The sequence below is a fragment of the Rothia sp. LK2588 genome, from assembly GCF_040946465.1.
In the GTDB taxonomy this organism is placed as follows: Bacteria; Actinomycetota; Actinomycetes; order Actinomycetales; family Micrococcaceae; genus Rothia.
This window is the reverse complement of the sequence record NZ_JAYWLS010000001.1, coordinates 115,343-576,715: the sequence shown is the minus strand read 5'-3', so window position 1 is coordinate 576,715 and position 461,373 is coordinate 115,343. Positions and strand designations below refer to the sequence as shown.

Below are 461,373 nucleotides of genomic sequence, written 5' to 3'. Positions count from 1 at the left end.
CAACCGACTGTGAATATGCCACCCAGGCCTCGAGAGTGTGCGACGCGGAGCCGGAATCAAGAGTTTTCTCCGCCGTATTGAGCGCATGCTGATAGCGGCTCATAAAGGGTTGATCAACATCGTGCTCGTTGAAAGCCACGATACCAGCTGCAGCATTGAGTACAACAGCGTCGCGAATCGGTCCCCTGAGGCCGTGCATGATGTCCCTAAAGACCTTGGCGTTATGTTCTGCATCTCCACCACGAAGATCGTCCAAAGTGGCCCTGGCGTAGCCGAATTCACGAGGATCGATGACGTGGGGGTACACTCCCCCGCCGATCGTTTCCCACACCTGGGTATTAGCTGTGATGGTGACTTCGTCAAGACCATCCCCGCCTCGGAAGATCAAGGCGTGATCTTGCCGGGACGCAAAGACATCCGCGATTTTTCGTGCCATAGATTCATCGGCAACACCAATGGCTGAAGAGCGCACCTTGGCGGGATTTGTCATGGGACCGAGGTAATTGAAAGCTGTTGGCACCCCGAGTTTCTTTCTCGTAGGAGCAACATACTTCATTGATGGATGAAATACCTGTGCGAACAGGAAGGCAATCCCGGTTTGAGATAGGCAGTCGGGAATGCTGGCGATAGGCATCTCCAAGCGAACGCCTAGGGCTTCTAGCACATCAGCTGAACCCGTAGATGACGACGAAGATCTATTTCCGTGTTTAATGACCGGGGCCCCGCTGGCTGCTATAACTATGGCTGCCATTGTGGAGATGTTGACGGTATTTTGTTGATCCCCACCCGTCCCAACGATGTCAACCGCTGCATTGTTGATGTTGATAGGTTCAGCCTTTTCCAACATGCCTTGAGCGAGAGCATCCAGCTCTTCCGGGGTTTCGCCTTTTACATGCAGGGCGATCAAGAACGCACCAATGATTGCCTCGGAGGCATTCCCGTTCATGATGTCATCCATGGCCCACGTAATTTCTTCGTGAGAAAGATCCTGACGCAAGGTGAGTCTGTTGAGAATGCTCTTCCAAGAGATTGATGTGTTCATGGGAACGATTGTAGGCCCACGCAGCAAGACTTGGACAGTTCACTTCCGCTATGTGGCGACTTGAACCGAAGCCTTATAACGATGAAGTTAAACTCGAGGTAGAAGATTAGTGCTGTGGTCCTCTGCCACAGAGGTATCCCTTATTTACAACACGGTGCATCAATATCACCTGATGTAGTTGGCTGAACTCAGGTTTTACAGACATAATGTCTATGTGACAACTGCAACCCATACTCCCAGTAAGCCGGCACGACCGACTCTGAATCGCCCCAACCAGGTGGCCGTAGGCACCATCGTTTGGCTCGCTTCAGAGTTGATGTTCTTTGCCGGGCTATTCGCTATGTACTTCACTCTCAGAGCTTCACGCCCCGATTTTTGGGCTGAAAACACTGAGCATCTCGCTGTACCACTCGCCACCGTGAACACCATTGTTCTGGTGGCTAGTTCTGTGACCTGCCAGTTCGGCGTTTTCAAGGCTGAGCAACTTAAGCCTCGCCGCACCGGCTCCCTGTTCAACATCAAGGAATGGGGCATGGTCGAGTGGTTCATCCTGACCTTCATCATGGGCGCGTTCTTTGTGTCCGTTCAGGCCTATGAGTATGCCAATCTGATTGCTGAAGGAATGACCATCCCCTCCAGTGCCTATGGATCGGCGTTCTACATCACCACTGGTTTCCACGCCTTGCACGTGACCGCCGGCCTCGTTGCCTTCCTTTTCATCATTGGTCGCGCATACGTCGCTAAGCGGTTCGGGCACTACGAAGCCACCTCGGCGATCGTTGTTTCCTACTACTGGCACTTCGTTGACGTTATTTGGATTGTTCTGTTCTTTATCGTTTACTTTCTGAAGTAAACCCTAAAGTAAAAGTTTAATCCGGCGATCAGCCTCCGAAATTTATAAGCTCACACATCAAAAGGATCATTCAACGTGAAGGCACTATCTCAGAAGCGGCGTCATCCGCTGGCAGCTGTCGTGTTGCTTGCTCTGGCTTTGCTTCTAACCGGTGGACTCTACGCAGTTGCCACTACTACCAACCAGGCAAAGGCCGAAACCAGTATCACCGCAGCATCGGATAACGACATTGCTGAGGGTCAGAAACTCTTCGTATCCAACTGCGCAACCTGCCACGGCACCAACGCAGAGGGCACTCAGGATGGTCCCGCATTGATCGGTGTGGGCGCCGCAGCGGTTGACTTCCAGGTCGGTACCGGACGTATGCCTATGCAGATGCAGGGTACTCAGGCTCAGGTAAAGCCCGGTCAGTTCACCGATGAGCAGACCCACCAGCTTGCAGCTTATGTAGCATCCCTGGGTACAGGTCCGACTATCCCCGAGCAGCAGCACCTCGATGTCGCCAACGGCGATGCAGCTAATGGCGCCAAGGTCTTTCTTGCTAACTGCGCAATGTGCCACAACGCAGCAGGTGCTGGTGGTGCTTTGACCCGCGGTAAATTTGCTCCGTCCTTGATGGGTGTCTCCGAGAAGCACATCTACGAGGCAATGGAGACTGGCCCCCAGAATATGCCCGTCTTCAACGACGCCAACCTGACTCCTCAGGAAAAGAACGACGTTATTACCTACCTGAAGGCTCAGGAGGTCAACAACTCCCCCGGCGGTTTTGCTCTGGGCTCGCTGGGACCTGTTGCTGAAGGTCTGCTCATTTGGACCTTGGGCTTGGGTGTCGTTCTGGTCTTTACCGTTTGGCTCACCTCTCGCTCCGCATAAAGTCACCCACATTCGAAGATTTCACAAGATAAGAAGATATGAGGCAACACATGGGAAACCATAGTGATGGCGCACAGGAAGTCTCCTCGGTCGCAGTCTCCTCGACTGAAGGAACCCGGGATTCTTTTCCCGATCCTGGTCTGCCGCCCCACTCCCCGCGTCTGACCGATATCAGCTCCAAAAAGGCAAAGTCGGCAGAGCGCGGCGTAATACTGCTCTTCCTCGTGTCGATCCTTGGCGCCCTGCTCTTTTGGGTAGCTTATTTCGGCATTAAAATTGGTGGAGATTACTACGACGTACTGAATCCTGAACCCACCAACCAGCTGCGACTGCAGAATTTGCTGTTGGGCTTGGGCATCGCGTTCTCGATGTTCGGTATTGGTATCGGCATTGTTCAGTGGGCTCGCGCTCTTATGCCCGACCATGAAATGTCCGAAAGCCGCCATGCAGTACGTACCGAAGAGGATCGTGCAGACGCTGTTGAAATCATGGACACCATCATTGATGAGTCCGGTATCAAGCGTCGTCCCCTGCTGCGCAACACTTTGATCGGTTCGGTCATCCTCGCACCGCTCACCTTCGTCACTTTGTTGCGTGACCTTGGCCCGGCTGATCCGTCGGTTCTCAAGTACACACTGTGGGATAAGGGCGTGCGCCTGGTGCGCGACCCCTCAGGCACTCCTATCAAGGCAGCAGATGTCACTCTAGGCTCTGCATACCACGTACTCCCCGAGTCTCTTTCTAGCCTTTCTCACGAGAATGGTTACATCGAAGAGAAGGCAAAGGCAGTTGTTCTGCTCATGCGTCTGGATCCTGCAGAGATGAAGATCTCCGAGGAGCGCAAGGACTGGCATGTCGACGGTATTGTTGCCTACTCCAAGGTTTGTACTCACGTTGGTTGCCCCATCGCACTGTACGAGCAGCGCACTCACCATCTGCTGTGCCCCTGCCATCAGTCGACCTTCGACGCAGCAGATGAGTGCAAGGTTGTGTTTGGCCCCGCCGGTCACGCACTTCCCCAGCTACCTATCACTGTTGACTCGCAGGGTTACCTCGTGGCTCAGAGCGATTTCCACGAACCCGTTGGTCCCGGTTACTGGGAACGCGGTCAGCACACTAAAGAAATGAAGGGTGAGGCTTAATCATGTCCCATACTTCAACCGCACCCGAATACGAAGCCAAGACAACCACTGGTCGTATCGCGAACTTCGTTGATACCCGCGTGGGCATGTCTGGCATCGTCAAGGAATTTGGTCGCAAGATCTTTCCTGACCACTGGTCGTTCATGTTCGGCGAAGTGGCGCTGTACAGCCTGGTCATCCTGATCCTCTCAGGTACCTTTCTGACGCTGTGGTTCAATCCTTCTATGGCTCCGACCGCTTACGACGGTTCTTACGTGCCGATGAAGGGTACTGAGATGTCGGTGGCTTACGCATCGACTCTCCATATTTCCTTTGATATCCGTGGCGGCCTGTTGTTGCGACAGATCCACCACTGGGCAGCACTGTTGTTCATGCTGGCTCTCACCATCCACATGCTGCGTGTGTTCTTCACCGGTGCATTCCGCCGTCCGCGTGAGCTGAACTGGCTGGTGGGTTGTGCACTGCTCATTTTGGGTATCTTTGCAGGCTTCACCGGTTACTCGCTTCCCGATGACGTGCTCTCCGGTAACGGTTTGCGCATTATTGACGGAATTATGAAGGCTATCCCGCTGGTGGGAACCTATCTTTCGTTGTTCTTCTTTGGCGGAGAATTCCCTGGTACCCAGCTGATTAGCCGCCTGTACTCCATGCACATCATGATCATCCCGGCAATGCTTCTGTTGCTGGTAGCGATTCACTTGTTCATGGTCGTTACTCACAAGCACACCCAGTACCCTGGCCCGGGTCGCCGTGAAGACAACGTTGTTGGTTTTCCTGTAGGCCCCGTGTATGCAGCTAAGGCCGGCGGTTTCTTCTTCATCGTCTTTGGAATCATCGCCTTCTTGGCAGCTACCTTCACCATCAACGCTATTTGGAACTATGGTCCCTACGACCCCTCACCGGTTCAGGCAGGCACTCAGCCTGACTGGTACGTGGGCTTCGGCGATGGCGCCTTGCGTCTGTGGCCTGGCGTCTGGCCCTTCCCCTGGGAATTCAATTTCCTCGGTGGAACCTGGGTTCTCAACGTTCTTCTCCCCTTTGCTTTGATGGCCGGTTCGGTCATAATGGCAATGATGTTCTGGCCGTGGATTGAACGTTGGGTCACCCGTGACAACCGTGAACACCACGTACTGGATCGTCCGCGTAACGCACCCTTCCGTACTGGCGTGGGTGTTGCCGGAATCATTGGATACGGTTCGTTGATGATCGCCGCTAGCTCGGACCTCATCGCTACCCACTTCCATGTTTCACTGAATGACGTTGCCTACTGGTTGCGTGCACTCTTTGTCCTCGGTCCCCTCGTTGGCTTCCTAATTACGTACCGAATCTGCCTCTCCTTGCAGCGCAAGGATCGTGAGCTGGTTCTGCACGGTGTGGAATCTGGCCAGGTTGTTCAGTTGCCGCACGGTGAATTCATCGAGGTACATAAGCCTCTGGATGAGTACCGCCGTTACAAGCTGGTTTCATTCGAGAACCATGAAGTGCTTCCCGCTCAGCCCAATAAGAAGGGGAAGATTTCTCTTCTGGAGAAGTCCCGCGGTGGCCTTTCGAAGATGTGGTTCCAGGATCGGGTTGCTCCAGTAACCCCTGCTGAACTTGAAGCTGCAGCGCATCATCACGATGCTGAACAGCTGGAAGGTACGCACCATTCCCAGCTGGAACGCTAACCAATAAACAATCAGCAAAAGGAGGGCCTCCCGCTACTTAACGTAGCGGGAGGCCCTCCTTCATTTGTCCCTCATATCTCATAGTCGGGACGTTCATCGCTGAACGTTTGGATGTTCTGGTTATCAAGTGTAAATTCACTCATTCTCCTGGACCACGTTTTGAACCAGTAAGCTACGCGCTCGGATCTATGAGAGATACGCACTCTCTCCTCACCCGACTCACGGCAAAAGAGCTGTTTACAAGGATGGCTATTTGGTGCTGAGGGTTGTCTCGCATTTCTGCACTGGTGAACCAACCTCCTAGGCCCTTCGAACTTGCATGGGGTTAAAGCGAATCAATACGGATGTGGTCGTCAAGAGTAACTGGGTATGAGAAGCTCTCATTCCTTTTCTCAAAGACTTATATGCCCTCCGTAGTAAAGGGATACTTTGAGGCAATGAAAGGAGCTGAGAAGGCCTTTCAGCGCAGTTTTAACGGGGATCCACAATCTCTCAGAGATATTGCAAGTAAATAACGTGGAAATAGAGTAGCCAGTAGATGGCTAGGCGCTAAATATAGACCGATGGGTTGTGGTGTGTTGCTTGCACAAGTTACGCGCCATCCAGAGAGATTTAAATGGCGTTCTCTACGGGAGGGTGTATAGCTCTGTGTTCCAATTCAATTGCGGATTGCACCCGCCATAAGGGCGATGCCAAAACAGGGCTGACATCTGCTCCCAGTCTGTAAAACAACTTCGGAGATTACCCGAGACTCAAAAAGTTCATGACTGGGGTCTCGATGATAAGGCTCCAGCAACTGTAGTGATGCTCTGTGAAATCATTGAGTCGATAGATTGTCCAAATACTCCAAACCACTCATGCCATCCCCCCCCGTCACGTCTGTGCGTGGGATCTTATACTTCTCGCCCACCTATATATCTCATAGATAAGGGTTAAACATGCAAAGAAGGGGCCTACCGTTGAAAACAACGGTAGGCCCCTTCTTTGATCGTCTCTTAGCTGGAGAACAGCTAGATAGACGTACTAGTGAGCGTGATCTCCACGGCTGTACTCATATACCCAACCTACGCATCCAAGGATGGCGACGATTCCGGCGATGAGAGCCAACCAGTACTGTCCGATAGCCATAGCGGTTACGAGTACTGCACAGATAGCGCCGATAACCAAAGGCCACCATGACCACGGGGAGTAAAAACCGTACTCGCCTGCTGCATCTGCAATTTCCCCGTCAAGGTTGTCGTTGGGCTGATCAGGATGTTTCTTATCGGTAAACATCAAGAAGGTGCCCAAGAAGAAACACATGGCAGCGGTTGCAAGAAGCGCGGGGAATCCAGCCCAATCGTCTAGCTTGGTCATGATGCCGTAGACAATGCCAACCGGGATCAGGAATACGCCGATCAGGTTGAAAAGAATACCTATTGTACGCATTTACTGATCTCCTATCGGACGGTCGCCTGGCGGGCTGCAGAAGCGATGTCTACGTTAGTAGACAATTCGGGGTGATGCAGATCCAGCGCCGGACGCTCGGAACGGATGCGGGGCAGAGCCGTGAAGTTGTGGCGCGGCGGCGGGCAAGAGGTAGCCCACTCGAGCGAACCACCGAAACCCCACGGGTCATCTACTTCAACCTTGGTTCCGTAACGATGAGTGGTGTATACGTTCCAGAAGAAGGGAATCAGTGAGATGGCAAGGATCATCGAGCCTACGGTAGAAAGCTGGTTCATCCAGGTGAAACCATCCTCAACCATGTAGTCGGCGTAACGACGAGGCATACCATCTACACCCAGCCAGTGCTGGATCAAGAAGGTGGTGTGGAAGCCGATGAACAGCAACCAGAAGTGAATCTTGCCCAGACGCTCGTTGAGCATGTAACCGGTCCACTTCGGCCACCAGAAGTAGAATCCACCGAACATCGCAAACACGATGGTTCCGAAGATCACGTAGTGGAAGTGTGCCACCACGAAATAGGTATCGGAAAGGTGGAAGTCCAACGGAGGGGTTGCCAGGATGACGCCGGTGATACCACCAAACAGGAAGGTAACCAGGAAGCCCATGATCCAGATGAGCGGGGTTTCGAAGGTGATGGAACCCTGCCACATGGTGCCGATCCAGTTGAAGAACTTCATACCGGTCGGCACACCGATCATCATGGTCATAAAGGAGAAGAAGGGAAGCATCACAGCTCCGGTGACGTACATGTGGTGAGCCCACACGGTCACGGAGAGAGCCGCAATCGCGATGGTAGCGAAGACCAGACCCTTGTAACCGAAGATCGGCTTACGGGAGAAGACCGGAATAATCTCAGAAACAATGCCGAAGAAGGGCAACGCAAGCACGTAAACCTCGGGGTGTCCGAAGAACCAGAAGAGGTGCTGCCACAGAATAGCGCCACCGTTCTCGGGATCAAAGATGTGGCCACCGAAGCGACGGTCCATACCCAATGCGAAGAGAGCGGATGCCAGCGGCGGGAAGATCATGATGATCAAGATCGCCGTGATCAGAGTGGTCCAAGAAAAGACCGACATACGCCACATCGTCATACCCGGTGCTCGCATGCAGAGGATGGTGGCGATGAAGTTGACACCACCCATGATGGTTCCGAAGCCCTGAAGCGCCAGACCGAAGACCCAAAGGTCTCCACCGACGCTCGGCGAGTAGGTGGTGCTATTCAACGGTGCGTATGCAAACCAACCGAATGAAGCTGCACCCTGCGGGGTAATAAAGCCTGCGATAGCGACCAACGAACCGAACAGGAAGAACCAGAAAGCCAATGCGTTCAAGCGCGGGAAGGCAACGTCCGGTGCACCGATCTGAAGCGGCACTAGCACGTTGGCAAAGCCAGTAAAGGCCGGGGTGCCGAACATGAGCAGCATCAGAGTACCGTGCATGGTGAACAGCTGGTTGAACTGTTCCTTGGTCTGCAGGATCTGCATGCCGGGCTCAAAGAGCTCCATACGCATGAGGAGCGCCATGATGCCGGCCACGCAGAAGAAGATAAAGGAAGCGATCAGGTACATGTACCCGATGGTCTTATGGTCGGTGGACGTCAGCCAATTGACGATGATTCGTCCTTTGGACTTTGGGACCACCCGCGGGGCAACCTGAGTTGCCGAATCCGCTGAATACTCGAGAGTAGTCAAGGGTCACCTCTTATTTCGTGGTGTTCATGTTGGGGTTACGGTTGTACTCGTCACCGAGGCGGCCCGGCTGGAGTTCACCCATATGCTTCTTAAATTCTTCAGGCGAAACAACCTTTACGTTGAAGAGCATCTCAGAGTGGTACTCACCGCAGAGTTCGGCGCACTTGCCGGCGTAGGTTGCTTCTTCTGAACCAGTCGTGAAGTACATGTGGTTGGTACGACCGGGGATGGTGTCTCGCTTTTCAAGGAATGCGGGGACCCAGAAGGAGTGGATAACGTCTCGCGACTTCAACTGAAGATCGACAGTTGAATTAGTCGGCAGGTAAAGGGTGGGAAGAGTTTCCTCAACACCCTCCTCACCAGTCAGATGGGCCTGGTTGCCCGAGAAGTGCACGTCCTGAGGTACTTCCCCACCCTTCAAGTAGTTGAAGTCCCAAGCCCACTGCTTGCCGTATACCTCAACGGTTACGGCGGCTTCGTCGGCCTTCGGAGCGGTAATGTCGCGTTCTGCGCGATCAGAGAAGCTGAAGAGGCTGACGATAAGCACCACGGGAATGATGGTGTAAAGAATTTCGAGCGGAGCGTGATAGCTCAACTGGCGGGGGTAACCGGTCTCGTTCTTGCGGCGACGGTAAGCAATGATGCACCAGAGCATCAGACCCCACGTAATGAGGCCAATGACCAATGCCGCTACCCACGAACCGATCCATAGGCTCATGATCGTGTCAGCGTTATCGGTCACTCCACGCTTGGTCGGCAAGAAGCCAACCTCTGCCTGATCTGAACAACCAGTCATAAGCAGTGCGGAAGCCAGCGTTAGGCCTGATACGGCCACGCCCTTCAGCTTTCGGCTGCCGGTTCGATGCTGCGAACTCACAGACGGCCCTTCCTTTTGCGATGTGCGTGCTTTAGGCTCTTTCCACTAATGAGACAGACTGAGCCTAAAATCCTTTCAATACGAGCTTACCCTCTTGCTCAAGCATCTGGTGACAGTCTGTCACTGAGAACGGCAAGATTTTCTTAATTTTCGATCGGGTACATAGAAAATGGCCCGCATCCGTCACGGATGCAGGCCATTCATCAACGCAGAGAGGTGCTTAGTGGAACGAATCTCCACAGGCACATGAGCCCTGAGCATTGGGATTGTCGATGGAGAAACCTTGCTTTTCGATAGTGTCTTCAAAATCGATGGTGGAACCGTCGAGGTAAGGGACGCTCATTCGGTCAACAATGACCTCTACCCCGTTGAAGTCCCGTACTGCATCACCGTCGAGGAATCGCTCGTCGAAGTACAGCTGATAGATCAAACCGGAGCATCCACCCGGCTGAACAGCTACGCGCAACCGCAGGTCAGTTCGGCCTTCCTGTTCCAGGAGTGCGCGCACCTTTTCTGCTGCTACATCTGTGAGATTCACACCGTGAGTAGCGGTTTCTTCCGAAAGTGTTTCAGACATGAAATCACCCTTTCTAAGACTGAAAGCTTGTTGCTGTTCATTATTCCCTGATTGCATTGCTAGAGCAACGTCTGAGCTGTTCAACAAGGGATTGTGAGCGCCTATTCCCCCTGCGGCCAGCTCCCCTGGCTCAGCTGAGCTATCATGAGCGATTCGGCAAGGATAGCCTTTTCAAAATCTGGCAGATACAACGACTCATTAGCGCTGTGCGCGCGGGTATCCGGATCTTCGATTCCGGTAATCAAAATCTGTGCATCAGGGAACACGTTCTTGAGGTCTGAGATGAAGGGAATAGAGCCTCCCAATCCAGTGCAGACGGGGTCAACTCCCCAAGCTGTCTTCATGGCCTGTAATGCCAACTGTGAACCAGCTTCGGCTGTATCAGTTTGGAAGGGCAGACCCGCCTCATCTGCCGAGTATTCCACCTGGACGCCCCAGGGGGCGTGGTTGTGGAGGTGTTCCTCTAATTTCTGATGGGCACGTTGAGGATCGTCGCCGGGTGCCAGTCGGAGGCTTATACGCACTCGGGTTTCAGCCGCCATAGTGTTGGATGAATGCGCGACTGAAGGAATATCCATGCCGATGATGGATAGGGCGGGTTTTGCCCACAATCGACCACCGATGGAGCCTGAACCCAACAACTCAGTAGATGGAAGAATCCCTGAATCTTCACGGAATTGAGACTCTGAGTATTCAACTTCAGGTTCAGGTGCAATGTGCAAACCTTGAACTGCTACTTCACCTTGATCGGTGTGTAAAGTTGCAGCAAGACGCATTCCTGCCGTATAGGCATCGACCATGGGGCCACCAAACATACCGGAGTGAACCGCGTGATCAGCTGTTCGCACAGTGAAAGTTGCACTCACAACTCCGCGCAACGAAGTGGTGAGAGCAGGTACACCTGTTCGCCAGTTAGCCGAATCGGCCACGATGATGACGTCCCCCGCTAGTTGCTGTCGGTATTTTTCAATGAATGCGGTGAAACTGGGCGAACCCGCTTCCTCTTCACCTTCAATAAACAGGGTAACTCCCGCTTTGAAGTCATCACCGAGTACTTCCTTGGCGGAGCTAAAGGCTGCGAGATGGGCCATCACCCCAGCTTTATCGTCTGCGGCTCCACGCCCATACAGTCGGTCACCTTGTTGAGTGGCCTGGAACGGTTGGGTATTCCATAGTTCTTCATCGCCTGCAGGCTGCACATCATGATGGGCATAGAGAACGATCGTGGGGTAACCCTCCGCGGCGCGCTTTTGGGCGATGACCGCAGGCATGCCTTCTTTTTGATCTGCACCATAAGTCGCTGAGCAAATTTCAGCGGTCTCGAACCCTGCGTCCAGAGCTAACTGCTGTACTTTCTCGGCGCTCCTACGAACCTGTGACAAATCAAAGGATTCCCAGGCTACCGAGGGGATTGCAACAAGGTCGGATAGAAGCGAGAGCGTGCGATCGAAGTTTTGCTGCACCGAGTTTTCGAGTGCTGAATGGTACTTCTCTAAATCAAAGTGTTGAGGTGTCATGTCTCTACCCTACGCCGCCCATGCGACCTGTGCGATTGTCCGGTATTCTAAGGGGGTGATTGGACGTAAAAAGAAATCAACTGGTTCTGGCAGCGTGCGTGCAGAAGATCTGGATCTGGCGCAGGTTGAACAAGAAAATAAGTCATCTGAGGCTGCTTCATCAAGCGGTTCGAAGGCAATTGACCCCAAGGTGACACCGCCCAAGGGACGTCCCACCCCCTCCCGCAAACAGCAAGAGGCGGCGCGACGTCAGCCTCTGGTGCCGGCAGATCGTAAAGCAGCCAAAGCAGAGGAACGTGAAGCTGCCCGGGAGCGTCGTTTGCGTGAGCAACAGGCTATGCGCACCGGAGATGAGCGTTACCTTCCGTTACGCGATAAAGGCCCTCAGCGTCGGTATATTCGCGATTTCATTGACGCGCGGTTCAACGTGGGCGACGTTCTGATCTTCATCATGCTCGCTGTATTTATTGCTGGTATGTTCATTGAACCTTTACGTGTCTGGTTCACCCTCATGATGTGGGTCTTATTGGGCGCTTTCTTCATCGATTCGTGGTTGATGTGGCGCAAACTCAAGGCACAATTAATCGCCAAATTTGGTGAGATTCAAACCGGATCGGGCATGTACGCATTCAATCGCGTCATGATGGTGCGCCCCTTACGTATGCCCAAGCCCCAGGTGAAGCGAGGAGAATTTCCTCGCTTATAACGGTCCATAGCTGATCTGCAGAAATCCAATGGAGGCGGGCCGAGACATTCAATCTCGGCCCGCCTCCACATTTTTAACCTTGCTGACGTTTACGCCGTATTTTCACAAGCTCTTTGTTGATTCGCCAAGCCCATAGCGGCCCCTCATAGAGAAATGCGGTGTATCCCTGCACCAGGTTCGCACCTGCGTCAAGACGTTCCTGAACGTCCTCGGCCGTTGACACGCCTCCGACGGAAATGAGAGTCATGTCCGAAGGCATGTGTTGACGTAGCAACTGAGTGACCTCCAAAGACCTGCGTTTCAGAGGTTGCCCCGAGAGTCCACCCGCCCCGATCTCTGCGATCTCTTGGGGATCCGCCGTCAAACCCAGACCCTCACGGGCGATGGTGGTGTTGGTTGCAATGATTCCGTCCAGGCGAAGTTCTCGAGCCAGCTCCGCCACCGCGATGACATCTTCATCGGCAAGATCCGGTGCGATTTTTACCAGGAGCGGAACGTGCCGATGAGACACCACAGCATCGGCTTCCTCACGCACCGCCATTAAGAGTGGTCGCAGTGTCTCGATGGATTGCAGGGTCCGCAGTCCTGGGGTGTTGGGTGAGCTCACGTTGACCACAAGGTAGTCTGCGTGAGTCGCAACCTCACGCGTGGAAAGTCGGTAATCGGCTTCTGCATTTTCCAGCTCCACTACCTTGGTCTTACCGATATTGATACCAAGAACAGGACGGGCCCCACGAGAATCGCCATATTCACGCTCCAAGACCTGCATTGCCCGCCGCAATCGCGGGGCAACCTTGGCCGCACCGTCGTTATTGAAGCCCATGCGATTGATGACGGCCTTGTCCCCCACCAAACGGAACAGGCGCTTCTTCGGGTTTCCTGGTTGCGCCTGCCCCGTCACGGTGCCAACCTCTACGTGTCCGAAGCCAAAGTCGGTGAGAGCGTTGATGGCCAACCCCGCCTTATCGAAGCCGGCGGCGACTCCAAAGGGGGTGGGGAAAGTAAGCCCCATTGCTTCGCACTCCAGCGCCTTCTGAGGTTTGAGCCAGCGGGAACATAATGACGTGACCCGGGTCGCTCGCAACAACCTGAGGCCTGTATAACCCACATGGTGCGCGAGCTCAGGATCCATCTTTTTAAAGACAATGTTGAATATCGTGGGATAGATTCTCATGAAACTACTTTCCTGATGAATGGGTAGAGGAATCAGAGGGCGAGGCGATGGCATCTTGGGCACCCCCATAACGACGATCCCGACGGGCATACTCTTCAACAGCATCCCACAGGGTCAATCTATCGACGTCAGGCCACAGAATGTCGAAAAAGATCATCTCCGCATAGGCGCTCTGCCACAACAAGAAATTAGAGGTGCGTTGCTCCCCCGATGATCTCAAGAAAAGATCGACGTCTGGAACCTCGGGGTTATAGAGGTACTGCGCGAATTTCCTTTCTGAAATATCCCCGGGTTTTACCTTACCTTCAGAGACATCGTGAGCGATCTGAGCAGCCGCGTCAGCAATTTCTGCGCGCCCACCGTAGTTGACGCACATGACCAGTGTGCAGGCAGTGTTATCTTTGGTCTGCTCTTCGCAAAATTCCAGTTGCTTGATGACCGATTTCCATAGCTTCGGCTTGCGGCCGGCCCATAGAATGCGTACACCCCACGATTGAAGGGTGGGCAGTTGCCGCGTTAGGACGTCCACCGTGAAACGCATGATGAAGCTAACCTCGTCCAGGCTTCTCTTCCAATTTTCGGTGGAGAACGCATAAGCCGAGACGTAGGGAATTCCCATCTCAATAGCTCCTGCAACCACATCCACCAAGGAGGCTTCCCCCGCTTTGTGGCCCTCGTTGCGCGGCAAACCTCGCTCATTTGCCCACCGTCCGTTGCCGTCCATCACCACTGCGACATGCTGCGGAACGAATTGAGCGGGGATAGCTGGAGGACGTGCCCCGCTAGGATGCGGGTCCGGCGGGGAAAATGATGGCATGGTTATCCCTTTCTCATGAGGTCTAATGATTTTAGAGGTTTTTCGGTGGTGTGTTGGACGAAGGCGGTCAAAACGGTGAATGCCCTCTCCCGAGTGCCCGAAAGTATCAGATCATCTATTTTTTCCCAATCCCCGAAGATGGTCGCTGAAAGATAATCGAAAACATCTGATCCCAGCGTATAAGAGACTGGTTCCCCGGTAGCTTTCATGCATTCATCGCACAGCATCCCAGCATCCAGTTGCAATCCTCCGTGATTGAGGGGCCGACTACAACGGTGACATTGATGGGTTGAAAAGCCCCATCCGGCGATGATCAACGACCGCCCGAGGAAGGCCACGACAATATCGATGATAGGGTGCGTATTCCGCGCTAAAGCAGAGAGAGCGCCAGCTAACAATACAAAATATCGACCAGCTTCATCGGTGTCGACATTAGCAGTGAAAGTCTCTGCGGATTCGCACAATAATAACGCCGCACTATAACGATCGAAATCAGCAACGATCGACGAGGCATAGGCGCGATGTGTGGTGACCTGCGCAACCGTGTGGAGATTCTTACCAGGAGCAAGAGAAACATTGACCAACATAAACGGTTCAAGTCTGCCACCGAATTTGGATGTTGTTTTGCGCACCCCTTTAGCCACAGCATGAACTACCCCATGCTCGGCGGTCAAGAGAATGACGATGCGATCGGTCTCCGCCAAAGGCTGCGTTCTGAGTACCAGCGCACGATCGGTATACGATCCCTGACCGGTCCCTGCTACCAATGCTTCGTACTTTCCTCGGATAAACAATATGCTGTGGTTGGTACGCTCGTACCAACCACAGCATATACCTATTTCAGAACCTAATTCTCATCTCGAAAGGCTCGGTTGACCGCAGAAGTCATTGCTTTCAGCGCAGCCCAGGTCGTCGAGTTGTCGATACCGATACCCCAGAGAACACGATCACCGACTGCCGCCTCAATATAGCTGGCAGCCTGTGCATCCGAGGTGGATGCTAGCGTATGTTCAGAGTAATCCAGCAATCGCAGATCTACACCCTCTTGTCGGAAGATATCCTGCATCGCGTCGATGGGGCCGTTGCCTTTGCCAGTTCGGTCGAACCGGCGTCCGTTGACGTTGAGCTGAACCCGCAACGTGGTGTTGGAATCAGCCATGGAGTCAACGTTCAAGGACTCAATGCGGAACCGTCCCCAACGACAGTGAGTATGTTCTGCAGGCAGATACTCGTCGACGAAATATTTCCACAATTTCTCGGTGGTTACTTCCCCACCTTCAGCGTCGGTCTGCGCCTGTACCACAGAGGCAAACTCAATCTGTGCCCGGCGTGGCAGATCTAAGCCGAACTCGTTCTTGAGCATGTAGGACACACCGCCCTTGCCCGACTGAGAATTGACGCGGATAATAGCTTCGTACGTCCGGCCCAAGTCGCGGGGATCAATGGGGAGATAGGGAACATCCCACACGAGATCGTCGATGCTCTTTCCCGCGGCTGCCGCAGAGGCTTCCATGGCCTCGAATCCCTTTTTGATGGCGTCTTGGTGAGAGCCAGAGAATGCGGTAAAGACGAGATCGCCGCCATAGGGCGAACGGTCGTGAACAGGCATCTGATTACAGTGCTCTACGGTTCGTCGTATCTCGTCGATATTCGAGAAATCAATCTGCGGATCGATTCCCTGGGTAAACATGTTCAAACCCAAAGTCACCAAATCGACGTTGCCGGTGCGCTCGCCGTTTCCGAACAGGCATCCTTCGATACGATCAGCGCCAGCCATATAACCCAGTTCGGCCGCTGCTACTCCGGTTCCACGATCGTTGTGGGGGTGCAGGGACAGGATGACATGCTCGCGGTTTGTCAGATGTCTGCTCATCCACTCCACCGAGTCTGCATACACGTTGGGGGTGGCCATCTCGACTGTAGCTGGCAGGTTGATGATCACCTCGCGGCCTTCGCCGATGCGCAACTCATCGGTCACGGTATTGCACACCCTTACGGCAAATTCTAACTCCGTGCCAGTGAAGGATTCAGGCGAGTATTCGTAGGTAATGAGGGTGTCCGGAGCCAATTGCTCCTCATATTTCATGCACAAGCGTGCACCGGTGAGGGCGATATCCAAGATGCCATCTTGATCCTGTTTAAAGACAACTTCTCTTTGGAGCACTGACGTGGAGTTGTAGAAATGTACAATCGCACGTCGAGCGCCGACGATTGATTCGAAAGTGCGTTCTATGAGGTGCTCCCGGCATTGGACCAATACCTGAATGGTGACGTCGTCGGGGATATGGTCTTCCTCGATGAGAGTGCGTACAAAATTAAAATCGGTCTGCGACGCCGAGGGGAATCCGACCTCGATTTCCTTGTACCCCATGTCGACGAGCAGTTTGAACATCGCTAATTTGCGCTCTGAATCCATGGGATCGATGAGAGCTTGGTTTCCATCGCGCAGATCGACGGCGCACCAACGCGGAGCTTGGGTGATCTCTTTGTTGGGCCAGGTTCGATCGGGAAGGCTAACTCCGATTTTTTCTGAAAACGGCCGGTACTTGTGCACCTGCATTTTCGTGGGTTGTTGCAAATTCTTCATGATGTACCTCTGTTTAACTGCCTGATGTGGTCGCTACATGCAAGACTCCGCAACGAACCTGCGACCTAGGATGAGGCGGCCTCGTTGCGGCAGGTAAGAAGTTCGCGCTTTATTATCTCGATCACACCATGAAGTTATCATTGGTCTGCGGCATCTGAGGAATTACTCGGCTTTATTCCATCATGTAAGACGGATACGAAGAGGCCTCTCGCCTGCTACTGCAGTGTCGAGAGGCCTCTAGCTTAATATTCGAATGATTGTTGGCAGGTTACCTGGCTCGCTGTTTGGCCGTTGGCATCACCGACGATCTTTCCTTGTTCCTGTTTGAGGGAATCGCCCTGTGTGAAGTCGGTACCAATCACCGCTGTCACAGTGGAATATGCAGCGGTGGCTTCAACCCGTGAGATTCCCAATTTCTGCGCCACCTTTTCCGCTTCTGCACGGTACCCGGCGGGATAGTAGACGGCGGAAGCGTTGTATTGCACGTCGCTCTTCTGAACCGAGACGTGAGAAAAATCAGCGCTTTCAATCAGTTGCTGTATCTCCTGACCCCGGTCCGATTTTCCAGAGGCATTAAGAACCGTGATGGCGGCGTCCATCCGGGGTTCAGCGGCCGTGGCCTCAGCCGACGGTGTTGCGGATGCCTGGGTAGCGGACGGAGCATCGGAACTGGGGGAAACTTCTGTTGATGCAGTTTTCTGTTCGTCTAAAAGCCCTCGATCTTCGCGCAAACGCTCAAAAATTGGCTGCGCTGAATCAGCGATTTGTAGCTTATTCTCATTACCTGAAAAGGGCTCATTGGGGACGGTCGCAAACACAACTTTGCTCAGTTCCACACCGGAAAAAATGGAACCAATATCAACGAGGGTTCTAGGGTTGGTCAAGCCCTGATCCACGGTTACGTTCTGGGTAATGGCTTCCGCAATGTTCATCATCTTGGAAGGGTTATTGAGAGTACCTTCCGCTTGAGTTTTGCGCAAAAGAGACGAAAGGAAGCTCTGCTGAGCTGAAATGCGGCTGGTATCGCTCCCGTCGCCATATCCATGACGAGAACGTAGGAACGCCAATGCCTGCTCCCCTTCCACCGAGGAAACTCCGGCGGGTAGCTTCAACCCACTGTAAGAGTCGTCAATCGGTTTGGTGACGCACACGTCTACACCGCCAACTACCGACGACAACGACTTGACAGCGTTGAAGTCAGCGAGCATGAAGTGATTGATATTAACACCCGTGATGGAGCTAATCGTGGCCACCGTGCAACCGGGCCCACCGTGGGACAGGGATTCATTGATTTGAACGTTCTCCCCCGCTGGGTAAACCTCTCCCGTTACGGGATCCGTGCACTGTGGAATGTCTACCATCAGGTCACGAGGGAAAGACAAAACGGAGACGTTCTGACGATCTTCGCTGACCTGAACCAACATCATCACGTCTGAACGAGCGCTCGACTGTGCGTCCTGAGAATCTCCATAGGATGAGTTGTTACCCTGTCGCGTGTCGGATCCGATCACCAAGATGTCTAGGGGGCCGCCGTCTGCCTGAGCGTTTGCAGATCCAAGGTTGAGGCTTGCCGTGTGGACGTTGGAACGCAGGCGGATGAGGCTAACTCCGGCCACGGCCGCAACAAAGAGTAGAACACCCACGCACGATAATGCCAGCCATGTGTACTTACGTGATTTGACTGGCTGTTGACGCATATGTCGACCAGAACCGACAAGGGTAGGTTCTGTCTTGTTGGTGCGATCAGTGGTGGCCACGTGATTCCCCTCAGGACGGATCGATGAAGTCAATAATGTATCAAAACGTTCAAGACGGCATATTGCCCCTGAAGCCTTGAACGTGGAGAGGGATCAGAATCCCAGGCGTCCGAGCGCTCGAGGGTCTCGTTGCCAGTCTTTGGCCACTTTGACATGGATATCGAGATATACCTTCGTACCGAGTAAGCGCTCAATATTTTCTCGAGCTTGCGCCCCAATGGATCGAAGTCGGGACCCGCCTTTACCGATAATGATTGCTTTTTGAGAAGATCGCTCTACAAAGAGATTGACGTGTACGTCCATCAACGGATTCGATTCCGGTCGGCCCTCTCGTAGGTCCATTTCCTCTACCGTGACCGCCACGGAGTGTGGCAATTCATCACGCACACCCTCAAGCGCTGCCTCGCGAACCAGCTCAGCCACCAGAGTGGCCTCCGGTTCGTCGGTCAGCTCTCCATCGGGGTAGAGCGGCGGGGAGTCCGGAAGGTACTCGCCCAATAGCTGCGCGACGTCCTCTACTTGAAAATCTTTAATCGCAGAGACAGGGATAATGTCCGCCCAGCCCCCCAAACCGTCGACGTAATGCCCCGCATTGCTGTGCGAGCCGCGTGATGAAGGACCAGAATCCTTGCGGAATGGTAATTCTTGCTCCCGCCCCTTGGCGGAACGTCGTTGCTGACGTTGTGCTCGTTGGGCGCGTTCGGCGCTCATGACTTCTTCACCGAGTGCATGCACCTCGATTAACTTTTCAGCCAGTTGTTCCGAACTAACGGTATCTGCTTTTGTCACAATAGCGATGATGGGTTTGGAGCCTGATGCTGCGATTTGCTCGGCAATGTACCGGTCGCCAGGGCCAACTTTTTCATTGGCCGGGAGGCAGAACCCGATAACGTCAACCTCGGAAAGAGTTTCTGCCACCATGTCGTTGAGGCGTTCGCCTAACAGCGTGCGAGGCCGGTGCAAGCCCGGTGTATCGATCAAGATCAGTTGAAATTCGTCTCGGTGAACGATTCCGCGAATGGTGTGACGGGTGGTTTGAGGTCGGTTAGACGTGATCGCCACCTTTTGCCCCACCAATGCATTGGTTAGTGTCGATTTACCAGCGTTGGGACGACCCACCAGTGAGGCGAAACCGGCAGAAAAGTCATCGGGTACCGATGCGAAATCCAAACTTACTCCCTTGAGCGTCAGCGGCTGACTTAGTGCACCTAATGTTACCCCGCCTGCGCGCCTCGCACAGGCGCGTAGGCAGGGTTCTAATGTTCTTCGAACCGTTCAGCGATCACGGAACCTTGGTGATCGTGGGCTTTATCTTCCTCGGGGGCAACCCACACCAACAACGTACCGATTTGGTTGCGGCGTCCACGGGTGCCGATAGCTCGAATGCGAATACCCTCGACCTCGATCTCGCTTCCCACAATGGGAACCCGGCCGAGGTGTTTAGACAGAAGGCCACCGACGGTATCTACTTCATCTTCTTCCAGTTCGCGGCCGAAGAGTTCCCCTAGCTCTTCAATACTCAATCTTGAGCTGATCTTGAAGGTTCCATCTTCTTCCATTTTGATTTCTGGTTTCTCATTATCGAATTCATCGGAGATATCTCCCACGAGTTCTTCAATGAGATCTTCCAGTGTCACGAGTCCGGCGGTACCGCCATATTCATCAACAACGATCGCCACGTGGGTGGACTCCCGCTGCATCTCTTTCAGCAGATCCATAACACGCTTCGACTCAGGTTCAAAACGTGCCTCACGCATCACGCTGTGCAGACTGGGCATGCCATGGGAAGTTCCTTCTGCAGCGATGAAGACTTCCATGACGTCCTTGAGGTAGAGAAAACCGCGTACGTCATCGAAATCATCGCCCAAAACGGGCACGCGAGAGTATCCCGAACGCATAAAGAGAGATAGTGCGGAACGAAGATCCTCGTCGATGTCGAGCGTCACCATATCCGTTCGCGGAACCATGACGGATCGGATGCGGGTCTCGTCGAGTTCGAAGATGGAATGAACCATCTGAGCTTCATCGTCTTCAATGGTCTCCGAAGAACTTGCCCGGACCACGAATTCACGCAACTCTTCCTCGGTGAACGAGGTCGAGCTGCTGTTGGATTCGTCGGGACGTTGCTCCTCGTGACGACGAAAACGAGCCGGAATAGGGCCCAGAATTTTTGTGAAGAGATAAAGCAAGGGGTGAAAGTTGCGGATGAAGCGGGCCGGTTGTGCACGCCCCTTACGGCGCGGGGTCGTGCCAAAGACAATGAACCCGATCAGGGTCATTGCAATGGCCGTGACGATCGCGCTAATCCAGAGGAAACCCGTGAGGTGCTGAACGATGGAGAACGCCAGCACTATAGAGAGGGTTTCAAAAAGCACACGCCAAAAACGAACAGAAAAATGGGTTTCGCCTTCATGTTCCAACATTCGGGCTAGGCGAGGGCGCTTATTCCCCTCGATGAGGTCGTCTGCCTCCCCGTGGGGAAGATAGACCAACGCGGCCTCTGTCGCGGTGAATACATAGCAGAGGAGCGAAGAAACTAACAGGCTGAGAATGAGTAAAAGGAGCGTCATCATACTGAGGAATCGTGGCGGGTCTCCACGGGCGCGTCTCGCCCCAGGAATTCGGTCAAAATAGAGCGTTGGATGCCAAACATCTCGGCTTCTTCCTCGGCTGTACCGTGGTCGTAACCAAGGCAATGCAGTACACCGTGAACGGTCAACAAGCAGAGTTCATCCATCGTGCTGTGCCCAGCATTGGCTCCCTGCCGGGCAGCCACCGTGGGACACAACACAATATCGCCGAGGACGCCGGAGGCGGGTTCTTCAACGGTACCGGGCTCCAGCTCGTCCATGGGAAAGGACATAACATCGGTGGGGCCGGGCAGGTCCATCCACTCGACATGGATTTCCGCCATGCGCTCTTCATCCACAATAGCTACCGAGACCTCGGTGTCTGGGCTGACATGCATGCGGTTAAAGGCGTGCAGGATCAGGCGATCTAACTCGGCGGTGTCTACCTCGGCGAAGGCTCTGCGCGTAAATTCATCGGCGTTTTCCGGGGCATCCATGATGTCGAATTCAGCTGTCATTGTTCTACTCCCCCGCCGCCGTAATGCCGTTCTTTTCCAACAATCGTTCGGCTGCGGCCTCGATGGTCCGGCGCTTGACCTTCCGATTGCGTTTACGTTCCATCGCCTGCTTATCCTCATCCCACTGTTCATAGGCAGAGACGATATTTGAGACCAAGGAATGGCGAACGACATCGGAAGCTTCGAGCATCGAGAAGCTAATATCCTCAACCTCGCCTAAGATCTGCTTCACTTGGCGGAGGCCCGAAGCCTGTCCGTTGGGCAAATCGACCTGAGTGACGTCACCGGTAATGACCATCTTCGACCCAAACCCGAGACGTGTCAGGAACATCTTCATCTGCTCGACGGTCGTGTTTTGGGCCTCGTCCAAGATGATAAAAGCGTCATTGAGGGTTCGGCCACGCATATACGCCAGCGGCGCGACCTCAATGGTGCCAGCTTCCATCAGACGTGGAATTGACTCCGGATCCATCATGTCGTGCAAAGCATCGTAGAGGGGTCGCAAATACGGGTCGATCTTGTCATTGAGTGACCCCGGCAAGAAGCCCAGTCGTTCTCCCGCCTCGACCGCAGGGCGGGTAAGAATGATTCGGTTGACCTCTTTGGACTGCAACGCTTGAACGGCTTTTGCCATGGCTAGATACGTTTTACCCGTACCGGCTGGGCCTATCCCGAAGATCACCGTGTTGTCGTCAATGGCATCAACGTAGTTCTTCTGGTTGACGGTCTTAGGCCGGATCTTGCGCCCACGTGAGCTCAGAATATTTTGGCTCATCGCGTGAGCTGGCTGATCAAGTTCGGCGCTTACCATGTCGATAACCCGGGTGACGGTATCTGCAGAGATGGTTATCCCCTGATGAGCGAGACGCGCTAACTCGCTGAGCAGACGAATAATCGTCGCGACAGCCTCGGAGGGGCCAGTCACCACAACATCCAAATCTTTGGGACGTAGGGAGACTGTCGGGAATCGTGACTCCACGATTGCAATGCTGGAATCCGAAGGTCCCATGACGGCGACCATTTCGCTCCGTGATCCGAAGGTGAAGGTTCTTGCTACAGAAAGCGGGCGGCTGGCGCCTGTGAGAGTTGTGGTCATAACCGGCTTACGCCTGATCAGAGCTCCTTAGACTCTAAGTATTAGTTCTCATATACAGGGTATCCTGCCAGAGTGGGTCTGGAGGCAGGGGGGCAATCATGCCCAGAGTGAACTCAACCTAAAACTCAGATGAAACTCCTCGCTGAGCCGCCTATTTTCACTGGAGCAGTTGGGTGTCACCATCGTCCCAGGAGGGTATTCACCTGTGATATGGCCGCAGCTCCAGCGGTGGAAGCTCTGAGGATCTCCGGGCCTAACACCCCGGTCTTTGCCCCGGCTGCGATCAACTGGGAAACCTCGTCCTCGCTGATGCCTCCTTCCGGACCCACCACGATGTACAACTCCCCCAGCCGTTCTGTGTCTAACTGTCGAATATGCTCAGATAATCGGAACCCCTCGCGTTCATCTAGAACAAATACCTCTGCACCCTGGTGGGTAACCTCTTCGATGAACCCCGTCAGTTGCTTGGTGGAATGGAGGTCGTAGACCGTGGGGATGAGAGCTCTACGAGCCTGTTTAGCTGCCGCTACTACCGTCTTTTCCCATTTGGCATGCGCCTTATCGGCGCGCGAACCTTTCCACTGCACGATAGAACGATGTGCCGACCAAGGAACGACTCCTACGGCACCGAGCTCAGTAGCTAACTCGATACCTAGTAAATCCCGATCATTCTTTGCCAGCGCCTGGACCAAATAGATCTCCGGGGTGCACTGCTCAGAATGAGTGGATTCCACGAGAACGCTCAGACCGTCACCGCTGAGTTGATAAACCTTACCGCAGACTCTCTGGCCTCGACCATCGGCGAGATGAATGTCTTCGCCCGGTTGCAGGCGCTTCACATTCTTTGCGTGATGCCCCTCATCTCCCGTGACCTCCAAGATATCTCCCACGGCACACTGGGCAATGATCGCGGGATCAAGGTAGAAAATTGGAGCCGTCATTCAGAGGGTAACCTTTACTTTTCGAAACGTTCTTTAAAGCGTGAGAAGAATCCGCCCTTTTCCGTGACGGTTTCGCTCACGTTCAGGTCTTCCTTGCGCATCCGTGCAAACTCACGCAGAAGCTCGTTCTCTTCTTTGGAAAGATCGGTGGGCGTACGGACTTCCACGGTGACTTTCAAGTCACCTCGGCCCTGGCCGCGCAGTCGAGTCACGCCCAGTCCCTGCAGTGTAATGATTTCACCCGATTGCAGACCCGGTCGCACATCAATCGACTGTTCACCGTCGAACGTATCTAGGGTGATAGAAGTGCCGAGTGCGGCAGCCACCATGGAGATACCGACGGTGGCATGAAGGTCGTCGCCCTCGCGGGAGAAAACGGGATGCCCCTGCACGCGAAGCTCGACGTAGAGGTCGCCGTTGGGGCCTCCAGCGACACCGGCCTCACCCTGGCCAGAGAGTCGGATGCGCGAACCGGAGTTGACACCGGCGGGGATCTTGATCGTGAGCGGCTTGCGTTCGCGAACACGGCCCTCGCCGTAGCACTCAGGGCAGGGAGTCTTAATAACAGTGCCGTAACCGTGACATGCCGAACACTCGACCTGCTGCATTACGGTGCCCAAGATGGATTGGACCTGTCGAGTCATGTAACCCTGGCCTCGGCACACCTGGCAGGTTTCCGGTTGAGTCCCCGGTGCGCACCCATCCCCATGGCACTTGTCGCAGGTAACCGCGGTATCCACGGTGATCGGCTTTTCGGCGCCAAATACCGCATCCTTGAGGTCAATGCGGACGTTGATGAGCGCGTCCTGCCCCTGCCGAGTACGCGAAGCAGGACCAGAGGGCTGCTGGTTGAAGAAGGCGTCGAAAATATCTCCGAATCCCCCGCCGAAACCACCAGGGAACCCGCCGCCGAAACCACCCTGAGTTTGGCCGTTTTCGTTACCCGTTTGATCGTAGATGCGACGTTTTTCTGGATCGGAGAGTACGTCATGGGCATGTGAAACCCGCTTGAACTCGTCCGCCGCCTCCGGGGAGGGATTGATATCCGGGTGAAGTTTGCGGGCTTTTTTACGATAAGCCTTCTTGATTTCTTCGGGGCTTGCGTCTCGAGACACACCGAGGGTTTCATAATGATCGCTCATGCTACTTCTTTCTCTGTCTGGTGAAAATCTTTCAGTGCACGTGAAATTTTAGGGCTCAGGGAGAAGTACCCAAAATCTTGGCTAGATACCGCGCTACCCCACGCACGGTAGATGTGGTCTGGAGATAGTCCATACGCGTAGGACCAAGGACGCCCAATTGCGAGCCATCCTCTAGGCCATAGACGCTGGTGATCACCGAGGTCTCTTGTAACGGCTTGACAGCGGTTTCTGTCCCGATCTTCACCGCAAAACCGCGGGCATCCTGAGACATCTCGTTCAAAAGCTGCAACATGGTGACCTGCTCCTCGAGAGCCTCCAGAATGGGTGCGACCGACTGTGAAAAGTCTGGCGTGGATTCTACGAGGTAAGAAGTGCCAGAGATTAACAGTTTCGAACTGGATTCCTGCCGCGCAAAGGACTGCAAAACAGAGATAACCGCGGGCGCACAATCGATTAATTGCCAATCGGCCGACTCTGTACTCAGTGAATTCACTGCATCGAGTTGATGGCCCGCAAGAGATGCAAGCAACAGTTTTTTGAGCAGTTGCACATCGTCTTCGGTGTATTGTTCGACGGTCGCGGTTTTTTGGATGACGCGGCCGGTGTCGCTAATCACCATCACCAATACCTGGTGATCCCCCACCGGCACCAGTTCAATATGGCGGATTGTCGTGACCGGATTCAAGGAATACTGCAGGACAGCAACCTGGTGGGTCAACTGCGAGAGCGCCCGGACCGTCTTCTGAAAAACTTCTTCGACGCTATCCGAACTGTCGAGCAGGGTGTGAATCGCGCGCTTCTGCGCTGGGGTGAGAGCTCTCGGCACAGTGATTTCATCGACAAAGTAGCGGTATCCCTTCTCAGTGGGAATACGTCCCGCACTCGCGTGCGGCGCTCGTATGAGCCCCTCTTCTTCGAGAAGCGCCATATCGTTGCGAACGGTAGCACTAGATACCTTCAAGTTATGACGCTCAATCAGCGCCTTGGAACCCACCGGCTCTCGGGAACGTACGAAATCTTCGACAATGGCCCGGAGCACCTGATGTTTGCGCGGCTGCGTCACGGCTCTCCTTTCGGGCGGGGCTACGAATTGATAGCTTCATCCTGGCACTTGTCTTCGTCAAGTGCTAATTCAACTCTAATACTTTAACGCCAACATCCTCAGGGCCGTACGCTTTGGGCTAAGGTGAAGTTGCCCCTGCCTGCGTCCTAAGAAGAAAGTATGCACGTGAACGACTACTATTCGTGGGGAGCTCAGGATCTCTCCAATTCCACGCGCGATAACCGGCCTGCCACCCCTCGTGAGGTGCCTGTTCAACGCGGAATGTTGCTCGAGGACGTCCAGAGTGGTTGGGTGGGTGTGGTGGTCTCCCTCGAAACCATCGGCGGGATGCGCGTCCTAGGACTCGAGGACGCGCGAGGAAAAGTTAAATCGTTCCCGCTCGGCCCGGGCTTCCTCCTCGAAGGAGAGCCCATCATCGTCACCGCACCGCGCGCCAAACCCCGCCTTCAGGCCCCCAGGATTTCACGATCTGGTTCTCGGGTCGTCGAACAATCTCCGGCCAGAATTGCTCAGGCCTCGCGGTTATGGGTCGAAGGTACCCACGACGCTGAACTCGTGGAAAAGGTTTGGGGTCACGATCTCAGGGTGGAGGGTATCGTCGTGGAACCTCTACACGGGGTCGACGATCTCGCTGCCGCCATTCGTGACTTCGGTCCCGCGCCTCACCGTAAGCTGGGCATTCTGGTAGATCACCTCATTGCGGGGACCAAGGAATCGAAGATCGTGCAGGAAGCCCGTGCGGTACCGGGTGCCGCCGAGAACGTACTCATCGTCGGGCATCCCTATGTGGACGTCTGGCAGGCGGTCAAGCCCGCAACGTTGGGTATGGCCTCCTGGCCTGTTATCCCTCGACACGAGGAGTGGAAGAAAGGAGTTCTCCGTACCTTTGGTTGGCCCCATGAAACCCAAGCAGACGTCGCAGCAGGATGGAAACGCATTCTCGAAAAAGTCGATAGCTACTCCGACCTTGAACCGGACATTCTCGGACCGGTGGAGCACCTCATCGACTTCATCACCGCCCCGTAGAGCCACTACCTGGTCGTGCCAGTGAACTCTGAGAAAACTATGCTGACGGGTGTGAGTGTCCTTGCACTAACGTAAGGGGGCGAGCACCTAGAATTAATGCTGACTTGTAAGGTGAGGCCGACTGGCCGACGCTCAATCTCTGTAGAATGGTGAAACTTTGAAATCTGCGATCGCACCGGATTCAACTTTTGAGGGAACCTCGGCAACCGCCAAAAAGCTGACAGTCCATGGAGACCGCAACATCGCTACACTCGCTCACTTCGGTGGCGTTATTGGGTGCATCCCCTCGGGCATTATTTACTACCTGTACCGTGGGCGCGGCCCATTCACCGAGCAGGAGTCACGTGAGGCATTGAATTTCACTCTCTTGCCCACAATCGTGATTGTACTGTTCATGCTGTTGACCAACGTTCCTGTGGTCGGTGGATTCTTTGGGCTCATTGCCGCTCTGATGTGGGCATTCCTGGCATTCATGTCTTTGGTTGCCGGCATCAAAGTTAACCGTGGTAACCCTTATCAGTACAAGTTTAATACCGCTCTCTTCGACCGGATGTCGAACCGCAAGTAAGAAGTACTTTAAATCTTGACCCCGCCGGGCAACCGGTGGGGTCAATATTTTTCTCAGATTTTTGGTTCACGGGGTGTTCAGATCGGGCACAAGCTCGCGAGTCACAGCGTCTCCGAGGAGGCGACCCTGTAGTGTCAGCTGTACCCGTTGCCGGTCCAAAGCTTGCTGGTCAATGAGACCCTGGCGCGAGAGCCACTTCAACTTCTCCTCTAGCACCTGCGGCGTATGCCAGGGCCGAAGATCCTCGAGCGTTATACCCTCTCTAATGCGAAGCAATAACATGATCCGTTCAAAAGCCTGGGTGGATTCCGATAAAACTTCTCGAGCTGCAGCAGGCGATTCTCCAGCGCGTACCCGATTCGCGTAAGCCAAAGGATGTTTGACGTTCCACCATCGGGTCCCCGCGATGTGCGAATGGGCTCCCGGGCCGATCCCCCACCAATCGTCATTATTCCAATAGGCCAAGTTATGGGTACTCCGTGTACCCGAGTGCGTTGAAAAGTTAGACACCTCGTACCAGTGATACCCAGCTTCACCGAGGATCCGATCAGCAGCCAGATACATGTCAGCCATGAGATCGTCGTCGGGCATTTCATACTTGCCGCGGCGAATCTCAGCCCACAATTTCGTGCCTTCCTCCACGATCAGGGAGTAGGCGGAGATGTGGTCGGGGCGGTACGAAACTGCGGCCTGCAACGATTGCTCCCACTGTTGCAAGGTCTCCCCGGGAGTGCCATAGATGAGGTCCACAGAGACCTGCAGCCCAGCGTCTTTGGCCCAGTTAACAGCCTTAGGAACGTTGGCAGGTGTATGGGTACGGTCGAGAACCTCCAGTGTCTGCGGTACGACGGATTGCATACCAAACGAAACCCGGTTAAACCCGCCCTCGGCCAACACTCTGAGGTCTTCTGCGGTCACCGAATCGGGATTGGCCTCAGTCGTTACCTCAGCGCCCTCCTGAATGTTATAGAGTTCGCGGGCCCGATTGAGGATCGATACCAGGTGATCGGCAGGCAACTTGGTCGGTGTACCCCCACCGAAGAAGACGGTGCGAAACGGGCGCGGGGCGATACCCGAGGCGCGCTGGACCTGCACCGAGAATTCCAGCTCGGCGATGGCGTCCTGTGCGTAAGACGCTAGCCCCACCCCGTTTCCGAAATCTTCGGTGGCGTAGGTGTTGAAGTCGCAGTACCCGCACCGTACCGAACAAAAGGGAACGTGCACGTAGAGGCTGAGCGAACGGTTAACCGCCTTGACGGCAGATTCCTGTGGAATGCTGCCGTCAAGCGGGGCCGGGGATCCCAGCGGCTGGGCGGGGGTCACTTCTTTGCCTTGTCCTTAGCTTCTTCCCCCGAAGATAGCGCGGCGATGAAGGCCTCCTGCGGCACCTCAACACGGCCGACCATCTTCATGCGCTTCTTGCCTTCCTTCTGCTTTTCAAGCAACTTGCGCTTACGCGAAATATCGCCGCCGTAGCACTTGGAAAGAACGTCTTTTCGAATCGCGCGGATGTTCTCACGGGCAATGACGCGCGAACCGATAGCAGCCTGAATAGGCACCTCGAACTGCTGACGGGGAATCAGCTCCCGCAACTTACCGGTCATCATCACACCGTAAGAATAGGCTTTATCGCGATGGGTAATGGCGGAGAAAGCGTCGACCTTTTCACCCTGGAGCAAAATATCGACCTTGACCAGATCCGCCTCTTCCTCCCCGTCAAACTTCCAGTCCAGCGAAGCGTAACCACGGGTACGCGATTTGAGCTGATCGAAGAAGTCGAAGACGATTTCAGCCAGCGGGAGACGATAACGCAACTCAACACGATCCTGTGAGAGGTAATCCATGCCGCCCATTTGACCGCGGCGTTGCTGGCAGAGCTCCATGATCGCACCGATGAACTCGCTGGGGGCGATGATGGTGCAGGCGACCATAGGTTCACGGATCGTTGCGACCTTACCGTCGGGGAATTCGCTGGGGTTCGTGACTCGTCGCGACTCACCGGTCTCATCGACAACATCGTAAATAACGTTCGGCGCAGTCGAAATGAGGTCAAGATTAAATTCTCGCTCCAGGCGCTCGCGCACGATTTCGAGATGCAGCAGGCCGAGAAACCCGCAACGGAAACCGAATCCCAACGCGGCCGAGGTTTCCGGCTCGTAGATGAGGGCGGCGTCGTTGAGTTTCAGCTTGTCGAGGGCGTCTCGTAGCACCGGATAATCGGAGCCATCGATGGGGAACAACCCGGAGAAGACCATGGGTTTCGGATCCTCATATCCACCCAAGGACTGTTCGGCGGGCTTCGTTGCGCTGGTGACGGTATCACCCACGCGCGATTGACGGACGTCCTTCACACCGGTGATGAGGTAACCCACCTCTCCGACGCCCAGGCCCTTGGTAGGGATGGGTTCGGGCGAGATAACACCGATCTCGAGCAATTCGTGCTCGGCACCGGTAGACATCATCTTGATCTTTTGCCGCGGTTCCAGCTTTCCGTCGACTACGCGCACATAGGTCACCACACCACGGTAGGAGTCGTACACGGAGTCAAAAATCATGGCTCGAGCAGGAGCGGCCTGCTCCCCCGTCGGTGCGGGGATGAGCTCAACGATTCGGTCGAGCAGCTCTTCAACGCCCTCACCCGTTTTGCCGGAGACGCGAAGTACATCTTCAGGTTCCACCCCAATGAGATGCGCCAGTTCTTCCGCATATTTGTCCGGCATGGCCGCAGGGAGGTCAATCTTGTTCAAGACCGGGATGATCGTTAAATCGTTTTCCATAGCGAGGTAGAGGTTCGCCAGCGTTTGCGCTTCAATGCCCTGGGCCGCGTCCACCAACAACAATGCACCCTCGCAGGCGGCCAACGACCGGGAAACCTCGTAGGTGAAATCGACGTGACCAGGGGTGTCGATCATATTTAGGGCGTAGGATTTGCCGTTGACTTCCCAGGGCATCCGGACGGCCTGCGATTTGATGGTAATGCCACGCTCGCGTTCGATATCCATGCGATCCAGGTACTGGGCCTTCATCTCGCGCGGAGTCACCACCCCAGTCGCCTGAAGCATGCGATCGGCCAGGGTGGATTTACCGTGATCAATATGTGCAATGATGCAGAAATTACGCAGAATCTCTGGGTCGGTTGCCGCAGGTGTCGGTGCCTGAGAAGCAATGGGTGCCACTGATGCTGGTCCTTTCGGTCGCGCTCGGCGCGAAAACGGTATAGATCGATTAACTAGTTTCCCATGTTTTTACTCGTTGGCGTTATTCGTTCGCTCCAATTCACAGGATTGTTCCGCGTATCCGCCTTAAATGTGAGGTGAGACCCGACAACACCGGTACCTTGAGAACCATGAAGTTTAATCTGGGTACTCTCCGTCGTGTGCTGAATTTTGCACAACAAGCCTATTCGCAGTATCAAAAGCTCCAACCTCGTCGTACTGAACCTACCGCAACGCAGCGTTCTGACCGTCGCACAACAACCCCCGTAGGTTCGTCGTCGAGCTTTTATCCGGGCGATTACACCGGCCAATTCGCGTTTGAGTACTCCCCTATTCGCAACGGGCAGGCGGAACCCGGGGAAGTCGTATGGACGTGGGTGCCATTCGAAGAAGACTATTCCCAAGGTAAGGACCGCCCGGTTCTCATCGTGGGTGAAGACGGCCCGTATCTTTTAGGGCTTATGCTCACCAGCAAAGACCGGAATAATCGCTTCGAGCATGATCCCCATTATGTAGACATCGGTAGCGGATCGTGGGATCGCCAGGGTCGCCCCTCGGAGGTAAAACTCAATCGGGTGATCCGTGTAGACCCAACCCAGATGCGCCGTGAAGGCTCGCCTCTTGATCGGCGAACTTTCGAATCCGTCAAGGCTGCTTTCCTGCGTCAAAGCCGTTGATTGTAAGACATCTCTCTACTGACTATTGGGTTAACTTCTGATAGAATTCCTAGCTGTGTGTCCGATGGTCATCGGGCACTGCTGACTGGTTGCCATAGGCATCCCCACGCCGCTCAGTCGATGACCGGTCAGCGTAGCCCTCACCGACCAATTAGACAAAAAGAAAGTTTTATACCGTGGCTAATATCAAGTCCCAGAAGAAGCGCATTCTCACCAACGAGAAGGCTCGCCTGCGTAACAACACCTACAAGTCTGAGCTGAAGACTGCTATCCGCAAGGTTCATCAGGCTGTTACCTCGCAGGACAAGGACGCCGCAACCGAGGCTCTGCGCTTCGCAAGCCGCAAGCTGGACAAGGCAGTTTCGAAGGGTGTTCTGCACAAAAAGAACGCTGCAAACAAGAAGTCTGGTCTGGCTGCGCTGGTCAACAAGCTTTCCTAATTTTCCTGCCGACTCTCACGGCAGTTGTCTTTTAGCGAAGTGACACGGAGGCTCCGAGATTATCTCGGAGCCTCCGTTGATTTAATAGATAGATATTGGCGAGCGCTCAGTTGCTCTACCGGCGCCCTGCGGGGGCAGCGATAGCCAAGATGGCTTTTTCTACTGCGTAACCGGGGCTTGTGGCCTCCCCTTTGAGCTGAGCATCTGCTTCAGCCAGCGCCCTGAGGATCGATGCCAGGTCGTCTTCTGAGTACCGCCTGGAATCGCGTTGGGCTTGTTCTACCTGCCACGGTGCCAGTTTGAGGTTTGAAGCTAGAGATGCGGCGGACCCGCCGGTCTTGTGGACTCGGGCGATATTGCGCATTCGGGCGGCCAATGCTCCGACCAGTGGTATGGGTTCCACTCCTGTTTCTAGTGCGTGTCGAAATAGTCTGAGGGCCTCGCGGCTGTTTCCGCTGACTGCGGCGTCTGAGACTTTGAAAGCGGTTGCTTCGGTTCGGCCGCCGTAGTACTTATCGACGATCTCGATGGTAATGACTTCGGGACCGTCTTCGACGAGTTGTTGGGCGGCTGAGGCGAGTTCGGCGGTGTCGTTGCCGGCGGCGTTGATGAGCACTTGTGCGGCTCGGGGGTCGATTTTCTTTCCGTGTTCACGGATTTCCCATTGGACGAATTCGAGCTTTTCGTGGTCTCGCTTCAGTTCCTTGCATTCGATGAAGTTGAAGGTTCGGCTTGAACGGAAGATATCTAGTAGTTTCTTTCCGCGGTTGCCACCGTTATGGTGCAGAATCAAGAGAATGTCGCTCTGCGGTTCTTTGAGGTAGGCCATGACGTCGTGCAGAAATGGCTCACTCATTGAGGCTAATCCGGTCGCTTGTATGACTTTGGCTGTGTTGAAGAGTGAGGGGCTGGTGTGCATGGTCAATTCACCGGCGCGATAGTCTTTTGCGTTGATGGAGATGACTTCTGATTCCTCGTGCAGATTGTCGAAGAGTTTTTTGAGGTTGAGGTTCGCACGTTGTACGAAGTACTCGTTGGGACCGTAGAGTAGTGTGGCTGGTGCTAATTTGATCTGCCGCCATGAGGTTTGGTCTACTGAGCCTTTTGCGGTGCGCGCCACGATATCTCCCAAGAAATGAAATTGAACCTTCTCTCTATTTTGTCATGAGTTTGATCATGGGTGTTTTTGGGTGTGGGTGAGTAGGCCAGTGGGGGTTCGTTGAAAGGCTATGTGTCCGCTGTCAGCGGTATTGAGTAGCGGTATATTTAGCTTCCGGAGTTCTTGTACGGCTACTTGATGTGGATGTCCATAGCTGTTGTTTTTGCCTGTCGAGGCGACTGTAATATCGGGTGATACTTTTTCCAGGTATGTGGTTCCGGAGGTCTTCGATCCGTGGTGGGCCAAGGCGAGAATATCCACTGGGGTGTCATCGTTCCAGGGGGTTTGATCGAGCGCGGGGCTTTCCGCATCCCCCGGCAGGAGGGCAGTTAGTGGAGTGGTAGCGGTTCCGGGGGCGTGCCACGGTTTTACTTCGACGTGCAAGATGAGTGAAGAGTTGTTTGTGCTCAGTCTGTGGACATTCGTAGTATGTGGCCAAAGCACCTGTAGTTCTGCATTTCCTACTGTAATCTGTTGGCCCGTAGATACCGGTTGGCAGCTGCTAGCCATCGCGGGTGAGCACAGCACTTGTCCAGATTTTGTGTCTAGGAATTGACGGGCGTGTTCGAGATTTCCGATATGATCGGCGTGCTCGTGTGAGAGCAGTATGGCGCTCAGCCGGCGGACTCTTGCCCAGCGTAGGCATTCATCGAGGTCCCCCTGTTCCGGGCCGGTATCTACCAAGACTGCCGAATCATTGGTACTACGCACTAGCGTCGCGCTCCCCTGCCCCACATCGCAGGTGATGATTTGCCATCCGTCTGGTGCGCTCTCATGGTGGGATCGCGACCACCATAAATAGCACCAGAGGATTAGCAATGCGGTCGTCAACCAGGTGATGGGTCTGCGCGATTTTCCACGTTGGATGGTGGCTTTCATCAGTGTTGCTCCCTCTTGAGTGAAGATTTTTGGTGAGCCGTGGTGCGCGGGGTTCGTTGCTGGGGGTGACGTCCGTATCGAAGGTGGTCGGCAAGTAATACTGTGAAGCTGGATATGACCACGAAAGCCACCAATATAATCAGGGTGTGGGGTGGACTGACGTCTACCCGCGCACCTGGGGCATGGGCGCATATATCTGCAATCGCGAGGAGCGCTCCGGTAAGGATTTCAAGAGCGGTGAGCAGGGGCTCTGTGAGTGATTCGGTGACGATATTGTGTAGGAGCAATAACGTCATTGACAGCAGGGTGATGGGTGCGACGAGAGGTGTCGCCAGCACGTTAGCAACTACGGTGTAGAGACCTAGCTCGGCATTGAGGAGACCGATGACGGGGGCGCACCACAGTGACGCGGATAGGGATAGAGAGACTGGTTGAGCTAGGGGCATCGGCAGGTTGGATCCGATGATCCTGCACATCGGTGGTGCGAGAATCACGATGCTTGCGGTAGCTAGTGCGGATAGAACAAAGCCGAAGTCAAGGCTGAGGTGCGGGTGGGTCAGCAACAGGGCTGTGACGGCTGTTCCCCACAGCGGTATGGATTGCCGACTGTGACCGAGCACTACAGCCAAACTTCCGATTATTCCCATGGTCCAAGCTCGGATCACGGATCCTTCCCAGCCCACAAACGTGGCGTATAGAAGGGTCACCAGCGTCCCTATCGCAATATTGAGGGTCCGTGGTCGACCTGCAAAGTACGAAGCCCAGTACCCCACGAGGAAAACTAGGGTGATGTTTGCCCCGCTCACCGCCGTGAGATGGGTTAGTCCTGCGGTCTTGAATTCTTCCCGCGTTGTCTGTTCCATTAGATGGTCATCGCCATATACCATCCCCAACATCAGGGCAGCGTTGTCTGGTTGGGTTCGATCAGCTAATGCATGCGCATTTGCATTCTTGAGGTGATGGTCAAGCCCTGGTTGATCGCGTGGGGGTGAAACCATCCGTGCATTATTGAGGGTAATGCGGTGTCCGTCGATTTTTATAGTGCCGCGCAGATCGAGCGAGCCGCCTGTCTTGGGGGTGTGATCTATGAACGCAGTCACCTGGGTACGACCCGGGATTTCCTGTTGGCGGTAGGTGATCGTTTCGGTGTGAACCTGAATCAAAGTGCGTTCTGAATCTAGCGGTTTAACGCGCGTGGTGGTTCCCGAGACTGTGACAACCCGTCCATCTAGGTTGGCGAATAACCGAGCGCCCTCTGTGATTCCGGAAGCTTGAAGATGCGTTAAGCCCAAAGCCAGGGTGAGGGCGGCAATGGCCACGAGCGGTACAACCCCGGAAGAATGGGACGTGAGGAAGTAACCAAGGATACACAGCCCCAAAGCTATGAAGACTGCCCACCACAGTTTAGAAAGGACGGAGGGGTGGCAGAGGCTACCCAAAGCCAGGGCTGTCCCGACCCAAAGAACTGCAGCCACTATGCACATCCTGAAATCGAGGTGTAGAGGTGACTGCAGGTGGTGGTCACGGCGCTGGCGATCTGAAGCCCACAAGTTTTCATAAAGCGTCGCGACCCGCGGCACCCATTGTTGACTCAACCTCACGAGAACGCCACCAGGGGCTCCAATGAGCTCATCATCGCCTCCCCGATCCCAGGAACATCGTCGAGATCCTCGAGGGATGTGAATGGACCGTTCTTCGTACGGTGGTCAATGATTTTCTGCGCCAACTTTGGTCCTACCCGCGGTAACTGTTGCAATTGTTCAGAGCTTGCGGTGTTGATGTTGACTGTTGCCGATTCCGTGGGACTGGAGGATTGGGCCACTCCAGCGGGTTCTGTAGCGGATGAGGCAGAGTCGGAAAGCGCTTGCTCTCCTTGTGCCGGGATATAGATCTGACTGCCATCGACAATGCCCGAGGCAAGGTTGATCTTATTCAGGTCGGCACTGCGCGCGGCTCCCCCGGCTTTCTCGATCGCCTGGGAAACTCGGGCATCGGAGGGCAACTGGTAAACCCCTGGTTTTACGACCGAGCCGGCAACATGTACCCACACCTCTTTCTTGTCTATGGCAGAGGTGGCTGATGCTTGTCGAGATGGAGCCTGTTCAGCACTGCGATTCTGGGGCGAAGTAGATTCTTCAGCGTGACGATCAGGTTCAGTTACCACCGGTGTGGCTGGGTTGCCGGTTGCGTCTACTTCAGTGATGGGTGCGGAACGAGGGTTGAGGAGCATCCAGCCGATGGAAAGCAGCAATAGTGCAGAGAGGACCCCCATGAGTTTGGTGGGCATTTTCCATCGATAGGTGCGGTGTTCGCTGATCTTCTCCGCGGGGTCATCGAGGGGTTGGCCGGCAGCTCTGAGTTGATGCGTGGACCTTTCGAACTCAGAATCACCCGACGGATGAGATGACACTTGGGTGTCGATGGGCTCGGTGATTGCTTCATCATCGAGCTGAGGAACAAGTACGGTTGCCGAGATGTCGCGGCGCCTACGCCGTAGCGCTTGCAAGGCAGGATCAATGCTTTCTTTCTCAAAAGATACGTGCATGTCCTTAAGCTAGATTGAAAAATCACCCAGCTTCTCTGAGGTTCTCTTATCTGTGGATAACCTCGCACATTTTAGACGGCGATCGAATCAGTCGGTGCACACCTTTCTCACGTATGCGTCCACGCCGTCCAAATTGCTCATCAATAAATCACACACGCTAAAGAACCCACCCCCGTATGAGCGGAGAGAACCGCAGGCAGAGGAGAGATGACGGTACCGACAGTGGAGCTCTGCGGCAGTTGCTCTTTCAGACGTGAGGCGTCTGAGGCATCCCCACAATACTGAATCGACACGATGTCACCTCGCGGGCGCGGGGTCAAAGCGTGGTCCATATCAACAGATCCTGCACGTCTGCGTTGAGACTCTTGAGTGGTCAGCGATGTCAGCATTTCCAGCGCTCGTTGAGTAGTGCGAGGTCTTTCCACGTAGGTCAACCTACCCTCGATGACGGTGGCCACGGGCCGGATCTGCATCAGTTGTCCCACGCGAGCTATTCCCGGGTGGATGCGCCCCGAACGACGAAGCGGTTCGAGGGAGGCTACTGTAAAAAGAATTTCCGTGTTGACGCAGATTTCAAGGACGCTGGCCGCGATTTTTTCTGCGCTTTCCCCTTGGCTGGCCATAGCACAAGCCTTAACGACGCTGTGCCCATAGGCCATTGCTACAGTTCGCGAGTCTACGACGAACACCGGGATATCGAGATCACGTGCAGCCGTGCGTGCGGCATTGATTGTACCCGAGAGTTCTGCTGCAAGGTGTATGGAGACAATCGCCTGAAACCCCTGATCTTGCAATCGGCGGTACGTCAATTCAAACGCTCCCGGACTTGGACTCGACGTACGAATCGTCTCTCCCATGGCGTGCGCAAGGATCAGGGCTTGCTCAGGTGGCTGCTCCAGATGGTGCTGGGATAGATCACGATCATCTACCATGACGGGCATCTCTACGACCGCAAAACCCCCGAGGTTTTCCAAACGTGCTTGCTCTGCCGCTGAAATACCAGCCCCGGTATCGGTAACAATCGCAACGCGTGTCATCCGTATGTACCTCGCCTCTCATGAGCGAACGGCCGGCATTGCAAGAAATTCTCACAGATACCGGCCGTTCAGCTGTGACGCCTACTAGATCACAATGTTGACCAGTTTCGGAGCCCGGACGATCACCTTGCGGATTTCCGAGCCCCCCAGGGACTTCTGCACAGCGTCCGAAGCCAGAGCCAGCTTCTGCAACTCCTCTTCAGAGATGTCCTTGGGAACTTCCAGACGATCCTTCAGTTTGCCCTTGACCTGAACAATGGCGGTAACGGTGTCATCGACCAACTGCTTGGGGTCTACCTCGGGCCAACCTGCAGTCAGCACCGGAGTGTCGTGGCCCAGCATATGCCACATGTCCTCGGCGGTGTATGGCGCAAAGAGCGAAAGCAGAATGGCGATGGCCTCTGCGGCTTCACGTACAGCGGGGTCTTGGGAACCGGCACCCGAGTCAATGGTTTTACGCGTAGCATTGACCAGCTCCATGGTCTTAGCCACCATTACATTGAACTTCCCGGCCTCGACTAGTTCAGCCGTCTCGTGCATTGTACGGTGCACCAGCTGATGTAGCTTTGCATCACCTGAGGTGAACTCCACCCCTGGTTGCGAGGTAACGTCCTGAGCTACACGCCAAGCGCGAGCCAAGAACTTCTGGGCGCCACCAGGTGAAACGTCTGCCCAGTCCACGTCGTCCTCCGGCGGAGAGGCGAACACCATCGTCGTGCGAACGGCATCCACGCCGAAAGCGTTGAGCTGTTCGCCGAGGTCTACGCCGTTACCCAGCGACTTCGACATCGCCTTTCCCTGGTTCAACACTTGGCCCTGATTAGTCAATGCCTTGAAGGGTTCGTCGTGTTCGATCAGGCCCAAGTCCCGGACGACCTTGGTGAAGAACCGCGCGTATAGCAAGTGCAGGATTGCGTGCTCTACACCGCCGACGTACATATCGACCGCGCCCCACTGCTTCATCGCTTCCGGGTCAAAAGGAGCCTGGTCAGCATGGGGAGAAACATAGCGCAAGAAATACCACGAGGAATCCACGAAGGTATCCATGGTGTCGGAATCGCGGTGGGCAGTCTTACCACACTGTGGGCACTCGACGGTGTTCCAAGAGGACGCCGCAGCCAGCGGAGATTGCCCCTTAGGAGCGAGATCTTCGCCCTTCAGGTCATCTGGAAGTTGCACCGGCAACTGGTCCTCAGGCACCAAAACCTCGCCGCAATCGTCACAGTGGATCACCGGGATGGGAGTACCCCAGAAGCGCTGACGCGAGAGCAACCAGTCGCGCAAACGATAGATCGTCTTGCCCTGGCCGGTGCCGGCTTTTTCAATGATCTCGATCGCTTTGGCGATACCCGAGGTTTTATCCAAACCGGTGAGCTCACCGGAATTGATCAGCTTGCCGTCACCGGATGTTGCCACTCCGGTCTCGGCGGGGTCGTCCTCACCGGTATCGACAACGGTCACTACGGGGATGTCGAAAGTCCGAGCAAAGTCGAGGTCGCGTTGATCGTGAGCCGGCACCGCCATAATGGCGCCCGTGCCGTAGTCAGCGAGAACGTATTCCGAGGCCCAGATAGGAAGCTTTTCACCGGTCAGCGGATTGACGGCGTAACGACCGGTAAAGATACCCGTCTTCTCCCGTTCTGAGGATTGCCGCTCGATATCTGACAGAGCCTTGATCTGCTCACGGTATGCGTCGAGAGCCTCTGCATGGTCTTCGGCTACGATGTCCACCGCAAGTTGCGAATCCGCCGCTACAACGAAGAAAGTAGCACCGTAGAGGGTATCCGGCCGGGTGGTGAAGACCGTGATGTCTGTGGCCTCTTTTCCTCCACCGGCGGTCACCTCGAAACGCACCTCGGCGCCCTCGGAGCGACCGATCCAGTTCTTCTGCATGGCCAACACGCGCTCGGGCCACGTGCCCTCGAGCTGCTTCATGTCGTCCAAGAGTTCTTGAGCGTAATCCGTGATCTTGAAGTACCACTGGTTGAGCGACTTCTTGGTCACCTGCGAATGGCAGCGCTCGCATTCACCGTTAATGACCTGTTCGTTGGCCAACACTGTCTGGTCTTTAGGGCACCAGTTCACCTGGGAGTACTTACGGTAGGCCAGTCCCTTCTTATAGAACTGCTGGAACAGCCACTGGGTCCAGCGATAGTACTCGGGGTCTGAGGTGTGCAAGCGACGTGACCAGTCGACCATAATCCCATAGCGCTTGAACGAGTTGGCCTGGGTCTCGATGTTCTTGTAGGTCCAGTCCTTGGGATGCGTATTATTCTTGATCGCTGCGTTTTCGGCGGGTAGGCCGAAGGAGTCCCAGCCGATCGGGTGCAGAACGTCGAAACCGCGTTGTTTCCAGAAACGGGCTACGACGTCACCAATAGCGAATGCTTCGGCGTGACCCATGTGCAGGTCACCTGAGGGATAGGGAAACATATCGAGCACATAGCGGCGCTCTTTACCGGCTTCACCGGTGGGCTCGAAAACTTTAGTTTCTTCCCAATAGGGCTGCCACTTCGCCTCGATTTTTGCGAAATCGTAGGATTTCTCATTCGACGCGGTGGATTCGACCTCAGCTGACACGATGATGCTTCCTTCGGATGATGTCTGTCGATGTACTTCGCTCGCCTTCCCGGAGTACGGGATATAGGTAGCCACAATGACCTTTAGTGTATCGCGAATTGAGTGGGCCCGTGCTCACCGGAAAAGTTGCACGTACCATAGAGAGTTATGGAGTGGATGTAGTCGCTCCCCTAGCCGACTTTTCGCACGAATGAATCGGGTTTCATGACAGTATCGCAGACCAGCTTCGACCCTCCCTTCGAGTTACCCCCGGCGTTCATCGCCCCGGGGACGCTACGCGAAATGTGGCTACACGGTGCACTCTGCCGCTACTGGGAATATGGCCAGCCTCAGGGCCCCACATTCGTAGCGGTGCACGGTTTCCGAGGGGATCACCACGGGCTCGAGATCATCGCTCACCGAATGCTTCAGATTCTGCCCGAGGCGCGAATTCTGATCCCTGACCTGCCGGGCTTTGGACGCAGTCAGCCGCTTCCTGAGGTCACCCACAATGTTGCCACTTACGCCCAGTGGCTCAGCGATTTTCTGGCATCCCTCGGTGCGGGTCAACGTGTCTACCTGATCGGGCATAGCTTCGGGTCCATTGTCTCTGCCGCAACAGCTGCCGACGATGCACGGTGCATACAGCGACTGTGCCTGATCAATCCCATCAGTGAACCGGCGTTGGAAGGAGACCAACGCCTCATGAGCCGAGCCGCAGCGCTGTATTACCGGCTGGGAGCGCTACTTCCCGCAAAACTGGGGTTTGCATTGCTTCGGTCCCGTCTCGTGACTCGGTTATCCAGTGAGTTCATGATGAAAAATAATCTCCCCGCCTTGCGTCGGTATATCAACGGGCAACATGACGCATATTTCGGGGCGTTCGTAGATCGTCAGGTGGTGTTGGAAGCCTACCGGGCTTCGACCAGTTCAACGGTTGGTGATTACGCCGCCTCCATCGACATCCCCGTGCAGATGATCGTGGCCAGTCAGGACGATCTCGGGTCATCGGATGCACAGCGTCATCTCTACTCACTCTTTGCCCATGCGCGATTAGATGTCATTGATCGCGTGGGACACCTGATTCACTATGAGACCCCGCAGGCAGCTGCCCAACTCATCCTCGATTTTCAGGGAGAAGACCATGAAGCTGTTCGTTGATGCTAGATACACCCGCATCGGATTTCATGACGGCATCAGCCGCTACACGGCCTCCTTGGTGACCGCCTTGAAAGAAATTCGGGAATCTGATCAGGTCGACGAGCTCGAACTGACCATGATTATCAGTGATCGGCGGCAATTAGAGATGCTGCCGGATTTGCCCTGGGTCAAGATCTGCTCACCCACTGGGCCGCTCGAACCATGTGCAGCTTTGATGCTCAATAAATATCGGCCCGACGTGGTCTTCTCCCCCATGCAAACCATAGGATCGCTGGGTCGTCGCTTTAAGCTCGTGCTCACCCTTCACGATCTAATCTATTACGCACACCCCACCCCGCCGTCCTTCCTTCCGGCCCCCGTCCGCTGGGGATGGCGCGTCTTTCACCGTAGCTACACCCCTCAGCGAATACTGCTCAATCGCGCCGACGCGGTGGTGACGGTGTCTCAGACGACGGCCCAACTGATGAGCCAGCATCGTCTCACGCGCCGCCCGGTGCACGTGATCGCCAATGCCGCACCCGAGGGATCAATCGTCGACGAAGCAGAAGCACTCAACCTCTTAGAGCTCCGAGATCGGACCCTGCTGTATATGGGGTCGTTCATGCCCTATAAAAATGTGGAAACTCTCCTCGAGGCAATGCGTCAGCTGCCTGAGTACACTTTGATGCTGTTGTCGAAAGCACCACACCAACGGTTGACCCAGTTAAGACAGATGGCCGGTGCAAACGTCGTATTCCGCCAGGGGGTTTCAGACGAAGAATACAGAAAGTTGCTCCAGAATAGCCAAGCGCTCATGACGGCCAGTCGAGACGAGGGGTACGGTTTACCGGTGGTTGAAGCGCAGGCGGCCGGGTGCCCAGCTATCATCAGTGACATCCCCATTTTCAACGAGATCGCGCCCCACGCACTGCACTGCCCTCCCGATCACCCCGCTGATTTCGCGGCAGCCGTTCGATCTCTCGAGCAACGTGACTACGCTCAGCAAATCGTACGCGGTGGTCTGAAGGACGCCAGTCACTTCACCTGGAGGGAATCTGCACGTCGCTTGATGCAACTGGCTCAGACGCTCTAGAGGATGTCCAAGCCGTCCACACGAATGTTCACCGGGTCAAGTTTCAAGGCAGCTCGAGAGGCTCGTACCGCCCGTACCTGCCGCGTCACTTCGGGTGCGATGGAGTAGTTGAAGAACAGAATCGTTCGCCACTGCGGTGCGTCCTGGCCCATCGGTTCAAGATCGACCGGACCACGAACCGTTACCTCGGGAGGGAGATTCAGCTGGTTGACGAAGTCTTCTACTGCGCTTTCCTGCCCGGTGATGGCCGCCGTGCGTACCGCCGGAGGTAACCCCAACTCGGCACGCTCGTCCAGTTCCCATACGGCAAAACGAACGGGGTCCCAGCGGATCAGCGCTTGCGTTGCGGTCCCGGCCGGTGCTGTCGTCACCACCGTGCCGCCCTGCGATCGGGAACGTACCAATGCGGCGGCATTGAACCAGTTACGTAGGGCCATCTCGGGGGCTCGAAGAGAATCTCGCCGAAGCATGGAGTCCGCGTCGAGTAGTACCGCCGCCGCATAACCCCCGGGCACCGAAGGTTCGGCTCCGGGCGTTGCCACGACGATCGCTGACTGCGGTTCTATTTCGGTCATGATATGGTCCCCGCTGGAGGAAAAAACGGGGACGTTGGGGAAGGCACGCCCCAGCTCTTCGGCGGTTCGCAGGGCGCCGACAGTAGCGTGTCTCCACTGGGTGCCTCCACACTCGATACAGTTCCAGTTTCTCGCCACGGCGCCACACCAGCGACAAGTGGGCAACTTTTCTGATCCGCTCAGACCCAGGGGGCCCTGGCACTCTGTGCATCGAGCGGGCATTCTGCAGCGTTGACATGAGAAATTGGGGATATACCCGCTACGCGATACCTGAATGAGCACCGGTCCGTGGGATAGAGCTTTCCGGGCTTCAATGAATGCTAGGTGGGGAAAACGAGCAACAGCCGCCAGCGGGTCTCGTGCCAATTGATAATCGTCACCGGTCGAGATCACGTGAGGTGTGTGGGTGCGCAAAAATTCACGCGGTACGGATAAGTACGTTGCCCACCGTGAGCGTATCAACCGCGCCCCTTCCGCCGAAATCGAATATCCAGCGAAGAGGGCTGCGCACTGGGTTTGTTCCGCACGGAGCAAGAGCACATCTCGAGCGTGACAATAGGGAGCTCGCGGCTCCATCAGGTTAGGGTCCCCATCGTCCCAGCACACCACCAGGCCGAGACGGCGTACGGGGGCGTACGCGGCAGATCTGGTACCGATCACGATGGAAACGTCTCCGTGGAGAGCTTGAAGATAAGCCCGGTAACGTTCGGCAGGTTTATGGTGTGCCGATAACACCGCAAATCCTCTATCCCCCACCAGCTGGCTCAGTCTGTCCTGTAATCGCTGAAGGTCTTTATAGTCGGGAACCACGGCTAACGCGCCCCGACCAGCACGGGCGGTGTGTATGAGTGCGTTGGCGACTAGGTTTTCCCAGCCCCGCTCCATACCCGGCGTAACTGCCATGACGGCACGGGCAGCGTCCCCCTCTGCGATATCCGAGAGAAAATCTTCCGCCCCGCCATACGGCGCGAAATCTTCCAGCGTCGGCTCGGGTAGCTGATCCTCTACATCCTGGGGTTCACGATCGATAAATTTTTTCTCGACACCGGCGATCCTCGGAGCAACAGCCAAGCGGAGAACATTAGCGACTGTCGAAGCGCAACGAGCGGCGACCAGTTCGGCAAGCTCAAACAATTCTTCAGTCACTACCGGCACGGGCGAAACGACCTGATCCAAGAACTTCAAGGAACCGGTAAATCCGGTGGAGGGGGTTCTTTCGCGAATGAAACCGCTCATCTTCTGTTCGCCGAAACGTACCCGCACACGGGTACCCTGAAGGGCAGTTTCGTCCATCTCTGCGGGCACGAGATAGTCAAAGGTTCGGTCTAAGTGCGGGACGTCAGAATCAAGGATGATTCGTGCGATCGGGTCAATCGTCGCCACTTCGCGACCGTTGTCCGCACGATGTTCCTGATCCGTCAAGTGGTCTTGTATGAAGCCCGTTAACTCTGAATTCCCCGCAAACAGATCAGTTTGCGGGGAATCAGAATCAAAATCAGTCATAGACCTATGTTATTGAACTGCGGCTCGGAGCGCATCTACACGGTCGGTTCGCTCCCAGGTGAAGGTTTCTTCCTCCCGGCCGAAGTGACCGTTTGCCGCGGTCTTTGCGTAGATAGGACGCCGCAGATCAAGATCACGAATAATTGCCAAGGGGCGCAGATCAAACACCTCGCGGATGGCCTGCTCGATCTTGACGACGTCTACCTTCTCTGTTCCAAAGGTTTCAACGTAGAGCCCCACCGGCGCAGCCTGGCCAATGGCGTAGGCCACCTGAACTTCGACGCGGTCTGCCAATCCTGCAGCCACCACATTCTTGGCAACCCAACGCATGGCATAAGCTGCCGAGCGGTCAACCTTCGAGGGATCTTTACCGGAGAAGGCACCACCACCGTGGCGCGAGTATCCGCCATAGGTATCAACGATGATCTTACGACCGGTAAGACCGGCGTCCCCTACGGGGCCGCCCTGCACAAATTGGCCCGCGGGATTGATGATGAACTTGGTATTGCTGGTATCGAAGTCTACGGTCGCTAGTACCGGGTCGATCACATGCTGTCGGATATCGCTTTCGAGTTGCTTCAGGTCGTAATCCCGAGTGTGCTGGGTGGAGACAACGATGGTATCGACCATGACCGGAGTCTCACCGTCGTATCCCAACGTAACCTGAGTCTTGCCATCCGGGCGGAGGTCCGGAAGCGTACCATCTTTACGTACCTGAGTTAGCCGCTCCGACAACCGATGAGCCAACCAAATCGGCGCGGGCATCAACACGTCGGTCTCATTGCTGGCATATCCGAACATGATGCCCTGATCACCGGCACCCTGACGGTCAAGCTCATCGTCGGATCCTGTACGAGACTCCAGAGAGTTATAAACGCCATCGTGGATATCGGGAGACTGCTCACCGATGGAAACGGAAACACCACAGAATTCACCATCGAAACCGTGGGTGGATGAGTTGTAACCGATATTCAGGATCGTCTCGCGGACGATGGACGGGATGTCCACATAAGCTTCAGTGGTTACCTCACCGGCCACGTGTACCTGTCCAGTGGTCACCATGGTTTCAACAGCCACGTTTGACTGCGGATCCTTTTCCAGCAACGCGTCGAGGATGGAATCAGAAATCTGATCACAGATTTTGTCAGGATGACCCTCGGTCACCGATTCGCTGGTGAAAAGTCGCAGATGAGAAGTATTTGATGAAGTCACGGGATAACTCTACTCTGTGTATATTTTGGGGTCATTTTGTGACCATATGAACAACTAAGACACGACTTGGCTAGGGTCGCATGACATGCAGTAATAACGCCTTCGCAACGTCATACTTGGATCCTTGATAAACCTGAGCCGGTTCAGCTGTAGCTGCCAACACGGTCAAATGATTATCATCGGCACCGAAGCCACGTTGCTCGCCCACCTCGTTGATGGCCAGATAATCGCACTTTTTGCGCCGTAGTTTTGCTTCGCCCAGTTCCAAGACGCTCTGCGTGGCCGAACCGGTCTCAGCGGCAAATCCCACAATAGTTTCGGGCGCAAGCTCAGGTTGCTGTTCGCGTAAAGATACTACCTCGCGGAGGATATCGGGATTACGTACCAGTGAGATCGTTGGTGCAGCGTCATCGGTCTCGCTCTTTTTGATCTTGTATTCTTCATAGCTTGCGGGTCTAAAATCTGCAACCGCAGCGGCCATGATCAAGACATCTTTGTCGGCAACGTTCTCGAGGACGGCATTGCGTAATTCCTCGGCAGAAGAGGCAAAGACGCACCGCACGCCATCCGGGGCGGGAACTTCCATGTGAGCATGGATCAACGTGACGTCCGCCCCCAGGGCACGCGCCGCCTCCGCTAGGGCCACACCTTGCTTACCGGAGGAACGATTACCCAAATACCGGACGGGGTCTAACGGCTCCCTGGTGCCTCCGGCGGTAATAACCACCGATCGACCCTGAAGAGTCTTCTTCTCATCCTTTTGCGATGAGTCCTTAACCGACATAGCAAAACCAAAGATTTCTTCTGGTTCTGGCATGCGGCCCGAACCTGAATCCGGGCCGGTCAACCTACCCACCGCGGGGTCAAGAACGTGATAACCAAACTCCCGGAGGGTAGCCACATTGGCTTGTGTAGCAGGATGCTCCCACATCTGGGTATGCATTGCCGGGGCAAGAACTACCGGGGCATGGGTAGTCAGAATGGTAGCGGACAGCAAATCGTTCGCTCGGCCCATGGCCAACCTAGCCATGAGGTCTGCGGTGGCGGGCGCGACCACCACGAGGTCCGCTAGTTCTGCCTGACGCACATGGTTGACCTCTTCAACCCGTTCGAAAACGGAAGATGAAACCGGGTTACCAGACAATGCCTCGAGGGTGGGTTGCCCGACAAATTCGAGAGCCGACGGCGTGGGCATTGCTACAACATCATGACCGTCTTTAGAAAAGAGCCGAAGGAGGGATGTGGCTTTGTACGCCGCGATCCCTCCCCCGAAGCCTACGATGACTCGCATATCAGTCAAGCTTTTTATTCGGACTGTTCGTGATCGGTTTCGGACTGGGAAAACTCTGCTACCGAGGAGTCTACGTACTCTTCTGAGTAGAAGTCACCGGTAAAGAACGCAGATGCCTCTTCTTCGTGAATGAGGTCGCCGTTCTCGTTAAACTTGCCGTCCTTGACATGATGAGACTCAATGAGCCCCTCATTGATTTCGCGCATTGCAACAGATAGGGACTTCTCGTTGGGCTCTGAATCTACGAGCGGACCAACGTGGTCCAGCATGTTGTCGTGCAACTGCGAGTAGTAGGCGTTGATCTGGCGTGCACGGCGAGCACCGAAAATCACCAAACCGTACTTGGACTCTGCCTTGTCAATCAGCGAGTCTGCGCTGGGGTTGATGATTCCTTCTTCATTGTGTGCGTTAGCCACGAATAACTCCAAAATTTATTGATCAGGCGCAACCCAACAGGTTTCAACGTGTGGGTTAGGTTGCCAAAGACAAAGCATTATTGTATCGAACTTCAGCCCATCATAACACTGCACACTGGCCCGGTGCAGTGACGATGTAGACAGTCATGAACATGGTTAAAACAAGCGAGCCCTCCCCGGTCAAGGGAGGGCTCGCTAGAAGTTGAGGGTCCTACTGAAGCCCGATGTACTCAACGATTTCCTGCGCAGCTTGCGAGGGCGTCTCGTTGATGATGGTGACATCGAACTCAGGTTCACAAGCCAATTCAATTTTTGCTGTATCGAGACGTTCTGCCTGCTCGGCAGCCGACTCGGTACCCCGGCCTTTCAGGCGTCGGACAAGCTCATCCCAGCTGGGCGGAGCGAGGAATATAAAATTGGCTTCTGGCATTTGGTTGCGGATTTGTCGTGCACCCTGCAGATCAATCTCCAGGAACACATGCCGTCCTGCCTCTAGCGCCTGTTCCACCTTGGAGCGGATGGTGCCGTAACGGTAGGAATTATGAACCTGGGCCCACTCCAGCATCTGATGATTGTTGATCATTGCATCAAATTCTTCATCCGATACGAAGTAGTAGTGCGTACCTTCTTCTTCACCCGGACGAGGATCCCTGGTAGTGGCAGAGACTGAGAACCAAATCTGTGGATAGTTATCACGAAGATACTGGGCCACAGTACCCTTCCCCACTGCGGTAGGACCTGCAAGGATGGTGAGGGTCGGTTGCTTGGTCTCTGTCATGTCTCATTCCTTCAAGCTTTAGCGTTCAAGGTATTCGATCAGAGCCCGACGCTGGTGAACGCCTAATCCACGAAGTCGACGAGATGATGCGATGTTCAATTCTTTCAGAATTGCTTCGGCTCTCACCTCACCAATGCTGGGAAGCGCCATCAGCAGATCTGTGACTTTAAGTCTACTCACTGCCTCATCGGTTTCGGCACGTTTCAGCACCTCAGCGATGGATGTTTCCTTTTTCTTCAAAGATTCTTTGACCTCGGCGCGCACCGTACGTGCTCGCTTAGCCTTTTCGCGCGCGGCAGCGCGTTCTTCTTCGGTGAGTGGGCGAAGTGCCATGGTTATCCCCTATAGATAAGTTGAGTGACAAATTTTGGTTGCGAACCTTAACCGCGTTGGTGCGGAACCACCTGGCGATGGCTCCGCACCAACTTCGGCTGAAGATAACCTATCAGTTTTGGGGACAACATATGCAAAATTCCGCGATCATTTGAGGATATTCACCCTAATGAACTGCAGAATTCTACACATTTGAATTGATATGTCGCGAAAATTAGTTTCCCCTAGCGGCAATTAGGTCTTGTGAAGCTTGCCCAATCGCGTCCACTAGACCGCCCACAGAAGGCCCGTGTTTAAGAATCCCTCGGCTTGAATTTGCCAAAACATTCTCACGGCACCCCTCGAAGACCCGATACAGATCTTCTGCGGTAGCACCCTGCGCGCCATATCCGGGCGCCAGGATGGGTCCATTGAACGTACTCAGTTTGATGTCAAGCTCGTGCAATGCCGGGCCAACGGTAGCCCCGACCACGAGCCCGCAGGGACCCATGACCGAGTAACCGACCCTATCGTTTTCAGAGCGGGCGGCATCGACAATTCGGCTAGCGACCGAATCATCTCCCCCGACATGCTGAACAGACTTGCCCTCCGGATTGGAGGTCAAGGCCAACACAAACGTTCCGCGTCCTTGTTGCGCGGCCGCGTCCAATGCAGGGCGCAGGGACTCAAACCCGAGGTAGGGGCTGAGCGTCACAGCATCTGATGCGAGCGGAGACGATGCTCCCAACCATGCATCGGCGTACGCCGCCATGGTGGAACCGATGTCTCCTCGCTTGGCATCGGAAATCATGAGGATGCCGGCATCCCGAGCTTGGGCAAGCAGATCTTCTAAAGCCTGCAGACCCGAAGAACCGAATCGCTCAAAGAGGGCAACCTGAGGCTTCACATAAGCAACACGGTCTGCGGCAGCTTCAAGCACCGCAGATCCAAATCGTTCAGCCCCTGAAGCCGAATCCTCAAGACCCCATGCTTTCAGCAAGGCCGGATGTGGATCAATACCCACGCACAGCGGCCCGTTCGTACGCATTGCACGCGCAATTCGATCTCCGAAACCCTGGGGGGAGTTCACTATTTATCACCCTCAGCGACGGCATCGACCAGTGTAGCGCTGTGCTCCTGCAGAGACATCACATTCCAGTTGTATTCCTTGAGGGCGTTAATAGCCTGCACCACAGCACCGAATTCAGAGACGGTCGTCATGATGGGGCAACCCACCGACGTAGCTGCCGCACGGATCTGATATCCGTCTCCTCGAGCCTGGCCACCGGAGGGGGTGTTCAAAATAAGGTTGATCTCCCCCGCGTTGACCATATCCACGATCGAGCGCTCGCCGTCCTGAGTCTCAGCAATCTTGGGAACAACCTGAGAGTCAATTCCATTGCGCTTAAGCACCTGCGCGGTACCACCCGTGGAAACGATGTCGAAGCCAAGTTGCTGCAACATCTTGACGTACACGATCGAGCTACGCTTGTCACGATTCGCGACCGAAACGAAGACTCGTCCTTCCGTGGGCAGTTTGACTCCCACAGATGTTTCAGCCTTGGCAAATGCCGTATCGAAGAAGGGATCCAGACCCATCACCTCACCGGTAGAGCGCATTTCCGGTCCCAGCAAGGAATCGACAACCACGCCTTCGGGAGTGCGGAAACGACTAAAGGGCAGAACTGCTTCCTTCACTGCGATCGCGGTGCTCTCCGGTAGTGAGGCTCCATCCATATGACGCGGGAGGTATCCTTCACGCTTCAAATCGGCAATCGACTTACCGACGCCGATCAAAGCAGCGGCCTTAGCCAGCTGGACTCCCGTCGCTTTAGAGACGAAAGGAACGGTTCGCGACGCACGCGGGTTTGCTTCGATGACGTAGAGGATCTCCGAAGCCATCGCGAATTGAATATTGATCAACCCCGTGACGCCAACCCCCTCAGCAATCTTCAGGGTGGCCTCTTTGACGCGCTCGATGACGTCCGGCCCCAGCGTAATGGGAGGCAGGGTGCATGCAGAGTCGCCCGAGTGGATTCCTGCTTCCTCGATATGCTCCATGACACCACCGAGGTACAGCTCTGTTCCGTCGTAGAGTGCGTCGACGTCAATCTCAACTGCATCTTCCAGGAATTTATCAATGAGCGCAGGTTGAGAGGGAGAAACCTCCGTCGCGTTCTCGAGGTAGCGGGCTAGGGATTGTTCGTCATAGACGATTTCCATGCCGCGACCGCCGAGCACGTAGGAAGGACGCACGAGGACGGGATAACCAATTTCGTCAGCGACCTTCTTGGCATTCTCAAACGTATAGGCGGTACCGTTCTTGGGCGAGATGAGGCCCGCTTCTTCCAAAACTCGGGCGAACTCCCCGCGATCCTCGGCCAAGTCAATGGCCTCCGGAGTGGTACCCAGAATTGGAATCCCCGCTGCTTTCAGCTGCTGAGCCAACTTGAGCGGTGTCTGACCGCCCAGTTGCACAAAGACTCCGAGCAAGCCACCGGTGCGACGTTCAGATTCAACGATCTCTAAGACGTCTTCCAAGGTGAGGGGTTCGAAGTAAAGCCGGGTTGAAACATCGTAGTCTGTAGAAACGGTTTCGGGGTTGCAGTTAACCATGACGGTCTCGTAACCGGCCTCCCGCAACACCATGGAGGCATGAACACAGGAATAGTCGAATTCGATGCCCTGACCGATACGGTTGGGGCCCGAGCCGAGGATCATAATAGAGGGCTTATCGTGGTGCTCGACTTCGTCCTCGAGGTCATACGAGGAGTAATGGTACGGAGTAAACGCCTCGAATTCAGCCGCACACGTGTCGACAGTCTTGAAGACAGGTCGGATGTCGAGCGAATGGCGAATGCCGCGCACTACGTCTTCGGTGTATCCGACGAGCTCACCAATTTGTGCATCAGAGAAACCGTGGCGCTTGGCCAGTTCCAAAGTCTCGCGGTCGAGGTTCTGATGCTCGGCGATCTCTCCAGCAACCTCGTTGAGTAGCTGGATCTGATCCAAGAACCACGGATCGATCTTTGTCGCTTCGTACATCTGCTCCACGCTCGCCCCAGCGAGCATGGCCTGCTGCACCTGGTAAATGCGTTCAGTGGTCGGGACCTTGGTCTTTTCCACGAGTTCGGTGAGCTCAGCAGGCGAAAGTTCAGGCTTCACGAACGAGAAGGCGGAGCCCTTCTGCTCGAGAGATCGCATGGCCTTCTGCAGTGCTTCGGTGAAGTTTCTTCCGAGTGCCATAGCTTCACCCACCGACTTCATCGTGGTAGTAAGGGTGGGGTCGGCTGCCGGGAATTTTTCAAAGGCGAAACGCGGGATCTTGACAACTACGTAGTCCAGGGTCGGTTCAAAGGACGCCGGAGTCTTCTGCGTAATATCGTTGGGGATCTCATCGAGAGTGTAACCCAAAGAAAGCTTGGTCGCGATCTTCGCGATGGGGAAGCCAGTGGCTTTGGATGCCAACGCGGAAGAACGCGAAACGCGGGGGTTCATCTCGATGACAACCACGCGTCCGGTGTGCGGATCCACAGCGAACTGAATGTTACAACCACCGGTATCCACACCAACTTCGCGAATAACATTGATCGCGATGTCGCGTAGCTTTTGGAACTCACGGTCGGTTAAAGTCAACGCCGGCGCCACGGTGATGGAGTCACCGGTATGAACACCGACCGGGTCAAAGTTTTCGATAGAGCACACGACTACGACGTTGTCGTTCTTGTCGCGCATCATCTCTAACTCGTATTCTTTCCATCCCAGGATGGATTCTTCGAGCAGAACCTCACTCGTCGGGCTGTATTGAATACCGGCACCGGCGATGCGGTAAAGATCGGTCTCGTTGTAGGCCATGCCGGAGCCGAGCCCACCCATGGTAAATGACGGGCGGACCACCATCGGGTAGCCCAGGGTTTCTGCAGCTTTGAGGGCCTCGTCCATCGAGTGAACGATTACTGAACGAGCTGATTCTCCCCCGGCACGTTCCACTACGCCTTTGAAAGCCTCGCGGTCTTCACCCAGGTTGATAGCTGCAATGTTGGCGCCGATCAATTCAACGTTGTATCGAGAGAGGATTCCGGCGTCATCCAACGCAATTGCCGCGTTCAATGCCGTTTGTCCGCCCAGAGTGGGCAGAATCGCATCGGGGCGTTCCTTTTCAATAACCTTCTCGAGAACCTCGGGCGTGATCGGTTCAATGTAGGTCGCGTCGGCGAACTCAGGATCCGTCATGATGGTGGCCGGGTTTGAGTTCACGAGAATGACGCGAACGCCTTCTTCTTTCAACACACGCAGTGCCTGGGTGCCGGAGTAATCGAATTCGGCTGCCTGCCCAATAACGATCGGACCGGAGCCAATCACCAGCACTGAATTGAGATCTTTTCTACGGGGCATTTGTATAAATCCTTAAGTTTTAGGCGTCAGCCGTTTCGGTCATCACATCGATGAAGCGATCAAAGAGGTAAGCCGCGTCGTGGGGACCAGCGGCAGCTTCGGGGTGATACTGCACGGAAAAGGCAGGAATATCCAGGCAGCGAATGCCTTCCACCACATTGTCGTTAAGACCGATGTGCGAGACCTCTACACGACCAAATTCTTCATTGGGGGCAGTCACGGTGGAGTCAATGGGCGCGTCCACGGCGAATCCGTGGTTCTGGGCGGTGATCTCGACCTTTCCTGTGCTCCTGTCCATCACCGGTTGGTTGATTCCACGATGACCGAACTTCAGCTTGTAGGTACCGAAACCGAGTGCACGGCCGAGAATCTGGTTTCCGAAGCAAATACCGAAGAACGGCGTTCCCTGACGCAGGATCTTTTGCAACAGCTTGACCTGATCATCTGCAGTTGCCGGGTCTCCAGGTCCGTTCGAGAAGAAAACACCGGTCGGGGAAACGCGGTTGATGTCTTCGATGCTCGCCGCAGCGGGGAATACATGCACGCGAATACCGCGTTCAGCGAAGCGTTGCGGAGTCATGGACTTAATGCCAAGATCAACTGCAGCCAGAGTTCCGCGAATTTCTCCAGACCAGCCATAATCGGCTGGTTCCACTACATAGGGCTCGTCGATGCTGACAGATTCGGCCAGCTTTCGGCCCTCCATGGGCGCAGAAGACTTCACCTCGGCGATCAGTTCGGCGACCGGACGTTCAGCATCTGTCCCGGAAAAAATACCTGCGCGCATCGAACCGGATTGCCGAAGAAGACGCGTCAGTGCTCGGGTATCAATACCCTGAATTCCAACAATCCCCTGTTCTTCGAGACTTGCGTCCAGGGTCTGTTCGCTTCGCCAGTTCGAGGCTCGCCGAGCGGCATCGCGGACTACGTATCCCGCTACCCATATCTGGCGTGATTCGTTATCTTCGGTGTTAACACCGGTGTTTCCGATGTGAGGTGCAGTTTGCACTACGATCTGCCCAGCGTAGGAGGGATCAGTCAATGTTTCCTGGTACCCGGTCATACCGGTGGAAAAAACTGCTTCACCTAACGTTTTCCCCGTAGCACCGTATTCTTGACCATGGAAAACAGTACCGTCTTCCAGTACTAAGATTGCATGAGGCCTTGCTTTGTAATGGGGGGTCATCTCCAGTAGTACTTTCTCTGTGTGACGCAGGAGTTTGTTACGCTTCCACCCGCGATGATGAATTGTTTTCAATCAGCTGGTTCAATCGGTTCAATGCTTCCTCAACATCCTCTGAATATTGAGTTCTTAAACCTGTGTCGACCCGTCGGTGGTTCAATTCCCAAGTGATGATCAACAGGCCTTCTTTTTCAACGAATTTCCCGTTCATGCCGGCGCCTAAACGTGCCTCTTTGAGCAGATGTGCGGGGATCCAGATGTCCCGCGCTCCGGTTCGCTCAAGGATGAGAGCGTCGTCGTAAAAGAGCATGCGCGCCTGGGATTTGACCCCCAAGGTGTGCACCGCGATACGATCCAACCAATCACCGGATACCGTGGTGCACACATAGGTGCCCTCCACTACATCCATCACCTGACGATCGTCATAGTTCTGGGGCACTTCGGCCAAAACGCCGACATGATGCTGACGCTCTTTACGCCCATGCCAGCCCTTGCGCATCAAAAAGACAGACAACGCAACAATAGCCAGAGAGACCAGAACTGTAACGACGAAGGGATGCATAATGGAGGGCCTTCCTTTAGGGTCTGCTATGAACGAGCTACAGGGGTGGCCAATTGAGCATCCAGAACCGTCGGGTGCCCGTGGAAGAACGTCGCCCGCACTTCTCCAGGGACGGTCATGCCTCGATAGGGATTGTTTTTGCCCTTGGTAGCCTGTTCCATCGGTTCGATCGTTCTCTGAGCTGCCGGGTCGACCAAGACAATGTTGGCAGGTTCACCCTGCTCCAGCGGACGTCCCTGGTCGGTGATCCTACCGATTTCAGCCGGTTTGGTGCTCATGATGCGCGCGACGTCCTTCCAACCGATCAACCCAGTATCGACCAGCGTCTGCTGAACAATGGACAGAGCTTGTTCGAGCCCGGTCATACCGTTTGCAGCACACGCCCATTCACAATCCTCGGATTCCAGCGGGTGCGGTGCATGGTCAGTACCGATAATATCGATCGTTCCATCGGCCACGGCCTCGCGAAGGGCTTCGACATCTTCCTGGGTACGAAGCGGCGGGTTGACCTTATACACCGGATCGTAGGTTCGAACCATCTCATCGGTGAGCAAAAGATGGTGCGGTGTTACTTCAGCGGTGACGTCGATGCCCCGTTCCTTAGCCCACCGCACAATCTCGACAGAACCCTTAGTCGAGAGATGGCAGATATGCAGTCGAGAACCGACGTGTTCGGCCAGCAATACATCGCGGGCAATAATGGATTCCTCCGCAACTGCAGGCCAGCCTGCCAAACCTAGTTCCGCAGAGACTTTACCCTCATTCATCTGTGCGTTGGCGGTGAGGCGGGGTTCCTGCGCATGCTGGGCTACCACGCCGTCGAAGGTTTTCACATACTCAAGGGCACGACGCATGATGGCCGGATCGAAGACACACATTCCGTCGTCAGAAAAAACACGCACAGCGGCTCGCGAGTGCGCCATAGCACCAATTTCTGATAACCGTTCGCCTTTGAGATCAGCGGTGACCGCGCCGATGGGTTGAACCTTGACCCACCCAGAGTCTTTGCCCAGTTCCATAACCTGTTCAACCACACCGGCGGTGTCGGCGACGGGATTAGAGTTAGCCATCGCAAATACTGCTGTATAACCACCCAGTGCAGCCGCCCGCGTGCCAGTCTCCACAGTCTCAGCATCTTCGTGCCCAGGTTCCCGCAGATGGGTATGCAAATCAACGAGACCCGGAAGTGCGACCAGGCCCGAGGCATCGATGGTTTCTGCATTGTTCGATTCGATGTTCTCACCGATCTGTGAAATCGAACCGTTTTCAATCAAAATGTCTGCAGTGTCAGCCCCGAGGATCGAGGCATTCTTAATGAGGTAAGTCTTGCTCATCGTATTCTCTTTCAAATCCTTAGGAGTGCGAGTAGAAATCGCGCGAGGTGCCACCGGTCATCAGCATGTACAACACGGCCATACGTACAGAAACTCCGTTGTTTACCTGACGCAATACCCATGAACGCTCGGAGTCAGCTGCCTGAGAGCTGATTTCCAGCCCACGGTTCATGGGGCCCGGATGGAGGACGGCGGTTTCTTGTTCAGAAGAATCCAGCAGAGCAAATCGCTCGGGGGTGAGTCCCCAGAGGCGCGTGTATTCTTCGGCTGAGGGGAAGAATGCTGCGTGCATACGTTCCTTTTGGATTCGCAGCAACATCACTGCATCGATGTTGGTCTCCAGCGCTTCATCGAGGTTATAGAAAACTTCGCATGGCCAATCTTCGATACCAACCGGCAGAAGGGTCGGAGGAGCAACGAAAACTACCTCTGCTCCCAGAGTGTGGAGTAGCCAAAGGTTGGAACGAGCAACGCGGGAATGCAGGATGTCACCCACGATAGCCACGCGCATTCCGTCTAATGCCGCTCCCCTGGTTTCAATACCTTTGCTTTGTTCTTGGAATTGGCGAAGAGTCATCGCATCCAAGAGGGCCTGGGTCGGATGCGCATGGGTGCCATCACCTGCGTTCAGAATAGGTGCATCGATCCAACCAGCTTCAGCTAGACGCTGAGGAGCACCCGAGGCGCCATGACGAATAACAATCGCGTCTGCGTTGATTGCTGCCAGAGTCTGGGCAGTATCCTTGAGGGATTCGCCTTTGGAAACTGATGATCCTTTGGCCGAGAAGTTGATGATGTCAGCTGAGAGGCGCTTCTCGGCTGCCTCGAAGGACAACCGGGTGCGGGTCGAATCTTCGAAGAAGAGGTTGACTACGGTTCGTCCCTGCAAAGCGGGCAGTTTTTTGATTTCTCGTAGGCCTACCTGCCGCATGTAGTCGGCGGTATCCAAAATATCGATGGCTTCTTCGCGAGAAAGTTCGCGGGTATCGAGTAGATGCTTCATTATTTATTTCCCCTGTGCCTGAATGATGTCAACGCGGTCTTCGCTACCGTCAATTTCGTCGAGGTAAACCTTGACTTTTTCATCCGATGCAGTGGGAAGGTTCTTGCCTACGAAATCAGCCCGGATGGGTAATTCACGGTGTCCACGGTCAACGAGTACGGCTAGACGGACCAGTGCCGGACGGCCGTTATCTTTCAAGGCGTCCAGCGCAGCTCGGATGGTGCGGCCGGAGAAAAGGACGTCATCCACCAAGACTACATTTTTGCCGTCAATACCAGCCGGGGGAAGTTTGGTGGGATCTGGAAAACGACCGGGTGTTTGACGAAGGTCATCCCGGTACATGGTGATATCCAGTTGCCCCAGAGAATCAAACGCAGAGAATGATAGGTCTGTGGACGCAATTTTTTCTGCGAGGCGCTCAGCTAGGGGCGACCCCTTACGCTGAATGCCCAAAATTACAAGGTTTTCTGCACCCTTGTTGGACTCGAGAATCTCATGTGCGATACGAGTCAGAGCACGATCGATGTCGGCTTTAGATAGAATTGTGCGCGCAATCTGCGGCAGGTTCTCTACCATGGTGCCGGCCTCCTTCCCCGCCTCACAGGACGGACTTAAAGGTTGCTTTGCCGATATCTAACATATCACGCTTGAATCAGTGAGTTCCTACCGGGCAACCTTATTGTTATTTACAAAAGAGGGACAAGACCCAGTGGGTCTTGTCCCTCAAATTTTTAAGTCAGCAACATCGGTTTCACCTGGCGCAAACGATCTAATAAACCGTTAACGAACCTAGGTGAATCGTCCGTTGATAGTACGCGTACCAACCCCGTCGCTTCGGAGATGGCCACGGCATCGGGAATATCGTCGTTGAACAACAATTCCCAGGCACCCAGACGCAAAGCTACGCGGTCAACGCTGGGCATGCGGTCCATCGTCCACCCTTGTGAGTAGGTCTCGATGTATTCAACGATTTCTGCGTCATGATCGCGCACCCCGCGCACGATTTCTTCCGAATAAGTAGAAATCTGAGCGCTCGTATGCATACGACGTCTGGTGAGAACATCGATGATGTCGTCGTTTCGTTGATCCGCCTCGAAAAGAACTTCAAGTGCTCTCAGGCGGGCTTTAGTGCGTGAGTTCACTATGTCCTAGATGTTAGTCGTTGACGCGGCCGAGGTATTCACCGGTGCGGGTATCAACCTTGACCTTGGTTCCCTGCTCCAAGAAGAGAGGAACCTGAATTTCATAACCGGTCTCAAGAGTAGCTGGCTTGTTACCACCAGTGGAACGGTCACCCTGCAGTCCGGGTTCAGTGTAAGTAATTTCCAGAACAACCGAGGCAGGCAACTCAATGTACAGCGGGGAGCCTTCATGCATGGCGACAGTGGCTACCTGGGATTCCAACATGAAGTTGGCAGCATTTCCTACTACCACTTCAGGAACATTGATCTGATCGTAGGTCTTGGTGTCCATGAAAACGTAGGAGTCGCCATCCTGGTACAGGTACTGATAATCGGAACGATCAACAGTTGCGGTCTCTACCTTGGCCCCAGCATTGAAAGTCTTGTCAACGACCTTGCCAGAGGTCACGTTGCGCAACTTAGTACGCACAAATGCGCCGCCTTTACCGGGCTTGACGTGCTGGAACTCGATGACGGACCACAGGTTGCCGTCAATTTTCAGAACCGTACCGTTCTTGATGTCGTTGGTAGTAGCCAACAGGCTCTCCTTAGATGTTGAGTTGTCAAATATGCAGTCGTCGTTAGTATTGTACCGCGATTCTTCAGGTCGCCTGAATGCCATCGCAACGACCTGCTGATGGCTTCTCTCCCCCAGTCCGATCAGTCCAAAAAGCGAGAGCGATGAGATTATGCCAGCTCCAGGTAGGTTGACATGAGGATCGCATCATCGGGAACTTCATAGATACGGGGTTTACCTGGGCGTTCCAAAATAACAAATCGCATCTGACGACCTCGCGTTTTCTTATCTCGTCGCATAGTCTCCAGGAGCGTGTTCCAGCGATCAGCGGGGTAACTCACCGGCAGACCAACCGACTGACATATCGTTCTAGTTCGGTTTACGGTTTCTTCGTCCAGATAACCGGCTGCTAGCGACAGTTCCGCAGCGTAAACCATGCCAACGGCCACCGCTGCACCGTGCCGCCACTGGTAACGTTCCGCTCGCTCAATAGCGTGCCCCAGGGTATGACCATAATTCAAGAATTCGCGTTGACCGTTCTCCCTCAGATCCGAAGAGACAATGCGCGCTTTAACCCTGATTGAACGTTCAATAAGTTCTCGAATGACAGTTGATTGGGAATCTCGCAATTTGTCTGGGTTGTTTTCGATCAAGTCAAGGATTTCAGGGTCGGCAATAAATCCGCACTTGATAACCTCTGCCAGCCCGGTCAGTAACTCATTTTCAGGTAAGGTTCGCAACGTCCCCAGTTCGCAGAGCACAGCAGCTGGAGGATAGAAGGTTCCGACCAAGTTCTTTCCCTCGGCGGTATTGATAGCGGTCTTTCCGCCGACTGCTGCGTCCACCATTCCCAACAGCGTCGTGGGAATGTGTACTACCTTAGTGCCCCGTAACCAAGTCGATGCCACGAATCCAGCCAGGTCCGTCACGGCTCCGCCACCTACCGAAATGATGGCATCCGAACGGGTGAAATTATTCTGGCCCAATACCTGCCAACAGAATCCAGCAACCTGGAGGTGCTTGCCTTCCTCTGCATCAGGGATCTCTGCGCTGAAAGATTCATAACCGGCTTTACGAAGGTCCTCCATCACCAGCTCACCGGTAGAGCGCAGGGCGCGAGGGTGAATCACCAGAACCCGTTGGGTTTGATTTCCCAGAATCCCAGGAATTTCTCCGAGAAGGTTGTGGCCGACCAGAACATCGTAATTTTCACTCAGTTGAGAACCCGTAACTGAGATAACGGTGTTTTCAAGCTGCTCTGACAATTCAAGCTCCTTTGCGGGTCGAGAGAATAAACTCTTGGAGTTCAGAGGTCATTTTGACCACGCCAGGATTTCCCCTCGCGTCGAGTGTGTAGGTGGCCAATTCTTCGTATCGGGACTGTCGCTCGTGCATGATTTGAACCCATTTTTCTACCGGGTTCGGCTGCAACAAGGGGCGGGTAGTGTTGTTTTCAATGCGAGGCCGCACTGTTTCCAGATCCACCAAAATGTAGATCACTGTTTCGTGACGGAGGATCTCGGCCACAGCGTCCGTCATAGGCGCGCCGCCCCCCAACGAAAAAATGCAGTTTCGGTAGCGAGGTGAATTTAGTACCTCTGCAATGAGAAGCGCCTCTTTTGCCCGAAATTCCGGTTCACCGTACAGCTCTATAAATTCCGAGATGGGACCAAATTTTTCCACGAATAGATGGTCCGCATCGAGAAATCGGTATCCATAGAAACGCGCAATGTGTGCACCAATATAAGATTTCCCGGCCGCCATCGGGCCGATCAAAACTATCGGCCGACGTCGTTCGAGAAATCCCTCTTGCACTTCGCGCACTCGTTGCGGGTCGGGAAAAGAGACCTCCTCCTGTGCAGGTTTCATAACGACAGGTATCTCTAGCTATCCCAACCGGCGATATTCGACTCCCACTTCAATGAGTCTGGGATATTGCTGAGGTATGCATCTTTATTGCGCACAGTCTCTGCAATCGAGTCGCCACCAAATTTTTCCAATGCAGCCTCCGCCAAGACTAAAGCAACCATTGCTTCAGCGACGACCCCTGCCGCGGGCACTGCGCACACATCGGAGCGCTGGTGATGAGCACGAGCCTCTTCACCAGTCGCAGTATCAACGGTTTTCAAGGCCTTGGGGACGGTGGCGATGGGTTTCATTGCGGCACGAACGCGGAGCAGATCTCCGATGCTCATACCGCCTTCGATACCACCAGCTCGGTTGCTCACCCGTTGGGCCCCCTGGGGACCGTTGACGATTTCATCGTGAGCTTCTGTGCCGGGTCGTGCCGCTGTCAAGAATCCATCGCCTACCTCGACACCTTTGATAGCTTGAATGCCCATCAAAGCGGCCGCCAAGCGTGCGTCCAAGCGCCGATCCCAGTGTACGAAGGAACCGAGTCCGGGAGGCATACCATAAGCGAGAACCTCGACGACTCCCCCGAGCGTTTCACCGTTTTTATGCGCATTGTCGATTGTCTGGACCATAACCTCAGAGGTTTTCTGATCGAAACAGCGCAAGGGATCAGCGTCGAGGTATGCCACGTCGTCGGGCGTAGGACGAGCGGCGTCTGCAGGTGCGGCTACCTCGGCAATGGCGGTGGTATGGCTGACGAGGCGAATACCCAAGGCCTCAAGGACCTGTTGGGCCACGACGCCCAGGGCGACCCGAGTAGCGGTTTCACGTGCGGAAGCGCGTTCCAGCACGGGACGGGATTCATCGAAATTGTACTTTTGCATCCCGGTGAAATCGGCATGTCCAGGACGCGGACGGGTCAAGGGGGCATTGCGTGCTCGCCCTTCCAGAATCGCTGGGTCCACGGGATCGGCGCTCATCACGTCTTTCCACTTGGGCCATTCGGTATTAGCAATCTCAATGGCGATAGGCCCACCCAGAGTCTTGCCGTGTCGCACACCACCGAGTAAGCGCACTTGATCTTGCTCGAACTTCATGCGCGCGCCGCGTCCATAACCCAAACGACGACGGGCAAGAGCTTTCGAAACCATTTCTGAGGTCAGCTCAACCCCAGCGGGCACGCCTTCAATAATTCCAACCAGCGCTTCACCGTGTGATTCGCCTGAGGTTAGCCAACGCAACATGTATCCGCCTTCGTCTCTATTGGTTCACCACCGAACGGGGCTTTACTAACAGCTTTACTCGACATCCCGGCGGAGAACAAATTTTGTCTATTCTATCGGAACCGTTCCCTGGGGTTGTAATTTTCCGGCATCGTAGACCCGTAACGATTCGTTGTGTCGAGGGGGTAAACCGATTGCTGTACACATCGCATGAACAACCTGTTCCTCTTGCGGAAGACGCTGGTCTAATTCATATCCCAGAAAAAGTCTGATTTGATCTACTGCCTGGTACATGAGCATCTCTTTTCCGGAGGTGATGGTCCCTCCTCGAGATTCCCAACGCCGAGCTAGTTCTGAGGGCCACGGATCGTAACTGACATCTAAGAGGGTCCCGGAAACATGCTCTCCCCCGTATTGAATCAATTCATCCGCCGCACCAGCGGGGAGGGTGCACATGATCGCTGAATAACTAGAAGCACGTTGAGCAAAGCTATCCAGGGCATAAAAGTTCAGGGTGAGGCCCACTCGTTGAGCTACTTGGCGTACAAGTTCTGCTCGAGCCACTGAACGCACAAACACATCGGCTTCTCCTGCGCCCATGAAGCGTGCTGCCGCTACGGCAGCCGTAGCAGTACCACCGCCGCCAATAATGGCGATTCGATGAGTACGAGCACCGGCATGGTGTAGAGCATTTACTATCCCCGAAACATCGGTGTTATGCCCCCACGCCTGCTTGTCTCCGGAATGATCTTTCCTCCACGTCACGGTATTGACGACGCCCACTGCCTCGGCAAAAGGGGTCAACCGGTCAAGATGTGGTTTCACTGCATCTTTCAGGGGCATAGTGCAGGAATATCCAATGACGCGATGGCTCTGCGCATATGCCATGCGATCGCCAAGCTCTTCTACGGTAGTATCCCAACGGCCATAGTGAATGTTCACCCCCAACTGATGGTAGGCGGCATTGTGCAAAGCCGGTGAGAGTGAATGGCCAACGGGGTGGCCAAGCACAAATGCCTGACCACCCCGGTCGAGTTCCTTGCTCATATTAGGAGCATTTTCCTTCGTTCTTGGAACACCATTGTTCGTATTCAGCGACATTTTGTTGATGTTCGGCATACGTCTCGGCGAATTTCGTTTCACCCGTGTCCAGATTGACGGTCACCCAGAAGTAATAATCGTTTTTCTGTGGGTGAGCCGCTGACTCGATGGCATCCAATGTGGGAGAACCAATAGGTCCAACCGGCAATCCAGGATGCGCGAAGGTGTTGTACTTGTTGTTCTTATCCTGTTTTTCTTCGGTGGTTAGCTGATATGTCTTTTCCCCGAGACCATAGGCTACGGTTGCATCCGACTGCAAGAAACCGCCGGTCTCACCTTCGGGGTTATTCATACGATTCTCGATCGCACCGGCGATGGGATCATAGTCCTTGGGGATACCCTCAAATTCGAGAATCGAGGCCACAGTAACCACGTGGAAAATCTCATCGTCGCCTTGAACTCCGGCCTCATTCAGATCAGCTTTAGTGCGATCTACCATCGTCTGAATGATCTCTTCGGAAGAGGCATTCTTATCGAAGTGATACTCGCCCGGGTGCAACCAGCCCTCTAGAGACGGGAACTTAGCGGGAATACCGAACTTCGTGACGTCTGAGTTGAGTGCCTGCAACTCACCTACGTTTTTTCCGGTGGCCTTGGCGATAGCGTCAAATGTTTCATCCATACGCCAGTTCTGGTTAATGGCCAAATAGTTCTGGTTTTCTTTATCCTTCTGCAACAGGATATGAATCGCAGATTCGCTACTCATTTGCTCCTGCAATGAGTATTGACCGGGCTGAATGAACTGCTCTCCAGCCTGTTCTTGGAAATTCTCCACAAAACGGTTTGCATCAGCAATCACGCCTTTGGATTCCAGGTCATTGGCGATTTTATAGGCGGTGTCACCTTGATCCACGGTGTAGGTGACAGCGGTGCCGTTCCCATCGCCGCGAAAATCTTTACGTTTAAACCAACCCATCTGAGGACTCAAAATTGCGACAATCATGACGAGTGCGACGCTGAATACCAAGGTTGCAGTGAGCATCGTATTGCGACGGCGAGCCTTGACCTTGCGACGCTGCTCCTCGGTGTACTCGTCATGCTCGACGTTCAGCCCAAGGAATCCCTCACGGCCACCATCTTCCCCATGGTTGAGAAGGGTATTGAGGTTGTCGGGGGATTCTTGGTCGCCTCGCGCGTTTCTCGAGTTTGAACGATTACTCACTCGGTGGTCTCCGTATCATGGTCATTTTGAGCTTCAGCGTCAAAAATCTGTTCGCCAGGTGCGATGGTCAATTCTACAAGTTCGCCGGGCTCGCGGTGCCCTGCCTTCAACGTATCCAGTGCTGTCTCTAAAATATTCACGGCGGCCACCTGATCTACCACCGATTTGAAGTCACGTGAAGAAACTCCTGCTTCGTGCAAGGATCTGTGCGCACTTACGGTAGTCAACCGCTCGTCGATTAAGCGTACCGGAATACTATGCCCACGCTCCCCAAGTTGCTGGGCGATGGCACGAGCATATTCGTGAGCCATTTGAGTGGACGTGGAATGGCCACCTCGCATTGTTTTTGGAAGCCCCACAAAGACTTCTACGATGTCATTGACCTCGATCAGTTTCATCAGAACCCGTTGATCCGAGTTCTTTTTCACATCTCGTCTCAGGGTCTTCAGCGGGGTGGCCATGATCCCATCGGGATCGCACACGGCCACGCCGACGCGGGCATTGCCCACGTCGACGCCCATGCGCTTTCCACGTGTGAACGCCACCGGTTACTGAGCCTCTGTAACGGCAGATCGAATAGCGGCGAACGCGTCGTCGATCTTGGCGGGGTCCTGGCCACCACCCTGAGCGACGTCGTCCTTTCCACCACCGCCACCGCCGAGAACGGAGGTAGCCACGCGCACCAGCGCACCGGCCTTGACACCCGCGGAACGGGCAGCCTCGTTGGTAGCAATGATGATGACGGGGCGTCCGTTATTGATACCGGTAACGGCGACAACGGCCGCATCCGAACCCAGTCGCTGACGAAGGTCGAGGGCAAGGTCACGGACTTCGTTGGCAGTCATTTCACCTGCGTTATGGAGCAATACCCGCACAGTACCGACGGTCTCGGCCTTTTCAACGAGCTTGCCCGCTTCAGCCTGTAGCTTTTCCTTACGGAGCTTTTCAAGTTCCTTCTCGGCGGCTTTCAGCTTATTCAGAGTCTCGTTGAGCTTCTCGGGCAGGTCGGAGGACTTCTGAACCTTCATCATGGAGGTCAGCTGATTCACTAACGTGCGCTCGGCAGCGAGGTGGTTGAACGAATCAAGGCCCACCAAAGCCTCGACACGGCGGTTACCCGATCCCACCGACTGTTCGGTCAGCAGGGTCAGTGAACCGATCTCTGCGGAAGAATCGACGTGCGTTCCACCGCAGAGTTCGCGGGAGAAATCTCCACCGATTTCAACGACCCGCACGGTATCTCCATACTTTTCGCCGAACAGACTCATTGCACCAAGCTTCTTAGCCTCCGCCAGGGGCATCTCGCGGGTGACCGTCTGAAGGTTATCGCGAATTGCGGTGTTGGCAAGCTCTTCCACTTCACGCTGCACACTTTCGGAGAGTCCCTCGTTCCATGCGAAGTCGAAACGCAGGTAGCCCTCCTTATTGAAGGAGCCTCGCTGAGTGGCTTCGTTGCCCAGGATCTGGTGGAGTGCCGCGTGCACGATGTGAGTACCCGAGTGCGCCTTTTCACCATCGCGACGTCGCTGTTCATTGACCTGAGCGACAACGGGGGTACCAGCCACAGCCTCACCCTGGCGGACTACCGCACGATGAACACTCAATCCCTTGACCGGCTGCTGAACATCGGAGACATCCAGCGCGAATCCATTACCGGAAATGGTGCCGGTATCTGCGGCCTGTCCGCCGGCTTCAGCGTAGAAAGGAGTTTCGTCGAGCACAACTTCTACTTGTTGGCCCGCAGAAGCGGCCGGCACAGTTGCACCGTCTACGATAATCGCCCGCAAAGTAGTTTCAGTCTTGAGCTCGGTGTACCCGGTGAAAACAGAACCGCGCTGGTCTGCCAGCTCCCGGAACGTAGAAAGGTCGGCGTGGGCACCCTTCTTGGCCTGAGCGTCGGCCTGAGCACGGTGACGCTGCTCCTCCATGAGTTCGCGGAATGCCTTTTCGTCCACCTTAACGCCGGCTTCCTCTGCCATCTCCAGGGTCAGGTCGATGGGGAAACCGTAGGTATCATGCAGAGTAAAAGCGTCTTGACCGGAAACGGTCGACTGACCGGTAGCTTTTGCCTGCTTTACCGCATTCTCCAAACGCTCGGTCCCCGACTCGATAGTCCGCAGGAAAGCCTTTTCTTCGGCGTAGGCAATGCGGGAAATCCGATCGAATTCGTCGCCGACAACGGGGAATGCACCCTTCATTGCGTCGCGAGAAGCGGGGAAGAGCACCGGTAGGCAGGGCTCGGTGACTCCCAACAGACGCATGGCACGGATCGCACGACGCATCAGGCGGCGAAGAATGTATCCGCGGCCTTCATTCGAGGGGATCACACCATCGGCAATCAACATCAGCGAAGAACGAATGTGGTCTGCAACCACGCGCATTCGAACGTCGTCTTCATAGCCTTCATCGGAGGCGGACTCTGAACCGTGATACTTCTTGCCTGATAGCTCGGCCGCGGCGTCCAGTACGGGCCGGACCTGGTCAGTTTCGTAGAAGTTCTCGACGCCCTGCAACAACATGGCGAGACGCTCAACACCCAAACCGGTATCAATGCTCTTCTTGGGCAACTCACCCAGAATCTCGAAGTCGTCCTTGCCAATGCCTTCACCGCGCTGGTACTGCATGAACACGAGATTCCAGATCTCAATGTATCGATCGTCATCTACCGCGGGGCCACCATCTTTACCATAGGCCGGTCCACGATCGTAGAAGATTTCCGAGTCGGGGCCTGCGGGTCCGGGCTGACCTGTCGACCAGTAGTTTTCCTTCATGCTCATGCGCTGAACGCGTTCTTCAGGAACACCTACAACCCGAGTCCACAAATCATAGGCCTCGTCGTCGCCTTCATAAACGGTGATCCACAGACGTTCAGGATCCAGGCCGAAACCACCATCATCGACGGAGGTGGTCAGCAACTCCCAAGCCCACGGAATGACCTCTTTTTTGAAGTAGTCACCGAAGGAAAAGTTACCTGCCATCTGAAAGAAGGTGCCGTGTCGGGCGGTCTTACCTACTTCTTCGATATCGAGGGTACGGATGCACTTCTGAACGGAGGTCGCGCGAGAATAGGGCGGAACCTCTCGACCCAAGAAGTACGGAATGAAGGGAACCATACCTGCGATGGTGAACATGGCACCCGGTTCATTTGATACTAGTGAAGCACTGGGGACCACGGTGTGGCCACGTGCCTCAAAGAAGTCGATCCAACGTTTGGAGATTTCTTGAGAAAGCATTCGGGGAAGTTCCTTATCGTAGCGGTAAATTCTAATTCTGAGATATTAAGTTTAAATTTTAGGTGAGACGCCGGATGAGAAAAAATCATCACCCAGGGCACGATCCCGTTCAATACGTTGGCGCAGTGTCTCAGCCCCTTCGGGTTCGGCATTCACCTGAGTGCTCGAAGATTCAACAATCTTGTGAGTTTGGAGGTTATGGTTCCTCTGAGCTGATGACGCAGGGGCGGCGCCGTTCAAGTATCGGCTCTGCAACTCCGCTTCTTTCTCTTGCATCCCTTGTTTGACGCGGGTGACAAAATCGGAAGTTTTGTTTACCAGTGACCCCAATGGTTTGGCGCCTCCCGTTGAAAATATTCTGGGCATCTCGCTAGCGGCCCTCATCCGATACAGAGCCCTCGTGGGAACGGGCGGCGGTCGAGGAATCATTATTTTGCTGGCGAAGTGCGCTCCTTAGACCGTGAGAGAAAGAGGCAACCTTGATGATCGGCTGGCCAACGGTAGAGGAGACCAATGATGAGAGTGCCGAGACGTTGGCGGAGGCATCTGAGACGTTCGACGTAATGTCATCCACCTTAGCGAGCTGTGTGTTCGCGGTGTTCACAGTTTTAGTCATCTCATCGAGCAGGGGCAACGCGCCATCGTTGAGTGAACGGATCGTCATAGTGAGTTGGTCGAAGACTCTACCCAGTTTGAGAATGGGTAGAGCCAATAAGGCCACCAAAATCGCGAAAACAGCAGCTGAGACAAGGCCAGCGATATCTGCTCCACTCATACGTTCTCCCCTGTCAGTTGGCTGTACGGTTTGAGCGTGACCAAAGATCACGATGTGATAACAATTCTACTGTACGGATGATCTGCGTATAAACGATGTTGTGTCGCCTGGATCAGCAAGATTTCGGGTTTCCTGGCAGGTGTCTATCAGCCGATATGCGGCCTAAGATTTCTGCTCACATTCTGCGCCAACGACAAAGGCCCACACAGTTGCCTGTGTGGGCCTTTGTTAGACGAGCTTTATGCCAGTCGCGAGTAGTATTCAACCACGAGCTGCTCTTCGCAGGTCACGGGTACTTCTTCGCGCTTGGGAGCGCGCTCGAGAACAGCCTGGAGCTTTTCGATGGAAACCTTGAGGTATGCAGGGGTATCGGGGAGCACTGCCTGGTGCTCACCGGTTGCTGCGATCTGGAAGGGTGCCATCTTCTCCGAGCGCGGGTGCACGTGAATCATCTGTCCGGGCTTCACCTTGAAGGACGGGCGGTCAACACGAACGCCGTCCACCATGATGTGACGGTGCACAACAGCCTGGCGAGCCTGAGCAATGGTGCGGGCGAAGCCTGCACGCAGAACAAGAGCGTCGAGACGGGTCTCGAGGATCTCGATCATGTTCTTACCGGTCTGGCCCTCGACGCGCTTTGCTTCGAGGTAGATGCGGCGCATCTGTGCTTCGCGGACGTTGTACTGAGCGCGCAGACGCTGCTTCTCACGCAGCTGAACTGCGTAGTTGGAGTCCTGCTTCTTACGGGCGCGACCGTGCTGGCCGGGGCCGTAAGGACGACGCTCGAAGTACTTTTCTGCCTTCGGGGTCAGTGCAATGCCCAGGGCACGGGACTGACGCACGGTACGGCGGGTGCGGTTATGGTTAGCCACAATTTACCTTTCATAGCGGTTGGGATAGTTCGTCAGAACACTCCCATTTGTTCTGTTTGGCGTGGCCTCCCTGTGCTGCACACGGTTCGTGCAGTGGAGAGCTCGGAGCAGCCGCACTCCTCGCTACAACCTCTTGGTGATCAGATTAAACTGCGTTTTAAGAGGCTTGCCAGCCAAAGCAATAGCTTACACGACGGGTAGACAACTGTATAGATCGCTAAAATCTCACGGCACCGTGTTTAGAAGCACAACGCGGATTCATTCCCCTCTCAAGAACCGTTTGATGGTTTCCAATCTGTGTTTCATACCCGACTCGTGACCGAAAACTGTCGGTTCATAGTATTCCCGCCCCTGTAAAACATCCGGGAGGTACTGCTGATTCGAAATACCGAATCGTTCATCGTGGGGATATTTATAACCGGCACCGTGGCCCAATTGTTGCGCCCCACCATAATGAGAGTCCCGAAGATGAGGTGGAACGTTGCCGGACGATCCTTGTTTGACGTCGTCCATCGCAGCATCTATCGCCTTAATGACTGCATTGGATTTCGGAGCGGTCGCCAGGTGGATGGTCGCCTGGGCGAGGTTGATGCGCGCCTCGGGCATACCGATGAGCTGTACCGCTTGAGCTGCGTTCACCGCTGCCGTCAATGCGCTGGGATCCGCCATACCGACGTCCTCGCTGGCATGCACCACCAGCCGACGAGCAATGAAACGGGGGTCCTCGCCGGCAACGATCATACGTGCCAGGTAGTGCAGGGCTGCGTCAACATCTGAGCCACGAATAGATTTGATGAAGGCGGATACCACGTCATAGTGCTGGTCTCCCCCACGGTCATAACGTACCGACGCCTGGTTGAGTGCCTCGACCGCATGGTCCTCATCGATCAGAATGGGTTGGTCTGGTTCATCTGATCGTCCGTACGCGACGGCCGCGGCTGCCTCAAGAGAAGTCAGCGATTTACGCGCATCCCCATTGGCAAGACGAACAATATAGTCCAGGGCAGGTTCGGAGATGTCGAATTGTCCCCGCAGCCCACGAGGGCTCGTCAGCGCTCGGCGCACAAGCTGTTCAATGTCATCATTCTGCAGTGATTGCAGGGTGAGCATGACAGACCGAGAAAGTAGAGGCGAAATGACTGAAAATGACGGATTCTCCGTGGTCGCAGCGACGAGAATGATCCAACGATTCTCGACTCCAGGAAGGAGGGCATCCTGCTGTGCTTTGGTGAAACGGTGAATTTCATCTAGAAACAAGACAGTGGAAATGCCCCGAAAATCGCGGTCTTCCAAGGCCTGTTCCATGACGGCCCGAACGTCCTTGACTCCGGCCGTGACCGCCGAAAGCTCTACGAATTTGCGATTACCGGATCGGGCGATGACGTGGGCCAGGGTAGTTTTACCGGTACCTGGCGGCCCCCACAAAATGATGGAGGACGGACCAACGATAGTTTCGTCTGTTCCGGCGAGAACGCGTAGCGGGGAGCCCGGACGAAGCAGATGTTTTTGGCCCACCACCTCATCAAGCGTACGCGGGCGCATACGCACAGCCAATGGATCACGGGCGCGTTTTATCTCTTCATCCGGTTCATCGGACGAATCGGCGGCATCGAAGAGTGTGGTCACGCAAACTCCTACAACAGCTCTTGCGAATCGAGAATAAGCGTCACCGGACCATCATTGACCAGGCTGACTTGCATATCGGCACCGAATTGACCTGTTTCAACGTGAGCTCCTAATTCACGGAGTTTCTCTACGTATTGGTTGTATACGGGCTCGGAAACATGACCGGGGGCAGCCTTGGACCAGGAAGGACGACGCCCTTTCTTCATGTCCGCATAGAGAGTAAATTGACTCACAGCCAATACCGGGGCATCAATGTCGCTCGCCGATTTTTCTCCCTCGAAGATTCTCTGATTAAGTGTTTTTTCGGCGAGTTTGGCTACCTCAACTTCGGAATCATCATGCGTAATTCCGACGAGGGCTAACAATCCTGGGCCCTCGATGACACCGACCGTTTCCCCGTCTACTTCAACACGGGCTTTGCTAACTCTCTGCAGGATAACTCGCATAGTGAACTCCTTATGATGAAAGTTGTGGTGCGATTTCACTTAGCCAACGACGTGCTTGCCGCGGGTGTGAAAAGCTCAGAAAAGTTTTCTCGGGGTACCGCTCCTGAAGTTTCTGCCAACGCTGTGCATACTTCGTATAGCTTTTCCACGACCACCTCACAATGTGCTCTGGATTATAGAAAATGGTGGATAATGGCGGTTCCATGTTTCCGTTACACACAGGGGTATGAAATATACGTCTCTGTACTGTCCGACGGATGACCCGACACATCACGAGCCAGCGCGGGTAGTTCAAGTAGATGAAGAGATCTGAATATTCAGCAATGATGGTACGCGCATCGGCGTACTGCCATTCCGTAATCCAATTACCCCTTTGCGATAGTTGCTGGACTTCATGGACGAAGGCCGGGTTGGGCGTCCATCCCGGTTGCCAATACAAACTATCCATCTCCATGTAGGGGGCGCGGACGATCGTCGAGAGTTGTTTGCAGAACGTAGATTTGCCAGCACCACTGGCGCCTATCACCGCGACCCGCATTTTCGTACCTTCCGTTACCGCACCCACAACTTACCGGTGAAACTCTACTCGGCTCAACGACTTCGTTATACCCCAGTCAACAAAGATCCGGAGGCATTCCCCGTCTGCTCAGAAGCACCCGCCTCAACGATTGCATCCTGAGCGACGGGGTATTGCCCCCGGATCTTTGACCACCTCAATGGCAGTTTCTCCGCCTGAGGAAGTTAACGCCGCAGTTTAGGCGTCTTTCTTCTCTTCCTTCTTCGGCTTGAAGTCGACGCCGGCCTCCTTACGCTGCTGCGCGGTGATGGGCGCAGGAGCGGCGGTCAGCGGGTCGAAACCATTGCCGGTCTTCGGGAAAGCGATGACGTCGCGGATCGAATCGGTGTTGCCCAAGAGCTGCAAGACGCGATCCCATCCGAACGCGATACCACCCATGGGAGGCGCACCGTAGGAGAAGGCGTCCAGCAGGAAGCCAAACTTCTCCTGGGCTTCTTCTTCACCGATGCCCATGACCTTGAAAACACGTTCCTGGACGTCCTTGCGGTGAATACGAATCGAGCCGCCGCCGATCTCATTTCCGTTGCACACGATGTCGTAAGCGTATGCCAGCGCCTCACCGGGGTTCTCGTCAAAGTTGTCGAGGAACTCGGGCTTGGGCGAGGTGAAGGCGTGGTGCACAGCGGTCCAAGCCGAATTACCCAATGCCACGTCTCCGGAGGCTGTTGCGTCTGCGGCGGGTTCGAACATCGGGGCGTCGACAACCCACACGAACGACCAATCGCCGTCCTTGATCAGACCGGTGCGGTGACCGATCTCGACGCGAGCAGCACCGAGCAGCGCGCGTGATTCCTTAGCAGTTCCAGCCGCGAAGAAGATGCAGTCACCGGGCTTCGCACCCGTGGCCCCGGCCAGCCCTGCGCGCTCCTCGTCGGTGATGTTCTTGGCGACAGGTCCCGTCAGCTCGCCGTCTTCCTGAATCAGGACGTAAGCAAGGCCCTTAGCACCACGCTGCTTGGCCCATTCCTGCCAAGCATCCAGGGTGCGGCGCGGCTGAGACGCGCCACCGGGCATGACCACGGCACCAACGTAAGGTGCCTTGAAGACGCGGAAGGTAGTGTCTTTGAAATAATCCGTCAGCTCGGTCAACTCGAGGCCGAAGCGGAGATCGGGCTTATCCGAACCGTACTTCTCCATCGCATCCTTGTAAGTGATGCGGTCGATGGGGCGCGGAATCTCAACGTCAATGAGAGACCACACCGCCTGAACGATACGCTCGCCCAGATCGATGATGTCTTCCTGATCGACGAAGGACGCTTCGATGTCCAGCTGGGTAAACTCAGGCTGGCGATCGGCGCGGAAGTCCTCATCTCGGTAGCAACGAGCGATCTGGTAATACTTTTCGATACCGCCTACCTGCAAAAGCTGCTTGAACAGCTGCGGAGACTGCGGCAGAGCGTACCACGAGCCCGGAGCCAAGCGTGCGGGCACGAGGAAGTCACGAGCACCCTCGGGGGTTGAACGGGTAAGGGTGGGGGTCTCCACCTCGGTGTAACCGTCTTCGGCCAACACGTTGCGAGCCACGCGGTTAGCCTCGGAACGGAGCCGCATCAGACGCGCGGGCTCAGGACGACGCAGATCCAGGTAACGGTAACGCAGACGTGCCTCTTCACCGACCTCAACGTGCTCGTCGATTTGGAACGGCAAGGGGGAGGCAGTGTTTAAAACCTCGGTGGAGGTAACTTCAACCTCGATCTCCCCGGTTGTGAGGTTCGGGTTTTCGTTGCCCTCCGGTCGACGGGTGACCTGCCCGGTCACCTTGAGAACGTACTCATTGCGAAGAGCTTCGAAGTCTTTTTCGTCGTGGAACACGCACTGGGTAACACCCTCGCGGTCGCGCAGGTCAACGAATGCCACTCCGCCGTGGTCGCGGCGGCGGGCAACCCAGCCGGTGAGGGTGACGGTTTCGCCAATATTGGCGGCGGTGAGTTCACCAAGGGTATGGGTGCGTAGCACTGATTTCCTTTCAGGTTCAACGCCGCAAAGGCGCTGCACATATCACTAATAAATTTGGGCTAATTCTAACTGAGGCTAGTTGCTGGAGGCGGTCACGCGAACTCGTAGATCCTCTGCCGGAGGCGTCCAGACAGCGGGATCCGCCTGAACCTGCTCTCCGCTGCGGATATCTTTGACCTCGTGGCTGAGAGAGCCATCTTCGCCGACGTGGCTAAACCACACAAAGGGTATCCCACGCTTCTCAGCGTACTTAATCTGTTTGCCGAACTTGGCGGCAGTTGCTGAGACCTCGCAAGCAACACCTCGCTCACGGAGCTGCTGCGCGACGTCCTGAGCGTCGGCCCACATATCATCGTTGGTCAATGCAATGAAGACTGCAGTGGGCACCTTACGGGAGGCCGTGGCCATCTGTTCGGAAATAATGCGAGAGACGAGGCGGGTCACACCGATCGACAGGCCCACACCGGGGAAGGTGCGCTTGCCGTTCGACGCCAACGATTCATAGCGTCCACCGGAACAGATAGAACCGAGCTTTTCGTGACCCACGAGAACGGTTTCGTACACGGTGCCGGTGTAGTAGTCGAGTCCGCGTGCGATGGAAAGATCGGCGATCACCCGGCCCGGGGCTCGGCGGGACGCCTGGCCCACAACCTCTTCAAGCTCGGCAAGACCTTCGTCTAGCAATTCGTGCTCAACCCCCAGGGCACGCACTTGTTGAACGAACGAGATATCTTCAGTGCGAATAGCAGCCAATTTCAGAGCCGCTTCTGCTTGCTCGGCTGTGGCTCCTACTTCGTCTTGCAAGAGGCGCGAGACTTCATTCGCGCCAATTTTTTCGAGCTTGTCGATATTACGCAGAACCCCGGCGGTATCGTTGAGGCCCAGTCCGAGGTAGAAGCCTTCTGAAAGCTTGCGGTTATTCAGTCGTAGCTTGAAATCACCGATCTTCAGGCGCGACAGCGCGTCGACCACGACAAGCGCGAGCTCAGCGTCATAGCGGAAGGGCAATGCACCATCACCCACGACATCGACGTCTGCCTGGGTGAACTCGCGGAAGCGACCGTCCTGCGGCCGCTCCCCTCGCCAGACCTTCTGCATCTGATAGCGCATGAAGGGGAAGTTCAGATAACCGGCGTTTTCAACCACGTAGCGAGCAAATGGCACGGTCAGATCGAAGTGGAGCGCTAGCTTCTCTTTATCTTTCTTAGAGCGACCCTGCGGTTCGTCCTCATCAAGCAGGCGGGAGATTCCATAGACCTCTTTGTCGATTTCACCCTTGCGAAGCAACTGTTCGACAGTTTCTACTGAGCGGGTTTCAATCGGTGAAAATCCGTGGAGTTCAAAGGTCTCGCGCAACGTGTCGAGTACATGATTCTCGATGAGGCGTTCTTCAGGAAGTAGCTCCGGGAAACCTGAAAGTGAAGCCTTGCGAGCCATCTTTCTCCTCTGATCGTGGGGTATAAATATAGTCCTTACAAGACTACTCTGTTGTGTACTCTTAGCCCAAGACGGCCCCTCTTGTCTAAATTTCTTCTCTCATAAGAGTGATGCGCTTTACACGATAAGCGATTTAGGGGACAATAGAACGTGTGTTGTTGATCCCGCCCTCGTGAGAGGCCGGGAAATTAGAGGACTTTTGTCCCCCAGATGCAGGACAATCCCCCAAGAGGTTCTGTATCAGCTGAAGATCCGTCGGCGCGCTGACCCTAAGAGCGCTCCGACGGATCTGTTCTTTAACGGGTCAGTGGCGGTGTGCCCCCTCAATAAACCAATATTGCCTCTCCCCTAACCCACCAGATATTCTAGAGACGCGTTACAACGATCTCGCGACCCATGAGACGCATGGGTACAGCTCGTATGTAGCGATTTTTCTTCATTTAACGCGGGAATATCCCCCCTTGAGCGAAAGAGTTATAGCGGTGAACACACAATCCGACGACACATCGGTCAACCTCGACGAGGCACGTAAGTTCGGCCGAGTCTCCGAAGACGGTCACGTTTTTGTCATCGTAGAAGGCGAAGAATACGCCGTAGGACAGTTGCCCAATGCCAGCGAGGACGAAGCACTGGCCTATTTTGCACGCAAATTCGACAATGTAGACGCGCAGGTCTCCCTCTTAGAGGCGCGAGTTGCCAACGGCGCACCCGCCGCTGATCTGCAGAAGTCGGTAGAGCAACTGGGCGCACAGGTTGCTAACCGCAATATGGTCGGTGATTACGCGAGCCTTCAGTCCCGTCTCGTAGCTATCACCGAGCAGATTGCCACTTTGGCCGAGAACGAAAAGCAACAACAGTCTCAAGCCCGCGAACAGGCCATAGCCGCTCGCGAAAAGATCGTTGCCGAAGCAGAGACCATCGCAGCTCAGGATCCTGAAAAGACCCACTGGAAGAATTCACACGCGCGGATGAACCAGCTCTTTGATGAGTGGAAAGCAACGCAGCGTGAGCACCACCTGCCCAAGACTATTGAAGATGAGTTGTGGAAACGCTACCGTGCTGCACGCACCACCTTCGATAAGCATCGCAAGGCCCACTTCTCCTCCCTGGACGAGGCCAATGCCAAGGCCAAGCGCGTCAAAGAAGCCTTGATCGCTGAAGCCGAAGCACTCTCCTCTTCGACCGACTGGGGCGTCACCGCTGGTAAATACCGTGACCTCATGGATAAGTGGAAGGCTGCCCCGCGCGGTTCTCGCCGTGAGGACGACGCTCTGTGGGCGCGCTTCCGCGCAGCGCAAGACGTTTTCTTTGATGCTCGTAGCGCCGCCAACGCAGAGATTGACAAAGAATTTGAAGCGAACCTGGCTGTCAAAGAACAGCTTCTTGAAGAAGCCCGCGCAATTTTACCGGTGACCAACGTCAAGGAGGCTAAGGCTAAGCTTGAGCCCATCCTGGATCGCTGGGACGCTGCCGGCAAGGTTCCCCGTAACCAAGTTCGTCGCGTTGAGGGCGAGCTGAAGAAGATTCAGGATGCAATCTCTAACGCGGAGAACGCGAAGTGGTCGAAGTCTAACCCTGAAAAGAAGGCCCGCGCGAATTCCATGCTCACTCAGCTGGAAGATTCCATCGCAGGTCTCGAGGCAGATCTCGCCAAGGCGCAATCCTCCGGCAATGAGCGCGCCATCGCCAAAGCCCAGGAAGCCCTCGACGCCCGTCGCCAGTGGTTGGAGACCCTGAAGGCCTCCTCGGCTGATCTGAACGCTTAATATTTCAGTAAAAAACGACTGAAGTACTGAAGATCCCGCAGAGTTATCCACAGATACCTCTGCGGGATCTCTTTTGCACTTAAAGCGCTGATCAGCCAAGAGACAATGATGAGCATGAAGAACTCACATCTCTCGCTTCTGGATTTACTCCCCTATCCGCTCAACCCACCTACCGGGCCGGGTGAACCGCAGTTGATGGGGCAAACGTCCGTCTCTCCACCAGCAACCGTGAGAAAACGGGCAACCATCGTGGAACAGATCGAGCAGGAACACCGCGCCGCACGGCTCTACGGTGAGCAGCTCATCAACCTGCGACCCTTGAATCTAACGCCCACAGAGACTCAGGCGATCGTGGCCGATCATCGGCTTCAACACGTCTGTTTAGAGCAATACGTCATGCCGCAAGTGACCGTCACCCCGATGTTACGTGCGGTCGCCTTGAGCCGGCACGTTCGAGCTCAGTACCGGCGACGCGGACGGATCTCCCGGCACAGCGCCGCATGGATCTGGGGTTACGCCTCCGAGCTGACGCTACCCATCCATCTCGATTTTGACCGGCAGCTTCGCCTCAATATGTCTCGTGCCCGTTTTGAAGATATCCAAGTGCATCAGGTGCGAACTATCCCCTACGATTCCTTACCGTTGGCAGAACTGAACATCACCACACCGTCACGGACCGCGCTGGATCTCTTACTCTTCGAACCGTCCTCGGACGAGCTCTTGAGCGCCATCATCTCCGACCCGGCCAGTGACTGTACGCTACGTTCCTTGCGGCGGGCTCTAGATAACACCAAATACGTGAAACATCGTGATGCGATTGAAGAGAGGTTATTCGGGCTGGCCGCAAGGCCTAAGAACAAGAGTTAATCCTCGAGAGGCTTAGCGCCCGTCAACCGGTAGACCTTATAGACGCCTTCGACATTTTTCATCACGCGTAAGAGGTGATCCAACATATACCTGTCCCGCAGCTCCAGCGTGAAGCGGTTGATCGCAAAACGATCGGCGTTGGTCAGCACGCGAGCGTCGACAATGTTGGTCTGATTCTCGGCGATCACCTTGACCAGATCCATGAGCAGTGACTTTCTGTCCAGACCCTCGGCTTGAATGATGACTCGGTACAGGGCGTTGGAAGATTGCGCCCAGCGTACCTCAGTCTTGCGAGGCTCCGTGTCGATAGAGCGCATATTGGGGCAGTCTGTACGGTGCACCGAAATTCCGCGGGATCGAGTAACAATGCCGACGATCTCATCGGGTGGAACGGGGGTGCAACACTTAGCGATGTGGGTCAGTACGCCTTCGGCTCCGGGGACGATGACACCGGTGTCGCTGACGGTTCGGTGGGAGGAGAACATGTCCTCGTCGAACTCGGTGGTGTCGCTACTGGGGAGGTCGTCCTCATCGCCATAGTAAACCTTGACGAAGGCGTCGATGACCTCTTGTGCTTTGATCTCGTTTTCGCCAATGGCGTGGTAAAGCGATGCTCCGTCGTTCTTATGGAACTCGTGAGCCACCTGCATCAGTAGGTTAGGTGTGAGCATCTTGGTCAGCGGCAACTCATGGTTGCGCATGGCGCGGGTAAGGACGTCCCGGCCTTTGTCGATGGCCTCGAGACGGCGTCCCTTAGCGAAATACTGGCGAATCTTGGTACGCGCCTTCGACGACCGAACGAACTTGAGCCAGTCTTCGCTGGGCCCCTGGTTTTCATCGCGAGTCGTGAGGATCTCAACGACGTCCCCGGAATCCAGGATCGAATGTAACGGCACCAACCGGCCGTTCACCTTGGCTCCAATCGTTTTATCGCCCACTTCGGAGTGAATGCTGTAAGCGAAATCAACTGGAGTCGCTTCAGACGGAAGGGTGATGGGTTGCCCCTGAGGCGTTAGCACCACGATCTCGTCACCGGCCAATGATTCTGCCAGCAATTCGTAGAATTTATCCGACTCGGGATTGGAGCTAGAAATCTCTGCAATATGTTCCAGCACGCCCATATTCGACGCTGATTGTGACTGCTGAGAGGACTTCTCGGCGGTTGCGCCAGATACCACTTCACCGCGAGATGCAGCCTTATAGCGCCAGTGAGCTGCCACGCCATACTCCGCCTCTTCGTGCATTTTGAAGGTGCGAATCTGAATTTCCAGCGGCAGATTTCCTGGACCGTGAACGGTCAGGTGCAAGGATTGATAGTGGTTGTTCTTAGGGGACTTGATGTAATCCTTGAAGCGGTTTGGCATCGTCGTCCAGAGGCTCATGACGTGACCCAAAACTGCGTAACAGGTGTCTTCTTCCTCCACCATGATGCGCACCGCGAGAATATCGTTGATGTCGTCGAAACTCTTCGACTTCGTCATCATCTTCTGATGAATGGAGTAGTAGTGCTTGGGGCGGCCCGTTACCGACGCTTCGATGCCCACTTTCTGAAGGCGTTCTTCAATAGCCGTTTTCGCTTCACCCAGATACTTCTCGAGCTGAGGTGTTCTCTCCCCTACCATCCGCACGATCTCACGGTAGATATCGGGAGACATCGCGGCGAACGACAGATCTTCAAGCTCCCACTTGATGGTGTTCAAACCGAGTCGATGAGCCAGCGGAGCGTAGATCTTCAGGGTTTCTTCTGCCTTTTTGGCTGCAGATTCAGCCTGGACGAAACGCCAGGTGCGAGCGTTATGCAGACGGTCGGCGAGTTTGATGAGTAGCACGCGAATGTCTTTGCTCATCGACAACACCAGTTTGCGGATGGTCTCGATGGGGGCGTTCTCGCCGTACTCCACTTTGTCTAGTTTGGTAACGCCATCAACCAGATAGGCAACTTCTTCGCCAAATTCTGCAGCCAGTTGCTCTCGCGTGTACTCGGTATCTTCGACAGTGTCGTGGAGCAAACCGGCGACGAGCACGGGGCCGGTGGCGCCGATCTCAGCGAGGATGGTGGTCACCGCTACAGGGTGGGTGATATAAGGATCCCCGCTCTTGCGTTTCTGCCCTTGGTGATACTTATTAGCCACCTGAAAGGCCCGCTGGATAACCTCGAGGTCTTCATCGGGATGGAATTTACGCACAGTTCGAATGACCGGCGCCAGCACCGGGGAGAAACGAAGCTGTTTCATCTCTCGGCTGGGATATTCCCTGCCAAAGACCAGGCGAGTTGGCACTCGTTCGGAGGCAGCCATGACGCGGTGAGAACCGCGGACCGACCGGCTGGGTAAATTCCTCAGGATCTTATCCGTGACGATCTTTTCTTCGGGATGTTCCGACTTGTCCATGACTATCGTTCCCTTCGCCTGTGTGAATGGGTTCATTGTATATCCGCTGAGAGCCGCGCAAAAACCAAACGGCTGGAACACCGTCAAGGTGTTCCAGCCGTTGTGTCTATCTCTGGGATAGCAGTGGATGATCAGCTAGTTGTCAAAGGAAATATTATTCACGGAGACTGAAACGCTGCCGTGCGAACCACCTGCTCGCCCAACCCCGCGCTCGAGTTGCTGTTCTTCCTCCGCATCAGGGGCGCGTCCTGCACGGACGTCCTCCACCAGAGAACTGTGGTCACGGATCTTCTTCTCCCCCAGACGCAACACGGCGTACAGCGGGGCAGAGACGAACAGGGTGCCCAAAGTGCCGACGATGATACCGACGAAGAGAGACAGCGACAGGTCCCGGAGAGTACCAGCGCCCAAGATGAAGGCACCGATGAAGAGAATCGCACCGACCGGGAGCACGCCGACCACCGAGGTATTGATTGAACGAACGAGGGTCTGATTCACGGCCAGATTGATCTGTTCGCCATAGGTAGAATCGCGCCGCGAAAAGATATTTTGGGTATTCTCACGGATCTTATCGAAGACCACCACAGAGTCATATAGCGAATAACTCAAAATGGTCAGGAATCCGATAATCGCACTTGGTGTGATCTCAAAACCCACCAGCGCATAGATACCAACGGTGACCACCACAGTGAACACCAGACCGGCGATCGCTGCCAAAGACATCTTCCAGGTTCTGAAGTACAGCGCCATGCCGATCAACGCCAACACGACGAAAGCCACCAAACCGTATAGGGCTTGACGAGTGACGTCCGCTCCCCAGGTGGGGCCGACATACGACGAGGTGACGTCGTTTTCGGTCACGCCATATGCCTTCTGCAACGCGCCCTTGACGGCAAGAGTCTGATCGTCGCTGAGCTGATTCATTTGGGCGCGCACGGTATTGGGTGCAATGTTGGTCACCCGCACATCGGTGGCCTCGGGCGCGTTTTGCGTCACCGCGTCCTTACCCAAGTTAATATCCGTATTTGAGGTATCCGAGACGGTGAATTCTGATCCGCCGCGGAACTCGATGCCGAGATTGAATCCGCCCTTGATCACGGGCACAGCAAGCGAGAGCGCGATGAGAAGTGACGCGATAGCAAGCCATAGCTTACGACGACCTACGAATCGATAGGAACGCTTACCCGTGTGCAGGTCGTTACCAAATTTTGCCAGTGCATTTGCCATGGGTTATGCCTCCCGTGCCGGGTTGTCCTGCGGGACCGCGGCGGACTCAGTGGGGTGTTGTTCCAAACGTTGCTTGCGTCGCCGCTCCGCCAAGGAAAGACCGTCTGAATCTTCCGGAGTGCGGATACGGCCTGCTCCGCGATACAGCGGCACGGCATCCAGAGCTTCCGGATCGAGACCGGAATGGCGGCGTCCTTCACCAAAGTAACGGGTACGCGCCAACAAGGTGAGGATCGGATGGGTGAAGAGGAACACCACGATCAGGTCGGCGATGGCGGTCAGGCCCAAGGTGAAGGCAAAGCCTCGCACGGATCCCACCGACACGATGTACAGCACCACCGCTGCCAACAGGTTCACGGCCTTGGATGCCAGGATCGTCTTCTTCGCCGACGCCCAACCGTGATCCACCGCGGCCGGGATCGTACGCCCGGTGCGGATCTCATCGCGAATACGTTCGAAGTAGACGATAAAAGAGTCAGCGGTTTGACCCACCGCCACGATCAAGCCGGCGATACCGGCCAGCGAGAGACGATAGTTCATCGACCACCCCAGCAACACGATGGCCAGGTACGAGATGATGCCGGCGATAATCAGCGAGGCGATCGTCACGAAACCGAGCAGGCGGTATTGGAAAAGCGAGTAGATAAAGACCAACGCCAGGCCGATCAAGCCAGCGATCAACCCCATCTTCAGCTGGTTAGCGCCCAAGGTAGCCGAGATCTGTTGTTCAGATTGAATCTTGAAGGTGATCGGCAAGGCGCCGTATTTGAGCTGATCAGCGAGAGCCTTGGCAGATTGTTCGTCGAACTGGCCGGTAATCTGCGGTTTGCCGTCGGAGATGACGGCCTGCGCCACGGGCGAAGACAGGACGTCGCCGTCAAGCATGATGGCGAAACGGGCGCGGGCGTCCTGCGGGTTCTTGCCGTTAATAGCAAAAAGTCGCTCAGTGACCTTCTTGAACTTTTCGGTGGCAGAGGGGTTGAACTCAATGTTTACACCCCACTGGCCGGTAGAAACACCGGTGGAGTTGGTGACCTGGGTGTGGCTCGCAGTGGTGATGTCGGTGCCGTTGATTTCGACCGGTCCCAAAATGTACTTCTCGGAGCCGTCCTTAGCGCAGGCCACCACCGGTTTGTTGGGGTCCTGGGTGTCCCCCTGAGGTGACTTGCCAGAGCTACAATCGGTCTTCTCAAACTCACGCCATAGTTTGGCATCGATCCAGTTCATGTCAGAACCGTCTGCGGGCTTTGCATCGGGTTTGGGAAGCTCTTTTTCAGGGAGAGCTTGTTCCTTGGTGACGGTCTGGGGTTGTGCGGCCACCAAGACGGATCGGAAATCCATTTGAGCCGATGCCTGAATGAGTTCGCGCGTCTTCTGGTCAATGTTTCCGGGAACCGAGACCACCACGTTCTTTCCCGACTGGGTAGTCACTTCGGCCTCGGCTACGCCCGAACCATCAACTCGCTGCCGGATGATCTCCACGGCTTGGTTCAATTGTTCTTCGTTGACGGAGTCGGTCTTCGCTCCGTTGACCGAAGGCGCCAGGATCATTTGCGTTCCACCTGACAGGTCTAGAGCCAGCTTGGCGCCCCACCCTCCCCCGGCGTACGTGCTACCAAAGACTCCTGCGCCCAGAGCCAAGATGAGTACCACCATGGCAATGAGGGCGCTTTTTGATTTAGCTAGTCGGCTACGCTGTGCCATACTGCCCCTTTTTTCGATTAACGCGTACAGGGTGTACCGCAAGCTGCGATACACCCTGGAACGTGGTGGTTAGTTAGAACCGTGTGAGCGGTGATCGTCTTCGTGGACTGAGCCCTCAGTAGAGTCAATGAGCTGCTCGTCTTCTACTGTGTGGGGCCGGGAATGATCCTGGTCCGAGCCGGAGGCGATTTCAGCTTCATCGACGACGGTCGTGACGGTCTGCAGGTGAACCTTCATGTTGACGCTGGGGGCGGTTTCAATGATGGCGTAGTTATCAGCTGTATTGACTTCGACGATGGTGCCGAACAGCCCAAAGTTGGTCATTACCTTGGTGCCGGGGCCCATGGATTCTTGGCGTGCCTTCAGTTCTGCCTGCATTTTCTTCTGGCGCCGTGCAGGAACAATAAAGAGAAAGATGATGGCCGCCAGCATCACCAAGATCATGAGCAGATTTCCACCGCCGGCAGCGCCAGCTTCGGCTGCTTGAAGATTCTCGGCGAGCAAGGAGGAATGAGTATTCAGCATGGGTACCTTTGATAGGGTTCACAATGTTCTGCACACTATGGTAATTCACCATACTGAGTTAACCTCGGGAAGATACCGCAGTTAAGGTGCCATTTCCGGCGGTTCCAAGCCGAGGTGCTCCCAAGCTGCAGGTAGAGCAACACGACCGCGTGGCGTCCTGCCTACCAGGCCTTCGCGCACGAGGTAAGGTTCAGCTACTGTCTCGACAGTTTCTACTTCTTCTCCGACGGCGATGGCAAGCGTTGAGAGACCCACCGGGCCTCCTCCAAATTTATGGATCAGAGACTCCAGAACAGCGCGGTCCAAACGGTCTAGTCCCCGGGAGTCTACCTCATACATGTCGAGGGCAGCGGCTGCTTCATGGGCATCAATATAGTCGACGCTATGGACCAGCGCCCAGTCGCGGACTCGGCGCAACAACCGGTTTGCGATACGCGGGGTGCCCCGGGACCGTGATGCGATCTCAGCGTAACCAGCCGGGCTGATATTCATTTCCATCAACCCCGCAGAACGGCGCAAGACGAGTTCTAATTCCTCGGTGCTGTAGAACTCGAGGTGACCGGTGAATCCGAAGCGGTCTCGCAACGGTCCTGGCAAAAGGCCAGCTCGAGTAGTGGCACCGACCAAGGTAAAGGGCGGTAATTCCAATGGAATAGACGTGGCTCCGGCACCCTTGCCGACCACGATGTCGACTCGGAAGTCTTCCATGGCCATGTACAGCATCTCTTCGGCAGGACGAGACATGCGGTGAATCTCGTCGAGGAAAAGCACCTCGCCCGGGGTGAGCGACGAAAGAATCGCCGCAAGATCTCCGGAATGTTGGATAGCGGGGCCTGAGGTAATGCGCAGTGGGGCGTCCATCTCCGCGGCAATAATCATCGAGAGCGTCGTTTTGCCCAGACCGGGAGGACCAGAAAGTAAAACATGGTCTGCACTGCGGCCGCGAAGTTTAGATGCCTCAAGAAGAAGAGAAAGTTGCTGACGCACTCTTTTCTGGCCCACAAAATCGTCCAGGGCCTTAGGCCGCAGGGCGGCCTCAATCATTTTTTCTTCGGGTTCTTCTTCCATGGCGACCAGGCGTTGACCGGGAATGAATCCAGGCCCGCCCTGAGCTTGGGGGTCAAACTCGGGAGGCTGAGCTGTCATCTGGTGGAGTTCCTCGATTTCAGGGGTCTAGGGTGTTGCGCTAGTGGCGGGTATTGCTGTTCTGAGAACCAAGTGTGGCGAGAACAGACTTCAACGCCTGAGCCACGCCCAGCGTCTCGGATTGCGGCTGTGACTCGATGTATGAATTGACGGCTGCCGCAGCATCTTTCTCGTTCCAACCCAAGCCCATCAATGCGTCCAGGACCTGGGGTTTCCAGGGTACCTCGTTGGACAGCGGGAGCTCATCGGAGGTTGAGGAATCGGCCAAGATGAGCTTGCCGGCCAGCTCGAGAACGATGCGTCGAGCCCCCTTGGGGCCAATTCCCGGGACCTTGGAAAATGCTTTGTCATCTCCGGTAGCCACGGCTTTCTCGATGTCCCGAGCCGTATGTACTCCCAGCACCGCCAGCGCTATGCGGGGGCCGATACCCGAGACCGACAACAGCAGGTCAAAGACCTCACGCTCCGCCGGCTCAGAGAAGCCGTAGAGGGTCATGGAGTCTTCGCGAACGATCATGGTCGTAAGAATTGTGGTGCTCTCACCGGTGCGCAACGTTGCCAAGGTGCAGGCAGGGGCATTCACCTGCAAGCCGATCCCGTGAACGTCGATGATCAGGTGGTTGAGTCCGATGTGGCTAACAATGCCGGTGAGGGAGCTAATCATGATCCTAGCCTATTCGAAAATATGTTCTAACGCCACTTTTTGGGGGTGCGTGCCGCTTGCGCCTGAGCGTTGTGCCACGCCCGTTGCGCCGGAGTGAGATTGTTTGCGACCTTGCGCGGTCGAGAGCCCTGGTGTGTTTGCACACCGGCACCCATATCAATGCGTGCCCCGGCGGTTCCTCCGCGCCAACCGTGACAGATGGCAATGGCCAGGGCGTCGGCTGCGTCCGCGGGTTTGGGCATGGTGTCCAACCCGAGGATACGGGTAATCATCCGACCCACGGACGCCTTGTCCGCGCGTCCCGATCCGGTGACGGCGGCCTTGACTTCGGAGGGGGTATGAAAGTACACGGGGACGTGCCGGGCGGCCGCAGCGGCGATGACCACCCCGGATGCGTGGGCAGTGCCGATGACGGTATTGACCTGTTCCTGAGCAAAGATGCGTTCGATGGCCAGCGCATCCGGTTGAAAGGTGTCCAGCCAGGCCTCGGCGGTACGCATGATCTTAAGGATGCGTTGGTCAAGTGGTTCGGCGGCAGCCGTTCCTGCAATGCCCACGTATTGGAAATGGGCTTTGCGGTCGGGTGTCATGTCGATCAGGCCGAATCCACACCGGGTGAGTCCGGGGTCAACTCCTAGAATGCGGGCAGCGCCCGAAACTCGCGGAATAGGGTGCAGTTTCGGGCGCTGATCGGCAGACGGTGTAGTGTTCAGGGGTTTAGTCCTGTTCAAGTTCCGCCATGACGCTGTCGTTGATGTCGGCGTTGGAGTAGACGTTCTGAACGTCGTCGAGTTCTTCAATGGCATCGGCAAGTTTGAGGAACTTGCGCGCGCCCTCGGCGTCGAGGTCTACCTGCATGGTGGGACGGAATACGGGATCGTCGTTGTTGTATTCCAGTTCGGCTTCGTCGAGTGCCTTGCGGATGGCGGGCAACTCTTTGGCGTCGGTCACCACGGTGAAGACGTCACCGTCGTCGATGACTTCCTCGGCGCCAGCGTCGAGGACAGCCATGAGAACGTCATCTTCGGTGAGGCCGTCGGTCTTGGTAACTTCGGCGACGCCCTTGCGCTCGAACATGAAGGCCACAGAACCGGCGTCTGCCATGGTGCCGCCGTTGCGGGTAACAGCGGTGCGGACGTCGGCGGCCGCGCGGTTGCGGTTATCGGTAAGGCACTCGATGTACAGAGCGGTGCCCTGCGGGCCGCGTGCTTCGTACATAATCTCGGTGTAATCGACGGTCTCACCGGTGAGGCCGGCTCCGCGCTTAATAGCGCGATCGATGTTGTCGTTAGGCACCGAGTTTTTCTTTGCCTTGGATACGGCCAGGTCGAGGGCCGGGTTACCTGCGGTGTCGGGGCCTCCCATGCGGGCAGCTACTTCAATGCCCTTGATGTACTTGGCGAAAGCCTTGGCGCGCTTAGCGTCGATTGCGGCTTTTTTGTGTTTGGTGGTGGCCCATTTGGAGTGACCCGACATGAAGTCTCCTTAGGTGGTTGGTAGGCGCCCTGCGGGCGCGTGACGTATCTCAGCTGGCTTCTATTGTAACGGTTTCACCGGTGGCGTTCTTAGCGCGGGCGTGACATCGCGACTGCCCGGGCTTTCTCCACGAGTGAGTCGTCGATGCTTGCCGGGGTGAAGCTACCGTATTTTTTCTCGGCCGCAGTGCGGATGAGGTAGTCCGAAATGGCGGGGTTTTTGGGCAATAAAGACCCGTGAAGATAGGTACCGATCACGTTGTGAACGCGAGCGCCTTCGTGGTTCTCTTCGAGGTTGTTGCCTTCGCCGCTGGTGACGGTGGCGAGGGGTTGGGTGCCTTCGCCGAGGGTGGTGAGTCCTGAGTGGTTTTCGTATCCGACGATGGTTCCGAATTCTGGGGATTCTTCGACGATGTTTCCGATGAGGCGTTCTGCTCCTCCGACGGTGCGAGCGTTGAAGATGCCGATGCCGGGGAGGGTTTCGCCGCCGATGGTGACGAATTCGTTGCCGAAGAGTTGGTAGAGGCCGCAGATGACGAGCATGGGGGTGCCGTCTTGGGCCATGGTGTTGAGGGTGGGGCCGATGTGGTGGAGGTCTTCTTGGATGATGGTTTGTCCGGAGTCTTGTCCTCCGCCGCCGAGGATGATGTCGGTTTCGGTGGGGAATGGGTCACCGGGGTTGTAGTCGACGATTTCGGTGGTGAAGCCGTGGGCTTGGGCGCGGCGTGAGAGGGAGAGGGTGTTACCCCAGTCTCCGTAGATGTTCATGTCGCGGGGGTAAAGCTGGGTGATGTGTAGGTGTTTGGTGTTGGTCATTAGGAGATTTCTTCCACGTCGGTGATTTTTGCCAGTTCTTTGCGGATGGCGAGCATGGCGGTGTAGGTGCAGAAGATGCGCATGGGTTTGCCTTCTGAGTTGTTGATGAAGGTGGTGAGCGCTTGGTGGAGGTCTTCGTTGATGTTGTGGACGGGTACGTCGTCGTGGGTGAGGCGGAGGGCCATGTCGTAGGCGCGTACTCCGGAGACCATGTTGACGCCGCCGGGTGCGAGGGTGTGGAAGTCGACGTCCCAGAGCCAGGAGACGTCGCGTCCGTCGGCGTATTGGTCGTTGATGGTGATCATGGTGGCGTAGTCGCGGGCGTCTGCACTGGCGAGGGAGAGTCGGAATCCGGAGGGGTTTTTGACGAGGAGGAGTTGGAGGGTTTGGTTGTTGATGTGGAGGGTTTCTCCGCGTCCGAAGGCGGGGGTGACGTGGGCGAGTTCGTTGATGAGGGCGGGGAGGTTGGCTTTGTCTCCCATGATGTTGAGGGTGAGGGCCATGGCGGCTGCGGCGTTGTAGATGTTGTAGATGCCGTAGAGGTTGATGGTGCCGGTGTGGTCTTGACCGTTGATGGTGAAGGTGGCCTGGGTGCCGTTGAAGTCTTTGAGGGTGACGGTGGCGGGGGGTGTGGGTGGTGTGGTGGGGGTGGGTTGGGGTGTTCCGCCTGCTTCTTGGGTGTCTTTGGTGCGGAGGTCGTCGTCGGAGGGGAACATGCGGCGTAGGTGGTCGGAGAGGCCGAAGTATTCTACGCGGGTAGTGCTTTGTGCGTTGTTGGCGAGGCTGCGGATGCGGGGGTCTTCGCGGTTGAGTGTGATGGTGTCGGTGGTGGCTGCTGCGACGGTGGCGAGCATGCGGCGGGTGGTGTCGATTTCGCCGAATCGGTCGAGTTGGTCGCGGAGGACGTTGAGGAGGAGTGCGTGGTTGGGGTGGACGTTTTTGACGAAGTGTACGGCGTGGGCTTCGTCGAGTTCGAGGACGGCGATGTCTGCGTCGAGTTTGCCGTTGAGTTTCATTTCGCCCAGTAGTGCTGCTGCGACGCCGCGAACGAAGTTGGATCCGGTGCGGTTGGTGAAGACTTTGAGGCCTTGGGATTGGAGGAGTTGCACGACCATTTTGGTGGTGGTGGTTTTTCCGTTGGTGCCTGAGACGACGACGACGCCTTGGGGTAGTTTGGCGAGTTCTTCGGCGACGAATTGTGGGTGGAGTTTTTCCATGACGAGGCCGGGGAATGCGGATCCTCCGCCGCGGAGTTTGGTGGCGTAGCGTACGCCTTGGCCGATGAGTCGTGTGAGGGGTCTAGACATGGTTTTGATTGTAGCGGTTTTTGGGTGTGGGTGGTGGTTTAGGGGGTGTATCCGCCGGTGAGGGTGGCTGCGGGTTGGTGGGGTTGGGTTTTGGCGAGTTGTTGGACGACTTTGGCGGAGCGTATTCCGGATGCGCAGTAGAAGAGGGGTGTGGTGTCGGCGGGGAGATTGGGGAAGATCTCGGTGAGGGTATGGCCGGTGGTGATGAGGTGGATGAGGTCGTTGTGGGGGTGGTGTGCTTGGTCTGGGTAGTGGCCGGTGGCGCGTTCTTCGGGTTGGCGGACGTCGATGAGGTAGTAGTCGTTGGGGTGGTTGAGGGCGGTTTCGCGGCTGATTTCGTGGAGGGGTTCTTCGGTTTGTGTGTGGTGGGCGGCGGTGATTTCGACTGCGGTGGTGGTCAGTGGTGTGGGGGTTCGAGTGGGGTCGGGGGTGATGGTGAGGGTTGTGGTGTGGTGGGTGCGGGCGTCGTACATCCAGAGGGTGCCGAGGAGGGTGTGGGGTGTGCCGGTGATGAGTTTGATGGCTTCGGTGGCTATGAGGGAGCCAATGGTGCCGCAGAGAGAGCCGAGGACGCCGGCGGCGGCGCAGGTGGGGATGGAGTCTGCGGGTGGGATGTCGGGGTAGAGGTCGCGGAGGGTGGGGCCGGTGGTGGTGGTTCCGTCGGTGAGGGTGGGGTGTGCCCAGAAGAGGCTGACTTGGGCGGTGTATTGGCTGATGGTTCCCCAAATGAGTGGGGTGTTGGTGGCTTCGCAGGCGTCGTTGACGATGTAGCGGGTGGCGAAGTTGTCGGAGCCGTCGATGACGAGGTCGTATGCGGTGATGATGTCGGTGGCGTTGTCGGTGGTGAGTTTTTCGGTGTGGGTGTGGATGGTGATGTGGGGGTTGTGTGCGGTGAGGGTGGTGGCGGCGGAGGTAGTTTTGGGCTCCCCTACTGCGGCGTTGGTGTGGATGATTTGGCGTTGGAGGTTGGAGGTGTCAACGGTGTCGTCGTCGATGATGCCGAGGGTGCCGACGCCTGCTGCGGCGAGGTAGAGGAGGGCTGGTGAGCCGAGTCCGCCGGCGCCGATGGAAAGGACGCGGGCGTTGGCGAGGCGGGCTTGGCCGTCGGGGCCGATGCCGGGCAGGGTGAAGTGGCGTGCGTAGCGGGTTTTGTCTTCGCGGGTGAGGTTGGTGGCGGGTTGGGTCAGCGGTGCCAGTTCCATGGTGTTCTCCTGCCCGGTGGTGGGGTTGGTTAGTCGGTGAGGTCGTGTTGTTGGGTGGCGCCGGTGAGGATGCGGCCTTCCATGGGTGAGGAGGCGTGGGCGTGTTCGCGGCGTGGGATGCGTCCGGCGGTGCGTGCGTGGTAGCCGGCTTCGACGGCGAGTTTCATGGCGTGGGCCATGGCGGTGGGGTTGTGGGCGCGGGTGACTGCGGAGGCAAGCAGTACGCCGTCGCAGCCGAGTTCCATGGCTTGGGTGGCTTCGCTGGCGGTGCCGATGCCGGCGTCGAGGATGACGGGCACGGTCAGGGTGTTGGCGATGAGTTCGATGTTGTGGGGGTTGAGGATGCCGAGCCCGGTGCCGATGGGTGCGCCCAGTGGCATGACGGCGGTGGCGCCGGCGTCGGCGAGGTGGCGGGCGGTGATGGGGTCGTCGTTGGTGTACGCGAAGACTTTGAAGCCTTTGGCGGTGAGGGTTTCGCAGGCGTTGAGGAGTTCGTGGGGGTCGGGTAGGAGGGTGATTTCGTCGGCGATGACTTCGAGTTTGACCCAGTCGGTTTCGAGTGCTTCGCGTGCGAGTTCTGCGGTGAGGATGGCGTCGCGGGCGGTGTAGCAGCCGGCAGTGTTGGGCAGGATCTTGATGTTGTTGCGGTTGAGGATGCTGTAGAGGGTGTCGCCGGTGGTGGGTGTGTAGCGGCGCATGGCGACGGTGGTGAGTTCGGTGCCGGAGGCGATGAGGGCTTCTTCGAGGTTGGTCAGTGAGGTGATCCCACCGGTGCCCATGATGAGGCGGGAGGTGAGGGTGACGCCGTCGATGGTGAGCGGTTCGGTGGTGGGGGTGGTCATGGTTAGCCTCCTTGGACGGCGGTGATGATGTCGATGGTTTGCCCGTCGGTGATGGGGGTGGTGGCCCATTGGGAGCGGGGTACGACGGTGCGGTCGAGGGCGGCGGCGATGCCGAGTTTGGTGCCGTCGGTGGCGGTGCCTTCGTGGGTGAGTTCGGTGCCGATGGTGTCTTGGATGAGGTCTTTGAGGGTGGTGTGTTCGGTGGTGTGGGGTGTTCCGTTGAGGGTGATATTCATGGTGTTCCTTTACGGGGTGTGGGTGGTGTTGAAGCGTTGGGGTGCGCAGGCGGTGAGGTCGCGGTGGTCATCGTCGGTGAGGGTGTCTGTGATGAGGTGGGTGACGATTTCTGAGCCGCGGGCTGCCAGGAGGATGCCGTGGCGGAAGTACCCGTTGGAGACGGTGAGGTGTTCGATGGGTTTCTCTCCCCGATGTACGGGGCCGATGAGGGGTAGGTCGTCGGGGGTGCCGGGGCGTGCCCGGGAGATGACTTCGTAGAGTTCGAGTTCGGTGATGGCTGGGATGAGGTCGTGGGCGTCGCGAAGCAGCTGGTAGACCCCGCCGGCGTTGATGCCGGGAAGGCGGTCTTCGCGGGAGGTGGCACCGATGACGAGGGTGTTGTCTTCGCGGGGCACGATGTAAACGGGGTTGCCGCGGACGACCCCGCGGACGGTGGAGGTGAGGAAGGGGCGTTGGTTCTCGGGTATGCGTAGGCGTAGTACGTCCCCGTAGACGGGTCTCAGCGGCAACGTGGAGACCTCGGGGATGCCGTGGAGGTCTGTGGCGCCGAGCCCGTTGGCGATGATGATGTGTTCGGCGGTGGTGGTGCCGGGGTTCCCCGTTTGGTCTCGCCAGGTGACGGCGCGCGCGGTGGGGTGCGGGGCGTCCGCGATCAGGACGCCGGTTGCGGTGACGGGGTGGATCTCGCCGGTGAGGTGGTTGGCGAGGGCGCTGGCGAACCAGCGGGGGTTGATTTGGTGGTCGCCGGTGATTTGGATGGCGCCGGTGAGCCGTGGGGAGAGTACCGGTTCGGTGGTGCGTGCGGCGCGGATGCTGATGGGTGTGGTTTCGAGGCCGAGTTCGCGTTGGTAGTCGGCGAGTTCGGTGAGTGCTTGTTTGTCTGCGGTGTCGTAAGAGCAGACGAGGGTGGGTGTGTCGCGGAGTCCGACGTTCTCCCCTGTGGTGTGTTGGACGTCGGCGGCCAGTTCTGCGTAGAGTTCGGCGGCGCGTTTCATGAGGGGTACGAGGGGTTCTTGGCGGAACTGCACTTCGGAGGCGGGCGCGAGCATGCCGGCGGCGGCGCGGGTGGCTTCGCTGGCGGGTGCGGGGTCGAGTAGTGTGACGGTGCGTCCGGCCCGTTGAAGGCGGAAGGCTGTGGTGAGGCCGATGATGCCGGCGCCGATGATGAGGATGTCGGTGTGCTCTGGTGGGGTGTTGGGCGCGGGTGTAGATTGGTGGATAGCGGCGTCGCTATCGGCTGGGTTGTAGAGGGTAGCGCCCATGGGCAACACTTCCTTTCGGCGGCATGATCCGCATCAAGTTCGACGGTCGGCTTTTCGCCCTCTCAGCCCGCTATGGGGCTCCCGTAGGTTCTCTTCACTATAAACCCGCCCGATCACTGATGGAAAGATTGTAGGGTCTTCGATGACTGAACATGACACGTTGAATGATGGGACTCCCCTAGGTACTGACCGTGCTGGGCAGGAGCCCGCGGTGAGCGGTGGCGTTATGCCCGGTGGTGGTGTGGGCCGGGGGCGTGGGCAGCGGGTGGAGTTGTTGAATGCCGCGCGCCTGTACCTCTGCACGGATTCCCGCGCCGATCGTGGGGACCTTGAGGAGTTTTTGGATGCCGCGTACGCCGGCGGTGTCGACATTATCCAGTTGCGGGATAAGAAGATTTCGGCTGCGGAGGAGATCGCCGCGTTGCTGATCTTGAAGCGGGTGGCTGCCCGTCACGGCAAGCTGTTTGCCGTCAATGACCGCGCCGATATCGCTGCGCTGGTCGGCGCCGACGTCTTCCATGTGGGCCAGGACGATCTCTCCCCCGCCCAGGCGCGCGAACTTTTGGGCCCGGACGTGATCATTGGCCGCTCGACGCATGCCCCCGGGCAGGCCGATGAGGCGATCGATAACCCCGAGGTAGACTACTTCGCCTGCGGGCCCGTGTGGGAGACCCCCACCAAGCCCGGGCGCGCTGCGGCGGGTTTGGGTTACCTGCGCTATGTGGCGGACAAGAAACCCGCCAAACCGTGGTTCGCGATCGGAGGGGTCAACCCCGAGACCTGCCCGCAGGTGCTGGACGCCGGGGCGCACCGGATCGTGGTGGTCCGCGCGATCACCGAGGCGACGGAGTCCCGCCAGGCGGCACAGCGGTTGGTCGCGGCGTTGGCTGGCTAAGCGTTGGGCCCGTCTTCCCCGGGGCGAGGCCGATTTGACCTGTTTGCCTAAAATTGCCCTGTGCAGAATCTTCTCTTCCCCTCCGATCCGACCTCGGCCGCCGATTCCTCCTGTGAGGCGGTCCTCTTTCGCGACCTGAAATGGGTCGACCGCTCCCCCACGGTCGTCATCGAACCGCTACTGAACGGTCAGCCCACCGGGCACCTGCACCGCGTACCGTTGCACCCCGAGGGGTTCATCGGTTTCGACACCCGCACGGATGCCCTGGAACAGGCCGGTCTCACGACCAATCGCTGGTGCTCCGGGTACGCTCAAGCGCTCAGAGAGGAAACCGGGTTCCGTCAGGTTCCCTGCCCCGAGCACGCAACGATTGACAAGGGAAAACAGTGCGCCCGTTGTGCTGCCCGCGACGAGTTTTCCGCCATGCACGGAATCCATCGCGGACTCCCCCTGACCCCCGCCGCGGAGTCATACGCCGCCTTAGAGCATTGGCTGTACATCGCGACCTTCCCCGACGGCACCTCGAAAGTCGGCACCGCCTCGGCCCTCTCGCGTCCTCGACGGCTCGACGAACAGGCCGTAGCGTGCGCGACCTACGTCGCCCATGCGCACAACGGGCGGCAGGTGAGGGTGCTGGAGGATATGGTCTCCGCGGAGGCCCAGCTCGTGCAGGTCAAACAGAACGCGGCGAAATACCGAGCGTGGACGAACCCACTACCCGCTCCGGATTTGAAACGCGCCCACGAACAGGCCGTCTCGCTGGCCACCTGGACGTTACAGGAGGCGGCCCTGTTCGAAGATGCCCTCGACGAGGAACAGATCATTTCCGAGCCCTGGGCCCCGTCGAGACCGATGGCGCGCGCCTACGCCAGCCTGCGCGCCGAGGACCGCGAACCGATCTCGGCCTACCCCACCGTGCTGGACGCCGCCCACGGCTTCCATGTACTCGGTGCGGCGGGCAAGTTTCTGGTTGCGCATTTCGGCGACCCGGACCAGGCGTTTTTGATTAACACCCATGAGTTGCAGAACCGGGCGCTGCTACCCTACGGCCGGTTGACTGAGCCGCCGCAGACGCAGGATTCGCTGTTCTAGCTGGTCACGCCGAAGGCGCGACCATCATCCGCTCCAGCTCAGACAATGCTCGCTAGCGCTCGCATAACTCGCGAGTCGCGAATATTGGCCGCGCCTTCGAATGGTCGGCGAGTCTACGACTGTCCCCGGGTTGATGCGAGCTGGAGCGGATGATCAGTTCGTCAGCTACTCGGCGTTGGTCCAGCCTTCAGAAATTAGGGTGCGGATCTCGTCGAGGGTCTGGGTGACCGTCTTCGTGCCGGCGATGATGGGCAGGAAGTTGGTGTCGCCCGACCAGCGGGGCACCACGTGCTGGTGCAGGTGCGCGGCGATGCCCGCTCCTCCGATCTTTCCCTGGTTCATGCCGATGTTGAACCCGTCGACTCGGCTCACCTGACGGAGCACCTGCATGGATTTCTGGGTGAATTCTGCGATCTCGGCGGTTTCCTCGATCGTGGCGTCGTCGTAGTTGGGGATGTGACGGTACGGGCAGACCAACAGATGCCCAGGGTTGTACGGGTAGAGGTTCAGCACCACGAAGGCGTGCTCGCCCCGGTGCACGATGAGCGATTCCTCGTCGCTACGGCCGGGCCCGGCGCAGAAGGGGCATGTGTTCTCGGAGTAGTCCTTCTGCCCGCCCTTCACGTACGCGCGGCGGTGCGGCGTCCACAACCGCTGGAAGGCGTCCGGCACGCCAGGCAGTTCGAAGTCGTCGGTGGTGTAATCGTCATCGTGAGTGTGTTCGCTCATAACTCCAGTCTAGTCGCCGTGGCGAGACACAGATAACATGAAGCGGACGCCACCCCGAGGTGGGGCGGCGTCCGCTCACGTGGATGGTATTTCAACCGATTTATTCAGCTGACTGCGCAGACTGGCTCTGCGGATCCGCGTTGTTGCGGGAGTTCACGTGCTCGACGATGCGGGCGACCGCCTCGTCCACGGGCACGCCGTTCTCCTGCGAACCGTCGCGGAAGCGGAACGAGACCGCGCCGTTCTCGGCGTCCTCGCCACCGGCGATCAGGATGAACGGTGCCTTCTGCTTCGAGGCGGTGCGGATCTTCTTTGGGAAGCGATCCGTGCCGTAGTCGACCTCAACGCGGATGCCTGCGGCCTCCAGCTTGGCGGCCACCTCGCCCATGTAATCGTTGAACGCCTCAGCAACGGGCACGCCAATCACCTGCACCGGCGACAACCAGGCAGGGAACGCGCCGGCGTAGTGCTCGGTGAGCACGCCGAAGAAGCGCTCCAGGGAGCCGAACTTCGCCGAGTGAATCATCACCGGTTCCTGACGGGATCCGTCGGAGGCCTGGTACTCCAGGCCGAAGCGCTGCGGCTGGTTGAAGTCGTACTGCACGGTCGACATCTGCCAGGTACGGCCGATGGCGTCCTTCGCCTGCACCGAGATCTTCGGGCCGTAGAACGCCGCCCCACCCGGGTCGGGGACCAGGTCCAGACCGGTCTCGCGGGCAACCTGCTCCAGCACCGCGGTGGCCTCTTCCCACTGTTCGTCGGTACCGATGAACTTGTCCTTCTTGTCGCCCTCGGTGTCTCGGGTGGAGAGCTCGAGGTAGAAGTCGGTCATGCCGAAGTCTTCCAACAGCGACAGCATGAACTTCAACAGGTGACGCACCTCGTCGGGTGCCTGTTCCTTGGTCACGTAGCTGTGCGAGTCGTCCTGGGTAATCATGCGCACGCGGGTCAAGCCCTGCAGCACACCCGACTTCTCGTCGCGGTACACGGTGCCGAACTCGAACAAACGCAGGGGCAACTCGCGGTAGGAGCGGCCGCGGGAGCAGAAGATCTCGTTGTGCATCGGGCAGTTCATCGCCTTCAGGCGGTAGGCCTGGCCCTCGTCTTCCATAGGCGGGAACATGCCGTCGGAATAGTACGGGAGGTGACCTGAGGTGTAGAAGAGGTCTTCCTTCGAGATGTGCGGGGTCTTCACGTACTGGAATCCCTCGGCGATGTGGCGCTCGCGCACGTAGTTTTCCATCTCGCGCAGAATGATGCCGCCCTTGGGGTGGAAGACTGGCAGGCCGGGTCCGATGGTCTTCGGGAAGCTGAAGAGATCCAGTTCCTCGCCCAGACGGCGGTGGTCACGACGCTCAGCCTCGGCGATGCGCTCCTTGTAGGCGTTGAGCTCTTCCTTGGTGGGCCATGCGGTGCCGTAGATGCGCTGCAGCATCGGGTTCTTCTCGGAACCGCGCCAGTAAGCGCCGCCGGCGCGCATCAGCGCGTAACCGTTGCCGATCAGCTTGGTGTTAGGCAGGTGGGGGCCGCGGCACAGATCCTGCCAGATGATCTCACCGGTCTTGGGGTGCACGTTGTCGTAGATGGTGATCTCACCGGCGCCGACCTCAACCGAGGCGCCCTCGGCGGCGTCCGCGCCGGAACCGGGGCCCTGCGACAGCGAAAGAAGTTCGAGCTTGTAGGGCTCGTCTGCCATTTCCTGCACGGCTTCGTCGTGGCTGACCACGCGACGCTGGAACTTCTGACCCGACTTGATGATCTTGATCATGGACTTCTCAATTTTCTTGAGGTCCTCGGGGGTGAAGGGCTCGGCAACGTCGAAGTCGAAGTAGAAGCCGTCGGTGATGTAAGGGCCGATGCCGAGCTTGGCGTCTTTGCGGTACTCCTGCACTGCCTGCGCCATGACATGCGCGGTGGAGTGGCGAAGCACCTCGATGCCCTCCGGGTCGTGAATCGATACCGGTACGACGGTGTCGCCGTCCTTGAGTTCGTGGGTCAGGTCGACGAGCACGTCGTTGACCTTGGCGACGACGATCTCACGATCCTCGGCGAAGAGATCGGCGGGAGTGGTTTCGGCGGCAACGGACTGGGGCTCGCCAGAAACGCTGATGGAAATGGTGGCAGACATGAGTCTCCTTTAGATGGGTTGGGCGCTCCCGTACGAAGGGAACGCTCGGATGGGTCTGTGCGGTACAAGGGCACAGGTACTGAATAGTCTATCGCCGACGGCGGGTTTCTCGCGCGCTCTTACCAGGACGTTTGTGGGCGGGTTCGCGTTGTTGTGGTCACTTACGCGGCGCTCGCTTCATAAACCCGTTATAAAGCCTAGTCGCGTTGAGAGGCTGTGGATTATCGGATTGCCGGAAGTATGGGGTTGGTCTATTTTCGCTGTGAACCACATGGAAGTATTCATCGCCGGACGCCCACCGGCCCGATATTGGACACACACCCATGACAACCATCAATCAACGCACTGCCTTGACCTCTGCCGCCCTTGCGCTCGCGCTGCTACTTTCTGGATGTAGCGCGGAGAATCCTGATGAGAAAGCTGCCGAGCCTTCGGTGACTTCTTCCTCCGCTAGTTCGGGTTCCTCTCATGAGCCTGAAAAGGCTGAGTCATCGAAGACTCAGGACTCCCCTAGCGCCGAGGCTTCGAGTCAGTCTGCGGGTGAAAAGAAATACTCTGGTGGCTCTAAGGCCCCCGAGGGTGAGTACCGCCCTGCTGACGAACACGGACCCGCACAGAATGTACCGGTTCCGAAAATCCCCGAGGGGATGGACGTGGAGTCTGCAGAGGGCCTGGAGAAGTTCGTGGGTTACTGGAACGACACCCGGAATTATGCGGTGGAAACTGGGGATACAACTCTAGTACGTGAGCGAACTGCTATAACACATGAGCAAGCTATTAAGAATTTTGATTCTTGGGACAGACTATATCTCAATGGCGGTTGGGTTATTGAAGGAAAAGAAAAAAATACGATTAACCTGGAGAACCTCATATCCAAAGGTGATGGTTTCTACGTCGTCCCCCTCAAAGAACACTCCGCAGATGCAATAGTTGCCAAGAACGGCAAATTTCAAGGACATAAACTTTCAGCCAACAACTCGAAATCTTATGAAGCAACATTCCAATTCTCAGACAGTGGCAAATGGTTTCTTATCGAAGTAAATCCGATTGCTGACTAGCTATGAAAAATAACAATAGAAGTTTAATTATTCTTACCCTTTTGATCTCAAGCTTCTTTTCCACAGCCGCTAAAGGACCTGAAGTTTCTACTTCAATTAATAATGATTCATTTGAGATTCAAGGGGATAAGTCTACTAATAATAGTCACAATTTTACAGAGTTTTTTCGACATGATGAGATTGAAACCAAGTTTCTGACCTCATTGAATAGTTTTCAAGAAATCGTCACTAAACTAGAAGCAGACACTCCCCTAGTGACTAACGATGATACCGCCCCTCGGAGTGCCAAAAATGGATACAAAGGTTCTTCAAGAGACTTAGCGCCGGGAGGCAATTTAACAGACGCTAGTTGCATCACTGATAACGGAAAAGGTAAAGCCGGCCGTTTCACACCTATACCTCTTCCCATAGGCGAGATTGAGGGAACAGGTTCTTATAACACTAAAGATGCTGGCAATTTAGCATGTATCCCAGAAAATACTCCAGCAGACAAGCCGGTAGTCATTACCGATCGCAAGACGGGAAAGAAAACCGAGGTCAAACAGATCAAGGTGAAGGTCACACAGCGTGACTTTGAGAATCAGCCGATCCAACCGGCGCAGCTCAAACTCGACCGGGCTCCCCATTCCCTCAAGAATTACAACACCAACATTTATGCCGATTCTGCGACTCAAACCTTTACCGACACCATCATGGGCCGACAGGTAGAGATCAAGGCAATCCCTATCTCGTACACTTTTCACTATGGCGATGGATCCAGCCTGACTACTTCAAATCCCGGTGCATCAGTTGGTGATCGCTGGGACATCGAAACTCCAACCAGTCATGTCTATGCGAAAACTGGCGACTACCATTACTCGGTGACTACCCAATACCGAGGCGAGTGGCGCGTCCCCGGTGGCCCATGGCAGGTTATTGCCGGCACAGCGCAGAGATCATCCCCCGCGCAAACGGTCCAGGTGTGGAAAGTTAAGGCGCACAACGTAGATCAAAACTGCATCCAGAACCCTAGTGGTCCGGGTTGCCCCACAGAAAAATAGTAAACACCATTGACACATAAAGAAATCAACATATAAAGTTTCTTTTATGAATGAATCGCACGCCTGGGAGGCAGAATACTCCCCCTCGGTACAGATTTTTTCTGCACTGGCGCATCCCCTACGGTTCGCCCTGGCTCATCACCTCTGCCAGGATCCGCACACCGTCAGCGAGCTACACCAGTGCCTCGGTGTATCTCAGCCGCTGGCCTCTCATCACCTCAAAATTCTCAAGGATGCGAACGTGATCGTCGGTCAACGACAGGGAAGAACCACTGTCTATACGATCAGCGATGAACATATCCGCCACATCATTAACGACGTATACGTCCATACCAAGGAGTAAAAATGTCCCTGACCATTGAACACCGCGAATCTGAAGCCCACGCGCACACCCACGGCCCCGGTTGCGGCCACAAAGCAGTCATTCACCTCGACCACGTGGATTACCTTCACGACGGTCACGTCCACCGCGAACACGAGGGCCACTACGACGAATGCGCAACCTGCCAGTGCGAAAACTGCTCCGACTCCTGCGCCCTGTGCGATTGCACCGACTGCACCTGCGCTAACTGCAACCACGCTCAGTGCGAATGTGAAAACTGCGCAGACTCCTGCACCAACTGCGTGTGCGAGAACTGCTCTTGCTCCACCTGCGACCACGCAGCCTAAGCAACCTCAAACCAAACGGAAGAGGCGATGACACCACACGGTGCCATCGCCTCTTCCGTTAATTCAGCCCAAAAACCCTAAGCGGGTTCAGAGCACACGTTCACCAGACGCCCGATACCTTCGATCTCGGTCTCGACGGTCTGCCCCGGAGCCAACCAGGCTCGGGGTTTAACCGACAACCCCACCCCCGCCGGTGTCCCCAGAGAAATCACGTCGCCCGGTTCCAGCGTCATGAAAGTCGACAGGTACGCCACCACCTCGGCCGCGCTGAAAATCATGTTCGCAGTCGAACTATCCTGTCGCACTACCCCATCGACCGTGCACGAAATACGCAACCCACCCTGCGGGTCAATGTCATCCGTCGACACGATACACGGTCCGAACGGAGTCATCTCATCCCAGTTCTTGCCCTGGAACCATTCGGAGGTGCGCCCCTGCCAATCACGAACCGAGACGTCGTTGAGCACCGTGTACCCCAGAACGTAATCCAGTGCGTCCTCCGTACTCACGCGGCGAGCGCTGGCACCGATCACCACGGCCAACTCGGCTTCCCAGTCGATCTTGGTTGATTCTTCGGGTATGCGTATTTCTTCGCCCTGTCCAATGAGCGCGTTAGAATATTTGGTGAAGATGGTGGGGTATTCGGGAGTATCTTGCCCTGTTTCTTGGGCGTGATCTGCGTAGTTGAGGCCTACGCAGAGGATCTTTGCCGGTGCGAGTACGGGCATGGTGACTTCGAGGTCGTCGAAGTTGAGGCCGTCGATAGGGGCGCCGCCGAGGTTTTTGATGTCGGTGGTGGTTGTGGGGATTTTGTGGAGGTCGTTGTAGAAGAGGGTGGAGTCGAGGGTCTCGTTGAAGGCGTAGACCTTTCCTTGGTGTTCGACGACTCCGATGATGTTGTCACCGAAGATTGCGTTGGCCCAGCGCATGGTGTTTCTCCTTGTGTTGGCGTGTTTTGTTTTAGCTTACTTCTCATAGGGGTCAGGCGCGACCGAGGCTGTATGTTTATTCCGTTCAGGCTTGACCCATGTGTGAGAACGGTTACTCTTAGAAGTAACTTATTGGTTGTTCGAGGAGGCAACAATGACGAGGATGATTACTTTGATCGGTAGCACCGATCGCCCGAGCAGGGAGTTGGGTCTCACCACGCGCCCAGCTGGTCTCGAGGATGCAGAAGCATTAGCGCGCTTGATGTTCTCGTCATATGAGGACGGGCGGGTCAACACCCAAGAGGACGCGCTGAAGCTTGTCACTGCCGTGCTCGACGGCACTAATGGTGAGTTCTATGCAGAAGCTTCACCGGTCGTTGAAGACGATCACGGGCGAATTGTGGCTGCCGCTTTGTGCTTGAAGAACAGGGTCGACGGCGTTCCTCCCGAAGATAAAGCAACGATTTTCGAATTGTTTACCGCCGCGTCTCGTCGTCGTGAGGGTTTGGCGGAGAAGTTGATTCGTCAAGCCGTTGCACAGATGAAGGAGGACGGTTTCACCGAGGTGACCGTTCGCATTCCCGAGGCAAACGCGGCGGCGTTGGCACTGTATTTGACGCTGGAGTTTCGGCGTTGGCAGAACCCCAACGATGAGCAGGAGCTTGTATAACCTGTTAGAGGAGAAACGGCGGCCACCGCACCAGGGTGGCCGCCGTTGTTGTGCATCAGTGAGCCGGTAGCTCGCTGAAAAGGTCTTCTACAGGTTCGATGAGGTGGTGGGCGTTGTTGCGTACATTGCCGACGTCGGTGCTGACCGGGTGCATGCGCCAGTGAGGGGTTTGTGCGTAGGCGTGTTCGGTGATGGTGGCCAGTGCGTTGCGGGCGTTGACGGTGTCGTGCCCGGTGGGTTTCTCACCGGGGGTTCCGGCGGGTTTTCCGCTACGTAACCAGAGGGTGATGTCGTCGTCGGGTGAACCGGTGAAGCTCAGGGGTAGCGGTAGTCGGTCGTGCAGTTGGGATAGTTGCGCGGTGGTTGTTTCGTCGTGGCCAGCGGCGGCGAGGTCGGCGACATCGAGTTCGTCGGGGGCGTCCATGGTGATGATGGAGCAGGAGAGCAGCCATTGCCCGGCTTGGTCGGGGTAGGCGGATTTTTCGCGTTGTGCCTCAGCTTCGGTAATTTTCCACCAGGAATAGAGGCCGGCGAAGTAGATAGGTTGCCCGTCGGCGCGATAGATGAAGTGCGGGGTTTTGGTGGTTTTGCCGCCGGCGGTGGTGTGGGTTTTCCATTCGTAGTATCCGGTGACCGGGATGGCGCAGTGGCCCGAGGTTGCCGCGGCACGAAAGGTGGGTTTTTCGAAGATTGTTTCGCTACGTGCGTTGAAGGCTTTGGCGGAGAAAGTGGCGTCTTTGGCCCATGTCGGTAATAACCCCCAGCGGGCGGCGTGCATCTCGCGGGTAAAGTTCCCAGCGTCGCCTTCTAACCTGTCGACCAGGATGGGGACGGTGGCGGTGGGTGCGACGTTGTAGTTGTAGATGTCGGTGCCCACTTTGCGGTCACCAACGTAGAGGTCGTGGTCGAATTCGAGAACGTAACGGCCGCACATCAGTGGAACCCCATTTTCTTCAGTTCGGCGAGGGTGGCGTCTTGGACCATGGCCACGGTGGCCCGGGGGTTGGCGTCGGTCAGCGCTCCGACGGTAGCGGGGTCGAGCGGGAGGTTGAGTGCCCGGTAGACGTCTTCGGTGACGGCAGTGAGGCGGGGGTCGTGTTCGACGACGATGCCGGCGGAGAACCACCAGGCGCCGGCCACTACGCGTTGGGCCGTTCCCACGATCTTGATTTTCCGGTCGCCCACCTCCGCGTGGACGGAGTATTCTCCGGGGCAATACTCCCCCGGTATTTCGCCCACCGCCGCCGAGGCACCGAGCGCGCGCAGCACCCGGGCGTACATGTCGCCGAAGACCTGGAATCTGAGGTTGTTGCCGGAGACCGCGTCGGCGGCCGGTTGGAAGTGATCCACTACTAGGCACCCTGCATGGTAACCGGCGGCGTGCCCACCGACGGGCCGCACCAGGGGCTGGAATCCATGACTACGGCTGGCGTGGGTAGCCGTTTCGAAGCCGGGATTGTGTTCGTCTCGGCGGCCGAAGGCCACGTTGGGGGCTGGTTGATATAAGCGTAACGTTGCCGGTTCTTCGCCCCGTCCCACGGCGCGGACGTATTCGATGGATTCCGCGAAGGGGTAGATGCGGGTCCCCGGTTCGTACTCGTTGCTGATGATTTTCACGGTCTACCTGCTCTAGCGGGGGTCGTCGAGGGCGGTGTCGAGGAGTGAGGAAGAAACGTATTCCCACCAGGCCGGTGTGTACCCGGCGGCCAGGGCCAGCCGCTGCGAGACAATGTGCGAGGGTGACGTGCCGTAAAAAGGTAGAAACCCTTCGTCGAGGGCGGCGGTGGTCAGCGTCCTGACCAGCACCGTCGCGAGCCCGGTGTTGCGGTGTTTGGGGAGCACGTCGATGCCGATCTGGTACATCTGGGCTGAGTCGGCGCTGGCTCCGGCCATGCCAATCGGTTCGCCGTCAAGATGGGCGGCGAGTACGAGAACGTCCGGTCGAATATCGCTGAATCCCAGGGCGTTCGTGAAGGGGTTCTCCGCTCGAAAGTTGTCGATCTCGGCGGGGGTCAGCCATCGCAGTTCAAGCCGGCCCGCTAGGGAGGCTGTTACCTGGTTCAGACGCGCCTCGGTGCGTTCCCGGTAACTTTCATCGAAAACCCCGGAACCGGGGGTGAAGAAGAGTGCGGTGCCCGAGTTCTGCAGCGCGTAGGGGGTGAGGTAATCGTTGAGCTTCCGCAGGGTCGAGTAGTCCCCCACCCAATTGCCCGCGTCCCCTCCGAGGAGAGCGGTGATCTCGTCACCGACGCGCTCGTGGTGGGTGCACAGCAGGGTGATACCGCGGAAGTTCCCCAGTCGCATTTCAAAATGGTCGCGGAATAACCGGCGGTGCGATGCCATGCGGTCAAGGGGCAACCGGGCCGAGCGTAACAGGGTGCTCCCCTGGGCTCGGGCATGGCGAAGGACGCCCGGCTCGAGGCAGAAGTCTGCCTCAAGCTGGGCGTCCAGCACCTGTGCGGCTTGCTCGTAACCGGTTAGAAGTCCCAGTCTTCGTCCTCGGTGTTGACGGCCTTACCGATCACATACGACGAACCCGAGCCCGAGAAGAAGTCATGGTTTTCGTCCGCGTTTGGGGACAGTGCTGAGAGGATCGCCGGGGACACGTTGGTCACCGACGCCGGGAACATCGCCTCATAACCCAGGTTCATCAGGGCCTTGTTGGCGTTGTAATGCAAGAACTTCTTGACGTCCTCGGTCAGCCCCACCGAATCATAGAGCGATGCGGTGTACTGCACCTCGTTCTCGTAGAGCTCATAGAGCAGATCGAAGGTGTAGTCCTTCAGCTCCTGCTGACGCTCCGGGGTTTCCTTCTCCAGTCCGCGCTGGAACTTGTACCCGATGTAGTAACCGTGCACAGCCTCATCACGGATGATCAAGCGGATCAGGTCGGCGGTGTTGGTCAGCTTCGCGTGCGACGACCAGTACATCGGCAGGTAGAAGCCCGAGTAGAACAGAAAGGACTCGAGCAGGGTCGAGGCAACCTTCTTCTTCAGCGGGTCGTCACCCTGGTAGTAGTCCATGACGATCTTCGCCTTCTTCTGCAGGTGCTCATTCTCGTGAGCCCAGCGGAAGACCTCGTCGATCTGGCGGGTGGACGCCAGGGTCGAGAAGATCGAAGAATACGACTTCGCATGGACCGACTCCATGAACGCGATGTTGGTGTACACCGCCTCCTCATGCTGGGTCACGGCGTCCGGCAACAGCGAGACGGCGCCGACGGTACCCTGCACAGTATCCAGCAGAGTCAGGCCGGTGAAGACGCGCATGGTCAGCAGCTGCTCGTGTTCGGTGAGGGTCTTCCACGACTGAACGTCGTTAGACAACGGAACCTTCTCGGGCAACCAGAAGTTGGCGGTCAAGCGGTCCCACACCTCGAGGTCTTTTTCATCCTCGATGCGGTTCCAGTTGATGGCCTCGACGTGGTGCACCAATTCGACCTTCTCGCTCATGATGTTTGATTCTCCTTTGAGGGCAGAAGCTATCTCTCTGCCATCGTAATTGACTTGTGATCGATCGGAACAGGCATGCCGTTAGAGCATGCAGGAGACGCAACCCTCAACCTCGGTGCCCTCCAGAGCCATCTGGCGGATACGCGAGTAATAGATGGTCTTGATGCCCTTACGCCAAGCGTAGATCTGGGCCTTGTTGACGTCGCGGGTGGTGGCGGTGTCTCGGAAGAACAGCGTCAGTGACAGGCCCTGGTCCACGTGCTGGGTAGCCACGGCGTAGGTGTCGATGATCTTCTCATAACCGATCTCGTAGGCGTCCTGGTAGTAATCCAGGTTGTCGTTGGAGAGGAACGGCGCCGGGTAGTACACACGGCCGAGCTTACCTTCCTTGCGGATCTCAATCTTCGAGGCAATCGGGTGGATCGAGGAGGTCGAACCGTTGATGTACGAGATCGAACCGGTCGGCGGCACCGCCTGCAGGTTCTGGTTGTACATACCGTGCTCGGCAACGTCCGTAGCCAGCTTCTTCCAGTCCTCAGCGGTCGGAATGTGATGGGCGGCGAACAGCTCAGCAACGCGGGCGGTCTTCGGGGTCCAGTCCCCCTCGATGTACTTCTGGAAATACTTACCCGAGGCATAATCCGAGTTCTCGAAGTTCACGAAGGTCTGCTTACGCTCCTTGGCGATCTTCATGGACGCGCGGATCGCGTGGTAAGTGACGGTGTAGAAGTACATGTTGGTGAAATCCAACGCCTCTTCGGAACCGTAGTGCACGCGCTCGCGAGCCAGGTAACCGTGCAGGTTCATCTGCCCCAAGCCCACGGCGTGGGACATGTTGTTGCCGCGCTCGATGGAAGGCACTGAGGCGATATCCGACTGATCCGAGACGGAAGTTAGGCTGCGGATAGCGGTCTCCACGGTCTGGCCGAAATCGTCGCCATCCATGGTGAAGGCGATGTTGAGCGAACCGAGGTTGCACGAGATATCTTTACCGACGGTCTCGTATCCGAGATCCGCGTGGTACGCCGAAGGTTCGGAGACCTGCAGGATCTCAGAGCAGAGGTTCGACATGATGACCTTGCCCTCAATGGGGTTGGCCCGGTTCACGGTGTCTTCGAACATCACATAGGGGTAACCGGATTCGAACTGAATCTCCGCCAGAGTCTGGAAGAACTCACGAGCGTTGATCTTCTGCTTGCGGATGCGGGCATCGTCGACCATCTCGTAGTACTTCTCGGTGACGTTGATATCCGAGAACGGCACGCCATAGATGCGTTCGACGTCGTACGGCGAGAAGAGATACATGTCGTCGTTGCGCTTGGCCAGCTCGAAGGTGATATCGGGGATCACCACGCCCAGCGAGAGAGTCTTGATGCGGATCTTCTCGTCGGCGTTCTCGCGCTTGGTGTCCAAGAACGAGTAGATATCGGGGTGGTGCGCGTGCAGGTAAACAGCACCTGCACCCTGACGGGCACCCAACTGATTTGCGTAAGAGAAAGAGTCCTCCAGCAACTTCATGACCGGGATAACGCCCGAAGACTGGTTCTCGATCTTCTTGATCGGCGCGCCGGCTTCACGGAGGTTGGTCAACGCAAACGCTACGCCACCACCGCGCTTGGAGAGCTGCAGTGCGGAGTTGATCGACCGGCCAATCGACTCCATGTTGTCCTCGATACGCAGCAGGAAGCACGAGACGAGCTCGCCGCGCTGCTTCTTGCCCGCGTTGAGGAAGGTCGGGGTCGCCGGTTGGAAGCGGCCGGTGATGATCTCTTCGACGATCTTGCTGGCCAGTTCTTCGTTGCCGTCGGCCAGCAACAGAGCCACCATTACCACGCGGTCTTCGAAGCGCTCAAGGTAACGCTGACCGTCGAAGGTTTTCAGTGCGTAAGAGGTGTAGAACTTGAACGCGCCCAGGAAGGTCGGGAAGCGGAACTTCCTCGCGTAGGCCTGCTTAGAGAGCTGCTTAATGAAGTCGAAGCTGTACTTTTCGAAGAGCTCTTCTTCGTAGTACTGATGCTTGATCAGGTAGTCGATCTTTTCTTCGAGGTCATGGAAGAAGACGGTGTTGTTGTTGACGTGTTGCAGGAAGTACTGACGGGCGGCCTGGCGGTCGGCGTCGAACTGAATCTTTCCGTCTTCGTCGTACAGGTTCAGGAGCGCATTGAGCTCGTGGTAACCCAGGCCCTGAAACTTTTCGGGGACGGTGGGGTCTTCGTGACCGGGTTCCTGGCTTAGGCCGGGGACAGGCAGTTTCGAGTCCAAAATTCCTCTAATCCTTGGTTTACTTTTTTGACGTCTTCGGGGGTGCCCATCAGCTCGAATTTGTAGAGCACGGGCACGTGGCACTTGGCGGCTACTTTGTCTGCGGCTACACAGTACAGTTCGCCGAAGTTGGTGTTTCCGGCGCCGATGACTCCGCGTAGATTTCGGCGGTTGACCTCGTTGTTGAGGAATTTCACCGCCTGGGGCGGGATGGATCCTGATCCACCCGGACGCCCGTAGCTGGGTACGCACAGCACGAACGGCTCGTCCACGCTGGGGGTCTCATCGCCGGTACGCAACGGCAATCGAATCGAGCGGGCGTCCAGTTTACTCACGAACTTATGGGTGTTTTCGGAGATCGATGAGAAGTAGACGACCAGCGGTGTAGCGGGGCGCTCCACGATCGATTAGGCGGCTAGTGCGTTGATGCGGTCCGGCTGGAATCCCGACCAGTGCTCGTCTCCTGCGACCACAACGGGTGCCTGAAGGTATCCGAGTTCTTTGATGTGAGCCAGAGCTTCGGCGTCCTGAGTAACATCAACGGTCTCGTACTCGATCCCGTTCTTGTCCAACGCGCGGTAGGTCATGTTGCACTGAACGCATGCAGGCTTGGTGTAGACCGTTACTGCCATGATTGCTCCTTCTAAAGCTCAAACTATTGGGGTAGCGCCGTGCGGGCACGCTAAAGGCGGCCTAATGCGCTAAGTTGAGAGTTTTTGCGAGGCGGCTGGGGGAAATTGAGCCCTTTGGTGTTCTCGCTTCAACAAGAATCAATACTACATCTTGTGCCTGCATTTAATCCATGCCCCTATATAGTGTGGTCAATCATGAGAAATTGTTAATCCACAGCGTCAGCGGCGTGATTTCGCGGCAAGAATGGGTTATCCACATCCGCCCCCGTTGAACGCTTTGTCGGAGAGGCACAAACGTTCAGGGCGGCGTGCACATCCACCGTTGAAGGCCCCCGCCGCGCAATCACGCGGAACTGAGTTCAACCCTCACACGAGCCTTGAATGTTAAACCCATTGCCAAGAGATTTAATCGCAACTTTTTCACCCGGCAGTGTCGGTGGAGAAGGGTTTGATTTTAAGAGGGTTTCGGTATAAAAGCACCGAGGCGGCACCCACGCTAAGCGTAGACGCCGCCTCGATACGGTTGGAAGAAAACTGAGGGCGAGCAGACCACGTTTCCCACCGTGGAATATCTTCCTCAGTGCCCGCAGGATGAACTAGAGCAGACCGGCCTCTTTGAGCATCTCGATGAAGGTCGCACCGTCGTTGGCTTCCTTCCACAGTTCACCGGTGGTGATTTGTTGCGCGCGCTTGTCACCCCACACGCGTCCGGAAGCCAGCACCGACTCCCCCAGCGTCAGGTTGCGAATCAGAATAGCCGCCACATTCTCGGGGTAACGGACCGCAAAACCGTTGTAGATGTCGGGGTCACGCTGGCCGTCGTCCCCGATGAGGATCCACTTCATATCGGGGAATTCCTTCGCCAGACGCTGCAGCTGGGTGACCTTGTGCGCCGAACCCGAGCGGAACCACCGGTCGGGAGTCGGGCCCCAGTCGGTGAGCAGGAAGGTGCCACTGGGGTAAGCGTTACGGCTCAGGAAGCGACGCAGGGCCGGGGTGATGTTCCAGGCTCCGGTGGAGAGATACATGAACGGCGCCTGCGGATGAGCGCGGTGAATACGGTCCATCAGCACCGACATGCCCGGGGTGGGCGTGCGAGCGTGTTCGTTGAGCACAAAAGAGTTCCAGGCCGCCAGCATCGGACGCGGCAGCGCGGTCACCATAACAGTGTCGTCGATATCGGAGATCACACCGATCTTCTGCTCCGGCGGCACAATAAAGACAGTGGTATGCGCAACCTCAGAGCCCTCCACACGCATCGTGACATCGTGGACGCCGGGCGCCAAATCTGTCTGCAGACGGACGTCCAGCACGCCACCGCGGTCGGTCTGCACGGTGTACTGTTGTCCCTCGATCTCCACAAAGACATCGGCGTTGGAAATGGCGATGGAGGTGAAGGAGCGCCAACCGCGGATGGGCTCTTTCTTCGAACCGGGAGTGTCAAACTCCAGCAAATCGTCGAACAACGCGGTCTTGTAGAGTGCGCGGGCAATGATGCGAACCCACCCCGGGGCTCCATAGCCCACCGAGGGAACGACTACCGGCTCGGCACCACTATTGCGGGCGCGGCTCGCCCGCCATTCGTGAACCTGTTCGCCGATGCGAAAACCTAGGTTAGCGGCTTCATCTTTGGCCTCGGTGACTTTGGCGCGGATATCGTGTGATCCCGGCGAGTTCATGTGGGCTTCCTTCTCACTAGTAGGTCGGTGTTATACAGCAATGGGTCGAACCCGTGCACGCCGGAATTCGACCCATTGAAAGTGTCATGATGAGGTGCGTTAGTGCATCTGAATGTCGCAGGTAGCGGAGCCCTTGCCCTCTGCGTGGCCACCGTGGTTCGGCTCGAAAATGCCGGTGTCCTTAATGGCGCAGAAGACCTCGTCTTCGGGGTTATCGGTCGATACGACCACACGCAACTTGCGGTTCGACAAATCGCTCTTGTCGTCTGCAACCACCTTGTAGTAGGTCTCTTCCGCGGGAACCTGTACCGGGTCGCCCTCGAACTTGATCTGATCTTGGTAGAAGGTTGCAGTTGCCGGCTTGAGCTTGCCGGTGGCGTGATCCTTGGCGTAGGCCTCTACAACGACGGAGTCTCGGTTGTTCTCGAAGTTGTCGGTCTTCTCGACGCCGATGCCGGAAACCAAAGTGGTTGCGCAGCCGCTCAGGACTACGGTGGCCAGAAGCGCGCCGGATGCCAGAACCTTGTTCTTTGCCATATGCAAACCTATCGTCTGTGAAATGTGCGGACGGTCTATCTCGATAAGGAACCGCACGCAAGTTAGCTGAGGCATCCTTTCGACACAGTATTTTGTTTAAGATTAGCCGAAACTCAGCCCCACGTCACACGCGACGACCACCGTTTGGAAAAGTCTCAAGAAACAGACGCTGGCCGAGTTGACCAGCCACCGAAGGCAAAAAACCGCCACCCCGAAGAGTGGCGGTATAAATGTGGACCTAGCGGGAGGCTTGTCGAAACTTGCCCCAGCGCTGGCGCGGTTGGTCGCGAGCCACAGGGCAATTCGGAGGCGTACGTGTCCACCAGGCCCACCGAGGCGGAGCCTCCTTCAGCTGTCTCGACCGGATGAGGCTGCCCTTCAGGAGGCGGAAACTGCGTACCTGTTGGGGCGGTCGTTGAAGGCGGTCGCGAAGGAAGTTGGGATCGGGCATGAGCGGTTGTCACGCCTCCTCCGCGAGCGCGGACTCAGGCTACGGAACCAGTCCCCTACTCGGGAAGAGACTGCTCAGATGAAGACACGCTACAACGAAGGCATGTCACTTGAACGCATCGGCGCAGTGCTGGGCTACTCGCCTGGCACTGTCAGGGCCCATCTGCGCGCGGCCCGGGTCGTCATGCGCGACTCGCACGGGCGATAGGCCTGCGCAATCAGGCCGATCCGCCATCGTCGGACCTGCCTTCCATTTCGTCGAACAGTACATCGTGAACGAGAAGGCGGGCCTCGGCGCTGAGCGTCCGATCCGAGTGTCGGTCTTCCGCTTACTCGCCGGCGTTGATAGCCACGCCGGAGAGATCGTTCCATCCGTGGTGGACGTCACCGCAGCTGGCTGGAGCGTCGTCACGGTGCGACCAGCCTCAACAGCAGGATCCTTGAACGACTGCCCGAGCGGCGCCCGCTCCACAACACTCAGCATCTCGGGCTGCTGCGAAACTACTGCCAACAAGCGTGGAAGACGGCGGAGCTGGCCGAGCTCTTGTCCGCAGCCCGCGCCTCGTCCCGGGAGCCTGACGAGCGACCGCTCCCCCCCCCCAGCACAACGCGCTGCATCGGTCGGTCGTCAAGCTCCTGATCGAGGACTACGAGGCCGGCGCCTCGACGTACGAGCTTGCCGAGCGCTACAACGTGCGCCGCAACACCGTCCTAGACACGCTCCGCCGCGCTGGATTCGACCTCACCATCAAGGCGAAGCGTGCAGCCCTCAGCGACGAACAGAAGACCGAGGCACGACGCCTGTTTGCCAGCGGGACGACTCGACGCGAGCTGATGGAGCTGTACGGAGTGAGTGAGTCGTCGATCAAGCGGATACTGCGGACGCACGCACCGTAACGACAAATGTCTGGACGGCGCTGCCTTGAATCGGGATAGCAGCTAGAACCCGTAAAGATGCTGTCGAGCGTTGAATGCTGCAGGCCCTCCCTCAAGCACGTTCTCAACGTGTGAGCGAATGGCTACATCGTCCAGGGATCCTATCCCGTCCGCTGCAGCTCGGCCGTTCTGGCCATCTCCTTCGAAAGCCACGATCAACTCGGCGTCACCGAGCACTGGAACGTTCGCGTTGTGAGTACTCGCGATGATCTGACGCTTACCCTTCAGGCTCCGAAGGTTGGTGACGATGCCGTCATAAACAAATCGGTTGTCGAGATCATCCTCAGGTTGGTCGATCACGAGCGGAGCGTTCGATGCGCCGAGCAAGAGAAGGAGCAGTGCGGTCGCACGCTGGCCTTTCGACAGATCGTCCATCTTCTTGAACTCGCGTGTGCCGGTTCCTGCCTGCACGTCCAGCTGCACCTCCACAGCTTGGCCAACCGACTGCTCTTCGAGCTGGCGGAAAAGGGGCTCACCGGCTTCGACCAGTGATCGCGCCTGCGCGCCGGTGATCGAGAACTGCGCGCTCAGCTCCGACTCTCCGGCCCGCGCCGCTTCCACGAAAGCTCGCGTTGAGAAGTTGTCCTGGTCGATAGCCGCCATGATGCGATTCCGCTGGCCGGAGATGGACTGCTCAATCAGCAACTTGATGTGCTTCCGATCCGCCGCGGGGACGGGTTTCACGATCACGACTCCGCCGGTCGCGGCGTTCGCGGCACGGATCGCCTCGGTCAGTTCACGTGCCCGGTCGTTCTCGTGGCCTTCGAGCGCCTGCAGCAGGGTGTCCCGCTCGGTTTGCAGGGCCCGAAGGCTTGTTGCGATACCGGCGCGGCGAGACTCCTTAGCCTTCAGCGTCTCCAGCGCTCTGGTCGTGTCGAGGTACTTGTTGGGCTCCAGCCCTTCCTCCACGAGCTTGCGCAGCACATCATCGTGCTCGTCACGTTGCTCGCGAACTGCGTCTGACCACTCGGTCTTCGCTGTCTCGATCTCCAAGGATGCCGCGTCGAGCGCTGCGCGGGCCTCAGTCGCAAGCGCCGTCAGGTTGGCGGCCAGTGCCGTCGATGCAGCCTGCGCGCGCTTGAGATAGTCAGATCTCGGTGAGCCATCGATGTTCTCAAATGCCGCCTCCAGCTTGGTGATCAGCTGCGGGTCAGTGAGCGCTGTTAGCGACTCCTGAGCATTGGTCACGCGCGCCGTTGCTTCGGTGAAAACTGCTTCATCTTGGGTGAGTCGCGTGACCTCCTTGAGTCGAGTCGGCACATCCGTGTCGGTGTAGTGCCGCACCTGTTCCTCAAGCCGCGGGATATCCGCGAGCTCATCTTCGAGCTGAGATCGCCCTTCCTCCGCACGAGCCAGCTTCTCTCGATTCAGCTTGAGCTTCTCCAAGGTGTCGATGTGCTCGACTGTCAGTTCGCCGCCCCCTTGGAACCGCTGCAGCATGCTCGCGACCTTCGAGCTGTCGTTCGTCAGCTCGGCGAGCTCGTGCTGCCCGAAGATCTCCACGTTCGCGATGACATCGACTGGCCGCAGGTTGGTGGCAGTACCGCTCTCGTCTTTCACGACCGGAAGATTGTTGACGGAGCGTTCGATGGTAAATGTTCGCGCGGACGGCGAGGTGGTCTCGACAAGCAGCTTCACAACGGTGCCCGACTTGAGCACGCCGCTCACGATTCCGTCATGGTCTCGCCTCGCCTCCGCACCAATCGGAGTGAGTCCCAGCACGAATCGCAGGCTCTCGATGGCGGTCGACTTACCGGTTCCTCGTCCGCCAATGAGTGTCGTGAGATCTGTCGAAAGCGGGATCGTTACGCCATCCAGGAAGCCGCCGACCCACGAGATCTCCTTCAGGACGGGGCGCGCCTCGATCGCGGGATCTTTCAGCGAGACTCGGGTCTCAGGAGTTCGGACGGCGAGCTTAAGACTGTCCACGGAGAGGCGACTGACTTTGAACCAGCAGCTCGCCCCTTCGTTCTGGAGGGCGGAGGGCTTAGTCACATCGTCGGCATGGATCGCGGCAAGCGGGTGAGCCCTGTCGTAGGGCTTGGTGCCGTTGAGGATCGCAGCCTGGTCTGTGCCATCGGGTTGGCTGGGCGTGATGCCGAGTGCATGAAGATCCGGGTGCTTGATCTTCGTGACGAGCGGCTGTCCGGCGCGGCCGGTCAGAAGGCCGCTGTTTGGGACATTGACGTGGGCAGGAATCACGAGCGCGCCCTGCGCGGTCATTTTCTCGAGGATGTCGGTGAACGACGCACCAGTTGTCCCGTTGGGGCAGCCAGGTGCAACACCGCACATCCCGATCGCGGCGTTGATCGTCGCCGCGCTGGTACCCGCTTCGAAGATCACGAGGATATGGATGCCCTCGTCGGAGTTCGCCTCAAAGCCGGGAAGGGCAACGATGCCCCGATCGGCTGCGTCGCGGATGAGCTGGAGTGCAGAGTCGACCTTCCAGTGATCAGTGACCGCAAACAACTCGATGCCCCGCGTTTCGCACTCGTCAAGCAGGGCCTTGTTGTAGTCAGCCTCCGTACTGTACGTGGCCGACGGCGCGTTCTTCCCTTGGTACCCGTAGGGGTTCACTTGAAGCGCAGCCCGCACCCATCGCGCCCCATGTGTCGTCTTCTCGCTCATCTCTGTCCTCGCTACCTACAAATGCACATCACTTGTGTTTCCTGTTCACCTTAATGGACGAGACATCCGCGTCATACGAACTAACGGTTCCGTGTCGCTTCAACCGCTCAAGGAGGGCTCGGTCTGAAGGGGTATTCGTGATATGCAGGGCGGTGCGTCCCACTGTGGTCAGCTTCGAATAGTCGCCTCCCAGCGCTTGCAAGATCGCGAAGAGGTCTGCGCGCGCGAGGGTGTCAAGGTGAGGTTCGAGGAGGGGCACTACGTACTGCGCAGAAGTACCGCCCTGCGCCATCATCTGTACGACTGCGAAGGGGATGGTGTGCCCATACTGCACAGCGAGGCGGGCTAGCTCATTCAACCCTCGTTGCCCGGCGACCTCAGCGTACGCTGCAGACTGGTCAACGATCGCCCGCTTGATTGCGTCATTGATTTCAATGTTTGTCAGGAGTTCCGCCAGATCCGGCTGCACCAGTTCCGGCGTCATGTAGCTTGCGAACTTCTTCGACTCGCGTATGAACTCCCTGCGCGTTGGCCAATCGGTTGTCGCAAGGTGCTCGTATGACTCGGCTGCATCGGAGATGATGTCGTGCTTGAGTAGCAACGCGAACATGTCGCCCGTCTCGGCAGCAATCTCCTCAACATCGATATAGCTATCCAGCTCCAAGCTCGCAACAAGGTCCGCGCGCAGCGTTGCGGCTGGCAGCTGCTCCCGTGCCGCAAGAATCGTGATCGCCAACGTGGTCTTCTCATCATCTTCGATCGACGCTACCTGGGTGATCGTGCCTGCTTCAGTCAACAGCGGAGCAAGCTGCGCATCGATTCCAAGAGCGGCAACGTATCGGCTCACATTGTTCAACGTTGCGGGGAACCGCTGATGCAAGGCCAACGCCGGCCACGCTCGCTCGGAGATGGCCCCAAGATCAACGACCTGACATCCTGGCGCGGCACGCTCAACCACGTCGGCCAGACGAGGCGCTCCTTGCTCGAGTAGATCCTCAAGCACAGCGATGAACTGCTCACGCGTGTCGACCGTCGACGAGAAGCTCTCGACCGCATCCAGATATGCGCCCACGTGTTCGAGCACGTAGTGATAGACCGTCTTGTCTTCCTCACGAATGACGTCGAGCGCCACGCTCTCTGTGTTCCCGATTGCGATCGCCAGATTCTCGTGCGTGATCTCGTAGAGATTGCGGGCCACGAACGCCCGTCGAACCTGTCGACCCAGCGGCTCCAGACGCGGAACGATGAGCTTCATCTCCGCGAAGAGCGCCGCAAGACGCTGTGCGACGTCGCGATCGATTGAATCGGATGTCAGCGACGTGAGCTCGGCGTAGTGCCCCAGGAGATACGTTGGCACCGCCCGATCCGCACGCTGTTTCGATGAGAGGTGAGCAACCGCCGTATCCACCAGTTCCAACCGCGCTGCGTCGTCCAGATCCACCTGACTCGCGAGATAGGCGAGCACTTCAGACGAGAGCGCTGCGAACCGCCCTATGAACTTCAGCCGCTGCCCCCCCCCCCCCCCGGATGCGAGGTATGCCTGCAGAAACCTGGTTTGACTCTCGCCGAACGGAAGCAACGAGCGGATCATGATGTCGCTTGCGTCGATGTCAGCCGCAAGCAGTCTGTCCAGGATGGCGATGTTGTAGAGCGCCGGTTCCTTGAGTGCTTCCTTGCCTCGCTCGCGGAGAACCGCGTCGACGTCCTCCGGAGCAAGCGCGAAGTGCTCGTCCATCAGGTCTCGCTCGACGTGATGGATGATGAAGTTCGTCGCGGCAGGGCTCACCCGATCCCCGTGGAAGGTCGACGTGTAAAGCGTGAAGTTGCGGTTGATGTATCCGGCCCGAATAAGCTGGTAAGCCAAGCCGGACTTCAGGAGCGCCTTGGCGACATACTCAAACGACTGCGCTGCCTCTTTGTAGGTCCCAGGCGCACCTTCACTCGCAGGCGTGTCGATTTCCTTGAACATGACCAGAAACTCCGGCCGCTTGACCAGATCGCCCATGTCCGCGCCGCGCAGGAAGTTGATCGCGTCCGTCTTCTCCTGGATCTGTTCCGTCAAAGCTTCGCGATCTGCCTCATCCCAACTGTCAGCGTCGAGCGGATCACCGAGGACGGTCGAGAGGCTGGAGCGAGAGAACCTCAGCGCATGTCCCGACGACATAGGCTGACACAACTCCGGATCGCCCTCGGCGGCGACGAAAGCCGACCAGAAGTCCACGGTGCGCAGGTCTGCGTCAGAGTTTGCGACGTGATTGACCGACGTTGTCACCCCGTTCTGTCGTCGAGTTCCGAGCGCCGCTGCCGCAGTTGCGGTTCGTTCAAGGTGCGCTACTAACAAGTCCCCAAGACGAGCGCTACGCGATGCCGCGCTGTTCTTGCGCGCAAGCTTCTGCCGAAGCACACGATGTTCACGCTCGAGCCGCTTGATGTTGTCGGTCACTAGGTCGCGGCTCGTCTTGTAGAGCGTGTCCAACGCACTGGTGCCGAGTCGAACCTTCTCGAAGTCGGTCAGGTGGGTGCTCTTGTAGAGCATCATTGCGAACAGGTCAGTTTCGCTCAGGTCAAGCTGCTGGCCATCGCCGGAGAAGATCCGGTCACGGAAGACGATGAACTCGTTGCGAACGTTCTTGAGCAACCTCATGTCTGGGACATACTGCGCCGCCAGGTCAAGTAGCTGTGGATCCACGTCGTGCTCAATAGCGCCGAGCAGCTTCACGGCAAGATTGCGAGCGCTGCGGTGGGTGATGAAGGGAACTACTGGGATGACGAGATCGAAGAACTTAGTGCGGTTCGCGCGTACCGTTTCAGCCCGTGCGGGGTCGTCGGCTGTGTCGGGTTCGACGTTACGGCCTTCAGCTTCGAGACCAATGCGGTCGAAGATGCTGTCCTTGATCGCGTAGATGAAGCGAATTGGCTTCTCGATCTGTGGTGAGGCATTGAGCAGTGTGTTCAGCGCACGCAGCGTCTCGAAGATGTGGGAGTCGTTGAACCGGTCAATGTCCTCGAAGATGACGATGTCTCGATCTGACACCTCGAAGAAGTAAACGATCTCGTCCAGGTACTGATCGAAGTACGACACTGAGTTGTCGTCGAGCGTGACAGTCGCGGAACCGGCCGAGAACTGCTTGATGTGGAGCTTCCCGTAGAACAGCCGGCGCACCAACAGCACGGCAATCGCCGCGGCACCCCAGACGATCAGGTGTGCCCCGGCCCCGAGATCGTTCAGCGCCGTGAAGGTCGCCGCGATCTGTGCGGTCCACCCGGTCAGCAGGAACACGACGGCAACGGCAAGGCCCAACAGGGCGGCGGTGCCGAGCTCTCGCCGCCACCGGAACCGTTCGATACGCCTGAACCGCGAGCCCGGAGTCTTACTTGGATCCTCGCGGTAGAGGAGCTGCTTGACGATCTCCTGCTGGATGCGGTTCGTGGGCGTCGTTGCCTGGATCGGAACCGACTCATCGAGCTTAGAAGCTTCGATCGGCGCAAGCGTCGAGAGCGACAGCTCGACTACGCGGCCGTCTTGCCGCTTGGCGACTTCGCGCAGGATGCTGCTCTTGCCGACGCCGTAGTTGCCGGAGAGTGCAATGTTGCGCACCTGGTCGTTAGCTAGTGCCGCTTCTATAGCCGTGACGTATCCGTGGTGCTCGTCGGGCAGGTACTCAGGCGTCAGCGGAGCGAGGCTCCAGGCGGTCCCGGTTGAAGGTCGCTCGCTCTGGCTCATGTCGAGTTATCCCGCGCTGCCTCACCGAAGCAGCGCAGCCTCCTGTGCGATGTGTGCAGCGAACGCGACGACGAACCTCCTGAAGCTTGTTGCCTTACTCAGCTCGCCGTACTCGCCTTGCAGTCCACCCTCCCGTGTCGAGACGATGAGCGACGCCTCCGTGTAGTGCTTCTCAAGCACGAGACGACGGCACAGGTGCTCATAGCGCTGCAGATACGACGTGTTGCGCAGCTCCGGGAACACAGCGAAGTGGGGCTCGGACACACGTACCGGCCGCGTCGATCCTGCGGCCTCCTCCACGTGAATCAGCCATCCGACGAACGGTGCGGGCTGACTACCGAGCGCGCCCTCGCGGAAGGCGGTCCAGAGGTCGACGGCTGAGCCGACAGCTTCCTCAGTGCGGTTGTTGAAGTTGTTCCCGAAAGAGGGGCCAACCTGGCTCTTTAGTTCGAGTGCCGCAACCAGAACGCCACGGTGCATCACCAGCAGGTCCCAGTCTTTGGTCGGCCTGAAGTAGCCGGGCAGAGTGTTTACGCCACGTGTCATGTACAACTCTGCGTCGGGCAAGCCGTTCGCGGCCACAAGGTCAGCCAGCAGCGTGACGAAGCCGTCCATGTTCTTGCCGCTCGTGACGCCCGCCCGCTCGCCCTGGTCGATAACGCCATTCAGGCGCTGCCGCTCGACGGCGGCCGCACGTGTGTCCCAGAACGCGCGGACCGCCTGTGACGTTTGCTCCTCGAAGTCGGCAAGATCGATTCCCATATTTAGTTCTCCTCCAGGAACGCCAGCGTCCCTACATTAAGTTGATAAATTCGCTCCAATAGCGCGACCGACAGCTTCTCTCCGGCCTCACCAGCGCGACGCATCTCCTCCTGGTCCGCTGTAGCGATCTCCTGCCAATGAGGCACCCGGATCCGTTTCAGATTCTGCGCCTGGAACCGCAGGTAGCCCCCACCGATCTTGACCGAGTACGCGGCGACGAAGAGGTGGGCGATGCCGCTGCGGAGCAGAGCCTGTAGCGCCCGAAGATCCCACGTGGTGGACGTGACGAAGTAAAGGTTGTGGTGCGGGTAGAGCGTGCCGGGGTCGTAGGCAATCGCGTCGCCGTTGCCCTTGATGTCGGGGATCAGGAGTTTGGGTTCATACGTAAGGCTCGGCGTGATGCGGTCGATCGTCTTGAACCACTTACGCTCGACATCACCCTTGGCTGTGTGCCGGCGACCGAGCTGCTCACGAAACGGCTCCAGGTAGGCGGCGAGACGCGGATAGTCAGCCAGGTCTACAAGGCCCCCCTCGTCACGCCAGGGATTGACTATGCCTTTGCCACCCCACGTGAGCACGCCTCCTGGCACGTCCTTGTTCGTTGCAAGGGGGAGCTTGCGGTCTTCTTCAACATCGAGATCCTCGAAGGCACCGATGTACGCCTTGTCAGCGCCCGTTGCCACTCCAATCCCGACTCGGCAGCCTGCCTCGACCAGCGTCGGGAAGTGCGATTCGAGCTGCGTGATCACGGCGACAGTCGGGCTGACCGACAGGAGCCACGGAGCAGCGCCACGAACTGCGTCCAACACGAGCACATCCGAAGAGCCCGACTGCTCAGCGAGCAGGTCTGAGGAGAGGGCACGGAGGTACTGCGAGTCAACTTTTCGTGCATGTGCGACGCGTGTGCGAAGGGACCTGCCGCGCGCGATCACGGTGATAGATGGGTAGGCCCCGACCTGCACCTCAAAGGCATCGAGACCGTACATGTCGACGTAGTGCGTAAGGGCGTAGTCCTGCGCGATCTTCCCGCGGATCCCTCGTCCATAGTCGTTTCGGGTCCATGCATCGGCGCAAATGAAGCTGAGCTTGCCGGTCTCGCAGAGGAGGTCCAGAGAGCGTTCCATGAAGGCGATGTAGAGGTCTGCACGGCCGACCATTGTCGGGTACTTTGCGCGGTAGATCTGGAGCAGATCGTTCGGCACCAGTTCCTGACGTACGTACGGCGGGTTTCCGATCACGAAGTCGAACTCACCGAGAGGTTCGCCGAGAAGAAAGTCCTCGTGGCGGAGCCATGAATCGGCCAGCGTCTTCGAATCCGCAACCGAGAAGCCGCTCTGCGTCAGATGCTGTTGGAGGGTCTGACTGAAGCTCTCGAACGTCTCCGCGTCGAGCTCGACTGCGCGCAATGCATCGCGGAGTTCCAGCGGCTCCGCTCCGCCATCTCGCTTCCAGGTCTCGATCAGACGGTCGACAGCATGGAGTACGAATCGGCCACCACCGAACGAGGGCTCCAGGAGGCGCATGCGGTGCAGTGGCTTGTCGACCGTATATCCGACCAAGTCCAGCATGAAGTCCACTACAGCAGACTTCGTGAAAATGGCGCCTCGCGCCTTCTCTTCGTGCCCATAGGCACGTTCCGCCACCTCAAGCAAGTCGGCTGCGTCGTGTGCATGAGCGACCTCTTCAACGGGCGTGCTCACGCGGCGTACTCCTGACGGTGGCAAGTGCGGGCGCGTGCGGGGGCGCTGGTGCGGTGCGACCACCTGGTGCTGAACGTTGTCATGCTGTGCTGCTTCTCCTCCGCGCTGAGGCGCGTTTTAAGTTGTGCTCTCGGGGTGTGTCCTACGCTACCCACGACCACTGACACTGCTAGGGTGCTGCGCCGGAGGCGGTGCCGAGAGAGGGAGTCGCGACGGGGAGCCTGGCTGACTCGACCGAGCGTCACGATCTGTCCTAATTATCTCATGGCCGGCCTCTTTCGTGAAGAGCCGATCGTCGAACCCGCCTAGGCCACGGCGCCAGCGTGGCCATCCGATAGAGCAGCCACAGGTTGACGAGCACTGCCTGGTCGGTCACGATCTGCACGGCCTGCCACGTCGTCTGATCCCACGTGTGACGTGGTCGGAGTCCGGCGCCGTCGAGGTACGCGGCGATCGTCGCTCCGGCGTAGGGCCGGAGAGCGAGCGCTTCGGGCAGCTCACCGCGCACGTCGATCAGGTGTTCCCGGAGTGTGTGCTGCATCCAGTGTGGCCACCGATGCGCCGTGGATTCGTCCTCAAGCTGGGCGATGATGACGTACGGATCACGGCGGCAGTCTTCACACGTACGGTCGTCCGCGAACATCGGACGGCGAGCCTGATGGGCTGCGCTGTCACGCCACGACTGCAGCGCCCGGTTCAGCTTCTCGTCCCAGGACGGGTATGGTTCGCCACTCATCGGCAGGCAGGCGTCGCGGTGTACGTCGACTCCAGCACCACCGTCTTTGGCAACGTCCCCGGGTCGTATCGTCGACTCAGTTCGATCCGCTCCTCCAGTTCCGGCGTCAGCCAAGCGTGCAGCTCCAGCGGGTAGCCCATCCAGAAAAGTCGCTTCACGACGGGCTTGTACCAGCAGACCACCCGCGTCTGTCCCTCGAAGATAGTGAACTCGGCGTGCAGTGACCGGGCATGCGATGTCGACCCGATGACCCGGATCGGGTGCGCCAGGTCGATGCAGAAGTCTGATATAAAGGTGCACGACGAGGTGTGCCCACCAACAGAAACGACCCGAGTCGAGATGCTCGGGTCGTTATCCAAGATGGCGGTACTCGCCGTAATGGAGTTCTTGCCATAGTCGGCAAGGCTGAGATAGTGGAGGCGTTTCGGCATAACGGAGGGCTCCTTTCCGGGAGGGCAGCGACGAGGAACATACCGTCCTCCCCCGGGCCAAGCCCAGTCCGGCAGTAGCGTCCCCAAAGCGCCCGTAGGAGCCCCATCCGGCGGCCTCAGTCGGAGTACCCCCGATGCGTGTTTTCCTTGATGAACGCCATCAGAGACTCGCGTGAGATGTACTTCCGGCTGCCGATCTTCGTGTGCTCGATGTCCCCACGGTTCGTCAGCTCGAAGGATCCAGCGAGGACGAACGCAAGCTCCTGACCGCCCAGCGCGACAAGCCCGAAGCCGAACGCCTCAAACTCGTCCAAGCTCACTACGCCGACGCGATCCCCCTCGACCTCCTCAACAGCGAACAAGACCGCATCCGCGCCAGCCTCGACCAGATCACCACCCGGCTCGACAACCTCACCGACACCTACGCCGAGGCCCGAACAGGCTTGGACCAGCTCACCGAACTCCTGGTCGACCTCGACGACCTCTACAACAAGTGCGAACCAGCCGAACGACGCATCCTCAACCGCGCCCTGTTCACCCGCATCACCATCGACGACGAAGAGAACCCAACCTACACCCCCGACGGGACCACCGCCAGCGTCCTCGCCCACACCAACATCGACGCCCCGACCGAAGTCACCGCAGAAACAAACTTGCCCCGTCATCAGGCGGGGCAAGTTTCGATTTTCTCATCTTACGTGGAGATAAGGGGACTCGAACCCCTGACCCTTTGCATGCCATGCAAATGCGCTACCAGCTGCGCCATATCCCCATATTTTGTTGTTGTGCCGAAGCACGTAGATAACTATATACATGCCCGTAACCGGAATGCAAACCGAAACGGAAAAAATTTTTACAAGGAGATGTCCTGGTCTTCCGTTACCGTCTGAGCGTCGGCATCCTGGTCGACGTTTTCCACGATCGGAGCCTCATTCTCGACACCCAGTTCGATCCTGGGCGCCTCCGACCAGAGACGATCCAGTGCGTAGAAAGCGCGGTCTTCCTCGTGCTGAACGTGCACGACGATATCTTCGAAGTCCAGCAGAACCCAGCGTCCACCCGCGCGGCCCTCGCGGCGCACCGGCTTGAGGTTGACTTGCTCGCGCAACTCGTCTTCGACCGCGTCAACAATAGCGTTGACCAGACGTTCGTTGTGGGCAGAGACAACTAAGAATCCGTCGATCAGCCCCATGGCCTCGGAAGTATCGACCGCAAACAGGTTAGTCCCCTGCTTGTCTTCGGCGGCCGCCGCTGCAATCTTCAGGGCTTTGATGGATTCAGGTGATGCGCTCATGCGATCCTTTCACTGCGGCGCGGTGTTTGCGCCGGTTTTATTGGTCTCTCTAGAGAGGTCAATCTTACTGGAAGAACATGACCCACACGAGTACAAGCGCCAAGATCACAACGGCCATGAGAACCCACAACCAAACCTTGGCGTTGGAACCTCCGGTGTTCTCCACGGTTGCGTCTGTGGCCTCGGTCTTCTGCTCGTGCTCTGCAGATGCGTGGTCGTCGACGACCGGCGTAGCTCCCGTCTGGGTGACGTAGAAGCCCGAACGGTTCTCGGTCGAGGTCTCGGCGCTCTGCTCATTCTGGTACGTATCGTCGCCCTGTTCACCGGTATCGGCTTCCTCGACAGGAGTTTCTTTTTCGGCAAACACGTTCTTGCTCAAGGAGTCCTTCGACCACGGTTTCTTATCATCGTCGTCTTCGATGGTCGCATCTACACCTTCGAGATCGAGACCCTGAGCGTCGATGGCGCGCACCGGCTCGGGCAAGGCATGACCATAGTGCGGCTCCGCTTCGTCGGTGTATTCGGCCGGTTCTTCCTCGAGAGTTTCCTCGTCGACCGATTCCTCGACACTGGGCTGCTCGACTATCTGCTCGGTGGCACCGGATTCTTCTGAGGTCGGTTCTACTTCGAGCGACTCTTCATCGATATGCTCCTCAACGAGGAGCTCTGCTTCGGCGGATTCGGGTTCAGCTACGGTATCCGACGAGTCATCGTCTGCTGAGCCGATAGCCTCGGGCTCAGCTTCCACTGGGTCGGATTCCTCTACCTCGATCTCATCGACGAAGACGTCTCCACCGAACGAAATATCCGAGGCAGAACCCGGTTCTACCGCCTGGCTCGTAGCGGCAACACGGGTGACCCCGTCGCTGACGGCGACGTCGTCGCGAGTGTCTTTACCACCCTGAACGAAGGCATCGTCGTCCTCAGTCGAGATATCGCCCTGGGCGGCCAACGCATTGAATCGCTGCTCAACCTCTTGCATCTGCGAACGCGTGCCGTCCATGTCGTCGGTAAGCGGCATGTAGGCCACCGGCTCCTCCGGGAACGGTGTACCGTCGCGCTTGGCACGCAGGTACGCCGCGGCGTCCTCGCGATAGCGGGCAAGACGACGCGGGCCCATGGGACGCGTGGGCGGAGGAACCTCGATGCCGTCTTCGGTCACGAAGTTTTCGTGCAGGTACGCAGAACCTTCGTCGGAGGCACCGCGGTCGGTAGGAGTTGTTTCAGTCATAAGTCGTAGTGTCCTTGAAACATAAGATGCGTGTTGCCCCTATCGTAGCAATCCGCCGGTGTAGCCAGCGTCATACCGGGTCAAACACTCTGAAGAAGAGTCTATGAAGCGTTCTCTTGATGTTGCAGGGGCAAACCGTCGGTGTAATGGTGCCCGGCCGCGGCGGTGTTGGCCTCGTTGCAGGAATACAGCTCGTATTTATTGATGTACTGCACCACCCCATCAGGAACCAGATACCAGACCGGCATCTGCTGGGCGGCACGCTGACGGATATCCGTCGATGAAATAGCCAAGGCGGGAACTTCGAGCAACGAGTAATGTTCAGCGTCTTCGGGCACCGACAGCTCGTGACCGGGCCGGGTAACACCGACGAAGTACGCGAGGTCCCACAGCCGTTCCGAATCCTTCCACGTGATGATCTGGTTCATCGCGTCGGCACCGGTGATGAAGAAAAAGTCGGTATCGGGCCGCAGCTTGCGAAGATCATTCAACGTGTCGATGGTATAGGTTGGACCGTCGCGATCGATATCCACGCGTGAGACAGTGAACTGCGGGTTCGAAGCGGTAGCGATCACCGTCATCAGATACCGATGCTCCGGATCAGTAACGCGACGCGATGAAGCTTTTTGCCACGGTTGACCGGTCGGTACGAACACCACCTCATCGAGGTCAAGCAACGCTGCGACCTCACTTGCGGCAACCAAGTGCCCGTGGTGAATCGGATCGAAGGTGCCACCCATCACGCCTAAACGCCGGCGTCCTTCAACGCGGGGCGGTATATTCTCGGGGGCGGCCTCGGGGAGAGTAATTTTCTTCATGGTGGTCCTCGGCAGGGCAGGTAACAACCTGGGCCCTACAGATAAATGGTGCGGTCACCTCTGTTCAGAGGTGACCGCACCGGGGTCTTGAAGCGACGATCTTAGTGGTGACCGCGCTTGGAGTTGTAGGTCTTCAAAGCCTCACGCTCGTCTGCATCGAGGCGGTTCGTCGCCAGGTGCTCACGAGCAATGCCGCGGCCGCTGAACGAAACGGTGATCAGCAGAGACACCAGAAAGATGATGCCGAAAATAATCGCAAACCAAACGGTCGGCAAGCCCAACAATGTCAGCTGGTGCTCACCCTCAGCGGATGCAAGCAAGGTCAGATCCATGAAAGATCCTTTCTCCATGAAAGTGGTGTGAAGCTTTTACCTACCATGCTACCGTGGCCCACCGCCGTTGTGCGAAAATTCCCCGCCGCCCAGCGGGAAAAGTTAGGATCGAATATGCCCGTCGCCACGAATCACCCATTTGCTAGTGGTGAGTTGTTCCAACCCCATCGGGCCGCGGGCGTGCAACTTCTGGGTCGAGATACCCACCTCGGCGCCCAGGCCAAACTGCCCACCGTCCGTGAATCGAGTGGAGGCGTTAACATAAACTGCCGCGGAATCCACCTCACGGATAAAAACCTCGGCGTGTGTGAGATCGTTGGTGATGATCGCCTCGGAGTGCCCCGAAGAGTATGTGCGTATATGCCGGATCGCCTCATCGAGGGTGCCTACCGTAGCCACCGCAAGATCCAGCGATCCGTACTCGGTCTTCCAATCCTCCTCGGTGGCGGGTACGGTCTCAACCTGCCCGGCGGCCAGCTCTGCCGTCTTCTCATCAACGTGTAGAGTCACACCCGCCTGGGAGAGCGTCTTCAACACCGGCAGAGCCGCCTGAGTTCCCTCAACGAGTAACAAGGTCTCCACCGTGTTGCAGGTTCCCGGCCGCTGAGCCTTGGCGTTGAGCACGATATCCCGGGCCATCTTCTCGTCGGCCGACGTATCAACCACGATGTGACAGTTGCCCTCCCCCGTTTCGATCACGGGAACTCGGGCATTGCGGATCACCGACTGAATCAGGTCATGACCGCCACGCGGGATCAGCACATCGATATAACCCCGTGAGACCATCAACGCGGCTGCACCGTCGCGTCCAAATTCATCGACCGACTGCACGCAGTCCATCGGCAGGCCGGTGCGGTCCAGGGCTGCACGAATAATACGGGTGATAGTTTGATTGGAGCTTTCAGCAGCCGATCCACCACGCAACATCACCGCATTGCCAGACTTAATCGCCAATCCGGCGATATCTACCGTTACATTCGGGCGGGCCTCATAAATCGCGCCCACCACGCCCAGCGGAACGCGGTACTGAACCATGCGCATACCATTGGCGAGCGTGCCTCCACGCATCACCTCACCCACCGGGTCGGGCAAACTCTTCAGTTCGCGCAACGAGTCTGCGAGTTCCTCAACGCGCTTGGGGTTCAACGCCAATCGATCGAGGAGCGCTTCGCTCATACCGTTTTTGCGCTCGCGCTGAACGTCTTCTGCGTTCTGGGTCAGGATCACGTCTGCTTGCTTCTCGATGTCGTGAGCCATCGCTTCCAACGCTCGGTTTTTCCACTCGGCATCGGCACGCGCCAGAGTGCGCGCGGCGACTCGCGCGTCGTAGGCCATGTCTTGGACGTCGCGGAGCACCTTCTCGGGTACGTTCAGGGAGTTCTCAGATGCAGTCATGGCCACATCCTACCGAATATGAGCCGCTTCACATAGGAGTTTCCGCCTGCTGATACTCCCCTGCCAGATCACTAGGGAATCACAGGGTCTTGAGCAACGCGATGTTATCGGCATGAATCAGAGTCCCGTCGTAGGTATCACCCAGCTCTCGAACAATCTGATCACTGTGCTTGCCCAGCATCTGTTCCACCTCGGTGCTGTGATATGCGATGAGCCCGTGGGCGATGTCGGCCCCCGTAGGATCTACGATGCGAACGGCGTCACCACTCTCGAAGGTGCCCGAAATCCTGACAACCCCTGCGGCCAAGAGCGAATTGCGGCGGGCCACGGCGGCGGCCGCACCGGCGTCCACCTTGAGAGTGGCCACAATGTCGGCAAGGTGCTCCAGCCATAGCGTCTGCACGGGACGTCGCGAACCGGTGGCGTGGAACCAGGTGCCGACGTCCCCGCCCGACAGCGCCTCACGGGCGCGGGCGGCGCTGGTGATGAGCGTGGGTATCCCGGAGGACGCGGCGATCTGCGCCGCGCGGACCTTGGTGACCATGCCACCGGAACCGACCCCGGCGCGTCCTATAGACCCGATCTTCAGCTCCGTGAGGTCGTGAGCGCCGGTCACCTCGACGACGCGTTCTCCACCGTCGTCGGGGTGACGGGTGTAGAGGGCGTCCACATCGGAGAGCAACACCAGGGCGTCGGCCCGCACCGCGTGAGCGACAAGAGCCGCGATTCGATCGTTGTCACCGAACTTGATTTCTGCGGTGGCCACCGCGTCATTTTCGTTGATGATCGGCATAACGCCCAGTTCCAGCAGACGGTTCAGCTGACGGTGCACGTTGCGGTAGCGATCTTTGGCCATCAGATCTTCGGCGGTGAGCAACACCTGCGAGACCGTTACCCCGTACCGGGAGAAGGTCTCGGTGTAGCGTGCCATCAGCAAGGACTGCCCCACCGAGGCCGCCGCTTGCTGCGTTGCCAGGTCGTGCGGCCGGCGGGTCAACCCCAACGGGGCCAGCCCAGCGGCGATGGCCCCGGACGAGACAAACAGCAACTCAATGCGCGGATTGCTGCGCTTCAGTTTGGCCAGCACGTCAATGATCGTTGCCAGCGCCAACTCATCGACTGAATTCTCAATCGAGGTCAGCGACGAAGAACCCACCTTGACCACCACACGGGTAGCCTGTGGTAATTGCTCGCGGCTGTGCACCGAGCTGCGCTGTTGCGTCTGCCGCTCGTTCTGGGGTGAGTGCGCGACCACCATGACCGGCCCTATTGCTCCTTCGACTTGCGCTTTTTCTCGCGTTCAGCGCGTTTGGTATCCACCGATTCGGTCCACACACCGGCCAGGCGCTCTGCCTCGAGTTCGGCGCGTGCCGCGGCCTTGGCGTCCATGCGCTCGTGGTATTCGGCACGGCGCTCCGAACGGGTCGGGCGGATGATTTCTTCCAGTCGTGAATCGGTGCCGCGCGGGGAAGACAACAGCTCGGCTCCGCCGACCATGGTCGGCTCCCAATCGAAGATGACGGCGTCTGTTGCCTCACCGATGACCACCGCATCACCGGCACGGGCACCGGCCTTGAAAAGTTCGTCCTCGATGCCCAGCTTGGCGAAGCGGTCGGCCAGGTACCCCACGGCCTCATCATTGTTGAAGTCGGTCTGCATGATCCACTTCTCGGGCTTCTCACCGATCACGCGGAAGAGAGGTTCGAGGTTGCGCTCCTCGCGGCGGATCACGAATTCGCTCTGCTTCTTGGCGCGGAACCCACGCGGACGGATGACCGCAGGCTCTGCCGCCTCTTCGGTTTCGGCCTCTTCCCGGCGAGCTCGGTCGGCCTCGACGATCTCAGCCATGGCAAAGGTCAACTGGCGTAGGCCTTCATGCGATGCGGTCGAGATTTCGAAGACCTTGAAGCCCATTTTCTCGAAATCTTCACGCACGAAGTCCGCCAGTTCGCGGGCTTCGTGCACGTCGATCTTATTCAGCACCACCAGTTGCGGGCGTTCGTTGAGCGGAACGGTCACGCCGGCGGTCGGGTCGACCTCATAGTTGGCCAGTTCTCCGCGGATTACCTCAAAGTCAGAAACAGGATCGCGACCCGGTTCGAGGGTGGCGCAGTCGATCACGTGCACGATCGCGCTGGATCTCTCTACGTGGCGCAAGAACTGATGGCCCAGGCCCTTACCCGCCGAGGCACCTTCGATGAGACCGGGTACGTCTGCCACCGTGAAGCGGGTATCACCGGCCTGGACCACGCCCAGGTTCGGTACCAAGGTGGTGAACGGATACTCGGCGATCTTAGGACGCGCCGCGGAGATCGCCGCGATCAGCGAGGACTTGCCGGCCGAGGGGTAACCCACCAGGGCAACGTCCGCAATGGATTTCAGCTCGACGACGATATCCCGGGACTCACCGGGAATACCTAGTAGCGCGAAGCCCGGTGCTTTGCGCTTGGTCGATGCCAAGGCCGCGTTGCCCAAGCCACCCTGGCCTCCGCGGGCGGCCACATATTCATCACCGGGGTTCACCAGGTCAGCCAGCACTTCACCGGACTTGTCTTTGACGACCGTACCCTGCGGTACCGAGAGTACGAGCGATTCGCCGTGGGAACCGTGGCTCATGTCGCCGCGGCCAATATCGCCGTTGGGGGCGTGCTGGTGCGGACTGTGGTGGTACTCCAACAAGGTGGTGGACTGACCGTCGACGCGCAAGATGACGTCGCCGCCGTTACCCCCGTTGCCCCCGTTCGGGCCGCCCAGGGGCTTGAACTTCTCTCGGCGCACGGATACACAGCCGTTGCCGCCGTGGCCGCCAGATACGTGCAGGACGACGCGGTCAACAAATTCCGCCACGAAAGACTCCTTCGAACAGGGGTAGAAAACTTTTTTAATTGTGTCACAACCACCGCCTGGGGCGGTGAGCGAACGATGAATATGGAAAGAGGGCAAGCACGCGTGGTGCTTGCCCTCTTCGCTGAAACTGATCAGCCGAGATTACTCAGCTGCAGCCAGGATGTTGACGACCTTGCGGCCCTTGCGGGTGCCGAACTCAACCTTGCCTGCTGCCAGAGCGAACAGGGTGTCGTCTCCACCGCGGCCAACGTTGTTGCCGGGGTGGAAGTGGGTGCCGCGCTGGCGGACGAGGATCTCGCCTGCGTTGACGGTCTGACCGCCGTAGCGCTTAACACCGAGGTACTGGGGGTTTGAGTCACGGCCGTTACGGGTGGAGCTTGCGCCCTTCTTATGTGCCATCTGTGCCTACCTTAGAGATAAAAGATTGATTGAACCGGATTTTACCGAACTTACGCGTCGATCGCAGTGATCTTGACGGTAGACAGCTCGGCGCGGAAGCCCTGGCGCTTCTTGTAACCAGTCTTGTTCTTGTACTTCTGGATAACGATCTTGGGACCGCGCAGGTCTTCAATCTTCTCTGCAGTAACCTTGACCGAAGCCAGGGACTGCGCATCAGCGGTGACCTTGTCCCCATCAACCAGCAACAGAACGGGAAGCTCAATGGTGCTTCCCTGATCTCCGGCGACGCGGTCAAGGGTAACGAGGTCTCCGACGGAAACCTTTTCCTGGCGGCCGCCAGCGCGAACAATTGCGTATGCCACTTGGGAACTCACTTCTCTTGACGTCTTTTTTAACAGTGTATGAGGTGCAGGTATTCGTACCAATAACGTGTACCGCCCAATAAGGACTCGGGCTGAGCTGAATCAAGCACTCTCATCTTGGCTGAATCACAAGGTCGAAAAGGACCTCTGATTCCACTGACCTCACGCTAACGTTTGCTTGTGAAGACAGCACCAGCATTCAATACTACGACAGCCTCAATTGACTGGCAAGTAAAAACAGCCCGCTCGACCGCGGAATACGGCCGAACGGGCTGTGATTTTGCAGACCTTATTGGCCGGCTCGCTTGATCTCGCTGGCAGAGACGCCGACACCGAGCATCACGGCCGAACCGGAATCCTCAGCGGGCTTAGCGGCCTGAGCGGTGGAAGCCACCACGGTGGCGGCAGCCTCACTCGAGGAGATCGTCTCGGACTTCACGCTACCTTCAACACCGGTGCTCACCGCGCGGCGGGACTTCCGCTTGCGCGCCGGCGCCTTGGTCGTGGCAGGCTGCTCGGCGGAGTTGGCGAGGATGGTTTCGGTGACCTTCTCCTCCTGCTCCCCCATGACGCTACCCGGTTGCGCCACGCCGGAGACCTGAGGCTTTTCAGCGCCGTTGCTGTGGCCGGCTACCTGCTGTGCGGAGCTTGCCCGGCGAGGACGCCGCTGGGAGGTGTTTCCTTCGGATCGGCGGCGGTCGCGCGAGCCGCGTTCCTCACGGGTGCCGGAACGTGCGTCCCGCTTCGACTCACCGGAGGCATTGCCCTCATCCTCGCGGGAGGAGAGGTCACGGCCGGCCTTCTGCGAGGCACGAGCGCGCGCCTCACCGGCACGAATTGCCTCCAGGCGAGCAGAGTTCTGGGTGAATCGGGAGTCCAGCACGGTATCTTCACCGGCCGAGGCGTCCGAATTCTCGGTCAGGTCTTCGCCCCGCACCTGCTCGCGCTTCTTCGAACGGGTTCGGGACTTCTTCTCCGACTTCTTGTCGAAGACCTCCTCCAGGGACTCCAGGGTGAACGATCCCTGTTCGCCCATCGAAGACTCCGAGGTTTCCTCCGCATCGCGGGTAGGCTCGGGCACCTCGATAGGTTCGCCGCCGATGGTCACTACCCGCTCGGAACGTTCCTGAGCGGAATCGTTCTGTTGCTGCGCATTTTCCTGTACGAAGTTGTCTCCACCGTTGTTTTCGCGGCGGTTCTTCTTACGGCGCTTCCGCTTACGGGCGTTCTTCGACTCCTGATTCGAATCTTCTTCGTCATGAGTCGACGCCGCCGCGATGTTGGCGAACGCGGTGCGGCGCGATTCGTTGCGGTGCTGCTCTTCTTCGTCACCCTGCTCGTCGTGACGGATGACGTCGCGGTTGCGCTGTTGCTTGCGCGCCTTACGGCGATCTTCACGGTCGTGGCGAGAGAAGAAGTCACTGGAACCACCGGCTCGGCCCTTGAGCGGCTGGTCATGAACCACCACGCCGCGTCCGGCGCAGCTTTCACAGAGCTCGGAGAAGACCTCGAGCAGGCCGGTGCCCATACGCTTACGAGTCATCTGCACGAGACCGAGCGAGGTCACCTCTGCCACCTGGTGCTTGGTGCGGTCGCGACCCAGGCACTCGATCAGGCGGCGGAGCACGAGGTCGCGGTTCGACTCGAGCACCATATCGATAAAGTCGATCACGATGATGCCGCCAATGTCGCGCAGACGCAGCTGGCGTACGATCTCTTCGGCAGCCTCGAGGTTGTTCTTGGTGACGGTTTCTTCGAGGTTGCCGCCGGAGCCGGTGAACTTTCCGGTGTTGACGTCTACCACGGTCATCGCCTCGGTGCGGTCGATGACGAGCGAACCACCGGAGGGCAGGTACACCTTGCGGTCGAGAGCCTTCTGAAGCTGCTCTTCGATGCGGTAGTGCTCGAAGAGGTCTTCTTCCGACTCCCATTTCTGCAGGCGATCGACGAGGTCGGGGGCCATGTATGTCACGTAGGCCTCGATCGAGTCCCACGCGGCGTCGTCCTGAACGATCATCGACGAGAAGTCTTCGTTGAAGACGTCGCGCACGGTCTTGATGGTGAGGTCAGGCTCCTGGTAGAGCATCTCGGGAGCGAGGGTCTTGGGAGCCTCGGCCAACGACTGGATCTCTTCCCACTGAGCGCGCAGACGGTTGATGTCGTGGGTCAGCTCGTCTTCGGAGGCACCTTCGGCTGCGGTACGCACGATCACGCCGGCACCCTCGGGCAGCTTGTCTTTGAGGATCTTCTTCAAGCGGGCGCGCTCGGTATCGGGCAACTTACGCGAGATACCGGTCATCGAACCGCCGGGAACATAGACCAAGAAGCGGCCGGGCAACGAGACCTGGCTGGTGAGACGCGCACCCTTGTGGCCCACCGGATCCTTGGTGACCTGCACCAGTACCGAGTCGCCAGATTTCAGCGCGTTCTCGATCTTGCGCGGGGCGCCGTCCAGACCAGAGACATCCCAGTTGACCTCACCGGCGTAGAGCACGGCGTTGCGGCCGCGGCCGATATCGACGAAGGCGGCCTCCATCGACGGCAACACGTTCTGCACCTTACCCAGGTAGACGTTGCCAATCAGGGAATCCTGCTGGGTCTTTGACACGAAGTGCTCGGCGAGAACACCGTCTTCGAGCACGCCGATCTGCACGCGGTCGTCTTTCTGGCGGACGATCATTTGACGGTCGACCGACTCGCGACGAGCCAGGAACTCCGCCTCGGAGATACCGCGCGAACGGCGACCGCCCTGGCGGGATTCGCGGCGACGCATGCGCTTGGCTTCCAGGCGGGTCGAACCACGCACGCCGGTCACCCGATCGGAGGTGTGCGAGTCGGAAATGCGCGGGGTGCGCACCTTGATCACGGTGTTCTCGGGGTCGTCCTCGGCGCCACCGTCGATCTCGATATCGGTTTCACCGCGGCGACGACGACGGCGGCGGCGGCTGGTGACTTCGTCTTCATCGTGGGTCAGCTCAGCCAGGCGGCGAGCGCGGCGTTCTGCCTCCTCGGCTTCCCGCTGTGCCTCACGTTCGGCGCGTACCTTCTCGGAAATTTCGTCGAGGTTCGGCGAGAAGAACAGCAGGCTGTTGACGGCCGCCTTGGCGGTGATGTTCTGCAGCTCTTCGGCGAGGATCTCACGCTGTGATCGTTCGGCGGGTGCCTTCTCGGCGTCGTCGTCCGAGTCTTTGCCGTTCGAGTCTTCGTCGGCCGGTACCGCCTGGTCGGTCTGTTCAGGCCGCTGCTCCGTGGCAGGTTCTGCGGCCTGTTCCTGGTTCTCCGACTGCTCCGGCTGTCCTGTCGTGCCGGTTTGCTCGGTGGTTTCGGCCTGTACAGCCTGGTCGGTGGATTGCGGCTGGGCCTCTTGGGCCTGTTCGTTTTCGTTGGTGTTTTCGGTGGGCAGAGCTAGTTCTGCCTGTGCGGGCTGTTCTGATTCGTTCATCAGTTTCTCCAGCGCGGTCCGGCACCGTACTGCGTTCTCACGCTTGTGTTGGAGGGTGGCGCGCGGCCGTCCCTAAAGCCTACGGTTACCTGTCGAGGTGGGCGTATCGCGAAGTTCTCGTGCGATAGCGCGGGCTGAGGGCGATCGTCTTTACTGATCGCTCGCGGGCTCTCGTCAGGCCGGTACGTGGTCCGAGTCGGCCTCTGTTGCCGATTCTTATTCAGTGCGGTCTTCGCTGGTGTGCAGCGGTGCACTCGCACGTCGGAGTCTTGTGCCGGGCGATAGTTTTGCGTACGGACAAAATATAACCGCCCTTATTGTCTCATACCCGTTCAGGAAATATTGAACCGGGGCAAGTAATATGGGGGCTGAATTGTCGAGTTGGAGAAGAGGACTACCTGTGAGTGAAGCAGTGCTGGACGATCGGGGCCGTCGTCGTGACGATGTCGTTGTCGCCCGTCAGGATAGGAAGTACGCGACGCTGTCGTTGATCACGGGGGCTTTGGCGTTTGCCTCGGCGGCGATGTTGGTGTGGGAGCATCTGCAGTTGTTTAAGGACGCTTCGCACGTCTCGGTGTGCGACGTCAACGCGCTGTTGAATTGCGGCACCGTAATGCGCACCCCGTATGCAGAAGCTTTTGGGTTCCCGAACCCTTATCTGGGTCTGGTCGGTTATTCGATCGTTTTGACGACTGCCTTCGTTTTGTTCGCCGGTGCGCGATTGAACCGTTGGTATTGGATCGCGTTAAACATTGGTCATTTTCTAGCTTTCTGTTTTATCGTTTGGCTCTGGTTTAACACCACATTTGTGATTAATGCACTGTGCATCTTCTGCATGATCGTGTGGATTATGCAGTCGATCCTTTTGGTTCGGACGACCGCTCATAACGTGGCCACGGGTGTTATTCCTGCCCCGCAGCATGTTCGCGAGACCGTCTCGGGCTGGTCGTGGTTTACCGTGGTGCTCATTGAGGTGCTGATGTTCGGCATCATCTTTATTCGCTTCTTCGACATGATTGTAGGAATGTTCAGCTAAGGCTCACGTCGAATATGAACGGCGCCCCGTGCAGTGTATGCACGGGGCGCCGTTTATATTTCTAACCAGTCAAGGTTAGTTGTCGAACCAGAGCGCGATTTCGCGCTGTGCCGATTCCGGGGAGTCCGAACCGTGTACCAGGTTCTGCTGTACCGCCGCTCCCCAGTCTCGACCGAGGTCACCGCGGATGGTTCCGGCGGCGGCGGTGGTCGGGTTGGAAGCGCCCATGATGGTGCGCAGTCCGATGATCACGTCGTTGCCCTCTACCACTGCAGCGACCACGGGGCCGGACTTCATGAAGTCCACGAGCGCGTCGAAGAAGCCCTTGCCCTTGTGCTCGGCGTAGTGTTCTTCGAGCAGTTCTTGGCTAGGGGTGAGCATCTTCAGGTCGGCGATGCTGTATCCCTTGCGTTCGATGCGTGCGATGATCTCACCGATGAGATTGCGCTCTACACCGTCGGGTTTGATGAGCACGAGGCTGCGTTCAGTCATTGTGTCTCTCCTCATAGTGGGGTGCAGGTTTATGGTATCCCCGGTTAGCTCTCGGTTGCCGCATTGCGGCGTTCCCATTCTTCCTGTTCACGTTCGCGTTGGAGGTTTTCGCGATCCAGACGTGCGCCGGTGCTCACCGCGTACCAGTAGGCCAACGCGAAACAGGTGCCGATGAAGAACATCGGGGTGAGCGCGAAGCCGGAAAAGATCAGCAGTGCCTGGAGCACCCAGCCCAGGGTGTATGCCCAGGGTTTCTTGAGCATCCCTGAGGTCAGCAGGAGCAGGATTGCCAGGCCGAGGCCGAGCACCCAGATCCAGACCTTCACCGAGGTCGGGTCGGTGTAGTGCATCCCGAAGGTGGCCAGGGTCGCGAAGAACGCCACGAGTGCCTCCAGGGAAAGCACGGTGGCGGCGAACATTCGTTTAATCGATCCGCGTTTCTTCTTCATACCCGGTCGCCATTCGCGTTGGGCGCGTGTCATGCGTGCCATGGGTGGTGCCTCCTAGAGTCCGAGCATGGTGCGTGCGGCACCGACGACGGTGATGGATCCAGTGATAAGTACAGCGCCCGCCGAGTCTTCCTCGGCGCCCAGATCGGTGACCGCGGCAGCGATCGCGTCGTGCAGGTGTTCGTGGGTCTGCACTTCGTCTTCGTCGAATCCGGCGTTGAGCGCAAAGTTCTCGAGGTCCTCCGGTGCGATGGCGCGCGGCGAGTCGGAGGCCGTGATGAACAGGCGCACCTCGAAATCCGTGGAGTCACGGTATTCGGTGCGGATGGCTTCGAAGATGCCCTGGGCGTCTTTTTCGGCGAGCACCCCGATCACGATGTTCAACCGGTCGACGGCGAAGGATTCCTTGAACGCCGCGGCGCTGGCCTTGATGCCGTGCGGGTTGTGGGCGGCGTCCACCAGTACGGTGGGGTTCGACTTGACAATTTCCAAGCGGCCGGGGGACGTCAGTTCCTCCCACCCGGATCGCAGCAGGTCCTCGTTCAGCGCGGTGGTGCCGCCACCGATGAAAGCTTCGACCGCGGCGATGGCCACCGCGGCGTTTTGCGCCTGGTGTTCACCGAAGAGCGGCAACGGGATGTCTTCGTAGGTGCCGGCTAGTCCGCGCACCGAGATGACCTGCCCGCCCACGCCGGGGGCGCGGTTGATGACGCCGAATTCCACCCCTTCGAAACGGAATTGCGCGTTGTGGGCCTTCGCCGAATCGAGCAACACCTGGGCCGCGGAGGGGTCTTGTACGGCCGAGATCAAGAAGCCGTCGTCCTTGATGATGCCCTGTTTTTCACCGGCTATGTCGGCCAGGGTTTCGCCGAGCATATCGGTGTGGTCCAGACCGATGGGGGTCACCACCGACACTTGGCCGTCGGCGACGTTGGTGGCGTCCCAGACTCCCCCGATGCCGACCTCGAGGATCATGACGTCCACCGGCTCGTCGGCGAAGATCGCGAAGGCAAGGATGGTCAACGCTTCGAAGTAGGTGATTCGGGGTTCGCCCGCGGCGGTCAGCTCGTCGTCGACGATCTGCAGGTACGGCTGGATCTCTTCCCAGATGCGCACGAACGTTTCGTCGGCCACGGGCTCCCCGTCGATGCAGATGCGCTCGGTGACGCTGGCCAGGTGCGGGCTGGTGTAACGTCCGGTCCGCAGATCATGAGCCAGTAACAGGCGTTCGATCATGCGGGCGGTGGAGGTTTTACCGTTGGTGCCGGTGATATGGATGACCGGAGCCGCCTTATGGGGTTCGCCGAGGATTTCCACGGCGCGTTGCATGGCGCCCAAACGGGGTGCCATCTTGTTCTCGGGGGCACGGTCTAACAGGTCTCGGTACACCGACTCGACACCGAAAGCGGCGGCAATGCCACCGCTTTCGGGTTCTGAGCCGGAAAACGAGGACGCGTGATCCTGGTTTTCGCTCATTTTGTGATTATGCCTTCTCTACCGAAATGGTCAGTTCATCAGCTTCGCCGTAGGCTACGGAGGAGGCCAGCGTCTCCCCCGCCACGAGCTCTTCGTTTGCCTTGACGGCCTCGACGGTTGCCCGGTCGGCGGCGATGGTCAGGTTGATGCGGTCGGAGACGTTCAAGCCCGCTTCCTTACGTGCGTTCTGCACGGCGCGGACGGTGTCGCGGGCGATTCCCTCGGCCTCCAGCTCGGGGGTCAGCGCGGTATTGAGCACCAGGAACCCTCCGCCGGGAAGTACCGAGACGGCGCGTTCGGCGTCGTCGGCGGACTCGGCGACCACGGTCTGCAGCTCGTACTCGGAGGGCTCCAGCTGCAGCCCACCGTCCACGGCCTTCAGGCCCACGGTCACCACGCCGTCCTCATCGACCGTCCAGTCGCCGGACTTCGATGCCTTGATCGCAACCTGCACCTGTTTACCCAGGCGGGGGCCGGCGGCGCGGGCATTGACCTTCAACTGCTGCGAGATGCCGAAGTCGGCCGGGGACACTTCGGCGGCGTCCAGCAGCTCGATGTGTTTGATGTTCAACTCTTCGGCGATGATGTGTTCGAACACGCCCGCCAGGTCTTTGCCGTTGGCGGCGGCCACGGTCATCGACTGCAACGGCTGACGCACGCGTAGCTTCTCAGCCTTACGGAGCGCCGAACATGCCGAGCAGATCGAACGGGTGGATTCCATCAACTCGATGAGTGCCGACTCGTCGGTGAATTGTTCGGCCTCGGGCCAGTCGGTCAGGTGCACCGAGCGCTCGCCGGTCAGGCCGCGGAAGATTTCTTCGCTCATCAGCGGCAGCAACGGGGCGGCCACCTGAACGGCGGTGCGCAGGGCGGTGTAGAGCACGTCGAAGGCCTCGGTGTCTTCGTCGAAGAAGCGTTCGCGGGAGCGGCGCACGTACCAGTTGGTCAGCGCGTCGGTGAACTTGCGGAGGTCTTCGGTGGCGGCCCAGACGTCGTACTCGTCCATGTGCGCGGTGGTGTTCTCGACCAGCTCGCGGGTCTTGCCGAGGATGAAGCGATCCATCACATTCTCGGAGGTGTACCGCAACTGGGCGTCGTACCCGGCACCGTTATTGGCGGCGTTGGTGTACAGCGCGAAGAAGTGGTAGACGTTCCACAGCGGCAACATCACCTGGCGCACGCCCTCGCGGATGCCCTGTTCGGTGACCGAGAGGTTACCGCCGCGCAGAATCGGCGAAGACATCAGGAACCAACGCATCGCATCGGAACCGTCGCGGTCGAGCACCTCGTTGACGTCCGGGTAGTTGCGCAGCGACTTCGACATCTTCTGACCGTCTTCGCCGAGCACGATGCCGTGGGCGATAACGTTGGTGAAGGCGGGGCGGTCGAAGAGCGCGGTGGCCAGGATGTGCTGGGTGTAGAACCAGCCACGGGTCTGACCGATGTATTCGACGATGAAGTCCGCCGGGTTGTGGGTGTCGAACCACTCCTTGTTTTCGAAGGGGTAGTGCACCTGCGCATAGGGCATCGAACCGGAGTCGAACCAGACGTCGAAGACGTCTTCCACGCGGCGCATGGTGGACTTACCGGTCGGGTCGTCGGGGTTCGGGCGGGTCAGCTCGTCGATGTAGGGGCGGTGCAGGTCGACTTCGCCGTCCTTGTTCAGCGGCAGACGGCCGAAGGCTTCTTCGAGCTCAGCCAGCGAACCGTAGACCTCGGTGCGCGGGTAGTTCGGGTCGTCGGAGACCCACACCGGGATCGGCGAACCCCAGAAGCGGTTACGCGAAATCGACCAGTCGCGGGCGTTGGCCACCCACTTGCCGAACTGGCCGTCTTTGACGTTGTCGGGGATCCAGTTGATCTGCTGGTTCAGCTCGCTCATGCGGTCTTTGAAGTCGGTGACCTTCACGTACCACGAGGTGATCGCGCGGTAGACCAGCGGGTTGCGGCAGCGCCAGCAGTGCGGGTAGGAGTGCACATACGACTTCTCCTGCACCAGCGTCTGGTCGGCCTTGAGCACGTTGATGATGGTGCGGTTCGCGTCGAAGATCTGGACGCCGGCGATCTCGGCCAGCGGGGCGCCGTCGGCCAGACTCGAATCGGCGAACAGGTCGAGGAACTTAGCGCCCTCGTCGATGGAAAGCACCACGGGGATGCCGTTGGATTCGCAGACCTTCTGGTCGTCTTCACCGTAGGCGGGTGCCTGGTGCACCAGGCCGGTACCGTCGGTGGTGGTCACGTAGTCGGCCACCAGAATCTGCCAGGCCTTCTCGGTGCCGAACTTCTCGGTGTCGGTGAAGTAGTCCCACAGCGGCGCGTAGCGCACACCTTCGAGTTGCTTGCCGGTGAAGGTGGCGGTCACGGCGTCCTGTGCCGCGGCGGCGTCCTCGAATCCGAGGGCCTTGGCGTAGGAGCCGAGCAGGTCGGCGGCAATCAAGAAGCGGCGACCGGCGAAGTCACCGGCGGCGTCCACGACAACGTAGGAGACCTCGGGGCCGACGGCGAGCGCCTCGTTGGTGGGTAGCGTCCAGGGGGTGGTGGTCCACGCGAGGGCCTCTACCCCGGCGAGCTGCTTGACGACCTCGGGGCTCTTAGCCAGCGAGGTGTCTGAGGTGATCTTGAAAGCGACGGTGACCGAGGGATCCTGGCGGTCTTTGTAGACATCGTCGTCCATGCGCAGCTCGTGGTTAGACAGCGGGGTTTCGTCTTTCCAGCAGTACGGCAGCACGCGGAATCCCTGGTAGGTCAGTCCCTTCTCGTGGAGCTGCTTGAAGGCCCAGATGACCGATTCCATGTATTCGACGTTGAGGGTCTTGTAATCGTTTTCGAAATCGACCCAGCGCGCCTGGCGGGTGACGTATTCTTCCCACTCTTTGGTGTATTTGAGCACCGAGGTGCGGGCGGCATCATTGAAGTTGTCGATGCCCATCTCGATGATTTCTTGCTTGTCGGTCATGCCGAGCTGCTTCATCGCTTCGAGTTCGGCGGGCAGGCCGTGGGTGTCCCAGCCGAAGCGACGCTCGACTTTGTGGCCGCGCTGGGTCTGGTAGCGGGCTACGAGGTCTTTGACGTAGCCGGTGAGCAGGTGGCCGTAGTGCGGCAGGCCGTTAGCGAAGGGAGGGCCGTCGTAGAAGACGAATTCGTTGGAGCCGTTGTCTCCTGCGGAGCGATTATCGATGGAGGCCTGGAAGGTGTTGTCGTCTTTCCAGTACTTCAGTACGGCTTCTTCCAGTGCGGGGAAGCGGGGGCTGGCGGCGACTTCGCGCGCTTCAGCTGCGCTGGCCTTGGGGTAAACGGGATGATTCATAGCGGCGCCCTAATGTCGATCCGTGTTTTGCTAAGGACTCGCAAGGACGCTTGTTGAAGGCGCGGTACCACCTTGCTTACTGATCTCGCTAACCCGTGCCTACTCCCCGAAATCCCGAATGGGGGTTTCGAGGAGAGGCACAGTCGAGCGGTATCAGTCGCTTCATGACTGCTGTGACGGGCTTACCCGTCCGGTTCTACTGAGACTGTATCTAGTCCGCGCCACCTCTCGTCGCAACGATTATGTGAGGTTTTGCAGGTACGGTCCGTTCTTCCGGATTGCTCGCCGGTGATGGCCGGGTCGTTGCAACTAGGTTCTAGTTTAGGGGGTCGAGGTGGTCATGTCTATCAGGGGTAATCCGTTGACCGGGGTTGCTCGGCGCGCGGTTCGGCGGGGCGGGCGATTGACCCCTATATGTTGTGTGGCCGGTGTGGGGATTGCCCTAGATAGTCTGTTTAGAGATCTTGCTGACGGGCGTGTTTGATGAGGGTTTCTGCGGCCTGTTTGGCTCGCCGGGGGTTGCCGTGTGCGCTCACAGCTACGGTGAGATCGCCGTGGTGGGCGGTGGCCATGTTCCAGAAGGTGGAGTCTGCCGGGTTGCCGCCCAGGAGGCACCAGATGCGGTGTTGGAGGCAGGTTGCTTCGACCATCTTTTGAACGGCGGCGGAGCCGGTGTGTTCCATGACGAGCCAGGCGGGAACCAGGTCTTCTTTGCGGACGCCGCGGCGATGGGCAGTGATCTCACCGGCGGCTTCCCACGCTTCGAGTTGGGCGCTGAGCTCGGGGGCGATGACGGTAACCTGGGCTCCGGCGTCCAGGAGTTTGTGGACGCGGCGGGTGGCCACTTCTCCCCCGCCGACGATGACGACGGGCTTGTCGGTGACGTCGAGCATGAAGGGGATCATCGTGTTCCTCGGGGTGTGGGCAGGTTGACGAAATATTATTTTTTATTAAGTCACAAAAAAATTCTCTTATTATCAGTAAAATATGAATAACCCGCACTGTTTTCCTGCATGAGGTTTAGTGCGGGTTATTTTGACCTTTACAGACCGAGATAGATTTTTCCGTCTTCAACCTTTACCGGATAGGTGGGTAGCTTGTAGTCGGAACCGTTGAGCTGTTCGCCGGTTTCGAGGTTGTAGACCTCTTTGTAGAGCGGGGAGGCGATGGTGGGCGTACCCGCCTTCGAGCCCACGATTCCGCGGGCAATCACGAGGGATCCACTGTTAGGATCGCGGTGATCGGTAGCGAAAACGCGGTCACCGGGGGTCTTGAAGATCGCGTACTGCTCGCCGTCGACGAGTGCCACTTCACCCCAGTCCACCTCGAGGTCGCTGAGCTCGCAAATTTCGTGCCAGTTAGGGTTAGCCATACCTAAAACCTATTCGCAGTTGATAACCGGTTGCGGGATATTGATTATGTGTCATTCCCCGCTTTAAATGATATATTAGCATCACTGATTCCAATAAATTCTAGAGCCTGTAATAAGGTTCTAACTACCTCAAAGACATGGTGAATCATGGCCAACAAGAACTCGCACAGCGCCCGCAACATTCTGGTGATCGGCGGCGGCCCTGCCGCCTGGCGCTTCGTTCGCTCCTTCCTGGCGGAGAACACGACCGACACCGTCACGGTCATCTCTGAAGAGACCCACACTCCCTATGACCGAGTGGGCCTCGAGAAGCTTTTCAAGGAACCCACCAAGGATCTCACCCTGGGTGACCCCGAGTTGTGGAACGCCCCGACCGTGAACCTCATCAGCGGTGTGCGCGCCACCAAGCTCAACCCTGACGACCGCACGGTGGTAGCCGACAACGGCGAGACCTACTCTTACGACGAGCTGGTCTTGGCCACCGGTTCTCGCGCGGTGAAGATCCCGATCTCCGGTTCGGAGGCAGCCCACGTCTTCCGCACGATCGACGACGTGCAGACGATGGTCAGCGAGGTGGCTCGACTGAAGGAGAAGCTGGGCCGCGCGCCTAAGGCGATCGTGGTTGGCGGTGGCCTGTTGGGCCTCGAGGCAGCCGAGGGTCTGCGCGACCTGGGCGCCTCCCCCACCATTTTGGACGTCGCTCCCTGGTTGCTCTCCATCGAGGTGGACGAAGGCGGTGGACACCTAGTCAACTCGCTGATCCGCGAGGCCGGTATCGAGATCGAGACCGGCGCGTTCATCTCGTCCATTAACTCTGACGCCTCGCGCGAGGTCGTGTCGGTCTCGGTGGCCGACGGCATGGGTGACGAAGCCCAGCTGCACGACCTCGAGGCAGATATGGTCTGCATGGCCGCGGGCATTCGCCCCAACGATGAGCTCGTGCGCGAGGCCGGTATGAAGCTCGGCGAGCGTGGCGGCCTGTTGGTCGACGACCACTGCCGCTCCTCCGACGAACACATCTGGGCCATCGGCGAGGTCGCCTGCATTCTGGGCCGCACCTGGGGCCTGGTGGCACCGGCCAACCAGATGGCAGATGCGGTGGCGAAGAACCTCAACGGTGGCGACGAGCACCTCGAAGACTTCGATATCGCCACCAAGCTGAAGTTCTCGGGCCTGGAGGTCGGCGGCTTCGGTGACCGCCGCGGCACCACCAAGGACGCCCTCGAGGTGGTCTACATTGACCCCTCGAAGAAGGTCTACCAGAAGATCGTGACAAGCCCCGACGCCAAGACCCTGCTGGGCGGCGTGTTCGTGGGTGACGCGTCCCCGTTCGACGCGCTCAAGCCGCTACTCGGCCGCGAGCTGCCCGCCGAGCCGGCCGCGTATCTCTCGGCCGCCGGTGGCGAGGGCGCTCCAGATACCGAGATGCCCGACGACGCGATCATGTGTTCGTGCAACAACATCAGCTTCGGCGAGATCCGCCAGTCGATTCAGGACGGCAACCAAGATATTGGTTCGCTGAAGACCGCCACCACCGCGGGCACCCAGTGCGGTTCGTGCGTGCCGATGATGCAGAAGACCCTCGAGCAGCAGATGAAGAAGCTGGGTCTGTCTGTCGATAAGTCGCTGTGTGAGCACTTCAAGCTCTCCCGCGCCGAACTGTTCGCGGCGGTCAAGGCCACCGACTACAACGACTTCCCCTCGGTGCTGGCTCGCTTCGGCCAGGGTGAAGACGGTTGCGCGATCTGTAAGCCGACCGTGGCGTCCATCCTCTCGTCGCAGCGCAACTCGTACCCGCTGGACGGCGGCCGCGGCTCCCTGCAGGAGACCAACGACCGCAACCTGGCGAACATGCAGAAGGACGGCACCTACGGCATTATCCCGCGCGTTCCCGGTGGCGAGATCACCCCGGAGAAGCTCGCGGTGATCGCCGAGGTCGGCAAGAAGTACGGCCTGTACACCAAGATCAACGGTGCCCAGCGCATCGGTCTCTACGGTGCGCGCCTGGAACAGCTCCCGGAGATCTGGAAGATCTTCGTGGACGCCGGTTTCGAGTCGGGCAACGCCTACGGCAAGTCGTTGCGTAACGTGAAGTCGTGCCTGGGCACCAACTGGTGCCGCTTCGGCGTGGGTGACTCCACGACCCTGGCGATTGACCTGGAGAACCGCTATAAGGGCCTGCGTTCGCCGCACAAGTTCAAGATGGGCGTCTCGGGTTGTAACCGTTCCTGCGCCGAATCGGTGGGTAAGGACGTCGGCGTGATCGCCACGACCAACGGCTGGAACCTGTACTTCGCCGGCAACGGTGGCGCGAACCCGGCCCACGGCCGCCTCTTCGCGAAGGATCTCGATCAGGAGACCCTGATGAAGTACGTGGATCGCTTCTTGATGTACTACATCCGCACCGCCGACAAGCTGCAGCGCACCGCGCGTTGGGCCGAGGATCTCGACGAGCAGTACGGCGACGCAATCGAGCACCTGCAGCAGGTGATCATCGACGACAAGCTCGGTATCTGCGCCGATCTGGACGCCGACATGCAGCATCACGTGGACACCTACGAGGACGAGTGGGCGGCTACCCTCGAGTCCCCGGAGCGTATGAAGCGTTTCCGTTCGTTCGTGAACGAGCCGGAAACCCCGGACAACAAGGCTCGTATGTACGTGTTGGAACGCGACATGATTCGCCCCGCGACCGCCGAAGAGATCGCCGCCGCCGAGCGCGAGGAGGAGGGCGCACCGATGCTGATTTCGGGCGCTAAGATTCCCGTGGGCGCACCTGCAGGAGCCTAATGTTTGAGCATCTTGATGTGACCGACGCCGTCGTTCTGTTGTGCGGCTCCCCCGAGCGCACCTCGCGGGTGTTGCATAAGTACGGCGCGGCGGCGTCGGTCATTCAGTGCGCGAACCCTGCCGATCTGCAACGAGCCGCTTCGCTGCGTCCGTCGCTGGTGGTGATCTGCGCCGGTGAGTCGGTGCGTGCCGCGCACGAGTCTGCTCTTGAGGCGGATGGCGTCGTTGCCTGGCGTGCAGCGGTGCGGCAGGCTGTGCCCGGCGTGGTGGTGTCGGTGGATACCGAGCAGCCCAAGGGCGAGACCGGCACGGTGTTCTTGATCGGCGCGGGCCCGGGCGACCCGGGTCTGATGACGGCGCGCGCATTTGAGGCCTTGTCGGCCTCCGATGTGGTGCTGATTGACCATCTGGCGCCGACGGCCGATATTGCGGCGTGGGCGCCGGGTGCCGAGATCATCGACGTCGGCAAGGTGCCGGGTCAGCATAAGGTTCCGCAGCGTGAGATTGATCGGTTGATGATCGATCACGCGTTGGCGGGTAGGAACGTCGCCCGGGTGAAGGGCGGCGACCCGTACGTGTTTGGTCGCGGCACCGAGGAGCTATACGTGTGCGAGCGTGCGGGGCTGAAGGTTGAGGTGGTCTCTGGTGTGACCGCTTCGATTTCTGTTCCGGCGCGGGCGAAGGTTCCGATGACTCTGCGGAAGGTTTCGCATATGTTCACGGTGGTCTCTGGCCACGCGGAGCTGTCTGACGCCGAGCTGGATCACCTGGCCGGGTTCTTGAAGTCGGGCGGCACCATCTCGCTATTGATGGGTGTGCGCACGCTCCCCCATACGGTAGCGGGTTTGTTGGCGCGCGGGGTACGTGGCGACATGCCACTGGGCACCTTCGAGGATGTCTACCGCGCAAACGAACGGGTGCGCTATTCGACGCTGGCTCGTGCAAATGAGGATTTGCAGGACGTCCGCCCGCCGGCGATTACGGTGATCGGCGAGGTGGTCGCCGCCGGCGACTCCGAGGACGCCGCCGCCCAGGTCGCCCGCGACGAGTTGCTGGGTTTGGCGTTGAGTGAGGGTAAAGACGCTAGAGTATAGTATCTGGACTCACACCGGGTGTAACCTTAATGTTGGCAATTTCCGTAAAGAAAGTAGACATTAAGGATAGGCGCATTGGCTAATTTCGACGAATTGACTAGAGAAATTAAGGAATTCTCTCAAAAAAGAGGATGACCCAAATATCATTCAATTGATACGCTATCTAAATCCATATCAATCGAAGCCAATGAGCTATTAGAACTCTCCCAGTGGGAAGAAACAAAGGATTTTAGAGAGCTATCAAACGAGCTTGCAGATGTCTTCATTTATTGCATTTTGTTAGCGGAATACGCGGAATTAGATATAAAGAAAATCATTCAAGATAAACTAGCAATAAACGCCGAAAAATACCCAGAGGTGATGGGGTGTGAATGCAATGAATGATTATGAGATCATCCCATGCGCCTTTGATAATACCGCTACAGCGGTACGGGGTCTAGTAGACGAAAGATTATCCAATTGGCCAATAGTTTACCTTTTAACTGGGCGTAAGCATCTATATGTGGGTGAAACACTAAAGTTCCAGAGCCGCATGTTGCAACATCTCTCCAACCCCGAAAAAGTGAGTAATTTAGATACTGCTCATGCTATAGTGGATAAAACTTTTAATAAATCCGCTACTTTACATTTAGAGTCTAAGCTAATAAATATCCTCTACGCTGATGGAAAGTATGAGATTCTAAATAGAAACAATGGAGTATTTGACTCTAATTATTATCAAAGAGAATTTTACGAGGATAAATTTAATGAAATTGTTTTTCATTTAAAGCAAACAGGCATCATCGACAAGCCTTTACGTGAAATTTTAAATAGTGATATTTATAAGTATTCTCCTTTCAAGAGCTTGAATGATGATCAAGTATTAGCTGTAAATAAAATGTTCACGTCACTAAAGTCGAGTATGACTTCTTCAGGCAATACTCGATTTGTAGTCGAGGGAGCAGCTGGCACAGGTAAAACCATTGTTGCTATTTATTTTCTAAAATACCTCAGTAGTATAAAATTTTCTTCACCGGATGATGATATCAAGTCAAAAGATGATTTCGTTTTACCATTATGCGAATATGGGTCTAGGGATTATTACCTCTTAAAGGACTTAAAGCTCGCTCTGGTGATACCCCAGGAATCATTACGCAAGAGCATTGCTAATATTTTCCGTAAAACTCAAGGACTCTCAAGCGTGAAAGTATTAGATCCTTTTGAGCTGGGAAATAAACACGCTGAATCCAAGTTCGATCTAATTATCGTAGATGAGGCACATCGACTCAGCGTTAGAGCCAATCAAAATTCAAGTATGCGTAACAAATTATATAAAGACATTAACATAAAATTGTTTGGAAATGACGATCCATCATATACGCAACTGGATTGGGTATATAGATTGAGTAATAACTCAATATTATTATTGGACTCTCATCAAAATATCCGACCCATGGATCTTGATGATGCACAAATCGAAAATATTTTAGAGCAATCCAAAGCAAAAAAGTCGCATCATCTGCTAAGAAGTCAGATGCGCATGCATGCCCCTAATGAATATTTTGATTTCCTGGACAACGTATTCAAGGGTCGTGAAATCAAACCGGTAGATTTAGATGATTATGATTTTAGGATCTTTGAGAGTGTCTCTGAAATGCAGTACGAGATACTCAAACACGAAAGAAGATTTGGACTATCTCGCATGGCTGCCGGATTCGCTTTTCCTTGGAGAAGTAAAAATAACAAAGATGCTTACGACATATGTATAAATGATTCACACGGTCTTTGGGAAGCAAAATGGAATTCAGTTACCAAAGATTGGGTTAATACCCCCTCATCAGTGCATGAAGTGGGTTCAATTTACACCCTACAAGGGTACGATTTGAACTATGCAGGGATCATCATTGGTAATGATATAGTCTGGGATGCTGAGGTCGGAAGAGTTGTGTTAAAAAGGGAAAATTATTATGACAAAAAAGGTAAGGAAAACAACCCCCAGTTAAATAAAATTTTCTCCGATGAGGATATTTTAAATTACGTTTTAAATATCTATAAAGTGTTGTTATCAAGGGGCATTCGGGGCACCTATGTTTATATTGTAGATGTTGATCTAAGAAATCAGTTTAGGGAAGCCCTAAAGACGGTGTCCGGTGCCAATGTGGATTTTGTGCCTGCAAAGTATAAAGTTTTTCTTGATTCTTCTAAATTTCCCTTTAAAGATTTTTCGACACCTTTCTCTCACATACAAATTTGATTTTTTATAACAAATCTAATATAAATATTTCAAAAGCCCCTACCCGCAACCAGCGGGCAGGGGCTTTAACGTTCACCGGACCAAGCAAGGTGTGGGGTGCCGAGAGTCACCTCACGGCACCCCCGTTGCTATCCCTCGTCCTCCCCTCGAGTCAGCCAATCCCGCACCTTGTCAACGGCGCTAACCACGTTATTGACAATGGCGGAGGCCGATGCGAGGATAAGCACAAGAGTTGCGATATCCTGCAACGACATCGCAAACTCCTTCCTTAGATTATGAACGTACCCGGTTCGCGGCCGGGTACGTTTTATTTTACCTAGTCCTCCTCGCAAAGCTAGCATATTTTCGAACATACTTTCGAATTTTTCAGGTCGGGCAACAAGAGGCTCCCCCGCCACCCGGCAAGGGAGCCTCCCCCCATCAACACCTACTTCAGCAGCTCCTCATCAGCCTCCTGCGCCCACGCCGCGAAGCTCTGATCCCTACTCTCGCGGTGAGCCACGAAGGTGCGCGTCAGGCGCTCTACATAATCGGCCAGATCCCGCTGGGCCACCTTCAGGCCGCGTACCGTGCGGCCCACTTGGCCGGTGCCGCCGTTCGTGTGGTCGGCCAACTCGCCACCCAGATGCACCTGGTACCCGGGCACCCGCTCGCCGTCCACGGTAATGATCTGCCCCTTCAAGCCGATGTCCGCGGTCTGAATGCGCGCGCACGAGTTCGGGCAACCGTTGATGTGCAGGGTCAACTTCTGAGGCAGTTCCTCCTCAATATCGGCCAGGCGCTGCTCCAGCTCGGCGATCACCTCAGCGGCCACGTTCTTGGTCTCCACGATCGCGAGCTTGCAGAACTCGATGCCGGTGCAGGCCATGGTGTTGCGGTGGAAGACCGAAGGTTCGTGAGTCAGCCCCAACTCCCCCAGCCCCGCCACCACCGCGGGCACCTTATCCCCGGGAATGTCTAACAGCAGGAACTTTTGGTACACGGTCGTCCGCAGTTGCGAAGAACCCACCGACTCCAGTAGCTCGGCCAGGCCGATCAGCGTGGTACCCGAAACCCGGCCCACCGTGGTGGCCGCGCCGATGTAGTAATTGCCGTCTTTCTGCTCATGGATGCCGATGTGGTCCCCGGAAACCTGCGGCACCGGGGCGGCAGGGCCGTCCGGCAATTTGTACCCCAGGTATTCGTTCTCCAACACTTCACGGATTTTCTCGGGGCCCCAATCCGCCAGCAGGAACTTCATGCGCGCGCGGTTGCGCAGGCGACGGTAGCCATAATCGCGGAAGATGCCGGTGACGCCCGCCCAGACCTCCGGGGCCTGCTCGGCGGTCACGAACGCGCCCAGACGTTCGGCGAACTTCGGGTTGGTCGACAACCCGCCGCCGACCCACAGGTCGAAGCCCAACCCCAGCTCGGGATGCTCCACACCCACGAAGGCGCAGTCGTTGATCTCGTGGATCACGTCCTGGCTCGGGTGAGCGGTGATCGCGGTCTTGTACTTGCGGGGCAGGTTCGAAAACGCCGGGTCACCGATATAGCGCTCCTTGATCTGCCGGATCACCGGGGTCGGATCGAAGAGCTCGTCCCGGGCGATCCCGGCCACCGGCGACCCGAGGATCACGCGCGGAACGTCGCCGCAGGCCTCGGTGGTGTCCAGCCCCACCTCGGCCAGGCGACGCCAAATCTCGGGGACCTCCTCGATTTGCACCCAGTGCAACTGGAGGTTCTGGCGGTCGGTCACGTCGGCGGTATCTCGCGCGAAGTCACGCGATATTTCGCCGATCACGCGCAGCTGCTCGGTGCTCAACTGCCCACCGTCGATGCGCACGCGCAGCATGAAGTAGCGGTCTTCCAGCTCTTCGTTCGAGAGCATGGCCGTCTTACCACCGTCGATACCGGGTTTGCGCTGGGTGTACAGGCCCCACCAGCGGAACCGACCGTGCAGGTCGTGATCTTCGATGGAGTCGAAACCCTCTCGGGCGTAGGTGTTGATAATACGGTCGCGAACGTTCAGGCCGTCGTCGGCCCGCTTCCACTCTTCGTTGCCGTTGAGCGGGTCCTTGCCGTCCACGGCCCACTGGCCGTTGGGTTTCTTCGAGACCGGTTTCTTGCGATCCGGGCCGTCGTCGAGTCCGTTGCGTGAGGTCAGAGTCTTAGCCATGATGAAAACTTTCCCGAGAGGTTGAGGGTGAAACAGTATGAGACAGACCGGCCCCGGTGGTGACCGGCTCGGGTGTGTTAGCGGTGATGGATTCGGAGTAGGTGAAGGGCCGCTCGGTAGTGCGTGCCCGGCGCACCCCGCATAGGCTCAGGCACACGCCCAATACGCCGATCGCCACGAAAACCAGCGCCAGGGTGGGTGCGTTCAGCGACAGAGGGTCGAGCAAGGGTGCGAGGTTCGTCAGCACCAGCACCGTGCCGATGAAACCACCGAGCAGTTGCTGATTGACCTTGGTGGTCAACCACGCGGCCACCGGCGCGAAGAGCACACCACCGCCCAGCAACGCGAGCGAGGCACCCAGATGGGCGATCAGCTCATGCCAGAGCCCCAGCCCGAACCCCGCGCAGGCGGCCAGCGTGACCAGGAACTCGGCTGTGTTCACCGTGCCGACGATGCGGCGCGGCTCGGCGCGTCCGATACTCATCAGCGTGGAGCTGGTGACCGGGCCCCAGCCACCCCCGCCGGCCGAGTCGACGAAACCGCCGACCAGACCCAGCACCGCCAAGACGGATCGGGACGCCGGGGTTCGGTTCACACGCGCGGTGGTGCGTCCGCGGGCGAAGCGGATCACCAGAAACGCGCCGATCGTCGCGAGGATTCCCGAGGTCACCGGTTTGGCAAAGGCCAGCGAGAGATGGCTGAGCACGGTGGCGCCGAGGAAGGCGCCGATCGCACCGGGAGCACCGAGGCTGAACACCACCTTCCAGTCCACGTTCTGTAGCTTCCAGTGGCTCAGTCCCGAGGCCAGCGTGGTGCCCAGTTCGGCGACGTGGACTACCGCCGAGGCCCCGGCCGGAGTGAGCGAGGTGAATGCCAGCAGAAAGGTGGTGGAGGTGACGCCGAATCCCATGCCGAGGCTGCCGTCGACCAGCTGGGCGACGGCGCCGGCGAGCGCTATCAGGATCAGGGTGCGCATGTGCTCATCTCCTTTTCTGTGTGGGGTGGTTTATTGCACCAACCCGGCGGCCAGGGTGTTGCCGTCGGCGGCGTCGATGAGCAAGAACGAGCCGATGCGACCGGCCCGAGCGTAGGGTTCGACGGGTAGTTCCTGGGCTAGCTGTACGGTGACGGTAGCGACGTCGTTGAGCTCGACCGTCTCGGCCTCGTGTTCAGTGCCGGTGTCGATGTCCAACACCGACTCGATGGCGCTGACCCGGGCACGGACGAGCGAGGTGCCGTAGCGCAGTTTTACCTTCGCGCCGGGGCACAACGGTTTCTCAGCCAACCCCACCAGCCGGGCGGTGAATTCGCGGCGTGGTGCTGGGCGCGCCCCGCCGGTGATGAGGGCCCCGCGCGCAAGGTCGATATCGTCAGCCAACCGCAGCACCACCGATTCGTCGGCCGAGGTAGAGTGCACCGGCCCGTCGGTGGTGTCGATGTGGGTCACGGTGGTTGTGTGAAACTCGTCGACCGCCACCTCGTCACCGACGGCGATGGTTCCGGAGGTGATGCGCCCGGCGTACCCGCGGTAATCGCTGCCATGTTCGCGGATCACGTACTGTACAGGGAAGCGGAACGGGTTGTTCTGCTCGTCGGCGGTCATGTCGATGGTTTCCAGCAGGTGCAGGACGGTGGGCCCGGTGTACCACGAGGTGTGCTTGGAGGGTTCCACCACGTTGTCGCCGCGCAGGGCGCTGATGGGGATCACGTGCACGTCCTCCACGCCCTGGGAGGCGGCCAGTTCGGTGAATTCCCGCGCGATCTTCTCGAAGACCTCCTGCGAGTAATCGACGAGGTCGATCTTGTTGACCGCGAGCACCACGTGCTGGATGCCCAGCAGCGCGGCGACGGTGAGGTGGCGGCGGGTTTGCGTGACCACGCCGTGACGGGCGTCCACGAGTAAGACAACCACCTCGGAGGTGGAGACGCCGGTGACGGTGTTGCGGGTGTACTGCACGTGGCCGGGGGTGTCGGCCAGGATGAAGGTGCGTCGGGCGGTCGAGAAGTAGCGGTATGCCACGTCGATGGTAATGCCCTGTTCGCGTTCGGCGCGCAGGCCGTCGACCAGTAGCGAGAGGTCGAGACCATCGTGACCGCGCTCGCGGGAGGTGCGTTCGACCGCCGAGAGCTGGTCGGCGAGCACTGATTTGGTGTCGTGCAGGAGGCGACCGACGAAGGTCGACTTGCCGTCGTCCACCGAGCCTGCGGTGCACAGGTGCAGGGTTGAGCGTTGGGCCAGCGCCGGGGTGGTGGGTTCGGTGTGGGTGGCGGTCATCTTAGAAATACCCTTCCTTCTTGCGGTCTTCCATCGCGGATTCGCTCAGACGGTCGTCGGCGCGGGTGGCACCGCGTTCGGTGAGTGTGGAGGTGGAGATCTCGGTGATGATGTCTTGTACGGTTTCGGACTCGGAGAGCACCGCGCCGGTGCACGACATATCTCCGACGGTGCGGTAGCGGACGCGGTGGGTGACGACCTCCTCCCCGTCGTTAGGCCCGCCCCATTCACCGGCAGTCAGCCACATGCCGTCGCGCTGAAACACCTGGCGGTCGTGGGCGAAGTAGATCGGGGGCAACTCGATGCCGCGAGCGCCGATGTACTCCCAGATGTCTGCCTCGGTCCAGTTGGAGATCGGGAACACGCGGATGTTCTCCCCGGGGAGGTGCCCGCCGTTGTAGAGGTTCCACAATTCCGGACGCTGGCGGCGGGGATCCCAGCCGCCGAAAGAGTCCCGCACGGAGAAGACACGTTCTTTGGCGCGGGCGCGTTCCTCGTCGCGGCGTGCCCCGCCGAGTACCGCGTCGTACCCCTGTTCCTCGATGGTCTCGACCAGCGGCACGGTCTGTAGCGGGTTGCGGGTGCCGTCGGGGCGTTCCTGCAGTTCCCCGCGGTCGATCCAGTCTTGAACCTTGGCCACGCGCAGGCGTGCGCCGGTGTTCTCGACCAACCGGTCGAGGAAGGCGAGCACCTCGGGGAAGTTGTGGCCGGTGTCCACGTGTAACAGCTCGAAGGGGACGGCCGCCGGGGCGAAGGCGCGGCGGGCCAGCTCGTACACCACTACGGAGTCTTTGCCGCCGGAGAACAGCAACGCGACTTTGTCGAATTGCCCTGCGACTTCTCGCAGGATCTGCAGGGATTCGTTCTCGAGGTCTTTGAGGTGGGGTGAGAGGTGATTTTGGTTCATGTGTGTAGTCCGCATTCTGTCTTGGCGAATCCCGACCAGCGTCCGCTGCGGGGGTCTGCCCCGTTCTCGACCTTTCTGGTGCACGGTGCGCAACCGATCGAGGGGTACCCCTGGGTGGTCAGCGGGTTGACGATGAGGTCGTGTTCGGCGATGTATTCGTTGGTTTTCTCGAGGGTCCAGGTGACGATCGGTGATATCTTCAGCCGACCGTTCGGGTCGATGTCCAGGGCCGGGGTGTGTGCCCGTAGCGGTGAATCGTCGCGGCGTAACCCGGTGATCCAACCGTCGTAGGGGCCCATGTAAGCGGCCAGGGGCTCGACCTTGCGCATGCGACAACAGGCGGTGGGATTAGTGGCGAAGAGGTTGAGGCCGTACCGGGCGTCTTGTTCAGGCACCGACAAGAGCGGTTTGGCACGCACCAGTTTCTGGCGGTAACGTGCCTCGACCTGGTCGGCGACGGCGAGGGTCTCGGGAAAGTGGTAGCCGGTATCCAGAAAGAGGAAGTCGGCCTGTGGCAGGTGGCGGGCGGCCAGCTCGGCCAGCACGGTGTTCTCCATCGAGAGCGTGACGGCCAGTGGGCCGGGCACGTGTTCTCTGGCCCAGTCCAGGATCTCTTCGGCACCGGCGTCGTAGAGCCGCTCGGCGTAGGTTTCCACCAATCGCGCGTTGCGCTCGCGGGTTGCCTCGGGAAGCGGTGTGGCCGGTTGGGTCCCCGCGGGGCTGACCGCGGGGTCAACCGTGGCAGGCACGGCGGAGACGAAGTTGAGCGGACCTTGTGGGTCTGTCATGGGTTCGGGCCTTTCGTTGACCCTGACCGGGGATATGCCGGTGTGTCGGGTCTCACGGGAAGCGGTTCGAAACACAGTCTGGCACGGGTCAATCTTCACTTCAGCCCGCGCGTAGTCGCAGGTCACAGGACGTCACTCCATCGACATCTGACGTCGTGAAACGTCATGAAACTCCTTGTGACGTCACGCGCGCTGGCATGTTGCCCCATCAGTTCATAAACTGCGCGCCGATGAGGGCAGCGGGCTACACTCGAGGTATGCGTATTCTTTCGATTCAGTCCGCCGTGGCATATGGCCACGTCGGCAACTCCGCCGCAGTCTTTCCCTTGCAGCGACTGGGTCACGAGGTCATGCCCGTGAACACCGTGCTGTTCTCCAACCACACCGGTTACGGCGCCTGGCGCGGCCCGCTGATCCCCGGCGATGACGTTCGCGAAGTCATCACCGGCATCGACGAACGCGGTGGCTTGACCGACACCAGCCTGATCATCTCCGGTTACCAGGGCGGGGCGTCCATCGGTGACGCGATCCTGGACGCCGTGGCCACCGCCCGCGAGCGCAACCCGAAGGTGCTCTACTCTTGCGATCCGGTGCTCGGCAACGCCAAGAGTGGTTGTTTTGTCTCGGACGAGGTGCAACAGCTCATCCGCGACCGCGTGGTGCCGCACGCCGATATCATCACCCCGAACCAGTTCGAACTAGGGTTCGTGACCAGAACCGACCCGAAGACGCTGGATGATATCTTCGCTTCGATCGAGAAGGTCCGGGAGATCGGCCCGCAGGTTGTGTTGGTCACCAGCGTCGACACCCCCGATACCCCGGAGGATTCGATTCAGATGTTGGCTTCGACTCCCGAGGAGTCCTGGCTGATCACCACCCCGCGTCTGCCGTTCAAGGCCAATGGTTCCGGCGACGTCACCCAGGCGCTGTTCGCCTCGCACTTTGCAAACGGGGACTCGGTGCAGAAGGCCCTGGAGCTGACCACCGCCAGCGTCTTTGAGCTTTTGCAGAACACCTTGGATTCCGGTCAGCGTGAGCTGCAGTTGGTGGAGTCGCAGGAGGCCTATGTGGCCCCGAAGCGTACATTCACCGCCGAACGCATCAAGTAGCGGCCCGCGTTTCTAACGCATACAAAATTCCCCGCCTCGTGGGTGAAAACACGGCTCTGATGAAGAGCTGGTTTTCGCCGACGAGGCGGGGTTTGGTGCGTTGAGCGTGATGTGGGGCCAGACATCTGGCCGAGAACATGCGGAGAAGGTTACTGGCTGAGAGCGTCGAGCACGCGCTGCTTAGCCACCGAGGCGACGATCTGTGCCGCCTCGTCGTCTCCGGGGATCACGAGCGGCTCGGCGATGACCATAGACTCCCCCGCGCCGTCGAGCTGGCCCAGCAAGCCCTGGAAGAACCCGCGGCCCATCAGGTAAGACGAAACGAATTCCGCTGAGTAGTCTTCAGCGACATCGGCGATCCGCGGATCGATCGAGGCCACGAAACCGTGCGGCACGTATTGCGAGATCAAGGTGCTCAGGATCTCCGACTGCAGTTCGACGTCCTCTTGGCCGTCTGCACGCGACGATCCGGCAGCGGCCATGACGATCTGGCCGTAACCATCCCACCCGGCTTCTTCGAGGCGGGTGCGTTGCAGCTTGGCCAGTTCAGCCGAGGGACCCAAGGCGCGAGCTATGCGGACGTTGCGCGCCGGGAAGGATTCGGCCGCCTTCTGCATGTCGACCTGGGTGTGGTACCCCGTCGACAGCAGAAGCGGCACCATCACGACCTCGTCCTCGGGGCCGAATTCAGCGGCGACCTGATCGAGGGAGGGTTCCTGCACATCCACGTAGGCTTCGTACACGGTGAACTCCCCCGCGTGCTCAGCTTCTAATTGCTGAGCCAACGATGCGCGGATGGAGTCGATGGTTGCGCGACCATCGTGGCTATCGGTGCCGTGGGCCACCGCAATGATGTGTTTCATCCTCAGTCCTTCGAGAGTTGCTTTTTCTGCCTCTCTTAAAGCTACCTACTCGAAGGGTCCGCATGTGGCATCCTCATAACAAAGTTGCCGGCTACTGATAGATCAGTCGATAATCAGCTCTTCGACCTCCGCCTTGCTGAGCAGTCGATCGTTGAGACCGCCGAAAGGATGTAGCTTTCCAAGCACCTCGATATCGGCGGCCCGGTCTACCCCGCCGACCTTGACGGCGTCCCAACCGCCAGTCTCGATGAGACGGGCGATCTTCTCCCCCGCTGCATCGTCATCGGTGGCGAAGAGGAGGGTTACTTTCTCACCGTCGGCAGTGCGCTCTTCACCCAGTTGGGCCGCGGCCATGGTGCCGAACGCCTTGACGTATGAGGCGCCCTCGGGAACCAAAGCCTGGATCTGCGATCCCGCCGATTCGCCCTCGGGGTTAGCGTTCACGGGTTTGCCGTCGTCGAATCGGAAATTGTTCGAGGGATCCACGACGATCTTTCCGACCAATTCGCTCGCGTGTTCCTTGAGCAAGGTTTGGATGACCGGGAACATCACCGCGAAGATCACCTGGTCTGCGCGATCAATCACATCTGAGACCGTGCCAGCTTCAATGCCGTGCCCCAGGCGCTGCGCCGACTCTTCAGCGGACTGAAGCGAGGACGCGGCGACGTAGACTTTTTCGCCCCCGGCGGCAAGACGGGTTGCGACCTGAGTTCCAATGTGACCGACACCAATAACAGCTGTAGTCATGTTAACCACCTTCCAGAAATACTTTACGTTACAACCATTACGGTACTCTGACACCAGGGTTTAGCAACCCCTTTAACTTAAAAGTTCACGCAAGACTCTGAAGGGAATAAAAACACTCACGCCCGAGTTCAAAAACATGCTCACCGCACGCAGAAATTACCGCGATTCTCTGCGGATGACCTTGAACTGGCTAGCCTGAGCGACCGGGCGTAGCGTGATGCGGTCGAGATTGACGTGATGCGCCACGTTCAGTGAGAACACCACGGTCTGGGCGACGTCCTCGGCGGTCAGCGGTTTCTCCACCCCGGCATACACCGCCTCGGCGGCCTCTTCACTACCCAGACGCACCCGGGAAAACTCCTCAGTCTTCACCATCCCCGGGCAGATCTCGATCACGCGCACATTGTGTTCGGCTTCCTCCAAACGCAGGGCCTCGGTCATGCCGCGCTCGCCGAACTTCGCGGCGTTGTATCCGGCGCCACCCTCATACCCGGCGTCCGCCGCGGTGGACGTCAGGTTCAGCACCGTGCCCTCACCGGAGGCTCGCACCGCGGGCAGGAAAGCACGGATCATCGCGAAGGTACCCAGCACGTTGGTGCGGAACATCCACTCCCAATCTTCGGCCTTGCCATCGAGAACACGATCGGCCCCGTGAGCGCCACCGGCAATATTTACCAGGGCGTTGATCATCCCGTCGGTCTCCCCCAGGATTCTCTCAGCAGCAGACTGCACCGATCGCTCGTCGCAAATGTCAACCGGCACCGCAACAGCCCCGGTCTGCTCCGCCAACAAGTCCAACCGTTCGGCGCGTCGAGCCAAGGCGTAGACGCGCCAACCGGTCGCACACAGCTGTTCCACGGTGGCGCGTCCGATACCCGACGACGCGCCGGTGACGACCGCAATCTTGCCGGCGCCAGCGCCGGAGTCGAAAGGGTGAGCAGATGACATGTGGTGCATGATGCCTCCTGAGAACGATGTTGTTTCAGTCTAAACACGAAGTCCCCGCCCCGGGTACTACCTGGGGCGGGGACTCACACACAACCGAGAAATACGAACGCTGAAACGAACTTAGATCGTATTCAACACGTGATCGTGGTAGCGGTAAATGAACGCCGCAATCGCGTCGCGCTTGATCGGGGCAAAGGGCTGATAGGTGCCGTCAGGCCACCCCTGGCTCATACCGCGAGACTGCATCCACGAGATCTCTTTGTAGAACACCTGGTTGGGATCAACGTCGGTGAACTGCGACTGACGCGGTGCCACGTAGTAGGGCTGACCGGCGAAGCGGTAGAAGAAGGCCGCCATCGCGTCGCGCTTCAACGGCTCGGAGGGGCGGAAGGTGCCATCATCCCAACCGGTGGTGATGCCCTGAGCGGCCATCCACTCGATCTCTTTGTAGAACACGTGGTCCTTCGGCACATCCGTGAAGGTCGGAGTCGCCGGAGCGGTGAACTCAGGTTCACCGGCCATGCGGTAGAAGTAGGCAGCGATCGCGCCACGGTCGATGTTCTCCAGGGGGCGGTAGGTGCCGTCCGCCCAACCATTCGAGATGCCGGTGTTACCCAACCAGGCGATTTCCTTCTCGAACGGGTTACCTGCGATGTCGGTGAATTCGACCTTCTTGCGGTCGGTCCAGGCCTCGTCCAGCAGCCAGTTAGCCACGGTGGTGTTATCGATAAAGTGACCGCGTATGGTGTCGCGACCCACCGAGCGAGCCTCGAGCACCTGCTCCGAACCACCACCACGGTAGAAGAACGGCGCGAGCTGGTTCGTGTGGTTGGTGGAGTTCCAGGTGTGGGTCGGCATGTTGCCCATACCCTGCGGCTTCATCGGATTAAAGGCGGCGCCGGGGTCACCGCTGAGGTAACCGGTCTCGTGATCGGCGGTAACAATCACCATGGTCTCGTCCCAGCTGGAATTGGTCTCAACCCACTGGGTGACGGCATCGACCGCCGCGAAGAAATCCTGAACCTCGGTCAGCGAGCGCTTGGACTGATTGGCGTGACCGGACCAATCGATCGCGCCGCCCTCGACCATGAGGAAGAAACCCTCTTGGTCGTTATCGAGCACGTTGAGCGCACCCTTGGTCATGGTGGGCAGATCCACCACGTCGTTGAGCTGCGCCTCATCGGTGCGGGACTGTTGCAGGGTGCTGGCGGTCTGGGCGATGCCGAAAACGCGGTCGGGAGTCTCCCCCGTGGTCAGCTGTTCGAATTCGCTGTTGTCGTCCACCAGGGAGAAGTTCGTCTGACCCGAGTCCAGAGCAGTGTAGTCATTCTGGGCGATGTACTTGTAATTGGGCGCGGCCAGCTTCTGATGGTTGTCATCGAACTGTGGGTGCCCGGCACCTATGACGACCTCCATATCGCCATAAACCTGCTCGTGGGCGATCTCGGTGTAGTTATTGCGTGAGACGTTGTGCGCCGAGAACGCAGCAGGTGTGGCGTGTGAGAACGGGACGCTGGAGACCACACCGGCCGACTTGCCCAGGGTGTGGGCGCGCTCGGAGAGGTTCTCGACCTTCTGTTCGTTGACATCTACGCCCAGGCCCGCGTTATAGGTTTTGACGCCGGTTGCCATGGCTGTGCCAGCGGCCGCTGAATCGGTGGGGTTCTCCTTGTTCCAATTGAAGTCGCCCCACGAGAGCTGTGAGTCATAAGGGTTGCCGTTGATCCAGTGGGTTTGCATGGCCAGGTGGTTCCAGCTCTGGAAACCCTCGGTGGGCCGGGGCGAGTTGATGCCGTCGGCGGTGTAGGCCTTATGATCGCCACCGGTTTGTACCTGATAGTGCACCTTGTTGGTGTGGTAGGCGTTGTAGAGGTCGAGGAAGTTGTACCCCATGCCGTCGCCGATGAGATAAATAACGTTCTTCGGCTGAGACTGGGTCTCGGGTGCCGCTGCCGCGGGCGTGATGCAGGTGCTGGCCAACAGGGCGGTGGCTACCAGACCGGTGCTCAACCGGGTGATTCGTGTGCGCTTCATGTGAATGAACTCGATTCTTCGATGAGTGATGAGTGTGAGTTACCTGAGGCAACACTGTTAACCCTAGTCAGAGCTTCTTTGAAAAGGAATACACCCAGTTGAGCATTGGGTTTCAGAAACGTTAAATGATGGTTCTCAGCGGGGCTCATGCCGGCTCCGCGCCATCGATACGCAACCACGGCCAGGGAGCGGGGAATCACCTCCCCTAGCGCCACGACCGCCCGGGGTGAGCATGCGATAATGGCCAGTATGGCTGAAAACAATCAGGGCACAGACACGCCCCGCAACATCAACGTACCCGACCGTCCTGCGCTCGAGGGCCTGGAGCAGAAGCTCGCCCAGCGCTGGGAAGCCGACAAAACCTACGCTTTCAACCGCGAAACCACCCGCGAGAATGTCTACTCCATCGACACCCCGCCGCCGACCGCGTCCGGATCGCTGCACGTGGGCCACATGTTCTCGTACACCCAGACCGACGTCATCGCCCGCTACCAGCGCATGACCGGCAAGAACGTCTTCTACCCGCTGGGCTGGGACGACAACGGCCTGCCCACCGAACGCCGCGTGCAGAACTACTACGGCGTACTCTGCGACCCCGCCGTTCCCTACGACCCCGACTTCACCGCACCCGAAAAGCCGGCGAAGAATCAGCGCGATTGGCCGCGCATTTCCCGCGGGAACTTCATCGAGCTCTGCGAAACTCTGGCCACCGAAGACGAGAAGGTTTTCGAGCAACTGTTCACCACCTTGGGTCTCTCCGTCGACTGGTCGCACACCTACCGCACCATCGACGCCCACTCCCGGAAGGTCTCGCAGCTGGCCTTTCTCAACGACCTGAAGTCCGGCGACGCCTACATGGCCGAAGCCCCGACCATGTGGGACGTCACCTTCCGCACCGCCGTCGCCCAGGCCGAGCTGGAAGACAAAGAGCTTCCCGGCGCCTACCACCGCGTGAGCTTCCACCGTGACAACGGTGAGAAGGTCTGGATCGAGACCACCCGCCCCGAACTGCTTCCCTCCTGTGTTGCGCTGGTGGCTCACCCCGACGACGAGCGTTACCAGCCGCTGTTCGGAACCACCGTCACCTCCCCGCTGTACGGCGTTGAGGTGGAGATCAAGGCACACCCGCTGGCACAACCCGACAAGGGCGCCGGCATCGCCATGATCTGTACCTTCGGCGACACCACCGACGTGACCTGGTGGCGTGAACTGAACCTGCCCACCCGCGCGCTCATTGGCCGCGACGGCCGCTTCTCCCGCGAAATCCCCGAGTGGATCACCAACGCAGAGGGCCGCGCCCGCTACGAGGAGCAGATCGCCGGCAAGACCGTCTTCTCAGCCCAGAAGAACACCGTCGAGATGCTCGCCGGCGAGGGCGAAATGGACGGCGAGCCGAAGAAGATCACCCACCCGGTGAAGTTCTACGAAAAGGGTGATAAGCCCCTCGAAATCGTCGCCTCGCGCCAGTGGTACATCCGCAACGGTGGCCGCGACGCATCCCGCCGCGAGGACCTCATCGCCCGCGGTCGCGAGATCGAGTGGCACCCCACCTTCATGCGCTCGCGCTACGAGAACTGGGTCGAAGGCCTCAACGGTGACTGGCTAATCTCCCGCCAGCGTTTCTTCGGAGTGCCCTTCCCCATCTGGTACAAGCTCGATGCCGAGGGTGAACCCGACTACGAGAACCCGATCCTCCCCGATGAATCCGAACTGCCCGTGGACCCCGCGTCTCAGGCGCCGAAGGGTTACACCGAGCAGCAGCGCGGCGTTGCCGGCGGATTCATCGCCGACCCGGACGTGCTCGACACCTGGGCAACCTCCTCGCTGACCCCGCAGATCGCCACCGGTTGGGCTGTGGACGAAGACCTGCACAAGGTCACCTACCCGATGGATCTGCGCCCGCAGGGTCACGACATCATCCGCACCTGGCTGTTCTCCACCGTGGTGCGCTCGAACTCGCTCGAGAACTCCGTGCCCTGGCGCCACACCGCGCTCTCGGGATGGATTCTCGACCCTGACCGCAAGAAGATGTCGAAGTCCAAGGGTAACGTGGTGGTTCCCAACGACGTGCTCGACAAGTACGGTTCGGACGCCGTGCGCTACTGGGCGGCCTCGGCTCGCCTGGGTGCCGACACCGCCTACGACGAAGGTCAGATGAAGATCGGCCGCCGCCTGGCGATTAAGTTGCTCAACGCGTCCAAGTTCGTGCTGAACCTCGGCGCCACCGAAGACTCGGTGGTTCGTAGCGAGGCCCAGGCCGCCGTGGTCACCAACGAACTCGACCGATCGCTGCTGGCGAAGTTGGCGCAGGTGGTCGAAGAAGCCACCGCAAGTTTCGAGAAGTACGAGTACGCTCGTGCGCTACAGCTGTGCGAGACCTTCTTCTGGTCTTTCACCGACGACTTCGTCGAGCTGATCAAAGACCGCGCCTACGGTTCCCGTGGTGAAGAAGAGCAGGCTTCGGTGCTGGCGGCATTAGCCACCACCCTCGATGCCCTCCTGCGTCTGTTCGCCCCCTTCCTGCCGTTTGCCACCGAAGAGGTCTGGAGCTGGTGGCGCGCCGGTTCGGTACACCGCGCCGAGTGGCCCACTTCTGAGGGCTACCGTGGCATCGCCGAGCAGGCGGACGTTGCCGTATTGCCGACCGTGGGTCTGGCCCTGGGCGGTCTGCGCAAGTCGAAGTCGGAGGCAAAGGTCAAGCAGCGTACCGAGGTCGCGTTCGCAACCATCACTGCCTCCGCCGAGGAAATTGCTCGGATCGAAGCCGGCCTAGCCGATCTAAAAGCCGCCGGTAACGTCCGCGAATTGAATCTCGTCTCCGGCGAGGGCGAACTGACCGTCTCTGACGTCGAACTCGTCACTGACGAGGCGCAATAGACCTCGACCCCGTAGTACCGTCGCCTTTGCCGCGCTCAGGGTTCTCCTGGGCGCGGCAAAAGCGTAACTCGCGCAGAAAGTATCACTCACCCTCATGAATACGCACCGGCCGCCCGGTTATCCCGTGTACCACGGAAGCACCCAAGCAAAACCCACCCAGAGCTATCTGCAGCAGCTGGGTGGCCGCCGCGCCTTCACCGGTTTGTTCGACAAGGTAGCCTTCGTACTCGCCGGTATCGCCTCTATCTGGCTTTCGGTCACCGCACTGATTGTCTCGGTACAGTACGCCTGGTGGGCGGCTCCCCTGGTGCTCATCATCTGGGGCATCTTCGCCTATCTGACCCTGCCGCGCCTGCATCGCATTCTCACCACGCTCTACGTACCCGCATACTTCATTGGACGTGCGCAAACCGCCGACGGCCTACTGGGAGACCCCATTAACCTCGGGTTGCGCGGTGAGTCGGTAGATATCCACCACGCGATGCAAAACGCCGGTTGGCATCTGGCCGAGGACGTCAACCTCTCCAGCTCGTGGAAGATCATCGTCAACACGTTACGCGGGCAACCCTACCCCACAGCACCGGTCTCTCCGCTCTTTCTCTTTGACCGCAAAGAAGACTTCGCCTACCAGCAAGAGGTGGACGGCTCGCCACAGAAACGCCACCACGTCCGGTTCTGGAAGACCCCCTTTGGCTGGCGGCTACCCGGTGGTATTCAGGTGGATTGGCTTGCGGCGGCCACCTTTGACCGCGCCGTGGGGCTCTCACTCTTCACCTTCCAGGTCACCCACAAGATTGACGCCGAGACCGATCTCGAACGCGACTACGTTGTGGACACTGTGACCTTCATGAATCCCACCGCCAAGGTCGAGGTGATCCACGACTTCTCCACCGGTTATCACTCCCGTAACGGCGGTGGCGACTCGATCATCACCGACGGTGACTTGCCTATTCTCGAACTCGACGACATCGTGGAAGAACAACTTGAGATCCCCGACAACGCGCCCGAGTCGAGTTATTCCCACCACCGGCGTCCGTGGGAGCTGGTGAAGAAAGCGCCGCTGTCCGTCATCATGGCCAGCTTCTTCATCTCCATTGTCGCCGTCATTCAGACAAGCATCGCCAGCTACCGGTTGTTTATGCAGCACGAAACCTCGGGCATGAGCTCCATTTCTCGAGAACTCAACGTTGGTCAGGCCGGTGCGTTTTTCTCTGAGTATTCGGACTACGGTTTGATCGGTCTCTTGCTCGGCGCCGCGCTCATCCAGGTGTTCCTGGCCGTTAACGTGGTGCGTGGCAAACGCTGGGCCCGGCACATTATCGTGGTGGTGCTGTTGATCGTTTTCGCATGGACGGCGTGGAGCACATTCTGGGGTGACTTTATGGAGAACGACCTCTACACAGTCTTTGTTCTCATGGCGGCCATGGTCTTCGCGATGTTGGAATTTACCTCAGACGGCGCGGTGAACTACACGCACAACTACAAAAAGGGGTCGATCCGTTCGGACGACTGGCCTGATTAGACGGCCGCACAGACTGATCGCGGGGCACGGGATTCTTCATCCCGTGTCCCGCGTTCTTCTCGTGTAGATCGCTCGGTCAACGCCCTAGTTGCGCCACAAACCGTAGGTCTTCGCCAGTTGCGAGACCTTCTTGGCGCGTGCCAAACGAGGCAGATACGAACCGTCCTTGGGCACAGTATCGGAGTCCAACAACTCGTGAGCCCAACGGATCTCGTCCTCACTCGGAGCCAACAGCCGGTTGATGTGTTCCGTCTGAGCCGGCTTGAGGGTGAGCTTGCCGGTCATGCCGTGCGAGGTCGTCGTGGCACACGCGGTCTCGAGATCGCCCAGATCGTCAGAGAGCGTCGGCCCGTCGATGGGGCCGGGCAACTCGCCCACGCGTGAGGCCAGGACCAGTTGCGAACGGGCATAGGCCAGTGCAATCGGGTCTGCCGAGACACCGGTATCGCGGCGGTAGTCCCCCATGCCAAATGCCAGGCGGAACGTTCCCGGAGCGCGGGCGATATCGACGACGTTCACCATACCCACCGCAGACTCGATAAGTGCGATCACGGGGGTACCGGCCGGCAACATCATGGCGGTGCGAGTCACGTGATCAGGGTGTTCACACATCGCCTGCATCACGCCCAGCAGACCGCTGGCGTTGTTCAGGGCCTCGACGTCCTTCTTCCAATGCTCGGTGTCGATCGCGTTGATGCGAACCCACGCCCGCAGGTTGCCGTTGAGCAGACGCACCAGCTTCTCGCGGGATTCGTCCTTGAGATCTTCGGGAGTGCCGTCCTCTAAATCTATAATGACGGAGTCGGCCTCAGACTCCAGTGCCGCCGCAATGTCGTCTTCACTGGTGGCCGCCGAAACGAGCAACCACGAACGGGAAACTCGTGAGGGCAGGGAGGCGGCGCGTTCGTTGCGATGGAAAGTGGGCATAGGGGTACCTCGGTGTGGGTGGATTAATGATTAGAGAAATTCGGGGCTGACGTCGTTGCGGGTACGCTTCAGTTCGTAAAAACCGGGGTACTTTGCCAACGCCACCGCGCCGTCGAAGACCTGTCCGGCTTCTTCTCCCGTCGGCGCTTTGGAAAGTACGGGGCCGAAGAACGCGGTGTCATCCAGCGATACGATCGGCACACCGACGTCGTCGCCCACCTTCTGCAGACCGGCATCGGTGGACGCCTGAAGCTTCTCATCGAGGTCGTCCGTCTCGGCGTTATCGATCAGGTCGGCAGGAAGACCGGTTTGATCCAAGGCACCCGCCAAAGCGTCGCGGTAGTCGTTATCTTTCTTCGACTCGTTATGAATCAGGCGACCCAGCGCGAAGTAAAACTCTTCGAGCTTCTCGGGGAACTGCTCGGCCACCGCCATGGTGACCCGAGGAACGCCTACGGTGCGGTTGATGTGTTCCCGATAGGAGGACGGCAGGTCTCGGCCATCGTTGAGCTGAAACAGCGAGAAGGGACGCCAGGCCACCTCGATATCGCGGACCTTGGTCACCTCTTTCATCCACTGGGCAGTTACCCAGGTCCAGGGGCAGGTGGCGTCGAACCAGAATTCAACCTGTGCTGTGGTGCTCATGAAATGCTCCTTAGTCGCGCGGCATTGTTGAGTTACAGCCATTGTAACGATGCACTTTTGGCATCTATTCCGCAGCCAACCGTTTAGGCGGTTTTCTTCTCAGATTCCTGTTCCGCCAAGACCAACACCGGTTCTTTCTCACCGCGGACGACGGCATCATCGATCACCACGGCGGCCACATCAGTGCGTGAAGGGATATCGAACATGACCGGTTGCAACAGTTCTTCCATGATGGAACGAAGACCGCGGGCACCGGTTTCTCGTTCCATCGCCAGATGGGCTATAGCCGAAAGAGCCGTGTCTTCAAAGACCAAGTCGACGTTGTCGATGGCAAACATCCGCTTATATTGCTTGACCAATGCGTTCTTCGGTTCGGTCAGCACGCGGGTGAGATCTTCGGCATCTAATTCATCGAGGGTCGCAAGCACAGGCAGACGGCCGATGAATTCGGGGATCAATCCGAACTTGAGGAGGTCCTCGGGCATGAGCTTTTGCAAAACGTGGTGATCACGCGAGACGTTTTCGATGCTGGCACCGAAACCAATACCCTTACGGCCCACGCGGGATCCGATGATTTCTTCTATACCCGCGAACGCACCGGCAACGATAAAGAGGATGTCTTTGGTGTCGATATGCAGGAAGTCTTGTTGCGGGTGTTTACGGCCGCCCTGCGGGGGCACGGCGGCCACGGTACCTTCGAGGATTTTCAGGAGCGCTTGTTGCACGCCCTCTCCCGAGACGTCTCGGGTGATGGAGGGGTTATCGGCCTTGCGCGAGATCTTGTCGATCTCGTCGATATAGATAATGCCCCGTTGCGCTTTGTGGATGTCACCATCGGCAGCTTGGATGAGTTTGAGCAGGATGTTCTCGACGTCCTCACCCACGTAACCGGCTTCGGTGAGGCTCGTAGCGTCGGCCACCGCAAAAGGCACGTTGAGTTTCTTGGCGAGGGTCTGCGCGAGATAGGTTTTACCGGAACCTGTGGGACCCACCAGCAAAATGTTCGATTTGGCGATCTCTACGTCTTCACCCTCGGCGGCGATGAGCTGATTCGCCTCGGTCACGGGAGACTCCATGGCCCGGATGCGCTTGTAGTGGTTGTAGACCGCCACGGCCAGCGCGCGTTTGGCATGATCCTGCCCTATCACGAATTGCTCGAGGTGGGCGTGGATCTCTACGGGGGTAGGTAACTCTTCTGTGACGTTGAGGTCTTTGACTTCAGCCAGTTCTTCGTCGAGGATCTCGTTGCACAGCTCAATACACTCATCACAAATGTAGATATTGGGGCCAGCGATGAGCTTGCGAACCTGTTTTTGATTCTTCCCGCAGAAAGAGCACTTGAGAAGCTCGGAGGTTTCTCCCATTCTCGCCATGCGATCCTACCCTTCTAGCGACCGGATACAAGCACTAGGCTACCCCGAGAACCCTGTGCAACCAATTATTGAGTCAACCGAAGAGAAATCTATGTCTAAATTCATCTGCGGTTCATATCGAGTGTAAGACGGAGCGAGCGCCGCCGGCGATGCTGGCTGCGCTCGCTCCCCCACACAAGAAATGTTCAGAGCAACTTCCGAGTGTTAGTCGGCCTTGTTGATCTTGGGCTTGTTGGCCTTGCGCGACTCCAGCACCTGATCGACCAATCCGAATTCCTTAGCGGCTTCGGCGGTGAGGATCTTGTCGCGCTCGATGACCTTGTCGACTTCCTCAAAGGTCTTGTTGGAGTGCAGGGCCAGGGTCTGAGCGGTCCACTCGCGCATGCGCATGACCTCGTTGGCGTGGATTTCAATATCCGATGCCTGGCCACCCTGTTGCCCGGCCAGTGCGGGCTGGTGGATGAGGACGCGCGCATTCGGCAACGCCAGACGCTTGCCGGGGGTGCCGGCTGCGAGCAGGACCGAAGCGGCGGAAGCTGCCTGGCCCAGGCACACGGTCTGGATCTCGGGGCGGATGTACTGCATGGTGTCGTAGATGGCAGTCATCGCGGTGAACGAACCGCCCGGCGAGTTGATGTAGAGGGTAATGTCGCGATCCGGATCCTGCGATTCGAGCACCAGCAGCTGGGCCATGATGTCGTCGGCGGAGGCGTCGTCGACCTGGGTGCCCAAGAAAATGATGCGGTCCTCGAAGAGCTTGGCGTAGGGATCCTGACGCTTGTAACCGTAGGGAGTGCGTTCCTCGAAGCTGGGTAGCACGTAGCGGTCGGTCGGCATCACCGGAGCGGTCGCATGGGGATTGAAGTTCATGGAATTAATTCCTCACGTAGAAGTCTGTGGTTCAGCTGCTTACTTTGACGATCCGACGTTCACACCGGCGGTGGTCGCAATGTGGTCGAAGAAGCCGTATTCCAGGCCCTCTTCAGCGGTGAACCAGTTGTCGCGGTCGTTGTCACGCAGGATGGTTTCCAGCGTCTGACCGGTGCGCTCTGCGGTGATCTCAGACAGGCGCTTCTTCATGTCTAGAATCAGCTCCGCCTGGGTGCGGATATCGGAGGCGGTGCCGCCGATACCGCCGGAAGGCTGATGCATCAGGATGCGTGCGTTCGGGGTGGCGTAGCGCTTGCCCGGTGCCCCTGCGGTCAGCAAGAACTGGCCCATGGAGGCGGCCATACCGGTTACCACGGTCACCACGTCATTGGGGATCAACTGCATAGTGTCGTAGATAGCCATGCCCGCGGTCACCGAACCACCGGGTGAGTTGATGTAGAGGTAGATATCCGCCTCGGGATCTTCTGCCGAGAGCAACAACATCTGAGAGCAGATGCGGTTGGCGTTTGAATCTCGCACCTCGGAGCCCAACCAAATGATGCGTTCCTTCAGCAGGCGGGTGTAGATGTAATCGTCTTGGCTACCCATCTGGGTTTCCATGGTCGGCTGACCCGATGCCGAGAACTGCGGGAGCGGCAGAGTGTTAGTCATCAGTACTTCTTCCTCTCGAGGTTGTGCGGAAAGTTCGCTTTCCACCTCAGAAATTTTCGGTTAGTAGAAGATTATCCAATCCAGCGTGGGCTCGGGGCAAAGTTCACGTACAACGAAAGCCGGTCACTTCACCGATCAGTGGTAGCAGGCCATCGGTCCCCGTGAAGTTTCGATGACTTCGATGGGAGTATTGAAGATTTCGGTGAGAATGCGCTCGTCCATCACTTGTGCGGTGGGACCATGCTCCACCACGCGGCCGTCTTTCATCGCGCAGATGTGATCCGCGTAGCGTGCGGCGAAATTGATGTCATGAAGTACCACGATAATTGTGCGATTAAATTCCTCCGCCGCGTGTGCCAGGTGCTGCATCATCTGCACCGAATGCGAAATATCGAGATTGTTCAGCGGCTCATCTAGGAGCACGTACTCGGTTTCTTGAGCCAGCACCATCGCGACGTAGGCACGTTGCCGCTGCCCTCCAGAAAGCTCATCGAGATAACGATGCTCCAGTGCCTTGAGATTAAAGAAGTCAATGTAGCGGGAGACGATGTCTTCGTCCTGCCGTGTGAGCCGTCCCTGTGAATAGGGGAAGCGGCCGAAGCCGACCAGCTGCCGCACGGTGAGCTTGGTGACGAAATGGTTCTCCTGTTTGAGGATCGAGATGATCTTGGCGAGATCCTTCGACTTGGTGGTCGCCACGTCATAACCGGCCACCTCGATCACGCCCTCGTCGATCTGCAAGAGGCGTCCGATCATGGTGAGCATCGTCGACTTTCCTGCACCGTTCGGGCCCACGAGCGCGGTGATGCCACCGCGGCTCAGTTGCAGATCAACCGGGCCGATGCGGGTTTCAGAACCGTAAGATTTCACAACGTTGTGCAGAGTGATCACAGGGATCCCTTTCGCAAGATGACGGCGAGGAAGACCACCGCGCCGACCAGTTCGATGATGACGCTCACCACGCCCTGGGCGTCGAAGACGTGGTACATGAGGAAGTAAGAGATGGTGAGCACCATATAGGCCATCAAGCCCGACATTGGCAACAAATAGCGGTGGTCATAGGTATCGGCGAACTGATACGTCAGCATCGCCACCAAGAACCCCAAAAAGATCATGGGGCCCACCAATGCAGTGGAGACAGCGGTGAGCAGCGAGACGATCACGAGCACCAGTATCGAAATGCGGCGGTGGTTGACGCCTAGATTTTCGGCGACGTCCCGCCCCAGGCTGAGCACATTGAGTTGTTTACTGAGCACGAACAACCCGATGGTTGCCAGGGCAACAATCGGTAACGCGATGGGATAGTATTCGGCGTCTGCATTATTGACCGATCCGAAGAGGCGCGCCGTCAACACGTCGAATTCAGACGGTGTGAGCATGCGTTGCATGAAGGTTGAGATAGAGCCCAGTCCCCCGCCGATGATGATGCCCACGAGAAGCATCACGTGCATATTGGCGTGTTTACCCGTCAGTAACCAGCTATAGAGCAAGAGCGAGAATCCAACCATCAAGGCCAGTTGAACGAGAAACATCGTGAGGTTGCGTGATTGCAAAATTCCTGCCACGCCAAAGAAATACACCGTACCGGTGTGCAGGGCGGTATAGAGGGATTGAAAGCCCATTACACCCGGGGTGAGGATCTTATTATTCGTCACGGTCTGAAAGGCAATCGTGGCCATAGCTTGGCAGACGGCCACCACCGCCATCGCGATGACGGCCTCACCACGGCGCTCAGCGATGAGCCAAAAACGGCGGGTACCGAAGGGCATGGGGTTGGCGTAGGCGAGCAACCCGAAGGTCGCCAATACCGCCAGCGCCACGAGCACGCCCATGACCAGCCAGTACCGACGGCGCGATCGGGTCGAACCGAAAGACCCGGCCCCACGCACATCGCGGACGCTGGCGACGTCTTCTCGAGCTGCCCCATGCGGAAGCCGAAAGATGTTAGCGGCTGACACGGTGGCGTCCTTTCAGCAGGAGGGTGATGAATACTATCGCGCCCACAATGCCCAGGATCACGGAAACAGGCATCTCGAACGGGGCAATGACGACGCGGGCCAACAGGTCACAGACCGTGACCACCGCGATACCGGCCAGGCACACCCAAGGCAGATTGGATCGCATGTCGTCACCGCGGAGCATGCTCACCAGGTTGGGAACGATGAGCCCGAGGAATGGCAACATACCCACCACGACCGTGACCACGCCGGTAGCGAGTGCAATGAGGGCCGTACCCACCAATACAATCTGCTGATAGTTGACCCCGAGGTTCGTGGCGTATTCCTCGCCCAAGCCGGCCAGCGTCAGACGGTCGGCAATCACGTAGACACCGGCGACAACCGCAAGCACGATCCAGAGCACCTCGTACTGACCCTGGTAGACGGAGGTGAAGCTGCCGGCGAACCACACGCTCAGGCTCTGCAACATGTTGGTGTAGAGCGCAAAAAAAGTGGAAATTGCGCTGACCACCGTACCGAGCATGATGCCGACGATGGGCACCACCAGCGAGGAGCGCAACGAGACGCGGCGGAGGAAGAGAAAGAAGATCATCGCGCCGATGAATGCGAACCCCACCGCCGCGATCATCTTGGACATGATCGAGGCTGAGGGAAAGAAGAACATCATCAGCATCAGACCCAGGCCGGCCCACTCGGTGGTGCCGGTGGTGGTGGGTTCCACGAAGCGATTCTGAGTCAAGAGTTGCATCACCAACCCCGACATCGCCATCGCGGCGCCGGAAAGCACCAGCGCCACCGTTCGCGGCACTCGACTGATGGCGAACATCTCCGCACCAAATTCGGAGGAAAAGATGTCGAACTCACCGGTCAGCAGGGATGCTGCCAACAGGGCCACGACGAGGGCGCTGGCACCCGCCAGCGCCCACCCATTGCGACGGGTTCTCATGGATTAAGCCTTTTCGAAAGCGTCTTTCATAGAGGTCAACACCTCGGTGTAGGTGATGATGTTTTCGTTGTAGTAGGTGTCTGCCGGAGCCACAACGATATTACCCTTCTTCACCGCAGTGACGTTTTTCAGCGCCTCGCTGTTCATAATGACCTCTTTGGCGGGAGTTACGTTGGGGTCCTTCGACACCGCAGCGTCACGGTCCAGCACCAAGATCCAATCGGGGTTTGCCTTGGCGATGGCCTCAACGCTGATGTCATCGCCTTCGTGATCGTCGCTGGCGTTCTCTACTTGCAGTGCCGGGGTGAGGTTCAGCTCGTCAAACAGCGGCCCGAAGAAACGGCCTTTGCCCGGGGCGATATAGCCCATTTCTCCGCCGGACACATTGATCGCGATGACTTTTTGCTGAGGATCGTAAGCTTTCTTGGCGGCCTCCGTGGCCTGATCGAGGTCTGAGACCAACTGCTTGGCGTCGTCCTGCTTACCGAAGACCTCGCCCAGAGCGGTGGTGTGGCGCTTCAGCTCGGGGAGCATCGGTTCGCCGTCACGGGGTTCGAACTCCAGGAGGGTGGCCTCGGGGTTGAGCTCTTGGATGTCTTTGTAGTGCTGGGAGAATCGTTGGCCGTTGAGGATGACGTCGGGTTCGGCGGAGGCGAGCGCTTCGAGGTCGGGTTCGCGGTGGGTTCCCAGATCAACGATGTTTTGATCGTTCTTAATACCGGGGATGGTGGTGGGCACGAGTTGCTTGGGTGCTGCCACCACGTCCACTCCCCACTTGTCGACAAGTTCGAAGGAGCGGTTATCGGTGACTGCCGCGGCCTTCACGGGCGCCTGCACGTCGTGGGTGCCGAAGTTGTCTTCGACGGATACGGTCTTGCTGTTCTCGGCCTGGGCCGCGCTCGAGGACGAGGCGTCACCGCCTTCGGTGTTGTTGGACGATGCGCCGCAACCGCTGAGGGTCAGGACGCCGATCACAGCGAGTGCGGAGAGTGTGTGAGGAATGCGCTTCATGGGGATTTCCGTCCGGTAGTTACGTGTTGCTTAGGTGTGATGAAGGTATACCTAAGTACAGGGTACTGAACGGGCACAGGTCTGACAAATTAGAACATATTTATTTTGCGTATTGATATTTGCGATTCTATCAGTGGATACAAAAACTCCCCCACGTCATGAGACGCAGGGGAGTTTTTAGTTGCTACTGGAGAGTAACCGAAGCTTACTCAGCAGACTTGTCCTCGGATTCCTCGGAAGCACCCAGGTACTTGGAGAGGTCAACGGTCTGACCGTTGGAGTCCTTGACTTCTGCCTTCTCGATCACGGCAGCAAGAGCCTTGGAACGACGAACCTCGCCGACCATCAGACCAGCCTGGCCGGAGCCGTCCAACATCTGTGCGAACTGGTTCGGGTCCATACCGTACTGCTGCGACATGGTGATGATGTAGTCGATCAGCTCAGACTGCTCAACGCCGATTTCTTCCTTCTCAGCGATGGCGTCGAGCACCATCTCGTTCTTGAACGCGGTCTCAGCCTGCTCGCGAACTTCGTTGCGGTGCTCGTCGGTGTCGTGGCCCTCTTCAGCGTTGGGGTTGTTGAAGTGCTGGTTGAGCTGCTCGTCGATAACCTTCTGCGGAACCTCGATCTCGACCATTTCAACAAGCTTCTCGAGAACCTTGTCGCGTGCCTCGGCACCCTGCTCGGCCACCTTGGACTCAGCAGCCTGCTTCTTCAGGTCTTCCTTGAGCTCGTCGATGGTGTCGAACTCAGATGCCAGCTGAGCGAAGTCGTCGTCAGCCTCGGGGAGCTCGCGCTCCTTGACAGCGGTCAGTTCAACCTTGACGGTTGCCTGCTCGCCGGAGTGCTCGCCGCCTGCCAGTTTGGTTTCGAAAGTAGCGTCCTCGCCAGCCGAAAGACCCTCGAGAGCCTCGTCCAGACCTTCCAGCATGGTGCCTGCGCCAACCTGGTACGACAGGTCGTTAGCGGCGTCTACCTCTTCGCCGTCGATCGAGGCGTTGAGGTTGATGGTCACGAAGTCGTCGGTCTTTGCCGGACGATCAACGGTCTTCAGGGTGCCGAAGCGCGAACGCAGGGCATCCAGAGCCTTCTGCTCGTCTTCTGCGGTCACCTCGGTAGCGGCGACCTCAACCTTGATGCCCTCGTAGTCGGGCAACTCGATCTCGGGGCGAACGGTGACCTCGATGGTCAGCTTGATGTCGTTCTCGCGAGCGTTTTCCTCAGGCTTCTGCTGGATGTCCAGTTCGGGCTGAGCCAGCGGGGTGAGGTCGTTCTCGGCCAGGGCCTGCTGGTAGTACTCGTTCAGGCCTTCGTTGAGGGCGTTCTCGACAATGAAGTCGAAACCGGCGCGCTGTTCGATCAGTGCGCGGGGAGTCTTGCCCTTGCGGAAGCCGGGTACCTGAATCTGCTCTGCCAGCTGCTTGTAGGTGCGGTCCAGGTAAGTCTTGAACTCTGCGAAAGGAATCTCGACATCAATCTTTGCGAGAGTCGGATTGAGCTTCTCGACGGCAGTCTTCACGTCCGTTGATCTCCTGATAAATAGTGTTGGTACTCCCCCGCCGAACACGGCGGAGAGTATTTCTAGGTCTCGGGCTTATGATAAAGCAAAACCCGCCGACTGATGCGGCGGGCTCTGCTTACTCATGTCGGGGTGACAGGATTCGAACCTGCGATCTCCTGCTCCCAAAGCAGGCGCGTTAGCCAAGCTACGCCACACCCCGCAGAATGCCGCGAACATCAGAAGTCTACCGGCTCAACGGTGATTTGCCCATTTTTAGGGCTATTTACCTCGCTACGGTGCGTCTTCTCACGCTTGCGGTCACTGAACCGATAAAGGCTCAGATACACGCATTCCCCGGTTGAAGAACCGGGGAATGGCGACAATGAGGGGATGACGGGAATCGAACCCGCGTAATCAGTTTGGAAGACTGAGGCTTTACCATTAAGCTACATCCCCAATGCTTTACGCATCGATGGCGTCCCAGCAACTTGGGACTTCTATAGTAAACACAACGGCGCCTGTGGTTGTCAAATCGACCCCAGACCACACCGCATCTCAGTGCTGGCAGCCTGGGCACCAATAGACTTTTCGCTGCGCCATCTCGCCCATTTGAATCTTTTCGCCACACCGTAGACAGTCGAAACCCTGGCGATGATAGACGTAGTGGGCGTGTTCAGGCCAAGCATTCTCCAGCGCAATTCCGGGCCGGTGAAGATCATCCGTGGTCACGATCTTGCCCAGCTGCACGCCGATTTCTAGAAGCCTGCGATTATCCACCCAGAGACTCTGCAGCTGATCCGCCGTCAGCGATGCCGAGGGGCGATGCGGGTCAATCCCCTGCCGGAAGAGTGACTCGGCGCGGAAAATATTGCCCACCCCGGAGATCACCTTCTGGTCCATCAGCACGACACCGATGGGCCGCCGCGTGCGCGAGGCAGCGTCATAGAACCGCTGAGGATCGGCGTCCTGATTCAGCGGATCCGGGCCCAACGTCGCGCGGACGTCGGCGACCTCGTTCTCGGCGAGCACGCGGCAGACCGTGGGACCGGTCAGGTCCGCCCACCCGTGCTCACCGACCACGCGCAGGCGCACGCTCGGTCGTGGGTCAGGCAATAGTCCCTCTGCGAGATCGACGGTCGTATGTGCACTATCCCGTTCGCGCTCGCCGATCGTGCGTGGCGCCCCGATGGAGGACGCCGCGGCGAAGGTTTCATCGCCGCCAAACGTCCAGGCCCCGTAGATGCCGAGATGAACGTTGAGGTGCAGGCCGTGTTCAAAACGCACAAAAAGATGCTTGCCGTGCGCGAAGGCCTCCTCGAGAATCAACCCGTCAATCAATTCTGCGCCCTCAGCGAAACGCCCCTGAGGGCTTCTCGCTGCCAAAGTTTGCCCGGCGAAAAGATCGTTGAACTGAATCGCCAGGCGGTGAATCGAGTGGCCCTCGGGCATGGCCTTAGTTCACACCGTCAATTTGCTTGCCGGCGATTGCCCCGGTGTTCTCGTATTCACCCATCTGAGCGATGCGGCGGGAATGGCGCTCTTCATCGCTGAAGGGAGTTTCGAGGAAAGTCTTGATGATGGTCAGCGCCTCTTCAAGGCTGTGCTGGCGGCCACCCACCGCGACCACCTGGGCGTCGTTATGCTCACGGGCCAGCGCGGCAGTCGACTCATTCCAGGCCAGGGCGGCGCGAATGCCCTTGACCTTATTGGCGGCCATCTGCTCGCCATTGCCCGAGCCGCCCAGCACAATACCGAGCGAGTCCATGCCCTTCTCTCGATCAGCCTTGACCGCCAGGGCCGCGTTGATGCAGAAGCTGGGGTAATCATCCACCGGGTCGTACTCGGCCGGGCCGTGATCTACCATCTCGTATCCGGCCTCGGTCAATTTCTCAATAAAAAAGCGGCTCATCTCAAGACCTGCGTGGTCGGTGGCAATGTGTACGCGCACGGGGCTCCCCCTCAACGGTTGATAACTTTAGACTCCCTCACCATTATCACGTAAAGACGCATCATGACTGAAGGCATTTTCGAATAGGCACTTCGGCTACTAATGTTTGTACCAATTACTATTGTCTGCATCACGTTGAATCGCGGCGAACAGTGGCGTTCCCACCGATAGTAGGCACCGTCTTCATGAAAGGAATCCCATGCCAGGGCTCAATCTCACCCGCCAAGAAGCCGAAGACCGCGTAGCAGAGATCAGCAGGGTACACTCCTACACGCTGCGCATCGACCTCACCGGTGACGAAAAAACTTTCCGCACCCACGCCGAGATCCGTTTCGATGGCACCGAGGGGGCCGAAACCTTCATCGACGCCATCACCGAGACGGTGCACAGTATCGAACTCAACGGCGAACAGCTCGACACCACCCTGGCCGATGGCGAACGCATCAAGTTGCCGAAACTGGCCAGCACCAACACGCTGGTGATCGACGCCGACTTCCGCTACACCAATACCGGTGAAGGCCTGCACCGCTTCGTCGATCCCGTCGATCACGAGGTATACCTCTATTCCCAATTCGAAGTTCCTGATTCCCGACGGGTCTACCCCGTCTTCGAACAACCCGACCTCAAAGCGGAATTCGAATTCATCGTCACGGCACCGGAACACTGGAACGTGATCTCCAATCAGCCGGAAACCTCGGTCGAAAAATCTGGGAACAGCGCAACCTGGCATTTCAAGCCCACCCCGCGCATCTCGTCCTACATCACCGCCCTCATCGCCGGCCCCTATGAAAAAGTCACCTCATCGCTGACCAACTCCGAAGGTCGCGACATCGCACTGGGTGTCTTCGCCCGCAAGTCACTCATGCAGTACCTCGATGCCGACGACATCTTCGAGCTGACCCGGCAGGGATTCGAATTCTACGAAGAGCAATTCCATACCCCCTACCCCTTCGAAAAGTATGACCAACTTTTCGTACCCGAGTTCAACGCCGGCGCCATGGAAAACGCCGGGGCCGTCACCTTCTTGGAAAACTACATCTTCCGCTCCAAAACCACCGAGGCGCTCATCGAACGCCGCGCGATCACCGTTCTGCACGAACTGGCCCACATGTGGTTCGGCGACCTGGTCACCATGAAATGGTGGAACGACCTCTGGCTCAACGAATCCTTCGCCGAGTTCATGTCTACCCTGGCAGCCGCCGAAAACACCCGCTTCGGCCCCCACGCCTGGGCCACCTTCTCCGCCTCCGAGAAATCCTGGGCCTACCGGCAAGACCAGCTCTCGTCGACCCACCCCATCGTCGCCGAAATCCGCGACCTCAACGACGTGCAAGTCAACTTCGACGGCATCACCTACGCCAAGGGAGCCTCCGTGCTACGCCAGATGGTCGCCTGGGTAGGCCAGGATAACTTCATGGCCGCGCTGAAGAAGTACTTCGACAAGCACTCCTGGGGCAACACGGTGCTCACCGACCTCATCACCGAGCTGGAAGAAACCTCGGGACGCGACGTCACGGCCTGGTCGGTGAAATGGCTGGAGACCGCCGGGGTGAACACCCTCACCACCGAGGTCACCGAACAAGACGGCGTCATCACCGAGCTCAACATCCGCCAGACCTACCCCGAGGGCTTCGAGACCCTCCGCCCGCACCGCCTCGTTGTCGGTTTCTACGACATGAAGGGAGAGCAGCTCACCCGCACCGCCCGCTACGAATTGGACGTCGACGGGGAGCTCACCACCGTCACCGAGGCAGCCGGCGCCAAGCGTCCTGACCTCATCTTGGTCAACGACGAAGACCTCGCCTTCGCCAAGATCCGCCTGGACGAAACCAGCCGCAACACCGTCATCGAGCACCTGGGTCAGCTCGACTCCCCCGTGGCCCGCGGAGTCGCCTGGGGATCCCTCTGGGACACCGTGCGCGACGCCGAGATGCCCGCACGCGACTATGTGGATCTCGTGCTCAACAACATCGGTGCCGAGACCAACTCCACCGCCGTCCGAGTACAGTTGGCACACCTGAAAACCACGTTGCACTCCTACATCGCCCGCGATGACGCCGAACGCATCCGCCTCGCCGCCGTCGATCGTCTCTGGGACATCGCCCGGCAAGCCGAGGCCAACTCAGACAACCAGTTGCAGTTCGTGCAGACCTTTGCGGCGCTCGCAGAGTCCCCTTCGCAGCTGGACGCGGTGCAGGGTCTCTACGAGGGCACCCAAACCCTCGACGGCCTCAAGATCGACACTGACCTGCGCTGGCAGCTGGTTGCCTCGCTGGCCGCCGGTGGGCGACTGAGCGCCGAAGACATCGCAGCCGAGTTGAAGAAAGACAATACGTCCAACGGCCAGCAAGCCGCCGCCCTGGCCACCGCGGCCATCCCCACCGAACAGGCCAAGCGGCAGGTGTGGGAAGACGTGGTGGTCAACGACTCGTTGTCGAACACGGTTCAGCGCGCGGCCATTACCGGGTTCTCCAACGGCCATAACGAGGCGCTACTTGAACCCTACGTCGAGAAATACTTCGAATCGATCGAGCAAATCTGGCGCGAGCGGAGCCACGAGATTTCCACGACCATCATCTCCGGCCTCTACCCCACCCAGCGCACCCAGCGCCTGCTGGAACGCACCGAGAAGTTCTTGGCAGCTCTGCCGGAGGACGCCGGCGCCCTCTATCGCCAGGTGGCCGAGGCTCGCGACGACCTGGCTCGCGCGCTCAAGGTACAGGCGGCGGACCGCTAAGAGAGCAATGTCAGATCAACCTCACACCCCGCAGTCGCCCAGCTCACCTGCTCCAAGTTTTTACGAGCAGGTGGGCGGGGCGCCCGTCTTCGAAAAATTGTGCCGGGTCTTCTACGAACAGGTCGCCGCTGACCCTGAGTTCTCGGCGATGTATCCCGAGGAAGACCTCGCGCCTGCCGAACGACGGCTACGGATGTTTCTCGAACAGTATTGGGGTGGTCCCGGTACTTATCAGGCCGAACGCGGCCACCCCCGCTTGCGCATGCGGCACGTCCCTTTCGCGATCGGGCCCAAGGAACGAGATACCTGGCTGAAGTACATGCGGGTTGCGCTGGACTCTTGTCAGTTGTCTCCCCTGCACGACGCCATGATGTGGGATTATTTCGAGAGGGCCGCCCACGCGATGCAAAACCGCAGTTCATAACCGCGGCTAGGTAACGCGTGATGAATCCTAATGCCCCCGCCCGGTTTTCACCAGAACATAACCGGCGGGGGCGTTGAGCCGTAGCCAGTTTTCGCTCTTGAGCACGCGGATCGGGCCCGCTATATCACGCGGCAAGAACCCGAAGATCTCACAGGCTAGCGCTACCGCTCGGGGAAGCTGTGCCGGTTCGGAGTCTGCGTTATTGAAGCCACCCATCGGTTCGGACCATACGCGGTTGCGCACGGTCGACACCACGGCCGCACCGGGGTTGTCTGGTAGGGCCCGGGCCACCTCGTCCATGCCTGAGCGCGCAACACCGCGAAGGTCCTCGGCGCCGATCTCGCCGCACGGCACCCATCCGGACGCCGGTGGTCGCGTGCCTGCCCAGGCCACGTTCATCAGCGGGCCGGGAAGGTGAATATCGAGTTTCTGCTGGTCAGCTACTGACTGAAGCGACAGCTCGAGGGCCCGCGCGTCCACCACCGTGTCTATTTCGGGCGAAGAACTGAGGGGTACGGCGCGCATCGCCAGAACGGTGGGTGCGGTATCGAGCAGGTTCTGTGGCGAAATCACATTGGCGAAGACGCCCAACGCTCCCGGCGCGGAACTCAACCGCAGCGCGGCTTGAGGATTGAAACTCCGGGCGCGACGGATAAAAATCATGACATCGCGTAGAGTTCGCTCGTTATCAAGCACTAACCGCTCCGCTGAAGGAGTTAACGCAGATTCATCTCGGGGCATAATTCACCTTTTCGTCGCGAAGTTACTACCAGCCTACCGCTTGTATGAGAAAGTAAAGTATGGCTGAAAATTTTGACCCTACCGATGAAGAAGCATGCGGTAAACAGGCCGTGGACGCCCTGAAACGGATGCTTTCGCTACAAGAACTCAGCGAAGAATCCGGCGAACAGCGCTTCACGGCCCAAACCCTCAATCGAGAATCTCCCCGTATTTACGGCGGGCAGGTCTTGGCTCAAGCCATCATGGCCGCCTCGCACGCGGCCCCCGTCGACCGCCCCATCCATTCCATTCACGGCTACTTTCTGCGCCCCGGTGACATCGATCAAGAGCTCACCCTGGGAGTTCAACATCTCAACGATGGTCGTTCGTTCTCGACCCGGCGGGTGCAGGCTTACCAGGATCAACAACCGATCTTTTCAGCTATCGCTTCGTTCCAAGAAGCGGCCAAGGGGCCTGAGCATTCCAGCCCCATGCCTCAGGGCCTACCGTCGCCGGAGTCTCTTCCCAAGGTCTCCGATCTCGTGGGGCACGTGCCGTTGCCGATTGCGCGCGCGATCTCCTATGAGCGTCCTTTCGACCTGCGGCACGTGGAGGAGCCGCTGTGGTTGAGCGCAGACCCTGACAAGTCACCCACCACTTCGGTGTGGTTCAAAACCTTCGACGCTCTACCGGACGACCCCACCCTGCACAAAGCCGCCATCGCCTACGCCTCGGATTACCTTCCCGTTGAACCTGGTCTTCGCGCGCATGGGAAGCATTGGTTGGAACAGGGAATGAAGGTCGCCTCGTTGGATCACGCGATGTGGTTCCACCGCCCCGCTCGCGCCGACGAGTGGTTGCTGTACGTGCTCGATTCCCCCAGCGCCCAGGACGCGCGGAGCTTGGCCACCGGAAAGATTTTCACCGCCGAGGGTGATCACGTGGCGACGGTCGCTCAGGAAACGATGTTGCGTTTACCGGAATATCGCGAGGTCATTCTTTAAAGTTCTTGTTGAAGCTCAAAGGGGGCGAAACCTTCAATCGAAGGTTTCGCCCCCTGTGCTATGCGAACCGAGTCAATGGACGGCGCAAGCGCCGACTGTCCCATTCGTCAGGCTCTTGTGCTCTCGCGCGCTCGAGCCCGCCTGGCTCATCGAGTCAGTTTGCGGTGATGGAGCGTGATTTTCCGAGCGAGCGAGGAACCTAAAATCACGCGGAATGGGAACCGCGAAACCGACGAGCGTTAGCGAGTCAGTTTGCGGTGAACCACACGGCGCGGCTTCGCGGCCTCGGGGCCGAGTCGCTCTACCTTGTTGGCTTCGTAGGATTCGAAGTTACCCTCGAACCAGTACCACTTGTCGGGCTGCTCGTCGGTACCCTCCCACGCGAGGATGTGGGTGGCGACTCTGTCGAGGAACCAGCGGTCGTGGGAGACCACGACGGCGCAACCGGGGAAGTCCAGGAGCGCATTCTCGAGCGAGGTCAGGGTTTCGACATCGAGGTCGTTAGTCGGTTCGTCGAGGAGCAGGAGGTTGCCACCCTGCTTCAAGGTCAACGCGAGGTTGAGACGGTTTCGCTCACCACCGGAGAGCACACCGGCCTTCTTCTGCTGGTCGGGCCCCTTGAATCCGAACGCCGAGACATATGCGCGTGAAGGCATTTCGACCTGGCCCACCTGGATATAGTCCAAACCGTCAGAGACGACTTCCCAGAGGTTTTTTTCGGGATCGATGTTGGTTCGGTTCTGGTCAACGTAGGAGATCTTGACGGTTTCGCCGATCTTCAGGTTGCCGCCGTCCAATTCTTCGAGACCGACGATGGTCTTAAACAGGGTAGACTTACCGACACCGTTGGGGCCGATCACACCCACGATGCCGTTGCGGGGCAGGGTGAAGGAAAGACCGTTGATGAGCGAGCGTCCATCGAAGCCCTTCTGCAAATTTTCGGCTTCGATGACCACGTTACCCAGGCGGGGCCCCGGCGGGATCTGGATTTCTTCGAAGTCCAGCTTGCGGGTCTTCTCCGCCTCAGCCGCCATCTCTTCGTAGCGGGCCAGACGGGCCTTCGACTTGGTCTGACGACCCTTGGAGTTCGAGCGCACCCAGTCGAGTTCCTCGGAGAGTCGCTTAGCCAGCTTGGCGTCTTTCTTACCCTGAACTTCGAGACGAGCGCGCTTCTTCTCGAGGTAGGTCGAGTAGTTACCCTCGTACGGGTAGAGGTTGCCGCGGTCGACTTCGGCGATCCATTCGGCCACGTGGTCGAGGAAGTAGCGGTCGTGGGTGATGGCGATGACCGCGCCTTCGTAGGACTGCAGGTGCTGCTCGAGCCAGAGCACAGACTCTGCGTCTAGGTGGTTGGTGGGCTCGTCGAGCAATAGCAGATCGGGTTTCTGCAGGAGGAGCTTACACAGCGCGACGCGGCGACGTTCACCACCGGAGAGGTGGGTGACGGGCATGTCTCCGGGAGGGCAGCGCAGGGCATCCATCGCCTGTTCCAGCTGGGAGTCGATGTCCCAGGCGTTGGCGTTGTCGATGACTTCCTGCAGCTTGCCCATTTCTTCCATGAGCGCATCGAAGTCCGCATCGGGGTTAGACATCTCTTCGGAGATCTCGTTGTAGCGAACGATCTTCGAGTAGATCTCGCCCACGCCTTCTTGGACGTTGCCGAGCACGGTTTTTTCTTCGTTCAGCGGCGGTTCCTGCAGGAGGATGCCCACGGTGTATCCATCAGAAAGACGGGCTTCGCCGTTGGAGGGGGTATCGAGGCCGGCCATGATTTTCAGGATGGTGGACTTACCGGCACCATTGGGGCCGACCATACCGATCTTTGCGCCGGGGAAGAACGACATCGAGACGTCGTTGAGGATGACTTTGTCGCCCACAGTTTTGCGAGCTTTGCTCATCGTGTAAATAAATTCAGCCATGTCTACTAGGCTACCGTCTTCCTGCACCAGCCCAAAGTGCATGAGATGCTGCAACGGGTGAACTTGAGCCCAATGATCAAGGTGTGTTCACGGAGTGATCGAGGTGAAGGACGGAGGGTGTCAATTCTCCCGCTTCTCCCCCTGCCGTGCAGTCGTCACTGATTGATATTCGACATTTACAGCTTACCTGTTGAATTTGTTCAAATCTCAAATTTCTTGTCAGCCAGATCACCCAGGTAACTGTAAGGAGGCTTTACGATATTCTTCGGCTCTCCACGAGCCATCCCCTACCCCCAACAAAGGACAGACAATGAAGTCGTCAAAGTTGCTCGCAGCGCTTGCCCTGATTCCATTTGCGCTGACGGCATGTGGATCTCAATCAACTTCGAGCCCATCCACCACATCCCCATCAGCATCTTCTACCACTTCGACTGTGGCCACTGAGTCACCGTCACCCACAGCCTCAGAGAGCTCGTCCCCTTCGCCCTCGGCGACGCCGTCGCATTCTCCCACCAGCGAAGAGGCCGTACCGCTGGAGAAGGAAAAGAACGCTGCAACGGTCGTCTCGAAAGATACGGCAGCATCTTCTGATTCCCAGGCTGCGATCGAAAAACTGAACAGCCTTGAAGTTAAGGGCCGTGCCCCGAAGACGGGTTACAACCGCTCGCAGTTTGGCCAGGCCTGGGCAGACGTTGACCACAATGGTTGCGACACCCGCAATGACATTCTTCGACGAGACCTCACGTCCATTACGGTCAAGCCGGGAACCCAAGGATGCAAAGTCATGTCCGGCGTGCTCGATGATCCCTACGTTCCGCATACGATTCAGTTCAAGCGCGGTAAGGACACCTCGGACGACGTTCAGATCGATCACGTGGTTTCGCTCTCGGACGCGTGGCAGACCGGCGCACAGGCCATCTCTGCAACAGATCGTGAGCAGTTCGCCAACGACCCCATGAACCTCTTGGCGGTCGATGGACCGGCCAACCAGGCGAAGGGCGACGGGGACGCGGCGACCTGGCTTCCCAATAACAAGGAGTTCCGTTGCACCTACGTCTCCAAGCAGATCGACGTTAAGGCCAAGTACCACCTGTGGGTGAAGGAAGCCGAAAAGCAGGCGATGATCGACACCCTGAAGAACTGCGGTGCCGTCTTGCCTGAGAAGACAGCTGCCCCCGCCCCAGTAGCACCCAAGCCGACCCAAGAGGCCCCCGCACCCACCCCTGCGCCTGTGAAGGAAGCTCCGGCTCCTGCTCCCGTTGAGCAGGCGCCTGCACCCGCTCCCATAGCACCCGCTCCGGTTCAGCAGGCACCGGTCGCCCCTGCACCGGCTCCCGTAGCACCCGCTCCGGTTCAGCAGGCTCCTGCCGCCAGCCCGTTCCCGAACTGTGCAGCAGCTCGCCAGGCAGGTGCCGCTCCGCTGTATGCAGGTCAGCCTGGGTATGCCCTCAAGCTTGATCGCGACCGTGACGGCGTAGCCTGCGAGTAAAAGGTTACCGATTCAGCGACCAGTAATGACCCCGGCCGTCTACCCGACCGGGGTCATCCGTTTAAAGACCGCCTATGTCAAATAAACAGACGCAGAGAAGCGATGAGTTTCCGCCTCTTCCTAAAACGGTGCCTGTGAACTGGACCGCCCACCGAACTCGGGATCCAGCTCCGGTTCGTCGGCATTAGCGTGGTCCTCGATCTCCTTCAGGTCACTATCGCTGACGGAGTCACCCTTCGATTCGTCGGTGGTGGCAGAATCCCTAAACGTAATGGGTGCGGACGCTGACTGCTCTTGCTGATTCTGTTGCCCCTCCAAAACCGAACCGGTTCTCTCATTCGCTCCACCGGTCTGCACTGCCCTATTGAACGAGGATGACCCGAGGTTTAGATCATGACCAATGGCAGTCGCGTCAATCTCAGCGGTTGTTCCTTTGCGACCGTCGTTGCTCTCCCACTGCTTGATATTCAGCCGGCCGGTGACGATGACGGGCTGCCCCACAAAAAGACTCTGTGCCGTGTGCTGAGCGAGGTTGCGATAGGCATTGACGGTAAACCAGTTCGTACTGGCCTCGCGCCACACGTTCTGGGCAGCGTCATACCAGCGCGGGGTCGATGCCAATCGAAAGTTGGTGGCCTGGGCCCCCGAGGGCAACGTGTTGAGGTGCGGGGAGGTCGCGACGAAACCTCGGACAGTGATCGGATCAGACATGGTGCTCTCCTTTTCGAGCTCAGAAATGATGTGCACCTTCAGCCTGACAAACCACATCTGCTCATGGGGGTTCAGGAGCCGAAATTGTGGATAAAGAAGAGCAAATTCCCCTGTCATGATCACCTGCGTACAGTGAGTCGGGGCATCCACAGCCCCCAATGTCCACAAACTGGCGCTATAAAGGGTAGGCAGGCTGCAATCTGGGCAGATTTCTCACGCATAAAAACGATGTCAGAAGTGCGTAATCCCGCCGGAACGTGTACATTAATTCCTGAACGCACACCTCACCATGAGGTGTTGACGCTTCGACCATCATCCCGCCCATGCGGGGTGCGCCGAGGGCCGGATCCTTGAGGGGATCCGGCCCTCGGTGTTTAACCCACGCTGACGTAATCTGACGCCGAGCCTGTCCCACCGTGCGTGATGGAATATTTCGGACAAGAAACTGATTCACATTCGGGAACCATTAGATGACTTGGGCGTTTTTTGGTGGGTATTGAGAAAGCCGGTCTGACTGTTTTTGCTTGTCAGACCGGCTTTTGTGCGCCCCAGGAGGGAGTCGAACCCCCGACCAAGAGATTACAGGGCATTATGTTCGCAGATGTTCGCAGGTGTTCAGAAAATGGTCTCTGACTTGGATAAACATTCAACAATGGGTGAAGTGGCTAGTCAGGATAGGGTCAAAAAGTGCTTCACATTAGATGACTATTAGATGACTTCCGGGGATAAAGCTACCCCCTCCCACCAGCCAGGTGAGAGGGGGTCTCGTATTGCTTCATCAAAGGATGAAGCCCTGACACTCAAGCTGGGTATCAGGGCTTCAGTTTTATCGCAAAAGTTTTTGCTAAAAGGTGTCAAAACCCTTTGATATATGCGTAAACCTTTTGCTATAATATTTATGTACCCACAAGGGATACATTTGGTAACTAAATAGAGAAAGGGATCAGATGACAGAATCTGATTACTACTCCTTGATGATCATGCTCTACATCATCTTCGAACTGATCAAACTGATCGACAAGGAGAAGTAAAACGTGAAGCCCCCTAGCTACTAGCACTAGCTAGGGGCTCACCCCTTTCTTTCCACCATACAGGAAAGGACACACCCATGAGAATGGTCCACTTCGCCACCCTCGTACTCATAGCCATCTGGGTGGCAGGAATATACGGCGCCGCACACGGCTACAACAGCGCCCTCATCGTCCCCATCATCGGCACCATCAGCTACGCCGGCTACATCAAGAAGAACCAACCATGACAACCACCGAATACCTCAACAAATCAGGAATAGCACACCACCTCGGGGTGAACCCCAGCTCCGTCACGCGCTACCACCTCCCAGCACCCGACGCCACCCTCAAAGGCTCTGGGGGCAAAACGCAAGACCTCTGGTTAACCACCACCATCGACGAATGGAACAGCGAACGTAACCCCAACATGCGAAAAACCAGCAAACAAACCACATAAAAATAGCCCCCGCTCTGCCATACGCAGAACGGGGGCTATTCACAAACATCTATCAATCAACCGAGGCACGGGCGCCAGGGTCCAGCACATCAGTACCCGACCCACCCGAAACCGGCGCTATCGGGGACGACCGCCAATCAGCCACCCTCTCAGCAACCTTCGACGCCACCTCATCAACAGACGGCACCTGAGCAGTCGGAGCGACCTGCGCGACCTCTTGGGCGACCTCAACAGCCGAAGGCACCTCCACCACCGGGGAGACCTCAACCACCTTGTCAGCCACTTCTGCAGCCGAAGGGATCCGCGCCTGCACACGAGTAGCGACCTCATTGGCCAACGCGTTCGAATGGGTATTCATCGCCGCGATAGGGAACCCCAAAGCGGCACCCGCGAAAGCGACCCACAACGGGGCCTTATCGGCGGTCACGATACCGTAGGCGACCAGCAACGGGATACCGGCGGCGGCCACCACGTAGCCCCACCGACGCACACCAGCCCAATCCACCTTCTTCATCACTTACCCCCGTTCAACTTGTCCAGGCGGGCCAGGATCTCCGACTGGTTCTTCTCCACCCGGGCCAGGGCCTGGATGATAGCCGTCGCCGAATTGAACAGGCGCTTGAAGTTATCCGCCAGGTAGGACACCTCAAGGCCGAGGGAGGTGGTCTCGCCCTTCGGCTGCGTCACGCCCTGCTTGAGGATCTTCTGGTTGAAGACCTCCAGGCGGATGTTGCTGATGCCCTCCATCAGACGCTGGAAGTTTTTCGGCAGCCAGCCGATCTCGGTGCGGGTGGTGGTCCACCCGCCGGTCAGTTCGTTCTTGATCTTCTCGTCTAACATTGCTGTCTCGCTTTCTGCGCTAGTAGCCTGCGCCGGGGCTGTCCCGGCCAGGATGTCATTGATCTCGTTACGGAAGGTGTCCATGTCCCAGTACGCGGGGTCGATCTTCCCCTCGTAGCTGTATTCCTTATGCCCGACCTGGTAGTAGATCCCGCCACCGGAATACGCCTCATCTAGGGCGGCACCGAGGTAGGGGGCCACGCGGCGTTGGGCCTCGGTCCAGTCGTCATAGGTCCCGGCGGATTCCATCTCGATGCCGATCAGGTAGTAGTTGCCCATGTTTTCGTAGGTGCCGTCGATGGATCCGCGGCCGGCGTGGTTGGCTTGGCCTGCTGCTACGATGTAGATTTCCCCGCCGCGGCCGAAGACGATGTTCGCCAGGGGGCCGGGGAGGTCGGAGCGGCCGTTCATGCACATGCTCAGGGTGGGGGCGCCGCTGGTCATGGTTGAGACGGAGGCGGTGGCGGTGTGGTGCCAGAGCACCCCGACGTTGCCGGCCATGCCGTTGCTGTCGTAGGTGCGGTTTTTCCACCCGTCGGTTTCGATCACGGTGAGTTTGGACCCGTCGGGGGCTGTGTAGGCGCGGAGGTTGTCCGCGAGGTCGGTGAGGTACAAGGGTTTCACTCCTCTGATGGTTGGTTCCCCGACCAGGTGTGGCCGGGGCAAAAAGAAAAGACCCCACAACGGGGTCTCAGTACTTAGGCCATGGTGGAAGCTCTTCTTCACACCCGACCTTCTCAATGAAAAGTCGCCGCAAAGCTGAATGCGCTTCCTCAAGAATGCGCAGACTGCGGGCCGTATCCTTTTCTTTCTCTCGGGCTTGATCTAGCTCATCGCGAAGATCCTCAACGTCTTCTTTGAGGCGAGCGACGTCATCGACCAGCCGGGAGATCACGGTCTCTTTATCCGCTACGGCCTCCCGGACTCGCTGACGTTCAGCCTCAGCGTGACCGGTATAGATAGATCGGATTCCGGTCCACATCTTCGCGCCAGACCCACCAAAGACGATGAAGGCTAGAAGGTACACCCACCAGGGGGTATTGGACGGTAGTTGGTCCAATGGTGGCAAAGGTGGCACCTCCTAACGTCCGGGGTCTAGCTGATAGTGCTCAATCTGGAAGTACCGTTTAGCCAGCAGCGTCCCGATGATGCACATGCGTAGCACCGTCTGCACTGGCACGTCACCGTTATGGTCGAGGTCTGCTACCGCCCAGTAAGCGTGCAAAACGTAGACGGTGCCGAGCATGACTATTGCAGGGCGCTCTACGACCCACCACCCTTTGGTGCAGGCAAGGGCCCCGGCGAGACCGGCGAAAACAAGGATTCCGCTGAGGATAGCTCGTGCGATCTCGTGGAATCCCTCAGTGTCTAATCCCGGCCAGATGTAGTTACTCACACCCTGTGTAATGAGGTAAAGATAAGCAATGATCATCATCGCTGTGGCTTTTCGGGGGACGGGGAGCCTGACCCACCAGGCGGGGGTGTATCGAAATGATCGTTTCATGGACACTCCTTATGCTGGGACGCCAGGTAATACTGACGGCCAAGGATCGTCTGTGGTGTACTCCAACCACGACCCTGCGTAGCTTTCAACGCCTGAGACGTTGATAGGCGAACCGATATTGATGTTGAGCCAGACAGTATTGTTGCCCGTGCCGTGCCGGGCGAATCTCGCTGAGATCGCGCTGCGGGTAATAGACGGGGATGATAACTGGGTGCGTTTGAAACCGGTTGGCGGATCATAGACAACTCCGGCCTTGAGCGAATTGCTATCTGAGACAGTGAAGATAACGCGACTATCTACACGGCGCAGGAGCACAGCATTGCCTGCTCCGCGTGTATCGAGGACTGTGGTGTCTACCAAGGATGTGACGTTCCGCCACCCTGTATCACCCTTCAGGATCTTCCACCCGGTGGCTGTCGTGCCTGACTCTTTCAGCCATTGTTTAGCGCCGCTGGTCATGGCGGTGTCGGTGTATATAGTTCCTACGGGTGCGGTGATGCTACCTTCTGGAGCACCGGTCCCGAAGACCATTCCTTGAGTGGTGACGGTGGCGGTGCCTGCGGGGCCTGGATCGCCTTTAGGTCCCTGCGGGCCAGTAGCTCCGGTTGGTCCTTGGGGGCCAACCGGTCCGGTAGCACCGGGCGGGCCAGGTTCACCCTGCACACCTTGGATACCAGGTGGCCCCACTGGGCCCTGCGGGCCAGACTCACCGGGGAGTCCTTGCGGTCCAGGAGCACCAATAGGTCCTTGGGGGCCAGGCGCCCCTTGCGATCCTTGGGGACCGGGTACACCCTGGGGGCCAGAAGGAAGACGTAGCTCATGGCTAGTGCCATCCGTAAAGGTAACCGTGGCGATGCCGTCACCGTCAGCGTCTGCGATCTCTTGGATACCACGGCCATCTTTGCCGATAGCACCCACGAGGGCGGTAGCCACCTGGTGAGCCTCCACCGGTACAACATCTTTAAGGTCGATCTGTTGCCCCGCAACCAAGTCCATATCAAAAGAATCGAACTCGACCGGAGCTCCGTTGTACTTGAGCACCGCGCTCACAGCCCATGACCACGAGGCGGGTGTGACTCCAGTACCGGGAGTGTCCAGGTCTACACCACGAGCACCCTCAAAGGTCAGATAACCTTCAGCATCCAGGGGGCACGCTACACGAGCCGGCAACTTCACGCCATCAGCGTCGCGGATAGCTGCGCGAGGGGTGAAATAAACCCGGCCCTGTAGAGGGACGGGTGTGTCTGCATTTGTTTCTGAGGCAGGTAGCAGGAACCTGCCCGTTACTTTTGCTTTGCCCATAGATTAAGCCTTTGCGTAGAGGGACGCTACAGTATCCGGTGTCCAGTGCGCTGCGGAGGTGTGAGCTTGGATCACCTTGTATACGGTGCCCTGGTAGGAGAGCTGGTCACCGACCTGGTAGGAATGCCCGTTCGGGTCCCACGCGGGGACGGTCTCAGCCTTCGGTGCCTCAGCCAGCTGGAAGCCCAGGGGGTAGTCTTCAGGTGATACCGACAGGAAAGCACCCGAGACATTCACGTATTCCTTGCCGCCATGGATGAGCTTCTCACCGGGGCCAACAACAAACCCAGGTGCAAACTCCTTAGCCGGTTCAGCCTTGACCGCCTCAGCGTACTGCTCAGCGATCTTCTCCTGCTGCTCTTTAGCGGTCTCAATGATGCGCCGGCGTTGGTACTCAGCCTCAATGGAGCGGGATAGCTCCACCAGCTCGTCAGTGGCGTAGGTGGTCAGGTCAATAGCAGTAGCCATCTTAGGACTCCTCCTCAGTGGTATCGGCCAGCTTGATGTCACCGGCCAGGATCCGGGCATCCAGCAGGGCTTCCCTGAGCTGATTGTTTTCTTGGGTGAGGTAGGCGACCTTCGCCTCGAGTTGTTCTTTATTCATGAGGGTTCCTTACTTATTGGTTATAGGCTTCACCGGTAACACGCGCCCAGACATACCCGGTACCACGTGTAGAGACGTTATTCACCAGGCGGATAGTCGCCCCGAAGCGATCCTGGGTCAACACGACCCAGGACATTTCGCATTTATTGGCGTTCGACGGTGAGACCGCAATGAAGGGCACAGTCCCGATGGGGAATGCCTCCGGCCAGGTAATGGTGAAATCAACGTACCCTCCGCCTGCGATGCCTGGATTCTCGTATTGGGTGAACTTCTTCGCTTGTCCATTACGCTCCAGGGAACCGCGTATATCCACTGACCCACGCCCGGGGTTGATGTAGAACCCTGGGGTGTCATTAGCCACCACGCTCCCGGGCACGCCGAGGATCTTTAGCGAACCGCCCGGTGAATAATCCGTGCCGACTTCGGAGTACCAGATCGCGCCGTGGGTGGTGACGTTGCCTTTATAGAGGTCGATTGAACCGGCCCCGTTCAAACCAATGACCACCCGTCCCACGTTTTCTTCGGTGGTGGAGGTCTGCAGCATGCCGGTGATGAGGTTCGTCTTCCCGTTCAAATCGACCGAGAGGCGGTTGTTCGAGTCGTAGGCTTTGTACCCGTTCGAGTCGATCTTCACCCCGGTGGACGCGGCCGATGAGGTTTGGATGACGCTTCCGGTCACTAGGGCTGAGTTCACGCGGGTGGCGACGATCTCTGGGGTAATGATCCCTTCGACCACAGTGGCGCGGTTCATGATCGTCTCATCGGTGACGACGAGCTTTTTCGCCGTTAGGTCCATGGCGTTGACGATCGCGGCGGACATTTCCCCGGTGACGTTTAGCTGGGCGACGTCGAGGGTGCCCGAGATGATAGCGTCCCGGCCCCGCAACAAGGTACGCACGTTGATCTGATCCGCAACCGTGGTGCCCAAGAACGTTGCATTGTTCATCAGGGCGTCTTCGGTGACAATAAGACGCTTCATGCTGGCGTCCATAGTGTTCACAACTTTGGTGGTAACGGTGTTCGCCTCGATCTTGTCACCGGTAATCGTCCCGTTGACGATTAAGGCGCCGTCTTTCATCTCCTGCAACCGGAAACCTGTGTACCAGACCCGCTTCGTGACGTCTTGAACCCCGTTAGGGTGTTGCGAGTAGACACCAATGTTCGCCTTCACCGTGCCCGCCGGTAGAGAAATCACACCGGTGTACGTCTGCCATGAACCGTTAGGGATATTCTGATTCAACACCGGGTACTGGCCACTAATACGTGACCCATCAAGCGCATAGCCGTTAACCTGGATGTAGAACTTGCCACCGTCATTTTCACCCTTGACGTCCACCGAACAGCGGTAGTTACCCGGGGCGGCAGGGAAAGGCGTAGTCGTCTTGGTTTGATATCCGGTGAGGTAGAACGAACCTGCGTACCCGTTGTTGTTCGTGGGCCCGGTGTTATCGAAACTGAAGGCCGCCCACCCATCAGGCGCCTGTCCACCGCCGTTGGGGACAATGTTGTCCCCGATACCGATAGTGAGCTTATCGGCGAAGATGGACCCGGCCTGGATTCTCTTTGCCACGTCGAGGTAACCCGAGGTGATATAACCGGCGTCGAGATTCACCAGCTGCGCTGATTCAATTTTGCGTCTCAACCACCCCGATCCGGACCATTGCCATGTTTCAATAATCCGGTTGTCCGAGCCAACATAGTAATAAGCGTCCCCCGCTTTGACACCGGGGTTAGGCGGCGGTGTGACCGTGCCATACTGTACGACGTTCTTACCGTCAGCTGATTTCTGCGCGTTACCCGCCGCTACATTCGCCTGTTGCGCGGTTGAAGCCGCCGCGGCCGCATCATTGATCGCCTTCGTAGCGTCAGCCTGGGCCTTATCCGCCGCAGACTGAGCACTAGTAGCTGCAGTCTGAGCCGCCGCCGCGGCCGAAGCCGCATCCTTAGCGGTCTGATCTGTGACCGGCACCCACTTAGCCGCCGCCGCATCATAGGTGAAAGGCGCATTATCAGACGACCGGATCCACAAGTTAGCGGCCGCCGCGTTAGCCCCGGTCGGAGCGGAGACCTGGTAGATGACCTTGCCCTTTGACCCGGCCAGTCCCGCAGCGTCTAAGGCCTTCTGATCGGCGGTAGCTGCAGCTGACTTCGCCGAATCCGCCGTAGACTGGGCGGTCGTTGCTTTCTGGTCGGCGGTGGCCGCCGCAGATGAGGCGTCCTGCGCGGCCTTACTTGCCGCGTCCGCTGAGGATTGTGCGGTGGTAGCTTTCTGGTCAGCAGCTGTCACAGCGGATTCTACGGCTGACACATCGGCCTGTACTTGGTTCAGGTCTTGTTGGGCCGCCGATAGATCGGCTTGGGCTTGTGTTACCCGGGTATCCAGAGCGGACAGGTCAGAGTTTGTGGTCTCGATGCGCCCGGATGCGGCAGTCAGGTCAGCTTCGGCTTTATCCAGGCGAGCCTTCGCGGCATCAACTTCCTGCTTGCCAGTTGCAATGCGAGTATCGAAATCCTGGATAGCCTGACCATCCCAACGGTATGCAGCGCCCGTGGGGGTGTAGTAGGTGGTGGACTCGGTCGAGGTAGCTACCTTGTTGCCATGAGCGACAGTCTTTGGATTGTCAATCCGCGCGATAAGACGGTCAAGATAGTCCCCTTCTCGTGGCCTTAAGTCGGTCTTTTTCACCATGAGTCCTCCTGGAAATCCAAAGTGATTTCATGACTTGTTGATCCAGCCATCTTGATGATCCGCATATCGCGGGTGCCGTCCGGTACGGAAAGCCAGCCGTCCAGAGTCACCCGTGCAAGGTCACCCACATAGAAAGAGCCGAGGGGGTTCTTGGTGGATGTGGTGGAGACCTTCAGCGTCACCTGGTCGAGCATCTCGGTAGAGGCGGTGAGGTCTCCCTGAGCCTTGGACTTCAGGACTGAAGCGTCCGCCTGGTCAGCGTCAGATTCGACTTTTTCCAGGAAGGGCGAGCCTTCCTCAACAGCTTTGAGATTCTCGGCGTAGTCGCGGGCCACTCCCTCACCTTCCCCGGCGCCTGTATACCAGACGCGGTTGACGAGATGTTTGCCGGTCGAGGTAATATCCACCCCAGCGATGTCTGATAAAGCTGTGGTGGTATCGAAGTCTGGTGTCCATGACTGAGCTATATAAGGGTCAAGATTGGTACCGTGGACAAAGTCCCAGACGATCTGTCGATGTGAGTCGTCTTTCCAGCGGGGTCTGAACATGATGTCAGGGCCATTGATGACCTCGCTCAGTTCAGTCAGCCTTTTCTCCACAGCGTTGTTGGCAAGATTCCACCGCTCATAAGTGCGCTGGTGGATCCCTGACTCATCAGGTGCGCCATGCACGATAGGGAGACCACCACCGGGCTTGTCCATACCGTGCTGGACGAGCCTCCAAGCGATAGATCCGAGTGACAGGCCTGTATAAGAGAGGTTCTCCCAGACGGTGCGCTTCTCAAAGATCGTGCGGATACCTGAGGCTGAGACCTGGAGCGAGTGCCCGTCTTCGGTGCCCCAATCGGTAATAGGTCCCGCTGCGAGGGGACGCTCAAAGCCTTGGTGATCGGTAAAGGTGACAAGCAGTCCACCTGACCACGGGTGCCACCAGAGCTTGTCTGTCTTGCGTAGCTTCTCCTTGGGGATAGTCGCGGAAATCGAGTCAGACTTATTCAGGGCTATACTCCAAGACAGCGACAGCGGGTCAACACGAGACCCCACCTCTCCCGTGGTGGTACGTATGAAGTAGAGAGCAAAGGTGCTCATGTGCCCTCCTTTAAAGGGGAGACCCCGCAAGACATGAGTCTCACGGGGTCTTGAAATATGCGGTTATTAGAGGGTTGCTACGCCACGATGCACGACGCGGAAATCGTCGCCTGAGAATTTGTTAGGCGTGCCGTAGCGCACCTTCCACTTGCCTGAGCTACCAGAGGGATACCAGCGCGTCTCAACCGTGTACTTCACCGTATGGCGACCAGCGTTCAAGGTGACCAGACGAGAGAATTCCTTGCTCTCCCAAACACGGTCATATCGACGCTCCCACGAGTACTGAAGCATGTCGTCTACGTAGATCTTGTAGATAACCGAGCCGTACTCGTCAGCGGTCACGCTCCCCACGTCGGTAGCTGAGACACACGAGGAGAGCTTTAGCTCCACATCTGAGTCAGTCCAGAGGTTGAAATCACCAGCTCCACGAGTCAGTACCTGACCAGGGGCGTGCTCTGACCCGTCAGTGTCTACAGCCGAGTGCAGTACACCGAACTGTGCACCCACCGGCCTGGTGTAAATGGGGTTTCCAATTGCGGTCGCTTGACGTGTCGAGGTAGCACCAGCAGGGACGGTGAATCGTGCAAGCTCAAGGGCGTTCGCAGGGAGCGACTGACCCACACCAAGGACAACCTGATTGTTGCCATCCACAGCAGGGGTGTTCTGCTTGACGTAGACGATGTCAGTACGAGAGCCGGTTACTGGTGCCGGGGTTGTAGGGATTGTCTGTCCATAGACCGGTACCTTGACCTTGTGGAAGTCGTCCAAGCGGATAACCGCTGCACCGGTGACGATCTGGTACTTCATCTCTGAGGTGGTCTTCACCTCACAGCCGGTCAGGATACCGCCCCAAATGTACTCACCTGAGGTGATCGCCTGAATGTCTTCCGGTGTGGTGCCGTTGCCTTGCTGGTCAGGGGCAATGCCGAAGCCTGTTGCCATTTTTACTCCTATATATAAGTGTCTGAGATTTGTACGTCAGCCCAACCCTGTGAGGGAGCAAGCGGCTCAAGTTTCGGCTGAATGGATTGACCGGCTGGTACGTCGAACCACTGGCGCGATGTGAGCCTGTAGGTCTGGTCAATACCGTCCACGAGCACCTCACCAGCTCGCATATCCACCACCACAGGAGCCGAGGGGAACACCGCTGAGGGATACTCGACGGTCTTGCAGTTCGAGGTGAGCCTGAATCCAGCAGGGAAAGAGCCATGCACCGTGATGACCGGGTAAGCGGTGGCGTTGCCCGCGTTGTGGAAAGCACCAGAGAGAGGGTTTGCTTCGCCCCAGTCCAGGACGGGTGTGCCGGAAGTGTCTTGCTTAGTGGTGAAAGCCGGGTACTTCAGCCCCACACCTGAGCCAGCTGTATAGGTCTGGTACAGGCGGGCCGGTGCGTACAGGAAGGGGTCTGGAGCTACGAGAGGTATCTGCACTTTCAAGGCACTAATACCCATGTATGAGTGACCGATTTCCCCGGCTAGCTTCACTGTCGCAGTGAGTGTCTCTGGGCCAGTCTGAACAGTCAGGTCACCGAATTCACCATCCCACAGCTGACCAGACAAAAACCGGTCAGCAATAGATCGGGTCTGTTCATCCTTGAAGACCATCGTGCCCTCAAGGGTGATTTCACGCCCGGTGCGGACACTAGGACGGGGGAATGACCCGTGTCCTAGTGTCCGCTGTGGGTTGTCACCACTGACGCCTACTCCCCCGTACCAACCTTTGAGGTCGGTGAGGTAGCCCTGGTAAGCGGCGGTGTCATCTTCGATATTCGAGAGCGTGAAGTTCAGACCCGCACCGCTTAATGTGGCGATACGGATTACTTTCATCAGATACCTGCCTCCATTAATCGGAATGAGAGAGCCTCACCCATACGACGGCCCATCGTGGCCGGGTCGATGCCCTCTCGCTCTGGGACGGTGATGTTGATCTTCGTGCCTTGCGACTGTCGTTGATTGGCGTTTTCCGCAATCTTTCGCATGGTCTGCCAATCGTTATTCGACAACACAGCATCAGGCTTGCGGGGGTTGTGCTCGATGATGTGGCGGCCTTGTGGGAGCCAGCCTCCACCGTCGAATCGGAGAGCGGGCTTGTCCCCCACGATGCCGCCGAGCGCGTAACCGCCGGCTCGGTCCCAACCAGCACGCAGTGAACCGTAGGTTTTCAGCGTGTAATTGATAGAAGCCAGGATGTTGTCCACCGGGTTCCAGATGTCCCCATGGCCAGGTTCCTTGAACGCTTGAAAGGTCGTAGGGACAACCTGCATCACGCCTCGAGATTGATTACCAACAAGGGCGTTCACGTCCCAGTTGTTGATAGCCCTGGCGTTACCACCAGATTCCTGCATCAATCGGCGCACACCAGACTCCAGGTTGGAATCAGAGAGAAGACCCTTCATCTTCAGAGCCTTCGTCATCCATTCCTTAGCTGAACCCGAAACGTCACCGCTGGATTCCTCGCCACCATCTCCAAAACTGGTGATGAAGTTGATCGCATCATCAATAGTCTTCTGCACGGCAGCGGTCCCGATCTGCACAAAATGATTGTTTGGGAACGCCAATCGGAACCCACCAAGGGCGGCATCAACAGGAACATTGACGATAGCCTTGAACGCTGCCTTTACAGCTTCTGCGATACTCAGGACGTCGTCACCGTTACCGGTGTAACCCTGGCCAGACCCGCCAGGATAAATTGCCTGTAGCGCCTTAGCGTCAGCATTGGACGGTCCGTTCAGGGTATACATCGAGCCATAATCCATGATGGATTTAATGCCCAGTCCCATAGTGTGGCCTAGGCCTAGCGCGTGCCCGATCTCGTGGATGGTTACTAGTCGGTTTGACTTGGCCGAGGCGAATCCTTGACTCTCATTCAGTTGAATGTCGTTACCGCCGTTGTAGTAACCAGCCCACCAGACGTTGCTTGCAGGAAGAGCTGTTAGGTGCGGTACGCCAGGTTGGCGGTTCTTCGTGAGCTTGACACCTGACATCCCGTTCCAGGCGGCCGCCGCTGAATCCAACTTCCATTTTCCAGATACTCCACCGTTGCCGATGGATAGCTGGCCCATACGTGCGATCTGGTGTTGGAGTGGGTTACTGAATGAGTGCATGGCGCCCCCGTAGATGGAGGTGCCAGGACCGGCAGCAATACCCTTTTCCCGAGGGCGTCTTATCAACCCTTGGGATTCAGCCCATGAACGTGCTCGTTGGATACCACCGCTGTTTGCAGCTCCATTCACACCGTGGATGAAGTCAGCACCCAGTGCCCGCACAGCCTCGGGAACAAGAACGCCCTCACCCTTACGCATCGGGGTGAGGAGCTCATCCTTCTTCTTCGACTGGTAACCAGGCAGAATGCCGCCACGAGCGTATCCGGGGATGATGCCACCGGTAGCGAAGCCAGGCGGTAGCTTCACATCCGGGAGCGGGGAGACATTGAATTTCTCCGCGATCCTGTTGTAATTCTTAATGAAACCACCGTTAATGACAGTTTCCACTACAACTCGTACAGGCTCTTTAACCTTCTCCTGGATCTTCGCCCACACATCGCCGATGCCGTCCTTAGCTTTCGCGAAAGCGTTGACGACATCTTTCTGAAGGAAATCGCGCATGGGGTTCAGGACAACATCACGTATCCAGTTCCAGGTTCGTGAGATTTTGTCACCGATCCAGTCCCAGACTTTCCCGATCTTTCCAGACACCCAGTCCCAGGCTGGGCCAAGCACGGACTTCAGCCAATTGATCGCCGGTGCGAGTACGACATCGCGAACCCAGTTCCAGGTTCTTGAAATCTTGTCGCTAATCCACGACCAGACAGCCGAAACCTTGTCCCAGAGCCACTGGAACTCGGCCTTGACGTTGTTGATTACTCGCGCGATGAACGGTGCGATATAGGTGTTGAACCACACCACGAAGGTGTTTATCTTGTTCGAAACCCACGTGAAGACAGCCGAAACCTTGTCCCAAAGCCACTGGAACTCGGCCTTTACATTGTCGATTACTCGCCCGATGAACGGAGCAATATACGTGTTGAACCAGACAGCGAACGCATTGATCTTGCCTGAAATCCAACTAAAAACAGCTGAGACCTTGTCCCACAGCCAGTGGAAGACAGCCTTCACAATATCGATCGAAGCACTAATATACGGCGTCAGGGTCAGAGCCAACCATTGGCCGAATGCGTAGCCCTTATTCCATATCCACGTGAAGACCGCTGAGACTTTGTCCCACAACCAGTGAAAGGCGTTCTTCAGCCAATCAATGGCCCCGGTGATCATCGGCAACGCCACAGTGGAGAACCAAGTACCGAACGCTCCGATCTTCTGGGAAATCCATGTGAAGACCGGGTTGATAACGTTCTCCCAAAGCCAGCGGAAAGGCGGCGCGAGGACGTTAGTCACCAGCCAAGAAAGTCCCTGGAAGATCGTCATCAGAATCGCCACGGTGGCGGCGGCCATGATACGAATCGACAGCCAGACCGGCTGAATGATGGTGTCATTCAGCCAAGAGAACCAGCCGCCCAGAGTCTGTAGAGCATTGGATACCCATGGGATCGCAACTGTCGTCAGCCAGTTGACGAAGCCGGATATGACGTCGCTAATCCACGTCCACACTGGCTGGATGATGTTCTGGTACAGCCAGACGAATTTATCCCCTAGCCATTCCAGGCCGCTCTGCATACCTGGCCAGGCGACTTGAGTCCACCAGTCCACGAATCCTGCGATCACGCCCTTGATCCAGTCCCACACAGCATTCACGCCGTTGCGGAACCACTCAAAGTTCTTGTATGCGTAGATCACCGCGCCGACTAGAAGACCAATAGCGACGATGGTCCATGTAATCGGTGAAGTCAGCACTGCGATGGCACCCTTGAGGAGCCATGTCGCGGCGGCCGCAATAGTCGCTTTGGCAGCCCACAGACCGGCGGCGGCCGACACGATGCCAAGACCAGCGGCGAAGGGCCCCCACTTATCCGATGTATCAATCAAGAATTGACGGACCGGGGCCACCGCTTCAGCGACGGTGACCATCGCCGAGACCAAGCCACCAACCGCGTCAGCCCAACCCTGCGAAATCGTCCGTTTGAAGGACTCCAACTTGTTCGCATCCGACCCCTGCAGCTGGTCAGTCATCTTCTGGGCAGTGCCCTGAAAATCACCCAAGCCGCCCTCAGCGTTCTGCATACTCCGCAAGAACTGAGGTATCTGAGTGACGTTCATATCCTCAAGCGGAGTACCAAACAACGCGAGCGCTGCTTGTGCTTGTTGTGAGGGGTCTTTGACGCCGAGCAGTGCGTTGACGATTTGGTTGCGTGCGTCTTTTGCTGAGTCTCCGCCGGCGAGGATTTTGTTGGACATGTCGGTGGCGTTGAGGCCTATGGTGCTGAATGCGTCGGCGGTGGTTTTTGATCCGTCTGTGGCGCGGATTTGGAATTCTTTGATGGAGTCGCCGGTTTTGTCGATTCCGTATTGGCCTTTTTGGGCGCCGCGGACGAGCATGGTCATGGCTTCGTCGCCGGTGTAGCCGAGTGCGACGAATTCGTCGGAGTATTCGACGAGTGCGTCGATGGCTTCGCCTCGGAATTGTTCGGGGATGTGTTGGAGGCCAGTCATGAGCATTTGGCTGGCTTCGGTTCCGTTTTTGGCGAGGCCTGAGGAGAGCATGGTGGTGAGGGCGCCGGCTGATTCGACGGCGTCGATGCCCATGGCGTCGGACATGCTCAGGATGTTTTTGGTGATGCCTTGGAGTTCTTTTTCGTTGGCTATTCCGGGGATTGATGAGATGACGGCTGAGACGCTGTGGGCGACGTCGTCGTAGGATTGTCCGAATCCTTGTTTGAAGAGTTCGCCGGTGACTTTGCCGGCGTTGGCGGCGGAGTCTCCTGCGATGCCGAGGGAGGCGCCCATTTTGGCTTTGATGTCGCCTTGGGCGAGGTTGTCGGTGATTCCTTTGGTGAGGGATGCGCCGATGCTTGCTCCGGCGCCGGCGGCTACTCCGATGAGTCCTTTGAAGGCGAAAGAGAATTTGTCTCCGAAGCCTTTGGAGGATTTGTCGGCGGATTTTTCGAATTCGGTGGCTACGCCTTTTGCGGCGTTTCGTCCTTCTGTTTCTGCTTTGGTGAAGGCGCCGCCGAAGGAGCCTTTCATGGCGTTGCGGGCTTCGTCCATTGCTTTGCGAACGGCGCCGCCGAAGCCTTTGTATTTGTTTTCGGCTTCTTCGATGGATTTGGCGAGTCGGCGGTTGTGTTGTTCCGCTTGGAAGAGTTCTTCTTTGGAGTCTGAGACGGCGCGGGCGTAGAGCTCTTGTTGGGCGCGGGCTTGTGATGCGACGTCCTTGGAGCGGTTGATTGCTTGCCGGAATTGCTCTTCGGCGCGCATGACTTGGGAGGTGGTGGAGGTGGATTTCTCGCGTACCTCTTTTAGGCGCTGGTGAGCGATCTCGACTTTGCGGGTGGCGTCTTCCTGTTTGCGGGAGTACACCTCTACGGAGGCGGCGAGTCGCTTCTGGTCTGCTTCGACTTTTTGGGTGAGTTTCTCGGTGTCCAGCGGCTTCGACGCGTCGATGCCTTCTCGGATGTTCTGACCCATGCGCTTGCCGGATTTGGCGGCGAGTTGTTCGCCTTTGGCGAGGGATTTACCGAGGTCGCTGAGGAGGCTGGATGTTTCGGCTGCCAGAGTGAGGTAGGCGGTGCCGAGTTCTACGCCGCTACGGGATGCCATGTGAGCACCACTCCTTAAAAGTAGGAGGCCCCCGCATAATTGCGGGGGCCTCATCGGGGCTAGGTTTGTGAGAGTTTGGCGAATTCAGCTAGTTCGTCCAAAGACAGCACGTCACCCTTTAACGTGGTCTCCTCATCGGTCGGTTCATCCCAAGGCCGCTCTGCACGGTGCGGTAGGTCCCTGGCTTTAGCGCCACTTTGATTACCGGTGAACGTGATGAGTGTGGCTAGCTCCTCAGCGATCGTCTGTAGCTGGTTGTAGTGGAGCGTGTGCCAGTGCCAGGAGTCAGGGCGGCGTGCCCGGTGGATTGGTCCGTCTTCTGGCTCGGTCTCGATGACGGCCAGAATGTCGCCCCAGGTGGTGCGCTTTGTGCCCGCCTCATCCCAGCGCAAACCGCATTGGATCAGGCGGGCCTCGACCGCGTAGGGGTACTCCTCATGGAGCTCGTAGACCCCTAGGATTTTGGGGTGGTGATGTGACCGTCCTGCCAAGCCTTCATGAAGATTTCCAGCTCTTCACCGTCAAGGTCGGTGAACGCCTCGATCTCATGTTCAGCAACACCGGCGGCCTTCAGCCATTCGACGATGGCATCTACGTCTGCACGGGTGAGTCCGCGCAAAACCTTCAGGGGCATCTGCTTGGGTGAGGGGAAGGTGAATTCACCTTCGAAGATCGGGGTTTCGAAAGTGACCATCTTGTACCGCTTAGTGGTCTTGCGGACGATCTGCTTCTTCTTGTTGTTGGCCATGGGTTAGCTCCTGTTCTTCTGGGATTTCAGGTGTGGCTAGCTCCTTGATAGTGAGAACCCCGCCTGGTGGGAGCTAACCGAAGCACCAGGCGGGGAAATGTGTAGGAAGGCTTAGACCATGACGTCCTGGTAGGAGTAGGCGTTATTGCCCTTGTCATCGGAGAGCGCTTCGATGGTCACCGAGTAGCGAATGACGTCGTTGTGCACGAACTGGACGTCACCCGATACTGAAATCTGGCCGACGGGGACTACCTCGCGGAGGCGGGTCTTTCCGGACTTCATGTCCATCACGAACGGGGAGGTCGGGGGCAGAGATGCGTTGTGCGTGATCTTTACCTTGCCGCCGTGTACACCTTCTTCAGGAGGAGTGATAGAGACGTTCTCTTCACCGAAGATTGTCTTGAGGGTGGTGCCGTTGCCGGATTCGAGGAATTCGAATTCGTAGGAGACCTCGTTGCCGTTCACGAGCGAGGCCACGGTGTAGTCGCCGTAAGCCTTGATCTTCTCGATCTTCTTGTCGACCTTGCGCTTGATGCCGTCCTCGCCCACGTATCCGTTGGAGAGGAACGCGACGTTCAGGGTCTCGAGCGCGTCAGGAGGAAGGGTGGTCCCCTTCGGTGCTGAGAAGACGACGCCGGTGCCGGAGGCCGGCTTCGCGGAAAGTACCGCGTCAGTGCCAGTGGTTGCTACTGCCATTGCTTTTTCTCCTTAAAGAAAAAAGACCCCGCGTCAGCAGGGTCAGAAAGTTCTTGTTTAGTTAGTTGCCGTGAGAGCTTCTACTGAGGTCTTTGTGCCTCGTATGTAATGCTCTTGGGTGAATGAATAGGCGGGGACGTTCAGCTCAAGGTCCGGGTCATAGGTAGGAGCGTTGAGTGATCCCACATAGGACATGTCGTCCTTTAGTTCCGCTCTGAGTAAGGCATCCACTGTGTCAGCTACCTTTTTCGCCTCAGACCTGGATCCATGCCGCACCTCAATCGTGGTCATGCACGACCAGTAGGTATGTGCTGCAGGCTTTGACGATCCGCCGTCTTTGACCAGGATGAGCAGACTCTTCGTGTCATACGTGGAGCTATCTGGTTCTTCGGCCCGCACTGTGCCTTTCGGGAAGTACTGAGATAGGAGTCGAATTACCTCGGCTACATGATTCGGTGGGAGAACGATCTCTGTCATTCCTTCACCCGATTCAGCGCCTTGATCAGCGAGTTGTGCTTACGGTTGCTGTTATAGGCGTGCCCGTAGGCATACACCGATGAGGCACCACGTGGATCTTCCAGAACGAGGTCTGTCACCACGTACCCCTCCACCTCGCCACCGCGAGACGCTATGTCAGCGATCTGTTGGGCTTTGTGCTTGAGGTGCTTTCGCACTTCAGGAAGATTACGGATCTTTCGGAAAGCCTCGTTGTTGACTTTGAGCTTGATCTTTTGCGGGCTCATCCAGTCACCGCCTCGAGTAGAATCTCCTGGCCGAATGCACGTCGTGAGTAGAGCCCGTACCAACCGGGTGACTCCCCCACCGCACGATATGTCTTCCCGTCGATGAGGAATTCATCTCGTGCGGTGTAATCAATGGGGGTCTTGAGATAGAGCTTGGCCTGAGAGATGACACGCTGGGCAAGACCTGACTGGCTGGATTCAGCCGTGGACTCCGGGGCGAACGCCGCCTGGATTTCGACCGGATCAGCAAATCCAGAAACTTCCTCTCCCCACTCGTCTGTCTCAGTAGACTCCTGGAATCGCTTCCATTGGACTACTGGATATGCCATAGCTCCTCTTCTTCCACTCGGGGCATGCGGTTCAGCTGGATGATCTCCTCTGGTGCCGGGGTTCGGTATGAGCGGGTCCCTGAACGTCCGAGCACACGGTCAAGGTCGGCTTTCTCCTCTGGCAGGAAAAATCCACCTCGTGCGAAATGCTCCGAATACCCGACGGAAAAAGGGCCGGCACCTTCTCGAATCACGCTTGGGTTAGGGTTGCTCAGACGCCGCTTCAGCGCGTCGATGACGTACCCCGTGACAAATGATTCGAGGCGGTCTAGCTTTTCTATCGGGTAAGTCGCAGCTAGGAATTCCTCGACACCTTTGACCCAGAGATCGCAGGTCGCTTCTTCTTGCTTACTTAGAGGTGGAAGAAGATCCTTCATTTTTTGCAGATCCAGATGCACGCTTGGGCTCCTTCTCCTCGGCCTTCTCCCAGCCGAGATCTGTGAAATATCCGGCCTGATCGTCCGGGGTTACAATCTCAGCCTTAGAGGTGGGGTGGATCAGTTTCACGCTCATGGTCTACTCCTTACAAAGCGGCGGCGGGGGTAACAGCAGAGACAGGCGCCAAACGGACACCGTCAGTTCCTACGATGTCGGCCAAGGTGTAACCGAAACGTGCTCGGAAGCGGAGAGCGACCTGGTCGTTCTCGGCCAGGTTGACGCCGCCAACAGTGGCCTGGTCTAGGAACTTCACGCTGATGTCCGAGCGGACACCGATCAGCACGGCGGAGGGGTCCACGACGAGACCTTCGGCCTTCTTACGGTCGAAAGCTCCGTTGCGGTTCCAATAGGCATCAAGTCCTGCCACATTGTCCACAGAGCCGGGTGCCTGAGACAGGGAGGGCATGTAGATCGGCGCGTTGTCAGTGCCACGCAGGTTAGCCAGACGGAACTTGAAACCCTGACGGGAGATGAAAGCGGTGGGGTTACCCCCGGCAACGTCAACGTCTTCGGCTGCCTGGAAGATGGAACCAACGAGGTCGTTCTCACCGGTTGCTACCTGGTGGATCGCACCCGCCGCGGTGGCAGCGGCGAACAGGTCGTTGCTGGTCCATGCGGCGGGCTTGTTCACACCGAATAGAACTGCCTCGTCGAGGGCGCGGCCGATTGCTTCACCACCGAGGTTGGAGGCGGTGGTCAGTAAGTCCTCGGTAGCGTCCTCGATGTCTTCCTCGTTCAGAGTGATGATGACAGCTACCTCAGCTGCGGTGAGGACTTTGTTCTCGAAGGAGAACTTGGAGGTAGGCTTGGTGCGCTCACCGGCGGCCTCGCCCACCCACTTAGCGGTGGGGCGGGTAGCCAGCGCGGGCATGTTCTGTACCTTGGCGCCCATGTTGACGGTGTTGAAAGCGGTCAGCGCAGTAGATGTCGCGGTGGCCTGGTTGAGGAGGGAATGGTTGTATTCCTCTTCGATGAGAGATTCGATGTCGGAGCGGGTGATACCTGCCATTTATGATTTCCTTACTTGTTTCGGGCGTAGCTACGTAGAGCGTCAGCGGCGCGAGTCTTCTGTGGGGTTTTGTCCCCCTCAGATTCCGCGCGGTGGATACGACGAGCGCGCAGTCGCGCGTCGTCTTCGATCTTCTGGATCAGATAGGGGCGATCTTTAGCCAGATCAGTGAGCTTCTCCTCTAGCGCCTTCGTATTCACATCACCGTCCGACATGACGTCGGTGAGGTCGAGGAATCGGGTAGCGTCGGAGGGATCCGCGAATCCCAGCTTGGAAGCCAGCAGCTCAACGGACTGCGCGGCGAGCTTCTTGCCCCACTGGGCGTTGAGCTCGTGTTCACGCTGTTTGAGCTGGTCCTCGAAGTGCTTCGCGGCGTTGGTGAGCTGATCTACCTGTTCGACGAGTCGTCGGTTCTCGGACTCGTGCTTGCGGGAGTAGCTTTTCCAGTAGTCTGCGGCTTCAGCCGGGGACATCTCAGAGAGTGGCTTCTTGGCGGGAGAATCGGTAGCTGTGTCAGCTGCGCTGTTCTCGTGGCTCGTATCGGGATTCTGATGATCGCTCATGGTGTTACCTCTGTCAGGTGGTTTGATGACCTCATCTCGTGATGAGGGGCTGTACTTCTCCCACCACTGATCAATGTATTGGGCGTGGGAGGTGTCCCCGTCGCGGGATATTGCACGCTGACGGGAAGTCTCTTTGGGGGTCTCGAGGACGTAGGACTTGGTGACGCCGATCCGGTCTGAGAACTCTTCGCGGTCGGCAGCCGCCGGCAGTGACCGGGTTATCCACACGTCCCCGCCGTTGTAGTCCTTGGCTTGGTCTTCAAGGTCAAGGCGGCGAGCCCGGGCGACACGCTCGGAATCTGACTCGTTCTTAATGAGATCGAAGTCGATGAGCTGGTCACCCGGTCGCATATGCTCTTGGGCGTAGGTGGTTTTGCCAGCTCCGGGTGGGCCGGTGACGAGATAAATCGCCATGGTCTCCTCCTACACTTCGGGACTGGGCGTAGGTTCTTGCACCGGTTGGGATACAGAATCTTGGAGTAGCACTGGATCCGGGGCCGCGGTGGAAGCCGCATTGACGACGTCCTGACGTGACCATCCCGGAACCAGCTGCAGGGTCATATCCTTCGGCGCACCGACCGCGTCCAACTTCTGAATGGCGTCAACCGACGCGGCCAAGGTACGGACGGTGACGTCCTGCCAGTGCACCTCAGTGGTGTAATCCATCGCGCCATTGAGGTCATCTAGGAAGAAGGCCGCCTTACGCAGAGCCGACTCGTACCCCTCAGAGAGAGGTTCCTGGATAGTCCCCAGCTTGCGGATAAACCCGGTCTCAGTCGCGGCGAGCGCTTCAGCTGATAGGTTGACGACTTTGCCGAGGAGGTAGTGGGGTGGGATGTGGAGTATGGCGGCGAGTTGTTGGAGGTGCTCGTCGACGGCGGTGGTTGCTTTGTCGATGTCGGCTGCGGGGAAGGATCCGAATTTTACGAGTTCGTCTTCGTTGTGGATGAGGGAGTCTACGGAGGGGCGGACGAGGGCGGCGCCGTTTTCGTCGACCCCCATGACGCCTCCGGCTTGCCATTTCTGGGGGAAGGCGCCGTAGCGTTGGATCATTTGCAGAGTGAAGGTGGCGTCCACGACGCGTTTGTAGGCGGGTTCGCCGTGGGCTACGACCGATTCTGGCATTTCGCCATTGGTGGGGTACTGGGCTTGGATTATGGTGACCGGGTTGATGCCGAGGCCGTGGTTGGTTTGGGTGACGGTGCCGCGTTGTAGATCGCCCTTGATTTCGTACATGTTCTCGGAGTCGAAGAATCGCCAGAGGTCATCACGTACGCGGTGCAGGACGTATTCCGGTTCTTCGTCCCAGGGGTCGGCTTTGACGGCGTAGGTGTCCCGGGCGGGGAGGTGGCGGAGCATCACTCCCCCGTCGCTGTCGGGGAAGGCCAGGAGGTAGGAGTACCCGTAGGCGACGGCCTCACGGTTGATGGCGTGTTGACGGCCGGACATGCCGGATCGCTCCCAGGCTTCGTCCCAGATGGTCTGATCGGTATACCCGTCGATGATGAGGGCGTCCGAGAAGCAGTCCGCGGCGAACATCAGCCAGGGGGACTGGGCTTTGCGCATGAGGTCTCGGTATTCGAAGTCGGCGTTCTTCGGCATCCAAGACTTTGAGAGTTTCCCGTCGAGTCGGAGGCGGTCGCGTCGGAGGCGGGCCCACTCCTGCTTTGCGGGTTTGAGTACCTCGTCTTGGATGATGTCGAGAACGCTCATTCTGCCTCCTAGGCGATGCCCCGCGAAGGTGTCTTTGGTTTCGCGGTAGCTTCGAAATTCTTCACTCCCCATAGCGCTTCAGTGACGGTTTGTGCGGGGGTGACGGGTTCGGTCGGGTCGGATTGCTCCCAGGTGTAGCCGTATTGGCCGATTGCCCGGGGTTGGGCAAGAAGGAGGGAGTCAGTAAGTTCTGGCTGGCCGCGGTGGACGACAGTCCCGGCGGCGACGGATTCGGCAAAGAGTGAGTGCGCCCCGGCCAGTTCACCGGGGCGGATGGAGACGTACTTGATGCGTTCCCGCTTGAGGTCTTGGAGGATTCCGGCGCACTTTTTTTCATCCAGCACGACGGAGTCAGCACCCATCTCCTCTTTGAGTGCTTTGAGTTTCTTTGGTGCCCAGAGGGTCTGCGCGGCACTGTACTTGTGCTCCACGTAGATTCGCCCGTCAGCCAGGAGGGACGCGGCGGAGATCGTTGCGTAACCACCGTTGTCGGCGACTCTCACGGAGAGCACTAGGGGCTTGCCGTGGGCGGCTTTAACGTCCAGGCCGCGTTCCCAGGCGTCCATGTCCAAGTCATTGACCCGAACTTCTTCCTCTGGGCGCCGATTCGGCCACACCGACAGACGCTCACGCTTGAAAGACTCCTTAGCAGCGGAGGTGTCCTGCTCGAATTGCTTGAGCACCTTGGACTCATCGAAACCAGGCAGATAACCCATGGTCGGGTTAGCCTTCGCCCACCCCTCACGCTCCGCTGGGTCGAGCTTATCGGCTACATCTGGATCCTCAGACCCAGCCGGCGACCACTCAGCCCACAACGTGTTCTCGTTACCTTCCAGCGAGCGCCCACGATCTCGGACGCCCTCGAAGACTTCGAAGGCGTTCTCTGCTTCGTCGGGGACGGTGCCGACGAAAAGTTCCTGTCCGTTGGGGACGGTGGTGGCGGTGTAGGACAATGCGTCTCGTGCAGTGACTGCGAGTTCCTGCGCCTCGTCGTAGATCAGGGTGTCGGCTGAGAAGCCGCGGCCTGAGGACTTGGAGCGGGCCACGAACTTGATGCGGTCGCCGAGGGCGTTCTGACCACGTCGGCGTTTGAGGATGATCTGCTGCTGACCGGCGCCGGTGTAGATGTGTTCTACCCGGTCCATAAGTTCCGGGTTCGCTTCGATCACACCTCGGAGACGGTCGAACCCGTCCACAGCTGTCTTGAATTCGTGGGCGCTGTGGAGGATGGTTTTTCGTTTGTTATCCGGCCGCGGGAAGAGGAAGAGGTGCGCGAGGTCGTAGAGGACCAACACCTCTCCTTTGCCGTTCTGCCGGGCCACGAGGAAACCTGCCTCAGCGGCCGCCCACTTACCCTGCTCGTTGTACGCGAAGAGGTCGCGGATAAGTCCCTGCTGCCATGGGAAGAGGTTCACTCCGACGGCTTCACCGAATTGGATGACCATATCGCCGTGGGTACCTATGGAGTGGGGGCGTTTAACCAGCCTGGGTTCCTGGGAACCCAACAACGTTGTTGGTGAAGAAGTGGTCAAGTGCTGACTCCTCCTTTACCTCTGTCTCTTCCTCGGTGGTGAGACGTTCAAGTTCGGCGGTCATCGCTCGTATCTCTCGGGAGATCGGGCCGACCTTGTCAGGGGTGGCAATCAGAACATCGGACAGCGCCTGAGTGAGCTGGTCCAGGGTGGAGCGGATGATCCTGATGTGTTCGTCCTTGGTGTACTCCTGCGGCTGCGGTTCGGGCTTCGGAGGTTTAGGTGGGGATGCTTTGGGTTTCACCGGGGGTGACTCCCTAGCTTTTACCCGGTACTCAGTCTCCGGCAGCTTCTCAGTGATGCGTCGCCGCTTACGCTCCCGGGCAGTATCGGCGTGAGCCTTACGGCAAGCATCATCTACCGGCTCTTTCTCTCGGAGGTGCCGGCGGTAGGCGGCTTCAGTGCCGCATTTAGCACGCGGTCGCGCCATTTAACCCACCTCAATTCGCCTAAAAGCACACCCGGGGTCCGCGAACGAAAATTTGCCAGGGGCGGCCCGGGACCTGGCTTGACAGAGGGTGAGGGGTAGCCCCCCCACCCTCTCAAAAAATTCAAGAAGCCTGACGGATACGTACAGGCATAGAGGATCCCTTTTTCGCATTGCACATCCGGTGCATCGGCTGCAGCTCCCCCTTATGCAGGGATCCACCGCCAGCGATCGGTATGACGTGGTCAGCGGTGAAAGCCAACGGGTCATTCGGCGGGGCACTGTAGTCAATGGGCTTACCGCACCAAGCACACGGCAGTCCACGCCTCTTGAGTATCTCTCGTTGACGTCTGAAGGATCGATGACCACGGCCATTCCTAATGCGCTCACTACCCATCAGGTCACCGCCTTAGTGTTCTTGGTCTTCCTCGCCTGCCCATACCTTGACTCTGCCTTCGTCAGTCATGTTGTAGTACAAGGGGACGCCCTGTATAAATCCAAGGATGTCAGCCATAGCTTCTCTCTTCCTGCCCGGTTCATCGCTCAACGATGACTCATGAGTTGAAGGTGAACCCGGCGCTCGTCGTTGTCCATACGCACCGGGTTCACCTGGTGGCCGTTTATACCCTCACACCACCATCGAGGGAACCTACAGAGGGACGAGGTCGAGTCAGGTCATCAGGGTCAGTCACGAACCCGTCCTGCTCAATCTCACGCCCTATATCGTCGCGCTCGACCATCGCCACTCCTCATCAGATTGCTAATGGCCTCATTCGCAGTCGGGTCACTATACACACGCCGACCACGACCACCCGACCGGCTATTACCTTGCTGAGTCAGATGACGCCGCACCACACGCAGAGCCCGATCAGCTCCCAGCGCTCGCACGCTCTCATCCTCGTGATTCTCGATGACGTGCAGAGCGATCATGCTCGCTTCAAGCTCATCCACGGCACGCACCCCTTAAACGCAGCAGGGGCGCCACAGCCTAAGCTGCAGCGCCCCTCCTCAACAAAATCATCATCTACACACAATGAGGCCCACCGTGCAGGTGAGCTATAGGGTACATCCAGTAAGTAGACACACTAAACCGAACGTGCCAGCATACTATCACACATGCCGGTTGATAACACCAGCCAACTCCTTCATCTCATCAAACCCAACCCAACTAGCCAAACAAGCCCGACAAAACGCCCGCTCCACCGTCCACACCAAAGCCGGCTTATACACCCGACCATCAGGATCACCCTCATCGACCTCATACACTGTATCCACGCCACACTCAGGGCAAGCAGCATCCAAAGCATGCACGCGATAACGCAAACCCTTGATCTGCCCACACCAAACCGCACACACCTCCTCCACATAATCCGGATCACCCTGAGCCCACGCATGAATCTTCTGCCCAACACTCAACCTTTGAAGCGCTCGCTGATTACGGCCGGGCCATTGTTCGTTGACGGTTTTGGTGATGCGTTCCCAGAGAGCGAGGGCGCTCATGCTGAGGGGTACTTTGGGTCCGCCGTTGGTTGCTTCACCGGTGCCTGTTGATTCTCCTTTGACGGCTGACTCGAGTTCCCAGATGAGGGGTTCTTGTTGGGCGAGGCGGATTGGTTGGCCTGGGGCGGCGATGTTGGTCTTTTTGCCAATGATGAGTTCGTGGACGCTTGGGGGAAGTGGTGCGTGCCCGGTCATCATTTTCCCTTCTGTTGGAGGTAGCTACCGAAGATCAGGATCTCTGCGATGAATACTCCGAGGGCGGCAAGAAAGCCACCCAAGGACGCTTCTTGTCGACTGATGTCATAGAACCACGCGAATACGAGAGTTCCAATGAAGAAGGCGCCCGCGATAGCCGCGAGCGCCAGGATGATTAGTAATGCTTGTTTCATAGTGTCTCCCAGTCTTTGAAGGTGAGCCATACGCCCAAGGCCCCGTCACCGTGGTGTCGGTGGTCGGGGCCTTGGAGTACATGGAGGTTGTCTTCGATGAGTGCGCCGGTTTTCACGAGGGCGTCAATCATCGCTTTGGTGGTTGGAGCCCAATTGTTGGGGTCGTAGCGTTTGTTGTCTGGTCGTTGGATGGACGCGATGCACCGGACAGGTGTCGGGATTGTAGGTTCCCCTGTTCGCCGCCATGCGCTGATGGTGGCAAGCTGGATCGCGTTGATCTTCGCTATCTTGTGCCCGATGTTCCGGGGCATGCGGTTGGCTTGAATGGGCATGTCTTTAAGGAGGGGTACGAAGAACTGGAAGCGAGTCATTCCCGACGCCCCCACAACAGCCATTCGATGGCCTTGGTAAGACCCAGCAGGACATTCAGGAGAACTAGAACACCTGTCGCGAGACCAAGAGCGGGTAGCAATACGAGGATCATGTGTTCTCCTAGATCGTGTAGTTACCGGTAGTGACTAGCTGCTGGTAAGTGTGGTCTGCGTGGCGGGCCATCTGCTGCACTTGGCGAACAACGGATTCTGGGGTACGCCACTTATCCCTAGGGTACTTGGAGGCGAGGGGAAGTTCGCCCTCCCAGACATAGGCGGCGGGCCAAGCGTCGTTGAAGTGTTGGGTGCCGAACCCGTGCCAGCGGCCATCGTGGAATGTTTCCTCGCCCCATTCCCAGCATTCTGCGTCGTCGTCGAATGAGTCCTGGTCACAGATGTAATCCCCTTCCTCCTGCCACGGATGATTAGTGTGAGCATCTGGGATGCGGATGTAACCGTTGATGCCATAGAACGGGGCTTTGGCGGTGACCCAGATGTACCCGTTGATCTCCCCGGTCTCTAAGACGTCGTCTTTGTTGAGTGGGTAATCTTTGAGATGCCATGGGGTGATGGTCATCTGATCTCCTTCGCACGGTAAAGGTCGATGTATTGCGCCGCGAGCGCGGTGAGGGCGTTGATGCGTTGGGTTTGTGAGTCTTTTGCTTGTTGGTCGAAGGCTAGTTGGCCTGCGACTCGTTTTGCTTCGGCGAGGATTATTTCGGCTTCGGTGAGTAGGTCGGTGGTTTCCATGTTGGTTTGTCCTTAGCTGTTTTGGTGGTTGGTTAGTGAGTCGAGGTAGTTGAGGCAGTCTTGGATGAAGGTTGTTAGTTCTGAGGCGTTTATTCGGGTTTTGAGTTTGTCGATTTCGTGGTGGTTGATGGTTTTGAGTTCGATTGAGGCTCTGTGTTTTTCTTTTTCTCCGCGGAATATGCCGTTGCCTGAGAGGACTACTTTTGTGTTGTAAATGGTTTCTACGTGGATGGTGAATGGTCTTTCGAAGAAGCCTGGGTAGGCGCGGAGTAATCGGCGGAATGTTTCGTTCATGGGTAGTTTCCATATCGGTTGTGGTCGTGGGCGATGTGTATTCCGGCGTCGTTGAGTTCCTTGACGATGCGGTCGATGCTTTCCCGGATAGCCTCAGCGTTCTTGAGCTGCTGGTAGTAGCGGGGTTGGGAGAAATCATGGGTCGAGACGCATGTCTTGAACCTGCCCGTGGCCTTTTCGATCTTCACACTGAAAATCAGCCAAGGCCGGTGAGCGGGGCACCAGAAGTACCAGACCCCTGGGCGGTGGTCAGTGAACCCGGCCGCCCGCATAACCTCATCTGAAGGCATAGAATCGAGGGCGCCATTCGCATCATGGATAAGGCCGCTCATGACGCCAGTGGCCTGTAACAGGGGTGGCAAAAGGCGGGCCTACTCATCGTCGCCTGCCTTGACCGTGCCGATGCCGTATTCCTTGATGACCTCTAATTGGGACGGTTCAGTAAACATAGACATGGGCCAAAGGTCTTTCCTGTATGCGATTACTCGGGTTTCGGCGTTGTCTTGGGCGAGAACTTGGCAACGAGGGTAGTCCGCATCTTCACCTTCAATGGGGTCTTTGACAACGCCACGGAAACACATCCCAAGGGGTAGTTGGTCTGCGGTTTTGCGCTTGAGCGGTATGGGGCCGTCGATGTAGAGCGTCCAGCCCTCTCTGCCTTTCCACGCTCTGGAAAGCGCGTCCCACCAAACACGGCTAGACCGCGCTGAGCACCATGCGGCGGCGTAAGTGGGGGTGCTGTGTGCCTTGAATCGTTCGAGTTCGTAGACAAGCTCGCCCATTGTCTCGTGGACGCACTTCGCTTTGCGCCCGTCCAGTGCCTCCCAGTCGATGGGTTCACCGGCCTTGATAGCGGCGGTCAGGCCATGCCAGTCGGTGGTTTCTTCAGCGGTGTAAGTTTCCTCAAAGAGTTCTGAAGTCATCACAGAAAATTCAGCGCCGCCGTGGTGAATGATGTAGTCCCCTAGATCAGCAATATAGAGATAATTATCAACGGTGCTGAAGTGGATTTCGTTCATCGTGAATGACGCAGAACAGCCCCGGCTCTCAAGCCATTCAATGTACGGATCAGCCGAACCCGGTTCAACGCGGATAGCTTCAACAGTCGTGGTCGAGGTGTACTTAGTCATTGGTGTTCTCCTGTTCGGGACGTGAGGTGATGGTGCGTTCGTAGTGGGTTTCGCCTGAGTCGAGTACCTGAATGAGCTGTTGCATCATCATGGTCGCGATCTGCTGGGCTACGTAGGGGATCTTTTCCGGGGCGTTCTGAAGGTCTGTCTCACAGGACAATTCGACGTTTCCGATGTTTTCGAGTTCGAGGGTGATGGTCATTTTGTCGGTCATTGTTAGCTCTCCTTTGTGGTTTTCCCGAATGATGATCCGGGTAGGGTGACCCGTTGGGGTGGGAGTTTGTGGGCTTTGCGGAAGTCTTTTTTGATCTCGTCGGGGGTTTGTCCGGTGGCGTCGACTGCTTTGCGGAATAGGCGCATGAGCTCGCTGGTGGCGATCTTTCGTGGCATCCTGACTTCGTAGGTGGGGCCGTCCTTTGGGGTGATCTCCCATTGGATTCCACCGTCGCCGGTGGGGACGACTTCGAGGGTGTCGCCGTAGGGGTCGGTGTAGGTGTAGATGTTCGCCCGGGTTGGTTTAGGCGCTCTAGCACGGTTAGCCCTCACCGCACCCACCCCCTCAAAACGCCGAGCGCGCCGACCCAGGACGGGATGCGGCGCGCTCGTTCGATTGCTCTTTGTCTCCAATAGTCCCTCTGGTGGGATACCTCCGTGAGAAGCCCTTCCAGGTGGTCTATCTCATCCAGGAGCTGTCGGAGCTCTTCGGGTTCGACGTCGATAGGTGTGCCGTCGTTGATGTATTCGGCGTAGGCGTCCTCGAGTGCTGTTTTGAGGGGTAGTGGTGGGATGCGGTCCATGATGCGTGTCCTGTGGTTTAGAAGGGTGGCTCTATCCCAGAGCCCTGTTGATGCGGCGTTCCATTGCCCTGGGTAGGTGCCTGGTTGGGTTGAAACCCGGCATCATCCCAAGGCTGACCGGTGCCGTAGGTGTTACCACCGCGCTGGTTACGCTGCACACTAGCGGTCGCATGCCGCAGAGACGGGCCGATCTCATCGAGTTCCAACTCCATACTGGTGCGGCGCTCGCCTTCCTGGGTTTCATAGGTGCGTGACTTCAGCCGACCCTGGGCGATGACCCGCATACCCTTACGGAGTGACTCGGCAGTGTTCTCGGCGAGGTCCTTCCAGGCTGACGCGCGGAGGAAAAGAGTCTCCCCGTCACGCCACTCCCCTGCCTGCTTGTCGAAAGTTCGAGGTGTGGATGCAATGGTAAAGTTCGCGACGGCCACACCGTTCGGGGTGAATCGAAGCTCTGGGTCACCGGTGAGGTTGCCGACGATGGTGATAGTGGTTTCTCCAGCCATTTACTTTCCTGCCCTTCCACCGCTGACACGGCCACCCGTGGTTCCGCCCTTAGAACCAGAGCTTCCCTTGTACCCTGAGCGAGAAGACCCGCCCGATGTGGAACCACCGACCTTCGTGGAGGAAGACTTCACGTTCGACACCTCACCGCCACGGGCCGGGGTCTTACTGTAGATAGAGCCGCGAGAGGGGTAGTCGTAAGTTGTTCTCACATGGGCTGGCAGGCGCGACCCTACCGCTGGCAACTGAGCATGGTTCTGATTCATGCTGGACATGTACAACCAAGCCCACATCATGTTCGAGCCGCCGTCGTTGTCCTCACGGTCGATGTCCCTGCAGCGGTCATCACTGACGCGGGTGTTAGTGGACCGGTCTACGCAGACCTCGGCGTATTCGTCCGAGTCTTTCCCGCAACCGGTGAGGCAGACAGCGAGCGTGAGGGCGGCGAGGAGGGTGATGGTTTTGTTGGTCATTTACTCGTTGTCCTTTCGCTGTGCGCTCTCCGCCGCTTCGTAGAGTGTTTTCGCGGTTTTAGCTGCGGCTTGCCAGGCCTTGCGCTTGTGCCATTGGGCTCGGAGCCATTCCTCTACGCCGACGACTACGAAGAAGCCGAAGAAGGCGGCTAGGACGACGGAGAAAGTGTTGATGACGGTGGGGATGAGATCGTTCATTAGTTGTTCTCCTCGTTTGGTTCTGCCACTGCGGCTACTTGGTTGTCTTTGATGTATCGGATGGTCTTGCAGTTAGTGAGGAGGATTTCGTAGGTGTAAAGCCCCATCTGGGCGTCTTCAACCAGCCGGTAGCCGGTGACTTTGCCGAATTGGGAGCAGATGTGGAAGTCGAAGGCGTTCAATTCTGGTGGCATGGAGCGGTTGGTTACGTCGTTCATTAGTTGATCTCCGTTTCGTTTTCGAGGGTGGAGCGGATCTTCTCAGCCATCCGTTCCGTGATTGATTCCTGATACCGGGCAAGGTCGTCGGCGAGGTCGCTGAATACCGGGTCGCGGGTGATCTCCCCGACCTTCCTCAGCTGCGTGATGGGTTCCTGCAGCCCGACCATGAAGGAACCGAGGTTGTGGTACGCGGCGGCGGTCTTCCTATCAGGTGCCCGGTCGGCGAATTCGTCGAAGTGCTTCTGTACGTAGTCGATAGGTTCCATTAGATGGCTCCCAGGGCGGTCAGGGAGGCGTGGGCTATGCCGAGGATGGCCAGGGCGCAGATGACGCTGTAGGCGATGCTCTCGGCTCGTAGGGATGGTGCCTGGTCGGCGGCTACCCGGTCGCCGATGTTCTTCATGCTGATGGCTAGGAGGCCGCCGATGCCTATGACAGCGAGCAGGCCGATGATCTGTTCGGTGGTCATGCGCGGTTCTTTCTGGTTTCGAAGTGGTCAAGCCACTGGATGAATTCATGAGCTGCCCGAGTACCGTCGTTGTGAGCGTTCTTGGAGATGTTCAACAGGGTGGCTCGGTCTAGTTCGGTGAAGTGCTCAGCGTTCTTCTTGAGGTATCGGTTGAAAGCAATTCGCATTACCAACCCGACGGGCATGAGAATGGTTCGAGCTAGGAGCCTGCCGGTGAGTCTTGCCAGCGCTTCGGAGGTGTCTTGGTTGTGGGTGGTCATGAGAGGTCTTCCTTCCTGCGTTTTTCAATGTGATCTACCCATTGCATGATGGCGAGGGCTGATTCGGGGTTCTTGTTGAGGGTGACTAAGAGGCGTTTGACGTCTTGGACGTCTCCGACGGTGAGGTAGTCTTCCCGCTTGTCGATGTAGACCCTGATGGCGATGACGATGATGCGGTTGAGTCTGCGGCGGAAGCGTTCTCTTAGGTTCATGGTTAGGCTCCTTGGGTTGTGGGTTGTTGGTTGGATTGCCAGGTGCGGGCGATGGGTAGCAGGAAGGCGATGTGGCTTTCGATGATGTGGCGGTGGGTAGCTTCGGTTCGTTTGTTGGTGGTGTCGGCGAGCGCTTGGAGTGAGTGGTGTAGTGATGCGTGTTTGATGACGTGGGTTGAGGTTCGGTTGCCTGCTGCCATGTAGGTGTCGATGGTTTGGATGGATTGTGTATAGGGCATGGGTTTGTTCCTAGTTGTTGGTGGTGGTTGCTTTGTGGAGTGCGTAGGCGATTTCTTCGGGGGTGGTGTTGGGGTTGGTGGGTGTGACGGTGATGTGGGTGGTGGTTGGTTTGTTGTGGTGGGTGATGGTGTGGATGAGTCGTTTGATGGTGTTGAGCATGGGTGTTCCTTTTCGCGCGTTTAGGTACTAGTCGTTTTAGAAGAGCTCTCCCCGGGTTTTGTTGTGGCTTTTGTGGTGCTCTTCTGTTGTGTCTTTTATGTAGTGTCTTTAGCCGGGAAGGATTCCCGTGACACGTACGGTAAGAATTCCCGTGACATACCGGTAAGAATTCCCGTTACGTTACGGGAGCTGTTACCGGTACGGGGGTTAGAGTCGGTCACGTTCAGACCGTTGCCGGTTCCGCTCCTGCTCCCGCCTGAGCATCTCCTCGATACTCTTCATCGCGGCCTTGCGAGCGCGGTATTCGCGTTGGCGTTCGGCTGCTTTCTCTCGCTTGATGCGGTCGGCGGCGTCTGTCTCGGCGACTCCGAGCTTGTACTGTTCTTCGAGTACTGCCTCGTTGATGTAGTACTGGTGGCGGCCTCCGTATCCGGCGCCGGATCGGTCGACGATGATGAGTTTGCGGTCTTCGAGTTCTTTGATGCCGGCGCGGACGGTTTTCTCGGTGAATCCTGTGCGGGTGATGAGTTGTTGTTGAGATAGCCAGGATTTTCGGTTGAGATCTGGGTCGTCTCGGTCAATCTTGGCGAGGTCGGCTAGTTGCCAGAGGACCAGCCATGCTTTGGGGGTTAGTCCCCGGACTCGGGCCGCCATCCTGTTGTACTTGTCGCTCACTGTCTTCCTCCTTCCTGGGTATCTCTTCGAGTGGGATGTCCACGTGGATGCCTTGCTCGGCTAGTGCGGCCATGCGAGCCAGGCGTCCTTTGTTGACCAGTTGTTTCCAGAGCGGGCTTCCTACGCGCCCCATCGTGACCACCTCACCGGCCCGGATTCCCCGTTGGCCATGTCTGGGACGGGCCCCTGCCAGGGGGTGCGGGTGCCGTCCGGTTTGAGCCTGTACCAACCGTCCACATAGAGCACGGGGCAGTCGGCGGGTGTCATGTACGAGTAGAGCTTGAAGCCCTTCGCCCGCCCATCCAGCGCGAAGAGCGCGTTCGACTCGAGGGCGGTGTTCTCGTGGTGGCAGAGGGTGATGAGGTTATCCGGGGTGTCCAAGTACTTAGAGCCGCCCATGCCCCGGTTAATGCGGTGCTGCAGGGTCAGCCCGGTGGTGCTTCCACAGGCCACGCACTGGTTGTGATCGCGGGTATAGACCGCGTTGCGAATCTTCCGGGGTACGTCAGGCATGGGTGAGTCCCATCATCTTCAACACGTCTTCTTTGGCTTCGATCGGCTGGCCGCCCATGCCGTAGACGATGGCCAGGGCCGCGCGGCGTCGCTCCACCTCGGTGGTGGTCGCCGGTTGCATCAGTACCGCGTCGTCCTGGCCGCACAGCTTGAGCTTCTTCACGTCATCCCCAGGCGGGGTAATGGGCATATCCTTAGCCCTGTCGGCCATCGTCACGAAGCGGGGTGGGGTCTTGCTCATGCCGCCACCGCCCCGTTGCGTTGAGCACGGATCCAAGCGTCGACGGTCTCGGAGTCCCAGCGCGGTGAAGCACCGATATATATGGTGGGCGGCGGGAATTGCCTGTCCTTACGCATCTGGAAGAAAGTAGACCTACCGACTGCCAGGACTTCCATCACGTCCTTGATGGTCATCATCCGGATCATTGGTCATCCTCCTTCAGGGTGACGCGGTCGGCGGCGTAGGTACGGGTGTTGATGATGTCCAACGCCCAGCGACGGCCCTTGTCGTCGGTGCGGTTGTAAAAGATTGAAATTTTCTCTGTACCGGGGATATATGCCTCGTAGCGCTGCTGATCGGGCATGGTGTCGGCGGTAGGGAGCATCGTCATCGTTGTAGTCTTTCGGGTAGCAAGAAGGCCCCGACAGCTGTGCCGGGGCCTTCACGGTGATGGTGTTTAGGCTGCGTCTTCCAGGGGTGCCAGCTCTTCAAGGAGCCAGTCGACCGTCTTCTGCGTGAAGCGGGGCTGAAAGCGTTCTTTGTTGCCCCACTTCCCTGCCGGGCGGCGCACCGCCCAGCCTTGGTCTACGGCGTGAGAGTAAACATCCATACGGAACGAGTTGGAGGTGAGGATCTTCTTCTCCCGTAGCAGGCGCTTCACGTCGGCCTCATTCACGGGGAAGTGCTCACGGATAGCCTTGCAGAGGTCACGGAAACCGAAGGTGTGATCGCGGGTGAGGATCTTGTCGTAAGTCTGCACCTTCGGACGGGCGGCTTCGAGTTCTCGGCGCTGGTCTTCAACGCGAGCGCTGAGCTCGCCGATGAGTTCGAGGGAGCGTTCTTCGAGGGTCCTTGGTTTCTCGTAGGATCCGGTTTTGCGGATGGAGGGTAGAACCTCGGAGGTGACCCAGAGGCGGAAGTCCACCGCTTCGGGTTTGTTGGAGCGCATGATGATCGCGTAGAGGCCGGACTCATTGACGAGTTTCACGCCGCGGTTTCCAAAACCGGCGATCTGCAGGTTTTGAGCTTCGCTGTCTAGGACATGTTTAGAAGCCTCGTATGCGTCGGAGTAACCGAGTGCTGCAGCGAGGTCAGCGGCTACGAACCATGGTTCGCCGTCGATTAGCTTGGCTCGTAGTGCGATGCCGTTGAAGTTGAACGACTGAAGATCAGAGCCGCCTGGTAGAATTGACATTGGATATATCCCCTTTCATGGGAAATCAAGAGCCCCCGGCATGCGCGCCGGGGGCTTCACTTATAAATGAAACAAGATGAATGCAATAGAAATAATCACGATCATCGGTGTAATCGCTTCGGTTCTGGCTGCCCTATTTGGGTGGTGGCAAATACTCATCACCAGGGAACGCTCAGACGTTGAGTGGACCATCTACAAGAAGTCATCTGGACTTTTCTTAGTAACGAATACTGGAACTGACATTGCATATAAGGTGACAGTTGAGGCATGGACAGCATCCGAAAAACCACAAACTTCTAAGAAGAAAAAAGTGACTCCCAAGAGCTATGTCAAAGTTTTCTTGCCATATAGGGAGGAGCATGGCCCAGCTCCAGTAAAAGTGCCGCCACTAATCACTCCTATGGTTGACGACACCCCGCCAAGCGCGAAACCGTCAACCATTTTCAGCACTCCAGATTTGGACGTCGGTTGGCAATTCCGACGTTCATTAAGAGAGATTGCGGAAGCAAGCGTTAAAGACAGAATAGAAAGCGAGCAAAGCACTCAGGTATCAATCAAGGTTGTTTGGAGAACCAGGCTCGGTGTCTGGAAAACCCGAGAGATGACCACTGGATGACCAAGAATCCCACAGAACATGCCTAAACATCTCTGCGTTCATGTTGAAGGATTCCTTCTCGAAAGCGATGAGGGCATCAAGACGGCGCCTTGCTCGGCGGGATTCAAACATGATGTATCCAAGCGCCCCCAGGACGACTAGGTTCATGAAGAACACTCGATGCCCTCCTCTATCAGCATGCGAGCGCTCGAACGGGGTGACTGTCACTTTGGTAAACTCCTATATGGATATGCGAAAGCCCCTTGACGACCACCGTCAGGGGGCTTATTACTTTCTGGATAGCTAGGTATCCCTTACTTTTAAAGATGACGCGCCCAGTACCAGTGGGCCGTCACCATCTATCGATTTAGAAACAGAAAGGGGTGCAGCTATGTCCGCTACACCATCTCTTGATAAAGCTCGGAAGAACCTCGAAGCACTCAAGCAGGATTACTCCGAGCAGGTGCCTACTCCTCTGTTGGAGCTTCTGGGACAACTGATTGACGCAACGGAGCAAGCAGGTTCTCAAGAGAATCACGATGCTCGCTTAGCTCAGGCATTAATAGGTCGAGTTTAGTGAGCAGGTTCAAGGCCGCTAGCGTCTTCTGATGGTCTGTGGCGTCGGGGGCGTACGTGTTGACGAAGTAGGTGACGCGTGCGTCCCCGAGTTCTTTGAGGACGGCAGAGATGGCCTTCTCGATGGGTCGAGTCTCGGTGAGGATTTCTTCGGTGGTTTTCACGGGTGGTGGCCTTTCATTGTTAATAGTGAGTTGGGTGCCCCCGGTCTGGTAGCCGGTGGGGGGTGCTTTATCAGCAGTGCCAGCCGGGGGAATCGAACCCCCGCGAGCGCTTCCATGCGCCGGCTCATCTGTTCAGGTGCAGTCGTTACCTCCCGTGTGCCTACCCGTCTTACCTCTTCAGCTCGAGGGGTAGCTTTGCCGTCCACTTGCCGGGGTACTTGTCGTCCTCCACACCTGGGTCATGTCACGCTTTGTCTCCGAAACAGCCCTCCCGGGCCAGCGCGAGAGTCCTGTCTCTCACAGATATGGGGTAAATATCCCTGCACCTTGCAGGTCTTGCTTCGCGGTTGCCCGCGTTTTCTTTTTCAAACAGCTACCGGTGTTTCCGGTCTTGGTTTCCGCAATTGCGGAAGTCTTGGGTAAAAAAATTAGGCGGCCAAAGCGGTCACATCGGACTCGCTATGAGTGAGCACCGAGATGCTCACGCCGAGAACAGGGGCGATCTTGGAAAGTTCCGAAAGTCGCCACTCCTTCTCACCGCTCCATCGGTAGTGGATCGCAGAGGATCCCAGACCAACGGCTTTCGCCAATTCATCCTTGCCGATATTGCGACGAGAGGCCTCAGCCCGAACGTTGCCAGCAACTTCCTGCTGATAGTTCATGGTCTGTCTCCTTTCGACAACAACTACTGTTCCACAATTGTGGAGACATTGCAAACGTTTCCCGAAAAATTTTCCGAAAATGCGGAATATCTACCGAATATACACTAGAATCAAACACATGGGAACCAACAAAAGCACCAGCCCAGACGCCTTCGCGCTAGCCGTCAGATCAGAAGTACTAGCCGAACTAGGCCGCCGACAAATAACCATCCCCAAACTCGCAGAACTCATACCCAGAAAGAAGTCCTACCTATACGACCGACTATCCCAAGCCAACCGAGAACTAACCCTCACCGACATCGAATACATATGCGCCGCCCTCGGCATCCCCATCACCCCACTCATGGAACGTGCCGAAGACGCCATGCACATCTACCGACGCGACTACGCGCTCGCCGCCGAGAGCGATGACCAGATCGACCTCGACGAAGGAGACATGTACGCATAATGTACGACCCTCAACACCACGCAGATAAGCTAGGTCTGAAGGTGATTGAGGGGAACCCCGGCCACGGACTACGCGGACGCTGGATAGGGAACCAAACCATCATCCTCCGCCCGGGGCTCACCTGGATCCAGCACAGGTGCACACTCGCCCACGAGATAGTCCACGCCGAGTACGATCCCCCGCTGATCCCCCACCACCTATCAGCCAAAGCAGAGGCAAGAGCCGACCGAATCGCGGCCCTACGACTCATAGACCATCAAGACTTCATAGACGTAGCGCGCATCTATGATTCACTTCCACAGCTCGCATATGAGCTCGGAGTGACCCCCAAAATACTGACCACATACCTAGAAACATCACACGAGGAAAACCATGGCCAAAGTTGAAACACCACGCGAAACCCATTGGCTGGGATCCAGCCAAAACATCCAAGTAGTAGGAACCAGCTACCGAGCCGACAAGATCAAACTAATGGGAAACCTCCGTGGGAAGCGCGTGTCTCTCATCCCTGAACCAAACAACCCATACGACCCCAATGCAATCAGTGTCCGCCGGGCAGGGATCAAGATAGGATACCTATCTCAATATTGGGCAAAGAGATACTCTCCTAAAATCCGGACAATTTTCATAGCCGGATACCTACCAACCGCGACGGTAAGCAAAGCTGACGGGCTGGACATAAAGATCTCCATTGATAAGCCTCACGAAATCAACTTGCCGTTCTGGATTACTCGCCCAAAGAAGCACTATAAGATCCCCAAGACTTACGAAGTGAGCGGCGAGTTCCCCATTCTTACTAAGGCTCCGAAACAGAAAAAGGAAAAGGGTAAGGGTAAGGAACGTAAGTTCTTTAGATTCTTCAGAGGCCGGACCAAGAAAAAGACAGAAGACTTACAGGTAAAGTCTCCATCTGAATAAAGATGAGACCACACCACTTTAATAAAGGCGCCCCACGCTTGCTCGTGCGTCCAAACAGTAAGCAAGCGCGGGGCTTATTCAGTCAGCAATGCTGACCGGGATTAAGGGTATCAGGGATGAGACGTATTCCCGTTGGGTCCTATGGGTCCATCACGGCGTGGAAAGTCGCGACGAAGCGCTGGGTAGCGCGTGCGCGGTTTAGGGATATGGATGGTCGTTTGCGGTTGGTGCAGGCCACAGGCAGGACTCGAGCTGCAGCTGAAGAGGAGTTGCGAGCGCGGCTGGTTGATCGGTCGTATCAGGCGACGAGTGCGGAGCTGGGGCGTACGTCTACGGTGGGTGCAGCGGCACGGTTGTGGCGTGAGGGCCTGGCTGAGAAGAAGCTCTCCCCTACGACGCTGGATCGGTATGAATACGTCACGGATAGGTTCATCCTGCCACGCATGGGTGACTTGTCCCTGGTGGAGGTGACGCCGGGGCGTGTGGGGACTTTCCTCACCGGGCTCAAGGCTGATGCGGGGGCGACGAACGCGAAGCATGCTCGGACTATCCTGAAACAGGTCTTTGCTTTGGCTGTCAGTTTCGACGCTGTAACCACGAACCCGGTTGACTCCGCCCCCACCGTACATGTGGAGCGCGTCAAAGAGACCACCGCACTCACCGTCGAGCAGGTGCAGGGCATGCGCGCCCACCTCACCGGCGACGTCCGCGACGTGTACGACTTCATGCTGGGCACCGGGTGCCGCATCAGTGAGGTGCTCGGCCTCCGCTGGCAGGACGTCCACTTAGACGAGGAATATGTGCAGATCGTCGGCGCCGTGAAGCTGGACAAGCACAAACCCGTCTGGGCGGCGCGGCCTAAATCGGACGGGTCGGCGCAGAAGATCCATCTGCCCAGGTTCGCGCTCGAGGCACTCGCCCACCGGGCCCCGGTGACGCCAATCGTCTTCCCCTCGGCTGCAGGGACGCTGTACAACCCGCATAACTTCCGCAAGCAGTGGCGCAAGCAGGTCGCCGGCACCGACTACGCCCACGTCCACCCTCACATGATCCGCGCAACCGTGGCGACCCACGTCGCCCGGGTGGATTCCGTGGCGCATGCGAGCGCTCTGTTGGGCCACTCGGATGAGAACATCACGCTCCGGCATTATGTGGCTCAGCAGAAGGAGTCGCCGAATCTTGTGCGGGTGTTGGAGGCGTTTGGGGAATAAGTAAAGGGGCCCCTCACCATTGGTTGGTGAGGGGCTGTGTTGTGTGCGCTAGGCCATCTCATAGCTTTGCTTTCCGATGAGATCGAAGTCTACTTCGAACTCGTTTCCGTTAGCTGTGAAGTGGCGTGCCTTCCCTTGAGCTTCGTCTCTTTGTGCTAGTTGGATCCATTCAAGGGTGGTCAGGTCACCGGTAAGATCGTATGTTTCCGTTTTCGGGGTGCCGGGTGTGGTTTCGTCACGGGAGACGCGCAGGAGTATAGCGATACCGGTTTTTGAGTCTTGGCGGGTGGCCAAGATGATTTTTTCGGCTTCGGCCTGTTCCATCCGGTGATAGGTGATGACAGCTGATTCTTCGGGGGCCGCGGGTACTACTACGACTTCACCGGTTTCTGGGTTAGTTGCGACGTTGGCAAGGCGACGGCCGGCTTCGACCGTGCGCAGGAACATGTTTGTTCCTGCTGCGATCATCGCGCGCTCTTGTAGGGTGCGTATCTGCGCCATTTGTCCCACCAAATCTGGACGCCGTCTCCGGCTACCGTCTTAAGGGCTGTCTTGTAAGCCTCGTTCGCTTCTTCTGCTGAGTTGATTGTGTGATGCTCTTCTACCATCTCATATTTTTTCATCCCCGGGTGGAGGGGGTCCATATGATGGGTGTGAAAATTTCTATGTTCACTGCAGCATCTTATGACATAGAACCTCTCGGCCGTCTGAGCGTATCCGCACTCTAAGCCTACGCTGAAGTCGATTACGTGCTCATTACATTCCGCATGCCGGTCGACTATCTCAAGCTTGTTTTCGTGGTCGATCATCGAACGTACGGCAGGTTCCTGTTCCTCACAGAGTTCGCATCGACCGGGTCGATGGAAGGCGCGACCTTCGATGAGTCTGCGCTTCTTTTTCTTCTTCGCCACAGGATTTTCTCTCGCACATTAGATGACTATTAGATGACTTCGACCGTTTTTTGGCTTTTTCGCTAAAACCGGTCTGACTGTTTGCGCTTGTCAGACCGGCTTTTCTGCGCCCCAGGAGGGAGTCGAACCCCCGACCAAGAGATTAGAAGGCTCCTGCTCTATCCACTGAGCTACTGAGGCTGGGATCGGCAATCGATCCTGAACTATCCTACTCTCGCCCCAGACGCGGGGCAAAACCCCTCCCTAGATGACCATCTGGAAAACCGACGAGCGGCGGTTGCGGCGCAATACCCGGCGCGTTGCGGGGTCGATAAACACCAAATACGCGGCGTAGGCCACCGTAATCACAACCGCCAGCAAGCGTCCCATATTGATGTCGAAATCTTGCAGGTACGGCGAAACGTCCAACTGGTCGCAGATGGCGTACATCATGAAGAACAACGTGGTGATGAAGTAGAAATCTAGTTGCCAGTCCGTACGAATACCGGAGGCCGCAATGAATGGAATGATCCACAGCAGGTACCACGACTGAATCATCGGCGAGAGCACCACCACGAAAGCCAAGGCATAACCGATGCGTCGAATGAGCCGTTCGTCGCGGCCAACAAACATCACCACGACCGCCCCGATCATGCCGACGAGCTTACCCACCGAACCGATCAGCTCCCGCACCTTCGTCTCAATACCGCCGTCGTCCACCAGCGACCCGGCGATCATTCCGGCTCCCCAGGAGATGAAACCGGTGGGGGCGTACCAGATGTACTGCCCGCCGGTGGTCGACAACGCATCAATCCAACCGAATCCGAAACCGTTGATGTAACCCATGATGGCCATCTCCCCCATGGAGATCGCCAGCGTCAGTGCCCAAAAAGCGAACTTGCGCACCCACCCGGCGCCGCGGCCGGCCCACAACAACCCGATGAATGGAAGCGCCACCAAGGCGATGGGCTTGATCGCGATCGCCGCGGTCATCAGGGTGATGCCGAGCAATCCGCCCTTCCAGTTACGTTGGACCGCCGCGTGATAGGTTGCGGCCACGGCCAGGCCGGTCATCAAAGCGTCGTTGTGGCCTGCGGAAACGAACTGGGCGATAAAGAGCGGGTTAGCGACTACCAACCACAACGCACGAGTTTCGTTGATGCCGTGCAAACGCGCCAGTTTGGGCACATAGATAGCGATGAGACCAACGCCGATCAGGGCTACACCTCGAAAGAGATAAACCCCGGCGTCAACATTATTACCGGCGATCCACGCCACCAACTGTTCAATCCACAGAAAGACTGGCCCGTACGGGGGCGGCGACTGAGCCCACAACGGGTCGGCCCCAAACTGAAAGAAGTTATTGACGTACGAGACGCCCACTTCATAAGGGTTCAGCCCCGAAAGCATCACCCGGCCCTGGGCGAAGTACGAGAAGATGTCTCGGCTGAATAGCGGGAAGGCGAAACACTGCGGGAGCGTCCAGCAGACGATCGCCAGCCACGTCCACCGCCGCGCGTTCCCCCGCCAGACCACCAACTTCTGCGAAAGCCGCAACCATTCGCGGCACATCATCATTCCGCCCACGGCCAGCAAGCCAATGCAGATCACGATGTTGGTGACGTTGAAACGCAGTTCAATGATCGGGCGCAAACGGTACAACGAAGACGCATCAGCCAGCCACCCCACGCCGAATGAGCCCACCATCACCAGCAGGGAGCCGATGGTGCCGAAGATAATCGTGCGCAGCGGAGAACCGTAGATGTATTTGCCCCGACGTTGCACGGCCCGAGAGGCGGCAGAGTTACCGGTCATGGATACAGACATGTGGCTCCTGGGGCTCTGGGGTCAATTCAATGAGATCGATTTTACCTGGTGGTAACCGTCCAAAGTTGTACCCGCGAGTACAGGTCGGGGGAATACAGGCCGACCGCTATGCCCGAAACAACTCAGAGAAGCGGTAGATTAGAAAATGTGTCTACTTCAAATGAACGAATAGTATGGATCGACTGCGAAATGACGGGTCTCTCCCTAGAGAAAGACGCGTTGATAGAGGTCGCAGTGTTGGTGACGGACGCCGAGCTCAACATCCTCGGTGACGGCGTGGACGTCGTTATCAAGCCTCCCCAGGAGGCCCTGGACAACATGAACGACTTCGTCACCAACATGCATAAAACCTCCGGCTTACTCCCCGAGCTTGCTGAAGGCACCACCATGCAGGACGCCCAGGAGCAGGTGCTCGCCTATATCAAGGAGCACGTGCCCGCCGCTGGAAAGGCCCAGTTGGCCGGAAACTCGATCGGCACTGATAAGACGTTCCTCGTCCGAGACATGCCGGAACTCATCGACTACCTGCACTACCGGGTCATCGACGTCTCGACCATCAAGGAATTGGCGCGCCGCTGGTACCCCAAGGCCTATTACAACGCCCCGGCCAAGACCGGAAACCACCGCGCGCTAGGTGATATCCGGGACTCCATCGACGAGCTCCGCTACTACCGTGATGCAGTCTTCGTCCCGGCGCCTGGCCCTGACTCCGATGAATCTCAGAAGATCGCCGAAAACATCAAGAACACCCGGCAGGAGATCAACCCCGCCTAGGGTAATTCTGGATGTGTGCACCATCACCGGTTGAGTGGCTCCTCGGATTTTGCATTTCTGCGAAACTCCTATAAAGTATTCTCTGTTGCCAAACGCGGCAAGGGAAACCTTTCAGCCGTATTTGATGCACATGGTGGTCGTAGCTCAGTTGGCAGAGCGCCTGGTTGTGGTCCAGGAGGTCGCGGGTTCAACCCCCGTCGATCACCCCATAAGATAAGGGTCGTTACGTAATCTACGTAGCGGCCCTTTTTGTTACCTGACCGCAACCGAGCACACCCAGCGAGAGGATCCTTTCATGGCCATTCTTCCCATCGTCGTTCACGGCAACCCCGTGCTGCACCGGCCAGCTGCCCCGGTGACTACCTTCGATGAGGAGCTGCAGAAGCTCATCGCCGATATGGAAGAAACCCTGGACGCCTCTAACGGAGTTGGCCTGGCGGCACCCCAGGTGGGTGTGGGTCTGCGCCTGTTCAACTACCACTTCCCCAACACGGACGGAGTGCCCGAACGCGGTGTCATCATCAATCCCGTCTTGACCCTGGGCAAAATCTCCACCCAAGACCCCGACCCGGATACCGAGGAAGAAGGCTGCCTCTCGTTCCCCGGATACGGGTTTCCCCTCAAGCGCGCAGACTGGGTCTCAGTCTCGGGTTTGAACGAGAAGGGTGAACCGCTCAAATTTGAGGCCACCGGATGGTTTGCTCGCGTAATGCAACACGAGACCGACCACCTTGACGGCAAGCTCTACGTGAACCGCCTCAACAAGAAGTGGACGGCGCGGTCGAAGAAGGTCATCATGCGCGAGGGATGGACCGTGGACGGAAATTCATGGTTGCCCGGCACAGACCCGGACCCCTTTGGCCACGACATGGTCGACTAAGACGAGAAGAGAACAGGGCACCCGATAAGCCGGGTTTTGTGCCGTCCGCGGCTTTCGTCGGCGGACGGTGGCAATCATCCATCTAGGCGCTCCCTCGCGGGGCGCTCCAGCAACCTACCCGAACACATCGGGCGCACAACCCTCGAGCGTGTTCATATTTGGTCTTGCTCCGGATGGGGTTTACCGAGCTTTCTTCGTCACCGAAGAAACTGGTGGTCTCTTACACCACCTTTTCACCCTTACCCCGCATGGGGGCGGTCTGTTTTCTGTGGCACTAGCCCGCACGTTACCGTGGGTAGAGGTTATCTACCACCCTGTGCTGTGGAGCCCGGACTTTCCTCGAGAAGAATCCTCGCGATTGCCTGGGTGCCCTGCTCAGCACTCTACTGTACACCAGAGCCAAGCCCCTTCAGGATTGACCGATGATCATCTTGCTCCCACCCTCAGAAACCAAAACTCCGGCCCCTGCGGGTGATCCCGTCGATCTGGGAGAACTCTCCTTCCCGGAGCTCTCCGAGGCACGGGAAACCGTAGTGGATCAATTGCAGAAGGTCAGCGCGTCCCCCGATGCGCTGGAACAGCTGAAGGTGGGTAAAACTCTGGCCGCTGAGGTGCAACGCAACACCCGCTTGTACGAAGAACCCGCCCACGCGGCGTCGCAGGTGTACACCGGCGTGTTGTTCGACGCCCTCGACCTTGCCGGTTTCTCCGGGGAAGAACGAGGACGAGCCCACCGGCACCTGCTCGTCATTTCGGCGCTGTGGGGCGCGGTGCGTCCGGGCGACCTCATACCCGCCTACCGGCTCTCTATGGGCACCTCGCTGGGTGAGATCGGTTCCCTCAAGAAATTCTGGCGAGGCGAGCTGGCCGGCCCCCTCGACGCCGCCATCGGTGATCAGTTGGTGCTCGACTGCCGCTCCGCAGACTACGCGCAGGCATATCGACCACGACCTGCCCAAACGCTGGCCGTGCGCGTCGAGAAGGAAAATGCCGCGGGTCAGCGCACCGTCGTCTCTCACATGGCCAAGCACTATAGGGGGTTGTTAGCACGCACCGTGATCAGCCAACAGCTCACCGATATCGATGACGCTGCCGAACTTGCAGAGCGCCTCTCCCCCGCATGGAAGGTGGAACTGACCGCGCCCACCGAGAAAAAAGCCGGTGTGCTGACGGTGGTCGTCACCGAGGAGCCGAAGAGCCTCTAGACTAAACCGGTCGTGCTGACCGACCCGGAAACCGAACCGGTGGAAACATGAAAATCCCAAGGATCGGTGTTAAGGGTGGAGACCTCGCATTCCACCTGGAAGCCACGCTCCGCTAGTGCCTGCTGCAGGGTCTGCGCGCCGCGGTTGAGCCACAGCCACTCGCTGGCGAAGTGTGAGCAGTCAATAAGCGCCGGGCGTCCGGTGCCTTCCACCAGCGCGCGCTCGCGTAGCTCCGAAGCGGGGTGGTGTCGCAGATCGGCTGTGACGTAGACGTCGGCGTCGCTTGCGCGCAGCTCGTCGAAGAGCGAGTCCCCGGCACCGCCACACAGGGCCACTCGCTCTACCTTCATCTCGGGGTCGCCAGCGATCCGGAGGCCACCGGTGGTAGCCGGGAGGATCTCAGCCAGCGACTGGGCGAGTTCTCGAAGGCTCAGCGGCTGCTCCAGCCGTCCGACGCGCCCCAACCCCACGGTGTGCTGACTTCCGTCTCTCTCTTGGATCTGCTCGTCCGCAAGAATCTGGACGTCGCGCAACCGCAATAGGTCGGCGATGGCCTCGTTCACGCCGTCAACTGCGCTGTCAGCGTTGGTGTGCGCGGCCAGGAGCCCCACCTTGTTCTCGATCAAGGTATGCAGAACAGCCCCCTTGTACTCCTGGGCAGGGATGAAGTTCGCGCCCTTCAGGAGCAGAGGGTGGTGAGTGATGAGAAGCTGGGCCTCTTCTCGGACGGCTTCCTCGGCGGTTGCGCTAACCGCATCCACCGCGAACAGAATTTTCTGCACGGTACGTTCCCCTCGCCCGGCAATCAGGCCGGACGCGTCCCAACTCTCCGCTAAATGCGGCGGATAGAGCGAGTGAAAGGTGTCGACGACGTCGTTCAGCGTGGGGTGATGTTGAGTCATAAAACTATATTCTCATGGAATAAATAGCGAGCCTCAGTAGTCTTAGTGTGTGTGGCATCTATAACCTCCCGCTACCTAAGGAGCCAACGCCCATGCAGGAATTCATCGTCGGAAGTGGTTGCTTCTGGTGTATCGATACCGTCTTCCGCCAGCTCAAAGGCATTTCGGCCTCCGTCTGCGGATACGCCGGCGGAGACACTGAGAATCCCACCTACAGAGAGGTGTGTTCCGGCACGACCGGTCACATCGAAGTGGTCAAGGTGACCTTCGACGAAAACATTATCCCCGCCGAGACCGTTCTGGATGTATTTTTCACCTCGCACAATCCCACGACTTGGGACCGTCAGGGCGCAGACGTCGGCAGCCAGTACCGTTCGGTGCTCTTCTACCAGAATGAAGAACAGCGCGAGTTGTTCGAAGCTGCGAAAGAACGCGCCCAGCAGTGGTGGGACGACCCGATCGTCACGGTGATTGAACCCGCCCCTCGCTTCTGGGAGGCGGAACCGATCCACCAGGATTTTTACGCCAACAACCCCTTCTCGGGGTACTGTCAGGCGATCATCAACCCCAAGCTTTCTCACGCACGTCGGCAATATAGCCAATATCTCCGCTAAGTGACGAGCGTTTATGACGTTACGTGTCAGACCCCCCAAATTTTCACATCAAATCTCGTAAAGTTGACTGTGGAAACACGAATTTATACTTTCGCTCGAAAGGAATGTCATGTCTAAGATGTACAACAACATCACCGAAGTCATCGGTGGCACCCCGATCGTTCGTTTGAACACTCTCGACAAAGACCTCCCCGGCAACGTCGCCGTGAAGCTCGAGTTCTACAACCCCGCGAACTCCGTCAAGGATCGCATCGGTAAGGCAATCGTCGACGCTGCCGAGAAGTCGGGTCAGCTCAAGCCCGGCGGCACCATCGTTGAAGGCACCTCCGGTAACACCGGAATCGCACTGGCTATGGTGGGTGCCGCTCGCGGTTACAACGTCGTGCTCACTATGCCGGAAACCATGTCGAGCGAGCGCCGCGTCATGTTGCGTGCCTATGGCGCCGAGATCGTGCTGACCCCCGGTTCCGAGGGTATGCGCGGCGCCGTTGAGAAGGCCCAGGAGATCGTGGACACCACCGATAACGCCATCTTGGCTTCGCAGTTCACCAATACCGCCAACCCCGAGATTCACTACAACACCACCGGCCCTGAGATCTGGGAATCCACCGAGGGTGAGATCGACATTCTCGTGGCAGGCGTTGGTACCGGTGGCACCGTCTCGGGTGCGGGCAAGTACCTGAAGGAGAAGAACCCCTCGGTGAAGGTTGTTGCCGTCGAGCCGAAGGACTCCCCCTTGCTCTCCGGTGGTAAGGCTGGCCCCCACAAGATCCAGGGTCTCGGTGCGAACTTCATTCCCGAAACCCTTGATCGCGAAATCTACGATTCGGTGGTCCCCGTCTCTGTAGAAGACTCGGTTGCTACTTCTCGTCAGCTCGGTTCCGAAGAGGGCATCCTCGGCGGCATCTCGGCAGGCGCAGCCGTGTGGGCGGCTATCGAAGAAGCAAAGAAGTCTGAGAACAAGGACAAGCTGATTGTGGCTATCGTCCCCGACTTCGGTGAGCGTTACATCTCTACCGTTCTGTACGAAGACATTCGTGGCTAATCCCTGCTGAATCTTCACTGGTTCGGGCTCTCCTTTCGCGGGAGAGCCCGTTCAGTTTAAATTCTTGAAAAAAGGTTCCCTGCGGTGGAATTGATTTAGCTCACACGGTGTTGATTATGATTGATAAGTATCAAAATTTCTCTTTGAAGGACGGCGATGAGCTTCTCCCAGCGTCTGCGTGAAGACCTCCACACGGCACGACTCAACGACCCCGCTGTGCGCAGCGACCTCGAGATCATCCTCAATTACTCGGGCTTGCACGCGATTTGGATTCATCGTCTCTCCCATCGCCTCTGGCAGAACGACAGCACTAAACTAGCTGCCCGCACGCTCTCGCAGATCTCTCGATTCCTGACGGGCATTGAGATTCACCCCGGTGCGCAGATCGGTCGGCGGTTCTTTATCGACCACGGTATGGGCGTGGTGATCGGTGAAACCACAGAAATCGGTGACGACGTCATGCTGTACCACCAGGTGACCCTGGGCGGGCGGTCGCTCGCCAAGACCAAGCGTCACCCCACCATCGGCAACCGCGTGACGATCGGTGCCGGTGCGAAGGTACTGGGCCCGGTGGTCATTGGGGACGATTCGGCGATCGGTGGCAACGCTGTGGTGGTGCATGACCACCCCGCCGAGTCCATCATCACCGGCATCCCCGCTAAATCGCGGCCCCGCACGCCAGAGAAACAGAAACCGTTGGTGGATCCGGTCTCTTACATTGACCCGGCGATGTGGATCTAAATGGATCCCAGCTCTAGACAGAACGCCCCGTGGCCAGTGAGCCACGGGGCGTTCTGTATTTATGGTCGATGAGGGGTTCTTCCCCTGTTCAACGGCCTAGTGAGTGTGCGAACTTGCTGCATCGATCTCGGAACGGTCGCCGCTCCAGTTGGTGTGCCACATGCCGTCCGCATCGATGCGGGCGTAGGTGTGCGCGCCGAAGAAGTCGCGCTGGCCCTGGATGAGAGCCGCGGGCAGGCGGTCGCGACGCAGACCGTCGTAGTACGACAGCGAAGAGGCGAACACGGGCACGGGGATTCCCAGTTCGGTGGCCTTGACGATCACGCGACGCCACGAGGGAAGCAGGTCTTCCATCAGCTTCTTGAAGCCCGGAGCCAGGAGCATGTTGACCGGTCGGGAATCGCCCTTGTAGGCGTCCATGATCTCGCCGAGCAGTTCCGCGCGAATGATGCAGCCGGCGCGCCACAGACCTGCGATTTCGTCGAGGTGCAGCTCCCAGTCGTACTCTTCACCGGCGGCGATGATCTGGTCGAGGCCCTGAGCGTACGAAACCAGCTTCGAGGCAAACAACGCCTTGCGGACGTCCTCAACGAACGCCTCATCGTGCTCGGCGGCGGTCTCGGAGAGGACGCCGGCGGGCAGCTCCTGTTGCGCCTGCTTACGGGCTTCGGGGCGGGAGGACGAGAGTGCGCGTGCGAACACGGACTCGGCGATGCCGGTCACCGGCGAACCGAGGTCCAACGCGGCCTGTACGGTCCAGCGTCCGGTGCCCTTCTGACCGGCTTGGTCAACAATCACGTCGACCAGCGGCTTGCCAGTCTTGGCGTCGATGTGACCGAGCACCTCGGAGGTGATCTCGATCAGGTAAGAGTTCAACTCGGTGGTGTTCCACTGCTTGAAGATCTCAGCCTGTTCCTGCGGTTCCAAACCAGCTACGGAACGGAGCAGATCGTAGGCCTCGCCAATCACCTGCATATCGGCGTATTCGATACCGTTGTGCACCATCTTCACGAAGTGGCCGGCGCCGTCGGTGGAAATCCACGAGCAGCAGGGGGTGCCATCGGCAGCTTTCGCCGCGATCTTCTCCAGCATGGGGCCCACAGAGTCATAGGACTTCTTCGAGCCACCGGGCATGATCGACGGTCCCAGGAGGGCGCCCTCCTCACCGCCGGAGACACCCACGCCAACGAAGTGCAGACCCTTGGCGGCCAGGTCTCGCTCGCGGCGAATGGTATCGGGGAAGTGAGAATTACCACCGTCGATGATGATGTCGTCTTCGTCGAGCAGGGGCACCAGCTGATCGATCACGGCGTCCACCGGAGCGCCGGCCTTGACCATGATCAGGATGCGGCGGGGAGACTCGAGCGAGTCCACCAGCTCCTGCAGGGTTTCGGTGCGAATAAAGTTTCCCTCGTCGCCGTGCTGGGAAATGAGGGCGTCAGTTTTTTCCACGGAACGGTTATGCAACGCCACGGTGTAACCGTTGCGGGCGAGATTGCGTGCCAGATTAGCACCCATGACGGCCAGACCGGTAACCCCGATCTGAGCTTTGGGGTTCGAATTGTTTTCACTCATGTAACAACTGTACGTGTACCGCGGAGAACCGACAGAATTTTTTTCTGAGGATTCGACGAGGGTGAACTTCTGTTCATCGTCGAATTGGAAATACTCGGGGTGCCGGGCAACTAAAAACCCCGGCGCAAGGCCGGGGTTGGTGGTGGGTCCTACCGGGATCGAACCGATGACATCCACGGTGTAAACGTGGCGCTCTACCAGCTGAGCTAAAGACCCATTGCCGTTCTGCGAAACCTACCGGCGTCGCAACGACAAGAAAAGACTATACACACACTTTCAGGCGGGTGCAAATCTACGGTTGAAGCACGCTCCTACTGAACCTGCTTCATCACCAAGCGGGTCGCCGCCCACTCGGGACCGGCCGATTCGGTGGTGGTCATGTGTAAACCGGCGGTCGGCGCGGCTTCCTGCACCTCGGCGGGAGAAACGTACCCGTCGCGTCCTGACTTCGGGGTCAGCAACCAAATCACGCCGCCTTCGTCCAGCCCAGACAGGACATCCATCAGGCCGTCCACCAGGTCGCCGTCCTCTTCGCGCCACCACAACAGGACGCCGTCGACGACTTCCTGATCATCCTCGTCCAACAGGTCTGATCCCACCACGTCGGCCAACGCATCGCGCAAGTCAAAATCGACATCGTCGTCGTAGCCAAATTCCTGGATGACATCGCCATCCTTGAAACCAAATTGGACTGCACGCTTCTGAGCTGCGGTCTCGGTTTCGGTCACTGAAAGTCCTCCTGTTAAACGTTGAGATGATGAAAGTCACGCCCGGCTCACAGTAGCTGATGACCGCGTGCAGACCAACCTTCTATAGACAACTGAACACTTAGAACGTGCTCAACGCAACTAAACACGACATGAATCATGCAAGTTTCTTGGGGGTTAGAAATTTTGTGACCTAAAGTACCCCACCGATTGGGTGTGAAGGCCTTCTCTTGAGTACCCGATTGCAGGGCGTATGTGCAAACATAGAAGATGAATGCGTATCAGCAATTTAATGATTTACAACGCAGGTGAGGCTCACGCCGTTTCCTCGGTCAGTCTCACAACACCTATTTCCCAAAACAGAGAGGTTGGCTGATGGGACCCTCAGAAACCAACGACCACATCTTGAGCGCGTTGACTAACGGCATCAAAGACAACGATGTAGAAGAGACCGCTGAATGGCTCGAGTCGTTTGACGAACTGGTGGAAGCAAAGGGTAGCGAACGTGCTCAGTTCATCGTTCGCTCGCTGATGCAGCGCGCAGGCAACAAGAGCATCTCCATGCCCATGGTGACCACCACGGACTACGTGAACACCATTCCTGTGGACCAGGAGCCCGAGTACCCCGGCGACGAAAAGATCGAGCGTCGCTACCGCGCCATCATGCGCTGGAACGCTGCTGTAATGGTGCAGCGCGCCCAGAAGTCCACCATTGGCGTGGGCGGACATATCTCGTCCTTCGCTGGCATCGCGACCCTCTACGAAGTGGGCCAGAACCACTTCTTCCGCGGTCGTAACCACCCCGGTGGCGGTGACCAGATCTTCTGGCAGGGTCACTCCTCCCCCGGTAACTACGCACGTGCCTACCTTGAAGGACGCCTCACCGAGGAGCAGCTGGACGGCTTCCGCCAGGAGAAGACCAAGGCTCCGCACGGTATGCCCTCGTACCCGCACCCGCGTTGCATGCCCGAGTTCTGGCAGTTCCCGACCGTTTCCATGGGTATCGGCCCGCTGAACGCAATTCACCAGGCTCAGTTCAACAAGTACCTGCACAACCGCGGCATCAAGGACACCTCGCAGCAGCACGTCTGGGCATTCCTGGGCGACGGTGAAATGGACGAGCCCGAGTCGCGCGGTGCACTGCAGCTGGCTGCCAACGACAAGCTGGACAACCTGACCTTCGTGATCAACTGCAACCTGCAGCGTCTCGACGGCCCGGTGCGCGGTAACGGCAAGATCATTCAGGAGCTCGAGGCCTTCTTCCGCGGTGCCGGTTGGCACGTCATCAAGGTCATCTGGGGCCGTGAGTGGGATTCCCTGCTCGAGAAGGATAAGTCCGGCGAGCTCGTTCGCATCATGAACGAAACCCTCGACGGTGACTACCAGACCATCAAGGCAGAAGACGGCGGATTCGTGCGCGAATTCTTCTTCGGCCGCTCCCCGGAGACCAAGGAACTCGTCAAGGACATGACCGACGACGAGATCTGGAGCCTCAAGCGTGGCGCTCACGATTACCATAAGGTTTACGCCGCATACAAGGCTGCCATGGAAGTCAAGGGCAAGCCGACCGTTATCTTGGCACAGTCCATTAAGGGCTACGGCCTGGGCACTCACTTCGAGGGCCGTAATTCCACCCACCAGATGAAGAAGCTGACTCTGGAGGATCTGAAGAACTTCCGCGACCACCTGAACATCCCGATCTCTGATGAAGAGCTCGAGAAGGATCTCTACAACCCGCCCTACTACCACCCCGGTATGGACGCGCCCGAGATCAAGTACATGATGCAGCGTCGTGAAGAACTGGGCGGCTTCGTGCCCTCGCGTGCGAACACTCAGCCCGAGATCAAGTTGCCCGACGACAAGGCCTACAAGGGCGCGAAGAAGGGCACCGGTAAGCAGATGGCCGCCACCACAATGGCCTTCGTGCGTCTGCTCAAGGACCTCATGCGTGAGAAGGACTTCGGAGATCGCATCGTTCCGATCATCCCCGACGAAGCCCGTACCTTCGGTATGGACTCGTACTTCCCCAACGCTAAGATCTACAACCCCAACGGTCAGAACTACCTGGCAGTGGACCGCGAGCTCATGCTCGCCTACAAGGAATCCCCTGCCGGCAAGATTCTGCACGTGGGCATCAACGAGGCCGGTGGCACCGCGGCGCTGACCGCTGTGGGTTCGTCTTACGACACCCACGGTGTGCCTATGGTTCCCGTCTACATCTACTACTCGATGTTCGGCTTCCAGCGCACCGGTGACGCTTCGTGGGCTGCCGCCGACCAGCTGGTGCGCGGTTTCATCATCGGTGGTACCGCGGGACGCACCACCCTGACCGGTGAGGGTCTGCAGCACATGGACGGTCACTCCCCCGTCCTGGCCGCAACCAACCCGGCAATCATCCACTACGACCCGGCCTACGGTTACGAGATCGCGCACATCGTCAAGCGCGGTATCGAGCACATGTACGGCACCGGCGATGAGGATCACAATGTGATGTACTACCTCACCGTCTACAACGAGCCGATCCTGCACCCGGCAGAGCCCGAGGACGTCGACGTGGACGGCATCATCGGTGGTATCTACCGCGTCAAGGAAGCCCAGAACGACGGCCCCCGCGCCCAGATCCTGGCATCCGGCATCGGCGTGACCTGGGCACAGGAAGCATCGAACATCCTCGAAAAGGATTACGGTGTTTCGGCTGACGTCTGGTCGGTGACCTCGTGGACCAACCTGCGCCGCGACGGCCTGGAGGCTGAGCGTGAGTACTTCCTCTCCTCCGGTAAGGAAGAGCGCAAGCCCTTCATCGCTCAGCAGATGGAAGGCGCAACCGGCCCCGTGGTTGCTGTGTCTGACTACATGTCCGACCTCATGGACGGCGTTCGCCAGTACGTGCCTAATGAGTTCGCAACCCTCGGTGCAGACGGTTTCGGTTTCTCCGACACCCGTCCGGGCGCCCGCCGCTTCTTCAACATCGACGCCCCCTCCATCGTGGTTCGCGTACTGCAGATGTTGGCTAAGCGCGGCGAGGTCGACGCCGATGTACCCGCCAAGGCGTTCAAGAAGTACCGCCTCGACGAGTCCACTGTGGATGCCGTTGGCGAGGCAGTAGCCGACGACTAATCCCCGTGCCTCATGCGACGGCCCGGTTCCTTGTTCAGGAGCCGGGCCGTCGGCTTTTTTGCGTCTCTCGACGGTGCCGATCTATCCGGAACCTGCGGTGCAATTTAGGGGTGTGCTGAGTGAGCGGATCCCGGATTTTCTCTGAGCTGCGTGCCGATCAGCTACAGATGCATGGAAAAGTGTGGGTAATATTTTGACAGTGGCCTTTACAGGCTTGAGACTTCATCCTTACCAACGTCAGAAAGCTGAAGAGAATGATCGCAGTTGTGTGCCCAGGACAAGGTTCGCAGAAGCCAGGCTTTTTGCAGCCGTGGTTGGAAGACTCAGAGTCTAAGGCTCACTTTCAGCGTCTCTCCGAAGCAGTCGAGCTCGACCTCATCTCATACGGCACCGAGGCCGACGAGGAGACCATCAAAGACACCGCCATTGCCCAGCCGTTGATCGTGGCGGCCGGTATCGTGGCGGGTCGGGCACTGCAGCGTACCTCCGGCTTCGATATGTCATCGGCAATCTTTGCCGGCCACAGCGTCGGTGAAATCACCGCGGCGGCGCTGACCAACGTCCTGAGCGAGGAAGACGCGATGCGTTTCATCCGCGTTCGAGCCACCGGTATGGCTGAGGCCGCCGCGCAGGCCCCCTCAGGTATGGCGGCTGTACTCGGCGGTACAGAGGACGAGGTGCGGCAGCACATTGCCGACGCCGGCTTGACTGCGGCCAACTCTAACGGTGGCGGTCAGATCGTTGCCGCCGGATCGCTGGAGAACCTGCGAGAATTCGCCGCGAACCCGCCGGCTCGCGCCCGCGTGATCCCCTTGAAGGTCGCTGGAGCCTTCCACACCGAGTTCATGAGCGACGCGGTCCAGCCCCTGCAGGAATTCGCTCAGGGGCTGTCGACGGCTGACCCCGTAGCTACGTTGTTGTCTAACTACGATGGTCAACCCGTCGCCTCGGGTGAGGAGATGCTTGAGTCACTCATGCAGCAGGTCACCCGGCCCGTGCGCTGGGATCTGTGCATGGCGACTCTGCTGGAACGCGAGGTAGCGGGACTCATTGAGTTGCCGCCGGCTGGCACCTTGGTGGGCTTGGCAAAGCGCGGTATGAAGGGCGTGCCCGGCACCGCTATCAACGCACCCGAAGATGTAGCTGCAGCGCAATCTCTGCTGAACGCCTAAGTTTTATTGTTACTGGTTTAAGGAAACCGATGCCTACTCTCAAGCAAGCTACCCCGTCCGTTTATTCGCGCATTGCCAGCTATGGAGCAGCACGCGGTGATGTGACGGTGACCAATGATGACATCGTCGACCCCATCAATTCCTCCGACGAATGGATTCGTCAGCGCACCGGTATTGTGACCCGACATCGCGCGAGTGAGAACATCTCCGCCACCGATCTGGCGATCACCGCGGCCAAGGAGGCCGTGGAGAAGGCTGGGGTGGGCGCTGAAGAGATCGACGCCGTCATCATCGCCACCATTTCGCACCCCTACGCCACTCCGTCGATGGCGACTCTGGTGGCCGATGCTCTGGGTTCCAAGTGCCCGGCATACGATATCTCGGCCGCTTGCGCTGGGTTCTGCTACGGCATCGCCCAGGCCGATGCCCTCGTCCGGTCAGGGTTGGCGCGTAACGTAGTGGTGGTAGGCGTCGAGAAGCTCTCCGATCTGATCGATGAAACCGACCGCACGATCTCATTCCTGCTGGGTGACGGAGCCGGTGCTGCGGTGGTATCCCGCGCGGACGAGCCCGGAATCGCCCCGACCGTATGGGGTTCGGACGGCGCCCGTTGGGAAACCGTGGGAATGACCCACTCGTTGCTGGACATCCGCAACCGCGATTTCGTCGCCAACCCCGTGCAGGAAGGCGAGAAGATCTGGCCGACCCTGCGCCAAGAAGGCCCCTCGGTGTTTCGCTGGGCCGTCTGGGAGATGGCGAAGGTAGCCCAGGAGGCTTTGGAAGTCGCGGGTATCACCGCAGACGATCTCGGCGCGTTGATTCCGCATCAGGCCAACGAACGCATCATCGATCAGATGGTCAAGACGCTCAAGCTTCCCGAGACCGTCAAGGTCGGTCGAGACATTGTGGACGCCGGCAACACCTCGGCTGCCTCCGTACCGTTGGCCGCGCACCGATTGCTGGAAGAGAACCCCGACCTGTCGGGTCAGTTTGCTCTGCAGATCGGGTTCGGCGCGGGCCTGGCCTTTGCGGCTCAGGTGGTTGTACTCCCCTAAATTTGAAATTTTCTTGCTTTTTTCTCAAATGGGTGAAACAGGTAAGATCAACTATAAGCCTTGTGACCTCGGCGCTTATTTCGAAGTCACACTGCGTCTCAAGCAGAGACAACGATAAAGCGGCCCCGTGTCGCATTGCAGAAAAAGAAAGGAGCCATCGTGGCTAATAAAGAAGAGATCCTCGCAGGCCTGGCTGAAATCGTGAACGAAGAGACCGGCGTCGAGGTTGCAGACGTGCAGCCCGAGAAGTCCTTCACCGAAGACCTGGACATCGACTCGATCTCGATGATGACCATCGTCGTCAACGCAGAAGAGAAGTTCGACGTGACCATCCCCGACGAAGAGGTCAAGAACCTCAAGACCGTCGGTGACGCAGTGAACTTCATCGAGAACGCTAAGTAATACAACTGCAGATGGGCGCGGTAGTGATCATGCTGACCGCGCCCATTTCTGTTTCAAAACCCCTCCCCGTACTGTGAAGAAAGCGTGAACATGTCGCATAAAGTTGTTGTGACCGGGCTTGGAGCCACTACCCCTATCGGTGCAGACGTGGAGTCCACGTGGACTTCCGCCATTACCGGGGTTTCTGGCATCCGTACTATTGAGGAGCCCTGGGTAGAGGAATACGAGTTGCCGGTACGCATCGCTGGCACTCTTGCGCAGGATCCGCTGGAATCCGGACGCCTGACGAAGGTTGAAGTCAAGCGACAGGATCCCTCAGCTCAGTACGCATTGGTGGCAGCTCGTGAGGCGTGGGCCGATGCAGGTTTCGATGGGGACAACGCAGAAGAGGCTGCGCAGACTGATCCCATGCGCACGGGTGTAGCTTTCGGTACGGGTATCGGCGGTGTCTGGACCCTCCTCGATGCTTGGGACACTCTCCGCGAGAAGGGCCCCCGCCGCGTCATGCCTCTGACTGTGCCCATGCTGATGCCCAATAGCTGTGCGGCTGCGGTCTCGATGACTCTGAAAGCCCGTGCTGCGGCTCAGACCGTGGTTTCGGCCTGTGCGTCTTCCACTGAGGCTATGCAGTTGGGTATCGAGATGATCCGCAGCGGCAAGGCCGATGTGGTGATCGTCGGTGGCGCCGAGGCAGCGATCCATCCCATGCCCTTGGCTGCCTTTGCGAAGATGCAGGCTTTGTCGACCCGCAATGACGACCCGCAGGGTGCATCGCGCCCCTATGACACCGAGCGTGATGGATTCGTCATGGGTGAAGGCGCGGCAGCTCTTGTTCTCGAGTCTGAGGAGCACGCGAAGGCCCGTCAGGCGAGAATTTATGCTGAGCTGGCAGGCACTGGTGTCTCCGCTGACTCCTACCACATCACCGCGCCGGATCCCGAGGCCATGGGTGCGACCCGCGCTTTAAAGGAAGCCCTGGCCGACGGTGGAATCCGCCCCGAAGAGGTCGTTCACGTCAACGCGCATGCTACCTCTACCCCGGTGGGTGACATCCCCGAGTCGCACGCTTTACACCAGACCTTCGGTGAGCACACCAAGAACATTGCGGTCTCGGCAACCAAGTCGATGACCGGTCACCTCTTGGGTGGCGCGGGCGCTCTGGAAGCCCTGCTGACTGTGAAGGCGATCTACGAACGCAAGGCTCCGTGCACGATCAATCTTGAAAACCAGGATCCCCAGATCGACCTGGATGTCGTCACCGAGGCTCGCGATCTGCCCTCGGGTGAGATCGTGGCGGTCTCCAATTCGTTCGGTTTCGGAGGGCACAACGCTGTGGTAGCGTTCCGTAGCGTCTAAACCGCGGTCTGGCTTTCTCTCGGTTGAGGATCCCGCCGTCGGGTCATCAGGATGCAGGGTGAGTAGTTCTCACCGCGATCGATGATCCAACGGCGGGATTCTCGTATCGAATCAACAACATGGAGTTGTCATCGGCCCTGCCATCCCCAGAATTTATAACGATGGAACGATTTAGGCGCGGGGATGTGCGTTGTTGTAAGAATCTTTGAGCCGATCGACCGACACATGGGTATAAATCTGGGTCGTCGCCAAAGAACTGTGGCCCAGCAATTCTTGGATGGAGCGGATGTCTGCTCCCCCATCTACCATGTGGGTTGCCGCCGTGTGTCGGAAGATATGGGCGCCTGAGAGCTGCGAGTCTGGAATGGCAGCGAGCGCTTTAGTCAGGTCTTCTCGAATCTGACGCGGATTGACCCTTTTTCCGCGGGGGCCGATGAACAGTGCCTCTTCCACCGCCTGTTGGTTTGCGGAAAACCATTGTCGGCGCCCTTGGGTGACCCACCGGTTCAATGCGCGCATGGCCGGTTGGCCAAAGGGCACCACGCGCTCTTTATTGCCTTTACCCACCACGCGTAATGTGCGGTTCTCCCGGTCGATGCTCGATAGGTTGAGGCTGCATAATTCTGAGATTCGGATGCCCGTCGCGTAGAGCAGTTCAATACTGGCCAACAGCCTCATTGTGTGCGGGTCTTGAGGATCCGCCTGCAGTTGCTTCTCTACGCGGTCGATCAGAAACAAAATCTGCTGTTGGTTCAGTACCTGTGGTAGGTGACCGGTTTTCTTCGGGGTAGCGAGGGTCAGCGTGGGATTGTCGGTAATCAGCGATTCCTCTTCGGCCCAGGCGAAAAAGGTTCGCAACGAGGAGGTGCGGCGGGCCGTGGAGGTTCGCGCTATGTTAGCTCGATGCATATGGGCAAGCCACGATCGGATCATTTCAAGATCGATGTCGGCCAGCTCCTGCGCCCCATGGCGTAGGCAATATTCGAAGAATGCACTCAGGTCTGATTCATAGGCCTTGATGGTCTGCGGAGAACGAAACTTCTCATAGGTGAGATACCGCCAAAAGCTTTCCAAGGCCCGGGCGAAGACTCGGTTCACGTCCAGCGTCTGCGCACCCAGGGGAAGAGTGGGTGGAAGGTTTTCGTCCGGCGCCGTCCGTGATTGAGCTTTTCTCATAGTAATCTCCAGGCTATCAGGGGCAGGATTGTTGCAGGTACTTCTTTGACTTGTGCCAGCCGTTGCTGTCTTTTTCAGCCATGCCCATCCCCTGCAGTTGGCTGAGGATCACCATGGCGGCAGGCCCGGCAGCGCCGGTCATCGAACAGATCGTGGTCACGTCCATGGGTTCCCTCAACGGCAGGGCGTCCCAGACCCGCATCTGGTCTTGGGTGAGCTGCGGTGAGGCGTGGGTCTCCGTTGAATCTGCAAAGAGACTCATCTGGGTCTGTTCAGGGTTCAGGCGGGAGCTCATCGCCTCCTCAATGCTGTCGGCTGAGAGAGCCAACCCGGCATAGCCTTGTTGAATCAATCGGTGGCACCCTTCGGAGCTGGGTGAGAAAATTTGACCGGGAACGGTTCGTAGTTCCCGTCCGATCTCCAAAGCGTGGTGTGCGGTGTTGAGCGCTCCGGAACGCCATCTCGCTTCCACGACAACGACCACCGATGACAATGCTGCGATGATGCGGTTGCGTTGAAGAAACCGCCATCGCGTTGGTGACTGCCCCAACGGAACTTCGCTCAGCAAGAGTCCGCGATCGATGATCGCCTGAAGCAGGTTTTCGTTATGTTTGGGGTAAGGGCGGTCAACCCCGCAGGCCATGAGCGCCACCGTGGGCAACTGCGCCGTAGAGGTCGCTAGTGCCGAGCGGTGAGCGACGGCGTCTATTCCAAAGGCTCCTCCGGAGAGCACCACCCGGCCTCGAGCGGCGAGATCCCCGGCAAGGTGCGTTGTGGCCGATGCACCGTATGAGCTGGCGTCCCGGGAACCGACGACCGCCAGGCTGTTCTCTAAGGTAATCTGGCTCAGCAGTTCCCGATCGCCCCTACCCCACAGCGCGAACGGTGCGCTCGAGCCGAGATCAGACAGTTGCTGAGGCCAGTCATCGTCTTCGGGAATCGCGACCCAGGCGTTGAGGTGCTCGGCTGTAGTGAGTTCTTGGGTGAGCGGAAATTTCGGTACGCGGCGTGACCACCGTGTAATGCGTTGTTGTAGTGCCTGGGTGAGTTGCCGTTGTGCAATTGCATCTAATCCGTGCTCTTCGAGGAGCCGGAATATTTTGGACCCGATAGGTTCTCTGCCGCTGAGCAACTCAGCGGTGAGCTCGGGGCCCAGAAGATGAATCGAGAGGTGAACATATTGGTCGGTTGGTTCTGCGATGTGCAATATTTCGGCACGGGCACGCCGCTGAGCGTGGAAAGGATCATTGGTCATGGGAATCTCTGTTGGGTCGGGCGAAATTATGTACGGCTCATGTTGCGGAAGTACAACGCGAGGTCAAGATGATCGGAGCGAGGCGATTCGGCCCCTTCGAGGTCGGCTATGGTCCAGGCGGTACGCAAAACCCTGTCGTAACCGCGGGCAGTCAGTGCACCCCGGTCGACGGCCCTGCTCAGTGATTGGGTCATCGTGGCAGGCAATTTGAGTTTGCCGCGCAGAATCTTTCCGTTGGTCTCTGCGTTGGTTAAAACGCCGAAGTCGGCGAGCCTCTCACGCTGCTTTTCGCGGGCCTGAACCACCCTCTCCCGGATGGGCTGACTGGGCTCGTGGCTGCCTGTGGATGTCAGTTCTGCCGCTGATACCTGAGGCACGGTGATGTGTAAGTCGATACGGTCTAGTAATGGCCCCGAGAGACGGCTGAAATAAGTACGACGCTCTTTACTGGTGCAGGTGCACTCCAGACCACGTCCCGAATTCTTACCGCAGGGGCAAGGGTTTGCAGCCAAGACCAGTTGAAACCGTGCCGGGTAGGTGGCGGAAGCGGTGGACCTATCGAGGGTGACGCTACCGCTTTCCAACGGCTGGCGCAGTGAGTCCAACACATTGCGGTGAAATTCCGGGGCTTCATCAAGAAACAACACCCCACGGTGCGCCCGTGATACACACCCCGGCTGTGGGATGCCCGAGCCCCCACCCATGAGTGCCGCGGCCGAAGCTGTATGATGGGGAGCCTCAAAGGGAGCGTACCGCATCAGCTGGGTACGGGGTGCCCCGCGTGAGGAAATAGAATGAATCGCTGTCACCTCAAGCGCTTGATCGGTGGACAGCGGTGGAAGAATACCCGGCAATCTTTCGGCCAGCATGGTCTTACCCGACCCAGGTGGGCCGTTGAACAGCAGGTGATGAGCCCCCGCGGCGGCAATCTCCAGGGCCAGTCGCCCTTCTTCCTGCCCGGCAACGTCCGCCATATCTGCGGGCATTAAGGGAACAGCTTCGTCCTCGCTGCCGGGCCGGGTAGAACTGGATGAAGGGAAGCGCAGCTGCTCAGTATCAGCTCCCAACAAAGTCAGCACTTCGGCCAAACACGAGACTCCCCTCACCTCTAATCCAGAGATGAGTCGAGCTTCGTTCGCGTTATGCTCCGGCACCACCACCGACTCGAAACCGGCCTCCCACGCGGCGCGGGCGGCAGGTAACACCCCAGGAATCGGGCGGACGCTGCCGTCCAGACCCAGTTCGCCCAAGAAAACCGTTCGGCCACTCGGTTGCAACAACTTCGCAGCCTGCAACGCGGCGACCACGATAGCGAGGTCAAACCCGGTACCTCGTTTCGGTAACCGGGCCGGGGTGAGATTAATCGTCAGCTTCTGCGGCGGCAGAGGTTTACCGGAGTTCTTGGCGGCGGACCGAACGCGGTCTTTCGCCTCATTCAAGGCGGTGTCGGGCAACCCCAGCAACACAAAACCTGGAAGGGCCTGAGAAATATCAGCCTCTACCTCGATCACATGCCCGCTGATACCCACCAAGGCAACCGCATAGGTTTTTGCGTAACCCATATCAGACCACCGCCTGGCGATGTTCAAAGGCGAAGTGATCAGCAGTGCCGATAATGCTAACCACATCGATGTGGTAACTGTGGCGTTGAAACTCCTGGTGAGATAATCTCCATGCGCCCACGAGTTCACGCAATTTACGTCTTTTCTCGGGGGTCAGCGCTTCAACCGGCAGACCGTAGTCAGCGGTGGTTCGTGTCTTGACCTCCACGAACGCGATGTGGTCTTTCGGCGTGAGATACACGGCATCGATCTCTCCCCGTAGGGTGAGACCGGCCTGAGATCTCTGTGGCCGCCAATTCTTGTCGATCAGTCGATAACCTGATCCGCTCAGCACGGCTACGGCGAGATCTTCACCCCAGCGTCCAACCTGAGTCTGATGTGTGTGCATGTGGGTACCCCCGTCTTGGTGAATGGGATTTCACCAGCAGGTTGTCACACAGTTCCCAGCAAAAATAGATCGTGGGAAAACTGTGGAAAACCCAGACCGAGAGTTCCCCTCTAATGCAAGGATATTGATTTAGTTAGATTGTTATCCAACGGTTTACTTTTAGAGTGATGTCAGATTTTCGCGCTTGTGGACACAGTCTCGAATGGCATCTTCACTCACGCCGAGGTTCCAGCTCAATCGGTGATGTACCGTAGGACCATGAGTCTCCACGGCCTCGCGGTGTGCCGCAGAACCATAACCCATGTTCTTTTCCCACCCATAGGCTGGGTACTCCTGCGCCAGGCGAGTCATCAACTCGTCACGGTGCACTTTAGCCACCACAGACGCAGCCGATATAGACGCGCAGCTTAGGTCACCCTTGATCACGGTGTGCACGGGACCCGACCACACGACCCCGTTGCCCCAGACCCGGTTCAATGCAGTGTTGAACGCTAGCTGAGTCGGGTCCACCATGCTGAGTAGGTCGTCCGCAGGCGAAGTGAACCAGTCGTGTTTGCCGTCCAATAAGACCATGTCCGGAGCCTGCCCCGCGGTGGATACTGCTTGAGCTAAGGCCCGGTGACCCGCCACGCGCAATGCCGCGGTCATCCCCCATTCATCGATCTCCTGAGGAGTGGCGGATCCTACCGCGGTGGTACACCACGTCTCGATGTCGGAGACCATGGATTCGCGCCGGAGCTTACTGAGCGCCTTCGAATCGGTCAGCCCCTCCACGCTCAGTACCGTGCCGGCAGGTACCAGCGCTACCCCAACGCTTACCGGGCCGGCCAGCGAACCGCGACCCACCTCGTCCATACCCGCAATGAGGTCAACCCCCGAGGCGAAGAAGGTCTCTTCCGTCTCGAGGGTTGCCTGTGTTTGTGATGAAACCATTACTTGCTCGGTGCCGTATCGGGCACATTCGCGAAGGTCTCCTCCGCGCCGTTGAGCCACTTGAAGTGGTTGAGCGGCCACGCGATCACGAAGACCTCACCCTCAACATCTGCTTCACTGATGAATTCCGTGCCGCGTTCGATGTGGTAGCGGGAATCTGCGGAATTATTGCGGTGATCGCCCATTACGAAGTAAGAGTTTTCGGGGACCACCACGTCAAACTTGATATCGGAGGGATTTGCCCCGGGGTAGATGTAATCTTCCGTGATCTCCTGGCCGTTCACGTATAGCTTGCCGTTCGGTGAACAACAGCTCACGTGGTCGCCGCCCTTACCTATCACGCGCTTGACCAAGTAGTTGTTCGAAGAATCCGGCATCACGCCCACGAACGACAAAGCCTGACGAATCGCATTGGGCCGCTGAGCAGACGAATCAATCCAACCCTGAGTATCTTTGAAGACGATAATGTCACCGCGTTCAGCGTCACCGAAAGTGGATCCAGCGACGTTCACGAAGACACGATCGTTGATAGCCAGGGTGTTCTCCATCGACCCCGAAGGGATATAAAACCCGCGCAACACAAAGGTCTTCAACAAGAATGCGATCAGCAGGGCGTAAAAAATAACGAGCAAAAACTCTTTGATCTGTGCCCAGGCGCCGCTCTTTTCGCTTTCACGGATCTCTCGACGAGAGCTTGCGCGCTGATTCCGTTTACCGCGCTTACGCGAACTATCGGAAGAGGCCTCGTCGAGCGGCTTGTCATCGGCTGAAGGAGTCTGATCAGTCATGGAAGTCTTTCACTTGTGGGGTACTGGAAGTAGTTTAACCCTCGCAACATGGTCAATGTGGGCGGGCAGGCGCAAACTGAACTTAAATTTAGCTGGCAAAACCGTCCTAGTGTTGCCGGTATTAAGGGGTTAGTTGCCCGAACCGATCGGGCGGCCACAGGCGCAATATGGGTTCACCCAGAACACTATCCTCGGCGATAAAACCGCCTCCCGGCTGCCCCAAGAGCGCGCGAGAGTCGCGAGAATGCGCACGGTTGTCACCCATGAGCCATAACTTGCCCTCCGGAACGGTCACCTTAAACTTCTGCTCGGAAGCGAAGTTGTCGTCGAGAAGATAGGGTTCCTCCACCGGGTGACCGTTGACCAGCAGACGGTTATTCTCGCAACACTCCACAGTGTCTTCCCCTACGCCAATCACGCGCTTGATGTACACGTTGTCGTCCCCTTTGAGGGCGAAGAAACGCAGGGTCGTGTCAATAGGGTGCGACCAGGCGTAGGAAGCTGGACGGTAGGGAGCAAAGCTTCCTTCACCGTTGACCACCACGACGTCCCCTCGCGAAATATCGTGCTGAGTTTTGGACACCACGATGCGATCTCCCGGTTCGTAAGCCGGTTGCATGGATTCGGAGGGGATGTAGTACACATCGATGAAGAAATGGCGAATCACCGTCATGATGAGAAGCGCCACCACAATTGCAACAGCAAACAGGCGCCCTCCCCCATGCCGGGGGTGGCGCCTGTCTGCTGAGTCAAGCCTCACGGCTTTCGTCATTGGTTCCTCGAACTTAAGCGTTGTTCTCGCGCTTTTCGCGGATACGTGCTGCCTTACCGTGGCGATCACGCATGTAGTACAGCTTCGCACGACGAACGTCACCGCGGGTCAGCACCTCGATCTTGTCGATCACGGGCGAGTGAACCGGGAAGGTACGCTCAACGCCAACGCCGAAGGAAACCTTGCGAACGGTGAAGGTTTCGCGAACGCCTGCGCCCTGACGACCCACGACGAAGCCCTTGAAGACCTGAACGCGGGAGCGGTTGCCTTCAACGATGTTGACGTGCACGTTCAGGGTGTCGCCAGCGCTGAATTCGGGGATGTCGTCACGAAGCGACTTGTTGTCAATGAAGTCAAGAGTCTGCATTGATTTCTCCACAAGGTATCGGCCGCAGGTCCAATACACTCGTTAACACATCGCGCACAGTGTCTCAGGCCGACCGAAGCCGGCAGACTGGTGCTGCCGCGAAGAAACGTAGATTACACGAGCACCGATTGCGCCGCTCGCGGCTCATGTTGTTGAGGTCGCTCTTCCCCCTGCGGCAGGGGCGTACCCAACACGAACACAAGTATCTATTATGACACCGATGAGGCAAGTTTCCAAGGTTCACCCGGTGTTAGCTATCTTGCTCCGGTGAACCGGCCGCCTGTTCGCCACTTCCCTCTTCTCGCGCGGCCTTGAGCCGCCGTTTGCGTTCGGTGCGTAGCTCGATAAGTAATGTGCGGTCTTTCTTATCCCAGGCGTCCTGACCGGCGGATGAAATCATGTCATAGCGCCGATCAAATGTACGCCTGATCTGCTCATCGCGCCGCCACCGAGCGATTGCGGCGTGATTGCCCGAGAGCAGGACGTCCGGCACGGCGCGTTCTCGCCAGACAGCGGGCTTGGTGTAGACGGGATATTCCAGCAGTCCCCCAGTGTGGGACTCTTCGGCGAGCGACTCCGGGTTACCCATCGCACCAGGAATGAGACGGATGATGGCCTCCATCATGACCATGACCGCAACCTCTCCCCCGTAGAGCACGTAATCTCCGATAGAAACCGGCATCACCCTAAAGTGCTCCTCGGCCCAGTCGAGGACTCGCTCGTCGATGCCCTCGTAGCGAGCCGGCGCGAAAACCACGTGCTGTTCTTCTGCCAGCTCGTAGGCCAGCGCCTGGTTGAAAACTTCTCCGGCTGGTGAGGGAACGATCAGCACCGGCTGAGCCGCAGAGATACCAGCGGTAGCCGCTACCCCGTCGCTCTGCGGCTGTGGCTGCAGATCTGGCTGAGGCTGTGGCTGCGGAGACGCTGCAGTGAGCACGTGATCCAGAGCCAGCCCCCAGGGTTCGGGCTTCATCACCATTCCGGCGCCGCCCCCGTAGGGGGTGTCGTCGACGGTCTTGTGACGGTCGAAGGCAAAGTCGCGAAGATTGTGAATCTGCACGTCCACGAGGCCATCCTTGCGGGCCTTGCCCAGCAACGATAACTCCAGCGGGGCTAGATACTCGGGAAAGATGGTGATCACGTCGAGGCGCACGGGTTAGCCTTCCTCGCTCTCGTCGAGCTCCAGCAGACCGGCAGGAGGGTCGATGAGTACGAACTTTTCATCGAGATCGAGCTCGGGAACGAGCTCTTCAACGAACGGGATCATAGCTTCTCCACCGTTGTGTAGGTCGATCAACAGCAGATCCTGGGTAGGCATGGTCTGCAGCCCGCTCACCGTACCGATGCCCTTGCCTTGCGGCAGTTCTTCTTCGGGGACGTCGGCGAGCAGGTACACCGGTAGCCCCAGCACGTCGTGTTCATAGACGCCCTCGTCGTCGTCAACCTCGGCGGAATCAAAGACGAGACGGGTATTACGCAACACCTCGGCATCATTGCGAGAGGTGACTTCTTCAAACCGCACCACGAGGATCTTCTTGTTCCACCGGGAACCTGCCACTGTCAGCTGACCGCGGGGTGCGATGCGCGCAACGGGACTTGTCGTGGAAAATTCCTCGATGTCGAGGGTTTCACCGCGGGCAAATCGAGCTTCGGGTTGATCGGTGAACAGCTCAACGGTTACCTCACCCCGAATTCCGTGTGGTTTGCCAATACGCGCAACCTGTACCTGCAATGGAGTCTCCCTCTCGTTGTGGTGAGTATGGTTCGGCTTGAGAACCACTTCTATCATAAGAAAACCCCGCACCGTGCCACTGGCATACGGTGCGGGGTTATGAAGCTGATCAGCGTCGATTATTTATCGGCTACCGCTTGCGATCGGTATCCACCACGTCCACGCGGACGGGGTCGGAATGGTTGATCGCGTCGATCACCGTACGAACGCTGTTGGCGGTACGACCCTGGCGACCGATCACTCGGCCGAGGTCGTCTGGGTTAACCCGAACTTCAAGGGTGTCCCCACGACGTCCGCTCCGGGAGCGAACCTCAACGTCGTCCGGGTTGTTAACGATTCCTCGAACCAGGTGTTCGAGTGCATCAGCCAACATGATTACTCAGCTGCTTCCTCAGCTGCGGGCTCAGATGCCTCGTCAGCCTCGGGTGCCTCTGCCGACTCGGTCTCAGCGGTTTCTTCTTCGGAGGCCTTCGGAGTGATAGCCTCGGGCAGGATAACCGAACCGTTGTCGGGAGCAACGAACTCAGGCTTTGCTTCGACGGGCTTGACAGTGTTCTCTGCCTTCTCGCCCTTGAAGGTTGCCCAGTCGCCGGTCAGAGTCAGAAGCTTGCGTACCTGCTCCGAAGGCTGTGCGCCAACGGACAACCAGTACTGAGCACGCTCAGAATCGATCTGGATCAGTGAAGGGTTTTCGGTCGGCTGGTAGATGCCGATTTCTTCGATCGCGCGACCGTCACGCTTAGTGCGGGAATCCATCACTACAACGCGGTAGCGAGGATCGCGGATCTTACCCATACGCTTCAGACGAATTTTTACAGCCACTGTTGTGGACTCTCCTGTTTCTATATGTGGGCGAGGCTATAGTTCAGCGCTCGTGGGGCGAGCCGTCCCTATTGCCTCTATTGAACGCAATGCCACGCGAGTGAGAGGGATCGCGTGCATCGAGTACCTGGAAAATTATGCCAAACCGTGCCGTGTTTTTCCAGACCTGTGACGCAAAGTTCGTTGTGTTTTAGGCAATGTCCATGGTCTAGAAAGATAATGACCGCGCGGTATGTCTTCCGCATGCCGCGCGGTCATCACGTTGAGTTCATACCCGATTAGTCAGCGTAAGAGGTTTTCGATCGGTTCAGCCACGCATACAGCGCACCGATCAGCAGACCACCACCGATGAAGTTACCGATAAACACGATCAGCCAATTCAGCAAGACCGTACCGAGGGTGAACCCCTCGGGCCAGGGGTTGACCGAAAACATCGTCATGCTCATCAGCGAGAAATTGGCGATGACGTGCTCGAAGCTCAAACCCACGAAGATAGCCAAGATGAAAACGATGGTGAAGAATTTCGAAATGTAGTCTTGAGCCTTGGCCGCCCCCAGCAAGGCCATGTTGACCACGAAGTTCGCCAGGATGCCTTCGCAGAGCAGACCCCAGGGCGCCTTCGCAACCTTCGCCGCGGCCGTCGTGGCCATAAAGTGGGTGGGCGGAACGTGTCCGAGCTTCGCAGATTGGCTCATCAACCACGCCACCGCCACGGCACCGACGAGGTTGAAGAAGGTGGTCACCGCAACGAGCGTGATTGCCTTGCCCCAGGAAACCCTACGGTTGGTGGCGCTGTACGAGAGGAACATCATGTTTCCGGTAGCCAGTTCGGCCCCGAGAATGACGATTGCGAACAGTCCGATTCCAAAGAACAGCGCGAAAACGATGGCGCCCATGCCGGGTGCGACACCGTTGACAATCTGCCCCGCGACCGCTGCGAATGCCGTAGCAAGCGTCAGGTAAACGCCCGCTAATATGGCGCGCACGGCAAAACGGGGTACGTCATGGTCGAGAAGATCTAGCTTTTTTGCCGTGGCGGCTTCGATAACCTCGGTGGTGGTGGCCAAAGGTATCCTCCAATAAATGTTCTAGTGATTCTTTCGGTTACGCGAACCCAGTTTTTTCATGAATTCGGTAGCCCGTTTGAACGCCCGCTTCTCGGAAGAATCCGCACGGTGTTTGAGGCCGCCGTTGGGTTTCTCAGGAGAGGCGAGCTCGTCCATGAGTGATCCATCGCGTGAAGTATTGTGTGCCGGCTCATTGCGCTGTTTACCCAGCGCCTCCTGCACTTTGATATACGTCCGCGACAGCGCTAGCTCGGCCAGACCGGTGCCCAGCAACGCGGCGGCTCCCACTGTGGCGGGACGCGCCGAAAGCCCCTGAGCGCGACGGCGAGCCGCAAAAATGGCCAGCGCGCCGGAGACAGAAAGCTGCGCAACTCCGTCGAGGGTCATCAGCCACGGACGACGCTGAACCTGCTGGCGTACGGCTTGCAATGCGTGGGGCGGTATCTCCCCGAGACCTTCGAGGGGATCCTCGTATGTTGCCGCTGCAGGATACAAAACTTCGTGGTTCTCTAAAGATTCTATCTCAATAGTTTCAGACGAAAGTTTCGCCAGCTCCCCCGGCATGTCCAGGAGCTGTAGCACCGATTCCATGCCCAATTCTGAGGCGGAATCTTCTACGTAGTTGTGTAACCGTTTCGTAGCGCTGTCGTTGAGCCCAAAGACCCAGGAAAGATTTTCCAACTCATCCGTCATCCGCACGAAATTCAGCGGTTCGGGAAGATTACCGGGTAACAACCAGAGGGTGTCCACGGCATAGGAGTTCTGCGGCAGGTAGCGCGTCAAGGTCTTGGGTGCTCCCCAGGTCAAGTCGATCACAGTACCGGCGGCCGAAGGTTCGGGATCGGGGCTTCCAATCCCTTCAATCGCGACCTGCTCGGTGATGTGATCGAATGAATCGGGTACCACGAAAGCCAGATGTTGATTGAACTCGGTGACCTCGGTAACCACCGCCGCGCAACGCAGCTCCGAAAGCAAGGGCAGGAGAATCGCGGCTGGTGCTGTCAGCAAAACGGCGTTGTCGTCCACCGGGGCGGCATCGACTGGCCCCATCAAATCCGAGGTGTGAACCGCCTGCCGGAGCTGCTCGAAGGGCACCTGAAGGTAGGCGGCGACGTAGGCATCGGCGTCCAAGACCAATTCCTCACCCAGCGCAGTGACGGGTGCGGAGAGCAGATATGAGTCTTCGTTGGCGCACAGACCGCCGCGCACGGGAAGTTGACCCATCAATTCGGCGGCGAACTCTTCGAAGGCATCCCCGGGGTGTAGTTTGCCATTCTCCCCTAGGTGCGCGGTCAGCACCTCATCGTGGTGGTTCACGCACAGCACGAACACATCGACGTGATGATCGTCTGCCTCGTAGACCAGCACCTCGGGAAGCTTGACCGCCGCAAGCATCAGCGCTTCGACCACATCGTTCGAGGTGGCTTCACGTGCCCGACGGTCCAGATCTGCCTGTTCGTCCTGATCGTCGTGGTCGTCTTCGTCGGTGGCGTGTGTATCAGTTGAGGAATTGTCATCGTCGTCCCCGGCGTCTTGATTGAGCAGGGGCGAGGTGGCTAAATCCACGACCATGGTGTCGTCTTCTAAGCGCGGCTTCAGCACCGCGTCGCCCTCTAACGGACCTTCGTCGGAGCCTCGCTCGGAGTCGGGAACCGAGTCATCGTCGGCAACCCGCTGGCCCAGCATCTTTTCCAGTTGCTCGGCGGTGACGTCGAGATCGGCCAGACCTCTTCCGTTGTTCTCTCGATCCCCGGACTCTTCGGCGGCGCGTTTGATCGCGTTGATCATGTTCTCGATCTCCACGCGAACCACCGACTGGGTGGAATCTTCGGCGGGCTCACCAGCTTCGTCGTCTGCGGTGAAACCGTCGGGGCCGAAGTCCAGAGAAATGCGAGACCAGCTCGTGGCAAGCTGGTCATCTACGGCTGACGATTCTTCATGGGGATTCATAGGTGAATCTGTCATATTGGTTTTGAGTTTTACCTTTGGTCACGTGATAGCCGTTAACTCAACGGCGAATGAATGAAGAGAGATTATTTCTGGTGGAGGTTCTCTGATGAGCTGAGCTCCAAGACCTCACCGGTTTCCAGCGCCCGGAGTGAGGCAGCCAGGCGCGCCGCGAAAGCTCGGCCGAAGTGCTCCTCGAGTTGGTTCTCACTGAGCCAGGCGTATTCGGTCAGTTCCTCCTCCTGCAATGTGATGGGAGTATCCGCTGCAATGACGCCACCGTCGTAGAGGTAGTAGGTGGAGTCACCCCATACCCCCATATCGAGTCCGTGATAGATCATGACTACACGGCCCGGTTCCAGGTGCAACCCGACCTCTTCGAGCACCTCGCGGAAACAACCGTCCTGAGGCGCTTCGTGAGCCTCGACGGTGCCACCGGGCAGGGCCCAGCCGTCGCGGTAGTTCGGCTTGACAGCGAGGATCCTGCCGGATTCATCGCGGATAAGTGCGGAGGCGGCAAGGCGGCGAGTAGGAAGCGTGGCGATGAACGCCACCAGTTCGTCATGCATCAAATACGTATCTGCCATAGCTGACCTCCACAACCTGAGTTTGGGCGAAGATGACGTTGTACTCAGCCTACCGAATCTCCCGCAGGAAAACAGCGAAGGCGCGTACCCCCTCGCGCAGATGACCCCGTGTCGCGCCGAAAAGAGGATGACATGAGGCGCCCGGCAGAGAACTTTCCACCGGGCGCCTCACACGGCACATTTTTACTTGTCGCCTAGGAACTTTTCGAAGCCCTTGGGCAGGTTCATATCTTCAAGGTTGAAATCCTTGTTACCCTGCTGGCCGAAGGACGAACCGGGTACGGCCTTCTGCTGAGCCTGTTGCATCTGCTGAGCGCGCTTGGCCGGGTTACCCGAACGCGCTTTTTTATTGTTCTTCTTAGCGTTCTTCTTGTTGGCCTTCTTCATGGCACCGGACGCGGCTGCCATTCCGGGCATCTGCATGCCACCGGGAAGTCCAGACATATTTCCAGAGGCCAATTTCTTCATCATTTTCTGGGCCTGGGCGAAGCGCTCCATGAGCTGGTTCACCTCAGAGACTGTCACACCGGAACCGCGGGCGATGCGGGCACGCCGCGAACCGTTGATGATCTTCGGCGCCACTCGTTCGTGAGGGGTCATCGAACGTACGATTGCCTCAACGCGATCAATTTCGCGCTCGTCGAATTGTTCGAGCTGCTGACGAATCTGCGCCGCGCCGGGCATCATCATCAACATCTTCTTCATGGACCCCATCTTGCGGATCTGCTGCATCTGAGCCAAGAAGTCGTCGAAGGTGAAGTCTTCCTGGTCGGCGAACTTCTGCGCCATGCGGTCGGCCTCGGCCTTATCCCAGCTGGCCTCGGCCTGTTCGATCAGGGTCAGCACGTCACCCATGTCGAGGATGCGCGATGCCATGCGATCCGGGTGGAACTGCTCAAAGTCGTCCACGTTCTCACCCGTGGAGGCGAACATGATCGGTTTACCCGTGACCGATGCCACCGACAGGGCCGCACCACCACGAGCGTCACCGTCAAGCTTCGAGAGGACGACACCGGTAAAGTCCACACCCTCGTTGAACGCCAGCGCGGTGTTGACGGCGTCTTGACCGATCATCGCATCAATCACGAACAGAACCTCGTTGGGTTCGATGGCATCGCGGATGTCGCGCGCCTGCTGCATCAGCTCGGCGTCCACGCCCAGGCGGCCGGCGGTATCGACGATGACGACGTCGTGGAGCTTCGCACGAGCTTCCGCCACACCGTCGCGGGCCACCTGCACCGGATCGCCGGTGGGGGTGTCGAACTCGCTGGTGACGCCGGGGTGCGGCGCGTAGACCTTGACACCGGCGCGTTCGCCCACGACCTTCAGCTGGTTCACCGCGTTGGGGCGCTGCAGGTCGGAGGCGATCAGCATGGGGGTGTGCCCCTGCTTCTTCAGCCACTTCGCCATCTTGCCCGCCAAGGTGGTCTTACCGGCACCCTGTAGACCGGCCAGCATGATGATGGTCGGCCCGGTCTTGGACATGTTGATGCGGCGAGTCTCGCCACCGAGGATGGTCTGCAGTTCGTCATTGACGATCTTGACGATCTGCTGAGAGGGGTTCAGCGCCTCCGACACCTCGGCGCCGAGCGCGCGTTCCTTGATGTGCGCGGTGAACTCGCGCACCACGGGCACAGCGACGTCGGCGTCTAACAGTGCGCGGCGGATCTCGCGAACTGTGGCGTCAATATCGGCCTCAGTCAGGCGGCCTTTACCGCGCAGATTCTTGAACGTATTCGCTAGCCGGTCAGAAAGTGAATTAAACACGAGCCGTGTACTGCTTTCGGTTGGTTGGTGAGGCTACCCCTCAAGGTTTTTCATCAATCTCCAAGCATAACGTATAGCTTCAGGGGCACGAAAAGCCCGCCGGGCGAGCCGCCAGAAGACAACACGAGGGCCGTTCCACCCCCGTGGGGATAGAACGGCCCTCTGTATTCTAGGTTGGTCTTTAGTCCAGCAACGCGTCGACGAATGCCTGCGCCTCAAAGGGTGCAAGGTCGTCGGGGCCTTCACCCAGTCCCACCAGTTTGACGGGAACGCCGAGCTCCTCCTGGATGGCAACCACGATGCCGCCCTTGGCGGACCCATCGAGCTTCGTCAGCACGATACCGGTGATGTTTACAACCTCAGCGAATACCTTCGCCTGGATCATGCCATTCTGGCCGGTGGTGGCGTCGATGACGAGCAACACCTCGGTGACCGGGGCTTCCTTCTCGACGACTCGCTTGATCTTGCCCAGCTGATCCATGAGGCCAGCCTTGTTCTGCAGGCGTCCTGCGGTATCGATCATCACGGTGTCGACGCCGCGTTCCTTACCCTGCTTAATCGCGTCGTAGGCCACGGACGCTGGGTCGGCGCCGTCCTTCTCGGAGCGGACGGTGTCCACGCCCACGCGATTGCCCCAGGTCTGCAGCTGATCCGCTGCGGCGGCGCGGAAGGTATCGGCCGCACCCAGCAAAAGTTGTTTGTCTTCGGCAACCATGACGCGCGCCAGCTTGCCAACGGTGGTGGTTTTGCCAACGCCGTTGACGCCGACGACCAAAACCACACCCGGGTTGCCATCGGCTCCCTCGAGCTTCAGCGAGCGGTCGTAGTCGGGGCCGACGATCTTCAGCAGTTCCTCGTTGAGCATCTGCTTGACGTGGGCGGGGTTTTCGGTGCCTTCAACGCGGACTCGCTGTTGCAGGGCCGACACCAGCCGTTCGGAGGGGCCGGCACCGAGGTCTGCCATGAGCAGGGTCTCTTCAACCTCGTCCCACACATCCTGGTCGATCTTGTCGCGAGACAACAGTGCCAGCAGGCCCTTGCCCAAGAGATTGTTGGAACGAGCCAGGCGCTCGCGCAAACGGACCAGTCGGCCCACCGCCGACGGCGGTCGTTCAATCGTAGAGACCGGCGCACTGCCGGGGGTATCGTTCGGGTCTCGGGTGGATTCGTACCCGCCCTTGGGCGCCTTGGGGCCGCGAAGCAGCACCGCAAGCACACCGGCAAGTACCAGCACACCTAAGACGATGTACAAAACAAGAGTCAAGGTATCATTCACATCTTCTAGCTTCTCATATAGACCCCCAGGCTGTACCGTCTTATCCACGCCCCTCAGTCCACGTCATAATGCGTACAATACGTTCGCGCCTCGCGCCCCGCGGGTAAAGTGGTGGCCACCATGGCAGACAAGCAACCTTACGTTTCTTCCGACACTTCGGCTCTTCCCATCACCGCGGCCCTTCCCCGGGTCGCCGAGCAACATCGTGACCTCACCGCCGCCACTGATCGCCGAGCAAAACGTGCGGTTCCTACCCAGCTCAAGGTTCTGATTGTGGCCGCCTTCGTCATCGCCTTGGGGTTTGGCCTCATCGCCCCGGTGCTCCCACGCTACGCGGCCAGCTACGACGTGGGTGCGATGGCGGCCTCTGCGGTGGTCTCAATCTTCGCGCTCACCCGTCTACTCTTTGCGCCCGGTGCCGGGAAAATCGTGGTGCGGCTCGGCGAGCGCAACACCTACATCTGGGGCTTGTTGATCGTGGCCGCCGGGTCTTTCGGTACGGCGGCCTCCTGGGACTACTTCTCACTCATGGTCTTTAGGGCGATCGGTGGACTGGGTTCTGTCATGTTTACCGTCTCTGCCATGGGACTTCTGGTGAGGCACTCTCCGGTGAACCTCCGGGGTCGTATCTCTGGTTATTACGCCACCGCCTTCCTCTTGGGTAACATCCTGGGTCCGGTTCTGGGCGCGGTGATGTCTGGGTTGGGTATGCGGTTGCCCTTCGTGATCTACGGTGGTTCGCTCTTGGTCGCGGCCGCCGTGGTGTGGGTCTTCTTGAAAGAGAGTGCGGAGGGTTCTAACGGTTCCACCGCCCACCGTGAGCAGTTGTTGTTCACTGAGGCGCTTCGGTTTTCCAGTTTCAAGTCTGCGCTGGTCACCAACTTCGCGATCGGTTGGGCGGCGCTGGGTATTCGTGTCTCGTTGATGCCGCTGGCTGCGGTGGCGCTGTTGGCTTCGTACCATGCGGGAGAAGACTATGACGCCAATGCCGGCGGTATCGTTCTGGCCGGTGTGGCCATGGCCACCTACGCCGCGTGCAATGCCATCATGCAAAATATCTCCGGTTCACTCTCCGACCGGCACGGGCGGCGCGTCCTTATTTTCACCGGGCTGTTTATTGCGGGCGTATCGACGATCATGGTCGGCCTCGCTGCGAATCCGGTGATGTTTGTCGTCTTTAGTGGGATCACCGGTTTCGGCACCGGGTGCCTGGCGCCGTCCTTACAGGCCGCGGTCGCGGATATCATCGGCTCCTCCCGGGCGGGTGGAACCGTCCTCGCCAACTTCCAGATGGCGGCCGATTTCGGTCAGATCATCGGGCCCATCATCGCGGGTCTGGTCGCCGACCACCTCGGTTTCGGTCCGGCTTTCGTGCTCTCGGCGTGTTTCTTCTTGGTCGCCATGATCGGTTGGATCCCTGGACGCACCCCCAAGTTCCCTGCCGAGCTCGCCGAACCTGGGTACACCGGCAAATAAATTTCACCCCGGTGTCCGCGGGAAATCTAAAGGAGCTGGCGGATGCGTTCGGCGTCTTCACTGAGCGCCTGGGACTGCCCCGATTGCAGGGTGACTCCTAGAAGACGGTCGGCGATCTCCATGGTGGCCGGGCGGTGCGTGATGATGATCAGTTGGCTCTTCTCCCCTAACCGGCGCAAGACGGGGAGCACGCGAGCTAGATTGCGGTCATCGAGAGAGGCCTCCACCTCGTCTAATACGTAGCACGGGGCCGGGCGGGCTGAGAAGATCGCGGTCAACAGCGCCAGGGACGCCAGCGAACGCTCACCCCCAGACAGGAGAGAAAGCCGCTTAACCTTCTTGCCTGCAGGTCGCACCTGAATGTCCACGCCGGCGTCAAGATCCTCGGCGTCCTCCGTCAGGCTCAGCGTTCCTTCGCCACCGGGGAAGAGCTCTTCGATGTCTCGCTCGAAGTGTTCCTTGACGATCTCAAAGGCGGTGTTGAATTCTGCGCGCATGCGCCGGTGGAGGTCGCGCACGAGACTCCTCAGGCTCGAGCGGGTTTGCTTGAGATCGGCAATCTGCTCGGTGAGATAGTCGAAGCGCTGCTGTTGAGCTTCACATTCGGCCACGGCCAGGGGGTTGACTGCCCCTAGAGCACGCAGGGATTCGTCGGCCGATCTGAGATCGGCACGAGCACCGGATGCCGAAAAACTACAGTCTTCGCCTTCTCCCCACCGGTTCACGAATTCTGCCTCGAGATCTTCTGGGGTGCGCTCGAATTGTTCGCGGGCGGTCTCAGCGAGATTGTCGAGGTTGGTCTGAGTCTGAGAAAACTCGGCCTTGATACTGGCGTCTTGTACCGAGATCTTTTCACCCTGATGGGCCAAGGCCGTGAGTTTCGATTCGAGGTCTTGACGGGTGGCCGCCATGTCTCGTTGTTCTTCTCGAAGGGTTTGGCGGGTTTCTTCGATGGTGGTGCGTTCCGCCTCAAGATAACGTTCGAGCGCTTCGGCGCGGTTTATCACGGAGCGCGAACGGGACACGATGTGCGTGCGCTGGGCTTCTTGGTGGCGGGCCTTGACAAGGGCTGCGTCCCAGGCTGTTTGGGCGTCGTCGCGTCGGGTGAGTGCCTCGCGTTCAGCTTTTTGGAGCCATTTCAGGTTTTTCGCCGCCGCTTCCGTGGCCGCTTGGGCGTGAGCGAGAGCCGTGGTGGTCTGCGTATGACGTGCCCGGGCAGTACCCAGCCGGCGGGCGGCGTCCTTTTCGGCGTTGCGCGCTTCATCGAGGCGCTCCGCCGTCTTGTCTTGACGTTTCTTCAGCTCCCGCTGACGGTCTTCGGCGGTTGTGAGTTCCTGCTGGGCGCGGGTCAGCTGGGTGCGGGTATAGAGGGGTGTGGCGGTTTCCCCGAGGTAGAGGGTGGCACCGTGCACGTAGCGGACCCCGGTGGTGGTGATCACGCTCGCCTCGGGGTATTGATCGAGCAGGGAGCGGATCTCGGTGGTGGGGACGTCGGGGTCTACGACGAGGGTGTAGCGTAGCTGGTGCTCCACCACCGCCGTCACCGCCGGGGCGCAGGTGATGAGAGAACACGCCAGGTGAAATCCTTTGGGCAGCTTGGCGGATGAGAGCGGCTCCTCCACCTCGCGTCGCGAAGTGGGCTCGTACAGGTGCGAGACGGGAACGTCGAGTGGTGCAGGTGTCACCCAGGCCTGAGAGAAATCACTCAGCGCTACCGAGATGGCCGTTTCCCAACCGTCGGCGATGTGTAACCCGTCCATCCAGGAGGTCAGTTGCGCTTCGCGACGCACCGTCGCGGAGGGCTGTTGGGCGATGGCGGACTCCAAAGCGTCTTTGAGTAACCGCACGCGTTCTGTTGCGGTCTGCAGCGTCAGTTGGCCGTGATGCGCGCTCTCTAGAGCCTGCTGATACTCGGTGGCTCGCTGCTCTCGCTGAGCGGTGCTTTTCTCGAGCGTTGCCTCGGCGTTTTCGAGCTTGGCGCGGGCCTCCTCGTTCTCCACGCTGGCTTGGTCTACGCCGCGGTCGGAACCATTGACCTGAGCCTGGGCCTTTTTCACCTCTTCCCGCGCTCGCTCAAGGGCCGCCTCGGTCTGGTCTAACCGTGCCCGAGCGCCGGCCAACTCTTCGTTGGCGGTGTGTGGTTTCAGGGGATATGGCTGATGGAAGTTCTGCTCCTGGTCCGGCTCCCCCGCAACAGTGGACGCCGGGGTGGGCGTGACCAGGCGCTCTCGAGATACCGCGACGACTGCCGTCAGGCGAGCGCTGAGTTGCCGAAGCGCAAAGTGACGCTCCATGAGCTCGGCGAGTTCCTGTTCGTTGCGTTGCATTTTTTCGGCCAGGTCACGTAAGCGTTGGGCGGTGGTTTCCCGATCGGTGGCGGCCTGCTGGCGTTGGTCTGCGACGCGAGCGAGCTGTTGTGCCAGCTCTGCATGGGTGTCTCGTACCCGCCCGATCTCTTCGGCCAAGAGGTCGGATTTCAGCTGGCGGATCTGTTCGTTGAGTTCTTGGGCACTCATCGCTTGATGCGATTGGTGCTTGAGCGGTTCTAGTTGCTGACGCAGTTCGTTAGCGAGGTCTTCCAAGCGGTCGAGGTTGGCCTTGAGACTGGTGAGCTTGCGTTCCGTCTTGTCGGCCTTGAGCCGGTAGGAGGTGATGCCCACGGCTTCTTCGATGAGGTGGCGTCTCTCCACGGCGCTGGCGTGGAGCACGCGGTCGATATGCCCCTGGTTGACCACGGAGTGTTGCAGTTTTCCGAACCCCACCGAGGTGAGCAACTCTTGAACCTCGGTGAGCTTGGCGGGTTGGCCGTTGAGCTCGTATTCGGAACCTCCGGCCCGAAACATGGTGCGCGAGACCGTAAGTTCGTCGGCGTCGAGATCCAGGTCAGCTGTGGAGACGTCGAAAGCTGCCGAGACCTTGGCGCGGCCGAGGGCCGCCCGCTGGGAATTTCCCGCGAATATGACGTCTTGCATCGCCCCGGCCCGCAGCGATTTCGTGCTTTGTTCGCCCATGACCCAACCGAGGGCATCCACAATATTGGATTTGCCCGCACCGTTGGGGCCGACCACCGCGTTGATACCGGGGCAGAATTCGAGAGTGGTGGTCGTGGCAAAAGACTTGAAACCGCGGAGTTTCAACGATGTCAGGTGCACGGCATTCCTCTCGAAGCGATCTAGGGCTCATCATAGTGGTCTCTGGAGGATCTCCATTATTCCAGACCCAGTCACTGAGTATTCCTAAGGCGAAATGTAACCGACCGTTGTCGCCTTACCGATACAATCGATAATTAGCCTGGTCGGTATGATCAGGCACGGAACTGTAAGAGACCGTGGATGCCACATGACCGAAAGCAAGTGTTTCATTGACCGCTAATTCCGATATCCGCCATCACAACGTCTCGTTGCTCTCCATCGAACATGAATTGCCTCCCGAGGTCGTCTCTTCTGCGTACTTTGACGAGAAGTTGGCAGCAACCTATAAGCGCCTGCGTATGCCCAAGGGTCTGTTGGAACGCTTGGCGGGGATCAGCGAACGTCGTTCATGGGGCGCAAACATGACTTTTGAGGATGGCGCAGTGGCCGCTGGCGAGAAGGCTCTGGCTGCCTCGGGCGTCACCAAAGACAGCATCGGTCTCATGATCAACGCTTCGGTCACCCGTCATAACCTCGAACCCGCTGTGGCCGTCAATATCCACGACCGACTCGGCCTGCCGCGCCATGCCCTGGAGTTCGACATCACCAACGCCTGCCTGGGTTTCGTCAACGCCATGACCGTTGCCGCCACGATGATCGATGCCGGCGCCATCGACTACGCCTTGATCGTCGCCGGTGAAGACCCCTCCCCCTGGCACGCCACGGCCCTGCGCATCCTGGATCAGCCCGAGACCACCCGCGACGACGTCCTGGCCCAGTTCGCCACCCTGACGCTAGGTTCGGGTGCTGCGGCCGCCGTGATCGGACGCGCCGACCGTCACCCCGAGGGGCACCGCATCAAGGGTTCGGTGTCTCGGGCAGGTACCGAACACCGATACCTCTGCATCGGCGGTGAGGCCGATGAGGGCATGAATACCGACGCCGCCGGTCTGCTCAAGCACGGTCTGCAACTCGTTGCCGAGGCCTGGGAAGAAGCACATGAGCAGGGATGGGATTGGAACGACATGGATTCGTACGTCACCCATCAGATTTCCAACGCACACACCAACGCGATCATCGAAGCGGTGGGTATCGACGAAAAGAAGATCCCCATGACCTTCCCCTATTGGGGTAACGTTGCCGCCGCGGCTCTGCCCATGACGCTGGCAAAAGAGGCCCCGGGATACTCGGCCGGCGACCGCATCCTCTGCATGGGTGTCGGATCTGGCTTGAACACCGCCCTGATGGAAATTACCTGGTAAGACCACCCCACCTCTGAAGGATTTGCGCCCATGATCGAACAGCCTTCCGCGCCTCAGCCCGCCCAGTGGCCAGGGGTCGACCCCGCTTGGTCTCACACGATCAGCGTCACCTCCACCTCCGCGGTAGACGCCGGCACCACGCGTCGGTGGCACTACCTCGATAACGGCCCGGCCCTTGAACAAGCCGGCCGCACACCGGTGGGCACGATCCTGGCCGTGCATGGTAACCCCACGTGGTCGTACCTGTGGCGGTCCGTGGTGGCCGGTGGACTCACCGCCGAGAATCCGTGGCGAGTCATCGCGGTGGATCAGTTGGATATGGGTTACTCGGAGCGAACCGGAGGCAATCGTCGTCTAGCCGACCGCGTCAACGATCTCGGGGATTTCACCGCGGCCTGCGGCCTCGACGGCACCGACCGCCCCGTGGTCACTCTGGCGCACGACTGGGGCGGCCTCATCTCGCTGGGTTGGGCGCTGGAACACCGCAACCTGGTACGCGCGGTCACCTTGACCAATACGGCGGTCTACCACGACGAGACGAAGAAGATCCCTGCCGCACTGCAGCTGGCGTTGAACCCGGCCATTCACGGTTGGGGTACGGAAAAATCGACCGCTTTTCTCGATGTCACCCTGCACTTGGCCCAGCACGGTGGCCTCGATAAAGAGGTCTACCGCACCTACGCGGCTCCTTATTCCACCCCCGCACTCCGAGCGGGCATCCGTCAGTTTGTCGCCGATATCCCCGCCGGCCACGAGGCGCCGTCCTATTCGACGATGTTGCAGATCGCCGAGGGAATTCGCGAATTAGCGGTGCCGGCCTTCTTCCAGTGGGGAACCAAAGACCCGGTGTTCCAACGCCGCTATATGAAGGATCTGCAGGTTCGTTTGCCCCAGGCTGACGTGCACCGCTACGAAAAGGCCTCACACCTGGTGATGGACGACGAAGACATCGCCACCCCGCTTTTCGACTGGCTGAACGAGCATTTCGTGCAGGGGCGTACCTCTCGCGAGGCGCACCTAGAGGCACGTGCGCAATGGCTGGAGACCAAAGTTTTTCACCCGATGATCTCGGGTCTGACCAATCGCGCTGACGATAACTCGTTGGCGGTTGTTGATATGAGCACCAAAGACGAGACCGCCGTGGCGGCTCAGCTCACCTGGGCAGAGCTCAACACCGAGGTCAACCGCCTCGCCAACGGTCTCTACGCCCAGGGTGTTCGACCCGGGTCTCGTGTTAACTTGATGGTTCCCCCTGGTTCCCGTCTCACCGCGTTGCTTTACGCTTGCCTGAAGATTGGTGCGGTGATCGTGGTCGCTGATACCGGGCTGGGGGCCAAGGGTCTGACCCGCGCTCTGAAGGGGGCGCGTCCGGATTTCCTGGTGGGTATCTCCTCGGCATTGGTCGCCGCGCGTACCCTCGGTTGGCCCGGAAAACGAATTGCCGCAGACTCGTTGCTGGCACCGGCTACCCGCGCGCTAGGCGCCGTCGCATCTCTGCGCGATTTCACCGACCGTACGGAATTCACGGCACACACCCCGGCTCCGGACGATGACGCCGCGGTGCTCTACACCTCCGGCTCCACCGGCCCGGCCAAGGGCGTGGTGTACACCCAACGTCAGCTGGCGGGCATGCGCGACGCCATTCAGAACACCTACGAGCTAGCCTCCGGTAGCGGACTCGTGGCCGGTTTCGCCCCGTTTGCCCTACTCGGCCCCGCGCTGGGGGCTACTTCGGTAACCCCGAAGATGGACGTCACCAAGCCCAAGACCTTGACCGCTTCGGCGCTCGCTGCAGCCGCCGCAGCCATCGATGCGAACACTGTGTTTGTGTCCCCGGCGGCCATGATGAATATCGTTGCCACCTCCGGCGATCTCACCACCGCGCAGCGAAAGGCACTGGAGCGGGTTACGACCGTCCTGTCCGCCGGTGCGCCCTTGCCGGTGCAACTGCTGCAGGCCGTTCAGACGCTGGTCCCCCGCGCCTCCATCCACACGCCCTACGGTATGACGGAGGCGCTTCCGATCACCGACGTATCTTTCGAGCAGATTCGTCAGGCGGTCGCTGACGGGCAGGGTGATGCCCCCATGCTCGGTGCCGGATCCGGAGTCTGCGTGGGTACGGCCGTCTACGGGGCCGAGGTCCGTATCGCTGCTCTCGATGAGGCCGGCCAGCCCTCGTCCCAGACCACCTCCGAGCCCGGCGTGACCGGTGAGATCGTGGTCGCGGCGCCGCATGTCAAAGATCGTTACGACACGCTCTGGGTTACCGAGCGCGTCTCGACCTCCACCCCCGGTTGGCACCACACCGGAGATGTCGGACATTTCGATGCCGCCGGCCGACTCTGGGTAGAGGGACGCCTGGCGCACGTCATGGTCACCGGTCAGGGTGTCTTGACCCCGGTAGCAGCCGAACAGTCGACAGAGAAAGTGTCTGCAGTGCGGCGCGCCGCCGTGGTGGGAGTGGGTCCGGAATCCTGTACCACCCCCGTGGCGGTCGTAGAAACCGACCCCCTGGCAGCCCGTGCTGGCCGGGCTTCGGCCGAATTGACTCAGGCGGTACGCGCTCAAGTACTTCAGGAGACCGGCATCGACCTCGCCGCGGTATTGGTGGTGCGTGAGCACCCCACCGACGTGCGTCATAATTCGAAGATCGACCGTGAGAAGCTCTCCCGCTGGGCCACTGCGATGCTCTCCGGTCATAAGGCAAAGATGGAGAAAGCGTGAGCAAGGTATTCTCGCAACGTTCCGTAACAGAGGCTGATTTCGCGGCCCCGCGCGGTGAACACGTTATGGTCACCGGCGCCTCGGGCATGCTCGGGCGTGAGGTAGCACTGCAGTTGCTGCGTGAGGGGTATCAGGTCACCGTCTTTCAACGATCCGATGCCCAGCTTGAGACCCTTCTGCCCGAGTCCGTGCGCAACCGCCTGCGTCAGGTACGCGGTGCCGTGACCGATATCGCAGCTGTCTCGCGAGCATTGGCCGATGCGGACGGCGTGGTGCACCTTGCGGCGAAGGTTTCTTTTGCGGGCAAGTACAACGAGTTCCTGCACACCAACGTACAGGGAACCCGTACCCTGTTGGAGAAGGCCCGCGATCTGGGCGTGGCGAAGTTTCTCTTCATCTCTTCGCCCTCGGTAGCCCATACGGGTACCTCCTTCATGGGAGCCGGAAACGGGCCCGCTACCCCGGAGCTGGCTCGTGGTCATTACGCCCGGACGAAGGCCATCGCCGAGAATCTTGCCCTGAGTGCCGATAGCGAGCAGATGGCCGTGGGTGTCTTGCGCCCGCACATCGTGTGGGGGCCGGGAGACACCCAGCTGGTCGAGCGTGTATTGCAACGTTGCGCTGCCGGCCGGCTCCCCTACCTCAATGGCGGTACCGCCCTGATCGATACCACTTACATCGACAACGCGGTCGACGCCATCGTTGCCGGCTATCAGCGGATTGACAAAATCCACGGCATCCCGTTGGTGATCACCAACGGGCAACCGCGCGAGGTGGCCGAGATCATCGAGGGTATGTGCCAGGCGGTAGGTGTGCCCGCGCCGGGCTTCTCCGTTCCCGCTCGGGTGGCCGCTGCTGCCGGCGGTGTGATCGAACGGGTGTGGGGCGTCCTTCCCGGGCAGGACGAGCCGCCCATGACCCGCTTTTTGGCCGAGCAACTCTCAACCTCCCACTGGTTCGATCAGCGGCAAACCCGCGAACTACTAGGGTGGACACCCAAGGTGTCAATCGAAGAAGGCTACCATCGTCTGGGCGTTTACTACGGTGATACTTTCCGAAACCTGCGAAAGCATCACTAGAAGTTAACTTTCTTCTACCCTCGGTTAATCTCTGACTCCGTTGTCCTTAACGTTGTACTGAGATAGTCCTATAAGCCTCTACGGCAACACACAACCTATCGTCTGATCGACAAAGGACTCTGACGTGACCGAGAAAAACATCGCACCGGCAACCACCCGACGCTTCCTCCCCATGTGGAACCACGTATCGGGTAAGCGATCGGCAGTTACCTGCGCCCTGAAGTGTAATAACGCTTGCTTGGAACCGGACGCTAACACCTCCGACAACCGCTATTTCAAAGACATCCTCGAGTCGGCGATCTCCCGCCGTTCGGCTCTCGGTCTGGCGGCAGGCGCCGCCGTCGTCGTTGGAACCGGTGTGGCCGGTTCCGATTCCGCATTCGCCAAGCCCGGTGCGAACCCGAACTCCTGGACCCGCGGTAAGTCGGGTGCCAACTTCAGCTTCACCCCCATCAAGCCTGTACCGCAGGACGTCGATGCCTTCAACGTTCCCGACGGTTTCAAGTGGGAACCCATCATCCGCTGGGGCGACCCGATCTTCTCCTCCGCACCTCAGTTCGATCCCCACCGTCAAACCGCTGCAGCTCAAGCCAAGCAGTTTGGTTACAACAACGACTACCTGACCATCATCCCCGACGCGGAGAACCCGCTGACCGGCGTGCTCGTCTGCAACCACGAATACATCAACGAAGAGGCTATGTTCCCGGCCGAGATGTTCAGCGTTGACCGCCCCGAGCTCATCCGCACCTCGATGATGGCGATGGGTCTCTCCGTGGTCGAGCTGACTCGCAAGAAGGTCGGTTCACCCTGGACGTACGTGGTCGATGGCAAGCGCAACCGCCGCATCACCATGGACACCCCGTTCGTCATCGACGGCCCCGCCGCCGGTTCCGATCTGTTGAAGACGAAGTCCGATCCGACCGGCACCGTTGCCCTGGGCACCAACAACAACTGCTCGGGTGGTTACACCCCGTGGGGCACCGTGCTCTCGGGTGAAGAAAACTTCGACAACTTCTTCGTGGGCAAGAACACCGAAGAATTCGCTCGCTACACCATCAAGAACCGCCCCACCCCGCACGGTTGGGAAGAGGTCGACCCCCGTTTCTCCGCCCAGAACGCCGGATACGAGAACGAGTCGAATCGCTTCGGTTACATCGTGGAGTTGGATCCCCAGGATCCGACCGCACCTCCGCGCAAGCACACTGCACTGGGACGCTTCAAGCACGAGGGTGCCAACATCCACGTTGACCCGGTCACCGGTGAGGTCGCGGCCTACATGGGCGACGACTCCCGTTTCGAGTACATGTACAAGTTCGTCGCCCGCGACCGCTACATCGAAGGCGACCGCAAGCACAACATGGGTCTGCTTTCCAACGGTTCACTGTACGTTGCCCGTTTCACCGGTGACTCCCCCGCCGCCGAGATCGACGGTTCGGGTAAGCTGCCCTCGGACGGCGCCTTCGACGGTACCGGTGAATGGATCCAGCTGACCGACGGCAACAAGTCCCTGGTTCCGGGAATGTCGGTCGAAGAGGTTCTGGTATACACCCGTATCGCCGCCGACAAGATGAACCCCACCAAGATGGACCGCCCCGAGGACGTCGAGCCCTCGCCGCTGACCGGTAAGATTTACGCCGCGCTCACCAACAACACCGACCGTGGCAAGGCCGGTAAGGAAGGCGCGACCGAGCCGAACCCGCGTGCTAACAACCGCTCCGGTCACGTCATTGAGATCACCGAGGACCGTAACTCGGTGGCGTCCAAGACCTTCACCTGGGATCTGTTGCTCGTCTGCGGTGACCCTGCCGTGGACAACTCGACCTACTTCGCTGGGTTCGATCCCAAGCAGGTTTCCCCAATTTCTTGCCCCGACAACGTGGCCTTCGATTCCAAGGGCAACCTCTGGATTTCTACCGACGGTGCGCCCTCGACGATCCAGTACAACGACGGCCTGTTCAAGGTGGCCCTGACCGGCACCGAGCGCGGCAAGGTGGAGCAGTTCCTGTCCGTTCCGCGCGAAGCCGAGACCTGCGGCCCCGTGATTGCCGACCAGGAAAACATGGTGTACGTCGCCGTTCAGCACCCCGGTGAAGACGGCACCTTCGCCGAACCGCACTCCTACTTCCCCGACTATGTCTACGGCGGTGGGAACAAGAAGAAGGAAAAGTTGCCTCGAGTGGAGGCCCGTTTCGGTGCCGAGGCGCTTCCTCGTCCCTCGGTGGTACAGGTCTACAAGCACGGCAATTAGAGCTGCGCCATCCCTTGCTCCATAAGAGAGTGAGCACGGTATGAGACGGCGGTGGTCCCCCAGTAAGGGGGGCCACCGCCTTCTTCTTTGGAAAGCCTTAGCTTGGTGTGTAGTAACGCTGAACTTGGGTGCGCGGGCCCGCAAAAATTTCTAGTATCAAGAGAAAAGAGCCCACCGTGGGTCTTCTTCGTCAACGATCAGGAGCAATCATGACCTTCAACGGCATTCCCTTCCATCCTCTCTTTGTTCACTTCGGCGTGTGCCTGATGGTACTTTTCGCCCTCCTGCAATTGGTCATGGTTGTCTCAACCAAGGCCCGCGTACGGGTGGGCGTCTTCCTGCCGATCATGGGTATTTTTACCGCCCTGATGGCGCTGATCACCAAGCAAACCGGCGAAATGCTGGGCGAGGTCACCACCGACGTCAACTGGCGTCCGCACGGAGAATTGGGCGACCTGGCCGCCGGCGCTACCCTGGCGCTGTGCGCCGTTTCCATCTTGTATTGGCTCGGTAGCGAAAAAATCAGCGGCGCTTACAACCCGCGCTTGGTGCAGGCATCGGCACGTTTTCTCTCCAGCGGCATCGTCCGCACCCTCATCGTGGTGGCAGCCGTATTGGCCTCCCTGGCTACTCTGGTGTTGACTTTCATGGCAGGCCACACCGGTGCCGGTCTGGTGTGGACGAACTAGCGAGGTTAACCCACCGCAGAGGTTACAGGAACGGTTGGGCGTCAGAAATACTCAACGCACCTTCGATTGCTACAGATGCCCGCGCGGCGCCCGCTGGCAGTGCGGGCATCTGAACGAGCTACGGTTCATGAATTTTTCACGGACGATAATCGACGTACGCCCGTTCTCCTGGCAACGCGGGCACGCCCGCCCGGCCTGCCCATAAGCGTTCAACGACCGGTCAAAGTAACCAGACTCGCCGTTGACATTCACATAGAGAGCGTCGAAACTCGTGCCGCCCGCCGCCAACGCGGCGTCCATGACCGTGCGCAGAGCGGCCAGAAGCTCCCGCGTCTGGCTCGCCGTCAGCCTGTCAGCGGGTCTGGCGTAGTGAAGCCTTGTCAGCCACAGTGCCTCGTCCGCATAAATATTTCCCACACCGGAGATCACGGACTGGTCCAAAAGAAGCCGCTTGATCCCGGTAGACGTTCGCCGAAGACGCGCCCTAAAGTCACGCTCCGAAAAGAGCGGGTCGATCGGGTCGCGGGCGATGTGGCAGACGCTGGAGGGAACCACCGCTTCGCCACGAATCGACCGGGACGCCCCCGCGGCAGGGTTTCCCGACTCATCGCGGACATCCGTGAGCGGGTCGAGAAAGATCCCGCCAAAAATCCGTTGGTCGACGAAGCGCAACTCGGTCTGCCTGCCATCGGCCAACCGCAGAAACATCGTGATCTTTAAATGTTTTTCCCGGGGCAGATCAGCAGTTTTCAGACGCAACTGCCCGCTCATCCCTAAGTGGACTACGGCCGCACGTGTCTCACGCTGACCATCCCGACCAAGGAGTAGCCAGAGGTACTTGCCGCGACGGGCCACATCGTCGACCTGGGCACCCGTGAGCCCATCGACAAAGTCGGCGGGGCCTGCCCGGTGGCGACGGATGGAACGGACATCGTGGACCTCAACCGCCTCGATACTCGCACCCAGAATGTGTTCTGCTAGGCCGGCCCGGACAGTTTCGACCTCGGGTAGCTCAGGCACCGAGAACCCTCACGGCCTCTCGAGCGGCCATGCGTTCGGCCTCCTTCTTGCTCGATGCGCTGGCCTGTGCGAAGGCGCGCTCCCCGACCCAGGCGGTGGCGAAATAGGTACGATCGTGGTCGGGGCCGGTACCGGTGACCTCGTAGCGGATATCCCCCAGCCGTTGCCCCTGGGCCAACACCTGCAGGTCGGTCTTCCAGTCTCGGCCGGCCTCGCGCACCGATTCGTCTAACAACAGCGGAGCAATCAAACGCAACACTAGGTCGCGTGCGGCGTCCCTGCCCTCCGAAAGGTAACAGGCGCCGAAGATGGCCTCCATCGTATCGGCGAGAATATTGTCTTTATCTGCACCGCCCGAAGCTGCCTCTCCCTTGCCCATGCGGATGTGCGGCCCGAGGTTCAAATCGCGCGCTACGCGAGCCAGAGCCCAGGCGGAGACGACCACGTGGTGCCGCTTGGCCAGCTCACCCTCGGGCAGCTCGGGGAAGAGCCGAAACACCTCTTCGGCGATCGCCAGAGACAACACGGAGTCACCTAGGAATTCGAGCCGCTCGTTATTGGGCGCGCCATCGTGTTCATAGGTGTAGGAGCGGTGCGTCAGCGCATGCTGAAACGTCTCGGCGTCGATATCGACACCGAGACGTTTCAACAAATCTGATGAATCAGAGTTTTTCATGCTAACTAATTATGCGTCAGCTACCTTGCGGCCCTTGTACTCGTAGAACAGTGCATTGCCTGCCGAGTCGGTGACCAGCTTGGCCTGGTGAGGCAACGAGTAGGTTACCTTGCCGTTTTCAACGGTCTTGACCAGCTGAGGAACCTTTGCCTTCCACTGGGAACGGCGGGCGCGGGTGTTAGCACGGGACATTTTCCGCTTAGGAACAGCCACAGCTATCTCTCTTCTCTAGAAATTTACAATTGTATTAAGTTTATTTGTCCTCGTTGAACATGCCAGCTAGGGCAGACCAACGCGGATCAAGCACCTCATGGTGATGCCCCGGGTCTTCTTCCAGGCGGATTCCGCATTCGGAACACAGGCCCTGGCAAGAGTCCTTGCAGAGGGGCTGGAACGGCAGCTTCAAAATGACTGCGTCCCGCAGCGCAGGTTCGAGATCGACAGCGTCGTCCTCGACAGCGTACTGCTCATCTTCCTCGTCTTCGGCTCCACCAGCGGGAGCCTTTTCAAAAACGAAGAGCTCTTGAATATCTGCTGAAACGGTTTCTGCAACCGGATCCAGGCACAGGCTACATTCTCCGTGAACCTCCACGGTGGCAGTGCCGGTTATCAGGATACCATCTACAACGGATTCCAGTCGGAGATTGAGATCAATATCCGAACCTTCCTCCGCTCCGATCAGAGCGTTACCAAAGTCTTTGGGCGCTGGTACAACTTCATCGAGGGTTTCCATGGTCCCCGGTCGATGACTCAGATCTCGAACCGAGATCTTCAGGGGCGATGAATCTTTTCGTGAAATGACGAACTCCCTCATGAATTACATTGACCAACTAACGATAGTAGTTTAACTTCCACCGCTATTCAACCGAGATGTGCCAGGAACCACGCCGCCGCGTCCGTCTGAGTGAACGTTAGCGGGTGCGCCCTCTCAATCGCTGTTGCACGGCCAGGGGCACGAATTCGGAGATGTCACCGCCGTACGAGGAGACGTCTCGCACGAGCGTCGACGACATCTGCGACCACTGCGGATCGGAGCTGAGGAACACCGTCTCCACGCCGGTGAGATGGCGGTTCATCGCCGCCATCTGCGACTCGTACTGCCAGTCCAATGAGTTACGCACTCCCTTGACGATCAGGTGCGCCCCCTTGTCCCGGGCATACTCGGCCACCAACACCGAAGGCATCACCTCCGCAGAGACGCCGTCGAGGTGGGAAAACGTTTCCTGTGCCATCGCCAGGCGATCGTCGAGCGAGAAACTATAGTTCTTCGCCGAGTTATGGGCAATCGCCACCAACACCTGGCCATAGATCTTGGCCGCACGGGTGATGATGTCCACGTGTCCGTTATGAATAGGGTCGTAAGACCCCGGGCAAACCACTAACTGCATGCCCCTAGCGTAACAGCGATGCGAGCGCGCCTATGAAGAGAGAGGTTCTGCGAAGTAAAGGGTGGTCTCCCCATACTTCTTCGACGAGAAGCACTCTAACCCCTCGGGCCACTGAGGCTCAGCCGTACGCGAGGAGCGCTCGATGACCACCACAGCGCCCTCCCCGAGGTGTGGAGTGAGCAACTGCAACAACTGAACAAGTTCGCCGTTCTCCAGCGCATAGGGAGGGTCGATAAAGACTAGGTCCCATCCCGCCCCGTGATACCCGGAGAGCAAAGATGAGGCACTCATCCGATGCACCCGCGCCGTGGACGCCGGTTGTGCCTTGAGCACCGCGGCCACGTTCTTCTCCATGACCGCTACCGCCTTGGGGTAGGTATCGGTGAAGTCTACGTGTGCCGCTCCCCGCGACAATGCCTCACATCCCAACGCTCCGGAACCACCAAAGAGATCGAGAACCCTGACCCCCGAGAGCACGTCGTAGGATTCCAGCCGGGAAAACAGTGCCTCCTTCACCCGGTCCGTCGTGGGCCGGGTGTTGTCCGAGGGGACGTTGGCTAGGCGCAATCCACCGGCGCTGCCGGCAATGATTCGGCTCATGATGCCTCCTGAGGCGTTCGATGATGAATACGGGGGCAAAAAGATGGGGGCGTGCCGATGAGGCTATCCGCGCCCCAGGAAGGCTTCGCGGTCGGCGGTCACCGCTCGGTCGAGGGTGCGCGCCAAATCGGGGTGGGCGGCCAGCGTGGGGTCAGCTTCCAGCACGGCGAAGGCGTCTTGCCGCGCCTTCTCGATGAGAGGGGCATCGGTGAGCGCCCGCAAGAGTTTGAGCGTCGACTTCGACCCCGACTGTGCAGCCCCCAGAATATCGCCTTCCCGACGCTGTTGCAGATCCACCCGGGAAAGCTCGAAACCGTCGGTGGTCTGGGCAACCGCTTCGAGCCGCTCGCGGGAGACACCAGCGGCGTCCTGCGTAGTCACCAAGAGGCAGGTGCCGGGTAAATTGCCGCGACCGATACGCCCGCGCAACTGATGCAGGCCCGATATGCCGAATCGGTCCGCGTCCATGATGATCATCAACGTGGCGTTGGGGACGTTCACCCCGACCTCGATCACGGTGGTACAGACCAAAAGGTCGATCTCTCCCTGTTCGAAGGCGCGCATGGTCGATGACTTCGCCTCGGTGTCCATCCGCCCGTGCAGGGTTCCGATGCGTACCCCGTGCAGACTCTGGTTCTCGCGTAGCTCTTCCGCCACAGACGCCACCGAATTGAGCTGCCCCCCGCGTGCGCTCTCCTCCGCGGCCGCGCTGGAGCCCAGCGCGGGTGCGTCCTCGCCGTCGTCTTGCGCACCGATTTTCGGCACAACCACATAGACCTGGTGCCCGGCCTCGATCTCTTCGCGAGCGCGTTCCCACAGTCGCGCCGCCCAGCGGGGATGCTCCGCCAGGGGAACCACGTGGGTTTGGATTTTCTGCCGCCCAGCGGGTAGCTGGTTCAACACTGAGGTATCTAGGTCGCCGAAGACGGTCATGGCGACGGTACGCGGGATGGGTGTGGCGGTCATGACCAGGCGGTGAGGTAGCTCTCCCCCGGCCCCGCGCAATGCATCACGCTGTTCGACGCCGAAGCGGTGCTGCTCGTCCACGACGACCATGCCGAGGTCGGAGAATTGCACCGCCTCGGAGAGCAGCGCGTGCGTCCCGATGACGATGTCAGCGGCGCCCGAGGCGATATCCAGTAACGCCTGACGCTTGACCGCGCCGGGTAGAGATGCCTTGAGCAACACGACGTTGACGCCCTCGCGATCGGTATCCCGCAGTCCAGGGGTGGCCAGATCCCCCAGGATCTCCAGCACCGAGCGATGGTGCTGCTCGGCCAGCACCTCGGTGGGCGCCAGCATGGCCGCCTGGGCACCGTTGTCGACGACCTGCAACATCGCCCGGAGCGCAACCACGGTTTTTCCCGATCCCACGTCGCCCTGTAGCAGTCTGTTCATCGGGGTTTGTTCCCCCAGGTCCGCGGCGATCTGCGCACCCACGTTCTGTTGCCCCTCGGTCAGCTCATAGGGCAATAGTTCGAGCAATCGATCGGCAAAACCGCCAGGCACTGCAGGACGCGCCACGGTGGATTGGGCGCGCCGCGCGGCGTGAATACGGGCCAGGGCGGCCTGCAAGATGAAGGCTTCTCGGTATCGCAAGAAGTGCTGAGCGGCCCGCCAGGTCTCTTCGGAGTCTGGCATGTGGACCGCGCGCAGGGTCCAGGCCAGCGATGGGATTTTTCGGTCGCGCCGGATGTCGGCTGGAACCGCGTCTTCCAACTGCTTCAGCGGCGCGGTATCCAGAACTTTCTCGATGGCTTCTGCGATGCGATCGGTGGGTAGCTTCGAGGTGGCCTTATACACCGGGATCGGCGCATTGGCTCGTGCGGTGGCGCGTTCAATGGCTTGAGACGAGGCCCCCTCGATGCGCGCGGCGTTCTCGGCCAGGACGGCGTAGTGCGGATTGGTCAACGTCAGTTCACCGCGGTAGGAACCGACCTTGCCCGAAAACATCACTTCGTCACCGGCGTGTATTTCGCGAGCTGCCGTCCATGCGTTGAAGAAGGAGAGCGTCATGCGAGACTGATCCCCCACCACGGTCTGGGCGGGGCCACCGAAGGCCCCAAACGCCGCCGTGGAATCGAAGGGCAACTGCTGAGCGCCGTAACTATCGGAGTAACCGGCCGCGTGGTGGCTGATGCGGGGGTTGCCCATGTTGGGGGCGCCTGTTCCCCCGAATGCAAAACGGTAATCGGCCCGCCCCACCTCGGCGCTGAAACGCCCCGTTGTCGCTCCGAGGTCAGAGGGTTGATCGTTATCCAGGCGATCGGTGATCACCACCTCGGTGATGGAACCGCGTCGCGAGCGCATCGAGCGGGTATTCACGCTGAGAACGCGCGCAATGAGTGTGGCCTCTTGGCCCTCGACCAGTTGCGTGAATGAGCTCAGTTCACCGCGGGGTAAATATTTGCGCGGATAGTATTCCAACAGTTCACCCACGGTGGCGATACCGAGGTTTTTCTTAATGCTGTTGGCCAGTTGAGTAGAAAGATAACTGGAAAGTTTCTCGTTTTCCAGGCGCGCTTCAGTGGCGTACGACTGCTGGGCCTTCACTTGGGCGGCGGAGGGGGTCGGAGTTTTCTTCCGCGCTACCATCAGCCGTCCTGAGGCCGGTCAGTTGACGGGTGCGGTTCGTGCCTCCCGTCGGCGAGGGAGGTGAAGCGCAGGTTGTCGGGTTCTGCCACCTGGCGCACGCGCTCCACTGCACGGTCGGGCTGTGCGGTGTGCAGGTGCACGAGCCACCGCTGGGGCTCGGCTCCAGCTTCGGGTGCCGGGACGATGGTCAGTGAATCCCCCAGCGGAGTCAGGTCGGAGCGCAATTGGGCGATCTTTGATACGTCGGCGGCGAGCTCACAGATCAGCTCTACCTCGTCCTGCCGTTGCCGGTGAGGGGTGTTCAGCCGGCTCGGGGGCTTCAACAACTGGGTGTATTCGGTCTCGGGTACTTGGCGACCAGAATAGACGATGCTCAGGCCGTTGATCACGATGAACAGTCCTACAGCACCGGCGTCGTAGGTATGGGCCTGTGCGGCCTCGTGCTGGGTTTGGCCGGTGGCCCGCGCGGCCTCGACGGCCACCTGAGCCAAGGAATGCAGGTGTTCCGGCATCTCGCCAGTCAGCGGAGCCTTCGCCAGGGCCTGCATGACCGAGAGAATGGTGCCTTCGGCCGGCGCACTCATCGTCTTTTCCGCTGCTTGGGCAGCAGTAAACAGTGCCACGTGCAGGGCTTCGGGCGTGAATCGACCCTCCACGCCCAGCGAACGCACTAGGGCCGAAAGCCAGGCGCTGAAGAGAGTACCCGAATTGCCCCGTGCCCGGTGGAAGGCGGCTTGAATCCCTTCCTGGGGGCTGGACGCCTCGGCGGCGGCCGAGACGGTGGTCAGCAGGTTCGAGCCGGTATCAGCGTCGGGAACGGGGAATACGTTCATCGCGTTGATCTCTTCTTCGAAACGACGAAGATGGTGGCGGGCCTGGCGCATCCACGGGGTGAAGAGGGTCAACATGTCAGCGGTGGGATAGCTCATGGCGTTCCTCTCGGATGGCGGTCTTCGTGTCTACTCTATACCAGCGGATCAGGCCTAGAGGCTGAGTTTGAGCGGCCGGTTAGGCTCCGAAGTGGTCCCACCCGAGGGCGGCGGGTTCTTTGCCATCGACGGTGACTTCATGTGAACCGGAGGTCGAGGTGCAAAGACCCACGACTTCGAACCCCTCGGGCACGTGTCCGGGGGCGAAGCAGGCAAGCATGGCGTGGTCTTCACCACCGGAGAGAACCCATGTCAGAGCTGTGTCGAACGCGGATGCTGGCCCCGCGAGCATCTCGGCAGCTGGGAGTAGTTTCTCCGCCCGGCGCGCCAAGGCCTGGGTGTCAAGGTCGATACTCACCCTGCTTGCTGCGGCGATCCGTTGTGCGTCGCGGACGAGCCCGTCCGAGACGTCCATCATCGCGGTGGCGCAGGACGCGGCGGAGATACCCGCACGCATCGCACCAGCGGGACGAGTTTGCGCGGTGATCAGGGATGAGATTGCCGGGTCGGAGGGATCGTAATCCGTGGAATCCAGCAGGCTGAGCCCGGCCGCCGCCCACCCTAGGCGTCCGCTGACGGCCACGACGTCGGAGACCCCCGCACCGGAACGAGTGACCGGGGCGGTGGTGCACAGTCCGACAGCTGTGACCGTGATCGACAACTCTTTTGAACCGCCGAGGTCTCCCCCGCTGATAGTGCAGTGCCAGGCCTGTTGATCGTTGCAGGAGGTCACGAGGCCGCGGGCGAAATCCGGCAACCACTGAGCGGGAGTTTGGGCGGGCAAGCTGACCGAGACCACGATCGTCATGGGTTCGGCTCCCATTGAGGCGACATCGGCGAGGTTCTGCGTGGCTGCCTTGTATCCGAGGTCGAAACCCGTGGTGCGGTAGCCGCTGGGCCAGCGGGTGCGGAAGTCGAACCCCTCGGTGAGGGTGTCGCAGGTGATGACGGTTTGGCCGCCGTTGAGATCGATCGCGGCGCAGTCATCACCGGGACCTAGCTTCAATCGGGAGCCTCCGCGCGCGTTCACCCGGTCGTTGTGCTCACTGAGTATGGGTGTGAACGAGGCGAGGAGCTGCCTCTCGCTCATGCTTCCCACGGTCTGCTGAGGTTCTGAAGCGGTCATTGGTCGTGGTGCTTGTGCGGGGAGTTGCTGTTGCCCGAGGTAGCGAACTCTCGCGTGACGTAAATAATGACACCTGCTCCGAGGATCGTGAAGAGGATCAACGGGCCTTTTCCGGTGACGATTGCTTCGCCGAGACGATTGATGTCGGCGCGCATCTGACCGGCGTTGTAGTCATTGCCCGAGGCACCCAACACACCGGTGATGTCGCCAGACTCACCGTGGGTTTGGTGCGCAGTATCGTCGCGCACAAAGTCGCTGACCCAGCTCTGGGCGTGGAGCGGATCGACAGTCGACGGTTCACGCGCCTGCCAGTTCCCGGTGGTGTAAGAAGAGAGCGCGGCGTTGAAGTCAACCGTTTGAATCTTCGAATCACGCGGGGTATCGGTGGGCGGCGGTTGGATGGCGAAAGGCGCCAGCGCGGACGAACGAGTGTGGTTGCCTTCAGTGGCTACGTGCTGGGGCCGCGATGAGACGGGAGCTGTCGGGCGGCCGGGTTCAGTCGCTACGGGGCGCGGTTCCGCACGAAATGGCCCCTGCAGGCCAGGTTGAGGCGTCTGAGGTGCAGGGCGCGTTGGTTGCGGCGTTACGGTATGTGGCGCGGTCGAAGGTGTAGCAGGCGCCGGTCCCTCGGTCCGAGGGGCAGGTTGAGAGGGAGCCGGAGGGTGCTCACCGCGGTCCGGTCCCTCGGTCCGAGGGGCAGGTTGAGCGGGAGCCGGACGGTGCTCACCGCGGTCCGGTTGCTGCGGTCGCGTCTCAGCTGGCTGGGGCTGTTCTGGTTGCGGTGCCGGTTGCGGCTGGGTCGTGTGATGCGTGCCGGGCTGGGTGGGCGCCGGAGCGGGAGCCGGCGCCGAGGTGGTAGGTGCCGGCGCCGGGGTATCACTGGCCGGAGGTACCGGAGCGGGTTGCTCGGTGGGCGCGCTGGTGGGTGCCGGCGAAGGCTCGGGAGTAGACGTCGGTGCCGTGGTGGGTGCCGGTACGGGAGCCGGTGCAGAAGTTGGTGCCGACGTCGAGGCTGGCGTCTCGGTGGGAGCCGGCGTCGAGGTAGGCGCCGGGGAGGTCATCGGAGAATCGGAAGGCTGCGGAGTCGGTGTGGGCGTCGGGGAGGAGGTCGGTGCCGTGGTGGGTGCCGTCGAAGGCGCAGCAGTGGCGGCGACCTGGGCAGTGTCTGTCGCAGAGGGCGTCACGAAAGGCGCGGCGCTCACGGTCATTCCGGGAGAGGGAGAAACCTGCACGGAGCTCTGAGTGGCGGAGGTGACCGTGATAGGCAATGCCATAAGCGCACCCGTGGCTACCATGACCGCGTGATAGCGGTTGAAATGCATCATGGGGTTCTACCTCCTCTACCCGCTCGACAGCTTGTATGGTTCGGCACTGGAGGCACTTCACCTCGCTGTGGGCCGGCACGTCAGATACTGTACCAGCCCCCTTTGGGCTTGTCCGTGGGAAAGCTAACACCGGCGTAACGTTAGAATGAAGAGCAGATTCCGTTTAGCCGCTTCAGGTGCGTTTTTATCGCACTACCGACCAGTGAGAAAGTCCGAGGTTAAATCTTCGTGTCCCACGCCTCCCGCTTCGTGCCCGCTCTCGCCGCAACCGGCGTCCTCGTCCTGGCAGGCTGCGGCTCCTCAGCCGTTCACCTGAACCCGGCTCCGGACGCCGATAACCCCGACTGCGCGCGGGCCATGGTGGCGATGCCGGAAGAACTTGCGGGTATGGTGCAACGAGAGACCACCGCGCAGGCGACCACCGCCTGGGGAGACCCCGCCGAAGTGATCGTCACGTGCGGCGTGCAGGTTCAGGAGCCGGTCTCCGACCCCTGTGCCTCGGTCAACGGGGTGGATTGGATTCTCAAACCTACCGATTCTGCGGAGGCAAAGAACACCGAAGCGAAGGGCACCTGGGCGGCAACGACCTACGGTCGTAGCCCTAACCTGCAGATCACCTTCAACGCAGATAAGGTGAGCTCGTCGTCCCTGCTCATCGACCTCAATTCCGCTGTGGCGCAGTTACCCCAGGTCAAGAAGTGCCAGAACGTGGACGACACGCTCTCCCTCTAATCGCTGGTTAGCGCAAGCCCAACGGGCGCGCCAATGCGAGCTGAATCAGCTCATCGATGAGGTCTGAATACGACTTCCCGGTCGCTTCCCACATGGTCTTGTACATGCTGATCGGGGTGAACCCCGGCATGGTATTGACCTCGTTGATGATAATTTCACCGTCGGTGGTATAGAAGAAATCGGCCCGCGAGAGACCCTCGCCGTCCAGCGCCAAGAAGGCCTCCACGGCCAGCTCGCGCAGTTTCGCTTGCACGTCTTCCGGCAGGTCTGCCGGGCACTGGGTACGAGCGTCAGTGGTAGAAATGTACTTCGCTTCGAAGTCGTAAAAACCGCTGTGAGCTTGCTCGTTCACCACGATCTCTCCGGGGAAGGAGGCCAGGGGTGTGCCACCGTGGGGCGCATCGAGCACAGCGCATTCGATCTCACGACCAACGATGCCGGCCTCAACCACCAGCTTGGGGTCAAAGCGGTGGGCCTCGGCGATGGCCGCATCCAATTGGTTCTCCGCATCTACCTTGGTGATGCCGAAGGAGGAACCGGCGCGGGCGGGCTTCACGAAGACGGGGAATCCCAACGACGCAATGCGCTGTTTCGCGGCCGTTGCGTCGTGATCCCACTGACGCTTGGTCACCACCTCATACGGGCCAACCTTCAGGCCAGCCGACTCGAAGGCGATTTTCATGAAGTGCTTGTCCATGCCAATGGCCGAGGCGGCTACGCCGCAACCGACATATTTCAGATCGGCCATTTCCAACAGACCCTGAACGGTGCCGTCTTCACCGAAGGGGCCGTGCAAGAGCGGGAAGACCACGTCGATCGTCGGGCCCATAGTGACCGACTCGTTGGAATCCATGTAGCGCAGGCGGGTGTCACCGGCACCCAACGGCAGGAAGACCTGATGCTCTCCCCCGGTGAATTTGGCCATCGAGTTACCCTCGGTCAGCCGCTTCAGCTCGTCGTGATCAGTGAGGAACCAGCGGCCGTCTTCGGTGATGCCGATAGCTACCACGTCGTACTTCTCAGTGTCGATCGCTGACAGCACACCGCAGGCAGTGATGAGAGAGATCGAGTGTTCCGAAGAACGGCCACCCGTCAACAACGCGACGGTGGTCTTGGCGGAGGTATCGGGTGAGGTAGTAGTCATGCTGGCTTTCTCATCTCTGCACAGATTCTGTGCTCGGGGGCGCAACTCCGTCAACGATGAGGGCGGGTTGCGTTGGGGTTCTCAAGTTGTTGTCTTCGGTGACGAGTCTATCCTCTTCACCTATTTTCAGCGATGCGGATTTTCCGTCTTCAAACGTCGCCCCAGCAACTGAGGGGCGAGATCTTCGACGGAGAGGCGATGGGTGAGCACGGCGACCACCGCTTCCGTGATAGGCATCTCCACACCGTGCTGCCTCGCGAGCTGGGCGACCACCGGCGCGGTCTTCACAGACTCCGCTGTCTGGGTCATGACAGTAGAGAGCTGATCAGGATCAATACCCTCGGCCAATAAACGCCCGGCGGTGTGGTTGCGGGACAGCGGGGAGGAGCAAGTGGCGATGAGGTCGCCCATGCCTGCCAGGCCGCTGAGCGTCGCGCCATCCGCCCCCAGTGCGAGGGCGAGCCGGGTGATCTCGGCGAGGCCGCGCGTCATGACCGAGGCCTTGGAGTTGTCACCGTAGTTGCGTCCCTCGCAGATGCCCACGCAGAGGGCAATGACGTTCTTGACGAGCCCTCCGATCTCCACGCCCACGATATCCGTACCCGTATAGGGCCGAAAATACGAGCAGGCGCAGACGGCGGCAATGGACGCTGCGATCTGCTCGTCGTGAGCAGCCACTACCGAGGCGGTGGGTTGTTCGGACATGATCTCGCGCGCCAGGTTCGGCCCGGAGAGCACGCTGATCCGACGGTCAATCTGCTCAGCAGACTGGTGCGGAAAATGCCCGGTCAGCACCTGCGTGATGACCTCGGACATCCGCAAACCGCTACCCTGTTCCAGACCCTTGGCCAGCGAAACCATCACGGCATCTTCCCCCAGATGCGGGGCGACAGCGTGCAATTGTTCGCGTAGATTCTGCGCGGGGACGGCTAAGACCACGATCTCTGCGCCGGTGAGCGCCTGCGAAAGATCCCCGGTGGCAACGAGATTCTCGGGAAGGCGGTGATCGGGGAAATATCTAGAGTTGATCCCGGTGCGCGCCATCTCGGCCATGGCCTGCTCGTTGCGGCCCCAGAGGCTGACCTGTACTCCCGACGAAGACTCCATCGCGGCGTCGGCGACCACCTTGGCAAACGCCGTGCCCCAGCTCCCGGCGCCTAGAACGGCAACCTTACTGACTGCCAGGTTCATTCGTTTAACCTCTTCTCGCTTTGCTGCACCCAGGATGGGACCGTACCGATTCCGACGTTAGGATTCGCGACGCCCGGTTGCGGGGTTATACCGCTCCTGGGGCGCGGCCTCACCGCGGATCTCAGCCAAAAGTGAGGTCACCTCGGAGATCATGTGCTCGGTGACGGCAGCCAGTTTGTCGCGGGTGTACTTCTTACCTTCGGCACGATCAACGATGTGGGAGAAATCAATGGGGTCGCCTACGCGTACCTGCACCTTCTTGCGCGGGAAGAACCGCGGTTTGCCGTGCGGAGGTAGGAAGTCCTGATCACCCCAGTGCGCCACGGGATAGACGGGTGCACCGGTAGCCAAGGCCAACCGTGCCGCCCCGGTGCGTCCCTGCATGGGCCACAGCTCGGGGTCTTTGGTCAGGGTTCCCTCGGGGTAGATGATGACCGCTCCCCCGGCGTCCACCACGTTTTGCGCGGTGACCAGGGACTTACGGGCATCGACCGAGCCGCGCGCCACGGGGATGTGGGCGAGCTTGCGCAGAATGATGCCCAAGCCCGGGGCGCGGAAGAGGGACTCCTTAGCCAAGAACCGCGGCAGGGTGCCGGTGACGTACACGGGATAAGCCACGGTGATCGGATCAACCTCAGAAATGTGGTTGGCCACCACGATGTACCCGCGATCGCGCGGCAACTTCTCCTGGCCCGATAACGACAGCTTAAAAAGCCCGTGATACAGCACTCGCGCCACCGATCCGAGGCCCTTGTACAGGGCGTCTCCGGACGCGGTGGGCTTGAGTTCCGGCAACGGCTGCTTGTTCGTAGGTGCGCCCATGATTAGTCGATGGCCTCGAACTGTGCGCCGAGATCGTTCAGCTTATCCACGAAGTGCTCGTAACCGCGAGAGATTACAGATACGCCGGTGACGTTGGAAACACCTTCGGCAGTCAACGCGGCAATCACGTGAGAGAAGCCACCGCGCAGATCGGGCACATTGATGTCTGCACCCTTGAGCGGAGTCTTACCGGTGATGATGGCCGAGTGGCGGAAGTTCTGGTGACCGAAACGGCACACGGTGGGGCCGAGGCAGTCCTTGTGAATCTGCACGGTGGCGCCCATGCGAACCAGCGCGTCGGTGAAACCGAAGCGGTTCTCGTACACGGTTTCGTGCAAAACGGAGACACCCTGCGCCTGCGTCATGGCGACCACCAGGGGCTGTTGCCAGTCGGTCATGAAACCGGGGTGGACGTTGGTCTCGACGAACAGCGGGTTGAGGTCGCTACCGGGGTGGTAGAAACGAATACCCTCATCCCCGATGTCCAGGCCGCCGCCCATCTTGCGGTAGACATTCAAGAAGGTGGACATGTCTTTCTGGTTGGCACCGCGCACAAAGATGTCGCCGCCGGTGGCCAGGGCCGCCGAGGCCCAGGAGGCTGCCTCGTTACGGTCGGGCAGCGCGGTGTGGGTGTAGCCGCTGAGCTCTTCGACGCCTTCGATGATGATCTGGCGATCGGTTTCTACGGTAATGATCGCGCCCATCTTCTGCAAAATGGCGATGAGGTCCATGATCTCGGGCTCAATGGCCGCACCGGTCAGCTCTGTCTTGCCCTCGGCGCGGGTAGCTGCCAGGAGCACCTGCTCGGTGGCACCCACGGAGGGGTACTCGAGATGGATCTTCGCGCCCTTCAGGCCGTCGGCCGGAGCCTTCATGGAGATACCGGTAGGAAGTTTCTCGACCTTGGCACCGAATTTCTCCAGGACGCGCAGGTGATAGTTGATCGGACGGTCGCCGATACGGCAACCACCGAGGTCGGGAATGAAGGCCTCCCCGATGGTGTGGAGCAGCGGGCCGCACAGCAGGATCGGGATGCGGGAGTCGCCCGCGTGGGCGTCGATATCGGCGTGGTTGGCCAACGATACCTTGGACGGGTCCATCGTCAGCTCGCCGCTGGAGCGATCCAGGTGCACCGAGACGCCGTGCAGTTCAACGAGGTCGGTCACCACCTGAACGTCTTTGATCTCGGGGACGTTGCGAAGCACGGACGGGGTCGAACCCAACAACGCGGCCACCATAGCCTTAGGCACCAGGTTTTTGGCTCCGCGTACCTTGACTTCACCGGTCAGCGGGTTCCCGCCTTCGATTCGCAGTGCGCTGATCATATGCTTCCCATCGTGTAGTTCGTGTCGTCGACCTGGTCTATGTGGGGTCAGGCCGAGCAGACATCTTTTAAGTTTTCACGCCCCGGCCTCACCTGACTTTGCAGGTTAGACAGGAGCATTTACGTTCATTTAAGAATAAATCATATGGGGACAGAAAGTTTACTCATGGGCCATTGTATTGCGGGGAAGAGTTGCGCTACAGCCCGCCTCATCTCAGCCAATCACCGCCTATCACCCGCCACTTCACAGTCGCGGCTTCCCCTGTGAGATTCGCGACCGCGCACGAAAAGAACCCGGCACCCGCAACAAAAGTCGCGTATGTCGGGTCCATTTTGATAACTGAATTTATTGAGTGCGAGGCAACCAGGCTGGCCTGCGGTTTTCGAACCGCTCGATCTCCGCTTCGTGATGCAGAGTCAGCCCAATGTCATCCAGACCCTCCATCAGACGCCATCGCACGTAGTCGTCGATCGCGAAAGTAACCGTCAACGATCCACAGTCGATGGTTTTTTTGGCAAGATCTACCGTGATGGTCGAGCCGGGTTCGTTCTCCAGGGTCTTCCACAACAGCTCCACGTCATCTTGGGCTACCTGCGCGGTGACCAATCCCTGCTTACCGGCGTTGCCCCGGAAGATATCGGCAAAGCGCGAGGAAATCACGACTTTAAAGCCGTAGTCTTTGAGCGCCCATACCGCGTGTTCACGAGATGAACCCGTACCGAAGTCGGGCCCGGCCACCAGCACAGATCCCTCCCGGTACGGCGGCTGGTTCAAGATAAATTCATCGCTCTTGCGCCAGTTGGCGAAGAGGGCATCGTCGAAGCCCGTCTTCGTGACGCGTTTGAGGTATACCGCCGGGATGATCTGATCGGTGTCCACGTTGGAGGCCCGCAGGGGCACTCCGATCCCGGTATGTCGAATGATAGGTTCCATCTCTTTGAGTCCTTCGTCTCGAACGTCTCGGGTTAAAGATCGGCCGGGGAGCTGAGGGTGCCCCGAACCGCAGTTGCAGCCGCCACGAGCGGGGACACCAGGTGGGTGCGTCCGCCCTTGCCCTGTCGGCCCTCGAAGTTTCGATTGGACGTCGAGGCGCACCGTTGCCCCGGTTGCAGCTGATCGGGGTTCATACCTAAGCACATTGAGCACCCGGCGAAGCGCCAGTCTGCGCCAAAGTCTTTGAACACTAGATCCAGACCTTCCGCCTCGGCCTGGGCCCGCACCTTCTGCGAACCCGGCACCACCAGCATCTGCACGCCCTCGGCCACGCGGCGTCCTTTGACGATCTCTGCTGCCGCGCGCAGATCCTCGATGCGGGAGTTCGTGCACGAGCCCAAAAAGACCACATCGACCGGGATGTCCTTCAACGGTGTGCCCGCGGTGAGGCCCATGTATTCCAGAGCCTTGGTGGCGGCTTCTCGGTCGTTGGCGTCGCTGAAGTCCTCGGGCGAGGGGACGTGGTGCGAGAGCGGCAATCCCTGCCCCGGGTTGGTTCCCCAGGTGACGAAGGGTTCTAGCTCATCGGCATTGAGGAAGACCTCTCGGTCGTAGGTGGCTCCCTCGTCGGTGGGCAGTGTCTTCCAATACTCTACGGCTTGCTCCCACAGCTCTCCCTGCGGCGCGTGCTCGCGGCCTTTAATGTACTCGAAAGTGGTCTCGTCGGGGGCCACCATCCCGGCGCGGGCACCTGCTTCGATGGACATATTGCAGATGGTCATGCGGCCTTCCATCGACAGGTTTTCGATCGCCGAGCCGCGATATTCGAGCACATAGCCTTGCCCTCCCCCGGTACCGATTTCGGCAATGACGGCCAGAATAATGTCTTTGGCGGTGACACCAGGTTGGAGCGTTCCTTCGACGTTGATCGCCATGGTTTTGAAGGGAGCCAGGGGCAACGTTTGTGTGGCCATCACATGCTCGACTTCTGAGGTACCGATACCAAAGGCGAGCGCGCCAAAGGCTCCGTGGGTGGAGGTATGCGAATCGCCGCACACCACAGTCATCCCCGGCATAGTCAGGCCGAGTTGGGGGCCCACAACATGCACAATGCCCTGGTCGGGATCACCCAGGGAGTGGATGCGTACCCCAAATTCCGCGGCGTTCTTGCGGAGGGTTTCGAGTTGGGTACGCGAGGTGATGTCTGCGATCGTTGAGAAGATGTCTTGGGTGGGTGTGTTGTGGTCCTCGGTAGCCAGAGTCAGGTCGGTACGGCGCAGGCGACGACCCTCGAGGCGGAGCCCCTCGAATGCCTGGGGCGAGGTCACTTCGTGTACGAGGTGCAAGTCGATGTAGAGAAGATCGGGTTTGCCGCCTTCACCGCGGACGACGGTGTGCGCGTCCCAGACCTTTTCGGCCAGGGTGCGCGGGGTGGTAGTCTCTCTGCCAGCCATCTGTTCCTCCATTGGTTCGTCTAGCTGGCTCTATTCTGTCGCGAAAAAATCTGGGAGCTTCATTCTCGGAGTTTGCATATCACATTATGAGAATGGCACACTAGAGGTGAAAACGCAGCATACTCATTCGTACATCTGCAAAACTATTCATCAACGACACCTCACCGCCGACGGGAGATCCCATGAGTGACAAGAACTCCTCGCAACAGTCCACCTCCTCAGGCGTGGGGGTGTTAGATAAGGCCGCATTCATTCTCAATTGTCTCGAAAGCGGCCCCGCCACGCTCTCACAACTCGTCGAGGCCACCGGGTTGGCTCGACCGACCGCCCACCGGCTCGCCGTGGCGCTAGCCCACCACCGCCTCGTGGCTCGAGATGTTCAGGGACGCTTCATGTTGGGCCCCCGACTCGGTGAGCTATCATCCGCGGCGGGTGAAGACCGTCTGATCGCAGCGTCCGGATCCGTGCTGAATCATCTGCGCAACGTCACAGGGGAAAGCTCGCAGGTCTACCGCCGCCAAGGCGATTGGCGCGTGTGCGTGGCTTCGGCCGAACGTCCCATCGGACTGCGCGACACCATCCCCGTGGGCACCCAGCTGTCGATGAAAGCGGGTTCAGCCGCCCAGGTGCTCACCGCCTGGGAAGACCACACTCGACTGGTTGAGGGTCTGCGCAATGCCCGCTTCACCGCGACCATGCTGGCCGCTGTACGACGCCGCGGGTGGGCACAATCGGTGGGCGAACGCGAACGCGGCACGGCCTCGGTCTCCGCACCGATCCGCAATCCTGCGGGAAAGGTGATCGCGGCGGTTTCGATTTCGGGACCGATCGAACGACTGACACGGCAGCCGGGTCGCCTGCACGCTGAGGTGGTGTGCCACGCCGCCGCGCAGCTCACCGAAGCGTTGCGTCACTGACGCGTCTTGCCGTAGCCTCACCGAGGGGCGGGCGCTACGCCGCCTTCGGCTCCTTATGGCCGATGGTGCGCTCGTATTCGCGCACCTCGTGCATGCGATAGCTGAGCGGTTCCAGCTTCGCGCGGTCCTCGATGGGGGCTTCGAAGTTCAATGAACGCACATGCCCGTACTGCCAGTCCCCTGAAGAAATCGGTAAGAGTTTCTTCAGGGGGAAATGGCCCATCAAGCCACGCACGTACACATTCAGATACGAGCTCTTCACGGCGAATCCGTTGTCCCGATACCAGCGAGAGGCAGGCTCGTCGTCCTGCGACCACGCCTGCACCCGACTTACCCCCGCGGCGATCAGTTGCAGTTGCGCCTTCTCCCACATGAGGGTCGCGATCCCGGCCCGGCGGTATTCAGGTACCACGCCGAGATGCCAGATCACCCCGCCCCGGGCGTCCGGGAAATTACATACTTGCCCGGGGCTCGACTCGTACTCGATGTCGAGAAACCCTATAAGCTCTCCGGTGGGCATATGCTCGGCGACCAGGCGCACCGCGGGGTTCCGATACCTTTCGCGGTGTTGTTGCACGTCATCGCGATAGCTGGAATCCAAAAAGGCCCGCAGACGGCACGCGACCCACGCCGATTCGTCGGCGTCGCGATAATCGCGCACGCATATTAAAGCTTCCTGCGAAGCCGGATCCACCACTGTATACCTCTTAGTTGACTAGCGAGCATTCCCCAATAACTCGCGGAAGGTGCTGTGACGCCGAATTTCTTCGGTCGTCGGGGCAACCACATACGATTCTGCGACATCCGTGATATTGCGTTCGATGCCTGCCGCGATGCGGCGCGTATAGATGCGGTGCCCTGCAAGTGCAATCAGCTTACCAAAGAGTGCGACGAGAATTCCCGCAAACAATCCTGTGATCACCAACAGGGTAGGAACAGGCAGGGGGAATCCCTGAACGGTGGGCGGATCCGGGAGGACAATCTGGAAATATGCCGCCACGGCCAGAGCGGTTAGCCATACCAAACCGGCGACCATCGTCACCAGGCACAACCACTGCACCACGTTCAGCACCGACCACCACCACTGTTTCTTCTGCGCTTTGAAGTCGGTCAACGAAATGGCCCGTTCCAACCCCTGGGGTAATTGCTCCTCGTGGGTGCGGGCAGCAGTGCGGATGCTGTGGCTCCACGGTTCACCCACCCCGTCGGAGACGTCGTTGGCGAAGTGGCGGATCGCCGAGCTGACAGCCGAGCGTTGTGCGGGGCTGAAAGGAGGAAGGGAGGAGCGAGTAATCTCGGCGCCGCTGTCTTCCCGGTGGAGATTCAGCCGCTTCAGCGGGTCTTTACGCATCTTCAGCAGCCATCGCGTCGGGATCCACCCGGTATGGGAGGAAGCGTGCAACTTATACGACTCCCCCGCCGCCTTGACCACGGCCGGTGCGTTGGCGCTCTGGTAAAGGTCGCGTTCCAGGGTGGCGACCGCCTCCGAAGTCACGCCCACCGGCTCCCCGCCGCCATCGTGTTCCAGCAATCGATCGACGGCGGTATCCAGGTCAGCTTCGATGCGCTGCACCGCAGCCGATTTCTCGACGGCCACCCGTCCCAGCGCGCTCCGCAATCGGTCGATACCGTCGCCGGTGCGCGCCGAGACCGCGATCGGCGCAGCGAGCATCGTGCCGGTGAGACCGTCTTCGGCGAGCAGGCGTTGCAAGGAATCGAGGACGCCCGCGATCTCACCGGTGGCCAAGCGGTCAGACTGATTGAGCACCGCCATGGTCACCGCCCCGTGCTCAGCCAAGGGTTTGATGAACTCGTGGTGGATCACTGCGTCTGCGTATTTCTGCGGGTCGAAAACCCAGACCAATACGTCCACGTAACCGGCCATGCGCTCGACAATCGCGCGGTTGGACTTTTCGACCGAGTCGAAGTCGGGTAGATCCAACAGGATCAGGCCGCCGTTACGGGTTTCGGTCTCTGCACGGCCCACCGCAGATTTCATGCGCTGCCATAGGCCGCCGTCCTTGGGCACCTCGGCGCTGTTGAGCGACTCGGCCGCTTGCTCGGCGGAGCCGTCCATGAAGACCCGGTTTTCCACCTCGAGCCAGTCCAGGAGCTGTTCGCTGCCTGTTTTGCCCCAGATGGCCGCTTGAGCGGTGGACGTGGTCGGGCGGCGGGCCGCGCTGGTGGCCACCTTCGATCCGATGACCGCGTTGAACAGCGACGACTTTCCCGATCCGGTGGCGCCGAAGAATCCGATGACGGTGTGTTCCGCCGAGAGCTCGCGGCGGCTACGGGTACGTTCCAGCAACGCAGAGACGGAGTCTAGCGCGTCGGGATCAACTCTGCCCTGTGCCAGGTCCAGTGCCTCTTCGATGCCCTCGATGCGCTGCGCCAGAGAGTGCCCAGGCATGGGCGCGTTCTGCTTAGCCACGATGTGTCTTTCCCTTCAGCGCGGCGGCCGCGCGTTCTACACCGGTTGTCTTCTGGTCGATCAGCTCCGGGGCAGGGCCCAGCTCGATCGCGTCCAAGCGAGCCGTGAACCGCTCGGAATGCTCATCCAACAATTCGTGGATTCGAGATTCCAGGTTCTTCCGGGCACCGATCGCCATGCGGCGCACCGCGTCCTCACCAAAAACCGCTTCGAGCAACTTGGTGCCGACCACGCCGGATCCACCTGCGATGCCGACCTCCAGTCCGGTGAGTCCGCCCGTGGTGGAGAAGACCGCGACCATGAGGATCACGGCTGCGGCGTTGACACCCAGCGACATGAAGCGGGCTTTTTGCCGCTTGTCGGCACCTTCGGCGGCGATCATTTCCATGACGTCTTGCTGCCAGGCGCGAATGCCCTCCCCGACCCGCTCGGGGAAGTCTTCATCCACCCGAGCCAGATCGTCACCGGCCAGCAGGGCACGGCCGGCACGTTCTTCCAGCCACAAGCGCTGGATGTTCTCGGCGGCCTTGGCCGACTCATCGAGAATGACCTGATGCAGGCCCACCTCGAGCGCCTCTTCCACTTCCACGGCCTGCGAGGGTTGCCCCTTGATGTAGCTAGAGATGCGGTCGCGCAGACGACCGATGCCGGTCTCAAGGCTGCGGAAGAATTCTCCGGTGCCCACGAAGTCTTGCCAGCGCGAGAGCACCTCTCCGCGCAGTAGCGCACCGTCTTGGGTGGAATCGATGATGTTGGCTTGCGCGCGGGTGTAAGAATTGAGCACCGCGGCCGAGAGTCGGTTCAGCGTTTCTGTTTGTTCCGCTTGAGCCGTAGAAATCTCGTGCATGCGAGTAGCGACCGAGCGCACCGCGCCCTCCAGCGTCTGGGCGGCGATGCGCGAACGCTCGGCGGAGTCAGACCCCAGTTGTCGCAACCAGAAAGTCAGCGGTGCCAGAGCTACTGCGGGCAGCATCCCGTTGTTGTCACGCTCTTGTTCGGTGACGGTCAGCAGGAATGCGGGGTCGATGCCGGCTTCGGTCAGCATCCGCCGCAGGTCGTCTTCGATCTCGTCTTCGGAGCCTTCGGGCACACGGTTGAGGATGACCGCGATGGTGATATCTCGCGCGGCTGCCTCTTTCAGCAGTTCCCAGGGCACGGCATCCGCATAGCGATTGGCGGTGGTGACGAAGAGCCACAGATCCGCCGCCGAGAGCAACTGCTTGGCGAGGCGGCGGTTGTCTTCGCTGACGGAATCGATATCGGGCGCGTCGATGAGGGCGATACCTGCGGGTATCGAGTCGGTTGCCACGGTGAAGATCTGATCGTCATCTGCGTGGTCGGCGCCTACGAGGTCGCCGCGTCCGCGCGCCTCGATACGTTCGAGATGCGGAAGCATACGCGCCGGGGTGAGCGCCTCGACGTCTTCGGCGCGGTGGATGAGAACAGGTTGGCGCGTGGTGGGTCGGATCGCGCCCGAACGTGTGATGGGCTCCCCCAGCAAGGTATTGACCAGGGTGGATTTACCAGCACCGGTTGAGCCGCCCACAACCACGGTCAGAGGGGCGTCCAAGGACGCCAGGCGCGGCAGAACATAATCGTCGAGCTGAGTCACGGTGCGGCCCACCAGAGCGCGGTCTTCTTCGACTCCGGCGTTTTCCAGCGGCAGGCCAACCGCCGCTACCGTATGGCGCGCAGAGCGGACGGCCTCGAGTTCCGCGTCAATGGACTCGCTCGCCTGACCGGCTCCGCCTTGCGGAGTGGCGTCAGAGGCGGGAATATTTTGGACGCTACGGCCTGCTGGGGCGGCTTCTGTGCTGTTGGTCAGCTTTTCAGTTCTATCTTCCACGGGAACCATTCTTGCACAGCACAGCGTGGATTCTCGGTGCATCACGGTCGGCGTTGACCGTGGTGAGAAAGAGTTAAAATAAAAAAACCCTCAGCTGACGCTGAGGGATTTTTTCGGCTGTGACCCCAACCGGATTCGAACCGGTGTTGCCGCCGTGAGAGGGCGGAGTACTAGGCCGCTATACGATGGGGCCGAATGTTTACTTTCCGTTTACCCGGAAGGCAACAGATAGAACTCTACACGCTGTGAGGAACCTGCGGCAAATCCAGGCGGTGTGCCGTTGCTAACATATGTTGCACCGCTACATCTCACGCATCGCGTTAAACAAAAATCCCTCAGCTGCCGCTGAGGGATTTTTAGCCTGTGACCCCAACCGGATTCGAACCGGTGTTGCCGCCGTGAGAGGGCGGAGTACTAGGCCGCTATACGATGGGGCCAAAACATTCGAAAATGTTCGCTGGGATACCAGGACTCGAACCTAGAATGACGGTACCAGAAACCGTAGTGTTGCCAATTACACCATATCCCATTGTGTGAAGTTCAACCGAAGTTTTTCTCTTGTTGACCTCCGCAACGAGTAATAACTCTATACGAGGTTTTCACCCGACGCAAATCGATTGCGATTGACGTGTATCACACCTGGTGGAACCCGCCTGAATCCGCTCCCCTTCCCCGCAAAGAGACCGCTCCCAGACAAGAAGAAACCGGGCGAGGCAACACACGGTTGCCTCGCCCGGCTGAACTCTCTATACGACTTGAGAGGGCACTAGGCCTGGACGTCCGCCAAGAGACGACGCAGACGCGACAGGGAAGACTCCTTGCCCAGGATCTCCATCGATTCAAACAACGGCGGGCTCACCTTGGCACCACTCATGGCAGTGCGGATCGGGCCAAACGCCAAACGCGGCTTGATTTCCAGACCCTCGACGATGGCTTCGCGCAGGGCGGCCTCGATGTTCTCTGCAGAGAAGTCCTCGATCGGTTCTAGCGCGTCGATCGCCGCCTGCAGAACGGCAGGCGCCGATTCCTTCAACTGCTTGCGCGCGGCGTCCTCGATCTCGATCTCGTCGTCTGCGCGGAACAGGAAGCCCAGCAACGCAGGTGCCTCGCCCAAAAGTTGCATGCGCTCCTGCACCAGCGGTGCGGCGGCGGTGAGAATGGTCTGTTCTCGCTCGGTCAGTTCCTCGAAGGTCTCGCCCGTAACGATCTGGGCATTCTTTAGATACCAGACCAGACGGTTGCGGAAGTCCGTGGGTTCCAGGCGGCGCACGTGGGTGCCGTTGATCGCCTCGGCCTTCTTGACGTCGAAACGAGCGGGGTTAGCCAACACGTCCTTCACATCGAAGTGCTCCACCAGCTCATCGATCGTGAAGACATCTTGATCGTGGGAGAGCGACCATCCCAGCAGGGCCAGGTAATTCAGCAGGCCCTCCTTGATAAAGCCTGCCTCCTGCAATAGGAACAGGTTCGATTCGGGGTCGCGCTTCGAGAGCTTCTTATTCCCCTGCCCCATCACGTAGGGCAGGTGGCCAAACTCGGGAATGAACTTCGCTACGCCCACCTCTACCAACGCGCGGTAGAGAGCGATCTGACGCGGGGTCGACGACAGCAGGTCCTCCCCGCGTAGCACGTGGGTGATGCCCATGAGCGCATCGTCGACGGGGTTGACCAAGGTGTACAGCGGCTTACCGTTCTTACGGACCACCACGAAGTCCGGCACCGAACCGGCTTTGAAGGTAATCTCGCCACGCACCAGGTCGTTGAAAGTGATGTCTTCATCGGGCATGCGCAGACGCAAGACAGGTTCGCGGCCCTCATCGCGGAAGGCCTGCTTCTGCTCCTCGGTCAGATCCCGGTCGAAGTTGTCGTAGCCGAGCTTGGGATCCTCGCCCTTCGCACGGTGGCGCTCTTCGACCTCTTCAGGGGTCGAGAAGTCTTCATAGACGTATCCGCCCTCTTTGAGCTTCTCGATCACATCCTGATACTTATCGCCTCGCTGAGACTGACGATAGGGTTCGTGCGGGCCGCCCACTCCGACGCCTTCGTCCCACTCGATGCCCAGCCAGTGCAGGGAATCCAGCACCTGGTTGAAAGACTCCTCAGAGTCGCGGGCGGCGTCCGTATCTTCAATACGGAAGATGAGCTTGCCGCCGGTGTGACGGGCATAAGCCCAGTTGAAGAGCGCGGTGCGCACCATACCCACGTGCGGGGTGCCGGTCGGCGAAGGGCAGAAACGAACTCGTGTTTCGCTTGGATCGGCCAGCTTGACGGTGTTATCGGTCATGACCAGGAATCACAACTCTTTCTATGAGAGATTTTCTAAGAATGAATTTAGCGACGAATCTTGTTGACGAGCGCACCGATGCCCTCGACCTCAACCTCAACCTCATTGCCCTCTTCGAGCAATCCGACCCCGGCGGGGGTACCGGTCAGGATCACGTCTCCGGGCAACAGGGTAAACGCTTCAGAAATCGCGGAGACCACCTCGGCCACCGAAAACACCATGTCAGAGGTGGTGCCGTCTTGCTTGAGGTCACCGTCAACCCACGAACGAATGCGAAGGTCGTCGGTGGCCAGATCGGTCTCGATCCAGGGCCCCAGGGGGCAAGAACCGTCGAAGCCCTTTGCCCTGGTCCACTGCAGGTCGGTGCGCTGAGCATCGCGAGCGGTGAGGTCGTTGGCCACGGTATATCCGAAGACGATTTCGGGTACCCGTTCTACCGGAACCGATTTAGCGATGCGGCCGATGACGACGGCCAACTCGCCCTCATAGGAAACCTCTTCGCTGAAATCCGGCAACGTAATGGGGTCACCGGGGCCCACCACGGAGGTGTTGGGCTTCAGGAAGAACTGCACCGACGTCGGGGTTTCGTTGCCCAGTTCGGCGGCGTGATCGTGCCAGTTACGGGCAACCCCCACCACTTTCGAACGCGGGATGATGGGTGAGAGCAGACGGACCTCTTCCAAGGAGTAGGTCTTTTCCGTGGGCTGGACGCCCATGTAAAACGGATCGCCTGCCAAGACGGTGAGAGTTTCCTCCCCTTCGTCACCCGAAACGACGCCGAAGTGGAGTTGATCGTCAACAGTAAATCGAGCTATACGCATACCCTCTAGGCTACCGCACCCGCTGAAACGAGTTTGGTCAGCCAACCGTGACGGTCTTCAACCTTACCGGTCTGAATCCCCACCAGCTCCTCGCGCAGAGACTGGGAGATCTCGCCGAACCCTTCGGACGCCGGTGGCAACTCGAAGTCCTCAGCAATCAGCTTGCCGAAGGGAGCGACGACCGCAGCGGTTCCGCACGCCGCAACTTCGGTCAACGAGCCGTCCTCGAGTGCCAGCTTCCACTCGTCCAAGGTGAACTTACGTTCCTCCACGGTCAAGCCGCGGTCACGTGCCAATTGCAGCAACGATTTGCGGGTAATGCCGTCGAGAATCGTTCCGGTCAGTGCCGGGGTTACCACCTTGCGCTCTTTGCCGAACACGAAGAGCACGTTCATGCCACCCAGCTCCTCGATCGCGTCTTCGCGATGAGGATCCTTGAAGATCACCTGCTGGCAGCCGTGTTCCTGGGCCTCGATCTGCCCCATCATCGCAGCCGCGTAGTTGCCACCGCACTTGGCGAATCCGGTGCCGCCCTCCCCGGCGCGCGCGTATTTGGTAGAGAGCCAGATATTGACCGGCTCGGGGGTTCCGAAATAGTTGCCGGCCGGCGAGGCGATGACCATAAACTTGACCTTGCCCGACGGGCGCACGCCGAGATAGGCCTCGGTTGCGATCATGAACGGACGCAGGTACAGGGCCTCCCCCTCACCCGAGGGAACCCAACGCTCGTCGATCGTCACCAGCTGACGAATGGCCTCGATGAAAAATTCCTCGGGAAGTTCAGGCAGGGCCAGTCGGCGCGCCGAGGTGTTCAGGCGGGCGGCGTTTTGTTCGGGACGGAAGGTGTAGACGGATCCGTCTGCGTGACGGTAAGCCTTGATCCCCTCGAAGATCTCCTGACCATAGTGCAGTACCGCAGCGGCCGGATCCAGCTGTAGAGGGCCGTAGGGTTCAACCTTGGCGTTGGACCACTCGCCACCGTCCTCATAGTTACCGTTCCACTCGATGGAGACCATATGGTCGGTGAAATGATCGCCGAATCCAGGGTTCGCCAAAATCTCGGCGAGTTTCTCATCGCTGGCGGGGTTCTGATTTCTTTCGACGGTAAAGCTCAGTGTCATGGGTACAAGATCCTTTGTGGGGGGGGGTATCCCCTCGCGATTGTTAGCTATGTCTCTTCTAGTGTACGACCTGGTCGGAATCTAGGTCAGTCTGTCGATGATCGCCTGGCCCACTTCGTCGGTGCCCAGGTCGGTCTGCGGCGTCGAGGCCATCACGTGCTCGACCGCGTCCTCGATCCGTTGCGCCGCTGCCGGCAGGCCGACGTGGCGTAGCAACAACGCTCCAGCGAGGACGGCGGCGATCGGGTTGGCCTTGTTCTGCCCGGCGATATCGGGGGCAGAACCGTGGACCGGCTCAAACATGGAGGGAAATTCGCCGCTGGCGTTGATGTTGCCGCAGGGCGCCAAGCCGATGCCTCCGGTGATGGCCCCGGCCTGATCGGTGATGATGTCTCCGAAGAGGTTGTCGGTCACGATTACATCGAATCGCTGCGGGTCGTTGGTCAGGTAGATGGTGGCCGCATCGATGTGGCAGTAATCGGTGTGCACCTCGGGGTACTCGGCGGCGATCTCCTCGAAGATCCGCGAATAGAGTTGACCGGCGTTGACCAAGACGTTCGTTTTGTGGATCAACGCTAATTTCTTGCGCTCCCGCGTGCTGGCGAGCTGAAAGGCGTAACGGATGAGGCGCTCTACCCCCAAGGCCGTGTTGAGGGAAACCTCGGTGGCTACCTCGTGCTCGGTGCCTGCTCGGAGAACGCCGCCGTTTCCTGCGTACGGCCCCTCGGTGCCCTCGCGGACCACGATGAAGTCGATCTCACCGGGGTGTGAGAGCGGTGAAACCGCTCCCGGGTAAAACCTCGCCGGCCGGAGGTTGATGTAGTGGTCGAAGGCGAAGCGCAGTTTGAGCAGCACCTCACGTTCGATGATGCCGCTGGGGATTTCTGCGGAACGCGGGTCGGCACCCACCGCGCCGAAGAGAATCGCGTCGTGTTCTTTGAGCCGCGCGAGAGTCTCGTCGCTCAGGGTTTCTCCCGTCTGCAACCAGTGTTCGGCCCCGAGTGAATAAGGGGTCTTGTCGATGGTGAATCCCTCGAGGTCGGCGACGGCGTCGAGCACGCGCTCAGCCTGGGCCACGACCTCGGGGCCAATGCCGTCGCCGGCGATGACGGCTAGGTTGAGTGTACGAGTATCAGTCATGTTTCTAACGTATTACCGACGCAGCCCGAACGCAGTGCGACGGCATCAAAATCTCATATTGTGACTTTGATGCCGCCGTCCCTTAGGCCTCGGTGTTGTCTGAGATGAAGCGCTTGACCGCCTCGGCGTCGTTCGGAAGATCGGCGACGTGGCGGTCGGCCTTCATAATCTCGGCGAAACGCTGCGGCACCTCGGGTTCGTGGCCGATAGCCTCCGAGATGGTTTCGGCAAACTTCACCGGCAGGGCAGTCTCGAGACAGATGATCGGGGTGTCGATCTGCTCTGCAAGCCCCTGCGCCACCTTCACACCGTCGGCGGTGTGAGGATCGATCAACACACCCAGACGCTGGTGAATATCGCGGATAGTTGCCACGCGGTCGGCGTGCATAGATTTGCCCGAGATGAATCCGTACTTTTCAGGAAGATCGGCAAAGACCGGGTCATCGCTGAGATCGAACCCTCCAGCCTTGACCTTTTCCCCGAAGAGCTCCCGGGTTCGCTCGGCATCGCGGCCCAGAGCGTCGAAGATGAAACGCTCGAAGTTAGAGGCTCGAGAGATATCCATCGAGGGGCTGGACGTCACGAAGGTATCGGCCGAGCTACGCACACGGTAATCACCGGTACGGAAGAACTCGTCCAGGACGTCGTTCTCGTTGGTGGCCACGATCAGGCGGTCGATAGGCAGTCCCATCTGGCGGGCGATGTGACCGGCGCAGATGTCGCCGAAGTTGCCTGTGGGCACGCAGAACGAAACCCGTTGGTCGTTGGTTTCGGTCACACGGATCCAGCTGGAGACGTAATAGACCACCTGGGCCAAGAGGCGAGCCCAGTTAATCGAATTGACCGCGCCGATGCGGTTAGCGCGCTTGAACTCGGCGTCTGCCGAGATTGCCTTGACCACATCTTGGCAATCATCGAAGACGCCGTCGAGCGAGATATTAAAGATATTGGGGTCGTCCAGACCGAACATCTGCGCCTGCTGGAAGGGCGTCATTCGATCCTTGGGCGTCAACATGAAGACGCGGATATTGTCGCGGCCTCGCATGGCGTACTCGGCCGAGGAACCGGTGTCCCCCGAGGTAGCGCCGACGATCGTCAGCGAGTCGTGGCGGCGTGCCAGCTCGTATTCGAACAACTCACCCAGCAACTGCATAGCCATATCTTTGAAGGCGGCAGTGGGACCCTCGGAGAGGTGGCCCAGGTAGATATTGTTCTCAAGGTGGGTCACCGGAACGATCTCCTCGCGGGAGAACTTCGGGTAGGTGTATGCCCGCGCGGTCATCGCCTCGATATCTTCGGCGGGGATGTCGTCCACAAAGAGCTTCAACACCTCGGCGGCCAGGGCCGGGTATCCGCCCTCGCTCAGTACCTGGCGCCAGCGGGTCAGCGTGACGTCATCGAGCTGAGGGTATTCCACCGGCAGGTAGAGACCGCCGTCTGGCGCGAGACCGGCCAACAGGATGTCGCAAAAAGTCGCAGGGGTCGCGGCTGAATCACGCGTGGAGATGTAATGCATGCATCTAGCTTAACCCGCCTGCACAAACCCCGTTGACCGCGTCTCGCATTGTGTCGCGCTTAGTCTGCCTTGGGCTCCTCATAGCGCGGGAAGACCGGCTCGGGCTTGGGTAGCTCAGTGCCGGGAACCAGAGACTTCTGCAGGCCGGTGAAGAAACGGTCATCATCGTCGACGGCCAGCAAATCCAGCATCTTGGCCATTGAGGTCGGCATGACCGGCTGCACCAGGGTCGCCACAATGCGAATGACCTCGGCAGTGACGTAGAGAACCGTAGCCATGCGCTCGGGGTCGGTCTTCTTCAACTTCCAGGGTTCCTGGGCGGTGAAGTACCGGTTGCAGTTGGCCACTGCCTGCCAGATACGCTCCAACGCCTTGTGGAAAGCCTGCTGGTCAAAATCCTGGCGAACCAGTTCGTACAACCCGCGAGCTTGCTCAAGCATGGCGTCGTCCTCGGCAGTGAATTCACCGGGTTGAGGCACTACAGAACCACAGTTCTTCGCGATCATCGACAGCGAGCGCTGCGCCAGGTTACCCAGATCGTTCGAGAGATCGGAGTTGATTCGGTTTTTGATGCCCTCGGCAGAGTAGGAGCCGTCTTGACCGAACGATACCTCACGCAACAAGAAGAAGCGCAACGGATCTAGTCCGAAGGAGTCGACCAGGTCGGAAGGATCCACCACGTTGCCCACCGACTTCGACATCTTTTCACCGTCCACCAGCAAGAAACCGTGGGCGAAGACGCGGCGCGGCAGTTCTAGACCGGCCGACCACAGGAAGGCGGGCCAGTAGATGGAGTGGAAGCGGCTGATGTCTTTGCCGATCAGATGTAGGTCAGCAGGCCAGTATTTTTGGAAGCGTTCGTTCTCGGTATCGGGATAGCCCAGGCCCGTAATGTAGTTGGTCAACGCGTCGACCCATACGTACATTACGTGTTTGTCATTACCCGGTACAGGTACACCCCAGTCGAAGGTGGTGCGGGAAATGGAGAGGTCATTGAGACCGGATCGCACGAACGAAGCGATTTCGTTGCGACGGGTTTCGGGAAAGATGAAACCCTCGGCTTCGTACAACTCCAGCAATCGATCCTGGTATTTCGAGAGGCGGAAGAAGTACGACTCTTCTTCCGTCCACTCCACCTCGGTACCGGTCGAGATCGCGTAGCGCTGGCCGTCGCGAAGCTCGGTCTCGTCTTCGGCGTAGTACGCCTCATCCCGGATGGAGTACCAACCGGCGTACTTATCGAGGTAGATGTCGCCGGACTCTTCCATCTTCTTCCACAGCGCTTGGGAGGCCGGGTAATGGTCCTCGTCGGTAGTGCGGATGAAACGGTCGTAGGACACGCCGAGTTTGTCGTCCATCTCGCGGAATCGTGCCGAGTTCTCGTCGGCCAGTTCACGCGCGGTCTTGTTCAGCGTGGCTGCGGTGGTCTGCATCTTCTGCCCGTGTTCATCGGTACCGGTCATGAACCGTACGTCGAATCCGTCGAGGCGTTTGAAGCGTGCCATGACGTCGGCGGCAATGGCCTCGTAGGCGTGGCCGATGTGCGGTCGACCGTTGGGATAAGAGATCGCGGTGGTGATGTAAAACGGGGTTGCAGTCATGGCTTTAACCTTATCGCTTTACTCGGCCAGGTTCACACTGGCTGCACGCTGGGCTTCGACGATCTGTTCGATCTCCGCTACCACCTCGGCACCGGGTGCCGAATCGAGGGCGAGCACGGCTACAGCGGTGTCTCCCTTCGAGGCTCGAGAGACCTGCATACCCGCGATATTGACTTGGGCTTTGCCCAGGCTCATGCCGATCGAGGCCACCACGCCGGGGCGGTCTTCGTACTCCATCACCAACAGGTTATCGGCGAGCGGAATCTCGAGTTCATAACCGTTGACACCGGTGAGTTTCATGGCGTGCTTGGGGCCGGTGACGGTGCCGGCGACCTGTAGTGTGCCACCTGCGGAGAGGGCCGCCGACAGAATGATCTCGTTGCGGAAATCTTCGCTGTGTTCGGTGGTGACGAGTTCGACCTCGATCCCCCGCTGCTCAGCGATGACCGGTGCGTTGACGTACGACACCTTCTCTGAGACCACATCGGTGAACACACCCTTGAGGGCGGCGAGCTTGAGGGAGGTGACGTCCTTGGTCGAAATCTCTCCGGCGATCTTGACCTCGACCCGCGTGAAGGCCTCGTCCCCGCAGAGGGAGGTCAAGATACGACCGAGGTTCTCCGCCAACGGCACACCGGGGCGCACCTCGTCGTCGATGGCCCCGCCGGCCACGTTGACAGCGTCCGGGACGAGGTCGCCTTCCAAGGCCAGCCGCACCGACCGCGCCACCGAGACCCCGGCCTTTTCTTGGGCTTCGGCGGTGGAGGCTCCCAGGTGCGGAGTGGTCACCACTGAGGGCATACCGATAAACGGGACGTCCTGCGCGGGCTCGTTGACGAACACGTCGATGGCTGCGCCGGCGATCTCTCCGATGCGCAAGGCCTCGGCCAGATCTGCCTCATCGACTAGGCCGCCGCGAGCCACGTTGATCACAAAAGCGGTGTGCTTCATGGCGCGGAAAGATTCGGCGTTGAGCATGCCCAGAGTTTCTGGGGTGCGCGGCATGTGGATGGTTATGAAGTCTGAGCGGCGCAACAATTCGTCGAGTTCCACCAGTTCCACGCCCAGCGATGAAGCACGGGCACTGGTCACGAAGGGATCATAGGCAATGACCTCGGTCCCGAAGGCTTTGATCCGCTCGGCGACCAACCCACCGATTCGGCCGAGACCGATGATTCCGACGGTCTTTTCGTAGAGCTCCACGCCCGCGTAGGCCGAGCGCTTCCACTGCCCTTGACGCATGGAGGCATCGGCGGCGGCGATGTTTCGTGCCAGCCCGAGAATGTGCCCGACAGTGAGTTCGGCGGCGGAGATCACATTGGACGTTGGCGCGTTGACGACCATGACGCCGGCTGCGGTTGCGGCCTTGATGTCGACGTTGTCCAGGCCCACGCCGGCGCGGGCAATCACTTTCAATCGCTGGGCTGCCCCGATCGCTTCGGCGTCCATCTGGGTGGCAGAGCGGATCAGGATGGCGTCGACGTCGGCAATGGCGGAGAGCAGTTGCTCTCGATCGGCACCGTCGGTGGTGCGAATCTCGAAATCCGGCCCGAGGGCTTCGACGGTGGCTTGTGAGAGTTCTTCGGCGATGAGTACGACGGGTTTAGTCACGGGAGATATTCCTCTACGTAGCAGGTTGGGGAGAGTAAATGGAGGGGGTCACCAGGGCAGATGATGATGAGTGCGGGTTCTGTTCACCAGCATAGCGATACGACAAGCGCCGACCACGATTGAGGATCGTGATCGGCGCTGATTCAACACACTGGGGCGCGCAGAGCTTAACGGGCTACGCTGCCGTCAGTGTAGTCTTCGTCGATCTGGTCTGAGTTCCAGGAGAACAGCTTGCGCAATTCTCGGCCGGTGGCCTCGATGGGGTGCGACTCACCCTTCTCCCGCAGCTTCTTGAATTCGGGGCCCCCTGCAGCCTGATCCTCGATGAAACGCTTGGCGAAGGTGCCGTCCTGAATGTCGGCGAGCACAGCCTTCATGTTCTCCTTGACCTCCGGCGTGATGACGCGCGGGCCAGAGACGTAGTCGCCGTACTCGGCGGTGTCGGAGATGGACCAGCGCTGCTTGGCGATGCCACCTTCGATCATCAGGTCGACGATGAGCTTGAGCTCGTGCAAGACCTCGAAGTATGCGATCTCGGGCTGGTATCCGGCCTCGGTCAGGGTCTCGAAACCGTACTGGATCAGCTGCGAGGCACCGCCGCAAAGCACAGCCTGCTCACCGAAGAGATCCGATTCGGTTTCTTCGGTGAAGGTGGTCTCGATGACGCCGGCGCGGGTTGCGCCCAACCCCTTGGCGTAGGCCAACGCGATGTCCTTGGCCTGACCCGAGGCGTCAACCTCGACGGCCACCAGTGCCGGCACGCCGCGTCCCGCTTCGAACTCGCGGCGAACAGTGTGGCCGGGGCCCTTGGGGGCTACCATAGCCACGTCGACGCCCTGCGGGGCTTCGATGTAACCAAAGCGGATGTTGAAGCCGTGTGCGAAGAACAGCGCATTGCCTTCTTCCAGGTGAGGGGCGATGTCTTTCGTGAAGACCTCTGCCTGCACCTGGTCGGGGGTCAAGATCATGATGATGTCACCCTCGGCAGCTGCATCGGCGACGTTCTCCACGCGCAGACCCTGCGCCTCAGCCTTCGCGCGGGAGGAGGAGTTTTCAGACAGACCCACGACGACGTCTACGCCCGAATCACGCAGGTTCAGTGCGTGGGCGTGGCCCTGCGAACCATAGCCGATAACGGCAACGGTCTTCTCGGACAGTACCGTGAGATCGGCGTCGTCGTTGTAGTAGATTTTTGCTGCCATGGGTGGGATCTCCTTGCTTTGATCTTGGATCATGCGGCGCATTGGCCGTTAGTTGAAATGTAGGGGAACTGGTGCGCTAATTCAAGGCCAACCATATTTTGAGACGAACGCTGTGGTGCGTCTCGGTTAGCGGCGAAAGCCCTTTTCACTCATGGAACGGGGCCCGCGTGAGAGGCCGACCGTGCCGGCACGAACCAGCTCTTTGATGCCGAAGGGTTCGAGGACGTCCAGGAGGGCCTTCAGCTTCTCGTCGGAACCGGTCGCCTCGATGACCACCGATTCCGTGGAGACATCGATGATGGACGCGCGGAACAGGTCGGCGGCCTGGGTCACCTGCAATCGGGTCGCGGTATCCGCCTTGACCTTCACCATGATGTGGTCGCGCGTGACCGACGAGTCGGTGGGTAACTCCACCACCTTTAGCACGTGGATCAGCTTGTTCAACTGCTTTGTGACTTGTTCCAGCGCGGCCTCATCGGCATCTGTCACCACGGTGATGCGAGAGATGCCGGGCACCTCGGTACCGCCCACCGCCAGCGACTCGATGTTGAACATGCGGCGGGCGAAGAGGCCGGAGACCCGAGCCAGAACACCGGGCTTGTCTTCCACCAATACAGAAAGGGTGTGTTTACTCATGGTCTATCCCTCGTTTCCGAAATCAGGTGAGGTGTTCTTGGCAATCTGGATCAGGTCGTTGGAGACGCCCGCCGGAACCATGGGCCAGACCATGGCGTCGGGGCTGACCGTGAAGTCGATGACCACGGGCCGATCGTTAATTTCAAGCGCTTTCTGAATTGTCTCGTCGACCTGTGAGTCGTCTTCGCACCGCAGGCCCACGCAACCGTAGGCCTCGGCCAGCTTCACGAAGTCGGGAATCCGCACGGTGCCGTGACCGGTGTTCAGGTGCGTATTGGAATAGCGCCCGTCGTAGAAGAGGTTTTGCCACTGCCGCACCATACCCAGCGACGAGTTATTGATGATCGCGACCTTGATGGGGATGTTGTTGTGGGCGCAGGTGGCCAGCTCCTGGTTGGTCATCTGAAAGCAGCCGTCGCCGTCAATGGCCCACACCACCGCGTCCGGGTGGGCAACTTTCACACCCATAGCGGCCGGCACCGAGTAACCCATGGTGCCCAAGCCCGCCGAATTGATCCAGTGGCGCGGTTTCTCGTACTGCACAAAGTGGGCGGACCACATCTGGTGTTGACCGACGCCGGAAACGTAGTAGGCATCGGACCCGGTGAGCTCGGAAATCCTCTGGATCGCATACTGCGGCGAACCCAGGCCATCGTCGGTTTTGGTGTATCCCAGGGGGTACTGATCTTTGAGGCGGTTGAGCAGCTGCCACCAGTCCCCCAGGTCGGGCAGGTCTTGCGCGAACTCACCCTCAAGTATCTGGTTGAGCTCGGGCAATACGTACTTCAGATCGCCCACGATCGGCACGTCGGCAAAGCGGATCTTGGAGATCTCGGCAGGGTCGACGTCGACATGGACGACTTTGGCCTCGGGCGCAAAGGACGAGACCACTCCGGTCACGCGGTCGTCAAACCGGGCGCCCAGCGCGATCAAGAGGTCGGACTTCTGCATGGCGGTGACCGCAGGGACGGTGCCGTGCATGCCCGGCATGCCCAGGTTGTGGGGGTGGGAATCGGGGAAGGCACCGCGGGCGGTCAGGGTGGTGACGACCGGGGCGTCGGTGATCCGAGCCAGTTCAGCCAGCTCATCGGAGGCTCCGGCGCGGATCGCACCGCCACCGACGTATAACACCGGACGGCGCGCTTCGGTGATCAGCTTGGCGGCTTCGCGAATCTGGCGGGAGTGCCCCCGGGTCACCGGGTTGTATCCGCGCACCTGATTAGTCGGCGGCCAGCTGAAGTCCATCATGCCGACCTGGGCGTCCTTGGTAACGTCGATCAGCACAGGCCCCGGACGCCCGGTGGAGGCGATGTTGTAAGCGGTGGCAAAACAGCGGGGTATCTCTTGCGGGTCGGTCACCATGAACGAGTGCTTGGTAATCGGCATGGTCATACCCACGATGTCAGCTTCTTGGAAAGCATCGGTGCCGAGAACAGAGGAAGAAACCTGACCGGTGATCACGATCATCGGGACGGAATCCATGTTGGCATCGGCGATGGCGGTCAACAGGTTGGTCGCACCGGGCCCCGAAGTCGCAATGCACACGCCTACTTTGCCGGTGGAAATGGCGTATCCCTGAGCCGCGTGACCGGCGCCCTGTTCGTGGCGCACGAGAATGTGATTGAGTTTCTCGGAATCGAAAAGCGGGTCATAGGTGGGCAGGATGGCTCCACCGGGCAGACCGAAGACGTCGGTCACGCCCAACTCTTCAAGGGAGCGCACAATGGCTTGAGAGCCGGTCATGCGCACGGTGCCAGCGCTGGCAGCACCCGTCATCTCATGATTATCGGTGGTCGAGTGGCTCGCTTGTCCCATCGTCATCTCGTCTTTCCTCTGGTCTGAATTGCAATGAAGCGTGCGGGCTGGAAACCCCGAGGGGCTTCTTGCCCCCCCCTGACTCCCGGTACACAAAAACCCTCCGCCAGGTGCACCTAGCGAAGGGTTCTGATTGCACTGCTGTAGTGCGCCTAGGCTAGATTGATCGGTCAATAATCACGACTAGACGCTGAATTAGGTGAGCAGGACAACACTTCATAGCTCAATATTCCGGTGCTGCGATCTACAATGTCAAAGAGATCTCACGATGCAATATGGTATTCGTCTCAGTGGGAATCAGTAACCCCACCTCCGGATATGACACCAAATGTCGCGACTGTGACGAGGTTTCGGTGCTGAGCTTAAAAAATGGTCACGCTCACATTCACCACCTAGAATGAGGAACATGGCTGAGAATACGTTATCTAGCGCCCACATCACGAAACTCCTGCACCCCATATTCGACGAACAGATCATGAACTATGGGGCCTACAACCTGGTGTTCGTGACGGGCTCGGCCATTTACCGCAACGCTGACATCGCCCAGCAACAAAGTAGCGACCAGCGCTATTTCATCATGGGTTACCGCGACAATCCGCACGAGGTAATCGTCGCTCCCCTGAGTTTGCCAGAGGCCAAGGCCAACGGAACCCCCACCTCGATCGACAACACCAACGCGATGCGGGTTTATGCCGTCAACGACGAGACCCTCGGCTTGGAATCAACCAACGGGTCTTCATTTATCGTTCGGCTCGCCCCCAAGGTCACGATCGAGACTCTCGAGGGTAGCGGTGAGCTGGATCAAAGCGCCGACGTCGAGGATTTCACGCAGTTTCTTGTCGATACCTGGCTCGAAGACCAGGATTAGTCACCCGCGTTCGCACGGTCCATAAGACGAGATCATAGTCATCGAGAAAACCGCTTAATGTACGAAAAAGACCTGACAACCGCAGTTGTCAGGTCTTTTTTCTGTGGTGCGCCCCCCGGGACTCGAACCCGGAACCCATTGATTAAGAGTCAATTGCTCTGCCAATTGAGCTAGAGGCGCATCTTTTTTTCATCGGTGCGTTGAAGCAACGAATAAGAATATACACACACCATTGCCTACCGGGCAAATTGAAAGCGCATGACATGCGTCACCTCAAGGCCGATGTGTGTTCCCCCGGCGTTCACCCTACCGACACCGCCCTGCTACCGAATCGACCTCACTACAACGGCACAATCGAGAATGACCGTACATGGATGATAGAACAACAAAGGTGGAGCCTGACAGAAAACTGTCAGGCTCCACCTCAGGTGTGCGCCCCCCGGGACTCGAACCCGGAACCCATTGATTAAGAGTCAATTGCTCTGCCAATTGAGCTAGAGGCGCATTATTTTTTTATCCATGCCGAAGCAACGAAAATATACTTTACACAACGGTCCCCACCCGCGCAAGCCCAGAACGGCTTTTGTTGCCCACTTCACGCGAAAGTCTCGGGCGGAGCTCGCTGTCTAGTTCTTGTCGGAGGTTAAGGCGTCGGTTCTAATGACATCGAGGACCGCGGTGTTGGGGCCGGTTGCAGAATCAACACTCTCCGCGGCGTCCGACGTCGTGACATCATCACCAGATCCCTCTACACCGTCTGAGAGGTAGGCTTCAGCGCCGTCCTGCTGCGACAGTTCATGGACGACCCGTACCAACATCTGTCGAAACTCAGGCTTCGCCAGCTCCCCCGAGGAGGCCAAAATGCGATCGATCTCTTTTGCCTGAGCCAATACCTCTTTACCCTTGGGAGTAATTCCCAGTAGGTAGCTACGGCGATCGACGGAATTGCGGGTGCGGTACACATGTCCGTGAGATTCTAAGCGGGCCAGCGTCTTACCCATCGTCTGAGCCTGAACTCCCACAATGGAAGCCACTCTCACCTGAGAAACGGTACCTTCGCGCGAGATGACCTCAAGGGCAGTCACCCCGGCGTGTGTAAGACCCAGCTCCTTGAGCTGATTATTCCAGCTGTGCTCCAAGATACGGGCAGCTGTGGAAAGTAAACGATTAATAGACCAGAGTCCAATGTTAGGCATGACCTCAGTATAGGACTTTGTATCATAAATTACTAAGTAGACGAGCTAATTTTTATAGGAGCTACCTCACAGTAGAATGAGGGGCTCACCAGCCAGGTCTCGCCGACTGCCGATACCTACAATTTTGAGGAGAACCATGACCACCCGACTGACCGCGCACGAGCAAGCTCCGTCGTTTACCCTCGAGGACGCCGAGGGCAATTCCGTCAGCCTTTCCGACTACTCAGGCCAGCGCGTCATCCTCTATTTCTACCCGAAAGCGAACACCCCCGGGTGCACGACTCAAGCCTGCGACTTCCGGGACAACCTCGCATCCCTTCAGTCCCACGGTTATCAGGTAGTAGGAATATCTCCCGATAGCACCGAGAAACTGCGCCAGTTTATCACCGGCCAAGACCTGACCTTCCCCCTGCTCTCCGACCCGGATCACGCGGTGGCCGAGGCTTACGGGGCCTGGGGCGAGAAGAAGAACTACGGCAAAACTTATGAGGGCCTCATTCGGTCAACGTTCGTGATTGATGAAGAGGGTCGTATTGAGGTCGCTCAGTACAATGTGCGTGCCAAGGGGCACGTCGCCAAATTGCGCAGAGACCTAGGCATCGACTCAGCAACCGAGCGCTAAGTAAGGAAGACAACGGGGGCGCAAGGCGGTGCACCACCGCAACCGCAAACTTGTTCGCCATAGCACCATCGGGTAACATCATCAGATGTTCGCGGGATTAGCAGATCCAAGATGAACAGACACGCGCGAGTGGTGAAATTGGCAGACACGCAGGATTTAGGTTCCTGTGCCTTCGGGCGTGGGGGTTCAAGTCCCCCCTTGCGCACCAACAAAACTCCAAACCGCAGGAAAGCCCGGCTGATGCCGGGCTTTCCTGCGTTGGGTGCATCAACCGATAAGATGGGTGCACTGTCTGTGGCGCGCACAGACCCGAAAGGAGCCCCTTTGCCGCACCATCAGCCCCTCTCCCGCCGCCGAGTGCTCAGCTTCACCGCACTCTTGGCCGCCGGTCACGCGCTGACCGCGTGCGCACACAGCTCCTCACCCGCTGACGACAACGATAAACCGCTCAAACTCAGGTTCGTCAACGCCGCCCCGACCCGCTCCCTCGACGTCGCCACCAGCGGCACCCTCGAGACAGCCCGCATCTCTGCGCAGGTGCTCGAACCCCTCGTCCGAGCCAATATCGACACCGGTGAACCCGAACCCTGCCTGGCAACTTCATGGGAGTTCAGTGATGACCGCCGCACCCTGACCTTCCACCTCCGTGACGGGGTGCATTTTCACGACGGCTCACCCTTCGCTGCCGAGGACGTCAAGACCAACGTGGCCCGCTGGCAGCACGCCGCCGGAGACGACACCGCCAACGCCCACATCGCCTTCCTGCAGCTCTTCAGCCCGCTGAATTCGCCCGATGGCAAGACGCCGCTCATCACCGACTGCACCGTCGAGGGCTCGTCCGTGCAGTTCAAACTCTCGCGGCCATCGTCCTCCCTGTTGAAGGCGCTCACACAACCGGCCTTCGGCATTGCCTGCCCCCGCTCACTGGACGCCAATGGAAAGTTCACGGCGCAGCCGGTAGGAACCGGTGCTTATACCGTCGCCGCTCACGCCGAAGGAAAAACTGAGCTTAAGCGCAACGAATCGTATTGGGATGAGCACCCGGCGGTCTCCGATATCACGTTTACCACGATCACCAACCCCGCCAAGCGCTTCTACTCGATTCTCGAAAACCAGTGCGACGCCTACGATCTGGTGGGAACCATGCACTACGTTGACCTGGCCAGATCCGGCATCCTTGTTCAACCGCGGGATCCGTACGCGATCACCTACATCAGCATCAACCTGCAACACCCGGTTTTTCAAGACGTCCGGGTGCGACAGGCGGTCTCTTACGCCCTCAACCGGCCCGAAATCGTCAAGAAGCACTTCCCGCAGGGGTCGCATTCTGCAACCGACTTCTTGCCCTCTCTGTTCATGATGAAAAACGATCAGACGTCGTTCTTCTACGCGAACAACACCGCCAAAGCGCAGCGCCTTTTGAAGCAGGCCGGGTACCGCAACGAACCCGTGGAGTTCTACTACCCCACCGATGTCTCGCTGGCCACCATGACCTCGCCAGAATCCCTCTACTCTTCGCTGTCCTCTGCACTGGTCAAAGCCGGGTTCAACATCGTGCCCAAGCCCGTCCGCTGGGCAGACGGCTACCTCGACAAGATCTCGGCGTCGAGTAAAGACCGCGGACTGGCCCTCACCGGGTTCGTCGGTTCCTATCGCGACCCCAATGCCTTCTTCTCCCGCGTCTTGGCTACTACCTCAGAAGTCGTCAAAGACTCGGCTGATTCTCAAGCCCCCGCCACCGAGAAACCGGCCGAGCCGACGTCCTCCCCCACACCCTCATCATCGACCAAGGCGACCCCCGAACCGCCGACCGTCACCTATCAGCAGATCCTGACCGAGATCCGCACCGCCGACCAGCTCAAAGACCCCGAAGAACGCAAAGAAGCGTACAAAAACATCAACCTTCTGGTGGCCCAGCTGATGCCCGCCGTGCCGATCGCCTACCCGGTGTCCTCGGTCGCCCTCGGCAAAAGGGTCGGATACTTTCCGCTGTCGGCCACCGGCATTTCGCCGCTGGGCCGCACCCAAGTACATGATTAACGACGAAAGTATTATGCGCTCGTAGTATCAGGCACTAGGGTAAAACTAGAGTGATTCAAAGCATGTTCCGGGCACGCAACGACCAGCGTCTGCCCTTCGGAACGAGAAATGGGAGTACAACTGTGACTGAAACTCAACACACCGATGTAGTACTCGTGGGTGGCGGCGTCATGAGCGCCACGCTCGGCGTACTGCTCAAGGAGCTGGAACCGGGATGGAATATTACCCTTCTCGAGCGTCTTGACCGTGTCGGTCAAGAATCCTCCAACCCGTGGAACAACGCGGGCACCGGCCACTCCGCGCTGTGCGAACTCAATTACTCACCCGCAGCCGCCGATGGAACCGTCTCCACGGCTAAAGCACTGAATATCAATGAGCAGTTTCAGGTCTCTCGCCAGTTCTGGGCCAGCCTCGTCTCCGAGAAGAAGGTGCCCAATGCCGAGTTCATCAACGCGGTTCCGCACATGTCTCTGGTATTCGGCGAGAAGAACAGCCAGTACCTGGCCGCACGGTACGACGCTTTCAAGCGGGAGAAGCTTTTCGAACGCATGGAGTTCTCCACCGATCCGGCAAAGATCTGGGAGTGGGCTCCGCTGACGATGCAGGGACGCGACACCGACGAGGCCGTAGCCGCCAATTTCTCTCCCGAAGGTACCGACGTCGATTTCGGCGCCCTCACCGAGCACATGGTCAACTACCTCACCGCCCAGGGTGTTGAGGTACGTTACGGCCAGCAGGTGACGAACGTCGAGCGCGAGTCGGACGGCACCTGGACGGTCACCGTCAAGAACCGCCTCAACAGCGAGGGCCACACCCGTCTGCGCGCCAAGTTTGTGTTCCTCGGTGCCGGCGGCGGTGCGTTGCACCTCCTGCAGAAATCGGGCATCCCCGAGGGCAAGGGCTTCGGCGGCTTCCCCGTCTCCGGTCTGTTCCTGCGCAACACGAATCAGGCCACCGCTCAGCAGCACAATGCGAAGGTCTATGGCCTGGCCTCTGTAGGTGCTCCCCCGATGTCGGTGCCGCACCTGGATACTCGTTACGTCGACGGTAAGCGCTCGTTGCTGTTTGGCCCCTACGCAGGTTTCAAGACGAACTTCCTCAAGCAGGGTTCGTTGTTGGATCTGCCGCTCTCGTTGCGCCTGGACAACATCTACCCGATGGCTCGCGCTGGTTTGGCCAACATGGACCTCACCAAGTACCTCATCGGCGAGCTGCGCAAGAGTCGTGAAGAGCGCCTGGAGTCCCTGCACGAGTACTACCCGAACGCCATCGGCGACGAGTGGGAGCTCATCACCGCCGGCCAACGCGTGCAGGTGATGAAGAAAGACGCCAAGAAGGGTGGCGTGCTGCAGTTCGGCACCGAGCTGGTTTCCTCCGCCGACGGATCCATCGCTGCCCTGTTGGGTGCCTCGCCCGGCGCCTCCACCGCCGTGCCGATCATGCTCAAGCTGTTACAGCAGTGCTTCCCCGGTCAATTTGGACGCTGGGAGCCGCGCGTGAAGGAGCTCGTGCCTTCTTTCGGCACCAAGCTCAACGAGAACCCGCAGTTGGCCGACGAAGTGATGGCACACACTGCCGGTGTGCTGGGTATCAACAACTAAATTTCAAATTCACAACAAATACGGTCGACGTCGCTGGTCGCACAGGGTGCGGCCGGCGACGTTCCGGTAAGCTAACCCACGTATATTCACCTCAGACCACCCCCAAGGAAGACCTATGTCTCTTGCCAAAGAAACCGTCAGGCGTGCTGAAAACGAAGAGCAGCTGACTAAGCACAGCCCCGACAAGAAAGACAAGACCGTCAAACCCAAATGGGGATATGTCTTCAAGCGCTCCTTCAACGAGTTCTTGGCGGACGGCTGCACCGACTTGGCCGCCGCGCTCACCTACTTCGCGGTCCTCTCGATCTTCCCCGCCTTGCTGGCCGTGGTGTCTCTGCTGGGCGTATTCGGTCAGGGCCAGCAGACCACGCAGGCGATTCTTGAATTAATTAGCGGATTCGCTCCGCAAGACGTCTTGACCCTGGTTAAAGACCCCATCACCCAGCTGACCACCTCCTCCGCAGCGGGTCTGGCACTGATCACCGGTATTCTCGGTGCCCTGTGGACCGCGTCCGGTTACGTGGGTGCTTTCGGGCGTGCACTGAACAAGATCTACGACGTAGTCGAAGGCCGCCCCCTGATCAAGCTGCGCCTGTGGAACCTGCTGGTCACCGCCATTCTGGTGTTGATCGTCGTCGTGATGGTTGCTGTTTTGATCTTGAGCGGCGGGGTGGTCAACATGATCAGCGGAGCCATCCCCGGCGTTGATCTTTCCGGTTTCGCCACCATCTGGAATTGGTTGCGCTGGCCCATCGCACTGGTCTTGGCCATCGTCCTGATCGCGTTGCTGTACTACGGCACCCCGAACGTCAAGCAGCCTAAACTGCGCTGGATTTCTCCCGGTGCTGCCTTCTCCCTGGTGGGCATGGCCGTAGCAGCCCTCGGATTTACCTTCTACGTTTCGAACTTCGGTAACTACAACGCCACCTACGGAACCATCGGTGGTGTGATCGTGCTGTTGCTGTTCATCTGGATCATGAACAACGTTTTGCTCTTCGGTGCGCAGATCGATTCCGAGATTGAGCGCTCCCGCGAGCTGAAGGCCGGTATCCCCGCCGAAGAGTCGGTGCAGTTGCCCCCGCGCTCCGAGGTGCAGGCTCAGAAGATGATCGACACCCGTGAAAAGCTCGTTGAAGAGGCACGCGACATCCGTCTGGAACACAGCGGCCTGGATTACTCGGAAGACAACGGGTCCGGTGAAGGTAGCCTGGCGGGTTCGACGAAGGCTCCCAAGTAATAAAGAACACCCGGCTCAGAACTGAGCCGCCACCACCTGCTACGGGCGGCGTGAAAGATTGCTTGATCTTTCCGCCGCCCGTAGTGTTATTGCAATGAACACAGGAACTGTTGTGGAGTACTCTGTTCTCCCCTCCGGCGCCCCCGCTGCACCGCGCGCCCTGCTCATCCACGGTTTCGCCACCTGCTCCCGGCAAAGCTGGGAAGGCACCGGTTGGGTACGCAAACTGCACCGGGCCGGCATCGATGTAATACTCATGGATCTGCCCTATCACGGTCGAGAGTTCCAGCAGGATCACGGTGGGAACCTTGCAGACGACTCTGATCAGAATGTACGGTCGGTGCACCTCGACGACGAGAATCTGTTGCAGGCGACGGTGCGGGGAATGGTCCAGGTGCTGGACGAGGCCGCAGACTCCCTGGGCAATCCCCAGCATCCCGTTCATCTGATCGGGTTTTCGGCCGGGGCGCGCATGGCCTATGAGTTCGCCGCGTTGCTCCCACACCGGACGGCCAGCCTGTGTCTGGGAGGCCTGCCGCAGCACGATGAGTTGCCTCAAGTGCGCGCCTACCTTCAGGGTGCCTCATCGGAGCAGACCGGCGAGTCTGCGAAAAGTTCCGGGCCAGATGGTTTTCTCGCCTTGCAGAACATTATTGACAGCTCCATCATCAGCAACGTGGGCCTGCGACAGTTCGCCGAAGAAATGCCCTCGCTGAGCTTCGACCCGCACTCGCGGACGGTGCAGTCACCGGTACTGCTCGTCAACGGCACCGAAGACACCATCGCACCGAGTACTGCCTGGCTGGCAGAGCCGCTGCGTGATCATGGCATTGATGTCCATGAGGTGCAACTTATCGGGCGTGACCACGTCAACGCGTTAACCTCGGGACAGTTCAAGAAGGCCTGCATCGACTGGATGAGCTCCCACAAGCCCACCGACTAAGTTTTCCAGGGCAGTGGTTCCTCAGCCTACGTGTGATTCGATAGCCTAGAGACAGACATCGGCGCAATGGTCGCCGAACTCCAACACACGAAGGACATGAAATGACGCAGCAGGTAAAAGCTCTCGTAGCGATGGCTAAGAATGAACCCGCCACGGTCACCACGATCAACGTGCCCGATCCGGGCAAGGGCGAGGCACTGGTGAAGGTGTTGACCTGTGGTGTGTGCCAGACCGACCATCACTACATCGAAGGTGGCGTGGGCGATAACTTCCCGTACCTTTTGGGCCACGAGTCCGCCGGAATCGTCGAGTCGGTCGGTGACGACGTCACGAACGTGGCTCCCGGTGACCTGGTGATTCTCAACTGGCGCGCGGTCTGCGGCGAATGCCGAGCCTGCAAGAAGGGCAAGCCCCAGTACTGCTTCGACACCCACAACGCCTCCCAGAAGATGACCCTGGAAGACGGCACCGAGCTAGAACCGGCCCTGGGTATCGGTTCTTTCGCAGAAAAGACCTTGGTCGCCGCCGGCCAGTGCACCAAGATTGAGGCTTCGATGAACGAGTCCGACTACGCCGCCATCGGCCTATTGGGCTGCGGCGTGACCGCCGGTCTGGGCGCCGTCCTGAATACCGGCGAGGTCAAGCGAGGTGAGTCGGTAGCCGTCATCGGTTGTGGCGGCGTGGGTGTTGCGGCGATCGCCGGAGCCAAGCTGGCCGGTGCGACCACCATTATCGCCGTTGATATCGACGACGAAAAGCTGGCTCGGGCTCGCGAGCTCGGTGCTACCGAGATCGTAAACTCCGCCAACGTTGATCCGGTGGAGAAGATCCGCGAGTTGACCGACGGATTCGGTGCAGACCTGGTGATCGATGCCGTCGGTATCAAGGAGACCTTCAAGCAGGCCTTCTACGCTCGTGACCTCGCTGGACGCGTGGTTCTGGTTGGCGTGCCCGCCCCCGAAACCACGTGGGAGATCCCGCTGGACGAGGTCTTCGGCCGAGGCGGTTCCATCAAGTCGGCGTGGTACGGCGATACCCTGCCTTCCCGCGACTTCCCCATGTTCGTGGATCAGTACCAGCTGGGTCGTCTGCCCCTGGACAAGTTCGTGACCGAACGCATCGGTCTCGAAGACGTCAACGAGGCATTCGAGACGATGAAGACTGGCAAGGTTTTGCGCTCGGTCGTTGAATTTCAGAAGTAAAGGAGGCTCATACCGTGAATGCACGTATTGACCATGTGGTGACCTCTGGTACCTTCTCGTTGGACGGTGGCACCTGGGAGGTCGACAACAACGTCTGGATCGTCGGTGACGACTCCTCGGTGGTCATCATCGACCCTGCCCACGACGTCGAAAAAATCTCGAAGGCTGTCGCCGGTCGAACCGTCGAGAAGATCCTGCTGACCCATGCCCACGATGACCATATTTCCAGCGCGCGGGAGGCCTCGCAGAGGTTCGGTGCCGAGGTTTACCTCAACCCGAAAGACCGCGAACTGTGGCAGATGGTTTATCCCGAATGGGACTTCGATCGGGAACTCCACGATGGAGATACGATCTCTATCGCCGGAACCGAGCTGACGGTGATCGAGACCCCGGGTCACTCCCCCGGGTCTGTGTGCTTCTACGCGCCAGATCTTAGCTATGAGAACTCCACCGGTGTGGTGTTCTCGGGCGATACCCTCTTCAACGGTGGCCCCGGAGCGACCGGTCGTTCCTTCAGCAACTTCGACGTGATCATTGAATCCATTCGTACCCGCCTGTTGACTTTGCCCGAGTCGACGGCGGTGTTAACCGGCCACGGTGATCACACCGGCATCGGCGTTGAAGCGCCGGACGTCGAGGAGTGGATCAAGCGAGGTCACTAACCCTTGCGGGATAAAGAAAGATCTTCGGGGAGCGGCGCAAGCCGCTCCTCGTACTTTTTCCGCCACTTATAACCGTAGATGTGGGCCAGGATGAAGTACGCGGCCGAGGAAATGACCGGCACGAGGAGCGCGCTTTGAACGCCGAATCGCGCCCCGAAAACACCGCCCCACACGAATCCCAACGCGATACCAGCGATGAAGGTGGCCTGCGCCGTAGAGTGGGCCAGATCGATGTTTCCTCGCGCCGAGAGGCTGGTGATGATGGAGTCGATCGAGAGCAGCCCGGCGCCCAACACCGCACCGAAGAGCGCGAGCAGCAAGAGAAGCCCCGGGGTCGATTGCGGCACCGACATCAACAACGAGACGAGGGTCAGTGCGGAGGCGATCATCGTCCACCCCTGCCAGGTGCCCACGCGCGAGCGCAACAGCGTCATCACCACACAGGCGATGGCACCGGCTGATCCCATGGCCCCGAGGTAAAAACCGATATTCGTCACGCTGTCCTGGGAGATGGCGCGGAATGCCAGCATGGTCTGCGCGGAACCGATGCAGATGCCCAGGCACGAGATGCCCAGCACGGGTAGCCAACCTAGCTTTGCGGAGCCCTGCACATTTTTTTCGAAGGATCCGAAGCCCTCGAGGTCGGCGCTACGCATGCGGATGGATCCGGGGCGCCACAGCACGAACATGATTCCTAGCAGGTCGATGACGATCACCGCATAGAGGGGTGCATTGAGCCCGCCGAGGATCGCGATGAGGCCGACGATGGAGGCCGCGACCGGCAAGGCCACGATGTCGAGCACGGATTCGAAGGTGGTCGAGGTGTTCAGCTCGCGCCGGTCGTGATATTCGCTGTAGCGGTGGCTCCAGTAGGAGCGCATCATCGCACCTAACGGTGGGGTGGTGACACCGGCCAGGGTGGAGGCTAAAAGGAACATCAAGATGGAACCGCCGGTGCGTTGCCCGATGAAGTCGAGCATTTGCACCAATAAGAAGGCTACGGCTGGGATGTTGAGGGTTGCGGCGACGGTGAGGACGCCGCGCACACCAAAGCGGTGCGAGAGCACCCGGTAGGTCCGGTGGCTCATGGCAGAAGCCAATGCGATGAGCCCGGCTCCGTAGGTTCCCAGGGTGATCTCACCGGTGCGGTCCGACATGATGACCAGCACCGCCAACGCGCTCATCCAGGTGGGCAAACGCATCAGCAACGAGAACGCGAAGAACTGCTTTCCCACGATGGAGGTCAGGTATCGCATTCTGTTGCGCACATAGTTGACGTTGTAACGTCTTCTGGTCAACCACCCGGTAGGGTGCAGAACAGATCGCACGCGGGATGCGGGGGTTTTAGGCGTCTGCGACAATTGCCGAGCCTTCCGGTGAGGTGGTGAGTTGGATCTGCGCGTGGATGCGGTTCTTCATTTCGGCCACGTGCGAGATCAGGCCGATCACGCGGCCGTGTTCGCGGAGGTCGTCGAGGGTTGCCATGACTTCTTCCAGCGCCGAATCGTCGAGGGTGCCGAACCCTTCGTCGACGAATAGGGTATCAATTTCAATGCCGCCGTGGCGTGCCTGGACGACGTCGGCCAGCCCGAGGGCCAGCGCCAGGGATGCCATGAAGGTCTCGCCACCCGAGAGCGTGCTGGGTTTGCGTTCGGTGTCGTGCCAGTTGTCGTAGACGGCGATACCCAGCCCAGACTTGCCGTGGCCGCTCTTGGCATCGGTGTAGCGCAGCTGGTAGCGGTCGTGAGTCATCGCCTGCAGGTGCCCGGTTGCCGCGGCCGCTACGTCTTGTAGTTGAGCCGCCAGGACGTAGGTGGTCAGCGGCATCGACAGGGCGTTGTTCCCACCTGTGCCGTTGGCAGCGTCCGCGAGGTTTTTGACCATCTGATAGCGGGCTCGTTGTTCTTCGGACTCGGCGGCCTGGCGGTGGTACTGGGTGATCAGCTGGGTCAGGCTCTCGTGGGCTTGCGTGAGCGAGGTGGTTAACGAGATCAGCTCGTCGCGCGCGGCACCGACGCGGCGGTGGGCCTCGGCGAGCCTTTCGAGGTCTTCCGGGGCGGGTGGCGTCTGCCCGCCCTCTTTGCGCTCGTGGATATCGAGCATTGCCGGGGCTTGCAATCTGGAGCGGACGCCGGTGAGGCCGTCGCGGTGCTGCCGGATGGTGTTCTGTAGCTCTTCGATGCGGGCGGGTTCGAGCCGGGTGGAGTGGGCCGTCTCGCGGGTGTCGAAGGGCGAGTTCGCAAGATGGCGTTCGTATTCCGCGTCGGCCGCACTACTCCGATCGCGGGTGCCTTGGCGCTGGCGCAGGGCGTCGAGCAGCACCTTGAGCCGTTCACCCAGCTGCGCGCAGGCCTCCTGCCGCAGGGTAAAGGGGTGCTCGGTGCGGTGTTCCGCGAGCTGTTCCTCGGCGGTATGCACGCGCTGTGCGGTGTCGGCGCGGGAACGTTCTGCTGCGGCTTCTTCGCGCTGGAGTTCCACCAGTTTCTGGTTCTGGGTCTCGATGCTGTCGTGGAGACTCTGAATGCGCTCTTCTAGGCGGGTTGCGGCGCGATGGGCCTCCCGTGCCTGCGCTAAACGATGCTCTGCGGCCTCCAACGCTGCGGTGGCCTGGGCCACGGTCTGCACGCCGGATTCTTCCGCCGCCCGGATGCGTCCGGCGTGGGCGGTCAGTTCCTGCTGGGCGTGCTGAGCGGCGTCCTCGGCAGCGGCGCGCTGCCGCTGTGCTTCTGCCACGTGGTGCGCCTCGACCGGGGTCTCTTGATCGGTAAAGGCTGCAGGTTGAGGGTGCTCGGTTCCCCCGCATACGGGGCAGGGTTCACCGGTTTTCAGCTCGGTGGCGAGCACCTGCGCGGCCTGAGTATAGCGGCGTTGCAGGAGTTGCTCGGCGTCGTTGGACGCCTGTTGACGGGCCTTTTCGCGTTGTTCGGCGGTTGCCGCCAATCGCTCGCGCTCGTCTCGCAGGCTCTGCAGGTTCTCGGCCGCGGCGAGGTCGGTGCGGCTACGCTGCTGCACGGTCTCCGCGGCTTCGATGGAGGGTAGGTCCTGGGGGGCGATACGCTGATCGTCGAGTTGCCGGTATTCCTCGCGAAGCTGGGTCAGGCGCTGTTGAAGGGCCTCGGTCTCGTCGGTGAACCGTCGTTGTTGTTCCTCGAGATGAACGAGCTGGCGGCGCTCTGCTTCCAGTCTCCGCTGTTCGGCCGCGAGTTCCCGCAACTCGAGACGGTGTGAGTCGACTGTCTCCGACCACTGCCCCAGGTCGTGCATCAGCTGAGAGGGGATCTCCTCCGTGGTGGTGTTTACCAGGGTGGCTAACTGGTCGAGCAGGCTTGTCCGCTCCAGTGCCGCATCGATCGCCTCGGCCTGTTGAGCATCTCGGGTGTCGGCCAGTGCCGTTTCACACAGGTGGTATGCCGCTTCATCCTCGCGTTGGGCGCGGGTGAGCGCCTGTTCGTAGGGGTTCAACGCGGCCGAAGCCTGAGCCAGGGCAACCGTCGACTCGACGGCACGCACGCTCTCCTCGGCCTGGTGGTACCGCTCCAACTCCTCCTGGAGACGCTCAAATTCGGCCCAGTTCTGGCTCAGATGCCGGGCCTCGGTGGCTTGAGCCTGCGTGGTCTGCAATCGCTCATCGAGAGTTGCGCGTACCGGGGTGAGTCGTTGCAGTTGTTGACCGAGGTGGCTGAGGTACCCCTCCAGGGTCAGGGCGGTGTCCTCACATCCGGAGGGCGCCCGCTCCCCCTCTTCGCCGGTCTGCTCAGACTCCTCGGAATCTGCCTCTGTCGTTTCGTCCATGACTGAGGCAGATGCCCCTTCCTGGGTCATCGGTGCGGTGTCTATCCCCAGAAGGTTTTCATGGTGGACGAGGAAGCCGTCGGCAGCGTGTGACCCCACCCGTGCAAAGATGGCCGCGCCGTCCTCGGCAATTCGTTCCAACCCCCGTTGAATCTCCTGAACTCCCTGGCCGGCCGCTCTCGACTCTTCAAGTAACCTCGCCTGGACCTGTTCATAGGTCTCCACCGGGAACAGTTTCTTCAGCAATTGCTCACGTTCGCTGGAGCCGGCCTTCAAGAAGGACGCGAAATCACCCTGTGGAAGCAGAATCACCTGTGTGAACTGCTCTCGATTGAGCCCGATGCGGCCGGTGATGTGTGCTCCTGCCTCCCGCTGGTTGGCGCTCACCGGAACCCACTCGTCCCCTTCACGGCGGCGCAACAGCACCTTGGCGTTCTCCGTCAGATACCCGGTGCCGCGCTTCTTCGGCCGATCCCACTGGGGGCTTCGGATGATGTGGTAGCGTTCGTCGCCGATGGTGCATTCCAGTTCCACCTCGGGCTTGGCGCTCGGCGGGGCGAAATGAGACTTCAGGTCGGGGCGTTTCTGCGAGGTGTCCCCATAGAGGGCGAAGCAGATCGCGTCCAGAATAGAAGATTTCCCCGAGCCGGTAGGGCCGTTGAGTAAGAAGATGCCGGCCTCGTTGAGGTTGTCGAAATCGATCTCGACGGTGCCGGGAAACGGACCGTAGGCTGAAAGTCTTAACCGGTGAATTCTCATGCGTGCACGTCCCTATGGTTGAGTTCTTCTTTGACCCCGGTGGTTATCCGGTTCAGGAATCGGCTCTCCTCCTCGCTGAGCTCGGCCTGCCGCACATGCTGATAGAAATCGCCGCACACCTCGGTGACCGGTTTCTCGTGTAACTGGTGCAGACTGGGCCGTTCCCGGCGAAGGGTGTCCCCCGACGGGGCGAAGTTCAGCTCGGCAACGGTGTCAAAGCGTTGCCGCAGGCGGTCGATGGCTCCCAACGGACGCTGCGCGTCGGTCAGGGTGATCCGACAGACGTCGTGAACGTGGGCAGCATATTTCTCGTCAGTTAGCAACTCTTCCAGAGTGCCAGTCAACGACACCAACGGTAGCTTCGTATCCCACCGATGCTCCCGAATCTCGCTCACTCCATCAGGCCCCACGTCGATGATCCAGCCGCCCTTGCGATGCTTCTCCTCGGAGAAGCTATAGGCCAGTAGCGATCCGGAATAGCGGACGGTTTCAGAGAGGCGCTGTCTGCCGTGCAGGTGGCCCAGCGCGGCGTAATCGAAGCCCGCAAAGATCTGCTGGCTCACCGAGATCGCACCGCCGACGCTAATGTCGCGTTCCGATGCCGAGGGTTCGGCACCGGTGGCAAAGCAATGCGCCATGACGATCTTCGCCGCGACATCCCGGCCGGCGGCGTCCTGCCGAATGCGCTCGCAGGCCTCAGTCAACACGGCTTCGTGGCTGGGTTCAGTGCCGAGACTCTCCGCCACCGCGCGCGGTTCGAGGTACGGAATCGGGTAGATCGCCACGGTGGTAACTCCGCGTGTGATCGTCACAGGGGTGCCCAGGCTCTGCGAGTCCGTGACGAGGTGAATTCCCGACTTCGACAGCAGGTTCGCCGCGAAGGCCAACCGCACCGCCGAATCGTGGTTGCCGCTCGAGAGCACCACCGCACACCCCGCATCGGCCAAACGTTCTAGAACGGAGGAGAGCAAACCGATGGTCTCGGTGCGAGGCTGAGCCTGATCGTAGACATCACCGGCGACCAACACCACATCAATCCGCTCATCGACGACGGTCTGCACCAGTTCATCGAGCAGGTCTTTGGTTAGACGATGTAAAGACATTCCATGGAAGGAGCGGCCCAGGTGCCAGTCGGAGGTGTGCAAGATACGCATACCTCTAATGTATCGAAGTCGTCATTAGAATAGAGGCCATGACCGAGAACGTAGCACCCACACCCCTGCCCTGCCCCGACGCCCAGAGCCAGACCTATCACGACCATATTCGGGCCATGTTGACCGCTACGGCTCGCTACGATCCCCAAACCCGCGCCACGGGAAACACGGGAAGCCCCACCCAGCTTCTGTTGCACACTCTCGACGGGGTGTGCGAGGTCTTGGAGTGGAATAACGAAGGTTCCGCCGCAGACGAGGTTGCCTGCGTCTGGCTCTCCCTCTTGCGTTGGTATCGCAATACCGGCCGCCCCTGGCCGGAGAACGCCCCGTTCTCGTTGCCGCGAGCGCTGGACGACCAACCCGGGATGTCGACTTTCTCCCCGGTAGACCCCGCCGTTGAGGACGCCCTCGGCAGCGGAGAGATGCAACTCTTAGACCCCGCCCCACATCCCGATCAGAGCGGCTCGGGGGCTGTGGTCCGCAGCGCGGCACTGGGCATCCTTCCCGTTGCCGAAGACGCCACGATCGCGCAACTGTGTGCCAAGACGGCGGCGCTGACCCACAACGACCGCCAGACGCTGGCCTCGTGTGTCATGTTTGCGGGGTTGGTGCGTTGTTGCCTGGCGCTCGCCGGCACCCCCAGTGCGGTTCAGGACGCCGGTGCGTGGGTACGTAGCTGGAGTCAGCAGTTGCCCGTGAATGGCCTGACAAACACCGACGGCCTGAGCGGAATGGTGCAACAGGCGCTGTCTATTGCCATCGCCGCGGAGGAGGCCGCCAACGCATCGGGTAAGACGCTGGATGTGGAGGATGCGCTCCGCGGCACCACCGGCGAGGAAGGACAGTTGGCCGCCATGCTTCTCGCCGCCGCTCACGGCCCCGCGGTGTTGAGTTCGACCGCGAACTCGCCGCTGGAATGCGAGGCGGCGATCGATCTGCTAAGTCGTCAATGGGCGCGGGAACTGGGGTTCCGGGGAGCCTCCTAGCTCTCTGGTTTACAGAGTGGGCGTGAGGATGTCGTCTTTGCGATCCATGAGGTAGCGGTCGGCCCGTTCCAGAGCCAGGCGCACGATGGCCCCACCCTTGCAGTTATTGACGGCGTAGGCGACGGCTTGGAAGGCCAGCAGATGTTCGAGCACCTTCGCCCGTTTCTCCTCTTCGGCGGTGATGGCCTTGCGTAGGCTTTCCCAGCCGTACCAGCTTCCGAGGGAGGCCCAGTCGTAGGCGGGATCGGCGATCGTGGCGTGATCCCAATCGATCACGCCGGTGAGCTTATCTCCGTTCCAGAGGATGTTGTGACCGGCCAGGTCGTTGTGAATGAAGGTCGGGGTGACCTCGTCAAGGGAGAGCACATGGTCCAGCACTGCCTCCGCTGTTTTCCGGTTGCTTCGCAACAGGTGCGGGATGACCGCCTCACGCAGGGTGGCCGCCCAGTCCTTCCCGCCCCAGTGCTCATGGGGTTGATCGAGATAAGGCTCCATGCCGTCGTAATCGATGCCGTGGATCGATCGGGTCAGCTGGGCTATTGCCTTCACCGGGGCTGGCCCGGGACGCCGCGGCTCACCCTGAATCCACGACACACCGCAGGCGGTGTACCCGTGACGCGAAATGGTGCGGGTCACCGGACGGGGCACCTCGAAGGGCAGGTTATGCGGCATCCGGCGTAGTACCTCGGTCCGCCGGGCGACTTTTTGCCCGACCTCCGGGGTTTTCGCCACCCGCACGGAGAGCAAATTACCCATATTGATCACAATATGGGCCGAGCCTTCGGTGCGGATGTCCCAACGATCCTGTGCGATATTCAGGCCTGCCTGAGCCATGACGGCCTGTACGACCGGTAGATATCTGGCTTGTTCCAGGTGCGCTGTGTGCGGTGCCATGATTTTCCCCCTCACCACGTGATGTACATCAGAATAGTCCCGATCACGTGGTCTGCGAAACTATTCGGTCAGCGCGGCGCGTAGATGCGGAATCAACGCGGTAAACGCTCGTGCGCGATGACTAATGGAGTTCTTCATTTCAGCCGGGATCTGCGCGCAGGACTTCCCTGCGTCGTCCCCGGTCAACTCAGTCGGCGCCAGGATCGGGTCGTAACCGAATCCGCCGTCCCCGGCCGGGGCGTGCAAGAGCGTACCCGGCAATTCACCGTATTCGACGGCTTCATCGCCGGCGGGAGTCGCCAGCGAGGCGGCGCAACAGAAACGAGCCCCGCGGTGCTCATCGGCGATATCGGCCAGCTGGTTCAGCAACAGGTTGAGATTCGCCGCGTCGTCACCGTGACGACCGGCCCACCGGGCCGAAAAGATGCCCGGAGCCCCACCGAGGACGTCCACCGCTAGGCCGGAATCGTCGGCGATAGCGATCAACCCCGTGGCTTGGGCGACCGCGTGTGCCTTCTTCAACGAGTTCTCGGCGAAGGTGACGCCGTCTTCGACAACGTCGGGAGCGTTGACGGCGGCGGCGTCGACCACCTCGGTGTCCACGTCCAGGCCGTCGATTTGACCGCGCAGAATCTCGCGCAGTTCGCGCAGTTTGCCTTGGTTGTGTGAGGCCAGTACTACTTTCGCGCCCATGCTACTCCCCCAGCACCTCGCGCTGAATGTTGGCCAGCTGCTCGGTGCCGACCAGGGCCAAATCCAAAAGGGTATTCAGCTCTTCACGGTCGAAAGGCGCGCCTTCGGCGGTGCCCTGAACCTCGACGAACTTGCCTTCACCGGTAACCACAACGTTCATATCGGTCTCGGCCCGGACGTCCTCGACGTAGGGCAAATCCAGCATCGGCGTGCCGTCGATGATGCCCACCGACACCGCAGACACCGAACCGGTCAGGGGCTTGGCCCGCTGCGGCAAGATGCCTTCTGACTTGGCCCAGGCAATCGATTCAGCCAGGGCCACGTAGGCGCCGGTGATCGCAGCGGTACGGGTGCCGCCGTCGGCCTGCAGCACGTCGCAGTCGAGCACGATGGTATTTTCTCCCAGCTGTTTGGTGTCGATCACCGCACGCAGTGAGCGTCCGATCAACCGCGAGATCTCGTGGGTGCGGCCGCCGATCTTACCCTTGACCGACTCACGCGAAGAGCGGGAATGGGTCGCGCGCGGGAGCATGGCGTACTCGGCGGTCACCCATCCCTTGCCTTCGCCCTTGAGCCAGCGGGGTACGCCCTCGGTAAAGGACGCGGTGCACAGCACCCGGGTGTTGCCAAACTCAATCAGCGCCGAGCCTTCGGCGTTCCTCGACCACCCACGGGTAATCGAGATCGGGCGAAGCTCGTCGATGGCGCGGCCGTCGGCACGGAGGGATTCGGTGCTCATGGGGTTCTCCTTGGAAAATGAGATCAGGGTAAAAGTTCAGGTTAGAAAGTGCGGCCGATCGGGCTCAGCGTCCCGGTCGAGGTGTCTTCGTAGAGGTTGACCTCGGCGGCGGGGTGCACCAGGTAGGTCGCCCCGGTTTCCGCCATGCCGATGCCGCCGTCGAAGACAGCCTCGGCCTCGGCGCGGATCACCGAGGGATCGTTCCAGATGGGCAGGTGGGTCAGCATGAGATTCCTCGCCCCCGCCTGTTTCGCCGCTTCGGCAGCCCGTTTGCCGGTCAGGTGGATGCCCCGAAGGTGGTCGTCTCGACCTTCCTGATAGGCGGCCTCGCACAGGAACAGGTCCACGCCCTCGGCGGCGTCCACCAACCCCTGGCACGAATCGGTGTCGCCCGAGTAGGTCAGCAGGGTGCGCCCGTTGATCGAGTTGCATTCGATGCGCAGAGCGTAGGGCTCCTTGACGGGATGGTCGACCAAGAAAGGCTCCACGGTAAAGGGACCAATCTGCACGGGTTGACGAGGGGTCCACGCGTGGAACTCAAACTCCGTGTGCATACCCGTTTCCATCGTCAGACCGTGGGTGTGCAACAGGTATTCGTGGATGTCGGTGGGGCCGTAGAGCGGAATCGGCCCGCGGCCCCAACCGCGAGGGTCCCACTTGACGGCCACGTGCATACCGGAGAGGTCGATGCAGTGGTCTGGGTGCAGGTGGCTGATGAGGATCGCGTCGATGTCTTGCAGACGCTCCACGTGCTGAAGCAAGCCACTCATGGCTCCGTTGCCCATATCCATCAACATTTTCCACTGCCGACCATCGGGGGCGGTGGCCTCAATGAGGTAGCACGAGGCGGGGCTGGTGGGGCTGGGGAATGAGCCCGAACAACCGATCACGGTCAAACGCATGGTCTTCTAGTCCTCTACTTCTCATCCGTGACGATCACGGTCTGCGGCGTGATCGCCTGGTGCGGATCCACAATGGCCAAAGATCCGGTGGGGAACTGCTCGGCCACCGACTCGGTGTGCCGAACCTGGGCCACCTCGGGGCCGAGAAAGCGCCGCGCCAGCTTCTCGAACGACTCGGTCTCGCCGGTGGCCAGAAATTCGTGGTGGGTGGGCAAATCGGTGACGCGTTCCATCCCGTGTTTGACCAGGGCCCGATACACATCTTTGGCGGATTCTTCGGACGAAGAAACCAGCGTCACGCCCTCCCCCATGATGTAGGAGATCACGCCCGTCAGCAACGGGTAGTGGGTGCAACCGAGCACCAGCGTATCGACTCCGGCCTCTTTCAGCGGCGCCAGATACTCTTCGGCGGTGGCCAACAGCTCCGGCCCACTGGTCACACCGCTTTCGACGAACTCCACAAAGCGCGGGCACGCCACCGAGAAGATCTCGTGGCCCGAGACGTTGAACGTATCTTCGTAGGCGCGAGAGGTGACGGTGGCTTCGGTGGCGATGACGCCGATCTTTCCGTTACGGGTTGCCGCCACGGCGCGCCGGGCAGCGGGTTGGATCACCTCAACCACCGGGATGCCGTATTTGCGGGTGTACCGTTCCCGGGCGTCCCGCAGGACGGCGGCGGAGGCGGTGTTGCACGCGATAACCAGCATCTTCACGCCCGAGTCGACGAGCTCGTCCATAATGCGCAGCGCATTGGCGCGCACCTCAGCGATGGTCAGCGGACCGTAGGGGCCGTGTGCGGTGTCGCCCACGTAGATGATGTTCTCGTGCGGCAACTGATCCATGACGGCGCGAGCCACGGTGAGCCCGCCGACGCCAGAATCGAAGACCCCGATGGGTGCTGAAGGAGTCGGACGCGCGGGGATCTGGGTGCCCCACGGCGTCTGCACCGTGGCGGGGGTGGGATCGTGTTCGTCTCTGCTATTCATGAATACCTTGCGCGGTTCCGGGCGTTTAGGAACGGCCCTCTGTGTTCTCGGGTGAGCTGTCATCGAGCTGGGTTAGCATGGCCTCCATGAGGGTGTCTTGCAACCAGGTGACGAAGTTGTAGACCAGCGACATATAGTCTTCAACGGTCTGCACCTTGCGCCAGTCGTTGTGGGCGGCCACCGCCTCGGCGTCTGCATCCGAAGAAATGTCGAGCCGCGAACCCAGGGTGAGCCGGACATCGTTGAGGGCCGCCGCCCAAGCCCGGGCGTGCTCTTCGTTGAGCACCACGTTCTTCGCTTCGATATCGACGGCGGCCATCTTCAAGTGACCGATCTTCATTTCTCGGAGGTTTCGCTCCGTGTAGCGCCGGAATTCGTCGGCGACCTCGGGATCATCGCTGGCCACCGGTAACATCCTGGCCACGGCGGGATCCAGCGGCACCTGGGGATCTTCGGTGATACCGACGAGCTCGGCGAGCTCGTCGGTGCCTTCGGCGGGTTCCGGCTCTAAGGTGAGCGCGACGTCCTTGAACAGTTTGATCATCAGCGTCACCTCTTCATCGTTGAAGCTCGCCGAGTATCCCTGAGGGGTAGATTTGAAGCCTTTCGCCATCTTTAGCCCTCCGCCCGTTCGAACGTGGCCCACAGACCCCAGCCGTGCAGCGCGTTGGTGTGGGTCTCTGCCTTCTCCCGAGAACCGGTGAAAACGATCGCCTTGCCGTTGTGGTGAACCTGCAACATGAGCTCTTGGGCCTTGGCCTGACTGAAACCGAAATGCGAGCGGAAAACATAGGTCACGTAGCTCATGAGGTTGACGGGATCGTTCCAGACGATCACCTGCCAGGGGGTGTCGGGACTGACCCGCAGATCTTCTGACAGCTCGAGGTCTTCATCGGGCATGACAGTCATCAAGTTCTCCTCTCAAGCCCCAGTTTTCGAGCCTGCCACCGGTGGCTCGGTCGATGTCGAAACAACAGTTTACCCATCTTCTGCCCACGACCGAGGCGTATGTGAGAAAGAACTGATGATTCAACGCGCCCCGGAAATCGCGGGACGGGCTCGGAATTCAGCGCCATAATGTGCAATAAACCTTATCGCACGGGACAGCATCATCCCGCTGGAGTACGCTTTAAGGCGTGTCTCATTCAACTGCTTTATTGACCGACCACTACGAACTGACCATGTTGCAGGCCGCCCTGGCCTCCGGTGCCGCCCACCGCCACAGCGTGTTCGAAGTCTTCACCCGTCGCTTACCGGCCGGCCGCCGCTATGGTGTGCTCGCCGGTACCGGCCGCTTTCTCGAGGGCTTGGCAGACTTCCGCTTCGGCGAGGAGGAGCTAGATTTTCTTGCCTCAACTCGGGTCGTCAACGACGAGACCCTCGAGTACCTGCGTGACTTCAAGTTCCGCGGCAACATCTACGGATACGCCGAAGGAGAGGTGTTCTTCCCACACTCCCCCGTGCTCCAGGTGGAGGGCACCTTCGCCGAGGCCTGCATCCTGGAAACGTACCTGCTGTCGATCTTGAACTTCGACTCGGCCGTGGCCTCGGCGGCTTCGCGCATGTCCACCGCCGCCGGCACGCGTCCTTGCCTGGAAATGGGTTCGCGACGGGCCAACGAGCAGGCAGCCGTGGCCGCCGCACGCGCCGCGGTCATCGCCGGGTTCACTGGCACCTCCAATCTCGAGGCAGGCCGCCGCTACGGCCTTCACACAATCGGCACCTCGGCGCATTCCTTCACCCTGCTCCACGACAGCGAAGAAGAAGCATTCCGTGCGCAGCTGGCGTCCCTCGGCAAAGACACGACCCTGCTGGTCGATACCTACGACGTCGAGAAGGCCGTGCGCCTTGCGGTCGAGCTGGCCGGCACCGAGCTCGGCGGCGTCCGCCTGGATTCCGGCGACCTCATCACGCAGGCCACCTGGGTGCGCGAGCTGTTGGACTCCCTCGGCAACACCTCGACCAAGATCACCGTGACCTCCGATTTAGACGAGTACGCCATCGCCTCGCTGGCCGCGGCTCCTGTGGACTCGTACGGGGTGGGTACCAAGCTGGTGACCGGTTCGGGTGCCCCCACCTCGTCCATGGTGTATAAGGTGGTCTCGCGCGAAGACGCACACGGAGTCATGCGGCCGGTAGCCAAGGCGTCCTCCGGTAAGGCTTCGCTGGGCGGCCGCAAACACGCGGTGCGGCGCATCGACGCAAAGGGACGCGCCACCGCCGAAGTGATCGGCGTCGACGCGACTGCCCCGGCAGACTCCAACGATCGCAATCTCATCGTGGACCTCGTGCGCGATGGTGAGGTGCAGCCCGGTTTCACCGGCGCCGAGGGTGTGCGTAACGCAGCCGTACGCCACGCTCGCTCCATCGCCGAGTTACCTCGCAACGCCTCGCGGCTCTCCGACGGCGAACCCGTGATCCCCACCGAATTTACCGAGAACTAGAGCGGAAGGTACTCATGTCTACTGCACTGATCATTGTTGACGTTCAGAACGACTTCTGCCCCGGCGGAACCCTAGCCACCGAGGCAGGCGCCGATGTCGCCAGCGCCATCAGCGAGTACGTCGAGGACCACCACACCGACTACGCGGCTATCGTGGCCACCCAGGACTGGCACATCGATCCCGGTTCGCATTTCTCGTCTGACCCTGACTTCAAGAACTCCTGGCCGGTGCACTGCCGCGCCGAGACCGAGGGTGCCGAGACGCATCCTAACCTCGATACGGATTACATCGAGGCGTATTTCCGCAAGGGCGAGTACGAGGCTGCCTACTCCGGGTTCGAGGGTTTGTTGGCCCCAGAAGACACCGTGATGACCGGCGAACGCGACGCCCACGCCTCGGCTCAGCCGGACGACGGCCCCAAGGTCTCACTGGACGATTGGCTACGCGAGCACGAGATCACCGACGTGCACGTGGTAGGCATCGCCACCGACTTCTGCGTCAAGGCCACCGCCATCGACGCCGTGGACGCCGGTTACGAGACCACCGTCTTGGCCGAGTACACGGCTCCGGTCTCGGAAGAAGGTTTCGAAGAAGCGCTCGACGAGCTGGAGGACGCCGGGGTCACGGTCGTTCGCTAACCAAAGTACGCATCTCTCAGTTGCGGCTTGCCGATAGGCTCGGGGCCGGCCGCTGCGGCCGCGCTCCGCGACTGATTCCCTCGCCCGCATGAGGTCGCTGAGCGACCTGAGGCGGGCTCAGTCCATACGTCGCTTCCGCGCGACCCCAGCGTTGAGCCGCGTGTCAGCTACCCGGCGCGGGCAGAGAGCACGTGACTGCGACGCATGGACTGACGAGCGCCCAGCGCGAGGAGGGAATCAGTCGCAGAACGTCCTCTCTAACCGCGCCGCTGGAACTCTACTTGCGACCGATGAACCAGTCCGCGAGCTTATCGATCCGCGCCTGAATCTGCTCGGCCGAGGCCTGCGCCACCGGCGGTCCACCGCACACTCGTCGCAGCTCATTGTGAATCGCGCCGTGGGCCTTGCCCGAGCGGATAGCATAGGCGGAGACGTTTTTAGCGAGCTTGTTGCGGAGATCCTTCAGCTGGCGATGATCGACCACCTTGGGGGCCGGCGTACCCGATTTGACCGAGTGTTCCTGCTGGCGGGCGCGCAAGAGCGTTCCGACCTGGTCGGCATCGAGCAGGCCGGGGATGCCAAGGAAGTCCTGGTCGTCGTCGGAGCCCAGCTCCATCCCGGTCGCGCCGTATTCGCTTCCGTCGAAGAGCACGCCGTGGAATTCAGCTTGCGAGCCGATGGCTTCGAATTTGCCACGAGCAAGTTGCTCGGAGGCCCGTTCCTCGCGGTTGGCCTCCTCGATCAGGTGGTCGTCCAATCCCTCGTTCAACGGATCCTCGATCACCTGTTCGGCGGGGGTCTTGCGGTCTAGCGCGTGGTCGCGTTCTGCCTCCATCTCGTTGGCCAGCATCATCAGCTGGGGAACGGAGGGCAGGAAGACCGAGGCTGTCTCTCCGCGCTTGCGAGCGCGCACGAAGCGGCCAATCGCCTGCGCGAAGAAGAGCGGGGTGGAGGTACTGGTGGCGTAAACACCCACGGCCAGGCGCGGCACGTCCACGCCTTCGGAGACCATACGCACCGCGACCATCCAGCGCTGATTGCCCTCGGAGAAGGCGTCGATCTTGCGCGAGGCGGTCTTGTCGTCGGAGAGCACCACGGTCGGCTTTTCGCCGGTAATGCGTTGTAACTGGGCGGCGTAGGCACGCGCGTCAGTGTGATCCGAGGCGATGACGAGGGCACCGGCGTCCGGCACGGTACGGCGCACCTCCGTCAGGCGTTTATCCGCCGCGCGGAGGACGGTGGGGATCCACTCGCCGTCGGGGTTCAGGGCCGTGCGCCACGCCTGCGCGGTGACGTCCTTGGTGAAGCCCTCGCCCAGGTTGGCGGCCATCTCCTCGCCCGCCGAGGTGCGCCAGCGCATCTGGCCCGAGTAGGCCATGAAGATCACCGGACGCACCACGTGGTCTTTAAGCGCGGGGCCGTAGCCGTAGGAGTAGTCGGAACTGGACCGCAGAATCCCGTCGCTACCTTCTTCGTAGGTCACGAACGGGATCTGCGAATCGTCAGAGCGGAAGGGCGTTCCGGTGAGCGCTAAACGCCGGGTGGCCGGTTCGAATGCCTCGCGCAGACCGTCACCCCACGAGAGGGCGTCACCGGCGTGGTGGATCTCGTCCATGATGACCAGCGTGCGCGCATTCTCGGTGCGGGCTCGATGGAGCATGGGTTTGTTGGCCACCTGCGAGTAGGTCAGCGCCACCCCTTGGAAGCCGCGTCCATGCGCGCCGTCGGCATTCTTAAAGTTGGGATCGATCGACAACCCCACGCGGGATGCGGCGTCTGCCCACTGCTTCTTGAGGTGGTCGGTGGGCGCCACCACGGTAAGCCGGTTGACCACACCGCGGTCGAAGAGCTCTTTCGCCACGGTCAGAGCGAAAGTGGTCTTACCCGCGCCCGGCGTCGCCACGGCCATGAAGTCGCGGGGGTTCGTCGAAAAGTATTTGTGCATCGCCTCGGCCTGCCACGCACGTAGCTTGGTGGCGGTTCCCCATGCGGCACGGTTGGGGAATGCGGGAGGGAGGTCGGTGGCGGGTGCGGGAGCCTGGTCGAAAAGTGATGGTTGGTCTGAATCGCTCATGTCTCTCCCTACGCTACCTAACAACGGAACGTCGCCCCACCGAGGCGGGGCGACGTATAGATTCTAACGGACGCTCGCTCTAGTTCTGGTCGTCGTCTCCGTCGTTACCGGGACGCAGACCGTCGTAGATTTCCTTGCACTGCGGGCACACGGGGAACTTCTCGGGGTCGCGCCCGGGAGTCCAGATCTTGCCGCACAGCGCACGGACGGGGTTGCCAGTCAGTGCCGACTCCATGATCTTCTCTTTGCGGACGTAGTGGCTGAATCGCTCGTGGTCGCCAGGTTCGATTTCCTGCAACTCTTCGCGTTCCAGCAGGCCGGTGCCGCCGCCGGTCTTTTCGGGTGCGAAGGGGTCTTCAACTCCGGGAATCGATGACATGGTGTTGCTCCTTGCTGTCTGTATCGTGTGCTTAATTCTAGTACGCGTGTCTACCCGGGTCTCAGCGGAAACGGCTGACTCGTTGCAACGCCTCGTGCGCGTGGTTATCGAATCGGCGAGCGCCCAGACGCAGCCCGCCCCACAGCACGAGAACGCCGATCACCAGGGATACTCCCCCGGCGGCCCAGAGCAGTAGCGGTTGGTCGAACACGCCTGCGATCACCAGGAGGGCAACCCCGGGGATAGCGAAGAGGAAGACACCAAGCATCACCAGGGCACGCACAAGCGACTTGACCAGCCCGTCCGATTGTTTCGGCGTTTTGAAGGGGTTGGCTCCCGGAGGTGGGGCGGGTATCGAGAAGTACATGTCCGCCACTGCCGCGACCCCCACGCCGCTGAACAACAGGCACAGGGAGATCCCCAGCAGAGCCGGTAGCTGATGTGCCACACCGGTCATGAACGACATCAAGCAGGTACCCGCCACGATCATGGGCGCCATGGGTAGCAGAAGTCCCCAGGCGCGTCCCAGGCGGTCGTCGATACCCCGCACCGGTGCCAGCACGTGCTGGCTGAAGGCGGAGTTATCGTACGAGACCAGGTAGGCGAAGATGTACCCGGTGAAGAGGGGGATGAAAAACATCATGAACCAGTTCGGTCCCACGGTGACGGTCTCACCTGCTTCGGAACTACCCAGCGTGACCGAGGACAAGAGTGAAAACAGCACGTAGAACGCAGGGACCATCACGAGGTTCAGGTTCATGCGCGGATCGCGAACCAGCGAGTGTAGCGTGCGGGCGGCGATCGCTCCGCGCGGCGTGGCGGGGAACCGTGCAAAGATCCCGACCTGTCCGGACGAGAGAGCCTGCTTCGCTCCCGCGCTACGGTCGGCCCCGATGTTTTTCATCGATGCACTCAGCATGCGGTTCCACAACCACCACGCCAGAGCCAGGTACACCACGGAGAGCAGGAGATACCAGGACGCCTCGGCCAGCTTGCCCTGATAAAGCTGGGCTGCCGCGGCCCAGGGGGCACCCCACGGGGTATAGGAGGCTCCCGAGAGAATCTGCACGAGATGCTCCAGCACAAAGGCACCGGCGCCCGAAAAGGCCACCGCTATCATCGGTCCCAGGCCGATAAGAGCCACGAAGGCGATGATGATCAGCACCTGACGGATGACCGGATTCTTGGTGAGATACAAACCGAGCAGGGAAACCACCCGCGAGATACTCATCGTCAACGCCAGGCCTAACACCGCCGCGATGAGATAACCCAGGATGGCCCAAGGCCTATCGATGAGGCTGATGCCGATGACTGCCACCAAGGCCAGGGTGGCGAAGCCAAAGAGCCCCACGAATCCGCCGAGAAGTTGGCCAAGCTGGATTTGCCGGGGCCGCAGCGGGTAAGGGGCGAGATGATCGGGGTCTAAGGTCGCGTCGAGGCCGGAGGTAAACAGGGGTACGAGCGTCCAGGCCAGGCTCACCACCAGCCATGTGCCCGCGACCCAAGAGGCTACCGCGGCGGGGTCAGCACTGAGCCCGATTCCCACCGAGGCCGCCGTCAGACTGACCAGGATGCCAAGCAGGTAGAGGGCGCCGAAGATCGTACCCACCAGCTCGAGGGTGCTTCCCTTCAACGAGGCAAGAAAGTAACGCCATTTTAGTTTGAGAAGGACTGCAGCCATGAGATACCTTCCGACTTGACGCGTCCGCCCACTAACTCGACGAACCGATCTTCCAGGCTTAGCTCACCACGCACGTCATGGACGGTGCCTTCGGCGAGGATGCGCCCCTCGTTCATGATGGCCACGTGGTCGCAGAGGCGCTGCACCAGATCCATCACGTGGGAAGAGAGGATCACGGTGCCGCCGTGGGCGACGAAAGCTCTAAGGATATCTTGAATATTCGAGGCCGAGACCGGGTCCACCGCTTCAAAAGGCTCGTCGAGAACGAGCAATGAGGGCGCATGAATCATGGCGCAGGCCAGGGCGGCTTTCTTGGTCATGCCAGCCGAGTAATCGGAGACGCGGCGGCCCGCGGCCGATTCCAGATCCATGGCGCGGAGCAGATCAGCCGTGCGGTCCGCGACCGTTTTTCGATCCAGACCGTGCAGGAGCCCGGCGTAGGTGATGAGCTGCTCACCGGTGAGCTTCTCGAAGAGAAAGACACCATCGGGCAACACCCCCACGCGTTTCTTGGCTTCCAGAGGTTGTTTCCACACGTCAATACCGTCGATGAATACCTCGCCCGCGGTGGGTTTGAGCATCCCGGTAGCCATGGATAGCGACGTCGTCTTACCGGCTCCGTTGCGGCCCACCAAACCGTAGAACGAACCGCGTGGGATGGTCAGATTGATCCCGTCTACCGCTATCTTGTCTTTGAAAGCTTTGACGAGCCCCCGGATCTCTAGAGCTGCACCCTGAGGTACGGCGGGAGTCAACTCTGGGGCTGGGATCGGGGCTGGCAGTTCTTCGGGTGTGAAGTGTGTGGTTTCGCTCATATTTTCACGGTAGTGCACCCGGCCCGTCGACCACATCAGCCTTGAGGACGAATCCGGGGCCGGCGTCCTCTCTCGGACACCGGCCCCGAATCTACCACCTTTTATGGATTAGCGGTTTAGAAAATCGCCATCATCAGCTGCGCACGCGCCGCCGTCACCCGCGGGTCGGAGGAACCGACCACGTCGAAGAGCTCGAGCAGACGCTGACGGATGACGTCCTTGTCCTCAGCCCCGACCGAGGGGAAGAGTCGGATGAGGCGGTTGAAGGCGTCTTCGACGTGCCCACCGGTCACATCTAGATCGGCGACGTTCAGGGCCGCCTGCACGTCTGAGGGATCGGACGCCGCGCGCTGACGTTCGGCAGTCAGGTCTAGACCCTGGACGCGCTCCAACAGACCCACCTGAGCCAGGCCGATCTTGGCGTCCTGATCACCGGGGTTCTCGGAGAGCGCCTGGCCGTAAGCGGCACGGGCCCCCTCAAAATCACCGGCGTCGATAGCGTCAACAGCCTTCTGGTGCAGCGGCGGCAGCGGTTTCTCTTCCTCCCCACCGGAGGCAGGTTCGAACCCACCGGGCAGCTGCTGCTGGGCCGCGATCTGCAGCACCTGTTGCAAAAGCTCGGTTAGCTGCTGGGCGGTGACCTGCGAGTTGAACATCGGAGCCGGCTGACCGCCGATCACAGCGATTCCCGCGGGCACGCCCTGGATCTGGAAGGCTTGGCCGATCTCGGGCTGTTTAGTGATATCGACCTTGGCCAGCAGCAGATTGCCCTGCGCAGAGTTCACCAGGGCGGCCATGTTCTCCATGGTTTCCAAGGACGCCGGTGAATGCTCGGCGTAGAGGCCGAAGATCACCGCGCCCTGGCGCGAGAGCTGCACATACTTCTGAAAGTCTTCGCTAGATTCAACGTCGAAGACCCAGGAGGGTTGGTCCGGTTGACCGATCTGTTGCGGTGAAGCCGCGGCAGTCGCCCCGCCCGACTGGTCCCCCGCCGCCAGCTGCGATAGATCCGGTGCGTTGCGCACAGAGGCCGGAAGCGCGCTCTCTACCTCCCCCTGCTGACCGGCGACACCGCTACTGGTAGCGCCCGGGGCCTGTTGCCGGCCCGCCGGTGAGCCAGGCTGGTGGGGATTCATGCCGGAAGAATGAGTAGTCATGAGAGGCAATCCTTTCTGCGTCTACGCTGTCTTCATCTATCTTTTCAAATCTCAGCAGACCTTCAGCAGTATTCTAGCCAGCGGCTGAATTGCTCGTTGTAGAGTAAGAGACGTCCACGCGCTGACTGCGCGTCTGCAAGCTCGACCTTTGGAGTGCCCGGCCCCATGAAATTCCTGCAGCGTCACCGTTCCGATGATCCCGCCGCAGAATCCACCGAGGGTTTCGCCTCGCGCCTAAGCAAAGTGCGCGACCTCGTGACGAGCCGCCCCAAAGATTCGGTGACCTTCGTGCGACAGTTCCCCGGGGCTCAGCCGCGCCCGCGCTTTGATCCACCGGCGATGGAGAATCCCACCCCGGACGAAACCGAGGCAGTCGCGTCCACGGGGTGGTCGCCCGAGATGCAGGACGCCGTCCACGGTCACAACTCGACCCACCGGGCCCGCAACCACGGCCCCGAAGAATACGCCATGGCGAAGCCGGTGTTCAGTGGCTTTATGCTCGCCGTCGGCGTGGGGTTGGCACTGCTCTGTCTCTGGGTGTTGACGAACGTCGGTGCCCTGGCCGGATGGATCGTCGGATCGCTGTTGATCGCTCTCGGCCTGGACCCGTTGGTCAAGCGGCTCGAGAAATGGGGTATGCCGCGGCCTGCCGGAGTGCTGACCGTCGTCCTGACCAGTGCTCTGCTCGTCGTGGGCCTGTTGTGGATGGTCATCCCGAAAATCGCCAACCAGACCGTACAGCTGGTGAACGGCTTTCCCGACATGTTCAATTCATTCTTGAATTCGGGTTTCTTTCTGGCGCTCGACAACCAATTCCACATTCGCTCGATGGTCGATCACGAGGTCCAAGACGGTTTCGCGAAGATCACCGGTGATTCCAACATCGTCAGCGGGTTCCTCAATAACCTGGTCAACGCGGGTTCCACGATTGCCAACATCATTACCGGCACCATCGTGGTACTCATCTTGAGCATGTATTTTCTCTCGTCGTTGCCGATGATGAAAGCCTGGTTCGTCCGTCTCACGCCGGCCACCAAGCGTGCGCGGGTGGCTTCAGTGACCGAGAAGATCACCGAGACTGTCGGTAACTATGTGATGGGTCAGGCCATCGTGGCCTTCTTGAACGCCACTGTCGCCTTCATCGTCATGATGATCGTCGGCGCGCCCTTCCCCCAGTTGCTCACCCTCTTCGTGCTGATCCTAGCCTTTATCCCCCTCGTCGGTGGCGTTACCGCAGGAATCCTCGTCTCACTGTTGTGCCTCATGACCAGCTGGCAGGCGGCGCTCATCTACGCGATCTGCTATTTCATTTACTTGCAGATCGAGGCCTACTTCGTCTCCCCGCGCATCATGTCGAAGGCCGTCGCGGTACCCGGCGGCATCGCCATCATCGCCGTGGCTGCAGGTGGCGCGCTCTGGGGCGTCCTCGGTGCGCTGATCGCGATCCCCGTAGCGGCGTCCTTGCTCATTCTGGTTCGCGAAGTTCTCGTACCTCGACAAGACCGTCACTAATACATGCGGCGCGTCCGCCAGCATTTCTCATGCCAGTGGCGCCGTTCCTCCACCGCGCGATCTCGACCGAACATGTGGTCTTCGCGCCACACCACCAGATGGGCGATGCCGGGGTTAATGGAGCGATGACATTCTGGGCATTTATACGTCTTACGGGCGTTGACGGCCGGCATGAATTGCACAAACCAGTCCCCGTCCTTAGCGTGTTCGACCGTGGGTGCGGGGTCGAGAATGCGTGAGATATCTCGGCCACCGGGTGCGAGCTGACCGCGTTGCCACTTGCTTCCCGATGAGGCTAGGTTTCTGCGCTGTTGTGCGGAACGTGATTTGCGGGGCATAGTCGCCATTGTTTCACACTGCGCGACCGCTGTTAGAGTGTATCTGTGCGTCTTGTCATAGCTGAATGTTCTGTTGATTATGAAGGCCGTCTCAATGCTCACCTACCGCGCGCTACGCGCCTGGTCATGGTGAAGAACGACGGATCCGTGCTCGTTCACTCGGACGGTGGTTCCTACAAACCGCTGAACTGGATGAGCCCTCCCGCAACCATGCATATCTCCACCCGGGATGAGCTGGATGCCTCCGAGAGTTTTGATCTCTCCGACGATCCCGATCTGGAGCAACTCTGGCGTGTGCAGGCGGCGAAGTCCGACGACCTCTTGAAGATTCGTATCTATGCGATTCATGGGGAGCTCTCCCACGATTTGGGTGTGGACCCCGGGTTGGTCAAAGACGGCGTTGAGGCCGACCTGCAGCGACTGTTGGCCGAGCAAATCGAAACCCTCGGCAGCGGATATAAGCTGGTGCGACGGGAATACCCCACCGCCATTGGGCCGGTCGATATCCTTGCCCGCGACGCCACCGGAACGTCGATCGCGGTCGAGCTCAAACGCGTGGGTGATATCGACGGTGTAGAGCAGCTGACCCGGTATCTCGAACTACTCAATCGCGACCCCCTGCTGGCCCCGGTGAAGGGCGTCTTCGCCGCGCAACGTATCAAGCCTCAGGCCAAGGTCTTGGCCGAGGATCGCGGTATTCGGTGCGTCAGTCTCGACTATGACGCCCTGCGCGGCATGGACGACGTCGAGGCTCGGCTCTTCTAGCTTCCGCCCTCCCCCCCCCCTGTGAACCATCCCCGTCCGGGAAACTACCGGTTCGGCACAGGGGCTGACTCAGGCGGTCAGAATAAATCAGACGATACGCAAGAGCGGCTCTTCCCGTGAAGGGAAGAGCCGCTCTTTGACATGCACGAGCCTTTTTGTTCAGCCAGCCCGTAGCATGTGTCTAGCCCTAGTCGACCTGGGCGTGCTTTGCAGCGATGGTCACGCGATCGTTAGAGACCGTAAGAAAACCTTCTTGCAGGTTAGTCAGGATCTTCTCGCCCTGAACGGGCTCGATCAACAACTCACCGTTTTCGGCCAGCAGAGCCATGGTGGGAATGTGACCGGGCATGATGCCGATGTCACCGGAGAGGGTACGTGCGCGCACGTACTTGGCCTCGCCCTTCCACACCTTGTGCTCGCGGGAAACAACTTCAACAATGAGTGCCATGATTACTTGGCTCCAGACTGTGCCTTGATTTCCTCGTGGCGACGCATGACGTCGTCCATGCCACCGATGTTGTAGAAGGCCTGTTCGGGGATGTGGTCCACATCGCCGCGGCAGATCATCTGGAACGACTCGATGGTGTCCTTCAGCGGCACGGTCGAACCCTCGACACCGGTGAACTGCTTTGCAGTGTAGGTGTTCTGGGAGAGGAACTGCTCGATACGGCGTGCACGGGACACGACGATCTTCTGTTCTTCCGAAAGCTCGTCGACACCGAGGATCGCGATGATGTCCTGCAGTTCCTTGTTTTCCTGCAGAATCGCCTTCACCTGGATAGCGGTGTCGTAGTGCTCCTGGCCCAGGTACTGCGGGTCCAGAATACGCGAGGACGAGGACAGGGGGTCGATCGCGGGGTACAGACCACGCGACGCGATCTCACGGGAGAGCTCCGTGGTTGCGTCCAAGTGCGCGAAGGTGGTCGCCGGAGCCGGGTCGGTGTAGTCATCCGCAGGAACGTAAATCGCCTGCATCGACGTAATCGAGTGACCGCGGGTCGAGGTAATGCGCTCCTGCAGCAGACCCATCTCATCGGCGAGGTTGGGCTGGTAACCCACTGCCGAAGGCATACGACCGAGCAGGGTCGAAACCTCGGAACCTGCCTGGGTGAAGCGGAAGATGTTGTCGATGAACAGAAGCACGTCCTGGTTCTTCACATCGCGGAAGTACTCCGCCATGGTCAGACCGGTCAGAGCCACACGCAGACGGGTTCCCGGGGGCTCGTCCATCTGGCCGAACACGAGTGCGGTGTCTTTGAGAACTCCCGCCTCTTCCATCTCAACCCAGAGGTCATTACCCTCACGGGTACGCTCACCCACGCCGGTGAACACGGAGGTACCACCGAAGTTACGTGCCACACGGGTAATCATTTCCTGGATGAGCACGGTCTTGCCCACGCCAGCGCCACCGAACAGGCCAATCTTACCGCCCTTGATGTAAGGGGTCAGCAGGTCGATGGACTTGATGCCGGTCTCCAGCATTTCGGTCGAACCCTCAAGGTCGGCGAAGCTGGGAGCCTTGCGGTGGATCGACCAGAAGTCGTCCGCCTGGATCTGGTCCTGGTCAACGTCGAGCGAGTCACCCAGCACGTTGAAGATGTGGCCCTTGACACCGTCACCCACGGGGACGGTGATGGGCGCGCCGGTGTCCACGACGGACTGGCCACGCACGAGGCCATCGGTGCCCTTAAGCGAGATCGCGCGAACGATCGAGTCGCCCAGGTGCTGAGCGGTTTCGAAGGTGATGGTGGTCTTTTCGCCGCCGACGGTGAGGTCGGTGGTCAGGGCGTTGTAGATATCCGGAACCTGGCCGGCCGGGAACTCTACGTCGACCACAGGGCCGGTCACACGCACGATGCGACCGGTAGCTCCCTGAGTCGGCGTGGTTGCCGATTCATTCAGTGTGGAGGTCATTGTTCTCACTTACCTGTTAGTGAAGTTTCGGTTTCTTGCTTCGAATATTTAGGACGACGCGAGAGCATCGGCGCCACCGACGATCTCAGAAATCTCGTTGGTGATTTCCGCCTGGCGAGCGTTGTTCATCAAACGGGTGTACTTCTTGACGAGCTCATCGGCGTTGTCACCTGCAGACTTCATCGCACGCTGACGCGACGCCAACTCGGAAGCCGCTGCTTCCAACAGGCATGCATACAGTCGCGATGCGATGTAACGCGGCAAGAGTTCGTCCAGCACCTCAGCGGGGCTGGGTTCAAACTCGAACTGTGCGTTCTGCTGGAAATGAGCATCTTCAAGTTCCGAACCGGGAATGATCTCTTCGCCCATGTGGCGAGCATCGTTGACGGCGATCGGCAACAGACGCAGGATCTTGACTTCCTGAGTCACCATTGAGATGAACTCCGTGTAGACGATGTGCAGATCGTCTACACCGCCATCTTCGTAGGGTCGGTTGAAGGCGTCCAGCAGAGCCTCGCGCATTTCCACTGCCATCTCGACGTTGGGGTTATCGGTGTTACCCTCCCACGACTTGACGTAGTCACGCTCGCGGAAATCGAAGTACGACTTTGCCTTTCGACCCATCAGGTACATCTGTACCTCGCGACCTTCGCCCTTAAGCTTCTCGATCAAACTCTCGGTCTTCCGCAGAACGGAGGACGAGTACGAGCCTGCCAGGCCTCGATCGCTAGTCATCACGACAATCGCTGAACGACGGTGCGGTGCATTCTTCTTAGCGATGAGGGGGTGGTCGATGCTGTGCTGAGTCGCAATAGCGGTGACGGCTCGAGTCAGAGCATCTGCGTAGGGGCTAGCGAGATCGGCGCTCTTACGCGCCTTGCTGATACGCGAGGTCGCGATCATCTCCATCGCCTTGAAGATCTTCTTCATCGACGACGTCGAAGCAATCTTTTGGCGGTAAACCCGAATCTGGGCTCCCATAGAGCTTCCTTTCAGTCCTTGGGGCGTCGCTCCCCCGCTCTGACGAACAGAGGGAGCGACTTAGCCAAGGTCAATCGCTAACCGATGGTTTCCTGGGTGACTTCGGAGTCCTGTACGGGCTTGTGCTCCTCGTGTCCAGCCTCAACCAGGTGGCTGGATCCCTCGGAACGGAAGTCACGCTTGACAGCTTCGACACCGTGCTTGAGGCCCGCAACGGTCTCGTCATCGAGCTTGCCGGATGCGGCGATGCTATCGAGCACGTTGCCGGAGCGGCGCAGGTAGTCGATGTACTCCTTCTCGAAGCGAAGCACGTCGGACACCTCGATGTCGTCCAGGTGACCGTTGGTGCCGGCCCAGATCGATGCCACCTGCTCCTCGACTGCGTACGGGGTGTACTGCGGCTGACGGAGGAGCTCCATCAAGCGTGCACCACGGGTCAGCTGCTGCTTGGACGCGTCGTCCAGGTCAGAAGCGAACATCGCGAAGGCTTCCATCGCGCGGTACTGTGCAAGATCCAGCTTGAGGGTACCGGAGACCTTCTTCATCGCCTTGGTCTGTGCTGCGCCACCCACACGGGAGACGGAGATACCGACGTCCACTGCGGGGCGCTGGTTAGCGTTGAAGAGGTCCGACTGCAGGAAGATCTGGCCGTCGGTAATCGAAATAACGTTCGTGGGAATGAACGCGGAGACGTCGTTTGCCTTGGTCTCGATGATCGGGAAACCGGTCATCGAACCGGCACCCAGCTCGTCGGAGAGCTTAGCGCAACGCTCCAACAGGCGAGAGTGCAGGTAGAAGACGTCACCGGGGTATGCTTCACGTCCCGGCGGGCGACGCAGCAACAGCGACACCGAACGGTATGCCTCTGCCTGCTTGGACAGGTCGTCGAAGATGATCAGGACGTGCTTGCCACCGTACATCCAGTGCTGGCCGATAGCCGAACCGGTGTAGGGTGCCAGGTACTTGAATCCTGCCGAATCAGATGCCGGGGCGGCAACGATGGTGGTGTATTCCAACGCACCGCGGGTCTCCAGGGTGTGGCGCACTGCAGCGATGGTGGAGGCCTTCTGACCCACTGCAACGTAGATGCAACGAACCTGCTTGTTCGGATCACCGGATTCCCAGTTAGCCTTCTGGTTCAGGATGGTGTCCACAGCAATTGCGGTCTTACCGGTCTGACGGTCACCAATGATGAGCTGGCGCTGACCGCGACCGATCGGAATCATCGCGTCGATCGACTTCAGACCGGTCTGGAGCGGCTCGTGCACCGACTTACGCATGGTAACGCCGGGTGCCTGCAGCTCCAGCTCACGACGACCCTCGGTAGCGATCTCGCCCAGGTCATCGATAGGACGACCCAGTGGGTCAACCACACGACCCAGGTAACCGTCGCCGACGGGAACCGACAGAACCTCACCGGTGCGGTGAACTTCCTGGCCCTCTTCGATGCCGGTGAAGTCACCGAGCACGATGGCGCCGATTTCGCGGGTGTCTAGGTTCTGCGCCAAACCAAGGGTGCCGTCTTCAAAACGAAGCAACTCGTTGGCCATAACAGAGGGAAGACCCTCAACGCGGGCGATACCGTCAGAGGCTGACGATACTCGACCCACCTCTTTACGTTCTACGTTGCCGGGTTCGTATGACGCCGCAAATTCGTTCAGCGCATTACGGACTTCATCGGCATTGATGGTCAAATCGGCCATCTGTGTCCCTGCTCTCCTTATAGGTGATCGGTCACGGTCAGTGCACCGATCGAAACTTGGGTTATACGGTTTTCGTTCCCGTCCACAATCTGTTGTGTACGGGAACGGGTCCGTACACGTGTATCTGCTAAATCACCGGATCGGGTGAGCCAAAAGCGTTAGACGACGGAGCGCGATAGGTCATGCAACCGGGTCTGAACGGTGCCGTCCATGACCTCGTCGCCAACCTGCACTCGAAGACCACCGATCAATTCAGGATCGATCGTGATATCGAGTTTGAGCTCCTTGCCATAAGCCTTCGATAGACCGGCACGCAACTTCTCAATCTGAGCCTCAGACAGCGGCTTTGCTGCGCTGACGCGAGCGATTGAGCGTTGTTGACGCTTGACGATCTGGTCGGCGAACTTTTCTGCCAATCGTGCGGGGGTGAACCCTCGGGGTGCAACAGCTACCCGTTCGATGAGCAATTGGCTCTGCGTGTTGTCTGGGTGACCAGCAAGAGTGAGTGCGAGCTTCTCCTTCGCACCGCGTTGTGCGCGGTCGTCGGTGAGGGCACGCTGAACATCGGCGGAGGCGTCTACACCATTGATGAAGGTCAACAGATCGTTGATGACCTCTTCAAGGCCTTGAGCTCCCCCGGCGGACTCTGCACCGGCAACCGCTGCAATCACGGCCGAAGTTTCTAGTGCATCCGCGAGGTCGCGTTCGTCAGACCAGCGTTGCTGGGCTGCGGCAGAAACCACGTTGATTGCAGATTCAGAAACTTTTCCAGAGAAGATCGCCTTGACGATCGATGCTCGTGCCTGGGCGGTACGAGCCGTGTCAGTGAGACCTCGACGCAGACCGCCGTCCTGATCCAGGACGTCGACGATAGCGAACAGCTCACGAGCAAGATGGTCGGGGCTCACGGCGAGGTTACCGCCGAGAACCTCTTCCACCTTTTTCAGTGATTCAGTAGATACTCCTGCCATTACCGAGTTACACCTGCATTTCGTTGCTCGGTTTCAAGGTCAGCAAGAAAACGATCTACCACACGGGCCGATCGCTCATCATCATTGAGGGATTCGCCCACGATCTTGCCTGCCAACGCCGTAGCCAAGGTGCCGACTTCCGAACGGAGCGAAACCAGGGCCGAAGCGCGTTCAGCTTCGATCGTCTTCTGAGCGTTTGCGGTAATGCGTTCTGCCTCAACGGTGGCGCGCTCTTTGAATTCGGCGAGAATGGACTCACCCTCCGAGCGTGCCTCTTCGCGGATGCGCTGAGCTTCCAGGCGTGCGCTTTCGAGCTGCTGGTTGTACTCATCGCGAGCAGCGGCAGCTTCTGCCTGGGCCTTTTCAGCCTTAGCAAGACCGCCCTCAATCGCTTCCTTACGGTCCTGATAGATCTTTTCGAACATCGGGACGACGTATTTGGTAACGATGAAGAGGAGGATCAGGAACCCAATGGCGGTAATGACCATTTCCCATACATTTGGGAAGAGGGGGTTATGAGAACCCGACTCTGCAGCCATCAAGAGTGACATAGGGGAAATTCCTGTTCTATAGATTGGTCGATAAGTGGCTTACGCCTATTACATGATGAAGGCGAGAACCAGACCAAGAATTGCAAGGGCCTCGACCACGGCGAAGCCCATGAACAGCATGGGCTGCAGGGTGCGCTGGGATTCGGGCTGACGTGCGACGGAGGTCATGTAGGCTGCGAAGATCAGACCCACGCCGATGCCGCCACCGATAGCTGCCAGGCCGTAACCAATAACGCTCAGCGAACCTGTGATTTCCATGTGCTATTTCCTTTCAACAGTGCTCAATGTATTAGGTCGGGATTGAGCAGAGTTTTTTTCATATGGATGTACTACCCACCGAGGTGGGTCGTTCTTATTCAGCGACCTGGGGGCAGGCCGTGAAAATCTTTAGTGGCCTTCGGAGACCGAACCTTGAATGTAGACAGCCAGCAACAGCGCGAAGATATACGCCTGGATGCACTGAATCATCAGCTCAAGGAAGTAGAGGAAGATGCCGAGGGCGCCGGAAGCCAAAGATGCTGCAGCTCCGACTCCGCCAACTTCGAGAATCAAGAAAGAGGTCAAGGATGCCGCCACCATCATTGCCATGTGGCCACCGAACATGGTGGCGAACAAACGCAGTGCGTGGGTCACCGGGCGAATCAGAAGGTTCGAGAGAAATTCAATGGGAACCAAAATGATGTACAGCAACGGGGGCACACCCGAGGGCATGGTCAGGTCTTTGAAGAAACCGCCCAGACCCTTGCGCTTAATACCGACGCCAACCCAGGTCAACCAGGCGATAGCAGCCAGGACGTAGGCCGAACCTGCGTGCGACATGGTGGGAAGCTGCAAGACGGGAATGGAACCGTAGAGGTTGTTCACCAGGATGAAGAAGAAGGAGGCGAACAACAACGGCACAAACGGCTTGAAGTGGTGCGCACCGATGAGCTGCTTTCCGAGAGAGTTACGAACGAATCCATACCCCATCTCGGCGACGAACTGGCCTTTGCCGGGCACCATTGCGCGGCGTCGTCCAGCCCACATGAAGAAGCCAGCGACCACTGCCACCGACAACAACACCAAAAGCATTTGCTTGCCGAATCCAAAAGATCCGAGGGCAAAGAAATCGGGAAGATGCATGTCCTGAACTGTGGGAGGAACGAACCCTCCATCTGCAGTCACTAGACCATGTGCGATCAAGGCAAGTCCTTTCTTGCTCTTTGGTGCAGTTGCATACGCAACTGAAGATTTTTCAAGTTTAAGTTGTAGGTGGCCGCACGGCTTTGATTATTTTCCGTTTTTCATGTGGAAATACACCAGGTAAAACCCGCCAAAAGCACCTACCGCTACACCGATCCAGACTATCCAGTGTGTGCCCAAAAGGCGATCTAAACCATATCCTACCAAACTCCAGATAGCCATTCCGATAACGACATAAAGTATGGTCATAACGGCTCCGGCGAGGCCTCCCCCGGAGACCAACTCACCGGTAGTTCGAAGTTCCTTTGAACCGTTCCACCATTTATCGCGCTGTGAAGGTGCCATGAATTTACTCGCTCATTCCCGGGTAGGTTCTACACCTGATCGTGGGTATCAAAATACAGAATACGCATAGACATCACCGACTTCATCATGGACGCCAGGCTAGCTATGACACCGAGAATCGCACCGGCCAGAACGAAGCCGGGGGAAAGCCACTGGGGTAGATCGAAGAAAGCTAATACCGCGGCTCCCACCATCGCCTTGACCACGTACACGCTCAGCATAGCCCGAGCGACGCTGCTCAGACTGCGCTTCTCCGCGGCGCGGGCGACGATGATATCGATGAAAAACCAAAGGTACACGAGGAGGGAACCAAAAACGAATCCCGCCGCCGCCGGGAACTGCCCCAGGATCATAGAGAGACCTAAGCCACCGCAAAAGACCACGGCGAAGCCGCGTCTCATCGACCGCAACATGTCATCCCAGGGTGTTGCACGCAAGCTATTTGCGCCCATGACGCCCCTTGAGGGTCACGATAATGCGAGGTAGCAGAAGGTAGATCGTCAACAACGCGATCACGAGGGCACCGGCGATCAACGCGTTCTGGGTTTGATACGGCAAGGCGACGATCGTAATGACGGTGATAGCCACCGAGAATGCGGCAGTCGTCAGGGCCGCTCCCAGATGGCTGAGACCGACGTCCGTCAAGCGCTGGTACACGTGAGTGCGGTGGGGTTTGTACCACTGCTCACCGCGTACCATACGACGGAACAGGGTGAACCCAGTATCGGCGAGGTAGATCAAGACCGGGGAAAGCAGATACTCCACATAGACGCCGGAGAGAAACGCACCGACCGCCATGGAAGCGATGGCTCCACCAAGAAAATACGAACCGGCGTCGCCGAGAAAGACGTTCTTCCCCGGGCGGATATTCCAGGGCAGAAAGGCCAAGTACGCACAGGCTACGCTGACGCCGCCCACGACGAGCCACGGCATCGCGTTGGTCCACCCCGCATAGGCATAGAACGCGCCGATCACGAATCCGTTGATTCCCGAGATCCCATTGACGCCGTCCATAAAGTTCACGACGTTGATGAAGGCCGCAATCGCCAAAATTCCTACAGGGATCCACCAAAAAGTGGTCTGCAGGAAGACGGTCAACGCAACCGTCACGGCCACACCGATGGCGAGCTGCGCCGCGAAGCGCTTCTTGATGCTCACCCCGCGGTAGTCTTCCGCCCATCCGAGCGCACCGGAGGCAACCATTCCGGCCAGCACTGTCAGGGCGATGGATCGATCGGTATGCACCAATCCAGACAGTAACCCTACGGCATAGGCGATCAATGCGGCCATTGCGGTCGCCAGACCCATTCCTCGGTACGTGGGGTGGGTATGCGACGAACGAGCGGTCGGTATGTCGACCAGGTTCCACCGGTGAAGCCAAGGGCGCACGGCCATCGGCAGGGTCAACCCCAGACCGAAGGCGATGAAGCCCGGAATCCATACCATCATGTCGGAAATGTGCGTCATGCCTGCTGCCCCCGGTGTTCAGCTCGCTCGTATCCGCGGTGGGCCAGATAGTTCTGATGCCACGATGCGTAGTCCAGCTCCGCCGGATCCAACGCCGGCGACTGCGCATGGGAAATAAAACGGTTTCGTTCGCTACGGTGCATCACTTCGTCTTTACCGAAGAGAACTTCTTCGAGTTTCTCACCCGGCCGCATTTGCGTGATCTCGATGTCTACGTCGTAGCGTTCGTACAGACGTCGCAGGTTCTCGGCAATGTCGTAGATCCGCACGGGCTTACCCATATCGAGGACGAGGACGTCCCCCGGTTCACCGATCGCCCCTGCCAGCATGACCAGCAAGCAGGCATCGGGGATGAGCATGAAGAAACGTGTCGCCTCACGGTGGGTGACCGTGATGGGACCGCCGTCCTTAATCTGTCGGGTGAAGATGGGCTTGACTGATCCGCGGGAACCAAACACGTTGCCGAAGCGGACCGAGACATAGCGGCGTCCAGTCTTCTGCGCATACCAGCTACAGAGCATCTCGGCGGTGCGCTTGGACTGCCCCAGCGCGGTGGTGGGGTCAGCGGCTTTATCGGTCGAAACGTTCACGAAAGCTTCAACATCAAGTCGAGATGCAGCTTCGAGGACGTTGCGGGTGCCCAGCGTATTCGTCTTCCAGGCTTCCTTAGGGTAAGCCTCAAGTGCGGACACATGCTTCAGCGCCGCCGCGTGGAAGACCACCTGGGGTCGTCTCTCCTCAAAGACCGCAAGCAGGGCATCCATATCTCGAATATCTGCCAACACAATGGAATTATCGTCGAGCGCCGTCGAACCGCTCAGCGAATAACGGCTGTCCATCAACAGGGTTTCGTCGTGGTCCAGCATCATCAACTCAGCCGGTTGATACTTGACGATTTGGCGGCAGAGTTCAGAACCAATCGATCCTCCCGCACCGGTTACTAGCACGCGCTTGCCGGTGATATAGGAGATGATGTCTTGTTCGTTGATGTCGTAATCGATCTTGCCGCGCACGCCCTCCAGAATCGTGCGGTTAGCAGCCTCGGGCTCGTGGGCACCCTCCCCCGAGAAGTCCGAGATCATCCCCGTAATTTTCTGAACCTCAACGTTAAGTTGACGCATCTTGAGGCTGATGTGTTCGTAGAGCTTTTCGTTGGGATCGCTCATCGCGAAGAAAACCTTCGAGACGTTCATGCGCTGCACGATCGCAGGAAGATCAGACCCGGTGCCAATCACGTTGACCGAATGAATGCGGGCATTGCGCAACGAGGGATCGTCATCGACGATGCCTACCGGTCGATACTTACTCTGCGGGTCAGACATGAGGGAGGCGGTCAGCGAGCGCCCCACGAAACCGCCGCCGTAGATAATGACGGGTTCGCTCTCCAGAGAACTGGGTCGGTTCGTAATATCTTCGACCATTCGCTTGCCGTAACGAATAATCATCATCGCCATGATCGCAAACGGGAAGGCAATCATGACCACCGAACGCGGCACCTGGATACTCCAGGCGAACAGCAAGAGCACACCCTGAATGATGATCAAGGCAGCTACGACCACCGGGTAGAGAACTTTAGACTCTTCGAAAGAACCGTAGGAGTAGCGATTGCGATAGAGCCCCAGCATGAAGCCCAGACCCAGCTGAATTCCGATAGCCAGGAGCAAAACAATGAGCAGACCTACCGGATTGATAAGGTCAATATCGCCGTAGCGCAGGAAAAATCCGAGCGGCAACGCGATGACCCAGGCGAGGGAGTCGAGCAGCATCTGCACATAACGCCACCATGGTTTACGCTCACCGGTGGGTGCTTTCACCACAGGAAGGCTCTGCGTGGAGACTTTCTCGGGCATATCAAGCTCTTCCTTTCGTGTTACTGCGCCCCGGTTCGACGAGGTCTGCCGATGACGGTTCTAAATAAATGTTTACGGGCTGACTCCGGGACCATCCGATAGATAAACCGTAGTCCCAAGTTGAATAAGACCTGGGCCTTACCCACCGACTCGCCATTGTAGAGAGCGGCCTGCACTCGGACGTCTTGATGGAATGCCTTCAGTCCCCCACGGCGGGTATATGCCCCAGCGCCGGTGCGGTATTTGACGAGGGGCTCGGCGAGATTTGCCAACCGGTATCCTGCCCGGTCCAGGCGCGTCCATAGGCCGTAGTCCTCTGCGGCGGGCAGGTGTTCGTACCCGCCGACCGACAGGACCGCCGATTTCCGGAAGACCACCGTGGGATGGAATACGGGATTACGACGTGCCATCAACCGGCTCACGTCTGCGGGATCGGTGATGCTGTGGCGCGTACTTTCGACACGCTCATCGTCCGCGCAGATCTCGTACATTGCGCTTCCCAAAAGAGCCAGCGAAGAATTCGCCAGCTGCGGGATCTGGCGGGAGAAGCGCTCGGGAAGGCTAATATCGTCTGCGTCGGCTCGTGCTACCAGCTCGTACCGGCAATGCTTCAGGCCCTCGTTGAGGGCACTGGCCAATCCTACGTTTTTCTCCAGTAGTACCCGCGTTATCAGGGGCACTTCCCCGGTTTCTGAACGCGCTTGCCACGCGTCGATGACGGCTTCGAGTTCGGCGGTGAGCGGACCATCCGTCACCAGTACCAATTGATCCGGTTGCAGGGACTGTTCGATGAGGTTAGAAGCCAGGGCCCGGTCGAGAAAATCAGGACGGTCGTGGGCGTAGGTGCTCATCAAAACAGAGAATTGGGATGTTTTCACCGAAACCAGTTCTCGCGGCATGTGATCGAATTCGAGTTCGTACACGCCGGCCAGAACTTCGCGATTCGTGCGATAGGGTCGCAACGCGTCGCGTACGCCACGGGCAAGGTAGCCCAGATAGGTCTTCTTATCATCGGTGTTCTTGATAGTGCGGATCCACAAGCGCACGCTCGCACCGCCGTAGAGCAGCTTCTCCCAGGGGGCCAGGGTACGGCGGCGACAGAACACCCACAGTTTATTGCGGACGTCGTTGTAGAAGCGAGGCCCGGGGTTGGAATCGGTGTTGCCCATCGTTTTGGTGTGATGGCGGGCCACGGAATCGGCGGTGGCGATCGCGTCCCGGTGTAGGGCCAGACGAGTAGAGTACTCGAAGTCGTCGTTCCAGATGAAGAAGTCGGCAATCGGCAACCCCACCCGGCGCATCACGGTGGCGTCCATAAGCAAGGAGACGAACGATCCGGATCGGATGGGTCGTGCCCCCACCGCTTGCGCCATGGCGGTGCGGCGGCGTCCTGCCCCAAGGCGGGTGCGCATCGTGTTCATACGGTGGTCGCGGCCGTCGGTCCACACGACGCGCGAGGCCACGAAGGCGGGACGTTCGGTGGCCGTGGGTGAGTACTCCCACCAGGCGCGCACCGCGGCGGAAAGCGTGTCTTCGGTGGGCTCGGTGTCGTCGTCCATGACCCACACCAGATCGGGGTTGTGCCGTGCCAGGGCGCGATCGATGCCGACAGTGAATCCTCCGGCACCGCCCATGTTGCGATGGAGATGTACGATGTCGAGATTAAGCTCGGAATCGAGTGCATCGAGGTAAGCCGCTGTGCCATCGGTGGAGGCGTTATTGACGATGACCACGGAATCGGGAATTCTCTTCCCCGAGGCTAGACCCTGCAGGGTCAACGGAAGCAGGTCCAGGCGGTTGAACGTGACGACAACTGCCGTGACGCGTAGAGCATCAAGCTCACCCTGAGATGGGGGGATCGGGTGGTCATAGACCATAACGTGTAAGACCGGTTCCTTTCCGTTTCCAGTGGCTGAGCGCCGACCGCGTTGGGCCTGATCAGCCCCCAGCGTGCCCGGCGCGGTCCGGAAATCGTACGACAGTTGCTAGTTTACTGAATACCCAGCTCAAGTTCACCACGGTGATGAATTACCGTAGCTCAAAGAATACTGTGTCTGGTGGTTATTAAGCGCCTAAATATGCGAAAGTTATTGCAGAGTCGCCTGCTCACACCGCAGGTGACAATGACCTGAAGGGATAACTCGTGAAAGCTTCGAATTGGAAAGTTCTCGGTGCCAGTGGCTTCGTTGGCTCCTCAGTGTTGTCTCGGTTGCGAGCCGACGGTATTGATGCCGACCCGATCGAAGCGCCCCGTTTGGCCACCAAGCAAACCGATCCGAAGGCTTTGGCTAAAGAGGCTACTAGCTTGGAAGGCATCATCGATTCTCTGGCTGATTCCTTTGCCGGAGCTGACGTGGTCATCAATGCCGCTGGAGTTGCCGCCCCCAATCAGCAAGAGTTACATCCCCTCCTCGGTGCCAACGCGTTGTTACCCGTGGTGGTGGCCATCGCCGCCCAGCGCACCGGCGTTAAGCGCCTGATTCACCTGTCGTCGGCAGCGGTGCAGGGACCGGTTCGTCGCCTCGACGCCTCGACTCATACCGATCCCTTCTCCGCATACTCCTATTCGAAGGCGCTCGGTGAGAAAGCCCTGTTGCTCACCGAAGAGTATGTTCAGAAGTCGGCTGCGGCCGGAGTGGCTCCGGGATCTAAGAACTCCATCTACCCGGCGGCTCCCGCGAGCGCGCCCGTTTCCGTCGCCCCCGATCACGCCCTCGAGTTGTGTATCGTGCGGGCCACCAGCGTCCAGGGTTCGGGCCGCCGCACCACCGAGGCGTTCGCGAAGTTCGCCTCTACGCCGCTGGCGTCGGTGGCAGGCAAGGGCGATCGCCGCTCCCCCGTTTCGTCTTCTTACGCACTGGCTGAGTTCGTCTCTATGGTGGGCCGCTTCGAAGGTAAGCTCCCGAGCATCGTCGTTCAGCCGTGGGAGGGTAGCACCTGCGAGTCGGTCATCGTGGACGCTGGTCGCCGCCACCCGTTACACCTGCCCACTCCCCTCTGCGCGGCCGCGATCAAGGCGGGTTATGCTGTCTCCGACCTCGCTGATGGACGCTGGCAGGCAGCCGTTCGCCGCGTGGAAGTCATGTGGTTCGGTCAGAAGATCGACGATAGCTGGGCCCGCGAGAACGGCCTGGTTCCGGAGCCTCGCGTGCAGGAAGTTCTGCGTACCGCCCATAGCGCTCTCGGCAAGAAAGCCGATCGTCGCTTCGCTTCGTAGACATCCCAGATAAAGCTTCAGGGCGGTGCAGGTAGTTCACCTGCACCGCCCTGAACTGTTTATTCGGCGGATTCGCTGAGTGAAACCGGGGGCTCATCTACCGCCGAGTCGTTCTCGCCCCGCTCTTGGTTCCCGTGATCCACGCGGGGCTCGCTATGTTGCTCTTCGTCGGCGTGGGAGAAGACCAGGGCGTGAGCCTGTCCGACCGGGAGGGGTTTCGTCCGCTCCCCTGCCGTCGTCCTCTGATTCTCTTGGCGGTAGGCCTGTTTGGTACGAAGCTGGTCGACGGTCCCGGCTACCGGGGCACCTGCCGTAGCACCGTCTGATCCCACGAGGCCTGCGTTAAAGGAACCTTCTGCCGGTGCCTGCGCGCGAGGAGCCTCGGCGAAATGCCGACCCGGGCGTTCGTCTTGGGCCGATTGCTGACCTGCGTCACCTCGTCCCACGCCGTGTTCGGGAGCCGGGGCGTCGACGCCGGGCACCGTGTAGAGACCGGAGTTGCGGGGATCGTCTTCGGCCCGCACCGAACCGCTGATCGCCCGATCACCGGTGGTCGAGTCGATGGTGCGCACCGCGGCAGACTCGTTGTCCTGCTCCAGCTCGGCCTTGGTCACGATCGAGGGGACGACTTCGCGTAGCTGCTCGATCGAAATGGCGCCTTCGCGAACGACCACGAGTCGCTCTGAGGTGCAGTCGACGATCGTGGAGGGAAGCACATCGGCGCTTGCCACCCCTTCGGCGCGGTCCCGCGGACGGCGACCATCGTCGATAATCATGTCGACGGCCTCACCGAGTTGCTCGGCCGCTTCTTCGGCGTCGGTAGCGGCGGTCTGGCCCGAGCGATTAGCCGAGGATACCGCAAGAGGCCCGACCTGCCGTAGCAGATCGATGGCCAGCTGGTCGTCAGGCACGCGCAGTGCGACCGTGCCTCGGGTCTCGCCCAAGTCCCAATTCAGCGAAGGCTGACAGTACATGATCAGGGTCAGTGCGCCCGGCCAAAACTTGCGGGCCAGGGCCGTGGCATCGTCGGAGACCTGATCGGCTAACCCTGGTAGCACGGCTTCATCGAAGATGAGCACCGGCGGCGGCATCTGACGAGAGCGCCCCTTCGCGGCTAGCAACGCGCTGACGGCGTCCGGCGAGAAGGCGTCGGCGGCCACTCCGTAGACTGTATCGGTGGGGATGACGACGGTCTTTTTCTCCTGAAACGTAGCCTGAGCGGCGCTGATGGCTTCAGCGCGGGCTTCGTCTGTCTCAGTGGTGTAAACGATAGCTTTCACGGGCTTCATTCTCTCATGTTTGCTGGCGGTAGGTCACCGAAGTGGAATGGGCATATGCGCGGCGGAGGAGCTGCGCCTACCCAGAAGGCTTGTACCCGGCGGTGTGTCGCGGTCGGCCGGTGAGGTCGTCGATAGATTCCAATGCGACGAAACCTGCCCGCTCGAGCACGGTGCGCATGGCTTCCCGTTGAGTCTCTGCGTGTTCGACGATCACGAACCCTCCCGGTTTCAACAGTTGCCAAGCTCGCGCGACGATCCGAGCGGGGATCGCCAGACCGTCAGCGCTGCCCCCGTAGAGGGCCATGGCGGGGTCGTGTTCGGCCACCTCGGGTTCCTGCGGCACGGCAACCGTGGGAATGTAAGGCGGGTTTGAGGCCACCACGTCGAAGGTATTTTCTTCCCCGGGTAGCGCCTGGCCGGCGTCATCGAGGATGAGGCGTACGCCCGAACCTGCGAGGTTGCGCTCTGCCCAGGCGTGAGCCAGTTCGCTCAGCTCTACCGCCGCCACCTGCGCCCTCGGGCGCTCTTGCGCAATCGCAGCAGCAATGGCTCCCGAACCGGTACACAGGTCCACGATCTTGGCCTCCGCGGGTCGCGCGTCGACGTCCTGCAACACGTGGTCGACCAGAATCTCCGTTTCAGGACGCGGTATGAACACTCCCGGCCCCACGGCAAGTTCCAGCCCCCGAAAGTAGGCTCGCCCGGTGATATGTTGCAGCGGCACGCGGCGAGCGCGGGTGGCTATGTGTTCGACAAACTCCGTAGCGAAACGCTCCGAGACCTGCCGACCGATCAAAACCAACGCTTGTAGCCGTCCCCGGGTGACCTCTTCACCAGTTTCTGCGGTCACCACGTGCGCGGCCAGCAGCTGCGCGTCCACCGCGGCCTGGGGTACGCCGTGAAGTCTCAGGTAGCCGGAAGCCCGGCGAAGAACCTCGTTGAGGTCTTCACCGGGCGTTACCGAAAATTCTTCTGCCAACGAATTACTCGTCTTCTTGACCAAGCTGTTCTAGGCGGTGCGCCTCGTCCATCTCGATCGCAGACTGAACCACCGGTTGCAGATCACCGTTGAGCACGGCATCGAGGTTGTAGGCCTTGTAACCGGTGCGGTGGTCGGCGATGCGGTTCTCGGGGAAGTTGTAGGTTCGGATGCGCTCCGAACGGTCCATGGTCTTCACCTGAGAGTGGCGCTTCTCGGCGTTTTCCGCGTCGATCTGTTCCTGCTGCCAGGCCAACAATCGGGCGCGGAGCACGCGCATCGCGGCCTCACGGTTCTGGATCTGCGACTTCTCGTTCTGCATGGCGACCACAATGCCCGTGGGCAGGTGGGTAATGCGGACCGCCGAGTCGGTGGTGTTCACCGACTGACCACCGGGGCCTGAGGAACGGTAGACGTCGATCTTCAGATCGTTCTGCGCGATCTCGATCTCCTCGGGCTCGTCAACCTCGGGGAAGACGAGCACACCCGCTGCCGAGGTGTGGATGCGTCCCTGCGATTCGGTCGCCGGAACGCGTTGCACGCGGTGCACGCCGCCCTCGTACTTCAGGTGCGCCCACACACCCTCGGCGGGGTCGTTCGAGGTGCCCTTGATCGCAACCTGAACGTCCTTGTAACCGCCGACATCGGTCATGGTGGACGAGATGATCTCGGTCTTCCAGCCCTTGGACTCGGCGTAGCGGGTGTACATGCGCAACAGGTCACCGGCGAACAGCGAGGCTTCGTCGCCACCTTCGCCACCCTTGACTTCGAGGATCACGTTGCGTCCGTCGTCCGGGTCGCGCGGGATCAGCAGGCGGCGCAGGCGTTCCTGAGCCTCAGGGATCTGCACCTCGAGTTCCTTGACCTCCGCGGCGAATTCTTCGTCTTCAGCGGCCATTTCTTTCGCGGCCTCGAGATCGTCGGTGAGGTTGTTGACGCGGTTGTACGCTTCGACGATGCCGTTGAGTTCGGAGTAGCGTCGACCGAGCTTACGCGCCTTACCTTGATCGGCGTGGACAGCGGGGTCGGCAAGCTGCTTCTGCAGATCAGCGTGCTCGTCGAGCAGAGACTGAATATCGTACATAGTTGCCTACCTTCTTAGTCGTTGGAGTTAGTGCCCAGGCCGGACTTCTGCACGGTGAGCAGGAACTCCACGTTGGAGCCGGTGTCGCGCAACTTGCTGGTCAGCACGCTGAGCGCCTGTTCCTGGTCGAGGCCGGCCAGCACGCGGCGCAGGCGCCACATAATCTTGATCTCTTCGGCAGAGAGCAGGTTCTCCTCGCGGCGGGTGCCCGATGCGTTGACGTCCACGGCGGGGAAGATACGCTTGTCTGCCAGCTGACGCGACAGGCGGAGTTCCATGTTGCCGGTGCCCTTGAATTCTTCGAAGATGACCTCGTCCATCTTGGATCCGGTCTCCACCAGTGCGGTGGCGAGGATCGTCAACGAACCGCCCTCTTCGATATTGCGTGCGGCTCCGAAGAACTTCTTGGGCGGGTACAGTGCAGCCGAGTCCACGCCACCGGAGAGGATACGGCCCGAGGCGGGTGCTGCGAGGTTGTAGGCGCGGCCCAGTCGGGTCATCGAGTCCAGGAGGACCACGACGTCCAGACCCTGCTCCACCAGGCGCTTGGCGCGCTCGATGGCCAGCTCGGCCACGGTGGTGTGGTCGTCGGCCGGGCGGTCGAAGGTCGAAGCGATCACTTCGCCCTTGACGGTGCGCTGCATGTCGGTGACTTCCTCAGGACGCTCGTCCACCAGCACCATCATCAGGTGCACCTCGGGGTTGTTGGTGGTGATCGCGTTGGCGATCGACTGCAGCATGAGGGTCTTACCGGCCTTCGGCGGGGAAACGATCAAACCGCGCTGGCCCTTGCCGATCGGCGCGATCAAATCGACCACACGGGGGCCGATCTTCTTCTGCTCGGTCTCCAGGCGCAGGCGCTCCTGGGGGTACAGCGGGGTCAGTTTGGTAAAGTCGCGGCGCTTGCTGGACTGCTCCGGCTCCAGACCGTTGATCGAGGTCAGCTGCACCAGAGCGTTGAACTTCTGACGCTGGCTGTTCTTGTCGTTCTCACGCGGTGCACGGATGGCACCGACCACGGCGTCACCCTTACGCAGGCCGTAGCGCTTGACTTGGTTCAGCGAAACGTAGACGTCGTTGGGACCGGGCAGGTAACCGGAGGTACGCACGAAAGCGTAGTTATCGAGCACGTCCAAGATACCGGCAACGGGCACCAGCACGTCGTCTTCGGTCAGCTCCGGCTCGTCGTAATCGTTGTTGTTATTGCGATTACGGTTGCGGTTGCGGCGTTCATTCTGACGTTCCCGGCGGTTGCGGTTGCGGCCGCGGCGGCTGTTGTCGTCATCGGGACCGTTGTTCTTGGACGAGCGCTCGCGGCGATCGTTGCGATCCGACTTGTCGTTGTCGTCCTGCTCGTTGCGGTCGTTGTTGCGCTCGCGGTTGCGGTTGCGCTTGCGAGAGTTGCGCTCCTCCCCCGCGTCGGCAGACTTCTCGTTCTTGTCTGCCTGCTGCTCGGAGTTCTTGTCGCTCTTAGAGTCTTCGCCGTTCTCAGCGGAGTCATTCTCACGCTGGTCCTTGCCGTTGTCGTTGTTACCCTTCGACCGGCGGTTCGAGCGGTTACGACCACGAGAGCGCGAGTTGTTCTGCTCCTCGCCTTCTGACTTCTGCTCGTCGGCGATGGCATCCTGCTCCGCGGAGTTCTCAGACTCCTGGGTGGCGTTGCTCTGCTCTGCGGTGTTCTGCTCTGCAGACTTCTGATCCGAGGACGATGCACGGCGGTTGCGACGGCGTGCAGGCTTCTGCTCGCCGGAGTTCTCACCCTGAGCCTCGGAGAAACCCTCACCGGATTCCTGCTTGCCCTGATCACCGGGCTGGGAGTCATCGTTCTTGGCGCGGGCAGAGCGCTGACGCGCCGGCTTTTCGGTAGCTGCTTCTTCGGTGGAGACCTGTGCCTTCGGCTGCTCCGACACTCCGCCACGCTGGTGGTTCGAAATGGCCTCGACCAGATCAGACTTGCGCATACGACGCGCTCCGGTGATTCCTAGCTGGGAGGCGAGCGCCTGCAACTGTGCCAGTTTCAGGCTACTCAAAGACGGTGAATTGGTTTCTTCCTGCGCCGCGGTACGGTCAGTGGATTCTGCCACGAAGGTTCCTTCCCCTCGATAAATGTCGAAAAATATTTCGTGGGGCACTCAAGAGATGGTGCCTATTTTCAGCCTCAGACCAGCTGAAAACTTCCCGCATCTGCCACCTCAATCCGGTAATTTCACGGCCGGCCTTCACGGTGAAGGGGATACAAGAAATTACTGGGTGATCGTGGATGCGTGAATGAGCCAAAATACGTGCACGGCTATGCGGCGAAGATGGCTTCTAGGATCTCGCACCATAGATCGCGATGCGATCATAGCGAGAAACTAAGAGACAGGTAGTTTCATAAGAACGACTACCTATGTGATGTAGTGAAGAACCCTGCTAGAAAGCGTTGTCTTCTCTACTGAGCATAACACCTTCGGTATCAATATTCACTTCCTCGATGCGCCAGTTCAACCGACGGCCCTCGTGGAATCCCACCGCCTCCCGTTGCTGGGCACGGCGGATCGCCTCGGTTACCTCGGCCCGTTCTGCGGCCCCACGTGCAAAAACAAGCACGGTCGGCCCCGCCCCTGAGATAACGGCGGCGTATCCCTGCCCCCGCAGATCGGCCACCAAAGCGGCCGAGGGGCGCATCGCAGACGCACGATAAGACTGGTGAAGCAAATCATAGGTGGCCGGTAGCAGATACTCGGGCGCGGCGGAGAGCGCCTGCGACAGTAACGCCGCGCGTCCGGAATTCTCGGCGGCCTCGTGATGAGGCACGTTCTCAGGGATAAGCCCGCGCGCCACCTTCGTGGGCACCTCGTAATCGGGGATTGCGACCACCGGCAACACCTCGGAGTGTACGGGCACCGACAGTGAGTGCCAGCCCTGTTCATCACCGTAGGAGATCACCAGATTGCCCAGCAGTGAGGGCGCCACGTTATCGGGGTGGCCCTCCATCGCCGAGCAGATCTGCAACATCGCGTCGTCGTCGAGTCGGACGTCCGCGGGCAACATTTCGTTCGCCCCGGCCACACCGGCCACGATGGCCGAGGCCGAGGACCCCATACCGCGGGAATGCGGGATGCGGTTGACTGCCTTAATGTGCAACCCGGGAAGCTCCATGAGTCCCACCGCGCGCCAGGCGCGTTGCATGGATTTCACGACCAGGTGGGTCTCGTCGCGGGGGACGTCCTCCGCACCCTCACCCGATAGCTCAAACTCGAGCCCCGACTCGATCCGGGTGAACTCCAGCTCGTCGAAGTGGGCCAGCGAGATACCCACCGCGTCGTACCCGGGGCCGAGGTTAGCGCTCGAGGCGGGAACCTTCACTCGCACCCGCGTGCCCACGGGAATAATCTCCGGCGAAAGATGAGCTTCAGAAGAACCGTCGATCAACGGCAAATTCATAGTGATTCCTTGAGTTTGAACGGGGGTTGCAGAAGATTTATTCGCCCTCAACCCGGTAGAGAGAGGTCACCGCCCGAACAGAGCTGAGGCCCTCCACATCGTGCAATGTAGCACGCATCTTAGAATCTTCAGCGCGGTGGGTGATCACGCGCAAGGACGAGGTGGGCTCGCCACCGGCGTTCTGCCCCTTGGTCTGACGCATGGTGCTGATCGAGACCCCGTGTTCGGCGAACTTCTCGGCGATGGCGGCCAGCACGCCCACCCGATCCTCAGCCTCCATACCGATGGAATAGCGTGAGACCACATCTGCCATTGGGGTCGAATCCAGCTGAGCATAGGTCGACTCAGGTATGGCAGCGCCACCGGTCACCAGGCGTCGGGCGATAGAGACGAAATCGCCCAGCACCGCGGAGGCCGTGGGGTTGCCACCGGCACCGGGACCGTAGAACATCAACTCACCGGCGTTTTCTGCCTGCACAAAGACCGCGTTGTAGGCGCCGTGCACCGAAGCCAGCGGGTGTTCACGAGGCACGAGCGTGGGGCTCACGCGAATATTGACGCCCTCACCATCACGTTCGCAGGTGGCCAAAAGCTTGATCACGTAGCCGTCTTCAGAAGCCGCGGCCACGTCTTCGGCGGTCACCGACGTGATGCCTTCACAGTGCACGTCGTCGATGGTGAACTCCGAATGGAACGCCAGCGAGGCCACGATCGCCGCCTTGGACGCGGCGTCCTGCCCTTCGACGTCCGCGGTGGGGTCCGCTTCGGCGTAGCCCAGGCGCTGAGCCTCGGCAAGCGCGTCGTCGAACTGCGCCCCCGTGGTATCCATCTGATCCAGGATGTAGTTGGTGGTGCCGTTCATGATACCCAGCACCCGGTTGACGTGGTCGCCGGAGAGGGAATCTTTCAGGGGCCGCAGAATCGGGATGGCGCCTGCCACCGCCGCCTCATAGCTGAACTGTGCACCGGAAGCCTGAGCGGCCTGTTGCAACTCAACCCCGTGTTTGGCGATGAGAGCCTTATTTCCCGAGACCACGGGCTTCCCGGCGTTGAGGGCACGCAGAATACGCGTGCGGGCGGGTTCGATGCCACCGGTCAGTTCGATGACCACGTCGGAACGGTCGATGAGCACATCGGCATCGGTGCTGTACAGCTCGGCCGGTGCCTGCCAGTGCCTATCGGCCTGCGTGTCTCGCACCGCGATGCCGGTCAGTTCGATCTGCGCTCCGATGCGTTGGCTGAGCATTTGGGCCTCCTCGATGAGGATGCGGGCCACCTGAGAGCCTACATTGCCCGAACCCAATAGGCCGACTTTAATGCGCTGTGATGCGCCCATGAATGTTCTCCTCAGCGATAGAAGTATTTAGACGTTGCCCAGATCGCGGGCGAGCAGATCGTCTTCGGTTTCGCGGCGGACGATGGCCCGCGGCTCGGCGTCAGCGGAGGTCGCCACGACCGGCGGGCGGGTGAGCATGTTGTAGTTAGAACTCAGTGCATAGCAGTATGCGCCGGTGGCGGGGACGGCCAGCACGTCGCCGGCTTTCAAGTCTTCCGGCAAATACACGTAGCGAACCACGATGTCACCGGATTCGCAGTGTTTGCCCACCACTCGGGAGAGCACCTGGTCGCCTTCGGGCGCGCGGTTGGCCAGCACCGCCGTGTAGTCAGCCTCGTAGAGCACCGGACGCGCGTTGTCGCTCATACCGCCGTCCACCGAGACGTAGCGGCGCACGCGGGTGTCGCCGTGTTCGTCCTCGATCGAGACGTTCTTGATGGTGCCCACCGTGTAGAGGGTGATACCCGAGGGACCCGCGATCGAACGGCCGGGTTCGAAGGAAAGGTGCGGGATGGCCATACCGAGATCAGCACAGGTCTTGGAGACGGAGTCAGCCAGCTCAGTTGCGACATCCCGCGCCGCACGGGGCTTCTCACCCTCCACGTATCCGATACCGTAACCGCCACCGAGGTCGATCTCGGGGAGGGTCACGTTAAACCGATGATTGATCTCGTTGAGATATCCCAGCACCTTCTTCGCGGCCTGTGAGAACCCCTCGGCCTCGAAGATCTGCGAACCGATATGGCAGTGGAAACCGCGCAGATCGATGTGGTCGGCCGCCAGGGCCAATGCCACCGAAACGGTCGCATAGGCATCATCGGTCCGCAGCCCCATCGATTCCAGTTCATCGGCGTGAAAACCGGCCAGCTGTGCGGTACCGGGCACCAGCGACTGACCGAACTTTTGATCCTCATGCGCGGTGGCGATGAAGTCGTGGGTGGAGGCGTGAACGCCGGGAGTCAGGCGGAGCATGACCGGCGCGGTCACACCCATGTCGGCTGCCACGCGCGCGATCAAACGAACCTCGTCTGCCGAATCGGCCACGATGCGCCCCACGTTGTTCTCCAGGGCGCGCCGCAACTCTGCCTCAGACTTGTTATTGCCATGAAGAGCAATGCGCTCCCCCGGCATACCAGCCCGCAGTCCCACCGCCAGCTCTCCGCCAGAGGCGGTATCGAGATTGAGACCTTCGTCCTTTGCCCACGCAGCCACAGCGGTACACAGGAACGACTTGCCGGCATAATAGACCGACACCTCAGCGCCGTGGTGAGCAAAAGCCTCCGTAAAGGCCTCACGGAAGCCACGGGCCCGGGCGCGAAAGACCGACTCCGAAAACACGTAGGCGGGCGTGCCAAATTGCTCGCGCAAGGCAGAGACCGGCGTACCGTCGACCGTGAGCTCGCCGGTCTCGTCGCGCTGGAAACTCGACTCCCAGATGGTGAGGTCCAGCGCGGCGGGGTCGCTGGGGTACGTCAGCCAGTCAGGTTTGAACAGTGCTGCGGCAGAACCCATTTACATTTTCTCCGGTGCGTTGACGCCCAGCAGGTTCAGGCCGTTGGCCAGCACCGTGCGGGCGGCGTTGTTGAGCTGCAGGCGGGTGCGGTGCAGATCGGTAACCTCTTCATCACCCATGGGTGCCACACGCGAGTTGCCATACCAGCTGTGGTAGGCGCTCGCCAGAGATTCCAGGTAGCGGGCGATGCGGTGCGGTTCGCGGAAGGTTGCGGCTTCCTTGACGGCGTTGGGGTACTGCGCCAGCGCCGAGAGCAGTTCGTTGTCGGAGGCGGTGTTGAGCAAGGAGTGATCAACGCTCGAGGTGTCCACCCCGGCGGCCTCAGCGTTGCGCGCCACGTTGCAGGTACGCGCGTGGGCGTACTGCACGTAGAAGACCGGGTTGTCGTTGGACTGCTTGGTCAGCAGATCGAGATCGATATCGATGTTCGAATCCACCGAGTAGCGGGTCAGGGTGTAGCGCGCGGCGTCCACACCCACGGCGTCAACCAGGTCTTCGAGGATCACGACAGTGCCTGCGCGCTTCGACATACGCACGGGCTTGCCGTCCTTCACCAGGTTGACCATCTGACCGATCATCACCTCAACGCGATCGGGATCGTCGCCCACAGCAGCAGCCGCGGCCTTCAGGCGAGCCACGTAACCGTGGTGATCGGCGCCGAGCATGTAGATGCAGATGTCTGCAGGGTTGGTGGGTCGGTTGATCTTGTCTTGGAAGTACGCGATGTCGCCGGCGATGTAGGCGGCATTGCCGTCGGACTTGATCACCACGCGGTCTTTGTCGTCACCGAAATCGGTGGACTTCAGCCACCAGGCGCCGTCCTTGAAGTACAGGTTCTCGTTGCTCTTCAGGCGCTCAAGCATCTCTTCGACCTTGCCGCCCTCGAACAACGAGTTCTCGTGGAAGTAGACGTCGAAGTCGACCTTGAAGTCGTGCAGGGACTTCTTGATGTCGGAGAACATGAAGTCGACGCCGGCGGCACGGAAGGCCTCCTGCGGGTCGTCGGATTCCAGGGCCTGCGGGTTGGCTTCGAGCACGCGGTTGGCGATGTCGGTGATGTATTCGCCGCCGTAGCCGTCTTCGGGTGCGGGCTCGCCCTTGGCGCGGGCCAGCAAGGAGCGGGCGAAACGGTCGATCTGCCCACCGTGGTCGTTGAAGTAGTACTCGCGCACCACGTTTGCGCCCTCTGCCTCGAGGACGCGCGCCAGCGAGTCACCCACGGCGGCCCAGCGGGTGCCACCCAGGTGAATGGGGCCGGTGGGGTTCGCCGAGACGAATTCGAGGTTGATGGTCTTGCCAGCAAGCTCGTCGTTGGTGCCGAAAGCAGAGCCCGCCTCAACGATGGTCTGCGCCAGCTCTCCGGCCGCACCGGCGTCCAGGGTGATGTTGAGGAAGCCGGGGCCTGCAACGTCTACCTTAGCCACACCCGAGACTGCACCGATCTTCTCGGCGAGCAACTGGGCTACTTCGCGGGGGTTCTTGCCGACCTTCTTTGAAATCTGCAGAGCAACGTTGGTGGCCCAGTCACCGTGGTCTCGGTTCTTCGGTCGCTCGACGCGCACGGCGGGGAGCTCGGCTCCCTCGGCGAGGGTCAGTTCACCAGCGTCGATGGAGGTAGAAAGGGCAGTTTCGATTGCTTCTGAGAGTTCTTCGGGAGTCATAACATAAAGTTTACTCACATCGGCGCTCGCGTCACATATTGGGACTAAATTGTGGGCAATGGCAACCCCGCCAGAGGTAGCTGTGGAATCTGCTATAGTTGATGAGTCGTTTCAGTCGTGGTTTTCACGTGCGCAACGCATGCCTCTGTAGCTCAGTGGATTAGAGCACCAGTTTCCGGTACTGGGGGTCGAAGGTTCGAATCCTTTCAGGGGCACTTTTTTGTTTAACTTCATTCTTCGTTCTGACTAGGATGAAGCTATGAAAGCTCCCCAGTCAGGTTTTTATACCCGCAACCACACCGACTCGCATTCCTACGATTTCTACCCCGCCGAGGGCGAGCGTGCTCCCCTGCTGATCTATGTGCACGGTGGTGCTTGGCGGTTTGGTGACAAATCTGCTCTGCTGTCTTCCGAGAACGGAGTGCACCGCCTGCGCGAGGTCTTCGCCGAAGCTGGTTTCGCGTGTGCGTCTATTAACTACCGCCTGTCTGACGAGGCGCAGTTTCCTTCCCAGATTCATGACGTAAAAGCCGCCATACGGCACTTCCGCAAACATGCCGAGGTCTTGGGTGTCGATCCGAATCGGATTATTGTGGCTGGCGGCTCCGCCGGTGCCCACCTCACGATGCTGGCAGCCGCCACCGGGAACCTTGGCGATGAATATTACGACGGCCCGGGCGCAGATGTCTCGGCTGAGGTTGCAGCCGCGATCTGCATCTATGGCGTCTCTGACCTGCGCACCATTTTCGAAGACCGCCCGCTGTGCGGTTTTCCCGAGGAACACCCCGATGACGATGGCGCCGAGTGGCGCCTGCTGGGTAGCACCTACCCCGCGCCGGCTGGATCGGACGCAGAACTGAACTGGAGCAAAGCTCAGCCGATCGACCTACTCAACCGGGCCGAGGCGTCCGGTCTTCACCGCTGCGCACCGATCGCCTTCGTGCACGGGGTGGCCGATTCGTGCGTGCCCTCGGTGCAATCGGCCCGCGCGTATGAGGCTCTGCGCGACCGGGGTATTCCCACCATGATTGAACTGGTGGACGAGGCGGATCACGCGGATTTGCGCGTGTACGCCGACCCGATCCTGGAAAAAGTTTTGGCCTGGGTGCACGAGCTCTAACCCCCAGTTATCGGGGATTTGCACCCGAATTTAGAGTTATAACGGGCACAAATCCCCGATGTGCCCACCAACGCACCGCACGCTTGTAAGCTAGGCTATACCCATGAATCTCGCCTGGCCCATCACCACACCCGAGCTATCGGTCGACGAGATCACGCTCGTCCCCTGGACTACAGCCCGCGGCATCTACAACGTGGTCGCAGATCTCACCGCCACCAGCCGCGATCCGCGCATGATCGAATTCACCGGTGTCCCCGACGAATACACCGAGCAGATGGCCGAGGAATTCCTCGACGACTCCACTTCGGTGCGATGGGCCATCGTGCTGGGCAAGCGCTATTGCGGCAATATCGAACTGCGCCTTCTCAACGAAGCCAGTCGCAGCATCGACGTCGGATACAGTGTCTCCCCCTGGGCCCGAACGAAGAACGTAGCCCCGCGAGCGCTACGGCTAGTCACCGAACACGCCTTTAGCCAGAACGTTTTTCGTATTGAATTGCGCGCCGCCACCGTCAACACCGCTTCGCGAAGGGTCGCCGATAAGGCCGGCTTTGTGTTCGAGGGTGTGGCCCGCGGTGCCGAACACCTCCGGGGCAATATCTACGACCTGGCGGTCTACTCCCGGTTGGTGACCGATTAGCTAGACTAAAGAGACTATGTCTCAGGAAAAGTCTCAGCACTCCGCACCCAATCTCAGCGCCCTGGCCGCCGCTATGCACGCAGCCCCGACCCGCTCGTCCTCCCCTAAGCAAAGCGAGGATGACGCACGCCAGGGCAAGGGCGGTGGCACCGCCCCAGGGCAGGACGCCCGCGGCGGTTCTGACCGCCCCAATAAGGGTGCCCGCGGTAGCAAGGGACGATCCCGAAACAACCGGGGCAAGCGCAACGGTCAGAACCAGCGGCAGCCCAAACCTTACGCGCCGCTAATCCCCGAGAACATCCCCTACCCCCAGCACCTGCCGGTCACCGAACGTCGTGAAGACATCATCGCGGCCATCCGCGACAACCAGGTGGTCATCATCGCCGGCGAGACGGGCTCGGGTAAGACCACCCAGATCCCCAAGATGTGCCTAGAGCTGGGCCTGGGTGAGAAGGGCCTGATCGGCCACACCCAGCCGCGGCGTCTGGCGGCTCGCTCGGTGGCCGAACGCATCGCCGAAGAGCTGGGCCAACCCATCGGGCAGACGGTGGGATATCAGGTGCGCTTCACCTCCGAGGTCGGCGAAAACTCTGCGATCAAGCTGATGACCGACGGCATCCTGTTGGCAGAAATTCAGGGTGACCCGCTGCTGCGTAAATACTCGACGATCATCATTGACGAGGCCCACGAGCGCAGCCTCAACATCGACTTCATCTTGGGGTACCTCAAACGGATCATGGGGCAGCGGCCGGATCTGAAGATCATCATCACCTCGGCGACGATCGATCCCGAGCGCTTCGCGCGTCACTTCTCCCCCAGCTTCGTGCCCGGCGTCGGGATCGTCGATGAATCGCTGAGCGCCGAAGAGAAAGAGATCGCCGAAGCCACCGTCCCCGATGACGCCCCGCCCATCATCGAGGTCTCCGGACGCACCTACCCGGTGGAGATCCGGTACCGCCCGCTCACGGACGAGGGCGAGGTTGACGACGAGGAAGGCACCGACGACGGCCTGGCCGACGAAGACCGCGACCCCATCGAGGGCATTCTCGACGCGATCCGCGAGCTGGCCGCGGAGGAACCCGGAGACATCCTGATCTTCTTCTCCGGCGAGCGCGAGATCCGTGACGCGAAAGACTCCATCGAGGACATGCTGCGCGCCACCAATCGCATGCCCAACTACGAGGTCTTGCCGCTCTTCGGTCGCCTCTCCATGCAGGAGCAGACGCAGGTTTTCCGTCCCGGCAAGCGTCCTCGCATTGTGCTCGCCACCAACGTCGCCGAGACCTCTCTGACAGTTCCCGGCATCAAGTACGTCATCGATACCGGTACCGCGCGCATCTCCCGGTATTCGACCCGCACCAAGGTGCAGCGCCTGCCGATCGAACGCATCTCGCAGGCCAGCGCCAATCAGCGCTCGGGACGATGCGGCCGCGTCTCCGACGGCATCGCCATCCGCCTCTATTCGGAAGAAGACTTCGCCTCTCGTCCGGAATTCACCGACCCCGAGATTCTACGCACCAACTTGGCCGCGGTGATTCTACAAATGACCTCGATCGGCGTGGTGAAGAACGCTCAGGACATTGAGAAGTTCCCCTTCGTACAACCGCCGGAGACGCGCGCCATCAACGACGGCGTGAACCTGCTACGCGAGCTGGGAGCGATCGCCACCCCGGGTGCGTCCTCGCGCACGCAACGATCTGGACGCGGGCGCGGGCGTCATGCCGACTCGCCGCTGACCGCGGTGGGCCGGTCAATGGCCGCCCTGCCCGTGGACCCGCGCCTGGGCCGCATGATCGTGGAGGCGAACAAGCGCAACTGCGCCAAAGAGATGATGGTTCTTGCAGCGGCTCTGACCGTTCAAGACCCGCGCGAGCGCCCCGCCGAACACCGCGGGGAGGCCGATGCCCTGCACGCCAGATTCAAAGACGAGAAATCGGATTTTTCGTCGTACCTCCTGTTGTGGAACTTCATTAACGAGAAGCAGGCGGAGCTTTCCTCGAGCCAGTTCCGTAAATTGTGCCACCGCGAGTACATCAACTTCCTGCGCGTGCGCGAATGGCAAGATCTCTTCGCCCAGTTGCGAGAGATGGCGGGCAACGCCCACATCAAGGTCTCCGGCGGCCGCGACATCGATCCCGCCGGCAATGAAGAAGCGATCCACAAGTCGCTCCTTTCCGGCCTGCTTTCCCATATTGGCCTCAAAGACGAACGCAACCGTCACGAGTACCAGGGTGCCCGCGGTACCCGGTTCCAGATCTTCCCCGGTTCGGGGCTGTTCAAGAAAAATCCCGAATGGATCGTCTCGGCCGAGCTGGTGGAGACCTCCCGCCTCTGGGCACGGGTCAACGCGGAGGTCGCCCCCGAGTGGATCGAGGAGGTCGGCGCACACCTGGTGAAGAGGCAGTATGCCGAACCGCACTGGTCTTCGGCGCAGGGGTCGGTGATGGCCCACGAGAAGGTCACCCTCTTCGGCGTGCCCGTGATCGCCGACCGCCGCGTGCACTATTGGCGGATCGACCCGGTTGCCTCCCGCGAGATGTTTATCCGTTCGGCCCTAGTCGAGGGTGACTGGAAGACCCGCCACAAGTTCTTCGCCCGCAACCAGCGTGCCCTGGCCGAAGTGGAGGAGTTGGAGGCCCGCCTGCGCCGCCGCGATCTACGCGTGGACGATCAGACCCTCTTCGACTTCTACGACGCCCGCCTGCCCGAGAACATCTACTCCGAGCGGCACTTCGACAAGTGGTGGAAGGAGGAACGCACCCGCAACGAGCACCTGCTCGACTTCAACCCCGAGAACCTCATCGACGAAGAGGCTGGCGACTTCGACGAGTCGCAGTTCCCCCGCACCTGGACGGTACAGACAGAAAATGGTCAGCTGAGCCTGGACCTGCGCTACGAGTTCGCGCCCTCGGTGCAGATCGGTGGCGTGCGCTCATCGCAGGCTCAGACCGACGGCATCGCCGTTCAGGTGCCGATCCTGTTCCTCAACCAACTCGATCAGCAGCAGTTCCAGTGGATGATCCCCGGCCAGCGCCAGGAGCTGGTGACCGCGTTGATCAAGTCGATGCCCAAAGCGGTCCGCAAAAACTTCGTGCCCGCCCCGGACGTCGCCCGCGAGGCCACCGCGCAACTCAACGAGAACTTCTCCCCGGCGGAGGAGTCGATCACCGAGGCGCTCGCGTTGACGCTGCGCCGATTGCGCGGACACGTGGTTGACCCGGCGGTGTTCAATTGGGAGGCTGTACCCGACCACCTGCGCTTTACCTTCCAGGTGCGCGACGCGAAGAACAAGATCCTCGGTGAGGGCAAGGACCTCGAGGAACTCAAGGCGAAGCTCGCCCCGCAGATCCGCTCGGCGCTGGCGGCTTCCCTGGGCGCCTCCCCCGACACCCTGGCGGCGATGGGTCGCATGGCCGGCGGTAAGGGAGCCGCACAGGGCAAGGCCAGTACGCAGGACGCCCGCGGCGGCTCCTCCGGTCAGGGCAAGAAGGGCGCGGGGCAAGGTGCTACCGGGCAGAGTGCCGCCCACGGCGTCCGCGAAGTGTCCGGGCTGACGGCCTGGCCCGAGCGGGACCTGCCGCGCAAAATCGAGCGAGTCATCGCCACCCAGACCGTGGCCGGTTACCCGGCGCTGGTCGACGAAGGTAAGACGGTCGCGGTGCGCATCTTCCCCTCGTCGGAGGAGGCCGAGCAAGCACAACGTGGCGGCGTGATCCGCCTGCTTCAGTTGCAGGTGCCTTCTCCCCTGCGCTACGTCAGCGACCACCTGTCGAATCGCGAGAAGATCGTGTTCACGCAGAATCCGCACGGTTCCATTGACGAGCTGATCCGGGATTGCACGGTGGCCGCGCTCGACAAGCTGACCCCGGCGTCCGCGCCGTTTACCCGCGCCGAGTACGAGAAGCTCTTCAATGCGGTACGCGCTGACCTCATTGAGACGGTCTTCGAGGTGACCAAGCTGGTGGCAGATGTGCTTTCGGAGGCGGCAAAGGTCGCCAAGCTGATCAAGAAGTCGACCTCGCTCTCCGTCATCCACGCCATGTCGGACATGAAGTCGCAGCTGGATCACCTGGTCTACCCCGGTTTTGTGGCCCAGACCGGTTTTGCGCAATTGCGTCACCTACCCCGCTATCTGAAAGCCATGCATACCCGCATCGAGAAGCTGGGGCCGAACGTCAACCGCGATAACCAACTCATGCTGACCGTGCAGGGACTGGAAGATGACTACGACGAGGCGGTCAAGTCATTGCCGGGCAAGGCACAACCGACCCCGGCGCTGGCGAACGTAGAGTGGATGATCCAGGAGCTACGCGTGAGCTTTTTCGCTCAGGAACTCGGCACAGCCTACACGGTCTCGGAGAAGAGGATCCGCAAGGCTCTTCGTGAGGCACGAGAAGCAGCTAAGACAAGCTGACATCGCCGATAAATTCCTGGCATGTAAAGCGTGCTTGACATACAGCTGGAACCATCAGCAAAGTGAGCTTTACATCAGAATGTAAAGCTCACTTTACGTTAGGAACCATCGTGAAAAACAATGTCGAAAGAAGCCGCTGGGGTCGATCCAAGTTTGGTGGCAGCCCGATCGCCCTCCTTGCGCTCAGCTTGGGATTAAGCGCACTCATAACACTCGTCCTTTCTGGAACCATCGCGGCCAGCACAGATTATGAACTGCCATGGTGGGCGATCCCGCTCACAGCCCTGCCCTTTATGCCGGTGACCGCGGTTGCAGTTTGGGGGCTTTGCGTCGATCGGTCCACCATGAGCCACGCGTTGAAGAACCCCGAGCAGAGTATCGAAAAAATCTGGTACTCCAAACCTGCAGAGATAACCTTCCACATCATGCTCTTCACCCTGAGTGTAGCCACTACCCTGTTCACGATCTTCGGTTGGAATGCACCCGCAACTACGCTCCTGACCGTGGCCACAGGATTCTGTATGGTGAGCTTTTTGATCAGTTATCAAATCCACAAGCGGAAAGTCGCCTAACGGATGGACAACACCCTTAAAGAGCTCCGCGCGGCTCAGAGACTCTCTCAGCAGAAGCTTGCCGATGAGCTCGGCGTCTCCCGCCAGACCATCATCAGCATAGAAAAGGGACGGTTTGACCCGTCCCTCCCCCTGGCCTTTCAACTGGCCCAGATCTTCGATTGTCGAATCGAGGATATCTTCACCCCCGACCTACGCGAGGATTAACTTTCGGGCACGAACTCCCCGTGGCCGGCCTCGGTCAGTGCCGCGCGGATCTTGGCGGCGGCGTCGTCCAAGTCAGCGGCTGCCGGGTCGCGGTCGACGTTGGCGAAGTTGAAGGTCTCCACGTTATCGGCCGGGAACACGTGCACATGCACGTGCGGAACATCCAACCCGACGATCTCCACGCCGACCTTGGTCGGGTTCCAGACAGCGTCGATAGCCTTGCCGACGGTCTGGGCGACCTCGAAGACGCGGGCCGAGAGCTCGGCGGGCATGTCGATCCAGTGCTCGATCTCCTCGCGCGGGACCACCAGGACGTGCCCCGGGGCCAACGGTTCGATGGTCAGAAAAACCACCACGCGCTCGTCCTTCCAGACGAAACGACCGGGGAACTCACCGTTGATGATCTTGGTGAATACAGTAGCCATGTTGCTCCTTCGTTGCGATGAGTTAGGACAGATCTTCGGCGTCGCCGGTTTCCAGGTGCTGGTACTCGGTGCCGTACTTGGAACCGAAGTTCTTCAGCTGCCCCTCGATAATGGTGTGGCCAGCGTCTGACAGCAGAGCGTTGTGAATCGGGAAGGCCTTGGGCGCGCCAACGGCGATGATGAAATCGATGACCTCCTGAATCTTGTTCCAGGGAGCGTGGATCGGCACCAAGAGGTTTTTGACCTGCAGGCCGTGCGGCACCACGAGCGAGTCACCGGGATGATAGACGCTGTCGTTGACCAGCACACCCACGTTGGGAATGGTCTGCACGAGCGGGTGGATCAGCGCGTGCTGACCACCGAAGGTTTTGAGCGAGAAGCCCTCGACCTCCACCTCTTCTTCACCGGAGAGCACGGTGACCTCGGTATCCGGTGCGACCTTGCGGATCTCATCCGCTACGGGTTGCGGGGCAAATACCTTGATCTGAGGATGCTCGGCGAGATACGGAACAACGGTATCGGCGTCGAAGTGATCGGGGTGGTTATGCGTGACTACCACGTAGTTGGCCGATTCCAGCGCTTCCGCTGATTCCGAGAAGATGCCCGGGTCGAAGACCAGAGCGTGATGATTATTTTCGAGACGAACGCAGGAGTGAGAGTATTTGATCAGTTTCATACTTCTACCCTAGTGCCAGCGCCGGTCAACGCAAGGTTATGAGACGCTGCGAGAAGGTGGATGAGACCGCCCTGCACCGCCGGTGCTATGGTAGGTGCAGTTAAACGAACCCCTGCGCCATACAAGGAGGCCCCAGCGTGTCTACAACTGCCCCTAAAAATGATGGCAAGCCTGAAGTTCGCAACACCAAGCAACGGCGCACTGTCATCGCCACCCTGGAGTCACTCAAAGACTTTATTTCGGCCCAGGAACTTCACCAGCTCATGGGGTCTCGCGGAGAGTCTGTCTCGTTGGCGACGACCTACCGCATTCTGCAGTCTCTTGCCGATGCCGGCGAGGTGGACGTCTTGAAGACCGCCGAGGGTGAAGCGATCTACCGGCAATGCCTGGTGGAACACCACCACCATCACCTTTTGTGTCGCTCCTGCGGAGCCGCGGTAGAACTCGACGTGCCCGACCTCGAGGAATGGGCTCAGAAAGTCGGAGAGCAACATTCCTTCGCGCAGATCGAGCACGTCATTGAAGTAACCGGCATCTGTAGCGACTGCCAGCGCAAACTTAGATAGCGGACGAGGCGGGGCGCTTCTCCGGCGCCGCCTCCGCGCCACGCCGCACCCGGCGTCCCGAAGCGCTGTGGCGGCGGCGTACCGCACCGACCACCTTGCACACCAGGTAAATCATGAACGAAATGGTGGTTACGTAGGGGCTGATCGGCAGGGATCCCGCCAGGGCCAATAGAATGCCACCCACGATCGACAATTCAGCGAATACGATCGAGAGCACCAAAGACTTCACCGGTGAAGCGGTCACCTGCAACGCCGCGGCTGCCGGGGTGATCAAAAGCGCCAGCACCAGCAGGGAGCCGACCACCTGCACGGACAGGGCCACGGCGATACCCAAGACCACCATAAAAGCCAGCGACAGCCCGCGCATCGGTACACCCTTGGCGCGAGCCACCTCGGGGTCGAGGGAGGCGAAGGTCAAGGGGCGCCACATCGCGACCAACGCTGCGATGATGATGACCCCGCCGATGAACATATTGCCCACCTGAGACTCATCCACCGAAACGATCTGGCCGGTGAGCAACGAGAACTTGTTCGCGGAGCGTCCCTCGTTCATCGACAAAAAGAGAATGCCCAAGCCAAGACCGAAAGGCATCAGGGCGCCGATCACCGAATTAGATTCGTGGTTCTTGACCCCCAACAAACCGATGAGCACCGCCGAGACAATCGAACCCACCAGCGAACCGGTGATCACGTTGTGGCCTAAGAGCAAGAAGAGCGCCGCACCGGCAAAAGACATTTCTGCCACGCCGTGCACCGCGAAGGCGTGGTCGCGCATCATGATGAACACGCCCACGAAACCACCGATGACGCCCAGGATGGCCCCGGCGATAATCGACTGATAAAGCAGGTGAAGGAGTTCCCCGTAGCGGTCGAAGACAAAGACCTTGTCGAAGAACTCGGCGGCTGTCAACGCTAACATGCCCTGGTGTAGCACTAGATGTTCTCCTCATGGCAGTGGGAATGGGTGAGGTCTCCCCCGTCCAGCGGGGCGGGCGCGTTCTCGTCTCCGCCGACCACCACGTAACGACCGTTGGTCTTGATCACGGAAACAGGCGTTTGGTAGAGCTCACTGAGCACCTCAGACCGCATGACCTCGTCCACGGTACCCACGGTGAAGCGGCCATTGGCAAGGTACAGTACGCGATCGACGTGGTCGATGATGGGATTGATTTCGTGGGTCACGAAGATGACGGTCGCCTCGTGATCCTGGTGGTAGCGATGAATCAGCTCGGATACACCGTATTGATGGTGCAGGTCCAAGGAAAGCAACGCTTCGTCGGCCAAGAGAATCCGGGGATCATTGGCCAGGGATTGCGCGATGCGTAACCGTTGCTGCTCACCGCCCGAGAGCAGGCCCACCGGCACCTTGGCATAGTCGGACGCGCCCACCGCCTCCAAGAGTTCATCCACCTTGGCTCGATGGTGGCGCCGGTTCCACCGGATGCCCCAGCGGTGGCCGTCTAAGCCAAGGCCCACGAGGTCGCGGGCTCGCAACGGAGTGTTGGTTCCCAGCGCACGTTGCTGCGGGATGTATCCCACCCCCGGGTTGCCGGCTCGCGCCGGCCCTCCGAGCACCTGAATCGTACCCGTCGAGAGACCCAGTTGTCCCAGGATGACCTTGAGGAAGGTCGACTTGCCAGAACCGTTGGGGCCGAGCACAGCAAAGTACTCCCCCTGTTGGATATCGAGGTTGAGATCGCTCCAGAGGGTGCGTTCACCAAAAGAGAGTCCACCCCCGGAGATCGAGATCGCGGCGGGGGTGGAGGCGGTAACGGATGACGTCATGGATACTAGGCTACTGCCTTCTTGACGTTCTCCACATTCTCTGTCATCCACTGCACATAGTTCTTGCCTTCGGGCAGGGTCTCAGTGAACGACGCGGTGGCCACCTTGTTCTGCTTCGCGGTCTGCAACAGTTCGTCGGTCTGCTTAGTGGTGGTCTGTTCGTTGTAACCGAAGAACTTCACGTCACCGTGTTGCAGTTCTTGTTTTGTTTCCTGCATGGTCAGCGGGGCGATATCAGATTCGCTTTCTACCGCTTCAGCCAAGTCGGAGGGAGTTGCGTTTTCGAACCCAGCGGTTTCCAGCAGGTAGTTGGGAACAGGTTCGGGAGAGATAAATTGCTTGCCGCCGCCGTTGATCGCTTCAGTGTCGTGGGTCAGTTGATCCATCTTCTGGCCGAAGTCCTCTGCAGACTTTTGGTATTTATCCTTGTTCTGAGCGTCGACCTCACCCAGGTCGTGTGCCACCTCTTCAGCCACCTTCTTCATACCCTCGGTGCTGTACCACACGTGTTCGTTGAGCGATCCGTGGTCGTGGCCGGCGTGATCATGGTCTGTTTCGTGGGAGTGTTCGGAACCGTGATCACCGTGATCGTGTGCACCGGAAAGTTCTGAGATTTCCTCATCGCTGAGCAAGCCCGAAGCCTTGACTGCAGAGATTACCTTCTGGTCTTTGTTGTCTACTCCGGCCATATCTTCGAGGAACTTGTCGTACCCGCCACCGTTGAGTACCACCAGGTTGGCGTCTTTGACCTTCAGACGGTCAGCAGCCGAGGCCTCGTAGGAGTGGGGATCCTGCGAAGTGGAGTTGATGATCGGGGTGACCTCTACGCTATCGCCACCGATCTGCTTGACCACGTCTGCATAGACATCGGTGGTAGTCACCACCTTAATGACTCCGTTCTTACCCGCCTGGTCCGAGGAGGCGTTGGTATCTTCCCCATTCGAACAACCTGCCAGAGCCAAAACACCGATAGAGAGCGCGGCGACGGCGCGCAGAGATTTATGCATGACAAACTCCCAACATGAAACTGCAAACGATTCTCACTAAAGATACTGCCATTGTAAGCCTTAAGGCAAAAAGAAGTCTTCCTGTTAATCGGCGACGACGCCGCCCGGTCGAAACCAGACGACGTCGTCGCACCTCAGCTGGGTTGTGGATACCGCGTTAGGACGCGCTGGCCGTCCTCACCGAAGCCGCCTCCCGGCGTCGAACCTGCTCCTGGGTGGTGTCTTTGATCTCACCGACCAACTGCTCCAAGATGTCCTCCAAGAACAGCACACCCACCGAGGATCCGTCTGCGGCAACGATGTGCGAAATATGCGTGCGGTTGCGCTGCATGATAGCCAACGCATCATCGATATCCATCTCGGGTCGCACGATCGACATCTGGCGCAACTTGCTCCACGGAATAGGTCGCTCGAGACGTTCACCGCTGAAGCTCAGCGCGTCCTTGACGTGCAGATAACCCATGTAGGTGCCATCGCGGGCGTCCTCCACCACGAATCGCGAGTAACCGGTTTTGGCCACGAGCCGCTCTAGCTCCAGTGGGGTGCAAGGGAAGCTCAGCGTCTGCAGAGCGTCACGGGGCACCATGATCTCCTCAGCGTTTTTCTCCGAGAACTCCAACGCTCCCGAAAGCACACCGGAACCGTCGTCCACCGTACCTTCGGCCGTCGATTCCGCAACCACTGACTGCAATTCGTCGATGGTGAAGGTCGAAGAAACCTCAGATTTGGGTTCGATGTTGATCAAGCGCAAAGTATGATCGGCCAGCCAGTTCAGCGCATAGACGATCGGTTTGAGCACCCGCGAGATGAGCACCAGCGGAGGCGCAATCCAAAGAGCGATGCCCTGCCCCACCAGCGACACGGTGGCATTCTTCGGAACCATCTCGCCGAAGATCACGTGCAGATAGGTTACCAGCACTAATGCGAACAAGAAGGCCGCGATATCTGCCACTGCCATCGGAACGCCCAGGTGCTCCATCGGCCCAGCCATGAGGTGATGCAGAGCCGGTTCCGAGACGTTGAGGATCAACAGCGAACACACGGTAATACCCAGCTGGCAGGTGGCCAACATGAGCGAGACGTGCTCCATCGCGTACAGGGTTGTCTTGGCCCGCTTGTTCCCTGCATCAGCCAGAGGCTCGATCTGGGAACGACGCGTGGACATGATGGCAAATTCGCCGGCGACGAAGAATGCGTTGCCCAAGAGGAGGACAACAAGTAATGAAATTGCTACCCAATCGTTCATGCTCGGTACGAACCTGCCTTCTCGATAGCGACCTCTAACTCAGAGGGGTTGGGTATAAACCGAATGCGATCAACGCGGCGAGACTCCATGGCCTCCACCCGAAGGCGCCCGGCCTCGATCGGCACGACGTCGCCGACTTCTGGCACACGGCCAAGACGGTCCATCATAAACCCGCCCATCGTCTCGTAGGGAGCGTTTTCCTCTTCGTCGATGACGTCGATGGACTCGTTGATCTCGTCGGGGCGCAACAGCCCGGAGAAGACCCAGTCGCCGGTACCGAGCATCAGCGGACGCTCCTCGACCCCGGCCAACTCGTGTTCATCGGACACTTCACCGACGATTTCTTCGACGAGGTCCTCCAGCGTGGTCATGCCCGCGGTGCCACCGTATTCGTCGAGGACGATGGCCAGCTGCAGATTACCTTCGCGCAATTGCATGAGCAGGGCGTCCAGGTGAACCGTTTCTGGCACCTGCATGACGTCCTCCATGAGCATGCCGGCCTCCAGGGTGGCGCGGCGGTCCACCGGAACACTGATGGCCTTCTTAATGTGTACGGCACCGACCACGTTATCTTGATCCTCGCGGTACAGCGGGAAGCGTGAATAACCGGTAGCGCGCGCAACCTCGATCACCTCGGTCACCGGTACGGTGTCTTCCAACATGATGACTTTGCGACGAGGCGTCATGACGTCCGCCGCGGTGAGTTCACTGAACGAGAGAGTCTTATCGACGAAACGCGCAGTATCTGAATCAAGGGTGCCCTGTTCGGCCGAGCGTCGCACCATGGACGACAACTCCTCGGGAGAGCGCGCGCCGGAAAGCTCTTCTTTGGCCTCCATTCCAAAAAGATGGAGGATCTTGTTGGCCGAACCGTTCATAATCTTCACCACCGGCCCCATGACTTTAGTAAAGAGCAATTGGTAGGGGGCCAAGGTTCGTGCGACCCGATACGACTCCGCGATAGCCCAGTTCTTGGGGATGAGCTCACCGAGGATCATCGAGAGGAGAGTCGCGATGCCCATAGCGAGCACGAGGGTGAGCACGGAGGCCAGTCTTTCTGGCAATCCCCAACTGGAGACCGTGCCCACTGCGATATCTTGAATCGCATAGTCCAGGGTGTAACCGGTCAACAAGGTGGTAATCGTGATGCCGATCTGGCAACTGGAAAGCTGGGTCGAGAGCGACTTCAGGCACGCAAGTACCTTCTCACCCCGTTGATCCCCGTTGTTGATCTCATTCTGAACGCTGGACTGGTCTAATGCCACCAGTGAGAACTCCACGGCCACGAAGAACCCCGTGCCGAGAATGAGTATGATGCCGGCGAGCAATAACAGCCATTCCACTAGGCCGTCACCGTCCACTCGGCCATTGACAAACTAGGGGGTATGAAAAGGTAACTTTGATGGTCATCCATAGCTAGAACCTTACCAAAATTGGCCCACTCAGCCCCCGAGACATCTCTGCCCGAGAACCGGCAAAAATCTCGCCCTCCGTGAAATCCAGTTTGCCGCTTAGCCGACTCCGAATCGCTTTACACTGCAAATCATTGTTCAAAATGGTGTAAATAACCCTAACTCGTGACGATCTGTCAGAAAATCCGTGTCTTTGCCCCGTCCGGCGGCTGGAACATGGGCGGAGAGCTTACTAGACTGATGTGAAGTTACTGACGTTCATCGTGTTGATCACGGTCGAAAGTCAGAAAAGAATATTGCTGAACTTCTGCCGCTTTACACCGACGTTAAAGCCGCGCGCCGGAAATCCAGCACAGCAACGATTCAAAGATGGAAGAGGCGTACAGAGAGTGCCCCAACAGCCAGATCATCAGATACCGGAAGAGTTTGCAGGCAACGAATGGCTCGTTGAAGAGCTATATGAGTTGTACCAGAACGATAAGGACTCGGTAGACAAGAAGTGGTGGCCCGTCTTCGAAAAGATGGATAGCTCCAACGGTGAAGCTTCCACCTCCGAGACGTCGAAGGATTCCTCCGGTTCCGGCTCGTCGAATAACTCGAAGAGCAGCTCGGCCGCCGCCGGCGACACCACTCATACCGCTGAGTCCATCGCCCGCACCGAGCCCGCTGCCAAGATGGCGCCGGCCAAGCCGAAGGTGGCCAAGAACGCCGATACCGCGGCCGACGAGGAGAAAAACGTGGAGTCGAACGCCCCTGCGGTACAGCCCGAGGTAGCGAAGAAGGCAGCTCGCGAGGAGCGCAAGAGCGATCAGCCCCATCTGCCCGCAGAAGACGAAGAAGTCGTTCTGCGTGGGCCCGCCAAGGCTGTCGTCACCACCATGGAAGAATCCTTGGAGGTTCCGACCGCAACCACAGTTCGCGCCGTCCCCGCCAAGCTTTTGATCGACAACCGCACCGCGATCAACGATTACCTCAAGCGCACTCGCGGCGGCAAGGTTTCCTTCACCCACATCATCGGTTACGCCGTAATCCGTGCGGCCGCAGCCATCCCCTCGATGAACGTGCTGTACGGCACTAACGACAAGGGCAAGCCGGTTGCCAAGCACATGGCCGATATTAACTTCGGTCTGGCTATCGACCTGCCGCGCCCCGACGGTTCCCGCAACCTGGTGGTACCCAACGTCAAGGGTGCTCAGGAGCTGAGCTTCGTGGAGTTCTGGGAAGCCTACGACGACATCGTCAAGCGTGGCCGTGAGGGCAAGCTGGGTGTCGAAGACTTCCGCGGCACCACCATCTCGCTGACCAACCCCGGCGGCATTGGCACCATCCATTCCGTACCTCGTCTCTCCAAGGGTCAAGCATGCATCGTGGGCGTCGGCGCGCTGACTTACCCGGCCGAATACAGCGGATCGTCTGAAAAGACTCTGGCACGCCACGCCGTGTCCAAGATCATCACGCTGACCTCGACCTACGACCACCGCGTGATCCAGGGTGCAGGATCCGGCGAGTTCCTGAAGCAGATCGAGCACTACCTGCTCGGTGGCGACGATTTCTACGACGAGATTTTCAAGGATCTGCGGATTCCCTTCGAGCCCACCCGTTGGGCCAAGGACAACCAGGTTGATCCCGGCACCGAGATCTCCAAGGTTGCCCGCATCCAGCAGCTCATCCACGCATTCCGCGTGCGTGGTCACTTGGTGGCCGAGACTAACCCGCTGGGTTACGCCATGCTCTCCCACCCTGACCTGCGTCTTGAGAACTATGGTCTGACGCTGTGGGACCTGGATCGCTACTGGCCCACCGGAGGATTCGGCGACGCCGACTTCCTCTCCTTGCGCACCATCTTGAACCTGTTGCGTGAAGCGTACTGCCGCACCATGGGTGTGGAGTACATGCACATCGAAGATCCTGAACAGCGCGCTTGGTTCCAGGATCAGCTCGAGCACGGTTACACGAAGCCGACCCGCGAGGAACAGTTCCGTGTTCTCGGCAAGCTCAACGCCGCCGAGGCCTTCGAGACCTTCCTGCAGACCAAGTACCTCGGCCAGAAGCGATTCTCGCTGGAGGGTGGCGAGTCGCTCATCCCGTTGTTGGATTCCGTGATTTCCGAGGCAGCGGACGACGGCCTCTACGGTGTGGGTATCGGTATGGCGCACCGCGGCCGCCTCAACGTGCTGACCAACATCGCTGGCAAGTCCTACGCACAGATCTTCCGCGAGTTCGACGGCGAGATGGATCCCCGTCTGACCGGTGGTTCCGGCGACGTGAAGTACCACCTCGGCACCGAGGGCACCTTCACCTCAGACAACGGCAACCAGACCCAGGTCTACTTGGCTGCTAACCCCTCTCACCTGGAAGCCGCGAACACCGTTCTCGAGGGCATCGTCCGCGCGAAGCAAGATACCCTCGCCGAGCAAGGCGTGGAGCGCCGCTTCCCCGTCTTGCCCATTCTGGTGCACGGCGACGCCGCCTTCGCGGGTCAGGGCATCGTGATGGAGACCCTACAGATGTCGCAGTTGCCCGGTTACGAGACCGGTGGCACCCTGCACATCATCGTCAACAACCAGATTGGCTTCACCACCTCCCCCACCGACGCCCGCTCCTCGACGTACTCGACCGACCTGGCTCGCATGATCCAGTCGCCGGTCTTCCACGTCAACGCGGACGACCCCGAGGCCGTGGTGCGCGCCGGTCAGCTGGCCTTCGAGTACCGCCAGAAGTTCAACAAGGACGTCATCATCGACCTGCTGTGCTACCGCCGTCGCGGACATAACGAGGCCGACGATCCGTCGATGACCCAGCCGAAGATGTACAAGACCATCGACCAGCACAGCTCCACTCGTAAGCTGTACACCGAGGCTCTTGTCGGCCGTGGAGACATCACTCAAGACGAAGCGGATCGCGCTCTGAAGGATTATCAGCAGCGCCTGGAACAGATCTTCAAGGAGACCCACGAGGCTGTTACCTCTACCGCTCCGCTGGTCACCGCCGATGCCGCCGCTGTGTCCAACATCGAGCGCCCACTCGCTCAGCAGGGCGAAGACGAAGTCAATGTGCCCGAGAGCACCGCGATTTCGGCAGAGGTCATCCGCACCGTGGGCGAAGCGATGGTGGACTACCCCGAGGGCTTCACCCCGCACAAGAAGCTGGCAAAGTTGCAAGACCAGCGCCAGAAGATGGCCATCAACGGTGACATCAACTGGGGCTTCGGCGAGCTCATCGCCTTCGGCTCCCTGCTCATCGAGGGCAAGGATGTGCGCATGACCGGCCAGGACGTTCAGCGCGGCACCTTCGTGCAGCGTCATTCGATCCTGCACGATATCAACACCGACCTGGAATTCTCGCCGCTGAGCCAGCTCTCTGCACACCAGGGGAAGTTCAGCATCTACAACTCCTTCCTGTCGGAGTACGGCGTGATGGGCTTCGAATACGGCTACTCGGTCGAACGCCCCGATTCGCTGGTACTCTGGGAGGCACAGTTCGGTGACTTTGCCAACGGTGCTCAGACCGTGATCGATGAGTTCATCTCGTCGGCGGAGCAGAAGTGGGCACAGCGTTCTTCGCTGGTCCTGTTGCTACCTCACGGTTTCGAGGGTCAGGGTCCCGACCACTCCTCGGCACGCCAGGAGCGTTACCTGCAGCTCTGTGCGGAGAACAACATGACGGTTGCGGTCCCCTCGACCCCGGCGTCCTACTTCCACCTGTTGCGCCGTCAGGCTCACTCGCGGCCGCACAAGCCGCTGGTGGTCTTCACCCCGAAGCAGCTGTTGCGTCTGAAGGCAGCGACCTCCTCCATCGAGGACTTCACCGAGGGTAGCTTCCAGCCCGTGCTGGGAGACACCGGCAACCTGAACGCCGACGAGGTCAAGCGCGTGGTGTTCGTCTCCGGTCGTCTTTACTACGATCTCGAGGCGGAGCGAAAGAAGTCGAACGACAAGACCACCGCGATTATTCGCGTTGAACAGCTGTACCCGCTGCCCGAAGACGAGATCAAGGAGCAGCTGGCCAAGTACAGCAACGCCACCGATTTCGTGTGGGCACAGGACGAGCCCGCCAACCAGGGTCAGTGGCCGTTCATGGCAGTACGCCTGTTCATGAATCTGGACACGAAGTTCCGCCTGGCCTCGCGTCAGGAGGCCGCTTCACCGGCTGCCGGCACGGGCAAGCGTCACAACGCAGAACTCGAGTCGCTCATCGCCGAGGTCTTCGACAAGTAAGCCGATGACCTCACCCGCCGTGCCGTGGTTCCGGTCGTTCCGGAACCACGGCACGGTTGTCTAAGAAGAGCGGATAGCCACCGTGACTCTCCCGGTCAAGTCGGGAAGTTCGTGGACAAAGAGTTTATCCTTTAACCTAGAGAGAACGATGGGTCAGCTGTTTCGGCGCCCACCCAGCTATTGAACAGAAAGATTCTTGTGGATCAGCGATACATTCGACTTGTAGCAGTAGGTGATGATTTGCTCGCCGGCGCGGGCGATCCGCGCGCGTTGGGTTGGTTCGGACGTGTGATGGCCCGTACGCCTCAAAACACCGCCTCGATCTCCGCCTACAATCTCGCCGCACCCGGTGAAGGTAGCGAGTTACTGAATGCTCGCTGGTTCGACGAGGCGACCCGCCGCTTCGGGCAGGGTTGCGAGAACCGGCTGGTGATCGCCCCCTCGACCCTTGATATCGATCTGGACATCTCGAGCGCCCGTAGCCGCCTGAACCTGGCGAACATCGTCGATATGGCCTCGCAGAACAACATCAAGGTTTTGGTGGTTGGCCCTCCCCCGACGTTAGACACCGAACGTAATCGCCGCATCGCGGATCTCAACGCCGCCTACGCCGACGTCGTGACCCGCCGCAACCACGTCTATGTAGACACTTTCAACCCCTTGCTTCACCACGAACAGTGGCGCAATGACCTGGCGGCCAACGACGGACGTCCGGGGCAGTCGGGTTACGGCCTGATCGCCTGGCTCGTTTTGCACCGTGGTTGGTACAACTGGCTCAACCTGCCGGAACCGGTCTAAATTGCAGCCCCGTTATGGGGAATGGGTTCTTTTTCACGTCGCCTTGGCCACTCTCGGTGTGCATTAGGTGTCTAAGTGTGTAAAAATAAATGGCAGTGTCTCAAATTCTTTGGGACTGCTCGTTATCAGTTTCGATTCATGTAGGGTCGAGACCGATCGAAACTAAGGAGGCTCGCATGAGCAAGCGCGGTCGTAAGCGCAAGGACCGTCGTAAGAAGGGCGCTAACCACGGTAAGCGCCCCAACGCATAAGGTACCTTGAATACTTTTCAGGCCCTGAACCGTTATGGTTCAGGGCCTGTTTGTTTAACCGCTAGGACGCCGCCGGATGCTCAGCGTTTTTGATCTCATCGATACGCTGACGGATCTTAGCTTTCAGGTCTTGCGGGGCCGTCTCGCAGCAGCAACGTTTCATGAGCCCGCGGATGACCTTCTCCAGATCATATTCGCGAGCGCAGTGGTCGCAGGAGGCGAGGTGCTCGTTCAGCTCCTTGAGGTCTTCGCAGGAAAGCGCTCCATCCAGGTATTCGTAGATGCTCCCCAACTTCTGGTTACAGGGGTTTTCAGTGGTATCGTCCCAAGTCATCTGCTATCCCTTCGTGGTGCTCTTTGCTGAATGTGACGTGTTAATTCCCCGATCTCTTGCGTAATCTTGAAGCCTGTCACGCAGTAGTTTTCGCCCGCGGTGTAACCGTGACATCACGGTTCCAATGGGCGTATTCATGATCTCGGCGATCTCTTTATAAGAGAAACCCTCGACATCTGAGTAATACACGGCCATCCGAAAATCTTCGGGCAGGTCTAACAACGCCTGCTTCACGTCGTCGTCTGGCAGGTGGTCGAGGGCCTCAGACTCTGCGGATTGCAACCCCACAGAGTCATGGGAGCTCGCCTGCGCCAGCTGCCAGTCCTCAACCGTATCGGTATGGGCCTGACGCGGCTCGCGCTGCCGCTTGCGGTACAGGTTGATGTACGTATTCGTCAGGATCCGGTACAACCACGCCTTGAGATTGGTACCGGGACGGTACTGGTGAAAGGCGGAGAATGCCTTGGTATAGGCCTCCTGCACAAGGTCTTCTGCGTCTGCAGGGTGGCGCGTCATCCGCAGGGCCGCGGCATAGAGTTGGTCAACATACTGCATCGCTTCTCGTTCGAAGCGAGCACTACGCTGCGCCGCAGACTCCTGGGACGGATCCACGGGTTGCTGGTCACCGGTGGCATCGGCCGTCACGGCCGCCGCCGATTCTGTCATGAGGTGCCCTCTATCCTTATCGTGACTTTGAACTTCCGCTCATGCCCCGCGCCTCGGGGTGGGGCGCAGACATAGAGCTCTGTGTGTTCATCACAGCATAACGCTTCACTCCTGGTTTTATTCCACCTGGTTCGCACCCATCGTGCTAGCTCCCCGGAAGTTCTCAGTGGAACACTGCTGGCCTTATTACCGATTATTCTGGAAGTGTGCTTACGATAGTCTTTGAAAGAATTATCTAACGATGCCCTTTGCCACCCGCGCGAGGGTCAGGAGGAATCATGTCCATCGTACGTCGCCTCGCTCGTCCCGTGCTGGCTTCAAGCTTCATCGCGTCCGGTCTGCAACGCCTGCAGGACGCCGACTCGAACGTCCACATCGCTAAGGCCGTTGATATGGCTGCCCACTCGGCTCCGCAGCTGGCCGTATTGCGCGGTCAGGAACGCCTCGTGGGCCAGGCCCTGGCCGGCGTCCAGGTTGTAGCAGGCACCATGTTCGCTTTCGGTAAGGCTCCGCGCCTCTCCGCCGCGGCCCTGTTGGCATCCGGTGCTATCAACTCCTACATCGATTTCCAGGCCACCAAGGCAGAGACTGACGAGCAGAAGAAGGCTCGTAACTCGAAGGCACTGGCACACACCTCTCTGCTGGGTGCTATCGCTCTGGCCGCTGTAGACACCGACGGAAACCCCTCACTGATCTGGCGCGCTAACAAGCTGACTTCGCAGGCCGCCAAGAAGTCCGGCAAGATTGCCGGTGAGGTACAGGCCAAGACTGAAGATCTGCTGCACCTCTAAAGGTTCAATGCTTGAGATAGCGGCGCCCGGTGACATCGCCGGGCGCCGTTCTTATGCGTAAAATAGACCACAGTCTACCCACGTCGGAGAAGGTACAACGAGTATTTTGACTACACAGCGTGAACTCCAGACAGGCGATTGGCCGGCGCCCACTCTCGCAGAGCCGCCAAAAGGTCTGGCGCATCTGCACATCCCGGGATCGAAGTCCCTCACAAATCGATACTTGTTGCTGGCTGCCCTGGCCGATTCACCGTCGAGGATTCGGCGCCCTCTCCTTTCACGCGACTCGCAACTGATGATCGGCGCTCTCGAACAGCTGGGGGCCCGCTTTAGCTATGTAGAGCAAGCTGACGAGGTAACTCCCGACATCGTGGTGGAACCCATCGACTTCTCCTCACCCGCCCTCCGGAAACCCCGGCGTCTGGCTATCGATACCGGCCTGGCCGGTACCGTCATGCGCTTTGCGCCGCCAGTGGCCGCGCTAGTACCGGGTGAGATCACCTTCGACGGTGATCCCCACGCACGCAAACGCCCCATGGGGCCGGTGATCGACGCGTTGCGTCACCTGGGCGTCACCGTCGATGACGACAACCGGTCGGCCATGCCTTTCACCATGCACTCCACCGGCCAGGTACTGCAGCCGGAGCTCCACATCGACGCCTCGGCCTCCTCGCAGTTTGTCTCCGCGGTGTTGTTGGCCGCAGCTCGCTTTGAACGGGGCGTCACCCTGCGCCACGTGGGCGCGGCCATTCCCTCTATGCCTCACGTGCAGATGACGCTGGAGGTCATGCGCGAGGTAGGCATTGAGGTGACGACGCTGGAAGACACCGCCTGGCGCGTCGCCCCCGGGGCCTTCCCCGGCTTTGAGGTCACCGTGGAACCCGACCTCTCCAATGCCGGCCCGTTCCTCGCGGCCGCCGTGGTGATGGGAGGTACCGTAGCCATCGCCGACTGGCCGAGCACCACCACTCAGGGCGGGGACCAGTGGCGGCAGATTCTGCCCCGATTCGGCGCTCGCGTCACCGAAGATCGGCATGCCCTGCGCGTCACGGGCCCCGCTGGCGGCGCCGCGTCCGGATACCCCGGTATCGATATCGACCTCTCCGAGGCGGGCGAACTCGCACCCACGGTTGCCGCTCTGTGCGCGCTGGCGGACTCCCCCAGCGTCCTGCGGGGTATCGGGCATCTGCGCGGGCACGAGACCGACCGTTTAGCCGCCCTGGTCAGCGAAATCAACAGGCTCGGTGGGCAGGCCAGCGAGACCGCAGATGGTCTGCGCATCGATTCTCCCGTGAAGCACGGTGCGCTCTTTCGCACCTACGACGACCACCGCATGGCGACGGCCGCCGCCGTGATCGGTTTGCACGTACCCGATGTTGTTGTGGAAAACGTGGCGACCACCGCGAAGACCCTGCCGGGATTTACCGAGATGTGGCAATCTATGCTCGACCAGTTCGTGCAGGAGGAGACCGACCATGGCGCGGAGTAACTGGGACGAGTACGGCGTCAAGGTTCGGCCCAATAAGAAGGGCTCGCGGCCACGGACGAAGGACCGCCCGACCTATGAGGACGCGGAGATCGGCCGCATCATCACCGTAGACCGGGGCCGCTATAGGGCCGTTCTCGGTGAGGGCACGAACGCCGAGCGAACCGTCACCGCGGTGCGAGCAAAGGAGTTACGCCGCAATCCGGTCGTCGTGGGCGATCTGGTGGGGCTAGTCGGAGACACCTCCGGTCAGGAAGGTACTCTGGCCCGGTTGGTACGCATCGAAGAGCGCGCCACGCTGTTGCGTCGCAGTGCTGACGATACCGACCCCTATGAGCGAGTCGTCGTCGCCAACGCCACGCAGCTCATCATTGTGGTCGCCGCGGCGAACCCCGAACCGCGCACCGGGTTCATTGACCGCTCCCTCGTCGCGGCCTTTGACGCCGGCATCGAGCCCCTGCTCTGCATCACGAAAACAGACATCAAACATCCGCAGACGTTGCTCGATTACTATGCCGATACAGGCCTCAAGATCGTGCTGTCTGCTTCCAGCGACGGGCTGGCCCCGAGTGAGACAGGTTCTGCCGGCTTGAGCTCCCCCGGGGTCAAGGCCATTGCAGACTTGCTCGATGGTGAGGTTTCGGTGTTGCTGGGTCACTCGGGGGTCGGCAAGTCTACGTTGGTCAACGCGCTGACCGGAGCCGCTCGCGATACCGGGCACGTCAATGCGGTCACCGGACGGGGCCGCCATACGTCGTCCTCTGCCGTGGCGTTGCGTTCTGAATCCGCATCGGGCAACACCTGGATCATCGATACCCCGGGTATTCGCTCCTTTGGTTTGGCGCACGTCGAAAAGGACACCATCGTCGCGGCCTTTTCCGATCTTGTCGCGGGTTCCAGCGACTGCCCCAAGGGTTGCTCCCACGCATCAACCGCAGAGGATTGCGGCATCGCGGCTTACGTCGAGGCAGGTCATGCCGGCCCGGCAGGCCCGGCGCGGTTGATGTCGCTGCGAAAGTTGCTCGGTGTGGAAGAAGATTTCGACACTGACTCAGACAAGGTGCTCGGGGTCGTCGATTAGATTCCCCGCCCTCCCCGATTCGAGAACGATTGAGAGAACGATGATGAGCGCAAACCCCTACACCGACGATCTCCGCCTAGCCCACATCCTTGCCGACTCTGTAGACCGGCAGACGCTGCAGCGTTTCCAGGCCCAGGATTTCAGCGTGGACCAAAAGCCCGATCTCACACCGGTGACGGACGCGGACCGCGAGGCCGAGCAGTTGATCCGAGCGCAGCTTTCCCGCGTACGTACCCGGGATGCGGTGCTGGGCGAAGAATTCGGTGAGTCCGGCTCCTCCAACCGACAGTGGGTGATCGACCCTATCGACGGCACGAAAAACTTCGTGCGCGGCGTGCCGGTATGGGCCACCCTTATCGCCTTGGTCGAGAACAATGTGCCCAAGGTCGGCGTGGTCTCCGCACCGGCCCTGAATCGCCGTTGGTGGGGTATTGAAGACGGTGGCGCCTACACCGGTCGCTCATTGGCGCAGGCTAAGCGCATTTCGGTGTCTCAGGTGGACCGTCTCGAGGACGCTTCGTTGTCCTATTCTTCGATGACCGGCTGGAAGGAACTCGGTCGTCGCGAGAAGTTCCTCGAGCTGACGGATCAGGTCTGGCGCACCCGCGCTTACGGCGACTTCTGGTCGTATTGCATGGTCGCCGAGGGAAGCGTTGACATCGCCGCCGAACCCGAGCTGAACCTCTACGACATGGCTGCGCTTGTGCCGATCGTGACCGAAGCGGGCGGCAAGTTCACCTCGTTGAGCGGAGAGGACGGCCCCCACGGGGGCAACGCCTTGGCGAGCAACGCCCTGTTGCACGACCAGGCCATGAGTTATCTGGGGGATGTGTCCGTCTAGGACGCCGGCCCGAGCCGGCCGTGCTGGTAAGACCGGGTTGCTTCCCTACGCCAGCAGGGTCAGCACCCCGAAGAGGGTCACGAACCCGATGATGGTGATGAGCGTGAGCACGCCGCAGACGATACCCCACCACGAGTATTGCTTCGCTCGTGAACTAAACGGCGTGGGTTGCGGCCGGTCGGCTCCGCGTAATCCCATGACTCCGCAGACGATCGCCATGATCGCGGGGATGGCGCTGAGGCCGCTGAAGGCGAAAAACATCAGTGTGGAGGCGAGCGCAAAAATTCCCGAGGCGATAGACCCCACCGCGAGATAGTAGCCTTGTCCGCGCACGTCCAGCGAGGGGCGCCCATACCCGCGGTCGTAGGCCGAGGGAACAGCAATGAAGGACGCCGGTGCTTGGCGCGGCGCCGCGGTCGATTCAGGTAGATACGGGGCGCCCATGGGTTATCCCTTCTCGTTGTGCGTGAGGCTCTCGCTGAGAATGTTGTTCTCATTCAATCACACTGTGCACATCCCCCGCATTGCTCATAATCCACAGGATCTTTCCAGAGCGGTTAGCAGCTTATTCAATTAGTTTACGTGTAAACTAATTCCATCGCGTGGAAGCCGACCAGGTCTTCGTACGCCGCGCGGACGTCCGTGGCCGCGTAGAGCACACCTACAGCTTCGGCGTCGACGTACTCCAGGACGGTTTCACCCTCTGGAACCGCAACCCCGATAGCTCCTCGGAATTCACCGCCACCCTCAAGGGCATCAACGTCGGAACCGAGGAAACCCCCGTGCGTGGCTCCGGCGTGTTCGTCGACGGTTACACCGACCGCGAAGGCAAGCTGGCCGGTGGCTCTTTCACCGCCGATCTGATCGAAACCGGCACCATCGTCACCGACGGCGGCATCGCCCCCCCCCCCCGGCACCCCCGATAAGATCAGCGCAGGCGTCTTCGTGCTCGGCGGCGCTACGGTCGAGAAGGTCATCACCGAAGCCGACGAGCTAACCAGCTTCGAGGTGTTGGAAGACGCCAAAATCCACAAGCTGGTCTTGGGAGCGATAGAGACCCGCGGCAAGGGTTCAGTCGCATCCAACATCATCGGTGAGATGGTCGACGGACCGGATGATCTCTAAGAAGGTATGACAACAAAAGCAAGGCCCGCACTGACTAGTCAGTGCGGGCCTTGCTGATGTCCGAGGGATTCGAGCCTCAGATCAAAGTGGAGATGCGGGGAATCGAACCCCGGTCCGATGTGGATTCGTCAGGGCTTCTCCGTGCGCAGTTTACGCTGCGGTGTTTTCGGCTCCGGCACTTGCGTAAACACATATGCCGCCGAACCTATTCGTATAAAAGTCCCTCACTCCCCTACGACGAGGAAGTGAAGCAGTGGCCTTTTAAGCTGATGCTGGTAACTGAGTCAAAGGCGAACTCAGGCCAACAGACTGGACTCGCGCTTAGGCAGCGAGTGCGAAGTCAGTGCGCTTAGATTTTGCACTTATTGTTTTACAGAGGGTATTAACGAGTGTCCTCTGCATCCTCGGCACGCTTCACCTGTCTCAACTCACATCGTCGAAACCGATCATCCCCATTATTCTTTTATCAAAGAACTTCCGCCGGCCGGTATAAAAAGCGCCGGGTCAACGGATCCTTAAATATACACCCGTTGGCCCGGCGCTGACAAGATTGAGTTTAGACGTTCTGGTTGGCCCAGCCCTCAACGCACTGTTGGTACTCGGTTTGGTTGTCTACCAGGTGACCACATTCGCGGAAGCCGTCCATACCCAGGTTGAACACGAAGATCCAGAAGATCAATCCCAGGATGCCCAAGAGGGTGCCCAGCGCCGAGAGAATGATGCCGGTAATGGCCATGCCCTTGGGAGAACCGGGACGCTTTTTGGCCTTGAGCAAGGAGACGATGCCCAGGATCAAACCGATGATGCCCAGGATCAATCCGAGGGCAAAAAGCCCGCCGAGAATCGCCAAGATACCCAGCACCAGGGAGGCGATCGCTAGGCCGCGCCCCGGTGCCTGCGGCGCGGGGGCCCCAGGGTATCCCTGGTTGTAACCGTTGTACGGGGAAGGCTGGCCGAAGGACTGCTGGGCGTAGGGGTTCTGGCCGTTAGCGGGCTGACCCTGCTGGTAGGTGGAGTTGGGATTGTAGACGTAGTTGTCGCTACCGCCCTGGGACGCACCGTTGGTGTTCGACCAGGAGCCGTTCTGCGGGTCGTTGTCGCGCGGCTGCGGCGCGGGATAAGATCCGTGGCTTGCCATGTGCATTACCCTTTCTTCAGGTGTGGTGTGAGTGACGGGGTACCGTTACCCGAGGTTCTTATAGCGCATTGCCCTAGCTGCTTCTAGGTTATCTTGACGCTCGCGCAAAGCGTGGCGTTTGTCGTACTCGCGCTTACCCGTCGCCAACGCGATCTCGACCTTGGCGCGTCCATTGCTGAAGTACAGCTTCAACGGGACCACGGTGAAACCGGTTTCTTTGAGTTTCTGCGCGAGCTTGTTGATCTCGCTGCGGTGAAGCAGCAGCTTGCGTCGACGACGCGCCTCGTGATTCGTCCACGAGCCGCGGCCGTATTCGGCGATATGGATGCCTTCGAGCCACAGCTCGTTGTTGTACATCTGGCAGAACCCATCGGTCAGCGAGGCACCGCCGTCGCGCAGCGATTTCACCTCGGTGCCCAGCAGCTGAATACCGGCCTCGTAGGTCTCCACGATGTTGTAGTTGTGGCGCGCGCGGCGGTTGGACGCGACGGTGTGGTTATTCGGGTCGGTCGCGGTTTTCTTCTTGGTAGCCATGATTTAGTCCTCGGTGTTTCGTGATGAGGCGCGCCAGCGAATTCCGGCATCGATGAAGGCATCTAGGTTTCCGTCGAGTACCGACTGAGGGTTGCCCTCTTCGTAGTTAGTACGGAGGTCCTTGACCATCTGATAGGGGTTCAACACGTACGAGCGCATCTGGTCACCCCAGGAGGCCTTGACGTCCCCGGCAAGCTCCTTCTTCTTGGCGTCTTCCTGTTCCTTCTTCAGCAGGAGCAAGCGGGACTGGAGCACGCGTAGCGCGGCGGCGCGGTTTTGAATCTGTGATTTTTCGTTTTGCATTGAGACCACGATCCCGGTGGGAAGGTGAGTCATGCGGACGGCCGAGTCGGTCGTGTTCACCGACTGCCCACCGGGGCCCGACGAACGAAAGACGTCCACCTTGAGGTCGGATTCAGGGATCTCGATCGAGTCGGTCTGCTCGATCAGCGGGATCACCTCAACCGCTGCGAAGGACGTCTGACGGCGGCCCTGGTTGTCGAAGGGCGAGATGCGCACGAGGCGGTGAGTGCCCGCTTCGACGGAAAGCCGCCCAAAGGCGTAGGGTGCTTTGACCTCGAAAGTGGTGGATTTGAGGCCGGCCTCTTCGGCGTACGAGGTATCCATCACCGTGGTCGGGTAACCGTGGTTCTCAGCCCAGCGCAGGTACATGCGTTGGAGCATTTCGGCGAAGTCAGCAGCGTCCACTCCTCCGGCGCCGGAGCGAATGGTCACGACCGCTTCGCGGGCATCGTACTCGCCCGAAAGCAATGTGACGACCTCGAGTTCGGCCAGCTTCGCTTGGATGTCGGCCAATTCCGATGCGGCATCATCGAGTAGATCGGCTTCGTCTTCTTCTTCGGCCAGCTCCACCATGGCTTCGAGGTCATCGATGCGCTCTTCGATGGTTTTCAGGCGTTCCAGTTCAGATTGCTTATGACTCAGCGCCGAGGTGACTTTCTGGGCGGCCTCGGGGTCATCCCACAGGTCGGGGGCTCCGGCGGCCTCGGAGAGCTCGGCGATGGCAGACTTGAGCTCCTCGACGTCGCTGACCTCCTCGATGGAGGCAAACGTCGATCGAAGTTCTTTAATCTCTGCTGAAAAGTCAATGGAAGCCATGACTTATAAGCCTATCGGATTATGCCTCACCCCGCCGCCCCATGCGGCCGGATTAGCCTCTCGGCGAAGCACCCACGGAGCGAGCCTACTGGTTCAACTCGCTACGGGCGTTGCCTGTCGCGGAGATCTCCACGCCCTCGGGCAAGAAGAACGAGACGATGGGCAGATGAACGTAGCTGGTGAGCTCCACCTCGGCGGTCGTACCGTCGGCCGAACCGGTGGCCCCGGCGATACGCAAGCCCTCGAATTCGGCGTAGGCACCGGCGTCCACGAGAAAGGCGGAGGAGGATGACCGTACCTGTGCGTCGGTCAGGCGCACCGTCGGGCGGTGTGCGCCGAGCTCTATGTTCTCCACCGATACCGCGACTGCCGTGCTGGTCTGGTCCGCCAGCGATTGCAGGCGAGCGCGTTGCACGTGCACGGTGGTGATCGCAATGATCGTGGCCGCTACCAGGAGAACCACCGTAGACAAACCGATGATCAGCGGGGTGACGCTCCCGCGATCAGCCGAATGTGCACTGGCCCGCTGCACCGCGGACGCCGGGATCGTCTGATTCACGAATACTTACCTCCCCACGCGGTGGCATGCGAGCTGACGGTCACGAACGAAGAGTTGCGCACCCACGGAATGAGGGGTAATTGCACATCGACGCTGACCCTGACCTCTGCCGGTGATCCCTCGTCGCATCCCCGCGGGCAGTCCACCGTCAGGTGCAGATGCTCCCCCGCTACCCCGTAGTCAGCAGCGGTCAGGGTGGCCACTCGTTGAACGTGGGTGGCGCTCACACCGTCTTCTGCCGCTTGGATCAGTTGGACAGCCTGCTGAGCCGCCGCCGAGGCAGCTAAAGTACCTGACTGCACCGCGAAGATTCCCAGCAGAAAATACACCGTGGGGATCATCAGCACCAGGGCCAGTCCTAAGAACTCGATGAGAGCATTACCTGCTTCCGCGTCTGCGCGCCCAGCGGCCTCGTCCGTACTCACGCCGTGTTTCATCGGGTCATCACCGCCTTGCCGGTCACCTCGATGCCACGGTCGAAACCGAACGGGCCCAGGACGGGTAAGGTCCCCGCAACCTGCACTTCCAGCACCGGGTGCCCATCAATGGCAGTCTGCCGCGTAGTGACGGCGGTGGCATACCCTGCTGGCAGTGTTGCTGAGATGCGCTCGCGGGCTCTGTGCGCTCCCTCGGCAGGTGTTCGGTCGGCAAGCGTTCCGTATCGTGCCCCGGCCGAGGCGGCATCGATCATCATGTTCTTGGCGTAGAGGGCGAAAGATATCTGCAACACGATCGCAAAGAGCAAGAGAACCAGCGAGGTAATCATGACGAATTCTGCGGTGGCGTTCCCGGCCTCCGAATGCCGATAACGGCCGTGTCTGAGAGCTCCTTGCTCGTACATGCCCATCGCCCGGTTAGCTGACCATGCTCATGGCCGAGTTGAACATGTTGATGAGGGCATCGCGGGCCACCACGAGCAGGGCTGCGACGAGGATAGCCGTCATCATCGTAATCATGACCCAGCCCGGCACGTCGCCGCGGTCGCGGGCGTCCTGGGCGGCCTCGCCGCTGGTCAGGCCGGTCAACAGTGCCATGACCTTGACGAACACGAGGTTGAGATTGAACAGTTCCTTCATGGTTTTCTCCTTGCGATGTGTATCTGTACGAGATGATCTTTAGAAATTGAGGTTGATGAGTGAGAGGCCGGGGAACACGGCGAAGACCACTGTGAGCGGCAGGATGAAGAAGATGATGGGTGCCATCATGGCGATCTCTTTCTTGCCGGCGGTCTCCATCAGGTCACGTTTGGCGGTGTCACGGACGTCCTGCGCCTGGGCTCGTAGAACTTCAGACAGCGGCGTGCCACGCTCGATGGCCACCACGATGCCGTCGACGAACCGCGATATCGGGGCCAGGGACGTCCGGCGCGAGAAGTCTTGCAGGGCGATCGCCAGACCGTCACCGGCTCGTGTTTGGGCGAGGATCTGCGCAAATTCACCGGCGAGTTCTCCCCGGGAGCACCGCACCACGCGTTCCAGCGAATCCACGGCTGATTCCCCGGCTGTCACCGACAACGCCATGAGTTCAGCCAGCGTGGGAAACTCCGCCAACATGGCCTTCTCACGGGCGACGATCTTTTGCCCCAGCCACCAATCGCGAGCAAGGTATCCACTGATTCCGCTCAACAGCGTCAACAGGATGGCGCCCGCTGTGGGCACCTTTCCCTGCCAGACACCCAGGCCCATCACCAACAAGCTCGCGCCGAATCCGAGGAATGTCCAGAGCACCTGTTCCGCTCGAAAGGTTGAGACGGTCATGCCCTGGCCGGCCTGGGCCAGTCGTTTCTCGAGCGCCTGAGTGTCGGACTTTTCGCTGATCCGCTCGAGGACCGCTTCAAAACCGGGGCGGAAAAGCTCACGGTAACCGCGCCACAGACCCAAGTTCTCTTCGTCTGCCGGATGTAGATGGCTGCGGATGCGCTGAGTTCGAAGCTGCGGTGCAATGCGTTGTGAGAAGTCAATGAAATGCTGGGCACGGAAGGAACTGGCGACTAACCACAGACCGGCCGAGAGCATCAGGGCGATGGGAATGAGCGTGTTCATGCCAGCACCCGCTTATCTTCCGGCAACGCGCCCACGAAGAGCATGATCCGGTATGCCACCAAAGAGATAACCAAGCCGCCGAGCATGACCATCATGCCGGTCATGCTGTTGTATACCTTGACGGTGCCCGGTTGCGTAGCCATGAGACACAACACCGCCCAGGGGGCACACACCGCAAGTTTCGCGGCGTTGATGGTCCACGACTGCCGCGCCTCGAGTTCGGAGCGGGTCCGCGCGTTTTCGCGGAGAAACTCGCTGAGGGTGCCCAGCAGTCGGCCCAGATCCGTTCCTCCGACTTCACGGGTCACCTTGAGTGCTTCAATGATGTTGTCAGCGGTGGGGTCTGCCAACCGATCTTTGAGGCGGTTCAGCGACGCCACGAACTCCCCGGTGGAACGGTAGTCGGCGGCGAAGTCCTCGAAGGCCGGCCGTAACTGTTCGGGGCCGCGGTACTGCAATTGCAGAAGCGCTTCGGGGAGGGACAAACCAGCCCGGATCGCCGAACGGAGGTGATCGACGACGTCCGGCCACAGGTCACGGATCGCGGCGTTTCTTTTCTTGGCCCGCTGACCGATGTAGAACCGCGGCACGAAGCAACCGGCAACGCCCAGAATCAGACTCAAATTATAGAGACCCGTCAGCGCCAGGATGATCACAGCCACGAATGTGCCGGTTCCCAAAGAAAGCAGGTAGAACAGGCGGGTAGAGACCTTCGTGATACCGGCCTGTTTCAACAGTAGAGAGATGCGGGGTTCGGGGCGCCGTTTCGGTTTCTTGTCCGTTTCCCAGCACGCAAGCCAGACGAGGTAGCTACCTGCGCCGGCACAGAGGGCGGCAAACAAAGTCACGGCCAATCACCCGCGTCCCAGTTGGGGCAGCACGGCATCCAGCTTGTAACCGGCCCGGCGAAACTTGGACGACGCCGGCAGCTCGGAGGCGAGGCAGACCAGCGAGTTGGCTTCGCGGCGAAAAACGGTGCTCGTCTCCACCACGCCGTTCTCCACGCGGTTGCCTACCTCCACGATTTCTTGCACATAACGCTTCCCGTTCACCTCTCGGTTGCAGTGCACCACCAGGTCAAAGCATGAGGCGACGGTCGGGGTCACGAAGGCATCGGTGATATTAGGGCCTGCCAACAGGGGCAGGGTGCAAATCTTAGTGATCGCATCCCGGGCGGAATTGGCGTGAATCGTACACATTCCGGGCAGACCGGAGTTGAGAGCAATCAGCATATCTAACGACTCGGCCTCACGCACCTCGCCGATGAGCAACCGGTCCGGACGCATACGCAACGCTTCTTTGACCAGCTTGCGAAGAGGGATTTCTCCCGTCCCCTCGAGGTTCGCTTGTCGGCACTGCATCGATACGACATCGCGCAGGGGCACCTTCAGCTCGAAGATTTCTTCGCAGGTAATCACTCGTTCCCGCTGCCCGATAGACGAGGTGAGGCAGTTGAGCATGGTGGTTTTACCGGCCTGCGTAGCTCCGGAGACGAGGATGTTCAAACCGGCCGCCACCGCAGCGTTCAGAAACGTAGCAGCCTCAGGGCTGATCGAATCGAGCTTCACCAGATCGTTGAGCCGACGGGCGCGTGCCACGAACTTACGGATGTTCACAGACCAGTGTTTCCGGGTGATGTCCGGGATCACCACATGCAAGCGGCTACCATCGGGAAGCGATGCATCGACGAATGGACTGGAAAGGTCCAGGCGTCGCCCGGAAATCTTGAGCATTCGTTCGACCAGGAACCTGATCTGGTCTTGAGTCATGGAAAGGCCAGTTAGCTCCGACTCACCCGCGCGAGCAACGAACACCTCCGTGGGTGAATTGATCCAGATCTCCTCGACCTCAGGGTCGTCGAGGTAGGGCTGGAGGGAACCAAACCCGCATACAGCGTTGACGAGATACGTCTTCACCTGCTCGAAATCATCAACCAAAGGTAACGTGCCGCGATACATACGATCCTCATACGAGGTAATCGCTTCGGCGATGATTTGCTTCGCTTGCTCCTGCTCTTCCAGCGGGTCGATGCCGCTGCGTCGAATGTTTTCGCGAACGTCATCTTCCAGGATGCGCAGGCCAGCGTCGTGGCGGAGAGCCGTGGGCATAACTGGCACTTTCTCGTGTGGTCCGGCCGCGGCAGTGTTGTCAACCGTGGGCCGTTGGAGGGTTCAGGAGAAAATGTAGTCGACCGCCCACCACCCAACAAGCCATTTAGTGTCGTTTGATGCCATTGCGTAGCTGCTACCACGGTTTGGGGTGAGACCTACCGATGGGTAACTTCATCGTGACTAGCCGGTGCACCATAAGGTTTTTCAAGTTGTCCACACATTCGCAACAGTTGTCGTTTCGGCGCGTCACCGGTCCCCCACCGGTATAAAAAACGTGGGCACGCACCGGGTGCGTACCCACGTTGTGAAAACCTACCCCACCGCTGTGGGGTGGACGCCTAGCTCAGCTTTTCGCCGCGCATCAGCTTGACCGCGTCGTCCGACGGGCCGTCATAGACGAGATTGCCCTTATCGAGGATCACGCCTCGGTCGCAGACCTTCGACACCATATCGAGGTCGTGGCTGACGACCACCAGCGTCTTGCCCTCACGGCACAGATCGGCGATCTTGGCGATGCACTTCTTCTGGAACGGCTCATCACCCACAGCCAGAATCTCGTCGATCAAGAAGATCTCCGGAGAGGTGTGGATGGCCACCGCGAACGCCAAGCGGAGGTACATACCCGAAGAGTAGAACTTCACTTCCGTGTCGATGAATTCACCGATCTCCGAGAAATTCACGATCGAATCGAACTTCTCGTCAATCTCCTCCTTCGACATTCCCAGAATCGCACCGTTGAGGTAGACATTGTCTCGTCCGGTGAGATCGGGATGGAAGCCAGCACCGACCTCGATCAGACCGGCGATGCGTCCACGGGTGAGCACCTGTCCGTCATCACCGCGCATCACGCCAGAGATGAGCTTCAACAGGGTCGATTTTCCGGAACCGTTGAATCCCAACAAAGCGACACGCTCGCCCTGACGGATATCCAGGGTCACGCCGTTGAGGGCGTTGAACTTCTCATTGAGATCACCCTTGCGGCCTTTGATCAACCAAATGAAGGCCTCCTTCATCGAGCGGGTATGCCGCAGCACGAACCGCTTATAAAGGTTATCGACGCGAATGACCACCGGGCCGTTCGGATCGACAGGAGGCAGATCTAGTTTCTTAATTTTCATGGTTTCTACAGCTCCTGCGCGAAATCGCCCTCAAACTTCTTGAACAGCAAGTTACCGATCAACAGGAACAGCAACGCAATGGCAAACGCGATGGGAACCCAAACAGTCAACAGGTGCGGGAACATATGCCAGTTCCCGTTGTCCAAGAGGAAGAGCTGTTCGCTGGGTTCCAAAGTGGGTTGCCAGAAGGCGTAGTGGAACAATTCCACTCCCACTGCCAGCGGGTTCGTCATGTAAATTTCCTGGATATGCGGGACATGCACTTCACGAGCGACCATGGTCCACGAGTACATGACCGGAGCTAGCCAGGTGGCCATCATCAGGAACATATCAACCAGGTTTTCCGAGTCACGGAAGAACACATTGGCTACGCCGAAGATCATTCCCAGGCCCAGTCCCAGAATCATCACCAGGATTATGCCGACGATGGCCGCCAAAATCTGTTTGGGATCAGGGCTCCACCCCACCACGAAACAGGCGATGACCAAAACCAAGACCTGCGGGATGAAGTGGATGAATCCCACCCAGACTGTAGACAACGAGAACAGCTGCCGGGGAAGATAGATCTTCTTAATCAGTGCCCCGTTGACCACAAAGGCGCGTGCACCGTTGCTGAAACACTCGGCAAAGAAGTTGATGACGATGATGCCGGAGAACAGGAACACCGAGTAGTTCGGAAGGCCTTTTTCCAGACCGAGGAAAATACCCAGGGCCAGGTAGAAGACCATGAACTGAACTGCCGGCTTGATGTAGGACCACAGGATGCCCAGAACGGAACCGCGGTAGCGGACCTGGATCTCCTTGTGAACCAGAAGCTTCAGCAGGTATCTATTCTTTAAAACGCCCGCAAGCCCCAGACTTTTGCCCGGGGCCTGCAGAGGCTGATTCGCTAAATCGCTCATCGAGTAATTACCGACTCCGTATGTTCGTCGAAGGTTTTCTTCCACTCTTCGAATGACGTGATTCGTGAAGCGGCCGCACGGTACTGCTGACGCAGCTTTGGCCACTCTCGCAGAATTTGCGCGGTGAGCTTAGTCGACTCCACCAGCTTGTCACGCAGCTGCTCAGGGTCACGCTTGTACCACGAAACCGCCGAGCCTTCGGCGTTGGAAACCAACGCCGAATCGTACTGCGACATGCGCCACCACTTATTGTCCTGGTGGGCAATGTGGGCTTGCGGGTGATTGCGATACTCGTCCTTCACGGGCTTGACCAGCTGCTTCGAGACGGTCTTCAGCGCCCACGGCACCAACGACTTGTAGGACGGCGCGTGGAAGCCGCGCCCGTTACGGGGAGGCTTTTCCATCTTCGGTTCGGGGAACGAATCGATGTCTTCCTTGAACTGGGCATCGGAATACCGCTTGGTCAATTCGCGGATCTCCGGCAGACGCTGGGGCAGAAGGCGGTGGAGCTGATCGGGGCCCGCCAAAATATCGCGCAGCGCCATGATGCGACCGTGTTCAGTGAAGTACTGCATCGAAATCAGGTGCTTCACGTCTGCGTAGGAAGACTCACGGAGCAGTCGACCGCCGCGTTCATACGGCGAATGCAGCAGAGACGCGATGATGCGGTTGCGGATGTGGAAGTACGCCTGCCAACCGACCAGGTCGTCCTTATCGATCCACGAAACGTGCCAGACAGCTGCGCCGGGCAAGGAGACGGTGTGGTAACCGGCCTTCTTCGCGCGCAGGCCGAACTCAACGTCGTCCCACTTGATGAAGATGGGCAGGGACAGACCGATTTCCTTGATGACGGAGGTAGGGATGAGGTCCATCCACCAGCCGTTGTAATCGACGTCCGTGCGGCGATGTAGCCACGGGGTGTTACGCAGGTTGGACTGCAGGAAGTCATGGCCCAGTGACTGATCGGTATGCGGCAGATCCGGCTGGAACCGGTAGCGGTTGACGACCTCACCGAAGGTGTGCAACACCGTGCGGTTGTAAAGGTCGAACATGTGACCGCCGACGATGGTGGGCTTGCGGCACATATCGGCGAAGGTTAGAAGGCGCGAAATCGACTCCGGCTCCACGACGACGTCGTCGTCCAAGAGCAACGCGTAATCGCTACCGTTCTCGACGGCCTCGTACATACCGCGGGCGAAACCGCCCGAACCGCCCAGGTTGCCCTGGTTGATGATGCGCAGTTTACCGTCCAGGGTGGCGGCAACCTCTTCAAAGTCCGCTTCGTCCTGCAGCTTCTTGGAGCCCTGATCGACGATCAAGATTTCCTGCAGGTGGTCGAGCACCTCGCGGTGCTCAGCCAGCGAGCGCAGGTTGTTCAGGCAGAACTCTTGCTTGTTCATGGTGGTGATCTGCAGGGTAATTTTGCCGGGGGTACGGCCATTGTCTTCACCCAGCCACTGCGCCGATTCGAGCACGAGGGATTCGGTGCCGGCGGCCAACTCAAACCAATACCATCCGCCGTCACCGAAGGGCTTGAGCGAGAGGTCGAAGGTCGAGGTCTCGCGGCCGGTCACGCGCTTGGATTCCACACGCTGCAGGGAACCGCGGGCATTGGACTTATAGACGATCACGGTGCCTTCACCGTGGGTCGAGACCTGCAAGCGCACCGACGTCAGGTGGGTCCACCGCTTCCAGTAGGACGCGGGGAATGCGTTGAAGTAGGTTGCGAAAGACAGGCGCGAACCGGGGCGAATCAGGGTCGAACGACGGTCGATGAAGTCCTCTGCGTGGGTCTCCGCGCTGCTACCGCCCGAGGTGGTTCCGGCGGTCTCAGACTTGTCGTCGTCGCGACCGGTGTTCGGCGAACCGAGCGCACCGTTCATGGTATTCAACTGCACACCGGTGGCGATACCGGAGTCAACATACAGCGCGACGGTGTCCATCTGCTCCCGTTCGGGGAAGATGACCCGCTGCAGGGTCTTCAGATTCTTGATTTCTGCAGTCATGTTAGGCATCAACTCCACCGGACTGAAGGTTCTGGCCGTCTGCGAAGTGCGGCTTAATCTTGTTATCGAACATCGACAATGCAGCACCGATGGCCATGTGCATGTCCAGGTACTTGTAGGTACCGAGGCGTCCACCGAACAGCACCTTATCCTCGCCGGCGGCTAGGTCGCGGTAAGCCAGGAGCTTCTCGCGATCCACCGAGGTGTTCACCGGGTAGTAGGGCTCATCGCCCTTCTCCGCGAAACGAGAGTATTCGCGGTGGATGACGGTGGCGTCCTTGGTGTAGTCGCGCTCGGGGTGGAAGTGGCGGAACTCGTGGATGCGGGTGAACGGGTAGTCCGCATCGGGGTAGTTCATGACGGAGCAACCCTGGAAGTCTTCCATCTCCAGGATCTCCTGTTCGAGGTCGATGGTGCGCCACGAGAGGTCACCCTCGGCGTAATCGAAGTAGCGATCCACCGGGCCGGTGTAGACGACCGGTACCTGGCCGATGATCTTCGACTTGGAGAACTCATGGCCGTCTTCGAAGAAGTCGGTGTTCAGGTGAACCTCGATGTTCGGGTGGTCACCCATGCGCTCGAGCCAGGCGGCGTACCCGTCGACCGGCAGGCCTTCGTACTTATCGTTGAAGTAGCGGTTGTCGTAGTTGTAACGCACCGGCAGGCGGGAGATGATCGACGCCGGCAACTCAGCCGGGTCGGTCTGCCACTGCTTGGCGGTGTAGTGCTTAATGAACGCTTCGTAGAGGGGACGGCCGATCAGGGAGATGCCCTTATCGTTGAGGTTCTTCGGGTCGGTTCCCGCCAGCTCGCCTGCCTGCTCCTGGATCAGAGCTTTCGCTTCTGCCGGGGAATATGCGGCGTTGAAGAACTGGTTGATGGTGCCCAGGTTGATAGGCATGGGGTACACGATGCCGTTGTGGCGGGTGTAGACCTTGTGCACATAGTTAGTGAACTCGGTAAAGCGGTTGACGTACTCCCACACGCGTTCGTTGGAGGTGTGGAAGAGGTGAGCGCCGTACTGGTGCACCTCAATCCCGGTGTTCTCTTCGAACTTGCTGTAGGCGTTACCACCGATATGGGATCGACGATCCAAGAGGGCAACCTTGAGGCCCAGCTGGGTAGCGGCCTGTTCTGCGATGGTCAGGCCGAACAGACCTGAGCCAACAACTACAAGATCAGCGTTCACTAAAACTCCTGTGTCTATAGCGTCTCTGCGTTTCAGAAACTTGTTGCCGAAGATGACGTTTCTCCGGTGGTCGCTATGGGGGTAGCGTCTGGAAAAACAGCCATAGTTGGTATTAAACCTACCCGAAAGCAGTACCCATTCTCCCAGTCGCGCCAACGATTCTTACAGACTTCTCAGATTTTGCCGGTTTCGCTTGCGCGCTTTGACCTTATATTTCGCGGCTCTGAGGCAGTTTCCACAGGCGGATGAGTTTTCCACAGACGCCGTCCTATTCTGCTTGCTTGAGAGATTCCTCATCTTTTTTGATGGGGTTATGCACCTCATTTTCTTCGTCGAAAACCCGCACACCGGTCAAGCTGTTGCTCACCGTCTCAGTTCCCAGGGCCCTGTTTCCGGCCAGCGGCTCCAGGAGTTGCTCACCGGAGCCTACCCGTGGATGAGATCGCCCTACTGTGCGGGCAGAAACCTGGTCGGTATCAACGACGTGTTGACTGATGTCCCGCACGGTGCGCTGATCACCGCAGGCCGCCCAGCGCAGGTGACTCACGCTCCCCTGACGCTGACCGTTGTGCACGGTCCCGACGCTGGTGGCACGTTCCCCGTGCGACGCGGCACGATGACCATCGGGCGGCACCGGTCAGACGTAACGATCCTCGATCCCGCGTTACCGTCGCGGCTGGGCGGCCTCGAGGTCGATTCCGACGGCGCCCGTCTGGTCACCGCCGAAGACACACGGACCATAAGCCTCAACGAAGAGTTTGGCGTGGGTGACTCGATTCTCGCACTGCGAATAACTCGACAATCTGAGGAACCGAAGGCTCCGGATGACTTAGAGCCGGTGCCGGTTCGGCTCGAGCGTCAACGACACCTGCTGACTCTGGTCTTGATGATGGTGATGCCGCTGGTGGTGGGTGGGATCATTGCCTCGGTGACGGGAATGTGGTTGATCCTTCTCATGTCTATTGCGGCCTCCGCAGTGCTGGGGGTGCAACTCATCACAGCGGTCGGTGTTATCACTCGTAATCGCGCAGCGCTGGCCGAGGCCGTTGACCGTGATGCCTCGCGCCTTGCTCAAGCAGACGCCGCGAAGTTTACTCTGCGTCCCTGTGGCAATCGCCTGTGGTTCGTCGCCGGTATCACCGATCGGCCCGCGCAGATAGCGGTCACCGAAAACGATCGCATCGCCCCACCTTTGCTCCCTGCGGTGCCAGCTCTTATCGGCTTGCCCGAACATCAGTTGCTGCACGCGCGTGTGACCTCCGAACAACTCTGTTCGATTGCGATTCAGCTGCTGTGCCACAGCGGGGTGCTATTACGCCTCTCCCCTCGACTCATGGCAGAAACCAGCGAAGAGTTTCAGGCGCTGGCGACCCACCCACGAGTCAAGGTAGCTCTCGAGAACGGTGAGGTAACCGGAGACGAGCACGACTGCGTTCTCGTGATGTGCACGGCCGCCGAGTGGAACAGGCACACTCCGGGAAGCTGTCGGTTCGCCGTGGTGTGGGACCGTCCGGAAAAACCCGCCACGCCCATTCGAATTGCCGGATGGAGCCGAGCGGAGCTCCACCTCGACAGCGCCACCCACGCCCTCTTTCGTGCTGAGCAGGAAGACGAGTCCTATCAGATCAGGCTCGATGCGGTCCGGGCTCACACGGCTCAGCGCCTGGTGACCGAGATTGCCGCGACAGAACACCGGCTTCAGAAACCCTCGGTGCAACAGGCGGTCTTTGAAGATCAGGATTTCATGACCACGCCGAGCGAGCGCAACTGGACCGCCGCCACCTGGGCACCGGAAGTAGATCTGCTCTTAGGAGCATCTGCGGACGGCTTGATCACCAACCTCAAACTCAACGCTGACGGGCCCCACTTTTTGTTGGCCGGCACCACGGGGTCGGGAAAGTCTCAGCTTCTGCAAACCATGTTGCTCTCCGGCGCGTTTCGCTATCCGCCCCAGCGGTTGAGCTATCTGCTGATCGACTTTAAGGGTGGGGCGAGCCTGGGGGCACTCTCTCCCCTGCCCCACAGCGTCCAATTTCTGGATGACCTCGATCTCCCTCGGGTGACGCGCGCCCTGGCCTATCTGCGTGCCGACGTGAAAGCACGCGAGTCGCTGTTCAGCAGGCTCGGGGTCAACGGTTATCGAGATTATTTGCGGGGTTGCGCGGCCCGCAAGGAGCTCCCGGCTTGTCCTGAACTGGTGATCGTGGTCGACGAATTCAAGATGCTGGTCGAGACCATGGGAGATGCGATGAAAGAGTTGATGCGGATATCTACCATCGGCAGATCGTTGGGTATCCACCTCATCCTGGCTACGCAGCGCCCCCAAGGCGCCGTTTCCGCCGACATCCGTGCGAACATCGGGACCACCCTGTGTCTGCGGACGGCCAGCGAGTTGGAGTCGCAGAACGTGCTCGGCGGACCCGAAGCCAGCCGCATTCCAGCGGACGCCGCAGGCAGCGGATATGTGCGGCACGGCGACAACACCCCCTGGCCCTTCCGCGGACCGGCCTTCCGGCAGCGTCCGTATACCGCGGGCATGCGTCTGGAGTTGATCGACGGCACCGTAGTCTGCGAAGTGCCTGAACAGCGACCCCACGACGTCAATGAACAGGCAACGGTGCGGGGATCTGTTGCACGCCTCCATCATCTGACAACCGAGTGGCCCGTTCACCGTTACCGACCCGTTCCCGATGAACCCGCCCTCGGACGCCCCTGGACACACTCCACGGCGTATCCAGAGGACGCCACGCAGCTCGTCTGGGGCGAGATGGAGGTTGCGCAGTGGGGCATGATTGAGCCGCTGGTAACGACCCCGGCAGAAGGGCCGGTGCAGATCGTCGGCGATGAGGCGGCCCGTACAGAGTTGCTCGCGGCGCTCGTACAACAGGCCAGATCATGGGGCCACGCCGTGGTCACCGTGGCGGGTCAGCTACCACTCCAAGCTACGCACCGCAGGTGGGATGATCAATGGGATATGACGGCGCTGGTCGGACCGCTCGACACCGGGTATTTCAATCACCTCACCCAGCAACTGCTCGACCGAGAACGGCTCCACCCTTGCCTTATAGTTCTCGACGGCCTCGATCAGTGGTTAGAGGAGAACCTCAACGACCGAACACTCATACATTCGCTCACGACGTTGCTGACTTCTTCAGCCAGGCACCGCATCCAGTGCGTTGCGACCGCACAATCACCCCTGCGTGGACCAGTGGGTCAGCTGATGGCTAACACCCTGTTAACCGGTGCGGTTACGAAGGCAGACCCTCTGCGCGGTGCCACCCGCTCATATCCGGCCGTCCCCGCCAAACGGTGGGCGGTGGAAGGGAAGCTCCTGCACCACTACGGGAGAGACGACCAGACCCAGGCCGCGACGTTCACCCCCTATCGCGCCGCGTCCGCAGAAGAGCTGCGGACGCACGGCGAGCAGGCACGCACATCCTTGTTCGCTGCCTCCCCCACCCACCTGGATCAACAGCTGCCCGAGTGCATCCTGCTCTCGCAAGCCCTCGCCGAGGTGCGTGGGTGGCGCCATGCCGGCGCCTCCCGCGGTGACCTGGCGATCGCTTGGACCCCCGGGGCAACGGTAGTTGGCATACCCGCCCCACCCGGACAATGCACCATGATCGCCGGTCACTCCGGAACTGGCAAAACCACCGCCTTGGACGCCGTGGCGAAGCTCAACGGTCACCTCGGGTTTTTGCGCGTGGCAGCTCACCCCGGCGTGAGCGCAGAGGAACTACAACGGGCCTGTGACGATATCGCGGATGCCGGTTCGGTGGTGTTGCTGGTCGATGATGCGCACCTGCTGTCCCCCGACACCGCCACGCGGTTGAAATCTCTCATCGCCCGATTCAGGCACACCTTGGTGACTTTTGTGCCATGGGCGCGGTGGCGGCAGAACCCGCTCTTGGGCACCCTGGCCGGCGCTACGCGCGGCATAGCGCTCGCTCCGCACCGCGAGACCGATCTCGACTTCTTGACGTGTTTTGATGACCTCCCGTGGAATACCACGACCGCCGGTAAAGTCCCCACCGGCCGCGCGGTGATCGTCCACGATGCTCGCGCACAGGCGGTGCAGATACCAATCGACGAGTCCGCTGGTTGCTAACCGCCGCGCCCCTGTGCGGGGTTATAGTGAGTCCCTGCGAGCGTCATCGAGGTGAGAGTGCACCGCACGGGTGAAGAGGGACACCGTGATGATCCCCGCGATCGCCACTGCCGGTATACCGATCAGCCACTGTCCCGCCAGGGCGATTTGCATTCCAATAATGATGATGAAAAGTTGCCACACCAACACCATGGCCCGAGAGGCTCCCCGGCCGTGGGTGAAAAGACGCGCGGCCCAGAGCATCACCGCAGCCACCACCACAAAAAACAGGCCGAGCATCATAGCGCTACCAACACCTGCACCGCCCTGAGCCAACGCAGTGGCCATGATGGCGATTCCGTAGAAACCGACAACCGCAGCCTCGAGATGCGTCAAAATGCTAACCAGCGAGACCGGTACGGAATGAGACGAAGGGTGGTGATTCACGATGGTGTCTTTTCTGCAGGAAGTTGTCCGTATCTCATCCTAAGCAAAGCAACCGGGGGTGCAAAATATCGGCCACGCTGGCAAGGCTTAACTACTGTGAGAATGAACTCAAACCCTAGAACTAAGTTTTGCCTAAAAACCCCTTGTTTACTTATTCGTAACGTGGGAAAGTTATTGAGGTTATTTCAGGCCCCGCATGCTGGGGCCTGATTTGTTATGACAGTTCCCGCCCCTCACGGGCCATGAGAGCTGCATCGAGAAAAGCAATTCCCATATAGAGGAGAGCGTGCTAATGGATTGGCGTAGCCGAGCTGCTTGCCTGGAGAAGGACCCCGAGCTGTTTTTCCCTGTTGGAAACACCGGCCCTGCTCTGCTTCAAATCGAAGAGGCTAAAGCGGTCTGCCGCAACTGCACGGTCATGGACACCTGTCTGCAGTGGGCCATTGAATCCGGCCAAGATTCGGGTGTATGGGGAGGCATGAGCGAAGATGAGCGCCGCGCTATGAAGCGTCGCGCCGCCCGCGCTCGCCGAGCTTCTTAAGAATCTAGAACACCTTACATTATTCTCAGGGGCACGCCTTCTCACGGCGTGCCCCTGAGATTTAAGTTCTCGGCGTTACCGCTTGCTCCCGGCCAGCACCGCCACGATGGTTACCTTGGTTCCGGTCGGACGCACCGGTTCCCACTTGATGGACCCGCCCAGTTCACTGGCGACCAGCGTCCTGACAATCTGCATGCCCAGCCCCTCGGCGGAGGACGTCGGTCGGAACGCGCCCGCACCGGATTCTTTGATGGTGCGGTCGCCCATCCCCTTTCCGTCGTCCTCGATCTCGAGGGTGAGGATCGGCTCGCCGTCGGAGTTGAAGGAACGCCGCGAGCGCATCGTCACCGTCCCCGCTTCTCCATCGAGACCGTGTTCAACGGCGTTGGCGACGATCTCGTTAATTACCAGCGCCAAGGGAGTGGCGTAAAGGCTGGGTAGGGATCCAAACTCGCCTTCAAGAACGGTCTTCACTTCCTGCCCCGGTGAGGCGAGCTCGGCGGCTACCCGAAATTGACGATGGATGAGTTCGTCGAAATCGACGTTCTGTGAGAGTCCTTGCGACAGGGCTTCGTGCACGGTGGCGATGGTTGAAACCCGTCGCATCGCCTGTTCCAGGCCCTGTTTCGCCTCATCGGTGGACATGCGGCGCGACTGCAAGCGCAACAGCGCTGAGACCGTTTGGAGGTTGTTCTTCACGCGGTGATGGATCTCGCGAATAGTGGCATCCTTGGTCATCAATTCCAACTCTCGCCGGCGCAACTCGGTTACGTCGCGGCACAGGAGGATCGCCCCGTAGCGTTCCTCCCCCAGCGTGGTGAGGCGTCGCAGCGGGATGGAACGGTAGGTGACACTGATACGGCGAGTTTGGATTTCGGCGCGCCAGGGCATCCGCCCGGTCAGCACCATCGGCAGGGTTTCGTCGGCCTTATCATCGGTCGGCAAGAGCGTGCGTGTAATCTCGTTGAGACGGCTGCCTTCCAACTCACCTTCATACCCAAGGCGTTTATAAATTGACGAGGCGTTGGGCGAGGCAAAGAGAACTTTCCCCTCGGCGTCGAGATTCAGGATGCCGTCGCTCACGCGTGGGGTTCCACGGGAAGTTCCGACGGGGGCTGCGAACTCAGGCCACACGCCGCGAGAAACCATGGAGATCAGGTCGGCCGCCAGCTGACGGTAGACAACTTCCACTCGAGGCGGGGTGCGCTCGCCGTAGGGTTCGGTGTGAAGCGTCATGAGGGCGACGGTTTTCCCGTCGCGCACCAGCGGGATGACGGTGGTGAGGATCGTCAGGTGATCGGCTGTTTGATCGTCCTGATAGCGAACGATCTCGTGGTTGTTCCACGCCAGCCAGGCCCGCTTCTGTATTTTCTGCCCCATGGGTTGGTGCACCATGTCGCGGTGAAAGATGGTGTGCACCGTCGAAGGACGCACCTGGCTGGTGCTGCGGAACTGGGTGTCTTCATCGACCACGACGTCGCGGATATCGACCTCAGCCTCGTCGGCCGTAACTGGCGCCTCGGGAAACCAGAGGACCAAGTCGCCGTGCGAGGTGTCGGCGATAACTTGCCAGTCTCCGACCAGTAGATGTAACCATTCAGAATCGACAGGGTTGATCTTCAGATGCTGAGGGGCAAATTCCACGGGTTATTCTTCCTATCACGGGGGTGCATCCATCCTAACCGCAATATGATAATGGTCGCGAACCCGCGCTTGCCTCAGGCCGGCAACCCGTTACTGGCCCGCCTCCTTGTCGTTGCCCCGCTTACGCTGGAACCAAGTCCGCCACGTCCCCCGTGGGGAGCGGCTGGCTTCTTCGCCCACTTCTGAGGTGCGGCGGGTCAAGACTGTCACGGCCGGGTGACGCTCGATGGCGGAGGGTTCCGTGCTCCCGGTATGTAGCGAGTGAAGCAATTTTTCGAGCTGTTGGGCCACCTCTGTGGTGGCACCCTGTTCGGCCAGAGTGCGGCCATTCAACCAGGCGCTGTCGATCGTGGTCTGGTCGTAGGCGATGTATCCCGCAATTGGACGCTGGGGGCCAAACCGCTCCCACGCTCGGTTGATGCCGTTTATGGCGTTCGTTCCCACGGCATGATGGCGCAATTTATTGACCCAGATGTTCACCTCAGGGGTGCTCTCCCAGCGCTGGATCTTTTCCTGCAGTTCTTCGTAGGCCAGCATCAACCGCGGTATTCCCAAAACATCTCCGGAGCCAACGACGATCACCGTCTGAGAGTTCTCCAACGCCGTCAAGGTCGCCGCGTTGCGGCGTGGGGCGATGCCGTCGAAGCTGAGTTCTTCGTCTTCTTCGATGGGGTGAGCCACATCGATAATCACCAGGTCATACATGTCACGGATGAGGTGCAACAACGAGACAAACGGGGTGGACCTGATTTCAGGCCAACGGCTGGCTCCCGTTATCCCTGTCAGAACATCTAGGTAATGATCCCCCACGGCTATGGTGCTCACGGTTTCGCGTACTTTATCCGGTGTGAGAGTGGCTCTGTCGGCCATGAGGCACAACTGGGAAAGCCCGGAGTAGTCTTCCATCATGCCTAAGAGGGCACTGACAGACGGGGCATGGGTATCCGCATCGATAAGGCATACCCGCTGACCGATTCGTGCGGCCATTGCCGCGATGTTGACAGCAACGGTGGAACGCCCCGGGGCACCGCTGGCGCCCCACACCGTAACGATGCGTCCCTGAGTCGGCGAGGGTTGCAATGCTCTGTCGTGATCCGAAAACTCGTCGCGCGAACCTGAAGATTTACCGGCATCCTGTGGATCGGAAGGTTCAGCTGTTGAGATTTCTGTTGCATTCAACGGGGCTGAGTCACCGGCGGTAGCAGTCGACTGTTCGGTGCCCGGGATGAGACCTTCGGGTACTTGACCGGGTTGTTGGGCCGATTCGACCACGGCGCTCAACAGCTCATCCGAATCTGCCAAGGTGGATACCCAGCAAACCCCCGCCAATCCCGGTTCGGTGCCGGGGTCAGAGACGACCACGACTGCGACGTCCTCATCGATCAGTTGATCCACCAGGGATTGGCTCAGCTCGGGGTGCTGCCCGACGATTAGCGCCGCCCGGGCGATGCCGGTCTGGGCGATACCGAGCAGTTCAGAGAATTCGTGGACGGCTCGGGCAACACTGACGGTTCCCCGCTGGCGTTCGATCATAGAGACATAGTGGCCTGCCACATCGGCAAAGACGATGACCGGAACATTCATCGATCTTCCTCCTGGCCGGATTCGTAGGAGGTCGGTACGAGGTTGATTTTGTTCTCATTATTGACGGCCTCTAAGACCGGGGCGAGTTCTTTCGACGAAATCAACATCCGTACCGCGGATTCTCCAGTACCCCCGATCAGTGAATCTTCTGAGGTGACAGTGGAAATCTGAGCCTGGGAAGCTACGCGCTGCGGCGCATCGTATCCGACCCCCTTTGTCGCTTGCGCTGAAGCCCAGATGTCCACGTGCTGACCCGCCGTGAACCCCTGAGCCACCGCAGAGTTCACGATGACGGTAACTTCTCTGCGATGGTGCGGGTCAGCCTCAGAGAGATCGTGGGTGGACACCAACTCTCCCGCGGTGATGTTATCGATGGCCACGTTTTGCTCGTGGAGGTCGTCTAGAGAGCGCAGGTAGTGCCCGGAAGACTCGCTCAGTCGCACCTGCACCGGTCTGAAATGCTCGGCGCTGAGCCGCTGGCCCACTCTGATATCGGAGGACGCCGCATAGTAGGTTTCAGTTTTGTTCATACCTCGCACCACGGCGAACACGGAAAGGATGGACGCGGCGATCAGGGCTAAACCAATCAGCAGTTTAGGATCCTTGAACCCTGGTTTGGTGATACGGTGGGTGAGTTTGTCGGGCGAGACTGATGAAGGCATGGGTAGCTTTCGGAGTGATGATGAGTTGTCGTCGGGAGTCCGCGGTGGGATAGTGTGGGTCCTTCAACCGCTTCATCCGCTATCTAATGACGTTATCTCATCTTATTTAGTTTAATTTATTGATGTTTGAAGTACATTTTTGTGGATACCTGTCATCTGAATGGGGATGTATGGTATTAGTTGAGACTGTCAGTAAGCCGTCGAATCGGAGTTTCACATGGTCGAACAGCGGTTCCTCACCCTCCCCGAGGTGAGCGAAATTTTACATACATCAATGAGTCAGACCCGCGCCCTGGTTCGATCTGGCGAGCTCCCAGCCATCCAAATCGGTGGCCGCAGTGTATGGCGAGTCGAGATCGCCAAGCTCGAAGAATACATCGCTCAGGCCTACGAGAAGACCGCCGAGAACCTCGCATCCGCGGTTGAAGAAAAGCAGTAACTACCACTACCCCATGCTGAGTGAGCTCACTGCACCGATATGGGCGATGGGTACCACCCGGTGACCGAAGACCTCGTGAGATCGATAGTTACCCTCAATGCCGTGACTCGACATTTCAACAAAGTCGAGGCCTACCCGCTCAATAGTTCCCTCTGAACTCGCACCATCGCTGGTGTGGAAGATACGCACCGGCAAACGAGCCGCACACAGCGCCCGCAAGGCATAACCAAACGACAACTTACGCACCACCGTTGAATCATTGATGTCTGAGGTGCGCGAACCACCCTCCCACCACAGCACCGAACTGTGGGGTATAAGCACTGATTCGGTTCTGCTATAAAGTTGCAACCACCCTGAACCCACTTCTCGCAACGTCCCCTGGAACACTTGGGCTCCCATGACGTTGACTTTCAGGGGTTGCCCCAATTGCGCCGCCATGCGATCGAGCATCTGAATCTTGGCGTATTCCGACCGCCGATAATCGCGCGCCCCTGCCTCAATCTCTCGTTGCCTCTCGCTCTGCAACCGCACCTCAAAGTCGGCAAAAATTCTACTCATGCTCATGGATATAAACCTTAGGCAAAAAGCTCCCGCCTACAGCTCTGTTGGCGGGACGCGTACACAGTTGTTCCGACAGTTCCACCCCATCTCTTTACAATCCCTCAACCATTAGCAATACTCATAAAACAAAAGCAAATGACATCAAATGAACCATTAGGGGCCTCAAAGCTATGATCGAGATCAATCCTCAGCTCGCACACCTCAAGACCATAGCGATCCCCGGTTCATGCATATTCATCGCGACCGTGGCCACTCGCCTACTCCTCGAAACAGATGAACACACTGCGGTGACGGAAACGGTGTTGCTGGGGGCCATCGTTATCAGCGCGTGCATCCTCCTCGCGTGGTGGATATTCAGTTGCCTCTATGCCCTCCGCGAAGCTGTGCTCATTCGCCGGGGCGTAAAAGGTGCCCCATCGAAGGTGTGGATTCCTCGATTTATTCGGCATTCTGCTATTGCCCTCGTAGGCTTGACGATCGTGGCACCCTCCGCCACCGCCGCACCCGCATCATCCTGGAGCACCGAATACGCCAGCCCATTCTTCAATGACACGCACCAGGTGCCCACTTCAGATGCCCCTTCGGCACCGACGGACCCCGCGGCTCACCCTCGATCAGAAGATCACCACACCGGTGGTGCCAGCATGTTGAATACACTGACCATCTCTCAGACGTCCAACTATGTCCCTTTCTCCCCTTTCTTTCAAGATCCGGCGGAGAAAGAACCCGACCAGCCCACCTATACGGTTCGCTCGGGAGATACCCTCTGGGCCATTGCTGCGCAAGAGCTGAACACCACCGACCCGGTACGCATTGCAGCCGGAGTCCACAGACTTTTCGAAGCTAACGACCACGTGTTAGCCTCCCCCGATTCCTTGATCTACCCCGGTCAAGAGCTACACATCCCGAAGAATGTCTAAGCCGCCCCACCTCAAGGAGTTCACCATGAAACGCCCCAGCACCACTATGGAAAATCAGCTCATCGGAGTTTCACTCCAGGAGTATGAGCGCTTCCGCGAGAAGGTGATGCAGCGCGAGTTGAAGGTATGCCAAGGCGGACGACCGCTGGCTCCCAGCGATTCCGAGTGCCGCTCTATCGAAGTCATGTGTTCCGGATTGAGCGTAGCTATCCTCGAAATCTTTGCCGGACAGCGCTCGGTGAACCATATCGCAAAGTGGCTCTCCCACGAGTGCTACGCCAAAATCGTGAACCGCTCGGCCGTCACACAGAAAGCCATGCGGCGCCAACGCCGCGGATCCCCGCTGGGACATGCTCCGCTTCGATCCAGCGATGTCGTTCGCCCCTCAACCCGTCGGGTGCGTGCCCAGAAGATCAACCCGAGCGTGTTCGAAGTGTGCATCATCGTCGAAGACTTCGCTCGGGTGCGTGCCATGGCCTTGCGGGTCGAAAAAATCTTCTCCGCATGGAAAATCACCGCCATCGAGATAGCCTAAGCGAATGTCTCGATAGCGGTGACTCGTTAATAGCGCCCGGGGTGTTTTATGCCCGGCGAGAACCACCGTCCGAAGTCTCGTTGCCTTCCGCGTTGGAGGGAACTGCACGAGTCTCGGTTCCGCCGTCTTCGGAGGGAGCGGAGTACTGCAGGAACTTCGGCTGAGCGGGGATCTTCAACTGGACGTTGGAGGCCTGGGTACGCTGCTTGGAAAGATCCAGGTGGAACAGGTAGCTCACGGTCTCTTCGCGAATCGCCTCCATCATGGACTGGTACATCGCGTAACCTTCTCGCTGGTATTCGACCAACGGATCTCGCTGAGCCATCGCGCGCAACCCGATGCCTTCTTTGAGATAATCCATTTCATAGAGATGCTCGGGCCAGCGTTGGCCGATGACCGACAACACCACGCGGCGCTCAATCTCGCGCATCGCATCGGAGCCGACCTGCTCCTCACGCTCCTCGTACTGCAGATAGGCATCCGTCAGAATCTCACGCACCAGCTGTTCGCGGGTGATCTTGGAGCGGTTGCCGGCGTCCTCCTCGAAGTCCTGGACGGTCAACGAGATCGGATACACCTTACGCAAGTCCGACCAGAGCTTGTCGAAGTCCCAGTCCTCGGCGTGACCCTCCGCGGTATGAGCGTCAATCGTCGAAGTGATGACCTCGTCCGTGAAGTTGCGGATGTGCTCCTTCAGATCATCGCCGTGCAGGATCGAGTTGCGGTCTTTGTACATCGCCTCGCGCTGACGGTTCAGAACATCGTCGTACTTCAAGATGTTCTTACGTTGCTCGGCGTTGCGCGCCTCCACTTGACCCTGAGCCGAAGCAATCACGCGAGAGACCAGTTTCGAATCCAGCGCAGTGTCGTCCGGAGCGCCCTGCATCAGGCGGGCGGCAGCCTGTCCGTTGAACAGACGCATCAAATCGTCGGCCAATGAGAGGTAGAAACGCGACTCGCCAGGATCGCCCTGTCGACCGGAACGTCCCCGCAACTGATTGTCGATGCGGCGAGATTCGTGGCGCTCGGTGCCCAACACGTACAGGCCGCCCAATTCGACAACCTCTTCGTGCTCAGCCTGCGCCGCCTGCTCACAAGCCTGCAGGACCTCAGGCCAACGGCGCTCGTACTCCTCCGTATTGTTCTCGGGATCGAGGCCGAGCTGTTTCATCTTCTCAACGGCCTCGAACTCGGGGTTACCACCGAGCATGATGTCGGTACCGCGACCTGCCATGTTGGTAGCCACCGTCACCGATCCCTTGCGACCAGCCTGCGCGACAATCGCCGCTTCGCGGGCGTTGTTCTTGGCGTTCAACACCTCGTGGCGAATACCGTCACGGCTGAGCAGGCGGGAAAGGTACTCGGACTTCTCGACGCTGGTGGTACCCACCAGCACCGGCTGCCCCTTGGCGAAGCGCTTCTTAATGTCCTTGACCACCGCGTCGAACTTGGCGATTTCGTTCTTGTACACGCGGTCGGGCTGATCGATGCGAGCCACGTCTTTGTTGGTGGGAATCGGCACCACGCCGAGCTCGTAGGTGTTCATGAACTCGGCGGCCTCGGTCTCGGCGGTGCCGGTCATGCCCGAGAGCTTGTCGTACATGCGGAAGTAATTCTGCAGAGTAACCGTTGCCATCGTCTGGTTCTCAGGCTTGATCTCCACCTCTTCCTTAGCCTCGATAGCCTGGTGGATGCCCTCGTTGTAACGACGGCCAGAAAGAATACGACCGGTGTGTTCGTCGACGATCATGACCTCGCCGTTCATCACGACGTAGTCTTTATTGTTTTTGAACAGCTCTTTGGCCTTGATGGCGTTGTTCAAGAACCCGATCAACGGGGTATTGGAGGATTCATAAAGGTTACGGATACCCAGGTGGTCTTCGATCTTATCGATGCCCGGTTCAAGGATGCCGACGGTGCGCTTCTTCTCGTCGACCTCGTAATCGGTGCCGGCGTGCAAGGTCTGCGCGAAACGAGCGAACTCACCGTACCATCTGTTCGCCTCACCGGTGGCGGGACCCGAAATAATCAGCGGCGTACGCGCCTCGTCGATCAGGATCGAGTCAACCTCATCGACGATGGCGAAGTGATGGCCGCGCTGCACCTGCTCCTCCACGGACCAGGCCATATTGTCGCGCAGGTAGTCGAAACCAAACTCGTTGTTCGTTCCGTAGGTGACGTCTGCTGCGTACTGCTCGCGGCGGACGTCCGGGGTTTGGTTCGCGAGAATTACACCGGTTTCCATGCCGAGAAAGCGGAACACGCGACCCATGAGGTTAGCCTGGTATTCGGCCAAGTAATCGTTCACCGTCACCACGTGCACGCCCTTGCCGGTCAGTGCGTTGAGGTATGCCGGTGCCGTTGCCACCAGGGTCTTGCCCTCACCGGTCTTCATCTCGGCGATATTGCCCAGGTGCAGGGCCGCCCCACCCATGAGCTGCACGTCGTAGTGACGCTTACCGAGGGTACGCTTGGACGCCTCGCGCACCACGGCGAAGGCCTCGGGCAACATGGAGTCGAGGCTTTCACCCTTCTCCACCCGCTCTTTGAACGCTGAGGTTTCAGCACGCAGTTCGGCGTCAGTCATGGACTCGAAAGTCTCTTCCAGCGAATTCACCGCATCCGTGTATGCGCTGAGTTGCTTGAGGATCTTCTTATCCCCTGCTCGGAGGAGCTTCTCCAAGAAAGATGCCACGAAATCCGACTCCTTGACTCGATAATGTCTTTGGCTCCCCGACGGAGATCGAGGTGCACGCCTGACCCATTCTAGTTCAAAGCCGCCAGAGTTGGCGGCGAGTCAGGGATGCGGAGTTAAGCGGAGGGCTAAGCCGTGGGAGAGCACACACCCACAGAAAACCGCCAGGCCATCCCCGCGGAGGTGCCTGGCGGTTTCTTCGGGAACTAGGGTATTAGCCTTCGTGGTCGAGGGTGATCACACCGTACGACCAACCCTTACGACGGTAAGCGACAGAGGGCGCCTTCGTTTCTTTGTCGACGAAGAGGAAGAAATCGTGACCGACCAGTTCCATCTGATCGACCGCTTCTTCCGCGGAAAGCTCGGTCGCGGGGAAGCTCTTGCGACGGATCTCAATCGGCGAGGTCACCTCGTCGGTGAGGGAGAACTCAGAGTCAAACGCCGCTTCTTCGACGGTGCGGTCGTCCACATGAATCTCGGTGGTGGCGACGTCCTCCCCCACGATGGGCAGCGACCCGGTGGCCTCGGAGAGCGATACGGGGTGCTTCTGACCACCCTTGCTGATCTTGCGGCGATCACGTGCGCGGCGCAGACGTTCCAGGAGCTTTCCGTAGGTGTCATCGAAGACCGCAAACTTGTCTTCGCCCTGCGCCTCAGCGCGCAACACCGGCCCGGAACCGACGACGGTGATCTCAACGCGGATGGTGTTGGGGCCGGAGTGGCCATCCTTGGAGAATTTCACTTCAACCGAATCAACTCGTTCAAGTTGCTCGAACTTCGTTACCTTCTCATCGACGTATGTCTCCAGACGTTCGGTGATTTTGACGTTACGTCCGAGTACGTTGATATCCACGATGCCCTCCAAAGGTAGGGGTGAATCGGTTAATCCAACCGAGGGGAATATTTTGGCTATTCCTTAACTAGATTTTAGATTAATTCATGATGCAAGTCACGTTCGATAGGGTGGCTCAGCCCATCCCTCCTCGGGTCGGGGTTCATCGGATACAGACGAGATGCGCAGCGGCACCGCGGCCACGGTCACGGCCCCCACAACGTGCGCCCCGGCGTCCTGCAACACTGCGGCGGCGCTGGCAAGCGTGGCACCGGTCGTGACCACGTCGTCCACCAGAACACACCGAACACCGTTCAGCTCCCACTCCTGCCCCAAGAGCGCCCATCGCGGTGGACGGATCCGCAAGGTTCGATGATCTGTGAGTCGGCGGGCCGAAGCGCTCCTGGTTTTTTGCCCGCTATCACCGGTCAGGTGAGCCCACGGCGTCTGCCACCGTTTAGCCAGACACGGTAGGACGCGCACGGCAGCGGCTCCCTCCACCGCACCTTCTTCGTTGGCCCGCCGGGCCAGTCGTTCGGCAAGCACCCGCCCCGGTTCGAACCCTCGCCGATGAATAGAGGAAACAGACGAGGGCATGGGGACCAGAAAGATGTCTCGCTCGCTTCGAAGCGTCGGGCACTGCGTAGCTTGGAGCGTGTCGAAGGCCCGCACTAGGCCAGTCACCAGATAGGAGCACTGGTCGAACCGGCCGGCGTTCTTGAAGGCAACCAGGGAGCGCGCCACCTCGTGTTCGTATAATCCTGCCGAGACCACAGGAACCGAAGGGTAGCGCAGCTGCGGGGTGTGCACGTTCAACAGCGAATGCCGCAACAACACATCACACCGAGGGCAGAGCGCACCGCGGCCGCGCATGTTCGGCCCATAGGCCTGGCAACAAGCACACAGATGTGGAACGGCCAAATCCCAGAGGTCCCAGACCGCGTCTTTGGCCCAGTGCAGGGCCGTTGAAAAGTGAGACATGGTCTCATTGTCGGCACCGCAGCGGGGTATGTTGTCCCCCGATCGGAGAATGTGGACACAGCTCAGGCCGACCTGCTCCGGTTCAGAGCAAAAGTGCGATCTAACTGGAATAGTTGAGATCGTGAGCCGAGGTCTCAACGCGCGTCCAGGCCCGATCAACCAGCAGATAAATATTCTGGTTTTCGGTCTGTGCCAGAACCTGCTCGCGACCGATACACGCTGCCACCTGAGTCAACGAATCAAGCTGGGCGATCGGCACGGTTTTGCCCGAGAGGTAACACATCTCAGACTCGCCGGTGCTGAAATTAGCGCCGATCAGAGCCTCGTCAGAGATCCAGGCAGCGTAATCCACCTCGATCGATACGCCGACGCGAACCGGTTCGGAAAGTTTCACCGGCTTGTTCTCGTCGTCGCGTTCAACGCCGCAGACCCACAGGTGCGTGGTCTTGCCGGTGCGGGTGACAACGGCCACGCGTGCACCATCGCGGGAGAGACGTAGCGAGGTGATCTGCGCTCCGTCGAGCCAGTTCACCTGGACCTGCCGCGGAGCAGCGGACTGCGCGCCACCCATCGAGAGGGCCCGCACCGCCCCATCGCTATTGCTGATCCACACCCATTGAAACTGGTCGAAGGACGGACGGGTGAGGTTGGTGCCAGAGACGGTTCGCTCGCTCCGCTTCTCACCGATCACCGTCATCACAGAATGATCCGCATTAAGGTATGCAAAGTGCTGTCGGGTATAACCCATCGCCGTTTGGGTGATGGTTCCTTCAGGATCTTCGTGCACCGTGATCATGTTCTGGTCGTTGAGCAACTCGCTGCGCAAGCTCAACTTGGTGCCTTCAAGGCTGATGATGTTCTGAGCCACGGTGGGATTGACCTGAGGCTCAATGTAATTTTCCAGCGTGCCGGTGTGCACGTTCTGATCGTCAAAACGCAACGAGACTTTATCGATACCGTTGATGCCGCGCAGCGTTTGGGAAAGCTGAGATTGGATGCGCTCGATCTCCAATTGTGGCATATCGGGAGAGATCTTGGGGCCCTTGAGGCTGACCTGCGCCTCGGAGGTCTCCACGGGCACAGAGTTACGGCTGAGTTCGGTATTGGCCGGAATCGCGCTGCGTACCGCGTTCTTCAGATAGGGGGCCGGGCCGCCGAGCAACACGCGCACCATCGAGGTGGCCACCGAGAGGCGGCGCGCGAACCAGCGGATATCGGGCACCGCATAGGTGAAAGTCGGGTCGTAAAAATACAGGGTGAACGGCGCGAAGCTCTGGTTGAATTCACCGCGTTCCAAGACCAAGCCGTTGGGTATCTCGTCGATGCGCCACTGGCCGTCTACCTGGGTCAGCTTGACGTTGAACTTACGCTCTTCGGTGGAGGACAACGTGCGGGCGATGCCATTATCAGAAATCTGGGTCTGCACCGGCACCGCCACGGTGAACGCCCCTTGACCGCTGGCGGGCTTGATGGAGAGGCCCTGCTGGTAGATGAAGACCCGTTCCTCCGATTTCCACGAGGCCGCCATAGATTCGGTCAGGTATTGCCGAGCGATCTCGTAATCGTTCTCCGCTCCCACCCCGGCGCTAAAAAAGCCCTGCAGGATTTCCTGCGGGGTTGCTCCCGGACGCGGGCCGCTGGGAACCACCTCGGAGTTCGACGCCTGCGAGGATTTTTGGGGATCACCGAAGTGGTTGACAGACCCGCCGGAGGGAATACTGGCGCAGCCGCTGAGTGCGGTGAAGGAGGCCCCCAGGCCGAGGATGAGATGGCGACGCGAGAGAGGGTGGTTTTTCACCGGGCTATTCCTCCTTCTCCAGGTGGCGGGCAACGATGGCTTCCGAGGCGAGGAAATCGGGATCGAGTTCATGGTCAAGAGAAGCCGCGGTCGGCAGGCTCCGTGTAATCGGCGAGGCTGATTCCTCGATCTCCCACGACAGCGGGACCGGAGACTCGCCGGCCGGTTCGTCCTGCCGCAGGGGCAAGGTCATGCGGAAGCAGGCGCCCTCCCCCAGTTCGCCCCAGGCTTCCAGGCGTCCTGAATGGAGCCGGACGTCCTCGGCAGCGATCGACAGCCCCAGGCCGGTACCACCCAGCGTGCGTTTGCGGGAGGGGTCGGCGCGCCAGAATCGGTTGAAGACCTGCGATACGTGTTCTTTACTCAGGCCCACGCCGTGGTCGCGGACCGCCACGCCCACCGCGGTATCGGAGGCTGCCACGTACACGTCGATGGGGCGAGACTCGCTGTGCTCGACGGCGTTGAAGAAAAGGTTGCGCAAGACGCGTTCGATGCGGCGATGTTCCATCTCGACCACCAGCGTCTTGGAGGGTGCGTGCATCCGCAACTCGGTGCCGGTGCGAATCAGGTGGGGCTCTACCGAGACGAGAACGTTGTTGATAACGGCCATGAGGTCGACCGAGGCGACGTCCAACTTGGCGGAGCCGGAATCGAAGCGAGAAATCTCCAGCAGATCAGAGAGCAACGAGTCGAAGCGGTCGACCTGGTTGTACAGTAACTCGGTGGGACGCCGGTAGGCCGGTTCCATCTTCTCGCGGCCGTCGTGTAGCATCTCGGCGGCCATCCGCACCGTTGTCAACGGGGTGCGGAGTTCGTGCGAGACGTCCGAGACGAAGCGCTGCTGCATCGTCGAGAGCGTCTCCAAACGCGAAATTTGATCTTGCAGGCTGTCCGCCATGCGATTGAAGGACATTCCCAAGCGCGAGGTCTCGTGGTGCCCGCGGACGATCACGCGCTGGCCGAGATCCCCGGCCGCCAGTTTCTCGGCCGTGATCGCGGTGGAGGAAATCGGACGAATCACGGTGCGCGTAATAAACCACACGATGGAAAGCACCATCAGCAACAAGATGACGAAGGCAATGCTGACCACCACGTTGATGTAGTTGAGGATCGCTTGCGCCTCGGAGAGGTCGTAGATCAGATACAACCCATAGTGCGGATTCTGCGGAATGTCGATGGTTTTGCCGATGATCAACACCGGGGCGTTTTGCCCGCTAATCTGCAGCTGAGCAGACTTCCAATACATGCCCCCGGTCGATTCCACCGACTCTTTGAGGTCTGGCGGGATATCCGCGGCCGAAATGTCAGGTGACTGGCTCTGTTCGGCGATAAAACTGTCTTGAGACCCCTGGCCCGGGACGAGAACCCACTGGCGGTGGGTGTCGTTACCGCTGGCTTCTAGCACCGTCAAAAATCGTTGCACGTCTCGCTGAATCTCGGCTCGTCCCGAAGCGTCCGAGCTATCGAGCAGGGTCTGCACGTTCGTAAAACCGTTCGAGGCCTCTTGCAGAGACTGATCCAGGCGGGTCTTGAACAGCGAGTTCGCGATTTGATGCGAGAGAAAGGCCCCGACCACGATGAAGGCCAGCGAGAGCAACAGACCGGCCCCGGCGACAGCGCGGAACTGCAGGGAAGTTCGCCATAAATACCGGGCACGCGTGAACGGCCGACGCCAGGTCAGTTCCGGTGGAACCTCGGCGGGCCGCTGTTGTGCGTCAGAGGTAACCTCTTCGCTCACTAATTAACCTCACGAACGATTCTTCTCGGCGACCGCTTTGTATCCCACACCGCGCACGGTCAAAACGATCTGAGGATTCTCGGGGTCTTCTTCGATCTTTGACCGCAAGCGCTGAATATGCACGTTGACCAAGCGAGGATCGACGGACTTCTCATACCCCCAGACATTGCCCAGCAGCACCTCGCGCTTGAGCACCTGACCGGGCTGGCGAGCCAGGTTTGCCAGCAACTCGAACTCCAAGGGGGTCAAGGGAATGAGGGCGCCGTCTCGAGAGACGGTGTGCCCGGCCAGGTCGATTTCCAGACCGCCCACGCGCAACGGCTCGTTCGCACTTTCCTCCCGCGGACGCAAGCGGGCACGCACGCGCGCCAAGAGCTCGGCGGGCTTGAAAGGTTTCGCGACGTAGTCGTCGGCGCCGGCCTCCAAACCGGCCACGACGTCCTCAGTGTCGGACTTCGCGGTGAGCATGATGATCGGAACATCGGAGACTTCGCGGATCTGGGTGCACACCTGGATCCCGTTGATCCCCGGCAACATGAGGTCCAGGAGGATGAGATCGGGGTTGTAATTGGTGAAAGACTCGAACGCTTTGTCGCCGGCCTCGCAGAAGAAGGTTTCGAAACCTTCCTGGGCCAAGACGATCCCTACCATCTCTGCCAGGGCCTCGTCGTCATCGACAACCAAAATGGTGGCGTTCATGAGTCTCCTTTTCGCATCGCTGCTGAGGGGTGTAGTTCTCTAAAGCGCGGCCGGTTCACCTGTGCGAGCGGGGCACGCCACAGTTGATTCTACCCGGTATCCGTCATGGTCGGTCACTGCTCGGCGGCCAGCTCCGAGACCGCCCGTGCCAGCTCCGTCAACCGGCCCAGCTGGGCGGTCGCTTGTCCGGGACCGCATCGGGTCAGGTCAACCGGTGGGCACAGTAGCACTGAAGAGAGCGAGGACGCCGGCACGCCTACCGAGCGCCACAACCGCCACCACGTGTGGGCGGCCTCGGGCAGACGCATGCCGGCGTACTCGGCGGGCAAGAGGGCCAACACCGTGCGGCCGGCGTCCAGGTGCGCGGCCAGGGGCTCGAAACTGCGCTCGTCGAGGCCCACGGGCACGCACAGCGCGCCAAAGGGTTTCAACCACGACGGGGTGCGCTCGGCATCCGAGGGTAATGCCTCGGGCGCATTCAGAATCACCTGAATATCGCGTGCCTGGGCCGCCTGGCTCACCAGGTTCAAGCTCTCCTCCGCCTCGGGTTCGGGGACCGCCCGATAGCGAGAGAACCCACTCGAGGTGGGTACCTCACCGGCCAGGGAGACCCGCAGGCAAGGCTCATCCAAGTGCAGGACCAGATTTTCCTGCGGCACGGCCTCCTGCAATAGATCCAGCCAGCGATCCAGACCGGCGATGAACGCGTCGCGGATGTCGCGCCGGGCGCCGGAATCGGCCAGTGCTCGCTCCCCATGGTGCAGGTGTAGCTGATGAGCCAAGGAGATAGGTCCCAGCAACTGCAGCTTGAATTGCCCACCGCGATGAGATTCTGCCCCTACCACGTCGGCGAGGATATTGATATCAGAGGCAAAGGTCGCCGCAGCCAGCTCGCCCTCACGCGAGCGCCCCTCACGCACTCGCCAGCCGGCCGCGGTGCCGTCTGCGGTCAGTCCATCCATACAGGCGATGGTGCGCGCGAGGGTCCCCGCCGCAAACCCGCGGGCCTCGAGCACCGGCAGAAAGGGAAGGTGCGGATCCCCCAGTTCGCCGCGCACGCGATGGACGGCATCGAAGAAGTCGGTACCGGGAAAACCGCCTAGTGCCGTAGCGCGCACCGCGTATCGGGTGTCGGGCAGGTTATCGTTCATGGTTCTCGGCAATGATCTTGTGATGCTGTATGACCTCGGAGATGATGAAGTTTAAAAACTTCTCGGCGAATTCGGGGTCAAGCTGAGCGGCCTCGGCCAGCGAGCGCAGGCGCTGGATCTGGGCGGCTTCACGATCGGGATCGCCCGGAGGTAACTGATGCTCGGCTTTGAGAACCCCCACCCGCTGGGTGGCGCGGAAGCGTTCAGCGAGGATGTTCACCAGCGCGGCGTCCATGTTGTCGATGGTGCGGCGGATGGCGAAGAGCTCCTCGAGAACTGCCTCATCGGTGCCTTCGAGGGATGTGGCGCGGCGGTCAAACTCGGCGTTGGCTTGGACATCGCGGGATTGTTGCATGCGCACAGTGTACCAACCTAGGCGTTGATATCGGCCCTCGCCAGTGAATACGCCCGGTTGATGGTCGCCTGCCCCAGCACGCGCGTGCCCTGATAGATCACCAGGGTCTGCCCCGGCGCTACGCCGCGGAGTGCTTCGTGAACGGCCACCACCATCTCCAGGCGGAGGGCGCCCTCCTCCGGCGATTCGTCGTCGATGACCCACTCCATGTGGGCCGTGGACGCCACCGGGTCAGCGTGGGCGCGCACCTGCGCGGTGATCTCGAACTCGGCGCTTTGGGCACCGGCACGGGGTTCTTCGGCGAGGAATTGCGCAACCTCGGCGATCGGCAGACCCGCCCAGGTGCACCGAATTCCGCGGATCTCATCCACCGCCAACAGCTCTTTGGAGCCGACGATGACTTCGTTGGTTTTCGGGCGAACTTCCAGCACGAAGCGCGGTTTGCCATCGGGAGCGGGCCGACCAATAGCCAGACCCTTGCGCTGGCCGACGGTGAATGCCTGTGCACCGGGGTGCTGACCCAGCACGTGGCCCTCGGTGTCTTTGATCTGCCCGGGAGTCATCTCGATGTGTTCGTCCAACCAGGCGCGGGTGTCACCTTCGGGGATGAAGCAGATGTCGTAGGAGTCGGGTTTCTTCGCCACCGAGAAACCGCGGCGGGCGGCCTCGGCGCGCACCTCGTCTTTCGAGGGGGTGTCAGCCAGCGGGAACCACGCGTGTTTAAGCTGCTCGTGGGTCAATACGCCCAAAACGTAGGACTGATCTTTGGCCCAGGTGGCAGCGCGGTGCAGTTCGCGATTGCCCGCCTCGTCGGAGATGACCTTGGCGTAATGGCCGGTGACGACCGCGTCGAAGCCCAAGGCAACGGCCTTCTCGAGGAGGGCGGCGAATTTGATCTTTTCGTTGCACCGCATACACGGGTTGGGGGTGCGGCCGTGTTCGTACTCGGAGATGAAGTCGTCGACGACGTCCTCTTTGAAACGCTCCGAGAAGTCCCAGACGTAAAACGGGATGCCGAGCTGGTCGCAGACGCGGCGGGCGTCCATGGAGTCTTCAATCGTGCAGCAACCGCGGGAACCGGTACGGAGGGTTCCGGGCATGCGGGAGAGCGCCAGATGTACGCCGACGACGTCGTGGCCTGCCTCGACGGCGCGTGCTGCGGCCACCGCCGAGTCAACGCCACCGCTCATTGCAGCGAGAATCTTCATCAATAGTCCTTAAAAGTCGAGTCAGGTGGTCAGTGCCAGCGGGAAGCTTCGGGGGTGTGAGCTGCCAGGCCGGCCGACGAAGCCTGGGCATAGGCCGCGGGCAGGGCATTGAGGAGAGCCTCGATATCGGCGTCGGTCGTGGAGTGCCCCAGGGTGAATCGTTGAGCGCCGCGCGCGGTTTCTTCGGGGACTCCCATGGCCAGCAAGACGTGGGAGGGCCGCGGCACGCCGGCGTTGCAGGCTGAGCCGGTGGACGTCTCGATGCCTGCCATGTCTAAGAGGAAGAGCAACGAATCGCCCTCACACCCGGCGAAGGTGAAGTGGGCGTTATTCGGCAGGCGACGTGTGGGGCCGTGTTTCATGATCTCGAGGTCGGTCTCGGGTTCCGGCCCGCGCAGGGTGGCTGCCGGGTACTCTTCGCGGACGCGGTTGATCAGGCGGTTGCGCAGGGTCGCGATCCGCCGCGATTCCGTCTCGAGGTGTTCGGCAGCCCATGCGGCCGCCGCGCCGAAGCCGGCGATCGAGGCGGCGTCGATGGTGCCCGAACGCACCGAGCGTTCCTGCCCTCCCCCGTGCAACACGGGAGACAGTGCGGTCGTGCGGGTGGCAATTAATGCGCCGATGCCCATGGGGCCGCCGATCTTGTGCCCGGAGATTGCCATGGTGGCCACCCCGGAATCGCGGAAGTTGACGGGGATAGCGCCGAAGGCCTGAACGGCGTCGGTGTGCATGGGAATACCGTATTCGGCGGCGATCTCGGCGATGGCTGCGATCGGTTGGATCGCGCCCATCTCGTTGTTGGCCCACATCGCCGTCACCAGCGCCACGGATTCGGGGGCTTTCTCGATCAGGGCACGCACTTCGGCAGGGTCGATCATGCCCGAGGCGTCCACCTCGATCCACTCCAATTCAGCCCCGTCGTGGGCCTCCAGCCACTCGGCCGCTTCAGAGACCGCGTGATGTTCGATGGTCGAGAGCAAGACGCGGGTGCGGCGTGAGTCGGCTCCGTTGCGCTGATAGAACAACCCTTTGACCGCGAGGTTATCGGCTTCCGTTCCCCCCGAGGTGAAGATCACCTCGGCGCTATCGCAACCGACGGCGCGCGCGACCTGTTCCCTGGCCGCCTCGACGGTAGCCCGGGCGCGGCGTCCTGCCCCGTGCAACGACGAGGGGTTACCACCGATACGCATTTGCTCGAGCACTGCCTGCATCACCGGTTCGAGGACGTCGGTGGTGGCTGCGTGGTCGAGATACACGCGGTCTGCCATGGGGCTTACCTTTCAGCTCGGGTCAAAGACGGGACTACGCCACGGGGGGCGTTCATGCCTAACCATCCTAGCGGCCAGTTCATTCCCACGCCCCATGAATTCGTTCACTCCCACCGGAACGGAGATTATTCCCCTGCGCGGGTGCCCTACACTAAGGTGCGTGTTCAAAATTCTGTTCTATACGCCTGAGATCCCCGGAAACACCGGCAACGCAATCCGCCTGGCCGCCGTCACCGGCGCCGAGTTGCATCTGGTAGAGCCGTTAGGATTCAATTTCGACGACAAGCACCTCAAACGGGCCGGTCTGGACTATCACGATTTGGCCGTGATGACCGTCCATCCCTCCCTCGAGCAGGCCTGGGAGGCTCTGCTTCCGGCTCGTGTGTTTGCCTTTACCACCACCGCGACCACCAACTTCGCCGATATCGAGTATCAACCCGGCGATGTCTTGTTCTTTGGCCCCGAATCGGTCGGCCTACCGGATGAGGTGCAGAACGCACCCGAGGTGACCGAGCGCGTGCGTATCCCCATGTTGCCGGGCCGCCGCTCGCTCAACCTGGCGAACTCCGCTTCGATCGCGGTCTACGAGGCCTGGCGGCAACACGGGTTCGACGGCGGCGCGGTCTAGGCCTACTTGGAGGCCTGTCCCAGGGTCAGCTCAATCTCCTTCTCGGCTCCTCCCCGCTGCACGGTCAGCTTGACCTTCTTGCCGGGTTCGGTCTGGCGTACGGTCGCCGAGAGCTGACCGGCCTCGGTGATGGGGCGGCCGTCGAACGAGGTCACCACATCTCCCGACTTCAGGCCGGCCTCATCGGCGGCACCGCCCGGGGTCACGTCGCGAATGGTCGCACCGTCACCAAAGGCTTGGGACTGATTGTCGTTGGCCGGGGAGGTCGCGATTGTCGCACCGATCTGACCGTGCTTGGCGGCGCCGTCCTGAATGATGTCGTTGGCCACCCGCTTGGCGTAGTTGACCGGGATCGCGAAGCCCACGCCGATGTTTCCCGACTGTTCGCCGGAGCTCGACGACGAGCCTGCCGAAGCGATCGCCACGTTGATTCCGACGACCTCTCCCTTGGCATTGACCAACGCGCCGCCGGAGTTACCGGGATTGACAGCCGCGTCTGTCTGCAACACGTTCAGCGAGATGGTGGACTGCTTAGAGCCCTGTGGTTGCTGATGCGGTAGTTGAAACTGGAACGGGGAATCCTGCGAACCGAAGGGTTCCTGCTGCGGGGCGCTGTCCTGGGTATCGCTATTGGGCGCGGACGAGGCGATCTCAATCGTGCGGGAAAGCGTCGAAATGATGCCGTCGGTCACGGTGTTCTGCAATCCTAGCGGGGCGCCAATGGCGATCGCGGCGTCGCCGACGTTGAGCTTTTCAGAATCCCCCAGGGTAGCCGGGGTGAGGTTGAGACCCTGGGTATCTACCTTGATCACGGCCAGGTCGCTGGTCGGGTCGGTACCGACGAGTTGTGCCTTGCGTACCTGAGCGTCGGAGAGCTGCACCTCGATGTCGGCCTTGCTGGCCTGGCCGTCCAGGGTGACCACGTGGGTGTTGGTGAGAATGTGCCCCTGGTCGTCGAGCACCACACCGGATCCGGAGCCGGATCCCTGGCCGGCGTTGACCGAGATCGTGACCACCGAGGGGGTGGCCTTCGCCGCAGCCGCCGTAATCTCGTTCACCGAATCGGTGTTGTTGACGATCGTCGTGCTCGACGTCGTGGACCCGTGCGAGGCAGCGGCCGGGGAGGCTTTATCGGCGATGGCGTTGACGCCGGTGGCCACGCCCGAACCCACAAGTGCGGCCAACAAGGCGGCTCCCAGCACCGTGCCCGTGCCGTGCTTTTTCTTGCGGGGTTCTGCGTACTGAGGGGCCTGCGCATAGGGGTGCTGGGCGTACCCGCCCGGGTTGTACTGCTGGTATCCGGGGTTCTCCCCCTGACCGTACTGCGCGTAGTGCCCCGAGTGCTCGGCAGAAACATTCGAGAAAGGCTGGGTGGGCTGCTCACCTTCGGAACCGTAGTGACCGCGGGGTGTCTCCGACTGCTGATCCCAAGGATGTTGCGACATACTGTGCCTTTCGTTCGTGGAGCCCGGTCTCAGGGCACACAATTTTTCTACCTCACCTTACTATCCCCGATCGCACTGAAACCCAGTTGAGTATCGTCTGGATGTTTTCTGAAAGCGCAGTCAAGACGTCCCGGCGTGGATGTGCCCGGAGCGAACGAGCCGAGATGCACCGGTAACGCTCAGGTGCGACACGGTAGAATTGTGATAGCTGACATTGCCCACGGCGAACCGCGCCTGGAGAGGATGAGTCGCCCATGAAGAAACTTTCGTCCATGAGTCTGTTCCTCAGCTCGTGCGCCGCGTTGACGTTGCTCGCCGCGCCGTCCGCCATGGCGCAGGCACCGATGGATTTGCCGCCGAAGGTGCGGGTCGAAGATACGACCTCCTCCATCTCTGATACCGCGCGCTTGCAGTCGGCCATCGACAAACTCGCCAACGAGCACAACATCAACCTGTACGTGGTGACCGTCGACAAGTTCGAATCTCCCCAGCAGTCCGATGCCTGGGCTAAGCGACTGGGCCAAATGAACAATATGGGCACCAACGATGTGGTACTGGCCATCGCAACGGAGGATCGCGCTGCCACCCTGGTGGCCGGCGGCGAAGGTACCCTGAGCCAGTCCCAGGTCAATGACATTTACACCAACAAGGTGTTTCCGCAGCTGAAGAAATCTGACTATTCGGCCGCCGGTATCGCGGCAGCCGACGGCATCGCGCAGGCTGTGTCCGGCGGTTCTCGTGGCTCCTCTTCGCAGGCCTCTGGCGCCGGTCTGGCCGGGCCGGGAACTGGTATGTTGGTGCTGGGCGGCGTCGCCGCCGTGGCCGGTGGCAGTGCCTGGTTGTTAGGACGCAACCGTCGTGGCCGCGGCGGGGTTCAGCAACCCGGCGGGGCAGGGCCTCAACCAGCCGGTGGCGCACCGATCCCGCAGCTACGCCAAGAGGCAGGCAAACTGTTGGTCTCTACCGACAACGCGATCGTCAACTCTCAGCAAGAAGTCGAGTTCGCCGCTCTGCAATACGGTTCGGAAGCCGTTGCGCCCTACCAAAAAGCGATCGACGACGCTAAAGAGCACATGCAGCGTTCCTTCCAGTTGCAGAAGCAACTGGACGACGACATCCCCGACACCGAGGCCGACCAGCGGGCCTGGCTCAACGAGATCATCGCCCGGTGCCGCGACGCGCAACGAGCCTTGCAACAGCAGGAAGAGAACTTCAACAACCTGCGTCAGCTCGAAAAGAACGCGCCGGAGGTTTTGGCTTCTCTTGAGTCCCGAGTTCGCGAGGTGGAGCAGCGCATCCCCGCCGGCCAGGCCTCGATGGATCGCATGACCATCCGCTACCTGCCGTCTGCTTTCGAGACGGTGAAAGACAACATCGACCAGGCGCACGGTCGCCTCGAGTTCGCCCGCGAAGCCATCGCCGCAGCCCGCAACCTGATGGACACCAATCGCTCCGAGGCCATTCTCGAGATCCGGGCCGGTGAAGAAGCCGCGGGTCAGGCGCACGGCCTACTGGAGTCTGTGGACGCCGCAGAGAAGGAGCTGGAGTCAGCTCAGCGCTCCCTCGAGGAGGCCCTCATGCTGGCCCAACGCGATGTGGCGCAGGCGCGAGAGACGGCCAAGTACCAGCGCACCGGAGAACTCGCCGGTGCAGCGGCAGGTGTCACCGCTGTCCTCGACCAGATTCAGGCTGAGGCCCGGGCGAAGCAGACCGACCCGTTGGCGCTCTCGCGCAAGTTGCAACAGGCTCGCTCAGAACTGGACGCCGCCCTCGGCAGCGTGCGGCAAGAACACGAGGCTCAGAACTCGGCTCGCGCCAGCCTGCAGCATGCCCTGGTTTCGGCCCAGGCGCAGGTCTCTACGGCCAGCCAATACATCTGGGCCCGCCGTGGCGGGGTGGACTCCCTGGCACGCACGAAACTGCGCGAGGCGGAGCGCCAGCTCGATTTTGCTCAGAGCAACGCCCAGGCGAATCCGGTCGAGGCTCTCACCGCCGCACACGAAGCCATGCGTCTGGCCACCGAGGCACAAGAGATCGCGCAGTCGGATGTTGATTATTTCAACCGTAGCTACGGCCACGGTTACTCGCACTCCAACAACTCCGCCCTGCTGGGTGGCATCTTGCTCGGTAGCATCCTCAACGGCGGTTTCGGCGGCGGCCACTTCTCCGGTGGCGGCGGGTTCGGTGGCGGCTTTGGCGGCGGTTTCGGCGGAGGAGACTTCGGCGGGGGCGGTTTCGATGGCCCCAGCGCCGGTGGTACCTTCTAAGCCCTCAAGATTTCTCCGGGAACAACCGGAGCCCTACAAGAAAGAAGGAAAATCATGGTAAAGCAGACCATTTTCGGCCGAATCTCCCAGCTGGCCAAGGCTAACATCAACGCGCTCATCGACTCTGCGGAAGACCCGCAGAAGATGCTGGATCAGATGGTGCGCGACTACACCAACAACATCGCCGAGGCAGAGCAGGCCGTTGCCCAGACCATCGGCAACCTGCGCATGCTGGAAGAAGACTACGCCGAAGACCAGCGCGAGGCTGAGGAATGGGGCAACAAGGCCCTGGCCGCCTCGAACAAGGCCGATGAGTTCCGTAACACCGGCGATACCGTCAACGCCGACAAGTTCGATAACCTCGCCAAGATCGCCCTGCAGCGCCAGATGCAGGCCGAGAATGAGGCCGCAGCCGTCAAGCCGCAGATCGACGCGCAGACCCAGGTCGTCGAGAAGCTCAAAGATGGTCTGAACAAGATGAACGAGAAGCTGCGCGAGCTGTCGGCCAAGCGCGACGAGCTGGTGGCTCGTTCCAAGAACGCCGCCGCGCAGAACCAGGTGCACGACGCCCTGAAGTCCTTCGATGTCATGGACCCGACCTCGGAAATCTCCCGTTTCGAAGAGAAGGTTCGTCGCGAAGAGGCCCGCGTGCGCGGCGCCGAGGAGCTGGCGGCGTCCTCCGTGGACGCCCAGTTCAACGAGCTGGAAGAACTCGGCAAGCAGTCGGAGCTGGATCAGCGCCTCGCCGCGCTGAAGGCTAAGAAGAACGCATAGCCACCCCGCGAAGTCCGCGTTAGAATTCGAGGTCCTACCACATCTGGTAGGACCTCGATGCGTTAAGCGGACTTCGGCGCGAGCTGGTTCTGAATGCGGTGAACCAGCATATCGAGGGCCACCAGGTTCGTGCCGCCTTCGGGAATGATGAGATCTGCCTGGCGCTTGGACGGTTCCACATAGAGCTCGTGCATGGGCTTGACGGTCTGCAGGTACTGTGACTGCACCGACTCAATGGTGCGGCCCCGCTCTACCACGTCACGGCGCATCCGGCGCAAGATTCGCACGTCTGCATCGGTATCGACGAAGAGCTTGATATCGCACCGCTTGCACAGCTCGGGCTCGGCGAAAATCAGGATGCCCTCCATGATCACGATCGGGCGAGACTCGATGATGACGGTTTCTTCCGACCGGTTATGGGCAGCGTAATCGTAGACGGGGCACTCGATGGCCTCACCACGAATGAGCGCATCGAGGTGAGTAGCCAACAGGTCGTTGTCGAAGGCCTCGGGGGCATCGTAGTTGAGCTGGCAACGCTCTTCGTAGGAGAGGTCGTCGTGGCGTTTGTAATAGTTATCGTGGTAGATGACCGCCACCTGCGACTGAAACGATTCCATCAGCGCGCGGGTCAGGGTAGTTTTGCCGGAGCCGGTTCCTCCGGCAATCCCGATCACGAGGGGCTTCACGATATCCTCCTGGGTGCTTTGTATTGCATCTATTGTGACATGTTCACCGCGCCCTTCAGACACCGCATCTTGTCGGCACAGAAGTAACATGCACGCCGAAAATGGTCAGCCCGGATTACGATACTTGTGTCTCTACACACTTAACATGAAAGTTGATCGATGAAGCGCTCGCTGAATCAGCGTCTCGATTCCCTCCCCTTTACCCCGGAGCACGCTCGTCTGCTGACCGGCTCAGGTATCGGCTGGGCCCTAGACGCGATGGACGTTGGACTCATCTCGTTCATCATGGCCGCCCTGGTGGCCCATTGGGGGCTCTCCCCCACCGAGGTTTCCTGGCTCGGTTCTATTGGATTCGTTGGCATGGCCCTCGGGGCCACCCTGGGCGGTTTGCTGGCCGATAAGTTCGGTCGTCGGCAGATCTTCGCGGCCACGTTGTTGGTTTACGGCCTGGCCACGGGCGCATCGGCCCTGGCTACCTCTCTGGCCATGCTGATGGCCCTGCGGTTCCTCGTCGGACTCGGGCTGGGTGCCGAGTTGCCCGTGGCCTCCACCTTGGTCTCCGAGTTCTCACCCGTTCGCATCCGGGGCCGGCTCGTTGTTCTGCTGGAGGCCTTTTGGGCGGTGGGTTGGATCGCCGCGGCCTGTATCGGAACCTTTGTTGTGGCCAACGGTGAAAACGGTTGGCGCTGGGCGCTGGCTATCGGTCTGGTACCGGCCGCCTATGCGCTGGTGGTACGCCTGGGGCTACCCGAGTCGGTACGCTATCTACTCTCCCGAGGACGCGAGGCGGAGGCTGAAGCGGTGGTGGCCCGGTTCGAAGCCTCGGCAGCCACAACGCGGGCGCGCCGCACCGAGGTAGCCGAGGAGGGCGCGGCGTCCATCACCGCAGGCGCAGACGACACCGCCGTGGACGAGGTGACGGTCGCCGCTGAAGAGGGCGAGCCGTCCTCCATTTTTACGGCCTCGTTGCGCCGACGAACGATCGCGCTGTGGACCATCTGGTTCTGCATCAACCTGGCCTACTACGGGGCGTTCATCTGGATTCCCTCGCTCCTGCACGCTCAGGGGTTCACGTTGGTTCGCTCCTTTACCTTCACCCTCATCATGACACTGGCTCAGCTGCCCGGGTACGCGGCCGCCGCCTATCTGATCGAGCGTTGGGGACGCCGCCCCACCCTGACCGCGTTCCTGGTCGGTTCGGCCATCTCTGCGGGTTTTTTCGGCTTCGCGACCACTGAAACCGCACTGATCGTGGCGGGATGTTGTCTCTCGTTCTTCAACCTGGGCGCCTGGGGCGCCTTGTACGCCATTGGTCCGGAACTCTACCCCACCTCGGTGCGGGGTAAGGGGACGGGAGCAGCCGCGGGATTCGGTCGAATCGCCTCCATTGTTGCCCCACTGATCGTTCCCCCGCTGGTTTCCGCCGGTGGGATGAACCTACTGTTCGGTTTATTCGCGGCGGCATTCGTCATAGCCGGCTGTGCCGCTTTCGCGTTGCCCGAACAGAAGATGCGCCTGTTGGCCTAGCTCATCGCAGAAAAATAAGAAGGGGCTCGCCACGGAATGAACCGCGGCGAGCCCCTCACTTTATCGTCGGGTAACCCCCTGCCCGCGCGCACCGGTGCGTGAAATGGCGCAGGGGCACTGCGATTAGATGTCGCGAACCAGGCGGAATCCCCACATGTTGGAGTGAATGTAGTTGTTGTAGTACGCCGAGCGATAGGCGATACGCAGGTTTTGCGGCATATAATCCCATGCTCCCCCTCGCAAGACGGGGAACTCTTCCACACCGGAGGTGCGTGCCTGTTCGGTGTAGGGGCCGGACTCCAAGTTCGGTTCCCAGTAATCGGCAACCCATTCACGGGCATTGCCGGTCATGTCGTAGAGTCCCCACGCGTTGGGCTTGTACGATGCTACAGGTGCGGTGTAGGCGGCGCCGTCATCGGTCTCCATCATGGGCTTGAAACCGTAACCGGTTGCGGCGTCGGTCCGGACGTCGTAACCGGCGGCGTACTCGTTGCCATCGTTGATGTCTTCTCCCCAGTAGTAGGCGGTGGTGGTACCGGCGCGGGCAGCATATTCCCATTCGGCTTCACTGGGTAGACGCCAGTTTTGACCGGTCTTGGCGCTCAACCAGCGTGCAAATGCCTTGGCATCTACACGGGATACCTGCACCACGGGTTCGGAACCGCTGTTCTGTGGAATGCCGGGGTTCTGCCACGTCACGCCGGGACGGTACATAGAGGAGTTAGGATCCTGCGATTGCGGTGGGGCCGGGAAGCCAACGCCGCCGGCGGGCATGGCGTAGCCGGTTTCTGCCACGAAGGCGGCGAACATATCGCGGGTTACCTCGGTGGGCATGATGCCGAAATTGCGACGAATCGTCACCGGATGTTTCGGCGACTCCCACACACGGCGGTAATCGTCGACATTGTGACGTTCCCACTCTGCCTGGTCCCCACCCATCTCAAAAGTGCCTGCGGGGATAACCTTGTAGTTCACTCTGAAACTACCTGCGTTGTCGCTGTAGGTCTCTAAAGGCTTGTTCGCGGCCGGTGCAGACTGAGCCACAGCCGTCACACCCGCGGTAGCCTTCTGCTCGTTGTAAGGGTTCTTCAGGTCGAACGCTAAGCGGTCGCGCCAGAGCTGCATATCTACGCGGGTGTAGCGGTTCTCGAGCTGAGCAGGGCGCTTCTCCTGTTCAAACTGGCTCTCTTCGTTGAGCATGGCCTGGGCCTGGCGGTTGAGAATACCGGCATCCAAAGCCAGCTGCGGATTGATCTGAGCGCTGGTGGTGTCAATCAGCTTCTGAGAAGCCTTAAGAATTCGGGTGTACACATCGCGGTAGTAACCCTTAGGCCACTGAGTGACCGCTTCAGCCTCTTTGAAGATGCGGTTCAGCTCGTTGATGGCGGGCATGGGCTTGTGCATGCGGTGGGCTTCGGCGGTTGCGTTGCCGACTCCCGCAGGAGCCGAGGCAAATGCAGGCTGACCCAGGGCCAAGACACCCAATGTTGCGGTTGATGCGGTCAACAGAGTTCGGCGATCCATGATGTCTCCTATTGAAGATTGGTTGGTGTTGTTGTCTACGAAATATAGTTTACTCGTAAATTATATTTTGTCACCCCGAGGATGGTATATGTGATCACAATCAAGGTGGCTAACAAAAGACAGAGCAAAACTCAGATCGCACAGAAAATTAAACAAAAAGACCCAGTTCCGAAGAACTGGGTCTTTGTCTTAGTTGCGGGGGCAAGATTTGAACTTGCGACCTCCGGGTTATGAGCCCGGCGAGCTACCGAACTGCTCCACCCCGCGGCGACTCATTCAACTATACACAAGTGTTCCACCCCGCGCAACCTAAATGTAAGGTTTGTAAGGTATCCCACACAAAGAGGCCCCGGAGACCTGCAGGTCTCCGGAGCCTCTTTGTTCAACGCTGGGCCGGCGGACTACTTGCCCTGGCCAGCTTCGGCGGCCATGGCGTCCTCAATCGCCTTGTTCAGGCGGTCCTGAGCCTCACCATAGGCCTTCCAGTCGCCGTCCTTCATCGCCTTATCGGAATCCTGCATCGCCTGATTTGCGCGATCCAGGGCATCCTTGACCGTCGGCGAGTCGGCCGACGCTGCCGCATCCGGTTTATCCGTTGCGTTCGGCGAATCGGCCTTCTTCTCATCCACACCGGCGTCGGTCGCGGTCTTCGCACCCGAAGAACCTTGGAAGAGCTCGTTGAGTGCCTCGTCAAGGGTGGGAGCGAAGCCCACCTTTTCGCCGAAGCCCACCAGCACACGGCGCAGGGTCGGGTACGCGGAGTCACCGGAAGACTGCACGTAGACCGGTTGGACGTAGAGAATGCCGTCACCCACAGGCAAGGTCAGCAGGTTGCCGTTGATGACGTCCGAGGCGCCCTGACGCAACAGGTTCAGCTCCGTGGAGACATCAGTATCGGAGTTGAAGTTGTTCTGCGCCTGACCGGGGCCGGGAACCACCGAGCTACGCGGCAACTCCAGCATGGTCAGCTTGCCGTAGTCCGGGCTGATCTCGCCGTCCTTGCCGGTACCGGCGTCGCCGTTAGCCGCCATGAACCCATACATCACGTTACGGGTGTTGGAATCCGACTGCTGTGGGATCCAGCTGGTCGTCAGCGAGAAGGACGCCTTGTCCTCCCCCGGCATCTTCAATGACATGTAGTACGGCGGCAACGGGGCCTGGGTGTCCGTGGTCGGATCGTTGGGGGTGGCCCACACGTCGTCCCCGGCGTAGAAGCTACCGGCGTCGGTCACGTGGTACTTATTCAGGATCTCACGTTGCACCTTGAACATATCCTGCGGGTAGCGCACGTGATCGATGAGATCCGCGCTCATCTCTGCAACCGGCTTTACGTTGTTCTTGAAGACGCCCTGCCAAGCTCGCAACAGCGGGTCTTGGTCGTCCCAGGCATAAAGCTGCACCGAACCGTCATAAGCGTTGACGGTGGCCTTGACGGAGTTGCGGATGTAGTTGACATCCTTGCGCGGCAGGGCCGAAGCCATTCCATTCTGCACTTCCGAATCCTGGGTGGCTGCCTGCAGTTCGGCTTCCTGGGAATAGGGGTACTGATCCGAGGTGGTGTACGCATCGACGATCCAGACCACCTTGTTGTCGACGATCGCGGGGTATGGGTTGCCGTCCACAGTAAGGTACGGCGCCACCTTCCGGACGCGGTCGGTGGGGTCGCGATCGTAAAGAATCTGCGAGTTATCGCGGATAGCGTCGGAGAGCAACAGATCCGAAGACTGGAACTTGATCGCGTACGCGAGACGGTTCAGCGGGTTGCCGACGTTGGGGCCGCCGTCACCGGTGAAGGTGTATTTAGCGTCCGAGGCTCCCTTGTCGTCCGTGGTCTGCGGGCGGTCAAGCTCCAAGTGCTCATCGGACTCGCTACCGCCAACCACCGAATAATCCGGCGAGGACTTACCGAAGTAAATTCGCGGCTCGTAATCCTCGCTGATCTCGCCGGTCGCGGTGATACCCGACTGCATGAACTTCGGCTTGCCGTCGGCCTCCACCTGGTTACCGTAGGCGGCGATCACACCGTAACCGTGTGTGTAGACCACGTGCTGGTTGTACCACGACGAATCAGCGTTCTGCGCCGGATTCAGCTCGCGGGCGGAGATCACGGTGTCTTGAGACTTGCCATCGATCTTGTAGCGGTCCACCGACAGCGTTTTTTCGAACTGGTAGTAGGGGCGGAACTGCTGCAGCTGCGAGAAGGCGTTCGAGACCACGTTCGGGTCCAAGAGACGAATGTTCGAGATCGTCTCGGTCTCGTCTTTCAATGCGCCGGCGGCGGTGTTGGTCGTTGCGTCGTAGTTTTCTACCTTGACGTCGTCCAGACCGTAGGCGTTACGGGTGGCATCGATATTGCGCTGGATGTACTCGGCCTCCGAAGACTGCTCGTTCGGCACGACCTGAAAACGCTGCACGATCCAGGGATAGATACCGCCCACCACGAGAGCGGCAATCACCATGACGGCGGTGCCGAGAATCGGCAGGCGCCACTGGTTCGTCACCGCGGCCACGATGAAAAAGGCCGCAACGATCAACGCGATGATCGCCAAGATCGACTGCATGGGGATGATTGCGTTGACGTCCGTGTACATCGCGCCTGCCCAGCGGCCGGACTGCGACTGAGTGGCGGTATAACGATTTAACCAGAAGATCAGACCGCGCAGGAGCAGGAACAACGCCAGGAGGATTGCCGCGTGACGTCGGAAAGCCGAGGTGGTGTCGATTCCCCGCTCGTGCACCTTGATGCCGCCATAGAAGTAGTGCATGACAAGCGCGGCCAGGCCCGAGAGCAACAGCAGTGTCGAGAGGAAGTTGACGAGCATCTTCCAGAAGGGCAAGGAGAAGATGAAGAAACCGAGGTCTTTTCCGAATTCCGGGTCTGTGCGACCGAAGTCTACCGCGTTGAAGAACAGCGCGACGGTTTCCCACTGCGAGGTGGCGCCGGCGCCCACGAAGAGCCCGAGTGCGGTGGGAACGGCGATGAGCAATACCTTGCGCAGTTTTTCGACCTGTTCGCGGTAGCGATCCATGTTCTGGTTAAACACGTCGGTGAAATCGCTGAAGGGGTCTGCGGGGTTACCGGGACGCTGCGCTTCGGGGTGCGGACGAGGGGGACGGTTCTGCGCCGCGGTCGGGGCTTGGCCCTTCTTATAGGCGTAGTGCATGTTCGCCCAGATCGCGCCCGCTGTGATAAGCGCGGTGATCAGGAAGAGCGCTAGGCGGTACAGATTCTGGGTGATGAAAACGTTGAGGAAGCCCAGCTGGTCGAACCAGAGGACGTTGGTGTACACCTGGGTCGCAAACACGAAGGCGATCACCAGCGCGGCCACGATGGCAAAAGTGATCGTCAGCGTGTTGTTCTTCCGCTGAGGCGTACGGGGATTACGAGGGGCGCGAGGGGTTGGGGCTCCGGTAGTCACGAGATCCTTAAAGAATGGGCAAATGTGATAAAGGCTATTTATCCATTGTGCCAGTTTCGCCCCGTGCCGTCACCTGTCTCACCCTAGGTCAGCCAACGCGCTCAGCCGCAGGTGGGGAACCCGGCGGGGTCGGCACCGGTGCCCAGTTTCTCGACGGCATCGGCGGCCTGCGAGAGCGAATCGACCTTGATGACCGACAGGCCATCGGGAACGTGACCGACGACGTCCTGGCAGTTATCTGCCGGGGCGAGGAAGAACTCGGCGCCGGCGTCCTTGGCACCGACCATCTTCTGAGCGATGCCCCCAATCGGGCCGACCTTGCCCTCGGCGTCGATGGTGCCGGTGCCCGCGAAGTGTTTACCACCCGTCATCTGCCCAGGGGTGAGCTCGTCGATGATGCCGAGGCTGAACATCATTCCCGCGCTCGGGCCACCCACCTCTTCAAGGCCGTACTTGACCTTGATGGGAAAGTCATAGTCTTTCTTCACGGCCACGCCCAAGAGATACTTGTCGGCCTTCTCGCTATAGGTCGGTGTGATCTTCTCGGTGAGGGTGCGACCATCCCGCTTGACGGTCACATCTACGGGGCGACCTTTTGTTTGGGCGAGGAGGTCGGCGATCTGTTCGAAATGTTTGATCTGCTGTCCGCCGATGGAGACCAGCTCATCGCCCGGCTTGAGGGCCTTCGCGCTCGGAGAGTCACCGGGGATGTCTGCGATCTTCAGCTTCTCAGTGAAGTCTTCGTGCAGGTAGGTCATGGCTGCCGCCTGAGCCGACTCCTGCGAATTAGACATATCGCTGGCATTCTTGGTGGTGACCTGTTCGTTGGTCACCGTGGGGTCGTACATCAGCTCGGTGGGTACTACCATGGTGTGCGAAGCAAGCCAGGTGCCCAGCGTCTGAACGGCGAAGATGCGGGTATTGGGTCCTCCGGCCACCGATACGGTGGTCATGTCGAGCGCTCCTGAGACCGGATACGACTGTCTGCCCTCGATGCTGATCAGTTGTTCCCCGTCGGTTTCCCCGATCGTGTTGAAGGTTGGGCCGGCCTCCTCGGTCACGAAATTCACCGGTACCACGAGAGCTGTTGCCGTCAACAGGGCCGTGGCCCAGCCGGTCACGTTGCGAAGGCGTGCAGAGCCATCCCGGCGGACGCCGGTTGCCGGTTCAGACGTAACGGATGTGGTGCGGAAGGCGGGTTTCAAGCGCATTCAACCAGCGTACCCGATCGGCCAGAATCACCACGGCACCCATCGTGCCCCCTAGCCTGATAGTTTGCCTGCACTTAACCGCTGGAAGCGTAACACCCCTCGCACTGCACACGGCGCTTCGGTAGGGTGGAGTAAATGTTAATTTAACGTCATAAGTACCAGTTTAAGGAGGGCACTATGGCAGACAACGATCGCAATAATCCCCACGACTCCGGCTCGGAGAACGATCCGTTCGAGGAAATGTTCAAGAAGCTCGGCGGTGGCTTCGGCAACCAGTCGGGCGCCGGATTCGGCAACACCCCCGGTGGGTTTGATCCGTCGTCGATGGGCATTGATCCCGAGGAATTGCGCCGCATGGGCATGAATATCGATCCGGCGATGCTACAGGGGCTCATGGCCCAGATCAGTTCGATGTTCGGCAATACTAACTCCGACGAACCGGTCAATTGGGACATGGCACGCCAGCAGGCTCGCCAGCTGGTGGCCATGGGCAAAGACCCCTCGGTCACCCAGAACCAGAAGTCGGCCGTTGCAGACGCCACCCAGTTGGCGGATCTCTGGTTAGACCCTGCCACCGCTTTCGACCGCACCGGTTACACCACCGAGACGTGGTCGAAGTCGGATTTCGTGGAAAACAGTTTCGATACCTTCCGCGAGATCGCCGGTCCGATTGCCGAATCGATGTCTCGCACTATGAATCAGTCGATGGATTCCCAGATGCCCGAGGAGCTCAAGTCGTTGCTCGGTGGGGTCGGAGGTGGCAATTTCCTCTCCGGCATCGGCGGAATGATGTTCGGTTCGATGGCCGGTCAGTCGGTCGCCTCGCTGGCCGGTGAAGTGGTTTCTTCCACCGACGTGGGTCTGCCGCTGGCCGATTCCCGCGCGGCCCTGGTGCCCCAGGGTGTTGCCGCTTTCGGTGAGGGTCTGGAAATCCCTCCGCAGGAGGTCATGCTCTACCTCGCCGTCCGCGAGGTCGCTCTGTCCCGTCTATATAAGTCCAACCCCTGGCTACGCCAAGACATTATCGACCTCATCAAGCGTTATGCCCGGGGTATCCACATCGATGTGGAGGGCATGCGGACCGCAGCTGAAGAGATTGACCCCTCCGATCCCGCCGCGATGCAGGAGGCCTTCAGCGCCGACCTCTTCACCCCCGAAAACACCGAGGACCAAAAACTGGCTCTCGAGCGTTTGGAGACCTTACTTGCCCTGGTCGAGGGGTGGGTGACGGTGGTGACCGAGCAGGCCACCAAGAACCTGCCCATGGCTTCGCAGTTGGCCGAGTCGATGAGCCGACGTCACGCCACCGGTGGCCCGGCCGAGCACGTCTTCGCGTCGCTGGTGGGGCTGGAGCTACGCCCCAAGCTCAACCGCGAAGCAGCCACCTTCTGGCGGAATTACGGGGAGGAGCACGGCATCGACGACCGTGACAAGCTGTGGGCCGCGCCGGAGACCCTGCCGACCGGCGAGGAACTTTCGAACCTCACCGAGTATGAACAGCGCGTGGAGATGGTCAACGCCACCGACGACGAATTCGATGCCGCACTCGAGAAGCTCTTGGCGGGCGGATACGACGAGCCGGCAGAAGAGTCGAAGAAGGATCAGGACGATCGACCCGACAACGACTCTCAGGGCGAGGGCAAGAACGACAAGTAACTCAATTACCCCCGTCGGCTCTCGATCACGCTATTGAGACTGAGCGAACACGATACCCGCGAGAAAGGCCTCCGCTTCGGCCTTGCGCGGGTATCGCTGTTCTAGGGCTCGAAAGCGAGCACCGTGGTTGGCCTCCACGAAATGGCACAGCTCGTGAAAGACCACGCTATCGATCACAAATTCGGGGGCTCCCCGCAGAACGTGGGAGATCCTGATGCGCCCCGCGGTGGGCGTGGCCGAACCCCATCGGGTGGACTGGTTGGTGACCCAGCGGATTGAGTCAGGCTGATGACCCTGCGCGGTTGTGAGCTCGGGCAGGTATTGTTCCGCCAGCGCCCGCATCCGGGTGGCGAGGTACTCGTCCGAGGCGAAGGAGCGGCGGGCGTCCTCACGTGCGCGGGCCCGGGACGCTATCCGTGGGGCCAGCGTCGCGGCGTGCCGGAGGATCTCGGCGCGTGAGGTGCGTGCCGGCACCAACAACCGCAGGCGTCCGTCGGGGTCGAGGCGGGCGGAGACCGTCTTTCTCCGGCGGGTGGATCGGACCACCACGATCTCGGGCAGGCCGTTGGAGGCGGGAACGATCTCCTCGGTTTTCTCGCCCGCACTACCGCGAGCGCTCACGCGCGGAATCCTTTGGTAGAGGAGGTCTTCACCGGTTTTTCCTGCGGCGGGGCGATGGCCGAGAGAAAGCGCGATCGTTTGCGGTTGGCGCGACCTCCGGGGGTCCGTGAGCGGGACCAGCTGAAAGTGAGGTGCTTACGGGCGCGGGTGATGCCCACGTAGAGAAGCCGGCGTTCCTCATCGATTTCGTCACCGGTTTTGGCGAAGCTGATGGGCAGTAGCCCCTCGTTGAGGCCGGCAAGGAAGACGGCGTCCCACTCTAGGCCCTTGGCCGAGTGCAGGGACGCCAGGGTAACCCCGTTCATGACGGGGGCGTCCTGATCACTCATTCGCCGGGCCAGCTCGGTGGCGAACTCAGTCATGGTCAGCCCGGCCGGGAGTTCATCGGCACCGTTGTCACGGGCGCGTTGGCGTTCCTGCTCACGTTCGGCGTGCATGCGGTCTGCCATAGAGACCAGTGCCGCCAGCGATTCCCACTTCTGTCGCTGGGCGCCGGAGTGGCTGGGGCCCTGCTTGGTGTACCCCAGCTGCTTGAGCAGGTCCCGGGTGTATTGCGGGACGTCGTCGGTGCCGGCCGACTGGGCCGCGGTGGAGATCATGCGGATGGCGGCCTTGACCTCTCCGCGGTTGAAGAACTGTTCGGCCCCGCGCAGCTGGTAGGCGATCCCCTCTTCGGTCAGTGCCTGCTCGATGGCCGCCGATTGGCCGTTGGTGCGGAAGAGCACGGCGATTTCGCTGGCGGGCACGCCGTCTTTGGTGATGAGGTCTTGGATGTCTTCGGCAATGCCGGCTGCTTCTTGCTCGTCGTCGGCGTATTCGAAGAATTCTGCGCTCGGTCCCGAACCGCGCTGGGAGACCAGGCGCAAGGGTGTGGCCCAGGAACCCGGGGTGGAGTCTTTGGCGGGCCGCCGATCTTGGAGCAGGGTGTTGGCGAGGTTCACCACCTGTGCGGTGGAGCGGTAGTCGCGGATGAGTTTGACGACGTTGGCGCCTTCGTAGCGGCGGGTGAAGTTCAACAGAAACCTGCTGGTGGCACCGGTGAAGGAGTAGATGGTCTGAGAAGCGTCGCCGACCACGCACAACTCGTCCCGTCCACCGAGCCAGGCGTCCAACAGGCGCTGCTGCAGCGGGGAGACGTCTTGATATTCGTCCACGACAAAGTGGCGGTACTGTTTGCGGACCTCGGCGGCGACTTCGGGGTCGTCTTCGAGCACGCCGACGGTCAGCAGTAACACGTCTTCGAAGTCGATGATGTTCCGCTCGTCTTTGAGGTCTTCGTAGGCGCGAAATAGCCGCGCCATGTTTTGCGGGGTGACGTCGGTGGGCAGGTCCCGCTCCCCCAGGCGCGCCGGCAGGGTGTCGGGGGTGAGCATGTTGACCTTGGCCCACTCGATCTCGGCGGCGAGGTCTCTGATCTTGGCGCGATCGGTGGTCAGTCGCAACCGGTTGGCTGCCTCGGCGATGAGCTGTGACTTGTGGTTGAGAATGGTCGGCGGGGTGCCTCCGACCGCGCGGGGCCAGAAGTAAGTCAGCTGACGGAGCGCCGCGGCATGGAAGGTGCGCGCCTGGACGCCGCCCACGCCCAGCTGTTTCAAGCGCACGCGCATCTCCTCGGCCGCGCGGGCGGTGAAGGTCAGGGCGAGCACCCGGTTGGGTACGTAGCGTCCGGTCGCAACGCCGTAGGCGATGCGGTGGGTGATCGCGCGGGTCTTGCCCGTGCCTGCTCCTGCCAGAACGCACATGGGCCCGGAGAGTTCGGTGGCCACACGGCGTTGTTCTGGATCCAAGCCTTCCAGGATCTTGTCTGGGGAGGCGATACCGCCGGCGTTCTCACCGGGGTGGGTACCAGGATGCACAGCAGGCATGAAGCTCCAATGAAGTTGGTCGGGGTAGAAACCGGCACCCGTTCACGACGTGCGCGGGGCGCGGATTCTATTGTAGGCGGGTCGGCAACGGCTCGCCGAGAAAATCCTCGATCAGCGCACGGCTGATGGACGAGCGCGGGGGTAGCTGAATCTCACCGCTGGTGTGGGCCTCACGCAGCTGCTGACGAGTGAACCAGCGAATCGTCTCGATCTCGGTTTCGTCGGCGGCGACCTGTTCCGGATTCTCGATTTCCGCGGTAAACCCGAACATCAGGGAGCGCGGAAACGGCCAGGGCTGGGAACCCAGATACCTCACTCGGGTTACCGCGCCACCGCATTCTTCGAAGACCTCGCGGGCCACGGCGTTTTCGATGGACTCCCCCGCCTCGACGAATCCCGCGAAGGTGGAGAACCTGTTCTTTGCCCACGCGCGCGACTGCCCCAGCAGCAGGTGGTCCTGCCCGTCGATCGTCGCAGTGACGGCGGTGATCACCGCGGGGTCGGTGCGCGGGAAGTTCACCCGGCCGGCGGGTGTGAGACGCGCCCAGCCGGAATTGATGACGACGGTGGGTTCCCCGGTGGCGCCGTCGTAGACGGCCGAGGCGTGCCAGGCGGTCAGCGCGGCCACGGCTGAGAAGATCTGGGAATACCCACGGGCGGTGTGCTCGGCGGGGTTGTCGGCCAGGGTGCGCGCCGAGTCTGCGTGTTCCCGCAGCGATAGCCACCGTCCACCGGTGCGGGCGGCCATGAATTCCTCGGGGCTCAGTTGTTGCCCGTCGGGGCCGAGCAGGTTCTCCGGTAGGTCAAGGTATTCCTCCCACGCGCCACACAGCGCGAGAACCGGTGTCTGGTCGAGCATGCCGCCGAAGAGGACGTCCGCCCGCGTCGGCGCGTCGAGATCGTGTTCACCGCTGTTAGAGCGGGGCACTTTGCGGGGCTCATGTGCCGCAACGCGAGCGCAATACTCACGCAACGCCGCATGGTTGAGACCCACACCGCAGTCCGTCTCTGCCAGGTTGAGAGGAATGAGTTCGTCATCGACCAGAACTTTTCCGGCGGTCACGGCGAGGAGTTCTCCAGAGCGTCCCGGGGTGAGCACGGCGTCCAGGCAGGAGTTGAGAAATCCCTCGTCACCGAGGTGTTCTGACCAGTCGCGTCGGTCACGCGAGGTCAGCGGCAGATACCCCAGGGGCCCGGTCGGGGAAAGGCTGGTTCGTAGTGCTAGGAGGTTGTCATTCATTCTGTGGCTTGCCCCTTTGTCTTGTACCCTAATGATGTGACTGTTACACCGCTTCAACTTGCCGCCATTGTCTCCGCAGGCGTCCCGGGTCTCTACCCGGTCGCTGCGTTGCCCTCTGCCGACGACGCCGCCGATTTCGATTCGGCGGTCATCATCGACTCCGCAGATAAGCGATGGCGCGTTCGATCGCCGAAGCACCCTGAGGCTAGCGTACGCCTCGAAGCCGAACACGTCATCCTGCAATCTTTCTCTGCCGGCTTGCGGGCGAGGTTGCCGTTCTTGGTTCCCACGATCGTCGGTTCGGTACCGACGAACGGTATGCAGACGTTTATCTACACGCATATCCCCGGCACCCATTACGACATCGACGAACTCGCCGAGATCTCCTCGCATGCCAAGGAGGGCACCGAGGATTTGGCGACGTCGCTGGGCCGTCTTATCGCCACGATTCACGTGATGCCCGAGTCTATCGTCGAAGACGCAGACTTGCCGGTCTACACCGCCGATCAGATTCGCGACCGTCGCCGCGCCGAGTTGGCCCGGGCCGAGCAGACCGGCAAAGTGCCCTCGGGCCTCTTGGCGCGATGGCACCGCCTCATGGACGACGAAGCGCTGTGGTCGTTCCGCCCACGCGTGATTCACGGCGACCTCAACGAGGACAACCTGGTGTTGGACCAGAAGCAGATCACCGAAGTCACAGGCTGGTCTGAGGTGTGCGTGGGCGACCCGGCGATCGACTTCTCGTGGTTGTTGGCCTGCGAAGACGAGCGTTTCACCGACAAGGTGATCGAGGTCTACGTGGATCAGATGCCGCAGTTGCCGGACTCTTCGCTGGCCCTGCGCGCCAACCTCTACGCCGAGTTCGCCTTGGCGCAGTGGTTGATCCGCGGCATCGAGCACGAGGACCGGCAGATGGTGGACGAAGCCGTGCGTATGCTCCGGACGCTGGAATCTGACCTTCGCGCCGCCGGCGAGCTGCGCCCGGAGGTCAGTAGCTCCCCATCCAGTAGCTCCCCGCGTGAGACCGAGGCGCAGGGCTCGACCGCATCTGCCACCGACGCCTCGCCTGAGGAGCACCCCGCCTCGGAGGAGACGCAGCGCCCCACAGGTTCCGTTAGCGGGTCGGTCCGTTCCGATACTGCGTACCCAGCTTCTTCGCCCTCCGCAACAGACGCGTAAGTTCCTGCTCGTCGGCGAACTTCTCCGGGCTCCACTCGCGGTTTTCGGCCACGTAGAAGAAGGTTCCGCTCACCTGGGAGACGTCTAGGTTGTGTAATCGGGCGAAGGCCAGGCGGTACAGGGCCAACTGCATCGATTTCGACCTGCGGTCTTTGGCGGTAGCCGGGCTACGACCGGTCTTCCAATCCACCAGTTCGAACCGTTCCACGCCGTCATCGTCGATATCCCGGTAAATGGCATCGACTCGACCACGCACCGAGATACCCTCCACTGGTGTCTCGATGGGATACTCCACCGCCCAGGGTTGGCGCTCGGCCCACCGGCTGGCCAGAAAGTTCTCCTTCCACGCCGGTAGATCCATGCTGACTTCGAGCTCGGAATCCGCGAAATCCTCCCACTCGACATCCAGCATGGCGCTGGATTGCACGTGAGACTCCACCCAGGCGTGGAAGATCGTGCCGGCCCGCGCCGCGATGCCCGGTCGTTGCGGCATTGGCCGAATCATGTTGCCCACCACCGCTTCGGGGTCGTCCGCCAGAGACACCAGGTTCGAGGCGCTCAGGTGAGCGGGGAGTTCGAATCCCGAGTGAGCACGCGGCTCGTTGAGGATCTCTAACAAGAGGGCCGCCTCTTGATCCCAATCTTGGATCATCTGCGCGGTCTCTGGGGAGGCCTTCGCGATGGTCGGTTGGTCGGCCCCGAGCACCTCGGTGGGGAACTGCCCGGTGACCACCGCGGTTGCAGCCGCCTCCATGCGGGCGCGTCGAGAGGTGCGGAAGCGTTCTTCATTCTGCAATTTCTCGCGACGACGTTTCTCTAGGGTGGCTTCGGTGAACTCACCACGGTCTTCGGCAGCGTGGAGCTCCTCCAGTGAGGACCACGTCATGGTCTCGGGGCCCTCGAGAGGGTCGAAGGGCCATAGTGCGGTCGTCAGCGTGGCCGATTGGGGGTTCTCCGAACCAATCTGCTCCTCGCTGACCTGCGTGAGCACTTCGAGATGGTGCTCCTCCGCGCGTTCAGCTTCCTCGGCCAGCTCCAACCAGAATTCACTGGCGAGGGACGGCTTGGCTTTGGTCCCCTGCCACGCCGATCCCGTCAGCACCAACACAGACCGGGCGCGGGTGATCCCCACGTAGGCTAGGCGTCTCTCTTCGTTCACGCGGTACATCAGGGCGTCGTCCTTGAGCTCCTTGAGGTACTCGTCGATCTCTTGGGTGTCGAGAAAGTCATCTCGCCACTTCGGCAGAAAACCCCTGTCACCGCGGAGGGGCCACGGCAACGTTTTCGAGTTCTGCGTCCAGCGCGGATCGTCTAGGCGGGGGAAGTCGCCGTGGTTCATGCCGGGGATATACACGTGATCCCACTCCAAGCCCTTAGAGGCGTGGACGGTCAGTATCTGTACCACGTCGGTACGCGGCTCTTCGGTGGCCATCTCCAATCCGGATTCCTCGGCGGCTGCGGCATCGAGCCAGGCCAGGAATCCGTTGACGCCGCTGGGCGACCCCGTGCCGGAGCTCAGCGAGAAACGCAACGTGCGTTCAGTCTGTTCCTGGGCTGCGGACTCCGCGTCATCCAGTTCATGCTCATCGGCTGCCTCGCCGTGAAGCAGTTCGGTTCCCGCCAGTAGCGTCGCGTTAATTCGTGGAGCCGATTGGGCGTACTGCGCGGCGACGTCGTGGAAGGCGTCGATGTGTTGTCGGGCGGTTCCCGGAGTCGCCCCGGGACGGGCAGCTAACTCGATGTCCAGCAGAATGGTCTGTTCGATCGCGTAGAGCAGGGTCCCGAGGTCTTCAGCCATAAACTGACGGAGATAATCCAGCTCTGCGGCGAGCGCGCGCAGGCGTTCCAGACCCGTTTCGCTGATGCTTCGCCCGTGGTACGAGGTCCATCCCGGTTCGGGAAGCTGTTCGAGGGCTTCGACGAGGGAGGCGCCGTCGGTGATATCCGAGGAGATCTGCTTTTCCAGCCGCTCTAACTCCCGCTGTTTTTCGTCGTCGTTGAGTTCCGTGTAGAGGTCTTCGGCACGTCCGGTGCGAATCGCCTCGTCGCGGCGGCGCTGCAGGTGCGATGCCCAGTCGGAAAACGCCAAGAGATCCGCGACCCCCAACCGCCAGCGGGCTCCGGAGAGGATCCGCATCAGCGCATCAGATCTGCCCGGATCTGCCAGGACGCGCAGAATCGCGACCATGTCCACCACTTCTGGGGTGTCCAATAACCCGCCGAGACCAACGATCTGATACGGCACCCCGTGGAGTTCTAATGCCGTGGCAATGGCCGGCATCTGGGCCCGCTTTTTGCACAGCACGGCCATCGTCAGAGCTGTGGCCTGCGGGTCAGCGACTTGGGCGGCCCGTCGCTGCGCCACTGCGGCGGCCACGGCCTCCGCCTCCTCCGTATCGGTTCGATAACGCCCCAGGTGAACCGTCCCCTCCCCCGGCTCGGGACGCGTGCGCAAGTCGGGGACCTGCACGTCCGAGGGGTCGTCCACCCAGCGTGGGGTGTTCTGCAAGGGCGCGGCCACCTGGTTGGCGGCGTGCAACACCGCGCTGTCGTTGCGCCACGCAACGGTGAGGTAACCGGGCTCCGGGTGATCGGTAGGGAAATACTTGTAGAAGCTGAACAGCTGGCCGTCCGAGGCGCCGCGAAAACCGTAGATCGACTGTTTCGGGTCGCCCACTGCCATCACGGGGTGCTCACCGTGGCCGTTGCGTCCGCCGAAGAGATCGGAGAACAGTTGCATTTGCGCGTGTGAAGTGTCTTGGAACTCGTCGAGCAACACCACTTTGAACCGCTCCCGTTCGGTATTCCGGGCTTGCGGAATATCTCGAGCGATCCGCGCGGCCAACGAAATCAGGTCGCCGTAGTCCATGACTTGCATGGTGGATTTCAACCGCTGATATTGCTGAACCAATTGGCCATAGAAGATGCGGTTCTGTAACCGGGCAACCAGGCTGTCCCGCTCCTTGGGCTTCTTGCGCCCCACGTGAGGAACCCGTTCTAACCGTTGAATCTGGTCTTCACACCAGCGAATGAGGTCTTCGGGGTCCACCAGGTGTTCGGCGCATTCACCGGCGAGGGCGAGCACCGACTCGATGATGGTGGATTTCGCCTGCGGATCAACGGGCAACAGCTTGGGATCCACGTACTCAACGAGCTGCGCTACCAGCTGCCAGCTTTGAGCGCCGCCAAGCATCTGGGCGTCCTGTTCCACGCCCAACCGCAAACCGTAGTTAGCCACCAGCGTGTTGGCGTAGGAATGGTAAGTAGAGACCACCGGATCGAGAACGGGTGTGCCCTCGGCAGGTTCGGCGATCATGTCCAAGCGGCGTAGCTCCTCGAGGCGCATGCGCATGCGCTCGCGCAGTTCGGCGGCAGCTTTACGGGTGAAGGTCACTCCGAGCACCTCGTCGGCGCGCACGAGCCCATTGGCTACCAGCCACACCACGCGATCCACCATCGTCGCCGTTTTGCCCGAGCCCGCGCCGGCGACGACGAGTTTGGCGTTCAGCGGGGATGAGATGATGCGGGATTGCTCTTCGGTAGGCGCCGGACGGCCCAGCGCCATAGCGATGTCTTCGGGGGTAAATGCAATGTTCATCGGTGTTGACCTAGGGGTGAGTAATTTGGCGGCCGCGGGCGCAGAGTGGACAGATATCGGGTAACCGGCAACTCTTGCCGAAGGCACCCTCGCGGGAGGAATCGTGGCGAGCCTGCAGATGGGCGACGGAGATGAGTTCTGCGGCGCGGTTGATCAGTTCTACCGCCCAGGCGGCATCGTGAGATAGGGGTGGCTGGGCTTGTTCCCCATACGATTTCGTTTGCTTGCCGATTTGCACGAGGTGCGCCCCGCCGGAGGCCTCGTGTAAACCCTCAAATTGCAGGGTTTCTTTGCCCCCGGTGTCGTGAAAATCCTGTACCCGCGCGGCCATGGCCTGGCCCGCGCCAGCCTCCAGAGCCACTTGGTAGGCGGCCAGCTGCGGATGCTGTTCGATGTCGCGCTGAGGCGGCGGGGTTCGTCCGGTCTTGAGGTCGGCGATGACGTACTTGCCGTCGTCCCCCACGGTTTTCTCGAGCCGGTCCACTCGTCCGGAGAGCAGGGCCGCGCGGGGTTCCGCCGCTTCGGCGCGCGCGGGTATCAGGACAGAGAAACTGCCTTCAACGCCCACGAGTTCACGGGTGCCACCGGTATGCATGTCCGCGACGTAGGCGGAGAACTTCAGTAACATCTCTTCAGCGCGCTGATATACCAGCTGAGTCTCCCAGGTATCGGGCAAGCCGAGGCGCTCAAACCGCGTTTTCAGCTCGTTCAGCAATTGCGAGGTGAAGGTCTCCCCATCGTCGACGGTTCCGGCGGCCCAGTCGGGTAGGTCTTCGGCGATCTCGTGCACCAGCGTTCCGATGGAGCGGGCGAGGTCGGTCGCGGCCTCGGCCTTGGACTGTGAGACGAACCAGTCCAGCGGCGAGGAGTGGATGGCCTCTACCCGGGAGGGCGAGATGGGTACCGGAGTCTGTGGGTCGAAGGTCGGTCCCTGCGAGGAGAGTCCCAACAGCCCCCACCACTGGCTCGGATGGGCACCGGGAATGAGCATCCCGGCGGTGCGATCGGTGTCGGTGAACCGGTTCAGAATTCGAGCTGCCGCCTGGGCCCGCACCGGATCGGTGGCCGCGCGTTCGGAGTACTGCCTTAGTTCGGCGATCATGGCCCGCAACGTCATCGGACGCCGCACGATCGTGTTCTCGCGCACCCCGTGCTCTGCCGGGGCGGCGATGTCGAGCAGCTCGCTGGGGGCGGTGTCTACGTTCTTGACCGCGGTGCACACCAGTCGATACTTGGCCCGCGAAATGGCTGTCGAGAACATGCGGAATTCGTCATATCGGGTCTCTTTGAGACGATCGAGCGTGCCCACCGTGGCCGCCGCTTCGGCGCCGAGGTCAAAGATGTCGGTCAGGGCCTTGGTGTTCAGCAGGGAACCACGGATGGTGGTGTTGGGCCACACCCCGTCTTGCAGGCCCGCCACGTAGACGATGTCCCACTCTCGGCCCGCTGCCTGCGCCGGGGTCAGGATCTCGACGGCTTCTGTGGCGTCGGTGCGCTCGGTGAGGGTATCCATCGGCAGGTCTTGGGCGTCGATGTACTCGAGGAACTGAGCGGCGGTAGCGCCGGGCATTTGGTCCACGTAGCGGGTGGCCGCTTCGAACAGGCCCATCATGGCGTCGAGATCGCGGTGGGCGCGTTCGGCTGCCGCTGAGTGGCTCAGGGCGGTCTCACGCCAGGGGGCCGCCAACCCGGATGCCTCCCACAGCGCCCACAGCACCGTTTCGGCGGTGGCCCCGGGCACCTTGAGCGCTTCGCTACCGGCCGTCAACACCTGACCGATGCGACGCGCCGACGCCGCCACGCGAGAGCTCGGGAGCAGATCGGGGTTCAAAAGCGCCTCGACGAGCAGCTCGTCGCTGGCCCGGGTGCCTCCGGTGCGGAGTTCTTGGGCGCGCAGGCTCTGCCGCAGGCGGCGGATATCCATCGCGGTGGCCCCGCCCAGCCGCGAGGTGAGCAACGCTTCGGCGACGTCCACGCTGATTTCGGGTACGGCGCCCTCGGTGGCCTGGCCGTGCCCATAGATCACCAGGGCGAGGGCATCGAGGAAGGGACGGACGGCAGGCTCTTCGCGCACCGGGCGCAAGGCACGGGCGGTGCGCACGGGAATCCCCTGCCCCTCGAGGACGCGTTGAATGCTGTTAACCGATGAGCCGCTACGCACGATGATCACGCTACGGGCGTAAGACCTGCCGCGGTAGAGATGGTCTTCGAGGATCATCTGCGCCAGCAACCTGGCTTCGGACTGCGGGGAATCGACAGTATGGCCCTGCACGGTCGCGGCCATGTCTTGAGATTTGATCGGGTCGAGCAGGGAGTTGTCGTCACCGAGCTCCCACAGCGCCTGCTCGGTGGGTTCGGTGGAGACCGGCTGGCTCAGGTCACGGCTGTGATGTACGCCGGCCACCGGGGGTATGCGAGTGGCCACAGCCTCCCACGCGGTGGCAATGGACGCGGGCATGCGGTGGGACTGGCTGAGGTCGACTCGGCGGTGGTCGGGGAAGATCTCGGGCAGAGTGCGCGCCAGATCGGGGCGAGCACCGCGGAAGCCCTGCACCACGGTGTCGGTGCAGACTGTCAATTGAGTGGCGGGCGCCGGAGACGGCGATGAGGCCGCACCGCAGAGTACCCGCAACAGTCGGAAAATGGAGGGCGTGGCCTCTTGTAGGTCGTCGATGAGCACGAGGTCCAAACGATTGCGTTCCTCGGCCAGGTAATCCGGGTTGCTCAGCAGGACGTCCGCGGCCTCGTTGATCAGCGCCGCCGGGTCGTAGGCGTTGGGCATGCGCAATCGGCGAATCTGCCGGTATTCGGTGTACAGATCTGCCGTGGCGATCCACTCCGGTCGGTTGAGCCGCTGCCCCAGTTCTCTCACCTGGGCCGAGCTGAGGTTGTATTCGGCCATGCGGTCGAAGAAGTCGCGTAATTCGTGGCGGAACCCCTGGGTTCCGATCGCCTCGTGGAGATCTGCCGGCCAGCGGACCGCCGCGCCGACGCCCACGGCGTGGCCGGCGAGAAGCTCGGCGAGCACGACGTCCTGCTCAGGGCCGGAGAGTAGCTTCGGGGCGAAGTCGAGCCCCGGTAATAACCCTGCCACATGCGCGCGGCGGAGCACATCGAAGGCGTATGCCTGCCAGGCTCTCATGGGCGCCACCGACATCGTCTGCTGTGCGGACGCGGTGAGGTTTTCACGGAATCGGGTGGCGCTCACACGAGAGGGGGTGAGCACCAGCATGCGGGAGGGGTCATTCCCGGCGGTGAGAAATACCTGGGCCGCGTTCAGGAGCGCCTGGGTCTTGCCCGTGCCCGGCGCACCGGTATAGATGGTGACGCCTTGAAAGTTGTCGCTCATGGCGGGTCTCTCCTCACGTGCCCTGACGAGTTCCGGTACAGAACCACTGTGACACGATGGTATGACATTTTAGGCACTTTTTTGCCGCGCGGAGAAACTCCCGAAACCGGCGCGATATAGTCGAATCCATGACTTCCTGGACTGAACTACCACGCGCCACCTTCGACCTCGAGACCACCGGAATAGACCCCACCCAAGCACGCATCGTCACCGCCTCGTTGGTGCTGGTGGAGCCCGACGGGCAGGTAGTGCGGGCCGGTGAATGGCTGGCCGATCCGGGAATCGAGATACCCGAGCAGGCCGAAGCGGTCCACGGCATCTCCACCGAGTACGCCCGCGCCCACGGCACCGACGCCAAACAAGTGGTCTTTGAGCTGGCCTCCGCGCTGGGCGGCCTGTTTCACGACGGAGTTCCGGTCATCGCGTTCAACGCCGCCTACGACTTCTCCGTGCTCCATCACGAGTTGTTGCGTTACGACTACCCGCCGCTGCGGTGCTTTCCCGTGCTGGATCCCTACGTGATGAACAAGCAGGTGCATAAGTTCAAGAAGGGCAAGCGCACCCTCGAGGTGCTCTCTGGCGACTATGGCATCTCCCTGGAGAACGCCCACACCTCCAAGGCAGATGCGATCGCCGCCGAGCGCCTGCTGACGGCGATGGTTGAGCAGTACCCCGAGCTGGACGCCCCTGCGACCGAGCTGCACGAAAAGCAGGTGGAGTGGGCGGCGGCGCAGGCGGCCGACTTCCAGGCGTACCTCAACCGACAGGGCAAGAATGAGGTCATTGATGGAAGCTGGCCCATCCGAGCCTCTTAAACCCACCGGGCGACATGTTCAAATTTGGGGTTTACGATCGGCAACGGGAGGGAGTTTAATGGGGGTCTCACACAGACCGTCCCCCGTACCTCGGACCGAAAAGAACCATAGATGTACACAGTGCGTTCCCAACGCAAGAACCACCTGGCACGGCTGTTAGGCCCCGCCTTTGTAGCTGCCGTCGCCTACGTCGATCCCGGCAACGTCGCCGCGAATATCACCGCAGGAGCCCGCTACGGGTATCTGTTGATCTGGGTACTGGTGCTCGCCAACGTCATGGCGGTGGCGATCCAGTACCAGTCCGCGAAACTGGGGTTGGTGACCGGCAGGTCCCTCCCCGCAACCATGGGGCAACGGCTGTCACGGCGGTCTCGTATCGCCTACTGGCTCCAGGCGGAGGCCGTCGCACTCGCCACCGACCTGGCCGAAATCATCGGTGGCGCGATCGCGCTACAGCTCTTGTTTGGTCTTCCGCTACTGGCCGGAGGAGTGATCACCGGCGCAGTATCGATGGCTTTGCTGGGTCTGCAGAATGCCCGCCGGCAACGTACCTTCGAATTCGTCATCATGGGTCTATTGCTCATCATCACCCTCGGGTTCCTCACCGGGCTGGTGATCCTCCCGCCCGAACCGCAGGCGGTCGCCGGCGGCCTGGTGCCCGGTTTTGCCGGGGCCGATTCGGTGTTGATCGCAGCGTCCATGCTCGGGGCAACGGTCATGCCGCACGCCATCTATCTGCACTCCTCGCTCGTCGTACACCGGCACGGAACCGCCGCCCGCAATCCCCTCGGATTGGCCGAGCTGGTGCGTGCCTCCCGCGTGGACGTGGTACTCGCCTTGATCGTGGCGGGAGCGGTCAACATCGGCCTGCTTCTCTTGGCGGCCTCCGCCCTGCAGGGGGTCGAGGGAACCGACGACATCGCCGGTGCCCACGCGGCCATCGCCGACACGTTCGGACCGCTGGTCGGCAGCATCTTCGCGGTAGGCTTGCTGGCCTCGGGATTGGCGTCTACCTCGGTCGGCGCCTACGCCGGCTCGGAGATCATGGACGGCCTGTTGCATCGCCGGGTGCCGCTACTCCCCCGCCGCCTGATCACTCTGATCCCGGCGCTGGTGGTCTTGGCTGTGGGCATCAACCCGACCGATGCTCTGGTCATCTCGCAGGTCGTACTGAGTTTCGGTATCCCGTTCGCCCTGATTCCGCTGGTGCGGTTGACCGGTAACGCCCGACTCATGGGGCAGTACCGCGACCGCCTCGCGCTGCGGGTCTTCTCGTGGATCTCAGCGATCGTAATCGTGGTGCTCAACCTGACCTTGCTCTGGCTCACATTTACCGGAGTTTGAGAGTCTGGGGCCTCGCCGCTGGCTAGAATGAAACTGATTTCTCGCCCTTCTTCGGGCGCTTTCGGTTAACCACAAGCGAAGGTAACACGTGACCGATTCAGAGGCGGCCCCGGCCACCAATAGCATTTATCTCGGATCCACCCGGTTCCAGCATCAATACCTCGTAGCCCAGTCGGGCGTGGTGATGAAGCTGGGATTGCTCCTGCTGAAGTCCGGAGCCAGCGCCTATCGCATCAAGACGTCGATGGCCCGTCTGGCCCGGGCCGTCGGGTTAGAGGAACACCACTCGCAGGTGACCTTTACCGAGATCACCACCTCCGCCTATGCCTCCGGGAACTTTCGAACCGAAATCGGAGAGCAGCGGGCCTTAGGTATCAGCGCCTACCGCATCGATCTGCTCTCCGACTTCGTCTCGAACCTGCCCGACAAGATCAAGCCCAGCGAGGCCCTGCAACGGCTGGAGGAGATCGAGAACTTCCCGCATCTCTACCAGCGGTGGATGTTGGCCCTGGCCGCGGCGGTCGCCTGTGCCGGCTTCGCCTTCCTCAACAGCGGCGGCATCGTCGAGTGCCTGGTGGTGCTCGTCGCCGCGGGTCTCGGGCAGTTTCTGCGCACCACCTTCATGAAGCACGAGGTCAACCACTTCGCCATCTGGTTCCTCTGTGGCATCGCCTCGGCAGGGTTCTATATCAGCTCGATCTGGGCCATGCACCAACTCGGGTGGATCGGCTTCAATCACATGGTGGGATTCATCTCCTCCATCCTGTTCTTAGTGCCCGGGTTTCCGCTAGTCACCGGCATGTTAGACCTGGCCCGTTTCGACTTTTCCGCCGGGCTCCAACGACTGACCTATGTGGCAATCTTGCTCTCCAGTGCCTCGTTCGCGGTCTGGATACTCTCCTATGTCTTCCAGGTCCCCCTGGAAGTAGCCCCCAGTATGCACCTGGATCCGTGGTTCCACTTTGGGCTGCGGGTGCTGGCCTCTTTCGTAGCAGCCTACGGATTCGCCATGCTTTTCTCGGCCATGCCGGTCTCATGCCTCTGGGCGGGGGTGATCGCGGCGGTGGTGAACCCCCTGCGCATCCTAGCCACCGAATCCGGCGTCCCGCCCCAGCTAGCCGTCTTCTGTGCCGCACTGGCGGTGGCCGCGCTCGGTGACTTCATCGCGCCCCTGCACCACCGCAGGTACTCGCGGATCTCGCTCTCTGTGCCCGCGGTGGTCACGATGGTGCCCGGTGTGACCTTCTACCGATCGATGGCTTATCTGAGCAACGGCCAGCTCACCCCGGCGGTGACCGGGATGGTTGACGCCCTCCTCATCTTCTGCGCTATCGGCCTGGGCCTGGTCTTCGCGCGCTTCATCATGGATCCGAGCTGGTTATTTAACCACGATCTGCAGAAGACGCGCACGGTCAACGTCAGTTACCACCTGCGCTAGCAAAAACAGCAAGCGGCGCCGTCTCCCTCACCGGGGTGACGGCGCCGCTTGTTTCAGGCTACCGAGCTGTGCGCCTCAAGGGCACGCTCTCCTCAGGGACGCGCTACTTAGGGACGCGCCGAGGCGGCCGCGTCTGCCGCCTCAGGCAGCGCGTCGATGATGCGCTGCATAACATCTTCGGTGTGCGCCGAGGAGAGGAACCACGCCTCGAACGCACTCGGCGGCAGGTACACGCCGGAGTCCAACATGCTGTGGAAGAACGGGGCGTAGCGGAACGTCTCCGAGTTCTTGACGTCCTCGTAGTTCTTCACTCCGCCGTCCGCCGTGCCAAAGGCGACCGAGAAAAGATTGCCGGCGGTCTGAATCGAGTAGTTCAGACCCTTGGCGTCGAAGACCTCGCGGATCGCGCCCTGCAACTCTGCCGAGCGTGCGTCGATCGTCTCGTAGACCGAGGCGTCCGCGGCGATCAACGTGGCGATGCCGGCGGCCATGGAGATCGGGTTACCCGAGAGCGTACCGGCCTGGTACACGGGCCCGGTCGGTGCCAGGTATTCCATGATCTCGCGCTTGCCCGCCAACGCGGCGATGGGCATGCCACCGCCGATCACCTTGCCGAAGCAGAAGATATCCGGAGCCCAGTTGCCCTCGTCGGCCGCGGTGTAACCCCAGTACCCGGCGGGGCTCACGCGGAAACCGGTGAGCACCTCGTCGAAGATCATCAGGGCACCGTGCTCGTGGGTGAGCTTGCGCAGACCCGCGTTGAAACCGGGCTCGGGGGTGACCACGCCCATGTTGCACGGCGCGGATTCGGTGATGACCGCGGCGATCTGGTCGGGGAACTTCTCGAACGCGGCGCGTACGGCGTCCAGATCGTTATAGGGCAGGACGATGGTCTCGGCGGCGGTCGCGGCGGTGACTCCCGCAGACCCCGGCATCGACAGCGTTGCCACGCCGGAACCGGCCTCGGAGAGCAACGCGTCCACGTGGCCGTGGTAGCAACCGGCAAACTTGATGATTTTGTCTCGACCGGTGTAACCGCGCGCGAGGCGGATGGAAGTCATCGTGGCCTCGGTGCCGGTGGAGACCATGCGCACCTGGTCAATCGTGTTAGGAACCACCGCGTTGATCCGATCGACAACGAGTTCAGCTAAACGGGTTTCCGACTCGGTGGAGGCGCCGAAGCTCAACCCGTGTTCCACGGCGGCGTGCACTGCCTCTACCACCTGGGCGTGCTTGTGTCCGATGAGCCCCGGGCCCCAACTCATCACGAGGTCCACGTAATTACGACCGTCGGCGTCCGTGAGGTAGGGTCCCTGCGCCTCGGCCATGAAGGCCGGCGTGCCGCCCACGGAGTTGAAGGCTCGCACGGGCGAGTTCACTCCACCGGGGATGACTTTCCGGGAGCGTTCAAAGAGCTGTTCAGATACGGTCATCGTCGTCCTTCCAGACTGTTAGTTCAGCCAACCCGCTACTTCGGTGGCGTAATAGGTAAGAATCATATCGGCTCCGGCCCGCTTGATGCCGGTCAGCGACTCGAGCACGATGCGCTCGCGGTCCACCCATCCGTTGGCCGCGGCGGCCTCGATCATCGCGTATTCCCCGGAAACCTGGTAGGCGGCCACCAGCACGGGTGAGAAGTCGGCGACTTGGCGCACCACGTCGAGGTAGGCCATGGCCGGTTTAACCATCACAAAGTCGGCTCCCTCTTCGATGTCCAGGTGCGC

Annotated in this window: 427 protein-coding genes, 14 tRNA genes, 2 other RNA genes and 1 riboswitch (2 of these 444 only partly in view); of the genes, 108 read left to right on the top strand and 335 right to left on the bottom strand. The window is 59.2% G+C overall.

Going from position 1 to position 461,373, the window contains the following annotated elements; genetic code table 11:
* Positions 1 to 1,042, bottom strand: partial view of an anthranilate phosphoribosyltransferase gene (gene trpD / locus VVR12_RS02715; protein WP_368549570.1) — the 5' portion only. Its footprint begins 8 nt before the window's first position; the window shows 1,042 of its 1,050 coding nt (coding positions 1–1,042); it begins with the start codon at positions 1,040 to 1,042; its stop codon lies off the left edge, out of view.
* Between the two features lie 214 nt (positions 1,043 to 1,256).
* On the opposite strand from trpD, the gene VVR12_RS02710 reads away from it, so the two are divergent.
* The 4 genes from VVR12_RS02710 to VVR12_RS02695 all read left to right on the top strand — a co-directional run bounded on the left by VVR12_RS02710 (position 1,257) and on the right by VVR12_RS02695 (position 5,577).
* Positions 1,257 to 1,895 carry a heme-copper oxidase subunit III gene (locus VVR12_RS02710; protein ID WP_368549569.1) on the top strand — a complete coding sequence of 213 codons (639 nt, stop codon included), beginning with the start codon at positions 1,257 to 1,259 and terminating at the stop codon, positions 1,893 to 1,895.
* A gap of 75 nt (positions 1,896 to 1,970) precedes the next feature.
* The gene (locus VVR12_RS02705; protein ID WP_368549568.1) at positions 1,971 to 2,768 is read left to right on the top strand and encodes a c-type cytochrome; all 798 of its coding nucleotides are present in this window, start codon (positions 1,971 to 1,973) and stop codon (positions 2,766 to 2,768) included.
* 50 nt (positions 2,769 to 2,818) lie between these two features.
* A complete protein-coding gene (locus VVR12_RS02700; protein ID WP_368549567.1) occupies positions 2,819 to 3,910 on the top strand; it encodes a Rieske 2Fe-2S domain-containing protein in 1,092 nt (363 codons plus the stop codon).
* A gap of 2 nt (positions 3,911 to 3,912) precedes the next feature.
* Entirely contained in the window at positions 3,913 to 5,577 is a 1,665-nt protein-coding gene (locus VVR12_RS02695; RefSeq protein ID WP_368549566.1) for a cytochrome bc complex cytochrome b subunit, read from the top strand.
* 1,023 nt (positions 5,578 to 6,600) lie between these two features.
* Here VVR12_RS02695 and VVR12_RS02690 read toward each other — a convergent pair.
* The 5 genes from VVR12_RS02690 to VVR12_RS02670 form a co-directional block, all read right to left on the bottom strand.
* Positions 6,601 to 7,005 carry a cytochrome c oxidase subunit 4 gene (locus VVR12_RS02690; protein WP_368549565.1) on the bottom strand — a complete coding sequence of 135 codons (405 nt, stop codon included), beginning with the start codon at positions 7,003 to 7,005 and terminating at the stop codon, positions 6,601 to 6,603.
* 11 nt (positions 7,006 to 7,016) lie between these two features.
* On the bottom strand, positions 7,017 to 8,717 hold the full coding sequence (ctaD, locus tag VVR12_RS02685; RefSeq protein ID WP_368549564.1) for a cytochrome c oxidase subunit I: 1,701 nt from the start codon (positions 8,715 to 8,717) through the stop codon (positions 7,017 to 7,019).
* A gap of 10 nt (positions 8,718 to 8,727) precedes the next feature.
* Complete coding sequence (coxB, locus tag VVR12_RS02680) at positions 8,728 to 9,594, bottom strand: cytochrome c oxidase subunit II (protein WP_368549563.1); 867 nt, start codon at positions 9,592 to 9,594, stop codon at positions 8,728 to 8,730.
* A gap of 220 nt (positions 9,595 to 9,814) precedes the next feature.
* Positions 9,815 to 10,171 carry a HesB/IscA family protein gene (locus VVR12_RS02675; RefSeq protein ID WP_368549562.1) on the bottom strand — a complete coding sequence of 119 codons (357 nt, stop codon included), beginning with the start codon at positions 10,169 to 10,171 and terminating at the stop codon, positions 9,815 to 9,817.
* A gap of 101 nt (positions 10,172 to 10,272) precedes the next feature.
* The gene (locus tag VVR12_RS02670; protein WP_368549561.1) at positions 10,273 to 11,688 is read right to left on the bottom strand and encodes a dipeptidase; all 1,416 of its coding nucleotides are present in this window, start codon (positions 11,686 to 11,688) and stop codon (positions 10,273 to 10,275) included.
* Between VVR12_RS02670 and VVR12_RS02665 the strand changes: the two genes are divergently transcribed.
* Complete coding sequence (locus VVR12_RS02665; protein WP_368549560.1) at positions 11,687 to 12,394, top strand: DUF3043 domain-containing protein; 708 nt, start codon at positions 11,687 to 11,689, stop codon at positions 12,392 to 12,394. The two genes, VVR12_RS02670 and VVR12_RS02665, sit on opposite strands and share 2 nt — an antisense overlap.
* Positions 12,395 to 12,467: 73 nt before the next feature.
* On the opposite strand, the gene VVR12_RS02660 is transcribed toward VVR12_RS02665, so the two are convergent.
* From VVR12_RS02660 to hrcA, 12 genes are all read right to left on the bottom strand, one after another.
* On the bottom strand, positions 12,468 to 13,568 hold the full coding sequence (locus VVR12_RS02660; RefSeq protein WP_368549559.1) for a quinone-dependent dihydroorotate dehydrogenase: 1,101 nt from the start codon (positions 13,566 to 13,568) through the stop codon (positions 12,468 to 12,470).
* 4 nt (positions 13,569 to 13,572) lie between these two features.
* A complete protein-coding gene (locus VVR12_RS02655) occupies positions 13,573 to 14,385 on the bottom strand; it encodes an isoprenyl transferase (protein ID WP_368549558.1) in 813 nt (270 codons plus the stop codon).
* Positions 14,386 to 14,387: 2 nt separating this feature from the next.
* The gene (gene recO / locus VVR12_RS02650) at positions 14,388 to 15,152 is read right to left on the bottom strand and encodes a DNA repair protein RecO (RefSeq protein WP_368549557.1); all 765 of its coding nucleotides are present in this window, start codon (positions 15,150 to 15,152) and stop codon (positions 14,388 to 14,390) included.
* 80 nt (positions 15,153 to 15,232) lie between these two features.
* Positions 15,233 to 16,972, bottom strand: coding sequence for a 2-isopropylmalate synthase (gene leuA, locus VVR12_RS02645; RefSeq protein WP_368549556.1), 1,740 nt, complete (start codon positions 16,970 to 16,972; stop codon positions 15,233 to 15,235).
* 242 nt (positions 16,973 to 17,214) lie between these two features.
* Positions 17,215 to 18,729: an LCP family protein gene (locus tag VVR12_RS02640; RefSeq protein ID WP_368549555.1), complete on the bottom strand. Its 1,515-nt coding sequence runs from the start codon at positions 18,727 to 18,729 to the stop codon at positions 17,215 to 17,217.
* Positions 18,730 to 18,822: 93 nt separating this feature from the next.
* Positions 18,823 to 19,899, bottom strand: a complete 1,077-nt coding sequence (locus VVR12_RS02635; RefSeq protein WP_368549554.1) for a GTPase Era — start codon at positions 19,897 to 19,899, stop codon at positions 18,823 to 18,825.
* A gap of 86 nt (positions 19,900 to 19,985) precedes the next feature.
* Positions 19,986 to 21,302: a hemolysin family protein gene (locus tag VVR12_RS02630; RefSeq protein WP_368549553.1), complete on the bottom strand. Its 1,317-nt coding sequence runs from the start codon at positions 21,300 to 21,302 to the stop codon at positions 19,986 to 19,988.
* Positions 21,299 to 21,817, bottom strand: coding sequence for an rRNA maturation RNase YbeY (gene ybeY, locus VVR12_RS02625; protein ID WP_368549552.1), 519 nt, complete (start codon positions 21,815 to 21,817; stop codon positions 21,299 to 21,301). Before ybeY ends, VVR12_RS02630 begins: the two co-directional genes overlap by 4 nt.
* 4 nt (positions 21,818 to 21,821) lie before the next feature.
* On the bottom strand, positions 21,822 to 22,913 hold the full coding sequence (locus VVR12_RS02620) for a PhoH family protein (protein ID WP_368549551.1): 1,092 nt from the start codon (positions 22,911 to 22,913) through the stop codon (positions 21,822 to 21,824).
* 176 nt (positions 22,914 to 23,089) lie between these two features.
* Positions 23,090 to 23,854 (bottom strand): 16S rRNA (uracil(1498)-N(3))-methyltransferase, encoded by a 765-nt coding sequence (locus tag VVR12_RS02615; protein WP_368549550.1) that lies wholly within the window; start codon positions 23,852 to 23,854, stop codon positions 23,090 to 23,092.
* A gap of 14 nt (positions 23,855 to 23,868) precedes the next feature.
* Positions 23,869 to 24,996, bottom strand: a complete 1,128-nt coding sequence (gene dnaJ / locus VVR12_RS02610) for a molecular chaperone DnaJ (protein ID WP_368549549.1) — start codon at positions 24,994 to 24,996, stop codon at positions 23,869 to 23,871.
* Between the two features lie 55 nt (positions 24,997 to 25,051).
* On the bottom strand, positions 25,052 to 26,059 hold the full coding sequence (gene hrcA / locus VVR12_RS02605; protein ID WP_368549548.1) for a heat-inducible transcriptional repressor HrcA: 1,008 nt from the start codon (positions 26,057 to 26,059) through the stop codon (positions 25,052 to 25,054).
* 159 nt (positions 26,060 to 26,218) lie between these two features.
* Between hrcA and VVR12_RS02600 the strand changes: the two genes are divergently transcribed.
* Positions 26,219 to 27,085, top strand: coding sequence for a DUF3097 family protein (locus VVR12_RS02600; protein ID WP_368549547.1), 867 nt, complete (start codon positions 26,219 to 26,221; stop codon positions 27,083 to 27,085).
* A 157-nt stretch (positions 27,086 to 27,242) separates the two neighbouring features.
* On the top strand, positions 27,243 to 27,653 hold the full coding sequence (locus VVR12_RS02595; RefSeq protein ID WP_368549546.1) for a DUF4870 domain-containing protein: 411 nt from the start codon (positions 27,243 to 27,245) through the stop codon (positions 27,651 to 27,653).
* 66 nt (positions 27,654 to 27,719) lie between these two features.
* Here VVR12_RS02595 and hemW read toward each other — a convergent pair whose 3' ends face one another.
* Together hemW and lepA are read right to left on the bottom strand one after the other, a co-directional pair.
* Complete coding sequence (hemW, locus tag VVR12_RS02590; protein WP_368549545.1) at positions 27,720 to 28,976, bottom strand: radical SAM family heme chaperone HemW; 1,257 nt, start codon at positions 28,974 to 28,976, stop codon at positions 27,720 to 27,722.
* Positions 28,973 to 30,829, bottom strand: coding sequence for a translation elongation factor 4 (lepA, locus tag VVR12_RS02585; protein ID WP_368549544.1), 1,857 nt, complete (start codon positions 30,827 to 30,829; stop codon positions 28,973 to 28,975). The genes hemW and lepA overlap by 4 nt, the downstream gene beginning before the upstream one ends.
* A 170-nt stretch (positions 30,830 to 30,999) precedes the next feature.
* Here lepA and VVR12_RS02580 point away from each other — a divergent pair, with 170 nt between their 5' ends.
* Both VVR12_RS02580 and rpsT read left to right on the top strand, forming a co-directional pair.
* The gene (locus VVR12_RS02580) at positions 31,000 to 31,545 is read left to right on the top strand and encodes a type II toxin-antitoxin system PemK/MazF family toxin (protein ID WP_368549543.1); all 546 of its coding nucleotides are present in this window, start codon (positions 31,000 to 31,002) and stop codon (positions 31,543 to 31,545) included.
* Positions 31,546 to 31,721: 176 nt separating this feature from the next.
* A complete protein-coding gene (gene rpsT / locus VVR12_RS02575) occupies positions 31,722 to 31,985 on the top strand; it encodes a 30S ribosomal protein S20 (RefSeq protein WP_368549542.1) in 264 nt (87 codons plus the stop codon).
* A gap of 115 nt (positions 31,986 to 32,100) precedes the next feature.
* On the opposite strand, the gene holA is transcribed toward rpsT, so the two are convergent.
* The 6 genes from holA to leuS all read right to left on the bottom strand — a co-directional run bounded on the left by holA (position 32,101) and on the right by leuS (position 40,191).
* Complete coding sequence (holA, locus tag VVR12_RS02570; protein WP_368549541.1) at positions 32,101 to 33,105, bottom strand: DNA polymerase III subunit delta; 1,005 nt, start codon at positions 33,103 to 33,105, stop codon at positions 32,101 to 32,103.
* 54 nt (positions 33,106 to 33,159) lie between these two features.
* On the bottom strand, positions 33,160 to 34,023 hold the full coding sequence (locus tag VVR12_RS02565; protein ID WP_368549540.1) for a ComEC/Rec2 family competence protein: 864 nt from the start codon (positions 34,021 to 34,023) through the stop codon (positions 33,160 to 33,162).
* Positions 34,023 to 35,498, bottom strand: coding sequence for a ComEC/Rec2 family competence protein (locus VVR12_RS02560; protein ID WP_368549539.1), 1,476 nt, complete (start codon positions 35,496 to 35,498; stop codon positions 34,023 to 34,025). The genes VVR12_RS02565 and VVR12_RS02560 overlap by 1 nt, the downstream gene beginning before the upstream one ends.
* A 122-nt stretch (positions 35,499 to 35,620) precedes the next feature.
* Positions 35,621 to 36,568: a helix-hairpin-helix domain-containing protein gene (locus VVR12_RS02555; RefSeq protein ID WP_368549538.1), complete on the bottom strand. Its 948-nt coding sequence runs from the start codon at positions 36,566 to 36,568 to the stop codon at positions 35,621 to 35,623.
* 140 nt (positions 36,569 to 36,708) lie between these two features.
* On the bottom strand, positions 36,709 to 37,605 hold the full coding sequence (locus VVR12_RS02550) for a DegV family protein (RefSeq protein ID WP_368549537.1): 897 nt from the start codon (positions 37,603 to 37,605) through the stop codon (positions 36,709 to 36,711).
* Positions 37,606 to 37,689: 84 nt separating this feature from the next.
* On the bottom strand, positions 37,690 to 40,191 hold the full coding sequence (leuS, locus tag VVR12_RS02545) for a leucine--tRNA ligase (protein WP_409349877.1): 2,502 nt from the start codon (positions 40,189 to 40,191) through the stop codon (positions 37,690 to 37,692).
* Between the two features lie 198 nt (positions 40,192 to 40,389).
* Between leuS and VVR12_RS02540 the strand changes: the two genes are divergently transcribed.
* Both VVR12_RS02540 and VVR12_RS02535 read left to right on the top strand, forming a co-directional pair.
* On the top strand, positions 40,390 to 41,325 hold the full coding sequence (locus VVR12_RS02540) for an alpha/beta fold hydrolase (protein ID WP_368549535.1): 936 nt from the start codon (positions 40,390 to 40,392) through the stop codon (positions 41,323 to 41,325).
* Positions 41,309 to 42,397, top strand: coding sequence for a glycosyltransferase family 4 protein (locus VVR12_RS02535; protein ID WP_368549534.1), 1,089 nt, complete (start codon positions 41,309 to 41,311; stop codon positions 42,395 to 42,397). The genes VVR12_RS02540 and VVR12_RS02535 overlap by 17 nt, the downstream gene beginning before the upstream one ends.
* On the opposite strand, the gene VVR12_RS02530 is transcribed toward VVR12_RS02535, so the two are convergent.
* The 28 genes from VVR12_RS02530 to hisS form a co-directional block, all read right to left on the bottom strand.
* Positions 42,394 to 44,394 carry a primosomal protein N' gene (locus VVR12_RS02530; protein WP_368549533.1) on the bottom strand — a complete coding sequence of 667 codons (2,001 nt, stop codon included), beginning with the start codon at positions 44,392 to 44,394 and terminating at the stop codon, positions 42,394 to 42,396. The genes VVR12_RS02535 and VVR12_RS02530 overlap by 4 nt on opposite strands.
* A 90-nt stretch (positions 44,395 to 44,484) precedes the next feature.
* Positions 44,485 to 45,687, bottom strand: a complete 1,203-nt coding sequence (gene metK, locus VVR12_RS02525; protein ID WP_368549532.1) for a methionine adenosyltransferase — start codon at positions 45,685 to 45,687, stop codon at positions 44,485 to 44,487.
* Positions 45,688 to 45,757: 70 nt separating this feature from the next.
* Positions 45,758 to 46,978 (bottom strand): bifunctional phosphopantothenoylcysteine decarboxylase/phosphopantothenate--cysteine ligase CoaBC, encoded by a 1,221-nt coding sequence (coaBC, locus tag VVR12_RS02520; protein ID WP_368549937.1) that lies wholly within the window; start codon positions 46,976 to 46,978, stop codon positions 45,758 to 45,760.
* A 14-nt stretch (positions 46,979 to 46,992) separates the two neighbouring features.
* A complete protein-coding gene (rpoZ, locus tag VVR12_RS02515) occupies positions 46,993 to 47,394 on the bottom strand; it encodes a DNA-directed RNA polymerase subunit omega (protein ID WP_368549531.1) in 402 nt (133 codons plus the stop codon).
* A 211-nt stretch (positions 47,395 to 47,605) separates the two neighbouring features.
* Positions 47,606 to 48,172: a guanylate kinase gene (gmk, locus tag VVR12_RS02510; protein WP_368549530.1), complete on the bottom strand. Its 567-nt coding sequence runs from the start codon at positions 48,170 to 48,172 to the stop codon at positions 47,606 to 47,608.
* 18 nt (positions 48,173 to 48,190) lie between these two features.
* Complete coding sequence (gene mihF, locus VVR12_RS02505) at positions 48,191 to 48,505, bottom strand: integration host factor, actinobacterial type (protein ID WP_368549529.1); 315 nt, start codon at positions 48,503 to 48,505, stop codon at positions 48,191 to 48,193.
* Positions 48,506 to 48,719: 214 nt separating this feature from the next.
* The gene (gene pyrF / locus VVR12_RS02500; protein WP_368549528.1) at positions 48,720 to 49,574 is read right to left on the bottom strand and encodes an orotidine-5'-phosphate decarboxylase; all 855 of its coding nucleotides are present in this window, start codon (positions 49,572 to 49,574) and stop codon (positions 48,720 to 48,722) included.
* Positions 49,574 to 52,879 carry a carbamoyl-phosphate synthase large subunit gene (gene carB, locus VVR12_RS02495; RefSeq protein WP_368549527.1) on the bottom strand — a complete coding sequence of 1,102 codons (3,306 nt, stop codon included), beginning with the start codon at positions 52,877 to 52,879 and terminating at the stop codon, positions 49,574 to 49,576. Before carB ends, pyrF begins: the two co-directional genes overlap by 1 nt.
* A 19-nt stretch (positions 52,880 to 52,898) precedes the next feature.
* A complete protein-coding gene (carA, locus tag VVR12_RS02490) occupies positions 52,899 to 54,065 on the bottom strand; it encodes a glutamine-hydrolyzing carbamoyl-phosphate synthase small subunit (protein ID WP_368549526.1) in 1,167 nt (388 codons plus the stop codon).
* A gap of 37 nt (positions 54,066 to 54,102) precedes the next feature.
* Positions 54,103 to 54,624, bottom strand: a complete 522-nt coding sequence (locus VVR12_RS02485) for a hypothetical protein (protein WP_368549525.1) — start codon at positions 54,622 to 54,624, stop codon at positions 54,103 to 54,105.
* A 26-nt stretch (positions 54,625 to 54,650) separates the two neighbouring features.
* Entirely contained in the window at positions 54,651 to 55,958 is a 1,308-nt protein-coding gene (locus VVR12_RS02480) for a dihydroorotase (protein ID WP_368549524.1), read from the bottom strand.
* Between the two features lie 19 nt (positions 55,959 to 55,977).
* On the bottom strand, positions 55,978 to 56,961 hold the full coding sequence (locus VVR12_RS02475; protein WP_368549523.1) for an aspartate carbamoyltransferase catalytic subunit: 984 nt from the start codon (positions 56,959 to 56,961) through the stop codon (positions 55,978 to 55,980).
* Positions 56,962 to 56,964: 3 nt separating this feature from the next.
* Complete coding sequence (pyrR, locus tag VVR12_RS02470) at positions 56,965 to 57,537, bottom strand: bifunctional pyr operon transcriptional regulator/uracil phosphoribosyltransferase PyrR (RefSeq protein WP_368549522.1); 573 nt, start codon at positions 57,535 to 57,537, stop codon at positions 56,965 to 56,967.
* Between the two features lie 155 nt (positions 57,538 to 57,692).
* Entirely contained in the window at positions 57,693 to 58,103 is a 411-nt protein-coding gene (gene nusB / locus VVR12_RS02465) for a transcription antitermination factor NusB (RefSeq protein ID WP_368549521.1), read from the bottom strand.
* Positions 58,104 to 58,116: 13 nt separating this feature from the next.
* Positions 58,117 to 58,680 (bottom strand): elongation factor P, encoded by a 564-nt coding sequence (gene efp / locus VVR12_RS02460; protein ID WP_368549520.1) that lies wholly within the window; start codon positions 58,678 to 58,680, stop codon positions 58,117 to 58,119.
* 149 nt (positions 58,681 to 58,829) lie between these two features.
* Positions 58,830 to 59,924, bottom strand: coding sequence for a 3-dehydroquinate synthase (gene aroB / locus VVR12_RS02455; RefSeq protein WP_368549519.1), 1,095 nt, complete (start codon positions 59,922 to 59,924; stop codon positions 58,830 to 58,832).
* Between the two features lies 1 nt (position 59,925).
* Positions 59,926 to 60,528 (bottom strand): shikimate kinase, encoded by a 603-nt coding sequence (locus VVR12_RS02450; RefSeq protein ID WP_368549518.1) that lies wholly within the window; start codon positions 60,526 to 60,528, stop codon positions 59,926 to 59,928.
* A gap of 14 nt (positions 60,529 to 60,542) precedes the next feature.
* Positions 60,543 to 61,757, bottom strand: a complete 1,215-nt coding sequence (gene aroC / locus VVR12_RS02445; protein ID WP_368549517.1) for a chorismate synthase — start codon at positions 61,755 to 61,757, stop codon at positions 60,543 to 60,545.
* 87 nt (positions 61,758 to 61,844) lie between these two features.
* On the bottom strand, positions 61,845 to 62,855 hold the full coding sequence (locus tag VVR12_RS02440) for a shikimate dehydrogenase (RefSeq protein ID WP_368549516.1): 1,011 nt from the start codon (positions 62,853 to 62,855) through the stop codon (positions 61,845 to 61,847).
* A complete protein-coding gene (mltG, locus tag VVR12_RS02435) occupies positions 62,785 to 63,999 on the bottom strand; it encodes an endolytic transglycosylase MltG (protein WP_368549515.1) in 1,215 nt (404 codons plus the stop codon). The genes VVR12_RS02440 and mltG overlap by 71 nt, the downstream gene beginning before the upstream one ends.
* Positions 63,996 to 64,520, bottom strand: a complete 525-nt coding sequence (ruvX, locus tag VVR12_RS02430) for a Holliday junction resolvase RuvX (protein WP_368549514.1) — start codon at positions 64,518 to 64,520, stop codon at positions 63,996 to 63,998. Before ruvX ends, mltG begins: the two co-directional genes overlap by 4 nt.
* Positions 64,521 to 64,547: 27 nt before the next feature.
* Entirely contained in the window at positions 64,548 to 67,232 is a 2,685-nt protein-coding gene (gene alaS / locus VVR12_RS02425; protein ID WP_368549513.1) for an alanine--tRNA ligase, read from the bottom strand.
* A 370-nt stretch (positions 67,233 to 67,602) separates the two neighbouring features.
* Complete coding sequence (locus tag VVR12_RS02420; RefSeq protein WP_368549512.1) at positions 67,603 to 68,007, bottom strand: DUF948 domain-containing protein; 405 nt, start codon at positions 68,005 to 68,007, stop codon at positions 67,603 to 67,605.
* 239 nt (positions 68,008 to 68,246) lie between these two features.
* A complete protein-coding gene (gene rpsD / locus VVR12_RS02415; RefSeq protein ID WP_368549511.1) occupies positions 68,247 to 68,879 on the bottom strand; it encodes a 30S ribosomal protein S4 in 633 nt (210 codons plus the stop codon).
* Between the two features lie 258 nt (positions 68,880 to 69,137).
* Positions 69,138 to 70,505 carry a replication-associated recombination protein A gene (locus tag VVR12_RS02410; RefSeq protein WP_409349870.1) on the bottom strand — a complete coding sequence of 456 codons (1,368 nt, stop codon included), beginning with the start codon at positions 70,503 to 70,505 and terminating at the stop codon, positions 69,138 to 69,140.
* Between the two features lie 8 nt (positions 70,506 to 70,513).
* Positions 70,514 to 70,951, bottom strand: coding sequence for a D-aminoacyl-tRNA deacylase (gene dtd / locus VVR12_RS02405; protein WP_368549510.1), 438 nt, complete (start codon positions 70,949 to 70,951; stop codon positions 70,514 to 70,516).
* 754 nt (positions 70,952 to 71,705) lie between these two features.
* Positions 71,706 to 73,484, bottom strand: a complete 1,779-nt coding sequence (gene aspS / locus VVR12_RS02400; protein ID WP_368549509.1) for an aspartate--tRNA ligase — start codon at positions 73,482 to 73,484, stop codon at positions 71,706 to 71,708.
* Positions 73,485 to 73,559: 75 nt separating this feature from the next.
* A complete protein-coding gene (gene hisS, locus VVR12_RS02395; RefSeq protein ID WP_368549508.1) occupies positions 73,560 to 74,921 on the bottom strand; it encodes a histidine--tRNA ligase in 1,362 nt (453 codons plus the stop codon).
* A 482-nt stretch (positions 74,922 to 75,403) separates the two neighbouring features.
* Between hisS and VVR12_RS02390 the strand changes: the two genes are divergently transcribed.
* On the top strand, positions 75,404 to 76,687 hold the full coding sequence (locus VVR12_RS02390) for a DUF349 domain-containing protein (RefSeq protein ID WP_368549507.1): 1,284 nt from the start codon (positions 75,404 to 75,406) through the stop codon (positions 76,685 to 76,687).
* Between the two features lie 108 nt (positions 76,688 to 76,795).
* On the top strand, positions 76,796 to 77,554 hold the full coding sequence (locus VVR12_RS02385) for a hypothetical protein (protein WP_368549506.1): 759 nt from the start codon (positions 76,796 to 76,798) through the stop codon (positions 77,552 to 77,554).
* Here VVR12_RS02385 and VVR12_RS02380 read toward each other — a convergent pair.
* From VVR12_RS02380 to thiO, 14 genes are all read right to left on the bottom strand, one after another.
* Entirely contained in the window at positions 77,551 to 79,944 is a 2,394-nt protein-coding gene (locus tag VVR12_RS02380) for a bifunctional (p)ppGpp synthetase/guanosine-3',5'-bis(diphosphate) 3'-pyrophosphohydrolase (RefSeq protein WP_368549505.1), read from the bottom strand. The two genes, VVR12_RS02385 and VVR12_RS02380, sit on opposite strands and share 4 nt — an antisense overlap.
* A gap of 135 nt (positions 79,945 to 80,079) precedes the next feature.
* On the bottom strand, positions 80,080 to 81,171 hold the full coding sequence (secF, locus tag VVR12_RS02375) for a protein translocase subunit SecF (protein WP_368549504.1): 1,092 nt from the start codon (positions 81,169 to 81,171) through the stop codon (positions 80,080 to 80,082).
* 3 nt (positions 81,172 to 81,174) lie between these two features.
* Complete coding sequence (gene secD / locus VVR12_RS02370; RefSeq protein WP_368549503.1) at positions 81,175 to 82,875, bottom strand: protein translocase subunit SecD; 1,701 nt, start codon at positions 82,873 to 82,875, stop codon at positions 81,175 to 81,177.
* 69 nt (positions 82,876 to 82,944) lie between these two features.
* On the bottom strand, positions 82,945 to 83,400 hold the full coding sequence (yajC, locus tag VVR12_RS02365) for a preprotein translocase subunit YajC (RefSeq protein ID WP_368549502.1): 456 nt from the start codon (positions 83,398 to 83,400) through the stop codon (positions 82,945 to 82,947).
* A gap of 81 nt (positions 83,401 to 83,481) precedes the next feature.
* Positions 83,482 to 84,468 (bottom strand): Holliday junction branch migration DNA helicase RuvB, encoded by a 987-nt coding sequence (gene ruvB, locus VVR12_RS02360; protein ID WP_368549935.1) that lies wholly within the window; start codon positions 84,466 to 84,468, stop codon positions 83,482 to 83,484.
* Between the two features lie 118 nt (positions 84,469 to 84,586).
* Positions 84,587 to 85,210: a Holliday junction branch migration protein RuvA gene (gene ruvA / locus VVR12_RS02355; protein ID WP_368549501.1), complete on the bottom strand. Its 624-nt coding sequence runs from the start codon at positions 85,208 to 85,210 to the stop codon at positions 84,587 to 84,589.
* 26 nt (positions 85,211 to 85,236) lie between these two features.
* Positions 85,237 to 85,887, bottom strand: a complete 651-nt coding sequence (gene ruvC, locus VVR12_RS02350) for a crossover junction endodeoxyribonuclease RuvC (RefSeq protein WP_368549934.1) — start codon at positions 85,885 to 85,887, stop codon at positions 85,237 to 85,239.
* Between the two features lie 40 nt (positions 85,888 to 85,927).
* Complete coding sequence (locus VVR12_RS02345; protein ID WP_368549500.1) at positions 85,928 to 86,686, bottom strand: YebC/PmpR family DNA-binding transcriptional regulator; 759 nt, start codon at positions 86,684 to 86,686, stop codon at positions 85,928 to 85,930.
* A gap of 89 nt (positions 86,687 to 86,775) precedes the next feature.
* Positions 86,776 to 87,501 carry a type 1 glutamine amidotransferase gene (locus tag VVR12_RS02340; protein WP_368549499.1) on the bottom strand — a complete coding sequence of 242 codons (726 nt, stop codon included), beginning with the start codon at positions 87,499 to 87,501 and terminating at the stop codon, positions 86,776 to 86,778.
* Entirely contained in the window at positions 87,501 to 88,817 is a 1,317-nt protein-coding gene (locus tag VVR12_RS02335) for a MurT ligase domain-containing protein (protein WP_368549933.1), read from the bottom strand. Before VVR12_RS02335 ends, VVR12_RS02340 begins: the two co-directional genes overlap by 1 nt.
* Positions 88,818 to 88,846: 29 nt before the next feature.
* The gene (locus VVR12_RS02330) at positions 88,847 to 90,010 is read right to left on the bottom strand and encodes a ThiF family adenylyltransferase (protein ID WP_368549498.1); all 1,164 of its coding nucleotides are present in this window, start codon (positions 90,008 to 90,010) and stop codon (positions 88,847 to 88,849) included.
* 29 nt (positions 90,011 to 90,039) lie between these two features.
* On the bottom strand, positions 90,040 to 90,852 hold the full coding sequence (locus VVR12_RS02325) for a thiazole synthase (protein ID WP_368549497.1): 813 nt from the start codon (positions 90,850 to 90,852) through the stop codon (positions 90,040 to 90,042).
* A 2-nt stretch (positions 90,853 to 90,854) separates the two neighbouring features.
* Positions 90,855 to 91,088, bottom strand: a complete 234-nt coding sequence (gene thiS, locus VVR12_RS02320; protein ID WP_368549496.1) for a sulfur carrier protein ThiS — start codon at positions 91,086 to 91,088, stop codon at positions 90,855 to 90,857.
* Positions 91,089 to 91,097: 9 nt separating this feature from the next.
* The gene (gene thiO / locus VVR12_RS02315; protein ID WP_368549495.1) at positions 91,098 to 92,351 is read right to left on the bottom strand and encodes a glycine oxidase ThiO; all 1,254 of its coding nucleotides are present in this window, start codon (positions 92,349 to 92,351) and stop codon (positions 91,098 to 91,100) included.
* Positions 92,345 to 92,446: riboswitch (TPP riboswitch) on the bottom strand. (Overlaps the previous gene by 7 nt.)
* 131 nt (positions 92,447 to 92,577) lie before the next feature.
* On the opposite strand from thiO, the gene thiE reads away from it, so the two are divergent.
* Complete coding sequence (gene thiE, locus VVR12_RS02310; protein ID WP_368549932.1) at positions 92,578 to 93,246, top strand: thiamine phosphate synthase; 669 nt, start codon at positions 92,578 to 92,580, stop codon at positions 93,244 to 93,246.
* A gap of 60 nt (positions 93,247 to 93,306) precedes the next feature.
* Positions 93,307 to 94,338, top strand: coding sequence for a hypothetical protein (locus VVR12_RS02305; protein WP_368549494.1), 1,032 nt, complete (start codon positions 93,307 to 93,309; stop codon positions 94,336 to 94,338).
* Positions 94,339 to 94,503: 165 nt separating this feature from the next.
* On the opposite strand, the gene VVR12_RS02300 is transcribed toward VVR12_RS02305, so the two are convergent.
* Positions 94,504 to 95,067, bottom strand: coding sequence for an HIT domain-containing protein (locus VVR12_RS02300; RefSeq protein WP_368549493.1), 564 nt, complete (start codon positions 95,065 to 95,067; stop codon positions 94,504 to 94,506).
* 100 nt (positions 95,068 to 95,167) lie between these two features.
* Positions 95,168 to 97,195: a threonine--tRNA ligase gene (gene thrS / locus VVR12_RS02295; RefSeq protein WP_368549492.1), complete on the bottom strand. Its 2,028-nt coding sequence runs from the start codon at positions 97,193 to 97,195 to the stop codon at positions 95,168 to 95,170.
* 323 nt (positions 97,196 to 97,518) lie between these two features.
* On the opposite strand from thrS, the gene VVR12_RS02290 reads away from it, so the two are divergent.
* From VVR12_RS02290 to VVR12_RS02275, 4 genes are read left to right on the top strand one after another with little or no spacing between them, the layout of a single operon-like run.
* Positions 97,519 to 98,253: a DUF6318 family protein gene (locus tag VVR12_RS02290; protein WP_368549491.1), complete on the top strand. Its 735-nt coding sequence runs from the start codon at positions 97,519 to 97,521 to the stop codon at positions 98,251 to 98,253.
* Positions 98,254 to 98,255: 2 nt separating this feature from the next.
* Positions 98,256 to 99,293: a hypothetical protein gene (locus VVR12_RS02285; protein WP_368549490.1), complete on the top strand. Its 1,038-nt coding sequence runs from the start codon at positions 98,256 to 98,258 to the stop codon at positions 99,291 to 99,293.
* Between the two features lie 46 nt (positions 99,294 to 99,339).
* Positions 99,340 to 99,636, top strand: coding sequence for an ArsR/SmtB family transcription factor (locus VVR12_RS02280; protein WP_368549489.1), 297 nt, complete (start codon positions 99,340 to 99,342; stop codon positions 99,634 to 99,636).
* Between the two features lie 2 nt (positions 99,637 to 99,638).
* On the top strand, positions 99,639 to 99,962 hold the full coding sequence (locus VVR12_RS02275) for a hypothetical protein (RefSeq protein WP_368549488.1): 324 nt from the start codon (positions 99,639 to 99,641) through the stop codon (positions 99,960 to 99,962).
* A 77-nt stretch (positions 99,963 to 100,039) separates the two neighbouring features.
* Here the strand turns inward: VVR12_RS02275 and VVR12_RS02270 are convergent, their stop codons facing one another.
* A complete protein-coding gene (locus tag VVR12_RS02270) occupies positions 100,040 to 100,891 on the bottom strand; it encodes a fumarylacetoacetate hydrolase family protein (protein WP_368549487.1) in 852 nt (283 codons plus the stop codon).
* A 154-nt stretch (positions 100,892 to 101,045) separates the two neighbouring features.
* Here VVR12_RS02270 and VVR12_RS02265 point away from each other — a divergent pair, with 154 nt between their 5' ends.
* Positions 101,046 to 101,561, top strand: a complete 516-nt coding sequence (locus VVR12_RS02265) for a GNAT family N-acetyltransferase (RefSeq protein WP_368549486.1) — start codon at positions 101,046 to 101,048, stop codon at positions 101,559 to 101,561.
* A 55-nt stretch (positions 101,562 to 101,616) separates the two neighbouring features.
* Here VVR12_RS02265 and VVR12_RS02260 read toward each other — a convergent pair whose 3' ends face one another.
* The 9 genes from VVR12_RS02260 to VVR12_RS02220 form a co-directional block, all read right to left on the bottom strand.
* Positions 101,617 to 102,495, bottom strand: coding sequence for an SOS response-associated peptidase (locus VVR12_RS02260; protein WP_368549485.1), 879 nt, complete (start codon positions 102,493 to 102,495; stop codon positions 101,617 to 101,619).
* Entirely contained in the window at positions 102,495 to 103,178 is a 684-nt protein-coding gene (locus tag VVR12_RS02255; RefSeq protein WP_368549484.1) for a lipoyl protein ligase domain-containing protein, read from the bottom strand. Before VVR12_RS02255 ends, VVR12_RS02260 begins: the two co-directional genes overlap by 1 nt.
* Positions 103,179 to 103,190: 12 nt before the next feature.
* Positions 103,191 to 104,015 carry a GNAT family N-acetyltransferase gene (locus tag VVR12_RS02250; RefSeq protein WP_368549483.1) on the bottom strand — a complete coding sequence of 275 codons (825 nt, stop codon included), beginning with the start codon at positions 104,013 to 104,015 and terminating at the stop codon, positions 103,191 to 103,193.
* A 23-nt stretch (positions 104,016 to 104,038) separates the two neighbouring features.
* Positions 104,039 to 105,013: a class 1b ribonucleoside-diphosphate reductase subunit beta gene (gene nrdF / locus VVR12_RS02245; RefSeq protein ID WP_368549482.1), complete on the bottom strand. Its 975-nt coding sequence runs from the start codon at positions 105,011 to 105,013 to the stop codon at positions 104,039 to 104,041.
* Positions 105,014 to 105,094: 81 nt separating this feature from the next.
* Positions 105,095 to 107,275, bottom strand: coding sequence for a class 1b ribonucleoside-diphosphate reductase subunit alpha (gene nrdE / locus VVR12_RS02240; protein ID WP_409349869.1), 2,181 nt, complete (start codon positions 107,273 to 107,275; stop codon positions 105,095 to 105,097).
* Positions 107,245 to 107,676, bottom strand: coding sequence for a class Ib ribonucleoside-diphosphate reductase assembly flavoprotein NrdI (nrdI, locus tag VVR12_RS02235; protein ID WP_368549481.1), 432 nt, complete (start codon positions 107,674 to 107,676; stop codon positions 107,245 to 107,247). The genes nrdE and nrdI overlap by 31 nt, the downstream gene beginning before the upstream one ends.
* A 6-nt stretch (positions 107,677 to 107,682) precedes the next feature.
* Positions 107,683 to 107,907 (bottom strand): glutaredoxin-like protein NrdH, encoded by a 225-nt coding sequence (nrdH, locus tag VVR12_RS02230; RefSeq protein ID WP_368549480.1) that lies wholly within the window; start codon positions 107,905 to 107,907, stop codon positions 107,683 to 107,685.
* Positions 107,908 to 108,503: 596 nt separating this feature from the next.
* A complete protein-coding gene (locus VVR12_RS02225) occupies positions 108,504 to 109,586 on the bottom strand; it encodes an App1 family protein (RefSeq protein WP_368549479.1) in 1,083 nt (360 codons plus the stop codon).
* 99 nt (positions 109,587 to 109,685) lie between these two features.
* Entirely contained in the window at positions 109,686 to 110,123 is a 438-nt protein-coding gene (locus VVR12_RS02220; RefSeq protein WP_368549478.1) for a hypothetical protein, read from the bottom strand.
* 529 nt (positions 110,124 to 110,652) lie between these two features.
* Here VVR12_RS02220 and VVR12_RS02215 point away from each other — a divergent pair.
* Both VVR12_RS02215 and VVR12_RS02210 read left to right on the top strand, forming a co-directional pair.
* Positions 110,653 to 110,781, top strand: a complete 129-nt coding sequence (locus VVR12_RS02215; protein WP_368549477.1) for a sigma factor-like helix-turn-helix DNA-binding protein — start codon at positions 110,653 to 110,655, stop codon at positions 110,779 to 110,781.
* 485 nt (positions 110,782 to 111,266) lie between these two features.
* Positions 111,267 to 111,470 (top strand): helix-turn-helix domain-containing protein, encoded by a 204-nt coding sequence (locus VVR12_RS02210; protein ID WP_368549476.1) that lies wholly within the window; start codon positions 111,267 to 111,269, stop codon positions 111,468 to 111,470.
* 42 nt (positions 111,471 to 111,512) lie between these two features.
* Here the strand turns inward: VVR12_RS02210 and VVR12_RS02205 are convergent, their stop codons facing one another.
* The 17 genes from VVR12_RS02205 to VVR12_RS02125 form a co-directional block, all read right to left on the bottom strand.
* Entirely contained in the window at positions 111,513 to 114,137 is a 2,625-nt protein-coding gene (locus VVR12_RS02205) for a TrlF family AAA-like ATPase (protein WP_368549475.1), read from the bottom strand.
* 28 nt (positions 114,138 to 114,165) lie between these two features.
* Positions 114,166 to 117,861 (bottom strand): DNA-binding protein, encoded by a 3,696-nt coding sequence (locus VVR12_RS02200; RefSeq protein ID WP_368549474.1) that lies wholly within the window; start codon positions 117,859 to 117,861, stop codon positions 114,166 to 114,168.
* 21 nt (positions 117,862 to 117,882) lie between these two features.
* Complete coding sequence (locus VVR12_RS02195) at positions 117,883 to 118,623, bottom strand: PaeR7I family type II restriction endonuclease (protein ID WP_368549473.1); 741 nt, start codon at positions 118,621 to 118,623, stop codon at positions 117,883 to 117,885.
* Positions 118,624 to 118,625: 2 nt separating this feature from the next.
* Positions 118,626 to 120,323, bottom strand: a complete 1,698-nt coding sequence (locus VVR12_RS02190) for an Eco57I restriction-modification methylase domain-containing protein (protein ID WP_368549472.1) — start codon at positions 120,321 to 120,323, stop codon at positions 118,626 to 118,628.
* A gap of 732 nt (positions 120,324 to 121,055) precedes the next feature.
* Positions 121,056 to 121,490, bottom strand: coding sequence for a hypothetical protein (locus VVR12_RS02185; RefSeq protein ID WP_368549471.1), 435 nt, complete (start codon positions 121,488 to 121,490; stop codon positions 121,056 to 121,058).
* A 116-nt stretch (positions 121,491 to 121,606) separates the two neighbouring features.
* Positions 121,607 to 122,101, bottom strand: a complete 495-nt coding sequence (locus VVR12_RS02180) for a helix-turn-helix domain-containing protein (RefSeq protein ID WP_368549470.1) — start codon at positions 122,099 to 122,101, stop codon at positions 121,607 to 121,609.
* 88 nt (positions 122,102 to 122,189) lie between these two features.
* Positions 122,190 to 122,262, bottom strand: a tRNA-Ala gene (locus VVR12_RS02175).
* Positions 122,263 to 122,343: 81 nt separating this feature from the next.
* Positions 122,344 to 122,784, bottom strand: coding sequence for a ribosome silencing factor (gene rsfS / locus VVR12_RS02170; RefSeq protein ID WP_368549469.1), 441 nt, complete (start codon positions 122,782 to 122,784; stop codon positions 122,344 to 122,346).
* Between the two features lie 64 nt (positions 122,785 to 122,848).
* Positions 122,849 to 124,015: a hypothetical protein gene (locus VVR12_RS02165; protein WP_368549468.1), complete on the bottom strand. Its 1,167-nt coding sequence runs from the start codon at positions 124,013 to 124,015 to the stop codon at positions 122,849 to 122,851.
* Between the two features lie 101 nt (positions 124,016 to 124,116).
* Positions 124,117 to 124,833, bottom strand: a complete 717-nt coding sequence (gene nadD / locus VVR12_RS02160) for a nicotinate-nucleotide adenylyltransferase (protein WP_368549467.1) — start codon at positions 124,831 to 124,833, stop codon at positions 124,117 to 124,119.
* 101 nt (positions 124,834 to 124,934) lie between these two features.
* Positions 124,935 to 125,165 carry a hypothetical protein gene (locus tag VVR12_RS02155; protein WP_368549466.1) on the bottom strand — a complete coding sequence of 77 codons (231 nt, stop codon included), beginning with the start codon at positions 125,163 to 125,165 and terminating at the stop codon, positions 124,935 to 124,937.
* Positions 125,166 to 125,267: 102 nt separating this feature from the next.
* Entirely contained in the window at positions 125,268 to 126,560 is a 1,293-nt protein-coding gene (locus VVR12_RS02150) for a glutamate-5-semialdehyde dehydrogenase (protein ID WP_368549465.1), read from the bottom strand.
* Positions 126,561 to 126,639: 79 nt separating this feature from the next.
* A complete protein-coding gene (gene proB, locus VVR12_RS02145) occupies positions 126,640 to 127,818 on the bottom strand; it encodes a glutamate 5-kinase (RefSeq protein ID WP_368549464.1) in 1,179 nt (392 codons plus the stop codon).
* Positions 127,819 to 127,826: 8 nt separating this feature from the next.
* A complete protein-coding gene (gene obgE, locus VVR12_RS02140; protein ID WP_368549463.1) occupies positions 127,827 to 129,407 on the bottom strand; it encodes a GTPase ObgE in 1,581 nt (526 codons plus the stop codon).
* A 141-nt stretch (positions 129,408 to 129,548) separates the two neighbouring features.
* The gene (gene rpmA / locus VVR12_RS02135; protein WP_083091175.1) at positions 129,549 to 129,806 is read right to left on the bottom strand and encodes a 50S ribosomal protein L27; all 258 of its coding nucleotides are present in this window, start codon (positions 129,804 to 129,806) and stop codon (positions 129,549 to 129,551) included.
* A 50-nt stretch (positions 129,807 to 129,856) separates the two neighbouring features.
* Complete coding sequence (rplU, locus tag VVR12_RS02130; protein WP_368549462.1) at positions 129,857 to 130,168, bottom strand: 50S ribosomal protein L21; 312 nt, start codon at positions 130,166 to 130,168, stop codon at positions 129,857 to 129,859.
* A gap of 289 nt (positions 130,169 to 130,457) precedes the next feature.
* A complete protein-coding gene (locus tag VVR12_RS02125; protein WP_368549461.1) occupies positions 130,458 to 133,610 on the bottom strand; it encodes an Rne/Rng family ribonuclease in 3,153 nt (1,050 codons plus the stop codon).
* A gap of 400 nt (positions 133,611 to 134,010) precedes the next feature.
* Here VVR12_RS02125 and VVR12_RS02120 point away from each other — a divergent pair, with 400 nt between their 5' ends.
* Positions 134,011 to 134,646: a vitamin K epoxide reductase family protein gene (locus VVR12_RS02120; protein ID WP_368549460.1), complete on the top strand. Its 636-nt coding sequence runs from the start codon at positions 134,011 to 134,013 to the stop codon at positions 134,644 to 134,646.
* Positions 134,647 to 134,721: 75 nt separating this feature from the next.
* On the opposite strand, the gene ndk is transcribed toward VVR12_RS02120, so the two are convergent.
* From ndk to nirD, 6 genes are all read right to left on the bottom strand, one after another.
* The gene (ndk, locus tag VVR12_RS02115; RefSeq protein ID WP_368549459.1) at positions 134,722 to 135,138 is read right to left on the bottom strand and encodes a nucleoside-diphosphate kinase; all 417 of its coding nucleotides are present in this window, start codon (positions 135,136 to 135,138) and stop codon (positions 134,722 to 134,724) included.
* A 44-nt stretch (positions 135,139 to 135,182) separates the two neighbouring features.
* Positions 135,183 to 135,629: a DUF4233 domain-containing protein gene (locus VVR12_RS02110; protein WP_368549458.1), complete on the bottom strand. Its 447-nt coding sequence runs from the start codon at positions 135,627 to 135,629 to the stop codon at positions 135,183 to 135,185.
* A gap of 12 nt (positions 135,630 to 135,641) precedes the next feature.
* Complete coding sequence (locus VVR12_RS02105; RefSeq protein ID WP_368549457.1) at positions 135,642 to 137,063, bottom strand: folylpolyglutamate synthase/dihydrofolate synthase family protein; 1,422 nt, start codon at positions 137,061 to 137,063, stop codon at positions 135,642 to 135,644.
* A 7-nt stretch (positions 137,064 to 137,070) separates the two neighbouring features.
* Positions 137,071 to 140,370, bottom strand: a complete 3,300-nt coding sequence (gene ileS / locus VVR12_RS02100; RefSeq protein WP_368549456.1) for an isoleucine--tRNA ligase — start codon at positions 140,368 to 140,370, stop codon at positions 137,071 to 137,073.
* Positions 140,371 to 140,825: 455 nt separating this feature from the next.
* The gene (locus VVR12_RS02095) at positions 140,826 to 141,275 is read right to left on the bottom strand and encodes a bifunctional precorrin-2 dehydrogenase/sirohydrochlorin ferrochelatase (protein WP_368549455.1); all 450 of its coding nucleotides are present in this window, start codon (positions 141,273 to 141,275) and stop codon (positions 140,826 to 140,828) included.
* Positions 141,276 to 141,412: 137 nt separating this feature from the next.
* Entirely contained in the window at positions 141,413 to 141,742 is a 330-nt protein-coding gene (gene nirD / locus VVR12_RS02090) for a nitrite reductase small subunit NirD (protein ID WP_368549454.1), read from the bottom strand.
* Positions 141,743 to 141,889: 147 nt separating this feature from the next.
* On the opposite strand from nirD, the gene nirB reads away from it, so the two are divergent.
* The 4 genes from nirB to VVR12_RS02070 all read left to right on the top strand — a co-directional run bounded on the left by nirB (position 141,890) and on the right by VVR12_RS02070 (position 147,859).
* Positions 141,890 to 144,532 carry a nitrite reductase large subunit NirB gene (gene nirB, locus VVR12_RS02085; RefSeq protein WP_368549453.1) on the top strand — a complete coding sequence of 881 codons (2,643 nt, stop codon included), beginning with the start codon at positions 141,890 to 141,892 and terminating at the stop codon, positions 144,530 to 144,532.
* A complete protein-coding gene (gene cobA, locus VVR12_RS02080) occupies positions 144,532 to 145,626 on the top strand; it encodes a uroporphyrinogen-III C-methyltransferase (RefSeq protein WP_368549452.1) in 1,095 nt (364 codons plus the stop codon). Before nirB ends, cobA begins: the two co-directional genes overlap by 1 nt.
* A gap of 150 nt (positions 145,627 to 145,776) precedes the next feature.
* Positions 145,777 to 146,010 (top strand): MazG-like family protein, encoded by a 234-nt coding sequence (locus tag VVR12_RS02075; RefSeq protein WP_368549930.1) that lies wholly within the window; start codon positions 145,777 to 145,779, stop codon positions 146,008 to 146,010.
* A complete protein-coding gene (locus VVR12_RS02070) occupies positions 146,003 to 147,859 on the top strand; it encodes a DNA/RNA helicase domain-containing protein (RefSeq protein ID WP_368549929.1) in 1,857 nt (618 codons plus the stop codon). Before VVR12_RS02075 ends, VVR12_RS02070 begins: the two co-directional genes overlap by 8 nt.
* A 128-nt stretch (positions 147,860 to 147,987) precedes the next feature.
* On the opposite strand, the gene VVR12_RS02065 is transcribed toward VVR12_RS02070, so the two are convergent.
* The 6 genes from VVR12_RS02065 to VVR12_RS02040 form a co-directional block, all read right to left on the bottom strand.
* The gene (locus tag VVR12_RS02065; RefSeq protein WP_368549451.1) at positions 147,988 to 148,113 is read right to left on the bottom strand and encodes a hypothetical protein; all 126 of its coding nucleotides are present in this window, start codon (positions 148,111 to 148,113) and stop codon (positions 147,988 to 147,990) included.
* A 173-nt stretch (positions 148,114 to 148,286) separates the two neighbouring features.
* Entirely contained in the window at positions 148,287 to 150,017 is a 1,731-nt protein-coding gene (locus tag VVR12_RS02060; protein WP_368549450.1) for a nitrite/sulfite reductase, read from the bottom strand.
* Complete coding sequence (locus tag VVR12_RS02055; RefSeq protein ID WP_368549449.1) at positions 150,010 to 150,993, bottom strand: sulfite exporter TauE/SafE family protein; 984 nt, start codon at positions 150,991 to 150,993, stop codon at positions 150,010 to 150,012. The genes VVR12_RS02060 and VVR12_RS02055 overlap by 8 nt, the downstream gene beginning before the upstream one ends.
* Before the next feature lie 30 nt (positions 150,994 to 151,023).
* A complete protein-coding gene (locus tag VVR12_RS02050) occupies positions 151,024 to 152,292 on the bottom strand; it encodes a sulfate adenylyltransferase subunit 1 (protein ID WP_368549448.1) in 1,269 nt (422 codons plus the stop codon).
* 1 nt (position 152,293) lies between these two features.
* Positions 152,294 to 153,199: a sulfate adenylyltransferase subunit CysD gene (gene cysD / locus VVR12_RS02045; protein ID WP_368549447.1), complete on the bottom strand. Its 906-nt coding sequence runs from the start codon at positions 153,197 to 153,199 to the stop codon at positions 152,294 to 152,296.
* Positions 153,196 to 153,987, bottom strand: coding sequence for a phosphoadenylyl-sulfate reductase (locus tag VVR12_RS02040; RefSeq protein ID WP_368549446.1), 792 nt, complete (start codon positions 153,985 to 153,987; stop codon positions 153,196 to 153,198). The genes cysD and VVR12_RS02040 overlap by 4 nt, the downstream gene beginning before the upstream one ends.
* Before the next feature lie 257 nt (positions 153,988 to 154,244).
* On the opposite strand from VVR12_RS02040, the gene pdxY reads away from it, so the two are divergent.
* On the top strand, positions 154,245 to 155,096 hold the full coding sequence (gene pdxY / locus VVR12_RS02035) for a pyridoxal kinase PdxY (RefSeq protein WP_368549445.1): 852 nt from the start codon (positions 154,245 to 154,247) through the stop codon (positions 155,094 to 155,096).
* Positions 155,097 to 155,245: 149 nt separating this feature from the next.
* On the opposite strand, the gene VVR12_RS02030 is transcribed toward pdxY, so the two are convergent.
* The 4 genes from VVR12_RS02030 to VVR12_RS02015 all read right to left on the bottom strand — a co-directional run bounded on the left by VVR12_RS02030 (position 155,246) and on the right by VVR12_RS02015 (position 159,688).
* Entirely contained in the window at positions 155,246 to 155,959 is a 714-nt protein-coding gene (locus VVR12_RS02030; RefSeq protein WP_368549444.1) for a sirohydrochlorin chelatase, read from the bottom strand.
* Between the two features lie 102 nt (positions 155,960 to 156,061).
* Positions 156,062 to 156,706, bottom strand: a complete 645-nt coding sequence (locus tag VVR12_RS02025; RefSeq protein ID WP_368549443.1) for an NADPH-dependent F420 reductase — start codon at positions 156,704 to 156,706, stop codon at positions 156,062 to 156,064.
* Positions 156,707 to 156,862: 156 nt separating this feature from the next.
* Complete coding sequence (locus VVR12_RS02020; protein ID WP_409349868.1) at positions 156,863 to 157,663, bottom strand: SDR family oxidoreductase; 801 nt, start codon at positions 157,661 to 157,663, stop codon at positions 156,863 to 156,865.
* 111 nt (positions 157,664 to 157,774) lie between these two features.
* On the bottom strand, positions 157,775 to 159,688 hold the full coding sequence (locus tag VVR12_RS02015) for an alkaline phosphatase (RefSeq protein WP_368549442.1): 1,914 nt from the start codon (positions 159,686 to 159,688) through the stop codon (positions 157,775 to 157,777).
* Between the two features lie 249 nt (positions 159,689 to 159,937).
* Here VVR12_RS02015 and valS point away from each other — a divergent pair, with 249 nt between their 5' ends.
* The gene (valS, locus tag VVR12_RS02010; protein WP_368549441.1) at positions 159,938 to 162,565 is read left to right on the top strand and encodes a valine--tRNA ligase; all 2,628 of its coding nucleotides are present in this window, start codon (positions 159,938 to 159,940) and stop codon (positions 162,563 to 162,565) included.
* A gap of 94 nt (positions 162,566 to 162,659) precedes the next feature.
* Complete coding sequence (locus VVR12_RS02005) at positions 162,660 to 164,087, top strand: LssY C-terminal domain-containing protein (protein WP_368549440.1); 1,428 nt, start codon at positions 162,660 to 162,662, stop codon at positions 164,085 to 164,087.
* A gap of 84 nt (positions 164,088 to 164,171) precedes the next feature.
* Here the strand turns inward: VVR12_RS02005 and VVR12_RS02000 are convergent, their stop codons facing one another.
* The 14 genes from VVR12_RS02000 to VVR12_RS01935 all read right to left on the bottom strand — a co-directional run bounded on the left by VVR12_RS02000 (position 164,172) and on the right by VVR12_RS01935 (position 175,938).
* Positions 164,172 to 165,014 carry a CoA ester lyase gene (locus VVR12_RS02000; protein ID WP_368549439.1) on the bottom strand — a complete coding sequence of 281 codons (843 nt, stop codon included), beginning with the start codon at positions 165,012 to 165,014 and terminating at the stop codon, positions 164,172 to 164,174.
* A gap of 30 nt (positions 165,015 to 165,044) precedes the next feature.
* Positions 165,045 to 165,659, bottom strand: coding sequence for a DsbA family protein (locus VVR12_RS01995; RefSeq protein WP_368549438.1), 615 nt, complete (start codon positions 165,657 to 165,659; stop codon positions 165,045 to 165,047).
* An 83-nt stretch (positions 165,660 to 165,742) separates the two neighbouring features.
* Complete coding sequence (clpX, locus tag VVR12_RS01990; RefSeq protein WP_368549437.1) at positions 165,743 to 167,032, bottom strand: ATP-dependent Clp protease ATP-binding subunit ClpX; 1,290 nt, start codon at positions 167,030 to 167,032, stop codon at positions 165,743 to 165,745.
* A gap of 204 nt (positions 167,033 to 167,236) precedes the next feature.
* The gene (locus VVR12_RS01985) at positions 167,237 to 167,902 is read right to left on the bottom strand and encodes an ATP-dependent Clp protease proteolytic subunit (RefSeq protein WP_368549436.1); all 666 of its coding nucleotides are present in this window, start codon (positions 167,900 to 167,902) and stop codon (positions 167,237 to 167,239) included.
* A gap of 39 nt (positions 167,903 to 167,941) precedes the next feature.
* Positions 167,942 to 168,574, bottom strand: coding sequence for an ATP-dependent Clp protease proteolytic subunit (locus tag VVR12_RS01980; protein ID WP_409349867.1), 633 nt, complete (start codon positions 168,572 to 168,574; stop codon positions 167,942 to 167,944).
* A 135-nt stretch (positions 168,575 to 168,709) separates the two neighbouring features.
* Positions 168,710 to 169,465, bottom strand: a complete 756-nt coding sequence (locus VVR12_RS01975) for an ABC transporter ATP-binding protein (protein WP_368549435.1) — start codon at positions 169,463 to 169,465, stop codon at positions 168,710 to 168,712.
* On the bottom strand, positions 169,462 to 170,532 hold the full coding sequence (locus tag VVR12_RS01970) for an iron chelate uptake ABC transporter family permease subunit (protein ID WP_368549434.1): 1,071 nt from the start codon (positions 170,530 to 170,532) through the stop codon (positions 169,462 to 169,464). Before VVR12_RS01970 ends, VVR12_RS01975 begins: the two co-directional genes overlap by 4 nt.
* A complete protein-coding gene (locus tag VVR12_RS01965; RefSeq protein WP_368549433.1) occupies positions 170,519 to 171,478 on the bottom strand; it encodes an ABC transporter permease in 960 nt (319 codons plus the stop codon). Before VVR12_RS01965 ends, VVR12_RS01970 begins: the two co-directional genes overlap by 14 nt.
* A gap of 3 nt (positions 171,479 to 171,481) precedes the next feature.
* Positions 171,482 to 172,489 (bottom strand): siderophore ABC transporter substrate-binding protein, encoded by a 1,008-nt coding sequence (locus tag VVR12_RS01960; RefSeq protein WP_368549432.1) that lies wholly within the window; start codon positions 172,487 to 172,489, stop codon positions 171,482 to 171,484.
* A gap of 205 nt (positions 172,490 to 172,694) precedes the next feature.
* On the bottom strand, positions 172,695 to 174,008 hold the full coding sequence (gene tig, locus VVR12_RS01955; RefSeq protein ID WP_368549431.1) for a trigger factor: 1,314 nt from the start codon (positions 174,006 to 174,008) through the stop codon (positions 172,695 to 172,697).
* Between the two features lie 127 nt (positions 174,009 to 174,135).
* A tRNA-Pro gene (locus tag VVR12_RS01950) sits at positions 174,136 to 174,210 on the bottom strand.
* 165 nt (positions 174,211 to 174,375) lie between these two features.
* Positions 174,376 to 174,446 (bottom strand) — tRNA-Gly (locus VVR12_RS01945).
* 99 nt (positions 174,447 to 174,545) lie between these two features.
* Positions 174,546 to 175,439, bottom strand: a complete 894-nt coding sequence (locus tag VVR12_RS01940) for an Fpg/Nei family DNA glycosylase (protein ID WP_368549430.1) — start codon at positions 175,437 to 175,439, stop codon at positions 174,546 to 174,548.
* A 4-nt stretch (positions 175,440 to 175,443) separates the two neighbouring features.
* The gene (locus VVR12_RS01935) at positions 175,444 to 175,938 is read right to left on the bottom strand and encodes a ribose-5-phosphate isomerase (RefSeq protein WP_368549429.1); all 495 of its coding nucleotides are present in this window, start codon (positions 175,936 to 175,938) and stop codon (positions 175,444 to 175,446) included.
* A 199-nt stretch (positions 175,939 to 176,137) separates the two neighbouring features.
* Between VVR12_RS01935 and pepN the strand changes: the two genes are divergently transcribed.
* The gene (gene pepN, locus VVR12_RS01930; protein WP_368549428.1) at positions 176,138 to 178,675 is read left to right on the top strand and encodes an aminopeptidase N; all 2,538 of its coding nucleotides are present in this window, start codon (positions 176,138 to 176,140) and stop codon (positions 178,673 to 178,675) included.
* A gap of 7 nt (positions 178,676 to 178,682) precedes the next feature.
* Positions 178,683 to 179,099, top strand: coding sequence for a globin (locus VVR12_RS01925; protein ID WP_368549427.1), 417 nt, complete (start codon positions 178,683 to 178,685; stop codon positions 179,097 to 179,099).
* Between the two features lie 27 nt (positions 179,100 to 179,126).
* Here VVR12_RS01925 and VVR12_RS01920 read toward each other — a convergent pair whose 3' ends face one another.
* Entirely contained in the window at positions 179,127 to 179,795 is a 669-nt protein-coding gene (locus VVR12_RS01920; protein WP_368549426.1) for a hypothetical protein, read from the bottom strand.
* A gap of 104 nt (positions 179,796 to 179,899) precedes the next feature.
* On the opposite strand from VVR12_RS01920, the gene VVR12_RS01915 reads away from it, so the two are divergent.
* A complete protein-coding gene (locus VVR12_RS01915; RefSeq protein WP_409349866.1) occupies positions 179,900 to 180,823 on the top strand; it encodes an acyl-CoA thioesterase in 924 nt (307 codons plus the stop codon).
* A 239-nt stretch (positions 180,824 to 181,062) separates the two neighbouring features.
* On the opposite strand, the gene ettA is transcribed toward VVR12_RS01915, so the two are convergent.
* Positions 181,063 to 182,742: an energy-dependent translational throttle protein EttA gene (gene ettA, locus VVR12_RS01910; RefSeq protein WP_368549425.1), complete on the bottom strand. Its 1,680-nt coding sequence runs from the start codon at positions 182,740 to 182,742 to the stop codon at positions 181,063 to 181,065.
* A gap of 433 nt (positions 182,743 to 183,175) precedes the next feature.
* Here ettA and VVR12_RS01905 point away from each other — a divergent pair, with 433 nt between their 5' ends.
* Complete coding sequence (locus tag VVR12_RS01905) at positions 183,176 to 184,231, top strand: DUF1524 domain-containing protein (RefSeq protein WP_368549424.1); 1,056 nt, start codon at positions 183,176 to 183,178, stop codon at positions 184,229 to 184,231.
* 120 nt (positions 184,232 to 184,351) lie between these two features.
* On the opposite strand, the gene VVR12_RS01900 is transcribed toward VVR12_RS01905, so the two are convergent.
* Positions 184,352 to 184,942, bottom strand: coding sequence for a single-stranded DNA-binding protein (locus VVR12_RS01900; RefSeq protein WP_368549423.1), 591 nt, complete (start codon positions 184,940 to 184,942; stop codon positions 184,352 to 184,354).
* A gap of 1,108 nt (positions 184,943 to 186,050) precedes the next feature.
* Here VVR12_RS01900 and VVR12_RS01895 point away from each other — a divergent pair.
* Positions 186,051 to 186,200, top strand: a complete 150-nt coding sequence (locus VVR12_RS01895; RefSeq protein ID WP_368549422.1) for a hypothetical protein — start codon at positions 186,051 to 186,053, stop codon at positions 186,198 to 186,200.
* Positions 186,197 to 186,409 (top strand): hypothetical protein, encoded by a 213-nt coding sequence (locus VVR12_RS01890; RefSeq protein WP_368549421.1) that lies wholly within the window; start codon positions 186,197 to 186,199, stop codon positions 186,407 to 186,409. Before VVR12_RS01895 ends, VVR12_RS01890 begins: the two co-directional genes overlap by 4 nt.
* Positions 186,410 to 186,461: 52 nt before the next feature.
* On the opposite strand, the gene VVR12_RS01885 is transcribed toward VVR12_RS01890, so the two are convergent.
* From VVR12_RS01885 to VVR12_RS01865, 5 genes are all read right to left on the bottom strand, one after another.
* On the bottom strand, positions 186,462 to 186,923 hold the full coding sequence (locus VVR12_RS01885) for a hypothetical protein (RefSeq protein WP_368549420.1): 462 nt from the start codon (positions 186,921 to 186,923) through the stop codon (positions 186,462 to 186,464).
* Complete coding sequence (locus tag VVR12_RS01880) at positions 186,923 to 187,864, bottom strand: N-acetylmuramoyl-L-alanine amidase (protein WP_368549419.1); 942 nt, start codon at positions 187,862 to 187,864, stop codon at positions 186,923 to 186,925. Before VVR12_RS01880 ends, VVR12_RS01885 begins: the two co-directional genes overlap by 1 nt.
* A gap of 76 nt (positions 187,865 to 187,940) precedes the next feature.
* The gene (locus VVR12_RS01875) at positions 187,941 to 188,318 is read right to left on the bottom strand and encodes a hypothetical protein (RefSeq protein WP_368549418.1); all 378 of its coding nucleotides are present in this window, start codon (positions 188,316 to 188,318) and stop codon (positions 187,941 to 187,943) included.
* Positions 188,319 to 188,330: 12 nt separating this feature from the next.
* On the bottom strand, positions 188,331 to 188,753 hold the full coding sequence (locus tag VVR12_RS01870) for a hypothetical protein (protein ID WP_368549417.1): 423 nt from the start codon (positions 188,751 to 188,753) through the stop codon (positions 188,331 to 188,333).
* A 482-nt stretch (positions 188,754 to 189,235) separates the two neighbouring features.
* Complete coding sequence (locus VVR12_RS01865; RefSeq protein WP_368549416.1) at positions 189,236 to 189,574, bottom strand: hypothetical protein; 339 nt, start codon at positions 189,572 to 189,574, stop codon at positions 189,236 to 189,238.
* Here VVR12_RS01865 and VVR12_RS01860 point away from each other — a divergent pair.
* Positions 189,573 to 189,812 carry a hypothetical protein gene (locus VVR12_RS01860; protein WP_368549415.1) on the top strand — a complete coding sequence of 80 codons (240 nt, stop codon included), beginning with the start codon at positions 189,573 to 189,575 and terminating at the stop codon, positions 189,810 to 189,812. The genes VVR12_RS01865 and VVR12_RS01860 overlap by 2 nt on opposite strands.
* Positions 189,813 to 190,058: 246 nt before the next feature.
* On the opposite strand, the gene VVR12_RS01855 is transcribed toward VVR12_RS01860, so the two are convergent.
* From VVR12_RS01855 to VVR12_RS01625, 47 genes are all read right to left on the bottom strand, one after another.
* Positions 190,059 to 190,523: a carbohydrate-binding protein gene (locus tag VVR12_RS01855; RefSeq protein ID WP_368549414.1), complete on the bottom strand. Its 465-nt coding sequence runs from the start codon at positions 190,521 to 190,523 to the stop codon at positions 190,059 to 190,061.
* A gap of 1 nt (position 190,524) precedes the next feature.
* Positions 190,525 to 190,659 (bottom strand): hypothetical protein, encoded by a 135-nt coding sequence (locus tag VVR12_RS01850; RefSeq protein WP_368549413.1) that lies wholly within the window; start codon positions 190,657 to 190,659, stop codon positions 190,525 to 190,527.
* Positions 190,660 to 190,672: 13 nt separating this feature from the next.
* On the bottom strand, positions 190,673 to 193,348 hold the full coding sequence (locus VVR12_RS01845) for a hypothetical protein (RefSeq protein ID WP_368549412.1): 2,676 nt from the start codon (positions 193,346 to 193,348) through the stop codon (positions 190,673 to 190,675).
* A complete protein-coding gene (locus VVR12_RS01840) occupies positions 193,342 to 194,436 on the bottom strand; it encodes a hypothetical protein (protein ID WP_368549411.1) in 1,095 nt (364 codons plus the stop codon). Before VVR12_RS01840 ends, VVR12_RS01845 begins: the two co-directional genes overlap by 7 nt.
* Before the next feature lie 66 nt (positions 194,437 to 194,502).
* Positions 194,503 to 195,378 (bottom strand): hypothetical protein, encoded by an 876-nt coding sequence (locus tag VVR12_RS01835; protein ID WP_368549410.1) that lies wholly within the window; start codon positions 195,376 to 195,378, stop codon positions 194,503 to 194,505.
* A gap of 8 nt (positions 195,379 to 195,386) precedes the next feature.
* The gene (locus VVR12_RS01830; protein WP_368549409.1) at positions 195,387 to 196,262 is read right to left on the bottom strand and encodes a hypothetical protein; all 876 of its coding nucleotides are present in this window, start codon (positions 196,260 to 196,262) and stop codon (positions 195,387 to 195,389) included.
* Entirely contained in the window at positions 196,262 to 201,148 is a 4,887-nt protein-coding gene (locus VVR12_RS01825) for a phage tail tape measure protein (protein ID WP_368549408.1), read from the bottom strand. The genes VVR12_RS01830 and VVR12_RS01825 overlap by 1 nt, the downstream gene beginning before the upstream one ends.
* A 59-nt stretch (positions 201,149 to 201,207) precedes the next feature.
* Positions 201,208 to 201,639 carry a hypothetical protein gene (locus VVR12_RS01820; RefSeq protein ID WP_368549407.1) on the bottom strand — a complete coding sequence of 144 codons (432 nt, stop codon included), beginning with the start codon at positions 201,637 to 201,639 and terminating at the stop codon, positions 201,208 to 201,210.
* Positions 201,603 to 201,896, bottom strand: coding sequence for a hypothetical protein (locus VVR12_RS01815; protein WP_368549406.1), 294 nt, complete (start codon positions 201,894 to 201,896; stop codon positions 201,603 to 201,605). Before VVR12_RS01815 ends, VVR12_RS01820 begins: the two co-directional genes overlap by 37 nt.
* A 111-nt stretch (positions 201,897 to 202,007) precedes the next feature.
* Positions 202,008 to 202,592: a hypothetical protein gene (locus tag VVR12_RS01810; protein WP_368549405.1), complete on the bottom strand. Its 585-nt coding sequence runs from the start codon at positions 202,590 to 202,592 to the stop codon at positions 202,008 to 202,010.
* A 473-nt stretch (positions 202,593 to 203,065) separates the two neighbouring features.
* Positions 203,066 to 203,335 (bottom strand): hypothetical protein, encoded by a 270-nt coding sequence (locus VVR12_RS01805; protein WP_368549404.1) that lies wholly within the window; start codon positions 203,333 to 203,335, stop codon positions 203,066 to 203,068.
* On the bottom strand, positions 203,332 to 203,664 hold the full coding sequence (locus VVR12_RS01800; protein WP_368549403.1) for a hypothetical protein: 333 nt from the start codon (positions 203,662 to 203,664) through the stop codon (positions 203,332 to 203,334). The genes VVR12_RS01805 and VVR12_RS01800 overlap by 4 nt, the downstream gene beginning before the upstream one ends.
* A complete protein-coding gene (locus VVR12_RS01795; protein ID WP_368549402.1) occupies positions 203,649 to 204,062 on the bottom strand; it encodes a hypothetical protein in 414 nt (137 codons plus the stop codon). Before VVR12_RS01795 ends, VVR12_RS01800 begins: the two co-directional genes overlap by 16 nt.
* Positions 204,013 to 204,177, bottom strand: coding sequence for a hypothetical protein (locus tag VVR12_RS01790; protein WP_368549401.1), 165 nt, complete (start codon positions 204,175 to 204,177; stop codon positions 204,013 to 204,015). The genes VVR12_RS01795 and VVR12_RS01790 overlap by 50 nt, the downstream gene beginning before the upstream one ends.
* A 10-nt stretch (positions 204,178 to 204,187) precedes the next feature.
* Entirely contained in the window at positions 204,188 to 205,111 is a 924-nt protein-coding gene (locus VVR12_RS01785) for a phage major capsid protein (RefSeq protein WP_368549400.1), read from the bottom strand.
* 11 nt (positions 205,112 to 205,122) lie between these two features.
* The gene (locus VVR12_RS01780; RefSeq protein ID WP_368549399.1) at positions 205,123 to 206,088 is read right to left on the bottom strand and encodes a hypothetical protein; all 966 of its coding nucleotides are present in this window, start codon (positions 206,086 to 206,088) and stop codon (positions 205,123 to 205,125) included.
* A 9-nt stretch (positions 206,089 to 206,097) separates the two neighbouring features.
* Positions 206,098 to 207,387, bottom strand: coding sequence for a phage portal protein (locus VVR12_RS01775; protein ID WP_368549398.1), 1,290 nt, complete (start codon positions 207,385 to 207,387; stop codon positions 206,098 to 206,100).
* Between the two features lie 8 nt (positions 207,388 to 207,395).
* Complete coding sequence (locus VVR12_RS01770; protein ID WP_368549397.1) at positions 207,396 to 208,832, bottom strand: hypothetical protein; 1,437 nt, start codon at positions 208,830 to 208,832, stop codon at positions 207,396 to 207,398.
* Positions 208,833 to 208,863: 31 nt separating this feature from the next.
* Positions 208,864 to 209,163, bottom strand: coding sequence for a hypothetical protein (locus VVR12_RS01765; protein ID WP_368549396.1), 300 nt, complete (start codon positions 209,161 to 209,163; stop codon positions 208,864 to 208,866).
* A gap of 307 nt (positions 209,164 to 209,470) precedes the next feature.
* Positions 209,471 to 209,743, bottom strand: a complete 273-nt coding sequence (locus VVR12_RS01760; protein ID WP_368549395.1) for an HNH endonuclease signature motif containing protein — start codon at positions 209,741 to 209,743, stop codon at positions 209,471 to 209,473.
* 713 nt (positions 209,744 to 210,456) lie between these two features.
* Positions 210,457 to 211,041, bottom strand: coding sequence for a hypothetical protein (locus VVR12_RS01755; protein WP_368549394.1), 585 nt, complete (start codon positions 211,039 to 211,041; stop codon positions 210,457 to 210,459).
* Positions 211,041 to 211,235, bottom strand: coding sequence for a hypothetical protein (locus VVR12_RS01750; RefSeq protein WP_368549393.1), 195 nt, complete (start codon positions 211,233 to 211,235; stop codon positions 211,041 to 211,043). Before VVR12_RS01750 ends, VVR12_RS01755 begins: the two co-directional genes overlap by 1 nt.
* Entirely contained in the window at positions 211,232 to 211,606 is a 375-nt protein-coding gene (locus VVR12_RS01745) for a hypothetical protein (protein WP_368549392.1), read from the bottom strand. Before VVR12_RS01745 ends, VVR12_RS01750 begins: the two co-directional genes overlap by 4 nt.
* 121 nt (positions 211,607 to 211,727) lie before the next feature.
* Entirely contained in the window at positions 211,728 to 212,183 is a 456-nt protein-coding gene (locus tag VVR12_RS01740) for a hypothetical protein (protein ID WP_368549391.1), read from the bottom strand.
* Positions 212,180 to 212,356, bottom strand: coding sequence for a hypothetical protein (locus tag VVR12_RS01735; protein WP_368549390.1), 177 nt, complete (start codon positions 212,354 to 212,356; stop codon positions 212,180 to 212,182). Before VVR12_RS01735 ends, VVR12_RS01740 begins: the two co-directional genes overlap by 4 nt.
* 12 nt (positions 212,357 to 212,368) lie before the next feature.
* Positions 212,369 to 212,650: a hypothetical protein gene (locus VVR12_RS01730; protein ID WP_368549389.1), complete on the bottom strand. Its 282-nt coding sequence runs from the start codon at positions 212,648 to 212,650 to the stop codon at positions 212,369 to 212,371.
* Positions 212,647 to 212,838 carry a hypothetical protein gene (locus tag VVR12_RS01725; protein ID WP_368549388.1) on the bottom strand — a complete coding sequence of 64 codons (192 nt, stop codon included), beginning with the start codon at positions 212,836 to 212,838 and terminating at the stop codon, positions 212,647 to 212,649. Before VVR12_RS01725 ends, VVR12_RS01730 begins: the two co-directional genes overlap by 4 nt.
* Positions 212,839 to 213,021: 183 nt before the next feature.
* Positions 213,022 to 213,780, bottom strand: coding sequence for a hypothetical protein (locus tag VVR12_RS01720; RefSeq protein ID WP_368549387.1), 759 nt, complete (start codon positions 213,778 to 213,780; stop codon positions 213,022 to 213,024).
* Entirely contained in the window at positions 213,773 to 213,994 is a 222-nt protein-coding gene (locus VVR12_RS01715; RefSeq protein WP_368549386.1) for a hypothetical protein, read from the bottom strand. The genes VVR12_RS01720 and VVR12_RS01715 overlap by 8 nt, the downstream gene beginning before the upstream one ends.
* A gap of 2 nt (positions 213,995 to 213,996) precedes the next feature.
* Positions 213,997 to 214,326, bottom strand: a complete 330-nt coding sequence (locus tag VVR12_RS01710) for a hypothetical protein (RefSeq protein WP_368549385.1) — start codon at positions 214,324 to 214,326, stop codon at positions 213,997 to 213,999.
* Positions 214,323 to 214,577, bottom strand: coding sequence for a hypothetical protein (locus tag VVR12_RS01705; protein WP_368549384.1), 255 nt, complete (start codon positions 214,575 to 214,577; stop codon positions 214,323 to 214,325). The genes VVR12_RS01710 and VVR12_RS01705 overlap by 4 nt, the downstream gene beginning before the upstream one ends.
* Positions 214,578 to 214,594: 17 nt before the next feature.
* Positions 214,595 to 215,083 (bottom strand): single-stranded DNA-binding protein, encoded by a 489-nt coding sequence (locus VVR12_RS01700; RefSeq protein WP_368549383.1) that lies wholly within the window; start codon positions 215,081 to 215,083, stop codon positions 214,595 to 214,597.
* Positions 215,084 to 215,554, bottom strand: a complete 471-nt coding sequence (locus VVR12_RS01695) for a hypothetical protein (RefSeq protein WP_368549382.1) — start codon at positions 215,552 to 215,554, stop codon at positions 215,084 to 215,086.
* Positions 215,555 to 215,752 (bottom strand): hypothetical protein, encoded by a 198-nt coding sequence (locus VVR12_RS01690; protein WP_368549381.1) that lies wholly within the window; start codon positions 215,750 to 215,752, stop codon positions 215,555 to 215,557. It lies immediately after the preceding gene.
* Positions 215,752 to 215,970 carry a hypothetical protein gene (locus VVR12_RS01685; protein WP_368549380.1) on the bottom strand — a complete coding sequence of 73 codons (219 nt, stop codon included), beginning with the start codon at positions 215,968 to 215,970 and terminating at the stop codon, positions 215,752 to 215,754. The genes VVR12_RS01690 and VVR12_RS01685 overlap by 1 nt, the downstream gene beginning before the upstream one ends.
* Entirely contained in the window at positions 215,970 to 216,239 is a 270-nt protein-coding gene (locus VVR12_RS01680; RefSeq protein WP_368549379.1) for a hypothetical protein, read from the bottom strand. Before VVR12_RS01680 ends, VVR12_RS01685 begins: the two co-directional genes overlap by 1 nt.
* Positions 216,239 to 216,442, bottom strand: a complete 204-nt coding sequence (locus VVR12_RS01675; RefSeq protein ID WP_368549378.1) for a hypothetical protein — start codon at positions 216,440 to 216,442, stop codon at positions 216,239 to 216,241. Before VVR12_RS01675 ends, VVR12_RS01680 begins: the two co-directional genes overlap by 1 nt.
* Positions 216,439 to 216,702: a hypothetical protein gene (locus VVR12_RS01670; RefSeq protein WP_368549377.1), complete on the bottom strand. Its 264-nt coding sequence runs from the start codon at positions 216,700 to 216,702 to the stop codon at positions 216,439 to 216,441. The genes VVR12_RS01675 and VVR12_RS01670 overlap by 4 nt, the downstream gene beginning before the upstream one ends.
* On the bottom strand, positions 216,699 to 216,914 hold the full coding sequence (locus VVR12_RS01665) for a hypothetical protein (protein WP_368549376.1): 216 nt from the start codon (positions 216,912 to 216,914) through the stop codon (positions 216,699 to 216,701). Before VVR12_RS01665 ends, VVR12_RS01670 begins: the two co-directional genes overlap by 4 nt.
* Before the next feature lie 2 nt (positions 216,915 to 216,916).
* Positions 216,917 to 217,153, bottom strand: coding sequence for a hypothetical protein (locus VVR12_RS01660; protein ID WP_368549375.1), 237 nt, complete (start codon positions 217,151 to 217,153; stop codon positions 216,917 to 216,919).
* 10 nt (positions 217,154 to 217,163) lie between these two features.
* Positions 217,164 to 217,313, bottom strand: coding sequence for a hypothetical protein (locus VVR12_RS01655; RefSeq protein WP_368549374.1), 150 nt, complete (start codon positions 217,311 to 217,313; stop codon positions 217,164 to 217,166).
* A gap of 207 nt (positions 217,314 to 217,520) precedes the next feature.
* Positions 217,521 to 217,988 (bottom strand): helix-turn-helix domain-containing protein, encoded by a 468-nt coding sequence (locus VVR12_RS01650; protein ID WP_368549373.1) that lies wholly within the window; start codon positions 217,986 to 217,988, stop codon positions 217,521 to 217,523.
* Positions 217,989 to 218,108: 120 nt separating this feature from the next.
* A complete protein-coding gene (locus VVR12_RS01645) occupies positions 218,109 to 218,501 on the bottom strand; it encodes an HNH endonuclease (protein ID WP_368549372.1) in 393 nt (130 codons plus the stop codon).
* Positions 218,494 to 218,742 carry a hypothetical protein gene (locus VVR12_RS01640; protein WP_368549371.1) on the bottom strand — a complete coding sequence of 83 codons (249 nt, stop codon included), beginning with the start codon at positions 218,740 to 218,742 and terminating at the stop codon, positions 218,494 to 218,496. The genes VVR12_RS01645 and VVR12_RS01640 overlap by 8 nt, the downstream gene beginning before the upstream one ends.
* Positions 218,739 to 218,927: a helix-turn-helix transcriptional regulator gene (locus tag VVR12_RS01635; protein ID WP_368549370.1), complete on the bottom strand. Its 189-nt coding sequence runs from the start codon at positions 218,925 to 218,927 to the stop codon at positions 218,739 to 218,741. Before VVR12_RS01635 ends, VVR12_RS01640 begins: the two co-directional genes overlap by 4 nt.
* Entirely contained in the window at positions 218,924 to 219,112 is a 189-nt protein-coding gene (locus tag VVR12_RS01630) for a hypothetical protein (protein WP_368549369.1), read from the bottom strand. The genes VVR12_RS01635 and VVR12_RS01630 overlap by 4 nt, the downstream gene beginning before the upstream one ends.
* Before the next feature lie 66 nt (positions 219,113 to 219,178).
* The gene (locus VVR12_RS01625; protein ID WP_368549368.1) at positions 219,179 to 219,916 is read right to left on the bottom strand and encodes a BRO family protein; all 738 of its coding nucleotides are present in this window, start codon (positions 219,914 to 219,916) and stop codon (positions 219,179 to 219,181) included.
* 76 nt (positions 219,917 to 219,992) lie between these two features.
* Here VVR12_RS01625 and VVR12_RS01620 point away from each other — a divergent pair, with 76 nt between their 5' ends.
* The gene (locus VVR12_RS01620; RefSeq protein ID WP_368549367.1) at positions 219,993 to 220,532 is read left to right on the top strand and encodes a hypothetical protein; all 540 of its coding nucleotides are present in this window, start codon (positions 219,993 to 219,995) and stop codon (positions 220,530 to 220,532) included.
* A 446-nt stretch (positions 220,533 to 220,978) separates the two neighbouring features.
* On the opposite strand, the gene VVR12_RS01615 is transcribed toward VVR12_RS01620, so the two are convergent.
* Both VVR12_RS01615 and VVR12_RS01610 read right to left on the bottom strand, forming a co-directional pair.
* Positions 220,979 to 221,251 carry a hypothetical protein gene (locus tag VVR12_RS01615; protein ID WP_368549366.1) on the bottom strand — a complete coding sequence of 91 codons (273 nt, stop codon included), beginning with the start codon at positions 221,249 to 221,251 and terminating at the stop codon, positions 220,979 to 220,981.
* A 428-nt stretch (positions 221,252 to 221,679) separates the two neighbouring features.
* Positions 221,680 to 221,913: a helix-turn-helix domain-containing protein gene (locus tag VVR12_RS01610; protein ID WP_368549365.1), complete on the bottom strand. Its 234-nt coding sequence runs from the start codon at positions 221,911 to 221,913 to the stop codon at positions 221,680 to 221,682.
* A gap of 118 nt (positions 221,914 to 222,031) precedes the next feature.
* Here VVR12_RS01610 and VVR12_RS01605 point away from each other — a divergent pair, with 118 nt between their 5' ends.
* The 4 genes from VVR12_RS01605 (at position 222,032) to xerC (ending at position 224,490) form a co-directional block, all read left to right on the top strand.
* The gene (locus tag VVR12_RS01605; protein ID WP_368549364.1) at positions 222,032 to 222,361 is read left to right on the top strand and encodes a hypothetical protein; all 330 of its coding nucleotides are present in this window, start codon (positions 222,032 to 222,034) and stop codon (positions 222,359 to 222,361) included.
* Entirely contained in the window at positions 222,361 to 222,747 is a 387-nt protein-coding gene (locus VVR12_RS01600) for an ImmA/IrrE family metallo-endopeptidase (RefSeq protein WP_368549363.1), read from the top strand. The genes VVR12_RS01605 and VVR12_RS01600 overlap by 1 nt, the downstream gene beginning before the upstream one ends.
* Positions 222,734 to 223,279: an HIRAN domain-containing protein gene (locus VVR12_RS01595; RefSeq protein ID WP_368549362.1), complete on the top strand. Its 546-nt coding sequence runs from the start codon at positions 222,734 to 222,736 to the stop codon at positions 223,277 to 223,279. The genes VVR12_RS01600 and VVR12_RS01595 overlap by 14 nt, the downstream gene beginning before the upstream one ends.
* A gap of 206 nt (positions 223,280 to 223,485) precedes the next feature.
* Positions 223,486 to 224,490, top strand: a complete 1,005-nt coding sequence (gene xerC, locus VVR12_RS01590) for a tyrosine recombinase XerC (RefSeq protein WP_368549361.1) — start codon at positions 223,486 to 223,488, stop codon at positions 224,488 to 224,490.
* 48 nt (positions 224,491 to 224,538) lie between these two features.
* Here xerC and VVR12_RS01585 read toward each other — a convergent pair whose 3' ends face one another.
* The 3 genes from VVR12_RS01585 to mptB form a co-directional block, all read right to left on the bottom strand.
* Positions 224,539 to 224,958 carry a hypothetical protein gene (locus VVR12_RS01585; RefSeq protein WP_368549360.1) on the bottom strand — a complete coding sequence of 140 codons (420 nt, stop codon included), beginning with the start codon at positions 224,956 to 224,958 and terminating at the stop codon, positions 224,539 to 224,541.
* Positions 224,959 to 225,508: 550 nt separating this feature from the next.
* A tRNA-Arg gene (locus VVR12_RS01580) sits at positions 225,509 to 225,581 on the bottom strand.
* Between the two features lie 63 nt (positions 225,582 to 225,644).
* Positions 225,645 to 227,207, bottom strand: a complete 1,563-nt coding sequence (mptB, locus tag VVR12_RS01575) for a polyprenol phosphomannose-dependent alpha 1,6 mannosyltransferase MptB (RefSeq protein WP_368549359.1) — start codon at positions 227,205 to 227,207, stop codon at positions 225,645 to 225,647.
* A 108-nt stretch (positions 227,208 to 227,315) separates the two neighbouring features.
* Here mptB and orn point away from each other — a divergent pair, with 108 nt between their 5' ends.
* The 3 genes from orn (at position 227,316) to def (ending at position 228,861) form a co-directional block, all read left to right on the top strand.
* Positions 227,316 to 227,981, top strand: coding sequence for an oligoribonuclease (gene orn, locus VVR12_RS01570; protein WP_409349865.1), 666 nt, complete (start codon positions 227,316 to 227,318; stop codon positions 227,979 to 227,981).
* Between the two features lie 133 nt (positions 227,982 to 228,114).
* Positions 228,115 to 228,190, top strand: a tRNA-His gene (locus VVR12_RS01565).
* A gap of 86 nt (positions 228,191 to 228,276) precedes the next feature.
* Positions 228,277 to 228,861, top strand: a complete 585-nt coding sequence (gene def / locus VVR12_RS01560; RefSeq protein WP_368549357.1) for a peptide deformylase — start codon at positions 228,277 to 228,279, stop codon at positions 228,859 to 228,861.
* A gap of 9 nt (positions 228,862 to 228,870) precedes the next feature.
* On the opposite strand, the gene rnpB is transcribed toward def, so the two are convergent.
* An RNA gene (rnpB, locus tag VVR12_RS01555) (RNase P RNA component class A) lies at positions 228,871 to 229,235 on the bottom strand.
* A gap of 48 nt (positions 229,236 to 229,283) precedes the next feature.
* Here rnpB and VVR12_RS01550 point away from each other — a divergent pair.
* On the top strand, positions 229,284 to 230,066 hold the full coding sequence (locus VVR12_RS01550) for a YaaA family protein (protein WP_368549356.1): 783 nt from the start codon (positions 229,284 to 229,286) through the stop codon (positions 230,064 to 230,066).
* On the opposite strand, the gene VVR12_RS01545 is transcribed toward VVR12_RS01550, so the two are convergent.
* Positions 230,063 to 230,968: a Nif3-like dinuclear metal center hexameric protein gene (locus VVR12_RS01545; protein ID WP_368549355.1), complete on the bottom strand. Its 906-nt coding sequence runs from the start codon at positions 230,966 to 230,968 to the stop codon at positions 230,063 to 230,065. The genes VVR12_RS01550 and VVR12_RS01545 overlap by 4 nt on opposite strands.
* Positions 230,969 to 231,060: 92 nt before the next feature.
* On the opposite strand from VVR12_RS01545, the gene msrA reads away from it, so the two are divergent.
* The 3 genes from msrA (at position 231,061) to epsC (ending at position 233,368) form a co-directional block, all read left to right on the top strand.
* Positions 231,061 to 231,582, top strand: coding sequence for a peptide-methionine (S)-S-oxide reductase MsrA (msrA, locus tag VVR12_RS01540; protein WP_368549354.1), 522 nt, complete (start codon positions 231,061 to 231,063; stop codon positions 231,580 to 231,582).
* A 109-nt stretch (positions 231,583 to 231,691) separates the two neighbouring features.
* Positions 231,692 to 232,627, top strand: a complete 936-nt coding sequence (gene cysK, locus VVR12_RS01535) for a cysteine synthase A (RefSeq protein WP_368549353.1) — start codon at positions 231,692 to 231,694, stop codon at positions 232,625 to 232,627.
* Positions 232,628 to 232,783: 156 nt separating this feature from the next.
* On the top strand, positions 232,784 to 233,368 hold the full coding sequence (gene epsC / locus VVR12_RS01530; protein ID WP_368549352.1) for a serine O-acetyltransferase EpsC: 585 nt from the start codon (positions 232,784 to 232,786) through the stop codon (positions 233,366 to 233,368).
* Between the two features lie 96 nt (positions 233,369 to 233,464).
* On the opposite strand, the gene gndA is transcribed toward epsC, so the two are convergent.
* The 3 genes from gndA to VVR12_RS01515 form a co-directional block, all read right to left on the bottom strand.
* Complete coding sequence (gndA, locus tag VVR12_RS01525; RefSeq protein ID WP_368549351.1) at positions 233,465 to 234,943, bottom strand: NADP-dependent phosphogluconate dehydrogenase; 1,479 nt, start codon at positions 234,941 to 234,943, stop codon at positions 233,465 to 233,467.
* 140 nt (positions 234,944 to 235,083) lie between these two features.
* Positions 235,084 to 235,159 (bottom strand) — tRNA-Val (locus tag VVR12_RS01520).
* A 95-nt stretch (positions 235,160 to 235,254) separates the two neighbouring features.
* Positions 235,255 to 235,671, bottom strand: a complete 417-nt coding sequence (locus VVR12_RS01515) for a DUF3052 domain-containing protein (RefSeq protein WP_368549350.1) — start codon at positions 235,669 to 235,671, stop codon at positions 235,255 to 235,257.
* Between the two features lie 354 nt (positions 235,672 to 236,025).
* On the opposite strand from VVR12_RS01515, the gene aceE reads away from it, so the two are divergent.
* From aceE to fabF, 5 genes are all read left to right on the top strand, one after another.
* Positions 236,026 to 238,767 carry a pyruvate dehydrogenase (acetyl-transferring), homodimeric type gene (aceE, locus tag VVR12_RS01510; protein WP_368549349.1) on the top strand — a complete coding sequence of 914 codons (2,742 nt, stop codon included), beginning with the start codon at positions 236,026 to 236,028 and terminating at the stop codon, positions 238,765 to 238,767.
* 254 nt (positions 238,768 to 239,021) lie between these two features.
* Positions 239,022 to 239,939, top strand: coding sequence for an ACP S-malonyltransferase (locus VVR12_RS01505; RefSeq protein WP_368549348.1), 918 nt, complete (start codon positions 239,022 to 239,024; stop codon positions 239,937 to 239,939).
* A 29-nt stretch (positions 239,940 to 239,968) separates the two neighbouring features.
* Positions 239,969 to 240,994, top strand: coding sequence for a beta-ketoacyl-ACP synthase III (locus tag VVR12_RS01500; RefSeq protein ID WP_368549347.1), 1,026 nt, complete (start codon positions 239,969 to 239,971; stop codon positions 240,992 to 240,994).
* Positions 240,995 to 241,153: 159 nt separating this feature from the next.
* Positions 241,154 to 241,396 carry an acyl carrier protein gene (locus tag VVR12_RS01495; protein ID WP_368549346.1) on the top strand — a complete coding sequence of 81 codons (243 nt, stop codon included), beginning with the start codon at positions 241,154 to 241,156 and terminating at the stop codon, positions 241,394 to 241,396.
* A 90-nt stretch (positions 241,397 to 241,486) separates the two neighbouring features.
* A complete protein-coding gene (fabF, locus tag VVR12_RS01490; protein ID WP_368549345.1) occupies positions 241,487 to 242,752 on the top strand; it encodes a beta-ketoacyl-ACP synthase II in 1,266 nt (421 codons plus the stop codon).
* Positions 242,753 to 242,923: 171 nt separating this feature from the next.
* Here fabF and VVR12_RS01485 read toward each other — a convergent pair whose 3' ends face one another.
* The 17 genes from VVR12_RS01485 to ftsY all read right to left on the bottom strand — a co-directional run bounded on the left by VVR12_RS01485 (position 242,924) and on the right by ftsY (position 259,191).
* A complete protein-coding gene (locus tag VVR12_RS01485; protein WP_368549344.1) occupies positions 242,924 to 243,928 on the bottom strand; it encodes a tyrosine recombinase XerC in 1,005 nt (334 codons plus the stop codon).
* A gap of 16 nt (positions 243,929 to 243,944) precedes the next feature.
* Positions 243,945 to 245,183, bottom strand: coding sequence for a DNA-processing protein DprA (gene dprA, locus VVR12_RS01480; RefSeq protein WP_368549343.1), 1,239 nt, complete (start codon positions 245,181 to 245,183; stop codon positions 243,945 to 243,947).
* A 26-nt stretch (positions 245,184 to 245,209) separates the two neighbouring features.
* The gene (locus VVR12_RS01475) at positions 245,210 to 246,745 is read right to left on the bottom strand and encodes a YifB family Mg chelatase-like AAA ATPase (protein ID WP_368549342.1); all 1,536 of its coding nucleotides are present in this window, start codon (positions 246,743 to 246,745) and stop codon (positions 245,210 to 245,212) included.
* Between the two features lies 1 nt (position 246,746).
* The gene (locus VVR12_RS01470) at positions 246,747 to 247,133 is read right to left on the bottom strand and encodes a YraN family protein (protein WP_368549341.1); all 387 of its coding nucleotides are present in this window, start codon (positions 247,131 to 247,133) and stop codon (positions 246,747 to 246,749) included.
* A gap of 159 nt (positions 247,134 to 247,292) precedes the next feature.
* Complete coding sequence (locus VVR12_RS01465) at positions 247,293 to 248,066, bottom strand: ribonuclease HII (RefSeq protein ID WP_368549340.1); 774 nt, start codon at positions 248,064 to 248,066, stop codon at positions 247,293 to 247,295.
* Complete coding sequence (lepB, locus tag VVR12_RS01460; protein WP_368549339.1) at positions 248,066 to 248,854, bottom strand: signal peptidase I; 789 nt, start codon at positions 248,852 to 248,854, stop codon at positions 248,066 to 248,068. Before lepB (VVR12_RS01460) ends, VVR12_RS01465 begins: the two co-directional genes overlap by 1 nt.
* A 121-nt stretch (positions 248,855 to 248,975) precedes the next feature.
* Positions 248,976 to 249,626, bottom strand: a complete 651-nt coding sequence (gene lepB / locus VVR12_RS01455) for a signal peptidase I (RefSeq protein ID WP_368549338.1) — start codon at positions 249,624 to 249,626, stop codon at positions 248,976 to 248,978.
* A gap of 13 nt (positions 249,627 to 249,639) precedes the next feature.
* Positions 249,640 to 249,993 (bottom strand): 50S ribosomal protein L19, encoded by a 354-nt coding sequence (gene rplS, locus VVR12_RS01450; RefSeq protein ID WP_368549337.1) that lies wholly within the window; start codon positions 249,991 to 249,993, stop codon positions 249,640 to 249,642.
* 250 nt (positions 249,994 to 250,243) lie between these two features.
* Positions 250,244 to 251,146, bottom strand: a complete 903-nt coding sequence (gene trmD, locus VVR12_RS01445) for a tRNA (guanosine(37)-N1)-methyltransferase TrmD (protein ID WP_368549336.1) — start codon at positions 251,144 to 251,146, stop codon at positions 250,244 to 250,246.
* Between the two features lie 3 nt (positions 251,147 to 251,149).
* On the bottom strand, positions 251,150 to 251,725 hold the full coding sequence (gene rimM / locus VVR12_RS01440; RefSeq protein WP_368549335.1) for a ribosome maturation factor RimM: 576 nt from the start codon (positions 251,723 to 251,725) through the stop codon (positions 251,150 to 251,152).
* Positions 251,726 to 251,855: 130 nt separating this feature from the next.
* On the bottom strand, positions 251,856 to 252,098 hold the full coding sequence (locus VVR12_RS01435; RefSeq protein WP_368549334.1) for an RNA-binding protein: 243 nt from the start codon (positions 252,096 to 252,098) through the stop codon (positions 251,856 to 251,858).
* A gap of 2 nt (positions 252,099 to 252,100) precedes the next feature.
* Complete coding sequence (gene rpsP, locus VVR12_RS01430; RefSeq protein ID WP_368549333.1) at positions 252,101 to 252,547, bottom strand: 30S ribosomal protein S16; 447 nt, start codon at positions 252,545 to 252,547, stop codon at positions 252,101 to 252,103.
* 278 nt (positions 252,548 to 252,825) lie between these two features.
* Complete coding sequence (locus tag VVR12_RS01425) at positions 252,826 to 253,614, bottom strand: formate/nitrite transporter family protein (protein ID WP_368549332.1); 789 nt, start codon at positions 253,612 to 253,614, stop codon at positions 252,826 to 252,828.
* Positions 253,615 to 253,635: 21 nt separating this feature from the next.
* Positions 253,636 to 255,564, bottom strand: coding sequence for a hypothetical protein (locus tag VVR12_RS01420; protein WP_368549331.1), 1,929 nt, complete (start codon positions 255,562 to 255,564; stop codon positions 253,636 to 253,638).
* 83 nt (positions 255,565 to 255,647) lie between these two features.
* Positions 255,648 to 256,148, bottom strand: a complete 501-nt coding sequence (locus tag VVR12_RS01415; protein WP_368549330.1) for an NUDIX domain-containing protein — start codon at positions 256,146 to 256,148, stop codon at positions 255,648 to 255,650.
* A gap of 183 nt (positions 256,149 to 256,331) precedes the next feature.
* Positions 256,332 to 257,915, bottom strand: a complete 1,584-nt coding sequence (gene ffh / locus VVR12_RS01410) for a signal recognition particle protein (RefSeq protein ID WP_368549329.1) — start codon at positions 257,913 to 257,915, stop codon at positions 256,332 to 256,334.
* A 181-nt stretch (positions 257,916 to 258,096) separates the two neighbouring features.
* Entirely contained in the window at positions 258,097 to 259,191 is a 1,095-nt protein-coding gene (ftsY, locus tag VVR12_RS01405) for a signal recognition particle-docking protein FtsY (protein ID WP_368549328.1), read from the bottom strand.
* A 120-nt stretch (positions 259,192 to 259,311) separates the two neighbouring features.
* Between ftsY and VVR12_RS01400 the strand changes: the two genes are divergently transcribed.
* Positions 259,312 to 260,667, top strand: a complete 1,356-nt coding sequence (locus VVR12_RS01400) for an MFS transporter (RefSeq protein WP_368549327.1) — start codon at positions 259,312 to 259,314, stop codon at positions 260,665 to 260,667.
* Positions 260,668 to 260,693: 26 nt separating this feature from the next.
* Here the strand turns inward: VVR12_RS01400 and VVR12_RS01395 are convergent, their stop codons facing one another.
* On the bottom strand, positions 260,694 to 263,819 hold the full coding sequence (locus tag VVR12_RS01395; RefSeq protein ID WP_368549326.1) for a chromosome segregation SMC family protein: 3,126 nt from the start codon (positions 263,817 to 263,819) through the stop codon (positions 260,694 to 260,696).
* Between the two features lie 209 nt (positions 263,820 to 264,028).
* On the opposite strand from VVR12_RS01395, the gene VVR12_RS01390 reads away from it, so the two are divergent.
* The 5 genes from VVR12_RS01390 (at position 264,029) to VVR12_RS01370 (ending at position 271,800) form a co-directional block, all read left to right on the top strand.
* Complete coding sequence (locus VVR12_RS01390) at positions 264,029 to 265,060, top strand: 3-oxoacyl-ACP synthase III (RefSeq protein WP_368549325.1); 1,032 nt, start codon at positions 264,029 to 264,031, stop codon at positions 265,058 to 265,060.
* 30 nt (positions 265,061 to 265,090) lie between these two features.
* Positions 265,091 to 267,784 (top strand): alpha/beta fold hydrolase, encoded by a 2,694-nt coding sequence (locus VVR12_RS01385; RefSeq protein WP_368549324.1) that lies wholly within the window; start codon positions 265,091 to 265,093, stop codon positions 267,782 to 267,784.
* Positions 267,781 to 268,863, top strand: a complete 1,083-nt coding sequence (locus tag VVR12_RS01380) for an NAD-dependent epimerase/dehydratase family protein (RefSeq protein ID WP_368549323.1) — start codon at positions 267,781 to 267,783, stop codon at positions 268,861 to 268,863. The genes VVR12_RS01385 and VVR12_RS01380 overlap by 4 nt, the downstream gene beginning before the upstream one ends.
* Positions 268,864 to 269,035: 172 nt before the next feature.
* Positions 269,036 to 271,111: a PhoX family phosphatase gene (locus VVR12_RS01375; protein WP_368549925.1), complete on the top strand. Its 2,076-nt coding sequence runs from the start codon at positions 269,036 to 269,038 to the stop codon at positions 271,109 to 271,111.
* 176 nt (positions 271,112 to 271,287) lie between these two features.
* The gene (locus VVR12_RS01370; RefSeq protein WP_368549322.1) at positions 271,288 to 271,800 is read left to right on the top strand and encodes a DUF2231 domain-containing protein; all 513 of its coding nucleotides are present in this window, start codon (positions 271,288 to 271,290) and stop codon (positions 271,798 to 271,800) included.
* 69 nt (positions 271,801 to 271,869) lie between these two features.
* Here the strand turns inward: VVR12_RS01370 and mutM are convergent, their stop codons facing one another.
* From mutM to VVR12_RS01320, 10 genes are all read right to left on the bottom strand, one after another.
* Complete coding sequence (gene mutM, locus VVR12_RS01365; protein ID WP_368549321.1) at positions 271,870 to 272,820, bottom strand: bifunctional DNA-formamidopyrimidine glycosylase/DNA-(apurinic or apyrimidinic site) lyase; 951 nt, start codon at positions 272,818 to 272,820, stop codon at positions 271,870 to 271,872.
* Complete coding sequence (rnc, locus tag VVR12_RS01360) at positions 272,813 to 273,496, bottom strand: ribonuclease III (protein ID WP_368549320.1); 684 nt, start codon at positions 273,494 to 273,496, stop codon at positions 272,813 to 272,815. The genes mutM and rnc overlap by 8 nt, the downstream gene beginning before the upstream one ends.
* Positions 273,497 to 273,505: 9 nt before the next feature.
* On the bottom strand, positions 273,506 to 273,709 hold the full coding sequence (rpmF, locus tag VVR12_RS01355; RefSeq protein WP_188358776.1) for a 50S ribosomal protein L32: 204 nt from the start codon (positions 273,707 to 273,709) through the stop codon (positions 273,506 to 273,508).
* A gap of 40 nt (positions 273,710 to 273,749) precedes the next feature.
* Positions 273,750 to 274,310, bottom strand: coding sequence for a YceD family protein (locus VVR12_RS01350; protein WP_409349864.1), 561 nt, complete (start codon positions 274,308 to 274,310; stop codon positions 273,750 to 273,752).
* 97 nt (positions 274,311 to 274,407) lie between these two features.
* Positions 274,408 to 274,884: a pantetheine-phosphate adenylyltransferase gene (gene coaD / locus VVR12_RS01345; RefSeq protein ID WP_368549318.1), complete on the bottom strand. Its 477-nt coding sequence runs from the start codon at positions 274,882 to 274,884 to the stop codon at positions 274,408 to 274,410.
* Between the two features lie 30 nt (positions 274,885 to 274,914).
* Entirely contained in the window at positions 274,915 to 275,487 is a 573-nt protein-coding gene (rsmD, locus tag VVR12_RS01340) for a 16S rRNA (guanine(966)-N(2))-methyltransferase RsmD (RefSeq protein WP_368549924.1), read from the bottom strand.
* A 60-nt stretch (positions 275,488 to 275,547) separates the two neighbouring features.
* On the bottom strand, positions 275,548 to 278,079 hold the full coding sequence (locus tag VVR12_RS01335; RefSeq protein ID WP_368549317.1) for an ATP-dependent DNA helicase RecG: 2,532 nt from the start codon (positions 278,077 to 278,079) through the stop codon (positions 275,548 to 275,550).
* Positions 278,079 to 279,008 (bottom strand): DAK2 domain-containing protein, encoded by a 930-nt coding sequence (locus VVR12_RS01330; RefSeq protein WP_368549316.1) that lies wholly within the window; start codon positions 279,006 to 279,008, stop codon positions 278,079 to 278,081. The genes VVR12_RS01335 and VVR12_RS01330 overlap by 1 nt, the downstream gene beginning before the upstream one ends.
* 79 nt (positions 279,009 to 279,087) lie before the next feature.
* Positions 279,088 to 280,134 carry a thiamine-phosphate kinase gene (thiL, locus tag VVR12_RS01325; protein ID WP_368549315.1) on the bottom strand — a complete coding sequence of 349 codons (1,047 nt, stop codon included), beginning with the start codon at positions 280,132 to 280,134 and terminating at the stop codon, positions 279,088 to 279,090.
* A complete protein-coding gene (locus VVR12_RS01320; protein ID WP_368549314.1) occupies positions 280,131 to 280,382 on the bottom strand; it encodes a hypothetical protein in 252 nt (83 codons plus the stop codon). Before VVR12_RS01320 ends, thiL begins: the two co-directional genes overlap by 4 nt.
* A 562-nt stretch (positions 280,383 to 280,944) precedes the next feature.
* Here VVR12_RS01320 and VVR12_RS01315 point away from each other — a divergent pair.
* Positions 280,945 to 281,376 carry a hypothetical protein gene (locus VVR12_RS01315; protein ID WP_368549313.1) on the top strand — a complete coding sequence of 144 codons (432 nt, stop codon included), beginning with the start codon at positions 280,945 to 280,947 and terminating at the stop codon, positions 281,374 to 281,376.
* 311 nt (positions 281,377 to 281,687) lie between these two features.
* Entirely contained in the window at positions 281,688 to 282,191 is a 504-nt protein-coding gene (locus tag VVR12_RS01310) for a DUF3515 family protein (RefSeq protein ID WP_368549312.1), read from the top strand.
* A gap of 7 nt (positions 282,192 to 282,198) precedes the next feature.
* On the opposite strand, the gene VVR12_RS01305 is transcribed toward VVR12_RS01310, so the two are convergent.
* From VVR12_RS01305 to leuC, 6 genes are all read right to left on the bottom strand, one after another.
* Entirely contained in the window at positions 282,199 to 283,335 is a 1,137-nt protein-coding gene (locus VVR12_RS01305; protein WP_368549311.1) for a D-alanine--D-alanine ligase family protein, read from the bottom strand.
* Positions 283,336 to 283,461: 126 nt separating this feature from the next.
* Positions 283,462 to 284,526 carry an NAD(P)H-dependent glycerol-3-phosphate dehydrogenase gene (locus VVR12_RS01300; RefSeq protein ID WP_368549310.1) on the bottom strand — a complete coding sequence of 355 codons (1,065 nt, stop codon included), beginning with the start codon at positions 284,524 to 284,526 and terminating at the stop codon, positions 283,462 to 283,464.
* 57 nt (positions 284,527 to 284,583) lie between these two features.
* Positions 284,584 to 285,348, bottom strand: a complete 765-nt coding sequence (locus VVR12_RS01295; RefSeq protein ID WP_368549309.1) for a lysophospholipid acyltransferase family protein — start codon at positions 285,346 to 285,348, stop codon at positions 284,584 to 284,586.
* A gap of 2 nt (positions 285,349 to 285,350) precedes the next feature.
* A complete protein-coding gene (murA, locus tag VVR12_RS01290) occupies positions 285,351 to 286,673 on the bottom strand; it encodes a UDP-N-acetylglucosamine 1-carboxyvinyltransferase (protein WP_368549308.1) in 1,323 nt (440 codons plus the stop codon).
* Between the two features lie 345 nt (positions 286,674 to 287,018).
* Positions 287,019 to 287,606, bottom strand: coding sequence for a 3-isopropylmalate dehydratase small subunit (gene leuD, locus VVR12_RS01285; protein WP_368549307.1), 588 nt, complete (start codon positions 287,604 to 287,606; stop codon positions 287,019 to 287,021).
* 32 nt (positions 287,607 to 287,638) lie between these two features.
* Entirely contained in the window at positions 287,639 to 289,060 is a 1,422-nt protein-coding gene (leuC, locus tag VVR12_RS01280; RefSeq protein WP_368549306.1) for a 3-isopropylmalate dehydratase large subunit, read from the bottom strand.
* Positions 289,061 to 289,242: 182 nt separating this feature from the next.
* Between leuC and VVR12_RS01275 the strand changes: the two genes are divergently transcribed.
* Positions 289,243 to 289,977 (top strand): IclR family transcriptional regulator, encoded by a 735-nt coding sequence (locus tag VVR12_RS01275; RefSeq protein WP_368549305.1) that lies wholly within the window; start codon positions 289,243 to 289,245, stop codon positions 289,975 to 289,977.
* Positions 289,978 to 290,011: 34 nt separating this feature from the next.
* On the opposite strand, the gene VVR12_RS01270 is transcribed toward VVR12_RS01275, so the two are convergent.
* The 16 genes from VVR12_RS01270 to VVR12_RS01195 all read right to left on the bottom strand — a co-directional run bounded on the left by VVR12_RS01270 (position 290,012) and on the right by VVR12_RS01195 (position 308,007).
* A complete protein-coding gene (locus VVR12_RS01270; protein ID WP_368549304.1) occupies positions 290,012 to 290,638 on the bottom strand; it encodes a GNAT family N-acetyltransferase in 627 nt (208 codons plus the stop codon).
* A 54-nt stretch (positions 290,639 to 290,692) separates the two neighbouring features.
* Positions 290,693 to 292,408, bottom strand: a complete 1,716-nt coding sequence (locus tag VVR12_RS01265) for a dynamin family protein (RefSeq protein ID WP_368549303.1) — start codon at positions 292,406 to 292,408, stop codon at positions 290,693 to 290,695.
* On the bottom strand, positions 292,401 to 294,254 hold the full coding sequence (locus VVR12_RS01260; RefSeq protein ID WP_368549302.1) for a dynamin family protein: 1,854 nt from the start codon (positions 294,252 to 294,254) through the stop codon (positions 292,401 to 292,403). Before VVR12_RS01260 ends, VVR12_RS01265 begins: the two co-directional genes overlap by 8 nt.
* 120 nt (positions 294,255 to 294,374) lie before the next feature.
* Positions 294,375 to 294,447 (bottom strand) — tRNA-Glu (locus VVR12_RS01255).
* A gap of 171 nt (positions 294,448 to 294,618) precedes the next feature.
* Positions 294,619 to 294,691, bottom strand: a tRNA-Glu gene (locus tag VVR12_RS01250).
* A gap of 20 nt (positions 294,692 to 294,711) precedes the next feature.
* A tRNA-Gln gene (locus VVR12_RS01245) sits at positions 294,712 to 294,783 on the bottom strand.
* 237 nt (positions 294,784 to 295,020) lie between these two features.
* Positions 295,021 to 296,538: a glutamate--tRNA ligase gene (gltX, locus tag VVR12_RS01240; protein ID WP_368549301.1), complete on the bottom strand. Its 1,518-nt coding sequence runs from the start codon at positions 296,536 to 296,538 to the stop codon at positions 295,021 to 295,023.
* Between the two features lie 47 nt (positions 296,539 to 296,585).
* Complete coding sequence (locus VVR12_RS01235) at positions 296,586 to 297,359, bottom strand: fumarylacetoacetate hydrolase family protein (RefSeq protein WP_368549300.1); 774 nt, start codon at positions 297,357 to 297,359, stop codon at positions 296,586 to 296,588.
* Positions 297,360 to 297,364: 5 nt separating this feature from the next.
* Positions 297,365 to 298,480 (bottom strand): branched-chain amino acid aminotransferase, encoded by a 1,116-nt coding sequence (locus VVR12_RS01230; protein WP_368549299.1) that lies wholly within the window; start codon positions 298,478 to 298,480, stop codon positions 297,365 to 297,367.
* An 81-nt stretch (positions 298,481 to 298,561) separates the two neighbouring features.
* Positions 298,562 to 299,620: a 3-isopropylmalate dehydrogenase gene (locus tag VVR12_RS01225; protein WP_368549298.1), complete on the bottom strand. Its 1,059-nt coding sequence runs from the start codon at positions 299,618 to 299,620 to the stop codon at positions 298,562 to 298,564.
* Between the two features lie 82 nt (positions 299,621 to 299,702).
* Positions 299,703 to 301,136 (bottom strand): threonine synthase, encoded by a 1,434-nt coding sequence (thrC, locus tag VVR12_RS01220; protein ID WP_368549297.1) that lies wholly within the window; start codon positions 301,134 to 301,136, stop codon positions 299,703 to 299,705.
* 59 nt (positions 301,137 to 301,195) lie between these two features.
* The gene (metG, locus tag VVR12_RS01215) at positions 301,196 to 302,737 is read right to left on the bottom strand and encodes a methionine--tRNA ligase (RefSeq protein ID WP_368549296.1); all 1,542 of its coding nucleotides are present in this window, start codon (positions 302,735 to 302,737) and stop codon (positions 301,196 to 301,198) included.
* 18 nt (positions 302,738 to 302,755) lie between these two features.
* Positions 302,756 to 304,348, bottom strand: coding sequence for a phosphoglycerate dehydrogenase (gene serA, locus VVR12_RS01210; RefSeq protein WP_368549295.1), 1,593 nt, complete (start codon positions 304,346 to 304,348; stop codon positions 302,756 to 302,758).
* Between the two features lie 167 nt (positions 304,349 to 304,515).
* Positions 304,516 to 305,550, bottom strand: a complete 1,035-nt coding sequence (gene ilvC, locus VVR12_RS01205) for a ketol-acid reductoisomerase (protein ID WP_368549294.1) — start codon at positions 305,548 to 305,550, stop codon at positions 304,516 to 304,518.
* Positions 305,551 to 305,676: 126 nt separating this feature from the next.
* Positions 305,677 to 306,186, bottom strand: a complete 510-nt coding sequence (ilvN, locus tag VVR12_RS01200; RefSeq protein ID WP_368549293.1) for an acetolactate synthase small subunit — start codon at positions 306,184 to 306,186, stop codon at positions 305,677 to 305,679.
* A gap of 3 nt (positions 306,187 to 306,189) precedes the next feature.
* Complete coding sequence (locus tag VVR12_RS01195; RefSeq protein WP_368549292.1) at positions 306,190 to 308,007, bottom strand: acetolactate synthase large subunit; 1,818 nt, start codon at positions 308,005 to 308,007, stop codon at positions 306,190 to 306,192.
* 400 nt (positions 308,008 to 308,407) lie between these two features.
* On the opposite strand from VVR12_RS01195, the gene VVR12_RS01190 reads away from it, so the two are divergent.
* A complete protein-coding gene (locus VVR12_RS01190; protein WP_368549291.1) occupies positions 308,408 to 308,869 on the top strand; it encodes a hypothetical protein in 462 nt (153 codons plus the stop codon).
* A 104-nt stretch (positions 308,870 to 308,973) separates the two neighbouring features.
* On the opposite strand, the gene VVR12_RS01185 is transcribed toward VVR12_RS01190, so the two are convergent.
* The 3 genes from VVR12_RS01185 to VVR12_RS01175 form a co-directional block, all read right to left on the bottom strand.
* Positions 308,974 to 309,049, bottom strand: a tRNA-Lys gene (locus tag VVR12_RS01185).
* A 251-nt stretch (positions 309,050 to 309,300) separates the two neighbouring features.
* Positions 309,301 to 309,373: transfer RNA gene (locus tag VVR12_RS01180), tRNA-Lys, on the bottom strand.
* A gap of 122 nt (positions 309,374 to 309,495) precedes the next feature.
* The gene (locus tag VVR12_RS01175; protein ID WP_368549290.1) at positions 309,496 to 310,065 is read right to left on the bottom strand and encodes a MarR family winged helix-turn-helix transcriptional regulator; all 570 of its coding nucleotides are present in this window, start codon (positions 310,063 to 310,065) and stop codon (positions 309,496 to 309,498) included.
* A 136-nt stretch (positions 310,066 to 310,201) separates the two neighbouring features.
* Here VVR12_RS01175 and bcp point away from each other — a divergent pair, with 136 nt between their 5' ends.
* The 8 genes from bcp (at position 310,202) to VVR12_RS01135 (ending at position 318,372) form a co-directional block, all read left to right on the top strand.
* Positions 310,202 to 310,687 (top strand): thioredoxin-dependent thiol peroxidase, encoded by a 486-nt coding sequence (bcp, locus tag VVR12_RS01170; RefSeq protein WP_368549289.1) that lies wholly within the window; start codon positions 310,202 to 310,204, stop codon positions 310,685 to 310,687.
* Between the two features lie 123 nt (positions 310,688 to 310,810).
* A tRNA-Leu gene (locus VVR12_RS01165) sits at positions 310,811 to 310,895 on the top strand.
* 116 nt (positions 310,896 to 311,011) lie between these two features.
* Entirely contained in the window at positions 311,012 to 312,727 is a 1,716-nt protein-coding gene (locus tag VVR12_RS01160; RefSeq protein WP_368549288.1) for an ABC transporter substrate-binding protein, read from the top strand.
* A gap of 62 nt (positions 312,728 to 312,789) precedes the next feature.
* Entirely contained in the window at positions 312,790 to 314,328 is a 1,539-nt protein-coding gene (locus VVR12_RS01155) for a malate:quinone oxidoreductase (RefSeq protein ID WP_409349863.1), read from the top strand.
* Between the two features lie 115 nt (positions 314,329 to 314,443).
* Positions 314,444 to 315,565, top strand: coding sequence for a YihY/virulence factor BrkB family protein (locus VVR12_RS01150; RefSeq protein WP_368549286.1), 1,122 nt, complete (start codon positions 314,444 to 314,446; stop codon positions 315,563 to 315,565).
* Positions 315,566 to 315,677: 112 nt separating this feature from the next.
* Positions 315,678 to 316,508: an alpha/beta fold hydrolase gene (locus tag VVR12_RS01145; RefSeq protein ID WP_368549285.1), complete on the top strand. Its 831-nt coding sequence runs from the start codon at positions 315,678 to 315,680 to the stop codon at positions 316,506 to 316,508.
* A 101-nt stretch (positions 316,509 to 316,609) separates the two neighbouring features.
* A complete protein-coding gene (locus VVR12_RS01140) occupies positions 316,610 to 317,710 on the top strand; it encodes an S-(hydroxymethyl)mycothiol dehydrogenase (protein ID WP_368549284.1) in 1,101 nt (366 codons plus the stop codon).
* A gap of 14 nt (positions 317,711 to 317,724) precedes the next feature.
* Entirely contained in the window at positions 317,725 to 318,372 is a 648-nt protein-coding gene (locus VVR12_RS01135; protein ID WP_368549283.1) for an MBL fold metallo-hydrolase, read from the top strand.
* On the opposite strand, the gene VVR12_RS01130 is transcribed toward VVR12_RS01135, so the two are convergent.
* The 3 genes from VVR12_RS01130 to VVR12_RS01120 form a co-directional block, all read right to left on the bottom strand.
* A complete protein-coding gene (locus VVR12_RS01130; RefSeq protein WP_368549282.1) occupies positions 318,369 to 319,628 on the bottom strand; it encodes a hypothetical protein in 1,260 nt (419 codons plus the stop codon). The two genes, VVR12_RS01135 and VVR12_RS01130, sit on opposite strands and share 4 nt — an antisense overlap.
* An 88-nt stretch (positions 319,629 to 319,716) precedes the next feature.
* On the bottom strand, positions 319,717 to 322,923 hold the full coding sequence (locus VVR12_RS01125) for an AAA family ATPase (protein ID WP_368549281.1): 3,207 nt from the start codon (positions 322,921 to 322,923) through the stop codon (positions 319,717 to 319,719).
* Complete coding sequence (locus VVR12_RS01120) at positions 322,920 to 324,077, bottom strand: exonuclease SbcCD subunit D (protein WP_368549280.1); 1,158 nt, start codon at positions 324,075 to 324,077, stop codon at positions 322,920 to 322,922. The genes VVR12_RS01125 and VVR12_RS01120 overlap by 4 nt, the downstream gene beginning before the upstream one ends.
* 38 nt (positions 324,078 to 324,115) lie before the next feature.
* Between VVR12_RS01120 and VVR12_RS01115 the strand changes: the two genes are divergently transcribed.
* Positions 324,116 to 325,063: an ADP-ribosylglycohydrolase family protein gene (locus tag VVR12_RS01115; RefSeq protein ID WP_368549279.1), complete on the top strand. Its 948-nt coding sequence runs from the start codon at positions 324,116 to 324,118 to the stop codon at positions 325,061 to 325,063.
* A 9-nt stretch (positions 325,064 to 325,072) separates the two neighbouring features.
* On the opposite strand, the gene VVR12_RS01110 is transcribed toward VVR12_RS01115, so the two are convergent.
* From VVR12_RS01110 to clpS, 7 genes are read right to left on the bottom strand one after another with little or no spacing between them, the layout of a single operon-like run.
* Positions 325,073 to 325,957, bottom strand: a complete 885-nt coding sequence (locus VVR12_RS01110) for a phosphotransferase (RefSeq protein ID WP_368549278.1) — start codon at positions 325,955 to 325,957, stop codon at positions 325,073 to 325,075.
* 60 nt (positions 325,958 to 326,017) lie between these two features.
* Positions 326,018 to 326,650: a non-canonical purine NTP pyrophosphatase gene (locus tag VVR12_RS01105; protein ID WP_368549277.1), complete on the bottom strand. Its 633-nt coding sequence runs from the start codon at positions 326,648 to 326,650 to the stop codon at positions 326,018 to 326,020.
* A gap of 1 nt (position 326,651) precedes the next feature.
* Positions 326,652 to 327,389, bottom strand: a complete 738-nt coding sequence (gene rph / locus VVR12_RS01100; protein ID WP_368549276.1) for a ribonuclease PH — start codon at positions 327,387 to 327,389, stop codon at positions 326,652 to 326,654.
* 41 nt (positions 327,390 to 327,430) lie between these two features.
* The gene (locus tag VVR12_RS01095) at positions 327,431 to 328,291 is read right to left on the bottom strand and encodes an MBL fold metallo-hydrolase (RefSeq protein ID WP_368549275.1); all 861 of its coding nucleotides are present in this window, start codon (positions 328,289 to 328,291) and stop codon (positions 327,431 to 327,433) included.
* A 14-nt stretch (positions 328,292 to 328,305) separates the two neighbouring features.
* Complete coding sequence (gene murI, locus VVR12_RS01090; RefSeq protein WP_368549274.1) at positions 328,306 to 329,277, bottom strand: glutamate racemase; 972 nt, start codon at positions 329,275 to 329,277, stop codon at positions 328,306 to 328,308.
* A 25-nt stretch (positions 329,278 to 329,302) separates the two neighbouring features.
* Positions 329,303 to 329,890 carry a DUF2017 domain-containing protein gene (locus VVR12_RS01085; RefSeq protein WP_368549273.1) on the bottom strand — a complete coding sequence of 196 codons (588 nt, stop codon included), beginning with the start codon at positions 329,888 to 329,890 and terminating at the stop codon, positions 329,303 to 329,305.
* Between the two features lie 2 nt (positions 329,891 to 329,892).
* A complete protein-coding gene (gene clpS / locus VVR12_RS01080) occupies positions 329,893 to 330,177 on the bottom strand; it encodes an ATP-dependent Clp protease adapter ClpS (RefSeq protein ID WP_368549923.1) in 285 nt (94 codons plus the stop codon).
* A gap of 236 nt (positions 330,178 to 330,413) precedes the next feature.
* Here clpS and VVR12_RS01075 point away from each other — a divergent pair, with 236 nt between their 5' ends.
* Together VVR12_RS01075 and VVR12_RS01070 are read left to right on the top strand one after the other, a co-directional pair.
* Positions 330,414 to 331,721 (top strand): nicotinate phosphoribosyltransferase, encoded by a 1,308-nt coding sequence (locus VVR12_RS01075; RefSeq protein ID WP_368549272.1) that lies wholly within the window; start codon positions 330,414 to 330,416, stop codon positions 331,719 to 331,721.
* 14 nt (positions 331,722 to 331,735) lie between these two features.
* Complete coding sequence (locus VVR12_RS01070; protein WP_368549271.1) at positions 331,736 to 332,359, top strand: isochorismatase family protein; 624 nt, start codon at positions 331,736 to 331,738, stop codon at positions 332,357 to 332,359.
* Positions 332,360 to 332,636: 277 nt separating this feature from the next.
* On the opposite strand, the gene VVR12_RS01065 is transcribed toward VVR12_RS01070, so the two are convergent.
* The 5 genes from VVR12_RS01065 to VVR12_RS01045 all read right to left on the bottom strand — a co-directional run bounded on the left by VVR12_RS01065 (position 332,637) and on the right by VVR12_RS01045 (position 338,465).
* Entirely contained in the window at positions 332,637 to 334,433 is a 1,797-nt protein-coding gene (locus VVR12_RS01065; protein WP_368549270.1) for a DEAD/DEAH box helicase, read from the bottom strand.
* 79 nt (positions 334,434 to 334,512) lie between these two features.
* Positions 334,513 to 334,812 (bottom strand): DUF3039 domain-containing protein, encoded by a 300-nt coding sequence (locus tag VVR12_RS01060; protein WP_368549269.1) that lies wholly within the window; start codon positions 334,810 to 334,812, stop codon positions 334,513 to 334,515.
* A 61-nt stretch (positions 334,813 to 334,873) separates the two neighbouring features.
* On the bottom strand, positions 334,874 to 336,493 hold the full coding sequence (locus VVR12_RS01055; RefSeq protein WP_368549268.1) for a transporter: 1,620 nt from the start codon (positions 336,491 to 336,493) through the stop codon (positions 334,874 to 334,876).
* Positions 336,469 to 337,308, bottom strand: coding sequence for an ABC transporter ATP-binding protein (locus VVR12_RS01050; protein ID WP_368549267.1), 840 nt, complete (start codon positions 337,306 to 337,308; stop codon positions 336,469 to 336,471). The genes VVR12_RS01055 and VVR12_RS01050 overlap by 25 nt, the downstream gene beginning before the upstream one ends.
* Positions 337,309 to 337,424: 116 nt before the next feature.
* The gene (locus tag VVR12_RS01045) at positions 337,425 to 338,465 is read right to left on the bottom strand and encodes a tetratricopeptide repeat protein (RefSeq protein ID WP_368549266.1); all 1,041 of its coding nucleotides are present in this window, start codon (positions 338,463 to 338,465) and stop codon (positions 337,425 to 337,427) included.
* A gap of 165 nt (positions 338,466 to 338,630) precedes the next feature.
* On the opposite strand from VVR12_RS01045, the gene VVR12_RS01040 reads away from it, so the two are divergent.
* Complete coding sequence (locus VVR12_RS01040; protein WP_368549265.1) at positions 338,631 to 339,977, top strand: AI-2E family transporter; 1,347 nt, start codon at positions 338,631 to 338,633, stop codon at positions 339,975 to 339,977.
* On the opposite strand, the gene VVR12_RS01035 is transcribed toward VVR12_RS01040, so the two are convergent.
* Positions 339,974 to 340,315, bottom strand: a complete 342-nt coding sequence (locus VVR12_RS01035) for an ATP/GTP-binding protein (RefSeq protein ID WP_368549264.1) — start codon at positions 340,313 to 340,315, stop codon at positions 339,974 to 339,976. The genes VVR12_RS01040 and VVR12_RS01035 overlap by 4 nt on opposite strands.
* Positions 340,316 to 340,360: 45 nt before the next feature.
* Between VVR12_RS01035 and nucS the strand changes: the two genes are divergently transcribed.
* The gene (nucS, locus tag VVR12_RS01030) at positions 340,361 to 341,080 is read left to right on the top strand and encodes an endonuclease NucS (RefSeq protein WP_368549263.1); all 720 of its coding nucleotides are present in this window, start codon (positions 340,361 to 340,363) and stop codon (positions 341,078 to 341,080) included.
* 187 nt (positions 341,081 to 341,267) lie between these two features.
* Here the strand turns inward: nucS and VVR12_RS01025 are convergent, their stop codons facing one another.
* From VVR12_RS01025 to VVR12_RS00965, 13 genes are all read right to left on the bottom strand, one after another.
* On the bottom strand, positions 341,268 to 341,528 hold the full coding sequence (locus VVR12_RS01025; protein WP_368549262.1) for a F0F1 ATP synthase subunit epsilon: 261 nt from the start codon (positions 341,526 to 341,528) through the stop codon (positions 341,268 to 341,270).
* Positions 341,529 to 341,530: 2 nt separating this feature from the next.
* On the bottom strand, positions 341,531 to 342,994 hold the full coding sequence (gene atpD, locus VVR12_RS01020; protein WP_368549261.1) for a F0F1 ATP synthase subunit beta: 1,464 nt from the start codon (positions 342,992 to 342,994) through the stop codon (positions 341,531 to 341,533).
* A 48-nt stretch (positions 342,995 to 343,042) separates the two neighbouring features.
* Positions 343,043 to 343,975, bottom strand: a complete 933-nt coding sequence (locus VVR12_RS01015; protein WP_368549260.1) for a F0F1 ATP synthase subunit gamma — start codon at positions 343,973 to 343,975, stop codon at positions 343,043 to 343,045.
* Between the two features lie 77 nt (positions 343,976 to 344,052).
* Positions 344,053 to 345,678: a F0F1 ATP synthase subunit alpha gene (atpA, locus tag VVR12_RS01010; RefSeq protein ID WP_368549259.1), complete on the bottom strand. Its 1,626-nt coding sequence runs from the start codon at positions 345,676 to 345,678 to the stop codon at positions 344,053 to 344,055.
* A 158-nt stretch (positions 345,679 to 345,836) separates the two neighbouring features.
* Positions 345,837 to 346,649 (bottom strand): F0F1 ATP synthase subunit delta, encoded by an 813-nt coding sequence (locus tag VVR12_RS01005; RefSeq protein WP_368549258.1) that lies wholly within the window; start codon positions 346,647 to 346,649, stop codon positions 345,837 to 345,839.
* A complete protein-coding gene (locus tag VVR12_RS01000) occupies positions 346,649 to 347,188 on the bottom strand; it encodes a F0F1 ATP synthase subunit B (RefSeq protein ID WP_409349876.1) in 540 nt (179 codons plus the stop codon). Before VVR12_RS01000 ends, VVR12_RS01005 begins: the two co-directional genes overlap by 1 nt.
* Positions 347,189 to 347,248: 60 nt before the next feature.
* Complete coding sequence (gene atpE / locus VVR12_RS00995; protein WP_368549256.1) at positions 347,249 to 347,458, bottom strand: ATP synthase F0 subunit C; 210 nt, start codon at positions 347,456 to 347,458, stop codon at positions 347,249 to 347,251.
* A gap of 129 nt (positions 347,459 to 347,587) precedes the next feature.
* Positions 347,588 to 348,322 carry a F0F1 ATP synthase subunit A gene (gene atpB, locus VVR12_RS00990; RefSeq protein ID WP_368549255.1) on the bottom strand — a complete coding sequence of 245 codons (735 nt, stop codon included), beginning with the start codon at positions 348,320 to 348,322 and terminating at the stop codon, positions 347,588 to 347,590.
* Positions 348,323 to 348,469: 147 nt separating this feature from the next.
* Entirely contained in the window at positions 348,470 to 348,727 is a 258-nt protein-coding gene (locus VVR12_RS00985) for a hypothetical protein (protein ID WP_368549254.1), read from the bottom strand.
* 29 nt (positions 348,728 to 348,756) lie between these two features.
* Entirely contained in the window at positions 348,757 to 349,179 is a 423-nt protein-coding gene (locus VVR12_RS00980; RefSeq protein WP_368549253.1) for a hypothetical protein, read from the bottom strand.
* Complete coding sequence (locus VVR12_RS00975) at positions 349,166 to 350,194, bottom strand: glycosyltransferase family 4 protein (RefSeq protein ID WP_368549252.1); 1,029 nt, start codon at positions 350,192 to 350,194, stop codon at positions 349,166 to 349,168. The genes VVR12_RS00980 and VVR12_RS00975 overlap by 14 nt, the downstream gene beginning before the upstream one ends.
* Entirely contained in the window at positions 350,191 to 352,044 is a 1,854-nt protein-coding gene (locus VVR12_RS00970) for a polysaccharide biosynthesis protein (RefSeq protein WP_368549251.1), read from the bottom strand. The genes VVR12_RS00975 and VVR12_RS00970 overlap by 4 nt, the downstream gene beginning before the upstream one ends.
* A gap of 20 nt (positions 352,045 to 352,064) precedes the next feature.
* Complete coding sequence (locus VVR12_RS00965; RefSeq protein ID WP_368549250.1) at positions 352,065 to 353,921, bottom strand: glycosyltransferase; 1,857 nt, start codon at positions 353,919 to 353,921, stop codon at positions 352,065 to 352,067.
* Positions 353,922 to 354,187: 266 nt separating this feature from the next.
* Between VVR12_RS00965 and VVR12_RS00960 the strand changes: the two genes are divergently transcribed.
* Complete coding sequence (locus tag VVR12_RS00960) at positions 354,188 to 355,261, top strand: NAD-dependent epimerase/dehydratase family protein (RefSeq protein ID WP_368549249.1); 1,074 nt, start codon at positions 354,188 to 354,190, stop codon at positions 355,259 to 355,261.
* A gap of 59 nt (positions 355,262 to 355,320) precedes the next feature.
* Here VVR12_RS00960 and VVR12_RS00955 read toward each other — a convergent pair whose 3' ends face one another.
* The 8 genes from VVR12_RS00955 to argS all read right to left on the bottom strand — a co-directional run bounded on the left by VVR12_RS00955 (position 355,321) and on the right by argS (position 366,540).
* Positions 355,321 to 356,541 (bottom strand): L-threonylcarbamoyladenylate synthase, encoded by a 1,221-nt coding sequence (locus tag VVR12_RS00955; RefSeq protein ID WP_368549248.1) that lies wholly within the window; start codon positions 356,539 to 356,541, stop codon positions 355,321 to 355,323.
* 76 nt (positions 356,542 to 356,617) lie between these two features.
* Complete coding sequence (prmC, locus tag VVR12_RS00950) at positions 356,618 to 357,520, bottom strand: peptide chain release factor N(5)-glutamine methyltransferase (protein ID WP_368549247.1); 903 nt, start codon at positions 357,518 to 357,520, stop codon at positions 356,618 to 356,620.
* A 4-nt stretch (positions 357,521 to 357,524) separates the two neighbouring features.
* The gene (prfA, locus tag VVR12_RS00945) at positions 357,525 to 358,604 is read right to left on the bottom strand and encodes a peptide chain release factor 1 (RefSeq protein WP_368549246.1); all 1,080 of its coding nucleotides are present in this window, start codon (positions 358,602 to 358,604) and stop codon (positions 357,525 to 357,527) included.
* Positions 358,605 to 358,618: 14 nt separating this feature from the next.
* Positions 358,619 to 360,688, bottom strand: coding sequence for a transcription termination factor Rho (gene rho / locus VVR12_RS00940; protein ID WP_368549245.1), 2,070 nt, complete (start codon positions 360,686 to 360,688; stop codon positions 358,619 to 358,621).
* A 328-nt stretch (positions 360,689 to 361,016) separates the two neighbouring features.
* Entirely contained in the window at positions 361,017 to 362,030 is a 1,014-nt protein-coding gene (thrB, locus tag VVR12_RS00935) for a homoserine kinase (RefSeq protein WP_368549244.1), read from the bottom strand.
* A 37-nt stretch (positions 362,031 to 362,067) separates the two neighbouring features.
* The gene (locus tag VVR12_RS00930; RefSeq protein ID WP_368549243.1) at positions 362,068 to 363,366 is read right to left on the bottom strand and encodes a homoserine dehydrogenase; all 1,299 of its coding nucleotides are present in this window, start codon (positions 363,364 to 363,366) and stop codon (positions 362,068 to 362,070) included.
* Positions 363,367 to 363,393: 27 nt separating this feature from the next.
* Positions 363,394 to 364,878 (bottom strand): diaminopimelate decarboxylase, encoded by a 1,485-nt coding sequence (locus VVR12_RS00925; RefSeq protein WP_368549242.1) that lies wholly within the window; start codon positions 364,876 to 364,878, stop codon positions 363,394 to 363,396.
* Entirely contained in the window at positions 364,879 to 366,540 is a 1,662-nt protein-coding gene (gene argS, locus VVR12_RS00920; protein WP_368549241.1) for an arginine--tRNA ligase, read from the bottom strand. It abuts the gene before it with no gap.
* Positions 366,541 to 366,681: 141 nt separating this feature from the next.
* Between argS and VVR12_RS00915 the strand changes: the two genes are divergently transcribed.
* The 6 genes from VVR12_RS00915 to VVR12_RS00890 all read left to right on the top strand — a co-directional run bounded on the left by VVR12_RS00915 (position 366,682) and on the right by VVR12_RS00890 (position 373,493).
* Positions 366,682 to 366,755, top strand: a tRNA-Arg gene (locus VVR12_RS00915).
* 44 nt (positions 366,756 to 366,799) lie between these two features.
* Positions 366,800 to 367,660 (top strand): alpha/beta hydrolase fold domain-containing protein, encoded by an 861-nt coding sequence (locus VVR12_RS00910; RefSeq protein ID WP_368549240.1) that lies wholly within the window; start codon positions 366,800 to 366,802, stop codon positions 367,658 to 367,660.
* A gap of 103 nt (positions 367,661 to 367,763) precedes the next feature.
* Entirely contained in the window at positions 367,764 to 368,300 is a 537-nt protein-coding gene (locus tag VVR12_RS00905; RefSeq protein WP_368549239.1) for a GNAT family N-acetyltransferase, read from the top strand.
* A gap of 16 nt (positions 368,301 to 368,316) precedes the next feature.
* Entirely contained in the window at positions 368,317 to 372,714 is a 4,398-nt protein-coding gene (gene hrpA / locus VVR12_RS00900; protein ID WP_368549238.1) for an ATP-dependent RNA helicase HrpA, read from the top strand.
* Between the two features lie 110 nt (positions 372,715 to 372,824).
* Positions 372,825 to 373,286 (top strand): hypothetical protein, encoded by a 462-nt coding sequence (locus tag VVR12_RS00895; protein ID WP_368549237.1) that lies wholly within the window; start codon positions 372,825 to 372,827, stop codon positions 373,284 to 373,286.
* Between the two features lie 3 nt (positions 373,287 to 373,289).
* Positions 373,290 to 373,493, top strand: a complete 204-nt coding sequence (locus VVR12_RS00890; RefSeq protein ID WP_368549236.1) for a helix-turn-helix transcriptional regulator — start codon at positions 373,290 to 373,292, stop codon at positions 373,491 to 373,493.
* Here VVR12_RS00890 and VVR12_RS00885 read toward each other — a convergent pair.
* Together VVR12_RS00885 and VVR12_RS00880 are read right to left on the bottom strand one after the other, a co-directional pair.
* On the bottom strand, positions 373,490 to 373,918 hold the full coding sequence (locus VVR12_RS00885) for an HIT family protein (RefSeq protein WP_368549235.1): 429 nt from the start codon (positions 373,916 to 373,918) through the stop codon (positions 373,490 to 373,492). The two genes, VVR12_RS00890 and VVR12_RS00885, sit on opposite strands and share 4 nt — an antisense overlap.
* A gap of 22 nt (positions 373,919 to 373,940) precedes the next feature.
* Positions 373,941 to 374,594, bottom strand: coding sequence for an MBL fold metallo-hydrolase (locus VVR12_RS00880; RefSeq protein WP_368549234.1), 654 nt, complete (start codon positions 374,592 to 374,594; stop codon positions 373,941 to 373,943).
* A 137-nt stretch (positions 374,595 to 374,731) separates the two neighbouring features.
* Here VVR12_RS00880 and VVR12_RS00875 point away from each other — a divergent pair, with 137 nt between their 5' ends.
* Positions 374,732 to 375,160 carry a Fur family transcriptional regulator gene (locus VVR12_RS00875; protein ID WP_368549233.1) on the top strand — a complete coding sequence of 143 codons (429 nt, stop codon included), beginning with the start codon at positions 374,732 to 374,734 and terminating at the stop codon, positions 375,158 to 375,160.
* Here VVR12_RS00875 and VVR12_RS00870 read toward each other — a convergent pair.
* The 5 genes from VVR12_RS00870 to VVR12_RS00850 all read right to left on the bottom strand — a co-directional run bounded on the left by VVR12_RS00870 (position 375,153) and on the right by VVR12_RS00850 (position 380,541).
* On the bottom strand, positions 375,153 to 376,079 hold the full coding sequence (locus VVR12_RS00870) for a metal ABC transporter permease (RefSeq protein WP_368549922.1): 927 nt from the start codon (positions 376,077 to 376,079) through the stop codon (positions 375,153 to 375,155). The two genes, VVR12_RS00875 and VVR12_RS00870, sit on opposite strands and share 8 nt — an antisense overlap.
* Before the next feature lie 14 nt (positions 376,080 to 376,093).
* A complete protein-coding gene (locus VVR12_RS00865) occupies positions 376,094 to 376,945 on the bottom strand; it encodes a metal ABC transporter ATP-binding protein (protein WP_368549232.1) in 852 nt (283 codons plus the stop codon).
* A gap of 5 nt (positions 376,946 to 376,950) precedes the next feature.
* Entirely contained in the window at positions 376,951 to 377,952 is a 1,002-nt protein-coding gene (locus VVR12_RS00860) for a metal ABC transporter solute-binding protein, Zn/Mn family (RefSeq protein ID WP_368549231.1), read from the bottom strand.
* A gap of 157 nt (positions 377,953 to 378,109) precedes the next feature.
* Positions 378,110 to 379,198, bottom strand: coding sequence for a hemolysin family protein (locus tag VVR12_RS00855; RefSeq protein ID WP_368549230.1), 1,089 nt, complete (start codon positions 379,196 to 379,198; stop codon positions 378,110 to 378,112).
* A complete protein-coding gene (locus tag VVR12_RS00850) occupies positions 379,195 to 380,541 on the bottom strand; it encodes a hemolysin family protein (RefSeq protein ID WP_368549229.1) in 1,347 nt (448 codons plus the stop codon). The genes VVR12_RS00855 and VVR12_RS00850 overlap by 4 nt, the downstream gene beginning before the upstream one ends.
* A 458-nt stretch (positions 380,542 to 380,999) precedes the next feature.
* Here VVR12_RS00850 and VVR12_RS00845 point away from each other — a divergent pair, with 458 nt between their 5' ends.
* The 3 genes from VVR12_RS00845 (at position 381,000) to VVR12_RS10545 (ending at position 385,876) form a co-directional block, all read left to right on the top strand.
* Positions 381,000 to 384,827, top strand: coding sequence for a multifunctional oxoglutarate decarboxylase/oxoglutarate dehydrogenase thiamine pyrophosphate-binding subunit/dihydrolipoyllysine-residue succinyltransferase subunit (locus tag VVR12_RS00845; RefSeq protein ID WP_368549228.1), 3,828 nt, complete (start codon positions 381,000 to 381,002; stop codon positions 384,825 to 384,827).
* Positions 384,828 to 385,025: 198 nt separating this feature from the next.
* Complete coding sequence (locus VVR12_RS00840) at positions 385,026 to 385,625, top strand: GDSL-type esterase/lipase family protein (protein ID WP_368549227.1); 600 nt, start codon at positions 385,026 to 385,028, stop codon at positions 385,623 to 385,625.
* A 176-nt stretch (positions 385,626 to 385,801) separates the two neighbouring features.
* Positions 385,802 to 385,876: a 50S ribosomal protein bL37 gene (locus tag VVR12_RS10545; RefSeq protein ID WP_370513275.1), complete on the top strand. Its 75-nt coding sequence runs from the start codon at positions 385,802 to 385,804 to the stop codon at positions 385,874 to 385,876.
* Between the two features lie 61 nt (positions 385,877 to 385,937).
* Here VVR12_RS10545 and rsrA read toward each other — a convergent pair whose 3' ends face one another.
* Both rsrA and VVR12_RS00830 read right to left on the bottom strand, forming a co-directional pair.
* Positions 385,938 to 386,210: a mycothiol system anti-sigma-R factor gene (gene rsrA / locus VVR12_RS00835; RefSeq protein ID WP_368549226.1), complete on the bottom strand. Its 273-nt coding sequence runs from the start codon at positions 386,208 to 386,210 to the stop codon at positions 385,938 to 385,940.
* A 3-nt stretch (positions 386,211 to 386,213) separates the two neighbouring features.
* Positions 386,214 to 386,876, bottom strand: coding sequence for a sigma-70 family RNA polymerase sigma factor (locus tag VVR12_RS00830; protein WP_368549225.1), 663 nt, complete (start codon positions 386,874 to 386,876; stop codon positions 386,214 to 386,216).
* Positions 386,877 to 387,154: 278 nt separating this feature from the next.
* Here VVR12_RS00830 and VVR12_RS00825 point away from each other — a divergent pair, with 278 nt between their 5' ends.
* The 4 genes from VVR12_RS00825 (at position 387,155) to hisN (ending at position 391,075) form a co-directional block, all read left to right on the top strand.
* Positions 387,155 to 387,667, top strand: coding sequence for a DoxX family membrane protein (locus tag VVR12_RS00825; protein WP_368549224.1), 513 nt, complete (start codon positions 387,155 to 387,157; stop codon positions 387,665 to 387,667).
* A gap of 106 nt (positions 387,668 to 387,773) precedes the next feature.
* Complete coding sequence (aroA, locus tag VVR12_RS00820) at positions 387,774 to 389,156, top strand: 3-phosphoshikimate 1-carboxyvinyltransferase (RefSeq protein ID WP_409349862.1); 1,383 nt, start codon at positions 387,774 to 387,776, stop codon at positions 389,154 to 389,156.
* Positions 389,143 to 390,234: a ribosome small subunit-dependent GTPase A gene (gene rsgA / locus VVR12_RS00815; RefSeq protein ID WP_368549223.1), complete on the top strand. Its 1,092-nt coding sequence runs from the start codon at positions 389,143 to 389,145 to the stop codon at positions 390,232 to 390,234. The genes aroA and rsgA overlap by 14 nt, the downstream gene beginning before the upstream one ends.
* A 40-nt stretch (positions 390,235 to 390,274) precedes the next feature.
* On the top strand, positions 390,275 to 391,075 hold the full coding sequence (gene hisN / locus VVR12_RS00810; RefSeq protein ID WP_368549222.1) for a histidinol-phosphatase: 801 nt from the start codon (positions 390,275 to 390,277) through the stop codon (positions 391,073 to 391,075).
* A 45-nt stretch (positions 391,076 to 391,120) separates the two neighbouring features.
* Here hisN and VVR12_RS00805 read toward each other — a convergent pair whose 3' ends face one another.
* Positions 391,121 to 391,519: a hypothetical protein gene (locus VVR12_RS00805; protein ID WP_368549221.1), complete on the bottom strand. Its 399-nt coding sequence runs from the start codon at positions 391,517 to 391,519 to the stop codon at positions 391,121 to 391,123.
* A 158-nt stretch (positions 391,520 to 391,677) separates the two neighbouring features.
* Here VVR12_RS00805 and VVR12_RS00800 point away from each other — a divergent pair, with 158 nt between their 5' ends.
* Together VVR12_RS00800 and VVR12_RS00795 are read left to right on the top strand one after the other, a co-directional pair.
* The gene (locus VVR12_RS00800; protein WP_368549220.1) at positions 391,678 to 392,001 is read left to right on the top strand and encodes a hypothetical protein; all 324 of its coding nucleotides are present in this window, start codon (positions 391,678 to 391,680) and stop codon (positions 391,999 to 392,001) included.
* A 19-nt stretch (positions 392,002 to 392,020) separates the two neighbouring features.
* Positions 392,021 to 392,200, top strand: coding sequence for a hypothetical protein (locus tag VVR12_RS00795; protein WP_368549219.1), 180 nt, complete (start codon positions 392,021 to 392,023; stop codon positions 392,198 to 392,200).
* Between the two features lie 84 nt (positions 392,201 to 392,284).
* Here the strand turns inward: VVR12_RS00795 and ssrA are convergent.
* The 15 genes from ssrA to glf form a co-directional block, all read right to left on the bottom strand.
* Positions 392,285 to 392,654, bottom strand: a transfer-messenger RNA (tmRNA) gene (ssrA, locus tag VVR12_RS00790).
* A 102-nt stretch (positions 392,655 to 392,756) separates the two neighbouring features.
* Positions 392,757 to 393,338 carry a DUF4190 domain-containing protein gene (locus tag VVR12_RS00785; RefSeq protein ID WP_368549218.1) on the bottom strand — a complete coding sequence of 194 codons (582 nt, stop codon included), beginning with the start codon at positions 393,336 to 393,338 and terminating at the stop codon, positions 392,757 to 392,759.
* A 45-nt stretch (positions 393,339 to 393,383) separates the two neighbouring features.
* Positions 393,384 to 393,872, bottom strand: coding sequence for an SsrA-binding protein SmpB (smpB, locus tag VVR12_RS00780; protein WP_368549217.1), 489 nt, complete (start codon positions 393,870 to 393,872; stop codon positions 393,384 to 393,386).
* 3 nt (positions 393,873 to 393,875) lie between these two features.
* Positions 393,876 to 394,991 carry a peptide chain release factor 2 gene (gene prfB, locus VVR12_RS00775; RefSeq protein WP_368549216.1) on the bottom strand — a complete coding sequence of 372 codons (1,116 nt, stop codon included), beginning with the start codon at positions 394,989 to 394,991 and terminating at the stop codon, positions 393,876 to 393,878.
* 85 nt (positions 394,992 to 395,076) lie between these two features.
* Positions 395,077 to 395,550 (bottom strand): pilus assembly protein TadG-related protein, encoded by a 474-nt coding sequence (locus VVR12_RS00770; protein ID WP_368549215.1) that lies wholly within the window; start codon positions 395,548 to 395,550, stop codon positions 395,077 to 395,079.
* Complete coding sequence (locus tag VVR12_RS00765; protein ID WP_368549214.1) at positions 395,547 to 395,975, bottom strand: pilus assembly protein TadE; 429 nt, start codon at positions 395,973 to 395,975, stop codon at positions 395,547 to 395,549. Before VVR12_RS00765 ends, VVR12_RS00770 begins: the two co-directional genes overlap by 4 nt.
* 8 nt (positions 395,976 to 395,983) lie before the next feature.
* On the bottom strand, positions 395,984 to 396,391 hold the full coding sequence (locus VVR12_RS00760) for a TadE/TadG family type IV pilus assembly protein (RefSeq protein ID WP_368549213.1): 408 nt from the start codon (positions 396,389 to 396,391) through the stop codon (positions 395,984 to 395,986).
* A gap of 13 nt (positions 396,392 to 396,404) precedes the next feature.
* On the bottom strand, positions 396,405 to 396,584 hold the full coding sequence (locus VVR12_RS00755; RefSeq protein ID WP_368549920.1) for a hypothetical protein: 180 nt from the start codon (positions 396,582 to 396,584) through the stop codon (positions 396,405 to 396,407).
* A gap of 81 nt (positions 396,585 to 396,665) precedes the next feature.
* The gene (locus VVR12_RS00750; RefSeq protein ID WP_368549212.1) at positions 396,666 to 397,592 is read right to left on the bottom strand and encodes a type II secretion system F family protein; all 927 of its coding nucleotides are present in this window, start codon (positions 397,590 to 397,592) and stop codon (positions 396,666 to 396,668) included.
* Positions 397,589 to 398,440, bottom strand: coding sequence for a type II secretion system F family protein (locus VVR12_RS00745; RefSeq protein WP_368549211.1), 852 nt, complete (start codon positions 398,438 to 398,440; stop codon positions 397,589 to 397,591). The genes VVR12_RS00750 and VVR12_RS00745 overlap by 4 nt, the downstream gene beginning before the upstream one ends.
* Before the next feature lie 6 nt (positions 398,441 to 398,446).
* Entirely contained in the window at positions 398,447 to 399,700 is a 1,254-nt protein-coding gene (locus VVR12_RS00740; protein WP_368549210.1) for a CpaF family protein, read from the bottom strand.
* Positions 399,701 to 400,041: 341 nt separating this feature from the next.
* Entirely contained in the window at positions 400,042 to 400,821 is a 780-nt protein-coding gene (locus VVR12_RS00735) for an ABC transporter ATP-binding protein (protein WP_368549209.1), read from the bottom strand.
* Positions 400,822 to 400,826: 5 nt separating this feature from the next.
* Complete coding sequence (locus VVR12_RS00730) at positions 400,827 to 401,723, bottom strand: ABC transporter permease (protein ID WP_368549208.1); 897 nt, start codon at positions 401,721 to 401,723, stop codon at positions 400,827 to 400,829.
* Positions 401,720 to 403,729 carry a glycosyltransferase gene (locus VVR12_RS00725; RefSeq protein WP_368549207.1) on the bottom strand — a complete coding sequence of 670 codons (2,010 nt, stop codon included), beginning with the start codon at positions 403,727 to 403,729 and terminating at the stop codon, positions 401,720 to 401,722. Before VVR12_RS00725 ends, VVR12_RS00730 begins: the two co-directional genes overlap by 4 nt.
* A gap of 1 nt (position 403,730) precedes the next feature.
* A complete protein-coding gene (gene glf, locus VVR12_RS00720; protein ID WP_368549206.1) occupies positions 403,731 to 404,918 on the bottom strand; it encodes a UDP-galactopyranose mutase in 1,188 nt (395 codons plus the stop codon).
* Between the two features lie 313 nt (positions 404,919 to 405,231).
* On the opposite strand from glf, the gene VVR12_RS00715 reads away from it, so the two are divergent.
* Entirely contained in the window at positions 405,232 to 409,026 is a 3,795-nt protein-coding gene (locus VVR12_RS00715) for an FtsK/SpoIIIE domain-containing protein (RefSeq protein ID WP_368549205.1), read from the top strand.
* Between the two features lie 21 nt (positions 409,027 to 409,047).
* On the opposite strand, the gene VVR12_RS00710 is transcribed toward VVR12_RS00715, so the two are convergent.
* Positions 409,048 to 409,452 carry a hypothetical protein gene (locus VVR12_RS00710; RefSeq protein WP_368549204.1) on the bottom strand — a complete coding sequence of 135 codons (405 nt, stop codon included), beginning with the start codon at positions 409,450 to 409,452 and terminating at the stop codon, positions 409,048 to 409,050.
* Between the two features lie 292 nt (positions 409,453 to 409,744).
* On the opposite strand from VVR12_RS00710, the gene VVR12_RS00705 reads away from it, so the two are divergent.
* On the top strand, positions 409,745 to 409,993 hold the full coding sequence (locus VVR12_RS00705; protein ID WP_368549203.1) for a WhiB family transcriptional regulator: 249 nt from the start codon (positions 409,745 to 409,747) through the stop codon (positions 409,991 to 409,993).
* A 75-nt stretch (positions 409,994 to 410,068) separates the two neighbouring features.
* On the opposite strand, the gene VVR12_RS00700 is transcribed toward VVR12_RS00705, so the two are convergent.
* The 3 genes from VVR12_RS00700 to VVR12_RS00690 all read right to left on the bottom strand — a co-directional run bounded on the left by VVR12_RS00700 (position 410,069) and on the right by VVR12_RS00690 (position 413,883).
* Positions 410,069 to 411,637 carry a sensor histidine kinase gene (locus tag VVR12_RS00700; protein ID WP_368549202.1) on the bottom strand — a complete coding sequence of 523 codons (1,569 nt, stop codon included), beginning with the start codon at positions 411,635 to 411,637 and terminating at the stop codon, positions 410,069 to 410,071.
* A gap of 90 nt (positions 411,638 to 411,727) precedes the next feature.
* The gene (locus VVR12_RS00695) at positions 411,728 to 413,221 is read right to left on the bottom strand and encodes a CpaE family protein (protein WP_368549201.1); all 1,494 of its coding nucleotides are present in this window, start codon (positions 413,219 to 413,221) and stop codon (positions 411,728 to 411,730) included.
* Positions 413,218 to 413,883, bottom strand: a complete 666-nt coding sequence (locus VVR12_RS00690) for an SAF domain-containing protein (protein ID WP_368549200.1) — start codon at positions 413,881 to 413,883, stop codon at positions 413,218 to 413,220. The genes VVR12_RS00695 and VVR12_RS00690 overlap by 4 nt, the downstream gene beginning before the upstream one ends.
* Positions 413,884 to 414,100: 217 nt before the next feature.
* On the opposite strand from VVR12_RS00690, the gene VVR12_RS00685 reads away from it, so the two are divergent.
* The gene (locus tag VVR12_RS00685; RefSeq protein WP_368549199.1) at positions 414,101 to 414,322 is read left to right on the top strand and encodes a helix-turn-helix domain-containing protein; all 222 of its coding nucleotides are present in this window, start codon (positions 414,101 to 414,103) and stop codon (positions 414,320 to 414,322) included.
* A 6-nt stretch (positions 414,323 to 414,328) separates the two neighbouring features.
* Here VVR12_RS00685 and VVR12_RS00680 read toward each other — a convergent pair whose 3' ends face one another.
* A complete protein-coding gene (locus VVR12_RS00680) occupies positions 414,329 to 414,886 on the bottom strand; it encodes a hypothetical protein (protein WP_368549198.1) in 558 nt (185 codons plus the stop codon).
* 641 nt (positions 414,887 to 415,527) lie between these two features.
* On the opposite strand from VVR12_RS00680, the gene VVR12_RS00675 reads away from it, so the two are divergent.
* Complete coding sequence (locus VVR12_RS00675) at positions 415,528 to 415,803, top strand: LysM peptidoglycan-binding domain-containing protein (RefSeq protein ID WP_368549197.1); 276 nt, start codon at positions 415,528 to 415,530, stop codon at positions 415,801 to 415,803.
* 25 nt (positions 415,804 to 415,828) lie between these two features.
* Entirely contained in the window at positions 415,829 to 416,338 is a 510-nt protein-coding gene (locus VVR12_RS00670) for an Rv3235 family protein (RefSeq protein ID WP_368549196.1), read from the top strand.
* A gap of 46 nt (positions 416,339 to 416,384) precedes the next feature.
* Here VVR12_RS00670 and secA read toward each other — a convergent pair whose 3' ends face one another.
* The 10 genes from secA to VVR12_RS00620 all read right to left on the bottom strand — a co-directional run bounded on the left by secA (position 416,385) and on the right by VVR12_RS00620 (position 429,063).
* Positions 416,385 to 419,033 carry a preprotein translocase subunit SecA gene (gene secA / locus VVR12_RS00665; protein ID WP_368549195.1) on the bottom strand — a complete coding sequence of 883 codons (2,649 nt, stop codon included), beginning with the start codon at positions 419,031 to 419,033 and terminating at the stop codon, positions 416,385 to 416,387.
* 214 nt (positions 419,034 to 419,247) lie between these two features.
* Positions 419,248 to 419,886 (bottom strand): ribosome hibernation-promoting factor, HPF/YfiA family, encoded by a 639-nt coding sequence (gene hpf, locus VVR12_RS00660; protein WP_368549194.1) that lies wholly within the window; start codon positions 419,884 to 419,886, stop codon positions 419,248 to 419,250.
* 96 nt (positions 419,887 to 419,982) lie between these two features.
* A complete protein-coding gene (locus VVR12_RS00655; RefSeq protein ID WP_368549193.1) occupies positions 419,983 to 420,846 on the bottom strand; it encodes a ComF family protein in 864 nt (287 codons plus the stop codon).
* 100 nt (positions 420,847 to 420,946) lie between these two features.
* Positions 420,947 to 422,644 carry an LpqB family beta-propeller domain-containing protein gene (locus VVR12_RS00650; protein WP_368549192.1) on the bottom strand — a complete coding sequence of 566 codons (1,698 nt, stop codon included), beginning with the start codon at positions 422,642 to 422,644 and terminating at the stop codon, positions 420,947 to 420,949.
* A 4-nt stretch (positions 422,645 to 422,648) separates the two neighbouring features.
* The gene (gene mtrB, locus VVR12_RS00645; RefSeq protein WP_368549191.1) at positions 422,649 to 424,382 is read right to left on the bottom strand and encodes an MtrAB system histidine kinase MtrB; all 1,734 of its coding nucleotides are present in this window, start codon (positions 424,380 to 424,382) and stop codon (positions 422,649 to 422,651) included.
* A 9-nt stretch (positions 424,383 to 424,391) separates the two neighbouring features.
* Entirely contained in the window at positions 424,392 to 425,081 is a 690-nt protein-coding gene (mtrA, locus tag VVR12_RS00640; protein WP_368549190.1) for an MtrAB system response regulator MtrA, read from the bottom strand.
* Positions 425,082 to 425,194: 113 nt separating this feature from the next.
* The gene (locus tag VVR12_RS00635; protein WP_368549189.1) at positions 425,195 to 426,232 is read right to left on the bottom strand and encodes a hypothetical protein; all 1,038 of its coding nucleotides are present in this window, start codon (positions 426,230 to 426,232) and stop codon (positions 425,195 to 425,197) included.
* On the bottom strand, positions 426,222 to 426,587 hold the full coding sequence (locus VVR12_RS00630) for a chorismate mutase (RefSeq protein WP_368549919.1): 366 nt from the start codon (positions 426,585 to 426,587) through the stop codon (positions 426,222 to 426,224). The genes VVR12_RS00635 and VVR12_RS00630 overlap by 11 nt, the downstream gene beginning before the upstream one ends.
* Before the next feature lie 17 nt (positions 426,588 to 426,604).
* Positions 426,605 to 427,795 carry a tRNA 2-thiouridine(34) synthase MnmA gene (mnmA, locus tag VVR12_RS00625; protein ID WP_368549188.1) on the bottom strand — a complete coding sequence of 397 codons (1,191 nt, stop codon included), beginning with the start codon at positions 427,793 to 427,795 and terminating at the stop codon, positions 426,605 to 426,607.
* A gap of 29 nt (positions 427,796 to 427,824) precedes the next feature.
* Positions 427,825 to 429,063 (bottom strand): cysteine desulfurase family protein, encoded by a 1,239-nt coding sequence (locus tag VVR12_RS00620; RefSeq protein WP_368549187.1) that lies wholly within the window; start codon positions 429,061 to 429,063, stop codon positions 427,825 to 427,827.
* A gap of 160 nt (positions 429,064 to 429,223) precedes the next feature.
* Here VVR12_RS00620 and VVR12_RS00615 point away from each other — a divergent pair, with 160 nt between their 5' ends.
* Entirely contained in the window at positions 429,224 to 429,691 is a 468-nt protein-coding gene (locus VVR12_RS00615; protein ID WP_368549186.1) for a tRNA (cytidine(34)-2'-O)-methyltransferase, read from the top strand.
* Positions 429,692 to 429,693: 2 nt separating this feature from the next.
* Here VVR12_RS00615 and VVR12_RS00610 read toward each other — a convergent pair whose 3' ends face one another.
* Entirely contained in the window at positions 429,694 to 431,136 is a 1,443-nt protein-coding gene (locus tag VVR12_RS00610) for a S1C family serine protease (RefSeq protein WP_368549185.1), read from the bottom strand.
* 254 nt (positions 431,137 to 431,390) lie between these two features.
* Here VVR12_RS00610 and VVR12_RS00605 point away from each other — a divergent pair, with 254 nt between their 5' ends.
* Both VVR12_RS00605 and VVR12_RS00600 read left to right on the top strand, forming a co-directional pair.
* Positions 431,391 to 433,403 carry a TPM domain-containing protein gene (locus VVR12_RS00605; RefSeq protein ID WP_368549184.1) on the top strand — a complete coding sequence of 671 codons (2,013 nt, stop codon included), beginning with the start codon at positions 431,391 to 431,393 and terminating at the stop codon, positions 433,401 to 433,403.
* Positions 433,404 to 433,457: 54 nt separating this feature from the next.
* Positions 433,458 to 434,177 carry a PspA/IM30 family protein gene (locus tag VVR12_RS00600; RefSeq protein WP_368549183.1) on the top strand — a complete coding sequence of 240 codons (720 nt, stop codon included), beginning with the start codon at positions 433,458 to 433,460 and terminating at the stop codon, positions 434,175 to 434,177.
* Between the two features lie 62 nt (positions 434,178 to 434,239).
* On the opposite strand, the gene udk is transcribed toward VVR12_RS00600, so the two are convergent.
* Positions 434,240 to 434,926: a uridine kinase gene (udk, locus tag VVR12_RS00595; RefSeq protein ID WP_368549182.1), complete on the bottom strand. Its 687-nt coding sequence runs from the start codon at positions 434,924 to 434,926 to the stop codon at positions 434,240 to 434,242.
* 96 nt (positions 434,927 to 435,022) lie between these two features.
* Here udk and VVR12_RS00590 point away from each other — a divergent pair, with 96 nt between their 5' ends.
* A complete protein-coding gene (locus tag VVR12_RS00590; RefSeq protein WP_368549181.1) occupies positions 435,023 to 436,390 on the top strand; it encodes an MFS transporter in 1,368 nt (455 codons plus the stop codon).
* A gap of 123 nt (positions 436,391 to 436,513) precedes the next feature.
* Here VVR12_RS00590 and VVR12_RS00585 read toward each other — a convergent pair whose 3' ends face one another.
* From VVR12_RS00585 to VVR12_RS00570, 4 genes are all read right to left on the bottom strand, one after another.
* Positions 436,514 to 437,914 carry a formylglycine-generating enzyme family protein gene (locus VVR12_RS00585; RefSeq protein WP_368549180.1) on the bottom strand — a complete coding sequence of 467 codons (1,401 nt, stop codon included), beginning with the start codon at positions 437,912 to 437,914 and terminating at the stop codon, positions 436,514 to 436,516.
* A gap of 193 nt (positions 437,915 to 438,107) precedes the next feature.
* Positions 438,108 to 438,181, bottom strand: a tRNA-Met gene (locus VVR12_RS00580).
* A 134-nt stretch (positions 438,182 to 438,315) separates the two neighbouring features.
* Entirely contained in the window at positions 438,316 to 441,333 is a 3,018-nt protein-coding gene (locus VVR12_RS00575) for a UPF0182 family protein (protein WP_368549179.1), read from the bottom strand.
* 101 nt (positions 441,334 to 441,434) lie between these two features.
* A complete protein-coding gene (locus tag VVR12_RS00570) occupies positions 441,435 to 442,544 on the bottom strand; it encodes a PDZ domain-containing protein (RefSeq protein ID WP_368549178.1) in 1,110 nt (369 codons plus the stop codon).
* Between the two features lie 177 nt (positions 442,545 to 442,721).
* Between VVR12_RS00570 and VVR12_RS00565 the strand changes: the two genes are divergently transcribed.
* Positions 442,722 to 444,200 carry a zinc-dependent metalloprotease gene (locus VVR12_RS00565; protein WP_368549177.1) on the top strand — a complete coding sequence of 493 codons (1,479 nt, stop codon included), beginning with the start codon at positions 442,722 to 442,724 and terminating at the stop codon, positions 444,198 to 444,200.
* A 30-nt stretch (positions 444,201 to 444,230) separates the two neighbouring features.
* On the opposite strand, the gene VVR12_RS00560 is transcribed toward VVR12_RS00565, so the two are convergent.
* The 3 genes from VVR12_RS00560 to nudC form a co-directional block, all read right to left on the bottom strand.
* The gene (locus VVR12_RS00560; protein ID WP_368549176.1) at positions 444,231 to 444,821 is read right to left on the bottom strand and encodes a YgjP-like metallopeptidase domain-containing protein; all 591 of its coding nucleotides are present in this window, start codon (positions 444,819 to 444,821) and stop codon (positions 444,231 to 444,233) included.
* On the bottom strand, positions 444,818 to 446,686 hold the full coding sequence (locus VVR12_RS00555) for an ATP-dependent helicase (protein ID WP_368549175.1): 1,869 nt from the start codon (positions 446,684 to 446,686) through the stop codon (positions 444,818 to 444,820). The genes VVR12_RS00560 and VVR12_RS00555 overlap by 4 nt, the downstream gene beginning before the upstream one ends.
* A 67-nt stretch (positions 446,687 to 446,753) precedes the next feature.
* Positions 446,754 to 447,926 carry an NAD(+) diphosphatase gene (nudC, locus tag VVR12_RS00550; protein ID WP_368549174.1) on the bottom strand — a complete coding sequence of 391 codons (1,173 nt, stop codon included), beginning with the start codon at positions 447,924 to 447,926 and terminating at the stop codon, positions 446,754 to 446,756.
* Between the two features lie 36 nt (positions 447,927 to 447,962).
* Here nudC and VVR12_RS00545 point away from each other — a divergent pair, with 36 nt between their 5' ends.
* Positions 447,963 to 449,105 carry a phosphotransferase gene (locus tag VVR12_RS00545; RefSeq protein ID WP_368549173.1) on the top strand — a complete coding sequence of 381 codons (1,143 nt, stop codon included), beginning with the start codon at positions 447,963 to 447,965 and terminating at the stop codon, positions 449,103 to 449,105.
* Here the strand turns inward: VVR12_RS00545 and VVR12_RS00540 are convergent.
* Together VVR12_RS00540 and VVR12_RS00535 are read right to left on the bottom strand one after the other, a co-directional pair.
* Positions 449,041 to 452,703, bottom strand: a complete 3,663-nt coding sequence (locus tag VVR12_RS00540) for an ATP-dependent helicase (protein WP_368549172.1) — start codon at positions 452,701 to 452,703, stop codon at positions 449,041 to 449,043. The two genes, VVR12_RS00545 and VVR12_RS00540, sit on opposite strands and share 65 nt — an antisense overlap.
* A gap of 10 nt (positions 452,704 to 452,713) precedes the next feature.
* A complete protein-coding gene (locus tag VVR12_RS00535) occupies positions 452,714 to 456,052 on the bottom strand; it encodes an ATP-dependent helicase (RefSeq protein WP_368549171.1) in 3,339 nt (1,112 codons plus the stop codon).
* Between the two features lie 128 nt (positions 456,053 to 456,180).
* On the opposite strand from VVR12_RS00535, the gene VVR12_RS00530 reads away from it, so the two are divergent.
* The 3 genes from VVR12_RS00530 to VVR12_RS00520 all read left to right on the top strand — a co-directional run bounded on the left by VVR12_RS00530 (position 456,181) and on the right by VVR12_RS00520 (position 459,649).
* Positions 456,181 to 456,867, top strand: a complete 687-nt coding sequence (locus tag VVR12_RS00530; RefSeq protein ID WP_368549170.1) for a 3'-5' exonuclease — start codon at positions 456,181 to 456,183, stop codon at positions 456,865 to 456,867.
* Between the two features lie 111 nt (positions 456,868 to 456,978).
* Positions 456,979 to 458,211, top strand: a complete 1,233-nt coding sequence (locus VVR12_RS00525) for an Nramp family divalent metal transporter (RefSeq protein ID WP_368549169.1) — start codon at positions 456,979 to 456,981, stop codon at positions 458,209 to 458,211.
* An 88-nt stretch (positions 458,212 to 458,299) separates the two neighbouring features.
* On the top strand, positions 458,300 to 459,649 hold the full coding sequence (locus tag VVR12_RS00520) for a threonine/serine exporter ThrE family protein (protein WP_368549168.1): 1,350 nt from the start codon (positions 458,300 to 458,302) through the stop codon (positions 459,647 to 459,649).
* 107 nt (positions 459,650 to 459,756) lie between these two features.
* Here the strand turns inward: VVR12_RS00520 and hemL are convergent, their stop codons facing one another.
* Entirely contained in the window at positions 459,757 to 461,082 is a 1,326-nt protein-coding gene (gene hemL / locus VVR12_RS00515; protein WP_368549167.1) for a glutamate-1-semialdehyde 2,1-aminomutase, read from the bottom strand.
* Between the two features lie 18 nt (positions 461,083 to 461,100).
* Positions 461,101 to 461,373 carry the end of a porphobilinogen synthase gene (gene hemB, locus VVR12_RS00510; protein ID WP_368549166.1) on the bottom strand. Its footprint extends 741 nt past the window's final position, so 273 of the gene's 1,014 nt are visible here — the last part of the coding sequence; the start codon falls outside the window, past its right edge; its stop codon occupies positions 461,101 to 461,103.

Bases quoted from the DNA above. Each gene is read 5' to 3' on its own strand.
- VVR12_RS02480 (WP_368549524.1), bottom strand. From the start codon at position 55,958: ATGAGCAAGACTTACCTCATTAAGAATGCCTCGATCCTCGGGGCTGAC.
- nirB (WP_368549453.1), top strand. From the start codon at position 141,890: ATGGCCAACAAGAACTCGCACAGCGCCCGCAACATTCTGGTGATCGGC.
- VVR12_RS01850 (WP_368549413.1), bottom strand. From the start codon at position 190,659: ATGAATAAAGAACAACTCGAGGCGAAGGTCGCCTACCTCACCCAAGAA.
- VVR12_RS01925 (WP_368549427.1), top strand. From the start codon at position 178,683: ATGTCAGATCAACCTCACACCCCGCAGTCGCCCAGCTCACCTGCTCCA.
- VVR12_RS02220 (WP_368549478.1), bottom strand. From the start codon at position 110,123: ATGGCAAAGAACAAGGTTCTGGCATCCGGCGCGCTTCTGGCCACCGTA.
- rnc (WP_368549320.1), bottom strand. From the start codon at position 273,496: ATGAAAAACTCTGATTCATCAGATTTGTTGAAACGTCTCGGTGTCGAT.
- VVR12_RS02670 (WP_368549561.1), bottom strand. From the start codon at position 11,688: ATGACACCTCAACACTTTGATTTAGAGAAGTACCATTCAGCACTCGAA.
- VVR12_RS01810 (WP_368549405.1), bottom strand. From the start codon at position 202,592: ATGGCAGTAGCAACCACTGGCACTGACGCGGTACTTTCCGCGAAGCCG.
- VVR12_RS00610 (WP_368549185.1), bottom strand. From the start codon at position 431,136: ATGTCGCAACATCCTTGGGATCAGCAGTCGGAGACACCCCGCGGTCAC.
- VVR12_RS02330 (WP_368549498.1), bottom strand. From the start codon at position 90,010: ATGGAACTGGCACCGCTGACCCAACCCGCCACCAACCTCACCCGCGAA.
- leuA (WP_368549556.1), bottom strand. From the start codon at position 16,972: ATGAAGAATTTGCAACAACCCACGAAAATGCAGGTGCACAAGTACCGG.
- gmk (WP_368549530.1), bottom strand. From the start codon at position 48,172: ATGACAGAGACCAAGCAACCGACCCTCACCATCCTTGCAGGTCCTACC.
- VVR12_RS02150 (WP_368549465.1), bottom strand. From the start codon at position 126,560: ATGACTGCATCTGAGAACTCCCTGAACGTACCCGAGAAGGTGCTCCGC.
- VVR12_RS01015 (WP_368549260.1), bottom strand. From the start codon at position 343,975: ATGGGAGCCCAGATTCGGGTTTACCGCCAAAAGATTGCTTCGACGTCG.
- VVR12_RS00925 (WP_368549242.1), bottom strand. From the start codon at position 364,878: ATGGGTTCTGCCGCAGCACTGTTCAAACCTGACTGGCTGACGTACCCC.
- VVR12_RS01000 (WP_409349876.1), bottom strand. From the start codon at position 347,188: ATGGCTGCAGAGTCGGGTTCTCATAACCCCCTCTTCCCAAATGTATGG.
- atpA (WP_368549259.1), bottom strand. From the start codon at position 345,678: ATGGCCGATTTGACCATCAATGCCGATGAAGTCCGTAATGCGCTGAAC.
- carB (WP_368549527.1), bottom strand. From the start codon at position 52,879: ATGCCCCGTAGAAAAGATCTCAATTCAGTGCTGGTGATTGGCTCCGGT.
- VVR12_RS01845 (WP_368549412.1), bottom strand. From the start codon at position 193,348: ATGGTGAAAAAGACCGACTTAAGGCCACGAGAAGGGGACTATCTTGAC.
- VVR12_RS02345 (WP_368549500.1), bottom strand. From the start codon at position 86,686: ATGTCGGGTCACTCCAAATGGGCCACCACCAAACACAAAAAAGCCGCA.
- thrC (WP_368549297.1), bottom strand. From the start codon at position 301,136: ATGCATTACATCTCCACGCGTGATTCAGCCGCGACCCCTGCGACTTTT.
- VVR12_RS02325 (WP_368549497.1), bottom strand. From the start codon at position 90,852: ATGACCACCCCCACCACCGAACCGCTCACCATCGACGGCGTCACCCTC.
- rsgA (WP_368549223.1), top strand. From the start codon at position 389,143: ATGGCGCGGAGTAACTGGGACGAGTACGGCGTCAAGGTTCGGCCCAAT.
- VVR12_RS02675 (WP_368549562.1), bottom strand. From the start codon at position 10,171: ATGTCTGAAACACTTTCGGAAGAAACCGCTACTCACGGTGTGAATCTC.
- VVR12_RS00735 (WP_368549209.1), bottom strand. From the start codon at position 400,821: ATGAAAATTAAGAAACTAGATCTGCCTCCTGTCGATCCGAACGGCCCG.
- VVR12_RS02655 (WP_368549558.1), bottom strand. From the start codon at position 14,385: ATGCCATCATTTTCCCCGCCGGACCCGCATCCTAGCGGGGCACGTCCT.
- VVR12_RS01620 (WP_368549367.1), top strand. From the start codon at position 219,993: ATGAATGCAATAGAAATAATCACGATCATCGGTGTAATCGCTTCGGTT.
- VVR12_RS01275 (WP_368549305.1), top strand. From the start codon at position 289,243: ATGAGTGACAAGAACTCCTCGCAACAGTCCACCTCCTCAGGCGTGGGG.
- coaD (WP_368549318.1), bottom strand. From the start codon at position 274,884: ATGCAGTTAGTGGTTTGCCCGGGGTCTTACGACCCTATTCATAACGGA.
- VVR12_RS01635 (WP_368549370.1), bottom strand. From the start codon at position 218,927: ATGATCCGGATGATGACCATCAAGGACGTGATGGAAGTCCTGGCAGTC.
- fabF (WP_368549345.1), top strand. From the start codon at position 241,487: ATGTCGCATAAAGTTGTTGTGACCGGGCTTGGAGCCACTACCCCTATC.
- VVR12_RS01960 (WP_368549432.1), bottom strand. From the start codon at position 172,489: ATGAAGCGCATTCCTCACACACTCTCCGCACTCGCTGTGATCGGCGTC.
- ruvB (WP_368549935.1), bottom strand. From the start codon at position 84,468: ATGGAAGAAGAACCCGAAGAAAAAATGATTGAGGCCGCCCTGCGGCCT.
- VVR12_RS02300 (WP_368549493.1), bottom strand. From the start codon at position 95,067: ATGAGCGAACACACTCACGATGACGATTACACCACCGACGACTTCGAA.
- xerC (WP_368549361.1), top strand. From the start codon at position 223,486: ATGGATGGTCGTTTGCGGTTGGTGCAGGCCACAGGCAGGACTCGAGCT.
- VVR12_RS01700 (WP_368549383.1), bottom strand. From the start codon at position 215,083: ATGGCTGGAGAAACCACTATCACCATCGTCGGCAACCTCACCGGTGAC.
- VVR12_RS02665 (WP_368549560.1), top strand. From the start codon at position 11,687: ATGTCTCTACCCTACGCCGCCCATGCGACCTGTGCGATTGTCCGGTAT.
- smpB (WP_368549217.1), bottom strand. From the start codon at position 393,872: ATGGCTACCAAGAAGAAAACCGCGACCGACCCGAATAACCACACCGTC.
- rph (WP_368549276.1), bottom strand. From the start codon at position 327,389: ATGAGCACCGAATCCCTCCGTGCCGACGGCCGCGCCATCGACGAGCTT.
- thrB (WP_368549244.1), bottom strand. From the start codon at position 362,030: ATGAATTTGCCGTTGATCGACGGTTCTTCTGAAGCTCATCTTTCGCCG.
- ruvA (WP_368549501.1), bottom strand. From the start codon at position 85,210: ATGATTAGCTCCCTCACCGGCATTGTTAGCCACATCGGACTCAACCAC.
- cysK (WP_368549353.1), top strand. From the start codon at position 231,692: ATGTCTAAGATGTACAACAACATCACCGAAGTCATCGGTGGCACCCCG.
- atpB (WP_368549255.1), bottom strand. From the start codon at position 348,322: ATGCATCTTCCCGATTTCTTTGCCCTCGGATCTTTTGGATTCGGCAAG.
- VVR12_RS01965 (WP_368549433.1), bottom strand. From the start codon at position 171,478: ATGAGAACCCGTCGCAATGGGTGGGCGCTGGCGGGTGCCAGCGCCCTC.
- VVR12_RS01465 (WP_368549340.1), bottom strand. From the start codon at position 248,066: ATGGTTTCATCACAAACACAGGCAACCCTCGAGACGGAAGAGACCTTC.
- VVR12_RS00540 (WP_368549172.1), bottom strand. From the start codon at position 452,703: ATGAACATTGCATTTACCCCCGAAGACATCGCTATGGCGCTGGGCCGT.
- msrA (WP_368549354.1), top strand. From the start codon at position 231,061: ATGCAGGAATTCATCGTCGGAAGTGGTTGCTTCTGGTGTATCGATACC.
- VVR12_RS00655 (WP_368549193.1), bottom strand. From the start codon at position 420,846: ATGTCTCACTTTTCAACGGCCCTGCACTGGGCCAAAGACGCGGTCTGG.
- VVR12_RS02020 (WP_409349868.1), bottom strand. From the start codon at position 157,663: ATGCACCACATGTCATCTGCTCACCCTTTCGACTCCGGCGCTGGCGCC.
- VVR12_RS01155 (WP_409349863.1), top strand. From the start codon at position 312,790: ATGTTCCGGGCACGCAACGACCAGCGTCTGCCCTTCGGAACGAGAAAT.
- VVR12_RS02095 (WP_368549455.1), bottom strand. From the start codon at position 141,275: ATGATCCCCTTCATGCTCGACGTCACCGACAAGCCCGTCGTCATCGTC.
- VVR12_RS02155 (WP_368549466.1), bottom strand. From the start codon at position 125,165: ATGGATCTGACCTTGCTTGCATCCGCTGAGGGTGAGCACCAGCTGACA.
- VVR12_RS01690 (WP_368549381.1), bottom strand. From the start codon at position 215,752: ATGAACGATCTCATCCCCACCGTCATCAACACTTTCTCCGTCGTCCTA.
- atpD (WP_368549261.1), bottom strand. From the start codon at position 342,994: ATGACCTCCACACTGAATGAATCGGCAACCACGCCGACTCAGGGAGCT.
- VVR12_RS01780 (WP_368549399.1), bottom strand. From the start codon at position 206,088: ATGGCGATTTATCTCGTCACCGGCCCACCCGGAGCTGGCAAAACCACC.
- ruvX (WP_368549514.1), bottom strand. From the start codon at position 64,520: ATGGGCGTCGACGTGGGCAATGCCCGCGTCGGCGTGGCCGTGTGCGAT.
- VVR12_RS00675 (WP_368549197.1), top strand. From the start codon at position 415,528: ATGTTGAATACACTGACCATCTCTCAGACGTCCAACTATGTCCCTTTC.
- VVR12_RS00715 (WP_368549205.1), top strand. From the start codon at position 405,232: ATGCACCTCATTTTCTTCGTCGAAAACCCGCACACCGGTCAAGCTGTT.
- VVR12_RS01755 (WP_368549394.1), bottom strand. From the start codon at position 211,041: ATGACCGGGCACGCACCACTTCCCCCAAGCGTCCACGAACTCATCATT.
- VVR12_RS00605 (WP_368549184.1), top strand. From the start codon at position 431,391: ATGAAGAAACTTTCGTCCATGAGTCTGTTCCTCAGCTCGTGCGCCGCG.
- VVR12_RS01640 (WP_368549371.1), bottom strand. From the start codon at position 218,742: ATGAGCAAGACCCCACCCCGCTTCGTGACGATGGCCGACAGGGCTAAG.
- lepB (WP_368549338.1), bottom strand. From the start codon at position 249,626: ATGACGAAAGCCGTGAGGCTTGACTCAGCAGACAGGCGCCACCCCCGG.
- VVR12_RS01385 (WP_368549324.1), top strand. From the start codon at position 265,091: ATGATCGAACAGCCTTCCGCGCCTCAGCCCGCCCAGTGGCCAGGGGTC.
- VVR12_RS02630 (WP_368549553.1), bottom strand. From the start codon at position 21,302: ATGATGACGCTCCTTTTACTCATTCTCAGCCTGTTAGTTTCTTCGCTC.
- VVR12_RS02660 (WP_368549559.1), bottom strand. From the start codon at position 13,568: ATGAGAATCTATCCCACGATATTCAACATTGTCTTTAAAAAGATGGAT.
- mihF (WP_368549529.1), bottom strand. From the start codon at position 48,505: ATGGCACTTCGCCCACTCACCGAAGAAGAACGCGCTGCCGCGCGCGAA.
- thiL (WP_368549315.1), bottom strand. From the start codon at position 280,134: ATGACCGCTTCAGAACCTCAGCAGACCGTGGGAAGCATGAGCGAGAGG.
- VVR12_RS01500 (WP_368549347.1), top strand. From the start codon at position 239,969: ATGCCTACTCTCAAGCAAGCTACCCCGTCCGTTTATTCGCGCATTGCC.
- VVR12_RS01655 (WP_368549374.1), bottom strand. From the start codon at position 217,313: ATGCTCAACACCATCAAACGACTCATCCACACCATCACCCACCACAAC.
- VVR12_RS00825 (WP_368549224.1), top strand. From the start codon at position 387,155: ATGTCCATCGTACGTCGCCTCGCTCGTCCCGTGCTGGCTTCAAGCTTC.
- murI (WP_368549274.1), bottom strand. From the start codon at position 329,277: ATGAATAGCAGAGACGAACACGATCCCACCCCCGCCACGGTGCAGACG.
- VVR12_RS00885 (WP_368549235.1), bottom strand. From the start codon at position 373,918: ATGGCTACTGTATTCACCAAGATCATCAACGGTGAGTTCCCCGGTCGT.
- argS (WP_368549241.1), bottom strand. From the start codon at position 366,540: ATGACTCCCGAAGAACTCTCAGAAGCAATCGAAACTGCCCTTTCTACC.
- VVR12_RS01545 (WP_368549355.1), bottom strand. From the start codon at position 230,968: ATGACTCAACATCACCCCACGCTGAACGACGTCGTCGACACCTTTCAC.
- ileS (WP_368549456.1), bottom strand. From the start codon at position 140,370: ATGAATCATCCCGTTTACCCCAAGGCCAGCGCAGCTGAAGCGCGCGAA.
- epsC (WP_368549352.1), top strand. From the start codon at position 232,784: ATGAGCTTCTCCCAGCGTCTGCGTGAAGACCTCCACACGGCACGACTC.
- VVR12_RS02110 (WP_368549458.1), bottom strand. From the start codon at position 135,629: ATGGCACGCATGACACGCGCCCAACGCGAATGGCGACCGGGTATGAAG.
- VVR12_RS02225 (WP_368549479.1), bottom strand. From the start codon at position 109,586: ATGAACTCGCCGGGATCACACGATATCCGCGCCAAAGTCACCGAGGCC.
- VVR12_RS01085 (WP_368549273.1), bottom strand. From the start codon at position 329,890: ATGGCGAAAGGCTTCAAATCTACCCCTCAGGGATACTCGGCGAGCTTC.
- VVR12_RS01865 (WP_368549416.1), bottom strand. From the start codon at position 189,574: ATGAGCTACGTCTTCCTTCTGGCCCCCAGGGTGTACCCGGTCCCCAAG.
- dprA (WP_368549343.1), bottom strand. From the start codon at position 245,183: ATGACCAATGATCCTTTCCACGCTCAGCGGCGTGCCCGTGCCGAAATA.
- murA (WP_368549308.1), bottom strand. From the start codon at position 286,673: ATGATCAGCGCACTGCGAATCGAAGGCGGGAACCCGCTGACCGGTGAA.
- ybeY (WP_368549552.1), bottom strand. From the start codon at position 21,817: ATGACAGCTGAATTCGACATCATGGATGCCCCGGAAAACGCCGATGAA.
- VVR12_RS00975 (WP_368549252.1), bottom strand. From the start codon at position 350,194: ATGACGCACATTTCCGACATGATGGTATGGATTCCGGGCTTCATCGCC.
- VVR12_RS01350 (WP_409349864.1), bottom strand. From the start codon at position 274,310: ATGAGGGAGTTCGTCATTTCACGAAAAGATTCATCGCCCCTGAAGATC.
- VVR12_RS00865 (WP_368549232.1), bottom strand. From the start codon at position 376,945: ATGACGTCATCCGTTACCGCCTCCACCCCCGCCGCGATCTCGATCTCC.
- VVR12_RS01305 (WP_368549311.1), bottom strand. From the start codon at position 283,335: ATGACTACTACCTCACCCGATACCTCCGCCAAGACCACCGTCGCGTTG.
- VVR12_RS02205 (WP_368549475.1), bottom strand. From the start codon at position 114,137: ATGAGCGAGAAGACGACACATGGGGCGCGATGGGTGCGGGCTGCGCTT.
- VVR12_RS02060 (WP_368549450.1), bottom strand. From the start codon at position 150,017: ATGGCTAAGACTCTGACCTCACGCAACGGACTCGACGACGGCCCGGAT.
- secF (WP_368549504.1), bottom strand. From the start codon at position 81,171: ATGGCAAATGCACTGGCAAAATTTGGTAACGACCTGCACACGGGTAAG.
- VVR12_RS02165 (WP_368549468.1), bottom strand. From the start codon at position 124,015: ATGACTGAAACAACTCCTACCGACCGCGGTGCCTCCGACGAAGGTTCT.
- hisS (WP_368549508.1), bottom strand. From the start codon at position 74,921: ATGGCTCGCAAGGCTTCACTTTCAGGTTTCCCGGAGCTACTTCCTGAA.
- VVR12_RS01770 (WP_368549397.1), bottom strand. From the start codon at position 208,832: ATGGTCATCCAATTCGGTGAAGCCGTCGGAGTGAACCTCTTCCCATGG.
- VVR12_RS01175 (WP_368549290.1), bottom strand. From the start codon at position 310,065: ATGCCTAACATTGGACTCTGGTCTATTAATCGTTTACTTTCCACAGCT.
- VVR12_RS02260 (WP_368549485.1), bottom strand. From the start codon at position 102,495: ATGTGCGGCCGTTACGTTCTCGAATTCGACCACGACCTCTACGTTGGT.
- VVR12_RS01980 (WP_409349867.1), bottom strand. From the start codon at position 168,574: ATGACTAACACTCTGCCGCTCCCGCAGTTCTCGGCATCGGGTCAGCCG.
- prfB (WP_368549216.1), bottom strand. From the start codon at position 394,991: ATGGCTTCCATTGACTTTTCAGCAGAGATTAAAGAACTTCGATCGACG.
- VVR12_RS00620 (WP_368549187.1), bottom strand. From the start codon at position 429,063: ATGGCAGACCGCGTGTATCTCGACCACGCAGCCACCACCGACGTCCTC.
- VVR12_RS01025 (WP_368549262.1), bottom strand. From the start codon at position 341,528: ATGGCACTCATTGTTGAAGTTGTTTCCCGCGAGCACAAGGTGTGGAAG.
- VVR12_RS01680 (WP_368549379.1), bottom strand. From the start codon at position 216,239: ATGGAACCTATCGACTACGTACAGAAGCACTTCGACGAATTCGCCGAC.
- VVR12_RS01115 (WP_368549279.1), top strand. From the start codon at position 324,116: ATGACCGAGAACGTAGCACCCACACCCCTGCCCTGCCCCGACGCCCAG.
- VVR12_RS00890 (WP_368549236.1), top strand. From the start codon at position 373,290: ATGGACAACACCCTTAAAGAGCTCCGCGCGGCTCAGAGACTCTCTCAG.
- valS (WP_368549441.1), top strand. From the start codon at position 159,938: ATGGCTGAAAACAATCAGGGCACAGACACGCCCCGCAACATCAACGTA.
- VVR12_RS02385 (WP_368549506.1), top strand. From the start codon at position 76,796: ATGAGCATGAAGAACTCACATCTCTCGCTTCTGGATTTACTCCCCTAT.
- VVR12_RS01895 (WP_368549422.1), top strand. From the start codon at position 186,051: ATGAGAATGGTCCACTTCGCCACCCTCGTACTCATAGCCATCTGGGTG.
- VVR12_RS00600 (WP_368549183.1), top strand. From the start codon at position 433,458: ATGGTAAAGCAGACCATTTTCGGCCGAATCTCCCAGCTGGCCAAGGCT.
- VVR12_RS00970 (WP_368549251.1), bottom strand. From the start codon at position 352,044: ATGCCCGAGAAAGTCTCCACGCAGAGCCTTCCTGTGGTGAAAGCACCC.
- VVR12_RS01485 (WP_368549344.1), bottom strand. From the start codon at position 243,928: ATGAGAAAAGCTCAATCACGGACGGCGCCGGACGAAAACCTTCCACCC.
- VVR12_RS00870 (WP_368549922.1), bottom strand. From the start codon at position 376,079: ATGTTAGCGTTGACAGCCGCCGAGTTCTTCGACAAGGTCTTTGTCTTC.
- rsfS (WP_368549469.1), bottom strand. From the start codon at position 122,784: ATGAGCGCATCACCTGAATCCATCAAAGCCCTGAAGATTGCAGCGGCG.
- thiS (WP_368549496.1), bottom strand. From the start codon at position 91,088: ATGAATATCACCCTCAACGGAACACCCCACACCACCGAACACACCACC.
- nrdF (WP_368549482.1), bottom strand. From the start codon at position 105,013: ATGAGCGAGAAGGTCGAATTGGTGCACCACGTCGAGGCCATCAACTGG.
- VVR12_RS00785 (WP_368549218.1), bottom strand. From the start codon at position 393,338: ATGGCAAGCCACGGATCTTATCCCGCGCCGCAGCCGCGCGACAACGAC.
- VVR12_RS00530 (WP_368549170.1), top strand. From the start codon at position 456,181: ATGACTTCCTGGACTGAACTACCACGCGCCACCTTCGACCTCGAGACC.
- VVR12_RS01705 (WP_368549384.1), bottom strand. From the start codon at position 214,577: ATGGACCGCATCCCACCACTACCCCTCAAAACAGCACTCGAGGACGCC.
- VVR12_RS00730 (WP_368549208.1), bottom strand. From the start codon at position 401,723: ATGAGCGATTTAGCGAATCAGCCTCTGCAGGCCCCGGGCAAAAGTCTG.
- hemL (WP_368549167.1), bottom strand. From the start codon at position 461,082: ATGACCGTATCTGAACAGCTCTTTGAACGCTCCCGGAAAGTCATCCCC.
- VVR12_RS00805 (WP_368549221.1), bottom strand. From the start codon at position 391,519: ATGGGCGCCCCGTATCTACCTGAATCGACCGCGGCGCCGCGCCAAGCA.
- VVR12_RS00635 (WP_368549189.1), bottom strand. From the start codon at position 426,232: ATGAACGATAACCTGCCCGACACCCGATACGCGGTGCGCGCTACGGCA.
- aroC (WP_368549517.1), bottom strand. From the start codon at position 61,757: ATGTTGCGTTGGCTAACCTCAGGCGAATCACACGGTGAAGCGCTGGTT.
- VVR12_RS01760 (WP_368549395.1), bottom strand. From the start codon at position 209,743: ATGGGTAGTGAGCGCATTAGGAATGGCCGTGGTCATCGATCCTTCAGA.
- VVR12_RS02185 (WP_368549471.1), bottom strand. From the start codon at position 121,490: ATGCCGAAACGCCTCCACTATCTCAGCCTTGCCGACTATGGCAAGAAC.
- hisN (WP_368549222.1), top strand. From the start codon at position 390,275: ATGATGAGCGCAAACCCCTACACCGACGATCTCCGCCTAGCCCACATC.
- VVR12_RS02030 (WP_368549444.1), bottom strand. From the start codon at position 155,959: ATGAAACACATCATTGCGGTGGCCCACGGCACCGATAGCCACGATGGT.
- VVR12_RS02340 (WP_368549499.1), bottom strand. From the start codon at position 87,501: ATGACCAACACCAAACACCTACACATCACCCAGCTTTACCCCCGCGAC.
- VVR12_RS01045 (WP_368549266.1), bottom strand. From the start codon at position 338,465: ATGACTACTCATTCTTCCGGCATGAATCCCCACCAGCCTGGCTCACCG.
- VVR12_RS00585 (WP_368549180.1), bottom strand. From the start codon at position 437,914: ATGGATCGCCGAACTCTGTTGACCGCATCAACCGCAACATTGGGTGTC.
- VVR12_RS01435 (WP_368549334.1), bottom strand. From the start codon at position 252,098: ATGTTGGCTGATGCACTCGAACACCTGGTTCGAGGAATCGTTAACAAC.
- VVR12_RS01985 (WP_368549436.1), bottom strand. From the start codon at position 167,902: ATGAACTTCAATCCCCATGCGACCGCTCCGGTGATGCCGACCGACCGC.
- VVR12_RS01675 (WP_368549378.1), bottom strand. From the start codon at position 216,442: ATGACCACCGAACAGATCATCGGCCTGCTCGCTGTCATAGGCATCGGC.
- VVR12_RS00880 (WP_368549234.1), bottom strand. From the start codon at position 374,594: ATGAAACTGATCAAATACTCTCACTCCTGCGTTCGTCTCGAAAATAAT.
- rsrA (WP_368549226.1), bottom strand. From the start codon at position 386,210: ATGACTTGGGACGATACCACTGAAAACCCCTGTAACCAGAAGTTGGGG.
- ettA (WP_368549425.1), bottom strand. From the start codon at position 182,742: ATGGCTGAATTTATTTACACGATGAGCAAAGCTCGCAAAACTGTGGGC.
- VVR12_RS02565 (WP_368549540.1), bottom strand. From the start codon at position 34,023: ATGAAAGCCACCATCCAACGTGGAAAATCGCGCAGACCCATCACCTGG.
- VVR12_RS01330 (WP_368549316.1), bottom strand. From the start codon at position 279,008: ATGAGCTATCCCACCGCTGACATGTTGACCCTCTTCACCCCGTGGATG.
- VVR12_RS02600 (WP_368549547.1), top strand. From the start codon at position 26,219: ATGCACGTGAACGACTACTATTCGTGGGGAGCTCAGGATCTCTCCAAT.
- VVR12_RS00905 (WP_368549239.1), top strand. From the start codon at position 367,764: ATGAATCTCGCCTGGCCCATCACCACACCCGAGCTATCGGTCGACGAG.
- VVR12_RS00630 (WP_368549919.1), bottom strand. From the start codon at position 426,587: ATGCAACAATCCCGCGATGTCCAAGCCAACGCCGAGTTTGACCGCCGC.
- VVR12_RS00685 (WP_368549199.1), top strand. From the start codon at position 414,101: ATGGTCGAACAGCGGTTCCTCACCCTCCCCGAGGTGAGCGAAATTTTA.
- nirD (WP_368549454.1), bottom strand. From the start codon at position 141,742: ATGGCTAACCCTAACTGGCACGAAATTTGCGAGCTCAGCGACCTCGAG.
- atpE (WP_368549256.1), bottom strand. From the start codon at position 347,458: ATGGAAATCACAGGTTCGCTGAGCGTTATTGGTTACGGCCTGGCAGCT.
- VVR12_RS01065 (WP_368549270.1), bottom strand. From the start codon at position 334,433: ATGAGCGATTCAGACCAACCATCACTTTTCGACCAGGCTCCCGCACCC.
- VVR12_RS02550 (WP_368549537.1), bottom strand. From the start codon at position 37,605: ATGACACGCGTTGCGATTGTTACCGATACCGGGGCTGGTATTTCAGCG.
- VVR12_RS01105 (WP_368549277.1), bottom strand. From the start codon at position 326,650: ATGGGCGCGAAAGTAGTACTGGCCTCACACAACCAAGGCAAACTGCGC.
- VVR12_RS00535 (WP_368549171.1), bottom strand. From the start codon at position 456,052: ATGAGCGACAACTTTCAAGGCGTCACCATCTATACCGGTGCGCCGGGC.
- dnaJ (WP_368549549.1), bottom strand. From the start codon at position 24,996: ATGAGCGATCATTATGAAACCCTCGGTGTGTCTCGAGACGCAAGCCCC.
- VVR12_RS02380 (WP_368549505.1), bottom strand. From the start codon at position 79,944: ATGGACAAGTCGGAACATCCCGAAGAAAAGATCGTCACGGATAAGATC.
- VVR12_RS01625 (WP_368549368.1), bottom strand. From the start codon at position 219,916: ATGTCAATTCTACCAGGCGGCTCTGATCTTCAGTCGTTCAACTTCAAC.
- dtd (WP_368549510.1), bottom strand. From the start codon at position 70,951: ATGCGAGTTATCCTGCAGAGAGTTAGCAAAGCCCGTGTTGAAGTAGAC.
- pepN (WP_368549428.1), top strand. From the start codon at position 176,138: ATGCCAGGGCTCAATCTCACCCGCCAAGAAGCCGAAGACCGCGTAGCA.
- VVR12_RS01730 (WP_368549389.1), bottom strand. From the start codon at position 212,650: ATGAACGAAACATTCCGCCGATTACTCCGCGCCTACCCAGGCTTCTTC.
- VVR12_RS02420 (WP_368549512.1), bottom strand. From the start codon at position 68,007: ATGAGTGGAGCAGATATCGCTGGCCTTGTCTCAGCTGCTGTTTTCGCG.
- VVR12_RS01150 (WP_368549286.1), top strand. From the start codon at position 314,444: ATGTCTCTTGCCAAAGAAACCGTCAGGCGTGCTGAAAACGAAGAGCAG.
- VVR12_RS01060 (WP_368549269.1), bottom strand. From the start codon at position 334,812: ATGTCATCGATTCCCGGAGTTGAAGACCCCTTCGCACCCGAAAAGACC.
- yajC (WP_368549502.1), bottom strand. From the start codon at position 83,400: ATGCTGAATACTCATTCCTCCTTGCTCGCCGAGAATCTTCAAGCAGCC.
- ilvC (WP_368549294.1), bottom strand. From the start codon at position 305,550: ATGGCAGCAAAAATCTACTACAACGACGACGCCGATCTCACGGTACTG.
- VVR12_RS00930 (WP_368549243.1), bottom strand. From the start codon at position 363,366: ATGGGCGCATCACAGCGCATTAAAGTCGGCCTATTGGGTTCGGGCAAT.
- VVR12_RS02065 (WP_368549451.1), bottom strand. From the start codon at position 148,113: ATGTCGTTGCAGGATATCGCAACTCTTGTGCTTATCCTCGCATCGGCC.
- pdxY (WP_368549445.1), top strand. From the start codon at position 154,245: ATGCGTATTCTTTCGATTCAGTCCGCCGTGGCATATGGCCACGTCGGC.
- VVR12_RS01915 (WP_409349866.1), top strand. From the start codon at position 179,900: ATGGCTGAAAATTTTGACCCTACCGATGAAGAAGCATGCGGTAAACAG.
- VVR12_RS01825 (WP_368549408.1), bottom strand. From the start codon at position 201,148: ATGGCATCCCGTAGCGGCGTAGAACTCGGCACCGCCTACCTCACTCTG.
- leuC (WP_368549306.1), bottom strand. From the start codon at position 289,060: ATGGCTGGCAGAGAGACTACCACCCCGCGCACCCTGGCCGAAAAGGTC.
- alaS (WP_368549513.1), bottom strand. From the start codon at position 67,232: ATGCTTTCTCAAGAAATCTCCAAACGTTGGATCGACTTCTTTGAGGCA.
- VVR12_RS01505 (WP_368549348.1), top strand. From the start codon at position 239,022: ATGATCGCAGTTGTGTGCCCAGGACAAGGTTCGCAGAAGCCAGGCTTT.
- VVR12_RS02535 (WP_368549534.1), top strand. From the start codon at position 41,309: ATGAAGCTGTTCGTTGATGCTAGATACACCCGCATCGGATTTCATGAC.
- nudC (WP_368549174.1), bottom strand. From the start codon at position 447,926: ATGAATGACAACCTCCTAGCACTACGAACCAGCCTTTCCCCGACCGGG.
- VVR12_RS00570 (WP_368549178.1), bottom strand. From the start codon at position 442,544: ATGCGCTTGAAACCCGCCTTCCGCACCACATCCGTTACGTCTGAACCG.
- VVR12_RS01665 (WP_368549376.1), bottom strand. From the start codon at position 216,914: ATGAACCTAAGAGAACGCTTCCGCCGCAGACTCAACCGCATCATCGTC.
- VVR12_RS01120 (WP_368549280.1), bottom strand. From the start codon at position 324,077: ATGCGTATCTTGCACACCTCCGACTGGCACCTGGGCCGCTCCTTCCAT.
- def (WP_368549357.1), top strand. From the start codon at position 228,277: ATGGCCATTCTTCCCATCGTCGTTCACGGCAACCCCGTGCTGCACCGG.
- VVR12_RS01775 (WP_368549398.1), bottom strand. From the start codon at position 207,387: ATGAGCGTTCTCGACATCATCCAAGACGAGGTACTCAAACCCGCAAAG.
- VVR12_RS01235 (WP_368549300.1), bottom strand. From the start codon at position 297,359: ATGCGTATAGCTCGATTTACTGTTGACGATCAACTCCACTTCGGCGTC.
- VVR12_RS01630 (WP_368549369.1), bottom strand. From the start codon at position 219,112: ATGACGATGCTCCCTACCGCCGACACCATGCCCGATCAGCAGCGCTAC.
- VVR12_RS01335 (WP_368549317.1), bottom strand. From the start codon at position 278,079: ATGGTAGCGCGGAAGAAAACTCCGACCCCCTCCGCCGCCCAAGTGAAG.
- carA (WP_368549526.1), bottom strand. From the start codon at position 54,065: ATGACCCCCCATTACAAAGCAAGGCCTCATGCAATCTTAGTACTGGAA.
- VVR12_RS02695 (WP_368549566.1), top strand. From the start codon at position 3,913: ATGTCCCATACTTCAACCGCACCCGAATACGAAGCCAAGACAACCACT.
- VVR12_RS02195 (WP_368549473.1), bottom strand. From the start codon at position 118,623: ATGGGAATCGATCTTGCCGACTTCGAGGAGCAAACGTCACAGGCGGTC.
- VVR12_RS00670 (WP_368549196.1), top strand. From the start codon at position 415,829: ATGAAACGCCCCAGCACCACTATGGAAAATCAGCTCATCGGAGTTTCA.
- VVR12_RS00590 (WP_368549181.1), top strand. From the start codon at position 435,023: ATGAAGCGCTCGCTGAATCAGCGTCTCGATTCCCTCCCCTTTACCCCG.
- bcp (WP_368549289.1), top strand. From the start codon at position 310,202: ATGACCACCCGACTGACCGCGCACGAGCAAGCTCCGTCGTTTACCCTC.
- VVR12_RS02450 (WP_368549518.1), bottom strand. From the start codon at position 60,528: ATGAAACCTGCACAGGAGGAGGTCTCTTTTCCCGACCCGCAACGAGTG.
- VVR12_RS01420 (WP_368549331.1), bottom strand. From the start codon at position 255,564: ATGAATCCCCATGAAGAATCGTCAGCCGTAGATGACCAGCTTGCCACG.
- secD (WP_368549503.1), bottom strand. From the start codon at position 82,875: ATGGCACAGCGTAGCCGACTAGCTAAATCAAAAAGCGCCCTCATTGCC.
- VVR12_RS01300 (WP_368549310.1), bottom strand. From the start codon at position 284,526: ATGAACCTGGCAGTCAGTAAGGTTGCCGTTCTAGGCGCCGGGAGCTGG.
- VVR12_RS02005 (WP_368549440.1), top strand. From the start codon at position 162,660: ATGAATACGCACCGGCCGCCCGGTTATCCCGTGTACCACGGAAGCACC.
- VVR12_RS01605 (WP_368549364.1), top strand. From the start codon at position 222,032: ATGGGAACCAACAAAAGCACCAGCCCAGACGCCTTCGCGCTAGCCGTC.
- nrdH (WP_368549480.1), bottom strand. From the start codon at position 107,907: ATGGCAGTAACGGTCTACACCAAGCCTGCATGCGTTCAGTGCAACATG.
- VVR12_RS01400 (WP_368549327.1), top strand. From the start codon at position 259,312: ATGGCAGACAAGCAACCTTACGTTTCTTCCGACACTTCGGCTCTTCCC.
- VVR12_RS02275 (WP_368549488.1), top strand. From the start codon at position 99,639: ATGTCCCTGACCATTGAACACCGCGAATCTGAAGCCCACGCGCACACC.
- VVR12_RS01095 (WP_368549275.1), bottom strand. From the start codon at position 328,291: ATGCGTTTGACCGTGATCGGTTGTTCGGGCTCATTCCCCAGCCCCACC.
- VVR12_RS01735 (WP_368549390.1), bottom strand. From the start codon at position 212,356: ATGGAAACCACCGACCTACTCACCGAAGCCGAAATAATCCTCGCCGAA.
- VVR12_RS01750 (WP_368549393.1), bottom strand. From the start codon at position 211,235: ATGAAACAAGCATTACTAATCATCCTGGCGCTCGCGGCTATCGCGGGC.
- VVR12_RS02055 (WP_368549449.1), bottom strand. From the start codon at position 150,993: ATGCGCACCCTGATCCTGATAGCGCTCGCCGGCGCCGTCGCCCAGCTG.
- VVR12_RS02290 (WP_368549491.1), top strand. From the start codon at position 97,519: ATGACAACCATCAATCAACGCACTGCCTTGACCTCTGCCGCCCTTGCG.
- VVR12_RS02265 (WP_368549486.1), top strand. From the start codon at position 101,046: ATGACGAGGATGATTACTTTGATCGGTAGCACCGATCGCCCGAGCAGG.
- ilvN (WP_368549293.1), bottom strand. From the start codon at position 306,186: ATGAGTAAACACACCCTTTCTGTATTGGTGGAAGACAAGCCCGGTGTT.
- VVR12_RS01595 (WP_368549362.1), top strand. From the start codon at position 222,734: ATGGCCAAAGTTGAAACACCACGCGAAACCCATTGGCTGGGATCCAGC.
- VVR12_RS01720 (WP_368549387.1), bottom strand. From the start codon at position 213,780: ATGACTAAGTACACCTCGACCACGACTGTTGAAGCTATCCGCGTTGAA.
- VVR12_RS02050 (WP_368549448.1), bottom strand. From the start codon at position 152,292: ATGACCGCCACCCACACCGAACCCACCACCCCGGCGCTGGCCCAACGC.
- VVR12_RS01375 (WP_368549925.1), top strand. From the start codon at position 269,036: ATGTGGAACCACGTATCGGGTAAGCGATCGGCAGTTACCTGCGCCCTG.
- VVR12_RS01740 (WP_368549391.1), bottom strand. From the start codon at position 212,183: ATGACCATCACCCCATGGCATCTCAAAGATTACCCACTCAACAAAGAC.
- VVR12_RS01940 (WP_368549430.1), bottom strand. From the start codon at position 175,439: ATGCCCGAGGGCCACTCGATTCACCGCCTGGCGATTCAGTTCAACGAT.
- VVR12_RS02200 (WP_368549474.1), bottom strand. From the start codon at position 117,861: ATGAGCCAGAGCGAGCGACCTTCAACCGGGACCGCCTGGAGCCTCGCT.
- VVR12_RS01685 (WP_368549380.1), bottom strand. From the start codon at position 215,970: ATGAACGACGTAACCAACCGCTCCATGCCACCAGAATTGAACGCCTTC.
- VVR12_RS02615 (WP_368549550.1), bottom strand. From the start codon at position 23,854: ATGACGGCTCCAATTTTCTACCTTGATCCCGCGATCATTGCCCAGTGT.
- VVR12_RS02270 (WP_368549487.1), bottom strand. From the start codon at position 100,891: ATGCGCTGGGCCAACGCAATCTTCGGTGACAACATCATCGGAGTCGTC.
- metG (WP_368549296.1), bottom strand. From the start codon at position 302,737: ATGACTGCAACCCCGTTTTACATCACCACCGCGATCTCTTATCCCAAC.
- VVR12_RS00680 (WP_368549198.1), bottom strand. From the start codon at position 414,886: ATGAGCATGAGTAGAATTTTTGCCGACTTTGAGGTGCGGTTGCAGAGC.
- VVR12_RS00555 (WP_368549175.1), bottom strand. From the start codon at position 446,686: ATGCCTGCTGTGCATCCTGGTACCCACCCCGGTGAGAACGCCGGCGGT.
- VVR12_RS01610 (WP_368549365.1), bottom strand. From the start codon at position 221,913: ATGAACTATCAGCAGGAAGTTGCTGGCAACGTTCGGGCTGAGGCCTCT.
- VVR12_RS02285 (WP_368549490.1), top strand. From the start codon at position 98,256: ATGAAAAATAACAATAGAAGTTTAATTATTCTTACCCTTTTGATCTCA.
- ndk (WP_368549459.1), bottom strand. From the start codon at position 135,138: ATGACTGAACGCAGCCTCGTGCTCATCAAACCCGACGGTGTAGAGCGC.
- VVR12_RS00525 (WP_368549169.1), top strand. From the start codon at position 456,979: ATGTACACAGTGCGTTCCCAACGCAAGAACCACCTGGCACGGCTGTTA.
- VVR12_RS01790 (WP_368549401.1), bottom strand. From the start codon at position 204,177: ATGAGCGTGAAACTGATCCACCCCACCTCTAAGGCTGAGATTGTAACC.
- VVR12_RS01475 (WP_368549342.1), bottom strand. From the start codon at position 246,745: ATGGGTTACGCAAAAACCTATGCGGTTGCCTTGGTGGGTATCAGCGGG.
- VVR12_RS00910 (WP_368549240.1), top strand. From the start codon at position 366,800: ATGAAAGCTCCCCAGTCAGGTTTTTATACCCGCAACCACACCGACTCG.
- VVR12_RS02440 (WP_368549516.1), bottom strand. From the start codon at position 62,855: ATGCCGAACATCAACAAAATGTCGCTGAATACGAACAATGGTGTTCCA.
- rplS (WP_368549337.1), bottom strand. From the start codon at position 249,993: ATGCAGACTCTTGACTTCATTGACAACAAGTCGCTTCGTGACGACATC.
- prfA (WP_368549246.1), bottom strand. From the start codon at position 358,604: ATGTACGATATTCAGTCTCTGCTCGACGAGCACGCTGATCTGCAGAAG.
- VVR12_RS01110 (WP_368549278.1), bottom strand. From the start codon at position 325,957: ATGGCACCGCACACAGCGCACCTGGAACAAGCCAGATATCTACCGGTC.
- VVR12_RS01800 (WP_368549403.1), bottom strand. From the start codon at position 203,664: ATGGCATATCCAGTAGTCCAATGGAAGCGATTCCAGGAGTCTACTGAG.
- VVR12_RS02620 (WP_368549551.1), bottom strand. From the start codon at position 22,913: ATGACCACAACTCTCACAGGCGCCAGCCGCCCGCTTTCTGTAGCAAGA.
- VVR12_RS00750 (WP_368549212.1), bottom strand. From the start codon at position 397,592: ATGAACACGCTCATTCCCATCGCCCTGATGCTCTCGGCCGGTCTGTGG.
- gndA (WP_368549351.1), bottom strand. From the start codon at position 234,943: ATGAGTGAAAACAATTCGAACCCCAAAGCTCAGATCGGGGTTACCGGT.
- gltX (WP_368549301.1), bottom strand. From the start codon at position 296,538: ATGACCGATAACACCGTCAAGCTGGCCGATCCAAGCGAAACACGAGTT.
- VVR12_RS02040 (WP_368549446.1), bottom strand. From the start codon at position 153,987: ATGACAGACCCACAAGGTCCGCTCAACTTCGTCTCCGCCGTGCCTGCC.
- VVR12_RS01550 (WP_368549356.1), top strand. From the start codon at position 229,284: ATGATCATCTTGCTCCCACCCTCAGAAACCAAAACTCCGGCCCCTGCG.
- VVR12_RS00965 (WP_368549250.1), bottom strand. From the start codon at position 353,921: ATGGTCTATGACCACCCGATCCCCCCATCTCAGGGTGAGCTTGATGCT.
- mnmA (WP_368549188.1), bottom strand. From the start codon at position 427,795: ATGAAGATTCTCGCTGCAATGAGCGGTGGCGTTGACTCGGCGGTGGCC.
- VVR12_RS00725 (WP_368549207.1), bottom strand. From the start codon at position 403,729: ATGACTGCAGAAATCAAGAATCTGAAGACCCTGCAGCGGGTCATCTTC.
- VVR12_RS01035 (WP_368549264.1), bottom strand. From the start codon at position 340,315: ATGCCCCGCAAATCACGTTCCGCACAACAGCGCAGAAACCTAGCCTCA.
- VVR12_RS00860 (WP_368549231.1), bottom strand. From the start codon at position 377,952: ATGCATAAATCTCTGCGCGCCGTCGCCGCGCTCTCTATCGGTGTTTTG.
- thrS (WP_368549492.1), bottom strand. From the start codon at position 97,195: ATGTCTGCCACCATTTCCATCAGCGTTTCTGGCGAGCCCCAGTCCGTT.
- pyrR (WP_368549522.1), bottom strand. From the start codon at position 57,537: ATGGTAGAGAACCTGCCGCAGATTGCGCGCACAATTCTATCTAAAGCC.
- VVR12_RS02025 (WP_368549443.1), bottom strand. From the start codon at position 156,706: ATGACTACAGCTGTTATTGGTGTCGGTCACATTGGAACTCAGGTCGCA.
- thiO (WP_368549495.1), bottom strand. From the start codon at position 92,351: ATGGGCGCTACCCTCTACAACCCAGCCGATAGCGACGCCGCTATCCAC.
- VVR12_RS02105 (WP_368549457.1), bottom strand. From the start codon at position 137,063: ATGAGCGAAAACCAGGATCACGCGTCCTCGTTTTCCGGCTCAGAACCC.
- cobA (WP_368549452.1), top strand. From the start codon at position 144,532: ATGTTTGAGCATCTTGATGTGACCGACGCCGTCGTTCTGTTGTGCGGC.
- VVR12_RS01830 (WP_368549409.1), bottom strand. From the start codon at position 196,262: ATGAAAGTAATCCGTATCGCCACATTAAGCGGTGCGGGTCTGAACTTC.
- lepB (WP_368549339.1), bottom strand. From the start codon at position 248,854: ATGACTGATCAGACTCCTTCAGCCGATGACAAGCCGCTCGACGAGGCC.
- VVR12_RS00760 (WP_368549213.1), bottom strand. From the start codon at position 396,391: ATGTACGAGCAAGGAGCTCTCAGACACGGCCGTTATCGGCATTCGGAG.
- VVR12_RS00695 (WP_368549201.1), bottom strand. From the start codon at position 413,221: ATGAATGTTCCGGTCATCGTCTTTGCCGATGTGGCAGGCCACTATGTC.
- VVR12_RS01840 (WP_368549411.1), bottom strand. From the start codon at position 194,436: ATGAGCACCTTTGCTCTCTACTTCATACGTACCACCACGGGAGAGGTG.
- VVR12_RS01715 (WP_368549386.1), bottom strand. From the start codon at position 213,994: ATGACCGACAAAATGACCATCACCCTCGAACTCGAAAACATCGGAAAC.
- VVR12_RS01190 (WP_368549291.1), top strand. From the start codon at position 308,408: ATGGCTGAGAATACGTTATCTAGCGCCCACATCACGAAACTCCTGCAC.
- VVR12_RS01230 (WP_368549299.1), bottom strand. From the start codon at position 298,480: ATGACACTGAGCTTTACCGTCGAAAGAAATCAGAACCCCGCCAGCGAT.
- VVR12_RS01470 (WP_368549341.1), bottom strand. From the start codon at position 247,133: ATGCACACACATCAGACTCAGGTTGGACGCTGGGGTGAAGATCTCGCC.
- VVR12_RS02280 (WP_368549489.1), top strand. From the start codon at position 99,340: ATGAATGAATCGCACGCCTGGGAGGCAGAATACTCCCCCTCGGTACAG.
- VVR12_RS01745 (WP_368549392.1), bottom strand. From the start codon at position 211,606: ATGACTCGCTTCCAGTTCTTCGTACCCCTCCTTAAAGACATGCCCATT.
- VVR12_RS02125 (WP_368549461.1), bottom strand. From the start codon at position 133,610: ATGAACGAATCAGAACAGCCCGCACAGGCAGAACTAGCTCTGCCCACC.
- clpS (WP_368549923.1), bottom strand. From the start codon at position 330,177: ATGCCCGATGAAGACCTCGAGCTGTCAGAAGATCTGCGGGTCAGTCCC.
- mptB (WP_368549359.1), bottom strand. From the start codon at position 227,207: ATGTCTGTATCCATGACCGGTAACTCTGCCGCCTCTCGGGCCGTGCAA.
- VVR12_RS01805 (WP_368549404.1), bottom strand. From the start codon at position 203,335: ATGAGCCCGCAAAAGATCAAGCTCAAAGTCAACAACGAGGCTTTCCGA.
- nadD (WP_368549467.1), bottom strand. From the start codon at position 124,833: ATGAAGAAAATTACTCTCCCCGAGGCCGCCCCCGAGAATATACCGCCC.
- VVR12_RS01670 (WP_368549377.1), bottom strand. From the start codon at position 216,702: ATGACCACCCACAACCAAGACACCTCCGAAGCGCTGGCAAGACTCACC.
- rpmA (WP_083091175.1), bottom strand. From the start codon at position 129,806: ATGGCACATAAGAAGGGCGCAAGCTCCACCCGTAACGGCCGTGACTCA.
- VVR12_RS01415 (WP_368549330.1), bottom strand. From the start codon at position 256,148: ATGGCAGATACGTATTTGATGCATGACGAACTGGTGGCGTTCATCGCC.
- VVR12_RS02555 (WP_368549538.1), bottom strand. From the start codon at position 36,568: ATGCACGTATCTTTTGAGAAAGAAAGCATTGATCCTGCCTTGCAAGCG.
- VVR12_RS00740 (WP_368549210.1), bottom strand. From the start codon at position 399,700: ATGCCCACGGCTCTCCGCCACGACGCTGGCCTGCGCATCCTGGAAGAT.
- proB (WP_368549464.1), bottom strand. From the start codon at position 127,818: ATGGTGGTCGCGCACTCACCCCAGAACGAGCGGCAGACGCAACAGCGC.
- VVR12_RS01005 (WP_368549258.1), bottom strand. From the start codon at position 346,649: ATGGCAGGAGTATCTACTGAATCACTGAAAAAGGTGGAAGAGGTTCTC.
- VVR12_RS02700 (WP_368549567.1), top strand. From the start codon at position 2,819: ATGGGAAACCATAGTGATGGCGCACAGGAAGTCTCCTCGGTCGCAGTC.
- VVR12_RS01835 (WP_368549410.1), bottom strand. From the start codon at position 195,378: ATGGCAACAGGCTTCGGCATTGCCCCTGACCAGCAAGGCAACGGCACC.
- hrpA (WP_368549238.1), top strand. From the start codon at position 368,317: ATGTCTCAGGAAAAGTCTCAGCACTCCGCACCCAATCTCAGCGCCCTG.
- VVR12_RS00980 (WP_368549253.1), bottom strand. From the start codon at position 349,179: ATGGGCGCAAATAGCTTGCGTGCAACACCCTGGGATGACATGTTGCGG.
- VVR12_RS01860 (WP_368549415.1), top strand. From the start codon at position 189,573: ATGGCTAGTGCCATCCGTAAAGGTAACCGTGGCGATGCCGTCACCGTC.
- VVR12_RS00830 (WP_368549225.1), bottom strand. From the start codon at position 386,876: ATGACAGAATCGGCGGCGGCCGTGACGGCCGATGCCACCGGTGACCAG.
- VVR12_RS02215 (WP_368549477.1), top strand. From the start codon at position 110,653: ATGAAGACACGCTACAACGAAGGCATGTCACTTGAACGCATCGGCGCA.
- mtrA (WP_368549190.1), bottom strand. From the start codon at position 425,081: ATGAACGCCACCATTTTGGTTGTCGATGACGACGAGGCCCTGGCAGAG.
- VVR12_RS01785 (WP_368549400.1), bottom strand. From the start codon at position 205,111: ATGGCAGGTATCACCCGCTCCGACATCGAATCTCTCATCGAAGAGGAA.
- VVR12_RS01600 (WP_368549363.1), top strand. From the start codon at position 222,361: ATGTACGACCCTCAACACCACGCAGATAAGCTAGGTCTGAAGGTGATT.
- VVR12_RS01870 (WP_368549417.1), bottom strand. From the start codon at position 188,753: ATGAAACGATCATTTCGATACACCCCCGCCTGGTGGGTCAGGCTCCCC.
- VVR12_RS01040 (WP_368549265.1), top strand. From the start codon at position 338,631: ATGAAATTCCTGCAGCGTCACCGTTCCGATGATCCCGCCGCAGAATCC.
- VVR12_RS00755 (WP_368549920.1), bottom strand. From the start codon at position 396,584: ATGGCACTGTTGACCGGCCTGACCAGCGGCGAGGCCGCCCAGGACGCC.
- VVR12_RS01900 (WP_368549423.1), bottom strand. From the start codon at position 184,942: ATGTCTGATCCGATCACTGTCCGAGGTTTCGTCGCGACCTCCCCGCAC.
- VVR12_RS01140 (WP_368549284.1), top strand. From the start codon at position 316,610: ATGACGCAGCAGGTAAAAGCTCTCGTAGCGATGGCTAAGAATGAACCC.
- VVR12_RS02000 (WP_368549439.1), bottom strand. From the start codon at position 165,014: ATGCCCACTTTCCATCGCAACGAACGCGCCGCCTCCCTGCCCTCACGA.
- VVR12_RS02690 (WP_368549565.1), bottom strand. From the start codon at position 7,005: ATGCGTACAATAGGTATTCTTTTCAACCTGATCGGCGTATTCCTGATC.
- VVR12_RS01645 (WP_368549372.1), bottom strand. From the start codon at position 218,501: ATGCCTGACGTACCCCGGAAGATTCGCAACGCGGTCTATACCCGCGAT.
- VVR12_RS01225 (WP_368549298.1), bottom strand. From the start codon at position 299,620: ATGACTGATACTCGTACACTCAACCTAGCCGTCATCGCCGGCGACGGC.
- VVR12_RS02580 (WP_368549543.1), top strand. From the start codon at position 31,000: ATGAAGTTTAATCTGGGTACTCTCCGTCGTGTGCTGAATTTTGCACAA.
- cysD (WP_368549447.1), bottom strand. From the start codon at position 153,199: ATGAACCAAAATCACCTCTCACCCCACCTCAAAGACCTCGAGAACGAA.
- VVR12_RS01295 (WP_368549309.1), bottom strand. From the start codon at position 285,348: ATGGGCGCACCTACGAACAAGCAGCCGTTGCCGGAACTCAAGCCCACC.
- VVR12_RS01055 (WP_368549268.1), bottom strand. From the start codon at position 336,493: ATGGCTGCAGTCCTTCTCAAACTAAAATGGCGTTACTTTCTTGCCTCG.
- VVR12_RS00690 (WP_368549200.1), bottom strand. From the start codon at position 413,883: ATGCCTTCATCAGTCTCGCCCGACAAACTCACCCACCGTATCACCAAA.
- VVR12_RS00565 (WP_368549177.1), top strand. From the start codon at position 442,722: ATGGCAGACAACGATCGCAATAATCCCCACGACTCCGGCTCGGAGAAC.
- VVR12_RS01695 (WP_368549382.1), bottom strand. From the start codon at position 215,554: ATGACCAACAAAACCATCACCCTCCTCGCCGCCCTCACGCTCGCTGTC.
- VVR12_RS02015 (WP_368549442.1), bottom strand. From the start codon at position 159,688: ATGAAGCGCACACGAATCACCCGGTTGAGCACCGGTCTGGTAGCCACC.
- VVR12_RS01125 (WP_368549281.1), bottom strand. From the start codon at position 322,923: ATGAGAATTCACCGGTTAAGACTTTCAGCCTACGGTCCGTTTCCCGGC.
- VVR12_RS00855 (WP_368549230.1), bottom strand. From the start codon at position 379,198: ATGAACGATTGGGTAGCAATTTCATTACTTGTTGTCCTCCTCTTGGGC.
- VVR12_RS01855 (WP_368549414.1), bottom strand. From the start codon at position 190,523: ATGGCTACTGCTATTGACCTGACCACCTACGCCACTGACGAGCTGGTG.
- VVR12_RS01195 (WP_368549292.1), bottom strand. From the start codon at position 308,007: ATGACGATGGGACAAGCGAGCCACTCGACCACCGATAATCATGAGATG.
- VVR12_RS01815 (WP_368549406.1), bottom strand. From the start codon at position 201,896: ATGGCCAACAACAAGAAGAAGCAGATCGTCCGCAAGACCACTAAGCGG.
- VVR12_RS02485 (WP_368549525.1), bottom strand. From the start codon at position 54,624: ATGCATCCCTTCGTCGTTACAGTTCTGGTCTCTCTGGCTATTGTTGCG.
- VVR12_RS00985 (WP_368549254.1), bottom strand. From the start codon at position 348,727: ATGGCACCTTCACAGCGCGATAAATGGTGGAACGGTTCAAAGGAACTT.
- clpX (WP_368549437.1), bottom strand. From the start codon at position 167,032: ATGGCGAGAATGGGAGAAACCTCCGAGCTTCTCAAGTGCTCTTTCTGC.
- VVR12_RS00705 (WP_368549203.1), top strand. From the start codon at position 409,745: ATGGATTGGCGTAGCCGAGCTGCTTGCCTGGAGAAGGACCCCGAGCTG.
- VVR12_RS01890 (WP_368549421.1), top strand. From the start codon at position 186,197: ATGACAACCACCGAATACCTCAACAAATCAGGAATAGCACACCACCTC.
- VVR12_RS01885 (WP_368549420.1), bottom strand. From the start codon at position 186,923: ATGAAGAAGGTGGATTGGGCTGGTGTGCGTCGGTGGGGCTACGTGGTG.
- VVR12_RS02475 (WP_368549523.1), bottom strand. From the start codon at position 56,961: ATGAAGCATCTACTCGATACCCGCGAACTTTCTCGCGAAGAAGCCATC.
- VVR12_RS02540 (WP_368549535.1), top strand. From the start codon at position 40,390: ATGACAGTATCGCAGACCAGCTTCGACCCTCCCTTCGAGTTACCCCCG.
- aceE (WP_368549349.1), top strand. From the start codon at position 236,026: ATGGGACCCTCAGAAACCAACGACCACATCTTGAGCGCGTTGACTAAC.
- VVR12_RS01070 (WP_368549271.1), top strand. From the start codon at position 331,736: ATGTCTACTGCACTGATCATTGTTGACGTTCAGAACGACTTCTGCCCC.
- VVR12_RS01660 (WP_368549375.1), bottom strand. From the start codon at position 217,153: ATGCCCTATACACAATCCATCCAAACCATCGACACCTACATGGCAGCA.
- thiE (WP_368549932.1), top strand. From the start codon at position 92,578: ATGCCCGGTGGTGGTGTGGGCCGGGGGCGTGGGCAGCGGGTGGAGTTG.
- VVR12_RS01050 (WP_368549267.1), bottom strand. From the start codon at position 337,308: ATGAGCGAAACCACACACTTCACACCCGAAGAACTGCCAGCCCCGATC.
- VVR12_RS01585 (WP_368549360.1), bottom strand. From the start codon at position 224,958: ATGATCGCAGCAGGAACAAACATGTTCCTGCGCACGGTCGAAGCCGGC.
- VVR12_RS02070 (WP_368549929.1), top strand. From the start codon at position 146,003: ATGAATGATTATGAGATCATCCCATGCGCCTTTGATAATACCGCTACA.
- coaBC (WP_368549937.1), bottom strand. From the start codon at position 46,978: ATGCGAGTCATCGTAGGCTTCGGGGGAGGGATCGCGGCGTACAAAGCC.
- leuD (WP_368549307.1), bottom strand. From the start codon at position 287,606: ATGGAACCTATCATTCGACATACCGGGATCGGAGTGCCCCTGCGGGCC.
- VVR12_RS01130 (WP_368549282.1), bottom strand. From the start codon at position 319,628: ATGCGATACCTGACCTCCATCGTGGGAAAGCAGTTCTTCGCGTTCTCG.
- orn (WP_409349865.1), top strand. From the start codon at position 227,316: ATGCCCGAAACAACTCAGAGAAGCGGTAGATTAGAAAATGTGTCTACT.
- VVR12_RS01995 (WP_368549438.1), bottom strand. From the start codon at position 165,659: ATGAGCACCACAGCACAGGTTGAATTCTGGTTCGACGCCACCTGCCCC.